Origin of the sequence: Siphonobacter curvatus, assembly GCF_002943425.1 — a bacterium.
GTDB classification, from domain to species: domain Bacteria; phylum Bacteroidota; class Bacteroidia; order Cytophagales; family Spirosomataceae; genus Siphonobacter; species Siphonobacter curvatus.
Genome location: NZ_PTRA01000001.1, coordinates 1,384,116 through 1,845,488 on the forward strand (window position 1 = coordinate 1,384,116; position 461,373 = coordinate 1,845,488).

At 47.6% G+C, this 461,373-nt stretch carries 412 protein-coding genes, 6 tRNA genes and 2 riboswitches (2 of these 420 running past the window's edge); of the genes, 214 read left to right on the top strand and 204 right to left on the bottom strand.

Going from position 1 to position 461,373, the window contains the following annotated elements; translation table 11 throughout:
• Both C5O19_RS05495 and C5O19_RS05500 read left to right on the top strand, forming a co-directional pair.
• Positions 1-624, top strand: the 3' portion of a protein-coding gene (locus C5O19_RS05495) for a RagB/SusD family nutrient uptake outer membrane protein (protein WP_104710354.1). It extends 1,137 nt beyond the left edge of the window; the window shows 624 of its 1,761 coding nt (coding positions 1,138-1,761); the start codon falls outside the window, past its left edge; its stop codon occupies positions 622-624.
• Between the two features lie 509 nt (positions 625-1,133).
• The gene (locus C5O19_RS05500) at positions 1,134-2,072 is read left to right on the top strand and encodes a polysaccharide deacetylase family protein (RefSeq protein WP_104710356.1); all 939 of its coding nucleotides are present in this window, start codon (positions 1,134-1,136) and stop codon (positions 2,070-2,072) included.
• 5 nt (positions 2,073-2,077) lie between these two features.
• Here the strand turns inward: C5O19_RS05500 and C5O19_RS05505 are convergent, their stop codons facing one another.
• The 10 genes from C5O19_RS05505 to sufC form a co-directional block, all read right to left on the bottom strand.
• Positions 2,078-3,148, bottom strand: coding sequence for a DUF2891 domain-containing protein (locus C5O19_RS05505; protein ID WP_104713908.1), 1,071 nt, complete (start codon positions 3,146-3,148; stop codon positions 2,078-2,080).
• Between the two features lie 197 nt (positions 3,149-3,345).
• Positions 3,346-3,642, bottom strand: coding sequence for a hypothetical protein (locus tag C5O19_RS05510; RefSeq protein WP_104710358.1), 297 nt, complete (start codon positions 3,640-3,642; stop codon positions 3,346-3,348).
• Between the two features lie 284 nt (positions 3,643-3,926).
• Positions 3,927-4,823: an oxygen-dependent coproporphyrinogen oxidase gene (hemF, locus tag C5O19_RS05515; protein ID WP_104710359.1), complete on the bottom strand. Its 897-nt coding sequence runs from the start codon at positions 4,821-4,823 to the stop codon at positions 3,927-3,929.
• A gap of 4 nt (positions 4,824-4,827) precedes the next feature.
• A complete protein-coding gene (locus C5O19_RS05520; RefSeq protein ID WP_104710361.1) occupies positions 4,828-7,446 on the bottom strand; it encodes a penicillin-binding protein 1A in 2,619 nt (872 codons plus the stop codon).
• A gap of 128 nt (positions 7,447-7,574) precedes the next feature.
• Positions 7,575-8,009: a BrxA/BrxB family bacilliredoxin gene (locus C5O19_RS05525; protein WP_102201566.1), complete on the bottom strand. Its 435-nt coding sequence runs from the start codon at positions 8,007-8,009 to the stop codon at positions 7,575-7,577.
• Between the two features lie 147 nt (positions 8,010-8,156).
• Positions 8,157-8,468, bottom strand: a complete 312-nt coding sequence (locus C5O19_RS05530; RefSeq protein WP_104710363.1) for an SUF system Fe-S cluster assembly protein — start codon at positions 8,466-8,468, stop codon at positions 8,157-8,159.
• Positions 8,469-8,563: 95 nt separating this feature from the next.
• Positions 8,564-8,989 carry a SufE family protein gene (locus C5O19_RS05535; RefSeq protein WP_104710366.1) on the bottom strand — a complete coding sequence of 142 codons (426 nt, stop codon included), beginning with the start codon at positions 8,987-8,989 and terminating at the stop codon, positions 8,564-8,566.
• 92 nt (positions 8,990-9,081) lie between these two features.
• Positions 9,082-10,320 carry a SufS family cysteine desulfurase gene (locus C5O19_RS05540; protein WP_394341780.1) on the bottom strand — a complete coding sequence of 413 codons (1,239 nt, stop codon included), beginning with the start codon at positions 10,318-10,320 and terminating at the stop codon, positions 9,082-9,084.
• Positions 10,321-10,503: 183 nt separating this feature from the next.
• The gene (sufD, locus tag C5O19_RS05545) at positions 10,504-11,820 is read right to left on the bottom strand and encodes a Fe-S cluster assembly protein SufD (RefSeq protein WP_102201563.1); all 1,317 of its coding nucleotides are present in this window, start codon (positions 11,818-11,820) and stop codon (positions 10,504-10,506) included.
• A gap of 82 nt (positions 11,821-11,902) precedes the next feature.
• A complete protein-coding gene (sufC, locus tag C5O19_RS05550; RefSeq protein ID WP_094808757.1) occupies positions 11,903-12,661 on the bottom strand; it encodes a Fe-S cluster assembly ATPase SufC in 759 nt (252 codons plus the stop codon).
• Positions 12,662-13,007: 346 nt separating this feature from the next.
• Here sufC and C5O19_RS05555 point away from each other — a divergent pair, with 346 nt between their 5' ends.
• Positions 13,008-14,438, top strand: a complete 1,431-nt coding sequence (locus C5O19_RS05555; protein ID WP_104710370.1) for an arginine deiminase family protein — start codon at positions 13,008-13,010, stop codon at positions 14,436-14,438.
• A 51-nt stretch (positions 14,439-14,489) separates the two neighbouring features.
• A complete protein-coding gene (gene ctlX / locus C5O19_RS05560; protein ID WP_104710372.1) occupies positions 14,490-15,422 on the top strand; it encodes a citrulline utilization hydrolase CtlX in 933 nt (310 codons plus the stop codon).
• 427 nt (positions 15,423-15,849) lie between these two features.
• Here ctlX and C5O19_RS05565 read toward each other — a convergent pair whose 3' ends face one another.
• The 15 genes from C5O19_RS05565 to C5O19_RS05640 all read right to left on the bottom strand — a co-directional run bounded on the left by C5O19_RS05565 (position 15,850) and on the right by C5O19_RS05640 (position 31,826).
• Positions 15,850-18,411, bottom strand: a complete 2,562-nt coding sequence (locus C5O19_RS05565) for a TonB-dependent receptor domain-containing protein (protein WP_104710374.1) — start codon at positions 18,409-18,411, stop codon at positions 15,850-15,852.
• Between the two features lie 279 nt (positions 18,412-18,690).
• Positions 18,691-19,281: an O-methyltransferase gene (locus C5O19_RS05570; RefSeq protein WP_104710376.1), complete on the bottom strand. Its 591-nt coding sequence runs from the start codon at positions 19,279-19,281 to the stop codon at positions 18,691-18,693.
• 90 nt (positions 19,282-19,371) lie between these two features.
• A complete protein-coding gene (gene acs, locus C5O19_RS05575; protein ID WP_104710378.1) occupies positions 19,372-21,276 on the bottom strand; it encodes an acetate--CoA ligase in 1,905 nt (634 codons plus the stop codon).
• A 171-nt stretch (positions 21,277-21,447) separates the two neighbouring features.
• Positions 21,448-21,810 (bottom strand): response regulator transcription factor, encoded by a 363-nt coding sequence (locus tag C5O19_RS05580; RefSeq protein ID WP_102201832.1) that lies wholly within the window; start codon positions 21,808-21,810, stop codon positions 21,448-21,450.
• A gap of 77 nt (positions 21,811-21,887) precedes the next feature.
• Positions 21,888-24,602: a sensor histidine kinase gene (locus C5O19_RS05585; RefSeq protein ID WP_104710379.1), complete on the bottom strand. Its 2,715-nt coding sequence runs from the start codon at positions 24,600-24,602 to the stop codon at positions 21,888-21,890.
• A complete protein-coding gene (locus C5O19_RS05590) occupies positions 24,595-24,795 on the bottom strand; it encodes a hypothetical protein (protein WP_104710381.1) in 201 nt (66 codons plus the stop codon). The genes C5O19_RS05585 and C5O19_RS05590 overlap by 8 nt, the downstream gene beginning before the upstream one ends.
• A 144-nt stretch (positions 24,796-24,939) precedes the next feature.
• Positions 24,940-25,164, bottom strand: coding sequence for a DUF6814 family protein (locus tag C5O19_RS05595; protein ID WP_104710383.1), 225 nt, complete (start codon positions 25,162-25,164; stop codon positions 24,940-24,942).
• A 20-nt stretch (positions 25,165-25,184) separates the two neighbouring features.
• Complete coding sequence (locus C5O19_RS05600) at positions 25,185-26,672, bottom strand: MFS transporter (protein ID WP_104710384.1); 1,488 nt, start codon at positions 26,670-26,672, stop codon at positions 25,185-25,187.
• Between the two features lie 216 nt (positions 26,673-26,888).
• Positions 26,889-27,317 carry an IS1/IS1595 family N-terminal zinc-binding domain-containing protein gene (locus tag C5O19_RS05605; protein ID WP_108724057.1) on the bottom strand — a complete coding sequence of 143 codons (429 nt, stop codon included), beginning with the start codon at positions 27,315-27,317 and terminating at the stop codon, positions 26,889-26,891.
• A 229-nt stretch (positions 27,318-27,546) separates the two neighbouring features.
• Entirely contained in the window at positions 27,547-28,599 is a 1,053-nt protein-coding gene (gene arsB / locus C5O19_RS05610) for an ACR3 family arsenite efflux transporter (RefSeq protein ID WP_104710387.1), read from the bottom strand.
• 26 nt (positions 28,600-28,625) lie between these two features.
• On the bottom strand, positions 28,626-29,036 hold the full coding sequence (locus C5O19_RS05615; RefSeq protein WP_104710389.1) for an arsenate reductase ArsC: 411 nt from the start codon (positions 29,034-29,036) through the stop codon (positions 28,626-28,628).
• Between the two features lie 12 nt (positions 29,037-29,048).
• Complete coding sequence (locus C5O19_RS05620) at positions 29,049-29,615, bottom strand: DUF6428 family protein (protein ID WP_165795941.1); 567 nt, start codon at positions 29,613-29,615, stop codon at positions 29,049-29,051.
• Positions 29,616-29,661: 46 nt separating this feature from the next.
• Positions 29,662-29,991 carry an ArsR/SmtB family transcription factor gene (locus tag C5O19_RS05625; protein WP_104710393.1) on the bottom strand — a complete coding sequence of 110 codons (330 nt, stop codon included), beginning with the start codon at positions 29,989-29,991 and terminating at the stop codon, positions 29,662-29,664.
• Positions 29,992-30,719: 728 nt separating this feature from the next.
• Entirely contained in the window at positions 30,720-31,184 is a 465-nt protein-coding gene (locus C5O19_RS05635; RefSeq protein ID WP_104710397.1) for a hypothetical protein, read from the bottom strand.
• Between the two features lie 279 nt (positions 31,185-31,463).
• Positions 31,464-31,826 carry a hypothetical protein gene (locus C5O19_RS05640; RefSeq protein ID WP_133163307.1) on the bottom strand — a complete coding sequence of 121 codons (363 nt, stop codon included), beginning with the start codon at positions 31,824-31,826 and terminating at the stop codon, positions 31,464-31,466.
• 314 nt (positions 31,827-32,140) lie between these two features.
• Between C5O19_RS05640 and C5O19_RS05645 the strand changes: the two genes are divergently transcribed.
• The 6 genes from C5O19_RS05645 (at position 32,141) to C5O19_RS05675 (ending at position 37,334) form a co-directional block, all read left to right on the top strand.
• Positions 32,141-32,395, top strand: a complete 255-nt coding sequence (locus tag C5O19_RS05645; RefSeq protein ID WP_104710402.1) for a hypothetical protein — start codon at positions 32,141-32,143, stop codon at positions 32,393-32,395.
• Between the two features lie 396 nt (positions 32,396-32,791).
• Complete coding sequence (locus tag C5O19_RS05655; protein ID WP_104710407.1) at positions 32,792-33,025, top strand: hypothetical protein; 234 nt, start codon at positions 32,792-32,794, stop codon at positions 33,023-33,025.
• A gap of 23 nt (positions 33,026-33,048) precedes the next feature.
• Positions 33,049-35,796, top strand: a complete 2,748-nt coding sequence (locus tag C5O19_RS05660) for a BT4734/BF3469 family protein (protein ID WP_104710409.1) — start codon at positions 33,049-33,051, stop codon at positions 35,794-35,796.
• A 192-nt stretch (positions 35,797-35,988) separates the two neighbouring features.
• Positions 35,989-36,303: a hypothetical protein gene (locus C5O19_RS05665; protein ID WP_165795942.1), complete on the top strand. Its 315-nt coding sequence runs from the start codon at positions 35,989-35,991 to the stop codon at positions 36,301-36,303.
• Positions 36,304-36,339: 36 nt separating this feature from the next.
• Positions 36,340-36,723 (top strand): DUF3127 domain-containing protein, encoded by a 384-nt coding sequence (locus C5O19_RS05670; protein ID WP_104710412.1) that lies wholly within the window; start codon positions 36,340-36,342, stop codon positions 36,721-36,723.
• Positions 36,724-36,998: 275 nt separating this feature from the next.
• The gene (locus C5O19_RS05675) at positions 36,999-37,334 is read left to right on the top strand and encodes a hypothetical protein (protein ID WP_104710414.1); all 336 of its coding nucleotides are present in this window, start codon (positions 36,999-37,001) and stop codon (positions 37,332-37,334) included.
• A gap of 436 nt (positions 37,335-37,770) precedes the next feature.
• Here the strand turns inward: C5O19_RS05675 and C5O19_RS05685 are convergent, their stop codons facing one another.
• Positions 37,771-39,588 carry a hypothetical protein gene (locus tag C5O19_RS05685; RefSeq protein WP_104710418.1) on the bottom strand — a complete coding sequence of 606 codons (1,818 nt, stop codon included), beginning with the start codon at positions 39,586-39,588 and terminating at the stop codon, positions 37,771-37,773.
• Positions 39,589-39,882: 294 nt separating this feature from the next.
• On the opposite strand from C5O19_RS05685, the gene C5O19_RS05690 reads away from it, so the two are divergent.
• From C5O19_RS05690 to C5O19_RS05865, 36 genes are all read left to right on the top strand, one after another.
• The gene (locus C5O19_RS05690) at positions 39,883-40,110 is read left to right on the top strand and encodes a hypothetical protein (protein ID WP_104710420.1); all 228 of its coding nucleotides are present in this window, start codon (positions 39,883-39,885) and stop codon (positions 40,108-40,110) included.
• A 119-nt stretch (positions 40,111-40,229) separates the two neighbouring features.
• Complete coding sequence (locus tag C5O19_RS05695; RefSeq protein ID WP_104710422.1) at positions 40,230-40,451, top strand: hypothetical protein; 222 nt, start codon at positions 40,230-40,232, stop codon at positions 40,449-40,451.
• A gap of 71 nt (positions 40,452-40,522) precedes the next feature.
• A complete protein-coding gene (locus tag C5O19_RS26350; RefSeq protein WP_262509716.1) occupies positions 40,523-40,648 on the top strand; it encodes a hypothetical protein in 126 nt (41 codons plus the stop codon).
• Positions 40,649-40,726: 78 nt separating this feature from the next.
• Complete coding sequence (locus C5O19_RS05705; protein ID WP_104710425.1) at positions 40,727-41,143, top strand: hypothetical protein; 417 nt, start codon at positions 40,727-40,729, stop codon at positions 41,141-41,143.
• Positions 41,115-41,414, top strand: a complete 300-nt coding sequence (locus C5O19_RS05710; RefSeq protein ID WP_104710427.1) for a hypothetical protein — start codon at positions 41,115-41,117, stop codon at positions 41,412-41,414. The genes C5O19_RS05705 and C5O19_RS05710 overlap by 29 nt, the downstream gene beginning before the upstream one ends.
• Positions 41,415-41,464: 50 nt before the next feature.
• A complete protein-coding gene (locus C5O19_RS05715; RefSeq protein ID WP_104710429.1) occupies positions 41,465-41,758 on the top strand; it encodes a hypothetical protein in 294 nt (97 codons plus the stop codon).
• On the top strand, positions 41,758-43,041 hold the full coding sequence (locus C5O19_RS05720; protein ID WP_104710431.1) for a hypothetical protein: 1,284 nt from the start codon (positions 41,758-41,760) through the stop codon (positions 43,039-43,041). The genes C5O19_RS05715 and C5O19_RS05720 overlap by 1 nt, the downstream gene beginning before the upstream one ends.
• On the top strand, positions 43,041-44,006 hold the full coding sequence (locus C5O19_RS05725) for a DUF6712 family protein (protein ID WP_104710433.1): 966 nt from the start codon (positions 43,041-43,043) through the stop codon (positions 44,004-44,006). The genes C5O19_RS05720 and C5O19_RS05725 overlap by 1 nt, the downstream gene beginning before the upstream one ends.
• Positions 44,007-44,012: 6 nt before the next feature.
• Positions 44,013-44,711: a hypothetical protein gene (locus tag C5O19_RS05730; RefSeq protein ID WP_104710435.1), complete on the top strand. Its 699-nt coding sequence runs from the start codon at positions 44,013-44,015 to the stop codon at positions 44,709-44,711.
• Positions 44,630-45,271 (top strand): hypothetical protein, encoded by a 642-nt coding sequence (locus C5O19_RS25850; protein WP_133163309.1) that lies wholly within the window; start codon positions 44,630-44,632, stop codon positions 45,269-45,271. The genes C5O19_RS05730 and C5O19_RS25850 overlap by 82 nt, the downstream gene beginning before the upstream one ends.
• Entirely contained in the window at positions 45,271-45,546 is a 276-nt protein-coding gene (locus tag C5O19_RS05740; RefSeq protein WP_104710438.1) for a hypothetical protein, read from the top strand. The genes C5O19_RS25850 and C5O19_RS05740 overlap by 1 nt, the downstream gene beginning before the upstream one ends.
• Before the next feature lie 2 nt (positions 45,547-45,548).
• Positions 45,549-46,421, top strand: coding sequence for a hypothetical protein (locus tag C5O19_RS05745; RefSeq protein WP_104710440.1), 873 nt, complete (start codon positions 45,549-45,551; stop codon positions 46,419-46,421).
• Positions 46,418-46,876 (top strand): hypothetical protein, encoded by a 459-nt coding sequence (locus tag C5O19_RS05750; protein ID WP_104710442.1) that lies wholly within the window; start codon positions 46,418-46,420, stop codon positions 46,874-46,876. The genes C5O19_RS05745 and C5O19_RS05750 overlap by 4 nt, the downstream gene beginning before the upstream one ends.
• The gene (locus C5O19_RS05755) at positions 46,876-47,064 is read left to right on the top strand and encodes a hypothetical protein (protein WP_104710445.1); all 189 of its coding nucleotides are present in this window, start codon (positions 46,876-46,878) and stop codon (positions 47,062-47,064) included. Before C5O19_RS05750 ends, C5O19_RS05755 begins: the two co-directional genes overlap by 1 nt.
• Positions 47,065-47,157: 93 nt before the next feature.
• On the top strand, positions 47,158-49,176 hold the full coding sequence (locus tag C5O19_RS05760; RefSeq protein ID WP_104710447.1) for a DUF5977 domain-containing protein: 2,019 nt from the start codon (positions 47,158-47,160) through the stop codon (positions 49,174-49,176).
• 1 nt (position 49,177) lies between these two features.
• Positions 49,178-50,593: a hypothetical protein gene (locus C5O19_RS25940; RefSeq protein WP_165795943.1), complete on the top strand. Its 1,416-nt coding sequence runs from the start codon at positions 49,178-49,180 to the stop codon at positions 50,591-50,593.
• 53 nt (positions 50,594-50,646) lie between these two features.
• Positions 50,647-52,296: an SEC-C metal-binding domain-containing protein gene (locus C5O19_RS05765; RefSeq protein ID WP_165795944.1), complete on the top strand. Its 1,650-nt coding sequence runs from the start codon at positions 50,647-50,649 to the stop codon at positions 52,294-52,296.
• A gap of 113 nt (positions 52,297-52,409) precedes the next feature.
• Positions 52,410-53,072, top strand: a complete 663-nt coding sequence (locus C5O19_RS05770; RefSeq protein WP_104710451.1) for a hypothetical protein — start codon at positions 52,410-52,412, stop codon at positions 53,070-53,072.
• Entirely contained in the window at positions 53,069-57,520 is a 4,452-nt protein-coding gene (locus tag C5O19_RS05775; protein ID WP_104710453.1) for a tape measure protein, read from the top strand. Before C5O19_RS05770 ends, C5O19_RS05775 begins: the two co-directional genes overlap by 4 nt.
• Positions 57,521-57,662: 142 nt before the next feature.
• On the top strand, positions 57,663-58,193 hold the full coding sequence (locus C5O19_RS05780; RefSeq protein WP_104710455.1) for a hypothetical protein: 531 nt from the start codon (positions 57,663-57,665) through the stop codon (positions 58,191-58,193).
• Positions 58,194-58,364: 171 nt separating this feature from the next.
• The gene (locus C5O19_RS05785; protein ID WP_104710457.1) at positions 58,365-58,898 is read left to right on the top strand and encodes a hypothetical protein; all 534 of its coding nucleotides are present in this window, start codon (positions 58,365-58,367) and stop codon (positions 58,896-58,898) included.
• 2 nt (positions 58,899-58,900) lie between these two features.
• Complete coding sequence (locus C5O19_RS05790) at positions 58,901-60,088, top strand: hypothetical protein (RefSeq protein ID WP_104710459.1); 1,188 nt, start codon at positions 58,901-58,903, stop codon at positions 60,086-60,088.
• Positions 60,089-60,097: 9 nt separating this feature from the next.
• Positions 60,098-60,448 (top strand): hypothetical protein, encoded by a 351-nt coding sequence (locus tag C5O19_RS05795; RefSeq protein ID WP_104710461.1) that lies wholly within the window; start codon positions 60,098-60,100, stop codon positions 60,446-60,448.
• Positions 60,445-60,828: a DUF1353 domain-containing protein gene (locus C5O19_RS05800; protein WP_104710463.1), complete on the top strand. Its 384-nt coding sequence runs from the start codon at positions 60,445-60,447 to the stop codon at positions 60,826-60,828. The genes C5O19_RS05795 and C5O19_RS05800 overlap by 4 nt, the downstream gene beginning before the upstream one ends.
• Positions 60,829-60,936: 108 nt before the next feature.
• Positions 60,937-61,782, top strand: a complete 846-nt coding sequence (locus C5O19_RS05805; protein WP_104710465.1) for a S49 family peptidase — start codon at positions 60,937-60,939, stop codon at positions 61,780-61,782.
• 24 nt (positions 61,783-61,806) lie between these two features.
• Positions 61,807-62,238 carry a hypothetical protein gene (locus C5O19_RS05810; RefSeq protein WP_104710467.1) on the top strand — a complete coding sequence of 144 codons (432 nt, stop codon included), beginning with the start codon at positions 61,807-61,809 and terminating at the stop codon, positions 62,236-62,238.
• An 84-nt stretch (positions 62,239-62,322) separates the two neighbouring features.
• A complete protein-coding gene (locus tag C5O19_RS05815) occupies positions 62,323-63,318 on the top strand; it encodes a hypothetical protein (RefSeq protein WP_104710469.1) in 996 nt (331 codons plus the stop codon).
• A gap of 90 nt (positions 63,319-63,408) precedes the next feature.
• Positions 63,409-64,116, top strand: a complete 708-nt coding sequence (locus C5O19_RS05820; protein WP_104710471.1) for a hypothetical protein — start codon at positions 63,409-63,411, stop codon at positions 64,114-64,116.
• 63 nt (positions 64,117-64,179) lie between these two features.
• Positions 64,180-64,371 carry a hypothetical protein gene (locus C5O19_RS05825; protein WP_104710473.1) on the top strand — a complete coding sequence of 64 codons (192 nt, stop codon included), beginning with the start codon at positions 64,180-64,182 and terminating at the stop codon, positions 64,369-64,371.
• A gap of 14 nt (positions 64,372-64,385) precedes the next feature.
• Positions 64,386-65,045, top strand: coding sequence for a hypothetical protein (locus C5O19_RS05830; RefSeq protein ID WP_104710475.1), 660 nt, complete (start codon positions 64,386-64,388; stop codon positions 65,043-65,045).
• Between the two features lie 32 nt (positions 65,046-65,077).
• Positions 65,078-65,494 (top strand): hypothetical protein, encoded by a 417-nt coding sequence (locus C5O19_RS05835; RefSeq protein WP_104710477.1) that lies wholly within the window; start codon positions 65,078-65,080, stop codon positions 65,492-65,494.
• The gene (locus C5O19_RS05840; RefSeq protein ID WP_104710479.1) at positions 65,481-66,053 is read left to right on the top strand and encodes a hypothetical protein; all 573 of its coding nucleotides are present in this window, start codon (positions 65,481-65,483) and stop codon (positions 66,051-66,053) included. The genes C5O19_RS05835 and C5O19_RS05840 overlap by 14 nt, the downstream gene beginning before the upstream one ends.
• Positions 66,054-66,056: 3 nt before the next feature.
• A complete protein-coding gene (locus C5O19_RS05845; RefSeq protein ID WP_104710481.1) occupies positions 66,057-67,535 on the top strand; it encodes a hypothetical protein in 1,479 nt (492 codons plus the stop codon).
• A gap of 355 nt (positions 67,536-67,890) precedes the next feature.
• The gene (locus C5O19_RS05855; protein WP_104710484.1) at positions 67,891-68,331 is read left to right on the top strand and encodes a hypothetical protein; all 441 of its coding nucleotides are present in this window, start codon (positions 67,891-67,893) and stop codon (positions 68,329-68,331) included.
• Positions 68,332-68,337: 6 nt separating this feature from the next.
• Entirely contained in the window at positions 68,338-68,796 is a 459-nt protein-coding gene (locus C5O19_RS05860; RefSeq protein WP_104710486.1) for a hypothetical protein, read from the top strand.
• Positions 68,797-68,800: 4 nt separating this feature from the next.
• Positions 68,801-69,883: a putative phage abortive infection protein gene (locus C5O19_RS05865; RefSeq protein ID WP_104710488.1), complete on the top strand. Its 1,083-nt coding sequence runs from the start codon at positions 68,801-68,803 to the stop codon at positions 69,881-69,883.
• Positions 69,884-70,166: 283 nt separating this feature from the next.
• Here C5O19_RS05865 and C5O19_RS05870 read toward each other — a convergent pair whose 3' ends face one another.
• The 3 genes from C5O19_RS05870 to C5O19_RS05880 all read right to left on the bottom strand — a co-directional run bounded on the left by C5O19_RS05870 (position 70,167) and on the right by C5O19_RS05880 (position 73,294).
• Positions 70,167-71,294: a phage integrase SAM-like domain-containing protein gene (locus C5O19_RS05870; RefSeq protein WP_165795945.1), complete on the bottom strand. Its 1,128-nt coding sequence runs from the start codon at positions 71,292-71,294 to the stop codon at positions 70,167-70,169.
• Between the two features lie 300 nt (positions 71,295-71,594).
• Positions 71,595-71,679: transfer RNA gene (locus C5O19_RS05875), tRNA-Ser, on the bottom strand.
• Positions 71,680-71,917: 238 nt separating this feature from the next.
• A complete protein-coding gene (locus C5O19_RS05880) occupies positions 71,918-73,294 on the bottom strand; it encodes a cystathionine beta-synthase (RefSeq protein ID WP_104710492.1) in 1,377 nt (458 codons plus the stop codon).
• Positions 73,295-73,469: 175 nt separating this feature from the next.
• Between C5O19_RS05880 and C5O19_RS05885 the strand changes: the two genes are divergently transcribed.
• Entirely contained in the window at positions 73,470-73,796 is a 327-nt protein-coding gene (locus C5O19_RS05885) for a HesB/IscA family protein (protein WP_094808408.1), read from the top strand.
• Positions 73,797-73,951: 155 nt separating this feature from the next.
• Here C5O19_RS05885 and C5O19_RS05890 read toward each other — a convergent pair whose 3' ends face one another.
• From C5O19_RS05890 to C5O19_RS05910, 5 genes are all read right to left on the bottom strand, one after another.
• Positions 73,952-74,275, bottom strand: a complete 324-nt coding sequence (locus C5O19_RS05890) for an MGMT family protein (RefSeq protein WP_104710493.1) — start codon at positions 74,273-74,275, stop codon at positions 73,952-73,954.
• Positions 74,276-74,284: 9 nt separating this feature from the next.
• Entirely contained in the window at positions 74,285-74,869 is a 585-nt protein-coding gene (locus C5O19_RS05895; RefSeq protein ID WP_104710495.1) for a DUF3109 family protein, read from the bottom strand.
• A gap of 108 nt (positions 74,870-74,977) precedes the next feature.
• Positions 74,978-77,311: a LysM peptidoglycan-binding domain-containing protein gene (locus C5O19_RS05900; protein ID WP_104710497.1), complete on the bottom strand. Its 2,334-nt coding sequence runs from the start codon at positions 77,309-77,311 to the stop codon at positions 74,978-74,980.
• A gap of 77 nt (positions 77,312-77,388) precedes the next feature.
• Positions 77,389-78,030, bottom strand: coding sequence for an O-methyltransferase (locus C5O19_RS05905; RefSeq protein ID WP_104710499.1), 642 nt, complete (start codon positions 78,028-78,030; stop codon positions 77,389-77,391).
• 91 nt (positions 78,031-78,121) lie between these two features.
• The gene (locus C5O19_RS05910) at positions 78,122-79,357 is read right to left on the bottom strand and encodes a M16 family metallopeptidase (protein ID WP_104710501.1); all 1,236 of its coding nucleotides are present in this window, start codon (positions 79,355-79,357) and stop codon (positions 78,122-78,124) included.
• 365 nt (positions 79,358-79,722) lie between these two features.
• Between C5O19_RS05910 and C5O19_RS05915 the strand changes: the two genes are divergently transcribed.
• Entirely contained in the window at positions 79,723-80,691 is a 969-nt protein-coding gene (locus C5O19_RS05915; protein ID WP_104710503.1) for a glycosyltransferase family 9 protein, read from the top strand.
• Between the two features lie 2 nt (positions 80,692-80,693).
• Here the strand turns inward: C5O19_RS05915 and C5O19_RS05920 are convergent, their stop codons facing one another.
• The 8 genes from C5O19_RS05920 to C5O19_RS05955 form a co-directional block, all read right to left on the bottom strand.
• Positions 80,694-81,845: a hypothetical protein gene (locus C5O19_RS05920; protein ID WP_165795946.1), complete on the bottom strand. Its 1,152-nt coding sequence runs from the start codon at positions 81,843-81,845 to the stop codon at positions 80,694-80,696.
• 755 nt (positions 81,846-82,600) lie between these two features.
• Positions 82,601-83,371 (bottom strand): TIGR03915 family putative DNA repair protein, encoded by a 771-nt coding sequence (locus C5O19_RS05925; protein ID WP_104710507.1) that lies wholly within the window; start codon positions 83,369-83,371, stop codon positions 82,601-82,603.
• Positions 83,372-84,625, bottom strand: a complete 1,254-nt coding sequence (locus C5O19_RS05930) for a putative DNA modification/repair radical SAM protein (RefSeq protein ID WP_104710509.1) — start codon at positions 84,623-84,625, stop codon at positions 83,372-83,374. It lies immediately after the preceding gene.
• Positions 84,626-84,918: 293 nt separating this feature from the next.
• Positions 84,919-86,328, bottom strand: a complete 1,410-nt coding sequence (locus tag C5O19_RS05935) for a tetratricopeptide repeat protein (RefSeq protein ID WP_317046478.1) — start codon at positions 86,326-86,328, stop codon at positions 84,919-84,921.
• Positions 86,329-86,692: 364 nt separating this feature from the next.
• Entirely contained in the window at positions 86,693-89,698 is a 3,006-nt protein-coding gene (locus tag C5O19_RS05940; RefSeq protein WP_104710511.1) for a glycosyltransferase family 117 protein, read from the bottom strand.
• 355 nt (positions 89,699-90,053) lie between these two features.
• Positions 90,054-91,385 carry an ABC transporter permease gene (locus tag C5O19_RS05945; RefSeq protein ID WP_104710513.1) on the bottom strand — a complete coding sequence of 444 codons (1,332 nt, stop codon included), beginning with the start codon at positions 91,383-91,385 and terminating at the stop codon, positions 90,054-90,056.
• Positions 91,386-91,399: 14 nt separating this feature from the next.
• On the bottom strand, positions 91,400-92,329 hold the full coding sequence (locus tag C5O19_RS05950) for an ABC transporter ATP-binding protein (protein WP_104710515.1): 930 nt from the start codon (positions 92,327-92,329) through the stop codon (positions 91,400-91,402).
• Between the two features lie 205 nt (positions 92,330-92,534).
• A complete protein-coding gene (locus C5O19_RS05955; protein WP_104710516.1) occupies positions 92,535-92,978 on the bottom strand; it encodes a hypothetical protein in 444 nt (147 codons plus the stop codon).
• Between the two features lie 228 nt (positions 92,979-93,206).
• On the opposite strand from C5O19_RS05955, the gene C5O19_RS05960 reads away from it, so the two are divergent.
• Entirely contained in the window at positions 93,207-94,481 is a 1,275-nt protein-coding gene (locus tag C5O19_RS05960) for a dicarboxylate/amino acid:cation symporter (RefSeq protein ID WP_104710518.1), read from the top strand.
• A gap of 66 nt (positions 94,482-94,547) precedes the next feature.
• On the opposite strand, the gene C5O19_RS05965 is transcribed toward C5O19_RS05960, so the two are convergent.
• Positions 94,548-94,883 (bottom strand): phosphoribosylpyrophosphate synthetase, encoded by a 336-nt coding sequence (locus tag C5O19_RS05965; protein ID WP_102200698.1) that lies wholly within the window; start codon positions 94,881-94,883, stop codon positions 94,548-94,550.
• 158 nt (positions 94,884-95,041) lie between these two features.
• Here C5O19_RS05965 and C5O19_RS05970 point away from each other — a divergent pair, with 158 nt between their 5' ends.
• The 3 genes from C5O19_RS05970 to C5O19_RS05980 all read left to right on the top strand — a co-directional run bounded on the left by C5O19_RS05970 (position 95,042) and on the right by C5O19_RS05980 (position 97,319).
• Positions 95,042-95,272 (top strand): 4a-hydroxytetrahydrobiopterin dehydratase, encoded by a 231-nt coding sequence (locus C5O19_RS05970; RefSeq protein WP_094808424.1) that lies wholly within the window; start codon positions 95,042-95,044, stop codon positions 95,270-95,272.
• A 155-nt stretch (positions 95,273-95,427) separates the two neighbouring features.
• The gene (gene rsmI, locus C5O19_RS05975) at positions 95,428-96,105 is read left to right on the top strand and encodes a 16S rRNA (cytidine(1402)-2'-O)-methyltransferase (RefSeq protein ID WP_104713913.1); all 678 of its coding nucleotides are present in this window, start codon (positions 95,428-95,430) and stop codon (positions 96,103-96,105) included.
• A 41-nt stretch (positions 96,106-96,146) separates the two neighbouring features.
• Positions 96,147-97,319, top strand: a complete 1,173-nt coding sequence (locus C5O19_RS05980) for a lipoprotein N-acyltransferase Lnb domain-containing protein (RefSeq protein WP_165795947.1) — start codon at positions 96,147-96,149, stop codon at positions 97,317-97,319.
• Between the two features lie 77 nt (positions 97,320-97,396).
• Here the strand turns inward: C5O19_RS05980 and C5O19_RS05985 are convergent, their stop codons facing one another.
• Positions 97,397-98,755, bottom strand: a complete 1,359-nt coding sequence (locus C5O19_RS05985; RefSeq protein WP_104710522.1) for a methyltransferase RsmF C-terminal domain-like protein — start codon at positions 98,753-98,755, stop codon at positions 97,397-97,399.
• A 176-nt stretch (positions 98,756-98,931) separates the two neighbouring features.
• Here C5O19_RS05985 and C5O19_RS05990 point away from each other — a divergent pair, with 176 nt between their 5' ends.
• From C5O19_RS05990 to C5O19_RS06000, 3 genes are all read left to right on the top strand, one after another.
• Entirely contained in the window at positions 98,932-99,711 is a 780-nt protein-coding gene (locus tag C5O19_RS05990; RefSeq protein WP_094808427.1) for an alpha/beta fold hydrolase, read from the top strand.
• 93 nt (positions 99,712-99,804) lie between these two features.
• The gene (locus tag C5O19_RS05995; protein WP_104710524.1) at positions 99,805-100,470 is read left to right on the top strand and encodes a CBS domain-containing protein; all 666 of its coding nucleotides are present in this window, start codon (positions 99,805-99,807) and stop codon (positions 100,468-100,470) included.
• A gap of 122 nt (positions 100,471-100,592) precedes the next feature.
• The gene (locus C5O19_RS06000; protein ID WP_104710526.1) at positions 100,593-101,096 is read left to right on the top strand and encodes a low affinity iron permease family protein; all 504 of its coding nucleotides are present in this window, start codon (positions 100,593-100,595) and stop codon (positions 101,094-101,096) included.
• A gap of 79 nt (positions 101,097-101,175) precedes the next feature.
• Here the strand turns inward: C5O19_RS06000 and C5O19_RS06005 are convergent, their stop codons facing one another.
• Both C5O19_RS06005 and proB read right to left on the bottom strand, forming a co-directional pair.
• Complete coding sequence (locus tag C5O19_RS06005) at positions 101,176-102,426, bottom strand: glutamate-5-semialdehyde dehydrogenase (RefSeq protein WP_394341781.1); 1,251 nt, start codon at positions 102,424-102,426, stop codon at positions 101,176-101,178.
• A gap of 65 nt (positions 102,427-102,491) precedes the next feature.
• Positions 102,492-103,523, bottom strand: coding sequence for a glutamate 5-kinase (gene proB, locus C5O19_RS06010; protein ID WP_104710530.1), 1,032 nt, complete (start codon positions 103,521-103,523; stop codon positions 102,492-102,494).
• A 343-nt stretch (positions 103,524-103,866) separates the two neighbouring features.
• Between proB and C5O19_RS06015 the strand changes: the two genes are divergently transcribed.
• The 4 genes from C5O19_RS06015 to C5O19_RS06030 all read left to right on the top strand — a co-directional run bounded on the left by C5O19_RS06015 (position 103,867) and on the right by C5O19_RS06030 (position 108,666).
• Positions 103,867-105,072 carry a pyridoxal phosphate-dependent aminotransferase gene (locus C5O19_RS06015; RefSeq protein WP_104710532.1) on the top strand — a complete coding sequence of 402 codons (1,206 nt, stop codon included), beginning with the start codon at positions 103,867-103,869 and terminating at the stop codon, positions 105,070-105,072.
• 121 nt (positions 105,073-105,193) lie between these two features.
• On the top strand, positions 105,194-106,747 hold the full coding sequence (locus C5O19_RS06020; RefSeq protein ID WP_104710534.1) for a flavin monoamine oxidase family protein: 1,554 nt from the start codon (positions 105,194-105,196) through the stop codon (positions 106,745-106,747).
• A 142-nt stretch (positions 106,748-106,889) separates the two neighbouring features.
• Positions 106,890-107,846, top strand: a complete 957-nt coding sequence (locus C5O19_RS06025) for a Hint domain-containing protein (RefSeq protein WP_104710536.1) — start codon at positions 106,890-106,892, stop codon at positions 107,844-107,846.
• Positions 107,847-107,961: 115 nt separating this feature from the next.
• The gene (locus C5O19_RS06030; protein WP_243406334.1) at positions 107,962-108,666 is read left to right on the top strand and encodes a head GIN domain-containing protein; all 705 of its coding nucleotides are present in this window, start codon (positions 107,962-107,964) and stop codon (positions 108,664-108,666) included.
• Positions 108,667-108,750: 84 nt separating this feature from the next.
• On the opposite strand, the gene aat is transcribed toward C5O19_RS06030, so the two are convergent.
• Positions 108,751-109,386: a leucyl/phenylalanyl-tRNA--protein transferase gene (gene aat / locus C5O19_RS06035; protein ID WP_104710537.1), complete on the bottom strand. Its 636-nt coding sequence runs from the start codon at positions 109,384-109,386 to the stop codon at positions 108,751-108,753.
• A gap of 372 nt (positions 109,387-109,758) precedes the next feature.
• Between aat and C5O19_RS06040 the strand changes: the two genes are divergently transcribed.
• The 8 genes from C5O19_RS06040 to C5O19_RS06075 all read left to right on the top strand — a co-directional run bounded on the left by C5O19_RS06040 (position 109,759) and on the right by C5O19_RS06075 (position 118,259).
• The gene (locus tag C5O19_RS06040) at positions 109,759-110,427 is read left to right on the top strand and encodes a GNAT family N-acetyltransferase (RefSeq protein WP_094808435.1); all 669 of its coding nucleotides are present in this window, start codon (positions 109,759-109,761) and stop codon (positions 110,425-110,427) included.
• A 179-nt stretch (positions 110,428-110,606) separates the two neighbouring features.
• Entirely contained in the window at positions 110,607-111,809 is a 1,203-nt protein-coding gene (argG, locus tag C5O19_RS06045; RefSeq protein ID WP_104710539.1) for an argininosuccinate synthase, read from the top strand.
• Between the two features lie 97 nt (positions 111,810-111,906).
• Positions 111,907-112,863, top strand: coding sequence for an N-acetyl-gamma-glutamyl-phosphate reductase (gene argC / locus C5O19_RS06050; RefSeq protein WP_104710541.1), 957 nt, complete (start codon positions 111,907-111,909; stop codon positions 112,861-112,863).
• A 145-nt stretch (positions 112,864-113,008) separates the two neighbouring features.
• Complete coding sequence (locus C5O19_RS06055) at positions 113,009-114,139, top strand: aspartate aminotransferase family protein (RefSeq protein WP_102200687.1); 1,131 nt, start codon at positions 113,009-113,011, stop codon at positions 114,137-114,139.
• 175 nt (positions 114,140-114,314) lie between these two features.
• On the top strand, positions 114,315-115,259 hold the full coding sequence (locus tag C5O19_RS06060; RefSeq protein WP_102200686.1) for an N-acetylornithine carbamoyltransferase: 945 nt from the start codon (positions 114,315-114,317) through the stop codon (positions 115,257-115,259).
• Positions 115,260-115,320: 61 nt separating this feature from the next.
• The gene (gene argB, locus C5O19_RS06065) at positions 115,321-116,109 is read left to right on the top strand and encodes an acetylglutamate kinase (protein ID WP_104713917.1); all 789 of its coding nucleotides are present in this window, start codon (positions 115,321-115,323) and stop codon (positions 116,107-116,109) included.
• A gap of 55 nt (positions 116,110-116,164) precedes the next feature.
• Positions 116,165-117,124: an ADP-ribosylglycohydrolase family protein gene (locus C5O19_RS06070; RefSeq protein WP_104710543.1), complete on the top strand. Its 960-nt coding sequence runs from the start codon at positions 116,165-116,167 to the stop codon at positions 117,122-117,124.
• A 37-nt stretch (positions 117,125-117,161) separates the two neighbouring features.
• Entirely contained in the window at positions 117,162-118,259 is a 1,098-nt protein-coding gene (locus tag C5O19_RS06075) for a M20 family metallo-hydrolase (RefSeq protein ID WP_104710545.1), read from the top strand.
• A 286-nt stretch (positions 118,260-118,545) separates the two neighbouring features.
• On the opposite strand, the gene C5O19_RS06080 is transcribed toward C5O19_RS06075, so the two are convergent.
• Complete coding sequence (locus C5O19_RS06080) at positions 118,546-119,799, bottom strand: MFS transporter (protein ID WP_104710547.1); 1,254 nt, start codon at positions 119,797-119,799, stop codon at positions 118,546-118,548.
• 122 nt (positions 119,800-119,921) lie between these two features.
• Positions 119,922-121,022 (bottom strand): chorismate mutase, encoded by a 1,101-nt coding sequence (locus tag C5O19_RS06085; protein WP_104710550.1) that lies wholly within the window; start codon positions 121,020-121,022, stop codon positions 119,922-119,924.
• Between the two features lie 328 nt (positions 121,023-121,350).
• On the opposite strand from C5O19_RS06085, the gene C5O19_RS06090 reads away from it, so the two are divergent.
• Positions 121,351-122,610 (top strand): proline dehydrogenase family protein, encoded by a 1,260-nt coding sequence (locus tag C5O19_RS06090; protein WP_243406335.1) that lies wholly within the window; start codon positions 121,351-121,353, stop codon positions 122,608-122,610.
• A gap of 148 nt (positions 122,611-122,758) precedes the next feature.
• Positions 122,759-123,400: a lipoprotein signal peptidase gene (locus C5O19_RS06095; RefSeq protein ID WP_165795948.1), complete on the top strand. Its 642-nt coding sequence runs from the start codon at positions 122,759-122,761 to the stop codon at positions 123,398-123,400.
• Between the two features lie 269 nt (positions 123,401-123,669).
• Here C5O19_RS06095 and C5O19_RS06100 read toward each other — a convergent pair whose 3' ends face one another.
• The 9 genes from C5O19_RS06100 to C5O19_RS06140 all read right to left on the bottom strand — a co-directional run bounded on the left by C5O19_RS06100 (position 123,670) and on the right by C5O19_RS06140 (position 132,955).
• Positions 123,670-124,290, bottom strand: a complete 621-nt coding sequence (locus tag C5O19_RS06100; protein WP_104710552.1) for an OmpH family outer membrane protein — start codon at positions 124,288-124,290, stop codon at positions 123,670-123,672.
• A gap of 5 nt (positions 124,291-124,295) precedes the next feature.
• Complete coding sequence (locus tag C5O19_RS06105) at positions 124,296-124,871, bottom strand: OmpH family outer membrane protein (protein WP_104710554.1); 576 nt, start codon at positions 124,869-124,871, stop codon at positions 124,296-124,298.
• A gap of 60 nt (positions 124,872-124,931) precedes the next feature.
• A complete protein-coding gene (bamA, locus tag C5O19_RS06110) occupies positions 124,932-127,565 on the bottom strand; it encodes an outer membrane protein assembly factor BamA (protein ID WP_104710555.1) in 2,634 nt (877 codons plus the stop codon).
• A gap of 99 nt (positions 127,566-127,664) precedes the next feature.
• Entirely contained in the window at positions 127,665-128,405 is a 741-nt protein-coding gene (locus tag C5O19_RS06115; RefSeq protein ID WP_104710557.1) for an isoprenyl transferase, read from the bottom strand.
• Between the two features lie 100 nt (positions 128,406-128,505).
• Entirely contained in the window at positions 128,506-129,177 is a 672-nt protein-coding gene (gene porG / locus C5O19_RS06120; RefSeq protein WP_104710559.1) for a type IX secretion system protein PorG, read from the bottom strand.
• 66 nt (positions 129,178-129,243) lie between these two features.
• Positions 129,244-130,227 (bottom strand): hypothetical protein, encoded by a 984-nt coding sequence (locus C5O19_RS06125; RefSeq protein ID WP_243406336.1) that lies wholly within the window; start codon positions 130,225-130,227, stop codon positions 129,244-129,246.
• A 109-nt stretch (positions 130,228-130,336) separates the two neighbouring features.
• Positions 130,337-131,212 (bottom strand): NAD kinase, encoded by an 876-nt coding sequence (locus C5O19_RS06130; protein ID WP_094813971.1) that lies wholly within the window; start codon positions 131,210-131,212, stop codon positions 130,337-130,339.
• 62 nt (positions 131,213-131,274) lie between these two features.
• Complete coding sequence (locus C5O19_RS06135) at positions 131,275-132,087, bottom strand: hypothetical protein (RefSeq protein ID WP_104710560.1); 813 nt, start codon at positions 132,085-132,087, stop codon at positions 131,275-131,277.
• A 256-nt stretch (positions 132,088-132,343) separates the two neighbouring features.
• Entirely contained in the window at positions 132,344-132,955 is a 612-nt protein-coding gene (locus C5O19_RS06140) for a thioredoxin family protein (RefSeq protein ID WP_104710562.1), read from the bottom strand.
• A gap of 86 nt (positions 132,956-133,041) precedes the next feature.
• On the opposite strand from C5O19_RS06140, the gene C5O19_RS06145 reads away from it, so the two are divergent.
• From C5O19_RS06145 to C5O19_RS06155, 3 genes are read left to right on the top strand one after another with little or no spacing between them, the layout of a single operon-like run.
• Positions 133,042-133,443, top strand: a complete 402-nt coding sequence (locus C5O19_RS06145; RefSeq protein ID WP_104710564.1) for a GNAT family N-acetyltransferase — start codon at positions 133,042-133,044, stop codon at positions 133,441-133,443.
• A gap of 54 nt (positions 133,444-133,497) precedes the next feature.
• Positions 133,498-134,367, top strand: coding sequence for a ChaN family lipoprotein (locus C5O19_RS06150; RefSeq protein ID WP_104710565.1), 870 nt, complete (start codon positions 133,498-133,500; stop codon positions 134,365-134,367).
• A 24-nt stretch (positions 134,368-134,391) separates the two neighbouring features.
• Positions 134,392-134,967, top strand: a complete 576-nt coding sequence (locus tag C5O19_RS06155; protein WP_104710567.1) for a hypothetical protein — start codon at positions 134,392-134,394, stop codon at positions 134,965-134,967.
• 77 nt (positions 134,968-135,044) lie between these two features.
• Here the strand turns inward: C5O19_RS06155 and C5O19_RS06160 are convergent, their stop codons facing one another.
• Both C5O19_RS06160 and C5O19_RS06165 read right to left on the bottom strand, forming a co-directional pair.
• Complete coding sequence (locus tag C5O19_RS06160; RefSeq protein WP_104710569.1) at positions 135,045-135,689, bottom strand: response regulator; 645 nt, start codon at positions 135,687-135,689, stop codon at positions 135,045-135,047.
• 73 nt (positions 135,690-135,762) lie between these two features.
• Positions 135,763-138,795 carry a sensor histidine kinase gene (locus C5O19_RS06165; RefSeq protein ID WP_104710571.1) on the bottom strand — a complete coding sequence of 1,011 codons (3,033 nt, stop codon included), beginning with the start codon at positions 138,793-138,795 and terminating at the stop codon, positions 135,763-135,765.
• Positions 138,796-139,128: 333 nt separating this feature from the next.
• Here C5O19_RS06165 and C5O19_RS06170 point away from each other — a divergent pair, with 333 nt between their 5' ends.
• Positions 139,129-141,318, top strand: coding sequence for a S9 family peptidase (locus C5O19_RS06170; protein WP_104710573.1), 2,190 nt, complete (start codon positions 139,129-139,131; stop codon positions 141,316-141,318).
• 134 nt (positions 141,319-141,452) lie between these two features.
• A complete protein-coding gene (locus C5O19_RS06175; protein WP_104710576.1) occupies positions 141,453-142,346 on the top strand; it encodes a phosphodiester glycosidase family protein in 894 nt (297 codons plus the stop codon).
• A 579-nt stretch (positions 142,347-142,925) separates the two neighbouring features.
• Here the strand turns inward: C5O19_RS06175 and C5O19_RS06180 are convergent.
• The 6 genes from C5O19_RS06180 to C5O19_RS06205 form a co-directional block, all read right to left on the bottom strand.
• Positions 142,926-143,753 (bottom strand): tyrosine-protein phosphatase, encoded by an 828-nt coding sequence (locus C5O19_RS06180; protein WP_104710578.1) that lies wholly within the window; start codon positions 143,751-143,753, stop codon positions 142,926-142,928.
• Between the two features lie 39 nt (positions 143,754-143,792).
• Positions 143,793-146,675, bottom strand: a complete 2,883-nt coding sequence (locus C5O19_RS06185) for a TonB-dependent receptor (protein WP_104710580.1) — start codon at positions 146,673-146,675, stop codon at positions 143,793-143,795.
• A 148-nt stretch (positions 146,676-146,823) separates the two neighbouring features.
• On the bottom strand, positions 146,824-147,897 hold the full coding sequence (locus C5O19_RS06190; RefSeq protein WP_104710582.1) for a helix-turn-helix domain-containing protein: 1,074 nt from the start codon (positions 147,895-147,897) through the stop codon (positions 146,824-146,826).
• A gap of 156 nt (positions 147,898-148,053) precedes the next feature.
• Complete coding sequence (locus C5O19_RS06195; RefSeq protein ID WP_094813159.1) at positions 148,054-149,760, bottom strand: FAD-dependent oxidoreductase; 1,707 nt, start codon at positions 149,758-149,760, stop codon at positions 148,054-148,056.
• 5 nt (positions 149,761-149,765) lie between these two features.
• Positions 149,766-150,266, bottom strand: a complete 501-nt coding sequence (locus tag C5O19_RS06200) for a gluconate 2-dehydrogenase subunit 3 family protein (RefSeq protein ID WP_104710584.1) — start codon at positions 150,264-150,266, stop codon at positions 149,766-149,768.
• A gap of 148 nt (positions 150,267-150,414) precedes the next feature.
• A complete protein-coding gene (locus C5O19_RS06205; protein WP_104710587.1) occupies positions 150,415-151,287 on the bottom strand; it encodes an AraC family transcriptional regulator in 873 nt (290 codons plus the stop codon).
• A 257-nt stretch (positions 151,288-151,544) separates the two neighbouring features.
• Here C5O19_RS06205 and C5O19_RS06210 point away from each other — a divergent pair, with 257 nt between their 5' ends.
• The 5 genes from C5O19_RS06210 (at position 151,545) to C5O19_RS06230 (ending at position 160,730) form a co-directional block, all read left to right on the top strand.
• Positions 151,545-154,619, top strand: coding sequence for a SusC/RagA family TonB-linked outer membrane protein (locus C5O19_RS06210; RefSeq protein ID WP_104710589.1), 3,075 nt, complete (start codon positions 151,545-151,547; stop codon positions 154,617-154,619).
• A gap of 92 nt (positions 154,620-154,711) precedes the next feature.
• Entirely contained in the window at positions 154,712-156,310 is a 1,599-nt protein-coding gene (locus C5O19_RS06215; RefSeq protein WP_104710591.1) for a RagB/SusD family nutrient uptake outer membrane protein, read from the top strand.
• Between the two features lie 196 nt (positions 156,311-156,506).
• Positions 156,507-157,610, top strand: a complete 1,104-nt coding sequence (locus C5O19_RS06220; RefSeq protein ID WP_104710593.1) for a glycoside hydrolase family 26 protein — start codon at positions 156,507-156,509, stop codon at positions 157,608-157,610.
• 74 nt (positions 157,611-157,684) lie between these two features.
• The gene (locus C5O19_RS06225; protein WP_104710595.1) at positions 157,685-159,571 is read left to right on the top strand and encodes a sodium:solute symporter family protein; all 1,887 of its coding nucleotides are present in this window, start codon (positions 157,685-157,687) and stop codon (positions 159,569-159,571) included.
• The gene (locus C5O19_RS06230) at positions 159,558-160,730 is read left to right on the top strand and encodes a glycoside hydrolase family 130 protein (protein WP_104710596.1); all 1,173 of its coding nucleotides are present in this window, start codon (positions 159,558-159,560) and stop codon (positions 160,728-160,730) included. Before C5O19_RS06225 ends, C5O19_RS06230 begins: the two co-directional genes overlap by 14 nt.
• A 57-nt stretch (positions 160,731-160,787) precedes the next feature.
• Here C5O19_RS06230 and C5O19_RS06235 read toward each other — a convergent pair whose 3' ends face one another.
• From C5O19_RS06235 to C5O19_RS06260, 6 genes are all read right to left on the bottom strand, one after another.
• Entirely contained in the window at positions 160,788-161,717 is a 930-nt protein-coding gene (locus tag C5O19_RS06235; protein WP_104710598.1) for a DUF6607 family protein, read from the bottom strand.
• Positions 161,714-162,151: a hypothetical protein gene (locus C5O19_RS06240; RefSeq protein WP_133163312.1), complete on the bottom strand. Its 438-nt coding sequence runs from the start codon at positions 162,149-162,151 to the stop codon at positions 161,714-161,716. Before C5O19_RS06240 ends, C5O19_RS06235 begins: the two co-directional genes overlap by 4 nt.
• A 9-nt stretch (positions 162,152-162,160) precedes the next feature.
• Positions 162,161-162,496, bottom strand: a complete 336-nt coding sequence (locus tag C5O19_RS06245) for a DUF6686 family protein (protein ID WP_094813181.1) — start codon at positions 162,494-162,496, stop codon at positions 162,161-162,163.
• Between the two features lie 35 nt (positions 162,497-162,531).
• Positions 162,532-162,759, bottom strand: coding sequence for a heavy-metal-associated domain-containing protein (locus C5O19_RS06250; protein ID WP_104710602.1), 228 nt, complete (start codon positions 162,757-162,759; stop codon positions 162,532-162,534).
• Between the two features lie 314 nt (positions 162,760-163,073).
• Entirely contained in the window at positions 163,074-163,355 is a 282-nt protein-coding gene (locus C5O19_RS06255; protein ID WP_104710604.1) for an SDR family oxidoreductase, read from the bottom strand.
• A gap of 56 nt (positions 163,356-163,411) precedes the next feature.
• Positions 163,412-163,744 carry a hypothetical protein gene (locus C5O19_RS06260; protein ID WP_104710606.1) on the bottom strand — a complete coding sequence of 111 codons (333 nt, stop codon included), beginning with the start codon at positions 163,742-163,744 and terminating at the stop codon, positions 163,412-163,414.
• Between the two features lie 131 nt (positions 163,745-163,875).
• On the opposite strand from C5O19_RS06260, the gene C5O19_RS06265 reads away from it, so the two are divergent.
• Complete coding sequence (locus C5O19_RS06265) at positions 163,876-164,217, top strand: hypothetical protein (protein WP_104710608.1); 342 nt, start codon at positions 163,876-163,878, stop codon at positions 164,215-164,217.
• A gap of 68 nt (positions 164,218-164,285) precedes the next feature.
• On the opposite strand, the gene C5O19_RS06270 is transcribed toward C5O19_RS06265, so the two are convergent.
• Positions 164,286-165,479 (bottom strand): O-succinylhomoserine sulfhydrylase, encoded by a 1,194-nt coding sequence (locus C5O19_RS06270; protein ID WP_104710611.1) that lies wholly within the window; start codon positions 165,477-165,479, stop codon positions 164,286-164,288.
• A 163-nt stretch (positions 165,480-165,642) separates the two neighbouring features.
• On the opposite strand from C5O19_RS06270, the gene C5O19_RS06275 reads away from it, so the two are divergent.
• Entirely contained in the window at positions 165,643-166,107 is a 465-nt protein-coding gene (locus C5O19_RS06275; RefSeq protein WP_104710614.1) for an Lrp/AsnC family transcriptional regulator, read from the top strand.
• A gap of 86 nt (positions 166,108-166,193) precedes the next feature.
• Positions 166,194-166,973, top strand: coding sequence for a DUF2490 domain-containing protein (locus tag C5O19_RS06280; protein ID WP_104710616.1), 780 nt, complete (start codon positions 166,194-166,196; stop codon positions 166,971-166,973).
• 83 nt (positions 166,974-167,056) lie between these two features.
• On the opposite strand, the gene C5O19_RS06285 is transcribed toward C5O19_RS06280, so the two are convergent.
• Entirely contained in the window at positions 167,057-167,938 is an 882-nt protein-coding gene (locus C5O19_RS06285) for a DUF1684 domain-containing protein (protein WP_104710618.1), read from the bottom strand.
• Between the two features lie 259 nt (positions 167,939-168,197).
• Between C5O19_RS06285 and C5O19_RS06290 the strand changes: the two genes are divergently transcribed.
• Positions 168,198-169,883: a hypothetical protein gene (locus C5O19_RS06290; protein ID WP_133163313.1), complete on the top strand. Its 1,686-nt coding sequence runs from the start codon at positions 168,198-168,200 to the stop codon at positions 169,881-169,883.
• 42 nt (positions 169,884-169,925) lie between these two features.
• Here the strand turns inward: C5O19_RS06290 and C5O19_RS06295 are convergent, their stop codons facing one another.
• The gene (locus C5O19_RS06295; RefSeq protein ID WP_104710622.1) at positions 169,926-171,179 is read right to left on the bottom strand and encodes an asparagine synthetase B; all 1,254 of its coding nucleotides are present in this window, start codon (positions 171,177-171,179) and stop codon (positions 169,926-169,928) included.
• Between the two features lie 441 nt (positions 171,180-171,620).
• Between C5O19_RS06295 and C5O19_RS06300 the strand changes: the two genes are divergently transcribed.
• Both C5O19_RS06300 and leuS read left to right on the top strand, forming a co-directional pair.
• Positions 171,621-174,053 carry a helix-turn-helix domain-containing protein gene (locus C5O19_RS06300; protein ID WP_104710624.1) on the top strand — a complete coding sequence of 811 codons (2,433 nt, stop codon included), beginning with the start codon at positions 171,621-171,623 and terminating at the stop codon, positions 174,051-174,053.
• A gap of 126 nt (positions 174,054-174,179) precedes the next feature.
• Positions 174,180-176,963, top strand: coding sequence for a leucine--tRNA ligase (gene leuS, locus C5O19_RS06305; protein WP_104710626.1), 2,784 nt, complete (start codon positions 174,180-174,182; stop codon positions 176,961-176,963).
• Between the two features lie 722 nt (positions 176,964-177,685).
• Here the strand turns inward: leuS and C5O19_RS06310 are convergent.
• The 3 genes from C5O19_RS06310 to C5O19_RS06320 all read right to left on the bottom strand — a co-directional run bounded on the left by C5O19_RS06310 (position 177,686) and on the right by C5O19_RS06320 (position 181,951).
• Positions 177,686-178,975, bottom strand: a complete 1,290-nt coding sequence (locus tag C5O19_RS06310) for an adenylosuccinate synthase (protein ID WP_104710628.1) — start codon at positions 178,973-178,975, stop codon at positions 177,686-177,688.
• Between the two features lie 90 nt (positions 178,976-179,065).
• The gene (locus tag C5O19_RS06315; protein ID WP_094813933.1) at positions 179,066-179,566 is read right to left on the bottom strand and encodes a Fur family transcriptional regulator; all 501 of its coding nucleotides are present in this window, start codon (positions 179,564-179,566) and stop codon (positions 179,066-179,068) included.
• Between the two features lie 132 nt (positions 179,567-179,698).
• A complete protein-coding gene (locus C5O19_RS06320) occupies positions 179,699-181,951 on the bottom strand; it encodes a RelA/SpoT family protein (RefSeq protein WP_094813931.1) in 2,253 nt (750 codons plus the stop codon).
• Positions 181,952-182,284: 333 nt separating this feature from the next.
• On the opposite strand from C5O19_RS06320, the gene C5O19_RS06325 reads away from it, so the two are divergent.
• Positions 182,285-182,366 (top strand) — tRNA-Leu (locus C5O19_RS06325).
• Positions 182,367-182,538: 172 nt separating this feature from the next.
• Positions 182,539-183,867, top strand: a complete 1,329-nt coding sequence (tig, locus tag C5O19_RS06330; RefSeq protein ID WP_094813929.1) for a trigger factor — start codon at positions 182,539-182,541, stop codon at positions 183,865-183,867.
• Between the two features lie 217 nt (positions 183,868-184,084).
• On the opposite strand, the gene C5O19_RS06335 is transcribed toward tig, so the two are convergent.
• A complete protein-coding gene (locus C5O19_RS06335) occupies positions 184,085-184,441 on the bottom strand; it encodes a helix-turn-helix domain-containing protein (RefSeq protein WP_104710630.1) in 357 nt (118 codons plus the stop codon).
• 233 nt (positions 184,442-184,674) lie between these two features.
• Here C5O19_RS06335 and C5O19_RS06340 point away from each other — a divergent pair, with 233 nt between their 5' ends.
• The 5 genes from C5O19_RS06340 to C5O19_RS06360 all read left to right on the top strand — a co-directional run bounded on the left by C5O19_RS06340 (position 184,675) and on the right by C5O19_RS06360 (position 189,652).
• Complete coding sequence (locus C5O19_RS06340) at positions 184,675-185,370, top strand: ClpP family protease (protein WP_104713923.1); 696 nt, start codon at positions 184,675-184,677, stop codon at positions 185,368-185,370.
• 230 nt (positions 185,371-185,600) lie between these two features.
• On the top strand, positions 185,601-186,671 hold the full coding sequence (locus tag C5O19_RS06345; protein WP_104710632.1) for an acyltransferase family protein: 1,071 nt from the start codon (positions 185,601-185,603) through the stop codon (positions 186,669-186,671).
• A gap of 46 nt (positions 186,672-186,717) precedes the next feature.
• A complete protein-coding gene (clpX, locus tag C5O19_RS06350) occupies positions 186,718-187,971 on the top strand; it encodes an ATP-dependent Clp protease ATP-binding subunit ClpX (RefSeq protein ID WP_104710634.1) in 1,254 nt (417 codons plus the stop codon).
• 168 nt (positions 187,972-188,139) lie between these two features.
• Positions 188,140-188,784 (top strand): hypothetical protein, encoded by a 645-nt coding sequence (locus C5O19_RS06355; protein ID WP_104710636.1) that lies wholly within the window; start codon positions 188,140-188,142, stop codon positions 188,782-188,784.
• A 127-nt stretch (positions 188,785-188,911) separates the two neighbouring features.
• Positions 188,912-189,652 (top strand): alpha/beta fold hydrolase, encoded by a 741-nt coding sequence (locus C5O19_RS06360; protein WP_104710638.1) that lies wholly within the window; start codon positions 188,912-188,914, stop codon positions 189,650-189,652.
• 40 nt (positions 189,653-189,692) lie between these two features.
• On the opposite strand, the gene C5O19_RS06365 is transcribed toward C5O19_RS06360, so the two are convergent.
• From C5O19_RS06365 to C5O19_RS06375, 3 genes are all read right to left on the bottom strand, one after another.
• Positions 189,693-190,658, bottom strand: coding sequence for an esterase-like activity of phytase family protein (locus C5O19_RS06365; RefSeq protein ID WP_104710640.1), 966 nt, complete (start codon positions 190,656-190,658; stop codon positions 189,693-189,695).
• An 87-nt stretch (positions 190,659-190,745) separates the two neighbouring features.
• Positions 190,746-191,810, bottom strand: coding sequence for a branched-chain amino acid aminotransferase (locus tag C5O19_RS06370; RefSeq protein ID WP_104710641.1), 1,065 nt, complete (start codon positions 191,808-191,810; stop codon positions 190,746-190,748).
• Positions 191,811-191,871: 61 nt separating this feature from the next.
• Entirely contained in the window at positions 191,872-192,423 is a 552-nt protein-coding gene (locus C5O19_RS06375; RefSeq protein ID WP_104710643.1) for a cob(I)yrinic acid a,c-diamide adenosyltransferase, read from the bottom strand.
• Positions 192,424-192,752: 329 nt separating this feature from the next.
• Here C5O19_RS06375 and C5O19_RS06380 point away from each other — a divergent pair, with 329 nt between their 5' ends.
• The 4 genes from C5O19_RS06380 to tyrS are packed head-to-tail and all read left to right on the top strand — an operon-like array spanning position 192,753 to position 196,780.
• Positions 192,753-193,211 (top strand): hypothetical protein, encoded by a 459-nt coding sequence (locus C5O19_RS06380; protein WP_104710644.1) that lies wholly within the window; start codon positions 192,753-192,755, stop codon positions 193,209-193,211.
• A 3-nt stretch (positions 193,212-193,214) separates the two neighbouring features.
• Complete coding sequence (locus tag C5O19_RS06385) at positions 193,215-194,423, top strand: S-adenosylmethionine:tRNA ribosyltransferase-isomerase (RefSeq protein ID WP_317046479.1); 1,209 nt, start codon at positions 193,215-193,217, stop codon at positions 194,421-194,423.
• A gap of 26 nt (positions 194,424-194,449) precedes the next feature.
• Positions 194,450-195,430: a hypothetical protein gene (locus C5O19_RS06390; protein WP_104710648.1), complete on the top strand. Its 981-nt coding sequence runs from the start codon at positions 194,450-194,452 to the stop codon at positions 195,428-195,430.
• 60 nt (positions 195,431-195,490) lie between these two features.
• Positions 195,491-196,780 (top strand): tyrosine--tRNA ligase, encoded by a 1,290-nt coding sequence (tyrS, locus tag C5O19_RS06395; RefSeq protein ID WP_104713926.1) that lies wholly within the window; start codon positions 195,491-195,493, stop codon positions 196,778-196,780.
• A 328-nt stretch (positions 196,781-197,108) separates the two neighbouring features.
• Here the strand turns inward: tyrS and dapF are convergent, their stop codons facing one another.
• From dapF to C5O19_RS06425, 6 genes are all read right to left on the bottom strand, one after another.
• Entirely contained in the window at positions 197,109-197,888 is a 780-nt protein-coding gene (gene dapF, locus C5O19_RS06400) for a diaminopimelate epimerase (protein WP_104710650.1), read from the bottom strand.
• 75 nt (positions 197,889-197,963) lie between these two features.
• The gene (locus tag C5O19_RS06405; RefSeq protein ID WP_104710652.1) at positions 197,964-198,854 is read right to left on the bottom strand and encodes a fumarylacetoacetate hydrolase family protein; all 891 of its coding nucleotides are present in this window, start codon (positions 198,852-198,854) and stop codon (positions 197,964-197,966) included.
• Between the two features lie 102 nt (positions 198,855-198,956).
• A complete protein-coding gene (locus C5O19_RS06410) occupies positions 198,957-200,294 on the bottom strand; it encodes an alpha-L-fucosidase (RefSeq protein WP_104710654.1) in 1,338 nt (445 codons plus the stop codon).
• A gap of 56 nt (positions 200,295-200,350) precedes the next feature.
• Entirely contained in the window at positions 200,351-201,007 is a 657-nt protein-coding gene (locus C5O19_RS06415; protein ID WP_104710656.1) for an SGNH/GDSL hydrolase family protein, read from the bottom strand.
• 30 nt (positions 201,008-201,037) lie between these two features.
• The gene (locus C5O19_RS06420) at positions 201,038-201,808 is read right to left on the bottom strand and encodes an SDR family NAD(P)-dependent oxidoreductase (RefSeq protein WP_104710658.1); all 771 of its coding nucleotides are present in this window, start codon (positions 201,806-201,808) and stop codon (positions 201,038-201,040) included.
• Between the two features lie 286 nt (positions 201,809-202,094).
• On the bottom strand, positions 202,095-202,652 hold the full coding sequence (locus C5O19_RS06425) for an FUSC family protein (protein ID WP_133163314.1): 558 nt from the start codon (positions 202,650-202,652) through the stop codon (positions 202,095-202,097).
• A 221-nt stretch (positions 202,653-202,873) separates the two neighbouring features.
• Between C5O19_RS06425 and C5O19_RS06430 the strand changes: the two genes are divergently transcribed.
• Entirely contained in the window at positions 202,874-203,497 is a 624-nt protein-coding gene (locus tag C5O19_RS06430) for a 3'-5' exonuclease (RefSeq protein ID WP_094814680.1), read from the top strand.
• Positions 203,498-203,568: 71 nt separating this feature from the next.
• Here the strand turns inward: C5O19_RS06430 and C5O19_RS06435 are convergent, their stop codons facing one another.
• Positions 203,569-204,756, bottom strand: a complete 1,188-nt coding sequence (locus C5O19_RS06435; protein ID WP_104710663.1) for a phosphoglycerate kinase — start codon at positions 204,754-204,756, stop codon at positions 203,569-203,571.
• 262 nt (positions 204,757-205,018) lie between these two features.
• Positions 205,019-205,233: riboswitch (cobalamin riboswitch) on the top strand.
• 231 nt (positions 205,234-205,464) lie between these two features.
• On the opposite strand from C5O19_RS06435, the gene metE reads away from it, so the two are divergent.
• The 4 genes from metE to C5O19_RS06455 all read left to right on the top strand — a co-directional run bounded on the left by metE (position 205,465) and on the right by C5O19_RS06455 (position 210,437).
• Entirely contained in the window at positions 205,465-207,774 is a 2,310-nt protein-coding gene (metE, locus tag C5O19_RS06440; protein WP_104710665.1) for a 5-methyltetrahydropteroyltriglutamate--homocysteine S-methyltransferase, read from the top strand.
• A 119-nt stretch (positions 207,775-207,893) separates the two neighbouring features.
• Positions 207,894-208,280 (top strand): acyl-CoA thioesterase, encoded by a 387-nt coding sequence (locus tag C5O19_RS06445; RefSeq protein ID WP_104710667.1) that lies wholly within the window; start codon positions 207,894-207,896, stop codon positions 208,278-208,280.
• Between the two features lie 161 nt (positions 208,281-208,441).
• Entirely contained in the window at positions 208,442-208,651 is a 210-nt protein-coding gene (locus C5O19_RS06450; RefSeq protein WP_104710669.1) for a cysteine-rich CWC family protein, read from the top strand.
• Positions 208,652-208,751: 100 nt separating this feature from the next.
• Positions 208,752-210,437, top strand: a complete 1,686-nt coding sequence (locus C5O19_RS06455; protein WP_104710671.1) for a VRR-NUC domain-containing protein — start codon at positions 208,752-208,754, stop codon at positions 210,435-210,437.
• Between the two features lie 245 nt (positions 210,438-210,682).
• On the opposite strand, the gene C5O19_RS06460 is transcribed toward C5O19_RS06455, so the two are convergent.
• Positions 210,683-211,768 (bottom strand): hypothetical protein, encoded by a 1,086-nt coding sequence (locus C5O19_RS06460; protein WP_104710673.1) that lies wholly within the window; start codon positions 211,766-211,768, stop codon positions 210,683-210,685.
• A 194-nt stretch (positions 211,769-211,962) separates the two neighbouring features.
• Between C5O19_RS06460 and hpf the strand changes: the two genes are divergently transcribed.
• The 3 genes from hpf to C5O19_RS06475 all read left to right on the top strand — a co-directional run bounded on the left by hpf (position 211,963) and on the right by C5O19_RS06475 (position 216,463).
• Entirely contained in the window at positions 211,963-212,322 is a 360-nt protein-coding gene (gene hpf / locus C5O19_RS06465) for a ribosome hibernation-promoting factor, HPF/YfiA family (protein ID WP_104710675.1), read from the top strand.
• A 126-nt stretch (positions 212,323-212,448) separates the two neighbouring features.
• Positions 212,449-213,831, top strand: coding sequence for an FAD-binding protein (locus C5O19_RS06470; protein ID WP_104710676.1), 1,383 nt, complete (start codon positions 212,449-212,451; stop codon positions 213,829-213,831).
• A 247-nt stretch (positions 213,832-214,078) separates the two neighbouring features.
• Positions 214,079-216,463, top strand: a complete 2,385-nt coding sequence (locus tag C5O19_RS06475; RefSeq protein ID WP_104713928.1) for a glycoside hydrolase family 3 N-terminal domain-containing protein — start codon at positions 214,079-214,081, stop codon at positions 216,461-216,463.
• A 68-nt stretch (positions 216,464-216,531) separates the two neighbouring features.
• Here the strand turns inward: C5O19_RS06475 and C5O19_RS06480 are convergent, their stop codons facing one another.
• The 5 genes from C5O19_RS06480 to lipA all read right to left on the bottom strand — a co-directional run bounded on the left by C5O19_RS06480 (position 216,532) and on the right by lipA (position 223,466).
• Positions 216,532-218,727: a DUF2339 domain-containing protein gene (locus tag C5O19_RS06480; RefSeq protein ID WP_104710678.1), complete on the bottom strand. Its 2,196-nt coding sequence runs from the start codon at positions 218,725-218,727 to the stop codon at positions 216,532-216,534.
• A 72-nt stretch (positions 218,728-218,799) separates the two neighbouring features.
• Entirely contained in the window at positions 218,800-219,564 is a 765-nt protein-coding gene (locus C5O19_RS06485; RefSeq protein WP_104710680.1) for a hypothetical protein, read from the bottom strand.
• 163 nt (positions 219,565-219,727) lie between these two features.
• Positions 219,728-220,984 (bottom strand): methionine adenosyltransferase, encoded by a 1,257-nt coding sequence (gene metK / locus C5O19_RS06490; protein ID WP_104713931.1) that lies wholly within the window; start codon positions 220,982-220,984, stop codon positions 219,728-219,730.
• 235 nt (positions 220,985-221,219) lie between these two features.
• Complete coding sequence (locus C5O19_RS06495; RefSeq protein ID WP_243406337.1) at positions 221,220-222,422, bottom strand: lycopene cyclase family protein; 1,203 nt, start codon at positions 222,420-222,422, stop codon at positions 221,220-221,222.
• Between the two features lie 141 nt (positions 222,423-222,563).
• Positions 222,564-223,466, bottom strand: coding sequence for a lipoyl synthase (lipA, locus tag C5O19_RS06500; RefSeq protein ID WP_102200632.1), 903 nt, complete (start codon positions 223,464-223,466; stop codon positions 222,564-222,566).
• Between the two features lie 248 nt (positions 223,467-223,714).
• Between lipA and C5O19_RS06505 the strand changes: the two genes are divergently transcribed.
• Entirely contained in the window at positions 223,715-224,128 is a 414-nt protein-coding gene (locus tag C5O19_RS06505) for an OsmC family protein (protein WP_104710682.1), read from the top strand.
• A gap of 512 nt (positions 224,129-224,640) precedes the next feature.
• Here C5O19_RS06505 and C5O19_RS06510 read toward each other — a convergent pair.
• Entirely contained in the window at positions 224,641-225,729 is a 1,089-nt protein-coding gene (locus tag C5O19_RS06510) for an alkaline phosphatase (protein WP_104710684.1), read from the bottom strand.
• Positions 225,730-226,423: 694 nt separating this feature from the next.
• On the opposite strand from C5O19_RS06510, the gene C5O19_RS06515 reads away from it, so the two are divergent.
• Positions 226,424-227,368, top strand: coding sequence for a 3-oxoacyl-ACP synthase III family protein (locus C5O19_RS06515; RefSeq protein ID WP_102200630.1), 945 nt, complete (start codon positions 226,424-226,426; stop codon positions 227,366-227,368).
• A 99-nt stretch (positions 227,369-227,467) separates the two neighbouring features.
• On the opposite strand, the gene C5O19_RS06520 is transcribed toward C5O19_RS06515, so the two are convergent.
• Positions 227,468-227,974, bottom strand: a complete 507-nt coding sequence (locus C5O19_RS06520) for a hypothetical protein (protein ID WP_104710686.1) — start codon at positions 227,972-227,974, stop codon at positions 227,468-227,470.
• A gap of 437 nt (positions 227,975-228,411) precedes the next feature.
• Here C5O19_RS06520 and secA point away from each other — a divergent pair, with 437 nt between their 5' ends.
• The 7 genes from secA (at position 228,412) to C5O19_RS06560 (ending at position 238,353) form a co-directional block, all read left to right on the top strand.
• Positions 228,412-231,780: a preprotein translocase subunit SecA gene (gene secA / locus C5O19_RS06525; protein WP_104710688.1), complete on the top strand. Its 3,369-nt coding sequence runs from the start codon at positions 228,412-228,414 to the stop codon at positions 231,778-231,780.
• A 611-nt stretch (positions 231,781-232,391) separates the two neighbouring features.
• Entirely contained in the window at positions 232,392-232,889 is a 498-nt protein-coding gene (locus tag C5O19_RS06535; RefSeq protein ID WP_104710692.1) for a DinB family protein, read from the top strand.
• Positions 232,890-232,980: 91 nt separating this feature from the next.
• Positions 232,981-234,210: a hypothetical protein gene (locus tag C5O19_RS06540; RefSeq protein ID WP_133163315.1), complete on the top strand. Its 1,230-nt coding sequence runs from the start codon at positions 232,981-232,983 to the stop codon at positions 234,208-234,210.
• 45 nt (positions 234,211-234,255) lie between these two features.
• Complete coding sequence (locus tag C5O19_RS06545) at positions 234,256-234,420, top strand: DUF2256 domain-containing protein (protein WP_094813828.1); 165 nt, start codon at positions 234,256-234,258, stop codon at positions 234,418-234,420.
• Positions 234,417-235,115 (top strand): lipocalin family protein, encoded by a 699-nt coding sequence (locus C5O19_RS06550; RefSeq protein ID WP_104710696.1) that lies wholly within the window; start codon positions 234,417-234,419, stop codon positions 235,113-235,115. Before C5O19_RS06545 ends, C5O19_RS06550 begins: the two co-directional genes overlap by 4 nt.
• Positions 235,116-235,239: 124 nt before the next feature.
• Entirely contained in the window at positions 235,240-237,438 is a 2,199-nt protein-coding gene (locus C5O19_RS06555; RefSeq protein ID WP_104710698.1) for an alpha-galactosidase, read from the top strand.
• Positions 237,439-237,720: 282 nt separating this feature from the next.
• On the top strand, positions 237,721-238,353 hold the full coding sequence (locus C5O19_RS06560; protein WP_104710700.1) for a nitroreductase family protein: 633 nt from the start codon (positions 237,721-237,723) through the stop codon (positions 238,351-238,353).
• Positions 238,354-238,512: 159 nt separating this feature from the next.
• Here C5O19_RS06560 and dnaJ read toward each other — a convergent pair whose 3' ends face one another.
• Positions 238,513-239,664 (bottom strand): molecular chaperone DnaJ, encoded by a 1,152-nt coding sequence (gene dnaJ / locus C5O19_RS06565; protein ID WP_094813836.1) that lies wholly within the window; start codon positions 239,662-239,664, stop codon positions 238,513-238,515.
• A gap of 80 nt (positions 239,665-239,744) precedes the next feature.
• Positions 239,745-240,293 (bottom strand): nucleotide exchange factor GrpE, encoded by a 549-nt coding sequence (locus C5O19_RS06570; RefSeq protein WP_102200623.1) that lies wholly within the window; start codon positions 240,291-240,293, stop codon positions 239,745-239,747.
• A gap of 261 nt (positions 240,294-240,554) precedes the next feature.
• On the opposite strand from C5O19_RS06570, the gene queG reads away from it, so the two are divergent.
• From queG to C5O19_RS06585, 3 genes are all read left to right on the top strand, one after another.
• Positions 240,555-241,496: a tRNA epoxyqueuosine(34) reductase QueG gene (queG, locus tag C5O19_RS06575; protein WP_104710702.1), complete on the top strand. Its 942-nt coding sequence runs from the start codon at positions 240,555-240,557 to the stop codon at positions 241,494-241,496.
• 102 nt (positions 241,497-241,598) lie between these two features.
• Positions 241,599-242,249: a porin family protein gene (locus C5O19_RS06580; RefSeq protein WP_104710704.1), complete on the top strand. Its 651-nt coding sequence runs from the start codon at positions 241,599-241,601 to the stop codon at positions 242,247-242,249.
• Positions 242,250-242,368: 119 nt separating this feature from the next.
• Positions 242,369-243,370: a GRP family sugar transporter gene (locus C5O19_RS06585; RefSeq protein WP_104710705.1), complete on the top strand. Its 1,002-nt coding sequence runs from the start codon at positions 242,369-242,371 to the stop codon at positions 243,368-243,370.
• Here the strand turns inward: C5O19_RS06585 and C5O19_RS06590 are convergent.
• The 4 genes from C5O19_RS06590 to C5O19_RS06605 all read right to left on the bottom strand — a co-directional run bounded on the left by C5O19_RS06590 (position 243,365) and on the right by C5O19_RS06605 (position 246,876).
• Positions 243,365-244,423 carry a glycoside hydrolase family 76 protein gene (locus C5O19_RS06590; protein ID WP_104710707.1) on the bottom strand — a complete coding sequence of 353 codons (1,059 nt, stop codon included), beginning with the start codon at positions 244,421-244,423 and terminating at the stop codon, positions 243,365-243,367. The genes C5O19_RS06585 and C5O19_RS06590 overlap by 6 nt on opposite strands.
• 77 nt (positions 244,424-244,500) lie before the next feature.
• Positions 244,501-244,836: a winged helix-turn-helix domain-containing protein gene (locus tag C5O19_RS06595; protein WP_104710708.1), complete on the bottom strand. Its 336-nt coding sequence runs from the start codon at positions 244,834-244,836 to the stop codon at positions 244,501-244,503.
• 135 nt (positions 244,837-244,971) lie between these two features.
• A complete protein-coding gene (locus C5O19_RS06600; RefSeq protein WP_104710710.1) occupies positions 244,972-246,210 on the bottom strand; it encodes an MFS transporter in 1,239 nt (412 codons plus the stop codon).
• A gap of 72 nt (positions 246,211-246,282) precedes the next feature.
• Positions 246,283-246,876 (bottom strand): TetR/AcrR family transcriptional regulator, encoded by a 594-nt coding sequence (locus C5O19_RS06605; protein ID WP_104710712.1) that lies wholly within the window; start codon positions 246,874-246,876, stop codon positions 246,283-246,285.
• A gap of 314 nt (positions 246,877-247,190) precedes the next feature.
• Here C5O19_RS06605 and C5O19_RS06610 point away from each other — a divergent pair, with 314 nt between their 5' ends.
• Together C5O19_RS06610 and C5O19_RS06615 are read left to right on the top strand one after the other, a co-directional pair.
• A complete protein-coding gene (locus C5O19_RS06610) occupies positions 247,191-247,748 on the top strand; it encodes a type 1 glutamine amidotransferase domain-containing protein (protein ID WP_104710714.1) in 558 nt (185 codons plus the stop codon).
• Positions 247,749-247,906: 158 nt separating this feature from the next.
• Complete coding sequence (locus C5O19_RS06615) at positions 247,907-248,179, top strand: hypothetical protein (protein WP_104710717.1); 273 nt, start codon at positions 247,907-247,909, stop codon at positions 248,177-248,179.
• A 68-nt stretch (positions 248,180-248,247) separates the two neighbouring features.
• Here C5O19_RS06615 and mog read toward each other — a convergent pair whose 3' ends face one another.
• Both mog and metG read right to left on the bottom strand, forming a co-directional pair.
• Positions 248,248-248,781, bottom strand: coding sequence for a molybdopterin adenylyltransferase (gene mog / locus C5O19_RS06620; RefSeq protein WP_104710719.1), 534 nt, complete (start codon positions 248,779-248,781; stop codon positions 248,248-248,250).
• Positions 248,782-248,793: 12 nt separating this feature from the next.
• The gene (gene metG, locus C5O19_RS06625; RefSeq protein ID WP_104710722.1) at positions 248,794-250,836 is read right to left on the bottom strand and encodes a methionine--tRNA ligase; all 2,043 of its coding nucleotides are present in this window, start codon (positions 250,834-250,836) and stop codon (positions 248,794-248,796) included.
• A 202-nt stretch (positions 250,837-251,038) separates the two neighbouring features.
• Between metG and C5O19_RS06630 the strand changes: the two genes are divergently transcribed.
• The 3 genes from C5O19_RS06630 (at position 251,039) to C5O19_RS06640 (ending at position 253,891) form a co-directional block, all read left to right on the top strand.
• On the top strand, positions 251,039-252,052 hold the full coding sequence (locus C5O19_RS06630; protein ID WP_104713935.1) for an NAD-dependent epimerase/dehydratase family protein: 1,014 nt from the start codon (positions 251,039-251,041) through the stop codon (positions 252,050-252,052).
• 70 nt (positions 252,053-252,122) lie between these two features.
• Positions 252,123-252,623: a nuclear transport factor 2 family protein gene (locus C5O19_RS06635; RefSeq protein WP_104710724.1), complete on the top strand. Its 501-nt coding sequence runs from the start codon at positions 252,123-252,125 to the stop codon at positions 252,621-252,623.
• A gap of 26 nt (positions 252,624-252,649) precedes the next feature.
• Positions 252,650-253,891, top strand: coding sequence for a DUF937 domain-containing protein (locus C5O19_RS06640; protein ID WP_104710726.1), 1,242 nt, complete (start codon positions 252,650-252,652; stop codon positions 253,889-253,891).
• A 53-nt stretch (positions 253,892-253,944) separates the two neighbouring features.
• Here C5O19_RS06640 and C5O19_RS06645 read toward each other — a convergent pair whose 3' ends face one another.
• From C5O19_RS06645 to C5O19_RS06655, 3 genes are all read right to left on the bottom strand, one after another.
• The gene (locus C5O19_RS06645) at positions 253,945-255,216 is read right to left on the bottom strand and encodes a sensor histidine kinase (RefSeq protein ID WP_104710728.1); all 1,272 of its coding nucleotides are present in this window, start codon (positions 255,214-255,216) and stop codon (positions 253,945-253,947) included.
• Positions 255,213-255,890, bottom strand: coding sequence for a response regulator transcription factor (locus C5O19_RS06650; protein ID WP_104713937.1), 678 nt, complete (start codon positions 255,888-255,890; stop codon positions 255,213-255,215). Before C5O19_RS06650 ends, C5O19_RS06645 begins: the two co-directional genes overlap by 4 nt.
• 292 nt (positions 255,891-256,182) lie before the next feature.
• A complete protein-coding gene (locus C5O19_RS06655; protein ID WP_104710730.1) occupies positions 256,183-257,433 on the bottom strand; it encodes a sugar MFS transporter in 1,251 nt (416 codons plus the stop codon).
• 237 nt (positions 257,434-257,670) lie between these two features.
• Here C5O19_RS06655 and C5O19_RS06660 point away from each other — a divergent pair, with 237 nt between their 5' ends.
• The 6 genes from C5O19_RS06660 to C5O19_RS06685 all read left to right on the top strand — a co-directional run bounded on the left by C5O19_RS06660 (position 257,671) and on the right by C5O19_RS06685 (position 263,413).
• Positions 257,671-258,114, top strand: coding sequence for an HYC_CC_PP family protein (locus C5O19_RS06660; RefSeq protein ID WP_133163316.1), 444 nt, complete (start codon positions 257,671-257,673; stop codon positions 258,112-258,114).
• A gap of 76 nt (positions 258,115-258,190) precedes the next feature.
• On the top strand, positions 258,191-260,401 hold the full coding sequence (locus tag C5O19_RS06665) for a TonB-dependent receptor (RefSeq protein ID WP_104710732.1): 2,211 nt from the start codon (positions 258,191-258,193) through the stop codon (positions 260,399-260,401).
• A 152-nt stretch (positions 260,402-260,553) separates the two neighbouring features.
• Complete coding sequence (locus C5O19_RS06670; protein ID WP_104710734.1) at positions 260,554-261,099, top strand: helix-turn-helix domain-containing protein; 546 nt, start codon at positions 260,554-260,556, stop codon at positions 261,097-261,099.
• 104 nt (positions 261,100-261,203) lie between these two features.
• A complete protein-coding gene (locus C5O19_RS06675; RefSeq protein ID WP_104710736.1) occupies positions 261,204-262,538 on the top strand; it encodes a hypothetical protein in 1,335 nt (444 codons plus the stop codon).
• Positions 262,539-262,602: 64 nt separating this feature from the next.
• Positions 262,603-262,938, top strand: a complete 336-nt coding sequence (locus C5O19_RS06680; RefSeq protein WP_104710738.1) for a four-helix bundle copper-binding protein — start codon at positions 262,603-262,605, stop codon at positions 262,936-262,938.
• A 127-nt stretch (positions 262,939-263,065) separates the two neighbouring features.
• Positions 263,066-263,413 carry a heavy-metal-associated domain-containing protein gene (locus C5O19_RS06685; RefSeq protein WP_104710740.1) on the top strand — a complete coding sequence of 116 codons (348 nt, stop codon included), beginning with the start codon at positions 263,066-263,068 and terminating at the stop codon, positions 263,411-263,413.
• 266 nt (positions 263,414-263,679) lie between these two features.
• Here the strand turns inward: C5O19_RS06685 and C5O19_RS06690 are convergent, their stop codons facing one another.
• Positions 263,680-264,849, bottom strand: a complete 1,170-nt coding sequence (locus tag C5O19_RS06690) for a glutathionylspermidine synthase family protein (protein ID WP_104710742.1) — start codon at positions 264,847-264,849, stop codon at positions 263,680-263,682.
• A gap of 47 nt (positions 264,850-264,896) precedes the next feature.
• Positions 264,897-265,523, bottom strand: coding sequence for a hypothetical protein (locus C5O19_RS06695; RefSeq protein ID WP_094808161.1), 627 nt, complete (start codon positions 265,521-265,523; stop codon positions 264,897-264,899).
• A gap of 202 nt (positions 265,524-265,725) precedes the next feature.
• Here C5O19_RS06695 and C5O19_RS06700 point away from each other — a divergent pair, with 202 nt between their 5' ends.
• Entirely contained in the window at positions 265,726-266,796 is a 1,071-nt protein-coding gene (locus C5O19_RS06700; RefSeq protein WP_133163317.1) for a hypothetical protein, read from the top strand.
• 87 nt (positions 266,797-266,883) lie between these two features.
• On the opposite strand, the gene C5O19_RS06705 is transcribed toward C5O19_RS06700, so the two are convergent.
• The 6 genes from C5O19_RS06705 to C5O19_RS06730 form a co-directional block, all read right to left on the bottom strand.
• On the bottom strand, positions 266,884-267,804 hold the full coding sequence (locus C5O19_RS06705) for a sugar phosphate isomerase/epimerase family protein (RefSeq protein WP_104710746.1): 921 nt from the start codon (positions 267,802-267,804) through the stop codon (positions 266,884-266,886).
• An 89-nt stretch (positions 267,805-267,893) separates the two neighbouring features.
• Complete coding sequence (deoC, locus tag C5O19_RS06710; protein WP_104710747.1) at positions 267,894-268,577, bottom strand: deoxyribose-phosphate aldolase; 684 nt, start codon at positions 268,575-268,577, stop codon at positions 267,894-267,896.
• Between the two features lie 257 nt (positions 268,578-268,834).
• On the bottom strand, positions 268,835-269,848 hold the full coding sequence (locus tag C5O19_RS06715) for a YpdA family putative bacillithiol disulfide reductase (RefSeq protein WP_104710749.1): 1,014 nt from the start codon (positions 269,846-269,848) through the stop codon (positions 268,835-268,837).
• 56 nt (positions 269,849-269,904) lie between these two features.
• Complete coding sequence (locus C5O19_RS06720) at positions 269,905-270,531, bottom strand: HD domain-containing protein (RefSeq protein ID WP_104710751.1); 627 nt, start codon at positions 270,529-270,531, stop codon at positions 269,905-269,907.
• 99 nt (positions 270,532-270,630) lie between these two features.
• Positions 270,631-271,155 carry a hypothetical protein gene (locus C5O19_RS06725; RefSeq protein WP_104710753.1) on the bottom strand — a complete coding sequence of 175 codons (525 nt, stop codon included), beginning with the start codon at positions 271,153-271,155 and terminating at the stop codon, positions 270,631-270,633.
• Between the two features lie 189 nt (positions 271,156-271,344).
• Positions 271,345-273,480, bottom strand: coding sequence for a M3 family metallopeptidase (locus C5O19_RS06730; protein WP_104710755.1), 2,136 nt, complete (start codon positions 273,478-273,480; stop codon positions 271,345-271,347).
• 490 nt (positions 273,481-273,970) lie between these two features.
• Here C5O19_RS06730 and C5O19_RS06740 point away from each other — a divergent pair, with 490 nt between their 5' ends.
• On the top strand, positions 273,971-274,483 hold the full coding sequence (locus C5O19_RS06740; protein WP_104710760.1) for a YfbM family protein: 513 nt from the start codon (positions 273,971-273,973) through the stop codon (positions 274,481-274,483).
• A 53-nt stretch (positions 274,484-274,536) separates the two neighbouring features.
• Here the strand turns inward: C5O19_RS06740 and C5O19_RS06745 are convergent, their stop codons facing one another.
• Positions 274,537-276,066, bottom strand: a complete 1,530-nt coding sequence (locus C5O19_RS06745) for a DUF4394 domain-containing protein (RefSeq protein ID WP_104710762.1) — start codon at positions 276,064-276,066, stop codon at positions 274,537-274,539.
• A gap of 409 nt (positions 276,067-276,475) precedes the next feature.
• On the opposite strand from C5O19_RS06745, the gene C5O19_RS06750 reads away from it, so the two are divergent.
• Entirely contained in the window at positions 276,476-277,444 is a 969-nt protein-coding gene (locus tag C5O19_RS06750; protein WP_317046480.1) for a hypothetical protein, read from the top strand.
• Here the strand turns inward: C5O19_RS06750 and C5O19_RS06755 are convergent.
• On the bottom strand, positions 277,437-278,666 hold the full coding sequence (locus C5O19_RS06755; protein ID WP_104710765.1) for a glycosyltransferase family 39 protein: 1,230 nt from the start codon (positions 278,664-278,666) through the stop codon (positions 277,437-277,439). The genes C5O19_RS06750 and C5O19_RS06755 overlap by 8 nt on opposite strands.
• Positions 278,667-278,675: 9 nt before the next feature.
• On the bottom strand, positions 278,676-279,521 hold the full coding sequence (gene pyrF / locus C5O19_RS06760) for an orotidine-5'-phosphate decarboxylase (RefSeq protein WP_104710768.1): 846 nt from the start codon (positions 279,519-279,521) through the stop codon (positions 278,676-278,678).
• 182 nt (positions 279,522-279,703) lie between these two features.
• Here pyrF and rfbC point away from each other — a divergent pair, with 182 nt between their 5' ends.
• The 3 genes from rfbC to C5O19_RS06775 are packed head-to-tail and all read left to right on the top strand — an operon-like array spanning position 279,704 to position 281,413.
• Positions 279,704-280,273 carry a dTDP-4-dehydrorhamnose 3,5-epimerase gene (gene rfbC / locus C5O19_RS06765; protein ID WP_104710770.1) on the top strand — a complete coding sequence of 190 codons (570 nt, stop codon included), beginning with the start codon at positions 279,704-279,706 and terminating at the stop codon, positions 280,271-280,273.
• A gap of 52 nt (positions 280,274-280,325) precedes the next feature.
• Positions 280,326-280,850 carry a hypothetical protein gene (locus tag C5O19_RS06770; RefSeq protein ID WP_104710772.1) on the top strand — a complete coding sequence of 175 codons (525 nt, stop codon included), beginning with the start codon at positions 280,326-280,328 and terminating at the stop codon, positions 280,848-280,850.
• Complete coding sequence (locus C5O19_RS06775) at positions 280,847-281,413, top strand: thiamine phosphate synthase (RefSeq protein WP_104710774.1); 567 nt, start codon at positions 280,847-280,849, stop codon at positions 281,411-281,413. Before C5O19_RS06770 ends, C5O19_RS06775 begins: the two co-directional genes overlap by 4 nt.
• On the opposite strand, the gene moeB is transcribed toward C5O19_RS06775, so the two are convergent.
• The 7 genes from moeB to thiS all read right to left on the bottom strand — a co-directional run bounded on the left by moeB (position 281,384) and on the right by thiS (position 287,854).
• Positions 281,384-282,451 (bottom strand): molybdopterin-synthase adenylyltransferase MoeB, encoded by a 1,068-nt coding sequence (gene moeB / locus C5O19_RS06780; RefSeq protein ID WP_104710776.1) that lies wholly within the window; start codon positions 282,449-282,451, stop codon positions 281,384-281,386. The two genes, C5O19_RS06775 and moeB, sit on opposite strands and share 30 nt — an antisense overlap.
• A complete protein-coding gene (gene thiH / locus C5O19_RS06785; RefSeq protein WP_104710778.1) occupies positions 282,448-283,563 on the bottom strand; it encodes a 2-iminoacetate synthase ThiH in 1,116 nt (371 codons plus the stop codon). Before thiH ends, moeB begins: the two co-directional genes overlap by 4 nt.
• A 70-nt stretch (positions 283,564-283,633) precedes the next feature.
• Entirely contained in the window at positions 283,634-284,410 is a 777-nt protein-coding gene (locus C5O19_RS06790) for a thiazole synthase (RefSeq protein WP_104710780.1), read from the bottom strand.
• The gene (locus C5O19_RS06795; RefSeq protein ID WP_104710781.1) at positions 284,382-285,014 is read right to left on the bottom strand and encodes a thiamine phosphate synthase; all 633 of its coding nucleotides are present in this window, start codon (positions 285,012-285,014) and stop codon (positions 284,382-284,384) included. The genes C5O19_RS06790 and C5O19_RS06795 overlap by 29 nt, the downstream gene beginning before the upstream one ends.
• The gene (locus C5O19_RS06800; protein WP_104710783.1) at positions 285,011-285,775 is read right to left on the bottom strand and encodes a hydroxymethylpyrimidine/phosphomethylpyrimidine kinase; all 765 of its coding nucleotides are present in this window, start codon (positions 285,773-285,775) and stop codon (positions 285,011-285,013) included. The genes C5O19_RS06795 and C5O19_RS06800 overlap by 4 nt, the downstream gene beginning before the upstream one ends.
• Positions 285,772-287,637, bottom strand: coding sequence for a phosphomethylpyrimidine synthase ThiC (gene thiC, locus C5O19_RS06805; protein WP_104710785.1), 1,866 nt, complete (start codon positions 287,635-287,637; stop codon positions 285,772-285,774). Before thiC ends, C5O19_RS06800 begins: the two co-directional genes overlap by 4 nt.
• A gap of 1 nt (position 287,638) precedes the next feature.
• Positions 287,639-287,854, bottom strand: coding sequence for a sulfur carrier protein ThiS (gene thiS / locus C5O19_RS06810; protein WP_243406338.1), 216 nt, complete (start codon positions 287,852-287,854; stop codon positions 287,639-287,641).
• Positions 287,855-287,942: 88 nt separating this feature from the next.
• Positions 287,943-288,037: riboswitch (TPP riboswitch) on the bottom strand.
• Between the two features lie 202 nt (positions 288,038-288,239).
• Between thiS and C5O19_RS25945 the strand changes: the two genes are divergently transcribed.
• Positions 288,240-288,398 (top strand): hypothetical protein, encoded by a 159-nt coding sequence (locus C5O19_RS25945; protein ID WP_165795949.1) that lies wholly within the window; start codon positions 288,240-288,242, stop codon positions 288,396-288,398.
• Between the two features lie 91 nt (positions 288,399-288,489).
• Here C5O19_RS25945 and rplI read toward each other — a convergent pair whose 3' ends face one another.
• From rplI to C5O19_RS06830, 4 genes are all read right to left on the bottom strand, one after another.
• The gene (gene rplI, locus C5O19_RS06815) at positions 288,490-288,933 is read right to left on the bottom strand and encodes a 50S ribosomal protein L9 (protein WP_094810765.1); all 444 of its coding nucleotides are present in this window, start codon (positions 288,931-288,933) and stop codon (positions 288,490-288,492) included.
• Positions 288,934-289,020: 87 nt separating this feature from the next.
• A complete protein-coding gene (gene rpsR / locus C5O19_RS06820) occupies positions 289,021-289,272 on the bottom strand; it encodes a 30S ribosomal protein S18 (protein ID WP_094810763.1) in 252 nt (83 codons plus the stop codon).
• Positions 289,273-289,355: 83 nt separating this feature from the next.
• The gene (gene rpsF / locus C5O19_RS06825; RefSeq protein WP_094810761.1) at positions 289,356-289,718 is read right to left on the bottom strand and encodes a 30S ribosomal protein S6; all 363 of its coding nucleotides are present in this window, start codon (positions 289,716-289,718) and stop codon (positions 289,356-289,358) included.
• Between the two features lie 171 nt (positions 289,719-289,889).
• A complete protein-coding gene (locus C5O19_RS06830; RefSeq protein WP_094810759.1) occupies positions 289,890-290,864 on the bottom strand; it encodes a hypothetical protein in 975 nt (324 codons plus the stop codon).
• A gap of 148 nt (positions 290,865-291,012) precedes the next feature.
• Between C5O19_RS06830 and C5O19_RS06835 the strand changes: the two genes are divergently transcribed.
• The 4 genes from C5O19_RS06835 to C5O19_RS06850 all read left to right on the top strand — a co-directional run bounded on the left by C5O19_RS06835 (position 291,013) and on the right by C5O19_RS06850 (position 294,322).
• A complete protein-coding gene (locus C5O19_RS06835) occupies positions 291,013-291,690 on the top strand; it encodes a YggS family pyridoxal phosphate-dependent enzyme (protein WP_104710787.1) in 678 nt (225 codons plus the stop codon).
• Between the two features lie 56 nt (positions 291,691-291,746).
• Positions 291,747-292,739 (top strand): GSCFA domain-containing protein, encoded by a 993-nt coding sequence (locus C5O19_RS06840; RefSeq protein WP_104710789.1) that lies wholly within the window; start codon positions 291,747-291,749, stop codon positions 292,737-292,739.
• A 125-nt stretch (positions 292,740-292,864) separates the two neighbouring features.
• Entirely contained in the window at positions 292,865-293,974 is a 1,110-nt protein-coding gene (locus C5O19_RS06845) for an Mrp/NBP35 family ATP-binding protein (RefSeq protein ID WP_104710791.1), read from the top strand.
• Positions 293,975-294,070: 96 nt separating this feature from the next.
• Positions 294,071-294,322, top strand: coding sequence for a NifU family protein (locus tag C5O19_RS06850; RefSeq protein WP_104710793.1), 252 nt, complete (start codon positions 294,071-294,073; stop codon positions 294,320-294,322).
• A gap of 4 nt (positions 294,323-294,326) precedes the next feature.
• On the opposite strand, the gene C5O19_RS06855 is transcribed toward C5O19_RS06850, so the two are convergent.
• The 5 genes from C5O19_RS06855 to atpA form a co-directional block, all read right to left on the bottom strand.
• Positions 294,327-295,178 carry a transglutaminase family protein gene (locus tag C5O19_RS06855; protein ID WP_104710795.1) on the bottom strand — a complete coding sequence of 284 codons (852 nt, stop codon included), beginning with the start codon at positions 295,176-295,178 and terminating at the stop codon, positions 294,327-294,329.
• Positions 295,179-295,421: 243 nt separating this feature from the next.
• The gene (locus C5O19_RS06865; protein WP_104710799.1) at positions 295,422-296,168 is read right to left on the bottom strand and encodes a peptidase; all 747 of its coding nucleotides are present in this window, start codon (positions 296,166-296,168) and stop codon (positions 295,422-295,424) included.
• Positions 296,169-296,312: 144 nt separating this feature from the next.
• Complete coding sequence (locus C5O19_RS06870) at positions 296,313-297,275, bottom strand: alpha-E domain-containing protein (protein ID WP_104710801.1); 963 nt, start codon at positions 297,273-297,275, stop codon at positions 296,313-296,315.
• A gap of 214 nt (positions 297,276-297,489) precedes the next feature.
• A complete protein-coding gene (gene atpG, locus C5O19_RS06875) occupies positions 297,490-298,371 on the bottom strand; it encodes an ATP synthase F1 subunit gamma (RefSeq protein ID WP_104710803.1) in 882 nt (293 codons plus the stop codon).
• A gap of 79 nt (positions 298,372-298,450) precedes the next feature.
• Positions 298,451-300,040, bottom strand: coding sequence for a F0F1 ATP synthase subunit alpha (gene atpA / locus C5O19_RS06880; protein ID WP_104710805.1), 1,590 nt, complete (start codon positions 300,038-300,040; stop codon positions 298,451-298,453).
• 449 nt (positions 300,041-300,489) lie between these two features.
• On the opposite strand from atpA, the gene C5O19_RS06885 reads away from it, so the two are divergent.
• From C5O19_RS06885 to C5O19_RS06910, 5 genes are all read left to right on the top strand, one after another.
• A complete protein-coding gene (locus tag C5O19_RS06885; RefSeq protein ID WP_165795950.1) occupies positions 300,490-303,468 on the top strand; it encodes a DUF5689 domain-containing protein in 2,979 nt (992 codons plus the stop codon).
• A 365-nt stretch (positions 303,469-303,833) separates the two neighbouring features.
• Positions 303,834-305,237: a sialate O-acetylesterase gene (locus tag C5O19_RS06895; protein WP_165795951.1), complete on the top strand. Its 1,404-nt coding sequence runs from the start codon at positions 303,834-303,836 to the stop codon at positions 305,235-305,237.
• A 237-nt stretch (positions 305,238-305,474) separates the two neighbouring features.
• Positions 305,475-306,236 (top strand): FKBP-type peptidyl-prolyl cis-trans isomerase, encoded by a 762-nt coding sequence (locus C5O19_RS06900; protein WP_104710812.1) that lies wholly within the window; start codon positions 305,475-305,477, stop codon positions 306,234-306,236.
• 157 nt (positions 306,237-306,393) lie between these two features.
• A complete protein-coding gene (locus C5O19_RS06905; RefSeq protein WP_165795952.1) occupies positions 306,394-308,538 on the top strand; it encodes a carboxy terminal-processing peptidase in 2,145 nt (714 codons plus the stop codon).
• Positions 308,539-308,669: 131 nt separating this feature from the next.
• Complete coding sequence (locus C5O19_RS06910; protein ID WP_104710816.1) at positions 308,670-309,422, top strand: NIPSNAP family protein; 753 nt, start codon at positions 308,670-308,672, stop codon at positions 309,420-309,422.
• A 55-nt stretch (positions 309,423-309,477) separates the two neighbouring features.
• Here C5O19_RS06910 and C5O19_RS06915 read toward each other — a convergent pair whose 3' ends face one another.
• The 3 genes from C5O19_RS06915 to C5O19_RS06925 all read right to left on the bottom strand — a co-directional run bounded on the left by C5O19_RS06915 (position 309,478) and on the right by C5O19_RS06925 (position 312,721).
• Positions 309,478-310,464 carry a polysaccharide deacetylase family protein gene (locus C5O19_RS06915; protein ID WP_104710817.1) on the bottom strand — a complete coding sequence of 329 codons (987 nt, stop codon included), beginning with the start codon at positions 310,462-310,464 and terminating at the stop codon, positions 309,478-309,480.
• A 111-nt stretch (positions 310,465-310,575) separates the two neighbouring features.
• On the bottom strand, positions 310,576-311,883 hold the full coding sequence (gene murA / locus C5O19_RS06920; protein WP_104710819.1) for a UDP-N-acetylglucosamine 1-carboxyvinyltransferase: 1,308 nt from the start codon (positions 311,881-311,883) through the stop codon (positions 310,576-310,578).
• An 82-nt stretch (positions 311,884-311,965) separates the two neighbouring features.
• Positions 311,966-312,721, bottom strand: a complete 756-nt coding sequence (locus C5O19_RS06925) for a DUF4290 domain-containing protein (RefSeq protein ID WP_317046494.1) — start codon at positions 312,719-312,721, stop codon at positions 311,966-311,968.
• A gap of 525 nt (positions 312,722-313,246) precedes the next feature.
• Here C5O19_RS06925 and C5O19_RS06930 point away from each other — a divergent pair.
• Together C5O19_RS06930 and C5O19_RS06935 are read left to right on the top strand one after the other, a co-directional pair.
• Positions 313,247-314,095 carry an SPFH domain-containing protein gene (locus C5O19_RS06930; protein ID WP_104710822.1) on the top strand — a complete coding sequence of 283 codons (849 nt, stop codon included), beginning with the start codon at positions 313,247-313,249 and terminating at the stop codon, positions 314,093-314,095.
• A gap of 49 nt (positions 314,096-314,144) precedes the next feature.
• The gene (locus C5O19_RS06935) at positions 314,145-314,330 is read left to right on the top strand and encodes a hypothetical protein (protein ID WP_104710825.1); all 186 of its coding nucleotides are present in this window, start codon (positions 314,145-314,147) and stop codon (positions 314,328-314,330) included.
• A gap of 163 nt (positions 314,331-314,493) precedes the next feature.
• On the opposite strand, the gene C5O19_RS06940 is transcribed toward C5O19_RS06935, so the two are convergent.
• Positions 314,494-316,128: a M1 family metallopeptidase gene (locus tag C5O19_RS06940; RefSeq protein ID WP_104710827.1), complete on the bottom strand. Its 1,635-nt coding sequence runs from the start codon at positions 316,126-316,128 to the stop codon at positions 314,494-314,496.
• A 213-nt stretch (positions 316,129-316,341) separates the two neighbouring features.
• A complete protein-coding gene (locus C5O19_RS06945; RefSeq protein ID WP_104710829.1) occupies positions 316,342-316,968 on the bottom strand; it encodes a 3-keto-disaccharide hydrolase in 627 nt (208 codons plus the stop codon).
• A gap of 169 nt (positions 316,969-317,137) precedes the next feature.
• Between C5O19_RS06945 and C5O19_RS06950 the strand changes: the two genes are divergently transcribed.
• Positions 317,138-317,572: a hypothetical protein gene (locus tag C5O19_RS06950; RefSeq protein WP_104710831.1), complete on the top strand. Its 435-nt coding sequence runs from the start codon at positions 317,138-317,140 to the stop codon at positions 317,570-317,572.
• Between the two features lie 64 nt (positions 317,573-317,636).
• Here the strand turns inward: C5O19_RS06950 and C5O19_RS06955 are convergent, their stop codons facing one another.
• Entirely contained in the window at positions 317,637-318,167 is a 531-nt protein-coding gene (locus C5O19_RS06955) for a GNAT family N-acetyltransferase (protein WP_104710832.1), read from the bottom strand.
• Between the two features lie 222 nt (positions 318,168-318,389).
• Between C5O19_RS06955 and C5O19_RS06960 the strand changes: the two genes are divergently transcribed.
• Positions 318,390-318,785: a DoxX family membrane protein gene (locus C5O19_RS06960; RefSeq protein WP_104710834.1), complete on the top strand. Its 396-nt coding sequence runs from the start codon at positions 318,390-318,392 to the stop codon at positions 318,783-318,785.
• Between the two features lie 47 nt (positions 318,786-318,832).
• Positions 318,833-320,002 carry an MFS transporter gene (locus C5O19_RS06965; protein ID WP_104710836.1) on the top strand — a complete coding sequence of 390 codons (1,170 nt, stop codon included), beginning with the start codon at positions 318,833-318,835 and terminating at the stop codon, positions 320,000-320,002.
• Positions 320,003-320,096: 94 nt separating this feature from the next.
• Here the strand turns inward: C5O19_RS06965 and C5O19_RS06970 are convergent, their stop codons facing one another.
• From C5O19_RS06970 to C5O19_RS06980, 3 genes are all read right to left on the bottom strand, one after another.
• Positions 320,097-320,561, bottom strand: coding sequence for a methylglyoxal synthase (locus C5O19_RS06970; RefSeq protein WP_104710838.1), 465 nt, complete (start codon positions 320,559-320,561; stop codon positions 320,097-320,099).
• A gap of 1 nt (position 320,562) precedes the next feature.
• A complete protein-coding gene (locus C5O19_RS06975; protein WP_317046481.1) occupies positions 320,563-321,081 on the bottom strand; it encodes an AAA family ATPase in 519 nt (172 codons plus the stop codon).
• A 93-nt stretch (positions 321,082-321,174) separates the two neighbouring features.
• Positions 321,175-322,209, bottom strand: a complete 1,035-nt coding sequence (locus tag C5O19_RS06980) for a DUF6807 domain-containing protein (RefSeq protein WP_104710843.1) — start codon at positions 322,207-322,209, stop codon at positions 321,175-321,177.
• Between the two features lie 1,063 nt (positions 322,210-323,272).
• On the opposite strand from C5O19_RS06980, the gene C5O19_RS06985 reads away from it, so the two are divergent.
• Positions 323,273-324,046: a response regulator gene (locus C5O19_RS06985; protein WP_104710845.1), complete on the top strand. Its 774-nt coding sequence runs from the start codon at positions 323,273-323,275 to the stop codon at positions 324,044-324,046.
• A 195-nt stretch (positions 324,047-324,241) separates the two neighbouring features.
• On the top strand, positions 324,242-325,897 hold the full coding sequence (locus C5O19_RS06990) for a tetratricopeptide repeat-containing sensor histidine kinase (RefSeq protein WP_165795953.1): 1,656 nt from the start codon (positions 324,242-324,244) through the stop codon (positions 325,895-325,897).
• A 48-nt stretch (positions 325,898-325,945) separates the two neighbouring features.
• Here the strand turns inward: C5O19_RS06990 and C5O19_RS06995 are convergent, their stop codons facing one another.
• Positions 325,946-327,409: an MFS transporter gene (locus C5O19_RS06995; protein ID WP_104710849.1), complete on the bottom strand. Its 1,464-nt coding sequence runs from the start codon at positions 327,407-327,409 to the stop codon at positions 325,946-325,948.
• A gap of 115 nt (positions 327,410-327,524) precedes the next feature.
• Here C5O19_RS06995 and C5O19_RS07000 point away from each other — a divergent pair, with 115 nt between their 5' ends.
• Positions 327,525-328,727, top strand: coding sequence for a class I SAM-dependent methyltransferase (locus C5O19_RS07000; RefSeq protein ID WP_243406339.1), 1,203 nt, complete (start codon positions 327,525-327,527; stop codon positions 328,725-328,727).
• 130 nt (positions 328,728-328,857) lie between these two features.
• A complete protein-coding gene (locus tag C5O19_RS07005; RefSeq protein ID WP_133163318.1) occupies positions 328,858-329,529 on the top strand; it encodes a hypothetical protein in 672 nt (223 codons plus the stop codon).
• Positions 329,530-329,577: 48 nt separating this feature from the next.
• Here C5O19_RS07005 and alr read toward each other — a convergent pair whose 3' ends face one another.
• On the bottom strand, positions 329,578-331,920 hold the full coding sequence (gene alr / locus C5O19_RS07010) for an alanine racemase (RefSeq protein ID WP_104710853.1): 2,343 nt from the start codon (positions 331,918-331,920) through the stop codon (positions 329,578-329,580).
• A gap of 96 nt (positions 331,921-332,016) precedes the next feature.
• A complete protein-coding gene (gene corA, locus C5O19_RS07015) occupies positions 332,017-333,096 on the bottom strand; it encodes a magnesium/cobalt transporter CorA (protein WP_104710855.1) in 1,080 nt (359 codons plus the stop codon).
• Between the two features lie 191 nt (positions 333,097-333,287).
• On the opposite strand from corA, the gene msrB reads away from it, so the two are divergent.
• Complete coding sequence (msrB, locus tag C5O19_RS07020; protein WP_094810699.1) at positions 333,288-333,839, top strand: peptide-methionine (R)-S-oxide reductase MsrB; 552 nt, start codon at positions 333,288-333,290, stop codon at positions 333,837-333,839.
• A 127-nt stretch (positions 333,840-333,966) separates the two neighbouring features.
• Here the strand turns inward: msrB and C5O19_RS07025 are convergent, their stop codons facing one another.
• Positions 333,967-334,683 carry a YebC/PmpR family DNA-binding transcriptional regulator gene (locus C5O19_RS07025; RefSeq protein ID WP_104710857.1) on the bottom strand — a complete coding sequence of 239 codons (717 nt, stop codon included), beginning with the start codon at positions 334,681-334,683 and terminating at the stop codon, positions 333,967-333,969.
• 159 nt (positions 334,684-334,842) lie between these two features.
• Between C5O19_RS07025 and C5O19_RS07030 the strand changes: the two genes are divergently transcribed.
• Positions 334,843-335,193, top strand: coding sequence for a hypothetical protein (locus tag C5O19_RS07030; protein WP_104710859.1), 351 nt, complete (start codon positions 334,843-334,845; stop codon positions 335,191-335,193).
• Between the two features lie 131 nt (positions 335,194-335,324).
• Here C5O19_RS07030 and C5O19_RS07035 read toward each other — a convergent pair whose 3' ends face one another.
• A complete protein-coding gene (locus tag C5O19_RS07035) occupies positions 335,325-335,720 on the bottom strand; it encodes an Hsp20/alpha crystallin family protein (protein WP_094810693.1) in 396 nt (131 codons plus the stop codon).
• Positions 335,721-335,997: 277 nt separating this feature from the next.
• On the bottom strand, positions 335,998-336,720 hold the full coding sequence (locus C5O19_RS07040; protein ID WP_165795954.1) for a carboxypeptidase-like regulatory domain-containing protein: 723 nt from the start codon (positions 336,718-336,720) through the stop codon (positions 335,998-336,000).
• Between the two features lie 42 nt (positions 336,721-336,762).
• Between C5O19_RS07040 and C5O19_RS25950 the strand changes: the two genes are divergently transcribed.
• A complete protein-coding gene (locus tag C5O19_RS25950; protein ID WP_165795955.1) occupies positions 336,763-336,906 on the top strand; it encodes a hypothetical protein in 144 nt (47 codons plus the stop codon).
• Between the two features lie 67 nt (positions 336,907-336,973).
• On the opposite strand, the gene C5O19_RS07045 is transcribed toward C5O19_RS25950, so the two are convergent.
• Entirely contained in the window at positions 336,974-337,570 is a 597-nt protein-coding gene (locus C5O19_RS07045) for an outer membrane beta-barrel protein (protein ID WP_104710863.1), read from the bottom strand.
• Between the two features lie 142 nt (positions 337,571-337,712).
• Between C5O19_RS07045 and C5O19_RS07050 the strand changes: the two genes are divergently transcribed.
• The 4 genes from C5O19_RS07050 (at position 337,713) to C5O19_RS07065 (ending at position 340,728) form a co-directional block, all read left to right on the top strand.
• Positions 337,713-339,047, top strand: coding sequence for an FAD-binding domain-containing protein (locus tag C5O19_RS07050; RefSeq protein ID WP_104710865.1), 1,335 nt, complete (start codon positions 337,713-337,715; stop codon positions 339,045-339,047).
• 156 nt (positions 339,048-339,203) lie between these two features.
• On the top strand, positions 339,204-339,749 hold the full coding sequence (locus C5O19_RS07055) for a hypothetical protein (RefSeq protein WP_104710867.1): 546 nt from the start codon (positions 339,204-339,206) through the stop codon (positions 339,747-339,749).
• 27 nt (positions 339,750-339,776) lie between these two features.
• Positions 339,777-340,106 carry a hypothetical protein gene (locus C5O19_RS07060; RefSeq protein ID WP_104710869.1) on the top strand — a complete coding sequence of 110 codons (330 nt, stop codon included), beginning with the start codon at positions 339,777-339,779 and terminating at the stop codon, positions 340,104-340,106.
• Positions 340,107-340,284: 178 nt separating this feature from the next.
• The gene (locus C5O19_RS07065) at positions 340,285-340,728 is read left to right on the top strand and encodes a response regulator (protein WP_104710871.1); all 444 of its coding nucleotides are present in this window, start codon (positions 340,285-340,287) and stop codon (positions 340,726-340,728) included.
• 54 nt (positions 340,729-340,782) lie between these two features.
• Here the strand turns inward: C5O19_RS07065 and C5O19_RS07070 are convergent, their stop codons facing one another.
• Positions 340,783-341,634, bottom strand: coding sequence for an SDR family oxidoreductase (locus C5O19_RS07070; RefSeq protein WP_104710873.1), 852 nt, complete (start codon positions 341,632-341,634; stop codon positions 340,783-340,785).
• Between the two features lie 293 nt (positions 341,635-341,927).
• Between C5O19_RS07070 and C5O19_RS07075 the strand changes: the two genes are divergently transcribed.
• The 9 genes from C5O19_RS07075 (at position 341,928) to C5O19_RS07115 (ending at position 355,172) form a co-directional block, all read left to right on the top strand.
• On the top strand, positions 341,928-344,189 hold the full coding sequence (locus C5O19_RS07075) for a glycosyltransferase family 4 protein (protein WP_104713941.1): 2,262 nt from the start codon (positions 341,928-341,930) through the stop codon (positions 344,187-344,189).
• A gap of 106 nt (positions 344,190-344,295) precedes the next feature.
• On the top strand, positions 344,296-345,783 hold the full coding sequence (locus tag C5O19_RS07080; protein WP_104710875.1) for a glycoside hydrolase family 130 protein: 1,488 nt from the start codon (positions 344,296-344,298) through the stop codon (positions 345,781-345,783).
• 116 nt (positions 345,784-345,899) lie between these two features.
• On the top strand, positions 345,900-346,337 hold the full coding sequence (locus tag C5O19_RS07085) for a hypothetical protein (protein ID WP_165795956.1): 438 nt from the start codon (positions 345,900-345,902) through the stop codon (positions 346,335-346,337).
• A gap of 149 nt (positions 346,338-346,486) precedes the next feature.
• Positions 346,487-346,966, top strand: a complete 480-nt coding sequence (locus C5O19_RS07090; protein ID WP_158242709.1) for a MarR family winged helix-turn-helix transcriptional regulator — start codon at positions 346,487-346,489, stop codon at positions 346,964-346,966.
• Positions 346,967-347,004: 38 nt separating this feature from the next.
• Positions 347,005-348,345 (top strand): TolC family protein, encoded by a 1,341-nt coding sequence (locus C5O19_RS07095; RefSeq protein WP_104710878.1) that lies wholly within the window; start codon positions 347,005-347,007, stop codon positions 348,343-348,345.
• A gap of 18 nt (positions 348,346-348,363) precedes the next feature.
• Complete coding sequence (locus C5O19_RS07100) at positions 348,364-349,419, top strand: efflux RND transporter periplasmic adaptor subunit (protein WP_104710880.1); 1,056 nt, start codon at positions 348,364-348,366, stop codon at positions 349,417-349,419.
• Between the two features lie 92 nt (positions 349,420-349,511).
• Positions 349,512-352,664: an efflux RND transporter permease subunit gene (locus C5O19_RS07105; RefSeq protein WP_104710882.1), complete on the top strand. Its 3,153-nt coding sequence runs from the start codon at positions 349,512-349,514 to the stop codon at positions 352,662-352,664.
• Between the two features lie 174 nt (positions 352,665-352,838).
• Positions 352,839-353,366: a YciE/YciF ferroxidase family protein gene (locus tag C5O19_RS07110; RefSeq protein WP_104710884.1), complete on the top strand. Its 528-nt coding sequence runs from the start codon at positions 352,839-352,841 to the stop codon at positions 353,364-353,366.
• Between the two features lie 447 nt (positions 353,367-353,813).
• Positions 353,814-355,172 (top strand): Gfo/Idh/MocA family protein, encoded by a 1,359-nt coding sequence (locus tag C5O19_RS07115; RefSeq protein WP_104710886.1) that lies wholly within the window; start codon positions 353,814-353,816, stop codon positions 355,170-355,172.
• A gap of 281 nt (positions 355,173-355,453) precedes the next feature.
• Here C5O19_RS07115 and C5O19_RS07120 read toward each other — a convergent pair whose 3' ends face one another.
• The 4 genes from C5O19_RS07120 to C5O19_RS07135 form a co-directional block, all read right to left on the bottom strand.
• Complete coding sequence (locus C5O19_RS07120) at positions 355,454-356,011, bottom strand: hypothetical protein (RefSeq protein ID WP_233207774.1); 558 nt, start codon at positions 356,009-356,011, stop codon at positions 355,454-355,456.
• 542 nt (positions 356,012-356,553) lie between these two features.
• On the bottom strand, positions 356,554-356,886 hold the full coding sequence (locus C5O19_RS26495) for an Arm DNA-binding domain-containing protein (protein ID WP_104710888.1): 333 nt from the start codon (positions 356,884-356,886) through the stop codon (positions 356,554-356,556).
• 216 nt (positions 356,887-357,102) lie between these two features.
• A tRNA-Thr gene (locus tag C5O19_RS07130) sits at positions 357,103-357,175 on the bottom strand.
• Between the two features lie 67 nt (positions 357,176-357,242).
• On the bottom strand, positions 357,243-358,433 hold the full coding sequence (locus tag C5O19_RS07135) for a PQQ-dependent sugar dehydrogenase (protein WP_104710891.1): 1,191 nt from the start codon (positions 358,431-358,433) through the stop codon (positions 357,243-357,245).
• A gap of 156 nt (positions 358,434-358,589) precedes the next feature.
• Between C5O19_RS07135 and C5O19_RS25955 the strand changes: the two genes are divergently transcribed.
• Positions 358,590-358,757, top strand: a complete 168-nt coding sequence (locus C5O19_RS25955) for a hypothetical protein (RefSeq protein ID WP_165795957.1) — start codon at positions 358,590-358,592, stop codon at positions 358,755-358,757.
• A 39-nt stretch (positions 358,758-358,796) separates the two neighbouring features.
• On the opposite strand, the gene C5O19_RS07140 is transcribed toward C5O19_RS25955, so the two are convergent.
• Complete coding sequence (locus C5O19_RS07140) at positions 358,797-359,636, bottom strand: PAS domain-containing protein (RefSeq protein ID WP_104710892.1); 840 nt, start codon at positions 359,634-359,636, stop codon at positions 358,797-358,799.
• A 547-nt stretch (positions 359,637-360,183) separates the two neighbouring features.
• On the opposite strand from C5O19_RS07140, the gene C5O19_RS07145 reads away from it, so the two are divergent.
• Positions 360,184-360,516, top strand: a complete 333-nt coding sequence (locus C5O19_RS07145; protein WP_104710894.1) for a hypothetical protein — start codon at positions 360,184-360,186, stop codon at positions 360,514-360,516.
• A 469-nt stretch (positions 360,517-360,985) separates the two neighbouring features.
• A complete protein-coding gene (locus C5O19_RS07150) occupies positions 360,986-363,880 on the top strand; it encodes an HD domain-containing protein (protein WP_104710896.1) in 2,895 nt (964 codons plus the stop codon).
• A gap of 62 nt (positions 363,881-363,942) precedes the next feature.
• Here the strand turns inward: C5O19_RS07150 and C5O19_RS07155 are convergent, their stop codons facing one another.
• The 11 genes from C5O19_RS07155 to hflX form a co-directional block, all read right to left on the bottom strand.
• Complete coding sequence (locus C5O19_RS07155) at positions 363,943-364,182, bottom strand: hypothetical protein (RefSeq protein ID WP_104710897.1); 240 nt, start codon at positions 364,180-364,182, stop codon at positions 363,943-363,945.
• A gap of 11 nt (positions 364,183-364,193) precedes the next feature.
• Entirely contained in the window at positions 364,194-365,258 is a 1,065-nt protein-coding gene (locus tag C5O19_RS07160) for an ATP-grasp domain-containing protein (RefSeq protein ID WP_104710900.1), read from the bottom strand.
• Between the two features lie 760 nt (positions 365,259-366,018).
• Positions 366,019-366,897 carry a toprim domain-containing protein gene (locus C5O19_RS07165; RefSeq protein WP_104710902.1) on the bottom strand — a complete coding sequence of 293 codons (879 nt, stop codon included), beginning with the start codon at positions 366,895-366,897 and terminating at the stop codon, positions 366,019-366,021.
• A gap of 261 nt (positions 366,898-367,158) precedes the next feature.
• The gene (locus tag C5O19_RS07170) at positions 367,159-368,289 is read right to left on the bottom strand and encodes an AAA family ATPase (protein ID WP_104710904.1); all 1,131 of its coding nucleotides are present in this window, start codon (positions 368,287-368,289) and stop codon (positions 367,159-367,161) included.
• 72 nt (positions 368,290-368,361) lie between these two features.
• Positions 368,362-368,586: a hypothetical protein gene (locus C5O19_RS07175; RefSeq protein ID WP_104710906.1), complete on the bottom strand. Its 225-nt coding sequence runs from the start codon at positions 368,584-368,586 to the stop codon at positions 368,362-368,364.
• Positions 368,583-369,887 carry a site-specific integrase gene (locus C5O19_RS07180; protein ID WP_104710909.1) on the bottom strand — a complete coding sequence of 435 codons (1,305 nt, stop codon included), beginning with the start codon at positions 369,885-369,887 and terminating at the stop codon, positions 368,583-368,585. Before C5O19_RS07180 ends, C5O19_RS07175 begins: the two co-directional genes overlap by 4 nt.
• Before the next feature lie 149 nt (positions 369,888-370,036).
• A complete protein-coding gene (locus tag C5O19_RS07185) occupies positions 370,037-370,342 on the bottom strand; it encodes a MerR family transcriptional regulator (RefSeq protein ID WP_104710911.1) in 306 nt (101 codons plus the stop codon).
• Positions 370,343-370,403: 61 nt separating this feature from the next.
• Positions 370,404-371,132: a hypothetical protein gene (locus tag C5O19_RS07190; RefSeq protein ID WP_104710913.1), complete on the bottom strand. Its 729-nt coding sequence runs from the start codon at positions 371,130-371,132 to the stop codon at positions 370,404-370,406.
• Between the two features lie 4 nt (positions 371,133-371,136).
• Positions 371,137-372,312 (bottom strand): site-specific integrase, encoded by a 1,176-nt coding sequence (locus C5O19_RS07195; RefSeq protein WP_104710915.1) that lies wholly within the window; start codon positions 372,310-372,312, stop codon positions 371,137-371,139.
• Positions 372,313-372,489: 177 nt separating this feature from the next.
• Positions 372,490-372,561 (bottom strand) — tRNA-Arg (locus C5O19_RS07200).
• Positions 372,562-372,624: 63 nt separating this feature from the next.
• The gene (hflX, locus tag C5O19_RS07205) at positions 372,625-373,827 is read right to left on the bottom strand and encodes a GTPase HflX (RefSeq protein ID WP_104710917.1); all 1,203 of its coding nucleotides are present in this window, start codon (positions 373,825-373,827) and stop codon (positions 372,625-372,627) included.
• A gap of 401 nt (positions 373,828-374,228) precedes the next feature.
• On the opposite strand from hflX, the gene metF reads away from it, so the two are divergent.
• Entirely contained in the window at positions 374,229-375,182 is a 954-nt protein-coding gene (gene metF / locus C5O19_RS07210; protein WP_104710919.1) for a methylenetetrahydrofolate reductase [NAD(P)H], read from the top strand.
• A gap of 114 nt (positions 375,183-375,296) precedes the next feature.
• Here the strand turns inward: metF and C5O19_RS07215 are convergent, their stop codons facing one another.
• Positions 375,297-375,824, bottom strand: coding sequence for a DUF7935 family protein (locus C5O19_RS07215; RefSeq protein ID WP_104710921.1), 528 nt, complete (start codon positions 375,822-375,824; stop codon positions 375,297-375,299).
• Between the two features lie 146 nt (positions 375,825-375,970).
• Here C5O19_RS07215 and C5O19_RS07220 point away from each other — a divergent pair, with 146 nt between their 5' ends.
• Positions 375,971-376,267: a HesB/IscA family protein gene (locus C5O19_RS07220; protein ID WP_104710923.1), complete on the top strand. Its 297-nt coding sequence runs from the start codon at positions 375,971-375,973 to the stop codon at positions 376,265-376,267.
• Between the two features lie 179 nt (positions 376,268-376,446).
• Here the strand turns inward: C5O19_RS07220 and C5O19_RS07225 are convergent, their stop codons facing one another.
• Complete coding sequence (locus C5O19_RS07225) at positions 376,447-377,025, bottom strand: NUMOD4 domain-containing protein (RefSeq protein ID WP_104710925.1); 579 nt, start codon at positions 377,023-377,025, stop codon at positions 376,447-376,449.
• Positions 377,026-377,035: 10 nt separating this feature from the next.
• The gene (locus C5O19_RS25960; protein ID WP_165795958.1) at positions 377,036-377,206 is read right to left on the bottom strand and encodes a hypothetical protein; all 171 of its coding nucleotides are present in this window, start codon (positions 377,204-377,206) and stop codon (positions 377,036-377,038) included.
• 27 nt (positions 377,207-377,233) lie between these two features.
• Here C5O19_RS25960 and C5O19_RS07230 point away from each other — a divergent pair, with 27 nt between their 5' ends.
• On the top strand, positions 377,234-377,590 hold the full coding sequence (locus tag C5O19_RS07230; protein WP_104710927.1) for a CoA-binding protein: 357 nt from the start codon (positions 377,234-377,236) through the stop codon (positions 377,588-377,590).
• Positions 377,591-377,762: 172 nt separating this feature from the next.
• Here the strand turns inward: C5O19_RS07230 and C5O19_RS07235 are convergent, their stop codons facing one another.
• The 5 genes from C5O19_RS07235 to C5O19_RS07255 form a co-directional block, all read right to left on the bottom strand.
• Positions 377,763-378,764, bottom strand: a complete 1,002-nt coding sequence (locus C5O19_RS07235) for a 3-oxoacyl-ACP synthase III family protein (RefSeq protein WP_104710929.1) — start codon at positions 378,762-378,764, stop codon at positions 377,763-377,765.
• 148 nt (positions 378,765-378,912) lie between these two features.
• Positions 378,913-379,611 carry a CDP-diacylglycerol--serine O-phosphatidyltransferase gene (pssA, locus tag C5O19_RS07240; RefSeq protein WP_104710931.1) on the bottom strand — a complete coding sequence of 233 codons (699 nt, stop codon included), beginning with the start codon at positions 379,609-379,611 and terminating at the stop codon, positions 378,913-378,915.
• A gap of 18 nt (positions 379,612-379,629) precedes the next feature.
• Positions 379,630-380,286: an MBL fold metallo-hydrolase gene (locus C5O19_RS07245; RefSeq protein ID WP_104713943.1), complete on the bottom strand. Its 657-nt coding sequence runs from the start codon at positions 380,284-380,286 to the stop codon at positions 379,630-379,632.
• Positions 380,287-380,436: 150 nt separating this feature from the next.
• Complete coding sequence (locus tag C5O19_RS07250) at positions 380,437-381,156, bottom strand: SAM-dependent methyltransferase (protein ID WP_104710932.1); 720 nt, start codon at positions 381,154-381,156, stop codon at positions 380,437-380,439.
• A 21-nt stretch (positions 381,157-381,177) separates the two neighbouring features.
• Positions 381,178-381,948: an alpha/beta fold hydrolase gene (locus tag C5O19_RS07255; RefSeq protein WP_104710934.1), complete on the bottom strand. Its 771-nt coding sequence runs from the start codon at positions 381,946-381,948 to the stop codon at positions 381,178-381,180.
• A 186-nt stretch (positions 381,949-382,134) separates the two neighbouring features.
• Here C5O19_RS07255 and C5O19_RS07260 point away from each other — a divergent pair, with 186 nt between their 5' ends.
• Positions 382,135-383,109 (top strand): polyprenyl synthetase family protein, encoded by a 975-nt coding sequence (locus C5O19_RS07260; protein WP_094810994.1) that lies wholly within the window; start codon positions 382,135-382,137, stop codon positions 383,107-383,109.
• Between the two features lie 49 nt (positions 383,110-383,158).
• Here the strand turns inward: C5O19_RS07260 and C5O19_RS07265 are convergent, their stop codons facing one another.
• Positions 383,159-383,737 (bottom strand): DUF4082 domain-containing protein, encoded by a 579-nt coding sequence (locus tag C5O19_RS07265; protein ID WP_104710936.1) that lies wholly within the window; start codon positions 383,735-383,737, stop codon positions 383,159-383,161.
• A 189-nt stretch (positions 383,738-383,926) separates the two neighbouring features.
• Here C5O19_RS07265 and C5O19_RS07270 point away from each other — a divergent pair, with 189 nt between their 5' ends.
• Positions 383,927-384,349 carry an OsmC family protein gene (locus C5O19_RS07270; RefSeq protein ID WP_394341782.1) on the top strand — a complete coding sequence of 141 codons (423 nt, stop codon included), beginning with the start codon at positions 383,927-383,929 and terminating at the stop codon, positions 384,347-384,349.
• A gap of 116 nt (positions 384,350-384,465) precedes the next feature.
• The gene (locus C5O19_RS07275; RefSeq protein WP_104710937.1) at positions 384,466-385,020 is read left to right on the top strand and encodes a hypothetical protein; all 555 of its coding nucleotides are present in this window, start codon (positions 384,466-384,468) and stop codon (positions 385,018-385,020) included.
• On the opposite strand, the gene C5O19_RS07280 is transcribed toward C5O19_RS07275, so the two are convergent.
• From C5O19_RS07280 to dusB, 12 genes are all read right to left on the bottom strand, one after another.
• Positions 385,017-385,931, bottom strand: coding sequence for a Ppx/GppA phosphatase family protein (locus tag C5O19_RS07280; RefSeq protein WP_104710939.1), 915 nt, complete (start codon positions 385,929-385,931; stop codon positions 385,017-385,019). The genes C5O19_RS07275 and C5O19_RS07280 overlap by 4 nt on opposite strands.
• A 24-nt stretch (positions 385,932-385,955) precedes the next feature.
• Positions 385,956-387,584, bottom strand: coding sequence for an ArnT family glycosyltransferase (locus tag C5O19_RS07285; RefSeq protein WP_104710941.1), 1,629 nt, complete (start codon positions 387,582-387,584; stop codon positions 385,956-385,958).
• A gap of 61 nt (positions 387,585-387,645) precedes the next feature.
• A complete protein-coding gene (locus C5O19_RS07290) occupies positions 387,646-388,518 on the bottom strand; it encodes a lysylphosphatidylglycerol synthase transmembrane domain-containing protein (protein ID WP_165795959.1) in 873 nt (290 codons plus the stop codon).
• Complete coding sequence (locus tag C5O19_RS07295; protein WP_104710944.1) at positions 388,511-389,476, bottom strand: glycosyltransferase family 2 protein; 966 nt, start codon at positions 389,474-389,476, stop codon at positions 388,511-388,513. Before C5O19_RS07295 ends, C5O19_RS07290 begins: the two co-directional genes overlap by 8 nt.
• A gap of 4 nt (positions 389,477-389,480) precedes the next feature.
• Positions 389,481-390,458 (bottom strand): GDP-mannose 4,6-dehydratase, encoded by a 978-nt coding sequence (locus C5O19_RS07300; RefSeq protein ID WP_243406340.1) that lies wholly within the window; start codon positions 390,456-390,458, stop codon positions 389,481-389,483.
• 180 nt (positions 390,459-390,638) lie between these two features.
• A complete protein-coding gene (locus C5O19_RS07305) occupies positions 390,639-392,153 on the bottom strand; it encodes an ArnT family glycosyltransferase (protein WP_165795960.1) in 1,515 nt (504 codons plus the stop codon).
• Positions 392,154-392,279: 126 nt separating this feature from the next.
• Positions 392,280-392,561, bottom strand: coding sequence for a hypothetical protein (locus C5O19_RS07310; RefSeq protein WP_104710948.1), 282 nt, complete (start codon positions 392,559-392,561; stop codon positions 392,280-392,282).
• A gap of 170 nt (positions 392,562-392,731) precedes the next feature.
• Positions 392,732-393,322 (bottom strand): TetR/AcrR family transcriptional regulator, encoded by a 591-nt coding sequence (locus C5O19_RS07315; protein WP_104710950.1) that lies wholly within the window; start codon positions 393,320-393,322, stop codon positions 392,732-392,734.
• Between the two features lie 254 nt (positions 393,323-393,576).
• The gene (gene frr, locus C5O19_RS07320) at positions 393,577-394,137 is read right to left on the bottom strand and encodes a ribosome recycling factor (RefSeq protein WP_104710951.1); all 561 of its coding nucleotides are present in this window, start codon (positions 394,135-394,137) and stop codon (positions 393,577-393,579) included.
• Between the two features lie 132 nt (positions 394,138-394,269).
• A complete protein-coding gene (gene pyrH, locus C5O19_RS07325; protein WP_094811016.1) occupies positions 394,270-394,989 on the bottom strand; it encodes a UMP kinase in 720 nt (239 codons plus the stop codon).
• Between the two features lie 482 nt (positions 394,990-395,471).
• On the bottom strand, positions 395,472-396,347 hold the full coding sequence (locus tag C5O19_RS07330; protein ID WP_165795961.1) for a DMT family transporter: 876 nt from the start codon (positions 396,345-396,347) through the stop codon (positions 395,472-395,474).
• A 218-nt stretch (positions 396,348-396,565) separates the two neighbouring features.
• A complete protein-coding gene (gene dusB / locus C5O19_RS07335) occupies positions 396,566-397,558 on the bottom strand; it encodes a tRNA dihydrouridine synthase DusB (protein WP_104710954.1) in 993 nt (330 codons plus the stop codon).
• Between the two features lie 190 nt (positions 397,559-397,748).
• On the opposite strand from dusB, the gene C5O19_RS07340 reads away from it, so the two are divergent.
• The 8 genes from C5O19_RS07340 (at position 397,749) to C5O19_RS07375 (ending at position 404,385) form a co-directional block, all read left to right on the top strand.
• Entirely contained in the window at positions 397,749-398,666 is a 918-nt protein-coding gene (locus C5O19_RS07340; protein WP_104710956.1) for a CPBP family intramembrane glutamic endopeptidase, read from the top strand.
• A 175-nt stretch (positions 398,667-398,841) separates the two neighbouring features.
• Positions 398,842-399,063 carry a hypothetical protein gene (locus C5O19_RS07345; RefSeq protein WP_094815308.1) on the top strand — a complete coding sequence of 74 codons (222 nt, stop codon included), beginning with the start codon at positions 398,842-398,844 and terminating at the stop codon, positions 399,061-399,063.
• A complete protein-coding gene (locus tag C5O19_RS07350; RefSeq protein WP_094815310.1) occupies positions 399,032-399,877 on the top strand; it encodes a phosphatidate cytidylyltransferase in 846 nt (281 codons plus the stop codon). The genes C5O19_RS07345 and C5O19_RS07350 overlap by 32 nt, the downstream gene beginning before the upstream one ends.
• Positions 399,878-400,032: 155 nt before the next feature.
• Complete coding sequence (locus C5O19_RS07355; protein ID WP_133163320.1) at positions 400,033-400,632, top strand: hypothetical protein; 600 nt, start codon at positions 400,033-400,035, stop codon at positions 400,630-400,632.
• Between the two features lie 16 nt (positions 400,633-400,648).
• Positions 400,649-401,317 (top strand): DUF3291 domain-containing protein, encoded by a 669-nt coding sequence (locus tag C5O19_RS07360; protein WP_104710959.1) that lies wholly within the window; start codon positions 400,649-400,651, stop codon positions 401,315-401,317.
• Between the two features lie 145 nt (positions 401,318-401,462).
• Positions 401,463-402,527, top strand: coding sequence for a sensor histidine kinase (locus tag C5O19_RS07365; RefSeq protein ID WP_104710961.1), 1,065 nt, complete (start codon positions 401,463-401,465; stop codon positions 402,525-402,527).
• 78 nt (positions 402,528-402,605) lie between these two features.
• Positions 402,606-403,355 (top strand): LytR/AlgR family response regulator transcription factor, encoded by a 750-nt coding sequence (locus C5O19_RS07370; protein WP_102200484.1) that lies wholly within the window; start codon positions 402,606-402,608, stop codon positions 403,353-403,355.
• A gap of 88 nt (positions 403,356-403,443) precedes the next feature.
• A complete protein-coding gene (locus C5O19_RS07375) occupies positions 403,444-404,385 on the top strand; it encodes an aldose 1-epimerase (protein WP_104710962.1) in 942 nt (313 codons plus the stop codon).
• 191 nt (positions 404,386-404,576) lie between these two features.
• Here C5O19_RS07375 and C5O19_RS07380 read toward each other — a convergent pair whose 3' ends face one another.
• The 3 genes from C5O19_RS07380 to C5O19_RS07390 form a co-directional block, all read right to left on the bottom strand.
• A complete protein-coding gene (locus C5O19_RS07380) occupies positions 404,577-406,361 on the bottom strand; it encodes a T9SS type A sorting domain-containing protein (RefSeq protein ID WP_108724058.1) in 1,785 nt (594 codons plus the stop codon).
• A gap of 158 nt (positions 406,362-406,519) precedes the next feature.
• Positions 406,520-409,861, bottom strand: coding sequence for a TonB-dependent receptor (locus C5O19_RS07385; RefSeq protein WP_243406341.1), 3,342 nt, complete (start codon positions 409,859-409,861; stop codon positions 406,520-406,522).
• A gap of 133 nt (positions 409,862-409,994) precedes the next feature.
• On the bottom strand, positions 409,995-413,234 hold the full coding sequence (locus C5O19_RS07390; protein WP_165795962.1) for a TonB-dependent receptor: 3,240 nt from the start codon (positions 413,232-413,234) through the stop codon (positions 409,995-409,997).
• Positions 413,235-413,927: 693 nt separating this feature from the next.
• On the opposite strand from C5O19_RS07390, the gene C5O19_RS07395 reads away from it, so the two are divergent.
• Entirely contained in the window at positions 413,928-415,076 is a 1,149-nt protein-coding gene (locus C5O19_RS07395) for a cysteine desulfurase family protein (protein WP_104710969.1), read from the top strand.
• A 17-nt stretch (positions 415,077-415,093) separates the two neighbouring features.
• On the opposite strand, the gene C5O19_RS07400 is transcribed toward C5O19_RS07395, so the two are convergent.
• A complete protein-coding gene (locus C5O19_RS07400; protein WP_243406342.1) occupies positions 415,094-416,410 on the bottom strand; it encodes an MFS transporter in 1,317 nt (438 codons plus the stop codon).
• Positions 416,411-416,941: 531 nt separating this feature from the next.
• Here C5O19_RS07400 and C5O19_RS07405 point away from each other — a divergent pair.
• The 3 genes from C5O19_RS07405 to C5O19_RS07415 all read left to right on the top strand — a co-directional run bounded on the left by C5O19_RS07405 (position 416,942) and on the right by C5O19_RS07415 (position 422,745).
• Positions 416,942-418,303, top strand: coding sequence for a TolC family protein (locus C5O19_RS07405; protein ID WP_243406343.1), 1,362 nt, complete (start codon positions 416,942-416,944; stop codon positions 418,301-418,303).
• A 93-nt stretch (positions 418,304-418,396) separates the two neighbouring features.
• Positions 418,397-421,615 (top strand): efflux RND transporter permease subunit, encoded by a 3,219-nt coding sequence (locus C5O19_RS07410; protein ID WP_104710973.1) that lies wholly within the window; start codon positions 418,397-418,399, stop codon positions 421,613-421,615.
• Positions 421,612-422,745, top strand: coding sequence for an efflux RND transporter periplasmic adaptor subunit (locus tag C5O19_RS07415; RefSeq protein ID WP_104710976.1), 1,134 nt, complete (start codon positions 421,612-421,614; stop codon positions 422,743-422,745). Before C5O19_RS07410 ends, C5O19_RS07415 begins: the two co-directional genes overlap by 4 nt.
• A 193-nt stretch (positions 422,746-422,938) precedes the next feature.
• Here the strand turns inward: C5O19_RS07415 and C5O19_RS07420 are convergent, their stop codons facing one another.
• Entirely contained in the window at positions 422,939-424,531 is a 1,593-nt protein-coding gene (locus C5O19_RS07420) for a hypothetical protein (RefSeq protein WP_104710978.1), read from the bottom strand.
• A gap of 519 nt (positions 424,532-425,050) precedes the next feature.
• Between C5O19_RS07420 and C5O19_RS07425 the strand changes: the two genes are divergently transcribed.
• The 3 genes from C5O19_RS07425 to C5O19_RS07435 all read left to right on the top strand — a co-directional run bounded on the left by C5O19_RS07425 (position 425,051) and on the right by C5O19_RS07435 (position 428,314).
• Complete coding sequence (locus tag C5O19_RS07425; protein WP_104710980.1) at positions 425,051-426,604, top strand: FG-GAP repeat domain-containing protein; 1,554 nt, start codon at positions 425,051-425,053, stop codon at positions 426,602-426,604.
• A 63-nt stretch (positions 426,605-426,667) separates the two neighbouring features.
• A complete protein-coding gene (locus C5O19_RS07430; protein ID WP_104710981.1) occupies positions 426,668-427,366 on the top strand; it encodes an Ig-like domain-containing protein in 699 nt (232 codons plus the stop codon).
• Positions 427,367-427,516: 150 nt separating this feature from the next.
• Positions 427,517-428,314 carry an Ig-like domain-containing protein gene (locus tag C5O19_RS07435; RefSeq protein WP_104710983.1) on the top strand — a complete coding sequence of 266 codons (798 nt, stop codon included), beginning with the start codon at positions 427,517-427,519 and terminating at the stop codon, positions 428,312-428,314.
• Positions 428,315-428,417: 103 nt separating this feature from the next.
• Here C5O19_RS07435 and C5O19_RS07440 read toward each other — a convergent pair whose 3' ends face one another.
• The 6 genes from C5O19_RS07440 to C5O19_RS07465 form a co-directional block, all read right to left on the bottom strand.
• Positions 428,418-430,505, bottom strand: a complete 2,088-nt coding sequence (locus C5O19_RS07440) for a glycoside hydrolase domain-containing protein (RefSeq protein WP_207766387.1) — start codon at positions 430,503-430,505, stop codon at positions 428,418-428,420.
• Positions 430,506-430,724: 219 nt separating this feature from the next.
• Positions 430,725-430,798, bottom strand: a tRNA-Arg gene (locus tag C5O19_RS07445).
• A 59-nt stretch (positions 430,799-430,857) separates the two neighbouring features.
• Positions 430,858-430,931 (bottom strand) — tRNA-Arg (locus C5O19_RS07450).
• Positions 430,932-431,035: 104 nt separating this feature from the next.
• On the bottom strand, positions 431,036-432,178 hold the full coding sequence (locus C5O19_RS07455; RefSeq protein ID WP_104710984.1) for a C40 family peptidase: 1,143 nt from the start codon (positions 432,176-432,178) through the stop codon (positions 431,036-431,038).
• A gap of 51 nt (positions 432,179-432,229) precedes the next feature.
• The gene (locus C5O19_RS07460; protein WP_104710986.1) at positions 432,230-433,321 is read right to left on the bottom strand and encodes an aminotransferase class I/II-fold pyridoxal phosphate-dependent enzyme; all 1,092 of its coding nucleotides are present in this window, start codon (positions 433,319-433,321) and stop codon (positions 432,230-432,232) included.
• Between the two features lie 44 nt (positions 433,322-433,365).
• Entirely contained in the window at positions 433,366-434,385 is a 1,020-nt protein-coding gene (locus tag C5O19_RS07465; protein ID WP_104710988.1) for a dipeptide epimerase, read from the bottom strand.
• A gap of 278 nt (positions 434,386-434,663) precedes the next feature.
• On the opposite strand from C5O19_RS07465, the gene C5O19_RS07470 reads away from it, so the two are divergent.
• Positions 434,664-435,635, top strand: coding sequence for an endonuclease/exonuclease/phosphatase family protein (locus tag C5O19_RS07470; protein ID WP_104710990.1), 972 nt, complete (start codon positions 434,664-434,666; stop codon positions 435,633-435,635).
• Between the two features lie 74 nt (positions 435,636-435,709).
• Here the strand turns inward: C5O19_RS07470 and C5O19_RS07475 are convergent, their stop codons facing one another.
• The 3 genes from C5O19_RS07475 to C5O19_RS07485 form a co-directional block, all read right to left on the bottom strand.
• On the bottom strand, positions 435,710-436,414 hold the full coding sequence (locus tag C5O19_RS07475; protein WP_133163321.1) for a hypothetical protein: 705 nt from the start codon (positions 436,412-436,414) through the stop codon (positions 435,710-435,712).
• A 237-nt stretch (positions 436,415-436,651) separates the two neighbouring features.
• A complete protein-coding gene (locus C5O19_RS07480; protein ID WP_243406344.1) occupies positions 436,652-437,839 on the bottom strand; it encodes an AGE family epimerase/isomerase in 1,188 nt (395 codons plus the stop codon).
• A 215-nt stretch (positions 437,840-438,054) separates the two neighbouring features.
• Entirely contained in the window at positions 438,055-439,245 is a 1,191-nt protein-coding gene (locus C5O19_RS07485) for a molybdopterin molybdotransferase MoeA (RefSeq protein ID WP_104710994.1), read from the bottom strand.
• A gap of 199 nt (positions 439,246-439,444) precedes the next feature.
• On the opposite strand from C5O19_RS07485, the gene C5O19_RS07490 reads away from it, so the two are divergent.
• The 21 genes from C5O19_RS07490 (at position 439,445) to C5O19_RS07590 (ending at position 461,092) form a co-directional block, all read left to right on the top strand.
• Positions 439,445-441,658 carry a S9 family peptidase gene (locus tag C5O19_RS07490; protein WP_104710996.1) on the top strand — a complete coding sequence of 738 codons (2,214 nt, stop codon included), beginning with the start codon at positions 439,445-439,447 and terminating at the stop codon, positions 441,656-441,658.
• Positions 441,659-441,742: 84 nt separating this feature from the next.
• Positions 441,743-442,213 (top strand): cyclic pyranopterin monophosphate synthase MoaC, encoded by a 471-nt coding sequence (gene moaC / locus C5O19_RS07495; RefSeq protein ID WP_102200465.1) that lies wholly within the window; start codon positions 441,743-441,745, stop codon positions 442,211-442,213.
• A 9-nt stretch (positions 442,214-442,222) separates the two neighbouring features.
• Positions 442,223-442,828 (top strand): NTP transferase domain-containing protein, encoded by a 606-nt coding sequence (locus C5O19_RS07500; protein ID WP_104710998.1) that lies wholly within the window; start codon positions 442,223-442,225, stop codon positions 442,826-442,828.
• A 24-nt stretch (positions 442,829-442,852) separates the two neighbouring features.
• The gene (locus C5O19_RS07505; RefSeq protein WP_104711000.1) at positions 442,853-444,001 is read left to right on the top strand and encodes a mechanosensitive ion channel family protein; all 1,149 of its coding nucleotides are present in this window, start codon (positions 442,853-442,855) and stop codon (positions 443,999-444,001) included.
• A 225-nt stretch (positions 444,002-444,226) separates the two neighbouring features.
• On the top strand, positions 444,227-446,092 hold the full coding sequence (gene rho, locus C5O19_RS07510; RefSeq protein ID WP_104711002.1) for a transcription termination factor Rho: 1,866 nt from the start codon (positions 444,227-444,229) through the stop codon (positions 446,090-446,092).
• Between the two features lie 294 nt (positions 446,093-446,386).
• Positions 446,387-447,397, top strand: coding sequence for an OmpA family protein (locus C5O19_RS07515; RefSeq protein ID WP_104711004.1), 1,011 nt, complete (start codon positions 446,387-446,389; stop codon positions 447,395-447,397).
• Between the two features lie 48 nt (positions 447,398-447,445).
• The gene (locus C5O19_RS07520) at positions 447,446-447,985 is read left to right on the top strand and encodes a helix-hairpin-helix domain-containing protein (RefSeq protein WP_104711006.1); all 540 of its coding nucleotides are present in this window, start codon (positions 447,446-447,448) and stop codon (positions 447,983-447,985) included.
• A 27-nt stretch (positions 447,986-448,012) separates the two neighbouring features.
• Positions 448,013-448,588 carry a hypothetical protein gene (locus tag C5O19_RS07525; protein ID WP_104711008.1) on the top strand — a complete coding sequence of 192 codons (576 nt, stop codon included), beginning with the start codon at positions 448,013-448,015 and terminating at the stop codon, positions 448,586-448,588.
• A gap of 102 nt (positions 448,589-448,690) precedes the next feature.
• Positions 448,691-449,758, top strand: a complete 1,068-nt coding sequence (locus C5O19_RS07530) for a M42 family metallopeptidase (protein WP_104711011.1) — start codon at positions 448,691-448,693, stop codon at positions 449,756-449,758.
• A 196-nt stretch (positions 449,759-449,954) separates the two neighbouring features.
• On the top strand, positions 449,955-450,539 hold the full coding sequence (locus tag C5O19_RS07535) for a DUF502 domain-containing protein (protein ID WP_104711013.1): 585 nt from the start codon (positions 449,955-449,957) through the stop codon (positions 450,537-450,539).
• Between the two features lie 129 nt (positions 450,540-450,668).
• Positions 450,669-451,232, top strand: coding sequence for a hypothetical protein (locus tag C5O19_RS07540; RefSeq protein WP_133163322.1), 564 nt, complete (start codon positions 450,669-450,671; stop codon positions 451,230-451,232).
• Positions 451,233-451,389: 157 nt separating this feature from the next.
• The gene (locus C5O19_RS07545) at positions 451,390-452,625 is read left to right on the top strand and encodes a 3-phosphoshikimate 1-carboxyvinyltransferase (protein WP_104711016.1); all 1,236 of its coding nucleotides are present in this window, start codon (positions 451,390-451,392) and stop codon (positions 452,623-452,625) included.
• Positions 452,626-452,981: 356 nt separating this feature from the next.
• Complete coding sequence (locus C5O19_RS07550) at positions 452,982-453,563, top strand: Crp/Fnr family transcriptional regulator (RefSeq protein WP_094815374.1); 582 nt, start codon at positions 452,982-452,984, stop codon at positions 453,561-453,563.
• Between the two features lie 55 nt (positions 453,564-453,618).
• The gene (locus C5O19_RS07555; RefSeq protein ID WP_243406345.1) at positions 453,619-454,899 is read left to right on the top strand and encodes an NCS2 family permease; all 1,281 of its coding nucleotides are present in this window, start codon (positions 453,619-453,621) and stop codon (positions 454,897-454,899) included.
• 12 nt (positions 454,900-454,911) lie between these two features.
• Positions 454,912-455,763, top strand: coding sequence for a 5'-methylthioadenosine/adenosylhomocysteine nucleosidase (locus C5O19_RS07560; RefSeq protein ID WP_104711020.1), 852 nt, complete (start codon positions 454,912-454,914; stop codon positions 455,761-455,763).
• Positions 455,764-455,848: 85 nt separating this feature from the next.
• On the top strand, positions 455,849-456,946 hold the full coding sequence (locus C5O19_RS07565) for an Ldh family oxidoreductase (RefSeq protein WP_104711022.1): 1,098 nt from the start codon (positions 455,849-455,851) through the stop codon (positions 456,944-456,946).
• A 13-nt stretch (positions 456,947-456,959) separates the two neighbouring features.
• Positions 456,960-458,000 (top strand): endolytic transglycosylase MltG, encoded by a 1,041-nt coding sequence (gene mltG / locus C5O19_RS07570; protein WP_104711024.1) that lies wholly within the window; start codon positions 456,960-456,962, stop codon positions 457,998-458,000.
• Positions 458,001-458,065: 65 nt separating this feature from the next.
• The gene (locus C5O19_RS07575) at positions 458,066-458,482 is read left to right on the top strand and encodes an acyl-CoA thioesterase (protein ID WP_104711027.1); all 417 of its coding nucleotides are present in this window, start codon (positions 458,066-458,068) and stop codon (positions 458,480-458,482) included.
• A 60-nt stretch (positions 458,483-458,542) separates the two neighbouring features.
• Positions 458,543-459,472 (top strand): YihY/virulence factor BrkB family protein, encoded by a 930-nt coding sequence (locus tag C5O19_RS07580; protein ID WP_104711029.1) that lies wholly within the window; start codon positions 458,543-458,545, stop codon positions 459,470-459,472.
• A gap of 23 nt (positions 459,473-459,495) precedes the next feature.
• On the top strand, positions 459,496-460,446 hold the full coding sequence (locus C5O19_RS07585; protein ID WP_165795963.1) for a glycosyltransferase: 951 nt from the start codon (positions 459,496-459,498) through the stop codon (positions 460,444-460,446).
• Positions 460,447-460,474: 28 nt separating this feature from the next.
• The gene (locus C5O19_RS07590) at positions 460,475-461,092 is read left to right on the top strand and encodes an L-threonylcarbamoyladenylate synthase (protein ID WP_104711033.1); all 618 of its coding nucleotides are present in this window, start codon (positions 460,475-460,477) and stop codon (positions 461,090-461,092) included.
• A 54-nt stretch (positions 461,093-461,146) separates the two neighbouring features.
• Here C5O19_RS07590 and C5O19_RS07595 read toward each other — a convergent pair whose 3' ends face one another.
• Positions 461,147-461,373, bottom strand: partial view of a lysophospholipid acyltransferase family protein gene (locus C5O19_RS07595; protein WP_104711035.1) — the end only. 649 nt of this gene lie beyond the right edge of the window; the window shows 227 of its 876 coding nt (coding positions 650-876); its start codon lies off the right edge, out of view; it ends in the stop codon at positions 461,147-461,149.

Genomic DNA, 461,373 nt, shown 5'->3' on the forward strand with positions numbered 1-461,373 from the left:
GAGCAACGGGCCAGTAACACGGGTTTTTACACGCGGAAGGCCATTAACCCCAGCCTCGCGATTGGTGAAGTTCAATTCGCGGGTACGGACTGGATGGAAATTCGCTTTGCCGAAGTACTGTTGAATCTGGCGGAAAGTGCCGTAGGCGTAGACCGATTCGATGATGCCTATACGCAACTGAAAGCCATTCGGAAACGGGCTGGTATTGAAGCGGGTACTAACGGTCTGTACGGTTTGAAAGAAAACATGACCCGGGCTGAACTCTTTGAGGCCATTCTGCACGAACGGCAGATTGAGTTTGCCTTCGAAGGAAAACGTTTCTGGGATCTGCGACGCTGGAAACTAATCGAAAAAACGCTGAACGGCAAACGTCGTACCGGAGTAATTATCAACCTGAAAACGACGGGCGTTCCCGCTGATTTCGCGACTACTCGTAATGACGTCAACCTGGACGAGGCGTATCGAAAATACTTTACGATCTCTTTCAAGGATATGGATACGCGGTATACGATCAACTGGAAGCCGGAATATTACTTCTTTGCCATTCCACAATCGGCAATCGATAATAACCCGAGACTCATTCAGAATAATACCTGGGGTGGTTCTTTCGATCCAGTTCAGTAGTGCGAGATTTAGTCAACCTACAACAACCCGGAGGCTTCAAGCCTTCGGGTTGTTGTAGGTTGGGGGCTTTTATTAGAGAAATTCCCAGGTTACGCTGCATGGCCTAGGGGGACGGGTGCAAGCACCCCGCATTGCATACGGGGCTATGGATGTTGAACCCCTTCGCGGTTGGGTACTCATTTGAAAAAGGAGGGAAGCAATAGACGTTTCGCAGCTTTCGGATTTATAATTCCGTGAATTAAAAATTCACAACAGCTGGGTTCCTGATTGCAAATCAGGAATAGCAAAGAAATACGAGTTAGTAGAGAGGAAGACTGTTAGCTAATCCGGAAGGGTTTAAGTTGATTAGCCCTGGGTACACCCAGGGACATCGTTACTCCGCTGTGTACACGCTTCATGATTGCTCCATGGCATATACAACCAGCCATTTTTTTGCATAAAATAGCATCACGCTGAAAACGATGCATCCGCTTTTGATAAATTCACCCACCACTTGATTCCTCAAGGTTATGAAAACACGTTTTCTGTATATCCTACTCCTATCTTCGCTGATCGCCTCTACCGCACACAGTCAACTGACCGACTACCAGGTCTGGAACGGACAAAGCAATGGTCAGCTCGTGTTACGCCGCTGGCAACAGGATGGGAAAAACTATTACTGGATGGTTAATCCGAAAACGCTGGAGACGACCATCGTACCGGATGTGGTCGTACAGCCGCTGGAACCACAGGCGGTTTCCCGTACCATCGCGGGCACTGCTTACGGTCGGGCGTTAAAGCAGGAGCAGCTACGAGCGGGGCCTTTGCAGGACGCTGGAATCGAACGTACGAATGTCAACGAAAAAGGCTTTAGCCTAACGATGGATTTATGTCCTTCCCATAAACCGTTAACCCGTTCCGTATTCGAAGACCTCATCGCCGCTTTCGAACCCGAAGAGAAACCCATACCGCTTACTATCACCATCACCGGACTCTGGATTCAAAGCCACAAAGATGACCTGGAATGGCTGAAAATTCTCGAAAAACGCGGTGACTTACGCATTACCTGGGTGAACCATTCCTTTCACCACTACTTCAATCCGAAGCTGCCCCTAACCCGCAATTTCCTGTTAAAAAACGGTACAAATATTCAGGATGAAGTGTTACAGAATGAACAGGCCATGATTACTAATGGATTACTGCCTTCCATCTTCTTTCGCTTCCCTGGACTAATTTCTGACCGATCCATTTTTGATGAAATCCTCAAGTTGGGTTTGTTACCGCTCGGAAGCGACGCCTGGCTGGCGAAGGGACAAATACCCCAGAACGGGAGTATCGTTCTCATTCATCCGAACGGCAACGAACCCATCGGTATCGCCGATTTTGTGAAATTAGTGAAAAGCAAAGCTTCCTCCATTCGTAAGAAAGACTGGTTGCTGTATGATTTGCCCGCCAGTCTGTCGAAATGAATCGTTTATTTCATACTCAACGCGTAAACGGCAAAGGAAGCCAGCCAGTGTTCGCCACCGTAATTACCAGCAGCCACGTGCGGTAGGGTTTTGCTCAGGTGTTCGCTGGCACTTTCGAGCAGTAACTGACGACGTTTATCCTGTTTCGGTAAGGCAGAAGCAATGCCCTTCATGCACCAGGCTCGGCTCAGGCAAAGACCATCGAGGTGAACGATGGAGTAATCCGTACGGTCGCTTACGAAAGGTAGCTTGGTCACCGTGTTCAGACTTTCCTTGCTTAAGTAGCGATCGAACCAGTTCAGAAACTCCTTGGCAGGCAAAACCCGACGCATCAGATCGCAGACTTCCAGCGAAGGCGACAGAAAATCCGTACCGTCGGGTTCCTGATAACCCGGTGCGTTGGTATTGCCGCCGTAATAATCTTTGCTTCGCTGAATAATCAGTTTTTCAAACTCCGTATCCTTGACAGTTCGGGCGTAATCCAGGGCAAATACCAGACCAAAAGCCGTATTGGGGTGCACGCCCGTGCGATTGGGATAGGTTTGTTTGGGTAGAAAGTTTTTCCAGAGCGTCAGGATTTTGGCCGTGAGGGGCTGAAGATTCCGATGCCAGACTTTGGCCTGTGGGTCGTTCCAGGTTTGCAGCTCTTCGTCTAGTTTCAGCAACCAGGCCCAGCCGTAGGTACGCTCAAAGCCTTTCGCCAATTTGTAAGTATCGAAATACGCCGCTTCCGCCTGTAGGCGTGAGGCCTGAAAACTTGAATCCAGTACAGCCCGAATAGCCGACTGCTCGGGCAATGTTGGAAACGTTTTCAGCAATCGTACGAGCATCCAGTGTCCGTGTACGGAGGAATGCCAATCCAGACAACCGTAGAAGGAAGGGTGTAATTGCTGAGGCGTTAGTTGGAGATCCGACTCAAATTCGTACGTATGATTGGGCTTGTTAGGGAGTACCTGCGTGATACAATGCAGGGGTAGGCTCGCTAAATGGGAAGCCTGAGCTTCGGTTAAAGAAGGGGTCTGAGCCAGCACCTGACCACTCATCGCCAGACCGGCCAAGAAGATACCGTATTTCATTGCGTTCATTGAGGAAAAGAAACGGGCCCCAAAAGCGGTTGCCCGGATTCGTTACAAGTTATCACCGTAACGAATCCGGGCAATGCGGCAATGAATAAAATCAGATCGTTGAAGGTAAAAATGGTTGTCGGTTGAACGTTTTGCGACTGGATACGCCACTCATCCTTTCCTCACACACGGGGGACGAGCGTAAAAAACTAACGAGAAGCTTTTGCGGGCTGGGCGGTTGGTGGCGTTTGTTGAGCTGCCTGAGCGTTACGATTGGGTTTATAAATAGCACCCGTGGCAAAATCAACAATGAGCCCCGGCCAGAATAAAATAATATCGGCAATCAGGGCACCGGTACGAACGGCTCGCTGGGGTTCACCCGCTCCCGGTTTACGTCGTTGATGATCGGTAATGCGTCCGCCAAAAACGGTGGCACAACTACTCAGCGAAGCGGTAAGCGTAAGGGTACACAGTCCCAGTACAAGGTACTTTTTGAGGGCTTTCATAATAAACAAAACAATTTCAGGTTGAAGGAAACAGGGGGATAGTCGTCGGTTCGAATTCCCTACAGTAGCGGCTTTTTAGGGAGATTTCTGCCGGCGACTTTACAAAAGTGGCTCTATACCGTCGGCCATTCCAGAACAAGCCGAACCAGGTGCCAGCAATACGGACTGAAGTGTATAAAACGGAGAATGAACCGTAGAGACTACGGAAGCTGAAAAAGCAGAAACCCCGGATTTATTTCCTGAAGCAGGAATAAATCCGGGGTTTGCATAAAAGCGAAATAGGACTATACCCAGTCTACGCCTTTGCGTAACCAGGCCAGTGTCTGAGCTTCGGCACTGCCCGGCTCGGGGTGATGATCGTATTCCCAGCGGGCTAGGGGAGGTAAACTCATGAGAATGGATTCCGTACGACCGTTGGTTTCCAAACCAAATTTGGTACCTCGGTCATGGACCAGATTAAACTCGACGTACCGACCCCGACGCAGGAGTTGCCAGTCGCGTTGAGCCTCCGTATAAGGCTCGTCCCGATGTTTCAACATCAGGCTGGTATAAATCGGAGCGAAGGATTCGCCGATGGCCTTGGTAAATTCAAACAGCTGTTCTTTGCTTAGCGTTTCGGAGGGTTTTAAATAGTCGTAGAAAATTCCTCCAATACCCCGCGTTTCGTCGCGGTGCGGCGAAAAGAAATACTCGTCCGCCCAATTCTTAAATTTGGGATAGTACTCCGGCGAAAAACGGTCACAGGCTGCTTTCAATTGCTGGTGAAACCAGCGGGCATCCGCTTCGTTAACGTAATGGGGGGTTAAGTCGATGCCCCCGCCAAACCAACAGGTTCCCGTTGAAAGCTCAAAGTACCGAACGTTCATGTGAATGATGGGTACATTCGGATTCACCGGATGTTGTACAATCGAAACGCCCGTGGCAAAGAATTCCGTGCCTTCTTCCACGCCCAGAGAAGCCCGCATTTTCGGATGAATTTCACCCGATACGGCGGAAAACCCTACGCCTCCCTTTTCGAGAACTGCTCCATCGGCAATGACCCGCGAGCGACCTCCGCCGCCGCCGGGACGTTCCCAGTGATCTTCCCGGAATTGGGCCTTTCCATCGGCTTTTTCCAACTCCTGGCAGATGTGATCCTGCAATCCCTTGAAGTACTCGGAAATCTGATATTTATCAATCATGCGTTTAATTAAAATTCAGGGTACTGTCGGGTCTGGGCTCCACGATGGGGGGAGCAAAGAGATCTTCCAGCGAATCATTTTCAAAGTAATTCGTGGTATCACTTTGAATCGGAGCGTACCAAGTCTGGCAGGATTTATATTCCTTCGTAACAATCAGGTTCAACTCCTGTTCAGTTGGGAATGGTTTAAGGATATACGCCCCGCTATTCAGAATACGCAGCATGAAATCTTTGTAGATTGGCAAGGCCGTTTGAGCCCCTTCCCCGCGTCGACCTTTAAAGTGAATACTTCGGTCATCCCCGCCGACCCAGACGCCCGTCACCAGATCGGTGGTTACGCCCATGAACCAGCCGTCGGAATAGTTGGACGTGGTACCCGTCTTACCCCCGAAAGAATCGTACAGCGTCTGTCGCGATACGCCTTTAGGGTTGAATTGCCAAAGCAGTCGCGAGGAAGTACCACCACCCGTGATACCACCCTGCAACATGTTACGCAAGAGAAAAGCTGATTCCGGACGAATTACCTGCGTACGGTTTTTCACAGCGGTATCTTTGAAGTCGGCCAGTACTTCGCCATCGCGATCTTCAATGCGGATGACGAGTTGCGGCTCAATCCGGAACCCGCCGTTGAGGAACGTAGCGTAGGCCTGTACCATTTCGTACAAAGACACGTCCTCCGAACCCAGACCTACCGAAGGAACGGGCTGAATCCGGCTCTTGATCCCCAGCTTATGGGCGTACATGGCTACCGTATCGGGCGTAACCAGATCCGTTACTTGGGCGGCCACCGAATTGATGGAACGGGCCATGGCTTCGCGTAACGTCATGTCACGATAGGTGAAATAGCCTTCCGCGTTTTGGGGCGACCATTTTTTGACTTCACCCTTTTCTTCGTACACTTTCGTAAATGGCTGATCTTTCACCTGATAACAGGGACTCAAATTCCGGGGGCCATCAATCGCCGAACAGTACATAATCGGCTTAAAGGTCGAACCGGGCTGACGCTTGGCCTGCCGTACGTGATCGTACTTGAAATAGTTGTAGTCCAGACCACCCACCCAGGCCTTGATATAGCCCGTTTGGGGATCCATGGCGAACATGCCCGCCTGTAGCATCCGTTTGTAGTACGACAGAGAATCCAGGGAGGAAAATTCCTGTTCAGTACGGGTAATCTGCGGTTCGTCATCGGTCCGGGCTTTGTCATTCCAGGCAAAGACGCGTACCGGATGTTTTCTGTTTTTCAGATAATACCAGACGGAATCGGGTTGATTAGGGTAGCGTTTGGCCAGGGCCTTATAGGCTTCCGTGCGTTTCGCTGCAGAGTCCAGGAAGTTAGGGATTTCCTGACCATTCTCGTAAATCCAGGGATTACGTGAGCCCCAGTGACCTTTAAATTCCCGCTGGGTTTTCCGCATGTTGCTAACCAGAGCCTTGATAGCATCCGACTGCATGCGGGAGTCGATCGTCGTGTAGATTTTCAGACCATCGGTGTACAAATCCACGCGTTCGTCGTTGGCTTCGGCCCACTTGGCCACGGCTTCGGCAATGTATTTCTTGAAGTAGCCTTCATAACCCACGGCTTCTTCTTCCTGCAAGGCTTTTTCGCGGTCGGTACGCACACCCAGATCGAGGCCTGCAATGGAATCCGACTGAGCGGCGGTCAGGTAGCCGTACTTGGCCATCTGAGCGAGTACCACGTTCCGGCGTTCCTTGGATCGTTCCGGATTCAGAAACGGGTTATAGGTAGTTGTTGCTTTCTGAAGACCGACCAGTACCGCACCTTCCTGTACACTCAGGTCCTGGGGTTGTTTGCCAAAGTAAACGCGGGCCGCCGTTCGAACTCCGTAGGTGTTAGAGCCGAAATCGACCGTATTGAAATACATCAGCAGAATGTCCTGTTTGGAGTACTGCCGTTCGAGTTTCATAGCCGTAAGCCATTCTTTCGATTTAATGACAAACAAACCAAAAACGGGTATGGAGCCGAGTAAGCCTTTCCGGGCAATGCCCTGCTTCTTACGGATTTTAAACAGGTTTTTCGCGACTTGTTGAGTAATGGTCGAACCACCACCGCGTTGATTACCAGTAACGACCCCATACGCCACGCGACCCATGGCCGTCCAGTCAATACCGCCATGCTCGTAGAAACGGGCATCTTCGGTAGCGATCAGGGCATCAATGAGGTGCTTGGGGAGTTCATCAAAGTTCCGTACGGGGGTACGGTTTTCCGTAAAGAAACGTCCGATGGGTTTTCCATCCGCCGTATAAATTTCGGAGGCTACGGCCAGGTCAGGGTTGGCGAGCTCTTCGGTACTGGGCGTTTCGCCGGTGAGGTACAGGAAATTTGTTTCCAGTACAAACCAGTATACCAGCAGCAAAACGATAAGATTGATACCAAAACTGGCAATGCGACCTGGCCAGGGATGCCTGCGGCGGAAGGCCCGGTACGGAGCCCGGACCCGGTGTAGCCAGAAGTCGGATACGTTGGTTTCGAAGCGTACATAGGGTTGTCCGATGATTCGTACCAGCAGCATACGAATCAGGCTCCAGAGCTTACTAAAGATCCAGACGAAGGGAAACGTAATGATTTTCCAGAGCGTACTGAAAAAGACGCGTATTTTTTTCATGCGTGCGTAATAGACCTGCCAATGGGCGGATGGGGCGAAGTTAAACACTTCCCAGCAAAAAATAAGCCCTTCCGATATTAACTCAGAAGGGCTTATTTTTATTTTATCCGCCAGAGGCGTTGATTTTCTTAGGCTTCAGCAGGGCTGCAAAATTCTTCGAAAACCATTTCCAGGTGCTGAGCAATCACTTCAGCCGGACGACCTTCAATGTGGTGACGTTCGACAAAGTGTACCAGTTCACCGTCTTTGAACAGAGCAATGGCGGGTGAGCTGGGGGGGTAAGGTAACGTGTACTCCCGAACTTTCGCTGTAGCTTCCATATCCACACCTGCAAAAACCGTCGCCAAACGATCGGGTTTGAACTGAGAGTTATTCACGGCGTATTTCACACCGGGACGAGCGGTACGGGCCGAGCAACCACATACGGAGTTAATGAATACCAGCGTAGTACCTTCTTCGGCTTCCGCCATCGTTTGGTCTACTTCTTGAGCCGTGTGTAATTCTTTGAATCCACCTTCCGCGATATCCATTCGCATCGGCAGTACTAATTCAGCAGGGTACATTGACATTGCTTGATGATTTATTAAGTGATTAGACTTTTATTGGTTGATTGATACTGGTTTATAGTTGCTGGTTGTTTGTTAATGGTTGCTACTAGTTGCCTGATTTACTAGCAACAAACAACCTAAAACTAACAACTATAAACTATGCTACATGAATCCTAACTCCAATTTGGCGACGTCCGACATCATGTCCTGACTGTACGGAGGATCGAACGTTAATTCAACGGATACGTCGGATACGCCTTCGATTTCGCGTACTTTCTGTTCAACCTCTCCCGGAATTTCACCCGCGGAAGGACAAGCCGGAGAAGTGAGCGTCATGAGTACATAAACGTTATTAACCGGAAAGATTTTAATGTCATAAATCAGACCCAGCTCGTAAACATCCACGGGAATTTCAGGGTCATATACGGTCTTCAGGGCAGCTACTACCTTGTCCCGTAATTCGGATTCAGTCATTTTTAGTTTTCAGTTTATGGTTTTCAGTTTTCAGTAGCTTGCGTTTCAGTTTTCTCGTATAAACTGAAAACTGCCAACCGAAAACTGAAGACTAATCAGTTCTTCTGTAAGGCACTAAACGCCAGACCGTAGGTTTTCATTTGCTTGACCATGGAGGCCAGACCGTTGGAGCGAGTTTGGGCCAGGTGTTGCTGTAAACCTACTTTTTCCATGAAGTACAGATCGGAATTGACGATTTCATCGGGTGTATGACCCGAGTATACCCGCACTAGCATGGAAATCAGACCTTTGACGATAATTGCGTCGGAGTCAGCCGTAAAGATAACTCGGTCGCCCTGCAGTTCTGCGTGGAGCCATACCCGGCTCTGACAGCCTTTGATGATATGATCCTCGGTTTTATACTGCTCGTCCAGAGGCGTCAGTTTTTTGCCGAGGTCAATGATGTATTCGTATTTCCCTTCCCAATCGTCGAACAATTCAAACTCTTCGATGATCTCGTCCTGGGTTTCGTTAATCGTCATATCTGGTAGTTGTTGGTTGATAGTGGTTGGTAGTTTTAAGTTGATCGAATCAGTGGAAACCATCAACGAACAACCAATAACCATCAACTAAGTTACGCCATGAGCTTTTTCACTCGCTGCAAACCGGCGACTAATTTATCGATTTCTTCCATCGTGTTGTACATCGCAAACGAGGCACGGGTCGTTCCGAGAATGCAGAAACGGTCCATGACAGGTTGCGTACAGTGGTGACCCGTCCGCACGGCAATGCCCTGCTGATCGAGAATGATCCCAATGTCCTGATGGTGCACGCCTTCCAGTACGAAAGACAGTACCGAAATTTTTTCCTTCGCCTGACCAATCAGCCGAATGCCGTCCATCTGACCAATTTGCTCGGTCGCGTATTGCAGCAACTGATGTTCGTAAGCCGCGATGTTCGGTTTGCCAATCTTGGTGATGTAGTCAATCGCCGCTTTCAGGGCTACTACATCGGCGATATTGGGAGTACCAGCTTCGAATTTGTAGGGCAGGTCGTTGTACGTCGTTTTCTCGAACGTTACTTCCTTTATCATTTCTCCACCGCCCATGTAGGGGGGCATGGCTTCGAGTAAAGCCCGTTTTCCGTACAGCACACCCAGTCCGGTCGGACCGTAGATTTTATGAGCTGAAAGAGCGTAGAAATCCGCGTCCAGGTCCTGAACATCGATGTCAAGGTGGCTACTGGCCTGGGCTCCGTCAATCAGAACCACGGCACCGGCCGCGTGAGCTTTGGCAATGATTTCTTTGACGGGATTGACCGTTCCCAGGGAGTTGGAAGCGTGGTTGACGGCTACAATCTTCGTGCGTTCGGAGAGCATACCCTCGAACGTGTAGAGATCGAGTTCACCATTTTCCAGTACGGGAATAGCCCGGATGGTCAAGCCTTTTTCGCCCGCCAGCATTTGCCAGGGAACGATGTTGGAGTGGTGCTCCAGTCCGGAAATGATAATTTCGTCGCCTTCTTTGAGAAAGTGCCGTCCGTAGGTCTGAGCCACAAGGTTAATACTCATGGTCGTACCTGACGTGAAGATGATTTCTTCCGCCGAAGGAGCGTTCAGAAAATCCCGAACGGCCCGACGTGAGGCCTCAAAATCAGCCGTCGCTTTTTCCGCCAGCGTGTGAATACCCCGGTGAATATTGGCATTGTAGCCCCGGTAGTAATTCATCAACGCTTCAATCACTGGAATCGGCTTTTGCGTAGTCGCGGCGTTATCGAAATAGACCAGCTTACGGCCATTGATTTCCTGATCCAGAATCGGGAAGTCAGCTCGTATGCGTTCGATGTCAAAAGGAATCGTGGAGGTTGTGGTCATCATGGTGGGAATCGTTTCTCCGTCAATCTTAGATATAATCAAGATTTTAGGAAAAGAGTTTCGGTTGGGCGTGGAAACTACGCATTCACTTTCGGAAAAAAGCGAATCTAAAAAAACGACCGAAACGAAGGGTGAATAACACAAGCCATCGTTTCGGTCCGTTTGTTACCGTATGCCAATAGATTACACTTCGCCTACTTTCTTGGCGAGGGCGTTTTCCAGGTACTCGCGAATGGCCGGAATTTTGATTCGTTCGACCACGTCTTCGGCAAAGGCCAGCATCAGCAGAGCCCGTCCTTTTTCTTTGGGAACTCCGCGGGATTGCAGGTAAAAAAGAGCCTCTTCGTCCATCTGACCCGTCGTCGTACCGTGCGAACACTTCACGTCGTCGGCGTAGATTTCCAGCTGGGGCTTGGTATTCATCGTAGCTTCGGGAGAAGCCAGTACGTTCTTACAGCTCTGGTAGGCATTGGTTTTCTGAGCATCCTCGCGTACGAAGATTTTGCCGTTGAAAACACCCGTAGCCTGATCAAAGATGATGCCTTTGTACAATTCGTTCGAGTACGAATTGGGCATGGCGTGATCAACCAGCGTATGGTTATCGATGTGCTGTCTGCCGTTGGGCAGATACAGGCCATTCAAGTGAGCTTCTACGTGTTCACCGTTCAGGACCAGATTCAGGTTGTTCCGTACCCAGCCGCCGTTGAGCGTTACCGTTGTATCGTGCGTCTGGCTGGCCCGGCTGTGTTGTACCTGCGTAGTGCCGATGTGATAGGCTTTCTGCGTTTCGTCCTGAACCTTGTAGTGATCGAAATGAGCTTCTTCACCCACAAATGCTTCAGTCACCGTATTGGTAAAGGAAGAAAACTCACCCAGCGTACGGAATGATTCTGCCACTTTCACTTCCGCCCGATCTCCAACGATAATCAGGTTGCGGAGCTGAATGGCTACATTCTCGGTACGGGCGTCGGAAATGAAACGGAGAATAATCGGCGTTTCAACCACTTTGCCTTTGGGTACGTAAATGAATGCTCCATTTTGAGCAAACGCCGTATTCAGAGCCGTGAAGGCATCTTTGGAATCGTCGGCATACTGGGCAAAATGTTTTTCTACCAGTTCGGGATACTTTTTGTATCCTTCGGTAAAGGGCAGAATCTCCACTTCTTCCGACGGCGAAACAATCGTCGAAAGCTGGGGCTGATACTGTCCGTTTATAAAGTAAAGAATATTTCCTGCCAGGTTCGGTATTTGGAGGGAAACCAGATCTTCGTCCGTAATAGAGGCCACCGGCGTAATATTAAATGCCTGATTGACCAGATTTTTAACGTTCGAATATTTCCACTCTTCGTGCTTGATCGTTGGGAATCCCAGCTGCTCAAAACGCGTCAGGGCCTGCCGCCGCCGCTGGTGTAGCGAGCTGCGACTTTCGCCGTTCATACGCGTTTCATTCAACTGAAACTCGGCAATCAACTGGGCTTTAAAATCAATCGGAGTAGTCATTAAAGTTGGTGGATCGTCATTCGTAACGAATTCGAATGAATAACACGTTTAGAAATAAACTCGACGAAAGCGTACGCTTGGGTTAGACCAGAGCATCCACTTCTGCCTTGATCCAGTCGTAGCCTTTTTCTTCCAGTTCCAGAGCCAGTTCTTTCGTGCCGGATTTCACGATACGGCCTTTGTAAAGCACGTGTACGAAGTCAGGAACGATATAATCGAGTAAGCGTTGGTAGTGCGTAACGACAATGAACGAACGCTCGCCATCGCGTAGGGTGTTTACGCCTTCAGCGACAATACGCAGGGCATCGATGTCCAGACCGGAGTCCGTCTCATCCAGAATACCCAGTTTGGGTTCGAGCATCGCCATCTGGAATACTTCATTCCGTTTTTTCTCACCGCCGGAAAAGCCCTCGTTGAGTGAACGGCTCAGCAGAGACTGATCGATATTGACCAGTTTCATCTTTTCCTTCATGCGTTTGAGGAAGCTGACGGCATCCAGGGGTTCCTCGCCCCGGTATTTACGGATTTCATTAAGAGCCGTTTTCAGAAAGTTCGTCGTCGAAACGCCGGGAATTTCTACCGGATACTGAAATGCGAGAAAAATGCCTTCTGCGGCCCGTTCCTCGGGAGCCAGTTCCAGCAGATCTTTGCCATCAAATTGGACCGTGCCTCCGGTTACGTCGTAGTCTTCGCGTCCAGCCAGTACAGAGGCCAGCGTACTCTTGCCCGAGCCGTTGGGTCCCATAATGGCGTGAACTTCACCGGGTTTCACTTCGAGATTGATGCCTTTCAGAATCTGCTTCTCTCCAATGGATGCCTGAAGGTTCTCTATTTTAAGCATAGCTGCTATGTCAAGGTAAATGTTTCAAAGTGCAAAGGTACAGGTTCTTCCGCAAAAGAATGCTGTATGTGAAGGGATAACTTGCTTTTCAACGGATTGGTTCTCTTTGGGAAAGGGAAGAAAAAGGGATTTGAATTTTTTTTCTGGGTTTAAACGAAATAGGGCCTGTTTTGGCACGAAAGGCCAAATTTCTTGTTTTTGAAGTGTCCGGGAAGCCTCTATCTTGCGGCCCGAGTAATCAAGTTTTGCGGGGAGAATGGTCGATGAATAGGCAAACGAAGCCCGCGTTTACGGACGCAATGGATCGATAGTAACTCCCGAGTGAAACCCCAAACTAGTAAACCGTATGCAACCCATTTTTGTCGCCAGTGAAGTAGGCACGCTTCAGCGGCTACTCATTCACAGTCCCGATTCCGGGTTAGGGAAGGTGGTGCCTTCCAAAGCTCAGGATTGGCTTTTCGAGGATATCGTCCATCTGGATACCATGCGGAAAGATGAGTACGATTATTACGTAAAAATTCTGCTATACTTTCTGGATCCGGAAAAAGTAAAGGGAAAGATTGCCCAGATTGACGCCGATCCGAAACGTTCATTCTATAAACCCGATCACCCGGAGTATTTCAATTCCGACAAAGTCATTGAGTTCCAGAAACTACTGGCCGATATTCTGGAACAGGAAGCCATCAAGACCAAGCTCATTGCGGCGATTTGTGCCGTGGAGCACGAGTGGTACAGCACCCAGGCCGAATTAAATGAGTTATCGCCCGTAGACCTGGCGAAAACGCTGATTTCGGGGACTACACCCAGCGGAGAAATGCTCTTTTCTCCCGTACCCAATCTTATTTTTACGCGGGATATTGGCATCACCATCAATGACCATTTGCTGTTGAACAAACCGGCCAAACAGGCCCGTACCCGAGAAGCTCTGCTGGCTCAGTACATTTTCTATACGCACCCGATTTTTGAACCCCTACGCGGAAAAATCATCGAGTTGCCCGACAATGAGTTGTACTTTCTCCTGCCCGACAACGAGAAAAATTACAACAAGACCACGCTCGAAGGCGGGGATGTGATGATGGTGGCTCCCAATCACCTCGTCATTGGAGTATCGGAGCGAACGACCGTTTTTGCGGCTCAGCAGTCGATTAAGATTTTGTTCGAAAAAAATGTAGTTGATAAAATTACGGTCGTCCGGATTCCATTCAAGCGGGATTACATGCACTTGGACACGGTCTGTACGCAGGTCAAGAAAAATGTTTGGGTGGTACTGGGTTCGCTACTGAAACAGGGTCGGCACGCGGAGGATCAGATTGATCCGACCATGAGCGGACTCATTCCGCCCAAAGCGGACGAAGATGTAAAGATTGTTCAGTTCTATAAAGATGGTACTTCGCCCAAAGAACTCGCCAGCCTGGAAGAACTGCTCACGCAGATTAGCGTAGAAGATCTGGGCTGTCGCGAAGAAGAGGTTACCTTTATTTTTTCGGGCAATAACGAGTTCCCTTACGGAGCCCGCGAGCAGTGGACCGACTCTTGTAACCTATTAGCATTAAAAGAAGGCGTAGTGATTGGTTACGACCGGAACGATAAAACACTGGAAGCGTTTCGGCAGAAGGGCTTTCGGATTATTCGGGCCGCGGATCTGATCCATGAATTTGAAGAAGGCCTCAGCTCGCCCGAAACCCTGACGGACACGTTTATTTTGTTACCCAGTGCCGAATTATCCCGGGCTCGCGGCGGCTCGCACTGCATGTCGATGCCCATTTTAAGAACGTAGTAATCCTAGTACCTGAAACGAGCCTTTCTGTATTACAGGCAAACGCAAACCATGAGAACACAGTCCACCTCTAATTTATTAATGATCCGGCCCGTACGCTTCGGGTTCAACGAACAGACGGCGTCGTCTAACGCCTTTCAGAGCCTAAGCATAGCCGATCAGACGAAGGCCATTGCTCAAGCCAAAGCCCTCGAAGAATTCGACGAAATGGTACGGTTGCTGCGGGCCAAAGGAATGAACGTACTGGTAATTGATGATACAGAGGAGCCGCATACACCCGACTCTATTTTTCCGAACAACTGGGTCAGTTTTCACTTCAACGGAACAGTGATTACGTATCCCATGCAGGCGGAAAACCGTCGACTCGAACGCCGGGAGGATATTCTTCGTAAAATCGAAGAGCAGTTTTACATCAATCGTCGCGTGGACCTGACGGCGTTTGAAAACGAAGGGAAGTTTCTGGAAGGAACGGGTTCGATGGTGCTGGACCGCAAGTACAAAATTGCGTACGCCTGCCTCTCGCCCCGGACGCACGAAGAAGTACTCGATGCCTTTGCTCTACAAATGAACTACGAGGTTGTTAAGTTCAATGCGGAAGATGAAATGGGACGACCCATTTATCATACCAACGTCCTCATGTGCATTGGGGATTTGTTCGCCGTCGTTTGTCTAGACGCAATTCCGGATCCGGACGAGAAGTTTATGGTCCGGAGTTCGCTCGAAACCTCGGGTCGGCAGGTGGTTGAAATCTCTCTGGAACAGATGAAACACTTTGCGGGGAATATGCTGCAGGTACGCACGACTAAAGGCGAGCAGGTGCTGATGATGTCTACGAAGGCCTACGAAAGTCTGACCGCCCGGCAAATTGATTCGCTGGATGATTACTGCCAGATTTTACATACCGACTTAAGCATCATTGAAGGCAACGGGGGTGGCTCGGCCCGCTGCATGATTGCCGAAATTCACCTGCCGATGAAGTATTGATTCAGAATAGTTTCGAGTGTTTATGTATCTTCCCGAAAGCTTCCGATTTTCGGGAAGTTTTGTTTAGGTTCCCCGCACGGCATACGGGGCTAATGATATGGAACCCCTTCAGGGTTGACGGTATACCACGCTCGGCCCCAATTTTTAACCGTCATGGAATAATCGGGGCGAACATGGTTTCGTGTCTGTGACGTGGTCGATTGCTTCCAGTAAAAAAGGCAGGTTTGTTTCTAGCATTCGCTATGGAGTAGCACCTGTAGCTTCGGGTAAATGAGCCTCCTGGGCGTTTTAATACCTGGACCTATGCATTGTCCAATTCACTAAGCTTAGCATCAGGACAATGAAGCTAATACTTTGATTAAGGGCATAAAAAAACTCCGCTATCTCTTTTCGATAGCGGAGTTAATCACTCGTAAGTCTTTATTCTTTACCGAGGTCGGCTGGTAGTACCGCTGCCTGTTGCGGGGGTACCGCCCTGCATGCCTTCACCACCCGATTTAACGTCGTCATTATTGACGGATTTACCTTTTTTCCGGGGGGCATCCATGGTCATTTTACCAATCTTGTAGCTAAAGGTCAAACGAACGCCCCGCATGAAAATGTGCATGTCCGACAGCTGCGTGAATTGAGCAGAACGACGATCGGTACGAATGTTGATGCTCTTGGTCAGGAAGTTTTCACCGGCGATACCAATGCTTCCTTTCTTATTTTTGAAATCTTTCTTAACTCCCGCGGAGTAGAAAGCAAAGCCACCCGTACGACCCTGTAATTGCACCTGCGAACCTTGCAGGAAGCCAAAAGCCTGAGCACCCCAGCCATTCTTGAACTGAATCTGCGTATTCAATCCACCACCTACGTTAAAACCGGAGTTGCTGACGGGTTCGGAAACGCTACCTGAAACCCGGGCTACGCCCCGTAAGTTGGAGTAGAGGATATTCGAAAACAGCATGACGTTCCATTTGGAGGTAATGGCCAGATTACCGAAAATGTTCGTACCCACGGCCCGCTCACTGCCAATGTTCTGATAGGTAGTCAATACGCCACCCGCGAGTGTATCGTTAGCCGATACGACCTGGGTAATGGTTTGATCGGTGAAACGGCCAAAGAAGCTAGCATTCACAAATAACTTCTTAATGTTTTTGCTAACGCCTAATTCCACGTTGTCCGTCAATTCAGGTCGTAAAGAAGCGTTACCGATGGATATATTCTGCGGGTTTGCTGCATTGATGTTCGGATTCAATTGCTGAATGCCGGGTCGCTGAATCCGGCGGTTGTAGCCCAGTTTCAAGGTCGTACCTTTAAAGCTTTTCGAAACGTTCAAACTAGGTACCAGGTTTCCGTAATTAGGGATGTTAATGTCGCCGCCTTCCCGGGTACTAGCCTCAATCGTTGTGTATTCGTAACGCGTACCGGCCTTGATGGTATACCGATTTTTCGTCGTCAGCGTGTACGAAGCATAGCCACCCGCCACACTCTGGTTGTAATCCAGTGCTCCCGAAGGTTGCCGGGTACTTTGTGTCAACGGTTCTGAGCCATTCCCGTACAGATACTGGTAATCGCTATTTACGGTACGCATGATTCCCTTGGCTCCGAATTCCAGCATCTGGTTTTTCTTGAGGGGCGTCTGGTAATCCGTTTGCAGCGTAATTTCCTGATTCAGGTTATGGTTGATGTTTTTCTCCCGGTTCAGCATTGCCTCCGTAGCATTCCGTTCGATCGCGTCAAAATTATTGGTCAGGTCATTGCGGCTGTACTGGGTAGAAATGCTCCATTCCTGCTGGGGTTTGTAGGTGTGCAGGTAATCGACGTTCACATCCACCGTACCCGACAGGTTTTTCGTATCTACATCCCGTCGTACCGTACCTGTCAATACGTCATTAATAAACGACTGCGTATTCAGATTCAGGTCATTGAGCATGTTCCGGGCTCCGTAGCGTACGCCAGCCGTAAGAGATTGATTCTTGGCAATGTCGTAATCAAAACCCAGGTTGTAATTTCCGAACAAGCCGCTGTTAACTCCATCCGTCGTTTGGTACGTCCGCGTTGAACCGGTACCCGTATAGTTCGTCTGATCGTTAAAACCCTGTAGTTTCAGGTTATAGTTAGCCCGGCCAAAGCCGCCCAGGTTAAACCCGATTTTACCCTTGCGGTAGTTTCCGTTCAGCGATAAGTTAGAACCCCGGTTACCTACACCAGCGTCTACGTTCAGGTTGAGACCTTGCAGCGTATTCTTCTTGGTGATAATGTTGATGATTCCGCCCGATCCTTCCGCATCGTATTTAGCCGAGGGCGAGGTGATTACTTCCACGGTTTTGATCATATCCGCGGGAATTTGCTTGAGAGCATCCGCTACGCTACTGGCTACGATGGTACTGGGCTTATTGTTAATTAAAACCCGTACGTTCCGACTGCCGCGAAGGGAAAGGTTTCCTTCCAGGTCGACCGTCAGCATGGGTACTTTCCGCAGGACGTCGGCGGCATCACCACCTTTCGCCATAATATCTTTTTCGGCGTTATACACCAGTCGGTCTACCTTTTCTTCGATGAGTTCCTTTTGACCCGTAACGGTTACTTCCTCCAGCGTTTTGGTTTTGGAAGCCAGTTTAATAACCCCCAGATCAAGATCCTGACCTTTCGCGACGATCACGCCATCAACGGTCTTGTTTTCGTATCCGATGAAAGAAAACAGCAATTTATACTCGCCAGCGGCTACGCGGTTTAGGGTAAATTTTCCCTTGTCGTCGGCTACTGTACCATCGACGGGTTTGTTAGTTACTTTATTGACCAAGGCTACGCTGGCGAATTCTACGGCTTTAGTAAGGGCTGAATCCACGACAAAACCCGTAATCTTGGAATTGCCTTTGGGCGTATTGTCGTCAGCCGTACCGGGGATAGCTTTTCGCTGAGGAGTAACGCCCCCCATCGGAAACTGAGCCCAGGCCGTTTGAAGGCCAAGAAGACAGGTGAGAAGAAGTAAAAGCTTTTTCATGAGATGTGATTTCAAATGTGCTAAGGGGGATTTTCCCGTGCTCGTACCGTGGAAAATCAATACTATGGGAGATCTGTAAGGGCTTACAACCGAACCAATGCCTCAAAAGTACAGATGTATACGCGTCAGGTGCCCAGGTTTTGGGAACAGAGGTATGTAGAATAGATGTGTGGCAGAATAGACCCTGTAAGCAAAAATGCGGGTATAGAAACAAGAGAGGGCAATGGTCTTTCCCAATAAGAAAGACCATTGCCCTGTTTAAAGAAAGATACGCCGGATTTACGTACGTCGACAGATAAACTCGCCGTTGCCAATCGGAACGGTCAGACAGTCCCACTGTTCATCCGCTAAGGCTCGATCCATCATGGGTTTGATACCTTCGTATTGATCAATGGCATTATCTGCGACAAGCAGTCCGCCCTTGACTACGCGAGGAGCTACAAGCTGGAAACAGGGATCGTATAGACTCTTTTCCGCATCCAGAAAGCAAAAAGCAATGCCGGACAGGGAAGCACTCAGACTGAGAAAATCACCGGGAATGAGTTCGATAAAATCCTCCATACCCGCCAGACGGAACGTTTCGCGGGCCATCTCGCACTTTTCCGGGTCGAGTTCAAAGGTTTTCACCCGCTGGCCTCGTTCGCGGGCGGCCAGGGCTAGCCAGAGGGTTGAGTATCCGGCACTGGTGCCGATTTCGATCAGTTCTCCCGACGGGGCATTGGCCGCCAGCAGGGCCAGAAATTGCCCGGTTTCTTTGCTAATCTGGCGTAAGCGGCGGGAACGCGGTGTTCCATCCGTCCGGTCCATGCGGTCCTGATTTTCCAGCAGGGCCATGCGTTCCAGGGCTTGTGAAGAGAAGTTTCGGAACATAGTAAGTATACTCGCTAAATCGGTCGTAAAGGTCTTAAACGAAAACTTCCCGAAAGTTTTAAAGCTTTCGGGAAGTTGAAAATGGCTTTATTACAAGGCTCCACTTTTGATTTCTTCGACCACATTGGGGTCAAGCAGGGTGGAGGTGTCTCCGAGGTTACCAGTATCGCCTTCGGCAATTTTACGAAGAATCCGTCGCATGATTTTTCCCGAACGCGTTTTAGGTAATCCGCTGACAAACTGAATTTTATCCGGTTTAGCAATGGGTCCAATCACCCGAGATACCGTCGCCAGAATATCCCGGCGGGTCAAATCGACGTCATCGAGCGGTTCTTCCGTAATGATATACGCGTAAATACCCTGACCTTTCACGTCATGCGGATAGCCCACCACGGCACTTTCCACTACGCCCAAGTGCATGTTGATGGCATTTTCGACTTCCGCCGTACCAATGCGGTGACCCGATACGTTCAGTACGTCATCGACCCGACCCGTGATGCGGTAATAGCCGTCCTCGTCCCGTAGACAACCGTCACCCGTGAAGTACAGGTTCGGGTAGGTACTGAAATACGTTTGCTTGCAGCGTTCGTGATCGCCGTAAGTCGTCCGCAGAATACCCGGCCAGGGGAACTTGATACAGAGGTTACCCGATACGCCGTTGCCTTCAATTTCCTTGCCGTTTTCGTCTACCAGCATGGGTTGTACCCCCGGCAGTGGTAGCGTAGCAAACGTAGGTTTTTCGGGCGTGATTCCGGCAATGGGTGAAATCATCAGACCACCCGTTTCGGTTTGCCACCAGGTATCGGCGATGGGGCATTTCCCCTTCCCAATGTGATCGTGGAACCAGTGCCAGGCTTCTTCGTTGATGGGTTCACCCACGGAGCCAAGCTTGGTTAGCGACGAAAGATCTTTGTTTTCAACGTACTGCAAACCAAAGCTCATCAGCGAACGAATGGCCGTAGGAGCGGTATACAGAATGTTAACGGAATGCTTGTCGACAATATCCCAAAGGCGACCCGCGTCGGGGAAGGTGGGAACGCCCTCGAACATTAGCGTAGTGGCTCCGCAGCAAAGCGGTCCGTATACGATATAACTGTGGCCAGTAATCCAGCCAATATCGGCGGTGCAGAAGTGAATTTCACCGGGCTGGTACTGGAAAACGTTGGCAAACGTGTACGCCGCGTATACCATATACCCACCCGTCGTATGTACCACGCCCTTTGGTTTGCCCGTCGATCCGGAGGTGTAGAGAATAAAGAGCATATCCTCAGCATCCATCTCTTCAGCGGGGCATTCGTTGGTCACGTACTTCTCTTCCTGTTCCCACCAGCGGTCGCGGCCCTTGAGCATGTACACAGGGGTGCGGGTACGGGTCATAACGAGTACCGTTTCCACCGAAGGACAAGTAACCAGAGCGTCATCCACGGTAGCTTTCATCGGAATTTCTTTCGAACCCCGGTATGCTCCGTCGGAGGTTACCACGACTTTACACTGAGCATCGTTGATCCGATCGGCAATGGACTGCGAAGAAAAACCACCGAATACGACTGAGTGAACGGCTCCAATACGGGCACAGGCCAGTACGGCAATCGCCAGCTCGGGTACCATAGGTAAGTAAATACACACGCGATCACCTTTTTTCACGCCCTGTTTTTTCAAAACGTTGGCAAAACGGCATACGCGTTGGTGTAACTGACGATACGTGATTTTTACGGAATCTTCGTGGGGATCGTTGGGTTCCCAAATAATGGCTACCTGATCGCCCCGCTCGGCCAGGTGACGGTCAAGAGCGTTTTCGGTAATGTTCAGTTTACCACCCGCAAACCACTTGATGTCCGGGTCTGAGAAATTCCACTGAAGCGTTTTAATCCAGGGCTTCCGCCAGTAAAAGTTAGACGCAATTTCGGCCCAGAAGCCTTCCGGGTCGTTTACTGACTTACTATATAGTTCTTTGTACTCGTCAAAACTCCGCAACTGGAAGGGGATAGCACTCATGGCTCGTAATCATTTTAGAGGGACTAAAAATAATACCTGAACTGTGCGGCTAAAGTACAAGCAATCGCGGAAGGGATCAAACAAAAGCAGTTTTTCTCGCTAATATACTATAGATAAAAAGGTATTTTGCTGATATTCGATTGGGGAAAAGGAAGATGAAAGGCTATAGATTTAGGCCGTAAGTTCCTGAACTTTGGCCATTAAGTTACGAGTCGAGAAGGGTTTGGTCAAGTATAGATCAGCTCCGTAAGAGAGGCCTTTTTCAATGTCACTCTCTTTGCTTTTGGCACTGAGGAAGACAATTTTCGTCTGCCGAAGCAGATCTGAGCCTTTCACCTGCCGACAGACTTCATAGCCGTCCACGCTGGGCATCATTATATCGAGTAGTACCAGTTGCGGCTGCTCCTGGTGAATAATATCGAGGGCTTCGGCTCCATCGCGGGCAATATATACCTGATAGCCTTCCTTTTTCATCAGGAATTCCAGGGACATGACAATGCCGGGTTCATCGTCGACAATTAAGATTTTCATCATACCACTGAGCGTTAATTCATCACGACGCAGGTCTGCGTTCATCCGGATGATTGATATACCACAACAGGAAAATTTGATTAATGTTCCGCCCGTACCTCCTTTAACAACGGAATTTGCACCGTAAAACGGGCTCCGGAACCGGGCTGACTTTCCACCGAAATGCTTCCGTGGTGCAATTCTATGATTTTTTTGGTAATCGCTAGCCCTAGTCCGCTGCCTTTGGGTTTGCGGATGGTTTGGTTTTCGGCCTGGTAAAACTTGTCGAAAATGAGTTGTTGGTAGTCGCTCGCAATACCGGGCCCATTGTCCGCTACCGTCAATACGTACTGATCGCCGGAGCGGCGGAGCAGAACCTGAATCAATCCTTTGCCGCGTTCCGTATATTTAATCGCGTTCGAGAGCAGGTTAATCAGTACCTGCATCAGTTTGTCGCGGTCGGCTTGCAGGGGCGGTAGGGGTTCTGTCAAAGATACTTCGAGTTGGACGTCTTTTTCCAGGGCTAATTGATGGACGGCTTCTACGGCTTCCTGAATTACTTCCGCCAGTTGGACCGTTTCCGTACGCAAAAAATGTTTCCCCGACTCATATTTCTCCAGATCCAGTACCTGACTGATGAGCCGCGTCAGACGGTCAGATTCCCGAATGATGGTCGAAAGAAACTGATCCCGCTGCTCCATGTCCAGCTCCGGATTGTCCTGCAAGATTTCACTCAGAGCTTTGATGGAGGTAATGGGCGTACGCAGTTCGTGGGTTACCGTCGTCAGAAAGTCGTCCTTGAGCCGATCCGTTCGGATCATCTGTTCGTTGGCTTGGCGAAGCTGGGTAGTCGCCCGTTCGAGTTCGGCCTGGTGTTGGCGTAACTGTCGGTTAGTGAGAATCAATTCCTGCGATTCCTTCAGGATTTCCACGACTTCATCTACGGAAATTTTTTCTTCCAATGTCACCGAGGCCACCATCAAGCGGGCCGAAGCTGAGCCAATGACCCCGGCCAGTAGGTTTTCGGCGTAGTTCACCAGCTGGGGGGAAGCCCGTTGCCAGTTCAGGTTGATCTCGTTTTCATTGGCAAAGCGTTCGAGCAATTGCGTTGTTCGTTCCTTCCCAAAAAACTGACTCAACAAACTTTGTAAATCCGGGATGTAGGCTGTACCCCGCCAGATTGTGGAACTTTCGATGACTTCCGAGTACTTGAAAATATCCACGAACAGGATGGCCTGATTGTGTTCCATGGACGTCTGTGGCAGGCGAATCGAGAGCAGTACGTACGAAAGTACGTTGATCGATAAGCTCCAGAACAAAGCATGGGAAATACGGTCAAAGCCTTCCAGTCCAAACAAAGCGGAAGGTTTCAGTAATTCAATGCCCCAGGGTCCCACCGTATTCAGACTCAACGGAAAGAAACCAGCCTCGGCTAACATAGGAATCACCAGGGTATAAAACCATACGGAGAAACCCAGAATCAGTCCGACGGTCGCTCCGTAACGGTTGCCCTGTTTCCAGAAAATACCCCCCAGTACCGCCGGAGCCAGCTGAGCCACCGCCGTAAACGATACCTGCCCGATGGATACCAGTGGGTATCGCCCGGCGAGTTTGGAGTAATACAGATACGCCGCGACGAGCAAAAGCAGGATACTAATCCGCCGGGCACCGATTAGAAAACGACCCAGGTTTGGCCCGATCTTGCGGCGAAGCGTTGGTTGCGTCAGGACGTAAGGCATCAGGACGCTGTTACTGAGCATGGTACTCAGAGCAATGGTTTCTACGATCACCATGCCCGTAGCCGCCGAAAAGCCGCCCAGGTAGGTAATCAGAGCCAGCCATTCTTTGTCGAAATACAGCGGAATGGCTAATACGTAATTGTCGGCATTGACCGTCTGGTTTTGAAAGAGTAAGGCTCCACCAAACGCAATGGGCAGCACAAAGAGGTTGATGACCATCATATACAGCGGAAAGGTCCAGATAGCCCGGTTGAGGTGACGTTCATCCGTATTCTCCACAACCGACACCTGAAACTGCCGGGGCAGTAAGAGAATATTCAGCGTAGATAGCAGGACGTGCCAAAACCAGGTGCCGTAGCCGCCATTAGGATCGATAGTAAAGAGTTTGCGTAAGGCTGGTTTGTGCGAAGCCTGCGTGAAAATGTCACCAAACCCATTGAAAACGCCGAACGTAACGTAAATGCCTACGAACAGGAAAGCCACCATTTTCACCAGTGATTCGGCGGCAATGGCCGTAACCATACCTTCGTGCTGTTCGGTTGCCTCAATTTTTCGCGTCCCAAACAGCATCACGAAAATACCCAGACCGATGGCGAGGTACAGCGTCAGATCGCTGGTAAGTTCTTCGGTACGGGGGAGTTCGGCCAGTACGGCAAAGCTGGTAGAAATGGCTTTTAGCTGGAGCGAAATGTAGGGAACGATGCCAATCAGGCAGAAAAAAGCCACCAATGCCCCGAGATTGGCTGATTTCCCGTACCGCGAAGCCACAAAATCCGAAAGTGTTGCGATGCGTTGTACCTTACAAATCCGGATGATTTTCCGCAGAATAATCCACCAGAGCGGAGCCGTCAGCGTCGGGCCCAGATACGTCGATAAAAACTCAACCCCGTTGGTAAAGGCTCTTCCCACGGACCCGTAATAGGCCCAGGCCGAGCAGTAGACACCCAGTGAAAGCGAATACACCCAGGGGTTGGACACCCAGCGGCGTGTACGGTGGCTACGTTCGGCCCAGTACGCAATGCCAAAAAGTAGTCCCAGGTACATCACCGAGACCGTTACTACCCAGCCACTATTCATGATTTTGTCGGGTCCAGTACCAATACATCAGGCCTACCAGTCCCAGCCAGCAGGTAAACAGATACCAGTATAGCAGCGGTATGCCCATCCAGAGAATGGGTTTATTAAATAAGGAAAGCAGCGGGAAATTAAGAATGAGAGCAAACAGGATACTGACGATGACCAGATATTGCCCCCGAAGCCTTTCGTTCATGGGGTTCCGTTCTTTTGCTCAAAAATAGTACGAGAACTTCAGAGACGGTGTAAAAGTGGAATTTTTGAATCAAGACGTTTCTTACAAAAAAGCGGCGGACGAATATCGCCCGCCGCTAGTATTCGAAGTTTGATTGAAAACTATTCAATTCGTCTGCTCGTCGTACTCGCCCTTGAGGGAGTAATAGCCAAAGAGGACCAGGCCAGCGACAATGATAGGGGTAAGTACCAGCAGCACGACCCATCCAAAAATTCGGTCATCGAGCTGCGGACTGGCAATCTTATGCAGGCTGTCTACAATACGGTCGTAGCCAATGTATAGCCCCAGAGCAATCCAGCAGAAACCGAGTATTTTTTTCAAACTATTCATAGAATGACGGTTTTAGAGAATTATTCGTGGATACGATTTCTTGAAGATAGATAAATAAATCCAATAATAAAACAAATGGCGGCAACTAGTATGGGATACCAGAGTCCCGCCAGATAGGGCTGCGATTCCTGATTGGCAGTGGCTTTTTCAACTAACGCCACGGCTAGAAAAGGAGTCAGGCCCCCAAAGATGCCATTCCCGATGTGGTACGGTAAGGACATTGACGTATAGCGAATACGGGTAGGGAACATTTCCACCAGAAAAGCAGCAATGGGGCCGTACACCATCGTCACGTACAATACTTGAATCCAGATCAGGAGTACCATCGTCCAGTACCCCGTGTTTCCCAAACTCAGTACGTATTTGACCTCCGTTCCTTGCGAATTGTTTACGGAAATTTTTTGTACCTGAGAACCATCCGTATAAGAAGTCACCTGCGTAGTAGACTGATTTTGAATTGAGGTTTGGGTAGAAACTTCGGTTTTCGTGGATACATCCGTTAAGGCATACATTTGCTGGTACAGCGGACGGTAGGTGAGAACGGCCAGTGCCATACCGCCGAGAATGATGACCTTTCGCCCCCAGCGATCCGAGAGCCAGCCGAAGAGGACAAAGCCGCCCGTGGCCAGAGCCAGAGCAATCGCCACAATTTCGCTGGATTGCTCAAAGTCCACGTGACCGACTTTCTGAATAAACGACAAGGCGTAAAACTGTCCCGTATACCAAACCACGCCCTGACCTGCCGTAGCCCCGAGTAAAGCCAGCAGCACCATTTTCAGGTTTTCACGTTTGCCAAAGGATTCCGCCAGGGGATTTTTGGAGACTTTTCCTTCCGTTTTAAGTTTAGAAAAAACGGGTGACTCGTTCATTTTCAGTCGAATAAAGACTGATGTCCCCACAAGGACAATCGAAACGAGAAAAGGAATTCGCCAACCCCAACTTTCAAAATCCTCGACGCCCAATATTTTTCGGGTAGCCACAATGACCGCCAGCGATAAGAAAAGGCCCAGCGTGGCCGTCGTCTGAATCCAGCTGGTGAAGTAACCCCGTCGTTCTGGCGGAGCGTATTCAGCCACGTAGGTAGCCGCACCGCCGTACTCTCCGCCCAGAGCCAGACCCTGAATCAGTCGTAAGAGTAGTACCAGCAGGGGTGAAAGCATCCCCCAGCTTTCGTAACCCGGAATCAAGCCGATCAGAAACGTAGAACCACCCATGAGCAGCAGGGTTACCATGAAGGTATATTTCCGGCCTACGATGTCGCCCAGACGTCCGAAAACCAAGGCCCCGAATGGACGCACGATAAAGCCCGCCGCGAAAACTGCTAAAGCCGAGAGCAAAGCCGCCGTAGGGTTGTCTTTAGGAAAAAATTGGGTCGAGATAATAGCCGACAGGCTACCGAAAATATAGAAATCGTACCACTCGATCAACGTACCAACCGAGGAGGCCGCAATGACGCTTCGCAACGTACGCGGACTGGTGACCGAAGCGGGAGCAAGGGTCTCAGGCATAAGCAATAAAATAGGTTTAGAGGAGAGGCACTGAAAATAAAAGACTTTGACCCGGGTTGGAATCATACATCCCTTTTTACATTGATTACATAAATGGGATTATGCCGAGTTTATTTTGTATAGTTCGGGTAAATCAGCGGAAATTACTAGCAGGAAAGTGGAAAAAAATAGTTTTTGCTAAAGCAGCATAGGTAAGAGAAGGGAGTAAGAAGAGAATTAATCTTTAAAGCGTTCCCAGCGAATGACCATGAATTTATCGCCGAGTTCGGTGACAATAACGCCGGAACTCCGCAGGTTCTCCCGATTGGCAAAATATTCAGCTATTTCCTTGTGATTCAGAATTTTATAGGTAGGGCGGTACTCTGAATTCTTGGGAATTTTGATCTGATATTTCTTCACCCAGTTCATAACCGATACGTGACTCACCCCCAGCAATCGTTCGATTTCGCGGTAGCTTACACCTTCGATATACAACTGTAACGCCTTGATTACATAGTATGTACTGATGCCCTTTCCCAGTTTATCGACCGTAAAGTGGTACTGACAGGCCTTGCAATGGTACCGTTGCCGATCTTTGATTATACCCGATTTGGTAACATTCGACGAATCACAGCGAGGACAATTGGGAGCAGTCATAAGTAGCATATATTCAGTTTAGCAAACATATAGCTAATTAGCAAAGAAAGAAACCGGGCGGAGCTTTTTTTTGGCAGAAGCGGAAAGAAAAGCGGTGGGTACTCCTGAGTCACCTACGCGTACTGGAGCGATGAAAGGTAGGAGTAATAATGTACCAAGAGAATCGCGTCATTTCTAGATTCTTGGGGTAAAAAGAAGGGTTGTGTGTGGTAGTTTCACTTATATCTATCTTTAAAATTCAATCAAATGTAGCTTGCTGCTTACGAGCAAACTCTACCATCAAAATTAACACGGGTACCTCGATCAAAGGACCAATTACTGCAGCGAAGGCGGCTCCTGAATTGATGCCGAAAACGGCAATGGCTACGGCAATGCCTAATTCAAAGTTATTACCTGCTGCCGTAAATGCTAGCGAGGTCGATTTTGAATACCCAGCTCCGGCTCTTTTAGATAGGTAGAAGGCTGAAAAAAACATGATGGCAAAGTAGACCGTAAGCGGCATAGCAATGCGTACCACGTCCAAAGGAATGCTTACAATCAACTGCCCTTTCAGGCTAAACATCACCACAATCGTAAACAATAACGCAATCAAAGTAAGCGGGCTAATGGCAGGTAGGAACTTCGTTTCATACCAGTCCTGACTAAACACCCGGCTTAATACTTCTCTGGAGAGAATACCCAAAAGGAAAGGAATACCTAGGTAGACAAAGACGCTCTGAGCTACTTCACCAATGGTTATATCTACTTCAAAGCCTTGTAGCCCGAATAAAGAGGGCAGCAAGGTTACGAATACATACGCATAGACTGAATAAAAGAGTACTTGAAAAATACTGTTAAAAGCTACCAACCCAGCGGCATACACGCGATCTCCCCCGGCCAGATCGTTCCAAACGATGACCATTGCAATACAACGGGCAATGCCGATCATGATTAAGCCTGTCATGTATTCGGGTTTATCAGCTAGAAACGCGACTGCCAACCCAAACATTAATACCGGTCCAATAATCCAGTTTTGTACCAGCGATAAAAGCAAAACCCGGGTGTTTTCAAAAACCAGTGGTAGTTCCCGATAGCGAACTTTTGCCAGTGGCGGGTACATCATCAGGATCAAACCAATAGCTAAAGGGATATTCGTTGACCCGGAATTAAACTGATTAACGAACGCAGGGGCATCCGGGAAAAAGTAGCCTAGTAATACCCCTATGAACATCGCCAGAAAAATCCAGAGCGTCAAATAACGGTCAAGAAAAGAAAGCCGCTTTTCGGGCTGTGGTTGTTCTACGTTTATCATTCTATCTTTACTAAAGCTTGGGTACCTTAGGCCAAGTTCTTTTCAACGAAGGCCTGACTATACGCTTTAATTTCATCACGTACCCGGCGAAAAGAAGTTACCAGGTCTTCGCCTTCCGTGTGGCCCGGATCAGAAAAGCTTTGATGAATCATTTGCCCGGCGGACGGAAAATAAGGGCATTGTTCCCGGGCATTATCGCAAACCGTGATGACATAGTCAAAAGCCATTCCGGTATATTCGTCGGCATGATTAGACGTGTGATGCGAAATATCAATTCCATCTTCAGCCATTACCTGAATAGCAACCGGGTTCACTCCTTTCGGATCTACTCCGGCACTGTATACCTGAGCCCGGTTTCCGGCAAAGTGCTGTAGATAGCCTTCGGCCAGTTGGCTGCGTGCTGAATTGCCCGTACATAATACTAAAATCTTTTTCATAGGAAAGAATGGTTAACAACAGCCAGAACCGGGTTTACAGGTAGTTCCTTCGGCTACGATTTTTAACGCTGGTTTTTCGGTAGCGGGGGTACTGCACGCCGAATCCGATGCCGTTACGCCACAAGCTTCATTGCGATTCAGGGCTTTGCATTGGGTATAGTCAGGCACAAGGTGAACGATAAAATCATCCGAGGTAGCAGAAAACGCACTAGGATACATTTGGCGAGTATCGAACTTGGAATTTCCAAACTCAATTTTAACCACGGCTAAAGGATTCAGAGGTAAGGACTTCTCAACGAGCTTTACAATCTTGAGGGCTTTACTTACCGTCATGGAACGCTTTGCCTCCTTGACGGGTGGTTCCCAGAGCTGCACAATGACTTCCGTCCAGCTGTTCATCTGTCCCCCACAATCAACCGATACAATAGGAGCTTGCTTAATTTCCGTAATGTGAAACGAAGCATCCACGTGTTGCCCCTGTTGATATTCAAAAGCCAGGTATAAGGCTGGGTTGGCTTCCAGTGTGCTTTTAAACACCTGCCAAGTCATGGGACTGGTTTGATTTACCATAGTGTTCATTGGTTTATTGTATTATTACGATCAGAACGTTCAAAAAAAAGCTGCACTAGTTGCAGCAGGAAATCTCCGTAATGGTTTCTAATAAACTGCCAAAGACTTGTTTAGCCTCCTGCCAGACCGCTGGGTTAATGCAATAGCAGACGCGGGGCGGGTTGATTTCTCCCTGAATAATGCCGATGCGTTTGAGTTCCTTAAGATGCTGGGATACGGTAGCTTGAGCCAAGTTCAATTCATCGACTAAATCCCCACAAACACACGTTTTTTTAGCCGCCAGCATTTGCAGGATGGCTACACGTGCGGGATGTGAAAAGGCTTTGGCCAGATCAGCAATCCGGTTTTGTTCAGCAGTGAAACGCTCTGTTTTTGTAACTCCCATAAGGCAAAGTTAAATAAAAGATTGATCATCGCAATATTGCGATGATCAATCTTTTATTTAGGTGTATGTAGTATTACTACAAAAAAGAAACGTTGGTTTTACTGTCAACCTTCCTACTGCACCCAGAAAAGTATAGTTCTGTTTTGAGTAGGCGTGCTTGATGTGCTGCCCATTAAAGGACTGACTCTTTCGGTAGAAATCGTTGCAAATGGCCGTTAGCTTGGTTCTGATAAGTAGCAGCTTTTCGTTTTTAAGTTGGCTTAGTGGATCTTCTTTACTGACCGTGTGACCGTTCCAATGGGTAGACAGGATTTTAATACCTGTTGTCCCGATCTCCAGGGTGTGGTTATCCATAGATATTTGACAGTATAAGGTTGAATAACCGGGAGTTTTTGAAGTGTGGCGGAAAAAGGATATTTCCATGCGTGTGTACTTCATGCTTGTGAACGCCCGGTGAGGCCATTCACAATGTAATGATGAATGATAAGAAGGAGAGATCAAGTAGGCCGTTTCAGGGTGCCAATGGAAACCGGGAGGGGGTGCCAATGAGCCTTTCAGGGTGCCAGTAAAAGTTCCGGTAAAGGTGTTTTGAGCTGAAGTTCAGAGAGGTAATGGCATAAAAAAACCAGCTCTTAGGGGCTGGTTTGGTCAATTTCAAGTACTTAATTAAGCGTTGCAGAGGGTGAGGGTCTCTGCTTCTTTGATTGAAATGACTGATGGTGACCAAGTTAGCCCAATAGACTAACAGGGGTGCCTGTAGAATTGCCAGTGAGAAGGCCCAAAAAAAAAGGAAACCCTTCTGGCAATCGGTCAATTACAGTACCCTTAGGCTTTCCCAAATCACCGTTATTCAGCAAACGCTTTTGAAGTTCTACAGTATATCGCAAATCGTTAATCATTTCGCTTTGTAACTTGATCTTGTCGCGTAGCTCTTTCTCTACATCAGCTCCACCATCGGCGGCAACCTTAGTCATTGCCTGAAACATTTCACCTGTCCCACGCATAAGCCATATTGGGTTTACTTCTGGGTAGGCTTCAAATATTTCTTCTAATAACTCGAAACCAGGCTTACTGCCGCGGTCTACAATGTTTGCAATTGAAGTGTTAGTTCTGCCAAGGCTTTTGGCAAATGAATTGTTATTCATCTTCAATGCCTTAATTAACTGAGCAAACCTTTCGTTAATCGTTGACATAAGTAATTTTGGTTGAATGTATAATAAGTTATAGTAAAATATTACTTATTATACATTTGGTGTCATTATGTATGTTGTTGATTATCAAGTATTTTTAATTCGATTATTTGGTATTGATAAAAATATATTAATCAATACTTGCATTAATATATAGTTTACTAATACATTTGAACCGAAATCTAAACGAAATATAAGTGAAAAGAGACCGAAAAGTCAAGTTCTGAGTAAATGAGCGGTCAAATGTGTAGGGAAGTGGTAGTATAGGTGTATAAGATTATACTAAAAGTGTTTTCCCTTCACAACAAGGCTAGGCATCCAATGCGGCGTTTTATAAACCTGAATTTTGGTAGCTATAGGTAATCGGTTAGTGTATCCTTCAATAGCGGAAAAAAACTCTGTAGTAGGGCCTATTGCAATTTCCTGTGAATGCCGTAGCTCATTAAAGGCATCAATACAATCAACACTAACATTTGCCAAAATTTGAATATTACTTTCTTCTCCCTTTTTGGTAAGTAAATACCATGTCTGATTGCCTGTAGCTAAATCCTTGAATTCTGGTTCATCAAGAAATTTAGGCAGAAGAATAGAATTTCTTTCTGAAAGTAACTCTTTGATTTTCAACTTAATTAGTTCTTTGCTCATGGAAAAGGTGGATTTATTATAAAATTTACAAACATGTGGGCTAACCAAACTCAGGCTCATTTCATCGTCTCAATCCAGACGGTTTCTACGATGCAGGAGTCAAGTGAACGACAACTTCTTCTGACTACTAAGCAGTTTACATGTGTAAAGGCTAGACTATGAAAAATAGTGGTTTTGTTGTCCTATGCAGATTCTGCTAGAAATAGAAACTTGCAGCCTACAATATATCTCAATCCGAAATCTAGCCGAAAAGAAACCGAAAGGCAAATTCAACCAAAAATCTATTACGTATACAATAATACGTTAATTCTGTTATGATTGAAATTAGTACCATGACTCGTATGGAGCAACTTCGCAAATTATGGTTTGATGGGACCATCAAACCCGCTGGAAAATCCGAGATTATTCGGCTTTTCAACAAGGAATTTCACTATAAGCCCGGTAGCAATGACTCATGGGGCTTGCGTATCAACGGAACTGTTGAGCCTACACCAGCTCAAGAGGATTTTATGGACGAGTACATTACCAAGTACTACGAACGCTACAAGCAAAAAGCTGCAAAAGCTTAGCCAATGGAACAGTACGATGTACTTATCATTCTGGCGTTGTGGCTTTTGTCTATGCGAAGCGACTCTAAAGCCCCTTTAAAATGAGCCCGGCTTTCTACCTAACCAGTTTAATTGTTTTGCTGGTTGTCCTGCCTTACGTCTACCGGAAAAATCGTGAGGACATTTACCGAAAGAATTAAGTTTTACCCCTCCAAACATCAAGAAAATGCCTTTTCCCCTCTTTGTCGCCCTTCCCGGCGAACAGGTAACTATTTGCCTTAATAATCAAAATTTTAGCGGAATTGTAAAACACGCTTCATCCGCTGACACCACCGGCAACGGACACAAAACCCGCTACATCGTAGCAGTCGGTAGCTGGAGTGTTGAATTGAACGAAACCCAAATCACAGTTAAAATATGACCTTTTCAGCCATTAAAACGCTGGTACAGTCTGGCTGGGTTGGAATCATTAGTTTTTCAGACCTGGAGGCTGGGAAAACTACACTCAATGAGAGAATAGCTCACTACCAGCAGCAGCCTAAGCCCTTGATGGATTACCAGGCTAAAGAGCTGGATCTGTTTATACGAATCCTTAGCGACGTACAACTGGAACTCGACGCCCGTAACCCGTTTCTTCAATCCTGGCACTAAGCCCGCCATTACCGCAATTATCTATGAATTTCTCTTTTTACCAGGGCGGGATTACTAACCGATTTCCAACGAGTAATATTACTCTAGCCGATCTAGCCGCCCTAATCACTAGCGACCGTTACAAAGTAGTCGTATTAAGACTCCAGGCTGAGCAAATCGAAAAAAATCAGAAGGAGATTAAGAAAACTATCGACTACGTTACGCCAGGCGGTACTTTCCACCCGTACCGGCAGGCTGACCACTGCCAAGAGCGGAGCGGGCTAATGGTTATCGACCTGGACGACGTCGAGAACTTGTACGAGACTAAAATCCAGCTCGAACAAGACCCTTACGCCCGGATGATCTTCGTATCTCCCAGCGGCACCGGCTTAAAGGTTCTGGTGGCCATAGAAACCGCAAATGAGCATAAGGATTATTTCAATGACCTGAGTTTTTATTTCCAACGTGAGTATAACCTGAAGCCTGATAGTTCCGGCTCGGATATTTCAAGGGCTTGTTACCTTTCGCATGATCCCGATCTGTACTACAACGAGGGGTCCCAGGTATGGAAATACAGAGGGCTGAAACCCCCAAAGGAAAAAACTAAAAATTTAGTTTCCACGGAAAATAAAAAACGTTCCACGACTAAAGCCAACCTCAAACAAATCCGGGCTCTAGTAGAGGTTATCGAGGCCAACGGGTTAGACATTACGACCGACTACGGCAAGGAATGGTTACTCATTGCCTTCAGTATGTCTACCCTGGGTGAAGAGGGCCGGGAACTCTTTCACCGGGTTAGTAAACAGAATCCGAGCTACGACGAAAAGGAGACAGACGCCAAATTCGACAACGCCCTGGAGAAATCCCGTTTTACAAATCCAGCTAAGTTTTTCAGCATTTGCCAGGACTATGGCCTGGACATTACCCTGGGCAAAGGAAAGAAAGCCAAAGCAGATGGCGAAAACGCGACAGAAGCCGCTACAGAGGACGAAAAGCAGGACGACCAGCCAGCAGGAGAGAAGCCCCAACTCGTTGTCAAGGAACGGCCCCGCCGCATATCGACGGCCCTTTCTTCCGTATTCTACGACCAGGACGAAATGACCATTCTCGTACGATCTGGGAAAACCCTGGTAACGTGTTGCGATGGCTATTTCTTCTTTCTACGTTACGTTACGGAAGACGAGCAGGAAAACGTATCTTGGATTATTGAATTTCAGCAGTTGCACACCGACCAAAATTTCACGCTGGAACTGACCAACAAGGAATTTTTATCTCCGGATTCGTTTGATGAAGCCATAGCCAGTCGTGGTCTGGCCCTGAATGCGGGCAAAGCTGAGCTGAAGCTGATACGTACCTATAATTTCCAGAAATGGGGCGTTAAGAAGGCTGTCAAGGTGATTCGTTTCGGCTACCATGAGCAAAGCAATACCTACTTTTTCTCTAACAAGGCGTTCAATGGTCAAATCATTGAACCAGACGAAAATAACATCATTCACACGAATGGGAAACACGTCGTATTGCCCAGTTTGAACGATGATCTGGACGACCGTTTTATTCTCACGCCGCCGCCTATATCATTTAACCAATGGTACGAGCTGTACGTAAAAGCCTACCTCTGGGACAACGCTTTTTTACCCGTCTGTTTCTACCTGACGTCCCTCTTTCGGGACATTGCCCTGGCTCATAAAAAGATAGCTCCGCTTTTATATGTCTACGGTGTGGCCGGTACGGGTAAAAGTTCGGTTCTGCGGTCGCTAACCAACCTTTTCGGACGCGAACAACCCGAAATCAACCTGAAGGCCGACAACACCGACGCGGTGGTTCCTAAAATGCTTTCCATCGTCTCCAACGGTCTGGTACAGTTCGACGAAATGACGGACGACAGTAAGTTTCAGGGAATGTTCCAGGCTTCGTATGACAACATTGGCCGGATGCGTACACCGGATAATGCCAGGGGAAAACTCGACTTTGAAAGTATTGATGTTAAGTCAATGATTATGCTCACGGCCAACCATATGCCGAAGTACCAACCCTTCCTTGAGCGGTGTCTTTTTATGATTAATAACAATAAAAAGAAGACCGAAGACCAGCGTAAAAACTGGGAGATACTCCAGGACTTAGGCAAAGGCGGTTTAGCTGGGATTTCGGTTGAATTATTGCACCATCGGGAGCTAATTAAGGCCGAGTACTCAAAGGCATATAACACGCTGTTACGCAAGTTTAAAAGCCTTTTCCCAGGTGGTGAAATCTATGAGCGAAACTTCAACAACGTAACGCAATTACTAACGGTTGCTTATATACTTAAGGTAAACGGGAAAATTGATTTAGGCATGGAAGAATGCGACGAACCGGACGTATTAGATGCCTTTGCTCAGATTGCCTACCAACAAATCATATTCCAACATCGGATTTTGAGCGAGAAATCGGCCCTCTCTGAATTTGTTGAAATGATTCAGTGGCTCTACGACAATAACAAAATCTACGAGGGTGTGCATTTCCGGTTTGATGGGCCAAATGTAATGTTCCGTTTTTCTTCGATTTATACAAGTTTCAAGCAACAGTATTATTTCCAATATCAACAACCGGCACCAACAAAGGACGCTATCGAGGAAGAAATCATACAGTTTGAAACGCCTGCACCAAGAGAGGAAATTTTCAAAGGTATCCGTTTTCGTGACCCCGACAACCCGGAAGAGCAAAAGCTGAAAGACAAGGTAAATCATTCATGTGTAATGACTTACACCAGACTACAGGAGCGGTACGGCCTAGACTTAATGGCAAAACGAACGTAGAAAAAAGTAAAATTCCCACTGAAAAAAACTGCAAAATCCTGACCACACACCACACTATACTATAACTATCTAATAATCAATATAATATATAAATATATGTGTGGTTTTCGTGTGGTTTTGTGTGGTAAATGTGGTTTTTGTGGTTTTGGTGAACCACACGAAAACCACACGGTAAAACACTTAAATGTCTGATTGCTAGTAGTTTTTGTTCGTGTGGTCGTGTGGTCAGAAGACAACAGCATTTTTTTAGAAAACACTAAAATGGACAATCCAGGAAAAACACAAACTCAAATCGAGCAGTACAGCCTCTGGGAAGACCCGAAAGGAAACACTTGGCTTGCTCTCTACCGATGGCGTACGGGCGGTTTTGGACCGTATACGCACTTGGAAATGGTCTGGTTAGAATCTCGTACCAATCACGTTTTTAAATACGCCGAAGTCGAGAATGCTATTGAAAAAGGCCAATTCCAGGCAGTTGAAAAAGTAAATGTTTCAAATCCTTCATAATCTCAATTTTTTATTTCCATTCAATTCTTTAAAAACATGATTTCAAACAACAACTCAGTAGTAGGTCAATTCTTAGGAGCCGGTAAAATTATAACGTCAGATAAGGGCTATAAAAGTCGCGTTTTTTGGATCAACTTGTCAGACGATCCAAGCCGCCCGAATCCTTGCGAATTTGAGCTAAGAAACGATAACGTTAGCCTAGTTAATGAACTCAAGAAAGACGAAACGTTGGAGGCTTCCTTTCGTTTGAATGGCTTCAAATGGGAGAAGGACGGACGCAGTGGAGTAATGACCCGTTTACAGGTCTATCGTATCACTAAAATCGACCGTACTCGTGTGCAGGCGGAAGCTGGCCAAGAGCCAGAGACGGGCTTCACGCTGAAGACTGAAGAAAACCAAACGGAAGACCTTCCCTTTTAATTAACCTATGCCCCGCTCGGTTGGGTGGGGCTGCCTTCAGCAAATGCAGACATTCCTTTTTATCCTACTGGCTCTGGCCGTTTCGGTTGCATCCGGCTACCTGATTAAGCGGATTTTTCAAACAGCAGAGTTAATAAACGAGGGCAAGCTATGAACCTAATTACCCGTATGGTAGGCATAACCTTGGGCCTGTCGATTTGGCTCCCTGCCGCCCTGTTATGCTCGTTTTTCGTTGTACTCGATTTCCTTTTTTCACTTGATAAATACATATCTCAATGGTTTCCGAACTGATTCAAGCCAACGCAAAAGAAAAAGCCCTGGTGGCTTATCTCAATTACATGGTAGCTATGCAGTTGATAGCTGATAGTGGGTTTAAAACGAGAGTTCAGGAGGAAGCCCAAAACCGACTCAATAAGGTTTTGACAGGCTTAGACCCGGAAGCTCGCAAGCCGTTGTATTTGGCTCGTGACATAATGCAAAAATTGGGGCTAAAACTGGTAAGATGTCAGAACATTGACGCTCTGGAGCAATCCCTGAGCTATGCTGAAAGTCTACTCGAAGGGGAGGTTATGATTGCCAAGGCAGACGACACCCTAACGAAAAACGTCTAATGCCCTTCGAGCCTGAAAAGTACCACAGGAAATGGACGCTCATTACGCGACTGGTACGAAAACGGGCGGGTAATTGCTGCGAGATCTGCGGTGTAAAAAATGATCGATTTGTAGTACGTGGAAAGGGCAGGCAGAAAGGAACCTACCGAGACGCTACCGGCTGCGAAATACTCCAGTACCAGCTCCTACGCCTGGAGGGGTTGGGTTACTGGAAGGCGGTTAAAAAAGTGGGAATGGTTCGGGTAGTACTAACCGTTTCCCACTTGGACCGAAATCGGCAAAATAACAGGTTTCACAACCTAAAGGCCATGTGCCAGTATTGCCATTTAAACTACGACCGGGCAGTAAACAACTGGTTGAAAAATTACGGTAAAAACGAATCCACTCTTTCAATCTTTTAATAAAAAAGATTGAAAGAGTATAAGTAAATATCTATTTATTGTTTTACGAATTTCCGGAAAGCTGTAATTGCTTGAAATAGAAAAAAAGAAAGAAGACCTTTGTGGAAGAATTCTATAATATTAACTAGAATCCCATTTTCGAAATTGTTTTTAAATATATCTAATTTATAAAGTGGATTTAACATTGTGATGTAATTTTTAAAATTATTGCCAAAGTTTCTTTCTATTGAGTTTTTGTCTAATTTACTGAATATATAGCTTATATTGAAGTTGTAATAGCCTGTAATAATGATTAAAAACCAAAAAATTAATGTTAAACATAGTATATATATGCATGGTTTTATCCAGCTTTGTCCATAGTTGTTAAGGGAATTTGAGAACATTATTATTTTATCTTCTAAATTTGATTCTGAGCATTCTAATTCATTCTTAAAATTTTCCATTTCAAGTTCTAGGAATTTTAAGGATTGTATTCTGTCTAATTGTTTTTCGGAGGCGTACTTCAATTGTCTGTATACTTCTCTTTTATTTTTAAACTCTTCATCTATGGTATTGTAATCAGTAATTAATTGTTCTTTTTTAAACCAAGTAACATTTATTGCAATGATTTCATTTATTATACTGTTTACTATTTTTACATGTTTTAGTAGAGCGAAGTTTAAGCTGAAAAATTGCGTTTGGCCTAATGAAGAATTGATTATTCTAACCTCACTATCAAGTAAGGGTTGGCAGGCAATAATTTGGAATTTATTGAAATTGAAAAAGCTATTTAATTCTAGTGTACTGAATTGTATGTTCCTTAATAGAAAATAACATGATAAGTTATCCCCATTTATAGAGACACTATTACAGCGTAAATATGATAAGTTTAGCTGACCTTTGAGGTTAGGGGATGATTGAATTTCAATTTTATTTATTTTAAATAATATATCAGAAAAAGTCATCCCATGTATATATATGCTTTCTTCTATATTGCATTTGCTTATATTTAACTCTTTCAGTTCAATGTAATCGTATTTTTTAAATCCTTGCCAAGTAGAGAGTTTTTCCCAATTTTTGATCAATAGAAATAAGTTTTTAGATATAGTAAAGTTAGCGAAGGTGCTATGATTGATCGTGAAAGAAGCTGATAGGAAATTTTCTTCTCTATTTAGATTAAGTAAAGATATTTTTCCATCTTCCATTATTTTGCTTCTAACTATTGAAAGGCGATCGGTTATTACACATTGTTCTGTAAATAAATTTTTCTTTATGGAGCTTGATAGTATATGTAACTTTGTTATTAATGAAGATGAAATATTTACATTGTCTTCAAAATCTGTTTCTGAAAATTTTATTTCACTATTAACGTTTCCTATTAGAATGCGTTTTTGTATTTTGCTTTTTGTGATGTCTAAGCCAAATCTAGGAATAAATGCGTCTGTGATTTCTATAAAATCGACATTGCAATTTTCAATATTGATTCCTCTAAATAATAAAAAGCTTTTTCTAATACGTAATTTGGGATCTCCTTCTATGACTCCCTTCATTTTTATGGAATTTATATTTTTGCAATCTAAGAAAGAGATTGAGTACGGTTTTGAGTCTAAAATATGAGTTGGGTCATTAAAGTTGCAGTCAATTGTAATGAATTGCTCTTCGAATACACATTCTTTAAATATAAGAATTGTATTGAAATTGCACCTTGATAATTTAAAATCCCTTTTAAAAATACAGTTGTTGAATGTTATCTTTGGATATGAGAATTTTTTTTCTAAGAGTTCTAAGGTTTCATAGAAAGTATCTTCGGAAAATTCGAGAGGACTTAAATTACTGCCAATAGCAAGTATTTTATTAAAATCTTCGTTGCTCATAACCAATAGTTTGTATTTTTGTTTGTAACAATATATAAATAGTTAAGTGTTTCCCTTTTTATCCAGAATACGCACCTAACCGATACGCCACGCATTTGGATGAGAAGACAGGAAAGAAAGTGAACTCTACGCTAGACGTGGTCAGGTATTTGAAAGAAAAGCACGCCACCGGCCAGCTCTTTGAAACTGAGAAAAATGTAGACCGGCGTTGTAATTTTACAGTATTTGCTAGTAATTTACGGCCTCTGATTAAATTATTTGATGTAATCCATTTTTAACTCTCACATTTCGCTTATGAAATTTTTATTGTTTGATGCAGTGGATGGCACAGCGGATAAAAATCCACTGCATATAGAATTAGGTTCCATTGCTAGTTATCAGTACCTAAATGGTTCCCAGTCAACAATTACACTAAAAGGAGGGAATAGTTTTAAGGTAAAAGCCAGCCATACGGAAATAACGGGCAAAATAATGGTAGCTCTGCGAACTAGTGTGCCAGAAACTGAGCTTAGACATTTTTAGCAAGCAGCAATACCTATAAAATCGAACGCCCGGCTCTTTAACAGCCGGGCGTTTTTTCGTCCTATCAGCGGCCAGGCAAAGAGCTGAGTTTTGCAACGAATCAAAACACAACTTTTTCCATGGCAAAATCTGAAAGTAGTTCACAAGCTCAAGGCGTCGGCTTCTTTGGTCTTCTCTTTCTTGTATTTCTAGTGCTGAAACTTTTAAAAGTTATCACCTGGAGCTGGTGGTGGGTGACGGCTCCGCTTTGGGGTGGCTTCGCCTTCGCAATCGTGGCCTTAATTATTTTCTTAATTGGTTACTTCATCAAAATTCTCATCGAAAGTAAACGTTCGAAGTAATGAAACTAATGAGAAGGCTACTAGGAATTCCAGGATCTGGCTACTATCCAAACATCGAACGTAGAAACCGCGTGAATGCTCTGAAAATTGCTCTGTTAACGGAAGTTATCAAAGCTAACAGCAACAACCCGCACCACTGGGACGAATGCCAAAATGCCAACGAGAAAATACTGGAGCTAATCGCTGAAATCCAGTAAACCCCCAACGCCTGGTCACTGAATGCCAGGCGTTTTTTCGTCCTATCCAGTGTAGTGTAGGGGCTCCACTTTTGAGCCATGTTTCAGCTCCTAATCAAATCAGCACTCAACTACCTGCCCACCATCTGGCAATTCATCAAAAGCAATAAAAGCCGCTTTCTCATTGAGGTGGCCGTAACCATCTTTTCAGCAGCTCTGGGCTACGGAATCAAGTACTTTTCAAACGATGCTACCCTGAAAGCCTGCCAGGACGAACGAACGGTACTACTCAGGGAAACTGCCGCCAAGTCCGCCGCCCTGGAGGCCGTTAAATACGCGGGCGTTATTGCCACTTTACAAACTCAGTTAACCCAAGCCAATGATACGATTTTACTCCAGAAGCAAAAGGCAGCTAGTGACAGCATTAGCCGTATGTCTGAGCTTGAATCTATGCGGGCAATCATTAACTACCTCCGACAGTACCCAAGTGGTCCAGGATTTCGTACGCCACGCTAACGCCATTCTGGACTCGCTGAACCGTTTCGAGTTCACCAAAGCCCGGTATGCAAACCTCCTAAACCAGTACGCCCAGGGACAACAGCAGCAGCTCAGCCTACTGGTACGTATTGAAGAGCTGCAAAGACAGAACGAGCAGCTCAATACCGCTCTGACCAAAACACAGATACAGCTCGACGAAGAACGCCGAAAAAAACGAGCGAAAGCCTGGGAAAACTGGTTCTGGAGAGCCTTGGCCGGTGGGCTTATCTACAACCAAACCCGCCGCTAAAGCCGTCCTTTCTGCCAGCTGGTAGCCCCGCCAATTTTGGCAAAAAAAGAATGGCACAAAAAGTAATAAAGCGAAGGGCCGTCTTTGCTGAAATCCACCAGGACACTGTCGGGGACCAGGTGCATACCTTTTCCGTCAAGTATCGAAAAAAAGAGGGCGAAGAAGGCTACAAAGCCAAGGTTTCCAAAAGCCTCCAGCGATTACCTGGACAATCCGGATTTCGGCAAAACGTGAGTTTAAACCACGTGCTTTTGCTACACGATCACGAAAAAAATCACCCGTTTGAAATCCTTATTGACCTGATGGTAGAATACAATGGGATGATTATAGACCACACAATTTAATGTATCAATTTTCAGAAAACCTGTACATGGTGGAAGCCAGGGGCGGCGGTGCAATGGTGGAGCTAACCGGGCGGCGGGATGCCTCCTTCGGCGTTGGCTCCATTTTTCAGGCCACTAACGACTCTCTTCCACACGTCCGCTGGGGCGTGGCTGATAACCAGCCGAACACCATTAGCCGGGTGATTCAGAAAAACAATCAGGTACGCGGCCAGCTCGACTCCCTGCGAGACATGATTTACGGCTCAGGGCTGGGGTTCTTTAAAAAGCAGATTACCGAAAACGGCAAACTCGACATGGTTCCGTTTACCGACAACCGGCTGGAGGATTGGATGGAAGAAACCAACCTTCAGGGCTTTTGTATCGCCTCGATTAATCAGTTTGTACAGAACGCAAACCGTTTTACCCGGATGATCTGGAACCCGATCCGGGAATATTACGAACTGGAGGTTTCTGACTGTTTTGTGACCCGTATCGGCAAGCCTGATAAATACGGTGTTTTCGAGTATCATACAAACCCCTATTTCGGGGAAGGTATGTTTATCAATCACAAGGAAACCCAAAAAATTCAGGCGTTCGATGCCCGCCAGTCCGTGCAGGCGGCGACCGTAACCATGCACCACTCGAAAGCCGACATTCCCGGCAATCCGTTCTACGCGTATCCGTCCTGGTGGTGTGCCCTGGACTGGATTGAGCTGGCGAACCTTATTCCCTTGTTTCACAAAAGCGGCCTTAAAAATGGGTACAACATCAAGTACCTCATTCGGATGCCCAAGGACTATTTTGATAAGGACGGCGACCGCGACCTGGACCAAAAAAAGGTACGGCAGCGGTGGGACGCCTTCGGCGTTAATCTGAGTAAATGGATGAGCGGGACAGATAACGTAAACAAGTCAATGCTCATCAAGTATATGCGTGGCCAGGACGGTAAAATGCTCGATAACATCGACGTAATACCGCTCAAAAACGAAATGAGCGACGACGCCTACAGCAAAGTGTGGGAAATGTCAAACGTCAGTATCGCCAATAGTATGGGCATTCTGCCGACGCTGGCAGGGGTCAACCCTGGCAAGGGCAACGACTCCGGAAGCCAAATCCGGGTGATGGCCGACTACCAGCAGCATTACCGCACGCCGGTACCCCGCCAGCTGATGCTGGAGCCGATTCGCCACAGCCTCCGGGCGATGGGCTACCGGGACGTAGTACCGGCTTTCAAGGACGTACTCATTACCAACCTGGACGAAAACCCGAACGGGAAAAAGGCCACTGTAAACCCCGCCGCCTAATGCTTCTTTCTGATAGCGTCATAAAGGCCCGTCTAGGGGCCGTACAAACCAAGCTAGGGTGGGAAACCATGAAGCCCTACGCGGAATCCGCTGAGCGAAAATTCAAGGGTGTGGTGGGCCTGGCCGTCTGCCGGTACCTGGAAACAATCACTACCCAGAGCGATGCCTACGAGCTGCGGGCTTTGGCTGAGAGTGCCCTGACCTGGTCGGCCTACGTGTTGGCCCTGCCACACCTGAAAGTACGGGTGGGCGATCTGGGTTTGATGAAAACGAGCCCTCCCAATACGGTGGCTATTACCAAATGGGAGTACATCGACACGTTGGAAGCCGCCGAGAAGCAGGCCGACGAAAACCTGGAGGATTTTTTCGAGTTGCTGGATGCCCTCAAGCCAGCCGCCTGGACCGAATCCACCGCGTACGCTCAGCGGCGTAAACACTTCATCCGCTCATACGACGAACTAGCCGCGTACGTCAGTTTGGGAGGTGGACGAAACGGGCGGTTCTTTTCCATGCTGGTGCCCTATATCGCACGAGCGGAAGAACTCTACATACGCCCGCTTATTACCCCTTCGGATTTTGCCGCTCTGCTGTTGAAATGGCAAAATCCGGACACTGTCTGGGACCCTCAAGAAGAGCAGGCACTGGAGGCCATAAAAAAGGTCGTTGCCCCAATGGCCTACTATGAAGCCTTCCCGTTTTTGCCGCTTCAGGTTGACCAGGCTAGTTTTTCCAGTCCGCGTACGAAAGATGGCATTTTCGACGAACGCGACCCCGAACGTGGCGACTTGGACACGCTTCGGAGGCAGTTCTTCCAGGATGGCCAGCTCTACACGGCTCAACTAAAAACCATTCTGGACACCGTGGCCAGCCCCAACCTTTTCCCAGGCTATTACCAAGCCCACGTAAAGGAAATCCCGGACACGGAGCCCAGCGATTACACCCATACGTCACACGTAATTTTGTAAACTCCCATGCAGGAAATTCTAACCGAAGAACAAGAACTACAGGCCCAGCTCGATGCGATCAATGTCCGAAAGGGACAAATCGCCGCTGAAAAAGCCGCCGCCGCTGACGCTGAGCGAAACCGGCAAATCGCTATTCACCAGGAACTACTCCAGGATGCCAAGAACCTACGAGCAGAAGCTGGCCAGGCTACGGACCAACAGACCAAGCTCATGCTGTTAACCCAGGCCGCTGACGTGACCGCCGAAGCCAACCGGCTGGCTGTCGAGCTGGGTCTGGTCAAAGCTGAAGAACTGGAAGAAAAACCCGGTTTTACAGTTCCTGAGAAAGCAAGGCCATTTCTCTGGTTTGGTGGAATTGTCGGTATTCTGGGCTACTTGTACGCCCGATTCTTTGGCCTAAAGGACGTTATCGAGGCGATTAACGCCAAAGTTGAACCGTTCTCTCAGGTCCGGCCCTATGGCCTGGATTCCATCCAAAAGCTCGTTTTTGAAAAGTACTCTCTGGGAATGGACACTGTCGCGGTGTTCGTGTTGCTGGGCGTCTTTGTGCCCGTAGTCCTGGGTTATGTCCTGCCGTTTGGCAAAGGGAACAATTTTCAAACCGAGTTTAAAACGCTAACACCGTGGCAGAGAGTACTAACAAGTGTGTTGTTGCTTTTGGGTTTATTCTTGCTTGTGGGGCTTTCGCATTTAGTCAAAGCGTAAAACAGCCCAAGCCACCCAGAAACGACGACCTGGAGGAACGCTGGCGGCAAGTCTGGTTTGATTCTGCCAAAGCCGAAACCTGGGTACGTGAGAAAACCAACCGGAACGACCACCCCCGAATCAAGGAGTACAACCGCTTTGCTAAGGTGCCTTTAAATAGCCCGTATTGTGCCAGCGGCTTGTACTTCACAGCGAAAAAGGCAGGGCTCGACTTCGACCTGAAAAACCCCGCTGCCGTCCGGAGCTGGTTCTCGGATAAATCCAAGGTTATCTACGACCACCGACAACCCGGACGCTTCCAGGCAACGCCCCGGCGTATGGACGTCGTCTGGCTTTTCCAGAGCCATATCGAGGCCATAGCCGACCAGACCATTCCCCGCGACATTGAGGACGACGACATGATTAACACCGTCGCTTTCAATTCCAGAGGAAACAATGTGAAAGAAGGGGTATACCATCCGATGCGTCGCAAATGGCGGGACGTAAAACTGGTCGCCAACCACGTGACACCCTTCGTAAAAAAGAAAGAAAAAACCGAGGTAAAAACCTCACTCAAATAATGTCAAATTCTAGCGAACAAGACCAAATTTCCCTACTGGAGCGGGTACAGGCTCCAACCCCGAAAGTATTCCGGATAATCCGGAACGCGGGCGTAATTCTGGCCGTGATTTCTACCAGTCTACTATCCATCCAGGCCCAGGGCGTGAACGTACCAGAAATCGTTCTTTTTATGGCCGATAAAGCCTACGCCCTGGCGGGTGCCATCGCTGCCCTGGTGGCTCAGTTTACGGTCGATTACAAGGCCAAAGCAGAACGGGAAATTTTTAACAAATAGCCATGATTGACTTTACCCTAAACGGTGAAGCCAAGCAACTGCCCGAAAACTGGCAAGAGGTACGCCCCGACCTCTTGCCAGACTTGCTCCGGCTGTTGTTTGTCGAGCCAGAGAATACCTTTACCCAGCACCATATTCTACGCTTGACGCTGGGCTATTCCAAGAAGGAGTGGACGAAATTTTGCAGGATCTATTTTGGGGCAAAAGTCAGCGAAGAACGCAAGGATACCAACTCCGAAATGCTGGCTTTTCTCTTTGGTCGGTTGTCCTGGATGTGGACCGAATCGCTTACCGTGCAGCCGGTCGAATTTGTGGAAATCGAGCAGGTAAAGCACTTTTTGCCTGAGCCGTTTTTGAAGACAACCACCTACGGCGAATTAACCGACGCTTACATTCACCTGCGGGCCTTTACCGATCAACTGGAGCCAGGCGAAACCAGGCTACACCTGTTACTGGCCACCATTTGCCGACCCGAACAGCCAGGGGAGAATTACCAGCTAAACCCAGAGTGGAATGGCGATAAACGGGAGCCCTACAACGAACACGTGGCAGGCGTCCGGGCAAAAGCCTGGCAGGCCGTCCCGCTCTCCGTGAAAATTCCCATTTTGGTGTATTTCGTTGGTTCGTTGAAAGAGCTAATGGTCAGTTATGAAATTTACGAGACTGAAACCATCGACAACGTGGCCAGCGAGGAAGAATACCCCGGCCAGGGCTTCATCAAAAATCAGCACTTGCTCGCAGAAAAAGGCGTTTTTGGTACCATGAAGGAAACCCGCCAAGCAGGAGCTCACGAGGTTCTTTTGTTCCTGGAAGAATTTAAAAAAGACGAAGAGTACAAGGAGAAAAAACGCAAGGAGGCCGAAAATAAAAAATGACACCTACGAAACGATTCTGGCAATACTTAAAACCCATTTTAGAGGCTCAGCATGGCGTCAAATACGTTAAACTGTCGGATGGCAACCGGATGGACCGTTTAACGGCTGACAGCGTCAGTACGGACGTTTACCCCTGCGTTTTTGCCATTCGGCCCAAGTATCAGGGCACAGATGCCAACAGCGGTACGCTTTGGGCTCGATTCTCGACGATTTTATACATTTTCGAGAAAGCGGATTTGAACGACTACGACGACCAGGACGCTGCCTACGACCTATCGGAATTTATCGCTACTCAGATAGCACAGCAACTTTTTCACGACTCGAAAGATTACCGCTGTCTATTCGATTTAAACCAGTACCAGGCCGAACCCGTCGAGTACCAAATGTTAGACGCTGCCTGGGGGTATGAAGTGAAACTAACCATTTCGCTGCCCGCTAACGATCTTTTTTGCTAATGAGAAAAGCCCTGTATTACCGCGACCTTTTTGTTTTCTACCTGGCTTGTCTGTTAGCCTTACCCTTTACGTTTCTCTTTTATCTGGGCACCGATCTGGTAAAGCTAAAATGGCCTATGGGCTGCGTTCTGAAAACACAAATGGTGTATCAGAGCGTACGGTTTAAATTCAGGCCCAAGAGAGCCTAAAAGTTCCGGCCACGTGGTCGGAACTTTCGTTTTTTACCCGTCCTTTCCTGGCCCGGCTGAGCCGATCAATTTCACGAAAAAAACGCGTGACGCATGATTGATTTGCAAGCCCAAGGGATGGTTTTTTTACCCCTGAAATTTAGCCGTAACGAACTTACCTACACCATCGACGCGGCAGACCCAAGCCTGGCCAACCGGACCGGCTTAAAGTACTTTCTTGAAATTCTGGTACCGGCGTTTCCCCTGAGTCCGGATTTTGTTTTGTTGCACCGAAGCGAGGGCAGGGAGCGGCCCGTGGGTACAAACGGAAGCGTAAGCCTTTACGAAGGAGCGGACTTTTCGTATAACGACCGAAACGGGAAGCTGGACGGCCAGCTGAGCCTTTTAAAACCCGAATACGGTCAACGCTCGATGCGGCTTTCTGTTACGCAGACAATGCCTTTTAAATTACGTGAAATCGTAACGGGTGGCGTCGATTCCGATAAGACCAGCCCAACGCAGTGGGTTATAAAAGCGGGCATTTCTCTGGAACACTGGCCTGGCTACCAAAACGATTTCTGGAACAAGTACCAGGCACAGGCCCGCAAGTTTTTGACCTGGCAACCCAATGGCCGAACCGTAAGCCCAACCGAAGAAATTTATCTGAGCTTTGTTCTTAACTGTTTTCCGGTACCGGCCACGCTGAAGCTACGCGTTTCGTTCCACCTTTCCGACGGCAGCAGCACCCGGCCCCAAACCGTCAGCGAGCTGTCGGGCCTGACTCAGTATGGTGTGGTACTTTGCCCAGTTGGTCCCAAGATTCTGAACGTACCCGACGATTGCGAGCGGTACGACGTCTGGCTTTCCAACGAAAACGACGAATGTCTTTCGGAAATCCGGACTTATTATCTGGAGCAGCTCTACCAGCCATTTGAGCGGTTCATTCTCTTTTCCAATTCGCTGGGTGGCTGGGACACCTTACGGCTGACCGGCGAAACCACCGAGAAGCTCCGGGTTAGCCAGGTTACAGCCGAGCGGGCCCGGAAGTCTTCCGACCCCCTGGACTTCCCCGAAATGCTGGTAGTATCGACGGAAGGAGAGCGGGAACTGTCCTTTTCGACCGGCTATTTTCAAAAAGATTCTGCCGCCTGGCTGCGTTACCTAGATGAGCTGATACTGACCGAAGAAATTTACCTGGTCAGCGATCAGGGCTACGAGCCTTTACGGCGAACGACCAGCGAAGTAGTGGACCACCAGGACAACGTCTTTCTCCAGTCGCGTACGTTCTCGTTTGTCAAGCAATCGAAGGTTCAAAACTTCAGCCAGTTGCCTGCCAATGTACCCGACATTCGCCCGACTGTCTGGGTAGGTCAAAACTACACCCACGTACTCGATGCTCAGGGCAAACGTTCCGGCAAGATGGCCGCGACCCGACTCCGAAAAACCTACGCCGACGACGGTACGGACGTGAAGCCGCTAACCCTCAAACCTAACACACCCGGCGACCCAGACTACCAAAAGCCTATTTTTTCCCCGGTCGTCGTTGTGGGCTCGACGCCGTACCCATCTCTGGCGATTTCCAGAAAAACGAGCTACAACCGGACTACGTGCGGCAATGGCTACTACGGAGGCCCGGCCCTGGTGGCCATCGAGGCGGGCAAATACGGTGGCGAATCGCCAGGAGATGGGGACGCTCTAGCAGAAGCTGAATTTTTGAGCAAGAATACCCAGGCATATACCGACGAATGGGGTGTTTGCGATAACAGCCCACAAAACTACGCCTGGGACGTGCCCGCAGGCCATTGGCACTACCGGACCAATTACACGGCTGAAACCCTGGTTTCAGAGACAGCTCTAAACCCAGAAAAGGGGAACGCCTGGTATTTACCTCAAGGCTCCGGGTATCGGTACCAGAACTGGCAGAATGATTTGAATTTCCCGGCTCCAGCCGCCGCTAACGCCTGGCGTTTTGGTTTCTATCATTCCGTACCCATTACCGTGAAAACGTACATAAACGGCCAACTGGTGGACACCCGGACGCAAAACCCAAACCAGGAAAGCTACTCACAATTCACTTACCCCGGAACGCTCCAGAGCGGCGACCGGCTTTACTTGGAACGCTCAGACGCTTAAAATGAACTACGAAATACGCATCAATGGAGAGGCGGTGGATCTTCCGCCGTCTACTCCGGTAAAACTGGATTTTCAGAGCCCGTATTTGCTTTACGATACCATTCCGGGCAGCAACGACCAAATGCCCACGCTGCCGCCAACGGACCGAAACCAGCGGATTTTTGGCTACTTCCACGAGCCCCAAGCCGGGCCGCGTGTGGCTGAGTATGCCTGTCAGCAATTCTACGGCGGCGAACTCTTAAAGGAGGGGTATTTTATTTTGACAGAAGCCGACCGGATAAATGGGTACAAGGGCATTTTTAGCGATAAGCTGGGGGAGTTCTTTGGCGACTTTCAAAAAGTTTTGCTTTCAGAGCTGGAGCTGGGAACCCTGCCGCTGGAGCAACCGGCGACTGGCGAAGTATTCGCGGACGGCCAGCTGGCCTACGTCCTGCCCACCATAGTGAATCCGGATTTCTACGGCGGCAATAATCCGCCCGGATTTGAGGGGCGGATAAACGAGTTCCGAAACGGTGGCTACATTGGTACGACGCCAAAGGTGCCCATGTTTATGGTGAGCTTTGTACTAAAACGCCTTGCTCAGCTGACCGGCACCACCATTGAAGGCGAATTTTTCCAGCATCCGAGCTGGAGCCGCCTGGTAATTTATAACACCAGGGCGACCGATGCCGCAACCGGCGTTCTGGTATCGGGCCATTTGCCAGAGCTGACAGTGGAACAGTTCCTGTTAGAGCTGCGAAAATTGCCTAACCTATCCTTTGACTTTAATTCTACGGAAAAACGTCTGAGAATCGGTTTTTGGGAGGAAAAACTGGCCATGCCCGTTCTGGCGGACTGGAGTAAAAAGGCCGTGGAAGGAGAAGCTAAGACCGCCGAACGAAACGCCCGCCTTCAGCTGAGCTATGAGCTGGATTCTGGCGACGCTCTCCAGAAGGATAAGCCCGCCGAGGTGGCCGACTACTTCAGCCCGTTACTGCCAGACGACGGTCGCAATGGGTTGGCAAAACTAATCTGCAAATTTTCCACCTTGCTGGTCGATCAGGAAACCGGCCTGGCTTCGGCCCGTCAGAAAGGCAATACGTCGCAGTATGGCCAGGGAGCTGAGAAATTCAGCCCGCGTTTGCTGTTTTGGCATGGTCAGGTAAATGGTTATCCCAAGGCATTGCCGACCCACGGCAACTATTCACTGTATTGGACTGGCCCCAACGGTCTGGCCACTCAATGCTGGTCACGTACGGAAGCCCTGCGGAAAAATTGGTTTTACCTGAAGAAAGATTTGATCTTAAACGAGGCCGATCTGGCTCAGCTGGATTTCGCCCGAAAAATTCACATCGACGGGATGAATTATATTATTGCAGTACTTTCAGTTACTTTACCAATAGAAGATGTTGCTTCGGTATTATTACTTTCGGTTTAGTTTTAAAAATCAAATTTTTAAAACTAAACTATAACTTTAAATATTTAAATACTATGAAACAGGATGAAATAATTAATGAAATTGAAGAAATGACATCAAATTATAATTTTATTAATTTGATAGTAATGATTATTTTTAGGGATTTTGTTGGTACTATTGAAAGTTTATCAAACTATGATAGAAATAAAAATTTAAATTATAACGAGCTTTCCTATTTGATAGGATTATGGATTAAGAATGCAAAAAATAATAAAAAAATAGATATTAATTTAAATAAACAAATACCTATTGTCTATGATTTAATGTATAGATTGCATAGGACATTTCTTCCGGATTTGTCGGCATTATTTGAAGATTCTAATAATCATAAAGATACTAGTGATTTAATGCTACAAAAAGATCCATTAAGAGAGGCATTTTTTTATGGACCATGTGGTGCTTATGATTATCAATATTCTACGAATTCTTTTAATAAATATAAATATGATATTGAATGGATTAAAAAAGAGAAAGGATTTAATTTAGACTCCTTAAATAGTTTTTTTCTTAATATAAAAAACACTATCAATGTGAAAATAAATATATTGAAAAAAGACAGAAAAAAAAGATATTCAATCAATGAAATGTTAGGTTGTTTAATCATGACACATGAAGAGCTAGTAGGGGCGAATGTGGACTTTGATTTAATAGCTCAATGTTTTACATGTGAACTAGAGGGGGGGTATAATAAATCATTAAGATTGGTTGGGGATTTTAATGAATTTAGTGTTAAGCCAATAATAAAGCTTGGAAAAAAATTCTTTATTCCAATGCCATTTTTTCTAGCTGAATCTATTTATGATTCTCCATTTTATTGGATGGTAACCGATAAAAAGTATTTTTCAACTTGCACCACCAATAGAGGTAAAATAGCTGAGGAAATAGTATATGACTTACTTATTGATAAATTTAATCATAGTGACGTTTTTAAAAGTATTAAAATTAAAAAAGATAAAAGCCAGACGGATGTTTCCGATATAGACGTTATGGCTATAAATAACGAAGATTTATTGCTGTTTCAAATAAAGTCTAAAAGAATTACTTCGTTGGCTAGGCAAGGCGATGTTGAAAAATTAAAAGAAGATTTTAAGAAAGCTGTTGAAGATGCTTTTGTGCAAGGAATAGAGTGTTCTAAGGCTATTTATAATTATGAAAATTATAATTTTTTGAATAGTGATGGTGTGGATATAAGAGAAAAGCTTAAGAGCGTAAAAAACATATATGTGATATGTGCTTTACTAGAAGTATTTCCAGCAATACCACATTTATCTCAATTTTTGCTATATGAAAAATATGCTGAATCTGGTGTTTGTATAAATGTTTTTGATTTGGAGATTATTTGTAAATTATTAAAAACTCCTAAGAAGATTATAGACTATTTCTCTAAGAGAATTAATAACTGTAGGCATTATTATGCTGACAGTGAAATGAGTTTCTTAGGATTTTATATAAATCATGATTTGAAGAAACGTACTGAATATGATGTTTGTGTAATAGATAATGCATATGCTGGTAATATTGATAAAATTTATTACTCTGAAAATCAAAACGAAAAAATATATAATACGATTCCAAAAATAATTGAATCAAGAAAACAAATAGGTAGAAATGATCCTTGCCCATGTGGGAGTGGTCAAAAATTTAAAAAATGTCATGGGAAATAAGATATTGTAGCTCAGTAATTTATGGTTTAAACAGGCTTTAGCTATAACTATAATATCGTCCTTTCCATCTCGAAAGAGGCTTCCAAACTTGCCATTGAATCAAACCTAATGCAATGGCAATACAGGAAACCTCTTTTGAGGATAACCCAATTCTGGCTAAAATCTTAGAGGATTTTACCAAGCAAGCCGAAAGGCGTTTTATCTCTGCCGTCCGGGCCGAAGGGCTGGAGCTGACCGGCGAACTGTTGGCCAGTATCCACGCCGCCGCTGTCGAGCGTGGCCAGGGCTTTATCCGTAGTAGCGTCATGTTCTCCGAATTGCTCCGGATTAAGGACATGAAGCAACTCCGGTACACGACCGTACCGCCGCTCCGGGCGATGGTCGATTTTGTCGAAAAAATCGGAATTGGCCGCTTTGCCTACGTACCGGGCTATCCCACCGGCGTAACGCCCCGATCTGAACACGCTGCCGTCCTGCGGGTGGCTCGTGGGCTTCAGTTTCATTTCAAATCTTACCCGAATATCAAACGCGGGTATCGAGGGATTTACAACGACGAACTCAAATACAACGTACTGCCGCTTTTTTACGAGACGATGGAACAGGCCGCTTGTGCCTGGGCTGCGGAAGAGTTTCGCCAGAATTTCGGAAAAGAGGTCTTTTTCGCTCCAACTGATAAACGCAACTGGGCCAGAATGATGGCTTCCCAGACGGCCTATTCGGAGGGTAAAATTGACACGTCCAACCTCAAATACAATTTCCCCAAAAACCGGAAATGATACAGGACGAAATAAAAATTCAGTTTACTGGCGAGGCCAGCGGACTGAACAAAACCCTGTCTGGAGTAGGGAAGGACGTTAAGCAAGTAACCAACGCCTGGGCTGAAGCCGAGAAAGCCGCCAAGGATGCCGAAAAAGCCGTGGTGCAACTGGAGAAGACCGGCCAGAAAGGTACTGACGCCTGGAAAGCGGCCAAAGCAGCTGCAAAAGATGCCCGTACGGAGGCTGAGAATGCCCGGAAGTCTACCGAGCTTCAGAACATGACCTACGGCCAGCTCACCAACCAGGTAAGCAAGCTAAAAAAGGAGCTGTCAGCCCTGACGCCGGGCACTGATGCTTTCGTAAAAAAAGCCAAGGAACTGGGAGCTGCCGAGAAGCAACTGGCCAGCGTAGGCAAGGAAGTAACCAACCTAAAGAAAGGCGGCGAAGACCTGGGCAGTCCGTCGCTCTGGAGTAAAATTACGGGTGGTATCGGTGGCGTAAAAACGGCCTTTATGGGCTTTTTTGCTCTCCAGGTTGTACAGTTTTTCTGGGACATTGGAAAGGCCATTTTCGAGACGACGGGCAAATTCGAGAAGTACGAGACGACCCTTACCAGTATGCTGGGAAGCCAGCAAAAGGCGAAGTTAGCGATGCAAGCCCTTAAGGACATTGCCGCCAAAACGCCGTTCTCGCTGGATGAAATCACCGACTCGTACATAAAAATGACCGCTCGCGGGCTTCGTCCCAGCGAACAGCAACTACTACGAATGGGGGACGCTGCCGCCAAGATGGGCAAGCCCTTTGATTCGCTGATGGAGGCCGTACTGGACGTTTCCAATACCGAACGCTGGAACGAAATCGGTATTAAGGTTCAGAAGGTTGGCGACAAAATCAAAACGAACATTGGCGGCAGTACCCGGTATTTCGACGCAACCGAACAGGGAGCTATGGAAATGGCGGTGGCTTTTGGTAGTACGACCGACGCAATGGGCCTGATGGAAAAGCAGTCTGCTACGCTTTCGGGCCGTATGAGTTCAATCGGGGACACGTTCGACCAGTTGTATGGGTTGATTGGTGAGAAGCTAAAGCCCGTTTTTACGGCGTTACTAAACGTGTTTTCTGCCTACGTTGAGTTCCTCATGGAAGCCGTAGCCAATAGCGAGCCTTTGGTGGTAGTCTTTGACGATTTATGGGGCGTAGTCAAGCAGTTTTTTGGCGTTCTCATGGATTTGGTTTACGATTTATTTCCAGGGCTCCAGGGGCAAAGTATCTCAGCCACCAAATACGTGCAGATTCTTGCTCAGGTATTCTCTGGCGTAGTTATCGCCCTGAAAGTACTGGTGGGAGCTATTCAGCTGGTTGTCGATAGTTTGGCCGTCATGGGCGAAACGTTCGGAGCGGTCGGCAAAATCATTGGTATGGCCCTAACGGGTGATTTTGACAACATTTCCAAGGTTTGGGACGGCGTAAAAACGAAGGTAGAAACCACAAAAAAACACCTGGTTTCCAATTTTGAGAGCATAGGGGCCACTTTCAAATCGGCGATGGTTGAACGCCCTAAAGCGGATTTCGAGAAAGGGATGCTCGATACGACCAAAGCCAACGAAAAAGGCCATAAGGAAATAACGGACACCCAGAAAAAGGAGCTGGAGAAACGTCAGAAAGAAGCCGACAAGGTACGCAAAGCAGAGCTGAAGGCTCAGGACGAAAGTTACAAGCAGCAGCAGGAGGCCCACATTGCTACGCTGGCCACGGAAATTGAGCGAGAACGGGCCAAAGTAGACCTAAAGTACGAACTCTTGAAACGGCAGGCCGAACGCGAAAAACACGCGGGTTCTGAGCTAACCACGGCCCTGAAAGAAATCGAAATTCAGCGGAAAGCCGAACTCCAGGAGGTGGAAACTAAACACCTTCAGAAAATCAAGGATGCCAACGATAAAGCCCTTAAGCAAATAGCCGAGCTGGAGGCTGAAACCCAGATTAATGCCATCAAAGATGAATTGCTCAGGGAGGAAGCAAAGATTGAAGCCAAGAAGCAAAAACGCTTAGCTGAAGTAAACGACACGCTGGCCGACGAAGAGTACAAAGCGAAGCTCCGGAAATCAATTGAGGACGAAGCAACGTCTGAAATTGAGGCGAAACGGGCCGAACACCGGGAGAAGGAAACGAAGAAAGCCGCCGAAGCTGCCCAGAAACGCCTGGAGATTGAAAAGAACATCATCGAGCAGCAACGCCAGTCCGAAAATGCCCTTTTCGACTGGAAAGAAGTACAAGCCCAGGGCAATGCTACCAAGCTGGCCCAGATTCATAAAGAGAGGGTGGATAGGGAGCTGGTCTGGACCAAAGAAAAACTCATTGCTGAGCGTGACGCTGAACTACACAAGGCAGAGCTGGAGGTAACGGATAAGGAGCAGCTGAAAATATTACAGAAAGCTATTTCTGACCGCTACCGCAACGAGGAAGACCTAGCAGAAGCCAATTCGGCGGAGAAAAAGAAAGCCATTGATCGGGACTTGCAGGAAACCAGAGCCAAGCAATGGGCGGCGGGTTCTGACGCTCTACAGGCATTAATGAGAGGCGACGTAGCCGCGTTTGCCGACGCCACCAGTCAAATTTTCCAGGGAGAGCAGCAAGCCTGGCAAAAACGACTTTCTGCCCACATGGCAGGATACGAGGCCATAGCCGGAATGGCAAAGCAGGCCGTCGCGTTTTTGAACCAACTGAGCCAGGACCGGCTCCAGCGGGAAATCGACAACTTGAACAAAGAAACCGCCGCCAAAATCGACGCTGCCGAAACCCAGAAAAACGCAGTTATCGAGGGCATTCGTGCGGAAGAACAGGCCGAACTCGACCGACTCCGTAGGGAGTATCTAGCCACCCAAATGTCAGCTGCCGACGTCGAAGCCGTGGAAATGGCCCTGGCTACGGCTAAACAGGAAGTAAACGCCCAATATCAAACCTGGATGGACTCCGCACGAGCAGCGGGTAATAAAGCAGAATTGGAGCGGCTGGACACCGAGCGGCGGGAAGAGCTGAAGAAGGTGGAAGACACGGTACTGGCCAACCAAATGGGAGCCGTTCAGCTACGCAATAATGAGCAAAGCCTGACCGAGCAAAAGCAGACCATAAACGCCCAGTATAAAGCTTGGATGGATGAAGCCAGAGCGGCGGGTAATGCAGCAGAGCTGGCCAGGTTACAGAACGAACTAGCCGCTGAACAGTCCAAGCTCTCCAGCAGTGTACTGGCCAACCAAATGACGGCTGACCAACTGAATGCTATGGAGGCCCAACTGGCTGACGCTAAACAGGCCACGAATGCCCGGTATAAAGCCTGGATGGATGCGGCCAGAGCGGCAGGTAATGCAGCAGAGCTGGCCAGGCTGGAGAATGAACTGGCGGCTGAACTTCAGAAGGTAGACGAAACCATTCGTGGCAATCAGCTGGGTACAGCTACCCTCCAGAAAATGGAGCAGGATCTGGCTACGAAAAAAACGTCGATCAATACGAAGTATAACGCTGAAATTACCAAAAAGACGAAGGAGACGACCAACGACATTGCCAAGATTCAGAACGACGCCGCCGTAAAAGAGCGGGAACTGAAGCGGGAGCAGTGGAAGCAGCAGAAGAAGGCGGATACGGCTACGGCCATTATTCAGGGCTCTATCGCCGCTCTAAAGGCTTTGGCGTCTGGTTTCTTCCCGGTGAACCTGGTCTTTGCTGGTATCATTGCCGGTATGACGGCCATACAGGTGGCAAAAATCAATAATCAGCCAGAGCCCACTTTTGCCAAGGGTGGATTTGTGGCCAGAGGCGGCAAACACGGAAGCCGGTACGGGGAGGGAGGCATTGCCCTGGTTGATCGGTCCAGCGGTCGGGAAGTGGGTGAAATGGAAGGGGATGAAGCGATTATATCAGCGGACCAAACAGAGGCCAATTGGCCGTTAATCCAGCAGATGTTTAAAAACGCCCGGAATCCTTCCATGCGTAGAAAACCCATTTCTGGAGAGAACCGCCCGATGGCTTTCCGGGATGGTGGCCAGCTCTTTGAGAGTCCGTATTTCAAGAAGGAAATGTACCTCTTTGGGTCGAAGAAAAAGAAAGCCGAAAGAGATGCCCAGAAAGCTCAGGAGCAAGCCGAAGAACAGGCCCGACTCGCTCAGGAGCAGGCCGAAGTTGAAGCCGCTCAGTACGGCGGCGGTGGAGTGGAAGGTGGCCCCGACGCCGAAGCGGCATACGCTGAAGCCCAGCAGCAAGGACAACAGCAGCTCGAATTACTTCAGGGTATTATTGATGTGAACGCAGAGAATGGAGCCAAACTAGATGCTTTGGCCGCTACAGTTGGTAGCGTACGCGATGCGGTAAACGGAAATATAGGGGCTACCTATAGTGTAAGGGATGCGGTATATGGAGCCGTAGGGGACGCTCGGAATGGCATAATAGCCGCCCTATCCAGCTTTGGCGGGTAGCCGTTGCTTTGTACCAGTAAGTTTTTTCGGTATACTTTTTATGAAAGTGTAAAATAGTGGAAAAATTTACTGGTATTGAGTAAAAATGTAGAATAATTTACTGTAAATTGTTACAATTTTGAGTAAATAAAACCTGCCCCCTATGTTAAAAACACTTACCCTGGAAGTCCCCAAACACTTGAAGAAATTTTTTGAAAATGGAGAGTATGGCCCCGCCGACCAAAAAGGACGTTTACAGATTGAGAAATGGAGTGAAATCGGGCGTTTGTTGCACCTGGTTTCCCGTACGATTCCATTCACTCAGAAGGTAAGAGAAACGAGCGGCAGCACCATCACTCTGGCCTATCACCTACGGGAAAAAGCGTACGAGATTCCCTATGACAAAATTCCCGATCTGGTACGGCAGCTAGATGAAATTTTCCGGCGTACACTCATTTGTGAAGTTCGCCGCGTTCATGAGCTGGCCGGTGGCGATTATTCGCCGTTCATTCGAGACTTTCTAACGCGGTATGACATTGACACCGCCGAAGACTGCGACTGGGAAGTGATTCGTAAAATTTACCGGGATTACCTCCAGCGGATTGAAAAAGTTAACGACCGACGCAGAAAAATGCTCGAAATGCGTCCGCCGATGAAAAAAAGTTCTGCACAAAAAGTCCGGCAAATCGCATAGGTCGTCCGGGTTACGCACAAAAAGTCCGGGCTATGCACAAAAAGTCCGGGCTGGCTCAAATAGAAAAACCGCACTAGGGACGTCCTATGGCGGTTTTTCTATTTTTTATCAATTTGAAAACGTATAAAAAGTACGTCCTTTTGAGCCGGATTTTGTGCGGGTAGTTTTGCCATGATGGCAACACAAAACACCCCCGCTTTTCTCTCGCAACCCTGCGGCCAGGCCGTGGGCCGAAAGCTCGCCCGGCTTTTGATTTTACCGGCTGACCAAATCGACTTGATTGTTTCGGGCGTACCTATTCTCAGACCGGGTGCCAAGCCTACGGAAATCGAAGTGGCTGGAACGTCGGCCACTGTTTCGGAGACTGAGGCACTAGCAGAGCCCGGAGCCGGTTACGCCTGGGCGATTAATTTTTCTCTTTCCAAAGCCCGTCCCGAAATCCGCCGTTTCATTCTCCAGCATGGGCGGCGTCCCTGGGTGGCTTTCATCCAAACCATTGCGGGCGATTCGCTAATGATGGGAAGCCCTGAGTTCCCGCTCTTGCTTCAGGCGGCTACGTCGATAGGAGGGGGAGCCAATCAAAACGGTTTCCAGCTCACCGGCAGGGGACCAGAGCCAGCGGGTTTTCTGCCGGGCCTATCCGACGATCAACTGAGCGGTGGTGTGTTTGACGCCAATACCTTTTCTGAAGTATTTGAAATCTAATTATGTGGACCCTAGCAGACCTTAAAAACAAGACGAATCAGCTGATTCGTTTAGCCACCAGGCAAAAGAAAATTTCTAACACGGATCTGGCCGACGTACTGGATGCCAACGCGGAGTTTGTCGATGAGCGGCACAATTCAATGAAAGCAACGTTTGATGCTTTTACGACAACGTACCCGGAGCGGTTTAGTAAATTAAGCGTTACGCTTTACGTTAGCCAGGCGGGCGGCTCAGACACCAATACCGGGCTTAATAATGCGTTGCCATTAAAGAGTCTAAGACGGGCGGCTGAGCTGGTTGATTACCGATTCCAACGGGTTCATATTTATATCCAAGGGAATTACGACGTAACGGAGAATATCGTTTTTCACGTAAACGAACTGGTTCTATACCTAGAGTCTAACCGAACGCTAACCTTTAAAAAACGCATTATTGGCCAAGGCGAAACAGTAAACTCGCTTCGAGTCGATGGTACGTATTTAAAAATTGAAGCCCCAAACGACGCAACGGCCCAAGTTGTAACCGAAGAGAACGCGGGCTATCTCCGAGAGGACCCCTATTGGATTAAAGCCACCCTCGGAGCTATTAAAATAGGCAACGGAGAACTTACCTATTTTTCTTATTTGCCTAGCCTGGTAAACCTTTACAATGTACAGGTTCAGCTCGGAGCAAACACGGCCCTCGTTTCGGGTAGCAATGGAACCGCCGACGCCAATTTTTTTGCCTACCATGTCGGGTTTGAACACAACGTTAAGAACTGGACCATTGCCAGTTCGGCTATGGTTTCGCCGTTTTGCCGCCAGGGTTATTTCCGTAAAGAAATTCTCTTTAATAACTCCAGTTCTTGGTTTAGCGTCGGCACTCAGGCCAGTTTGCAGCTACATAACGGAATGTACGCCATTCGGGCCGTTCTCGACTCGTGGAAGGGTGGGGGCGTTGTTTACAACGGAATGTATTCTGGTGTTCTGACTTGGCACGGGGAGCCCACCAACGATAGTACCAGCGAAGCCAGAGAAATAACCCTTCATGGGATGGGGCATAATCTAGCAGGAAAAAGTCTGAAACTACGCACCGTAACAGTTGCCAATTCTTTAGCTCCAGCCGGACAAGCCCAACGAATAGAGGTACAACTAAACGAAGTACTTTCTTCGGCAATCGTTGTTGAATTTTATTATCATAAACTAACCTAATCTACCGCTATGGATTTATTAAAACGACCCCTGAGCCCTTTACAGGTTCGGGCCATATTTGATGTATTAACCCAAGAGGAAAAGTTTGCTCTGGGTTTACGTCGGGATTTTCGCGGGCGGCTTACTATCGACCTGACGCGGCTCTTTCATTCAGGAAGTATTAGCCTTGAGAAAATCTGGAAAATGCCGGTCGGGGAAGGCCAGAGCCAGACCTGGGAGCCGGTCGCAACTGAACCCGACGAAATCCACGATTTGCCTCAAGATTTCGTATTGTACTTGTTTAACGCAGCCGTACAGCACCCCTGGTTTGCCGAAAAGCTAACGGAGTATTACGGTAGCGTCCCGGAAGTAGAACTATGAAAATAGTACTAGAGTATGATACGCAGGGGATTGTGCCCGATCATTTCCGCGTATTGGAAGGTTTTACGCTGGAGGCCAGCGACGGCACTATTTTTGATATACCGGCTGGCTTGCTTACGGACGGAGCCAGCGTACCTGGCTGGGCTCAGGGTCTTATCCATCCCATAGGCCGCGATTTTGTAGCCGACGCTTTCCATGATTGCTTTTACATAAGTAACCGCGTTCACGGCTTTAGCCGGTCGCAAATAGACACCTACTGGCTTGAATTTATGAAACGATTTAACCCTAAAAAGCCCAGACGAACGTATAGCAAATTCGTAGTAGTTCGGGCTTTGGGTTGGTGGAACTGGTACGGCTACCGGCTCGGATTGTTCAAGTAGTAAGCCTAAGCCCTCCGATTATTCGGAGGGCTTTTTTCGGTCCTATCCACGGCAAAAAGCAGGGGCGATGTTCGCAAAGTCAAATGACGACTAGCACGAATACCCCCTATGTCAATTTTAAACTTTTCTGGCCCTCATTCATTACTGGCCATTCAAGAAGCCTACTTTGAGAACACGTTTCTGCCGCAATTGTCCAAAGGTGAGCATATGCCTAAAGCCTTTGAAATTCCAGACAATCAAAAGATGCGAGCAGCGACAGACTACACTATGTCTTACCTGGACTATTACCGCGTTCCGGAGCAACAGGGCGTGGTAGTATTACCCCTCAAAGGTGTAATGTCTCGAAATACTTCCTGGTATAATGCTTACGGAAATGCCTTTTTAATGTCGCTCATTCAACGAGCCGACAAAGAAGCAAGCATAAAAGGGGTAGTTATCGACGCGTTTACACCGGGCGGAACGGTTGACTCCACCAAGGCACTTGCCAACGCAATCTGGAACTTTTCCAAGCCAATCGTGGGCCAGAGTGCCTACGTAGCATCCGCAGGCGTTTGGGGGCTCTCTGGGTGTGATTTAATCCTCTTGGAACCGCAGGCCAGTACAGAAATGGGCTCGATAGGGACGCTTTGTTTCCACACCGATCTACGGCAAAAAGCCGAAAAGACGGGCGAAAAAACCACCATTTTCCGGGCGAAAGGTTCGCCCGATAAACTCAAACAAAACGCGTACGAAGAACTAACGGATGAGACTATCATTGAGATTCAGCAGCGGCTCGATGCTTCTCAAAAAGAGTTCGTAACAGACGTCCGTCGCGGTCGGGGTGGAAAGATTCAAAGCAACGAAGTTTTCACGGGTAAAATGTATTCGGGAGCGGATGCCATTCGCTTGGGGCTGGCGGATGGTTGGGGCACGCTAGGCGATGCCGTGCAACGGGTGTTGCAACTGGCCAAATAACCATTTTTTCCTATGCTTTAACCCATGAGTACAAAGACCAACAAAGGGAGTTTTCTGGCAAAAGTACTCCCTTCCCTTTTCGGTTATCTTAACGAAAAAGATGTAGACCAGGCAAAGCTGGCCGACATTGAAAAAGAAGCCCAGGCCGCGTTTACAGCTGGCAAAAGTACAGACCTGGAAGACCCGGAAGGTCTGGAAGAGCCAGATACGGAAGCCGCTGAAGACGATGAGCTGACCAAGCTCAAAGCCGAAGTGGCCAGCCTGAAGAAAACTAACGCCAGTCTGACGACAGAAAACACCAAGTTCAAAAAGGCTCACCAAAACCAAGCTGCCGCAGGTAAGGTACTGCCCAATGAAGACGCTGGAACGCGTGGCCAGGCCGAAGAGCCTCAGTTTGCTGCCAACGATCCTATGGGCATTGCCCTGAGTCACTGGAGCCAGAACAAAAAGGCTTAACCGAACAACTCAAACCAATAGCCTGGAATTGAACCAGCCAGGCTATTGTTTCCCCTCATTTTTTCCTAATACGATTGCTTCTATATGTTAATTGCTAATTCGCTGGTCAATTCGGTTGACCTTAGCAAATTGCCCGCTCAGCTGCAAGAAACGCTGAGCAATAAACCGATTGTTTTTAACCAGATTCTGGTGGATGGCTTTGAGAAAATCCGTCAGGACTTCATCGTGGACGAGTCGGACGAGAAAACGCCGCTTTTGTCGATGGAAGTCCGCGACATTCTCCAGCCTGCAAAAGACGGGTTCGACCCTACGGAGAACGCCGTGGCCTTTGGTGCCCGGATGCCGGAGTTTCACGATATTGACATTGATCTGTCGCTGAAGCGTTCCGACATTCTCAAGTACTTCCGCTCGTATCTGAAGTACATTACGGGTCTGAAAACGCAGGCTGAAGTACTGGCCAATCCCTGGCCGCTTTTCTTCCTGGAGCAAATTCTGGGTAAAGCCGGTAACGACCTGGCTTTAATTTCTGCTTACCAGGGAGAGCGGAACGACAACCAGAAGGGAGCCCGTTACGTAATGAACGGTCTGCTGTATAAACTCACCCAGGGCCGGGCTTCAGGCGGCGATATTGCCGAAAGCAATATATACGAATCGGTACTCGATGCAATCGAATTTGACGCTGGAGTGTACGACGAAACCAACGAACTGGCTCAGTTGACGGAAAGCGTACCGGAGCTGGCAGGCCGTGCCATGTTCGTGGAAATGTCACCGCGTTCGTACCGCCTCTACAAACAAAGCCGCCGTGCCAAGTCGCCCAACCTGGTGAGCCTTTCTGAGCAGCCCACCCACCTGGATGATTTCCCCAACATCGAGATTAAAGTGGAGTCTGGTCTGGGTAACAAACGCTTCCAGTGGTTGACCGTTCCAGGTAACAAGTTCTTCACCTTCAACCAGGGTTACGAGAACTTCACCGCTAAGCTGATGGAGGCCATCAAAGGGTATGAGGCTAACATCATGTTCTCCGCCGACGTCAACTACGGTACGGGTAAGTACGTATTCTCTAACGACCGCGAAGACTAAGCACTACGTTTAGGGAGTGCGAGCGGTCCGCACTCCCTTCTATACTTTCCTTTTCCCCTTTTTAATAGGTTACATATTTCTAAAAAACAGATGAATACGTTTAAAAAAGTAGCTTTGGTCGGTATCTCGCTCCTGGCTGGTTTGATTGCCTTTTTGTATACGGGTAACGTCCTGGCGTCAGCTCTGGCCGTTCCCACCACGTCGCTGGTCCTGCAATACGCAACCGGCGTAAGTCTCGACACCGGCATTTCTGGGTTTGCCTTTTGCTCTCCGCTGATCGGGATTAAACGCAGATGCCAAACTCCAAGTCTGGGCGGTTCAAAACGCGTTTACCTGGTACTTACTGAGGACATTGAGAAAGAGTTTCTCACGTACGAGGTAATTAAAACAGCGGGCGAATGGAACGCACCTATTCCCCTGCTGGCAGGTAAGAAGTTTATCGAAATTGAAGCCTGGTACGATACCACCAAATGGGATGGAGCTATGAAGCCAGGCGGCGGTTTTACCCAGGGCGTTGAGTTCGCTATTCTAGGTTATGATAAAGACATTGCGAAGCTCTTAACCCTGCTTTACGAAACGCCGGTAAACGTTATTGTCCAAGGTAATGACGATACGTTATACTACTTCGGCCAGAAGTATGTACCGTTGATGTTTGAAGCATCCGCCGCAAGTCCGGTTAAAGGTACCGAACAAAAGAAAGTCACGCTGAAGGCGACAAACGACGGCTTTACGCTGCCGGTGGTCCCTCTGGGTCCGTTGTCCACTTTCGCTGTCGAGCCCTTAGTGGCAGCCGCCTAATTTTCTTTCACTGGCCAGCCACTCTCCTAATAGCTGGAGAGTGGCTTTTTTCTTCACTTGCGTATGCTTAAAAAAGTCAAAATCATTAAAAAAGACGAAGCCGCTCAGGTAACGCTTTTTATCGGTGGTACTACCAAAGCTCTAACTGATGCCAACCTTTCCGACGACGAAGCCCGGCTAATCATGCAGCAGTACCCCGAAACATTCGGTTTGTTTTTTGAGGATAAGAAACCAACCCCTGCTACGGCTTCCTAAATTCTTTCTGCGTTATGTCGATTAAAACCCTAAAAGCGGACCTGCAACTGGCCCGCATTAAACACCGAACGAACCCCTGCGAGACAACGCTGGGGGCACTCGAAAAGGCTCAAAATGCCTATGATTTGGCCGTTTCTGGACAACCTGTTTTAGATGAAAGAAGCGAGGATCTAGGTACAGAATCTGCAACCTCTGGAAGTACTGAAAATGAGCATACTACCCCTGACGGCCGTCAAGAGCCTATTGATTCCCTCACAGGTTTTACTCCAACTGAGCTGGCAGAGTTTAAACAGGCAGTTGATGCGTTCTTGCGTGGACCTTCCAACGTCAAAAGAGTTGGAATTATCGGCAGTAGCGTTGGCCGCTCAATGTTTGCCGCTACGTGCCTTTCCAGTAGTTGCTCCGCCACTAATGCAGCCGCTGGAGACGTTGACCGTCTGCCTGTCGATACCGAAACCGCACATTCAGAGCATGAGGCTGGAGCTGGAAGCGTGGACGAAAAAACCACTACTGAAGCTCCAAATTCCGAACCTGTTACCACTCAGCTGGCTGAGCCCGAAGCGGCTCCCAGCCCCGCTGTTGCTGAGCCCGCCAAGCCTGCAAAAGTTTCTACCGGAACCAGCAAGGGAAAGGCCAATTCTGAACAAAAAAAAACGAAGGAGACAGCCAAGTAACTGAATCTAAAGAAACCGTTTACGAGCGGCTCATGGTACAGGCTGAAGCCTTACACCGTGAAGCCGCTATTTTGTCTAATACGCTGCATACATACCCCGCTGAAGCCGTCGAAGCTGTCAAGCCGGTAATTCAGGCAATCATCGACAAACGCATGGCATGGAAGCAGGTACGCCAGAAAGCCGAATACCTGAAAAAGTTCGGCGAACTGCCTCCGGAGGCGGAGCAAAAGCCAGGCGTTACGGAGCTGGTCGCTGTAGACTCCAGCCTGGCAGAGCTTCAGGTTCAGCTCCAGCGGTTAAATGTCAACATTACCAAATACGAGAAAAAGGTAAAAGACCAGCCCGAACACAAAAAAGCGGGCAATTGGGCGGCTGATCTGGACAAAATGCGGGCTTTAAAACGGGAACTCCAGCAGAAAATCGTAAACCAGAAATATGAGAAGCAATAACAAATATTTACAAAAGGTACAGGACGAACTCGACTTATACCGGCGTCACCTGCTTTTGGGTGAAGAACTCAGTTTTGCCCAAAAACAGGTTTTTGAAAAAGTGAACGTAGCCAGGGGTTGGCTAAAATCCGGGTATAGCGATACACAGGTTATCACCCTACTAAAAAACGACCAGGTTACGGACCTTCAGGAACGCCGTGCCCGTGAAATTCTTTCCATAGCGTACGATCTATACGCGGACATTCGACTTTCCCGAAACCACGATGGTGTCAAATTCCTATACGCGGAAATGTTCCGGGAAGCGGGCTGGATGGTCTACGAACAGGCAAAAAATGCTTTCGATTTAAAAGAACGAAAGGAGGGAGCCGAATTAATGAAAACGTTTCGTGCCCTGATGGCTGAAGCGGCCCAGTTCGATGGAGCCTACGACGCAAAAGCCAAGGATATGGAAGGAAAGAAAAAGCCCACTAAGGTGGTCTTAAAGCAAGTTTCCAAAAATGTGAATGGCCAAATACAAAATGATTTTACCAAAGAAGAGCATTACGAAATAGGGGAGTAAAAAATGGAAGAACTTGAAATTACCGTAAACGATAAACAGGCCGCTTTTCTGGATGCGGTAATGAACAGAATGGACGTTCACGACGTCAAGGTAGCGGGCATGGTTGGCGGTATTGGATCTGGTAAATCTATAGCTATGTCCGATCTGGCCGCGATTATGAAAGAAGAATTGCCCAGGGCGAAAGGCCAGCTAGCCTGCCCGGTGGTTAGCCAGGCGAAACGCTCCCTGACGCCAGGGCTCCGGGCTGGTTGGCGGGACCGTTGGGGGATGGTGCCCTATAATCCGGCGACCGGCGAAGGAGAGTACGTACTTTGGAAAGAACCGCCCGCAGGATTCGACCGACCCTACCAGGAACCGGACGACTGGAGTAACTGCATTTCGTTTGCTAATGGCTTTGTCATCGAGGTTTGTGGGTACAAGCTCGATGCGGACGCCCACCGTGGACGTAATGACGATTTTGTGCTGATGGACGAAGCCCTACGTTTTAAGCGGGAATGGCTCAAGATATGTCTGGGTCGTATTCGTGCGAATGTGGGCCGGTATGACTCGAATTTACACTGGCTTTTCGCTTTCTTCTCCAGCCCACCGTATGGAGCGGAAGGGGATTGGATGTTTGAATACGAGGAACTACAACGCAAGGAGCCTAGGAAATATCATTTTACCCAGGTTATCACCCGCGACAACCTGGTATTTCTGCCACCTGGCTACATTGCAGGACTCAAGGAAAAACTCACCCCTTTGGAGTTTGAAGTGGAAGTATTGGGTAAGCGTCTTTCTCGCATTCCAAACAGCTATTACCCTGGCTTCAACTGGGAAAAGCATAGCGATATTGAGGAGATAAACGGCTGGTATGATCCTACCCAGCCGCTTGAAACTTCAGTAGATTTTAACGCACACTTCACCTCAAACACGGTCTTTCAGTCCAAGGCCAGGCTATTGAAAGGACTGATGGCTCTCTTTGTCAAGGAGCCACTGGCCAACCCACAAACAGGGGAGAAACTAACGATGGCTGAGAGCCTGGCCGTGAAGATGCTGGAGCGGCTGAGCGGCCACCAGAACAAGACGCTCTACGTCACCGGCGACCGCAACGGCCAGAACAAAAGTGCAGGCTCTACCAAGTCCATGTATGAGCTATTCGCGTCCGTTTTCGAGGCGGCTGGATGGAAAGTAATTTTGGTACCGCTCAACTACAACATGGACTTACACGAGCGTTTCCTGTTGATGCACCGGATACTCACCGAGTCAGACAAGAAGGACTACTACCTACGGATGCACCCGCAGGACTTCAAGCCCGCTATGGTGTCTATGATGTTCGCACCCATCAAGGCCGACTACACCAAGAACAAGGGTAGCGAGAAGGTGGCCAGCATCGAGCAGGAGAACGCCACGCACCTGAGCGATACAGTAGACTACTACGTCATATGGAAGTACATGGGCGGCACTAGCTACAGTGAGAGCGGGTTCGACATCGATTTCTTTTAATCGATTAACCGATAAACGACCGGGCCGACCAAGCCGCGACGTGGAGCCGACCACGTGGCGGCTTGGTCGGCCCGCCAACTTTTTAAGGGGTACCCACCCCGCCGACCGACCGGCCCAGCCCGAAATCTCAATTCAGCCATTCGAGAAAATCAAAAATGGAAATTTCCAAAATGTTATAGGGCGGGCGGAAAAGAGAGAAAAATTGAGGTTTAAATGTGTTTATGTAGGGCAAATGATTGATTAATAGATTGTTATGAAAGAATGCTTATAAAAAAGAGTGCAACTTTTTTAACAATCTGATAATGAGATTTATATTTAAAAATTCCTAGTAGCCCATATTTTAAGATTTACTGATATGTCCTATAAAGACTTGTTTACTAATCCAGCACCTTGGATATTGCTAGGAGCTCTAAGCGGTGCAATATTATACTTTAGCATCTACAAGAGATTGCCCGCAAATTTTCTCACTAATCCTGCCACTTGGGTTTTTATAGGTGCATTAGTTGGAGCAATAGGTTCCATGTCAGCATCTATACAGCAAGATATAGATGCTGAAAATCAAAAAAAGTCATTAAACGATATGAGAGATGATATTATAAAAAGACAAAAAGATTTAAATGATAAGAATGAAGAGATAAAATTAAATTTAGAAAAGGTTAATGCTTCGTCAAAGGATCAATTAGAGCAACAGAAAAAAATAAATGAAAAAAGTGAGCAAATAGCGATACTGCAAAAAGATTTACGGCTTAAGAGCGAAGAAATATCTCAAAGTATTACGGGCGGAAATGGTTACTGATTTGCTATGATTTTTGGAAACAATAGTAGTGAATTAGTTGATATATTAGTATATAACAAGGGAGAATATCCATTGCATGATTTAACTGTATCTATAATCGATGATGATATCAAGACGATACCGTATGATGGAAAAAAATCTGTAGCAGAATTCGCTAAGCAGCACGATAATTATCAGGTAAATATTAGTATAGGTAATATGGCTAAAGGCAGTGGGAGGATAATTGGACAAGTATTAGCAAATAGACATCAAGAGAAAACGTATAAGCTTTTCTTTAGTGCATTAAATGGTAATTGGACTCAAAAACTTAAATTAGCTTTTGATAAAAATGGTCACGTAGCATATGCTAGTATTGTATACAAAACAGTTATAAAAGGTAGTAAGGTTGAATATATTAAGCTTGAGGAATTGCAGCAATTTGAATATCCAAAAAGTAAAAACGAATTAAATTGGAGGTTTAACTGAACACATGGCTACTAAAAAAGAATTTAAAATGATGTCACTAGGTATGACAGTTTTAATAATATTTTGTGCCTTTTTAATTCTTAGTATGCCATATTTCCTTATTAAAAAGTCTTTTATAGGGGGAATGGATTTTACAGGAACAGGTCAAATTGGTGATACTATAGGCGGGATAACAGCACCATTTATTGGGATCGCAACGTCTGTTTTGACATTTTTAGCTTTTTTCGTTCAGTATAAATTCAATATTCAGCAGAATGAGAGAATTGATAAGCAAGATGAAGAAATCAAAATTGACAAGTTTGAAAATAGATTCTATAGCCTTTTATCTATTTTAAGAGAAAATATCGCAGAGATTTCAATTAAGGATGAGTATAAATCTAGAAGAGCTTTTGTGTATATGTTTAATGAATTTAGATTTTGCTATTATGAATTATCTGTAATCAATGTAGAAAACAGATATTGTTTATCTGAAAATGAATTGACTAATATTTCTTTTCTAGTTTTTATGTTTGGCATTGGCAATACCTCTGATGATGTTATAATTAGTATCCTAGAGCCTAGATTTAAAGATTTATTAATAAATTATCTAATGAGATTAGAACAAAAACAAGAGATATGGAGCGAGTCAATGGTTAATAATTTCGCTAATATTGAAGAACAAGATAAAGTGCCAGGGAAAATAATTTTGAAATTAAATGATGAACTAGATAGGAAAATAACTTTTATGTCAAAATATAAGCCTTTTGCAGGTCATTTGTCAAGGTTAGGGCATTATTTTAGACATTTATATCATATTGTTTCTTATGTCGAAAACTCTACATTGAGTGAAGATAATAAAAAAGACTATATAAAGACTTTGAGAGCCCAATTATCTGCTCACGAACAATTATTGCTATATTATAATTCTTATACATCTTTAGGTAGTAGCTGGCGGTCTAATGATAATGGTAAAAATTTATTATTAGAATACAAATTATTAAGAAATATTCCAATTCCATTAGCTGATTTTGGGCCAAAAATTAGAGTTGAGTATGATGAGCCAAACTATTTTGAGTGGGAACAAGTAGAAGAGTTATTTAATAGATAAATTAGACTGCTTTTATTTAGTTAATAATATATATTAAAACATGACATATAAAGAGATAATGCATTCAAATAATTTATAAGATTTGAGAAACTTCAAAAAAATATATGAATATATATAATTTAAAAAAAGGTTGGTATTTATGCCAACCTTTTCCATTTTTAAGTAGTTACCATTATGAGTATTAATAGCAACCGTTCACCTTCAGCCAGAAGGCGACCAACAAATTTACTTGTCCGGTCGCCTTTTTTGGCCTTCCGGGTCTTGTTTATCAGTTAATTAACGATCATTTAACAAGTTTATACTCTTTCGGCTTCAAACGACCTAATTCCAGAGCTACGCGGCGTTCGTCGGGCTTGCCGTAAACCTCCAAACCCCGCGTACTTTTTCGTCCTAGCATGACAGCCACTGCCTCTTTCGTCAAGCCCAGTTCATTAAGTGCCCAGTCCGTAAACGTCTTACGACCTATTTTTATACTCAATTTTGAAGCTAGAGGCTCTGGAAACTTCAAATAAGCCGCCAGTACCTTTAGCCAGTCGTTCATCGTTTTATTTGACTTTATGGGTAATTTCTCCCAGCCGCCGTATTTATCTATAATCGGGCGGACTTCATCAAAAACAGGTAATTTGGCTTTAACCTTCGTTTTTACACGTGGGTGCGTAATCCATTCCTGATCGTCAATGCCCAGATGAACCCGAAACTCGGCAAGTCGGGCCATATCTTTTAAATCCTGATAGTGAAAGCCGGTTTTACAGTATACGAAAAATACGTCGGCGACTTCCTGAAGGGCTACGTTATCAGTTTGGAAAGTTCGTACGGCCTCCAGCATTTCTGGCGTAAGGTGTAGCGGGTCTTCTAAGGCTTCGTTTTTTACTCTAAAGCCTACTAGTAAGTCTTCTTCAGCCATACCAGCACCGGGAGCCCACTTGGTTACAGCCTTTAGTACCTGGCTATGCTTACGTATGTAGCTGGGCTTATGTTTTTTTGTTCGTTCCATCCAACGCCGGTACTTTTTCAGCATCGCCACGTCGAACAGTTCCAGCGGTAGATCTACTTGTTTTTCAGAAATAAGAAAGTCAATCAGCTTTTTACGCACTTTGTCATACGTTTCAGCTGTGGATACGGTAAGATTAGGGTTTTCTACTATTTCTTCTTTATGCCACCGGCTGAAGGCTTCCAAAAATGTATAGGTGCGTTTAGGGTTGCGAAACGTCTTCTTGACGTGCTCAACGTTAAACGGTTTACCGAGTCTGAAAAAATCGTTGAAAATGGCCGTTAGCTTCATTTCGAACATTAGCAACTTTTCATTTTTAAATTGGGCTAGTGGGTCGGCTTGGCTGACTCGTTTTCCATTCCAATGATCGGAAAGGATTTTAATTCCAGTCGAGCCAATTTCTAAAGTGCGGTTATCCATTGAAATTTGACAGTATAGGGTTGAATAACCGGGAGTTTTTGAAGTGTGGCGGAAAAACGAAATTTCCATTTTTGAATACTTCATAGCGTGAACGCCCGGCGAGGCCGCCCACAATGTATGAGATTTGGTAAGATGAAAAAGCGGAAAAACAGCTAAAGGGGTGCCAGTTGCGAAAAAGGGAGGTGCCAGTAGGATATCCGAAAACGCAGGGTAAAGCCTAGGACTCAGGCAAGAAAAGGCATAAAAAAAACCAGCTTTGAAGGGCTGGTTTGGTCAAAATCAAGTCTTTTTCAAGATTTGCAGAGGGTGAGGGATTCGAACCCCCGGACCTGTTACAGTCAACAGTTTTCAAGACTGCCGCGATCGACCACTCCGCCAACCCTCTGTTTGTGAGCACAAAAGTAGTAGTTTTTGGGGCCTGTGTCAAGAGGGAGCGTGAAAAAAAATACCTTTGGATTGGGCTTTTTGTGAGTTTCAACGCGTAGATGCTTCATTTTCAAAGCTTCGACTCCGGGAAAATTTTTGATAATTTTTTGCCTTTGGTAGATGGTACTCGTTGCTGAACACTAAAAAAGGAAGCGAGTGCTCTCACTTCCTTTTCAGAACGGGTTGTAAATGGTACGCTAGTTCGTCATCGCCAGGAGCAAATCGGCCTGGGTAATGATGTGGATGCCGTTGCTCTCGTCGCGAACGAGCAGGGCTTTATTATCCTTGTCGATGAGCGAGGCCAGTACATCGATGGTGTCGTGCAGACCCACGAAGCGGAAGGGCTTCTCCATAATTTCCTGCACGGGGACTTCCTTAATGTCGGGCGATTGAATTAGTAGTGAAAGAATCGTCGATTCGGAAATACTGCCCACAAAGCTGCCGGACTCGTCTACCACCGGAATCTGACTGATGCCGTCGCGATTGAGTAAGCGGATGGCTTCACTCACTCGGGCCTGCTGGGGCAAAGAAATCAGCGTGCGACTACGCGGACGAATGCGAATCAGATCCTGAGCCGTGGCAAACGAACGACTTTCCAGAAACCCGTGGTCTTTCATCCAGTTGTCGTTGTAAATTTTATTCAGGTAACGCGTGCCATGGTCCGGGAGCAGAATTACCATCACGTCGTCTTCCTTCAAATGTTCACGGGCGTATTCCAAGGCTCCGTACACGGCGGTACCGCAGCTCCAGCCCACAAACAGACCTTCCTCCCGCGATAGCCGACGGGCCATAATGGCCGCATCTTTATCTGTCACTTTTAGAATATGATCGATCAGCGAGAAATCGACATTTTGGGGTAGAATGTCTTCGCCAATGCCCTCGGTCAGGTACGGGTAAATCTCGTTCGGGTCGAACTCGCCCGTTTCCTTATACTTCTTGAATACCGAGCCGTAGGTATCCAGTCCCACCGTTACCACGTCCGGGTTTTTCTCTTTCAGAAATTTGGCCGTACCACAAATCGTACCACCTGTGCCCACACCTGCCGCAAAGTGCGTGATTTCACCGCCTGTCTGCGTCCAGATTTCCGGTCCGGTAGTGTCGTAGTGAGCCGCCGTGTTGGAGAGGTTGTCGTACTGATTGGGGTAGAAGGAGTTCGGAATTTCCTGGTTTAGGCGTTTGGCTACCGAATAATAACTCCGGGGGTCGTCCGGCTCCACGTTCGTTGGGCATACCACGACTTCCGCTCCCACGGCCCGCAGAATGTTGATTTTCTCCTGCGACTGTTTGTCGGCCATCGTAAAGATGCACTTGTAACCTTTTGCTACGGCGGCCAGAGCCAGTCCCATACCGGTATTACCCGAAGTACCTTCGATGATGGTACCGCCGGGTTTGAGAATGCCCGCTGCTTCCGCGTCTTCGATCATCCGTAGGGCAATGCGGTCTTTGACGGAGTTGCCGGGATTGAAGTACTCCACTTTTACGAGAATAGTACCGGGGATGCCCTTGGTAACCTTATTGAGACGAACCAGCGGCGTATTACCAATGGTTTCTATGACGTGATTGTAGTAATGCATAGGAACGTACAGATTTGAGGATTCGCCGGATACGAACCGGAATATCGCGGGTGAACGAATGAAATTTAGGTACTGAAGAAACCTATTCCGGTTAACCACTGTTCCGATTTCAAGAGTAAATTTGTCCGAAGAAACCAACAATCGAAGAGAATCTCTTCTTTTTATTGATAAAACTATGGTAACCGTATCTCAAGAAGCTGCTGAAAAAATTGTAGAACTGCGTCGGCAGGATGGCCTGACGGAAAACTTCAGCGTACGCGTAGCTGTAAAAGGCGGCGGCTGTTCAGGCCTGATGTATGATCTGAACTTTGCCTCAGAACCCCAGGCGGGAGATATGATTTTTGAAGATAAAGGGGTAACCGTGATGATCGACAAAAAGTCGATTCTGTATCTGGCAGGTACCGAGTTACAATACTCCGGCGGACTGAACGGCAAAGGCTTTGTCTTCCACAACCCCAATGCTTCACGTACCTGCGGCTGCGGCGAAAGCTTTGCGGTTTAAATAGAATAGTTATTGGTTGATGGTTGGAAGTTATTGGGAACTTGGATTAGCTAGGTCAATAACTTCCAACTGTAGCTAGAGTGAATAGTTGTTAGTTCTTGGAAATCTAGGTTGAGTATACTAACAACCCAAAACCATCAACTAACAACTATCCCTTAAAGTAATTCCTCCTTCGGTGACCAGAACAGGTTTTTAAAATCCTGGATCTGGTCATTTTTTATTTGGACGCCTTCGGCTTCAAGCAGTTCCTGCATGCGATTGCCGCCGAAATGATGCTTCCCGGTCAGTATGCCGTTGCGATTAACTACGCGGTGGGCGGGTACGTCGGGAATGGTATGGCAGGCATTCATGGCCCAGCCCACCAGTCGGGCACCGCCCTTCGAACCCAGGTACTCGGCAATGGCTCCGTAACTGGTCACGCGTCCCGGTGGGATGAGTTTGACTACTTCATAAATATCCTGGAAAGCATCGGAAGCCATAGCAAGTACCTAGTTGGTTTGGTTGGCTTCCAGTTTGTCCTGAATTTCCCGGCATAATTCTTCGTACCACGCTTCGCCGTAGGCCCGAATGAGGGGATCTTTCAGGAATTTGTACACGGGTACTTTCAGGGCCGCTCCGTGTTCACAGGCGGGGGAACAAATGTGCCAGCGGTCGTAATTCAACGCATCATACTGATCGTACTTCGTAACGCGAATGGGGTAGAGGTGGCAGGAAAGGGGTTTCTTCCAAGAAATCTTGCCATCCAGATAGGCCTGTTCAATCCCGCATTTCAAGATTCCTTTCTGATCGTAAATGGCATAGGCACATTCACGGCCTTCGATCACGGGTGTCGAATAATCACCTTCCCAATCTTCCACGTATAAGCCCTGCTCTTCCACGGCCTTGATGCCATCTGCCGAAAGGTAGGGCTTCACCTGTTCGTATACTTCTTCCAGTTTAGTTAGCTCGTCGGTAGCCAGGGGAGCACCTAGGTCGCCTTCCACACAACAGGCTCCTTTGCATTTAAGCAGGTCGCAGACGAAATACTGATCTGCGATGTCATCCGAAATGACGGTATTATCAATGAGTATCATGCTCGTTTTTGTGGGGGTTCGTCCACTAAAAAAGAATAGCGGGAAAAAATTCCCGCTATCAAAATTAACAGTGTCACTGGGTGGTCCGTTCCTTCGGACCGTCAAATATTATTTGTTCTTGATTTTCAGACGTTGTCCTGACTGAATGGCTCCCTCGGCCGACAAGTTGTTCCACTGGCGAAGATCGTTCGCGGATACCTTGTACTTACGGGCAATCCCAAACAGCGTTTCGCCCGGTTCTACCGTGTGATACGTCCAGGCGTTATCCGAGCGGTTCGCGGGCAGACTACCACTCTGACTGGGACGAGGTACGCCCGAGCGTACCGCAAAGCGATCACCCACATTTACCCGGGGCATTTCCGTCAGGCCATTGATGTCGCGGAGTTCTTCCGGTGTCAGGTTGTACTTGCGGGCAATGGCAAAGAACGTTTCACCCGGCTGTACGGTATGGTATGAAGTCGCTGCCGCCGCAGGGCGTGCTGCTACAGGTTCATCGGCAACGGCTGTAGTGGGCTTGCTGGCCGGACGAGTAGCTGCCATTGGCGTACCCTTCACCAAAATTCGGTCACCCGTTTTGAGTACAGGATATGTCGTCATTCCGTTCAAATCCCGCAGATCGCTGGGTTTGAGGTCATACTTCCGGGCAATACCGTAGAAAGTCTCCCCTGGTTCTACGACGTGATAGCTGCCTTTGCTTTCAGTACGCGTAACGGGCTGACGCGAAGGGGTGGTAGGAGCGGGAGCATCCGTTTCACCGGGTGTAACGGGATACGTATTCCGCGAAGGAGCCGGACGCGGCGTAGTCGCAACCTGTGGTTCCCGCGTGGCCGGACGAGGGGTCGGCGTCGTAGGGTTAGGATTCGTAGTTACGGGAGGCCGATTCGCAGGTGCCGAGGGGTTAGCGGATGGATTACCGGATACCACCTGTCCGTTTTCATCGACGAGTACCACCCGACCCGAATTCCGCTGGGGCGGTGTAGTGGTGGTCGGTATGTTAACCGCTACTTCCGGTTGTCTGGTCGTCGCTGTATCGGGTTTCCCGGCTACTTCGATGGCTGGTTGTTCTGCTTCTTTAGGTTGTTCCGGATCGGGCAGTGGTACTACCTCAATGGCTGTTTTGCAGGGACGGGTTTTCTGTAACCACAAAACGCGGCCCGGTTGAACGGCTTCAGACTCTGATTTAATCCGGTTTTTTCTCAATAAAAACGACAGACGAATACCGTACATCTGCGAAACATCCCACAGGGTCTGTCCATGCTGTAGCGTATGGTAGGCAACCGCCGCCTTCTTATTCTTTTTCTGCATGTAATACACTTTGCCCGCCTGGATCGCATCGCTCTCTTCCATATCGTTCCGGGTCAGGAAGCGATTAGGACGAATATCAGCCCGTTCGGCGATCTTTTGGTAGGTATCACCTTCCTGAGCCAGAATACCGTCTTTACCGTTAATTTCGTAGAAGATAGGACCGTTGGACTGGCGACGGCTGGTTGGCGTAATACGGCGTAGTACCGGAAATTCTGGGTCTTTCGGTTTCGTTCGGCGAACGGCAGTCGTAGTCGGACGGCTGGCGGTAGTACTTTGTTGAGCGACCGTAGCAGGGCCCGCTTGTGCCGAAGCTACTCCGGGCTGCGAAGGATTGTTCACTACGACGAGCATGACGTAGTCGCGATCCTGCGGGATTTTAGAGCCGCCTACCCAGCGGTTATACCGACGAAGTTCTACTTCATCTACCCCCAGTTGATCGGCGATTTGCGTAAAGCTTTTGCCACCGCTGGCTTTGTATTCGTAAAAAGGCGTTTGAGCTGAACGATACCCGCGTAATTCGTTTTCGTAGACCAGCTTATGGGCTAAGCAACGAAGAATGTATCGATCCGTTTTTTCGTCGACCGTAATTTCACGGGCTCCGTTCCACTCGGCGGGTACTAGCGTACGAATGCCGCCCAGTCCCAGGTAATAGGAGTACAGCGTCGAAATCCAATTGTTAAGCGTTGTGTTATTCTTTTTCAGATAACGAGCGGCGGCTCGGGTGGAAGCGTGAATATTCTTACGCTCGTCAATCTCGTCATCCACGCGTAAGCCGAAATCCGTAGCTGTTTCTTTCTTAAACTGCCAAAAACCAACCGCATTAGAAGTCGATACGGCATCGGGAGCCAAGCCACTTTCCTGTAATACCAGGTATTTGAAATCGTTGGGTACGTTTTCTTCCGAAAGGATATTCTCGATAATCGGGAAATACAGGGCTGCCCGATCCAAACGGGTATTGATGGTGGTGCGGTTGGCCAACAGAGCGTAGACATCGGTCTGTACGATATCGCGGGCTCCGGGTTCTAAGTTTACGTTTATGTTGCTGAACGTCACTCGGGAAGGCACCTGAAAGAGTTGAGCAGAAGCAGAAACGTTCACAGCTAAACTAAATGCAACGGTAATGATACCTTTAATCATAGTTGATATGGTTAAGCGATGACTTTCGATAGATGGAAGGTGCGGGAGGGCAAATACAAGCAGGTAAAAATGGAAAATTATTTTTTGCGAACTACCATTAACCCATCCCGAATTGGTAATAAAACGTTTTCAACGCGGTCGTCTTGCTGTACTTTGGCATTAAAATCTAGCAAGCATTGGGTGTCTTTGTCCACTTTAGTCCCAGCTTGAGCCACTTTACCGCTCCAGAGTACATTATCAGCGATGATCCAGCCACCGGAACGAACCCGGTCGATGGTCAAATCGTAATACGTTGCATAGCTGGGTTTGTCGGCATCAATGAATACGAGATCAAACGTTTCATCGAGGGTAGGAATTACTTCGCGGGCGTTGCCAATCCGGTAGTCAATCTGATCCTTATAGTCCGATTCATTCAGGAATTCCCGAACGAAGGGCTCTAGCTCAGCCTTGATGTCAATAGTGATTACTTTGCCATCATCGGCCAGTCCTTCGGCAAAACACAAAGCCGAATAGCCGGTGTACGTTCCAATTTCCAGTACCACACGCGGCCGGATCATCCAGGAGATCATGGAAAGCATACGGCCCTGAAAATGACCGGAAAGCATCCGGGGATGCAGAATTTTAACGTGTGTCTGGCGGTTCAACCGTTTCAGTAACGAGGGCTCCGGACTGGTGTGAGCTTCCGCGTAAGCCTCTATTTCTGGAACTATAAAATGCATAAACTAAAAATCAATCGAAAAGGTAACCTTTTCACAAGTTAACGATAGTTGCCGGAAACCTTCCCGGCTTTTTCAACTTTCCTACCCAAAATCAATTTTCCGGAAGGAAGCTTAGGTAGCTGAATTGATCGAGCGTAAACATCTCATTGGCCAGATCCCAGAGTTGTTGAGACGTGATGGCTTTGATGTGACCAAAAAGGTGCTCAAGGGATTCGATACGGTTCATATCGAGCAAACTTTTGGCCATCATCAGCATATAACTCATGTTTCCTTCCTCAGACATGGCCAATTGGCCCATTAACTGCTGTTTCGTTACGTGTAGTTGATGGCTGGTCAACTGTTTTTCACGTAAGGTTTTGAGTTCCTTATGGATGAGGGAAAACGTTTTGTTAAGCTGACGCGGCTCGGTTCCGAAATAAATACCGAAGTAACCCGTATCGGTAAACGGGGTATACTGAGCGTCGATGCCGTAGACTAAACCGTACTTTTCCCGTACGGACAGATTGAGGCGAGAATTCATGCCCGGACCGCCGAGTAGATTCGATAGTACAAAGAAGGGGAGGCGTTTTTCATCGTTCAACGCGTACGATTGCCGACCCATGGCGATTTGAGCCTGAGTCATGTTGCGACTCATTTCCTGCTTTTGTGGCCGATAGAAGGTAGGAGCCTGACGAACCCGGTTGGTTTTGCTGGCCGGAATATCTTTTAGTAAGCGTTCAGCCAGATCTACGACTTTCTTGAAAGGCAGCTTGCTTACAGACGATACTACAATCTTCTCCGTATCCAGGTTTTGAGCAATGAAGGTTTGAAAATCCTCTTTTTTGTAACGCTTGAGGCTTTCCGCATCGCCAAGAATGTTCGCTCCGAGCTGATGACCTTCGAAAATAAGTCCGTCGAAATCATCCTGAATGGCATCCTCCGGCGAGTCGTAATACATGGAAATTTCTTCCAGAATCACGTTTCGTTCACGTTCAATCTGTTTTTCCGGAAAGACGGAATGAAAAGTAATATCCGACAGCAAGTCCAGAGCCTTGTCAAAATGCTCCGTTAGAACCGAAGCATGAAAACAGATTTTTTCCTTCGTTGTGTACGCATTCAATTCCCCACCGACATTTTCCAGTCGATTGATAATTTGCAAGTTACTACGACGCTCGGTTCCCTTAAAGGCCATGTGCTCCCAGAAGTGAGCCAGTCCCTGTTGGTGTGGCAGTTCATCCCTAGAACCAATGTCGAGCATGATGCCCACGTGAGCAATCTGCGTATGCGTAAGTTGTTTGTGTACCACCCGTATGCCGTTAGGCATGGTATGTAATTGGTAGTCTTCCATCGATAATCAGTGCACGTTTCGCCGCGAAAGGAAATCCTTCCTTTCATTCCAACATCTCTTCACTGTAAGCAAACAAGCGTTCGAAAAGAAGAGTTTAGCGGAGCTTCAATACTCAAAAGTAACGGACAATGCAGCAAAATGTTAATAGAACTTTTTTAAAATCCGTTCGGACAACCGGAAATTTTTAGTGCATTCAGGTCCTGAACGGATTAAAATTTAGGTAAAATGTATTTCTTCTGCAAATATAATACGGAAATCCTAAGCAGTTGGAAATCAAAAACTAAGGATAGAGCATCAGAGGTGCAGAAACCGAAAATCCGCTATACAGGTATCGGCTTTGCCATTTTCTTCGCGACCTTTGCTTGATGAAGATTCTGGTTATTCAAACGGCTTTTATTGGGGACGCCATTCTGGCGACATCTTTACTCGAAAAGCTTCACCATCATTACCCACAGGCTGAAATTGATTTTCTGGTACGGCGGGGTAATGAAAGTTTACTGAAAAACCACCCGTATTTGCACGAAACCCTGATTTGGGATAAAAAAGAAGGCAAATACGCGAGTCTTTGGAAGTTACTGCGTCACATCCGTGCACGGCAGTATACGTACGTTATCAATGTACAGCGATTTGCTACGACGGGCTTTCTAACCGCTTTTTCTGGAGCCGAAACGACGGTGGGTTTCAACAAAAATCCATTCAGTTTTCTCTTTACCCGCAAGATCCAACACCGATTCGATGGGCCGCACGAAGTGGAACGTAATACTGATTTAGTGGCGTGGTTTACGGATGAACGCGTATTTCGTCCCCGGCTTTATCCACCGAAACTTAGCTTTCCGCCCCAAACGCCTTACGTCTGTTTAGCTCCCTCGTCGGTATGGTTTACTAAACAGTATCCCGAAGAAAAGTGGGTTGATCTGATCCAGCAATTACCGGCTTCTTTTCACGTGTACTTGTTAGGCGGACCAGGCGATAAGGATTTGACCGAACGTATTCGGCAGGCCGCCGGCCGCAGTCAGGTACAGAATTTGGCTGGTACGCTTAGTCTGCTGGAATCCGCTGCTTTAATGCAGGGAGCTGAGATGAACTACGTGAACGATTCGGGACCTATGCATTTGTGTTCGGCGGTGAACGCTCCAACAGCGGCAATCTTTTGTTCAACCGTACCAACGTTTGGATTTGGCCCTCTATCGGATCAATCGCAAGTCATCGAAGTACAGGAACTTCTGGCGTGTCGACCCTGTGGTATTCACGGGTATAAGTCCTGTCCGCAGGGCCACTTTAAATGTGCCCGTGATATTCATACAAAACAATTACTGGATGCATTGCCAGTCTGAATTTAAAGCGTAATCGTGCCTTCATTTTTGGGATTATAGAAGCCCTCTTTTCCCCTAAAATAAAACTGATGTAGCTCATACGAACCTTTGGGGAAATTCTCGCGGCGTATGTGGCTATCAAGATTGTATCCTTTGCGAGTAAGTTGCCCCGTAGTTAAAAACTTTTTGACTGAATTTCGTAAAAGAGTCGTGTACAGTAAGAATGTATCCCTTTTCGAAACCATGGCAATAGCATAGCCCTCTTTCCGGTTGAAGATGGCCGGAGCTTCCCCGTTATAGAGCCGTACATTCACAAAGCCTACCTTAGGCACCAGGTCCATTCCTACGTTTGAACAGGGAAAAAAGCCCACATCCGTCACTCGCTTATTTCGAAACGCGGTGTGCAGGTCCGTAGAAGGTAACTGTACGAGAGTATCTTGGTTTTCGGAAAAAAACGTATTGTAAAATCGCTCGTAAAAGAAGGTCGGCTGGTAGCAGATCCACTGTCCGGTTTTCGTGAAATTCAGATACCCGAGATCTAGGATATTTCGCTGATTCAGAAGGTTTGTATAGGAATTAAAATGCCAGCATCCCCAGAAAAAGGTACTATACGCCAGGCTTACGTACAGAATAGCTTTTTGATACCGTAGTTGCCGGGTCAGATAGGCCAGACAGAACAAACCATTGGCAATGGCAATAACCGAATAGGTATAGTAACGGCTCTTAAATACGACGAATAATTCCTGTGAAGAAGACCTGCCAAAGGCCACAAAAGCGAAAGTAATAACGATGAAAGCGGATACGGAAATAATCGCAATTAGGCCCCGATTTTTGTTTCGGTAGGCCTCGATAAGGGCTAAGGAAAACAAAAGTAGCAGCAGGAGACCTAAGTAGATCGAAAAGTAAGTAAGAGTAATAGGGAACTCGCCATCCGAAAAATCCAGAAATTCGTTTTTGAAATGGGATGCTCCGGCTAGCCCCGCAATGAAATTGATTATTTTAACAAACAACGCCTCGAATACATGCGATAGCTTGCTACCCGACGGTGTTTCGTTTAGAGCAATGCTATAAAGATAAGATCCAATACCAGCTACCGAACTGAGTATCCATCCCAGTGTAAATTTGATCTCCCTCCTTAGGAGCAGAGCCAAAAAACCCGCGGGCCAAACAGCCATTCCGTTGCCGGAAGAAAACGTACAAATAAAGCCACTGAACGTAGCCAGTAGGAAAAATCTTAGATTCTGCCTTGAAGGCTTACAAAGAAAATAGATGGTTAGAAAGCACAGGAACGTAACAGAAAAATGCTGTAACGCTGCCATGGTCCAGAATATTGCCTGATACGGAGCAAAGGATACGAGTACCAGCGTAATCGCAATCAACCAATACTGAGCTACCGGGATAGATTGAAGCCAGTACTTATAAAAAAAGAAAATGCTACACCAAACTAGTCCCGCTCCCAAGGCAAATAAGGGCAATGATATTTTTCCAATAAGTGCGTATAAGGAAGTAACGAACAGGTTAGAAAACAGAAGTTTATGTTCTACAAATCCATTTGTAACTATTAATTTAAGTTTTTCGCTGAAAGAATTCGTGTGTTCTAGATGTAATAAAAACCGGTAAATACTGGGCAAATCATCGCCGAATGGAATAGGAGAAATAAAATAATATTGCAAAAAAAGATAGAGGAAAAGTAAGACGCCACAAACGACGTATACCAACGTTTTCTGGGAAGAATACGACGTTTTTTCTAAATCCATAAGAATACTAAATGGTTTCTTTGGAAAGATATGCTTAGATTAAAGATTGGGTTAATGATAATAACTAGAAAAGAGGTAATGTGTTTCCCGTTGGCAAGATAAGATTTTTCTAAAAATTCGATTTACAGCGGATTAAATATACGTGCGGAAGTTAGTAAGTGGCAGTGGCCCCACTAGTCTAGTACTTGTTTCTCAGTTAGATATTTCCAAAAACGGCGGGGTAAGTTTCGGACGTGAAGTTTCAAATTGCGGCGAGCCGGGATATTAGCACTCTTGAAGTAATCTTTCCAGAGTAATTGATACATTTCTTCATGATGATCTTCTGAAATACGAGCCGGTGTATCGAAGTTATGGCTCCGCTGAAAATCCAGCGTAATAAGCTGTAGACGCTGCAGATCATAATACAAGCCATATTTGCGTACGTGATCATAAATTACCCAGGACTGATCGGCGTAACGGCCTCGGAAATGTCCAGCAATAAGAGGCAAAACATTATATTTTGGCTCGATAGGAGCGTAATACATACCGTCTTGCGTCTGTTGAAAGCGTACAAAAGCTTCCAAGTGATGTTTCTCCCGTTCGACTTTACGAGCCATCTGATGAACAAAAAGCACGTGCTCGTTGCCATAATTACTTTCGGCCTGAGATACGTCACTAAATACGTAGACTGCAAACCCAAACAGGTGCTCGTATGCCTCAAGACGTTCCGATAAGAAGGTGCAATAGACGGCTCGCCAGGCTTCTTTAGACAATCGCTTCCGAAGGCCCGTAGCGACCCGCATAGCTTTTTCTGGATCTGTGACGATGAAATACGTTTGGCTAAACGCCTGTGGGTGATAGTGTTTAGCTGAACTAACGGTAATAGAACCCGGCTTTCGATTATACCAGTCGAAGATCAGCGTCAGAAAACCTTCGAAAGTGTCGTCGAATACGTAAATCTCCATTTAGAAAAGAGTTAGCTGCTGGGGAGACTGCCGTTTATTCTGACTTGAGGAAAGAATAAAATGCCTGATCTGGGACGCTTGCCAGTCTTTAGAAGCAAAGGGCGAGTCCGCACACCGAACAAAGTACTTAGCTCGGTTGTAGGCAATGCCCAGGTTCTGTAGTTGATACGTCCGGAGCTTACCGAACTGTCGAGCCGCTACAATCTTTTTAGCCGAGCCGACACCAATGCCCGGTACCCGCAGAATAAGCTGATAATCCGCAGTGTTAATGTCGATCGGAAATAAATGCAGATTGCGAAGAGCCCAGCTTAGTTTAGGATCAATCTCCGGATCAAGATTGGGATGCGTATCATCGAGAATTTCATTCACACGAAAGCCATAAAACCGCATGAGCCAGTCGGTCTGATAAAGTCGGTTTTCGCGTATCATGGGTGGAGGCGTTCCAATACTTGGTAACAGCGAATCTTGCCGAATGGGGACGTAGCCAGAGTAATAGACCCGCTTCAAATTATAGGCTTTGTAGAACTGATCGGCCGTAGCCATAATTTCCAGGTCTGACTCGGGCGTAGCTCCAACGACCATCTGCGTACTCTGACCCGCGGGTACAAATTTGGGCGTCGAAAGAATGAGTTTTCGGTCGCTATTATACGCCTGAATGTGCTGGTTGACGAAATGAAGGGGTTTCTTAACGTCTTCGTGGCTTTTCTCGGGAGCTACCGTTTTCAAACCCGCTTCCGTGGGCATCTCCAGGTTAATACTCATCCGATCAGCGTACAGACCGGCTTCCTGAATTAGTTCTTCACTGGCTCCGGGAATCGTTTTCAGGTGAATGTACCCATTAAAACGTTCTTCTAGTCGGAGCTTCTTTACAATCCGCAGCAGGCGTTCCATGGTATAGTCAGCATTTTTAAAAATACCCGAACTCAGGAAAAGGCCTTCAATGTAGTTTCTGCGGTAAAAATTAATGGTGAGTTCTACGACTTCCTCTACCGTAAAGGCTGCCCGCTGAATGTCATTGCTTTTCCGGGAAACGCAGAAGGCACAGTCGTAAATACAGTGATTGGTCAGGAGAATTTTGAGCAGCGAAACGCAGCGGCCATCTTCCGTAAAGCTATGACAAATGCCATTGGCCTTACTGTCCCCCAATCCTTTGTTGGTATTTTTTCGATTCCCGCCGCTCGACGCACAGGATACGTCATACTTGGCAGCATCGGCTAAAATTTGCAACTTTTCGCTCGCTCGATTAAAATTCATAGCTCTGATGTTTGTGTAAATATATTGACTTTTGGTTATATAAAATAATCAAACCAGAGGAATTATCGAATAATATGTGTGTATATTTTGTCTATTTTGAGTCGATTGGAGTTAGATCAGAGCAGAAGTCAAAATACTGGCTTGGTAGTATGAGCGGAGCCATAGACGCTTGGCCTTTTGTAATTAGCCTGGTTTTCACGCTACACAGGGATCGAATAGGAGTTACTCTGTCCAGAAATTCCATAAAAAAGACCCGGTTGTTGGCCGGGTCTTTTTTAGTACAAACCAGAAGCTTATTCTTTTTTATACTGCTCAATAATCTTGAACAATGCTTTCTGGGTTTCTAGATTCGTGAAGTACTCAAACAACATAATGTGCATGTCGTAATTGAGCGTCAGGGCCGTTTCCAGGTATAAGAAGGCTTCCCGGAATTTACCGGCGTGAATCAGGTAAACTGTAAGCTGGTAGTATAATTCTGCTTCATCGGGGCATTCATCCAGAGCTTGCATGATGATGTCAGTTGCTCGTTCAAAATCGCCCTGTTCGTAATACAGAATCGACCATTTTACCCAGATCTCTACGTCTTCGGGGGCTACTTCTACGCCAGCCCGGTACGCTTCTTCAGAGGAAATGGCATTGCCGATACGCTGTTCGGTTTCAGCAACGGCCAGCCAGTAATCCGCATTTTTTTTGTTCAGGTTTAAAGCTTTTCGCAAAAAATGCAGCGCCTGAAACCACTTGTTCATTTCGTACAAACATACACCGACGCCGTACCAGCCTTCGTCCCAAAGCGGGTCGAGCTGAATGGATTCCTTGTAATGTTTGATGGCCTCTTCGTAATTCAGCTGTTTTTCCAGACTGGCCGCCAAGCAGCAGATCGTCTCCGGGGTCGGTTCTTCGCACGTAAGCGTTTTTTCGTACGCCTCCTGAGCTTCCTGATACCGCTCCAGATTCATGTACGTATTACCGAGATTGTAGTACGCCGACGCGAAATTCTTCTTCAGGTACGTGGCATACTCATAGGCTTCAGCAGCTTCATCGTAGCGTTCAAGCTTTGAATAGGCGATACCCAGGTTGTACCAGGCATTATACGAAGAAGGATCACGATCGGTAAAAGCCAAGTAATACGGCAGACTCTCTTCGAGCTTGCCCAACTGATCCAGGCAGTTTGCCAGCTCATACAGAGCATTTTCATTGCTCAGATCGCCATGTACGGCTTGCTGATAATGCTCAATGGCTTCTTCAAATTTTCCCCACTGCTGGTAAGCTAGTCCCAGGTGGTAATGCACTTCATCTTTTTCCTCGGCATAATCGAGGACTTCCTTGAGCATTTCGATGGCATGCTCATAGTCGCCGATGAGCCCATAGACTGTGCTGCGTAAGTAAAAAATATCTAAGTCGTGGGGATTGAAAAGGGCGGCACGTTCGAGCAAATCCAAGGCTTCGTCGTACCGTTGAAAATTGGCCATAATCTGGGCCTGATTCAGCATCAATTCCAACGAGTAAGGATACTGAGATAAACCGTATTCGCAGGCTTTTAAAGCATCTTCTAATTTTCCCTCTTCTAAATAATGTTCGACGATTTGTTCATACGTATCCAGATCGAAGAACGAATCCTCCCGGTTCTGCAACATTTTTTCGAATCGCTTCACAGAGTCATGGGTGGCTTCCGGGCGGTCGTCGAATTCAGGTTGTTCCATCATAAGGCAACGGGTGTAATGGCAAACGTAATCCCGGTTTGATGCGTAACAAAGCAAGCTTTGGTGTACGAATCAATACTATACTAAAGTTGGGTACGTCTATTGGTTTTCATGTTAAGGAACATTCTAAGATAACTAGAAAATTCCATTTCCCCAATCCTTGTTTGAAAATGTTGACCAGATTGTGAGTGTATTTACGGGTGAACCCCTTCATTAATTACAGGTACTTTTTCGTAAAAACTTGGTTTGAAGGCGATTAGATTGAGATTTGATAAGAAAACGAAGCCTTGATTTTGTACCGTTAGGTCAAGTCAGAACACAAAAAAGCCCGTCTAGAAGGACGGGCTTTTCGTTACGCATGAAACGTTTATTCAGCTCCGCTACCATCGTCGAGGCGATTGCCCAAACGTTGATACTGACGGTTGAAAATGGCTTCGTATTTGTTAGCCTCTGCTTCGAGTTTGGCATCGTGCAATTGCTGGACAACCAGATTCATCTGATACAGGTTTACCCGAATATCCTGACTGTCGCCATTGGATTCAATGTAGTAGTTCAGGTTTTCGTCGGATCGTTTCATGATCAGTTCCGCCATTTGCAAAGCTTTCGCTTTTTCGCCTACGGAAATCAGTGGTCCGATGAAACTTACTGAAATCTGATCGTAGGGAATGGCTTTATCCGGAATGGCTTCCAGGCAGCGATTCAGTACTGTTTTCGCCTGAGCTAGTTTGCCTTCCTGAATCAGTTGCGTAGCGAGTCGGTAGAACGCAATCCGGGCCGATACCGTCGGGGCTCCCCGGTAGGTTTCGTCGTAGTACACGTTCGGATTGTTCATTTCCCGCCAGGCCATTTTCGTCATCATGTTTTTGTACATGATATCGGAGTTAACAAAGCCATCGCGGGCACCGGGTACCTTGAAGGGCATAAGTCGGTAGGCGTATCCTTCGAGTTGCAAAAACTCCTTCAGACCCAGGTAACTCTGCGAACCCAGTGTAGAAGCGAAGTACACCGGACGTTCAAAGTTATTGTGAGCAATGATGTCGAGCTGAATCAGTTCGGGTTTCGTGATGTCGTTCTGACCGAAACTCCAATTCATCCGATCGCCGGGCAGTAAGGATTCGAACTCTTTAGAAACCAGGCCGGATTGACGAATTTTCGTCGTATCCAGTTTCAGCGAAAAGACGGAGGAAGGCAGCACGTTCATCTGTCCTAGGGTTGTTTGCACCTGAATCGCGGGATTGTTCTGCTTCACCAACTGAATGTACTCCTGAAGGTCAATACCGTCCTTCACGTTCGGGTTTTCCGAGAACGGAATCTGATCGTTAATACCCGTCCGGAAATTGTCCATTTCCAGTGAAATCGGAAGCGGTTTCGATTCGTACGTCTGCCGCTTCATCTGATCAATGTACCAGTCTGTACCCAGCAGTGAAAGGTTACATACCCGAACATCGGTCCGGAACCCTTCTACCTCCTGTACGTACCAGAGCGGGAACGTATCATTGTCCCCACCCGTGAACAGAATGGCATTGGGAGCACAGGAACTTAGCATGTTCTTGGCAAAGTCTACGGAGTGCCAGCGGTTGGAACGGTCGTGATTATCCCAGCTCTTCGCACCCATCATGACGGGTACACCCAAGGAAAGCACGCTGGCGAGTACGCCGGCGGTAACCGTGTTCTTGGAAACTCTACTTAGAAACTGCTGCAAGGCCAGTACGCCTAATCCCGCCCAGAGAGCAAAGAAATAGAACGAACCTACGTAAATGTAATCCCGTTCGCGGGGCTCGGTAGGGGGGGAGTTAAGGAATACTACCAGTGCCAGACCCGTCATCAGGAAGCTGATCGCCACGACAAGCCAATCTTTTTCGCGTTTGGTGAACTGGATAAAGAAGCCCAGCAGACCCAGAATCAGCGGCAGGAAATAGAAATTATCGTGGGCTTTATTATTCTTAATGCTTTCGGGCAGAGCCGCTTTATTACTAGGACGAGGCATCCAATCCGCCCATTCGTAGTCACTCTCCCGGCCCGCGAAATTCCACATGAAATACCGCATGTACATGAAGCCCATCTGGCGGCTAAACATATAGCCAATGTTTTGCCCAAACGTAGGTTTTACGTACCGGGATTGATCGCTAGGATCACGGGGCAGACCCAGAATCGAGGCGTACAGTTGAGCATGACCCGGCTGTTGCGACCATAAACGGGGCAATACCATTTGCTGATCTTTTTCCCAAACGTACTCGGGCTTGTAGTCATAAATTTTATACTGACCACCTTCCATTTTGTACATCGGATCGCCACGGCGAATGTCTGTAACGCGAGCCGTAAAGAGCGGTCCGTACGTCAACGAGCGACTACCGTACTGCTCGCGACGGAGGTAGCTGAGGTAGTTGATGGCATCCGAAGGATTGTTCTCATTGATGGGTGGATTGTAGTTCGCTCGTACTAGAGCCTGTGTATAGGAGAGATAGCCAATCAGTACGAAAGCCAGCGAAAGCAAGGCCGTACTCAACACGGGATTCTTCTTTTTCTGAGCAAACCAAACCCCATAAATGACGGCTCCGAAAAACACGATGACGAAGAAAATAACACCCGAGTTGTAGGGCAGCCCGAAGGAGTTAACGAAGAGTTTTTCGATCGAAAAGGCCATAGCGGGAATACCCGGAATGATACCGGCGTTAATGATTCCCAGGATGACTACGCCAATGATCAAGGCCACAATACCGCCGATAAGCGTCGGATTCTGCTTCTTTTTAAAATAGTAGATCAAAGCCAGAGCGGGCAAGGTTACCAGGTTCAGCAAGTGAATACCGATGGAAAGACCCGTCAGATAGGCAATTAAAATGATCCAGCGATTGGCTTTTGATTCATCTTCAATAAGTTCCCAGCGATACATCGCCCAGAATACCAAAGCAGTAAAGAACGATGACATGGCATATACCTCGGCCTCCACGGCGGAAAACCAGAACGTATCGCTAAAGGTATAAATCAATGAACCGACTAATCCGGCACCCAGTACACCAATAGACTCGCCAAGCGTAAGAGTATCCGCCGACTTCGCTACGATTTTGCGTCCCAGCATCGTTAACGTCCAGAACATGAACAGAATCGTAAAGGCACTCGCCAGTACGGACATCATGTTTACCCAGTAGGCGACCCGGGTTACATCGCTACCGGCCAGCAGCGAGAACATCCGGCCAATCAGCAAAAAGATGGGGGCTCCCGGTGGGTGCGGGACTTGTAATTTGAATGCACAGGCAATGAACTCACCACAATCCCAGAAACTGGCCGTCTCTTCGACGGTCATAGCGTAGGTGAATAAAGCAATGGCGAAGACACTCCAACCCAGTAGGTTATTGATCCGCTGGAAATTTTTCATGAAGTAGTTTTATGCTAAATAATCTAATTCGGGTGATGGTTGTAGGGAAAAGATCAGCCAAAAATAGCAAAAAGCCTCCGACCCAGGGGGTAGGAGGCGTTAAAATCTGTTAAGCTCCCTTGAGAAGTAAGGTTTTTACCGACATTTGCGGGTCAGTAACCAGCAGAGTGTAAAGACCTTACCCGCTAGGATTCTTTTTCAGGCTTTAGCCTTTTCGAAAAAGATATTTATTGAAAACGCACATTTCGTACCTGTATGAGGATGATCTTAGCTAACCGCTTTAACGGATGGATTGTCAAAGATTCATCTGTAACAACCTCAGATAACGAACGAAAGACCCGCCAAGCAGACCAGTTTAAGCTTTATAAAACACCCATTTCGATAGCTCCTTCAGAGTTACTTTCTTCCCGTACATCAGAATACCCACCCGGTAAATACGCGAAGCCAGCCAGGTGGTAAACACAAAGCCAACGACCAGTAAGACCATCGATAGGCCCAATTCCCACCATTCTACCCCAAACGGTACGCGGGCCATCATGTTGATGGGTGAGGTAAAGGGAATAATGGACGCCCAGAAAGCTACTTTACTGTCGGGTTCGTTCACGACAAAGTTCATGAGCATCATACTGATGATGAGCGGAATGGTAACCGGAAAAATGAGCTGCTGCCCTTCCTGCGGGCTCTCGACGGCCGAACCTACGGCCGCAAACAGCGAGCTGTAGAACAAATAGCCTCCCAAGTAATAGAACAAAAACAAACTCAAAATTTTTACCCAGGGCAGGGTCCCCATGGAATCCATGAGGCCCATCACTTTCGAGCCCGGACCGGCTTCGCTCATTTGTTTAACGGCGGCTTCTACCTGTTGCTGACTGGCCTTGCTGCTGAGTTCGGTTTTCGCTTTTGCTTCCAATTTGGATTTAAGTAGGGTAGAGGTTACGCTCGAAATCGAAACCGTCAGTACAATCCACAGTAAAAATTGCGTTAAGCCGACCAATCCCACACCCAGGATTTTTCCAAGCATGAGTTCCGAAGGGCGTACCGAAGAGACAATGACTTCCACAATCCGGTTGCTCTTTTCTTCGATGACCCCATTCATTACCTGCGATCCTGAAATGAAGACAATGAAATACAGCAGGATGGATACGACATAGCCCAAACCCATAGCTACGCCCGCATGACTGGATTTTTCTTCCCCTTCTTCCAGACTATAGGTTTCGGCGTTGACATTTACCCGGTTGTCTTCAATGACTTGGGTGTCAATACCCGCCCGCTTGAGTCGCTGGTTACGGACTTCGGTTTGAACAATGCTTTCGATATCGTTCTCCAGACTCAGACTCACGTTCTTTTCGGAGAAAATCTGTAAGCCATTTGGATGATCAATGATGTCGCGGGGAATGAATACCAGAGCCGCAACCTTGCTGCTTTTTAAATCAGTTTTGGCTTTGGTAAGGGGCGTTTTTTTGAAAGCAAACTGGTAGTCTTTTCCGTTTTTGAAGCGTTGCTGAAACAGCCCCGATTCATCAATAATTTCAACCGTTTTCTGATCGCTACCCGCAAAAAACAGGAGGGCCGGAATGGCGTAGATGGCCGTAATCAGAATAGGAGTAAGTAGCGTTGTGATCCAGAAGGACTTTTTCCGAACGCGGGTTAAGTATTCTCGCTGGAGGATTAGTAAAATCTTATTCATAGCAACAGGATCGGTTAAGGAATTAAGGCTTGGGTTGGCGTTTCACCCACGACTTGAATAAAAATATCATTGAAGGAAGGTACATGCTCACTGAATTGCTTGAGTTCTACCTGAGCAATCAACTGGGTCAGTAAGTCATTGACGTGCCCTCCCGGTAAGATACGAACCTGCGAGCGGTACACACCGGGTTCCACTTCCGCGGACGAGATCAGCTCATAATACGCCGATAGGATCAGTGAACCCGCGTATTCAATCGTATAAGTCTGATCCATGAATTGCCGCTTGATGGCTCGTTTATCGCCCTTCAGCACGACCTGCGAACGATTAATCAGAGCAATTTGATCACACAGCTCTTCCACGGATTCCATGCGGTGCGTAGAGAAGATGATGGTGGCTCCCTTCGCTTTTAGTTCCAGAATTTCGTCTTTGAGCAGGTTGGCGTTGATCGGATCGAAGCCCGAAAAAGGTTCATCGAGGATAATCAACTTTGGGTCGTGGACGATGGTAGCAATGAACTGACATTTCTGAGCCATCCCTTTCGAAAGGTCTTCCACCTTTTTATCCCACCAGTCGCGAATGTCAAACTTGATGAACCATTGCTTGAGTCGTTCTGTGGCTTCGCGTTGCGAAAGACCTTTCAGGCGGGCCAGGTAAATGAGCTGATCACCCACCTTCATTTTCTTGTACAAGCCGCGTTCCTCCGGCAGGTAACCAATGTCGGCAATGTGTTTGGGTTGCAGGGGTTCACCATGCAGCAGAATTTCGCCTTCATCGGGAGCCGTGATCTGATTGATGATACGGATGAGTGAAGTTTTACCGGCTCCATTGGGACCCAGTAAACCAAAAATGCAGCCTTGTGGAATGGAAAGCGATACATCGTTGAGAGCCGTATGGGTCGCGTAACGTTTTACCACATGACGGGCTTCGAGTAAGGGTTGACTCATTCGGATCGTAAGTTGATGGACAAGCGGAGAAATGAATGTAAGATATACAATTCCCAAGGGAACGTTGTCATGGTCAAAGGATACTTACAAAACTGCACGATTGGAGAAGGTTCGTTGCCAAAAACTACACAAACGGCTTAAAACGCAAATCAGCCCCTGATTCTACGTGAACAGGGGCTGATTTCTTACACAAAAAGAGCGTGAATTAGTAGTAACGTTCCCGAATTTGAAAGAGAATCCAGAGTTCAACACCCGCGAAAACGACGGCAAAAATAAGGCCGCCCGTACCCCAGGGCATATTTAGTAAAGCTGATAAAACACTAAAAGTGACGGCAACCAGTACAGAGAAGTACAAAAAATTCCAGCCTTTGCGGCGGTTGCTACGAAGGGGACTAAACGCCATCAGCATCAGGACTGATTCGATAATGTTACCAATCACGTCGAGGTATACCGAAGAGGTCATCCCGTAGGAACGGGCAAAGGAGTTCTGATACGTTGGAATGAGCGAAGCCAACCCCAGAATGCCGTTGATCAGGGCCAACCAAGGCATAATCTGTACAAAAATTTCTTTAACGTTAAAGGGAATGGTAGGTAAGGTTCGCAAAAAGAAACCTTCCAGCTGAGCTTCCAGTGGTAGTTTTGCAGGCATATAATGGCGACTATTGGCAGTGAAGGATGTGCTCCGGAATCACGTCTCAATTCTACGAGAAAGTAGGTAACTTTCAAATGAATTGGTCTAAAAAGGGCTTCTATTTGACGAGTTTTTTTGTACTTTTTGCGAAAAATACCCGTTTACTCTGATAAATTCTGGCTATCGGACCCGCTATCTTTACCCAGTGGGCGAAGACTCCATCGTTGTTTTACCTGAATTTTCTTTATGAAACTTTCCATTACCTGGCGAATTTTTATCGGTTTAGTGTTAGGCGTAATTGTGGGATATGTGGTGCATATGTCCTACGATTCAGGCAGCCCAGCCGATCAGGAAACCCTGGCTACCTGGAGCAAAAACCTGCAGATCATTAGCAAGGTTTTTCTGCGGATGATTAAAATGATTATTGGTCCACTAGTTTTTTCCATGCTGGTGGTAGGCATTGCTAAGCTCGGCGATTTTAAGATGGTAGGCCGGATTGGTGGAAAAACGTTGGGCTACTTTCTGTTTGCTACTATTCTTTCTCTGCTGACGGGTCTGGCCGTCGTTAATGTACTCAAGCCCGGAAAAGTCATGCAGTTGCCTTTACCGGCTACCGGCACCGATACGGGTATTGAAGCGAAGAAATTTTCCCTGGAATCGTTCATGTACCACATTTTCCCGCAGAGCATCATCGAGTCGATGGCGGGTAATGAGATTCTACAAATTGTGGTATTCTCGATCTTCTTCGGTATTGCAACCGCCGCCATTGGTGATGCGGGCAAAGTCGTTGTGAAGGGTCTGGATGCGGTCTCACACGTCATGTTCAAGATTGTTTCCTACGTCATGAACTTTGCTCCATTCGGCGTATTTGGGGCTATTGCAGCCGTAGTGGCTACCGAAGGGTTAGGCATTTTTGCCGGATACGCGTATCTGATCTTCAGTTTCTTCCTGGGGCTGGCCTTCTTCGTATTCATCGTACTCTGGATTATCTGTCTCGTAAACAAGATCCCGTACTTTAAACTATTAAGTCTGGTAAAAGATCCAGCTCTGCTGACCTTCAGTACCGCTAGTTCCGAAGCCTCCATGCCCCAGACAATTGAAGCCTTGAAGAAATACGGTTGTTCCGAAAAGATCATCAGCTTCGTATTGCCACTGGGCTATTCTTTCAATCTCGACGGTTCGATGATGTACATGACTTTCGCTACGGCTTTCATTGCCCAGGCCTACGGGAAGGATTTATCGACGGCTCAACAACTTACGATGCTGGCTACGCTAATGCTAAGTAGCAAAGGAATTGCGGGCGTTCCCCGTGCTTCGCTGGTGATCATTGCCGGAACCATGACGATGTTTGATTTGCCCATCGAGGGTTTGGCCCTACTGCTGGGAATCGATCAGATTCTGGACATGGGACGTTCTGCTACCTCGGTGATTGGGAATGCCGTAGCTACGGCAGTCGTATCTAAATGGGAGGGAGAGTTGGATTTACGGAAATTACATTCCTCCGAAGAATTGTCCGTTTAGCCCCAGGCTATGCAACAAAAAAAGGAGCCTCATGAGGCTCCTTTTTCGTTTATAGGCACGGTGTCTTTATTGACCAATGGCATCACTGCCGCCCAGAGCTCCTTTTCGCATGTCCAGTTTTTGAATCAAATCAGCGGAGAGGGGTTCTGAGTAAGGACCGTAGGCCATCACCAGCACACCTTTTTTGCCATCTTTGGATTCAATCGCGTATACCGCTGACATATCACCTGGATCAGTAATGCCTTCAAAACGATACGCTTCTACGACTTCAAAGTCTTCGGGGTGCAAAACCATCCCTAGTGATGCATAATTCAGGGCTCCATTTTCAATACTGAAGCTTTCCGTATAGCCCTTGGCTGCTAATGCGTTGATAGCCTCGGTTTCGGTGGTGTATTCATCCATGGTACTGACAGTTTAAAGGGTTAAAGATCGTCTTTTGACTCAAGTGTTGAGGGTTGGCAAATGTATTTTCTGAAACAGACTATCTAAAAAATTAGGCCACCTTGCTGGGAAAGCCCCGTCGGGAGCCTGTATGTTTGTCCTAAAATCACTTGTCAATCATGTGGGAAGAAAAAGAGAATCAGCTGCAACGAAGCTTCGAATTCAACGACTTTTCTGAAGCCTTTGCCTTTATGACCCGGGTTGCGTTCATTGCTGAAAAGCATAATCACCATCCCGACTGGTCTAATGCCTACAACCAAGTGACCATCGCCCTGACTTCGCACGACGCAGGGCATGTGGTGACGGAGAAAGACCGCCAGATGGCCAAAGAAATTGATCAATTGTTGTAAGCGTTGATAGTCATGTTCGTTGTCAAAGGAGTTGAACCGTCCTGAAAGGCAGGAGGGTTCAACTAACTACATCCTCACGGATTGGGAATACGCTCTTGAAGTGGAGAGTGAACGAGCAGACTGAAAACAGTACATTGAAAACGGAAAACTTTTCCATGAAACTTTACCTGGTTCCTACGCCGATTGGCAACTTGGATGATATTACACTGCGGTCGTTGAAAGTACTGCAAAGTGTGGACGCCATTCTGGCGGAAGATACCCGCACGACCGGGCAGTTGCTCAAACACCTGGGCATCCAAAAGCCGTTGATGGCCCACCATTCCCACAATGAACACGCGTCGGCGGGGGGCGTAGTGAAGATGATTCAATCCGGAAAAACGCTAGCTCTGGTTTCGGATGCAGGTACACCCGGCATTTCGGATCCCGGCTTTTTACTGGTGCGTGAATGCCTCAAAAATGGTCTTGACGTGGAATGCCTGCCCGGAGCAACGGCGTTTGTGCCGGCTCTGGTCAACTCCGGTTTGCCCACGGATCGGTTTACGTTCGAAGGCTTCCTGCCCCAGAAGAAAGGCCGTCAGACGCGAATTAAAAGTTTGGTGGAAGAGGAGCGGACAATGGTCTTCTATGAGTCACCGCACCGGATTGTCAAAACACTCGAGCAACTGGCCGAAGCATTCGGCCCCGAGCGACCGGCTTCGATTTCACGAGAACTAACCAAAGTATTTGAAGAAACCGTACGGGGTACTCTGACCGAACTCATCCAGCATTACACCCAGCACGCCGACCGCGTGAAAGGCGAGTTTGTACTGATTGTGGCCGGACTGGAAAAATAAGTTCTTTTTAGTACGTTTGCCCCAAATCCTGCACCATGGTTTTGCGTCGTCTGCTTCTTTTTTGTTTGCTTGGTTTCTCGTTCATGGCTAGGGCTCAGGTACTGAGTCCTCAGGCGAAGGTAAGTTTGCTAACGGTTGGTCCGGGTACCGACATCTATACCTTTTTCGGGCACACGGCCATTTGGATCTATGACCCGGTACTGGGCCTGGATCAGGTGTATAACTACGGAACCTTCGATTTCCGGGCGTCTGGGTTTTACTGGAACTTCCTGCGGGGAAATCTGCCGTACCAACTGTCGTCCGGGCCGTTGGATTATCCCGACCCGCGATACAGCCAGCTGGAGTACTGGAAATCGGAAAACCGGGGCGTCGTAGAACAGGTACTGAACTTTACCCCTGAGCAGAAACAGCGATTGTTTGAACTGATGGAGTTCAACGCTCTGCCCCAGAATAAAACCTACCAGTACCGACCGTACTACGACAACTGCTCGACGCGGCCCCGGGATAAGGTATACGAAGCCGCTCAAGGTAGCATTCGTTACGATTCGACGGATGCCTTTTTAGTCGGCCGATCGTACCGGGACTGGATGAATGATTACTTGACCGACAGCCCCTGGTCCCGCGTAGGATTAAACCTGGCTCTGGGATACCCCATCGATCGGATTACGACAATGCAACAGGCCGCCTACATTCCCAATAACTTGTTGCGACTCTTCGACCGAGCCCAGATCGTACAGCCCGATGGCAGAAAAGAAAAACTGGTGCTGCAAACCAATACGCTGTTTAAGGCGGAACCCCAATCAACTAGTTTCCTCTGGATTGCGGCTTTCTGGCTGGTAATGGCGTCGCCCTTGCTGATACTGATCTTACGTCGGAAACAAATCAAAGCCGGGGGTACGTTCGACCGCACGCTACTCTTCATTACGGGACTTTTCGGCATTATCCATACGCTGCTCTGGTTCGGTACCCAACATGGCATTACCGACTGGAATTACAGCATGTTCATTACCAATCCGTTCAATATTCCGGCTCTGTTATTACTGTCACGGAAACCCCGCTGGCTGATGTACTATTTCATCGCGGCCATGGTCTTTCTGGTGGCGGGTGTGATGCTGGAGATTCTGTTCTGGAAAGCAACTTACGGGATGATTTTCCTGACCGTTACGCTGTTCGTGCGTTACCGCCATCTGGCTTTGTACGTGAAGAAGGGCTAAGAAATGTAGTTTCTACCGCAATAAAAAATACCGTCAGCTACGAACTGACGGGTTTTTTTACTGCGGTAAAGGTCGATTTAATTCTCCCGAATATCCATCAGAATCCGCCAGTCCTTGGGCAGGTAATTATTTAGCCGATTGGGCAATACCTTCACCCAACCTAGTCCGTGGCCTTGGTATGAGACCAGATGCCAGCCTTTCTGAGAGGTTTCATACGCAAAATCTTCGCGTTTCAGAAAGCGTAAAGCATCCTCCCGCGATACCTCAAGTCGGGGAACGTCGGAGGAAAGCACGGTACTTAAGGCTAGTTCGTGATCCGGAATCAGGTCTGGTCCGGCCAGCTTGCCTAAACGTATGCCCGCCTTCCGTAGGTACAGATTCTGACTGATTGCCTCAAACTCCGGACGATGTTCGGGGTTGATCAGAAAGTAATCACCGTTTTTCTCGACCCATGCGTACAAAGACAAATCGTCCACCCAAGGCGTAAAGGCAGCCGTTTCAGTCCGGCGGTTTTTATTCTTTCCACCCGAAGTATTCCGAAAGGCGTAATCTTCCTGATCTTCCGTTTTCTGAAAGGCCGCAATAAAGAAACCTTCGCCTTCCACGCGGTCGGGCCAGAAACGATAACCGTAATTCTCCTGTTCGGTACGTACTTCCACGATACCTTCGTATGACCCTGCAAAGGGAATGGAAGTACAGGCAAACGATGAACTCAGCCAATCGAGTACCTGCTCGTTTTCTTCGCTGGAATAGGAGCAGGTGGAGTAGATCAGCACCCCTCCTTCGCGTAGCGTGGGCCATACGTCGGCCAGAATCCGTTGCTGACGCTGCGAACACAGAGCCACGTTTTCTTCCGACCACTCGGTAATGGCCGCCGCATCTTTGCGAAACAGGCCCGAACCAGAACAGGGGGCATCTACCACGACAATATCAAAGAAACCCGGCAGACGCTGGAAGTCACGGGGATCGTTATTGGTAACAAAGGAATGAATGCGACCCCATTTGGTCAGGTTATCGGCCAGTACGCCCGAACGGGGCCGGATGACTTCATTCGATACCAGCAGCGAGTCGTCGCTGAGCAAACTGGAAAGGAGTGTACTCTTGCCGCCCGGAGCCGCACACAGGTCGAGTACCCGCAGCGGTTCTTCTTCCATGATCTGCCGGAAGAAGGCTTCCAGAAACATCGAGCTGGCTTCCTGAACGTAATAGGTACCGGCGTGAAAGAGGGGATCGAGTGTAAATACGGGCCGTTCGGGCAAGTAAAAGCCTAGGTCGGTCCAAGGTACGGACGTGGCCCCGTCAGTCGGACTTATTTTTTTTACAGGATTAATGCGAATCGAGACTGGAGCGGGCTTTTCGTGAGCCTCCAGGAATTTTTTTTTATTAAAACCGCTTTCTTCTTCTAGGGAGGAAAGCAGTGAATCAGGAAGTTGCATAAGCGAAAAGGGAGAATTTTACCCTAAAATTTAACAAATCTACGATTCAATCTTTTTGTCATTCCCAGACGAATTGGCTATTTTCGATAGAATACGAAAAAAAGCAGTTTCTTCGTTTTGAATCTTTCAAAGAAAAATTGCTTTATTTTGCCTCAACGATTGTCTTAATCCGTGAAATGAACTATTCAATTAAACAAGAAGACGGCTATCAGTTTATCGACGAAGGGCAAGGCGAAATTGTCATGATGCTTCATGGCTTGTTCGGAGCCCTGTCCAACTGGGATGCGGTCATTAATACATTCAGAGATCAGTATCGGGTGATTATCCCACTGATGCCTGTTTATGAAATGCCCCCGCGGGAAGCCGGTGTGGAAGGATTAACGGCCTTTGTCGAAAAATTCGTACAGGATCGTAAGCTTACCGACCTTACGCTGGTAGGAAATTCTCTGGGTGGCCATATTGCTTTGTTGTATACCATCAAAAATCCCGAGAATGTGAAGCGGTTGGTGCTGACGGGTAGCTCTGGATTGTTTGAAAACGCAATGGGCGGTAGTTATCCCAAACGCGGTAGTTACGAGTACATTCGCGAGCGGGTTTCTTATACCTTCTACGATCCGAACGTGGCTACGCCCGAGCTGATCGAGGAATGTTTTGAGATTACGAATAGCATTCCCAAGTGTATGAGTATCGTACAGATTGCCAAGTCGGCTCAACGCAACAACGTGGGCAAAGATTTGTCGCAGATTCAGGTACCGACGCTGCTCATCTGGGGATTAAATGATACCATTACGCCTCCGACAGTAGCTCACGAATTTGATCGGCTGATTCCGAATACGGAGCTGTATTTTATCGATAAATGCTGTCATGCTCCGATGATGGAGCACCCGGAAGAATTCAACCAGATTCTGGCCGGATTTTTGAAGCGTACCAAAGAGTTGGTACTCGTAGAAAACTAATCACTGCTCTCTTCCATCTGTCGACGTATCTAAACGAGTAACTTATTGAGTAAACCGGACCATCGCATTCACTAGTCAATAACCCATGGCCTTATGCTTGCTGAAGAACTGATTGACCCCTTATTGCCGACATTACGGCCAACGGACACCGTGGGAAAAGCATTGGATTGGATGCAGGAATTCCGTATTCCCCAGCTGGCCTTAGCCGAAGGAGAAACGTACGTTGGCATTCTTTCGGAAGAGCGTTTAATGAACGCTGACGAAGAAGATTCACTGGCTGAATTAGAGCCCGAATACGCAACGGTAACCGTACAGCCCTATCAACACTTGTACGACTTGTTACGGACCGCCCAGCTGTATCAGCTCGAGGTATTACCCGTAGTGGATGAAGAACAGCAGTTTACCGGAAGCATTTCGGTGAATGAACTACTGAAGCGGTTTGCCAGTGAACTGGGTACGCAGGAAGAGGGAGCGGTGCTGGTGTTGCAAGTGGAAGATCGGGATTACTCCATGAGTGAAGTCAGTCGGCTGATTGAGTCGAATGATGTGAAAATAGTGAGTAGTTATTTCCACAGTGGGGATTATGAAACGGATCGTCCGGGTAAACTGACCCTAAAGCTGAATCGCCGCGATATCAAAGCGGTCATTGCTACCTTTGAACGGTATAATTATGTCATTGATTCGGTTTTTACGACGGAAGCACTCGATACAACGGACCGGGATCGACTGGATCTTTTGTTACGTTATCTGAACATTTAGATAAAAACGAAATTAAAAAAGAGCTTCCTTCTACTGAAGGAAGCTCTTTTTTGTTTAGGCGGCTTGTTTTTTTACGAAGTTTATTAAACGAGATAACCCGAAACTCGATAGCCCCAAACGTCATGAAAAAGCAATCTCCCTCCATCAGTCCGCTTCCGCTATCGCACGAACAATCGCTATTTGAAAAATTTTCTTCTTGGGTTACGAAAGCCACTGGTAGTGTGTGGGCTTTTCTGATTGCCCTGGGCGTTGTCCTGGTTTGGGCTATTAGCGGGCCATTTTTTCATTACTCAGAAACCTGGCAACTGGTCATTAATACCTCTACCACGATTGTTACGTTTCTGATGGTGTTCGTCATCCAGAAAGCACAAAATAAAGATTCAGTATCTATCCAATTGAAACTGAATGAACTCATTGCTGCGACGAAGGGAGCGAGTAACCGACTGGTAGGGGTAGAAAGTCTGAATCAGGATGAACTCGACGTGTTGTGTAAGCACTACGAAACGCTGGCCGATCTGACGCGAAAAGCCAGTGACTTACGCAAATCACACTCGATCGAAGAAGCGTACAAAGATACCCGCGATAAACTGCAGGAGGAAGAAGGCTCCAATCTGGAAGCTCTCTAAACGCAGTAATAAAGTATAACCTTTGTCTGAAAATGCGAACCGGCGACTCGTAACGGTGAGTCGCCGGTTGCGATGCGGATTACCAGCGAACCTGTCCTGTTCCTTCAATAATCCATTTTTCAGTAACCAGCTTTTCCAGAGCAAAGGGGCCACGAGCGTGCAGCTTCTGCGTACTGATGCCAATTTCAGCTCCCAGTCCAAATTCAGCCCCATCGGTGAAGCGGGTAGAGGCGTTGGCGTATACGGCGGCGGCATCTACTTCTTCCAGAAAACGGCGGCACACGTCCGGGTTTTCTGAAACAATGGCCTCCGAGTGACGCGACGAGTAGGTACGAATGTGCTCCAGAGCTTCGTCCAGTCCCGGTACTACTTTGATGGTAATTTTATAATCGAGCCATTCTTTACCAAAATCTTCTTCCTGAGCGTGGTACAGTTGCGGATAACCCGTTTTTTCCAGCACGTAATACGCAGCTGGGTCGGCGTAGATCTCGACATTCCATTTTTCAAAATCCTGACAAAGCATCGGTAAGAAGGCCGAAGCAATGCCCTGGTCGACGAGTAAGCCATCGAGCGAATTACAAACCGAAGGACGGGATACGCGGGCGTTTATCACAATATCACAGGCCTTTTCTAGGTCGGCTTCCTCCTGCACATAGGTATGAACGACACCCGCTCCGGTTTCGATAGTGGGTACCAGCGAATGCTGACGGACAAACTGAATGAGTTGCTCCGAACCCCGCGGAATGATGATGTCCACGTAACGGGTGGCCGTTAGCAATTCTTTCATCAGCTCGCGATCGGTGGGTAACAGTGTGATGACTTCGACCGGAACCTGGTGTTCCTCTAATACCTGATGCACCAGCCCTACCAAATACTGGTTCGTATGCCAGGCATCGCTGCCCCCGCGAAGGACTACGGCATTCCCCGAACGCAGGCAAAGGGCGGTTACATCAATCGTTACGTTGGGGCGTGATTCGTAAATAACCCCCACCACGCCCATCGGTACCGCGATTTTCTTTAGGTGCAGTCCGTTTGGTAAGGTACGTTCCAGTAAAATCTGGTTTGTCGGATCGGCTAGTTGGGCTACATCCCGTACGCTTTGAGCCAGATTTTCGATTCTTTTCTCCGTCAGTAGCAACCGATCCCATTTCGGGTCGCTTTGTGGCATGCGTTCTAGGTCCTTTTGATTCTCGGCTTGAATTACGGCCGTATGGGCAAGCAGAACCTCCGCCAGGCGATGAAGTAGAGCGGCTTTCTGAGCATCTGTCAGTCGGCGTAGAGCCGGAGCCGCCGCGTGCGTAGCCGCCAGTTGGGGAACGATGGAAAGAATTTCGGAATCCGAAGCAGACATATCGCAAAAAGGATTTAAGGCGTAGGAATCAGCAAACGGAATCCCTACAGTAAAACAATATCGTCAGCGTGAGCGACTTCAAAATTCTGGGTTTTCAGGTTTTCTGCCACGATTCGCGAAGATTCCCGGGCTTTAGCTACGGCAATTATCTGAGCCGATTCATCCCGGATTTCAATGACCTCGCCGCGATCAAACTCTCCCGTAACTTCCTGAATACCCACGGCCAGTAAACTCCGCCGATCGCGTAGAGCCTTTACGGCTCCGGCGTCAATACGTAGCTGCCCGGCGATGAGACTACCCGTGCCTAACCATTTATGGCGGGCTTTCAGGGATACCTTTTCGGGGGTGAAAACGGTACCCGTTTCTTCCTTCAAAGCGTTGAGAATGCCTTCTGGTGTATGGATTCCAAAAATGACCACCCGGATGCCCATGCGTACGGCCCGTTTGGCGAAGCTGAGTTTGGAAACCATACCGCCCAGACCAACGGCCGTTTTAGAGGTATCGGCCAAGCCCAGTATGCTTTCATCAATATGTTCGACGCGGGGAACGATGGCTCCGTCGTGATCGAGTAAACCGCCTACGGAGGTGCTGAACAGCAGCGTATCGGCTCCGAGTCCAGCGGCGAGTAAAGTCGCCAGTTCGTCGTTATCCGAAAATTTTAACTCTAGATCCGATACTACGTCGTTTTCGTTGGCGACTGGAATCACCCCGTTTTCCCAAAGGGTCTCGTAGGTTTGCTTGAGTTGCAGAAACTGCGAGCGGTTGGCAAAGTGGCTTCGTTCGCACAGACTTTGGGCGACCGGAATCCCGAATGCCCCAAAGTATTTCGTGTACAAACCCAACAGGAGGGGATTGCCAATGGCGGCTGCCGCTTTACGTTGCGAGAGTTCACCCCGATAATTCTGCAGATAGGCTTTACCGGCACCCACAGCTCCCGAAGAAACCAGTACAATCCGATACTGATCGTGAAGCTGAGCGGCCTGACGGGCAATTTCCAGAATTGTGGCCTCATTGATCTCACCGTTTACTTTGGTGAGACTGGCCGTACCAAATTTAATGACTAAGATAGGCTTCATACTGACGGCAAAGGTAGGGATTTGGTACTCAATCTGGTTACTATGTCTATTTTGTAGATTTTCTGGTTTTAAGGTTTTAAAAATGGGTTTTTAGGGATTTATTTTTTGAAAATAGCGAATAATAGGTTTGTAAAAAGGCTGTTTTGGTCGACAAAAACCATAAATTAGTAAAAATAGATAGCAGTGGCTAGTTGCATACTTCCCAAAGAATAATTAATTTTATGCTCAGAAAGGGAAAATTTTTTTCATTAAAATAGAAGCATGGTAAAATTTTCTACTACTTCTTTCTAAAGTCCCATTCAGGTCGCTCGCATACCACAAAACCATCAAACGCTTACGAAAGATGAATCGTCGTAACTGGCTCAAAAACTCCGCTGCCATGACGGTAGGAGCAACCGCATTACCCGCTCTTCTGCAAAAGGCCTATGCAGATCCGGCAGCCCGGAATGAATTGTACATGGACCTGTCCCACGAATTCCGGGCGGCCCTGCTAGCAGACTCCATGCCGCCAGCAGCGGTAAAAGCCCGTCTGAGTGCCAACGAAAACCCCTGGGGACTTTCGGCAAAAACGAAAACGGCTGTCAATAGCTCCCTAACCGAAGCCAACCGGTATGCGATGCGAGCTACGATGGATCTATACAAAGCGATTTCTGAGAAAGACGGTATTCCCATGCCCCAAAGTCCGGCCGGCGGCGGCGGTTGGGGTGGAGCTTCCAAAAGCTATATTAAACTGGGCTGTGGTTCAACGGAATTGCTGAATGCCAGCTTGATGCACTTTGCTCAGAAGGGTACGATCATGGTGGGCGATCCCTGCTACATCTCGAGTAATGACGAGCGTTACCCCATGGATAAGGTAAAGCTCACGGCGGATTATCAGTACGACCTGGATGCAATGGCGAAGAAAATCGACCCCGCTAAACACAGCTTGGTCTACATCTGTAACCCCAACAACCCGACGGGTAACATGCTGCCTGCGGATAAACTGCGGAAATTCATTGATGAGGTTTCACCGAAAGTTACCGTACTGGTGGATGAAGCCTACATCGATTACGCCACCAATCCGAAAACGGATTGTATGGTGGATAAAATCAAGGAAGGTAAAAACGTAATCGTGCTACGGACGCTCTCTAAACTGTATGCGTTTGCCGGGATGCGTTTAGGGTATGCTCTGGGTAAACCCGAACTGTTACAGGATATTTCCAAGTATACGATGAACGGCTTTGGCCTCACGCTACCTACGATCATGGGAGCTATGGCGGCTTTCTCGGATGCCGAGAATACGAAAATGGTGCTCGATAAAACGAATGAATCGAAAAAGTATACGGCTGATTTCCTGACGAAAGCTGGCTACAAGGTCATTCCTTCGTACGCCAACTTTATGCTCTTCCCGGTTAATATGAAGGGTACGGAACTGACCGGAAAACTTATGCAGGAAGGCGTAATGGTACGAAACTGGTTCTTCGACGGACAGCACTGGTGCCGGGTTTCGATCGGAACCATGGACGAAATGAAAGCCTTTACGGATTCATTCACTAAAGTTGTGTCCTGACCCTGGTAGGGACTTATCGCCCGGTACGTTTAAAAAAATCAGATTCACATGAAAGCTGATTTTTATCATTGGTTGCGTACCGGGCGAATACTATTTTCAAGTCCTAACCTTTCTTTCCCCTATGACCAGAAGAAATTTTATTGAAAAGTCGGGTAACAGTTACCTGGCGATGATGGCTTTGGGTTTTTTTCCAGAAGCCCCAGCCAAGAGCTTTGACTTAGCCCGCAATGAAAAGCCGAACGGTAAAAAAGTTATTATCCTCGGAGCCGGACTGGCTGGACTTGCTTCCGCCTATGAACTGGGAAAGCTGGGCTACGACTGCGTAGTACTGGAAGCCCGCGAACGGGTAGGGGGCCGAATCTGGACCATCCGGAAAGGAACCACTGAAACCGAGATAGGGGGTGAAAAGCAAACCTGCCAGTTCGACGAAGGGTACTACCTCAATGCCGGTGCGGCCCGCATTCCTCACCATCACCACCTCACGGTTCAATATTGCCGGGAACTGAAGATACCCGTTGAAATCTTCGGTAATCTCAACGAAGCCGGGTTCCAGTATTCGGAGAGTAACCGCGGAGCCTTGGCTAACAAACGAGTACGAGCCCGCGAAATTCACGCGGATATGCGGGGTTACCTGACGGAACTGGTGGCGAAAGCCATCGACCAACAGGCACTGGATTTAGAAATGTCAAAAGAAGATGTAGATCGCTACGTGGCCTGGCTACGGGAAGAGGGCGATCTGGACATCAACAAAAAATATAAAGGCTCCGAGCGACACGGCTACGAGTTAGCTCCGGGAGCGGGCATGCGGGGAGGAACCATTGCCAAGCCCTATGCCTTGAAAGACATCGTGGAATCGGGGCTTACGCATCCGGCTTTTGCGAATGTCGGCGAATACACATTTAATCAGCAGCCCGTGTTACTGCAACCAGTCGGCGGGATGGATATGATTCCGAAAGCCTTCGAAAAAGTGGTGGGTGATAAGGTGAAACGGTCCTGTGAAATCCAGGAAATCCGGAAGACGAACCCCGGCGTACGGATTGTGTATCTCGACAAGAAGACGGGTCAGAAACACGAGGTAAAAGGCGACTACTGTATTTGTACCTTACCCTTACCCATTCTGAAGGGGATTCCTTCGGACCTTTCCGGGGATGTACAGCGAGTGGCGGATTTTGTTCCGTACATGGAAACTTGCAAAATCGGCATGCAGTTCAAGCGGCGTTTCTGGGAAGAAGATGACCAGATCTTTGGGGGTATCACGAAAACCAACATGGATATTACGCAAATTTTCTACCCCGCCCACGGCATGCTGGGACCGAAAGGCGTACTAAAAGGCATGTATAACTTCCACGGACTAGCTAAGAAAGTAGGCGAGCTTTCCATTGCGGATCGCCAAAAACTGGCTTTCGAGCAAGGTTCCCGGATTCACCCGCAGTACAAGGATGAGTTTGAAAATGCGTTCTCGCTAGCCTGGCACAAGATTCCGTACTCCAAAGGTGGCTGGGGCATTTATTCGGATGCCGCCCGTCAACGCCTGTACGCCACGATGACTAAAAACGACGACGATATTTACTTCGCCGGAGAACACGCCAGTAACCTGCCCGCTTGGATGGCCGGGGCTTTCGAATCAGCTCGCTACGCCGTAGAACTGTTGCATAAGCGGGTATCGGCAGGGTGAGGATGTTGGTTTGTAGTGGATTGTTGTTGGTTGCTAGCTAGATATAAAGTATAGATACAGGCTATCTATTGGAAATTATTGACTGATAACGGAAACTGCAAACTGGTAACAGAAAACTGGACACTGAAAACTAAATTTCCCTATGAAGAAATTATTCCTGACTTTAGGATTAGCTGCTCTGGTAGCTACGGGTAGCTGGGCCCAGGATTCCGAGAAACGTCCCATTACGGCTGCTGAATATGAAGCTGCTAAAAAAATAGCAGTAAAAAACCTCGAAAAGGACACGTACGTGAAAGCGGGTAGTTTTATTCTTGACCGTTCGGGTGATCCTTTCGTCTTCAAGTTTTCGGACGGTACGGAGCGTCGGGTATACCTGTACAAACTTTTTGAAACGGAGAAAATGTCCGAACTGGGCATGTACGCGATTTACACGACGCCCAAAGATGGTAAGCTGAAAGCCTTTCCGTTACCCAGTCCGGATGCTCCGGGTGAGGTATGGGGCAAATACATCGACGACCTGAAGTACGGCGAAGAAGCCATGAAGGGTCTTTCTTCCTGTATCGCTTTTGCCTTGACGAAATCAGGCGTGGGTGGTGCCCCGGCGGCCGCTCAGGAAGGCGAAAAAATCGAGTATTGTTTCCCCGCGGATGCCTTGGTAACTCTGGCTAACGGTACCACAAAAGCTATTGCTTCGCTTACAGCGGGCGACCAGATTCAAAGCTTCAATGCCAACACAAAAGTACTGGAAACGGCTACGGTAGAGAAACTGGATATTCATGCTAATCAGTCTTTTGCCCTGACCCGTCTGACCTTGATGGATCCGGCGGCTAAACTGACGGCTTCTCAATCTACGCAGTGGGAATCGGTGAGTCTGGAAGCGACGGCCAATCACCCCGTACTGACCACCAGTGGCGTCAAACGCATGAGCGAAGTGAAAGTGGGCGATACGCTCTATCATCGTGATGCCCAGACTAATGTACTAAAACCCTACGATGTATTCTTGACGCAATCGGCCGTTCGTTCGGTGAATAACGTATACAACGTTAAGACTGATAAAGCTACGTACGTGGTAAACGGCACCTTAGTGATGGTCAAATAAGTAAACAACTCCCTTAACCAAAACTTGAACCAGCCCCCACTTTTACGAAGGCGGGGGCATTTTTATGCAACATTTCGCGAGCTTCCTGCATCCTTTACTAAAACGAACGATACTAATGAAGAGATTTACTTTACTCACCAGTATGGCCGCTTTGGCCTTTTCGTATCAGGTACAGGGCCAAAACTGGCAGAAAACCCGTTCCGCAAGCGGATTTAATGGCATACAGGTAAGTCACGGGATCGACCTGTACCTTACCCAAAGCTCCGCTGAAAGTCTGCGTCTGGAAGCGAAAGGCGTGGAAGAAGACGAAGTCGTCTCCGAAGTGAAAGAAGGCGTACTGGTTTTGCGAATTAATCGGGAGTCAGGTATCGGGAGCTGGGGTAAAAACCGTTCGGTAAAGGCGTATGTATCCTTCAAAACGCTCGAAAAATTGCGGGCGGGCGGTGGCTCAGACGTGTACACCCAGGGGACGCTGAACGTAGGGGATTTATCCGTAGATCTGGGCGGTGGATCGGATGCTCGTATGGATTTGAAAGCCAATCATTTTTCAATTTCAGCGGGCGGTGGTTCCGACGCTGATTTATCCGGCAGTGCTCAGGTATTTGACGTCTCCGCCAGCGGTGGGTCGGATATCAAGGCTACCGATTTTAAAGCTGATGTCGTACGCGTGAAAGCGTCAGGAGGCTCAGATGCACACGTATATGCTACCAAAGAGATTTCGGCAGAGGCGAGTGGGGGGAGTGATATTTACTACGCGGGTGGAGCGAAAACCGTATCCGTTCGAAAATCGGGCGGTAGTGATGTGACCCGGCGGGATTAATGAAAAAGTAGGCTGGAGGAAGGTTAGCTGCCTAAAGCGTTCCAATGAAAAGAGAAAACCCGCCTACCATGCGGGTTTTCTCTTTTAGGGAATATTTGTGCGAAACGAAGGAATGAAAGGCATAGGAGCATTGTCACTAAATCGGCAACGCTGATCCAACGCGATTCGGAGTCGGAACATGTACTCCGCCCGGGGTATTTCAATGGCTCCGTACCGCTTCACATTATCATTAATAAACTGCGTATCGAGCAAGTAGTACTGACGTTCACGTAAGCGTTCAATCAGGTAATGAAAGGCTACTTTCGACGCATTGGGAACATTGTAGAACATGGATTCCCCAAAAAACGCCCCACCAATTGAGACGCCGTACAAGCCACCGGCCAGTTCATGATCCACGTATGCCTCGACAGAATGGGCAAAACCTAAGCGATGGAGATCGGTATAGGCCTGAATGATTTCTTCGGAAATCCATGTGCCTTCCCCATCCGCCCGTATACGGGCACAGCCCCGCATGACGCCTTCAAAATCCGAGTTGATTCGAATGGAAAAGGTATTTTTGTTCAGAATGGGTCTTAATGACTTAGCGGGTTTGTACGTATCAATAGGAATAATGGCCCGCGGCTCCGGTGAATACCAATACAGGGTTCCATCCGCGTCCGCCATCGGGAAAATACCATTCATGTAACCGTAGATAAGATCCTCTGCTGTCAGATTCGTCATATCCGATCTATAAAAAATTTAACCCATGCACCGAACTACTTCGGCCTAACCAACGGTTATAGGGAAAATAAATAAAAAATTGATAATATTCGTGTGAAGTAATTAGTTTTTTCTAAACTTTGCATCGTTTTTAAGAAACATCTCTTCAAGGAAAATGAAATCACGGGCCATCATCGAGCCTTTTTTTGCTACCCAGCCACCGCGGCGGCCATTCTTCAGGCCGGAACGACGGAGGCCGGTACGCCTGTGATTTTTTGGCCGTCCGGCACACTATTTTCTTCCAGTATTGGTTGTATGAGTCGTTAAGCAAGGCTGTCTGACAAACAGTCAGTGTACTTTCATTCAACACGAGTTTCCTGTTTAAGTAATCAAATGAACGAATATAAAGTCCAGGTTGCCTCGAAAGAGCATCTGTACCTAGCTGAAGAAATTTGCTGGCACATGGAAGAAAGTGCCAAGCAACGCGGTACTGGTATTGCGAAGCGGTCGCCTGAGTACCTCCGCCGCAAGATGGAGGAAGGGAAAGCCATTGTTGCCATGACTCGTAAGGGTGAGTGGGTGGGTTTCTGCTACATCGAAACCTGGGATCACGGCAAATTTGTGGCTAACTCAGGATTAATCGTCCATCCAGACCACCGCAAAAGTGGTATTGCGAAAATGATCAAGGAAAAAGCCTTTGAACTTTCGCGTACTAAATACCCGAACGCCCGGATTATTGGTATTACCACGAGTCTGGCCGTGATGAAGATCAATTCAGAGTTAGGCTACAAACCGACTACCTTTAGCGAATTACCCGTGGATGAGGCCTTCTGGAAAGGCTGTTCTTCCTGCGTGAATTTTGACGTGCTCAGCCGTACAGGTCGTAAGCATTGCCTTTGCACGGGCATGATGTTCGATCCTTCTTGGGAGAAAGAAAAAGAGAAAAAGACGAAGTGGAATTTCCTGAAAAATGCGAAAATCTACGAGCGTTGGAATAAGATCAAACAACGGCTGCTGTTGAGGCATCACGAAAAAGAAGAAATAGAGGAGCCCGTTCTCTAGGATTTATTGACGGTTACTGGGTAACTGTTCTTCGTTCGTTATAATTTTGGCGGGTGGGAAGCGATTCCTTCCCGCTTTTTTTAAGTGTCTTTCGGATGGAAATTGATCTCAATTTCTGCCCTTTCCATAACCAGGAACGCGGACTCGTATCCGCAATCCACTGTCTACATTCAAAAAAAATGAGTAAACCCAAAGTTGTATTGGCGTATAGTGGTGGTCTGGACACCTCTTTCTGTGTAAAATACCTGTCGGATGATCAGGGTTATGAAGTACACTCTGTATTGGTTGATACGGGTGGCTTTACGCTGTCGGAACTCCAGACCGTAGAACGGAACGCCTATGAATTAGGGGTAGCCAGTCACGCTACGCTCGACGTAGTGAACGACTATTACGACAACTGTTTGAAGTATCTGGTGTTCGGAAACGTACTGAAAAACAATACGTATCCCCTGTCGGTGAGTGCCGAGCGGGTATTTCAGGCACTGGCCGTAGCCGAATACGCTAAGCAAATTGGAGCGAAAGCGGTTGCCCACGGTAGCACCGGAGCCGGAAACGATCAGGTTCGCTTTGATATGGTATTCCGGATTGTGGTACCGGACGTAGAAATTATCACGCCCATTCGCGACCTGCGACTGAGCCGGGAGGCAGAGATTGAGTATTTGAAAGAAAAAGGCGTACAACGCGACTGGACCAAGTCCGCGTATTCCATCAATAAAGGGTTGTGGGGAACGTCAGTAGGTGGGAAGGAAACGCTGACCTCCGACGGATTTTTACCCGAAGAAGCCTGGCCGACCCAGTTACAACGGCAGGATACGGAATCCCTGACGCTGGATTTTGTACACGGTGAACTGAAAGGCGTGAACGGAGAAACGTTTGAAAATCCGGTGGATGCCATTCGGAAATTACAAGAAGTAGCCGCTCCCTTCGCCGTAGGTCGGGATATCCACGTGGGTGATACGATCATCGGAATCAAGGGTCGGGTTGGTTTTGAAGCCGCCGCTCCCCTGATCATCATCAAAGCTCACCACGCTCTGGAAAAACACGTACTGACCGAGCAGCAGATCTATTTCAAGGAAATGCTTTCGGGTAACTACGGTACCCTGTTGCACAAAGGCCAATTCCTGGAGCCAGCCATGCGGGACCTGGAAACCTTCCTGCAAAGCACGCAGGAGCATGTAACGGGTCAGGTGAACGTCCAGTTGCAGCCATACCGTTTCTTCGTAACGGGTATCGAGTCGCCCTATGATCTGATGAGCAATGTCTTCGGCAGCTACGGTGAGATGAACAATGCCTGGAGTGGCGATGACGTACGTGGCTTCTCGAAAATTGCCTCGAATCAGACCATGATTCACCGTAAAATCACTGAATTGAACGATAAATAAGGTTGATGGTTGATTGTTACAAGTTATTGTTAGTGAGACGTTTGGTGTATAAAACGTTTAGATAAACTAACAATCAACTACTACTGAACTACTATTCATGAAGATTGGCATTATTGGAGCGGCTGGTTATACGGGAGGCGAATTGCTTCGCATTCTGATTCATCACCCCGAAGCAACCATTGCTTACGCTCATTCAAATAGTCAGGCGGGCAAACCCGTAGCGTCGACGCACACGGATTTGTTCGGCGACACGGATTTAACGTTTGCCGAACACTTTCATACGGATGTAGACGTCGTATTCCTGTGTTCGGGACACGGTGAGTCAAAGAAGTTTCTGGCGGCGAATCCCGATTTTGAAAACGTACGGATCATTGATTTGAGTACGGATTTCCGGGACGAGTCCAACGGCTTCGTTTACGGCCTGCCCGAACTGCAACGCGACGGGATCCGTCAGGCTCAGAAGGTTGCTAATCCGGGTTGCTTTGCAACCAGTATCGAATTGGCTCTGTTGCCGCTGGCTCAGGCCGGGTTGCTGAAGGACGAGGTGCACGTATCCGCCGTAACCGGCAGTACGGGAGCCGGACAGTCGCTCAGTGCGACGAGTCACTTTAGCTGGCGGAATAACAACATGAGTATCTACAAAGCCTTTACGCACCAGCACCTGACCGAAATCGGGATGGTACTGCGAAAGGGACAAGCTGATTTCACGCAGAAAATCAACTTTATTCCGTACCGGGGCAACTTCACGCGGGGTATCATGGCCAATGTGTATACAGAATTTGCGGGTACGCTGGAAGAGGCGACGAAGCTCTATACCGATTACTACGCCACGCATCCTTTCACGCACGTAAGTCCGGCGAGTATCGATGTGAAGCAGGTCGTCAATACCAATAAAGGTCTTGTGCATCTGGAAGTACACGAAGGACAATTGCTGATCACCAGTATCATCGATAACCTGACAAAAGGGGCTTCCGGTCAAGCTGTACAAAATATGAATCTGATGTTTGGACTGGATGAAAAAGCCGGTCTGAATCTGAAATCAGTCGGTTTTTAGGAAGTTTGAAAGTGTCTGAAGAGTTTCAGGTTTGAATACGTATAAAGTTTGAATAAGGGTAAGGATTAGATACAGATCAGTATCAGATTTGAAATGTCTCAAACCTCAAACTTTCTCAAACCTGAAACCATAAAAATAACAAAGCATGAATCCATTCAATGTTTACCCGCTCTACGACATCGAGCCTGTGAAAGCTCAGGGTAGTTATTTGTGGGATAAAAAAGGCGATCAGTACCTGGATTTGTATGGCGGTCACGCGGTCATTTCGGTGGGTCATTCACATCCGTATTACGTAGAAGCCCTGACGCGTCAGCTGTCACAAATTGGATTTTACTCCAATTCCGTACAGATTCCCTTACAAAAGGAATTAGGTGAGAAACTGGGGGCCCTTTCTGGTTACCCGGACTATTCGCTGTTTCTGGTGAATTCGGGGGCCGAAGCTAACGAAAACGCCCTGAAACTAGCTTCCTTTTACAACGGACGTAAGAAAGTAATTGCTTTTAAAGCGGCTTTCCATGGTCGTACGTCCGGAGCCGTAGCGGTTACGGATAACCCTTCCATTGTCGCTCCCATCAACGATAATTCACACGTTACGTTCATCCCCTTCAATGATGTGGAGGCTTTGAAAGCCAACATGAGCGAAGAAATCTGTGCGGTAATCGTGGAAGGCATTCAGGGCGTCGGCGGTATTCACGTGACATCTACGGAGTTCCTGCAGGCCGCTCGCCAGTTATGCGACCAGTTCGGTTCCGTACTCATCCTGGATTCCGTACAGTGCGGGTATGGACGGACGGGGAAGTTCTTCTCGCACCAGTTCACAGGCGTAGAACCCGATCTGATTACCACCGCTAAAGGAATGGGCAATGGCTTCCCAATTGGCAGCGTACTGATTTCACCCAAATTCCACGCCAAATTTGGTATGCTGGGTACAACCTTTGGAGGCAATCACTTGGCCTGTGCGGCGGCGGTTGCGGTGCTCGACATTATGAAAAACGAGAACCTGATCGAAAACGCCGAAAAGCAGGGAGCCTACCTGTTTGAACAACTCAAAGGTATCAGCGGGATTAAGGAGTTACGCGGTCGCGGTTTGATGATCGGTATCGAATTTGAGCAGCCCGTCGATAAAATCCGGGACACCCTGCTGTTCGAACATAAAATTTTCTGTGGCTACGCGGGCAAGCATACCCTGCGTTTGCTGCCGAGTCTGGCCATCGGTCAGGCCGAAAGCGATCAATTCTTGGAAGCACTCGATCAAGTATTGGCGGTAAACGCCTAAGGAGTTTCAGCGTTTAGGGTTTTAAGTTTAGAGTGATTGCGTGAAGGATAAAAGGAGTGAAAATTCTGTATACACAGGAAAGGTTTTACTCAAAATCGCAAGCAAGGCCACTCTAAACCCCAAACCCGAAACTCTAAACCGCAGCGGCGGCCGCTCAAAACCCTAAACTCAACCAATGAAACAATTTCTTTCCGTTCATGATGTTCCTGACCTGCCGGGATTAGTGCAGGAAGCTCTTTGGCTGAAACAGAACCCCTATGCCGACGAAAACCTGGGACGGCATAAAACGCTGGGCTTACTATTCTTTAACGCCAGCCTTCGCACCCGGCTGAGTACGCAGAAAGCAGCCGAAAATCTGGGTATGAAAGTGATGGTAATGAACGTTACCACGGATTCCTGGGGTCTGGAATTTGAAGATGGAGCGATCATGAACGGAAATAAGGCCGAACACGTCAAGGAAGCGGCCGCTGTGGTAGGGCAGTACTGCGATATCATTGGCGTACGGAGTTTTCCTTCGCTGACCGATCGGGAGAAGGATTACCAGGAGCAGGTCATCAAGCAATTTGTCAAGTACGCTGGCGTACCGATTCTGAGTCTGGAGTCAGCGACACGACACCCGTTACAATCCTTTACAGATCTGATTACGATCGAGGAGACGAAAACAGTGGCTCGTCCGAAAGTAGTACTGACCTGGGCTCCGCACGTGAAGGCACTGCCCCAGGCCGTACCCAACTCCTTTGCCGAGTGGATGAATGCTGCTGACGTAGATTTCGTCATTACGCATCCCGAAGGTTACGCTTTGGCTCCCGAGTTTTCGGGGAACGCCCGCGTGACGCACAACCAACGCGAAGCTTTCGAAGGAGCTGATTTCATTTACGCGAAAAACTGGTCTTCGTACGAAACCTACGGCCAAATCATCAACAGTGACCCGGCCTGGATGATTACGCAGGAAAAAATGGGACTGACGAATCAGGCCAAGTTCATGCACTGCTTGCCCGTTCGCCGGAATCTGGTGGTCGAAGACGCTGTACTGGATTCGGCTAATTCAATCGTTATTCAGGAAGCTGGAAACCGCGTTTGGGCTGCTCAGGCTGTACTCAAGCGAATGTTACAAGCTTAATCATAGACGGAAGGGTATGCGGGCAAAAACCTGCGTACCCTTTTTCTTTATTCGAACCTACATGCTCACGGTTATTAAAATTGGCGGCAACGTGGTCGATAACCCGACCCTCCGCCAGCAATTTTTAGCGGATTTTGCGGCCTTGCCCTTGCCTAAGATTCTGGTACACGGGGGCGGGAAGATTGCTACGCAGGTGGCAGTCAAACTGGATGTGGAAACGGTTATGGTGGAAGGTCGCCGCGTGACCGATGCCGCCATGCTGGATGTTGTCACGATGGTGTACGGGGGACTCGTTAACAAGCAACTCGTCGCTCAGCTACAGGCTCTGGATTGTAACGCTCTGGGGCTGACCGGAGCCGATGGCGGCATTATCCGATCGAAAAAACGGACAGGCTGGAATGTTGATTACGGTTTTGTAGGCGACATTGAGTCCGTGAATGAGGAGCAGATCAAGCGGTTTCTGGAAGTAGGGCTGGTTCCCGTTTTCGCTCCGCTGACCTTTGATCCGGCTCTGGCTTCCATGCTCAATACCAATGCCGATACCCAGGCTCAGGCCGTTGCGGTAGCATTAGCGAAGCATTTTGAAGTTAATTTAGTATATTGTTTCGAAAAAAAAGGCGTATTGACTAATCCTGAAGACGATACGACCGTCATACCCGAACTATATCCGAGTACTTACGCCGAGCACAAAGCCTCCGGAGCTATTTACGCCGGGATGATTCCGAAGCTGGATAATGCCTTCAAGGCCCTTCACGATGGCGTTAAACAGGTTACCATCTGCCACGCTACCGATCTTCGACAGGCCGTTAGCGAAGGCACCGCCGGTACCCGGATCCGACTTACAGAATAGAAGCCATTCCGCCCGAATGGTTTGTTTAAACCACCGCAATTGGTAATAACACCGTATGAAATCACTTTTTGACTCTCGTGTTCATGGCTTCTTGATTGGTACTGCTGTGGGAGATGCTATGGGTGTTCCGGTGGAATTTACAACGCGTAATTTTCTAAAAAACAAGCCCGTTGAAGGTATGCGAGCCTACGGCACGCACCACCAGCCCGCCGGAACCTGGTCGGATGATAGTGCTCTGACCTATCAAACCATCGAAACACTAATACAGGGGCTGGATTACCGAACCCTGGCAAACCGCTTTTTAAACTGGTATCTTTACGGGGACTGGACGGCTCATGGTTCCGTATTCGACATTGGTATTTCCACCCGTAACGCTCTAGATCGTCTGGAACAGGGCGTAGAGCCCCTGAAGGCGGGCGAAACGAGTGAACTTTGTAATGGCAACGGATCGCTTATGCGAATCCTGCCCCTAGCTTTCTACTTTCACTACCAGCAGCCGAAGTTGAGTTTGGATGAACGCTTTGCGATTGTACGCAACGTATCAAGCCTGACCCACGGCCACATTCGTTCGGTGATTGCCTGCTTCGTACTAGTTTCCTTTGCTCAGGAACTCCTGGCGGGTAAGGAAAAAGTAGAAGCCTACCGGACGATTCAGCAATCGCTGGGTTCGTTTCCCGAGCAGATTTGTTCAGCGGATGAATGTGAACTGTTTGCCCGTATTTTAAAAGAAGACCTTATACAATTATCGGAAAAGGAAATATACTCTTCTGGTTACGTACTGCATTCGCTGGAAGCCGCACTGTGGAGTTTTCTGACGACTGACACGTATTCGGATGCCGTCCTGCGGGCCGTAAATCTGGCAGATGATGCCGATACTACGGGTTCCGTTACGGGCGGTCTGGCCGGACTCTATTACGGACTGGAAGGTATTCCGGTCAACTGGGTGCAAACGCTGGCTCGCTTCGAAGACATCGAAGACTTGGCTGGGCGATTTACCCGTTTTCTTCATTCATAAAGAAGGAGGCATACGGCCCCTTTTTAAATTAGTAAGTATGGCTCAGCTTCTTGAAAGCCTCACTATTGATTCCATTGAATTACTCAAACGTCTGATCGCGACGCCCTCCTTTAGCCGGGAAGAAGATCAGACGGCGTATCTGCTGGAAGAGTTTTTCCGGGAACGGAACATGCCCTTTTCCCGAATGAATAACAACCTGTGGTCCCGGAATAAATACTACAATCCGGATTTACCGACGGTACTGCTTAATTCGCACCACGACACGGTAAAACCCAATCCGAAGTGGACCCTTGACCCGTTTAATCCTTTGGTGGAGGACGGAAAACTCTTCGGATTGGGCTCCAATGATGCCGGAGGCTGTCTGGTTTCCCTGCTGGCTACGTTCTGTTACTTCTACCACCGGACGGATTTAGCGTACAACATTGTCTTTGCAGCTTCGGCGGAAGAGGAAGTTTCGGGAGCCAACGGCATGGAACTGCTGTGGAATTCCGGAAAGCTGGGTTCGATTGACTTTGCCATTGTGGGCGAACCCACGCAAATGCACCTGGCCATTGCTGAAAAGGGTTTACTAGTACTCGATTGCATGGCTCAGGGAAAAGCCGGTCACGCAGCTCGCGAAGAAGGAGAAAATGCCCTGTACAAAGCTCTCGACGATATTGCCTGGGTACGTTCGTATGAATTCCCCAAAGAATCGCCGATGCTGGGGAAAATGAAAATGACGGCTACGGTCATTCGTACCGAAAACCAGCAACATAATGTCGTTCCAGCCAATTGCTATTTTACGCTCGATGTACGTGTAACGGATCAGTACACGCTGGAAGAAGCCTGTGACATTATCCAGGCCCACATGAAGTCGGAAGTACAGGCTCGTTCCGTACGGTTGAGGCCTTCGAGCATTCCTCTGGAACATCCCGTTGTGCAGGCGGGTATCCAGTTGGGCCGTACGACTTATGGTTCACCCACTACGTCCGATCAGGCCGTGATTGGCTGTGCTTCGTTGAAGATGGGTCCCGGCGATTCGGCTCGTTCGCACCAAGCCGATGAATTTATCTATTTGCACGAAATCGAAAAAGGAATTCAGTTGTACGTTGAAGTGCTCAAATACGTGGTGCTGGCGAAAGGGGGACTAGCCTGATCGACAAGAAATCTGCGTATTTCTTCGGAGAAAAGAATCTTTTTGCCGATTTTTGAATTCAATAGAATCATTCTAAATATTATGGAGCAAAAGGAAACCACTCCCGGCTGGAAAGGTTGGATTAAGCGTTTGGGCTGGGCCGGCTTTTTCTTCTTTCTAATTAAAGGCTTACTCTGGCTCGCCGTTGGCTACTTCGGATTCAAGATTTTTGAATAATACATTCTACCAAAAGAAAGGCTAACTCTCACTGGAGTTAGCCTTTCTTTTGTATATAGGATTGTCTCCATTAAATCAGCTTTACCTGGAGAAGCTCTTTCGTACGAGCCCAGATGAAGCCGACAATAACCAGCGTAAGGCTTCCGCCAATGAGTACGGAAGGGACTGTACCAAAGGTTTTAGCCAGTAAGCCCGATTCAAAAGCTCCGATTTCATTGGAAGTACTGACGAAGATACTGTTAACCGAAAGTACGCGTCCCCGGATTTCGTCGGGTGGAACCAGTTGGAGAATAGCCTGACGAATCACGACACTGATGCTATCAAACGCTCCTGTCAGGAAAAGCATCGTTACGGAAAGCCAGAAATGTGTTGACAGAGCGAAAACGATGGTAGCGATACCGAATCCTGCAACGGCAATGAGCATGTTTAACCAGGCTCTACGTACGGGCGAGTACACGGCAGTCGCTACGAGCGTTAGTACGGCTCCGATGGAGGGAGCAGCTCGCAGAATACCCAGGCCTTCAGCTCCTACGTGCAGAACATCCTCGGCAAAAACGGGTAGGATTGCTACGACTCCACCAAACAGGACAGCCACCAAATCCAGCGAAATGGAGTAGAGCAGGAGCTTGTTACCGAACACAAAGGAGATCCCTTCCCGAATACTCTGCCAGACACTGAGCTGTTCTTCTTCCAGCGATACTTCAGGAATGGGTTTCTTCTTGATGAATAAAAACAAAAGAAAAACCAATCCTAAGCCCGCAATGACCAGCCACATGGTACCCGCCATCCCCATCCAGGCGTAAAGAAATCCGGCAAGCCCCGGCCCCAGTATGGCTCCCGTTTGCCAAAACGAACTGTACCAGGATGCCGCATTAGCATATACCTCCCGGGGCGTTAGAAATGCTTTCAGAGAAGAAGTAGCCGGGCTGTAGAAGCCACGGGCCAGACCAATCAAAGCAACTACGCAATAAATAATGGTGAGTAGAAAAGTATCCGGGTGAGCGGCCCGCGTTTCGGGCAATGTAGCCCAATGCAGAATAAACGAGCCCACCAGAATAACTAGTAAGCTCAGTAAGATGATTCGCTTTTTGTCGTACTTATCGGCAAAGTGTCCGCCCAGCAACGCCAGTGAAATGTAGGGGATTGCTTCCGCGAGGCCTACTAAGCCTAAAGCTAAGGGATCGTGCGTAATGCGATAAATTTCGTAACCTAAGACAACCTCCTGAATCAGAATAGCGGTAGTGAAGAAGAAACTGGCTAGACCAAAAAAGGTAAATTCCCGATAACGCAGGGCGGCAAACGGATCAGTAGGGTAAGCATTCATGCGAACGAATAGAGCTGTTAGAAAGAAATTCCATGCAATGCTACGAACGTATAGTTAAAAAACGGATTAAAAGAAAAAAGAGGTCGCTATACAGCGACCTCTTTTCTACAGGTATTCTAAGCTTATGCCTGAGAAACGGAATGGATTACTTCCGTTTGCTTACGGATCGAAGCTTCGTGGATCAGGCGGTAAAGGTCTTCCACTAAGTCGGTATACAGACCCAGTTTCTTACCCATTTCAGCCCGTGAAGCGTGCACCTGCTTCCAGCGATCGATTTGGAAAATCGTCACGCCGTTGTCACGTTTGTACTCACCCATTTTCTCAACAATGGCCATACGCGTAGCCAGCACTTCCAGCAATTCGCGGTCAATGTTGTCTACTTTCGCCCGGAGTTCATCCATGTGGCTGTGGTACGCTGAATCGTTCACATCGGATTCGCGAACCTGCATGCCACGGAGCATTTCACCCAGAGCAGCTGGCGTCAGTTGTTGCGAAGCATCCGACCAGGCTTCCGCCGGGTTACGGTGTGACTCGATGATCAAACCGTCGTAGTTCAGATCCAGGAAACGCTGAGTCAATTCAGCCAGGTATTGACGTTTACCGGCCATGTGGCTTGGATCACCGATGATGGGCAAGTTCGGCAACTGGCGTTTGAGTTCCAGAGCAACCTGCCACATGGGTGAGTTGCGGTATTTCGTCTCCTGCATGTTCGAGAAACCACGGTGGATAGCCGCCAGCTTCTTCAGACCTGAGTTCTGAAGACGTTCCAGAGCTCCGATCCAGAGAGCCAGATCAGGGTTTACCGGGTTTTTCACCAATACAGGAATGTCTACGCCTTTCAGAGCGTCAGCAATGTCCTGTACGTTAAAGGGGTTCACCGTCGTACGGGCCCCAATCCATAGAATATCTACGTTATATTTTAGAGCCAGTTCAATGTGCTCGGGACTCGCCACTTCAATAGCCAGGGGCAGACCCGTTTCTTTCTTTGCAGCTGCCAGCCAAGGCAAAGCAGCCTCTCCCATACCTTCAAAGGAACCCGGACGGGTACGTGGTTTCCAAACCCCAGCCCGAATAACGTGGGCGTAGCCCTCTTTGGCGATTTGGGTTACCGTATCCCAAACCTGTTCTTCTGTTTCTGCACTACAGGGACCCGCAATCATCAAGGGCTTTCCGTTGGTGTTGATCCAATCCTGCAAGGGCACAATGTCCAGCGTCGCACTCATCTTGTAAATCGTTAATTAGTAAGCGTTTATTTGTTCAAAAAGCCGGGGAGCAGTTTATTATGATGAAGAGTAACGTTTAGGCCAAATCTTTTAGTACTTTAATTGAAATAACAAACTTAAAATCAGAATGTTAAGTATTCAAAGATAGCCCTTTTTATTAAAAAAATCGGTACTGACTTGTGAAAATGAAGAGCGTTTACCCTTACCTTTGTAGCCGCTTTTCGACAAAAAATTATGGATTGCCGATTAGCCCGCTTAAGATTTAGAAATGCCCAACCTGAACCTGCCTGCTATATTCACACTTTTACACTAACACGGTTCACTTCCTATGCCCAAAATGGACATTTTGAAAGCTCCGATTCATCAACAGACTCGCGAAATCAAACTCTCTTTTGATGACACCTCGGTAGCTTTTGCTAATCAATCCGACTGGCAACTCAAGAAAACGTATTTCATTTTTGCGGCCATGAATCGAAACTGGCTTGTAAAGATAGGTACCTTTTTTATGAAATTGTTTTTAATGCTCAAATTTCCCATTAAAGGAGCCATTAAAAGCACAATCTTTGAGCATTTCTGCGGTGGAGAGACAATTGAAGGCTGTACGAACACAATCCAGCAGTTGGATAAAGCTCACATCGGAACAATTCTTGATTATTCCGTAGAAGGAGAAGATTCAGAGGAATCTTTTGACGTAACGGTGAAGGAAATTTTGCGGACCATTGAAAAGGCTGCACAGATGCCTGCCATTCCTTTCTCGGTATTTAAAGTAACGGGGATTGCCAGTACCGAATTATTGGAAAAAGCTCAGTCCGCTCAAGGTCTGAATGATACGGAGACGGCCGCTTTTGTCCGCGTACGCGAGCGAATGGATATTCTTTGCAAAGCAGCGTATGAACATCACGTACGGATTTTTGTCGATGCCGAAGAAACCTGGATTCAGGATACCATCGATCAACTAGCCTACGAGATGATGGAACGGTATAATCGCAAAGAATGTATCGTTTGGAATACGTATCAAATGTATCGCGTAGAAAGCTATGCCAATCTAGTACAAGCTACGGAAACGGCTTTGGCAAAAGGATATGAGCTGGGTGTGAAACTAGTACGCGGAGCTTACATGGAAAAAGAACGCCAGCGGGCTCACGAAATGGAATATTCCGATCCAATTCATGCCACGAAAGAAGATACGGATCAGGCGTATAATCAAGCCGTTCTGTACTTCCTGGAGAACCGAAACGTGATTTCGATTTGTCTGGGTACGCATAATGAATATTCCTGCTTGTTACTGGCTGAGAAGATGAAAGAGGCCGGTATTCCCGTCAACGATGCTCACATCTGGTTTGCTCAGTTGTTGGGGATGAGTGATAACATTAGTTTTAACTTAGCTCACAGTGGCTACAATGTGGCCAAATATGTGCCTTATGGACCGGTAGAAGCCGTTATGCCTTATTTGTTCCGCCGGGCTGAAGAAAATACCTCGGTAGCCGGACAGGCCAGCCGGGAATTTACACTACTGAAGAAAGAAGTTCGACGCCGAAAGCGGGCCGTTCGACAGCAACTGTGTAAATCAAAAAAATCAGTTCAATAATCTTACGGAAAGCCCTCATTCGACTCGAATGGGGGCTTTTCATATAAAAGCTATCCGTTTCGTACAAACACTTCTGAATTTTGTACGTTAGATAGGAACGACTTACCCGATTAACTCATTTCTTTGTGGGTTGCTAATGATTACCTGAATGAAGAATCCTCTGAAGTTTTTTTTGCTGACACTCTTTGTTATTGTCCTGGATCAGACCGTTAAATACCTTGTATACAAAAATATGTATCTGGGGGAAGACATTCCCTTAATCGGAAAGTGGCTGAGTATCCATTATGTTTTGAATCCGGGTATGGCCTTTGGTATGCAGCTGGACCATCCCTATGGCAAGTTGATTCTTACTTTGTTTCGTCTGGTTGCCATGGCTGTAATTGCCTGGTATTTGACTCGACTCGCCCGTCGTAATGCTCCCGATGGCCTTTTGTGGTGCATTGCTGCCATTTTAGGCGGAGCGATTGGTAACGTTATCGATTCAACTTTTTACGGCGTTCTGTTAGGAAACGCTCCTTACGATGCTCCATCGCCCTGGTTCCACGGTCAAGTAATCGACATGGTGCTATTCAATCCTTGGGAAGGTTATTTACCCGAATGGATTCCGATCTGGGGCGGTTCTTATTATACGAGTCCAGTCTTCAATATTGCTGATGCTTCGATTTTTCTGGGTGTAGTGTTCATCCTGATTTTCCAATCTCAGTTCTTTAACGAAGAAGAAAAAGCACAGGATGAAAATAAGCCAGCAGTAAAGAATGATGTACTTCGGGATTCTTCCTCAGAAGTATAAATCGAACTTCCTATTCACAAAAAAGCCTCTGGTATTTCTAGACCAGAGGCTTTTTTGTAAACAATTCTTGTAAGCGGAGAGGGTAGGGCTATGAACTGTAGGAATAGAACATAAAAAGCCTCAGTAAAGCTTCTGGGGGAAACGAACAAGTCTCTATTTACAATAATCGATTTCATAGGAATTGATGATGGCGTCGTTATTTACATCTACTATTAACAAAAAAGCCCAGACTCGTAGAGGCTGGGCTTTTACTGTACTCAATAAACAAATTAGGGCTTTTTAGCCGGTGTTTTAGGAGCACCCTGTCCGGCAGGCTGTGCTGCAGCAGGCTGAGCGGCGGCTTTTTTCAGAGCTTCAGGATCAACGCCCATTTTCTTGAATACCAAATCCGTTACTTCCGTAGCAGGATCGGCGTATAGAACGATTGGGTTCAATTGCGTACTAACCGAGCTACTTAAAATGAACGTATAGTTATTCTCTTTCGCAACGGATTTGATAGCATTATCAATGTCAGCCAGCAGGGGTTGAAGCAGTTGTTGTTGCTTCTGACCTAATTCAGTCTGAGCATTCTGTTGCAAGGTTTGCAGACGTTCCTGAATACCTTGCAGTTCTTTTTGCTTGTCGGCTTTGATTACATCCGACATGGTGGGTTCTGCTTTTTGATAAGCAGTGTATTTGTCCTGCAGGTCTTTTTGCAGACTCTGCATTTGGTTTTGGTATTGCGTACTCCGAGTTTGCAGTTCAGCTTCTACAGCCTTGGATTTGGGGTGACCTGCTAACAGAACATCAATATCGGTATAGCCAATTTTGAGGGCTGACTGGGCATTCGCGTTTAATCCTACGAAGGCAAGGGCAGCGGCGGTCAGAACGGCAAAAATTTGTTTTTTCATTGGTTTTACTGCTTGGTCTTTGTGTTTTGCGTTGGTGTGTTTGTTTGATTGGGGTTAGCTTTCGGATCTATGCCCAATTCTTCGAGTACGTAGTCCGAGTAATCATCCCGGGGGTCCGTATAGATCATGGCCAGGCCTTCGGAGGATTTGTCCAGAATCATGCGAAGTTGTTTCTGCCGGGCTACTTTTTCGACGGCCCGGCTGAGCTCATCCATGATGGGTTTGAGTACGTCTTTTCGTCTTTGGTGGTACTGTCCATTATAACCAAAAACCTTATTATTTAATTCTTTGACTTCGTTTTCTTTTCGTTCGATTTCCTCCCGACGTTGCTGCTTCATAGGTTCGGTTAGCAAAGGCTCTTCCGATTTATACAGACGTTCGAGCTTATCGATTTCCGCATGTTTGTCGGCAATTTCCTTTGTTCGTACCTGTGTCCAGCGATCCATTTCGCTATTCACTTTCTGAAACTCGGGCATTTTACTAACAATGTACTCGGAGTCAATATATCCAAATCGCTGGGCCCAGGCAGGGCTTACCTGCAAAACGAACGCCAAAAATAGGAAAAATAAGCTGCTTCTCACGAGTTATGGATTTAACAATACTATAATTCAGCAATGGCGGACTAAATAAGCTTGCTACGATTAGCGAATTTGCTGGCCAATGGTAAAGTGGAACTGGCCTTTACCTGCCTGCTGAATCGAGCCTGTTGGACCAACGTTGCGGTCAAAACCGTAGCCGTAATCGATACCAATCATACCAAAGGCGGGCATGAAGATACGAGCACCGATACCAGCCGAACGTTTCAGATCAAAGGGATTGAAATACTTGTAGCTATCCCAGTTGTTACCCGCTTCCATGAACCCTAAAACGAATACGGTAGCTGAGGGGTTCAACGAGATGGGATAACGAATCTCCATTACGTATTTATTGTACACAACCCCACCATTTCCCTGATACAGACGAGTTGGGTCCGTCCGAACGCTACGATCGTCGTAACCGCGTAAACCGATGATATCCTGTGCAATGGCAAACTGACCTTGTCCGGAAAGTCCTGAACCACCCAGTACAAAGCGTTCCAGAGGAATGATACCAAGCTTAGAGTTATAGTTACCCAGGAAACCCATGTGAGCCCGCGTATGGAAGACCAGTTTTCCCGTAATAGGCACGAACCAGGATAGGTCAAACATCCACTTATGGTACTCCAGGAAACGGTATTTTTCCTGAGGTTCGTTCGGGTTCCAGTTAGAGGCTCTAAACAAAGAGTACGGCGGCGTCAGTGTAGCCGACAGCGACAGCGAAGAACCTCTCCGCGTATACTGTGGGTTATCGAGATCGTAACGGGTCAGTGTAGTGATCAGTGAAATGTTGTTTGAATTACCCGTATCAAAATCCCGAATCTGTAAGATACCGTAGTTCTTGAATTCGTAACGCATGTACGACAGGGCCATATTCAGACCGAAACGGTTGTCTGGACGGCGTAAACGTTTTCCTAAGCTAATGGAAGCCCCGGTAGTATTAAAGTACCCGCGTTCATTACCCAGCGGTCCTCCAACACCTCCGTATCCGCCGCCATACCCTCCACCATAACCGCCATAGCCATAACCGCTACCATAGCCACCATAGCCATTGTAATCGAAGATACGATATACCTGACGGTTGATATTAAAGGAAAAAGCATTGGGTTTTTTACCACCCAGCCAGGGTTCAGTAAATGATAAGGAATAGTTCTGGAACTGCTTACCGTTAGCCTGGAAACGAACGGCCAATTTCTGACCATCTCCAGCCGGCAGCGGCCGCCAGGCTTTCAGGTTCGTGATGTTACGGGCTGAGAAGTTATTAAAGACAACCCCTAACGTACCCACAAAGCCAATGTAACCACCCCAACCTCCAGAAAGCTCAATCTGATCTGAAGCTTTTTCTTCAACGGTGTACTCAATATCTACCGTGTAGTCGTTACGGGGAATCGGGTTGATACCGATTTTCTCCGCATCAAAGTAACCCAGACGGGCTAACTCCTGCTGAGTACTCACAACGGCTGTTTTCGAGAATTTCTGACCGGGTAGCGTCAGGATTTCCCGGAGTACTACGTGATCGGAAGTCTTGGTATTTCCGTTCAGAATAATTTTATTGATGGTAAATTGCTTTCCTTCAAAAATATTGAAGTTAATGTCAATAGAGTCGCCTTCGATAGCCGTCTCTTCGGGATCGGCCCGGAAGTACAGGTAACCCGCATCCATGTAGAGCGAAGAAACGTCATAACCAGGACTGCCCTGTAAACGTTTTTGAAGTTCTTCCGGATTGTATACGTCACCTTTTTTAAGGCCTAATATTTCCGTTAATAAGGAGTCAGAGTGTAGATAGTTACCCTGCCAGGAAATATTACGGAAGTAATATTTTTTACCTTCTTCCAGTTTGACATACACGTCAACCGTCTTGTTATCGTGCGAGTATACGGAGTCAACCACGATGCGGGCATCCCGATACCCTTTTTTATTGTAGAAGTCGATAACCTTGCCTTTATCCTCTTCAAACTTTTTCGGAATAAACTTGGAAGGAGTAAAAACCCGGCCAAAACGCATCTGCTTGGTACCCTTCATTTTATTCCGTACCGTAGCTTCGGGCAGTTGTTCCCGACCGTCCAGATCCAGTTCGTGAATTTTGATTTTGGGCCCTTTCGTAATGGCTACGTTTAAGGCGGCGTTATTACCACGGGCCGTATCCGACACTTGACGAACTTTTACGTCTGCGTTCAGAAAGCCTTTTTCTACGTAGTGTTTTTTGATCGTAGCCTGGGTATTTTTGATGAGGGCTTCGTTAATAATCTTTCCCTTAATCAGCTTTACCTTATCATTAAGAGCGTCTTTTTCACCCTTACGAACGCCCGTAAACGTAATTTTATACAAGCGAGAACGCTCCCGCATGAAAATGTCCAGCCAAATATTTTCACCTTCAATTTTGGTGGCCGTTACTTCCACGTCTTCCAAAATGCCCTGATCCATCAATTTCTTGATGGCTCCTGAGATTGCAATGCCGGGAATCTGGATTTTGTCCCCAACGCCCAACCCCGAAATAGAGATAAGCGAATTCGCGTCGTAGAATTTGGTCCCACTAGTCGTAATTCCTTTGATGATGTATTCTTTCGGCTGCGTGTAATCGATTTCCTGGCTAGCAGCGGGTTGCTGAGGCGTTGCCGGCTGGCCGCCTAAACCCACGCGGGCCTGGCTGAAGGAAAGAAATGGCAGGAAAATCAGGAGGAGAGGGAAAACCTTTCTCATTGGGTTAATGACAACATTTCTGTAGTGGGAGTGCCTGTCTTTCAGGGAAATATCCTTTTTTAGTCAGTGGTTCCAGCAAACAGAAATTTTAGGGAATAGTTAGGCTTTTAATTGTTCGCTGGTCTTTCCAAAACGACGTTCACGGTTCTGATAATCTTTGAGAGCTTTATCTAAATGCTCCCGGCGGAAATCGGGCCAAAAGGTATCCGTAAAATGAAGCTCGGCATAGGCTAATTGCCACAGTAAAAAATTACTGATGCGGTGATCCCCGCCGGTACGAATCATCAAATCAACATCGGGCATACCGCTCGTAGCCAAGGCTTTGCTCAGATGTTCCTCGGTTAATTGCCCAGATGCAAATTCTCCGCGTTGGGTTGCATCAACGAGTTTTTTAACCCCTTGCATAATGTCCCATTTACCACTGTAACTTAAAGCCAGTACCAGCGAAAGACCCGTATTGTGTTGAGTACGATCCATGGCTTGCTTTAAATCTCTCTGGCAGCGTGCGGGCAGACTTTGCGTATCACCAATGGTTAACAAGCGAATATTATTTTTCAGTAATTTGGGGGTTTGGTCGGCTATGGCCTGTACGAGCAGTTCCATCAAAGCGTCTACCTCTTCCTGGGGACGGTCCCAGTTTTCCGTGGAAAACGTATAGAGCGTCAGGTACTCAATGCCTAATTCAGCACAGCCTTCCACGACATCCTCTACTGCTTTAATGGCGTGACGGTGGCCGAAAATCCGGCTTAACATACCTTTTTGTTTGGCCCAGCGTCCGTTTCCGTCCATAATAACGGCGATGTGGCGGGGGAGATTGCCTGTATGAATAGTTTCCTTCATCCTCTAATACGAAAAACCGATAAGGTTCGAAACCTTACCGGTTCTGAACGATCGTGCAAAAGTAAGAATTTCGTGGCAGTTTTCGTTCGGTTTACCAGGATTAGGGACAGATCACCCGAAGGATTGTATAACTCACCGAAAGAGACGTATAATAATACATGTCTTTTCGCGTCGGATCAGACTGTAATTCTTTAGGAACCGTTGGTCCAGAGACATTATAATTATCCAGATAATCCGACCAGGTTTTACGAGTACCGAACTCAAACCCCAGGCTCCAGGGGCCTTTAATCTGCCACTTGATACCGGCTCCAAATGGAATGGCTAACCCCGACTTTTTGTATGATTCCGTAGCCGCCTGATCGGGCTTGAAATTATAAAAGGCCAGACCGCCAAATACGTAGGGAGACCAGTTACGGGGTTTTCGTCGCGTATAATCGAAATTCAGGAAATTATACTGAATATCCGCTCCGGCTTCCATGATCCGTGTGCCGAAGATAATACCTCTGGACCGCTGAAAAGGGTCGGAGCTTTCGAAGTCACTGGCAAAAATTCGTCCAGCAGTGAAAGAAACGCGACCGGAAAGAGCTTTAGAGGCATTATAACGAAAGAAGAGATTTCCTCCGGGACGGGCAAACTTGAGATGTAGGTTGGGAGAAATGTCTCCTTTGTAATGCATCATACCTAGACCAGCTCCGAATTCAATTTTCTGAGCCTGAGCCCAACCGAATGCTGACATCCACAGGAGGAAGAAAAGAATAGATCGCTGGAACATATGTGAAAAGGGTTCGTGTGGTAAAGCACGAACCCATCGATTAATATATCGCTATATACAATACTGCTAACGTAAGGGAGGACATTTAATTTTGGGAGTAATGATATAATTCAGGTGAATGGCAGTTAAAAAGTAATAGTCTTTGTTGCCACCACCACGACCTTCACCCCAATTATTGCCCGGTATATTATCGGGACTTCCTCCCTGTTCAGTGAAAATACGTTGAAGTCCAGCAGTACGATCTCCTCCTTTGCGGGCAGCTACTGGTTCCAGACTACGATTACTCATGGCTTGAGCCAGGGCATCTCCTGCAAAAACGTCAGGGTTCGCAGGGTAATAGCCTCCGACATCATCTAGATAATCCGTAAAAGAAAATCTGAAACCAGCTTCAGCAGAAATATCCCAATTTCGCTTGTATCGGAAACGAAAACCTAAACCGATGGGAATAGCTCCCGAGACAAGCGAATAAGGTTTAGCGTACCCTGGACGCCCCTGTCCTTCCGTTCCTAAAGGTTGAAGCTTCACCCACTCATTCCCGAACTCTTCTGGGGTTCGTGCTTTAGGGTTGTGTGCAAGGATCGCAAGACCTCCAAATACGTAAGGAACAATCGCAGGCCGATCAAAGGCATTCCGTCCTTCAGGGATGATATTGTAAATAGCGGTAACCGAAAGTTCTTTTAGATCATTTCTGAAGTGAGCATTACGAAGAAAGTTATTATCGAACTGAGGCCGGCCATTGAACTTATAATCATCACCGGATATACGGGCTAACGTCAACGCGGCTCTACCACTAAAGCGGGGCGTAAAATGACGCGTATAGTTGCCCGTTATGTTCCAACGCATCATACCGAAGACGGTATTGATAGGATCTTTAAGCGGAGCAAGCTCACCGAAATAAGTAGAAGTACCAATGCCAAAAGCTACACTGGAATAGGGCTCAAATTGAGGTTTACGGGCTCTAGCGTAATTTTTACTAAGTCTGAGTTGAGCGTCAGAGTAACCCAGGCCCAACAAATAGAGTGTACTGATCAATAAAAGTCTTTTTCTCATATGAAGGTCATATATGAATCATCAAAGGTATTCGTCTAACGACAGGCAGCAAAAATTGGTATGTTGTGGGATCGAATACTTTCGGTAATGATAGGGTGAGTTGGAAGGATTAATTACGGATATCTAAGCCCCAGTTTAGTTTACTACGCAGTGTTTCCAGGAAAGTGTCTCCTTTCACTTTGACTAGATGAGCACTAAAACGCTCTCTTCTGACGCAATAACGTACGGAATCATCCACTACTTTGGATCGGGAGTCTAGGGAAATTAAGCAACTTTTACTACGGCTTTCTACCGTGACCTCAATCCGACTGCCATCGTTGACTACGATGGGTCGAACATTCAAGTTGTGCGGGCTAATCGGAGCAATGATGAAATTGTTCGTACGCGGTAACACTACGGGGCCACCTACGCTGAGGCAATAACCCGTCGAGCCCGTAGGCGTGGAAATAACCAGCCCGTCGGCCCAGTACGAATTAAGAAATTCTCCATCGAGCCAGGTATGCACCACAATCATCGACGAGCGGTCTGTTTTCGTAACGACAAAATCGTTCAGGCCGAAATTAGTACCTTCAAATACGTCCCGATCATTTTCAACGTGCAAGAGTACGCGTTCGTCGATCGAAAATTTCCCATTTTCCAGCCAATCCAGCGTCTGGGTAATTTCGTCGGGATTGATAGTCGCTAAGAAACCCAGCCGGCCCGTATTGACGCCAACGATGGGTAAGGTACGTTCACCGACGTGGGTGACCGTTTCAAGCAACGTACCGTCGCCGCCGATGCTAAAGACAAAATCCGCGTCAAATAGATCCTGACGATTTTGATAGGTTGCCGTAAATGGATGATTGATGGCCGCATCCTGAATGTTCTGGCGATAGTCTTCGTGAATCTGAACCTCCGCTCCCCGGCGGGCCAGTTCACCCAATAAAGCCTGAATGGCAGGTCTGGTCTGTTCCGTCAGCGGACGGCCATTAAGAGCAATTTTCATGAAACAGATGCTTTAAGCCGTACGCTAGGGAAGGCATTCGGTACTATAACCCCAGAGCAGGACTAAAGTTTTGGGCGATGGTATTGTTCAATTTCCCGGTAGGCTCCATCAAATTCATAGCCATCCCGTACTTGTTGAACCAGTCGTTGTAGGCCCGCTTGGCCAACCAGTCCTAACCATCGCGATACTTCTTTTCCAGAAGTAACGTACGATTGGGCCGTTCGGTTAGCATCAGCCTGACCCCGGTGTGTACCAAAAAAACCATTCAAGGTCACAATATCTTGAAGATGCGGAGCCGTTTTTCCGTGATTGGTGAGAATGTCCCATTCCTGAACATAGCCGTTATAACGACGGCTTAAATCAGGATCAGAATAGCGATAGTCAACCATGAGAGCAACGCCTTCGTCGAACCACTGGGGCAGGGAAGATTTGGCTTTCATCCAGCCTAAACGAGCAAATAATTCGTCGTGGCACATTTCGTGAGCAATCACATCCACGTTTAAGCCATCCGGATTGAGTACAATCCAGGAGCCCGTAGGCGTTCCTAGACTACAGCCAGCTCCTTCGTAGAGCAAACAGAATTTTTGGTATTCTTCCCGATTAGAACAGAAAATAATGGTAGCCTCACCCCGCTGATCTCCCCAGAATCCACTGACGCGTTTGCGAGCCTGCGTAATGAAATGAAGTAGTGAGTCGCGACGTTGCGTGCTGACGTGATCGCTGGCATAAACGGAGGGAGCAACCTTTGAAAAACCACGAAAACGTACGGTTTGACAGGCCCAAATGGGTGGAAACCAGAGGTAATAGGCCGCAAGTAGAAAAATACCGAAAAGTAAAATATTGACGATCAGTCGCTTACCACTCCAACGTATCATAGTTTAACCTCGCCCTTCAATGGTCAGCCGGGCTAGCGTTTTCGTCAAAATTATAACGATACACCCGGATTCCCACCATGAAAAAATGTTTTTAATACTAAAGCCTCTAGTAGCTTTTACCGTAAGCATCTGAACAAGAAGGCTATATCTTCAAGGCTTTTCTTCCCGAGTATGTACGGAAATTTTCGTACTGCCGACTGATGCAAACAAAAAATCAACCATTGAAAGCAATTTCCAAGGGTTGATTTTAAGTAGGTTACGAAAGTTGTTTCAGTACCTGGAATAGCTCGGCTTGTGTCGTGAGCGTTTTGTCTTTGGCGTACCATGTGTGGAGTTGCGTACTGAGTTCATCAAAGCTTACGTTTGCTGCTTTGAGCGACCAGTACAAATCCTGAGCGGAAGCGGGTCGGGGTCCCCATTCCGCTACTTCTTCAAGCGTGTCAGCTTCGAGAATAACCAGTTTAGGAATGGCCCGGCCCCCCTTGGTCAAATGAGCATCGATCAAATCCAGATTGGAATCACGTAGCACGTACCGGGTCTGGATTTTCCCTTGCGAAGCTTCAGCAATGCGTTCGAGCACGGGTACAATCTGGGCCGCATCGCCGCACCAGCCTTCTGTAATGATGAGCCAGTAGTAAGATTTAGGATTAGCCTCAATGGCCGCCAAAATTTCGGGCATCAGGACCGTGGTCTTGTCCAGTCGATGCATCCGTTGTACATTGAGTTGCGTATACTTGGTCAGCATTTCTGACTGGTTCGGGCCCGTGGTTTTACCTTCAGCCAGTAGTTCGTCAATCAGATGCCGATAAGCGGAATAAGAATAGGCGGATTCAATACGCTGGGAAGAAATAAGGGGAGAAGTTTCCATAAATATGTAATGAATTTTTACCGCAACGGTTACCCCAGGGGCTTAGTTCAATCGGCTGGGGACCGAAATAAACATCCAATTGTTCCATGATTGACTACAGCACCGAAAAAAAAATTTCTGCCGAAACGTTTATTGATCTGCTGACTCGCTCGACACTGGGCGAACGCCGACCCATTGCCGATACCGAACGAATGCAAGGCATGCTGGATGCGGCCAATATTCTAGTTACTGCCTGGGATGGAGCTCAATTAGTGGGCGTATCACGAGCCCTGAGTGACTTTAGTTTCTGTACGTATTTGGCCGATTTAGCGGTGGATGAAGCGTATCAGCACCAGGGGATTGGCCGTCGATTGGTAGAACTGACGCACGAAGTAGCAGGGCCCATGACCAGCCTGATTTTATTGGCCGCTCCCAAAGCCGTGGCTTATTATCCAAAAATTGGAATGAAACGTAGTGAAGTGTGTTTTACGTTGGATCGACAGCAATAAAATTGCCCTGGAAAGCCGTACCATCCTTACGTCTAAGTCCTACTACTTTTTCTTATGCGAAGCCTGTTCCTGATTCTTGTCGGTATCCTAGCGGGAGCTTTTACTGATAAACCAGCGTATCTTATCTATAATCAGCAGTTAAAGCCTTCGAGCTACGAGGCCCTGCTTCAACAGGCGGCCAATGCCGATGTGGTCCTGTTTGGTGAATTGCATAACAATCCCATCAGTCATTGGCTACAACTCGAATTGACGAAAGACTTGTATCAACGGAAAAAGCAGCAACTCATTTTGGGAGCTGAAATGTTTGAAGCCGATAATCAGCTGGTATTGACCGAGTATGGGCAGGGAAAAATAACCACGCAACAACTCGAAGCCGAGGCCAAAGTCTGGCCAAATTTCCGGACGGACTATAAACCGCTGGTGGATTTTGCCCAAAGCGAATCCATTCCCTTCGTAGCTACCAATATTCCCCGGCGTTATGCGAGTATCGTGGCCAAAAAGGGACTGGAGGAGTTAAGCCGTCTCAGTCCCGAAGCTCAGCAAGCGATTGCTCCCTTGCCCGTTACCGTTGATTTAACTTTACCGGGTTACGCCGACATGCTGAAAATGGGAGGTATGCACAGTTCGTCGGGCTCCGTAGCCGCCGAAAATATGGCCAAGGCTCAGGCAATCAAAGATGCAACGATGGCTCACTTCATTCTGAAAAACTGGAAAAAAGGACAAACTTTTCTGCATTTCAACGGCAGTTACCACAGTCAGAACTTCGAAGGCATTTACTGGTACCTGAAAAAAGCCAACCCGGATTTACGCGTTGTAACCATTGCTACCGTAGAGGAAACCAACCTATCCGTACCGAAGGAAGCCAAGCCCGAACTGGCACATTTTATTTTAGTAGTACCCGAGACCATGACGAAAACCCATTGAAAAGCATTAAATACCACGTGAGCCATGCAGGATATAGAACCCTTTTACGGCTGGGAGAAATATTACATCGCCGCCGAAGATCCGCAGTCCCCCTTCTTTGAACGGGAGTACAATTATCAGCAGTATGAAAATACGGTATATGATTACTACATACATCCTAACTGGGATGAGATCGGTTCCGAGACCTTATACTGCAAAATCCTGTACACGGATTACGACCTGAACTTTACGATTATCGAGTTACTGGGCGAATGGAACGATACGCTTCACAACGACATCATGCATTTTAAACGTAATGTAATTGATCAGCAGTTGTCGCAGGGAATCAGTAAGTTCATTTTGATTGGTGAAAACGTGTTCAATTTTCACGGAAGTAGCGACGACGATTATTACGCCGAGTGGTTTGAAGAAGTCGGCGACGGCTGGATTACGGCCCTGAACTTCCGGGATTTTGTAGAAGATGAATTCACCAAATACCATCTGGACTATTACATCAATTACGGGGGTACGCTGGAGGAAATTCCCAACTGGCGTACGCTCAAACCCCGGCTTTTCTTTGAAGGTGTTCAGCGGCTGATCATGCGTAGATTAGGTGCCTGATCGTTTGAAAGGATGTTAACAAAAAACCTCCCGAATCCTCGGGAGGTTTTTGTTGGGCTGTACCCGGAAAATAAGACCTAGATCAGCCGTTCTTTGGTCGCTTTCTCGATGGCTTCCGCCTTTGAATGCACTTCCAGCTTCCAGTAGATATTCTTGATGTGCGTACGGATGGTTTCCTTGTCCACAAAAAGCTCGTCGGCAATGGTGGAGTAGCTTTTACCCTTGGCTAACAATTCCAGTACTTCCGTTTCCCGCGAAGTAAGGGGCGAGTTCCGGTTTTTTTGAAACGACTGAACCACCATACGGGCCACGTTGGTACTCATGGGAGCCCCACCGTTCTGAATTTCCTGAATGGCTTCCAGTAAGCGACTGGGCGGCATGTTTTTCGTGAGATAGCCCCCCGCTCCGGCACATAACGCTTTGAATACCAAATCGTCGTTTTCGTAAACGGTAATGACAATGATGTTCGTTTGAGGCCGTGCTTTTTTAATGCGGCTAATGCCTTCAATGCCGTTCATGCCCGGCAATTCAATGTCCATCAAAATAACATCGGGAGCGTCCTGAGTTAGGTGAGGTAGAGCTTCTTCGCAAGAAGCATAGGTATTGACAATGTGAAAACCTGAAGTGCCGTCAATGAGTAGGGCAAAACCTTCGCGGATGACCGAATCGTCTTCGACAATGCAGACATTTATTGTTTCAGGAGCAGACAAAACTAAATTCATGGCTTTTTAAAAAGTACGCTAAAGATACGCTTTGGCCAACGGGCGTTGCATCAATAAGAAAAAAAACAGTGATTTATTTGGACACTGTAGGCTTTTTCTGTGGTAAGCGGATGCAGACGCTGACGACCGTACCCTGGGCTGGAGTACTTTCAAGCGTAAATATTCCCTCAAACTTACGAGCCCGGCTTTCCATATTAAGGAGACCGTTACCCTTCCGACTTTTACGGGCGTCAAACCCTTGGCCATTATCAATCCAGCGAATGGTCGCCTCATCGCCCTGACGTTCAAAGGCCAGGAAAGTCTGCGTAGCCTGAGCGTGTTTGAGCGTATTGCTAATGGCTTCTTTAAAGAGAAAAATCAGGTGACGGCTCATACCCATTGGCAAAACGTAATTTCGTAACGATTCGTCCAAACCATTGATGTCAAACCGGATGCCCGTCTTGTCGAGTACGTCGTCACCAAAATCCTTGAGTCGAATGGCAATCTCGTACAGGTTATCGTGATCGGGATTAATGGCCCAGATGAAATCTTTCGTGCCCTGATACATCCGGTTGGCATTATCGCTGATTTTGGTGAGCAGCGGAAGAACTTCGGCCGAAGGCTCCGGCAGGCGGGCTTTGATGATTTCAGTAAGCATCGAAATACGGGTGATTGTATTCCCGAATTCATCGTGTAAATCCTGGGCGGCAAGCTTACGAACGCGTTCGTTTTCCACTAGTTTGACTTTTTCCAGTTCCAGCAAATGAGCCACCTGCCTCCGAACCCGAGACTGGTAAATGAGCTGGGCCGTACCACCCACGACAAGCAGACAAATGACGTAAAACCACCAACGTTGCCAGAAGGGTGGCACGACGACAATCGGGATCTGTAAGATTTGCGAATCGTTCCAGAGGCCATCGGCATTTGAAGCCTTTACTTTTAACGTATACGTTCCCGGACTCAGATTGGAAAAACTGATGTAACGACGCGTACCGCTAAAGTTCCAGTTGGTTTGAAAGCCTTCCAGCAGGTACGCATACTGATTTTTCTGCGGACTACTGTAGTCGAGGGTATTATAGACAAAGGAAAAAAAGTTTTCGTTAGCCTGAATCGTCAGTTGGTGATCATGAGCGAGCAGGCTGTCGAAGGCAAAAGGCTTTTCAAATTTTCGAAACGACGTCAGTACGACCGGGGGCGTAAAGCGACTTTCCGTAAGTTCCTGAGGATTGAAACTGACTAGTAAGCCAATACCACCGAAGAAAAACGTTCCGTCCGCACTGCGGTGAAAAGCACCGGTATTGAACTCATTCGCCATCAACCCATCCCGACTACTGTAATTCCGGAAGGTTTGCGTACGAGGATCGAAGCGGGAAAGGCCCCGGTTGGTACTCATCCAGAAACGGCCCTCCTGATCCTCCAGCATACCATATACGACGTGATTGGCTAGTCCGTCCTGTTCGGTAAAATGCTCGAAACGGGGTTGGCCATCCCTGAAAAACAAGCGGCTGAGGCCTTTACTGCTGGTAACCCAGAGTTGGCCCTTGCGGTCGCAATGCAGATCATAGATTTCATTACTCAGCAGACTTTCCGGGTCGTCGGTCTGGTTGTAATAGGGCGTAATACGTCCGTTGGTATCAATGCGATTCAGTCCCCCCATGGTTCCTACCCAAAGTGTACCGTCGGGCATTTCCTGAATAGCCTCTATGGTTGATTCGGGGCCTTTAGAGCTAAACTCAAACCGCGTAAGTTGCCCCGCTCTGTTACGCTTATACAGGGCTTTCCCCGTACCAATCCACAACTGGTGGTGCCGGTCCTCGTAGAGTTTACTTACCATCGGAAACTCCCGGTAAGCCGGATCGGAAACAAACTGACTTCCGCTCCAGCGGTAAAGACCTTTACTACTGCCCACCCAAAGCGTACCCTTATAGTCTTCCAAAATGCTATAAATACGCTCACCCAATAGCTTCTCGCTAAAATGCTGACTTTCCAAGGTGTGCTGGTTGATGCAGAATAAACCCCGATAGGTGCCGGCCCAGAGGTTATGGTGGCGGTCAGTATACAGCGAAAAGAATGACTGCAAAGAACCCGGAGGCGTAATCAAATCTTCCCAATGCCGAAAACTATTTTTGGCCTGACTAAAGACTTGTACGCCCGCATCGCGGGTGCCGAGCCAGATGACGTCTTCTTTCGGGTCCGGCCCCTGGTACAGAGAGGTCACTACGTTGCTTTGCAGCCCTTTTTTGGCATTCCCCGTCCAGTGGGAAAGAAGTGGTAGCGTAGGGTCTTGTAGGTCGTACCGATAAATACCTTCATTACGCACCGATACCCATAAGACGGATTTATGGCTTACCAGCAGTGCCAGTACGGGTTGCTGCGTGGGTAGGAAACGTTGAACGGAACCAGGTTTTTGGGTACTGATCTGATGTAGGCCTACCTCGGTACCCACCCAGAGGCGATACGTCGCGTCCTGAACAATACTGTACACGGGGGTGTGGGGGAGCGACCAGTGAATAACTCGCCGAATGCCTTTTTCAACGGGACTAATGCGGTATAAACCCTGACTCGTTCCAGCCCAGAGAAAACCTTGTGAGTCACGGTGTAGGGTGTAAATGACGCGGTCTTTGAGCAGGTAATCTGAAGAGCTTACTAAGTTCTGAAAGTCGAGTTCGGGGCTGGCCGTACTCTTCATTCGAAAGAGGCCATTGGGCGTACCTATCCAAAGCGAACCGTCACGATCTTCAACAAGAGCATTAACGGTGAGTTTATAGGAAGTACCGTATCGGGTAATGATACCGTTAATGCGGTCAAAGCGATTGAGTCCCTGACGCGTACCAACCCAGAGATGGCCCTGTCGATCTTCACAAAACGACAGAATGAATTCATTCGACAGACTATTAGCTTGAAAAGGCTGATGCTGGTAAGTAACAAACTGATGGCCGTCAAAACGATTGAGACCATTTTGGGTACCCAGCCAGATGTAGCCTTGCTGGTCCTTAAGTAGACAGTTGACACCACTTTGGGAAAGCCCCTCTTCCAGGGAATACTGGTCCAGAAATACCGAATTGGATTGGCCGAATCCGAAGCAGGCCCAAAAGCATGCGAGGCATAGAAAAAAGACTTTCATCATGGCTGAAGGGCACGTTTCGTGCAAAAACAAAGGTAAAAGACACAAATTTTGCAAGAAACCCCCCAAAATGTGGGATTTTATAGGAGGTATACATTTTTTAATTTTGGGCCGTAGAATTTTTACAAAGTTTTGGTTAAGGGAAAAAACAGTTCTGTCTTGCGGAGCTGTTTTTTAGTTTCTAAGGCTTGGGTACGCTAGCCCAACAAGTAGCCAGAATTCCGTCTTTCGAAGGATACACTCTGCTACTCATCTACACCTGCCAATCCTCGTTACATTCTGGGGTATTCTTCACTAATTTTGACAAATTCGTCTCTTCACTTTATTCCCATTTGTATGAGAGTATTACTTGTACTGCTTTATATGCCCTTTTTTGTCTGGGCTCAAAATGAAAAAATTACGGTCTCCGACCTCACACGAATCAAGTCGGCTTCTTCCATAAGCCTTTCGCCCGACGGCAAACGGGCCGTGTATGCCGTGCAAACCACGGAACCGGATGCCGAAAAGAAATGGGAGTACAACTACCGAACACACCTCTGGCTGACGGATTTTCAAAACCCATCCCGCCAATTAACCCAGGGCGAAGAAAGCGTGAGCCGGGCCATCTGGAAGGATGCAAAAACCTTGCTGTTTACGCGTCCGGTGAAAGGGAAATCGCAATTGTTTCAACTTTCCCTGGAAGGGGGAGAACCTCGCCAGCTAACCGACTGGAAGTACGGCATTGGAAACCCGATCTTGTCTCCGGATGGATCAAAAATCGTTTTTTCAGTAGGATTGAGCCTGACGGAATTGCTGAAAGACAGTTTGTTTAATCCCTCCAAAACAGTACCCGAATGGTCGTATGAAAAACCGGGCTTCAAGGACAATGCCTTTTTGAAAAGTGATTCGAAAGTAAAGCCGAATCCGGATGGCTCACTAGCTGAAATTCGGGCGTTTCTGAATCAGGATGTAGTGGATAAAAAAGCGAAAGTCATCAACCGGCTCAATTTTCAGGGGGAGGCTACGACCCAGCCCGAACTCAATTTCAGTCACATTTGCGTACTGGAGCTGAAAGAAGGAGCCACGCCGAAAGTCCTGACCACTGGCTTTAAGTCAGTTCAGGCTTCCGCGTGGAGTTTCGACGGGAAAGCCATTTACGCAACCACGGGTCAGCAAGCTAACGCTCATCCCGATCGGGAGCAAACTAGCAAAGTCATTCGCCTGACGCCGGAGAACGGCCAGATGCAGGACGTTTTTCAGGCCGAAAACCAACGGGCCTTTGCTCCGCTGCCCTCCTGGGATGGGCAACGAATCGCACTGCTGACGAGTCCTTCCGAAGGCGTCAATTTCCCTAAGCTCACAATTATTGCTACTAGCGGATCGGCTCAGCCGATAACGGTTGAATTTGATCGCTCGGTATCGAACCTGTCCTGGTCAAAAGATTCCAAATATCTGTATTTCAGTGCCCAGTCCAATGGGGGCCAACCGCTGTACCGCTGGAATGTAGCGACGCAAAAGGTAGAGCAACTCTCGGATTACGATTCGGGTATGTTGGATTTTGACGTGTCAGCGGATAAACTCGTATTCGTAAAAACGCAGGTTTCCGCTCCGAATGAGGTGTACTGGATTTCGCTGGCGAAAGCGGCTAAAAAAGGCAAAGCTTCGGATTTGACGCTGGCCGAGTTGAAAACGGCCATTCAGGGGGCTAAGCCTTTTACCTCTCTCAATGACTGGGTAGCGAAGAAAACCCTGAGTATGCCCGAAAAGCGGACGTTCCAGAACGAGAAAGGCCAGACAGTGGAGTACTGGATTATGAAACCCGCGAACGTACAGGTCGGTAAGAAATATCCGCTGTTGCTGAATATGCACGGCGGACCGACTGCGATGTGGGGACCGGGCGAGGCCAGTATGTGGCATGAATTTCAGTATTTCTGCTCGCAGGGCTATGGCGTAGTGTATGCCAACCCGCGTGGTTCGGGTGGGTATGGACTGGACTTTCAGCGGGGTAACATCAAGGACTGGGGTACCGGACCGGCTTCGGACGTACTGCGGGCCGCGACTGAAGCGGCAAAAGAAAGCTGGGCCGACACGGCTCGTCAGGTGATCACGGGCGGTAGTTATGCGGGCTATCTGACGGCCTGGATCGTTGGGCATGATCATCGCTTCAAAGCTGCGTTTTCGCAACGAGGGGTGTATGATTTGACCACTTTTCTGGGGGAAGGCAATGCATGGCGACTGGTACCTAACTATTTCCAATATCCCTGGCTGGACAAAACCGACCGCGTTCTGGAAGCCAACTCGCCCTACACCTTTGTAGATCAAATTCGGACGCCTTTGCTAATTAAACACGGCGAAAACGACTTACGTACGGGAGTCATTCAATCGGAAATGATGTATAAATCGATGAAAATCATGGGTAAAGAAGTGGAATACGTACGCATGCCCGGTGGTACCCACGAGCTGAGCCGGAGCGGAAACGTTCGGCAGCGAATTGACCGGATGTTACGGATTTATGAATTTTTTGAACGTTACGTCGGAACGAAGTAAGAAGCTAAATCCCTGACCCTAAGTGGTCGGGGATTTTTGTTTGAAAACGCTAAACCAGGCTTTACCCCGGAGCGTTCTAGCGGAGGTACGCTTTTTACGCGGTTATTGTAGAAGTTTTGTGAAAATAAATAGCTATGAAATATCTGTGTATCCTATTAATAAGTTGTGCAGGCTTTACTTCTGCTCAAAGCCGAACGAGTACTGACGACTCGTTGGCGTTGATGAAAGCCACTTGGAATTTTCTGGACGTGGCCTCTGGAGTGACCTGGAAACACGTGCATTTAAAAGACAAAGAGCTTTTTCAGTCCAATCAGAACATCAATGTATTGGACACCAAACTGAAAAATCGACGGGTCGTCTTCGGCCTGGTTTCCGCCGATACGCCCGGAGATTCGACGCGTAAGCTGGTGCCGACCAGTACGCTGACCAAAAAAGCGGGAGCCGTCGCGGCAGTAAACGGTACATTTTTCAACGTGAAACAAGCGGGATCAGAAGATCTGATCAAGATTGAGGGGAAGGTGCTGGACACGACTACGTATGCCTCCAATAAACCGTTGATCGAACATAAACAGGCGGCTCTGACCATCCGCAAACGGAAAATAAGTATTGAGCGAGCTCCCAACGAGCGGGCCTATGGCTGGGATCAAAAGCTGAATGCTCCGGATGTCATGGTAACGGGTCCTTTGCTGTTGTGGGAAGGGCAGCCGATACCGCTGAAAAAAAATGCCTTCAATGATAACCGTCACCCACGTACGGCGGCCTGCATTACGCGTGAAAAACACCTTTTGCTGGTTACCGTGGACGGGCGAAATGCCCAGGCGGCAGGGATGTCCTTGCCTGAACTGACGTATCTACTGAAACAGTTTCGCTGCGAACGTGCGGTCAATCTGGATGGCGGCGGCTCTACGACGATGGTCATTACGGGTCAGCCTTACGAAGGCGTAGTGAATATGCCTTCGGACAATAAAGTCTTTGATCATCTGGGGGAAAGGGCGGTGAGTAATGCGATTTTTATTCGGAAGAAGTAAAGTTTGGGTGGGTTTAAGCTTGTATAGCCAAACCTAATTTGACCCGCAGGCATGGCTGGGAAAGAGCCTATTTTATCTCATGGTGTTTCGTTCGTTATTCACCCAGACTGGGTTTGGGTTCTTAAATATGGCTGTTCGGTAGCCCGTAAGCCTTCCCGGCTGGACTTCTCCACCACTAACCATTTCATGAGGGCGACATCCCGCTTTAGGCCACCGCGTTGCGGCGGTCGTAGGTCGTTCCGTTGCTCAATGGCGGGAGAGGTTTTTCATCTTCTAGCATTTCATTAATTGTTAGTTAGTAATTGCTATAAGATAACCAAACATCTGCATGGGCTACAGAACCCAGGCCCCGTCTTATCGCGAAAAGCCGCCTTTTTCATCCGCAAAGCGGTAGCCTAAAGCGGGATGAAAAGAGCGGTGGGCGTGCCGGCATGGGATGCCCCGCATGCGATGCCCGGCATGGAATGCATATGGACTAAATAACCAGCCAACTCTGAAGGGCCAAAGAGTGATCTTGTACGAAAGAGTTGATTGTTGGTAGGAAATCCCTTCATGGAATACACAGTCTTCAAAACTCCTTTATTTCAAAAACTTATCCTGCAACGCCTTCCGACGCGGAGCAGTCAATCCCATTTCCTTTTCCAGAAACTGATCCATGCTGCCGTATTTTTTATTGATCGCCTGGAAGGTGTTTTCTAGATAAGCCGGGTTGGCGTCCAACATGGAGCGGGCGGCTTCGGGATTCAGGCCCTGCTGAGCCATGCCCTGAAGCATCCGTTCTCGATCCACTTTCCAGAACAGATTCGTCGCCTGATAATCCTTCAAAATCGTTTGACGGTCTACATTCAGGGCTGACAACACCAGAGCGGCTCCGATTCCCGTCCGGTCTTTCCCCGCCGTGCAGTGAAAGAGTAAGGATTCATCACCCTTCAATGTAAGTAAATGATCAAAAAGAGGTTTGTATTTGGCTTTCAGATGCTCAGTACTCCGATAGGTTTGCAGTAGTAAAGTATCCTTCTGGGTACTATTTTTCATCGCTTCGTAAAACTTCGCCATTTGTACGTGTTCGCTACCCGCGGGCAGGTGTACGTATTGCACGCCCGTCGGGAGACGGTCCGGAGCCTTTTGGACCTCCTCGGGACTCCGCAGATCGCAGTCTACCGCGAGATGAACGGATTCCAGCGTTTTCAAATCCCGATCACTGAGTTTACTAATATCCGCCGAGCGGTAGATGCGGCCCCACTGCACCTGACGGCCATCGGGCGTAGGATAACCCCCTAGGTCGCGGAAATTCGAGCTACCCTCCAGTACTACGGCCCGACGGCTGTTATAAACCAGCGTATCCTGCTGAGCAAAAACGGTTCCTGAAATCAATACGGAAGTAATGAGAATGAATGCCTTTTTCATACGTATGTTATGATGAATAAGAGTAGATGAACCTTACGATTAGAAAATGTCCCAGCGAATACCGGCCTGTCCGCGTTGCGAATACCACTCGGTACTGGTTGTCCGTTCGGGTTTGCCCATGTACATGCGAACAGGCTCGTTGGTGAGATTATTCACTTCCACGAACACCCGGAACTTCGCGTTGATGGCATACGCCGCCGAGCCGTCTAAAGTAAAGTTGTTATTCGTCCAGATGTAGAAATCAGGACCCAACTGCTGGTTGATAGTTTCGACCGAGCGACCCCGGAAGTTTCCGGCCAGACGAATCGTGAGTCCCTTGCGTTCGTAGAACAGAATGGAGTTGAACAGAAATTTCGACTGATTGGGTAGGGAAGTCGTTTCATACTGCCGTTCGTTATTGACAACTCTCGGTACCCGTAACGACGAATGAATCGCCGTACCGTTCAGCTCAACACCCAGACCACTCAGGAAACCCGGCAGAAAATCGAAGCGGCGAAGCATACCCAGTTCCAGTCCCTGCAACGTCGCATTTTCCAGGTTTTGCGGTTGCGTTACCAGAGCCTGAGCACCGTTGTAAATTTCGATGGACTGGTTACTGAAACTGTAGTCCTTGATTTTTTTGTAGAAAAGACCTCCCGTAACCAGACCAATGTTATCGAAATAGTACTCGCCCATCAGGTCAAAATTACTGGCGAAGGTGGGTTTCAGATCGATATTGCCCCGCGTAATGGTTAGGGGATTGGTCGTAGTATTGATGTTTTCGCCCGGATTCAGTTCGGTAAAATTCGGACGAATGAACGTCCGCGTGAAAGCAGCCCGAAGCACGGATTTCGACGTAGGCGTATACTTCAGGTGAATCATCGGCAAAAAGGCGTGGTAATCATTCTTCACCGTGGTGGGGGTTACCGTCTCTACGCTTTTCGACTGGTCGTTTTCAGTAATCGTTTCCCGTTTGTACGACGAACCGTTCAGTTCAACGGCGGTATGCTCGTTGCGTACCCCACCAAAAAGCTTGAGTTTCGGCGTCACATTCCATTCACCCATCACGTAAAGGGCTAGTACATCTTCCGTCCCATCGAAATGACCCGTGGCATTAGAAACCGGCGTTACGTCCCGAAACTGATTGGTTTGCTGAAACTGCGTGGAGAAAAGATCAAACAACTGGTTCTTGGTCAGACTATTGATCGCATAGGAACCATAATCAGCATTCAGGTTACGGAAGAAATTCTGGCGAACGGGAAATTCAGTCCGTTCCAGCTGACTAAGCGGCACCAGCGGAGCCGCATTCGGAACACCCAGGGCCCGGTTGGGCAGATAAACCAGCGAGGCCTGCGTCGATTCCTTATACTTGTGGCGGTACTTGCCACCAACCTTTAACGAAAACCGCGACGAAAAGTCATACTTCACATTAGCCTGAGCTACCCGGTCTTCTTCTTTCGTACCTAACTGATAAATGACCAGTTGCTGCAGCGTGAGTTGCGTGGGGTGCACCCGTTCCTTCGGGTCTTTCAGGTGGGGCAGAATCTGCATCGGGTCGTCACCTACGCCGTTGGGAGAATCAAAAGACAAATACCGTTTCCCATCCGAAGCCAGTCCCCCGAAACCTTGCGTAAGCTTCTGCCGGAAGGTGGCAATGGGCAAACCGCGTTTCTCTTTGGGCAACGTAGGAGGCGTATCGATGTAGTATTCGCTAACGTAATTTGAAGCCGACCAGTCCAGTTTCAACCGCGACGCCAACTGATGCTCGCCACCGATTTCTCCGCCGTCAATGCGTGTCTGGTAGTAAGAGTAGCGGTAATTGAGCTGGTATTCGTTGGTATTGAAGAGCAGATACGACTCGTATACCGGACGAATATCGTTGAACTTGTCGTGCAGGGCCCGACCAAAGATTCGGTGTTTCTCGTTGAAACGGTATTCCAGCCCGGCGTTAAGTCCGTACGTCTGGCGTTTACCCATGTACCGTTTCAGCAATAAGCTGTTCAAAGAATACCGTTGCTCCGGAACCGGCAGGCCCGTATTGTACGAAACGACGTATTCGTCCGTTCCCCACTGCCGATCCCAGATGGCCGCCGTCAGCATGACGCCCAGCTTGCCTTTCATAAAGCGGTCGCCGTAGGTAATGGAAGCGTTGTACGTACCGTCTTTTGAAAAGTTGTTGTAACCACCGGCGGCACTCACGCTCAGCTTGCGAAACTCCGGAGCGACCCGCGTCACAAAATTGATCGAACCGCCAATGGCATCGCCTTCCATATCGGGCGTCAGAGCTTTGGCTACCTGTACGTACTGGATGATCTCGGAAGGAACGGCGTCGAGTACCGCATTCCGGCTACCGCCCACACTGGCACTCGGCATGCGGGTACCGTTGAGTAGGGTAGAAGTCCAGCTAAAGGGTACGCCCCGTACCGTCGCCTGATCGGCCTCACCATGGTAGCGGGCCACCGCCACGCCGGGCATCCGCTGGACGGCTTCGGCGGCGTTACGGTCGGGTAGTTTCCCAATGGCATCGGCGGCCATCACGTCCATCAGGGCGAGGGAATTTCGTTTAATACTCATCGCCTTGATCTGGGAAGCCGCCATCGTACCGCGAACTACTACGTCCGACAGAGCTTTCCCTTCGGGCGTGAGTTTAATGACGGGAATAACTACTTCGCCCGTCGTAGCCTGCACCGTCAGTTCGGCCGTCTGGTAGCCAATGTACCCCGCGGCCAGCGTAACCGGCCCAGCCGGTACGTTTGTCAGTCGGAAGGCTCCACTCAGATCGGTTACCGTTCCCTGTGAGGTGCCTTTCAGGCGAATGGCTGCTCCGGGCAAAGGACCGTTTTCGTCCTCGATTCGTCCCGTTACTGAGCCCGAATGTTGACCGAACGCAAGGGTTCCGCTCAGGCAGAGGAGCAGACTAAAGAGTAATCGTTTCAATCGCATAGGGGTGTCTTTGTGTTTCGGCAGCGAAACTAGGGGCGTGGGAAAAGAAAAAAGTTCAGGCCGATCGGGCAGGTTCGCCCCGTTCGGCCTGAACTTTTCGTTCTTGTAATGGACTGTAAATTAGGTATTTGTGAATTTTAACGAATTGTTAAATTTTAGACGGTTCCGAGATGGGACTGCCCAGAAACTGCTGGTACTGCGTGGGACTGTATCCGGTCACTTTCTTGAAATAGGTATTCAGCGTGGTCTTTGACTGGAAGCCGACTTGATGGGCCAGCTCCGCGATTTTTTCACCGGGATGGTTTTTCAGTAAAACGATCATTTCCTGAACGCGGTAATCATTCACGTAGGCGTAAAAATTCTTCTCGGCTTTCTGATTCAATACCTGCGACAATTGCTGCCGGGAGATTTTCAGGGATCGGGCTAAATCATCCAGCGAAAGATCGGGATTATGGAAGGGTTTTTCCCGTCGCATGAGCTGCTCCAGAGCTTCGAAGTACGCCTGTAGTTGAGCATCCGAAAGACCCGATTTCTCATAGGTTTCACGAGCGGTTTCGGCTGGTTTGGACTGGGTATAGTTCTGCGTCAGAAAAAAACGCAGACAAATCCAGCAAATGATCCCGAACGCGAGGTAGGGGAAAAAATGAGCGTCCCAGTGCGTACCCAGCCAGGTATTGAAAAAAGAGGTACAGTAGCCCATGAAAACCGAACTCATGAAAAAGGCACTGCACTGGAGTAACAGATTCCGTTCGCGGCGGGGGAGCTGCGTATCCGGTACGAGTTTCCAGAGCAACCAGGTCGTATAGCTGGCGACGGAGCTCATAAGCAGGTAGACAAATACTTCGAAAATCTGTTGAAACAAAGCCGGATTTTTGCTGGGAATTTGTCCAGCCAGGCAGGAAACGTACAGCGTAAAAGCGAAGACAAACGGTACGAGGTGGAGGACTTTATGCGTTCGGGAAAGGGCTTTGCCTTTGAACTGTAGATACTGAAAATACAGCAGTGGTCCGTAAGAAAAGGTGGTAAAGCTGTTAAGCCGGCCAAACAGATACGGATCGTTCAGGACCGAGAGCAGAAATAGTTTGACGCCCAGGTGAATACTGATGAGAGCAATCAAGGTTTTCAGGTATAAATACTGGCGGCTGAAGATGGTCTGCTTGGGTAAGACGTACAAACCAATCAAGGCCTGAGCGAAAGCGAAGGTGGTAATGAGGGAAATCATATCGCTGGATATTTCCAGTAAAGATAGGATTCGTTACTACCGGGTTTGAGGCTGAAAGGATTAAGAAATTATTACCAAAAAAGTAGGCTGCGGGTCCAATAAAAGAGGTCTGATACGATGTGTACCAGACCTCAAAATCAGACTTCTATCCTGAAATTACAGGTTTTGCTTCTTCATTTCCTTCACGGCGTAATCAACCGCACGGGCTGTCAGGGCCATGTACGTCAGCGAAGGGTTTTGCGTCGACGTGGAAGTCATCGAAGCCCCGTCCGTAACGAACACGTTCTTGCAGGCGTGTAGCTGATTCCACTTGTTGAGCATCGATGTTTTAGGATCTTTACCCATCCGAACGCCGCCCATTTCGTGAATGTCCAGCCCGGGAGCCTGCTTGGAATCACGGGTACGGATGTTCTTGAAACCAGCCGCCGTATACATTTCGGTGAACTGCTCGTGGAAATCCTTGATCATCTTCTCGTCATTGTCATCGTAGAACATGTTGATGGCCAATTGAGGGATGCCAAACGGATCCTTCTTATTCGGATCAAGCTGAACGGTACTGTTCTCTTTCGGGATGGTTTCGCCCATCATGTGGGAGCCTACGTGCCAGCCGCCCCAGGAGGGATTCATCAGGTTTTTCTTCAGATCCGCACCGATGCCGTCCTGATTGGTATACGTACCCCGACCGGCGTTGAAGCCCGCGGCATAGCCCCTCAAGAAGTTGGTCTCCTGCTTGTGTACGTTTCGGAAACGTGGAATGTACGGGCTGTTGGGACGACGACCTTCGGTTTTCATATCCAGAAAACCATCGTATTCGGCAGAAATCGTAGCCCGGTAGTTGTGGAAGGCCACGTACTTGCCCAGCACGCCGCTGTCGTTACCCAATCCATTAGGGAAACGGTTCGACGTCGAGTTCAGCAATACGAGGTTGGTATTAAGAGCCGCTGCGTTGACAAAAATGATGCGGGCGTAGTACTCCGTCATTTTCTTGGTATTCGCATCAATCACCCGAACGCCCGTTGCTTTACCCTTTTTCTCGTCGTAAATAATCGAGTGTACGACAGAATGAGGCCGTAAGGTCATTTTACCCGTTTTGGCGGCCCAGGGAATCGTTGAGGCGTTACTGCTGAAATAACCACCGAAGGGACAACCCCGTTCGCAGATGGTACGGTGCTGACACTGGGCCCGACCCTGCTGGAAGTGAATGTCTTTCGGTTCGGTCAGGTGAGCACAACGGCCCTGAATCACGTTCCGGTCTTTGTATTTGCTGGCAATCTGCTTCTGGAAATAATCTTCCACGCAGTTCATTTCGTGAGGCTTCTGAAACTCGCCGTCGGGCAGGTTGGGCAGGCCGTCTTTATTACCGGAAATCCCGGCGAATTTCTCTACGTAACTGTACCAGGGAGCAATATCCGCGTAACGAATGGGCCAGTCAACGGCAAAGCCGTCGCGGGCGGGGCCTTCGAAATCGAAATCACTCCACCGCTGCGTCTGGCGGGCCCAGAGCAGGGATTTTCCACCCACCTGATAGCCGCGAATCCAGTCGAAGGGCTTTTCCTGCACGTACGGATGTTCGGCATCTTTTACGAAAAAGTGCGTACTGCCTTCGTAAAAGGCGTAACACTTACTCACGATCGGGTTGGCCTCTTTAATTTCCAGGGGAAGCTGGGTTCGGTGCTCAAACTCCCAGGGGCTCATCATGCCCGTGGGGTAATCGGTTACGTGTTTCACGTCCCGTCCCCGCTCCAGTACCAGCGTTCGCAGCCCGTGTTTCGTTAATTCTTTGGCGGCCCAGCCTCCGCTGATGCCCGAACCAACCACGATTGCATCGTATTGATTGGCTGCCGTTGATTCCAGTATAGTCATGATCGTTATTTGCCAGTTGAAACGGGGACGCAACCGTGGTAAAAGCCGGGTACGAGTTGGTAATGATTGATATTCGTCTGGAAGTACTCAGAAGTAGTAAAGCCGCGAATGGTCAGGCTTTTGACCAGTTTGAAAAAGTCTTTGGTTTCTTCATCGGCTCCGGCGTTCAGCTGATTGAGAAAATTCAGTCGCTGATTAGTATCCATGCCCGAGAACGTTTTGCCACCTGAACTCTTCTGGGCCAGATCGCTGACCGTGTAAAGACCGTTTTTCAGCGTTTCCTGAGCTTTCGTATCCATACAATCATTGACGATCTTCTGAATGTAAGCGGGAACACCCAGGCTTTTCGCTCCGGGAATATCCGTTTCCGGAATAATGGTTTCGGCCAGGTCGGCTAGCGTGGATTCTTCCAGAGCGGAAAGCAAGGGAGAACCCGCCACCGTCTCAGGCGTCCATTGCTGAGCCCAGGAGGGGAGGCTCAGCAGACCGCCAAACGCGGCGGCCATGTTTTTTAATGCGATTCTACGTTCCACAAATGATGAATTAAAGAGTTTTCGATCAGAACCAAAGCCTTTGAGCGATAGATAGGAAGGCTGGAATGATACCTGGTTTAGAGGATTGATTCAGGTAAAAATAAAGAGTAAGCGTGGTATTTTACACAAAGACCCGCGAACCGGAATAGTTACTGCGAAATTCCCGCGGCGTACAGCCATTTTTCTTCAGGAAAGTCCGGTTAAAGTAAGATAAATTATTAAATCCGCATTTGTAGGATACCTCGGCGATCGTCTGCGTGGTATCGATGAGCATGCGTGAGGCGTGACCCAGTCGAATTTCATTGAGACTATCAACAAACGTTTTGCCCGTACTTTTCTTGATAAACCGACTAAACGACACTTCTGGCATACTGGCTACTTTGGCGACATCGGCCAGGGTGATTTTTTTGTCGTAGTTGGCCCGCATGTACTCAAAGGCTTTTTCAATACGCCGGCTATTATAATGGAAGGGATCGTGCGTGAAGGAGGCGTTGGAAAGGGTACGCATATTCCGGGAAATCGACAAATCGTGCAGAATCGACATCAGGTCGAGTACCGAATCAAAGCCACTCTTCTGGGTAAGGGCTTCCAGCCGGGGCCGTACCGCTTCAATCGTTTCCCGCGAGAACAACACCCCTTTGGCCGCCCGCTCCAGCAAAATCCGGATAAACGTCAACTGATTCCGACGTAGGAATTTCTCGTCGAACAGATCGCGGTGAAACTGAATCGTAATTTCCCGAATCTCCTTGTTTTCGCACTGGTGCAAAAACCAGCCGTGGGGGAGATTGCTGCCCACCAGCACCAGCTCCAGCTCTTCGATTACTTCCGAATGATCCCCAATGATCCGCTTGATGCCGGGTCCACGGGCAATAAAATTCAGCTCAAATTCTTCGTGATAGTGCAGGGGGAAATCAAAATCAGACTTAACCCGGGCAAACAGCGTGAAGCAGTCATGCTGGGTAAGCGGTGTGATTTCGCGGTAGAGATTACTCATAAAGCAAAGGTAAAAGAGGTTTTAGCGATAAACAAAAGTTTTGATAACATAGTATTAGTGCAAAGTTACTTTTTGTTCGGTAATCCGTTTAAATAATCAAAGAAAAATGTGGCACTATTCGGCGATCATTGCAATTAATCGATATATAATGATAATTTATAACTGATAAAAATGAAAATATGTTCAAGTAAATGATAAAATTGTATTAGTGCAATGATAAAATTGAAACATAATTTTGTTGCGAAAAAATTGACTCTATGAATCGTTTTAAGTTTTATCTTTTCTTCTCAGGATTGATGCTTCTAGGGTGCTTCGGAACCTTATTTGCTCAAAACCGGACGATCTCCGGTACCGTGGCTGACGAGAAAGGGGAGTTACTCCCCGGCGTAAGCCTTTCCATCAAGGGAACCACCCTTGGAACCAACACCAATGTTGAAGGACGCTTTACCCTGAGCATACCCGCCAATGCTACGACGCTGGTCGTATCTTTCGTAGGGATGCAAACGCAGGAAATTCCGGTTACGAACGAGTCGACCTACACGATTGTACTTCAATCCGACAGTAAATCGCTTGATGAGGTCGTCGTTATCGGGTACGGTTCAGCCCGGAAAAGCGATTTGACGGGTTCGGTGGCTTCCATTAAATCGGAGCAACTGACGCAGATTGCCACGCCCAACGTGACACAGGCCATTCAGGGCCGCGTAGCCGGGGTAGACGTAACGGCTAACTCGGGCGAGCCCGGTGGGGCCAGCCGGATTCGGATTCGCGGAGTTGGTACCATCAACAACTCCGATCCTCTGTACGTAGTGGACGGTTTCCAGACGGGTGACATCAGCTTCCTGGCCCCCACGGATATTGCTTCCATGGAAATCCTGAAAGATGCTTCCGCTACGGCTATTTACGGTTCTCGCGGGGCCAACGGGGTGGTTTTGATTACGACTAAACGTGGTCGTTCCGGCCCAACCCGCTTTACGCTGGATGGTTACGCCGGGGTACAGAACGCCTGGAACAAACTGAATATGCTGAATGCTGCTCAGTACGGAACCCTTCGTCTGGAAGCGTACCGCAACGACGGAACGGTATTGGATCCGAATGGTGCGGAATATCGCCTGCTCAACAATGCCGCTCAAACCAATATGCAGGGTACGGATTGGCAGAAAGAAGTGATGCAGTCGGGTTCCATCCAGAATTACAGCCTGAACGTATTAGGTGGTACGGAAAAATCACGCTACAGCCTGACGGGGACGTATTTCGGTCAGGACGGGATTGTGAAAAACTCTTCGTTACGCAAGTATTTCCTGCGTTTCAACAACGATTACACCTTCAACAACTGGTTGACGGGTGGTATCTCCGGAGCGTTTTCCCGTACGAACAAGACGTTTACCAACAATGACCTGTTCGCTGGGGTACTGACTACGGCTTTGCGTGCGGAACCTATTACTCCCGCCTGGAACCCGGAAACCAATAACTGGGGTCGTACGATTGTCTCGCAGGAAAACAACCCGGCTCGGGCTGCGAATGAAATGTCCGGTAACAAAGGCTACGAAAGTCTGCTGAACGCCAACGCCTACGTAGAGGCTTCGTTCCTGAAACATTTCAAACTGCGTTCACAATTTGGCGTTAATTACAAAAACGTTCACAACAAGCAGTATCTGCCCGAGTTTTTCCTGGACATCAAAGAATTACGTCCCAACAGCCAGTTGACGGAGTATCGCAGTGAGCAGACGCAGTGGGTATCTTCTACTTACTTGACGTATGATAATGACTTTGGTAAGCACCACGTAGGCGGAATGATTGGTACGGAAGCTCAACGCAGTACCTTCGATAATATTGGCATGACGGCTTATAATGTGCCGGCCAATACGGATCTGCGGTATTTGTCCTCCAGCCGCAACCCGAACGTAATTCCGACGACTACGCCGCCTTCGGATGAATCCCTGCTGTCGTTCTTTGGACGAGCGAACTATAGCTACAACGAGAAGTACATGTTGACGGCTACGCTGCGGTATGATGGTTCTTCCCGTTTCCTGAAAGGAAACCGTTGGGGTATTTTCCCAGCTTTTGCCTTCGGCTGGAACGTAACGGATGAGCCCTTCATGGCTAACATCAAAGCCATCAGCAACCTGAAAGTACGGGCTGGATGGGGTCAGGTGGGTAACCAGAACTCAGCCAATAACTACGGGTATGTAACGACGATTTCTGGTGGTAACCGCTACGTATTCGGCGACCAGATCGTGGAAGGTTTCGCTCCAACGATGGCGAGCAACCCGAACCTGAAGTGGGAAACGACGACGAGCTCCAACATTGGGATCGACGCGGATTTCTTCAATCATAGCCTGAGCTTGACGGCTGATTACTTCATCAAGAATACCGCTGACATGATTGTTCGGGTTCCCGTACCCGTGTTTATCGGCGTAGGACCTCCGTACGTGAATGCCGGTAGCATGCGGAATAATGGGATCGAATTAGCCTTGAATTATCGCAATGAAGTAGGGGCATTCCGTTATGATGTGGGCGTGAATTTCACGAAGATCAAAAACGAAGTAACCAGCCTCGGTGGCGGTACGGGCATTGAATCTGCCAACGTCATCAGTAACTGGGGGAACATTACCCGTACGTCGGTTGGTCGCGAAATCGCTTACTTCTACGGCTTGAAAACCGATGGGATTTTCAAAACGCAGGAAGAGGCGAATGCCTACAATACGAAATACGGAATTGGTAGCGAAAACCTGGCGAAAGCGGGTGATGTACGCTTCGTAGATGCGAATAACGATGGAGTTATCAACGATAAGGATCGCGTATACCTGGGTAGTGCTACGCCGAAATTCAGTTACGGTTTCAATGCAACGCTGGGTTACAAAAACTTTGACCTTCGTTTATTCTTCCAGGGTGTACAAGGTGTAGAAGTAGTAAATGCACTGGATTACTTTACCCGTAGCTCAATGGGTACCTGGAATTCCGTTACGGATCGCCTCAATCGCTGGACGCCTGAGAATACGAACACCAACGAACCCCGCATGACGGCTAAAGATGCCAATGCCAATTATCGGTTCAGTGATCGTTTCGTACAAAGTGGTGATTACCTGCGTCTGCGGAACGTAACGCTGGGATACACCATTCCGAAAGTGGTAACGGACCGCTGGAAAATGTCAACGGTACGGGCTTACGTTTCAGTAGATAACCTCCTGACTGTAACGGGCTACAAAGGTTTGGACCCTGAAATCGGTGAGTATGGTTACAACCGGAGCTACAACCCGCTGGCCGTAGGTGTGGACGTAGGAACCTATCCCCAACCTCAAACCTGGCGTGCCGGGCTAACGCTCAATTTCTAGAAGAGTTTCGAGTTTAGGGTTTAGAGTTTTGAGTTAATATATAAGTAACTCAAAACTCTAAACTCAAAACCCATAACAGTAAACTGACGACAATGAAATTCAAATATATCATCGTGGCTTTGCTGCTGGCTACTAGCGGTACGATGCAGAGCTGCAGCGATTTTCTGGATAAAAATCCGCTAGGCCAGGATACGGACCAGAACTTTTACACGGATCCCAATAATGCCATTCTAGCCGTTAACGCGGCCTATGACGTACTGAGCTACGACGAAGGAAACGATGGCTTGGGCAACTACGTCAACCACAACTACGAGTGGATGTTCGGGGATGTACTTTCAGAAGACGCCGAAAAAGGAAGTACGCCGGGCGATATGCCTCCCTTGCAGGAACTGAAAGAATGGCGGGCTACGGGTACCAACACCATCGCTCAGGCCGTTTGGCAAAACATGTTTCAGGCGATTTATCGGACGAACCTATTGCTGCAAAACCTGGAGAATTCACCCATTGATGCAACGCTGAAAAACCGGTTAATGGGCGAGGCGTACTTCATTCGGGGCTACAGTTATTTCTACATGCTGCGTTTGTACGGCGGACTGCCCCTGTTTACGAAACCCGTGCAGCCTTCGGATTACAGCAATACCAAGCGGTCTACCCTCAGCGAAACGTACGCGTTCATTGAAGCAGATTTCAAGAAAGCCGCTGAACTGCTACCCGAGAAAAATGCCTACGAAGCGGCAGACGCCGGTCGTGCGACCAAAGGAGCTGCCAATGGATTCCTGGCCCGTGCGATCCTGTATCAAATGGGAACCGACAATCCTCGGGGTCATACCTGGAAAGAGTTGTATGATCTAACCGATGTGATTGCCAAATCGGGTCAGTACGCGTTGACGGACAACTACGCCGCGATTCAGGAAGGAGAAAGCGAAAACAATAAAGAATCGTTGTTTGAAATTCAGTTTGCCGAATCCAACGTGACCTGGGGTATCCAGCGTTCCGGAACGAACAACAACCAGATTCAGAACAACCGGAATACCTGGGGCTGGGGCTTCAATAACCCGACGCAAAGTCTGGTGAATGCTTTTGAAGCGAATGATCCCCGGAAAGCCGCTACGATCTACAAAACGGGCGACATCGTTACGGGTATCGAGCAGGTGATCAACTTCCCTTCCGAAAACTCAACGGGTTTCCTGAACCGGAAAGCGGCCATCATCAAGCCTACGCAGCCTTCGCAGTCGCCGCAAAACATTCGTAAATTGCGTTACGCAGATGTATTGCTGATGCGAGCCGAAGCCGCTGCTCACCTGGGCAACGAAAGCGAAGCTCGTACAATCCTGAATCAGATTCGTGACCGGGCTCGTAAGTCGACGCTGCCCCGAGGCTCGAAACTGAATACCATGACCTACGAACCCGCCAATACGCCCGCTTCAGCACTGCCGCCGATTGCCGCTACGGTAACGGGAACGGCTCTGCTGGATGCCATTTACCACGAGCGTCGCGTGGAGTTGGGTATGGAAGCCCTGCACTTCTGGGATCAGGTTCGTACGGGAACGTACTTTAACTCACTGCCTGCTTCGATTCGTTCTTCGGCCATGAGTCATAGCATTGCGGGTTCGGTTAACCCCATCCCTGTACTGCCCATTCCGGCAAACGAAGTACAGTCCTGGGGTCTGGAACAGAATCCGGGGTATTAATTGGGTTGTTAGTTTTTAGTTTTTAAGCAGTCAGGTACATAAGATTGATTATTTGTAAACCACTAATCAGATCCGAATACCAGCTCAAAAAACGCTAGTATTAGGCCAGCAACTAATAACCAATAACTACTAACCAAACAAAGGCTTCTATTCGAATCGGGTAGAAGCCTTTATTTTATCTTTAAACGAAAAAACGATGTTACGCACGGCTCTGGTTTGTCTGACTTTATACGCGGGGAGCCTCGGTGCTCAGACCGCCCCTATTGATAAAAAAGCCACAAAAGAAACCCGGAACCTGTATACCAATTTGCAGAAGCTGGCGAAAAAGGGAACCATGTTCGGTCATCAGGACGATCTGGGGTATGGCGTGAACTGGCGGGCCGAAACCGGTCGTTCGGATGTGAAGGAGGTCGTGGGCGAGTACCCCGCCGTATTCGGCTGGGATCTGGGTCGGATTGAATTCGATAGTACCCACGAAATCGACGGGATTCCGTTCGAAAGTCAGCGGAAGTTTGTGGAGCAGGTCTACGCTCAAGGCGGTGTCAATACGTTTAGCTGGCACCTAAACAACCCGACCGACCCCACAAAAACGAGCTGGGATAAAGTAGATTTCACCATCCGTAAACTCTTTAGTGATCCACAGGCCCGGCAACGGTACGATGCCTGGCTGGATCGGGTCGCGGCTTATTTCAATAGTCTGAAAGGCCCGAAAGGTGAAGCCATTCCCGTGATCTTCCGCCCCTTCCACGAGCATACGGGTAGCTGGTTCTGGTGGGGGAAAGACCATGCTACGGTGGACGAATACGTGCAATTGTGGCGATATACTGTCGAGTATTTACGCGATAAAAAAGACGTTCATAATGTACTGTATGCGTATTCGACCGACCGTTTTCCGACAAAAGAAGAATACCTCGAACGCTATCCCGGCGATGCGTATATCGACATCGTTGGTTTTGACATTTACCACCGTCCGCAACCCGGTCAGCCTGACCATTTTGTGGCGAATACGCGTCAAAGGGTGGAGATCCTGAAAGAGGTGGGGCAGGAAAAGAAAAAGGTCTACGCCATCACCGAAACCGGCCTTGAAAAACTGCCCCAGCCGAACTGGTGGACGCAGGTACTGGCACCGATTATCAAAAACGCGGGTTTATCTTACGTGCTGGTTTGGCGAAATGGCAATCCGGGGCACTTTTATGCTCCCTATGCCGGACAAGCTACTGCGGAAGATTTTAAGAAATTTTCGCAGCAATCGGACGTTTACCTCCAAAAGAAAACAGCGGCTGCCCAACTCTACCGCTAAGTATTCGGCTCATGCATGACTCTCCGGAACTTGCCTAACGTATACTGAGTTGGTTAGCTAGCAACGGAGCAATCATGAAATTATCCCTACTGGACTTTTGTATCATCATTATTTACCTGGTGGCGGTCATTGTGCTGGGTTTGGTCCTCAAAAAACGGGCTTCCCGCAACAAGGAAGCGTATATGTTAGGTGGAAAAACCCTGCCGTGGTATATGCTGGGGTTGTCGAACGCCTCGGATATGTTCGATATTTCCGGTACCATGTGGATGGTCTCCCTGGCCTTCGTGTACGGACTGAAAAGCCTCTGGATTCCCTGGCTCTGGCCCGTATTCAATCAGGTATTTATGATGATGTACCTGTCGGTCTGGCTACGCCGTTCGAACGTGACCACTGGAGCCGAATGGATCGGAACACGGTTTGGCAAGGGGCCGGGGGTAACGGCCTCGCATACGATCGTCGTCGTGTTTGCCCTGTTGAGTTGCCTGGGGTTTTTGGCGTATGGTTTCGTGGGTTTGGGCAAATTCATGGAAATTTTTATTCCGTTTGAAAGCATTGCTCCGTACCTGCCGTTTCGTATCACTCCGGAATACGTGGGACCTTTCTACGGCATCATTTTCACCGCCTTTGCCGTATTTTACGCCATTTTGGGAGGTATGACGAGCATCGTGATTGGCGATGTGCTCAAGTACGGAATCATGACGATTTCGGCTTTCGTGATTGCCGTCATTGCCATGCAGCAGCTTTCCGGTAGAACGCTGGAAGTGCCGCAGGGCTGGTATACGCCCTTTTTCGGTTGGAAACTTGACGATCTGAACTGGTCGGGGATTCTGGAAGAAGTGAATACCAAAATCAAGTCGGATGGTTTTTCCCTGTTCGGAATCTTCTTCATGATGATGACCTTCAAGGGTATTCTGGCGAGTCTGGCCGGACCGGCTCCGAATTACGATATGCAGAAAATTCTGTCAACCAAATCACCCCAAGAAGCTGCCAAGATGAGTGGGATTGTTTCGATCGTGCTGCTGCCCGTGCGGTATGCGATGGTGATGGGTTTGACGGTACTGGCTCTGTTGCATTTCGATCAGCTAGGCTTGCATACATCGCGGGGCATTGATTTCGAGAAAATCCTGCCCGCGTCCATTTTGCAGTTCGTACCTGCCGGACTGATGGGTCTGCTGCTGGCTGGCTTACTGGCGGCGTTTATGGGCACCTTTGCGGGTACGCTCAATGCCGCTCAGGCCTACGTAGTGAATGACATTTACCTGAAATACATCAACCCCGGAGCTAGCAATAGCCGCATTTCCCGGATGAATTACTTCTCCGGACTGGTAGTAGCCAGTATCGGTATTCTGATGGGACTGTTTGCTAAAGATGTTAACAGCATTCTGCAATGGATCGTCTCGGCTTTGTACGGCGGTTACGTCGCGGCCAATGTATTGAAATGGCATTGGTGGCGATTTAATGCCAATGGCTTTTTCTGGGGTATGCTGGCGGGAATCGTTCCGGCCCTGATTTTCCCTTACGTCTTCCGAGAAACGCTGAGTCTGTATTATTTCCCGCTGCTGTTTCTGCTCTCGCTGGCGGGGTGTATCATTGGTTCGCTGGTGACGCCGCCGACGGATCGGCAGACGCTGACCACCTTTTACCGTACCGTACGTCCCTGGGGTTTCTGGAAGCCGATTCAAGATCAGGTACAGGCCGAAGATCCCAATTTTCGGCCCAACCAAGCGTTTGGACGAGACGCCTTTAATGTCATCATCGGGATCATCGCTCAATGTGGACTAACGCTGGTGCCCATGTATTTGATTTTGAAAATGAACGTTGAGCTGACGATAACCCTCGGTGTATTGGGCCTTTGTGTAGTGATTTTGAAGAAAACCTGGTGGGATCGCTTACCGACGGAAGAACCTGCATCGCCAGCTTCCGCTCACCGTTTAACCAAAACCTTAAATGACTTTTCATGAACGGCTTGCTCAGTTGCAGGAAGCCCACGATAGATTGCTCAGACGTCCCAACGTGAAGGCAGATCTGGGGAATGGTTTGTTTGACCGCTATCAATATCCCATCGTAACGGCTGCCCATACGCCGCTTTTCTGGCGGTATGATCTGAATCCCCAAACCAATCCGTTTCTGATGGAACGTTTCGGGATCAATGCCACCTTCAATGCCGGGGCCATCAAAGTAGAAGATAAGTATCTACTGATTCTGCGAGTGGAAGGACTGGATCGGAAATCATTCTTTGCCGTGGCCGAAAGCCCCAACGGAATCGATCAATTTCAGTTTTGGGAGTATCCCATTACCATGCCCGAAACCGATGAACCGGACGTCAATGTGTACGACATGCGGGTAGTACAGCACGAAGACGGCTGGATTTATGGCCTGTTCTGTACCGAACGCAAAGATCCCGCCGCTTGTCCGGGTGATGAGTCAGCGGCCATTGCCCAGTGCGGCATCGCCCGAACCCGTGACTTGAAAACCTGGGAGCGATTACCTGATCTTCAAACCCCCTCGCCTCAGCAACGCAACGTGGTACTACATCCTGAATGGGTGGCCGGTAAGTACGCATTTTACACCCGGCCGCAGGATGGATTCATTCAGGCGGGTACGGGCGGAGGGATTGCCCTGGGCCTGGCTGATTCGATGGAAAAAGCCATCATTACTCAGGAAACGTTGCTCGATCCGAAAGACTATCATACGGTATACGAAGTCAAAAACGGGCAGGGACCGGCTCCGCTGAAAACGGCACTGGGCTGGCTTCATCTGGCTCATGGGGTACGAAATACGGCGGCCGGTTTGCGGTATGTGCTGTATACATTCCTGACGGATCTACACGATCTGACGAAGGTGATTTACAAACCAGCGGGTTACCTATTGGCTCCAGAAGGAGACGAACGGATCGGCGATGTATCGAACGTGGTTTTCTCCAACGGCTGGATTCTGGACGACGATGGTACGGTATTCATCTACTACGGCTCGTCCGACACCCGTATGCACGTGGCAACAACCACGCTCGACCGATTGCTTGACTATGTGATACATACGCCGTCGGACGGTATGCGATCGGCGGCTTCGGTGCAGCGATTGACGGCTTTAATTGATCGGAATAAAGCCTTAACCAACTAACAAAAAAGCTCGTCCGTATAACACGGACGAGCTTTTTTGTTAACGATCATAGGTTCATTACTTCATACCTACTAACTCCTTATTTTTCAAAAACTTCTGAATCGTAGCTTTGATTTCGGCCTTGTTCGCGGCTGTCGCTTTCGGAGCTTTCAGGTATGCCGCCGAAAGGTCATCCAGCGACTGGTTAAGGCTCTTACCGTCGACTTTCTTTTCCAGTTGAATGCCTTTTTTCTGGGCAATCAGGTCCCCCCAGACATTCCGAACATCCACCCAGAACGTCCGGTGTTTCGTCCACCAGTCTTTCGCTGAGTTACAAGCCGCTTCTTTGACGCGGTGGTAATCATTAATGCCTTTTTCGTAGGCAATGATTTTCTCGCCGTCGGGGGTACGTAGGACTTTGGCATTGTCCTGATCGTGCAGGTAACCGTAGTCAGTGATAACGATGCGATTGCCGCGACGCATCACGTTGTAATCGTTGCGAGTGGTGTACTCGCGGCGGGGCAGGGGAGCGTCGGTGGTATTGTCCCAGACATGGCGGCCATCGGCGTGAAACCAGGTGGCGGAGCCTTCGTAGCGGGGACTATCGTCTACTTCAAAAACCTGTTGCGTCCACTGGCCCTTGGCCTGAGGGGCGGTTAGAGCTTTGTATTTCCACTCCGCGTCCTGTTCGTACGCCAACAGATCAGTATTCTGGAATTTCCAGTCTTCCCGCCAGTGTTTAATGATGGTGCTATCGTTGATAACCAGCAGATGCATCAGTACTAATTTATTGGGCGTTTCTTCATCCACGAACACGTATTCCAACGCACCCATTTCTTTTCGGTCCTTGAATTTGTATTCGCGGTTGGGAGAGAACGTTTCAGCGTATTTAAAAGTGATGGCGTGACAGCCGCACTGACCTTTGATCGCCTGAATGTCAGCTGATTTTTGAGCAAAGGCAGTACTAAGCAGGCTGCCCAAGGTTAGGGTAAAGATAAAGCGTTTCATTCGAATACAGGTTTCGATTTTTGCTGGTTCGTAAATTGGTAATCAGGGGTTTTAAGCCACTTCCAAGATTCAATCGTCAGCAGGATACTCATCAGCAGGACGAAGGTTAACAATAAGAGTTGCGAAGGGTCTCCTTCCTTCAGTTCACCGATGACGTGGCTCAGATGAGCCAGCGTAAAGAGAATGCTAAGGAAGAAGTTTACCCTCCGCCACTCGATAGATTGAAGATAGAGCAGAGCAACCGCCCAGATGAGCGGAAATAATTCAAAGATGAATCGGATGATAACCAATGACGTGGGTTTTTGTCCATTGGCCCCTTCGCGAACGATGTTGATGCCGTAGAATAAATCGCCTACGTGAAAATTGAAGTGCAGGATCATGCACACGGTGGTTAACACCCAGAAGAGCAGAATACGGAAGCGGGAAATACTCATGGGAATCAGTTAGTCAAGTGAACTGGTATACAGAATTTTATGAGCTTCCACAATCAGATTCACTTCCTGCATCATATTAATTAGTTCTTCCAGCTCCGATTCAGCGAGCAGAATATTCAGATTCAATACCGGCGACCGCATGATAATTTCTTTGCCGTGCGAGGTGGAAAAGTAGCTCATGTTGCACCGCTCCTGGAGCATTTCCAGAAAATACTGGAAATCTTCGGCGTTGAAAATCAGTAAGATATTATTGAAAGCCAAGTTGTACGTCTGACAACCTTCGCAGTAGCCGATGTAGCCATTTTCCTGTTGCGTGAGGGTACGGAAACAATGAGATTGGTGCATGAGTACCGGAGTTAAATCGGAGTAAAAAATAAAACTTAATCGGCCAGGAAAGGCGTTTTGATGTCCCGAAGTTTACAGTTCACGCCGGTACGCTTCAAAGCTTCTATAATCCGCTCGGGAGCAATCCATTCACTAAATACCTCCAGCGACTGCGTCAGAAAGTCAATGCTAAATCGGGTGATACCCAGTTGACCCAGACTTTCTTTCACCGCTTGAATTCCCAAGGGAGAATTCAAATTCGTTTGAAAACAGATTCTTTTCATAAGCTGAATCAATGAAATGATTAATGAGGTAGTTGAGTTAATATTTATTTAGACTAATTATAATTAATGCAAAGGTGCATGATGAAATCATGCCATACAAGTGATCAGGAAAAATTGTTGAAAAGTTTTCAAATTGGGCTTGCTCCGATGTAAAATCGTCAGGGAATGATCGGGGCGGAGATGGTTTCGCGTTAGTGACGCGAGATTAAACGAAGGGCCTTCACTTATGAACAACATTCGCCCCGATCTGACCACAAGGGTTACAAATCGGGGCGAAGCTAAAAATCAAAAATGTAAAGAAAGTTTGCTGTATCCTAGGAAAGCGATGACAAGGCAATGAACAGATCTACTTTGCCAAAACGCTCAATGGCTTGTTGAGCATACGCTGAGGGACCTGATTCACTGGAACCTATGGTATAACCCAGATCATCCCCACTGCCAACGCCCAGTCGATGCATGGCTTCTTGCAAAGCTTCTTTGTCTTCGTCTACCAATAATACTTTGGCTCCTTCATTGCGGAGAATTTCGGCCAGCGTAGTGGCTGCACTTTGAGTGCCATTCGTAATGACGGCTACCTGATTTTCTAAACGTTTCATGCGGATATGGATTGGTTGTTGGTCTATTAAGAAAGCGGAATATGACGAACAGTAATCTAGTTGGACTTATCAATTTCAGTCTTAATCACCTTTTTCATTTCCCGTAAACCTACTTCAGGAACAGCCAGCCATTTCAAACTGGCTACCATTCCTTCAATGTTGGTATGATTGGTATGACGAGCCTTCCAGGCCTTCCAGGTTTTTATAAACTCGACATCACCCTCTTCAAAGTGCCCCCGTTGAACGATTTTTTTTAGTGTATTATAGCTGTCATTACCCTGGATATTACCGCCTTTTTTCCAGACGTCCGGGTGATGCTGGCGGATGTCCTCCGCGTAGTCTAACAGTTTTTTTAGTGACTCCGTCACTTTGGGCAAGGGTGTAGCCATATTCAGTAGGGTTGGTTACGGAATCCCTTAAAAAAGCTGTACCTCGTGAATTAACTCTTTTTAACACCTGAATACAAGACTGTTTTAAACGTAGCTTACGTAATTAGATCAGAGAAGAAACGCCAGAAGCCATGAAAAAACTATTGATTATAACGTTAGTCGCCCTGGGCAGTATATTGACTGGGTGTTCCTCACGCGTTTACTCCGATGGGTACGGAGGTTACGGACCTAGTTACGGCGGGTACTACGGACCCGCTTATGGCTACCGTCCCTATTATGCTCGGCCCCGGGTTTACGTAACACCTCCGCCGCGGGTATACCGCCAGCGGCATTATAACAATCGGAGAAACGATATCTATCGCCGGAATAATTCGTATCGAAGAAATGATTCATTCCGAAACCATAATTCATTCCGGGCAAAGCCTAATCCTGGAAACCGGGGTGGTGGACCCCGTTCCAGAGGACCGAGGTAATCAAAAAAGCGGCAGAGAAAACTCTCTGCCGCTTTTTGCATAAACCCAATCAAACTTTTAATTCGCTCTTAAACTGTAGCAGCTTCCTGCGAAGCCGCTACTTTGGCTAAAGCCTGCTGAAAATCTTCAATCAGATCGTCAATATTTTCCAGACCTACCGCAACCCGTACGAGACCATCGGTAATGCCTACTTCGGCCCGTTCTTCTTTACTTAATTTGGAATGCGTTGTACTCGCGGGGTGGGTCAGAATAGTACGTGTATCACCTAAGTTCGGAGAGATCGAAGCAATTTCGAGGTGCTGCGTCAACGCATTAACCGCCTTAAACCCGCCTTTTACTTCCAGTGTCAGGATCGCCCCGCCGTATTTCATCTGCTGTTTCGCCAGTTCGTACTGCGGATGACTTTCCAGGAAGGGATAATGCACCGCTTGTAAAGCCGCATTGCCTTCCAGGGTTCGAGCGAGCGTAAGAGCGTTTTCACTATGAGCCCGCATGCGGACAAACAGCGTTTCCAGACTCTTCGACAGTACCCAGGCATTGAACGGCGATAAAGCCGGACCCGTATGACGGGCGAAGAAACGAATAGGCTCGATCAGGTCTTTCCGGCCGACCAGAATACCCCCCAGCACGCGACCCTGGCCATCCATATATTTCGTAGCCGAGTGCATCACCAGATCGGCCCCGAGTTCAATCGGATTCTGAATAACGGGCGTGGCGAAACAGTTGTCAACGGCCAGTACGACCTGATGACGTTTCGCAATGGCTGATAAGGCCCGTAAATCGGTCAGCTCTAAACCAGGATTTGATGGACTTTCACAGAAATAAAATTTCGTATTTTCCTGCGTAGCCGCTTCCCATTGCGAGAGGTCGTGGCCCTCAACAAACGTAGTCGTTACGCCCCATTTCGGCATAATCTTGTTTAGAATCTGAATGGCGGAACCAAATAAAGCTTTCGAAGCAACTACGTGATCACCCGCCTGAAGGCTTCCAGCAAACGTGGCGAAAATGGCCGCCATACCGGAAGCAAAAGCGATCCCTTCTTCGCCGCCTTCCAGTAAACAAACCTTACGGATAAACTCGTCCACGTTGGGGTTGGAGTACCGGGAATACACGTTGCCCGCAATCTCATCGGCAAACATGGCCCGACCCATTTCGGCGTCGTCGAAGGTAAAACTGGACGTTAAGTATAAGGGAACCGAGTGCTCGCGGTTGTGTGAACGTTCCGCCTGAGCCCGGATTGCTAGTGTTTCTTTCGATGCCATAATCAATCAGTGCTATTAAATTTCTGTCTGCAAAGTTCGGTAATTAGTAAATATGTTATGATTTTAGGCTTATAATTAGAAAACAAATCTAGTAAATGCTGCTTTGGTAAAAGAAAGACTCTATTTATGGATGATTTTTGCCTTCTAACTAGAAAAATAATCTATGGATCAACTCGACCCCATTGACCGACGGATTCTGTCGCTCTTACAAACCAATGCCTTCATTTCCAATAAAGAGCTGGCTCAGGAAGTAGGGCTTTCGCTGACGCCCGTGCACGAACGGGTCAAACGCCTGGAACGTGAAGGCTACTTAAAAGGATATGTCGCTTTGGTTGATCGTCGCAAAATAGGACGCAGCCTGATTGCCTTCTGCCAGGTCTCATTGAAGGAACATACCCAGGCCTTTATTCAGGAATTTGAGGCAAAAATTGGTAGTCTGCCAGAAGTGATGGAGTGTTACAACATCGCCGGGCCATATGACTATTTATTGAAAGTGATCGTGAAAGATATGGACGATTACCGCCGCTTCGTAGTCGAACAACTCGCGGCCCTGGCCCACATTGGCGGTCCGCAAAGCGTATTCGTAATGGCTGAAATCAAGGTTACTACGGCCTTACCCGTTGACTAGCTATATTATGGAATTGTTAAGAATGTAATCCGCAAAATCACGATTTGATCACATCATGTACTTTTGCGGGATTTTAATTCTTTTCCGTGACTAAGCTACGCGTATCTTTCAAGTTTTGGGCCTGTCTGTTGCTGGGCACCACGGCCTATGCCCAAACCTCTTTAACGCCCGCCGCTCCTTGGGGAAGCTGGTTTATTGGTACCCTTATACTACCCGGTGGAGATAAAAAATGGGGCGGTTTTGCCGAAGTACAGGCTCGTAGTAATGGTGTCTTCCGTCAGTTTTTTTACAATGAAATGAAGGGTGGGGTTACCTACGACATCAATAAAAATTTTACGGTAGGAATGGCCGGTGGAAGGTACGCTACCTACGATTTTCAGGATCTGTCGGCGGGTCCGTTGAATACGGAAGGTCGGATGTGGGAACAGCTGATTATCAATCAGTACCTAGATCGCTTGCGTTTTGAGCACCGTTACCGCGTGGAACAACGCTGGTTTACGTTTCGGGATGGTACGCATCCGTATCGCAATCGAATTCGCTATCGATTGAACATGTTCATTCCGCTCAACAACAAGAGTATAAAGGATAAGACCTACTTCATTTCCATATTTGATGAGATTTTCCTAAACCCCAAAGGCCCTACGTTTGAGCGGAATCGTCTTTTTGCGGGAATTGGTTACCAGTTCAATAAACACTGGACTGCCCAGATCGGCTGGGTGAATCAGACCAATTATAGTCCGGCGAGTTTCGACAAGGGGATCTTTACGCCCATTGCCCATTCCGGAAAAAACAACATATTCATTTCTTGGACGTACCGTCTGAATAGTCTGGGGTCCGCCGAAAAGTTACCCTCTTCGGTCGATTAATCCATGGGCATTATACATCAAAAGCCTGATCACACGATCAGGCTTTTGATGTATATAAAGTTTTGGTTAAGCAAGAAAGACGTTTAATGATCGCCAAATCGCTTTTCCCCCGCCGGAATCCGTACGGCCAGTTTGTTTTGCTTGGGCGGCAGCGGGCAGGTGGCGTAAGGCGTAAAAGCACAGGGTGGGTTGATAGCCTGATTGAAATCCAGCACCGTCGTACCATCGGCACTCGGCTGGTCGGCGTATAAGAAGCGGCCTGCTCCGTAGGTGTCCTTTTTGTTTGTTTCGTCTCCAAATACAACAAAAAGTTTCTCTTCACCCGTAGCGTCGAGCCGGTAGGTTTTTCCTTCGAGTTCGAAAACTAGTGTACCCGCCAGCGGCTGATCGGAAGTTTGCCCCAGAATATTGGTAATGGCTACGGTTTTGGGCGTACTGGGTTTTTCCAGACGAGCCGTAACCCGGTACTTTTCGTTGACGGCGAAGCGTTCGATGCCATGGAAGTTTTTCAACTGTTCGCTTTCCAAGTCACGCAAACGAATGCCGTATTGGTCGCCGCGTTTGATCACCACCCATTTTAGCGACTCATGCTGTACGGTATTAGGCTTGGTATCAGCAGTAAAAATGATCTGCGTACCCGTAGCCTTTTGTCCATCTATTGTCACCACGGCATCGGAGGTTGGCGTAAACTGTACGACTCCGTTCTTCAGTTGAAACGTACCTAGATGGGCAGTTCCTCCGGGAAAAACCACTTTGTTGTCAGCAGCACTGCCTACCGTATTTTCTCCTTCTTTGAGCCAGAATAAACCCGCTAGATTAAGCCAGCCATCTTCGCGTTTCAACGAAGCGACGCGTTTTTGATGCCATTCTTCTAATCGGGTCTTATAAGCCGGATCGTCGGAAATCGGGCGGAATGAAGCCAGTAACAGACTCGAAGCCGCAAAAAGAATAGAACGATAAGTCATGATTATAGAACCATTGTAGTACGAAAGAACATGGCAAATATATAAATATTAATTTAATCTATATATTAAGTAGAGTAAAAATATTATTTTAATTGAAATGCACACTGAAGGTGCTTGAGATAAAAAGATTGGACTGCAGTTAATGTATCTAATGAAATGGGTCATTAGATACATTAAGGATTTGGCCATTTATAGGTATTTGCCAGGCCTAGAGCACGGAGTACCTTTGGTTAATTCAAAGCCAAAACCAATCTTCGTGATGAGAAAAAATCTACTAATCCTAGGACTTATACTTTTTAGGTTCGTATCAGCCTACGCACAAGACCCTTTTATTTTACTACGCAGTACTAATAAAGAAAACGAGGCCAATCAGAAAGCTATCAAATTGCCAGCTGATACGGTAAAAAATATAAAGCCGTATGACTCATATCAAAAAAAACAGGAACCTGTTTTTGTATTCAATCTAATAAGTCGTGATTCTTTATTGAAGCGTCTAGATGCACTTAATTCGCAGAAGCCAATAAATATTCCAGTAAAAAGTACTAATAAAGAAATTATTTTATTGGATTCGCTTAAGAAAAGAGAAAGGGAAATAGAAATTTTAGAAGGTAAATTACAAATTGAAAAAAGTTTACAAAAAATAAAATCGGATTTATATAGAGATTTGACAATTAGTTACCCAAAAGTGATAAAATTTAAGAATACATTGATTGTGTTGCCTGATAGAATAGAATTAGTAAACGCTAAGATTGAAAATGCTACAGTAGCTGTAGATACATGGTTAGCTAAATTAGACAGAGTGACTAGTTTATTTGATACTACTTATACAGTGGATATGAAGAAGATAGTCATCGAATCAGTCGCTGATAATTATGCTAAACTTCAAGCAATTAATAGAGGATTTGAAGCCCTTAAAAAGGGCCTGGACAATGTAGAAAGCTTTACTGCCAGTACGGAGTATATAGAGGCTGTAATCCTAGATTCCACAAAGTACTCTCCCCAAATAGTAGAGTTAATAGAAAAAATTGATACAAAAGATACAATGCTCAGGAACCGGCTTGCTGCTTATAACAAAACCTATGCGGAGGCTGAGAAAAAGTATATTGTTTATGACAAAAAATTAAATGATATAGTTATCAGATTCAATAAATTAAACCTGTTCAAAGATAGTCTTCAGAGGAAGGTTGATACGTTACTATATACAATGTACAATAAGAAAAAGATTATCGATGAAGAAACTCAGGTTGGTGCATTGCCTTCTTTAATTTCTCCCCTTGGAGATATGAGACAGCTTAATTTAAACATGAATTTACTTGCTTCATTTTCTAAAAGAGTAAGTACTTCGAATTATGTAGCCGTTGAAGGTAGGCTTTTTACTACGAACATTACTTCACTAGGTCAGGACAATCTGAAAAACTTTTTCTTGCCTGAAGTTAGTCCTTTTGGATTTCAGTTGAAAGGTACTTATGGAAGCCAGTATCAGTACAATCATAAATTAAGACCTACTGAAAAAAAGCATTTGAATTACGGCATCACGGGTCAGCTTAATTTTCTAACTAAGAAATTCGCATTGGCAGACACAACCAATGGGTTAAGTAATAACTTCACTAATTTCTTTATTCACGCAAAGGGTGGAGCCGAAGTAGTAATTGTTGACAGGACTTTAGGAATATACGCTAATACAAACTGGATTACTGCTATAGATAACATATCAGCGTTCGAGGCAAACTTTGTAGGAAAAGAAAAAAGCTATTGGTTCTGGGAAGTAGGGTTAAGAGGTTTGTTTGGTTCAAAGCAGGTAAGAAACGGGCTAAGCTTATCTATTGATCTTTCCTTTATTATTCCTCAACAAAAAGGTAGAGAGTTTATTAACACGGTTGATAATATTTATCCTGTATTCAGATTTGGTGTCTTAAAAAGTTTAGGATCGATTTATGAACAATAAAAAGCAGAAAGAGGATGGGACATCCCATCGTCTTTCTGCTTTTTAGGTCTTCCGTTTCTTTTTCCGAGCCGAAGGAAAGAGTACGTTATTCAAAATCAGCCGATAACCCGGTGAGTTGGGGTGTAAGTTCAAATCGGTAGGAGTCCGATGAAAACCGCGTTGACCTTCCGGGTCGTGACCGCTATAAAAGGTAAACTGACCCCGGCCTAGCTCGCCGTATAGGTAGCGGTACGTAGATTTGCTTTGACCTAAGACGAGTACGCTGGGTTTGACCGTAGCTTTATTGAACGCACTCGTCTGTCCGAAAAATTCACGGATGGTAGTTTCGTGATTCTGAACGAGCATGGCTGGGATCACGTCCCACTTAGCCGAAAAATCGAACAGGGAAAAATACGTATCATCCCCCCAGCCGTACCCCGAAGAAGCGTTGATATTGGAAAAGGACATGCCCGGGTAATCTTCGTCGGAAAGCTCCAGTTCGAAATTATCGAAGGCAATGGTCTTACTGAAATCCAGTTTTCCTTGAGCCTGCGGGTCTACGCCGTCACCGTCGAATACGGAGGGGACAATGTCGAGTCCTTCGGCGGCCAGAGCCACGTCCAGTGATTCGGTACCCGAGCACATGGCAAAGAGATAACCCCCACCGGCACAAAATTCCTTGATGTTTCGGGCAACTTCCAGCTTCAGTTGCGAGACTTTCGCAAAGTGGTACTTCTCCGCAATTTTCTTCTGAGCCAGCATATCGTCTGCACTCATACGGCGGCGATTCCGACCAAACTGGCCCGTAAAATCTTCGTGGTGGAGGTGTAGCCAGTCGTAGAGGTGTAGGTCACCCCGCAGGATTTCCTCGTCATACACGACTTCGTAGGGAATCTCGGCGTAGTTAAGCACCAGCAATACGGCATCGGTATCCTCGAAGGTCGCTTTACTTACTTTGATGGGGCTATACACGACAATACGGGCGGCTTTGTATAGCTTCACCACGTCCATATTCGCGTTCGGATTCGTAATTGACTGGAGTAGGGTAGTCACCGCCGCGTCGGAAATGACTTCGTACGAAACGCCGCGAAGTTTACATTCTAGATCCAGTTCCTTCGAATATTGCATCAGAAAACTACCACCCCGATAATTGAGCAGCCAGTCTATCTCCCGATCGGCTTTTAACTCGCGGTACGCCAGCCCGTACGCTTTGAGATGATTGGTCTGCTGGGCATCCATGGGAATCAGCAGCGAGTTGGCCCAGCTAGTGGTACATGCCAGTAGCCCTAAAAAACAGATAATCCCGAATGTCCTCATGTTCGTAGTGATTTACCATACCGAAAGCAAAGAGTAACTGGAAGAGTATCTGTAAGTTATAGAATCCTTTTAGTCTTTCCTATGCATTCGCGACGCAGGCCCGGAAAATCACGATGGCCCATATATACAGGAAGAACTTACAGAGGTTAGGTAGGGTTAGAGAAAGGAGTTGCTGAGTGAATGAATGGAGGTCGGAGTATCGCTTGCTAATGTTAAGTTGATGGTTGTTAGGAGGTCATAATTTTCTTTCTGGACAATAGACACTTGAATCCCGCCTGGCTGCGGAACGAAACGTGAAGTCTAAAGGGATGGCGGATCTGCCATTGCCTATGAACGCTTAAAAAAGCGACAAGGACCTTTACCATTCCCTCATTACTTTTGGTCTTTGAAAAGACTGAAGTTGTTTTTTATTCAGTTTTGCCGAGCTTCTTACACTGCATTATGGAATCCAATACGCCTTTACAACTGGCAGCCGAGTTCATCCATTTTACCAATAAAAACATCTTTCTGACCGGAAAAGCCGGTACCGGAAAGACTACCTTTTTACACGGATTAAAGAAAACCCTGCAAAAGCGAATGGCCATTGTCGCTCCTACGGGAGTAGCGGCCATCAATGCCGGGGGCGTTACGATTCACTCGTTTTTTCAGCTACCCTTTGGTCCGTACGTGCCCGACGGCTCCACGCAGCGGCAGTTTCGTTTCGGCAAGGAAAAAATCAACCTTATCAAAAGTCTGGATTTGCTGGTTATTGATGAAATCAGTATGGTGCGGGCCGATACGCTCGACGGGATCGATGATGTCCTGCGGCGGTATAAGAATCGGGACTTACCCTTCGGCGGCGTACAGTTGTTAATGATTGGCGATTTGCACCAGCTTTCACCGGTGATTAAAGACGAAGAATGGGCCTTACTGAAACCCTATTATAACTCGGTTTATTTTTTCAGTAGCCGGGCTTTGCAGGAAAGTAATCCCGTCCGGATTGAACTAACGCACATTTACCGGCAGTCGGATACCTTTTTCATCGATTTACTGAATCAGATTCGGGAAAATCAGTTGAGTACGGAAACCTTGCAGGCCCTCAATCAGCGGCATATTCCGGATTTTAAACCGAAGGAAGACGAAGGATATATTACGCTGACTACGCATAACGATACAGCTCTGAAGATCAATAAAGTAAAGCTAGATGAGCTAAAGGGCAAGAGCTATACGTTTGAAGCCACGATCAAGGATGAATTCCCGACGTATGCCTATCCCACCGAACCAGAACTGACGCTGAAAATCAATGCCCAGGTAATGTTCGTTAAAAACGATGCTTCACGGGACAAGCTGTTTTATAACGGGAAAATCGGTCGAATTACCCGCATCGAAGACGAAACCATTTACGTCAAGTGCAAGGAAGATTACGCCGAAATTCCGGTACAGCCCGTAGAATGGCAAAACGTGAAATACGTTCTGAATGCGGAAACGAAAGAAATTGAAGAGCAGGTAATTGGGAGTTTCACCCAGATGCCGCTAAAACTAGCCTGGGCCATTACGATTCACAAAAGTCAGGGCCTGACCTTCGAGAAAGCCATTATCGACGCCAATCTTTCCTTCGCCCACGGACAGGTGTACGTAGCCTTGAGTCGCTGTAAAAGTTTTGAAGGCATGGTGCTGCGAAACCCACTTTCCCTAAACAGCGTCAAAACGGACGGACTCGTATCAGCCTATAATCGAGCCGCCAGCCAGCAGATTCCCGACGAGAAACAATTGAGGGAAGCCAAAATTGCCTTTCAGCAAACGATTTTAGTGGAATTGTTCGACTTCTCGGAAATTCGCTCGACCCGTCAGTACCTGAGTCGATTGCTGGATACGCATCAAACGGTAATCAATCCCGCCATTCGTCAGGCCCTGCAACGGATCCGAACCGCTTCCGAAGAGGCGATTGATAGTGTTTCCGGAAAATTTCAGCAGCAATTGTCGCAGTATTTTCAGCAGGAGGGTTTGCCGGAAGAACAGGAGGCTTTGATGAGTCGCGTACAAAAAGGCTGTCAGTACTTTCTGGAGAAATTTGAGAACATTTTTGACGCCGAGACGCTGGACGTGGAAACGGACAACCAGCTGGTGAAAAAGTCAGTAGGGCAGGCTCTGGAAAACTACCAGCGACTCGTGACTATCAAGCGGGCAACGTTACAGGCTGGCATGAAAGGCTTTACAACCAGCGACTACCTGCGAGCGAAAGCCAATGCGGACATTGACTTCAAGGTGCGAACCAAAGCGGCCGCGGCCAGTAGTAAATCGAGCCCTAGAGCGAGTAAAGACATGGCTCACCCCGAGTTATACTATGCTTTGAAAACCTGGCGGGATAGTCAGGCCACGGAACGCGACGTGCCGGTATACATCATTTTGCCCCAAAAATCACTCGTTGAATTAGTGGAGGTGCTGCCTACTACGCTGGCCGAACTAGAAACGGTGAAAGGGATTGGTAAGGCAAAAGTCAAAGAATTTGGGTCGGAAATCATTGAGATCATTCAAGAGTACTGCGAAGAAAATCAGCTAGAAAAAGAAGTCATTGAGATTCCGCTGAAGAAAGAAAAGGTAGACACCAAACGCGTCAGCTTCGAGCTGTTTCAGGACGGGAAAACACTGGAAGAAATTGCCGAGGAACGTGGTCTAAATGTCGGCACTATTGAAGGACACCTGCTGCATTACGTGGGTGGGGGCGAGCTGGATGTATACGATCTCTATCCGAAAGTTCAGTTGATGCCGATTATTGAGTACTTACGGGAACATCCCCAGCAGTCGTTAGGTGAAGCAAAACTGACCTTGGGCGAAGCCGTCTCGTACAGCGAAATCAAGGCCGCTTTAAAGTACTTGGAATCACTTAATAGTTGAGTTTCGTTAGTTTGGAAGCGGAAGGTGTGAAGTCTTCCTTACCTTCTGCTCAAATTTCCGTACTTTTGCGGCTTGAAACCGGTTTCAGCCTATCAATCTGAAAACCGTAAACTGAACACTGAACCAATGGAGTACGCTTTTCGCGATATTGAGAAGAAATGGCAGGAATTTTGGGAAACAAACCAGACCTACCGCGTCGAAAACCAGTCTGAATTACCCAAGTACTATGTGCTGGATATGTTTCCGTACCCCTCCGGAGCGGGTCTGCACGTAGGACACCCGCTGGGCTACATCGCCAGCGATATTTTCAGTCGGTACAAACGTATGAAGGGATTCAACGTTTTGCACCCGATGGGTTTCGACAGTTTTGGTCTGCCTGCCGAACAGTACGCCATTCAGACGGGACAACACCCGGCCATTACGACCGAACAAAACATTACCCGATATATTGAACAATTGAAGAACATCGGTTTCAGCTTCGACTGGAGCCGGGAAATTCGCACGTCCAATGCCGATTACTACAAGTGGACGCAGTGGATTTTTATGCAATTGTTCAACCACTATTACGACAAAGACGCTGACAAAGCTCTGCCCGTTACGACGCTTACGGAAACCTTCGCCCAAAAGGGGTCGAAAGGCGTAAATGCCGTTTGCGACGAAGACGCACCCGTATTTACAGCAGAAGAATGGCAGGCGAAAAGCGAACAGGAGCAGTACGAAATTACGCTGAAGTATCGTCTGACGTATCTGGCCGATGCGGTGGTAAACTGGTGCCCGGGTTTGGGTACCGTTCTGGCCAACGATGAGGTGAAGGACGGCGTATCCGAACGTGGCGGTTTTCCGGTTGAAAAGAAACTGATGCGTCAGTGGATGATGCGGATTACGGCCTACGCCGACCGTTTACTGAATGGTCTGGATACGATCGACTGGTCGGAATCCATCAAGGAACAGCAACGCAACTGGATTGGCCGTTCGCAGGGTGCCAGCGTGAAGTTTCAGGTGGAGGGTCAGGAACAGACAATTGAAGTGTTTACGACGCGGGTGGATACCATCTATGGCGTGAGCTTCATGGTAATCGCTCCCGAACACGAACTGGTGCCTTCGCTGACGACGCCCGAGCAGAAAGAAGCCGTGGATGCGTACGTAGATGCGACCAAACGCCGCTCGGAGCTGGATCGGATGATGGAAGTGAAGAAAGTATCCGGCGTCTTTACGGGTAGCTACGTCATCAATCCATTCAACGAAGCGAAAGTCCCTATCTATCTGGCTGATTATGTACTGGCCGGTTACGGAACGGGTGCTGTCATGGGCGTACCTTCCGGCGATCAGCGGGACTGGAACTTTGCTACGCACTTCGGTTTGCCCATCGTACCGATTCTGGATGCTCAGAAAGACATCGATCAGCAGGCGGATGCCACCAAAGAAGGTCAGTACATCAATTCCGGCATCATCAACGGAATGACGTATAAGGAAGCGACTCAAACGCTGACCAACTGGCTGGAAGAACGTGGTTTGGGCAAAGGAAAAGTCAACTATCGGATGCGGGATGCCGTGTTTAGTCGCCAGCGGTACTGGGGCGAACCCGTACCGGTGTACTTCAAAAATGGCTTACCCTATCTGATCGACGAAAGCGATCTGCCGCTGGAATTACCCGCCGTTGACAAATACCTGCCGACCGAAACGGGCGAACCTCCGTTGGGTCGGGCTACCGACTGGAAGTACAAAGGCGAGTATGAGTACGAGCTGAGTACGATGCCGGGTTGGGCGGGTTCGTCGTGGTATTGGTTCCGATACATGGATCCAAAAAACGAGAACGAACTGGCCTCGAAAGAAGCCATTGACTACTGGCAGAACATTGATCTGTACGTAGGAGGATCGGAACACGCGACGGGTCACCTGCTATACTCACGTTTCTGGAATAAATTCCTGAAAGACATCGGCATTGCTCCCGAAGAAGAGTTTGCCAAAAAACTGGTCAACCAGGGGATGATTCAGGGGCGTTCGAACTTTATATACCGGGTGAAAGAATCACAGCCAGTAACGTTCGTGAGCTTTGAATTGAAAGACAAATACGACGTCACCCCGCTACACGTGGACGTGAACATCGTAGAACAGGACGTACTGGACGTAGAAAAATTCAGGGCTTCGCGTACGGACGTTCCCGAAGATGCCCTGTTTATCATGGACGGCGATAAGTTTGTTTGCGGCTGGGAAGTGGAGAAAATGTCCAAGTCCAAATTCAACGTCGTGAACCCTGATGATGTGGTAGAAAGATACGGAGCCGATACCTTACGCTTGTACGAAATGTTCCTTGGGCCACTGACGGATTCAAAACCCTGGAATACTAATGGAATCAGCGGAACGTTCAACTTCCTGCGGAAACTCTGGCGGTTGTTCTATGAAGATCAGACGGGTAAATACCTGGTCACGGATCAGCAACCCACGCCCGAAGAACTGAAAGCTCTGCATAAGGCAATCAAGAAAGTAGGGGAGGACATTGAAGTACTGTCCTTCAACACGTCCGTACCGGCGTTTATGGTACTGGCTAACGAGTTGACTACGCTGAAATGTAATAAGAAGACCATTCTGAGTGATTTTGTTCGGATTCTGGCTCCCTTTGCTCCGCACATTTGCGAAGAATTATGGGTAGCCTTAGGGAACGAACCCGGCACCGTAACGAAGCAGCCATTCCCCGTATTCAACCCGGCGTATCTGGTCGAAAACTCCTTCGATTATCCGATCCAGATCAACGGAAAAGTACGGGCCACGCTAACCTTTGCCGCTGACGCTCAGCCGAAAGACATTGAAGCAGAAGTACTAGCCAATGAAACAGTATTGAAGTGGCTGGAAGGCAAAACCCCTAAGAAAGTGGTGGTGGTACCGAAGCGGATTGTCAACGTGGTAATTTAGTACGGTATCCTGTACCGTCCTGAAATCCGGGAAATTTTAGTTTAGCATATAAGAGTAAGTGTAAAGCCGGGTCGTCTCTTTACTAGCAAGAGGCCGACCCGGCTTTAGTGTTTAGTTGAAATGTTTAATGGTTAGGCAGAAAGGCCCCGGTGTTACCGGGGTTTTTTGTTGGGGGAGTTTAGGGTTTCGAGCGGTGGCCGCTGGGGTTTTCCATTTTCTGTTTTCCGTTTTCCGTTTTCCGTTTTCCGTTTTCCGTTTTCCGTTTTCCGTTTTCCGTTTTCCGTTTTCCGTTTTCCGTTTTCCGTTTTGATAGGATAAAACCCGGTAAAGGTAGCGGGACGCGTTGTCCGTAGTATTTACTACGGACTTTTAAGTTGGTAGGCTGTGCCTACCAGGTTGGCCGATTCCCCGCATTTCATACGGGGCTAATGACATTGAACTCCTTCGGGGTTGGAGGAGTGAATAAGTTACTCCGTTGCCCTGATTTGTAAGCGATATGGAATTGATTAGGGCATCAATGGGTTCGCGCCTGTGACGCGAAGTCCGTTTGTCATTCGATAGATAGTCTGGAAGGGTTCAGTAGCGTCAATATCATTTGCAGCCTTGCGGATAGGGCATAAAAAAACAGGGTCACTGCGTTTTTGATACGGAGTGACCCTGTTTTAAAAGGAAGACGGTTAACTACTGAAAACGATCAACGAGTAACCGTCAACTAAAAACAACTATACGCTCAATTGAGCTTCCCGGTGAATGATTGCTTCCCGATCAGGACCCGTAGAGATGAAGCTAATGGGTAGTTCCAGACTTTCTTCCAGGAAACTGATGTACTCGGCCAGTTCGGCAGGTAATTCATCGTAGCAGTGGAAATTGGTCAGGTCCGTTTGCCAACCTTTGAACGTTTTGTATACCGGTGTAATCTCGATATCGTTCATGTCGTGCGGGATCTGTTCCGTTACCGTACCGTCGGGCAGTTGGTAGTGCGTACAAACCTTGATTTCTTCCATGATGTTCAGCACGTCCACTTTCATCATGATGAGTTGTGTGACACCGTTCACCATCATGGCATACTTCAGCGAAGGCAAATCCAGCCAGCCCGTCCGACGCGAACGTCCCGTAGTGGCACCAAACTCGCGACCTTCCTGACGAATGCGTTCGCCCGTTTCGTCGTGCAGTTCAGTCGGGAAAGGACCGCTACCCACACGGGTGCAGTAGGCTTTGAAAATACCGTATACTTCACCGACGTTCTTCGGAGCTACGCCCAGACCAGTACAAACCCCGGCGGTCATCGTCGTCGAGCTAGTTACAAACGGATAGGAACCGAAATCAATATCCAACAAAGAACCCTGAGCTCCTTCGGCCAAAATGGTTTTACCCTCGTTGATCGCCTGGTTGATGACGTACTCGGTATCGGCCAGTTCAAACTGCTTCAAAAACTCGATGGAATCGAAGAATTGTTGTTCCAGTTCCGTCAGGTCGTACGAGAAATTATAGAAGCCCAAGATCATCTTGTGCGTATCGACTAGCTGCTTGTATTTAGCCGAAAAGTTTGGAGAAAGTACATCTCCTACGCGTAAACCCTGCCGCGACACTTTGTCGGTGTACGTAGGGCCAATACCACGAAGCGTCGAGCCAATTTTAGAATCTCCTTTGGCTTGTTCGTAAGCGGCGTCGAGCAGGCGGTGCGAGGGTAAAATCAGGGAAGCTTTTTTCGAAATCAGCAGATTCTTGGTCAGATCCATGCCGAATTTCTCGCTGAGGCCTTCAATTTCCTTTTTGAAGACGATCGGATCCAGCACGAGGCCGTTACCGATAATGTTCAGCACTTCCGAACGGAATACACCCGAAGGAATCTGATGGAGTACGTGTTTTTTCCCTTCAAATTCTAGCGTGTGCCCCGCGTTTGGGCCGCCCTGAAAACGGGCAACCACCTGATACTGTGGAGCTAATACGTCCACAATTTTTCCCTTGCCTTCGTCGCCCCATTGAAGGCCCAGCAATACGTCAACTTTCATTGGTAGTAATTAAAATGTAAAAGAAACTCAGATAGAATACAGAACCCCTCCCTGCGGTATGGGAGGGGGCCGTTACTGAGTCATTAGTCTTTATTCATTTGTCAGGGCAAAGGGTTGGCCCGTGAGCATAGAATTTCGATTTTCGCAATTAGGCTTGGTGCACGATCCGTAGAAAATCAGGCTGTGGTGCATGATGTTCGACTGCATCATATCGCCTACCATATTCTGGATGTTCTGTACCCGGGGATCGCAGAATTCCGTTACGTGGTGGCAATCCGTACAGATTAGGTGATCGTGTTGCCGGCGGCCGTAGGATTTTTCGTACTGAGCCTGGTTTTTACCAAACTGGTGTTTGGTGACCAGGTTACATTCCACCAGTACATCGAGGGTGTTGTAGACCGTAGCCCGTGAAACCTGGTACTTTTTATTTTTCATGGAAACGTAGAGTTCTTCTACGTCGAAATGGTCGTCGCGAGAGTAAATCTCCTCCAGAATCGCAAAACGTTCGGGCGTTTTACGAAGACCTTTATTTTCCAGGAACGCGGTGAAGATCTGCCTCACCGTCGTAAAACTCGATTCGTTAAGAGGCATTGTTTTCGGAATAAGTTGCAAAGAAAAGGCATTTACAGGAGTTTAGCTCAGTGAAAGATAAACTCCTGCAGAATTTAGATTCATTACAGCCCGTTCAATGGTAGTTTGGATGAATCAATGAGTAAATCGATATTATACTTCGGAATATTCAAACCGGAGTACTTCAAAAACACCTTTTACTTTTTTAAGCTTGGAAATCAGCGTGTTCAGGTGTTCAGTGTCGTGGACGTATAACTTAATTTTTCCGTCAAAGATTCCCCCTTCGTTGGTATCCACGATAATCGACCGCATATTGACCTTATGCTCTTTCGAAATCACTTTTGTCACATCGTTAACCAAGCCCACGCGGTCGGTACCCTTGATGCGAATACCCGCCAAAAAAGCGACTAACTGACTCGACCACTTGGCTTTAATTACCCGGTTACCGTGCGTGGACAGTAACTCACGGGCATTCTTACAAGTAGTTTTATGAATTTTGATTCCTTCATTAACCGTCACAAAACCAAACACTTCATCACCGGGAATGGGATTACAGCAGGCCGAGAGCGTATAGTCAAACTTGTCCATATCCTCGCCGATCAGTAACATGTCGGAGTCTGGGCGATCGCCGTGAACCCGTTTTAATTCCTTAACGATCGACTTGCTGTCTTCAATGTTTCCGGCCAGCGTATTCTTCGCTTCCTGAGCCCGTTTGTGAGCATCGCGGGCGGCTTTCCAGCGTTTAATCTCCTCTACGCCCAGATAGCCTTTTCCAAACCGGTAGTACAAGTCATTTGGGTCGCGGGCATTGAAATAGGCCCGTAACTGATTGGTAATGTCAAAGGAAAGTTCAATGCCCAGGTTTTTCAGCTTCTTGGCCACCAGCTCACGTCCTTCGGTGACGTGTTGCCGGTTGATTTCCTTCAGGGCTTCCTTAATGTTCGCCCGAGCCTTGGTCGTAATGACGAATTTGAGCCAGTCCTCGCGGGGGGATTGCTTGGTGGAAGTCAGAATTTCTACCTGATCGCCGTTTTTGAGTACATGGCTGATTTCAACCAGCTTGCCATTTACTTTCGCTCCCAGACAGTGCGAACCAATGTGGGAGTGAATGGAGTAGGCGAAATCCAGTGCTGTCGAGCCCGCCTGTAATACTTTCAGATCACCTTTAGGCGTGAACACAAACACTTCGTCCTGGAACAAATGCCCCCGGAAATCATTGATAAATTCAATGGCCGAGCTGTCATTGTGTTCCAGTACTTCCCGAACCTGATTCAGCCAGGCATCAATTCCTTCGTTAACGTTGGTATTATTGCCTTTGTACTTCCAGTGGGCGGCGTATCCTTTTTCAGCAATTTCGTCCATCCGTCGCGACCGTACCTGTACTTCCACCCATTGACCGGAACTACTCATCACTGTCGTATGCAGGGATTCATACCCGTTAGCTCGGGGATTGGAAATCCAGTCGCGTAGACGCTCGGGATTAGGCCGGTAATGGTCCGTAACGATGGAATAGGCCCGCCAGCACAGGGCTTTCTCTTGCTCAGGGGTTGAGTCGATGATGACCCGAATGGCGAAGAGATCGTAGATTTCCTCGAAACTTTTACCCTGGTTTTTAATTTTATTCCAGATCGAGTGGATGGACTTGGGGCGGCCTTTCACCGTAAAGTGCATGCCTTCCGACTTCAAATCCCGCTCGATGGGTCGAACGAATTCCCGGATAAACTGCTGGCGACGCGTTTTAGTCGATTTAAGTTTTGCCGCAATTTCCTTGTAAATCTTGGGTTCGGCATACTTGAGGTATAAATCTTCCAGCTCCGTTTTGATCGTATACAAGCCCAGCCGGTGGGCGAGGGGAGCGTAGAGATACGTCGTTTCGGACGCAATTTTTAACTGCTTGTCCCGACTCATCGAACTAAGCGTCCGCATGTTATGCAGGCGGTCGGCCAGTTTGATCAGAATTACCCGTACGTCTTCAGAAAGCGTGAGTAAGAGCTTACGGAAATTTTCGGCCTGAGCGGAAGCTCCCTGCTCGAAAATACCCGCAATTTTGGTAAGGCCGTCAATAATCTTGGCGACCTTCGGACCAAAAAGATTCTCAATATCATCCAGCGTATAACTGGTATCTTCCACCACATCGTGCATCAAGGCACAGATAATAGCAGTAGTACCCAGCCCGATTTCCTCCACACAAATCTGAGCGACGGCAATCGGATGGTAGATGTACGGCTCACCCGTTTTACGCCGCATGTCCTTGTGGGCGTCGGCGGCTAGAGTAAAAGCCTTCTTGATCAGTTTGGCATCATTATCCTTCAAGAAGGGCTTGGCCGTCCGCAATAATTTGCGGTAGCGTTTCAGTATTTCCTGGCGTTCCGCCTCTAAATCAATCGTAAGTTCCACTGTACTCATTGTACCCTGAATTCAAATGGGATTGAAGATGGGTATGTATTTAGCGAAGAGAAGCCTCTTCAAATGAGGGAAAAGGAAACAATGCCCGTTTATGAAACATTGTAAAATTAAATATACTAAGAAGGAGGGAGTTTTACCAAATATTGCGGATAAATAATATCGAATTTCAGCGGCTTTTTCCCGGAATTGGTCGGGTAGATTTTTCGATTTCTCTACACTTGAAAAATAATCTTGTCGCAGGGGTTGACTATCGCTTAGGAATGACATACCTTTGCGTTCCGATTTGAAGGATTTGGTCGCCTAACGGAATCAAATCATCAAAGCGGACGATTTACGGACGTGGCGGAACTGGTAGACGTGCTAGACTTAGGATCTAGTGCCGTGAGGCGTGGGGGTTCGAGTCCCCCCGTCCGTACGTAAAAACAACCGATGCTGAGTGCAGCAGGTGATTTAGCCCTCAGAGTCCCTGATTCTGAGGGTTTTTTCAATTTAAAAGTCCATTCATTCATTTCCGTATTCGTTCACTATCTGGACTTGTCACTGAAGCGTAACGCAGCTCAGATACGGAATACGATTCAAGACTCATTATGAACATCACGCTCGACAAAAGCAGTACTACTGAAGCTTCTTTAAAGATTGCGTTGACGCCGGAAGACTATCAGGCTGGTGTAGACAAGAAGATCAAAGAATATAGCAAACAGGCTAACCTGAAAGGATTTCGTCCGGGTAAAGTACCGGCTTCCGTAATTCAGCGTCTGTACGGAAAAAGCATTCTGGTGGATGAAGTTAACGAAACGCTTTCAAAAGCCGTTAACGACTATCTGCGGGAATCAAAACTGCTGGTCGTAGGTGATCCGATGCCGGATCGCGAAAAAGCAAACGCAATCGATTGGGACAGCCAGAAAGAATTCGAATTCGTTTACAATCTGGGTCTGGCTTCTGATTTCGACGTTGACTTCACGAAACTTCCTGCGATTACTTCCTACGAAATTCAGGCAGGGGATAAAGAATACAACGATACGCTGGTTGATCTGAAAAAACGCATGGGCGAGCACGCTCACGTGGAAGAAGTAACCGCGGCCGGTGATCTGGTGTACGGCACGTTCACGCAGGGCGAATACAGCGAAAAATCAGCCATCCCTACCGACAAACTGACGGAAGAAGCTTTCGCTGGTTTTGTAGGTAAGAAAAAAGGCGACGTCCTGACGTTCGACATTCAGAAATTATTCGCTGACGAAAAAGGTCTGAAACTGGCTACGGGCCGTGAAGATCTTTCGGGCGAATTCGAATTTACGATCGAAGACATTACGCGTAACCAGGATTCAGAACTGAATCAGGAGTTCTTCGACAAAGTACTGGGACCCGGTAAAGTTTCTTCCGAAGAAGAATTCAAAGCTCAATTACTGGAAATCGTTCAGGAAAACTACAAGCGTGAGTCTGAATTCTTGCTGCGTGACGAAGTTCAGAAAACGTTGCTGGACAATGTTCAGATTGAACTGCCAAACGAGTTCCTGAAGCAGTGGTTGATCGAAACCAATCAGGGTGAGATCACGGCTGAAGAAGTAGAAAAGGACTTCGATAAATTTGCTCGTGACCTTCGCTGGACGCTGATCCGTAATAAAGTAGCGGAAGCGGCTGACATCAAAGTAGAAACGGAAGATGTAAATACCTACGCTGAAGCGATGGTACGTCAGCAGTTCGGTATCTACGGTGATGATAACGGAATGGGCGATGTGATCAAGAAAGTAGCTCAGAACTACCTGCAGGAGAACAAAGGTCAGAATTACATGAACGTTTTCAACCGCGTATACGGTGGCAAAACAATGGACTTCATCCTGACCCAAATCCAGCCGAACGTAGAGAAAATCGACGTAGATACATTCAAAGCGAAAGCAGGCGTTACGGACGCTGAATAGTCTTTAGCAGTTTGACCGTTGTTTCAGGTTTGAAAAAATGGTTTAACGTTTAAAAGGTTTGAAATTTGAAGCGATCGAACTTCGAATTTCAAACCTTTTTTCATTCGGAATAACCCGCCCATAAGAATGCAGAAGTCGTAAGACCCTGCCTCAAGCAACCGCTTAAACTTCAAATCTTAAACGCTTCAAACTTCCAACCTCAAACCACTCTAAGCTCTCACTTAAACCCAATCCGTTCCCGGTGCGTAGCCGCTCCGATTCGGTAGAGTTCAGTTAGGAGGCGTTCGTCAAATTTTTCCCGCCAATACTGATTTTCCTGTTTTAGTTTTTCGTTTTCCAGCTTCAGTTTGTCATTTTCAGCCTGTAATTTTTCGGTGGAAGAACCCCCGAAGAAGGCCTCCAGGGGCGTGCCAAAAACGCGAAGAATCTGCTCTAATCGGCTTAAGCTCAACTCCGTTTTACCGCGTTCGACGTCTCCGTAAGCAGTCGTGGAAATCTGTAGTTCTTCAGCCATCACTTCCTGCGAATAGCCTTTTTCCAACCGTAGTTGTCGTATTTTTTCGTGAACTTTCATGGTCTTCTCAAGTTATTCCGATGAATTCCCGGAAATTTCAACGTCATTTCTGGAACAGAGCTATCAACTTTGTACCCGTTCGGATTGACAGAACCGAGTCGGACAGAATGGCAGAAATGCTAATGCTGGAGCAGGTGGATTTGTTTTTTTAACGTACACTCCTCAGATTCGTGCGTTTCTGTTCCGGCAAAGAAAAAGAAACAGAACATAAAATCAATACAAACGCTAATTACATGTTGAACGCTGAAGAATTTCGTAAATACGCCGTCCATCATCGCGGCCTGAACGGTTTATCGGTTGATCGTTACCTGCAACAAGTCGGAGGAACGGCTGGTCATTACGTCGAAAACATGACGCGGGCGGTGATCGAAGAACGTCCGATGCCTTTCCGGGAAGTGGACGTATTTTCCCGTTTGATGGCTGACCGGATTATTTTCTTCGGTACGCCCGTTGACGATAGCATTGCCAATATTGTTGTTGCCCAGATGTTGTTCCTGGAATCAGCTGATTCGAAGCGTGACATCATGATGTACATTAACTCACCCGGGGGGTCGGTATACGCCGGTCTGGGTATTTATGATACCATGCAGTACATCCGTCCGGATGTAGCCACGATCTGTACGAGCCTGGCGGCTTCTATGGGGGCAGTACTATTGGCCGGTGGTGCGGCCGGAAAACGTTCGGCTCTGCCACACGCCCGGGTGATGATTCACCAGCCCAGCGGTGGTGCTCAGGGTCAATCGGTTGACATTGAAATCACGGCCCGCGAAATCGTGAAGCTCCGTGACGAATTGTACGGAATCCTGGCTCAGCATACGGGGCAAACGTCTGAACAAATCGAAAAAGATTCGGATCGTGACCACTGGTTCCGGGCTGAAGAAGCGAAAGCCTACGGCCTGATCGACGAGGTTCTGTACCGCGATAAATAATCCATTGGGTAGATTACTTTACCCGAATCCCCCGGACTTCGCTGAAGGACGGGGGATTTTTTACGTACCTTTGTATCTATAACAGGTCATGTACAGCGTTAGCTTAGGTACGCGTATTTTGTGATCCTTTCCTGGTTATTCGGAGGAACGTTCAGAAGAAATTTTTCTGACTCTAGCTGCGAAAATCCTACTGTCTGCGTACCTATAGAAAAAGACGATTTATCCATTCAATGAGTGTTTTGCCCATAACTACTGCACGATCCACCCAGTCTGCCATTCGATATAATTCCATTCAAGGCTTGCGGGCGGTAGCGGCAATCCTCGTTACCCTGTATCACATTACTGAAAACATTAGCCGTACCTATCATCAAACGTTCCTTTTTGACTGGTTTACGCTAGGCTATGCGGGTGTTGACTTATTTTTTGTAATCAGCGGATTCATCATTGCTCATACCAGTGTAGCGTACATTGACCAGCCTCAGCAATTGAAGCCTTACCTGGAAAAGCGATTTTATCGGGTATATCCCGTCTACTGGCTGCTTACGGCACCGCTGATGCTGGTTGTATGGAGCTTTCAGCACCTGAGTCATTCACTCATTACCATTCCCTATCCCTTTACATGGTCGGAGGTACTGAAGACGCTTGTACTGTTCCCGCAACACTACGCTCTCAATGCCGTTACCTGGACACTTTCACACGAAATTTATTTTTATCTCCTTTTTGCTCTATTACTGATTTCCCGGCGTATGGCCTGGGTGCTGGGTCTGGTCGGGATAGCTACTCTGGTCAACGGAATATATATTTACTGGTACGATGGAGATTCGGGAACTGGACTTCTTCGATTTTTCTTATTAAGTCCAATCAATCTGGAGTTTGCCTTTGGGGTTTTCGTTTATTATCTGCATCGGCATTTTCGCATAAACCAAAGTGGCTTGTTAATTTTGGTAGGCGTATTGGCGGGCTTGTACCTGGCACCCCGGACGGGTGGTGATTTTACCCGGGCAGTAACGCTGGGTTTGCCTGCTATGCTTATTGTATGGGGAGCCGTTGAAGCGGATCGGGCCCATTTGTACCGGGTTCCGTCGTTGCTGATTCACCTGGGCGATGCCTCGTACATGATTTATCTGCTGCATTTTCCGTTAATTATCTTTGCCAATAAATTACTGACCCTCAATGGTTGGGGTTCGGTATGGATGTTGGGAATGGCGGATGTAGTACTCATGGTACTGATTTTCTGGCTGAGCTGGTATCTGCATCAGCAAATCGAACAACCGCTGATCCGGTGGTCGAAGAAAAAATAAAGCGTATCAACGATTTTGAAATAATTACTTTAGGAAGGACATGCGAATGGATGCTAGTTCATGCTCGTTTTGCGGGCGGAAAAAGAAGGATGTAGATTTATTATTATCGGGCATGGATGCCCTGATCTGTAACTTTTGTATTGAACAGGGCTGGGAGCTGGTGCAGGAAGAACTAGGCATGAAGCAACCCGCCGCCAAGAAGAAAGAAACCAACCAACCTTTTCAACTATTAAAAGTACCTAAACCTCAGGAAATTAAGCGGTTCATGGACCAGTATGTGATTGGTCAGGATGACGCTAAGAAAGTACTGAGTGTGGCTGTATACAATCATTACAAGCGTTTACAACAACAAAAAAGCAATGACGATATTTACATCGAAAAATCGAATGTAATTATGGTTGGCGAAACCGGTACGGGTAAAACCTATCTGGCTCGTACCATTGCCAAAATTCTTCAGGTTCCTTTCGCCGTAGCCGATGCCACCGTAATTACGGAAGCCGGATACGTGGGAGAGGACGTCGAAAGTATCCTGAGTCGTTTGCTACAGGCGGCGGATTACGACGTCGAGGCCGCTGAACGGGGTATCGTCTACATTGATGAGATTGATAAGATTGCCCGCAAGTCGGATAATCCCAGTATTACCCGTGATGTCTCGGGTGAAGGCGTACAGCAGGCCTTGCTGAAACTGCTAGAAGGCTCGATTGTAAACGTACCGCCCCAGGGTGGACGTAAACACCCGGAGCAGAAGCTTGTACCGATCAATACGGAGAATATTCTCTTCATTTGCGGTGGAGCATTCGATGGCGTACAACGGCACATTTCCAAACGCCTCAATACGCGGCCCATTGGCTTCTCGAAGGACGACCACATGTCTCGCATTCTGGAATCGCAGCAACTGCTTCGGATGGTGAATCAGCAGGACTTGAAATCGTACGGATTGATTCCTGAATTGCTGGGTCGTCTGCCGGTAGTAACCTCACTCGATCCCTTGGATAAACTGACGCTTCGGAAGATTCTGACGGAGCCCAAGAATGCCCTGACCAAGCAGTACGAAAAACTGTTCAATATGGAAGGAATCCGGCTTCAGTTCGAAGATGACGTATTGGAGTATATCGTTGAGCAAGCCAATGAATACAAACTGGGTGCCCGGGGACTGCGTTCAATCTGCGAAGCCATCATGACCGACGCCATGTTTGATCTGCCTTCCGAAGAAGGTGTTCAGGAGTTTACCATTTCGTTGAGCTATGCCCGTGAGAAGTTTGAGCGTTCGGCTTTCTTTATGATGAAAAAGGTGGCATAACAGCACTAACGATCATCAGTAGTTTAGGTTACAGTGCTCGATTTTCCCCAATTAGGGTATTATTGTCAACATTACTTGATTTCATATTAAAAAGGATGCCTCACTTTCATAGGGGGCATCCTTTTTTGATGTTGCGGTCTCAGTAAAAAATCCAAATCAACTTTCCCTATGCGTAAAATCGTACTCCTATCGGCCGTCGGGTCGATGTTATGGCTTACTTCGTGTAATCGAAACTCAACCGCTGTTTTCCAAAAATCGACTACACCGGCGTACGAGCATCAAGTATCAACGAAAGCTGCTTCTCTGCCCGCCGCCCAAGCTCAAACTCCTGTCGTTTCGGAGCCCATTGTAACGGAACAAGCCGTTGCCCAGGCTACTGACCAGCCGGCTGCTTCGGAAAAACCAGTGAACCTGCCCAAAGTAACGCCTGAAATGCTGGCAAGTGCTTCAGAGCGTCTGGTTGCCCAAACCAAAGGCACCAAGTATGAAAAGCAGGCCTTGATGGTGCAGAAGAAGTTGGCAAAAATTCAGAAGAATGCTGCTAATGGTCAGTTGCAAGCGGCTAACAAAGCAACCGCAACGGAAAAATTCATGACCAAAATGGTTACGAAGAAAGTCCAGAAGCAGTTGGCAAAAGCAAAGGATACCAAGAAAACGAACGCGTTGGATCGCAATGTTAAAATTGGTCTGATCCTCTTGCTGGTTGGTTTGATTTTCTTGATCATCCCAGTATATGCCCTGCAGATTGTTGGTTTGGTGATGATGATTATCGGTGCCGTTGTTCTGCTGATTGGTTTGCTGGATAACGTTTAATCATACCTCAGTAACACACTTAATCCCGGAAGAAAGTCTTCAGCTTTTTTCCGGGATTATTTTTTTGTGGCATCTACTTTTACTCAACAGGCCACAAAACGTTGATGTACCTTAAACCGCTTAAACGATGATTGTACCACTGATTTTATTGCACGGATACGGCGAAGATCTCAAAGTTTGGGATTCGATCAAGGCGGCCTTCTGGCCCAATAAAAACGTCATTACCCCCACTTACGCTTCGCGTTCAGATCTGACTAGTATTGATGAATACGCCGAAGCAGTATACCAGGAACTGACTGCTCAGGGCGTGGAAAGAGGAGTAATCATTGGACATTCGATGGGAGGATATATTGCCCTGGCTTTGGCTGAAAAACACCCCGAATTCATCGCGGGTCTGGGGCTGTTCCATTCCACTGCGTACGCGGATACGGAAGAGAAAAAAGAAAACCGTCGGAAAAACATCGCCGCTATTGACGAAAAGGGACCGGAAGCCTTTCTAAAAACGTTTGTCAAGAACATGTATTCGGACGAATACGCCGAGAGCCATCCGGGGCAATTGCAAGAACACGTGACGCATGTTTCCCAGATACCCCCGGCCGCTTTGAAAGCCGGTATGCAGGCCATGATGAATCGTCCCGACCGGCGGCAGGTTCTCCAACAGGCGAATTATCCGGTACTATTCATTATAGGAATGAAGGACAAGGCCGTAAAGCCGGAAGAAGCCCTGGAACAAACCCATCTGGCGAAAAATACGAGTCAATTGATCCTGGAGAAAGCCGGACACATGGGGATGGTAGAAGAACCAGATGAATGCCTAGAAGCTATTCAGGCTTTTTGGCAGCGAATTGAGCGGGAAGATGCTCTATAAACGAAAGCGGAAGATGGACCGTCCATCTTCCGCTTTTTAGTTAATCGGGTATTAACTTTAGAAAAATCAGCTGTGATTGTTGCCAGTGCTCAGGGGCTTTTTTCTGGTCGAACTTATTGAAGTTATTATCCGAAACTAACACTAGCGTTCGAAATCCATTGATGATAGGCCCCCAGCTCATGCCTTCAATGTTATCGAGATGAACACCTCCCCAGTTGACGGAGACGGGATTCTTTTCCAAAATATTGGTCGTATTCTCCTGCCCCGGCTGTAATTTGGGAATGTAAGCCGTAAAAAGGTTGATCGCGTAGTTACTCTGATCGCGTTCGCCCGTCCAGCAACGTTCCAGAAATAGCAACTGACGGTCACGGGCCAGTAGTATCTCGGATACGCCGTTATCAGGAAATCCACAGGATACGGTGTCGATCGGATACAGAGCTCTGACTAAGGTATCTCCACTAATTAAGCTGAAACCCGTCACTTGACAATACCGATCGCGGCAGGTTTGGGGCCACTCACTCACGCTCCACAGAACCTGACTCGAGTCTACCGCCAGGGCTTCAAAGCCTTTGTTATCTCGGAAACCTTGGTAGGTACCTAATTGCGTAAGGGTACTGTCTTGCATCAGCCTGAGAAATTGCCCGTGCGTACTACCCGTACCTAATTCAGTCGAAAGGAAAAAGGAAGAATCCGTACGGCTGGCTCGAATGGATTCGGCACTGTAGACACTGTCGAGTTTCCAGCGTTTGTACGTTTGAGCATTGAATAGCGAGTCAAACTCAAACAGGTAACTCTGACGTGTCGAGTCAGCCCCGTCGGTGACTAGGTACCATTTCCCGCGTTTAGGTACGTATTCAATGCCGGATAAACCCCCAAAATACGGGTCATTTTTCAGCGAGGTCGAATCACTGAGGTTATAGGCTTTGAGTAATTCCAGCCGGAAGTGCTGAGCATCGGCCTGACCGTTCAGGAAAAAAACTAGCGTTAGAAAAAATAGAATTTTCATGGTTGAAGATAAGTAGTTAATCGGATCATTAAAAAAGAAAGCCCACCACACGGTGAGCTTTCTTTTCGTAAAAATACAAGATTGGTATTAAAGGTGATATACCCAGTTGTGCGGATCAGCTACGCGACCGTACTTGATATCATCCAGATAGATTTTAACCCGATTGGCAAAATTATCCGATTTGATTTCGGGTAAATCGTAGTCTTTACCTTCGTAGCCAATGACTGAAATCGGCGATACGACCGCTGCCGTACCTGCACCGAACGCTTCCGTCAGACGACCACTTTCCAAAGCTTCGATGAGTTCGGCAATGGATACTTTACGCTCTTCAACGGGCATCCCCCAGTCTTTGGCAATCTGTACAATGGATTTCCGCGTAATGCCGTCCAGAATACTGTCGCTCACAGCAGGCGTAACCAGCGTACCATCAATCACGAACATGAAGTTCATGGTGCCAGCTTCTTCTACGTATTTATGTTCGGTTGAATCCGTCCAGATCAACTGATCGTACCCCGCTTCCTGAGCCAATTTGGCAGGGTAGAGTGAACCCGCGTAGTTTCCGGCACACTTAGCAGCACCAGTACCTCCTGTCGCAGCCCGTACAAATTCCGTTTCTACTTTCACTTTTACGGGTTTCGAGTAGTAAGCTCCTACCGGACAGTTGAAAATGATAAAACGGTACGTTTTAGAAGGAGATACGCCGATGTACTCGTCCGTAGCGAACATGAAGGGCCGGATATACAGCGAATAATTATCCCGCTGCGGTACCCATTGCGAGTCCAGACGCAGTAATTCGGTCAGGCCGCTCATGAAAATGTCTTCCGGAATTTCGGCCATGCAGAGGCGGTGAGCCGACTTGTTCAGACGGGCCGCATTCTCCTGCGGACGGAAGATGAGCACTTCACCTTCGGCGGACTTATAGGCTTTCATCCCTTCGAAAATTGCCTGTCCGTAATGCAGAGGCATCAGAGCAGGTTTGAACAGCATGTCGCCGTAGGGAATAATCCGTAAATCCGTCCACTCTTTTCCGTCAAAGTCAGCTACGAACATGTGATCGGCGAAGGTGTGCCCAAAGGTCAACTGATCGAGGTTTAATTCTGCAATCCGGCTTTGAGCAGTTTTTTGAATGTCTATGGGCAGTGTGTCAATCATGGTGCCAGAGGGTTACAACGTAGTATGACTAAAAAAGTTAAGACGTATGCTAGTGCGGAAGTTAAGTTCGCGGGACCCAGGTTACTTCTTCCACTTGTAATTCCTGAGCCATGTGGCGGGAAAGTACAAAAAAATAGTCCGACAGCCGATTTAAATATTGAATGATAATCGGCTCAACGGGTGAAATTTCACTCAGGGCGACGACCAGACGTTCGGCCCGTCGACAAACCGTACGAGCCAGATGAGCAAACGATACGGAAGGATGACCGCCGGGCAATACAAACTGACGCAATAAAGGCAACTGGGCATCCATTTCGTCCATTTGCTCTTCCAGTACGGTAACATCCGAATCCCATAAATCGGGGAGGGAGCGGCTGGTATGCCGTTCTGGGTCATCAGCTAGGTGGGAACCAATGGTGAAAAGCCGGTCCTGAATTTCCTTCAGAATCGCTCGTCGGGAAGCATTGACCGCCTGATCCCGAACCATGCCCACGTAACTGTTCAGTTCGTCCACAGTACCATAGGCCTCAATGCGGGCATCTGCCTTGGAAAGACGACGTCCACTAATAAGGGCGGTGGTGCCTTGATCTCCCGTTCTGGTGTAAATCTTCATGCCTGTCCGGTACCCGGAATGTCTTTTTGCAAAGCTACAGGTTTTCAGGAAAGCCAAGACTTCGGATTGTAAAAATTAATTGTCTTGACAACTATTATTAAATTTCCAACATTTTCTGATCTACAAGTACTTTGGTCAAGGCCAAGGTGCTTTTGAAAGGTTTTTCGAAGGGAAAGCCTGTCTCAACGGCGAGTTCGTCGTAACTTTGCGGCCCGAAACCAGCATTGACCTAACGAGCAGTCGATAAGCTGGGGACGACCATTCATCAAATGACTATTCCATTTCTGACTTCTCAAGTTGCGAGATACGTATCCATTCTAGGATTTATAGTGGCTTTATTTTTAGGGTACCAGCAACTTCCACCGGAGGTACCCGTTGCGTTAACGCCTTCGAGTGAAACGGCTGCCACCTATTCAAAAGATGCCGTTTTTTATGTAACGGCTGGGGTTATGTTACTCTCTAATGTGTTGTTTTTGTGGATGGGACGCCTGTTTCCACAACTGCCCGATGGATTCATTAAGTTACCGGGAGCCATCAAGTGGATGTTCTACCGCAAACAGCTCAACTCCATCATCAGAGAATGGATGAACTTTGGTACGGCCGTAGTAAACGTCCTGCTTGGGTCTTCTATTTATATTTTGGCGTTGATTAATCCGGCGGAAGCTCTTACAGAAACGCCTACGCTAATGCAGTTTGACTGGGTACTGGGAGCCGCTACATTTTTACTGGTCCTATGGGCGGTATACATTCCGTTGCGACTGTTGCTGACGAGTCCCGTTAAAGACTAAGCAATGATGCAGCATCTTCCCATTGCCGATTTTACGTACGAACTCCCGGACGAACAGATTGCCCGCTTTCCCCTGCCCGTACGGGACGAATCCCGCCTGTTGGTGTATCGAAAGGGAACCATTGAGCACCGGAAATTCCGTAGTTTGACTGAAGAATTAACCAGTGATACATTGCTGGTCTTCAACAATACACGCGTCATTCCGGCTCGATTACATTTTCAGCGACAGACGGGTGCTCTAATCGAGTTATTTTTGCTCCATCCCGTAGAACCAAGCCCGGTTATTCCCGTGGTTATGGAAGAGACGCAGGCCTGCGTGTGGGAATGCATGATTGGCAACCGGAAGCGTTGGAAAGCGGGTGAACGCTTACAGAAAGAAGTAGAAATTAACGGACAGTCTGTGCTACTGACGGCCGAACTGACCAATGCAGAACAGTCGCTGGTACGCCTGAGCTGGTCACAGCCCGTACGGTTTGTGGACGTGGTTCAGGCAATTGGGAAAATTCCGTTACCGCCGTATTTGAAACGGGAAGCTGAGACTTCCGATGAACAGACGTATCAGACTGTGTACTCGGAAAAAGAAGGAGCCGTAGCTGCTCCGACTGCGGGTTTACACTTCACTGACCGGGTTTTTGCGGGACTGGAGGCGAAAGGCATCCGACGGGAGTTTCTTACACTGCACGTGGGAGCCGGTACTTTTCAACCCGTAAAAACAGAGAATGCCCTCGAACATAAAATGCACGGGGAGCAATTGGTGATCACACGGAGTAATTTGGAGCACCTGCAGGCAGCGAACCGAATCATCCCGGTAGGTACTACCTCCATGCGATCGCTGGAATCTATGTATTGGCTGGGCGTGCAACTGATTCATAAGGAATACACTTCGCTAGAACAAGGTTTCCGAATCCCGCAATTCGTTCATCAGCAGTACACCGAACTCCCTACGTTACACGAGTCCCTAGCGGCCATTGTACAACAAATGGAAGTAGAAGAGCGGCAGGAGATTGTAGGAGAAACGGAGATTATGATTTTTCCGGGGTATACATTTCGGGTGTGTCAGGGACTGGTTACCAACTTTCATCAGCCCGGTTCCACTTTATTGTTACTGATTGCTGCCTTGGTAGGAGGCAACTGGAAACGAATCTACGATGAAGCCCTGACTCAACAGTACCGGTTTTTGAGCTATGGCGATTCCTCTTTATTACTACCTTAATCCAGTTTTCGCAAAATACCAGCGTGATGCAAAAAGTAGATATTGCCATCAGTTACTACGGAAAGCCTTACCAGACGATGGTAACGCTGTTTAGTTTACTGGAGCATAGTGGCAAGTTTATAGATAAATTATATCTCGGCGTCGAACGAAAACAGCCGTACGATGACGCTTGGGGCGGGGTGTTTAAAATCAAGGAAGTTTTTGAAAAGAGAGGAATTGAGGTCGTTTTTTTAAAGCACTACGCACCTTATCTGAACCATGTAAAGCCAGAAGAGCTATCGGCAGAGGTACTGGAAAGTATTCGTTACCAATATGCCTTACAGCATACGGATAAAAAGTATCTGTTGATTTTACACAACGATATGCTTTTTAGCAAGGACCTATTACAGCCGATGTTGGAAACCATGGAGCGGAGTACGCGTCCACTAGCCGGGGTAGGGCAAATCGGCCAGTGCTGGAATTGTCCAGCCTTTTTTGAAAAACTTTGTAACCCAGAGAAGTACGAACAGTATCGCCCCACACAGGAAGAATTACTGGCGTTAATGGATCGTCATCCTACCGTACGTCATACGCATAATCGTCAACTGGTTGAACAAGGCCATGTACACCCTTTACCGGAATGTCGGCTTAATGAGTATGTGTGTTTACTGAATATAGACCTGTATCGTAAATTTACCTACCCACAAGGACCCGTACCGCCCTTTGGAGCCGTCTGGGATGGTTCGGATACGGCGGCGGCCTGGTTCCGAGATATGTTCAATCAAGGGCTGCGTTTCGAAAATATCTATTTTGACGCTTACGCGGAACATGCCCCTTTTCACGCCACCAAAAGTGGGCATTTGGCGGATGACAATCGGACGATTTACGAAAATATCGAAGCTCAGGCTCGCGAGTATATGATCCGTCATTACCAAAAAGATGAGTACTCGTTTCAATCTAAACTACAAGCAAAGCAACTGATTTACCGAAAGAAACTAGGTAAATGGGTGGCAAAAGCTTTGAAATAAAATGTACTAAGTAACAAGGAGCGTTTACCTTGTTCAAATGGATGACCATACGTTATGAAAATCGATTTTATTGAAGAACTCCGCTGGCGGGGTATGTTGCAGGATATGATGCCGGGTACGGAAGAGCAGCTCCAGAAGGAAATGACGTCGGCGTACATTGGCTTTGATCCGACGGCTTCTTCGCTGCACATTGGCAACCTGGCTACGATCATGTTGCTGGTGCATTTGCAACGGGCGGGCCATAAACCGTTTGCGTTGGTTGGTGGAGCTACGGGGATGATCGGTGATCCTTCTTTCAAAGCGGCGGAGCGTAGTTTCTTATCGGAAGAAACCCTGCGGTTCAATCAGGACGGTATTCGGAAACAACTGGAGAAATTCCTGGATTTTAACTCCGGTGAAAACTCTGCTGAGATCGTCAATAACTATGACTGGTTCAAAGACTTTTCGTTCCTTGGATTCTTGCGGGAAGCGGGTAAGTTTTTGAGCGTGAACTACATGATGTCGAAAGACTCGGTAAAGAAACGCTTGGAAACAGGTATTTCCTTTACGGAGTTTTCGTACCAATTGTTACAGGGTTACGACTTTTACCATTTGTATAAAACCCAGGGGGTAAAACTTCAGATGGGTGGTTCCGATCAGTGGGGAAATATCACAACGGGAACGGAAATCATTCGCCGTAAAGAAGGAGGAAATGAAGAAGAAACCGAACGCCGGGCCTTCGCCCTGACCACGCCACTGGTCACCAAGGCCGACGGTACCAAATTCGGTAAGTCAGAAAGCGGAAACGTGTGGCTGGACGCGGAAAAAACCAGTCCCTTCCAATTCTACCAGTTCTGGCTCAATGCCGCTGATGCGGATTGCCCACGCCTGATTCGGGTGTTTACCTTACTCTCCAAAGAGGAAATCGAAGAACTCGAACGTCAGCATGCCGAGGCTCCGCACTTGCGTATTCTGCAAAAAGCGATTGCTCAGGACGTAACCACGCGGGTACACTCAGTTGAAGCCTACGAAACGGCCGTACGGGCTAGTGAAGTACTCTACGGCAAAGGAACGCTGGAAACGCTACAGTCGCTTGACGAGTCAACGTTTGTACAGATATTCGACGGTGTGCCTACCACTGAAATTTCACTGGCTGAATACGAATCAGCTCCCAACGTAACGGATTTGCTGGCAACGGCTCAGGTATATCCATCCAAAGGGGAAATCCGCCGGGCAATCCAGGGAAATGCGGTATCAGTGAACAAAACCAAAGTAAGTGATCCCAGCCAGCCTGCTGATTTCCAGTTGTTACAGGGTAAATATTTACTGGTAGCGAAAGGAAAGAAGAATCATCTGGTGAAGGTGGTATAGGGGAGAGCGGTCGCCGCAGGAGTTGAGAGTTGAAATATTAAAACCGGTAAAGATAGGGGCGGGTTGTTTGTAGCATTCGTTACGGACAACCCGCTCCGCATTTTATACGAAGCTAATCCTGTTAAACTCCTTCGGGATGGAGTTTGCTAACCCCAATGGGGTTCAATATGATTAGCCATAGGTACTACATATGGAACGCCACCCGCCACCCATAAAAACAAACATCCCGAAAGTTTACAACCTTCGGGATGCTACTACAAAATCGATAATTGATTGAAAATAAGAAAGTTAATTGGTTTAAAAGAAATATAATTCGTAAAACTATCAACTAAACCTCCACCGTACCTTCAAAAACCCGTTCAGCGGGGCCAATGAGGTAAATATTTTCAAAAGCATCCGCACTAGTTTGTTCGAAGCTTACTTCCAGATTACCACCCAATACTTTAATCTTAATGGGACTTTCCATACCCAGCTTCACATGAGCCGTTAGTGCACAGGCCGTTACACCCGTTCCGCAGGAATACGTTTCGTCCTCCACGCCCCGCTCATAGGTACGAACAAACAGCTGTTGATCGCCCTGTTGCTCCACAAAGTTGACATTCGTACCGCCCCGTTTTACCCACTCATCCGAGTACCGGATGGCGTAGCCTTCCTGATACACCTTAAAGTCCTGTAAATTCTCCTTGAAAGCCACCACGTGGGGTGAGCCCGTATTCATATAGGCATAGTCCGGATGTTCTTCCAGCCCTTTGACATTACTCATTTTTAGCGAAATCTGCTCACTGGTTACTAACGCTTCGTGTTCACCATCCACGGCAATAAACCGTGTCTGATCGCCGATGACACCCAGGTCGTGAGCAAAACGTACTGTAGCCCGTCCGCCGTTGCCGCACATGGAACCTTCACCGCCGTCGGCATTGAAGTATTTCATCCGGAAATCGTAGGCTTCGTCGTTTTGTAACAGAATCAGGCCGTCCGCTCCAATGCCAAACCGTCGGTGACATAAGTGAGCAATTCGCTCTTTATCCATGGGAAAGGTACCCGCCCGATCATCAATCATGATGAAATCGTTGCCCGTACCCTGGTATTTGTAAAATGAAATATTCATCGTGAATCGACTAAAAAGAAGGACGTGTTCACCGAGAACACGTCCTGATCAAAATTGATTCTTTAAGATCGTCAATTAGTACGCATCCTCCCAGGATACCGCCACCTGACGCTGTTCGCCCAAGCCTTCGATACCGAGTTCTACGATATCGCCGGGTTTCAGGTAGACGGGAGGGTTAAAGCCCAGTCCCACACCCGGAGGCGTACCGGTAGAAATCACGTCACCCGGAAGCAGCGTCATAAACTGACTCAGGTAACTAATGATTTGCGGTACTTTGAAAATCATCTGAGCCGTTGTCGAGTTCTGGTACGTCTGACCGTTCACTTTCAGCCACATGGGCAGGCTATCCACGTCATCGAGTTCATCCGGGGTTACCAGATAGGGGCCCAGCGGACCGAAGGTGTCGCAACCTTTACCTTTGTCCCATTGACCCCCGCGTTCGAGCTGAAACTCCCGCTCCGAGTAGTCGTTCATCACGGCGTATCCGGCGATGTAATCCTCAGCTTCTTCTTCCGTTACGTAGCTACATTCCGCACCAATAACGACGGCCAGTTCCACTTCCCAATCCGTTTTAACGGAATTACGGGGAATGATTACATCGTCATTCGGGCCACAAAGAGCCGTCGTAGCCTTGAAGAATACGATGGGTTCCTGAGGAATCGGAGCGTTGGTTTCCTTCGCGTGATCGGCGTAATTCAAACCAATGCAAATGATTTTCGACGGACGAGCCACGCAGGAAGCATACTCGATCGGACCTTCCAGAGCTTGCAATTCCGAAGTTCCGTATTGTTCGAGGTAGTCTTCCAGTACGGACAGGCCTTCTTCTTCAAAGAAGATTTCGTCCAGATCATATGCTCCGGTTTCTTCGCCCAGGGCTTCGAAAAAGGCTTCTAAGCTGTACGCTTTTCCGTCCAGAAGAATGCCGGGTACAACATCCTCATCGGTGATGTAGCGAAAAAGTTTCATTCGTTATTTCAAGTTTAGATACTGCAAAAGAATAGTTTAGTCTTTCAGTATGGCCCCTCAAAGGTATACTTTCTTCTTGGGCCATTGAGCAGAGACCTTTATTTACTTTGTCTGTACTTCGATGATGGTATCCCAATCGTTCATAGCTACGCCGTCCAGATACACAAATAAACCTTCCGCTTGCTGCTTGAATTTCAACGGTTTTTTACCGTCAAACGCTGTGATACTGCTAACCTTGGGCGTAAAATTGGGAACGAACAAATAATTCGTCGTGGGCTTTTTCAGGACGTGCAGAAAGTGACGAGTATCGCCCTTTTTCGTACTCACGCCCCATTCCTGTGGTGGAATGATCCCACCCCGGGTGCCATAAATCGTTTCACCATGGGTTTTGAGCCAGTTGCCTACGGCTTCGAGTCGGTCAACAAATTCGGGTTGAATTTCTCCGTTGGGCATGGGGCCTACATTCAGTAAGAGGTTTGCATTCCGGCCCGCGGCTCCCACCAGATACCGCACGATCTGTTCCGGAGATTTGTACCGCTGGTCCCGCAGGTCGAATCCCCAGGAGCCATTCAGCGTTTCGCAGGTTTCGAGCGGCAATTGACTAACCGAACTTGTATTATAGCCAAAGGTATTCTGGCCGGGCAGATCCCGCTCGAACATCTGAAAATCTTCGCCTTCAAAAGGCGTTACGTGGTGATTATTACCGATCAAAGCGGCGGGTTGCAGACGGTGAATGAGATCGTAGGTGCGACGTAAATGCCAGTTCACGTGCGTTTTGCGGGCCTGTTTTTCGTGCTCATCCAAGGCCTGATCCCACCAGCCATCAAACCAGATCCCGGCAATTTTTCCGTACTTACCGCTCAGCAATTCCGTTAGCTGAGCGTCCATGTACTGGAGGTATTTTTCGAAATCGCCCGATTCAGGCCGTCCCGTTTGCCGTCCGGTTTTTCCCTGGGGAAAATAATCGGGATGGTGCCAGTCCAAATGCGAATGGTACAAAAAGAGCTTGATGCCTTCCTTCTCACATTCGTCGGCCAGTTGCTTAAGGACGTCTTTCTTATAAGGCGTTGCATCCACAATGTTGTACGGCGAAACGTTCGAATGCCACATCGCAAAGCCGTCGTGGTGTTTGCTGGTGAGCGTGATGTACTTCATCCCCGCATTTTTAGCAATCTGTACCCAGCGTTTGGCATCATACGCCGTTGGATTAAAGAACTTAGGCAGTTTCTCGTAGGCTGACACGGGAATGTTCTGAGTATTCATGACCCATTCGCCATCGCCCAGAATGCTGTAGACGCCCCAGTGAATGAACAAGCCATAACGGGCATCCTGAAACCACTGCCGGGCCGCCAGGTTTTCGGGACTGGGCTGGTACGCTTGCCCAGACGAAATTCGCAGTAGAGCGAGGTAGATGAAGCTGGTAAGCAGAAGTCTTTTCATAGGTTTAAAAACGAAACATCCCGGAAATGTCTGGTTTCCGGGATGAGATAAGGATCTTACAGTTGTTCGATTACTTTCGCCATTTGTTCGGCTACAAACTGATTGCCCGTATCGTTGAGGTGCACCCGATCCGTCGTCAGAATGCCTTTTTCTTCGTTTTTTGGATTGTTTTTCAGGTTGTATTCCATGAATGCTTTTCGCAAATCCACAACGGGAAGGTTGTTTTTCGCCGCCAGATTCCGGATGATTTGGCTATAACGGTTCAGGTCACCGTCCTGCTGGTTGGTATTATCTGGGCGTTCGCCAATGGAGGCGGGGGTCGTCAGGGCTACTTTGATGTTCTGGGCCTTGAGTTTATTGATGATCGCCTGATAAAACTTCTCAAACTTGTCGGGATCCGTACCCGTACCCGAGCTAGCTTTATGCCAGACGTCGTTCACGCCCACCCAGATGACTACAGCATCGGGTTTCTGAGCCAGTACGTCCTCATCCATCCGCAGGTATAAATCGTACACTTTGTTACCACCAATACCTTTACCGACCAGTTCATATTTGCTTTTATCGAGCATACCGGCCAGTTTGGTGATGTATCCGGTAGGGCTTACGCCTGCCTGAGTAATGGAGTCACCGAAGAAGATGATTTTCTTGGGTTTATCAGCCCGGAAGGCAAACAAAAGCGTACTCAGGCTTAATAGCGTCAGTAATTTTTTCATGAGCGAATAGAGGAGTTAATAAAAGATAGACTAGTTATTCAAGGTAGTAAAACCGCCGTCAATCGGGTAATCGACACCCGTAATGAACGAGGCGGCATCCGAGCAAAGGTACAAAGCCAACTGAGCAATTTCTTCGGGTTTCGCCATCCGACCGATAGGCTGCGTAGCTGAGAGTTTCTGGAACATTTCTTCTTCTTGGCCCGGATAATTTTTCGAGATGAAGCCATCCACGAAGGGTGTATGCACGCGGGCGGGGGAGATGCTGTTGCAACGAATATTATCCTTCAGGTAATCTTTCGCTACGGATAAGGTCATGGCGTGAATAGCTCCCTTGCTCATACTGTAGGCAAAACGGTCCGGAATACCTACCAGAGCCGCAATGGACGCCAGGTTCAGAATAACTCCACCGCCTTTAGACTTCATTTTTGGCACGGCGGCAAAGAGGCTGTTATACGCTCCCTTAACATTAACATTGTAGATACGGTCAAGGTCCGCTTCGGTCGTTTTTTCCAGATTACCGACGTGGGCAATACCTGCATTGTTGACCAGAATGTCCAGTGAGCCAATAGCCTCGAAAACGGCCAGTACTTCGGCCTGATTCGTTACATTTACGGCGTGTACGGTCACCTGACCGCCCGCTGACTCAATTTCCTGAGCCGTCGCCTGAGCCCCTTCCGCACTCAGATCCAGAATATGTACATGAGCACCCTGACTGGCAAATTCGACACTAATGGCCCGGCCAATACCACTGCCACCGCCGGTAATGGCTGCCGTTTTTCCGGCAAGACTAAATACACTCATCCTTGTTGTTGGTTTTTGTAAGAAAAGACCAGATCAAGGGCGGTAATACCCTATTTAGATCGGCATTTTTACTGCGACCACAAGTTTCGTGTAATTCCTGGAAAAAAGAATGAATGGAAGAAAATAGAATAGAGGGGCCGGACGGAGTTTGCCCACTACCAAGGTCTTGTTGGGATCGTTTGACGTTTCAAAAGTTTGACGCACCGAAACATTTCAGCGTCTCAGCAAAACTACGTAGGGGTGGCCCCCTGTTGTCACCAGGGGTTTCAACCCCTGGAACCGAAACCTAGAAATTAAACTTCCGCTTTACCACGGAGAAAAACCAGCCGACCAGAAAGGCGACGATACAACCCAAGGTTACTTCTGAGGTACGGAGGAGGGCAATTTCAAGGGCATCCTGCCAGGAAGCTTGCTGAAAAATCGCTGGCGTCATGACAGCAATTACGGTAGAGGGAGCCAGTTTCCAGCTAGAAGGATACCGTTTGATGAGTGTACCCATGAAGATGGCTACCGCAATGGCTAGAAAGAGGGAGAAGATATTAACACCCGTCAGGACGATAAAAACAATACCAATTAAACAGCCGCTAATAGTATTAATAATCCTGGAAATCGTATTGCGACGTAGATCACCAAAATCAGGCTCGGAGACGATGGCTACCGAAATAAGTGCCCATTCTTTTTTCTCGATGTGAAGCAAATCGAGTAACATCCAGGCAATGGCTGCTCCGAACAAAATCCGGAACGCATACAAAAAAGTGGTTTTTTTGAGCTCGATTTCTTCTAAAATTGTTTTTTCAAGCTCAATGATTCGTTTCTTGGGGTTAATAAGTGTTTTATAGATCATGGTACTTTTCGGGCTGTGACCAAACGGTCGTACTTTAATGGCTTCTATAAAATTAACGCACAAACTGCCTGAAGAGTTTTGAATATTTTTGTACTATTCTAATAATCTACGCAATCATTTGAACAAAATTTCCAGAATGACTGCTTTCTGGATTCCTGAATCGAAAACCGGTGAATAATAGGGCTGTTGCCTTATCTTTGAATTCTACTCAACTTGAACCGATGCCTTATCTTGTTTTAGACCTGGAAATGACCGGAGGTGAACCCGGCTGGAATGAAATCATACAAATTGGAGCCGTTTTGTGCGATGATGACTGGAATGAACTGGGAACGTATCTGTCGAATGTCTATCCGGAAAACGAAGAAGCTTTCTCGGAATATTCAGCTAAAATTCACGGTCTGAGTCTGAGCGATCTGGACGACGCTCCCATGATTTACGACGTCATCCCACAATTTGAAGAGTGGATACTGGAAAAGCTCGGTCGACTGCGGGGCCGTACCCAGACGCTGGATAATTCCCAATACCTGCGGGATGTTATCATTAGCGGACAATCCGTCATCAACGATATTAATTTCCTGCGGTACGCCTACCGGGAAGAGAAAATCAAGTGGCCGTATTCCAACAAACTGCTGGATCTGCATACGCTCGGCTATTTCACCTTTGAAGTACTGAAAGCCAATGGCAAGCCCGTACCTAAGTCACTGAGTCTGAAAGCCATTGCGGGTTATTTTGGACTGGAACGGGAAGACGCCGAATTTCACAATGCCCTCGAAGACGCTCAGCTGACTACGAAATCGTTCAAAGAAGTATTTGCTCTTGCCAAAAAGTTTAAACTGGCGGAGTAAGGAAAGAATAAACGATAAAGAGCCGATCCTACAGGATCGGCTCTTTATCGTTTGGGTATTTCGTCAGGAAATTAATCCAGAGCCGCTACCCCGGGAAGCGTTTTGCCTTCCATGTATTCGAGCAGAGCTCCACCGCCCGTCGATACGTAGCTTACGCGGTCACCGTAACCGGCATTGTTTACCGCAGAGGCGGAATCACCACCACCGATGAGTGAGAAGGCTCCGTTTTCTTCAGTTGCCGTCACTACGTACTCCGCAATGGCGTTGGTGCCTACAGCAAAATTCGGGAATTCGAATACACCCATCGGACCATTCCAGAGAATCGTTTTCGAATTCAGGATGGCTTCTTTGAATACTACGATCGACTGGTGTCCAATGTCCAGCCCTTCCCAGCCCTCGGGAATCTGACCCGAAGGAACCGTCGTTTTGGTGGCGTCGTTGGAAAACTTATCGGCAATCACCGTATCTAGCGGCATCAGTAGATTGACTCCTTTTTCTTTCGCTTTTTCGATCAGCTCCAGAGCCAGCTCCATTTTGTCGTCTTCGTGGATGGAGTTTCCGATTTGTCCACCCAAGGCTTTCGTGAAGGTGTAGGTCATACCGCCACCCAGAATCAGCGTATCCACTTTATCCAGCAGGCGTTCGATCACCAGAATTTTATCGGAGATTTTCGCTCCACCCATGATCGCCGTGTACGGACGCTCTACATTATCCAGAATCCGTTGAGCGTTGTCAAGTTCGGCTTGCATGACGTAACCGCTTACTTTATCAGTAAAGAACTGACCGATTACCGCCGTTGAAGCGTGTGCCCGGTGAGCTGTACCAAAAGCATCGTTTACCCAAACATCACCCAGGCGAGACAGTTTCTCGGCGAAAGCCACGTCTCCTTTTTCTTCTTCTTTGTAGAAACGGAGGTTTTCCAGCAGCAGGATTTCACCGGGCTGCAAGTTAGCGGCCTGATCTACAGCCTGCTGACCAATGGCGTCATCGGCAAATTTTACCGGACGGTTGAAAATCAGCGACAGGGCATTAACCAGGTGTTTGAGCGAATATTTTTCGGTAGGACCGTCTTTCGGACGACCCAGGTGCGACATCAGGATTACCGAACCACCGTCGTTCAGAATTTTCTGAATCGTGGGGATGGTAGCTTTGATGCGGGTATCGTCAGTAATTTCATAGCGGTCATTCAAAGGGACATTGAAATCTACGCGGACAAGTGCCTTTTTTCCGGCGAAATTGTACTGGTTCAGCGTCTTCATCAGATAGAATCAGAAGTTTAAATGAGTAATGGTAAGACCACGCGGTAACAAAGTTCTGAAGCGTTAGTCAAGAACGGAACAAATTTAGAAATTCGGCCAAACTTCCCTAAACCTGACGAGTTTTTAAGCGAAACCTCTTAAAATTTTGCTAAAAAGATATACGCTGCAGCAATGAGTAGGTGGAGTAACGTCTTTTCTAAAAAAGATTCTGCTTCCATATTTAAAAAAACTATGCTCTATATTTGCGGCGTTCTTTGTAATGCCCGTCAATCGGATGGTTGGTTTCGTGGGGAGGTCTTCGCTCGCCAAGGAATGAAAAAGGAATCGTGTGTAAATCACGAGCAGACGTGCTACTGTAAGTACCCGTTTCGCCGCAGCGAAACACGTGCTGCCCAAATTTCCCATTGTTCCGTGAGGAATGAGAAGGGGGGCCAGCATGGTACAAGCCAGGAGACTTGCCAACCTTCTCAATGGTCATGCCTTCACGACTAAGGCCTGATGCACGCATTGATTTTACAAATGTTGTAGGCGTTTCTTCGCCCGGTTCTGATGCTCAGAGCGGGGTCGAAAACGTGTATTCTTCTTCTGACGTTCAGCGAGGAACGTGAGCCGGAGATCGTATGCCTACGCATTCGTAACAATTCACCTTTTTTGGCGGGTTGGGTGTTTCAGAGGCGTTTTTTTAAACCCTTTTTTAACACAAACAACATGGTTACGCACAACCTGGGCTACCCCCGTGTGGGCAGCAAACGCGAACTAAAATGGGCCAGCGAACAATTCTGGGCCGGAAAAATCTCCAAAGATGAACTCCTCTGGGCCGGACGGCAGGTCCGTCGGCAAAACTGGCAAACGCAACAGGAAGCCGGTATCCAGTGGATTCCTTCCAACGACTTTTCGTATTACGATCAGGTATTGGATACGGCCCTGATGGTAGGGGCGGTACCCGAGCGTTACCAGTCGCTGATTGACGGTAAGAGTAATCGCGAACTGGAAATCTACTTCGCCATGGCCCGGGGTATTCAGCAGAATGGGCTGGACATCAGAGCCATGGAAATGACGAAATGGTTTGATACCAATTACCACTTCATCGTACCGGAGTTTCTGAAAAATCAGCAGTTTAAGCGGTATTCCGATAAAGTCATTCACGACTTTGAAGATGCCAAGCAAATGGGTATTCTGACGAAGCCCGTCTTGCTTGGCCCCGTATCGTTTCTGTTACTGGGCAAAGAAAAAGAAGCGGGTTTCCATCGCATTGATCTGCTCGAACGCTTGTTGCCCGTGTACGCCGACGTACTACGCGAACTGGCTACCCGAGGTACGACCTGGGTACAGATCGACGAACCCTGCCTGACGCTGGACTTATCCGAGAATGAGCAAATCGCTTTTCAGCAGGCCTACGAGTACCTAGCCCGGGCGGTACCTCAGCTATCCTTGCTGGTTGCCACGTATTTTGAAAGCATACAGCCCAACCTGGCCCTGACCCTGCAATTGCCCGTAGCGGCTTTGCACGTGGATTTGGTACGCGGCAACGAACAACTGGAAGTCATCCTGGCCGATACCAGTTTTGTCACTTCGCAACGAATCCTTTCGCTGGGCGTCGTGGACGGACGAAACGTCTGGAAAAATGACTTCACGCAATCGTTGACGTTCATTCAGCGAGCGGTGGACGTACTGGGCAAAGACCGTGTCTGGATTGCTCCGTCCTGCTCGCTACTGCACGTACCGTATGACCTGGATCTAGAGAAAAACGAAGCCGTCCTGACGCCGGAAATCAAAAACTGGATGGCCTTTGCCAAGCAGAAACTCGGTGAAGTAGTGACGCTGGGACGTCTGTCCAAGGGAGAGGCTCAGGGCTTATTGCTGGAAAATCAGGTGGCTTTGGAAAGTCGCCGGACGAGTCTGCTGATTCACAAAACTGCCGTTAAAACGCGGGTACAGGCCGTGCAAACGGATGATTTTGAGCGGGATAGTGCGTTTGCCGTTCGTCAACAAATTCAAGGAGAAAGCCTGCCATTACCGCTCTTCCCCACGACCACCATTGGTTCCTTTCCCCAAACCGACGAAGTGCGGCAATGGCGGGCGAAGTACAAGAAAGGCGAAGTAACGAAGGCTGATTATGAAACGTTTGTAGAAGCGGAAATCGAAAGGTCCATTCGCTGGCAGGAGGAAGTAGGGTTGGACGTACTGGTACACGGCGAGTTCGAGCGTAACGACATGGTAGAATACTTCGGCGAGCAACTGACGGGCTACGTCTTCACTCAAAATGGCTGGGTACAGAGTTACGGCAGTCGTTGCGTGAAGCCACCGATTATTTACGGTGACGTAGAACGTCCCGAAGCCATGACGGTACGTTGGACGACCTTCGCTCAATCGAAAACCGAGAAATACATGAAAGGGATGTTGACGGGTCCGGTCACGATCCTGCAATGGTCCTTTGTCCGGGATGATCAGCCACGTAAGGATACGGCCTTCCAGATTGCCTTAGCGATTCGGGATGAGGTACAGGAACTGGAACAAGCAGGCATCCGGATCATTCAGATTGACGAACCCGCCATTCGCGAAGGATTGCCTCTGCGGCGGGCGGACTGGGCGGCGTACCTGACCTGGGCCGTGGACGCGTTCCGGCTGAGTGCTTCGGGGGTAGCGGACCAGACGCAGATTCACACGCACATGTGTTACTCGGAATTCAACGATATCATGGAGGCCATCGCCCGGATGGATGCCGACGTGATTACCATCGAAACCTCCCGTTCGCAGATGGAATTGCTGGAAGCATTCTCGGACTTTCAGTACCCCAATGAGATCGGACCCGGCGTGTACGATATTCACTCGCCGCGTGTACCGAGCGTGGAAGAAATGGCACATTTGCTGGAAAAAGCACTTCGTACGATTCCGGCTCGTAACTTGTGGGTCAATCCCGACTGCGGCCTGAAAACCCGCCGTTGGGCCGAAACCGATCAGGCCTTACGAAACATGGTAGCCGCCGCCAGGCAGCTCCAGCAGACGATAAGCGTTTAGAGGTTTTGTGGTTTAGAGTTTAGTGTTTTGAGTTGCGTAGACCGTAGCGTATAACGGATAACCCCATGATTCGATTCAGAACCCTAACCTCTAAACCCTAAACTCAAAACCCATTTCTCATGTCTTTAGAAGAAAAAATCAAAGCGGCAGAAACCCGCGTATTTAAAGCTGTTTTTCCGAATACGACCAACCATTATGATACGCTGTACGGGGGTATGGCGATGCAGTGGATGGATGAAATTGCCTTCATCACGGCGACGCGACTGGCCCGAAAACCGATGGTGACGGTATCGAGCGACCGCATTGATTTCCGTCAGGCTATTCAGGCGGGAATGCTGGTGGAGCTGATTGGCAATGTCGTACACGTCGGAAACACGAGTATGCGGGTAAGCGTGGAGATTTTTGTCGAAAGCATGTACGCCGAAGGCCGCGAACTCGCCATCCACGGCACGTTTACGTTCGTAGCGATTGACGCGGATAAGAAGCCGGTGAAAATTCTGGATTAGTTTACAGTTTTCGGTTTACAGTTTTCAGTGGAGTGAATAATAAGGGGTATGCAACTACACGCAGAATTTTACTGTTCTGGAAGCGAGCTTTCACTAGAGCGTTATTAAAGTTCGCAAACGCTTCAAACTGAAAACGGTAAACCGAAAACTACCAACTTCTTATGTCTAAACACGCCATCGAAGGTTGCCCGCGTTGTGGACGGTTGTTCACCTGCAAACTCAACGCCAGTCTGAAATGTGATTGCATGAACGTAGCCCTGACGCCAAATGAAATGCAATACATTCGTGACATTTCGGTGATGGAGTATGACGGAAGCTGCCTGTGCATGCACTGTCTGGAGGAATTGCGGCAGGAAACGCAGGGGGAGTGATCGTTTCAATAATGTTAGATCCAATCAATCCACAGGCTGAAAATCAAACTTTTTCCTCATAAAAAGCATTATCCTAGTTCTAAGCCACGAAGCTCTTGCTATGTCCGAACGCCTGGAACTGCCTCCTAAATATTACCTTGAGTACTTTCGCTATTTAATTGAATTCGTTCGCCGTTTTTACCTGGAATTGCTTACCGATGACGAACGGGAGTTTCTGCACGACTTTGATCATCTCAGCGAAGATGCTCAGTGTCTGTTTATTCGGTTTACCAACCGAAGGGTAGCTTTCTTCCGCGTTCGTAAGCTTAATTATCCGGAAATTGAATACTGGGGCGAAGCCCTGCTCGAGCTGGAAAGCAAGGGGTTTGTGGCTCCGCTGTCAGCGTACCATCAAAATCGGGCGGGGGAGGTACTCGACATTTTCAACAAAACGGAAGTCCTCAGTTTTGCTAAACAACTGACGCTGGATACCAAAGGCAAAGCCAGTTTAAAGAAGGAAGAACTTAGCGACTGGCTACTGGAATCCGCTCCTTTCGATGACTTAAGCGTACTGATCGGAGCGAGCGAGCCCGTCGTTAAGGTCAATTACGAAGCCCAGACTATGCTTTTCAAGTTCCTCTTTTTCGGTAATCGACACGCCGATATGAGTGAGTTTGTGGTACGGGATCTGGGACATCTTCGTTTCGAACGTTTTGATGAGGACCGGTTTGTACCGCACTTCACCACTCGGCAGGAAGTTGAAGACCGCCTGAAAGTATCGCTGGCGGCGGAAGATTTTCAGTTGATGAAAGCTGCCGAAACCGATCCGCTGGCCATTAATAACTGGTTTCTTGACTGGTATGAAAACCATACACCGCTGGCAGAAATTGCCCAGCCCTCCCTCGATCGACTAATTCTGAAGCTGGCCGGGTATATGGAGCGGCAGAAAAAGTTGGAAGAAGCACTGGTGCTCTTTCGGCTGACAAACGTACCGCCTTCCCGCGAACGGCAGGTCCGATTACTTCTAAAGCTGAAGGATACAGAAGCCGCTACGGCTCTGGTCGAAGAAATAATGGTCAATCCGTATAATGCCGAAGAACAGTTTTTTGCCATCGATTTTCAGAATCAGCAGGCGGCCCAGGGTCAGAAGAAAAGAGCCCGAAAGTCGACAACGGAATGGCTACTCAAATCCGAGAGTGTAACCATTGACCTGACCTGGCGGTATCGGGTGGAAGAGGGGGTAGCCGAACACTTCCGCCAACAGGGCAAACACGCTGTCCATACGGAAAATTTTCTGTTTGATGGACTTTTCGGACTGCTGTTCTGGGACATCATTTTCGATGCGGGCAGTTCCGCCATTCACCATCCGTTGCAACGGTCACCTTCAGATATTTACAAGCCTACGTTTTTTGAAAAGCGTCGTCCAGCTTTAGTAGAACGGCTAGAATTGCTCGAAAATACCGCCGATACGCTGACGTTCCTGGAAGGTATGTTCGAGGAGAAGTACGGAATCGTCAATCCCTTGGTCGTCTGGTTTCCTGAATTATTGAACCTGATTCGGGCAGCTATTGAGAAGATTCCTGCTCATTTGTTACAGCGATTACTAATCGAAATGGCAACGAATGTACGCGAACATACCCGAGGCTTCCCCGATTTATTTGTATGGGACGAAAACGGCTACGATTTTATCGAGGTAAAATCCCCCACCGATCACCTTTCTCCGCAACAGCTGTACTGGTTACGCTTTTTCGAAACCATTGGTCTGCGTTCGAAGGTATTACGGGTGGTATGGGGAAGTGTGGCGTAAGCGTTGTAGGGTTTCAATCGTGTACCTGACATTACATACGGGGCTACTGACACTGAACCCCTTCGCGGTTGGTAGGCTCTAACCGCGAAGGGGTTTCATGTAATTAGCCATGGGTACCACCCATGGAACACGCCCAGGGTACGAGCTGATATATAATCAACTGAAAAGAAGAAAGTTAATTGGTTGAAAAGAAATATAATTCGTAAAACTATCAACTATCAACTATCAACTATCAACGAGTTACCTTACCGCCGCAATTCCCGAATCTCCCGCGTCACCTTTTCAGCCCAGCGGGCCTGTTCGGGTTGATTGATACTGTGCCGGGTTTCGGCGTCGTACTGCTCCTGATAGCGATTCATTTCCCGGAATGATTCCAGAAAAATGTATTGAATGCGACTATCGTAATCTTCCAGCGGCAATTCCTCCGCCAGTAACGCTTTCTTGAAACGTTCCGTAATTAAATGGGTAATGTCGAAGTGCAATTGTTCGTGGGCCAGGGCGTAGGCATTGCTAGCTGGTTCCGAAGTCCAGGAAGAATTTTGTAGCATAAAGGCCTTGACCGTCATGTCAATGTACACGGTCCCTTTGTCTACGTGCGTCATCGCCTCGTAGCCGAAGCTGGTATAAATCATAGCTCCCGTACGCGGATTCACCCGCCTGATAGGGCCGCGAAAATCATTCCAGGTCAGCTTACGGGCCGGATCATAGAAAACGGTATCGGCTAAACGCCCCTTGGGTACGTATTCCTTGAAACGAATCTGTACCCGGCGGGCTAACTTCTCGGTTTTTTGTTCATTGGTTTTTACCCAGTTTCCAAACTCCCGAAAGCAGCGTTCGAGCGTTTGACGAAGCTGAATTTCATAATTACCCTCCATACCGGGCGAACGACTGTAATCCGCTCCAGCCTGGCACTCGGTCAGCGTAATGTAGCGATCCTCAACTTCCCGCTCAAAGACCAACTGTACCCGAAAGGTCCCTCGTATGAGCCGACTGGAAGGTTTTTCGTCAAACCATAATTGCTTGACTCGCACGCGTACGGGATAATCCCGCTCATTCCGGGGCGGCTGTCGGAGCAACTGACGTAACGTAGCCGGAACGCTCGCCGCAAATTGTAAGCGGGTCGTCTGACCCGAGGAAAGAACTACGGTACCCAGGCCTGATTGATTGGGGCGTTCGTCAACAATGTCCTGTAACGTATACAGATTGGGTAATTGAGGAATCGATTCGGGCCGAAGTCCGAGTGTTCGTTGAGCCCATACGGTTGGCGTAACTAAGAAGCCGATCCAAATGAGTAGGTATCTGCTAAAAAAGCGTCTATGTATCAAGTTCATGGGTTTCTATGCTCTTTTTTAACGCAAAAAGGAATAGAAAAGTGCGGGGAAATTTCTTCACTTTATCCTTGACTTTATGGTCAGACCTGACTAGGTTCACCCTTGCTAACGGACTTTCTATCCAAAATTTAGGAATAGATAGAATGGTTTTTTTACGGTAGCGACTATGGTCAAACCTAAAAACGAGTGTGCGTATGAAACTGCAAGTGCAAACAGTCCATTTCGATGCAGATAGCAAACTGCTCGACTTCGTGCAAGCCAAATTCAACAAACTCGATCAGTTTTATGATCGGATTACGAGTGCGGATGTATACCTGATGCTGGATAAAGGCGAGTCGAGCAAGGTTCAAAATAAAATTGTGGAAATTAAGGTCTATGTACCCGGTGACTCGATTTTCGTGCGAGAAACCGGTACTACCTTCGAAGAAGCGACGGATCGCGTACTAGACATTGCGAAGACGCAGGTCAAGAAATATAAAGAAAAAGTAAAAGCTAAAAATGCTCCAAAAGCCGCTGAGCTGATTACCGAAGAGGAAGACAGCGACTTATTGTAAACCTTCTCGCTAACTATTGAAAAGAGGTCGTTCTAAACAAGAACGACCTCTTTTACTTGGGGTAGTATTGATTTTTCTAAAGTCATTTCCTTACTTGAAGACTGATGTAACTAAACCCTCTACCCCATGAAAAAACGTACCTTCTTAAAACTCTCTTCCGTTGTCCTAACGGGTAGCCTTTTACCTCCCATGAGCAGTTGTAAAGAAAGCAAAAACACCCGTAACGCCGCCAAGGAGTTGCTGAGTACCAAAGAGTTTAATTGGGCTCGTAATTTCGAGTATAGCACTCAGGATTTTCAATATCCAAAATCAACTGAGCAACTTAAGGAGCTAGTAAAGGAAATGAAACACTTGAGAGCCTTAGGAACGCGGCATTCGTTCAACCGTATTGCGGATAGTACAGAACATATCGTTTCACTCAGAGAGCTGGATAAGGTAATTTCGCTCGATAAAGAAGCCCGTACAGTGACCGTAGAGGCGGGAATACGGTACGGCGAACTGGCGGAATACCTCCACAAGGAAGGCTACGCTCTGCATAACTTGGCTTCCTTGCCGCATATTTCCGTGGCCGGAGCCTGTGCGACGGCTACCCACGGATCGGGTGTAAAAAATGGGAATCTTTCCACGGAAGTAGTTGCTCTGGAACTGCTAACTGCCGCGGGAGAAACCGTGCAATTATCGGCTGAAAAAGATAAAGAAACGTTTTACGGAGCCGTAGTAGGGCTGGGAGCATTGGGCGTGGTTACCAAACTGACCCTACAGATACAACCCACGTTTTTGGTTCGACAGGATGTATACCGGAATATGCCACTTGCTCAGTTGAAAGAGCATTTTGAAGAGGTTATGTCCGCTGGGTATAGTGTGAGTTTGTTCACCAATTGGGCCAACCAGAATATCAATCAGATTTGGATTAAGCGGCGGGTCGAAAAGGGAATGATGATGAAAATCCCGGATACGCTTTTTGGATCTACCCTGGCTACGAAAAACCTGCATCCCATCGAAGCGATTTCCGCCGAGCACTGTACCGAGCAGCAGGGCGTACCGGGTCCCTGGCACGAGCGACTGCCGCACTTCAAAATGAACTTTACGCCCAGCAGCGGCGAAGAGCTGCAGTCGGAGTTTTTTGTTCCCCGGGAAAAAGGAATCCAGGCTATTCAGGCAATGTTCCAGCTAGCAGATCTCATTACGCCACACCTGCTGATTTCAGAAGTACGCACTATCGCTGCCGATTCGTTCTGGATGAGTCCCTGTTATGAGCAGGATAGCGTTGCCCTGCACTTTACTTGGAAACAGGACTGGCCCGCCGTCAGTAAAGTGCTACCCATTATTGAAGAAAAACTGGCTCCCTTCCAGGCTCGGCCGCACTGGGCCAAGCTGTTTACGATGTCACCCATGCGGTTACAGTCGCTTTACAAGAAACTGCCTGATTTCAAGAACCTGATCAAGCAGTACGATCCGCAGGGGAAGTTTCAGAATGAATTTTTGGAGAAAAATTTATACGGTGTTTAAAGGGAAAGTCGGGTCACGTTAACCAGGTCTGTACATCCTTTGATGCATTAGCTTTTCCCGAAAGTACTAGAGCTTTCGGGAAAATTTATAGAGGCCATAATCCGATTGAAAAACCATAAACTAGTAGTTGATCCTTCCAAAGCGAGAATAACCTTTCAGATACTGTATATATTAAAAAATTTTACAAATTAACTTCGGACCAAGGCCAGATTCACCAAATTATGCGTAACATTCGGGAATGAAACGCATGGTACGTACCCCTCTTTTACTCGCCGGTGCCTGTTTCGCACTGGTTTCGCTGACGGCTAGCATTGATCCCAAGCCCCTTTATAAAAATTCCGCTCTGCCTACGCATCGCCGGGTGCAGGACTTACTCCAACGCATGACGCCCGAAGAAAAAGTCGGGCAACTAGCCACGCCACTGGGCTGGTTCATGTACGAAAAGAAAGGCAATGAAGTACAGGTGAGCGAGCAGTTCATAAAAGCCGTTGCTGAACAGCATATTGGTTTGCTCTGGGCCACCTTACGGGCCGATCCCTGGACGCAGAAAACCCTAACGACGGGTCTCAACCCCCAGCAGGCCGCCGAGGCGACCAATGCCTTACAGAAGTACGTCATCGAACATACGCGACTGGGCATTCCGCTTTTACTCTCGGAAGAATGTCCCCACGGTCATATGGCGATTGGAACGACGGTATTTCCGACGGCTCTCGGGCAGGGTAGTACCTGGAATCCGGCCTTGATCCAACAAATGGCTTCGGCGATTGCTAAAGAAGCCCGTTTGCAGGGGGCTCACGTGGGATACGGTCCGGTGCTGGATCTGGCCCGCGAACCCCGCTGGTCCCGCGTGGAGGAAACCTACGGTGAAGATCCAGTACTGAATGGACAGATGGGTCGGGCGATGGTCAAAGGTTTTCAGGGAACCAATCTGAAAAGCGGAGCTAACATCATCTCCACGCTGAAACACTTTGCGGCCTACGGTGTACCCGAGGGTGGACATAACGGTGGTAGCGTTGCTCCGGGCGTTCGGGAATTACATCAGGTCTATCTGCCGCCCTTCCGCGACGCGGTACAGGCCGGTGCCCTCTCGATCATGACGGCCTATAACTCCATTGACGGCATTCCCTGTACGGCGAATCCGGTTTTACTTAAGACTATCCTGCGGCAGCAGTGGGGTTTTAAAGGGTTTTCCGTATCGGATCTGAATAGTATTCAGGGACTGGTAGCCAATCACCACATTGCGGCGAATCGGGTGGAAGCGGCGGCTTTGGCAATCAACGCGGGTCTGGATGCTGATTTAAGTGGTACGGGCTTCGATAAATCGCTGTTGCAGGCTCTGAAGGAAGGAAAAGTAAGTAAGGCCGTACTGGATACTGCGGTGAGCCACGTGCTGCGGCTGAAATTCGAGATGGGATTATTCGAAAATCCCTACGTTCAGCCGGAGAAAACATCGGGTGTGCGTAGTGCCGAACATATTCATTTGGCCCGTCAGGTGGCTCAGCAGGCAATCGTTTTGCTGAAAAATGAGAATCAGCTCTTACCGCTAAAAAAGTCTTTAAAGCGTATGGCCGTCATTGGGCCGAATGCCGACAACGTTTACAATCAGCTCGGCGATTATACGGCTCCGCAAGCCGACGGAGCTGTAGTAACGGTACTCAAAGGTCTTCAGAACAAACTCGGTTCCGGCACACAGATTCGATACGCCAAAGGATGTAGCATTCGCGATACTTCTTCGGCCCAGATTGCCGAAGCTGTCGAAGCGGCTCGTCAGTCGGAAGTGGCCGTTGTCGTCATCGGCGGATCGAGTGCCCGTGATTTCAAAACGGAATACCAGAATACGGGAGCCGCTCACGTAAAGGCTTCGGAAGTATCGATCAGCGATATGGAAAGTGGTGAGGGTTACGACCGGGCCAGTCTGGACTTGATGGGCCGTCAGTTACAATTGCTGGAAGCCGTATTAAAAACGGGCAAACCCGTCGTAGTGGTACTGATCAAGGGTCGTCCGCTGAATCTGAATTACGTATCGGCTCACGTGCCCGCCGTACTCGACGCCTGGTATCCCGGTCAGGAAGGGGGCAACGCCATTGCCGACGTACTCTTCGGCGATTACAATCCAGCGGGACGCCTGCCGATTTCCGTGCCTAAATCGGTTGGACAATTACCCGTGTATTACAACTACAAAACGCCCGTCAAACACGACTACGTGGAAAGCGACGCCAAACCCCTGTATCCTTTTGGGTATGGTCTTAGCTATTCTTCATTTGAATACAGCAGCTTGACGATTGCAGTAGCCCCCGCTTCGAGAGACGTAACGGTGAAGGTTTCGTTTCGGGTGAAAAACACCAGCAATCGCGATGGCGACGAGGTCGCTCAGTTATACGTAACGGATCAGGTGGCGTCAGTCGTAGGACCAATCAAGCAGCTGAAAAAATTCGAGCGAATTCATCTGAAAGCGGGTGAAGAAAAAACGCTGACATTCGAGCTGCACGCCAAAGACCTGATGTTACTCAATCAGCAGATGCAATGGGTCGCCGAAAAAGGAAAATTCACGGCTCAGGTAGGAGCGTCTTCGGAGGACATTCGGTTGAAAGAAGAATTTCAGTTAACGCAGGATATTGCCGTAAAACCGTAATACTACTAACGAAAACAAAAGATCCCGAAAGTCGTACGACTTTCGGGATCTTTTGTTTTCGGACTAGCTTACTGAACGGGCTGATCGTCTTCCAATAATTTATCCTTGTACTTCTGATAAAGGAAAGACGTAACCAGCAACAAGACCCCAACGCTCAGGAAAATGATGATTTTCCCGCCCGTAGGCACGCGACTCAGGTCAAAAATGAGCAGTTTCCCGAGTACGATTCCAAAGAGAGCGATGCCGGATAATCGGTATCGTTTTACTTTTTGAGTGAAACCCAGTACAATCAGTACCAGCGAATAGACGCCCCAAAGAACGCTAAATCCGGCCTGAGTGGCCTGCAGGCGTTGTTCCTCAGCGTGCAGGGGATCAAGCAGAATCAGATGCGTCATCAATTCCTGACTCAGAATCCATAAAGGAATGACATGGATGACGTACAGAAAACCGTTGCGGATCTTTTTCCAGCCGGGCGTATACTCGGGAATCATTCGGTACAGACCCCAGGTCCACACGGCCAGTGATACGTACAGCAGAAAACGCAGAAACAGCGGTGTAGCGGGGACTTTGAGGTACTGATTGACCAGGTCCAAAATGGGATGCTCAGCAACGATGTACAGAAATAGTAATCCCGAAAGTCCCAGACTAAACGCTTTCCAAATCCCCAGGGAACGTCGGGACAAACCCCAGTGAACCAGCCCCAGATACAGAGCCGAGTAACTCATAAATACCACTTTCTCAATAAGCGGAGCGTAGCGGTTTACCTGGATATTGAAATACCGTTCCCATTCAACCCAGCCAATAAAGTAGGCTGTTCCCAGCAGCAGAATCAGCAAGCTATTGGGGAAAAGACCCGTCCGGTCGTTGCGATACGATTGAAAAAGCATGAAGACCAGGGCTGCCAGGTACAGAAAATTAGTCAGGAAAGTCCGGTTGAAATAGGGCAGATAGTTGGGTGACTGGATTACAGGATCGTACCAGTAAACGAAGACGGAACCCGCCGCCAGATAAATCAGGGCGATTCCAAACACCCGCAATAACCGCGAAGACCGATTGACGCCCAGGTAATACAAAGCTGCTGCCCCCGCTGCCCAAAGGATCGTAATCCAGTCGCCTTCCAATTGAATCGGTACGGCAACGATCAGAAACACCAGCATTAAGGCCAGCGAGGTGCGGGAGAGTACGGCAAAATTTCGCTGATGCATATACCACGCAATTCCTCCGTGTACTAGGCTGTTGGCTAACGTAAACGCCGTGATGGTCAGGGTAGGATAGTGGTGCTCATTAAGGATAAAGTATGTCGGGAAAAAGTAAAAAAAGGAATTCAGAATCATTAGCAGAATAGTACGGTTGTTCACGTACTCCTTCTGGAACAAGGGGTAAATCAGTTGATTGGCGTAGAGTTGTAAAAAGAAAACAGCTCCGAATACCAGACTGATCCAGACGTAACCGGGCCGGTCGAATCCGTTGATGATAAAGGCGATGAAGATGAGCCAGGTAAAACTGAACGCTGCCGTGTTCATCAACAGCCAGTTGCGTTGGTAGGCCAGAGCCAGTACGCCGGTGTTCAGAATCGTCATGTACACAAACAGGCCCCAGGCAGCTCCGTTTCCGCCAACGAGGAAGGGCACCGCATACGCTCCCACGAGTCCGAAAAGTCCAATCCACTGAACTTCGTACTGCGTGGCCTGCCAGACGGTAAAGAGCGTGATCGCCACCATTAGCCCAAAAGCGACGGGCGGCGGCAGAAAATGGTAAAAGTAAAACGCCGCATAGGTAGTTAGATACGCTGTAGCAACGCCGCCACTCAGGAGTACGGCACTGTAGGTCAGATACTTGGGCTTCAGCCACAGGGCCAGTCCCGTTAAACCCGCTCCCAGTCCCCAACCCAGCAGCAAACGGCCCCAGGGACCAATCAGATCATTGTCGAAGGCGTATTTTACGAAAATAGCCATGCCGATTACCAGAGCCGCAATGCCTATTTTACTCAGGAGGTTACCTCCGATATACTCTTCCGTGGGCGTTTGCGAACGCGTAACGGGGCGGGGAGCCGCTACCGGTGGTGGTGGTACGGAGATCGGACGCGGAGGTATGGCAACGGGAGGTACGGGGGGTGTTGAGGGTATAGAGGCTGTTTCTTCGCCGCGTCGAAGCAGGAGCAGTTCCCGCTCGATCTGACGGAGGTGTTGCTGATAGATCGTTAGCTGGCCGGAAAGTCGTTGTACTTCGGCTTCCAGAGCGTCGATTCTGTTTTTTTCATTCATTATTGAAGGGTACGTAAGGTGGGTTGAATATACGTACGGTAAGCGTCATCCATAGGTTTAAAAACTACGAACTTATTGGATGACAAAATTCATCCGATCCAGACCCGTATTTTTGGTAATGCGATCATACGCATAAATCTGTACTTCATACATGCCCTTTTCCTTAATGGGCAGGCTGCCCTCAAAAATATTATCCATCCCGGCAAAATTCAAAGGCACTTCACCCCGAGCTACGCCATCTTTTTTCACAAAGGCTTTTACTTCAATCTGCTCGGAATTCCAGACCCCGCCTTTCGTAATGACGCAACCGCACATCATCACCAGATTGATTTTCAGTTTAATCTGACTATCCTTCAATGCATTGAGACTCAAAACCTGATGCGTTTGTGGTTCAAGAATATCGAGCATAAAACCGGGGATTTCTAGGATGATTCCTTCACCGTCAATGGCTTTCCCGGGAATGAGCCAGAGTTGCGTACTGGCTTTAACCGCAGCACTTTTCCGGTTGATGGGTGCCGTGGCTTCAATGGTTACAAACGTGGGGGCATCGAGTTTGAGGTTTGCTTCAAAGCGGGCGGTCTGGTCATCCGTCAGGCGGTCGTACCGCTGATGAGGCGTTTTTAGCATCAGGTCGGTATTGCCCGAAGTACCCGTTGTCAAGCCCTGGGCCAGAATTTCACCCGTCAGATCATGGCGAATAACGACGTAGGCTCCGCCAATGCCCGTACCAATAAATTTAGCGTCTTTGGCCCGGGCTCGGACCACTACTTTGGTCGATTGAGCAAATCCGTAACAGGCCACCAAGCAGAGCAGAAAGGTACTAAGCAAGTGTTTCATACAGGTTTTAACTGAGGAAGAGAAAAGTTTGGAAAAGAAGAGTAACTGAAACAACAAGTATACTGTATTCAGTAAGATTGTAGACTATTACTGCCGATTTCTTCCCAACAAAAAAGACCTGAACCGTTTCCAGCTCAGGTCTTTTTCTGTTTTCAGTCTCAAATTACAGACCGAATTCAGCTTTTACTTTCTCTACGTAGTCGAGTTTTTCCCAGGTGAAGAGCTCAACTTCGAGTTCTTTCGTAGCTCCATCGGGTGATTTGAACGTCTTCGTCACTACTTTCGATTCCCGTCCCATGTGGCCGTAGGCCGCCGTTTCGGAATAGATCGGGTTACGTAGTTTCAGACGTTGCTCGATGAAGTACGGACGCATATCGAAAATCTTCTCTACTTTCAAAGCGATGTCACCGTCGGACAGTCCCACTTTCGAGGTTCCGTAGGTGTTTACGTAGATACCGCAGGGCTCAGCTACACCAATGGCATAGGATACCTGAACGAGTACTTCATCCGCTACACCCGCTGCGACCAGGTTTTTGGCAATGTGACGCGTCGCGTAAGCTGCTGAACGGTCTACTTTCGAGGGATCTTTACCCGAGAACGCTCCACCGCCGTGGGCACCTTTACCACCGTAGGTATCGACGATGATCTTACGGCCCGTCAGACCTGTATCCCCGTGGGGACCACCGATGACGAATTTGCCCGTCGGGTTGATGTGATACGTAATTTCGCCCTCAAATAAACCACGTAATTCAGGTTTCAGGCTGGCCTTTACGCGGGGGATAACAATGGCTACAACATCCTCGCGAATTTTGGCAAGCATGGTTTCATCGTCCGCGAAATCGTCGTGCTGAGTAGAAACGACAATCGTATCGATCCGTTGGGGAACGTTATCATCGCTGTACTCAATCGTCACCTGCGATTTGGCATCGGGACGAAGGTACGGCATCAGCGAAAGTTCGTTGTTCCGGATGTCGCTCATCGTTTTGAGAATCTTGTGAGCTAAGTCCAGAGCTAAGGGCATATAGTTGTCCGTTTCGCGGGTCGCGTAACCAAACATCATACCCTGATCACCGGCACCCTGTTCTTCGGGGCTGGAGCGATCCACGCCCTGATTGATATCCGCAGACTGTTCGTGAATGGCCGAAAGAACACCGCAGGAATGAGCTTCGAACATGTATTCCGACTTCGTGTACCCAATCTTGCGAATCACGTCACGAGCAATGCTCTGTACGTCGAGGTACGTCGAAGACTTCACTTCACCCGCCAGAATAACCTGGCCCGTCGTTACCAGCGTTTCACAAGCTACTTTGGATTGGGGGTCGAAGGCTAAAAAATGATCAATGAGGGCATCTGAAATTTGGTCTGCCACTTTATCGGGGTGTCCTTCAGATACAGACTCAGAAGTGAACAAATAAGGCATGTTCTGTAAATTAGAATGATTTTGGGAGTTACGAATCCATGTAAACTTTTCGTAGTCCTCGGCCAAAGGAAGGAATTGAACGTTTTTGACTGTTGCTGAAATAGCTGATTACTAGCAACAAAGTCCGTATCGTCAAACCACCGTAGCGTTCTAGACTCGGTTGGTGCCCTAACTGGAGCCTCTGGATACTTTTGCAAAATTGTACATTCAGCGGAAATTCACCAAATATGAAGGCTTACCGTTTGAACATTTCCGAGATATTTCTCTTAAAAACGTCAAAAGCAGCCACGGTAAAGGGAATGACGGGTACTGAATACAGAACGCCCAGGTCTTCCCGAAGCGAAGTTTCCTCATCCAGAAAGCGAAAAATCAGGTGAGCGGGGTTCTTCCGGAACAAATCCGTAAAAACCGTTGCCGCAGAATACCGATTTTTCAGGAATACATTTAGAAGTACCTGATCATAAAAGCGATACTGAGCCGAGATGGGTTGGTTGGTAACCGGAGATTGCAAGAAGTTCTTTTCCAATTGACGCACCAACGCCTGCAGTCGCTTTTGCGTACGCGTAAACGTGTAACCCGTACTGGCCCGGGTGTATCCTCCGGCGGTCCCAATCCGTATAACGTGCGGCGAAGGCTGTTCGGACATCGGCTCGTCACTCATGGGAATAATGCCCGTTTCCTCTTCGGTAATCTCGTAGGTTTCCAGACTAAAAAAATCCTTCAGATAGGCTCGCAACGCTTCGTCGTATTCGGCTGATGTCAATAGAGTTGGCGTGAAGAGCGTGAACTCAACGAGAGCTTCCGTCGCGGAAAAAGGCATGACATATACAAACCGACATTCGTTTTTCTGTTCAATCCGGAAGTCCATCATGATCGGCATTTCGGGATCGAATACCGGTTTTTCGGTACGAATGACCCAGCCTTTGAAATGCTGTAGTAGTTCCTGCCAGCGAGGGGCCGGGAGCGAAGCAGGCTCTGCTGTCAGCGTTCGAATGGCCTGCATGGGAACGGTACTGTCGAAGCACCACTGAGCCCGATACTCGCCTTTCGAAGTTTGAACCAAAGCCGAACCCGCGGAAGTTTCCACCGAATGTAGATCCGCGAACAAATACTGAATGTTGGGATTACGGGAAAGGTCAGCCCGGATCGAAGCGTAAAAATCCTTACCGCGAAGGAGCTTGTACTGGTGCTGGCCGAGATCTAATTGTCGGGAAAAACCCTCCGTTCCGTGAAACCAAAGCTTATTCCAGTGCCGATACAGAATGGATTCAAACGCTCCTTCACCCGCTTGCCAGAAGGCCCAGGTGCGGTCGTTACGGGTTTTGGGTTCCCGGTCAATAATCAGAATCTGCTTATGACGTAAGGTGCTGTGATTGAGGTAATAGGCCAGACTTAGTCCTGCCATCCCTCCGCCCGTAATGATGATGTCGTACTTCAAGGCAAATCAGGGGAAATTGTAAGGATACAACCCAAAATCAAGGGGACTTGTTTTACGAGCACTAGATGCCTGAAATGCAAACAGCCTCGCTTATTACAAGCAAGGCTGCCAAAGGTACTACTTGAGTGGTTCATCAAGCACCTATACGTGCACGTGACGTTCGGCGTGGTAGCTGGAACGAACCAGCGGTCCTGCTTCTACGTACTTAATACCGCGTTTTTCGCCTTCTTCCTTGTACATCGCGAAGGTATCGGGGTGAATCCATTCGATGACTTCGTGGTGCATTTTGGTCGGTTGCAGGTACTGACCCAGCGTCAGAATATCCAGGCCGTTTTCGACCAGATCATCCATCGCTTTGAAAACTTCTTCCTGCGTTTCGCCCAGGCCCAGCATAATGCCAGTCTTGGTACGCTTACCAAACGCTTTCGTACGCTGAATCTGCTCCAGACTGCGGCTGTATTTAGCCTGCGGACGGACGGGACGGTATAACCGCTCCACGGTTTCCATATTGTGTGAAACCACTTCCTGACCGGCTGAAATCATGCGTTCCAGAGCGGGCCAGTTTCCTTTCGTATCCGGAATCAGGGTTTCAATCGTCGTACTCGGACTCAATTCTTTCGTCAGACGAACCGTATCATACCAGATTTCTGCTCCCCGGTCTTTCAGTTCGTCACGGTTGACGGACGTAATCACGGCGTGTTTCACACCCATGATTTTAATGGCCTCAGCCACGCGTCGGGGTTCGTCGGCGTCATATTCGTTCGGACGGCCCGTCGCTACGGCACAGAAGGTACAGGAACGCGTGCAGACATTGCCTAAAATCATGAACGTGGCCGTACCCGCTCCCCAGCATTCGCCCATGTTGGGACAATTGCCTGACTGACAAATGGTGTGAAGTTTGTATTCATCCACCACCTGCCGCACATTGCGGTATTCCGGACCCGTCGGGAGTTTTACTCGCAACCATTCGGGTTTACGGGTAGAAGAACCCGGTCTGTTTAAACCAGCCGGTTCAGTTTTCGTAATAACGGGTAGCTCGATCATCCCAATATCAATTGCTGATTTGACAAACAATGGGTTTATCAACGTAAATACAAAGGTAATGAGCTAACCGGGAATGCGTAGAAAAAGTTGCCTTGAATACGGATTTTAGGGCAAACACGGTTGATGGATGAGAGCGGGGGCTTTTCGGAAAAGAAATACTTTTTTACGGATGTTTTGTTCGTAAATCTTTGAGTACCTGTAGCGGATTTAGTTCTTAGGTTTACTTTTGAAGTTTTAATTCAGTATCTATGGCAACTGCAAAAATTACGTACTTAGGACAGCTTCGCACGCAGGGCGTCCACCTCAAGTCAGGCTCTGAAATCTTAACGGACGCTCCCGTAGACAATCATGGGAAAGGAGAAGCGTTTTCGCCCACGGATCTGGTAGCATCCGCTCTGGGATCGTGTATGCTTACGATCATGGGTATTGTGGCCCAACGCGATGGAATTGACATTACGGGTACAGAAGTAGAAGTAACGAAAAGTATGGCGGAAAGTCCCCGACGGATTGGTCAACTGGAAGTAAAACTGAAAATTAAAACTAATCAACCCCTCACGGAAACCCGCCGGAAGAAACTGGAAAACGCGGCTCTTACCTGCCCAGTAGCTGAAAGTCTACACCCAGATTTGAAGCAGGCAGTGAGTTTTGAGTTTTCGGTTTAGAGTTTCCAGTTTCCAGTTTCCAGTTTTTTAGGTAAAACCTAGTAAAGATAGCGAGACGGGTTGTCGGTAGCATTGGCTACGGAGGCAAAAATTGGTAGGCTGTGCCTACCGGGCTGGACGATTCCCCGCATGTCATACGGGGCTAATGACATTGAGCCCCTTCGGGGTTGGCGGGTCTGGATGGAAGCGGGTCTTTCGGTTTTGTCATCTAAATGCAGCCTGGAAGGCTGGTTGTTGTAGATGACCTGAGACGGTTCGAAGTCAGAGGGAGAGGGGCTGTGAACGAAACGGAGTAATTTCTGAGTTGAATCAACAAAAGAGGCTGTCTGACGTAGACAGCCTCTCAACATTCCTGATTTACTTGAGCTAGCGACTTATTGAGTTGTCAGTTTCAAGTTTACAGTAAGCCGTGTTGGGTTAGAAGGTATTTTCTAAAACGATTCCACAAGGTCTGACCATGCGTAGGAAAAACTACGTTTCTATCTATTGAGAACGAACAACGTAACTTAAAACTATTTACGGCTCAGGATGGTTTCGCCCCACCAGGCCTGTTGAATTCTTTTGTTTACCTCTACGTTAGGAAAAATACCCCGAAATAACTCAGAACCAGGGCCGTACGCAAACACGGGCACGGGGTTAGCGGAGTGATTCATCCAGATAAATTTTCCTTCGACAACGCCATTTCTCCAGTCACCACCCGTCAGGCTCAAGCCACCCGTTTCATGATCGGCAGTTACGATGACAAGTGTTTCGCCGTTCTTTTCCGCAAAGTCGAGAGCAGCTCCTACCGCTTTATCGAAATCCAGCATTTCAGTCACCATATATTCCAGGTCGTTGGCGTGACCAGCCCAGTCAATCTGCGAGCCCTCAGCCATGAGGAAGAAACCGTTTTTGTTTTCCGACAGAATGCTTAATGCTTTTTCTACTTCCTGACGAAGCATAGGACCCCGACCTTCTTTAACCTTGATTGGATTCATGCCGGCATTGAAAGCAACCAGCTTTTTACCCGTGGCTACCGTAAAATCCTGGGAAGTATCGGCTACCGTATAGCCTTTCTTTTTAAAATCTTCGAGTAGGTTTTTGCCGTCTTTCCGTTGGAAGAAATACCGCATTCCGCCACCAATCACTACATCGAGGTCCGCATTGACCATTTGCTCAGCAATGGCTTCGTGTTGTGAGCGGGAGGACTGGTGAGCATAAAAATCTGCTGGGGTAGCGTCTGTAATGTCGCAGGTAGTAACGATACCGGTAGAAAGTTTCCGCTTTTTAGCCAGTTCGGCCAAGGTCACCTGGGGACGATTGGCAGAGTCTACCGCGACGGCTCCGTTTTTCGTTTTTACACCCGTAGACAGAGCCGTACCACCCGCTCCTGAATCGGTAATAAAATCTTTGACGGGGTGCGTGGTAGAAAGACCGAGGTATGGAAAACGGTTCAGGTGAAGCGGACCTTTGTTGGCAATCTGAGCGGCGTATACCTGATTGACGCCCATCCCGTCACCAATCAACAAGATTACGTTTTTAGGACGTTTGGGCGTTTGCTGAGCCTGTACTGACAGCCCGCCCGCCAGGAGACCGACACACAAAAGAAGGTAACGATGCATAATACTTAAGGGAAAAAAAGAAGTGAATACACTACAAAATTCGACCTAATTGCCAGCTAAAAGGCCGTTAAACGGATGAATAAATTGTTAAGTCTTGCCTGATAAAAATGATCTTTCAATAAAATAGCTACGAGTACCGGGCAAGAACACGCATAACCTAATCAAGCAAGTAAGAGTTAATAGATAGACAGATACGGACGTTTACAAGCGTTGAAGAAGGTTCACAAAAGGCCAATTACTGGATTTTAACAATCTTCCGTACTAAAGTAAAAAATAAGTAGCTGATTTATAGTAAATTATAGTCGGCCCTGATGGTTTTGACTTTAATGTGAACAGAAGAGTGTAGTAAAAATGGGTACGAAAATCTGATGTTAGCACCGATTTCTCGAAACGTCTTAGTGCGTAGCAGACCGCATCAAATATGCCTTCTGATCCAGAATTTAGTATGCTACCATACCATATTATTTTTTGGAATAGGCATGAACTTTTGAGACTTAAAAGCACTTGTCTAACGCCGCATTTTAATCGTCCGAAACAAAGAAGATTAAGGATTTGCAAATTTATCTGGTACTTATCCAATGTCTTATTGAATTATTCTATTAGAAATTTGGTAAGTTCGAGAAGATAACTATTCTTTGCATAGTGCAAAAAAGCACGGCAAAGTACAAAATACGAGCTGTACCGCTTGACCCTTATGTATATCAACGCGATAAGTAGCTATTTGCCGGAGCAAGTTGTTACGAATGAACACTTCGCCCGACTGAATGGATTGTCTGACCAGTGGATTGTGGAGAGGACGGGCATCCGAGAACGTCGGAAAGCTGCCCCCCATGAAAACACGAACACTATGGCTGTGGAGGCCGTTCGTCAGGGGTTAGCCCTGTTACCATACCCTGTTCAGGAGATTGACCTCATTGTAGGAGCTACCTACACCCCTTACGATACGATTGTATCGTTAGCTCATGCGGTTCAGCATGATCTTCAAATTCCGGATATTCCGGTACTGTCCGTATCAACGGCCTGTTCTTCGTTATTGAATGCCCTGGAAGTCGTTCAGGGGTATTTCTGCATGAAGAAAGCGACCAAAGCTCTGGTTGTCGTGTCGGATAACAACACTGCTTACAGCAACGAATCGGATAAAATAGCCGGACACTTGTGGGGCGACGGAGCAGCGGCTCTGTTCCTGTCCAACGAACGGGTATCGGATTCGGATCTGAAAATTGTTGATATTCTAACCGGCGGGGCAGCCACGGTAGGCAAAGCCCTGGAAGGGGTTGTCCTGAAGCCTAACGACGAAGGGTTTGTAATGCCCAACGGCCGCGATGTATTTATTCACGCGGTGCAGTACATGCCCCGAGCCAGTCGTCAGATTCTGGGTCGTAATGGACTTACGCTGGAGGAAGTAGATTGGGTGCTGCCGCATCAGGCCAATTTCCGGATCAGCAAAAAAGTAATGGAAGAACTGGGCTTACCGATGGAAAAACTTTTATCTAACATTCAGTACTTAGGGAACACCGGTTGTGCCGGTTGTGCTATTGGCCTGGATGAAAATAAGTACCGCTTCCAGAAAGGCGATCACATCGTCGTCACTACGTTCGGTGGGGGATACTCGTATGGTGCGATGCTGGTAGAAGCGTAAGCGAATTCCATTTAATAACAAGCCTTTACGAAAAAGGCCGATGAATACATTCATCGGCCTTTTATGGTTTAATCAGGATTCTGACTAAATCGCTCGCGATTACTCAAACTTCATCGTCACTACCTGATCGCGACTATTATCGTAAGCATCAATAGATACGTTTAAGCTACCCGGAGCCTTCGTTAAATGATTGAAAGGATCTACTTTGTCCCAGAACTCCGTCTTTTCCCGACCGAAGTCAATGGTTTTCGTATGGCCTTCCTGCCCAATAACTAGGTAATAATGTTGCGATCGTGGCGACAGATCAGCGTACTTCTTGAATACTTTTTCCTGTTTCCAGGTCATTTCCTGAATGGTCTGCGGATCGTCGATCAGATTGCGTTTCTTTCCTTTAAAAGCCGCTAGCGTATCATAAATGCCGTAACCTACAATGGCCACAATGATCAGAGGCAACAGTTTAACGTATATATCCGTATCACTACGCTTCTCTCTGGTCCTTTTGCCACTGCCGCTCGTACTACCCCCGCCAAAACCTGGAATTTTCAGCTTGGCCCGTTCGCGGTGCACGGGGCGATAGTAGGGGTTTTCCTGTGGTGTATTGCTCATAGTGAAAAGATTCAGTGCTGATTTTAGAACGTAGATTCGCTCGAATCCGTTTCAATCCAAGAGGATAATTTCCCAAGTATAAAAGGGAGAACCACTAGGGAAAGATTTTGCCAATTCGGGCGTTATACCTACAAAAGTAATGGTTTCCCCTGCAAAACAACCGTTTCTACTTCCCAGGCAATAGCCTCGAAAAACACTGAACTGCTGTCAATTTGTCCGATTCATTAAACCTTTTGTCCACTTTCGAAGCTAAACCATTATTTAGGAATTGTTTTTTTGCTCTTGGGTGGAAAGAATCGAGTAAATTTGTGTTCTACCTATTGTTTAACGACCCCAGGTTGGGGGTTTCATTTTAAGTCCACTGAACCGACTTGATTATGAAATCAGCACGTGTACGGGCTGACTAACCACGAATAACGGTGCTTTAGCACATAGCTATGCTTAAACTCATCACCAAAATTTTCGGTACAAAATCCGATCGGGATTTAAAAGAACTCTATCCTTACGTCGGAAAAGTCAATACCGAATTTGCCAAATTAAAAGATCTTTCGGATGACGAACTTCGTCAGCAAACCGCTGATTTGAAGGCAGTCATCAAAGAAAGACTTGCTCCCATTGATCAACAATCCGAAGCGATTCGTCAGCGTATTGATGCGAATCCGGATATGGACATTAATGAAAAAGATTCGCTCTTCAAGCAGATTGATGCCCTCGAAGTACAGTCGGATCAGAAGCTGGAGGACGTATTACTTGAAATCCTGCCCCGGGCTTTCGCGATTGTGAAAGAAACGGGTCGTCGCTATACCGAAAATGGTCAGTTGGTAGTTACGGCTAACCTACATGACCGTTTTGTAGCTTCCAGAAAGTCGAACGTCATTATCGACGGCGATAAAGCAATCTGGAAAAATACCTGGAATGTCATGGGTCAGCCCATCACCTGGAACATGGTGCACTACGATGTACAGCTGATTGGTGGGGTGGTACTGCATCAGGGTAAAATTTCCGAGATGGCTACCGGGGAAGGTAAAACGCTGGTATCAACGTTACCCGCTTTCCTGAATGCCCTGGGCGGAAAAGGCGTACACATTGTAACGGTCAACGATTACCTGGCCAAACGTGACTCCGAGTGGAATGCTCCGCTGTTCGAGTTTCACGGCATGAACGTAGACTGTATCGACCGTCACGAACCTAACACGCATTCGCGTCGTCAGGCGTATCAGGCTGATATTACCTACGGTACCAATAACGAATTTGGTTTCGACTACCTCCGCGATAACATGGCTCGCACACCGGAAGAATTGGTGCAGCGGAAACACCATTACGCCATGGTCGATGAGGTCGATTCTGTATTGATTGACGACGCCCGTACCCCCTTGATCATCAGTGGGCCGATGGTGAAAGACAATGACGTACAGGAATTTGAAATGTTAAATCCCCGGATTGAGCGTCTGGTGGATGAGCAGCAAAAACTCGTACAGGGCTTTCTGACGGAAGCTCGCCGGTTGATCGCTGCGGGGAATACTAAAGAGGGTGGATTGGCTCTGTTCCGGGCACACCGGGGATTGCCGAAATACAAACCGCTGATCAAATACCTCAGTGAGCAGGGCAATCAGGCCATCATGCGGGCTACTGAAAATGACTACTTGCAGGAACAAGGCAAACGGATGCCCGAAGCCGATGCTCCGTTGTACTTCGTCATTGAAGAGAAAAATAACTCCGTAGAACTGACGGAGAAGGGTATCGACGTGATGACCACGAAGAATGAAGATCCTAATTTCTTCATTCTGCCGGATTTGTCGGTAGTCCTGAATCAGGTTGAAAAATCAGATCTTTCTGAAGCAGATAAAATCCACAAGAAAGACGAGATTATCCGCGATTACTCCATCAAGACACAACGGATTCACACGGTTAATCAATTGTTGAAGGCTCATACGCTTTTTGAAATTGACGTGGAATACGTGATCATGGATGGAAAGATCAAGATCGTCGATGAGCAGACGGGCCGGATTATGGAAGGTCGTCGGTACTCGGACGGTTTGCACCAAGCCATTGAAGCCAAGGAACGCGTTAAAGTGGAAGACGCGACGCAAACCTACGCGACGGTTACCTTGCAAAACTACTTCCGGATGTACCATAAACTTTCGGGTATGACGGGTACGGCCGAAACGGAAGCGGGTGAGTTCTGGCAGATTTACAAACTCGATGTAGTAGCCATCCCAACCAACCTGAAAATTGTTCGGAAGGACGAAGAGGATAAGGTATATAAAACCGTTCGGGAGAAATACAATGCCGTTGTTCAGGAAATCGATGAGCTGGTGAAAGCCGGTCGTCCGGTACTGGTGGGTACAACGTCAGTTGAAAACTCGGAAATCCTGAGCCGTTTACTGCGGATGCGGGGTATTCAGCACCAGGTACTGAACGCCAAACAACACCAACGCGAAGCCGAAATCGTGGCATCAGCGGGTCATTCGCGTAACGTAACCATCGCGACCAACATGGCCGGTCGGGGTACAGATATTAAGCTGACGCCTGAATCGAAAGCATCTGGTGGTTTAGCGATTATCGGTACGGAACGTCACGAATCGCGACGGGTTGACCGTCAGTTACGCGGTCGGGCGGGACGTCAGGGTGACCCAGGATCGTCTCAGTTCTTCGTATCGCTGGAAGATAACCTGATGCGTCTGTTCGGTTCCGAACGGATTGCCAAGGTGATGGACCGCATGGGTATGGAAGAAGGAGAGGTAATCCAGCACTCAATGATTACGTCTTCGATTGAGCGAGCTCAGAAGAAAGTAGAGGAAAATAACTTCGGTATCCGGAAGCGTCTGTTGGAATACGACGACGTGATGAACTACCAGCGGGAAGCCATTTACAAACGCCGGAAAAATGCGTTGTTTGGTGACCGTCTGGCTCTGGATATTGCCAATATTACCTACGACGTTTGCGAAGAACTGGTCAACAATAATCCAAGCTTCGAAGAACTTGAATTGCGGGTGATTGAGACCCTTGCTATTCAGTTGCCCTTCACTCGGGATGAATTCCTGCGGATGAAGCCTGAGCAGCGTACGCACCAGCTACACACTGCTGCCGAGACTCACTATCAGGCGAAAGGTGCGGATATCGCTCAACGGATGCGTACGTTCTTCCAGGATCTGTTCGAAGCTAATCAGGGTAATGTTAATGAGCAATCGGTCATTGGATTGCCCTTTACCGATGGGGAGCACGTGATGGGCTTCCAGGTGAATTTCCTGAAAGCATTGAACTCTGAAGGCCGGGAAGTAACCCGTGAAATTGAAAAGAATATTGCTCTGACGGTGATCGACCAGGAATGGAAAGAACACCTCCGCGATATGGATGACTTGAAGCAATCGGTACAAAATGCCGTATTCGAGCAAAAAGATCCTTTGCTGATTTACAAGTTCGAATCGGTTGACCTGTTCAAGCAGTTCATCAATAAAGTCAACTTTGACATTGTTCAGTTGCTCATGCGTTACGATGTGCCTGAGCTGTTTGTTGATCAGCCGCAGGTGCCTCAGCCGCCGCGTCGGCCTGAACCACAGCCCCAGCTACAGACGAGTAAAGACGATGTATCGGGACTGACGGGTGGAAGTGGACCGAGCGTAGAAGAGCTTGAAGAAATGGCTCCTGCCATAGAACGGCCTCGTCAGCAACCCATTCGTGTTCAAAAGATTGAACCTAACCAACGGGTATCGGTTCAGTACATGGACGGTCGCGTAGAGCGGGACGTGAAGTTCAAGAAAGTAGAAGAAGATGTGAAACGTGGCGTATGTGTACTTATTGATTAGTATCGTTTGCTAGCGTTAATAAAAAAGGTCAGTCTCTGGTAGAGGCTGGCCTTTTTCCGTTTCCAGTTTCTTAGGTAAAATCCAATAAAGATAGCGGGACGGGTTATCGGTAGCATTGGCTACGGACGCAAAAATTGGTAGGCTGTGCCTACCGGGCTGGACGATTTCCCGCATGTCATACGGGGCTAATGATAGTGAACCCCTTCGGGGTTGGCGGGTCGGAAAGCAAGCCTGAATGAACTCGGGGAGGTGTGGCCGTTTAACCCCGGAGGGGGGGATTTGATTAGCCATGGGTGCAACTCATGGTTAGCATCGCATTGAATTCCACCTATGGTATAAGGGGTTATTTAGAGTGAACCTCTTAAGGGTTGGGTATGATTGGAAAAGGGCGACTGATGTAGGTTTGGAAATTCGCACCAATTAGATGGTCTGCAGCATCTTTTTAAGGTTGGGTTAGACTTAGAACTAGCATTTTCCTACAACCGATCTGATTAACAGATCATACCTGATTTTACTTCCCCATACAAACTAAAATTTCCCAATTCCTGCTGACATAGGGCTGTCATCGGGCCCTTCTACTTTTACATCCGAACCACAAACCAGCTGAGACGATGGAACTGATTCCGATGTTTTTAAAAGAAATGGAGCAGGAAGCTCAAACCACCCGTAAGATGTTATCCCGTGTACCCGATGATAAATTGGATTGGGCTCCGCACGAACGAAGTATGCCAATGCGAACTCTGGCAACGCATATTGCCGAACTACCTACCTGGGTAACGATGACATTAACGACGGATGAGCTGGACTTTGCTTCCAACCCTTATCAAAAGCAGGAGATCCATACGAATGCAGACCTAATGGCGTTTTTCGAAAAAAGTCTGGAGGATGGGAAGACACAGTTAGTATCCGAAAACGAAGGTATTCTCAACGAACCCTGGACGTTACGAGACGGTGAAACCATCTACAGTATCCGGCCCAGACACGAAGTCATCCGTATGGCTTACAACCAGATCACCCACCATCGGGCTCAGTTAGGCGTATACTTACGTTTGCTGAACATACCAATTCCGGGTAGTTACGGGCCCAGTGCGGATGAGATGAATTTCTAACGAAGAAAACCAGCCTTTGGGTTGGTTTTCTTCGTTTCAGGGGAAATCTTTGGTGAGTATCAGCATTCTTGCGTACCTAACCTCTTACCTGATGAACCACCTGCCTGTCAGCCAGCCGATCCGTTGGCATTACCTCCGTCGTACCGCTCTTTGGTTCGTTGCCCTTTATACCATTCTGTATACGCTCCCACTTACCGATATGGAGGCGATTATTGAGTTGACGGAATGGGTAGGCCCACAGGTGTTACATCTGGATAATGCCAAAAAAATATGGAATACGGGCAGTGGCGATACCTCTTTTTCCTATGCGTACCTGTTTGTACTCAGTTCGTTTTGCTTAGGCATGGCGGTTCTACTGGCGGCAGTAGTTGGACCTCGCCGAAACTATACGTTGTTTTACGTACTCACGCAAACCTTTGTTCGCTATTACCTGGCTTACTTTATGCTTTTTTACGGGTTTGCCAAAGTGTTTGAAGGTCAGTTTATTTCGCCACCACTCATTTCGCTGGAGCAAACCTATGGTAATTCTTCACCCATGGGCATCGTCTGGGTAATGATGGGATTGTCCAAAGTGTATGCCGTTTTTGGAGGATTAGGCGAGGTAGTCGGAGGATTACTACTCTTTTTCCGGCGAACCAAGACCCTGGGAGCCCTCCTGATTGTGGCCGTGATGACCAATGTTGTCATGCTGAATTTCGCCTACGATATTCCGGTGAAGTTATTTTCGAGTTATCTACTCTTGTTGACCTTTTTTGTATTAACACCGGATATTCCCGCCTTGGTGCGACTATTTCTGTTACAACAACCAGCTCAGTTGAATCAGTCGTCACTGGCTTTATCCGGGAAGGGGCAACGTCTCACGCATACGATCGGTAAAACGCTGGTGATCCTGTTTCTAATCATGAAAACCAGTGGCAGCTTCAAGCCCTTTCCGGATGCTGATATTGCTCTGCGGGGTACCTACAAAGCTGAAACCTTTGTCCTGGGAACGGATACGCTGCCGCCCCTTACTACTGATAGCATCCGCTGGCAGAAGCTACTGATTGAGAATAGTTACGGAATTTTATTACGCATGAATAACAAACAGGAATACTATAACACTAAAATCGATGAGCAGAAGAAAACCATTCGCTTTACGAATCAGTATGATTCAACCCAACGATATACGCTGAACTACGTTTGGGCAAAAGATACGTTTCAACTCAGAGGTGAATGGGAAGGAAAGCCCTTGCAGGCCAGCTTCCGGCGTAGAAAAGTAGAGGACTATACGTTGACAGGTCGCGGTTTTCATTGGATCAGCGAATATCCCTATAACCGGTAGTGGTACAGTTTATTTAGATTTTCTGCGATTCCATAGTTCAATTATATGTCACATCGCAAGCCTCATCTACCCACAAAAATCTGTCCGGTTTGTCAGTTACCGTTTAGCTGGCGGAAGAAATGGGAACGCAATTGGGAAGAGGTAGTGTATTGCAGTGACAAATGCCGAATGAATAAATCAACCATTAAACCCAAGTCTGAAAACATATGAAACCTTTCATCTATGTTTTATTACTAATCAGTTTTATAGCTTGCAAAAATAAAGACGCCGACTCGCTGGTAGGGAAGTGGATGACGAGTGGCCAGAATCCCGAGGCCTGGGGCTTTGTATTGGATAAAGAGGGAATCGCTACAGCTTTGCCCGTTAAGGGCGTTCAGTACAAAACCTGGGAACAGGTAGGCAGTAATCTGGTCCTGCACGGTACAAAATCAGAAGAACCGTATACGAACAGCTTTAAGATTCTTTCCCTGAAAGACAACACCCTGGTGGTAGAAGACGAGAACGGTCGGGAACTTACCTTTACCAAAACGTCAGCGATGAACGTCAGTGATCAGGATGAGGAAGCCTGTTATTCCTACACCATGAATCAGGATACTGTTTTTCTGCACCTGACAGCAACGCGTCCACGGGTGACGGGCGATCTAACGTACCAACTTCACGAAAAGGACGCGAATCGTGGTAGTATTCAGGGAAAAATGAAGGGGGATACGCTTTTGGCCGAATATACCTTTAATTCCGAGGGTCGCTCTTCTGTACGCGAAGTGGTTTTCATCAAAAAAGGGGATACGTTGGTAGAAGGATTTGGCCCAGTCCATGATAAAGAAGGTAAGGTAGTTTTTCAAAATCATAAGGACATTACCTTTACGAATGGCCTTACGCTGAAAAAAGTCAATTGCGTGAAATAAGCTTTTAGTGGGATTTTATCATTTTCCAATTCAATTCGAGACAGTCCAGCAGGGCTGTCTTTTTTTCTATCCGCTCATTCGTTTCTTCTGTTAATTTTATGCGTTCATTAGTCAACGCTCATCCATGTCTAACCGCTTTACTACGCAGTGTACGCTTTTCGTGTCCCTGCTGACCACCTCTATTCTATACGGACAAGTTATTCCCATCGAAACGCAGCAAAATGCACTGGTACTCCAAACGGATGCCAGTAAGCGAGTAGGAATTAGCTATTTCGGTCCTCGCCTGCAGCAAACGGCTGAATACGGCTCCATCATCAAGGAAAGTCGCCAGCAGGACGAAAATGCAGGTATTTATAACTCAGCCTATACGCCGAGTGGCTCCTGGAGTTTGTGCGAGCCCGCTATTCGCATTACGCACGCCGATGGCAATACCTCGCTTGAATTACAGTACCAAAGCCACCAAACGCAAAAGCAGGACGATAATGTAAGCCTGACAACGGTAGTACTGAAAGATCCGGCGTACGCGGTTGAGGTTACGCTGTATTACAAAACCTACGCGAAGGAAAATGTAGTGGAGCAATGGAGTACGATTCGCAACCAGGAAAAGGGTACCATTATCCTGCATAAATACGCTTCGGCAAATCTGTACTTCGTTGGGAAGCAGTTTCACCTGACGCATTACCACGGGGGCTGGGCTCACGAAATGAATCCCGAAGAAACGCAGTTAAAAGCCGGTATCCTTTCGCTGGATTCCAAACTGGGTACGCGGGCGAACCTGTTTCAGCCGCCTACGTTTATGCTTTCTTTCGATAAACCCGCTTCGGAAGAAGAAGGCAAAGTACTGCTTGGAACGCTGGGCTGGTCTGGGAATTTCAAGATTGACTTTGAAACGGATACGTACAACAACCTTCGTCTGATTGCGGGCATCAATCCCCACGCGTCGGAGTATCCGCTAACGGCGGGGCAGGAGTTTAAAACGCCTTCGTTTATCTACACGTATTCAGATCACGGAAAGGGTGAGGCCAGCCGCAATCTGCACCGCTGGGCTCGCAAGTACCGGATTCTCGACGGAGAAGGTTCTCGTCTGACGCTCCTTAACAACTGGGAGGCTACCTATTTCGATTTTAACGAGCAGAAACTAACGGGCTTGTTTGCGGATGGGAAGAAACTCGGCGTTGATTTATTTCTGCTCGACGATGGCTGGTTCGCCAACAAGTATCCCCGGAATGGTGACAATGCGGGTTTAGGTGATTGGAAAGAAAACGTCAAGAAATTGCCGCATGGAATCGGTTACCTGGTTAAAGAAGCTCAGAAAGCGGGAGTTAAATTTGGAATTTGGGTAGAGCCGGAAATGGTGAATCCCAAGAGTGAGTTGTACGAGAAACACCCGGAATGGGTGATCAAACAGCCCGCTCGTCCGGAACATTATTTCCGTAATCAGTTGGTCCTGGACTTGTCGAATCCGAAAGTACAAGACTTTGTCTTTGGTGTCTTGGATGATCTGTTTACGAAGAATCCGGATCTGGCGTTCATTAAGTGGGACTGCAATGCGGTAATCTATAACGCTCATTCAGAGTACCTCAAAAGTACTAAACAAGCGGAATCGAAACTATACGTAGATTACGTACTGGGACTTTACAAAGTGCTCGAACGCGTGCGGGCCAAGTACCCGAAAGTGCCAATGATGCTCTGCTCGGGGGGCGGTGGACGCGTGGATTACGAAGCCCTGAAATACTTCACTGAATTCTGGCCAAGTGATAATACCGATCCGCTGGAACGCATCTTCATGCAGTGGGAATACTCGTATTTCTATCCGACGATCGCTCACTGTGACCACGTCACCGACTGGGGTAAACAACCCCTCAAGTATCGGACCGATGTGGCCATGATGGGTAAAATGGGATATGATATTGTGGTCAGCAAGCTCGACGAAAAAGATCTGCAATTCAGCCAGCAATCCGTAGCAACGTACCGCTCCATCAGCGACGTAGTCTGGCACGGCGACCTGTACCGGATGGTGAACCCTCGCGAAAATGACTTTGCTTCGCTCATGTTCGTGAATGGAGACAAGAGTCGTTCGGTGTGGTTCAACTACATGGTAAGCAGTAGATTTGGAGCGGGTTCTGGTCGGGCAGTACCCTTAAAAGGACTTGATCCGAAGAAAAAGTACGCCTTGAAAGAGATCAACTTATACCCCGGCACGCAATCAAAAATTACGAAAGAAGCCGTTTATACGGGCGATTTCCTAATGACCGCAGGCTTTAATCCTGCTGTTAATCTGAATCGTACCAGCGTTATTATTGAGCTGACGGAAGTGAAATAGCCCTTAAAATGACGAGCAAAACAGGCTATCTCTGAGGAGGTAGCCTGTTTTTTTTGTAAAGGGATGCTCCCCGCATGTCATACGGGGGCATTACATTGAACCCCTACGGGGTTTGGCTCCTGTGTTAAAAAATAAATGGAACAGGTTATAAATATTTTTCCGATCTCGTAAACTATTTCACAACTATTTTTATTTACATGTATATACATATATGTTTGTACGCCTATTCATAAGGCTGTAGAAACTATACCTGAATCGAATTGTCTTTAACAAAATATTTTTATGAGTCTCCTCAGTGATTTAGAGTGGCGTTACGCTACTAAAAAAATGAACGGCGTTCCCGTTCCTCAGGAAAAGGTTGATATTATTCTTGAAGCAGCCCGTTTGGCTCCGACGTCTTCGGGTTTGCAGCCCTTTGAAATCCTGGTCATCACGAACCAGGCTTTGAAAGAACAAATCCTGCCGATTGCCAACAACCAAAGTCAGATTGTGGATGCTTCACACGTACTGGTTTTTGCGGCCTGGGATGACCTGGATGCTCAACGTATCAACGATATGTTTCTGCACACGACTCGTGAACGCGGCTTACCCGACGATCGCATGGACAGCTACAAAAACATGTTATTAAGCGTATACGGAGCTAAAACTGCTGAGGAGAACTTCCAGGCAGCTGCTCGTCAGGCGTATATCGCTTTTGGTATTGCCATCGCAGCCGCCGCTGAGCAACGCGTAGATGCGACACCGATGGAAGGCTTCAACGCCGCTGCGTTGGATGAATTACTGAATCTGAAAGAAAAAGGCCTACGTAGTGTAACCTTATTACCCCTGGGCTACCGCGACGAATCAGGCGATTGGTTGGCTCCGATGAAAAAGGTACGGAAGCCGAAAGATCAGTTTATTACGGAACTGAATTAGTTTATGGTTGATAGTTGTTGGTTAATAGTGAGGAAAGCTTATCACTTTTAGAAAGTCTAAAGCTAAAAGTATATGGCTTTCCAAGACTATCCAACTCATCGAAAACCAACAACGAATAAAAAAGCGAGGCGTTTCCAGATTCTGGAAACGCCTCGCTTTTTAACTGAAGAAGTCCTTCATTTTTTCGAAGAACGATTTATCATTTTTCGTTGGACGCGGCTGGAAGTTCGGTGAAGTCCGTAGTCGTTCCAATATGCCTCGTTCTTCTGCGGAGAGTACGCGGGGCGTCCAGACGTTTACGTAAATCAACTGGTCACCCCGGCCGTAGCTGTTCAATTGGGGAATACCCTTGCCTTTCATCCGTAAGATCTTACCGCTTTGCGTACCGGGTTCCAGAGTAATTTTGGCCCGGCCTTCAATCGTCGGGACTTCTAGGGAGGTCCCCAGTGCCGCGTCTACAAAGTTAACGTACAGCTCATGCACGACGTTATTACCGTCGCGTTTCAGGTCGGCATTCTCTTCTTCCTCTACTACAATGAGCAGATCGCCGGGAATACCACCCCGGGGCGGCACGTTACCCTTGCCGCCCATCGACAGTTGCATGCCTTCCGCTACGCCCGCCGGAATCTTGATCGAGATTACCTCTTCGGCCAGCGTACGGCCTTCGCCCATACATACGTCGCACTTGGAATCTACGATTTTCCCTTCGCCGTTACAGGTCGAACAGGTGCTGGCCGTCACCATCTGGCCCAGCATGGTCTGCTGTACTCGGCGAACCTGACCTTGACCGTTACAGGTCGGACAGGTGCGTAAGGACGTACCGTTTTTTGAGCCATTACCACCGCAGGCATTACAGCTGACGTGGCGTTTTACTTTGATTTTCTTTTCAACGCCGTTGGCTACTTCCTGTAAATCAAGTTTGAGCTTGATGCGTAAATCCGAGCCTTTCCGAACGCGTTGTTGCTGACGGCCACCGCCCCCAAAGCCACCGCCGAAGAAGCTGCCAAAAGGACTGCCTTCACCAAAAATATCGCCGAATTGAGAGAAAATATCCTCGGCATTTTGCGGACCTGAGTACCCTCCGCCCATACCCGCGTGACCGAACTGGTCGTAACGGGCTTTTTTGTTGGGATCAGAAAGTACTTCGTAGGCTTCTGCCGCCTCTTTGAATTTATCTTCCGCTTCCGGGTTGTCGGGATTTTTATCGGGGTGATACTTAATCGCCAGTTTCCGGTATGCTTTCTTAATCTCCTCTTCCGTCGAAGACTTGGAGACGCCTAATATTTCGTAATAGTCACGCTTTTGTGCCATCTTTTTTCAATCAAGAAATGAGCGAATGAGGAAAAGAATGAAGTGGGGAAGAATTAATCATTCGCTCATTCGAACTATGATTATACCCCGACCACAACCTTCGCAAAGCGAATCACTTTGTCGCCCAAGTAATATCCTTTTTCTACCTCATCAATTACTTTTCCTTTCAGGTCTTCCGAAGGAGCGGGGAACTGGGTGATGCTTTCGTGCAGATCGGGATCGAAGGCCTGACCTTTCGATTCCATCGGCTTCAATCCTTTGCCGGCTACGGCTTTGGTCAGTTTATTGAAGATCAGCTCAATGCCTTGGGTATCCACTTTGCCATCTTCACCGTAGGTGGCCTGGGCCCGCTCAATATCGTCCAGTACGGGTAAAATGGCTTTGATTACGTTCTCAGAAGCCGTCTTTACCAGTTCGTCTTTTTCCCGCAGCGTACGCTTACGGAAATTGTCGAATTCAGCGACCAGGCGAATGTATTTATCTTTTAGCTCTGCATTCTCAGACTGTAGTTTCTGCTCTGCAGACGGCTGATCCGTCGTTTCAGCTGCTGATCCATTGGTCTCAGCAACGTTGTCAGCCTGGGGAGTTTGTTCGTTCTCTTCGGGTTGCGTAAATTCCGGATTCGTCATGTCTTATGTACTTTTTTACCAGTAAAGTTTCGCAAAATTAGCTTGCCAATGCGGTTTTCGCTGACAGAATGACATTTTACTTTAGAAAGTCAGAAAAGTAAACCGACAAAACCAAAGATTCACATCGTAATACATTCTGTAGATCAGTAGGCTAGGAGCGGTAAACTGAAAAGACACATCGCTGGAATGAATTGAGCCCATCAGCGGTTTACAGGCAAGAACGTACTTTTGCAGTAGCAAGTAAAGGCTTCATCACTTTCTATGACCGTTTCCGACATCATCCAGCAAGAAAACGCGTTGCGTATCAAAGAAATCGCCCGGGATTTGGGCTTCGATTTTTGCGGGATCTCGCGGGCAGATTTTCTGGAAGAGGAAGCCCCCCGCCTGGAAAAATGGCTACGGCTGGGCCGTCACGGGAAAATGCAGTACATGGAAAATCACTTCGACAAACGGCTGGATCCCCGCCTGCTGGTGGAGGGAGCTAAATCAGTCGTATCGCTGCTGTACAATTATTATCCCGAAGAAACCTTACCCGAAGGTGATGAAGATCTGAAGATCGCCAAGTACGCGTACGGCGTCGATTACCACTTTGTCATCAAAGATAAACTCAAGGATTTTTTAAGCCGGATTCAGGAAGAAATCGGGGCAGTAGATGGGCGTTGCTTTGTCGATTCGGCTCCCGTGATGGAAAAAGCCTGGGCCAAACAGGCGGGTTTAGGCTGGATCGGTAAAAACAGTAACCTGATTACCCGCAAGAGCGGTAGTTTCTTTTTTATCGCCGAACTCATCATTGATCTCGACCTGCAACCCGACGGCCCCATGGCAGATTACTGCGGCACCTGCACCCGCTGCATCGATGCCTGTCCCACGGATGCTATCTCCGAACCCTATGGCGTAGACGGTAGCCGTTGCATCAGTTACCTGACCATCGAATTAAAAGAATCCATTCCTGAATCATTTAAAGGACACACGAAAAACTGGGTGTTTGGCTGTGACATTTGTCAGGACGTTTGTCCCTGGAATCGTTTTTCCCAACCCCACCGGGAATCCGCTTTTCACTTACCCGACGAACTCAAAACTTTCCAAGCCCGTGATTGGCAGGAACTTACCGAAGAGACCTTTCGCCGCGTCTTTAAAAAATCGCCACTGAAGCGTGCTAAGTACGAAGGACTTCAGCGAAATGTACTATTTGTAACAGAGTAAAAAATATTCAACTGTAGAAAACTTTCTGCACATTTTCCTACGTAGGTATGCAGGAACGCTATTTTTCACTTACGGTTCACAATTTTTACTCTCACTTCAATCATGAAAAAGTACATTTTTGCTGCTTTCCTGGCAATCGCCATGGTCCGGGGAGCTCAGGCACAGGATAATTTATCTTGGGGCCTTATGGGTGGTGTTTCAATCGCTAAGTTTGGCGGCGGTGGAGCAGGTAACGCCAATTTTAAAACCGGTGGTACGGGCGGTCTATTCATCAACTACAGCATCAACGAACGCTTTGGGGTAGGTGGACAAGCTTTGTATACCCAACTGGGTAGTAAGTTTGGTGGTCTGCCTACGGAAGTACGATTGAATTATCTGCAAATTCCGATCCTGGCTACTTTCTACCTGAACGATCGGGGAGCAGCCTTTCGTCCTAAAATTTTCGCGGGTCCTTATGTCGGATTTCTCCTGGGAGCCCGTAATGAAAATGGGGACAACATCAACGCAAACAAGGATCGTTACACGGCGGCTGATGCCGGTCTGCACTTAGGAGCGGGCTTTAATTACCGTTTGAGCGACCGCGTATGGCTTAATTTCGATGCCCGTTACGGCTTAGGTCTGGTGAATGTAGCCAAGCCCGTATACGGCAGCGGAGACATTAACAACCGGAACATTGGTATCAACCTGGGCGTTAGTTTCCCATTAGGAAAATACCAGCCCAGCACGGGTCGGTTTACGTCCTCCCGTCGATAAGTTTGACGAACGTATAGGTAAAAGAGACGCTCTGCACAAGAGCGTCTCTTTTCGTTTGTAAAGGGGGCTGGTCCACTTTTATTAAAGCTCCAGCATAGGTATCTAAACCTCTGCAAACTATGTTTATTGTCGATCAGCCTACACTGGCCGTATTTTTCTGTTTGATTACGATGCTTTGTTGGGGGTCCTGGAGTAACGGGCAAAAGATTGTCACACAGTCGGCTCCCTTACAGGTATTCTATCGGGATTATGTATACGGAATTGTACTCCTATCGCTGATTCTGGCTTTTACTTTAGGGAGTATCGGCGAGGAAGGCCGCCCCTTTCTGGAAGACATTCAGCAGGCAACGCTTCAAAATCTGGCCCTGGCTTTGGCGGGCGGTATTCTGTTTAATATTGGCAATACGCTGTTAACCGTCGGAATCAATCTCTCCGGAATCGCCATTGCCATGCCCGTCGGTACGGGGCTTTCGATGGCTCTTGGTATTATCGTTAATTACATTGCCAAACCTGATGGGGATTTGACCTTATTGGCCATCGGCGGCGGACTGGTACTGGTTTCCATCGGCATGTGTGCCCTGGCGTATGTGGCCCGGGAAGAAGATAGCGAGGAAAAATCCGATAGTAAAGGTATTTGGGTAGCTCTGGCGGGCGGATTGGTTTCGGGCTTTTTCTTTCTGGTGATTACCAGTTCGATTATTGAAGAACTATCCTTTCCGCAGAAAGATAAACTGACGCCGTATACAGGTCTCGTACTCTTTGCGTTTGGCATATTGCTAAGTAATCCGTTGCTGGAACGCATCCTCGAACGACTCAAGCTGACGGGCGATGATAACGAGACGCCTTACAAAGAAGTACCTCGTCGGGAGCATCTGCTGGGGTTGGCGAGTGGTTTGCTGTGGTGCGTGGGTATGATTACCCTTTTACTAGGTTCGCAGGAAGCAGGCGATGCCATTTCGTACGGGCTTAGTCAGGGGGCAACCGTAGTTTCCGTACTGTGGGGTTTATTCGCCTGGAAAGAATTTAAAGATGCTCCTGCCAAAGCGAATCGATACCTCTGGCTGATGGGAGCATCTTATGTCGTAGGGCTAGCCCTCATTATTATGGCTCGCAGCTCATAGTTTAAGGGTTTGTAAGCGGGCGTACATTTCCAGCATGGCCGCCTGGTCAATTAACGTTTTCCAGGGCTTTTTGCCGATTAGTTCCTTTGCGTCTTTTTCTTCTTTCCAAATTCGTTCCGCATCCTGTTTGAAGAGTTTCAGGTACTGAGGGTCAGCATCAACCTGATACAACTCAATATACCCCCGTAGCAAGACTACATTAAACCAGTAGTGATCCGGAAATTTCTGTTTCCGGAAAAAATGCTGGCGAGCGGCTTTGGCTACCCGTTGAGCTTCCTGCAGGTATTTCTTCTCTTTGGTAAGTTCATACAGCAACACACTTGACTGGAGCATGGTCCCCGTATTGTAGGTGTATATCGCGGAATCGATCTTCATACTGGGCAATTTTACTGCGTCGTAGTATACACCCGAAGGAGCCTGTAAATGCGTATTCGTCCAGCGGTACAGATCCAGAGCTGTATCGAGGTACTTCCGATCTTTTTTGATTTTATAGAGTTGCAGGGCAATTAGGACGCCCGGCCCGTTTGAGCAGGTATTTTTGGTCGTCTTATCGTCTTCTTTCCAGTAGATACCGCCGCCACCGGCCTGATCGTAGCCCGTCATCATAAAGCGATAAATCAACTCGGCCGTATCGAGATAGGATTTCTGTTTGGTTCGCTGATACGCATCCAGACAGGCTATGGCAATCCATTGATTATCATCGAAAAACCGCGTATCGATCTTCTCCTTGGTCACGTAAGCCTGGTACCCCGGTGCTGGCGGATTTTCGTTGTAATACTGCTGGATGGTTTTCAGGACTGGACCGAGGTAGGACTGTTTCGGCTCCAGTACTTCCATTTCATTGGCGGCCTGAACCAAAGCACACAAGGGCCAGAGGTACGAATGCGGCTTTTCATTATGAGCCGCGTCGTTGGTCTCCTTATATAAGGCCGAAGCGGGGTCGTAGAAGACGGTTTGAATGTTTTCCTGAATGCGGTGCAGGCGTTCAGTCTGGGCCTGAAGAGTACCGGCTAGCGACAACAGGCCGGCCAGCGTGAAGACTATTTTTTTCATACTTAGGTTTAAAGGGTTTCCTTCTGTATGAGATAGTAATGACAGGGACCGGATAACTCTGCTTTGGTGAAGAAAACTTAGAGACTTGCCAGTTTCTCACTTTCCAGGTTCAGAAATTCCTGGAAACGTTCATGAATGTTTTGATAAATCCCTACCCAGCGTTTCCCTTCTTCGGTTAATACGGCCCCGCCACCGCGTTCGCCGCCCGCTTGGGTACTCACCAGCGGACTAGGGGCCTGCTTGTTGACTGACTGAATCAGATCCCAGGCTCGTTTGTACGACATCCCCAGGGCTTTGGCCGAGGCCGAAATGGAGCCCGTCCGTTCGATTTGTTCCAGTAAACGCAACTTGCCAATGCCGATAAAACGGTCTTCGCCTTCAATCCAGATGCGGCCATTTAGTTTGAATGCCATTGTGAGTAAATAAATTAACGGTGGTAATGCTGGGACGAAAGTACAGCTGGAGGAAGATACTATGTCTTAAAAATGAAACTTCCCAATCGTTTGTAAGCGATCGGGAAGTTTTTAAAACTCTAATTCGGGCCGATTTTACACGGGTACTGCCGGTGTGGCCAATTTTCGCTGGACCATCTGATTGACGAAGTACATCATCACAATGGCCAGAATGGAACCGGCAATGACTACGTAACTCAGTCGGTCGTAATGCTCGATGTAACCCGAGGGCGTTTCCGAGACAATGAATCCGGCGGCAGCGGCGGCCAGCCCACCAGCCATTTGCTGCACCGAAGCATTAATGCTCATAAACGCTCCGCGGTCCTGCGGCTTGGGAATAGCCGTCATCAAAGCTGAGGAAGAAATGATACGGGACGTGATGCCCATGAAAAGAAAGACGTTGATAACAATGACAATCCAGATCGGGGTAGGGCCTAGGTTTCCATAAATCCCCGTCATGATCATTGACAGGATCGATCCGATTACAAACAAACGGTACTTGCCAATGACATCGCTGTATTTCCCAATAAGCGGCCCGGCAATCATTGAGCTGATCCCCGTTACGATGTAGACCATCGGAAGTTTATCAAACGGAATTTTCAGGTTATGGACACTGAACGCACTGCCAAAGGGCATTAGCATGTAGCCGCCCATCGCCAGTAAGGTCGTCGTAGCGAAAGCCAGCAGGTAGTTGGACTGCGAAAGCGTTTGACCCAAGTGCTTGAAGGCGTTATGCTCCGTATTAAGTCCCAGGTGTTTGTCGATGGGCTTTAGATACACCAAAATCAGAATGCCGATGATGATACAGAAAAGTACAATCATCGTAAAGGGCGAATGCCAGCCAAATTCATTAGCTAAATACAATCCAATGGGGATGCCCAGTACCTGACTGGTAGCAAAGGCCATTTGCACAAAACCCATCACGCGACCCCGTACTTCAAGGGCAAACAAATCGGTAATGATAGCCGAGCAAATCGAACCAATAACGCCGCCGAACAAACCCGTAAAAATGCGGGCAAAGAGCAGAAAGTGAAAATCCGTCGCGATGCTGCACAAAAAGGTACCGAGCGTAAAACCCGTATAGAAAAACAGGAGCAGCTTTTTGCGGTCAAAATTGTCAGCGAAGCCCGCCGCCAGCAGTCCTGAAGCTCCGGCACTGAAGGCGTACGCCGACACAACCCAGCCAAACTGTACAGGGGTGATGTGTAAGGTTGGCATCAGGATGGCTCCGAGCGGCGAAAGAACCATGAAATCCAGAATAATGGTAAACTGTAAAATGGCCAGTACGGCGATGACGAAGCCTTCGTAGCGGGTAAAACGTGCGGAAGATGCCATGAATTGAGTTAGGAAGAGAAAAAGGATAATGGTTTACAAGAGTAGTTCTACGCGAACGACACCCGCATAACCCTAAGGTTTAAGTGCTTTTAAAACTAATTCCAGAGCCTGTAGAAGAACCGACTCCGTGAGCTGAAACGCCGGGTGGTTAGGGAAGCTCCGGCCCTGAACATGAAATTTCACCAGTTGATACAAGGGCGAAAAAGCTACTGACCAGTAGACTTCGAACGGGAGACTAACCAGTTCATTGCGGGCAATATTGTTTCGTACAAACTGACCTAGCTTTTGGTGAAACTCCGGTCCCAGTAATTCGCTAGCCCGCTGATGGTACGGTGAATGACGAATTTGTTCCATGAACAGCGAGGCCATCGGGTTTTCCAGACAAAAGCGAGCCCGATTCAGCCATTGAATCCGCAATCCTTCCGCAAAGGACATGTCAGGATTGAAATGCTCCAGCGTAGCGATCATCATACGACGGTTTTCTTCCACGCTCAGCTGGACAATCAGATCATCCCGATCATGATAGTAAATGTACAGCGTGGCTGGAGAGACATTGGCGGCCTTAGCCAGGCGTTGCATACTCAAGCCATCCAGACCGCTTTCCACAATCATGGTAATGGCCTTTTCGCGAATGGCCTGTTCTTTAGTTTCGTCTTTGTACCTCATTTTGTTAGCAAATAAATGAACGTTTGTTTATTTATACAATAGCAGACGAATCCTTTTCTTGACACTAGGGTCGAATGAGGTAAGCATGCCGCACTAGTGGGTGGAATTTCTATACTTGGCAAGAACTTAGCAATCGTCTATTCGCAAACGGTTGGGGCATTGTAAAAACAACATGTTTTAAATGGTGCCCTGTTTATCAGTGGTTTACGTAAATTGATTTTTCATTGATTGGTAAACGTTTGTAGCGTTTTGGCTCGCTTGAGGTATGGCTTTTTCAACAGAAAAGGTACAACCCAACGTAAAGAACTAAAAACATGGAACAGAAACTGCAAGGTAAGAAAGTAGCAATCCTGGTAACGGATGGCTTCGAGCAAGTAGAGTTAACGGAACCCCAACAAGCATTGATTGATGCCGGGGCTGAAACCAAAATAATCTCTCCGAAAGACAAAGAAGTAAAAGGATGGGATCACACGGATTGGGGCGATACGTTCAACGTAGATGTACCGCTGTCACAAGCTAATCCCGAGGATTACGACGCCCTATTATTACCCGGTGGTGTGATGAATCCTGACTCACTGCGGATGGAAACAGACGCAGTCGCATTTGTCGAACACTTCTTTGAAAGTGGTAAGCCCGTGGCCGCTATTTGTCACGCTCCGATCATGCTGATTGAAGCAGACGTAGTAGAAGGCCGTAAACTGACCTCCTATCCCTCACTGAAAACGGATTTAATCAATGCCGGTGCTGAATGGGTAGATGAAGAAGTGGTTACCGACAACGGTTTGGTAACCAGCCGTAAACCCGATGACATTCCTGCCTTCAACGCAAAAATGATTGAAGAAATCGCGGAAGGTCAACACGCACCAGCGTAAATAGGCGGTAGGAGATCATATCGCTAACAATTAAAACATTTACGCTTAGTGTATTTTACATAAAACGTAGATGGAATAGTATTTTTGATATACATCATAGTAACTAAGAGGTGTGAAACGATTCCAATTCGTTCGGATCTCATTAACCTAGAAAGACTATGGAAAATCAGCAAAATCAATCTGGTCAGCAACAAGGTTCTGACGAGAATCAAACGAATCGTAACCAAAATCAGGGCAATCAGCAAGCTCAGCAGGCGGGTCAAAATCAGTCACAGCAGGGAGCTGAGCCTAACCGCGGTAGTGGTAATCAGAGCGGCCGTGGTGCAGGTAATGGTGGAATTGGCACGGGTGAGTACGAAGGTACTGACCAAAATAATGAAACGCCGCAACGCGATTCCTATACACAGGAAGAACGTACAAGTCGGTTATAGTGCTTAGACGATAGATGAAAAAAGACCTCCTGTTCGTAAACAGGAGGTCTTTTTTGTAATAATTTGTATTAAGCCGATTTCGGACGAAAGGCTTTAATCACCGCTTCATTCGTTTGTAGAAACGGACCGTCGATCAAATCAATGCAATACGGAATAGCGGGAAACACCGCATCTAGACATTGCCGAATAGCCGAGGGCTTGCCGGGCAAATTAACGATCAGACACGCCCCACGAATACCCGCCGTTTGTCGGGAAAGGATGGCCGTCGGTACGTATTCCAGACTCACTTTCCGCATCAGTTCCCCAAAACCGGGCATCATTTTCTGACAGACGGCTTCGGTAGCTTCCGGCGTTACGTCGCGGGGAGCGGGACCCGTACCCCCCGAGGTAACCACCAGACAGCAGCCCTCCTGATCGGCCAATTCAATAAGCGTCTGGGAAATGAGCTCCTGTTCATCGGGAATGACCCGATACACGGGTTCCCAGTCATTAACCAGATACTCCGTCAGCGTCGAGAGAATAGCTTTCCCCGGAATGTCTTCGTAAATACCCGCACTGGCCCGGTCCGAAACATTGATGATTCCTATTTTAATCGGCTTCATACAGTCAGTACGTTAGGAGATGGTACCACCATTCCAGACGGGCTCGCCCGGACGGATAAACTGTAACTTACCATCCCGGTCTTCCGCCATCAGAATCATTCCCTGGGATTCGATGCCCATCATCTTACGCGGAGCCAGGTTTACCAGCAGCGACACCTGCTGACCAACGATAGCCTCGGGTGAAAAGTGTTCGGCAATACCACTCACCACTGTTCGCGTATCCAATCCCGTATCCAGCGTTAGTTTCAATAACTTTTTGGATTTGGGGACGGCTTCGGCGGCCGTAATCGTAGCTACGCGGATATCGAGTTTAGCGAAGTCGTCATAGGTAACCGATTCTTTCGCGGGAGCGGGCGTTTTGGAGGCCAGTTCGTTCATTTTCTTCGTATTCAGTAATTTCTGAACCTGAGCTTCAATCACAGAGTCTTCGATTTTTTCGAACAGAAGACCCGTGTTTTCAATCACGTGACCCTCAGGTAGCAGATTCAGGTGACCTGCTTTGGACCAATCCGCCTCGGCGAAATGTAGTGTATTCCGCAGTTTTTCCGCCGTGAAAGGCAGGAAGGGTTCCGCCAGAATCGCCAGGGTAGCCGTTAACTGTAGGCCCAGGTTTAAAATCGTAGCGGCCCGATCTGGATTTTCCTTCAGTACTTTCCAGGGCTCAGTTGCTGCTAAATACTGATTACCCAATCGGGCTACTTCCATGAACAAACTCAAACCTTCGCGGAGGCGGAAGTTTTCCAGCGAATCAGCGATGCGGGCGGGGTACTGAGCCAGATCGTCCAGCATTTTCTGATCCACTTCGGTCAGCTCGCCCCGAGCGGGTACGGCCGGTCCGAAGTTTTTTTCCGTTAGTACCAAGGCACGATTCACGAAGTTACCCAGGATTCCAACCAGCTCGGAGTTGTTTCGTGTCTGGTAATCTTTCCAGGTAAACTCTGAATCTTTCGTTTCGGGAGCATTGGCAATCAGTACATACCGAAGTACATCCTGCTTGCCGGGCATGTCTTCCAGGTACTCGTGCAGCCAGACGGCCCAGTTCCGGGAGGTCGAGATTTTATCACCTTCCAGGTTCATGAACTCATTGGCCGGTACATTATCCGCACCAGGAATAAACCGTCCATCGGCCATCAGCATCGCTGGGAAAATCAGGCAATGGAAGACAATGTTATCTTTTCCGATGAAGTGAACCAGTCGCGTATCGTCGGCTTTCCACCATTTTTCCCAATCATCGCGCTTCAGTTCTTTCGTAAAGGTGATGTAACCAATGGGAGCATCAAACCAAACGTACATCACTTTGCCCTCCGCATCGGGTAAGGGTACCTTGATGCCCCAGTCCAGATCCCGCGTCATCGCTCGGGGCTTCAGACCTTCGTTGAGCCAGGAGCGTACCTGTCCAGCCACGTTGGTTTTCCATTCGGGGTGACTGGCCACGTAGGCTTCCAACTCGGGCTGCATGGCGTCGAGGGGAAGGTTCCAGTTCTTGGTCGCTTTCAGAATCGGCGTTTCACCAGACAGCATCGAGCGGGGATTAATCAGTTCCCGAGGACTCAGCGTACTGCCACAACGTTCGCACTGGTCACCGTAGGCGTTTTCGTTGCCGCATACGGGGCAGGTTCCCACGATATAGCGATCGGCCAGAAACTGACCCGCTTTTTCGTCGTAATACTGCTCGGTAACTTCCTCCACAAATTTGCCTTGGTTGTACAATTGTAGGAAAATATCCTGCGACATTTCGTGGTGTACCGGCTTGGAGGTACGGGAATAAATGTCAAAGTTGATCCCGAAATCCGCGAACGATTTACTGATCTGGGTGTAATACTTATCAACAACTTCCTGGGGCGTGATGCCTTCTTTCTGGGCCCGAATCGTGATGGGGACACCGTGTTCGTCGGTACCCGAAATAAAGGCTACCTCCTTGCCTTTGGCTCGCAGGTAGCGTACATATACGTCAGCTGGTACGTAGCATCCCGCCAGGTGCCCGATGTGAATGGGACCATTGGCGTAGATGAGAGCCGCGGTGACGGTGGTTCGATTAAATTTCTTCTCAGACATGAAAAAAGGGTCATTAGAGCCGCAAAAGTAAACATTTTTAAAGGACTCCGTTCAGCGAATAGATACGAGCCACGAAGTTCAGCAATTCCCAAAAATGCGTACTTTTGAAGCATCAGTACGGAAGGGTGGTCAAATACCGAACCGATTTCTGCTGACCGGGCTCCGGCTCTTCTTGATAGTAGTATCGTTTCTGCTTAATCGAATGATTCTTCTCACCGGGGCTAATGGCCTGATTGGTAGTTTTATAGCTAAAAAATTTCTTGCGGAAGGGATTTCCGTACGGGCCATTCGCCGGGCTGGTAGTGACCTGTCGTTGGTACAAGACGTAGAATCGGAAATTGAGTGGGTGGAAGGCGACGTGCTGGACGTATCTTCGCTCGAAATCGCTCTTCAGGATTGTACGCAGGTCGTACACGCCGCGGCAATGGTATCCTTTTCGCCGAAAGAAAAAGCAAAATTATATCAGGTTAACGTGGAAGGTACGGCTAACGTCGTCAATGCCTGTCTGCACGCCGGAATTCAGAAACTGGCCTACATCAGTTCCGTAGCGGCTCTGGGCCGACCCGCCCAGCAGAGTACGAATCCGGATCGGCCCACGGTCGTAAACGAAAACCAGAAGTGGGAAGATTCGCCGCTGAACTCCCATTACGCCATTTCGAAATACCAGGCTGAACTGGAAGTATGGCGGGGCATTTCCGAAGGCTTACCGGCCGTCATTGTCAACCCCAGCGTGGTCATCGGCGAGGGCGACTGGCACCGGAGTAGTACCGCCCTGTTTAAATACGTATACGATGAAAAGCCTTTCTACACGAATGGTACGCTGAATTACGTCGATGTGCTGGATGTAGCCGAAGCGATCTACCAGTTGCTGCAAAGTGACATCCAGGATGAGCGATTCATCGTGAGCGGCGGGAAAACATCCTACAAACATTTTTTTGAATTAATTGCTCAGTACATGGGCAAGAATGCCCCCCGTTACGGCGTTACACCCATGCTAGCCGAGGTGGCGTGGCGGTGGGAAGCCTTCAAAGCCGTATTCACCCAGAAACAACCGTTAGTGACGAAAGAAACGGCCCGTACTTCACAATTACACTTTTTCTACCCCAGTACTAAACTGGAACAAAGCCTGAATTTTCAATTTCATTCGCTGGAAGCGAGTGTTCAGCGGATTGCTGAGCAACTGCTGAAAGTAGAACAGGAACCAAAAACTGTTTAACGAAAGCTTTTTACTACGCTAAAAAAAATATTGTTTTGCCATTATTCCAGGCTAACAGATACAACCACTCATGAAGACGCTCTTACCCATTCTTACGCTTGTTGTGGCAAGCTTTACGGCTCAGGCTCAAAGCGAAGATGCTGCGATTAAGGAAACGCTCCAAAACTATATTGATGGTGGAGCAACCGGCGACACAGCCAGTCTGAACCGGGCATTCTACCCCACGGCAAACCTGCGTAGTCTGGCCAATGGCCGCGTAACGAGCACACCTGTGAAGGAATTTATTGGTCGTACGCCCAAAGGTGGAGCCAACTGGACGGGTCGGATTGTATCCTACAGTTATTTGGGTACGGCGGGTTCGGCCGTACTGGAAATGCAACTGGAGTCTTTTAAATTTGTTGACTTTTTGTCGCTGATGAAAATCGGAAACGACTGGAAAATCGTAAGTAGAGTTTTCACACGGGCTGAAAAAGATCAACCCATTACTTCAGTGGGAGGAGGAAAAACTGCCGTTGCTCAGAAAAAAACTGTAGCGAAGCCCAAGCCGAAATCGGACGATGGCTGGGAATGAGAAACCGAACCTCCTAATTACTACCGATGAATATTTTTTCGTACCTGAAAGACTATCTCTCCGCCGATCTGGTGGAGGCTATGGCTTCCCATATTAATGAAGATGCCGGAAAAACCCGGCAGGCAGCGGAGGTAACGGCTTTGTCCGTAGTAGCTGCTTTTTTGAAAAGGTCATCGACCGAGAGTGGGGCAAAGGCCATGTACAAAGCCATTGAGCGAGAAAACCTCTATGGCAATCACTTAGGACCCCTGTCTGCTCAATTCCGGGATCGGGATCAGGCTAGCCAGATTATTCAGAAAGGAAGTAATCTGTTTAGTCACTTATTGCCCGACAAACGGAGTGTTCTCATTGCGATGATTGCCAGCCATGCTCGCATTCGGAGTTCTTCGGCTACCAGCGTGCTGGGAGCAATGTCGTACCTGACGTTGGATATTCTGGGTAAGCAGGTGAAAGATCAGAATCTGGACCCGGTTGGGCTAGCTATGGTCTTGCGTAACCAAAAAGATTACCTCATCAAAGAGGCCGATCCCGAATTGCTGGATAAAGTCGTAACGACACTTTCCATTGAAGATATGGAACGGATTGGTTACGTAACGCCCACGGAGGAAGCTGAAGCCGAGGTAGTATCGCGAACCCGAACCCGCCCTCAGACGGAAAATCCTTACGCGGATCTAACGGAAAATCCTACCTTTCCCTGGAAGGCAATTCTAGGAGGGGTGGCTTTGCTGGTAGTACTCGGCGGTGGCTATTACGCTTGGCAACAGTACGGAAGTACGGTGCAGTCGGCGGCTCTGCAGGATACAACGGTTACCGAAGAAGTAGCCTTACCCACGGATTCAACGGCTCGCTATCCGGATTCAACACAAGTAGCAACAACACCTGCTACGGCGACGACGCCCGCTGGTGAATCATTGGCCGATAAGCTGACCCAACATCTGAATAATCCGCTGAGCAAAGCGGGCAAAACGTTCGTTTTTGAAGGGATCACCTTTGATCCGCTAACGAACGAGCCTACGCCCCAATCCATTCCGGCCCTTGATGGGCTAGCTGCCGTGCTCAAGAAGAATCCAAACTTGCAACTCAAGTTTACCGGAGTAACGCGGCAGGCGGCAAACAAGAAAAACGTATTCAAGCAAGCCAATAGTATTAAAGCTTACCTGACTCGGGCGGGGGTTGACATCATCCGACTGGATGTGGCTAGCTTTGTGACCCAAGATGCGGGGAGATCGGGTGAAGATTTTATAGTTGTGAAAGTAGTACAACAATAGGTTATACTCGACTGAATAAAAGAGGTCCCGGTGATTCACCACCGGGACCTCTTTTATTCATCTACCTTCTTTTTGGTAATGCAAAATTCGTGAATACCTCCGATTTCGGCGTAGCGGATCTGAAGGCCATAATTATCGCATATTTCTTTCACAATTGATAAACCCAAACCTACGGATTCGGAAGAACCTCCTTGCTTTTTAAAGCGGGAGAATAAATCGTTCGGATCATTCTGTAAAGGATGCCCCGTATTGCTAAGGCACAAGGCAGAATCGGTAGAGCGTAGGCGGATTTCGCCTTGGGGCACGTTATGACGTAAGGCATTACTGACCAGATTGGTAACCAAATTTTCGGCCAGTACGGGTGGCAGGTTAGCCCAAAACGGAGCTTCCACGGCTGTATGTAACCGGATGCCTTTGTGTTGAAGCAATTCTTCCATGTCCCATAATCGCTCCAACAACTGATCGCTAAGATTGATAGGTTGTTCGTTGGCAAACTGCCGATTTTCAATCTTGGCCAGTAATAGCAAGCCCTGATACAGTCGTGACATCCGCAGCGATGCTTCGTAGATGGTTTGAATCCAGCGAGTCTGCTTTTCCGTCAGATGCTCGGACTGAATCAGCTCTTCTACTTTAGCCGTAATCAGGGCCAGCGGGGTTTGTAATTCGTGAGAAGCGTTTTCGGTGAATTCCTTCAGGTTCAGATAATCGTGCAGTATCTGATCGGACATTTTCTGTAACACTTCATTCAATTCCTTGAATTCAATGATGTCGGGCTGATCAAGTTGCAAATGCTGACCACGGACCAAGTCGAACTGCTTAATGCGAGATAATGTCTCGTAAAAAGGCTGCCAGATACGTCCTGAGAGGCGATCCTGAAACCAGTACGTACCCGCAAGTAATAGAGCAAGTACCGTGGCCATCGTGAACGTAATCGCCTCCATAAGCCGGTACGACTGAATCATGGATTTGCGAATAGCTACCCGATGCTCAACGCCTTTAATGGACTCGTAAAACGTCAGTTGCCGAAAGGGAACCAGCTTTTGCGTATACCGATCTTCGATCAGTGTATCCTTAAATGATTCCTGAAAACCTGCGGGTACGCGGCCTAACTCTACTTCAATCTTGTTCTCGACGAAGTATGAGTTGGCCGTCCACCCGTAATGCTGGATATAGAGTTGAAAATCCCGCTTTTCTACCAGTAATCGGTTTTCTACTTCATCGTAAATGAGCCATTTGATAATTCCGTAGAACGCCAGAGCCGTAGCCAGATACAAGATCACCGAAAAAAGCAGATAGATCCGGTTGGTTTTTTCGAGCAATCTCATGCCGTTCCAAATTTGTAGCCAATGCCGTAAATGGATCGAATATAATCGCCACTTCCTTTTTCGACGAGCTTGCGACGCAGGTTTTTAATGTGCGAGTACACCATATCCAGCGAATCGGCGGAGTCGATGTGGTCGCCCCAGAGGTGCTCGGCAATGGATGCTTTCGTGAGAGCTACGTCGATATTCGCCAGAAAGTAGAGTAACAGATCATATTCTTTGCGGGAAAGCACCGTTTCCTGCTGATTCACGAACACTTTACGAGCCTGAACCTGCACGAGTATTTCACGATACTGAATTTCGTTGTGGCCGCCAAAATTTCGCCGCCGAATCAGGGATTTTACGCGGGCATTGAGTTCGGAAAGATGAAAGGGTTTGGTCAAATAGTCATCTGAGCCTACTTCCAGTCCTTTAATTCGATCTTCCAGAGCATTACGGGCCGAAATGATAATGATCCCCGTCGAGGCCGTTCGCTTTTTGAGCGTTTCGATGAGTTGCAGGCCATCGCCGCCGGGTAGCGTTAGGTCTACAATGACGCAGTCGTATTCATACAAATACATTTTTTCATCGGCTTCGGCGTAGGTAACGGCCATTTCACAGCGGTATCCTTCCCGCGATAAATAAGCCGAAATACTTTCGGCCAGGCCCTGTTCATCTTCCACCACCAACATTTTCATAGCTTTTTCGTAAGGATTGACGGAGCGAAAATAGAAGGTCAATTTTGGAAATATCTGGGAAGAGCCGTTAATAAAAGGTTGAATAGTATAGGTTTGGCGGGGGAGAGTCGTTAGGAAAACAGCCATGGGTTGCCCGTCAGCGGTAGGCCTTGGATTACCCCGCATAAATTGGGTATACTGGTGCAGGTTTCCAAAACTGTACCCACCATGGAGCAGTTTCTAACTGCCTTATGCTAAACGAAAAGGTCCTCCGGTTTAAACCGGAGGACCTTTTCGTTTAGCATAAGCAAAATTAAGCCGTTGGTTTAGCGAATTTCGCACCGAAAATAAAGATCACCGCGTAACAGATGATGGGCAGATAATACGCAGAAGCTACGTCCGTGTTAGCAATCGTTCCCATGATGTAGGGAAAGAAAGCTCCACCAACCACACCCATCGAAATGAATGAAGACCCCTGTTGCGTATGGCGACCCAGATCTTTCAATCCAAGACTGAAGATCGTAGGGAACATGATACTAAAGAAGAAGTTCAGCATCAGCAAAGCGATAAACGACGGCCAGCCAAAGCTTTGAGCCACGATCAGACACATCAGAATATTACCTAGTGCAAAGGCAGCCAGCAGTTTATTCGGAGCAATGTATTTCATCAGGAAGGTTCCTACAAAACGACCTACGGTCATCATCACCATACTAAAGGCGAAGTAGTAACCAGCCGTTTCGTCAGAGAAGCCCATTTTCTCGTGGCCGTAGTTGATGAAGTACGCCCAGGTACCGCCTTGAGCTGCGGCGTTGAAAAACTGAGCAATGGCCGCCCACACAAAATGACGGTGTTGAAAAAGCTTTTTCTCACTTTTAAAAGCTTCGGGATGGGCTGCGTACGCCTCGGGCGATACAGCGTGAGCATCCTGAAATACCGGAACTTTCACAAACGAAAACAGCACGGCAATCCCGGCAATCACAAAACCAATAATCAGATACAGAGATTTAACCGATTCAAGATCGTGGCTTTCACTGCCTTCCCGTAACAGCAGATACGTACCAACGAGGGGTCCAATGATGGTACCGAGACCGTTGAAAGACTGGGCGAAGTTGATTCGCTGGTCACTCGTACGTTCGTCGCCCAGACCCGCTACGAAAGGGTGAGCAACGGTTTCAAGCGTCGCCAGTCCGCAGGCCAGAATGAACAGAGCAATTCGGAAGAATCCGAAGGATTCCGAACTCGCTGCCGGAATGAACAAAAAGGCCCCGCATGCGTACAGAATCAAACCCAGCAGTACGCCGTTTTTGTAACCGAATTTTTTCATGAAAAATCCGGCAGGCAAACTCATAATGGCATACGCTCCGAAAATGGAAAACTGAACCAGTCCGGAGTCGGCCTTGGATACGTGCAGAACGTTCTGAAAGTGTTTATTGAGTACATCGCCCATGGAGATTGCAAAGCCCCAGAGCATAAATAAAGAAGTAACAAAAACGAGTGTGACGAGGTATTTCTTCTCGGTAAACTTTGCTTTTTGTTCCGATGCGGCTAGTGTAGAATGAGCCATGAAGAGCGGTTTTAGAATGCTTTGACTGACAAAAATAGACCTCCTGACTTATAAACTAGCCTTTGTCCCTTAATTATTCGTATTTTTAGATTAGTACAGGATTATCCAAAGAATAAAAGAGCTAGAGAGAAAAGCTTAGCGAGGATTTACATAATTCTGGAGATTGTTTACAAAACGATTGAAAAATCAGCGAGATACGGAAATACAATTTACCTTTGTACCTAAATCATCTACGGCATGAAACCGTCGTTACTTTTCCGCTTGTTTAACGTCTTTATGGTGCTGATCGTCCTGATCAGTTCTACTGGTTTCGGCTTGGTGGAGCACACGTGCCATATCCGGAACAAGAAGAAAGTATCGCTGGTGTCGATGGATAAGAAGAGCTGCCCTGCCTGTACAAAGAATGGCAGTTCAACGCCAACGCATCAGACCTTCAAAAAGCAAAAATGCTGTGAGGAAGAAGTACGGTACGAACACGTTCCGTATACCTCGTCGCTAACCAAGCTGGCGGCCAAATTCGTGAAAATGGTCGTAGAGTTTACGGCTCATTTTGCGTTTACCTTCTTTCAGTTACTGACCGAAGCCATTCAGTCGCTACTCTACGGTACGGCTTCGGCTCGGGCGGCGGTCCCGCTAGCGGGGCGTACCCTGCTTTCCTTTGTCCAATCTTTCCTAATTTGAGTACGGCTGGTTGATCGTAACCTTCGGAGCCTGGCTTCGAAGACGAATCCTTTTTGTTCAACAAAGCCATCATTTTATGTTTTTTCAGCGAATACGATTCACTGGAGTATTGCTCCTGTGGAGTGTTTCGGCTGCTTTTGCTCAAACGTTAACGGGGAAAGTAGCTGAAGCCGACGGCAAAAACGAGCCGCTGGTTGGAGCAAACGTCTACTGGCTCGGTACGTCCATTCATACGCAAACCGATCCGGAGGGAGCCTTTTCCATTCCCAAAACTGTCGATCAACGCCGACTGGTAGTCTCGCTGGTGGGTTACCAAAGCGATACTTTAATGATTGATTCGCTGACTTCGGTAACGATTTATCTGAAATCGACGAATCAGTTGCAGGAAGTTACTGTCACGAGTTCGGCCACCAGTATCGACCGCCTTAATCCCATTCAAACGGAAATTATTACCAGCAAGGCCCTGGCGAAAGCCGCCTGTTGTAACCTCTCGGAAAGCTTTGAAACCAATGCTTCCGTATCAGTCAATTACGGAGACGCTGTAACCGGAGCCAAGCAGATTCAGTTGCTCGGACTGGCCGGAAATTACGTCCAGATCAACACCGAAAATATTCCCAACATCCGGGGCCTGAATACTACGTTCGGTTTGAATTATACGCCAGGCACCTGGATCAGCTCCATCGATGTATCCAAGGGCGTGGGTAGCGTCGTGAACGGTTATGAAGCCATGACCGGAGCCATTAATATCGAGCTGGCCAAACCCGACGGTCCCGATAAACTTTTTTTGAACGGCTACGTCAACAGCTTTGGTCGGGGTGAGCTGAATCTGAATCTGGCTCGCAAACTCAACGAAAAATGGTCGGTGGGTTTACTGAGTCATGGAAGCACGCTGCAAAACCGCATTGACAAAAACGGCGACGGCTTTCTGGATGTGCCTCTGTACTCGCAGGCCAATGTGATCAATCGCTGGAAGTATCAGTCCGACCGCTGGATGACGCAATTTGGCGTGAAGGCTTTGTACGAAGACCGGACGGGTGGACAAACTCAGGCGGGCAAAGACCGCCCCGGCGTGTACGAATTTGGTAACCTGACCCGCCGCGTGGAAGTATTCAGCAAGACCGCTCAATTATTTCCCTCCAAACCCTACAAAGGGGTAGCCTTGATTTTGAATGGCGTCTACCACGATGCGTCGGCCCGGTTTGGATTGCGAAATTATTCGGGTATCCAGCAGACTTTGTACGGAAACCTGATTTATCAGAATATCATCGGCGATACGCGGCATACGTATAAGGCCGGAGCGAGTTTCATGCTGGATGATTACAACGAGCGTTTCCAGGATTCAACGTTCACGCGGAAAGAACTCGTGCCGGGCCTGTACGGCGAGTATACCTACACCATTCCCGAGAAACTAACGCTGGTAGCGGGTGGTCGGGTGGACTTTCACAATCTGTACGGAACCCGGTTTACGCCGCGAGTACACCTATTGTACCACCTGCCCGCTGAATTCGATCTGCGACTGAGTGTCGGAAAAGGCTGGCGAGTGGCGAATGCCGTAGCCGAAAACTACGGGATGCTCGTCAACTCTCGCACGTGGTCGGTACTGGATCGGCGGCTGAACCCGGAAGAAAGCTGGAACTACGGAGTGGGTCTGACGAAAGCCTTGCAATGGTTTGGCCGCAAGGGAAATTTCACGCTGGATTTTTATCGAACGGACTTCCAGAACCAGCTCATCATCGATATGGAAACGGCGGACCGGATTTCGGTGTACAACCTGCGGGGAGCGAGTTTCGCTAATAGTTTTCAAGTAGAATGGAACATCGAGCCGCTGCCGCGTACGGAGGTTAAATTGGCGTATCGCTGGTTCGACGTTCAGCAAAGCGTACAAACGCCCGGCGGCGAAACGGTACTCTTACCCAAGATGTTCGTCAACCGGGATCGGGTGTTGTTCAACGTGGGTTGGGCGAGTGACAAATACGAAAAATGGAAAGTAGACTTTACCTGGCAGTGGAACGGTCGGCGACGGATTCCAAATACCGATCATAGTCACGATGGTACACTGACCTCCGTATACGCTCCGGCTTTTTCCAATTTCAATGCTCAGGTAACCAAGAATTTCCGAACCTGGGCCTTGTACGTAGGCGGTGAAAACCTGGCTAATTTCACTCAGAAAAATCCAATCATCGGAGCAAACGATCCGTTCGGAAAAAACTTCGACGCCTCCATGGTCTGGGGCCCTGTCATCGGAAGAATGATCTACGTGGGATTTCGGTATAAAATTGGGGAGTAGAGTAGACTAGTTTTCAACGGTCCGCCGCTGCGGTTGACGGTTTCCAGTTTTCAATGAATTGAGACCCAGTCAAAACGGAAGTTAAGTTTTAAGTACGATTGTGACAGCTATTTTAACTGAAAACCGTCAACAGTAAACCGACAACTGAAACAATGAAATTATACATCAAAAACATGGTTTGCGATCGCTGCAAGCTGGTGGTTCGGCAAACTTTGGAAGACCTGGGCATGACGCCAGAACGCGTCGAACTGGGTGAAGTGGAAGTAAACGGTGACGTGCCGGACTGGTCCCGCCTGCAACAGCGACTGGAGCAACTGGGCTTTGAACTCCTGGAAGATAAACGCAAGCAACTCGTCACCCAGATCAAACGGCTGGTGCTGGCGTATATCAACCAGCCCGCCCGGCAGAACCTGTCGGACTATCTGGCCGAGCAGCTTAACCGTGAGTACAGTGCGTTAAGCAAGCTGTTTTCGGAAAGTGAACAGCAAACCATCGAGCAGTACGTGATTCGACTGAAAATCGAGAAGGCAAAGGAATTACTCAGCTATCGGGAACGCAACCTCAGTGAAATTGCCGATGAATTAGGATACAGCAGCGTTGCTCATTTGTCGAATCAGTTCAAAAAAGTGACGGGAGTAACGCCCAGTCAATTTCGACTCACCGAGGCCGTAAACCGGCAGTCACTCGATCAGATCTGACGAAATCGTATAAAAGCCATCCAGAATCCTGTAAAAAGGGTGATACGGTGCGTAAGTACTTTTGTTGAATCCGGAAAACGAACCCAGTTTTTCCCTACAAAGCCATGAAAAGTTACCTCATTATTGGATTGCTGACCGTATCAAGCTCCGTATGGGCTCAGCACGAGCCGCATCACATGCACGCCGACAGTACAAAAAAGCCGATGGTTCACCACGATTCCACGGCTCATGGACGTATGCACGAGCATACCATGACGCATTTGTACTCGCTGAGCCTGCCCATGAACCGGAATGGTTCGGGTACGGGCTGGCAACCCGATGCGACACCTTTGTACGCCTGGATGGCCCATCGGTCGAAGTGGATGTACATGGTTCACGGAAGCGTTTTTCTGCGGTACACGGCTCAGAATTTTACGAATTCCGGTAAGCGGGGGCAGGATAACCGAATCTCGGCACCGAACTGGGTGATGGGGATGGCTCAGCGACAAGTGGGCAAAAACGGACTCTTTGCGGCTACATTGATGGTTTCGCTCGATCCTTTGACGGAAGGCGGGAATGGGTATCCGCTCTTATTTCAAACGGGCGAAAGTTGGAATAATCGCCCCTTGATTGATCGGCAACACCCGCACGATCTGATTTCTGGATTGACCGTAGGCTATACCCAACGATTGAGTAAACAGGTGGATGTCTCGGCCTACGTCGGCTATCCGGGCGAACCAGCGTTGGGGCCCGTTGCCTTCATGCACCGTTTCTCGGCCTGGAATAATCCGGACGCTACCCTGAGTCACCACTGGCAGGATGCGACGCATATTACGTACGGAGTAGCAACGCTGGGCGTACGGGTAGGGCAGGTGAAACTGGAAGGGTCGAGCTTTACGGGACGCGAACCCGGCGAAAATCGGTACAATTTCGATCGTCCCCGCTTTGATTCGTATAGCTACCGGGTTTCCTGGAATCCTTCCATGCACTGGTCTCTACAGGCTTCGAGAGCTTACATTCATTCCCCCGAATCACTTCATCCCAGCGAAAACGTTAATCGAACGACTGCGTCCGTACAACACCTGAAAACCCTGGGCAAAACGAGCTGGTTGGGTACCACGGCTTCCTGGGGCTACAATGACGCGGGTGATCATCATCAGGAACACTCAATATTATTGGAATCCAATTGGCAACACGCCACCTGGGCCTTGTACGGTCGCTACGAATGGGTACAGAAATCGGCTGAAGAATTAGTGATACCGGGTAATGCTCTGTATAATGTTCATGCCCTGAGTTTGGGGTACAATCATCAGGTGGCTCAGGTTGGCAAATTATGGCTGGTCGCTGGGGTGCAGGGTACAGTTTTCTTGAAAGATCAGGCGTTAAATAACCTCTACGGAAGTACGCCCGTATCGGGTCAGGTGTATGTGCGACTCACGCCAACCCGCCTGAAGATGTAAAAAGGATCAAACTTCCTTCAACGCTTACATTTCAAACATTATACCAACCAAACCTTGATTGCTTATGAACATGGATGCTTGTATCGAGGCCTGTCTGGCCTGCGTGAAAACCTGCGAAGCCTGCGTTACGAATTGTGTAACGAAGATGGATCACGACATGGACCGTACCCAGTGTATTCAGTTATGCCGGGACTGTGCCGAAGTTTGTACGACCTGTGCCCGGTTATGTGCCCGGGATTCTCAGTTTGCCATGGATATGTGTAAACTCTGTGCAGAAGTATGTAAAGCTTGTGCGGCCGAATGCGAAAAGCACGCCCAGCACGGCGACGAAGTCTGTGCCCGCTGTGCCGAAGCCTGCCGCCACTGTGCGGAGGTATGCGAAAGCATGGTTGCCGCTTAATAGTGTATCCCGACTGGCTTCAAACCAGTCGGGATGCCGTCATTTTTACGAATGAAAGTAGCAAAAGGAAAAATGACGGAATGATTTGAAAACCCTCTTTGTTTATCATTTAATCAATATTATGCGTATGTTAAAATCACTCGTATTCAGCTGCTGCCTCTTATTGAGCGGACTGGTTTGGGCAAAGGACGAACCCAAAACCGTAAAAATCAAAACCTCGGCCATTTGTGGCATGTGCAAAGCCCGGATCGAAAAGAATCTGGCTTTTTCGAAAGGAGTTAAAGAATCCAATCTGGACCTAAAAGATAAGGTCGTAACGATAACGTACGACCCCAAGAAGACGAACGAAGAGCAGATTAAGGAAACCATCATGAAAACGGGTTACGACGCCGACAGCGTACCCGCCGACGCGAAAGGCTACGAAAAACTGCCCGCCTGCTGCAAGAAAGACAGCAAAATGAGTCACCACGAGTAGTTTAGTTTACCGTTTTCGGTTTACTAATTTCAGTGGATTGGCGTTAAGAAGGAAACCCCAGCGTTATTGAGGAATTTTGTTCCGAATGACGCCGGGGTTTCGTGTTTGTAGTCTTGAAGGAAATAATTTTGCGGCATGTCGCGTCGGAGACGCTTAACCATTGCTGCACCGATCAGTCCATGACGGTTTTAAATCGGTGCAAGCGTACCTTTGTGAAACGTAGTACCTTCGTACCGTTGGGACAAAAACGGAAAACAGCAAACGAATTACTCCACCAGATGCCCCGAGAACTGAGCGGAGTTATCCAGAATTTTCCCGCCCCGACGAAAACCTAACCCGCAGCCTTCTCCCGCGAAGAAAACCCCCGCCTGATAGCGATTACCCTGTGGATCCACCGGAAATTCCACGTATTCCTGATAGATGGAATCCTGTTCTCCGTATTCACCCTCGGCCTGGTCGGTAGCTTTCCCCTGCGGATCGAGCATTTCTACATTGGCCCCTTCCCGGCCAAAGAGTACTTTCCGAACCGAAGCCTTGCCCGCTAAGGGTTGGGCCTGCGTTTGCAGCAGGAGCGGATGATTGGGATTCAATTCCCAGAGAACTTTCAAAATAGCCTTGGACTGGAATAGCAGGGTATATGCGGGGTTAATAATTACCGTTTTCCGGTTTTTAACCACCTGCGTCAGAATATCCGCCAGATCCGGTTCTTCCCAGGCAATGTATTCCCAAGGAACAAGTTTGAACCAGAAATCAAAGCGTTCAAACGTGCCATTTTGCGAATTTTGGCGAAAAAGGCCTTCACTTGGCGAAAATTCCACTTCATCCACGTAGGCATACTCTACATCAAAACCGGCCTCTTTGGCCGCTTCGCCAATCACCTGTACGTTGGCGTCGTCTTCGGGTGTATCCCGCATGGCCGATACCAGCAGGGTAGGCGTCAGATCAGAGTTGAGATTCCGTAGAATTTCAAAGTTCTCTACCAGCGATTCGTACAAGGTATTAAACTGAGCGGCTTCGTCGAGCCCGTTGGCCTTCAGGTGGGCCCACTGCACAATGCCCGTTTCGGGGATGCAGGTAGCTGTATCGGCATTGAACTCAATCAGTTTAATGGGCTTGCCGTCAATGCCTCCAGCCAGATCGAAGCGACCGTACAGGTGCAAATGGCGGTCGTCGTTCCAGGAGAGTTTGATCAGTTCAATCAGGTTTTCGGGAATGCCCAGTTCCGCAAAACGTTCCTGATCAATCACGGCTTGTCCAGCTTCTACAAATAGTTCGTACAAATCATTGGCCGCGTCATAATACGCCTGAGCCTCAGTCTGGTTAATACTTACCAACTCATGAGTCAAGTAAGGAAGTGTATCGGAACCCAGCATCCAGTCCCAGCCAATTTGACGAAGCTGGGCTTCTGGAGCCGTAGGTAAGGTTTTAATTTTCATTCGATTGAGGGGATATTCTTCAACAAGTATTCAATAGATACGTACGCTTAGCCACCATAACTACGGCTGCGGCTACCGCCAAAGAATCCGCTACGTCCACCCGATGGACGTGACGTACGGACCGTTTGGGTTCGGCGGGAGCTTTGTACTTCCTGACGTACGTTGTTTGAACGGCTGAAGACCGCTGGGTTAGTATAAAAACGGGAACGCTGCTGATCGCCGTACTGCGTCTGATATTGCTGATACCGTCGGTTGTTGAGCGAATTGGCCAGGAAATAGCCCATACCCCCCCAAAGCAGAGCACTACCCAAACCACTATGTCCGGCGTGATACTGCTGATTGTTAATGACTTCCTTGTCAATGAGTGCTTTGGCAGCCTGAGCCGTCAGCGTATCGCGGTGGCCGTCGTAGTACCGCACAATGGCTTGAGCACTGTCGGCAGCTACGGATACTTCGTCCGTGATCTTGAATTCGCCCGGACTGGTTTCGGTGATGTACGTACGTACGCCTTTGCCGAAGGTAGTCTCCTCGCGGGTTTCGTACTGCCGTTCCTCTGAATTATTTCCGCAGCTTTGTAAAGTGATCGCTCCAGTGAGTAGAGCGAGCGTGAGGGTACCGCCAATTGTGATGTCTTTCGCTTTACGAACAAAGGTTCCTTTTTTGGTGGGTGTCATAGATGTAATGTTAAGTACGAGTTTAACGCTAGTGTAGCAGGTTAAGATGTTCCGGAATGTTCTACAAAAATGGTACGAGCCCCGGATGGAACGAAACCGGATGGGATCAGCGGTAAATTCTCGGATCACTCATCCGGAGATTTTGGGATGAATTTCAGCAGAGCCGGGTACATGTGAGCGGGAACCCGTTTCTTTGTACCGTATGATGTCTTTGCTTGATGCTCTAGTAAAACACCTTTCGTCGCTTCAATCCCGGGGTGATGCGTATTACCCCGCCGGACTTTTTCCCAGTCAGCGACTCAAAACAGAACTCGGATACCGCCGGGAAGATTCCAATATCTTCTTTACGGCCATTACGGTTTTTGCACTTCAGGAAATCCGTGCCCGGCTTTCGCCCGAAAGTCAGCAGTGCGTTGATACAATAACGACCCAGGCCGCCGCTACGTACCCGCTCTACCAGAACAAAGATGGGCTGGCGACGTATAACTTTTACCAAACCCAACCGTCCCGTCATTTTCCAAACGGTATACTCATGCACCGAACGCGGCACTTCAAACTGCCCGACGACGTGGACGATACGGTCATGATTTACCTGATTACGCCCCGAACGCCGGAAGAAAATCAATGGCTGAAGGCCAAGTTAAGGGCTCACGCGAATACCATTAAGGGTTGGGCCGAAACGGGACCGCAGACCTTTCGGAAGAAAAAAATCTACTCGACCTGGTTTGGTGAAAACATGCCGATTGACTTCGATACTAGCACGCTTTCGAACGTAATGCTCTGGGTCTTTCGCCAACAATTACCACTCGATGGATTTGATGAGGATGTACTGGAATTTATTGACTACAGCATCCGTTCAGGTGAGTACCTGAAAAATCCGCTGGAACTGTCGGCGTACTATGCCACTACGCCGCTGATTATGTATCACGTAGGCCGACTGCTGGCAGAGGTGCCCGTACTGCCAGATTGCCGGGAACGCCTGATTCAGGATATGAAAGCGTATCAATGCCGTACGTTCATGGATCAGATCATGCTGGCGACGACGTTGCTGCGATTGGGCGAAACGGTACCGGAACTCATTCCCGCGGATTGGTCGCTGAAAACGTTGATCGAGAAAAGCCGGAATCATTATTTTTCCATCGCCCCGCTACTGAATTATTATCCTCAAACCCGCTGGCTAGCCTCCTGGAAATTGAGCCATATTAACTGGGAATGTCCGGCACATTCGCTGGCGTTGGTGGCGGAATATCTGGCGTTGCAATCGGGCGTTTAGCCACGAAGGCTCACTAAGAAATTAAGGTAATAAATAGCTTTCCGAATATGGTAAGCTTTCTTGTTGGTGAACCTTCGTGGCCATCCACTAACCAAGAAACTGTCGTACGTAATTCCGGGAAGTTAGAATAGCCGTTTGTACATCTTTTAAACTGCCTTCGTACGCTTTATCTTCTACCTCAATCACCACCGGACCACGGTACCGAACATCGGTCAGGGCCGCGAAAAAGCCCCGCCAGTTTACGTCACCCAGTCCAGGTAATTTCGGCGAATGGTAATCGGATGGATTCGCCATAATACCCACCCGATTGAGCTTCTCACGGTATACTTTTACATCTTTGAGGTGAATGTGGTGCAACCGGTCTTTGTAGTCGTAAATGGGACGGATCTCGTCCATCATCTGCCAGATCAAATGGCTTGGGTCGTAGTTCAGTCCCAGAATAGGGGACGGAATAATCTCAAACATCCGATCCCAGATGGCTGGTGTCGTCGCCAGGTTTTTGCCGCCGGGCCACTCGTCGTCGGTATACCACATCGGACAGTTTTCGATACCAATCTTTACATTGTGTTCTTCGGCCACTTTCACAATCGCGGGCCAATGTTCGGCGAAGAGCTTGAGGTTCTCCGTGATCGTCAGCTTCGGATTACGCCCAATGAACGTGTTTACCATCGGAATTCGCAACTGAGCCGCCGCCCGAATGATTTTCTTGATATGTTCCCGGTAAAACTCCGCTTTTTCCGGATCGGGATCGAGCGGGTTGGGATAGTAGCCCAACCCGGAGATCGAAACGCCGTATTCTTTGGTACGGTTGCGGATCGTAGCAATGGTTTGGGCGTCCAGATCATCTACATCAATGTGGGTCACGCCCGCGTATCGGCGGGCTTCTGAATTTTCCTTTGGCCAGCACATGATTTCCACACATTTGAATTCGTGCTGGGAAGCAAATTTCAATACATTTTCGAGGTTATAATCCGGCAAAATGGCCGATACAAAGCCGAGGTCAAGCATTCGTTGGTTATTGGTTTATCGTTGTAAGTTGATGGGCTGAGTGAATAGTAGAAAGAGCCGTCGTGATTTACACTCACTCCTTCTACTATTCACTCATTCAAAATTGAACTCGTTGAGCTGGTACCGATGCGTCGCACGCCCATGGCCTGCAAGTGGCGTACTTGTTCCAGCGTGCGGATACCTCCCGAAGCTTTAACGGCGACGTTCGGACCGATGTGATCAAGCATGAGTTGTAAGTCTGCCAGCGTGGCTCCCTGCGATTGAAACGAACCATCGGGTTGTTTGACATATCCGAAACCCGTGGAAGTTTTGACAAAGGCCACGCCAATTTCCGTACAGATTTCGCAGAGTTTGATTTTATAGGCATCGGCAGGAAGAAAATCGTTTTCAAAAATGACCTTTAAAAGGGCTTCCTGTTGCTGACAAGCTTTCTGAACGGCCTGAATTTCCTGCCGAATGTAGGTCCAGTCTTCACTCAGTACTTTTCCGATATTCACCACCATATCAATTTCCGTAGCACCGTCCCGACAAGCCTGGATGGTTTCGGCTACTTTTACCGCCATGGTATTACTGCCGTGCGGAAAGCCAATTACCGTACAGACGCCTACATGGCTACCCGCTAACCATTGGGCTGCCCTGGAAACGGCATAAGGTTTAATACAAACTGTGGCTACATCGTATTGAATCGCCAGCCGACAACCGGCTTCCAATTCGGCATCCGTCAGGGTAGGGTGGAGTAGGGCATGATCAATCAGCTTGGAAAGGACGGACATGGATCGTTGGTAGTTGATGGTTAATCGTTGTTGGTTGGTGGTTGTTAAGGCAAGAACCTCAGTGCTGACTCAATTCGCACACCTAAGGTTACCAGGCCCCTAGGAAAAAAGTCCCTAGGACTGACACCAGCCTCGGATTTCAATCCGGGGCTAAGAGGAGCAATGATATGAATGAATAATAGAATGAGTACAGAAAAATACGGATGCAATGTATAATCAATGACGCCACCCCTCTATTCTATCATTCACTCCTTAGTTCATGCATTTACGGCCAGCCGCTCCGCACTGATTTTCTCAATAATCTTCTCCGCATGGATACGGGAATTTTCGATGAACCAGACGTGCGTGTCCATGCCACCGCACACAACGCCCGCCAGATAAACGCCGGGTTTATTACTTTCTTGGTTCTCAGGATCGTAGGAAGGATACCGCTTTTCGTCGTCGGAAAGTACGATGCCAGAGCCCGTCAGAAAATCGAAATTAGGCTGGTAACCCGTTGCCGCTACCACAAAATCATTAGGAATGGTAACCAGACCATCGGGCGTTTGAATATCCACTTCCGTTTCCCGAATCTCCGTCAGGTTGGAATGGAAATAGGCTTTAATGGACCCCTCAGCAATCCGGTTTTCAATGTCAGGTTTCACCCAGTATTTCACCCGGCGTCCAATTTCACCCGCCCGAATCACCATGGTCACATTCGCTCCTTTGCGATACGTTTCCAGAGCGGCATCCACGGACGAATTATTGGCTCCAACGACCAGCACGTTCATGCCCGCGTAGAAGTGCGGTTCTTGATAATAGTGCGTTACTTTCGGTAAATCTTCGCCCGGAATGTACATGAGGTTGGGCGTATCGTAAAAGCCAATGGCAATCACCACGTTAGCCGTCAGGTAAGAAGCCTTGCTGGTTCGCACCAGATACTGACGATGTTCAATCGCTTCGATGCTTTGCGTATGATCCTCAATCGCTTCTACTTTCTCAAAAAGCCGGATATTGAGTCGGTACGACATCGCCACGCGGCGGTAATACTCCAGGGCCTCCGAACGCGTCGGTTTGGCATTGTTGGATACAAAAGGAACGCCACCCACTTCCAGACGGTCGCTGGTGGAAAAAAACGTCATGTTGGCGGGGTAATTATAAATGGAATTGACCAGACAGCCTTTTTCCAGAATCACATATCGAAGACCCTTTTTCTGGGCTTCCAGTCCGCAAGCCAGCCCAATCGGACCGCCGCCAATGATGACTACGTCGTATAATTGATGATCTGCCATGTTCAAAAATCAGAAGAAAGGTTCCTGTAAAAGCAACAAACCCATCCGCGAAAGGTTCAGTTGGCCGGTTCATCCAGGGCCTTGATTTCCCATTCAATGTTGCTGCGGGCCTGCTGTTCGTACTGGTGCTGAAAGGCTTCCGTTTTAAAAATGGAAGGCATGGCTAAAAAGACGCCCAGAATGCGTTTCCGACCTTCGCGGTACATCAGCTCCGGTACTTCGTGAAACTCTTGTCGAATCTGTTGTGCATACAGGCGATAACGATCGGGATCACTACCCAGAATAGACAAATCAAAATCCAGCAGATAGTCCAGATCCTGATCTTCGGTATGATTGGCGTGCGTTTTCGTGGAAAGAATGTACTCGTATACTTTGCGAATGGATTCCGTGGGAAGGTCCGTTTTGGAAAGCCATTCCTGAGCCCGTTCTGCACTTTGCAATTCGTTATTAGTATACAGCGGCTGATAGATCACGTCATGGAAGTAGATTGTGAGCAATACCGCCTCGGGATCGTGCAGCTGAGACTGATGGGACCGGAATAAGTCCATCATCTCATGGATGTGTTCCCAGTTATGATAGGGACGAGTTTGAGTATCTCCGTAATGTTTGTCCAGAAAAGCTCCCAGCTTTTCAGCGTACGACGCATCCGATACGGATTGTATAAGCGATTGCAGTTCCTCCATGTACCAAACCTATGAAAAAGTAGGTGAGAACAAAATGATCGGAGGTATAAAAAGAAAACGGCTCGCGGGTGGGCGAGCCGTTTAAGATAATTGATGTCTTTATTTGCTGATAAGCGTCAGCATAACGTCGACCGTTTTATTTGACTTGGTTATATCAATTTTTTCACGGCCTAGTAGAAGTGCATAAGCTAGTTCAAATCCGTTCTGTTCAGCGATGGAGAGCGTTTCAGGATTTTTAGTAGGATCTAAATTTTTAGCTAAATCAATTGTTAAAGTTTTGTCCTTTAATTCGTTAACAACAAGATCAAACGTTCCTTCGTCGTCTTTGATTTTGATCGTTTTGTTTTCGAGAACCCAGGTGCTGGTATCATCATCATTATCTGCACTGATGATTACTTCTCCATTATCCTTAAATAAAAAGGAAATATCTGTTAACGTTTGTTCCGTGCCATACGAATAGGTTTTGCCGTCATATTTAATGGCTGTTCCAGTTGTTACCCACGTCTTGTTAATTAAACTAGCTCGGTCAAGTTGATTCGCTGGCTTTTCTTCATCTTTCGAACAACTAACAAAAGCAAACGTTGAAATACATAAAATCGCAATAGCAAAACGTAAAAAAGACATGTTAGTAGGAGTTTATAGTAATTACACTCGCAATATGTACTTTACTTTGAAGCATTTGCAAGTTTATTTTAAATTCATAAAAACGTTAATAACAAATTGAATTTTTAAAGAATTAAAACCTATAGAGTTACGCAAAAAAAAGTCGGTTTTCTGTAAAAGAAAACCGACTTTTAAATAAAGTAATTAAGCTTACTGAACAATCAAACCTGAGCGACGTAACATTGCATCCGGTTGCGGTTCGCGGCCCCGGAATTTTTTGTATAGTTCCATGGGTTTTTCCGTACCACCTTTCGACAGAATGTTGTCACGGAATGAATTAGCTACCTGCTTATTGAAGATGCCTTTTTGCTTGAACAAATCAAACGCATCGGCGTCAAGTACTTCACTCCACATGTACGAGTAATAACCCGCCGAGTAACCACCCGCGAAAATGTGAGCAAAAGCCGGGCTCATCGCCGTACCTTCCACAATCGGATACACTTCCGTTTGGGCCGCTACTTTGGCTTCCACCTGAGCTACGCTTTCACCCGTGGGAGCCTGTCCGTGCCAGGCCATATCCGTCAGACCCAAGTTAATCTGACGAGCCGTACCTACGCCCGCCATGAAGTTAGACGAAGCTTTCAGTTTTTCGATGTATTCCTGCGGAATGACTTCGCCCGTCTGATAATGTTTGGCAAACAGCTTGAGTACTTCGGGTTCCAGACAGAAGTTTTCCATGAATTGACTGGGCAACTCCACGAAATCCCAGGATACGCTCGTACCGCTCAAGGCGTCGTATTTCACGTGTGAACTCATGGCGTGCAGGGCGTGACCGAACTCGTGAAAGAGGGTTTCCACTTCGCGGAAAGTCAGCAGCGAAGGCATCGTTTCGGTCGGACGAGTGAAGTTACAAACGTTCAGTACGTGCGGACGAATGTCTTTACCGTTCTCGAAATGCTGGGAACGCGTACCGGAATTCCAGGCACCGGCCCGTTTGCCGGGGCGTGGGAAGTAATCACCGTACCAGATCGCCAGCAATTTACCTTTGTCGTCCAGAATTTCGTAGGTCTTTACCTCTTCATTCCAGGTTGGAATGTCCTTGCGTTCCTTAAATGTCAAGCCGTACAGTTTGTTGGTCAACTTAAAGAGACCATCCAATACGTTTTCGAGTTTGAAGTACGGCTTCAGTAACTCATCGTTGATGGCGTATTTTTCCTTCTTGAGTTTTTCGGCGTAATAGCCCGCATCCCAGCGTTGCATCACAGGTTCGGTGTAGCCCTGTGATTTGGCAAAGTCCGTCAGTTCCTTAATTTCACGCTCAGCGGCAGGTTTGGCATAGCTCAACAGGTTTTTCTCGAATTCGAGTACTTTCGTTGGATTTTCGGCCATGCGTTCTTCGAGTACGTAGTCCGCCCAGGTTTTGTACCCGAGTAACTTGGCTTTTTCGTACCGCAGCTTCACGATTTTCTGGATGATTTCCTGATTATCGTTTTTATCGCCTTTAAATCCGCGTTTGTTGTACGCTAGCCAGAGTTCTTTCCGCAATTCCCGGTTATCGGCGTACTGCATGAATGGACCGTAACTTGGAGCCTGGAGCGTAAATACCCAGCCTTCTTTGTTCATTTTCTTGGCCGTAGCTTTAGCGGCTTCCTTGACAAAATCAGGGAGTCCCGACAGTTGTTTTTCGTCGGTTACCACTAAGCTGTACTCATTCGTTTCGGCCAGGTTGTGCTCGTTGAATTCAATCGACAGTTGCGACAAATCCTTGTTGATGGCCCGGAGTTTGTTCTTGTCGGCTTCCGACAGGTTGGCTCCGTTGCGGGCAAAACCTTTGTAGGTTTTCTCCAGCAACATCTGATCTTCTTTGTTGAGTTTCAGCTTGTCGCGTTCATCCCAAACGGCCTTTACACGAGCAAACAGCTTCTCGTTCAGGGAAATATCGTTGCCATACTCGGTCAACAAAGGTGACGCTTCACGAACTACTTTCTGTAATTCAGGCGAAGTTTCGGCACTGTTCAGGTGAAACAGAACGGGGGTAACCCGACTGAGTTGCTGACCCGCATTTTCCAGAGCAACAATCGTGTTCTGGAACGTAGGCTTGGAGGCGTTATGAACAATGATATCGATTTCTTTCCGACCCTGAGCCATCCCTTCTTTGAGGGCGGGGAGGAAATGTTCTACTTTGATTTTATCGTAGGGAGGCGTTTCAAAAGGCGTATTAAATGCCTGTAACAGAGGGTTTTCTTCCATAGGTACGGACTTAACAATAACATTTGGACCTTGAGCCTGCACAAACAGGGGCCCAGCCGTTAGTGTTAACATTAGCGGCAACTGTTTAAGTTTCATAGTTTAGTTGATAGCTCAGTAAAACAACCAACGAAATTGCTAAGGAATGCGGGATTTCCCAAACCATTCATGGAAAATCAGGGGGCCGGTTTAAGGTTCATTTGATAAAAATCAGTCTATATACGTTATCCCGTATTGCTAAAAATTGACTTCCGTGATCGGGCTTTCGTGCGAAGGAAGCCACTACTTTTGTGGGAGTGAATAACCTATCCTGTATCCCTTGATATCTGATGTAATGATTTCTCGAAAACCTTGGCCAGCCTTATGGGCTTCCTTGGATTCGTCCTTTAATCAGGCTACTCAGGTTGTACCCAAAGGTGCTCTTCTTCTGGTATCCGATGATCGGATGGTTTACCTGGATAGTCGGATGACTGGGCCTTTGTCTGACGCTTACGTGAAAGCCCTGTATATTTTGATAAGTGAACGCCCCCAGGTGATGGGACTTCCGTTATAATACGCACCAATTAATTATCTTTTTAAAAACACCTGTATGAGTTTAGGACTTTGGTTTCTCCGCGTCAGTGAGCATCGATTGAGACAGTATCAGATTAATGAAAAATTGGGCGAAGAAAACTTGCTGAAAAGTGATCTGGATGAGCCTAACGAACACTTACCCGAAGAATCCCGAACGGATGTTGACAAGGCTTGGGAAGGGATTATTTATCTATTGACGGGTAAACCCTTAAGCGAAGCGTTCTCGAACCCGCTAACCGTGCATATCTGTGGGAAACATAGTCTGGATGTCCCTTTAGAGTATGCCATGGTTTCACCCCGGTTTTTAACCGCGGCGGATGTAAAGGAATCGCTGGGAATACTAAACTTGCTGACGGATGATGTCTTAAGAAATCGTTTCAATGCGGAAGAAATGAATGCCTTAGATATTTATCCGGGGTATTGGGAAGAAATTGAAGCCGACTATGTTCTAAATCAGTTTCAACATTTAAAAGAATTTTATGCGAAAGCTGCCGAGCAAAACCAGGCCGTTATTATGTATTTGTCTTAACAAAAAAAGGTACGGATAAGCATCCGTACCTTTTTACTTTCTTGACGTAAAACTTAAAAACCAAGTCCTAACGCAAAGCCGCTTACGCTGCGGTTAAAGGGAATCGCTGGCGTTAGCTGACCCGAAGTCAGGTTTACCTTATACAGAGACGTGCTGCCACCGGAACGAAGCAGAGCCCAGGCATTGCCCGTCGTACCGCCAATGTCGAAACCGTTGGCACCCGTTGCATCTACGCCCGTGGCCCCTACGGCTACTTGCGTACCATTATTCGGAGGTACCTGCTGCGTCAATTGATCGGTATTGGTATCAATGTTGAAAAGCGTCGTAGCCGTGGTACCAGCGTAGTTGTTGGTATACGCCGAAGCGGTCACCGTAGGCGTGCCGGGATTGAGCGTACCATCAACGGTAGCAACCAGATCTGCTGGATTTACCCGCAGGTTCTGACCTGTATTGCTGATGATGCGAATGCGATCCGCTACCGGATTAAAGTCAAAGCCGAAATCCGTACCATCCAGCTTCACACTGAGTTCACCCGTACCGGCCGCTAGTGCAGCGGCTCCCGATGAAGTGTTAAGGATATACACCCGGCTAGTACTGCCCAGAGCGTACAATTGGCCCGTAGCCGGGCGGAAGTCAATACCCAGAATTTTTTCATTGGCCTGAATGCCTGTGATGGGTTTGGCTACTACAGATGCCGCATCCCCCGGATTAAAAATCAGTAATTCGTTACTTGCCGCATCTACTGCGTAAGCTACCGCTTGCGGAGGAAGGGCAATACCTAACAATTCCTGGCTCAGGTCGCCCAGTTTTTTCAGGCTGCCGTTTCCTACATCCACCTGCGTAATTTCCCATTTGCCTTCCACTTTGACAGAAGCCAGCGTAAAGGAATTATCCGGAGCGATGTCAAAACCACCCACGGCTTCTACGTCCAGTCCCAGGGGGCCTACCGGAACGAGCGTACCATTGTTGGGGGGATCTTGTTTATATAATTGATTCGTAACGGGATCAATGTCGTACAGAACGGTACTGGTTGCCCCAGCTTTGCTATTGGTATACGCCGCTGCCGTAATGGCAGCCCCGCTAATGCCGTTAATGACTCCGTCTACTGCTGCAGTAGCTCCCGTCTCGGGATGCAGTCGCAGGTTTTGACCTTTGTTCGTAACCAGACGAATCCGATCAACGGTAGGGTTAAAATCAAAAGCTACTTCGGTACCATCCAGGGCCGGTGCAAAAGGCTGCGAACCTACCTGGGTAGCGGTACCGGCGGCGGTTCCTTCGGTCAGGTTGATGGTATAGAGCTTGCTGGCGTCGGTCACTGCGTACAATTGACCCGTAGCCGGACGAAAATCGATGGCTAACACTCGCTCATTCTGCGGAACGCCGATTTTCAGGGTTCGCGTAGGAGCATTGGGTGATTGGACATTGAGTTCCAGCAACTGATTGCCGGCAGTGAGACCAAAAAATTTCTGGTTGGGCAGTGGGTCCGGTGGGGTGCGGTGGTCTGTACAAGATTGCAGGGCGACCAGAGAAGCCAGGGTAAGGATGGCTCCGACCTTACGGATGCCTTTGTACGCATGTAGCATGTTTACAGGGATTTTAGAAGCGTTAGTGATAGAAGCGGGGCGGTATAGGTTTATGGCACTAACATTTGTTAAGCCCTCGCTAACCTAACTGTAAAATTTTAATATGGTTTTAACGTGGTTTTAATTTTTTATCGTGAATACTATTTGTGAAGGATAATTATTATAGATAATTTATTGATTTTCAGAATATTAAATGTAGTTAATAAAAATTGATTTTTATCAATATTTTTTGTCGAGCTGATAACCTAAGCTAATCTTTAATGGCTAGGATTGACGTTAATCGTGCGTATTTGCAGGAGTTTTGAAGTCGCAAGAAGCTGTATCTTTGTTAAAAAAGTAGATGAGCGAGGACGTAACTATTCATAAGAAGAAGCCCCTTTTTCCAATCAGTGCGGAACTACATAGATATTTGCATACCTATCAGCGGGAAGCCCGCCTTCCCATTGGCTACAATGATCTGATGAACTTTCGGGAAACGATTCCGGTGATTGACAAACACGGAAAAGATACCCTTTGGGAATCGCCTATCTATCCGCCCTACGACATCGACCGGATTCATAATGGTTTGAAGAAAATATACGCCATGCTGAATACCTCGGGGAACATCGATATCGTCGAGCATAAGTACATCGACCGGATTGACTACTGTACCTTTGGCAACACGCATCCTTTCCGAATCCGAATCGTGAATCGGCTCAATGACGTCTATGATTACTTCTACGTCAAAAAAGCCGACGCTTCCCGGATTTATGGGTTGGAACTGGAACATACGCTTTCTCCCAACCACGTCAACTACCTCGTCGATCATACTACGCTCATTGAAGAGCACATTGCGGGTATTCCGGGTGATATTTTTCACCACAAATACATGCAGAATGCGGAGTACAACCGGATTCGTATTGCTAAAGAGTTTGTGAAGTTCAACGAACGCTGCCTGATTATGCTACTCGGTGACATGCGTTCGTACAACTTTGTCTGGCAGATAACCCCCGATTTTGATGACTTTCAATTTCGGATTCGCTGTATTGATTTCGATCAGCAGTTTTACGAGGGAAATCGCCGGGTGTACATGCCTCAGTTTTTCAAGGAAAACCTGCCGTACGTGAAACTGGCGATGGAGCACCTGACCGATAAAACCGTCTGGCAGTACCAGCAGGAGGAACGGTCGATGCTTGTACACCGCATTCGCAGTGAACGGCACCGACTGGCTCATCTGCGAGACGTAGCGAATCGAAACCCCCTTTCATCGCCCGATAACATTGTAACGTTGAAAAAAGGACTGGCGGATTATTATAAAAATAGACTGTATCTGAAGTGTAACAGCATGGTTGATATTGTGGAGTTGAATATCAAGAATGTAATTCGCCAGATTATTTAGCCGAACTTTTTGCAGGGAAAAAAGCCGCCACATACAGAAAGACGAAAGGCATGGCAGGGATCATATAGCGTAGGAGTGGAATCAAGAGTAACGTCGTTCCCCAGAAATAAAGAATTAACAACGCAGGCAGTACTGAAATTAAAGTCAGACTCTTTGTGCGATAGTAACGAATGAAACCTGCTAGAGCTAGCAATAAATAACTGAGCTGAATCCATTTAGTAAAGGATTCGTATGGATTATTCCAAAGGCCATACCAGCAACGCGTAGCTTTCAAGCCGATAAGTTGCAGGAGTACACCGCCATTTGAATGAAGAAGCTCATGCATCATAGCCTGGGTAGTAGGCTTAGCATGAGCGATCCGGTCCATTAAGACATACACTGAGGCGGGAACCGAGACACGTTGGCCATGATACATCTCGTGACCAAATAGCAAACCTTGCTGGATAACTAAAACAGATTTACCTTGAACGGGAATCCATTCATCATTGTGTAAATAAACGTATAATTCCCAAGGAAAGACAACGAGTAAAAAGCTCAAAACCCAAACTAATAAAGCATACTTTAGTTGGCCACTACTCTGGACATCCTTAGTGGATAAAAAAGTACGTTTAAAAACTAAAACTATGGCCCAGGCAATGGCTAGGTAAAGGGTAATAGGACGAATTAAACAGGAGATTCCCAGACAAAGACCACTGCCGATTAAATACGATAAGGTAGGGCGAGTCAGAAATTTACCTAACAGAAAAATCGAAGCTAGAAAAAACAGTAAAAAAGGGACTTCACTGTTAGGCTGAATGATTAAAATCAATTGAAAAGGATACGTACACCAGAGGAGAGGTACTAATTCCGCTCGTTGATCCTGAAAATAAATTCTAGCAATACTTCTGATCAAAAGTAAAGATCCAGCCCCAACCCATAGATTCATTCCAATAACAACCAGGGGCCTGGAAACATGGATAAGGTCGGCGAAGAGATGTAATGGAACTAAATACAGGGAGTAGCCCGGCGGAAAAAAAGTAAAAGCTTTTCCTTGATCTATATAACCATTCCCAGCTAAAATCACATCCGTTATTCGGGTATACGTAGCATAGTCCGGGGGTAGGGGACGTTTCCCGGAAAAAATCAATACTACGATCAACTCAAACAATAAACTTCCAACCAGCCAAATCCATTTTTTACGGGTTTCGCTGACTGGAAGTTTATGAAGAAAGGTGTGTATCAAAGTTTTAGCTTACAGATAAGTTTCCAGATAACCAGCCATTTCCTGTTGTACCTTACGAGCTTCATCAGCGGCCCGTTCGGCAAAATCAGCACCCGAAGAGGCGTAAATAATTGCCCGAGAAGAGTTGACCAGTAGTCCGCACTGCCGATTCATACCATACCGCGATACTTCTTCCAAACTACCACCCTGGGCTCCCACACCGGGAACGAGCAGAAAATGCTCGGGTGCCAGCTCACGAATGCGTTGGAGTTGGTCGGCCCGAGTAGCTCCGACTACGTACATGAGCTGATCATGGCTGCCCCAGTTTTGCGAGGTCATCAATACCTGCTCAAATAAGGCTCGGGCGTGGGGGACTTCCGCGTTTTTAACGACTTCGAGACGTTGAAAATCAGAGCTTCCGACGTTGGAAGTTAAGGCTAGTAGAATAACCCATTTCCCTGGAAAGGCCAGAAAAGGTTTCACGGAATCTTCGCCCATGTACGGAGCAACGGTTACCGAATCAAAATCCAGTCCGGAAGCCGACTTGTCAAAAAAAGCCCGAGCGTACAAACCTGATGTATTTCCAATATCGCCTCGTTTAGCATCCGCAATGGTGAAGCATTCCTTAGGAATAATTTCCAGCGTTTTTTGCAGACTTTCCCAGCCTTTCGGCCCCAGTGCTTCGTAAAAAGCCAGATTAGGCTTATAGGCTACGGCGTATGCCTGCGTTGCTTCGATGATAGCCCGATTAAACGCAAAAATGGGGTCGGGTTCATTACGAAGAGAAGGGGGTATTTTCTGGATGTCCGTATCCAGACCCACGCAGAGGTAGGAAGACTTGGCTTTGATTTGAGCAAAAAGTTCAGAACGAGTCACGGGAAAAAAAGAAAAGGATTGATACAGCGGTCCTTGCTGAGGGTCAGGAATTCAATCTAAGCACATTCTCACCGTTCCATAAACTTTCGTTAATAAAAACGTAGCTGGCTTTAGGATTTTCCTATTTTTGTCCGACAAAATTGTCTTGCTATTTTCAAACTCGCAACCCTTTTACACATTGCATGGAATTTCGTCCTGGTCACCTAACCGGATTAGTTGAACTTTTCCCCCGGATTTTTGAAGATGAACGCGGCTTCTTTTGGGAGTCGTATAATGAGCCAGTTTTCACCCAGGCGGGCCTTCCAACGGCCAGTCAGTTCGTTCAGGATAACCACTCTTGGTCTAAAAAAGGCGTCTTGCGTGGTTTACACTGTCAACACGAACCTTTTGCTCAGGGAAAGCTGGTACGGTGTACGCAGGGAAAAGTACTCGATGTTGTGGTCGATATTCGCCCCGATTCTCCGACGTTTGGCCAGCATGAAAAATTTCTGCTGACGGCAGAACGTGGAAACATGCTTTGGGTACCACCGGGGTTTGCTCACGGATTCATTGCTCTAGAAGAAGCAACGTTCATGTACAAGTGTACCAACTTGTATAATAAACCCGCCGAATCAGGTCTGTTATGGAATGACCCGGAGTTGGGTATCGACTGGGAATTCGAAACGTATGGTATCGAAACTCCCATCGTATCCGAAAAAGATCAGATCCTGCCTACCTGGAAAGACTTCCAGTCTCAGGTGGCCGTTAAATAATACGTTTGATTAACAGAAAAGCCCGGTATACGCCGGGCTTTTTCGTTGGGTTATGAATAATAAATCATGTACGCGGGGACTGGCCATTGCAGAGGTGCTGAAATCATTTCGGTCGCCCAACTTATGGGGATTCGTAATCGCTCGTCTGGACGTAACAGCTTCTTTGCAAACGGAACAGGACCAATACTGGCGAAATGCCCGAATGGTCGTATTACGCCATCCGCTGGGAGCCGATCAACTATCCGTACTGCTAGTGAAACCACCCGTTGACCCAATCCCCGGTTTGGTAGTACAGGAGGGAGGCGATAACTTTTGTACCGGAGCTCAGGTCGATGCCTACCTGCAACATACGGGAGACGATAACCCGATTCATCGCGGTCCGGCGGCTTTGGTACCCGGCTTGCTGTTACTGTCAGAGCTGGAAAAACAGTTTCTCTGCGAGCCCCTACGATTTTTTTCCGTACAGTTTAAATCGGCTTTACGCGTGAATGAGCCGTTTGTGGTGGATAGGCAGGAACTCGGGCGTATCCAGGTAAAAAAAACTGACGGCACGCTGATTTTACGCGTACAACTATGAAATCATTTTTATTGGTGGGTATTACCGAAGATACCCCTCTGCCGTCTTCACTCGTCGAAACATTGCTCGAAACGGGTCTGGATTACTTGTACTGGCGAAAAACCAACCTCATGGCGGACCCGCCACCGCATCCATCCGCTGAACGCATTTTAGTGGCTTCGGCTACCCCGATTCCGGGAGCCCATCGCTGGCACGTGAAAGAGCGGCAACAGGCGGCGTTAAAGTCGTGTGCCCCTTTTTCGACCAGTATTCATGATCTGGCTCAGTGGCCGAAGTGGGCGGGTCGGGCAACGCTGGTGTTTTTTAGTCCCGTGTTTCCCAGCATCAGTAAGCCCGGTTACGGCCCTTCACTGCCGTTGGAGCAGCTACAACAGCAAATCGCGGCGATTCGCTCGGCGGCTACTGAACCGTTGCCCCAGTTGATTGCTCTGGGTGGCGTACACGCCGGAACTATTGCACGGGTACAGCAGGCCGGTTTCGACGGGGCTGCGATCATGGGAGCACTCTGGAAAAGTTCGGATCCGGTAGCCGCTTTACGGGAATTGAAAAGTCAGGTTCGCTGAGTCCCGAACGGCCTGAATGCCACCGCGTAAGGAGTACACCCGCGTAAATCCTTTATCCTGCAAAAACTGAACGGCTTTCTTGCTGCGAACGCCCGACTGGCAGTGGACAACGATGGTACGATCCCGAGGTAGACTTTCGTAGCTGTCAGACAATTCCGAGAGCGGAATAAGCTGACCACCGAGATGATCCAGTTCATACTCCTGAGGCTCCCGAACGTCGAGCAGAAGCAACGATTCATCCGCGTTCATTCGTGCGAGCCATTTCTCAACGGAAAGCTCCGGTATGATTTCCACGGGGGCGGACAACGCGGTAATACGCCGGTTTTCCGGATTCAACGCAAACGAAAAACTGGAAAATGAAAAGTTCAGGACGTTGAACGTCAGGATTATTCCGCTTAAAGGCTCACCAATTTCCGTAATCAGTTTGATGACTTCCGTCGCCATTAGGCAACCCGTTAAGCCCGGTAAAACGCCCAGGACGCCCACAATGCTACAGGCTTCCAGTTCACTAGGCTCCGGGTACAGGCAACGGTAGGTGGGACCGCCCTGGTAATTGAAGACGCTGACCTGCCCCTCAAATTTGTAAATCGAGCCAAAAATCAGCGGTTTGTTTAGTAGCACGCAGGCATCATTGACCAAGTACCGCGTAGCGAAATTATCGGAACCATCCACGACGAAATCGTAAGAAGCCAGAATCATTTCGGCGTTTTCAGGCATCAGGAAACAGGCATGAACAGTGTAGTCGAGATGTGGATTCTGCTGGTATAAAACCTCGGCCGCCACTTCGGCCTTATTACGACCCATGTGAGCGGTTGAAAACAGAATTTGTCGCTGAAGATTACTCAGTTCGACCGTATCCCCGTCGATGATGCCCAGCGTACCCACGCCCGCCGCTGTGAGGTATTGCAGTACGGGGCAACCCAATCCACCCGCCCCGACGACGGCCACACGGGCGTTTTTCAAGCGTTCCTGTCCAGCCAGACCCACTTCTGGCAGACGAATGTGGCGGCTGTATCGTTTGAGTTCGTCTTCGTTCATACAAAAGAAGGGTCCCAGTCTTTCCAGACGGGTACGTACCCCTGATTACGGATTACCGATGAAATTTGAGCGGGCGTACGTTCGTCCGAAATCTCGAACTGCTCCAGCGATTCCGGTTCGACGGCGTAGCCACCCGGATTGGTTTTTGATCCGGCACTCATACTCGTAATGCCAAGCTGGATGAGGTGATCGCGGAAGCGGGGCGTTTCCCGCGTAGAAAGTGAAAGCTCTACGTCTTCATTGAACAGCCGATACGCACAGATCAGCTGTACTAACTCACGGTCGCTCATGCAGGACTTGAAGCGGTGTACCTCATCCGTAAGCTGAATGGGGCGTAAGCGGGGAAACGAAATGCTGTACTTGCTTTGCCAATAGGTTTTCTGGAGATACTGCAGGTGCAGAGCCGTAAAAAAGCTATCCGCCCGCCAGTCTTCGAGGCCCAGCAGGGCTCCTAAACCCATTTTATGAATATTAGCTTTGCCCAGTCGGTCGGGCGTATCGAGTCGGTAGCGGAAGTTTGATTTCTTGCCCTTGGGATGGTGCGTTTTGTACGTTTCTTCGTGGTACGTTTCCTGATAAACCAGTACCGTATGCAGGCCTTCGGTAATGAGTGTTTTGTATTCCGGAAGATCCAAAGGCTGCACTTCCATCGAAATATGAGCGAACAAGGGACGAATCAGCCGAATAGCGTGCTGGATATACTCAACGCCTACGGTCTGATTGGCTTCGCCCGTGACCAGCAACACGTGGTCGTACCCAAGCTTTTTAATGGCCTGAGCTTCGATCAATATCTCCTCATCCGTCAGTGTTTTGCGGCGGATTTTATTATCCAGACTAAAGGCACAATACGTGCAGATGTTCTGACATTCGTTGGACAAATACAGCGGGGCATACATCTGGATCGTCTTGCCAAATCGTCGCTGTGTGAGCTGACGACTTTGCTGGGCCATTGGTTCCAGATACGGCAGAGCTGCGGGAGAAATCAACGCCTTGAAATCATCCAGACTGCGTTTGGACGTTTCCAGAGCCTGTTCGACCCGTTGTGGCGTGGTCTCCTGAATGTCACCAACGACCGTATCCCATGCATAGCGGTCAAACCAATCTTTAAACATACCAGAATCTGATTTACGGTCGGGCCCACAATAGGCCAACAACCGTAGTGAATGCTACGAATGAGAATTCTTACGAAAGCTCGTCCAGAAAAGCCGTCAGCGGACTGCTGGCCTGAGCCCAGGTAATGGGCTGGGCCAATTGGGCTTCGTAGGCCATGCGTCCGGCTTCAACGGCTCGTTTAAACGCCTGGGCCATGCGTACTGGGTCGGATGAGACGGCAATGGCGGTATTTACCAGTACGGCGTCGGCCCCGAGTTCCATCGCAGCAGCGGCGTGGGAGGGAGCTCCCAAACCAGCGTCTACGACCACGGGAACGGTACTTTGTTCGATGATGATTTCCAGGAAATCCAGCGTTCGCAGACCCTTGTTGGTACCAATGGGAGCCCCCAAAGGCATGACGGCGGCTACGCCTACTTCTTCCAGACGCTTACACAAAACGGGATCGGCATGGATATAAGGCAGCACAACAAAGCCCAATTTTACGAGTTCTTCCGCCGCCTTAAGTGTTTCAATAGGATCGGGAAGGAGGTATCGCGGATCGGGGTGAATTTCAAGTTTCAGCCAGTGGGTTTCCAGAGCTTCCCGGGCCATTTGGGCGGCAAATACGGCTTCTCGGGCCGTTCGAACACCCGAGGTATTCGGCAACAGATGGGCCGTCGGCAGGTGGGAAAGTAAATCATCCTCCTGCGTATGCGTAGCGTCCACTCGCTTGAGAGCTACCGTAATCAGCTCCGTACCCGAAGCGTGCAGAGCTTCCTGCATGAGGGAAGAAGACCCAAACTTGCCCGTTCCCGTGAAGAGGCGGGACGTGAAGGTTTTATCGGCGATGGTCAGCGATGGATTCATACAAAAGAGTTAAAAACAAACGGGTTTGTTCGGCGGGATCAGCCGCGGCAGAAACGGCTGAGGAAACGGCAATGCCGTGAACGCCCACCTGCCGCAGGAGTGGGACATCGGTTCGCGTAATTCCCCCAATGGCAATAACCGGAATGGAAATTCCTTGCTGTTGCAAAGCTTCCATGATGCCTTTGTATCCAGCGAGTCCCAGAATAGGGCTGAGCTTTTCTTTCGTGGTGGTAAAGCGATAGGGACCCAGACCGATGTAATCCGCTCCACTTTGGTAGTGCTGGACAATATCCTCGAGTGTATTGGCCGTTCCGCCAATAATTACCTCCGAACCTACTAACTTACGGGCCTGGGCAAGGGGCATATCTTCTTTGCCCAGGTGTACGCCGTCAGCCCCGATTTCTCCGGCCAGATGCGGATTGTCATTGATAATGAGGCGGGCACCGGAAGCCTGGCAAACGGCCAACGTTTCCTGAGCAATGGCTTTCCAGTCTTCGTACGGTTTGTTTTTCAGGCGAAGCTGAATCCAGTCGGCCCCCGCCGAGCAGGCCACTGCGGCCTGCTCGGGTTGGGTAACGATGTAGTGAAACGAACTAATGGTCATAGCGTATGAAAACCCAGCAGATACGGCGTGCTGGCCAGATAGCGGTTCATGTACTGACGGGTGGATCTGCCCGTTTCTGAAATCGATTGCCCTTTGGCTAGTCCAGCGGCTAGAGCCGAAGACAGTACGCAGCCGCTGCCGTGTTTCTCACCCTGCGGTAGGTGAGGAGCCGGATACGCGGCCAGTACTTCGCCTTCCCAAAGGAGATAATCCGTGACAGTTTCCTCCACGGGTTCAACGTGCCCTCCTTTCAGGTAAACCAAGCAGTACTGACTAAGCACCTTCGCCGCCTCCAGGGGCGAATCGATGCCGGTTAATTGCTGAGCTTCCCAGGCGTTGGGCGTCAGGATTCTCAGGCGTCGTAGTACCGTTTCAAGTGCTACGTATGGGCTTTCTGCGTGAAACGTGAATCCGGCCGAGGCTTTCAGAATGGGGTCCCAGATAATTTGTATACCCGGATTTTGCTGCAGGAGCCAACCCGTCAGTTGATCCAGTACGGCAAACGATTCGATCAGACCAACCTTCACAATTTCAATGGGATACCGTTCGAATAAGGGCTGACACTGGTCCAGAATCGTCGGCAACGGTACCCATTCCAAAGCCCGGAAATCCGCGTCGTGCTGCATGGTCAGGGCGGTACAGACGGACAGTCCGTACACCTGATTCAACTCAAAAACCTTTACATCAGCGAGGATTCCGGCTCCGGCACTGGGATCAAGTCCGGCAATGCTGAGGACGTACGGACGTTCGGTCTGAATCATAAATAGATTTCTCCACCCTGTTCGACAAATTCCTTCGCTTTGTGCTTCATTGCTTCGTCGAAGACTTGCTCGTGCTGTAACTGATTCTCTTCGGCGTACGCCCGTACTTCCTGCGTGATTTTCATCGAGCAGAAATGAGGGCCGCACATGGAGCAGAAGTGAGCGAGTTTGGCTCCTTCGGCGGGTAAGGTTTCGTCGTGGAATTCACGGGCCGTATCCGGGTCGAGCGAGAGATTAAACTGGTCAGCCCAGCGGAACTCAAATCGGGCTTTACTCAGGGCATTATCGCGATACTGAGCTCCCGGATGGCCTTTCGCTAGGTCGGCGGCGTGAGCGGCAATCTTATAGGTAATTACGCCGTCTTTTACGTCTTTCTTGTTGGGCAAGCCCAGGTGTTCTTTTGGTGTTACGTAACACAGCATGGCTGTACCGAACCAGCCAATCATGGCGGCTCCGATACCGGACGTAATGTGGTCATAGCCCGGAGCAATGTCCGTCGTGAGCGGGCCCAGGGTGTAGAAGGGAGCTTCCTGGCAGTGTTCCAGCTGCTTGTCCATGTTCTCCTTGATGAGGTGCATGGGTACGTGGCCGGGACCTTCGATCATAACCTGCACGTCGTGTTTCCAGGCAATTTTCGTGAGTTCACCCAGGGTTTCGAGTTCGGCAAACTGGGCGGCATCGTTGGCATCGGCAATGGAGCCGGGACGCAGGCCATCACCGAGGGAGAAGCACACGTCGTACGCCTTCATGATTTCGCAGATTTCCTCAAAATGCGTATACAGGAAGTTTTCTTTATGATGAGCTAAACACCACTTTGCGAGGATACTACCGCCCCGTGAAACGATACCCGTGACACGCCGGGCCGTCAGCGGAATGTACCGTAACAAAACACCGGCGTGGATGGTAAAATAGTCCACGCCTTGTTCGGCCTGTTCGATGAGCGTATCCCGGAAAATCTCCCAGGTCAGGTCTTCCGCCTTGCCGTTTACCTTTTCCAGAGCCTGATAAATGGGTACAGTCCCCACGGGTACGGGACAGTTGCGGATGATCCATTCGCGGGTTTCGTGAATGTTCTTACCCGTCGATAAATCCATTAGGGTGTCGCCACCCCAGCGGCAGCTCCATACGGCTTTTTCGACTTCTTCTTCAATGCTGGAAGTCACCACGGAGTTACCAATGTTGGTATTGATTTTCACCAGAAAATTGCGGCCAATGATCATGGGTTCGCTTTCTGGGTGGTTGATATTGGAAGGAATGACGGCCCGTCCAGCGGCTACTTCCTGACGAACGAACTCCGGTGTAATGAGCTTTTTAGGCGTGTTGGCTCCGAAACTCTGACCCGGATGCTGGTGACTCAGCGATGCAGACTGTTCCTCAATTCGCTGATTTTCCCGAATAGCAATGTATTCCATTTCGGGGGTGATGATGCCTTTGCGGGCGTAGTGTAGCTGGCTAACGTTTTGGCCTGCTCTAGCCCGTAACGGCAAGCGAATGTGGTCAAACCGGAGTGAATCCAGACTACGGTTGGCCATGCGTTCACGGCAGTATTCGGAAGAGAAATCAGACAGTTGTTCAACATCGCCGCGTTCCTGAATCCAGTTTTCGCGTAAGCGGGGCAATCCTTTTTTCAGGTCAATCGACACCTCAGGGTCGGTGTACGGGCCGCTGGTATCGTAGACGGTGACGGGAGCATTGGGTTGACGGACTTCCTTGTCTCCGATATAGCTGATGGTATACGAAAGGGTAATCTCCCGCATGGCTACGCGAATGTCGTGCAGGATTCCGGGGACGTAAATCTTCCGGGAGCCAGTAAGGGGTTCCCGCGTGATGGTCTGAGGCGTTGGCAGTTTTTCGTTTTTCATGTTAACCTCCCTGAGTGGCTTGAAGAATGGTGATTTTCTCGTTTTCGGATACGATGAATTGGTCCCAGGTAAGACGGGGAACAATGGCGTTGTTGACGGCAACGGCGATGCCTTTTTTCTCGGCAAGCTCCAGTTGCGTCAGCAGCGAACGTAAAGACACGGCGTCTTTCGTCTGAACGGCTTGGTTGTTGACAAATACGGTCATGGGACGTTTCATGTCGCATGAAAGCACAAGCCAGTAGGGGGAGACGTAACGAGTGAAGAAGTACGAAAACAGCCGTAGTGACGGACGTTTTCCCGGAAAGAAATGATTCCTTACTTTTCCCTACGCAGGTCCTAACCTGGTCAGGTTCAAAGGGTATGTCTCAGCCCGAAACAACGGGCACCCCTAAAGTTTGGCTTTTCAGCAAGGCAAAGGTAAAAAGACTTGGGCGTTTACCTAGGAAAATCAGTTTTAAGTTTTCGGTTTGCCGTTTTCAGCGACCGCCGCTGCGGTTTCCGGTGAAGTAAATCCGATAAAGTTATCGGGACGCGTTGTCCGTAGCATTTGCTACGGACGCAAAAATTGGTAGGCTAAGCCTACCGGGCTGGCTGATTCACGTATGAAATACGGAGCTAATCACATTGAAACTCTCCGGGGTTGGCAAGTCTGGATTGAAGTGGCTCTTTCGGATTTGGGTCTGGAAAGGATTTGTAATCCCATGCCTTACAAATGCACAGAAGGCGGATTCCGGGTTACAAATCTGCAACAGCGAATGTAGCGAAGTAGGAGGGTGCCAGAGGCAAACCGGTAAAAAACAAAAAGCCCTGATCAGATTATCCTGATCAGGGCTTTTTAGGAGGGATCGAAGCTTATTCGCCTACGATTACGAATTTCACTTTGTGCTTCACTTCTTTGTGGAGGTCAAGCGTAGCGGTGTATTCGCCGAGTGATTTTACTTCAGAATCCAGCGTGATTTTCTTACGATCTACGTCAAATCCTTTCGTTTTCAGCGTGTCAGAGATTTGCGTGTTCGTTACACGACCGAAGATGCGTCCGCTCTCACCTACTTTAGCAGGGATTTCCAGCGTCAGATCGCCGATTGCTGCGGCTAAATCTTCAGCATCTTTCTTCAGCTTTTCAGCTTTGTGAGCGGCTTGCTTGATGTTTTCAGCCAGTACTTTTTTGTTGGTTTCGCTGGCCATTACCGCGAAGCCTTGGGGAATCAGGTAGTTACGTCCGTAGCCAGGTTTAACCGTTACCAGATCGTTTTTATAACCCAATCCCGCGATATCGGTTTTGAGAATAACTTCCATTTCTTTCGTAAATGAGTTTAAATAAGTTTTCTGTTTACAGTTTTGAGTTGTTCGTTAAAATCAGGAACGACAACCAAAAACGGAAACCTACTTCAGTGAATCGCCAACGTAAGGTAACAAGGCAATGTGACGAGCACGTTTCACAGCCTGAGCCACTTTGCGTTGATTTTTGAGCGAAGTACCCGTCAGACGGCGGGGAAGGATCTTACCTTGCTCGTTCAATAACTTGAGAAGGAAGTTAGGATCTTTGTAATCGATGTATTTGATGCCGGCTTTCTTGAAGCGGTCATATTTTTTGCGGTTCTGGTTTTTATCCAGAGGTTCGTTCTGCAATGACATAGTCGTGGAATAGTTTGGTTGTTGGTTATCAGTTGTTAGTTGTTCAATCAAACAACCAGCAACGAATAACTACTAACGTTTAATTATTCAGCGGGAGCTTCTTGTTTCTTGCCCACCAGACCTTTACGCTTGCGTTCGTTGTACGCAATGGCATGCTTGTCCAGAGCAATCGTCAGAAAACGCATTACCCGCTCATCACGACGGTATTCCGTTTCAAGCGTAGCGATTACGTCCGGGTTCGCTGTGAATTCTACCAGGTGATAGAAGCCCGTTCCTTTTCCCTGAATCGGGTAGGCCAGTTTTTTCAGACCCCAAGATTCTTCGTGGATCAGTTCAGAACCGTTATCGGTCAGAATTTTTTTGAATTTGTCGACAGCATCCTTCGTCTGGACGTCAGACAAAACGGGAGTGAGGATGAATACTGTCTCGTACTGTTTTTGTGACATGTGTTAGTACGGAAAATGTGATAAAAAGGATAATACTCGAAAAATGAGCCGCAAAAGTACGTAAATTCTGTGATCTGCAAAAACATTCCCTGGAAAAAAGCAGCACTGGACAAAAAAAGGCGTCCTGACCTCTACGGTCAGGACGCCTTTGAGCAGTAAAATGCGGGTTACCTAAAATAAACCAGAACGGACCTCGAAGATTCCATCGCCAATTTTCACACCCTCGGCGTACAGCTCAATTGTATGCTTTCCTTTCTTAAAGGGAATGTTACGTTTATAGATCACGTCTACCTGTTGGTTATTTCCCTGGTAAGTAATATCCTTTTTAACAGTATAGATCATTTCCTTACTCTGGTACATAAACGTTCCCGAACCGGTGGCCATATCGGAGATAACTGCTCCGGTAGGATCAAGGACGCGAACGAAAATTTCCTTGCCATTACGTTCAGTCAGGGTATTATCGCCCAGCCCGAAAGCAATTCGAATTTGATCAATTTTGTCGGCTTTGATTTTTTCCCGCTCTTTACCTTTCGAATTAATGGCATATACCATGACATTCTGAGCTTTCAGAGCCGCCGCTACGCTGATCCGATCGTTTAATTCTTTGTTGTTGACTTTAAGAGCATTAACGGAATCATCGTACGCCTGTCTGGCCGAATTTAGCTCCGTTTTTAGTCCCTCATTGCTAGTGGCTAGCTCCTGATTTTGAGTCGTTAACGAGCCGTTTTCTTCTTTCAAACGAACAATATCCCGGTCTTTCTGCTTCAGTAAATCTTTATACTGTTCTAGTTTGGCTTCAAACTTTTTGACTTCATCGGCCGTTGCGTTTACCAGTCGCTGCTTGTCAATTTCCAACTGCGTTTTTAACTGCATCAATTCGTCGATATTGCCGCCAAGCATACGTATTTCGGCAATTTTGGCGTCGAGCTGGGTTGCAATGGAATCGAGTTTAGTATTCGCCTTTAAAATCTCTCGTTTCTGAACTACTGATCGAGAAGATAATGTTTCACGTTCATTACGTTCTTTAAAGTACAAAAAGCCTAATACTGCGACCAGTCCGGCCATCACGACGAGAGCTGCAATGAAGTAACCTTTCTTGTCAGAATCTTTTTTCGGTGTTGATCGGGTGTAATCGTATGGTTCCATATAGAGTAATAATGATGGAGGTACGGGCAGACAAAACTACGCCTAAGCGTGGAGAAGTCAACCACTTACCGGAGAATTAGGCGGACAATCACTCGTAAAAGTAGTACATAGCCTAGATAAGCACTACTTTTGTATAAACGTTTTAAGAATGAACATCGTTGAAAATCTGAATAAAATTACCAAAAACATGGCTGGCTACCCGGCCCGTTTGATTGCCGTTACTAAGACTCACCCCGTAGAAGTACTTCAGGAAACGTATGATGCCGGATGCAAAACCTTCGGCGAAAATAAAGTACAGGACATGGTAGCGAAGTGGGAAGTGTTACCGAAAGACATTGAGTGGCACATGATTGGTCATTTGCAAACCAACAAGGTAAAACCCATTGCTCCGTTTGTATCGTTGATCCATTCCGTAGACAGTTTTAAACTACTGCTTGAAATCAATAAGCAGGCAGCCAAGGCGAAGCGGGTGATTGATTGTCTGCTCCAAATTCACATTGCTCAGGAAGAGACCAAATTTGGTTTCAGCCAGCAGGAAGCCGAAGCAGCCCTCCACTCCGAAGCCCTGGCCGGATTAAAAAATATTCGCATCGTGGGTTTAATGGGTATGGCTTCTAATACCGATGATCTAATTCAGGTTCGACTGGAATTTCGGGGATTGAAGCAATTTTTCGAACGCATGAAAGCTACCGTTCCCGTATCTGAGCGTTGTGAACTCAAAGAATTGTCGATGGGCATGAGCAGCGATTACGAGACGGCTTTGCAGGAAGGTAGTACTCTTGTTCGCGTAGGCAGTGCTATTTTTGGAGCTCGCGAATACGCCTAAGATCCAGGGATTCGGCGTTTAAACCGGACGCCGAATCCCTGAAAATTTAAACCGGCATGCACTTTCGCACCGAATTTTCCATTCCTCCTTCTTCCTGGAAACTAGGTTTACAATCCCGGGTCGTTTCGATGGGTTCCTGCTTTGCTGAAGTACTCGGAAAGCGGTTACAAGCTCATAAAATCGAAGGGATGTACCAACCCTTCGGCACCTTATTTAGTCCGCTTGCTCTGTACCGAATTTTGCAGTATGCTCTGGCCAAGGAGCCTGTGGATGATCGTTTATTTCTGGAACGAGACGGCCGCTGGCTGCATTACGATACGCATTCATCCATAACCGCTGCGAGTCAGCAGGAATTGGGAGTACGGATGCAACGGGAGCTGGATCAACTGGCCGAAGCACTCCGTCGGGCTAATTTACTAGTGCTGACCTTGGGTTCAGCCTGGGCGTATCGATTGCTGGAACCGCCCAGGTATGTAGCGAATTGCCATAAGCAACCTGCCCGCATCTTTGATCGCGATTTATTGAGTGTCAAGACCATTTGCAAAGAGTTTGGCACCGTGTATGCCTTACTAAAGGCGGTAAATCCTGGTTTACGTGTACTTCTAACCGTCAGTCCGGTACGTCATGCCAAGGATGGGATGATGGATAATTCAGTGAGTAAGTCCATTCTCCGGGCGGCCTGTCATTACCTGGTAAGCGATTACGCCGATGTCATGTATTTCCCGGCGTACGAATTACTGTTGGATGATTTACGGGACTACCGATTTTATGCGAGTGATCTAGTTCACCCCAGTGAAATGGCCGAAGTGTATATCTTTGAAAAATTTCAGCAGACGTACTTCGATGCCTCACTCCAACAGTTTACAAAAGACTGGGAGAAGATTACCAAAGCCCTGAATCATCGGCCTTTTCAGGAAAATTCAGCCGTTCATCTTCAGTTTCTTACTAAGCTGCTGACGGATCTTGAACGGATGCCCGTAAATGTAAGTCCGGAACGGGCGGAAGTAAGCGAACGAATACAACGCATTACGCAGGCTCTGGGCCACTGAACCAATCGATTACAAAGAGATTGCGATAAGCTAGGCCGATAAGAAACTTACTAGTTACCTTTGTGGTTAGCAAGGAACGGTCGGTAACGCGGAATTAGCCCGTTCACTCCCGTTTGATTATCACTATGGGCGAATTACGAATTAACAAAGAAGATATTATACGGGCCTTAAGTACCGTAGAAGAACCGGACTTGAAGAAAGACCTGGTTACGTTGAACATGATTAAAGACGTGGAACTGGGCGTCGGTGAGGTCCGGTTTACGGTTGTGTTAACGACGCCAGCCTGTCCCCTGAAAGAACTCATTCGTCAACGTTGTGAGGATGCCATCCATACCTTGGTGGACCCGGAATTACGCATCGTGGTGAACATGACGGCGGATGTAACGACTACGGCTTTTGGTAACAAAACCATTTTAGCATCGGTTAAAAACGTCATCGCCATTGCTTCGGGTAAAGGCGGTGTGGGTAAATCAACGGTTACAGCGAATCTGGCCATTGCCCTGAAAAATGCAGGTGCTCAGGTCGGGATTCTGGATGCGGACATCTACGGACCTTCCATTCCGGTCATGTTCGGTGCGGAAGATCTGCAACCGACTGTAACGGTAATAGATGGAAAGAATATGATTAATCCCATTTTGCAGTACGGGATTAAGATGATTTCCATGGGCTTTTTAGTACCGGCGGACAGCCCGATGGTATGGCGTGGCCCAATGGCGAGTCAGGCACTTAAACAGTTGATGGGGGATGTGAACTGGGGTGAACTGGATTACTTGCTAATTGACTTACCTCCCGGAACGGGCGACGTACATCTAACGCTGGTACAATCGGCTCCGGTTACAGGGGCGGTAATCGTAACCACGCCGCAGAAGGTAGCCCTGGCCGATGCCAAAAAAGGATTGCAAATGTTTATGCAACCGCAAATTAATGTACCGGTATTGGGAATCGTCGAGAATATGGCCTATTTTACGCCCGCCGAGCTACCCGAAAATCGGTACTATCTGTTTGGTAAAGGAGGTGGCAAATGGCTGGCAGAACATTACGAATTGCCTTTCCTGGGAGAAATTCCATTAGTACAGGGCATTCGCGAAGCCGGAGATGAAGGACGCCCCGCCGCTACCTACACCGATTCACTGACGGCTTTGGCCTTCCAGAAAACTGCCGAAGCACTGGCTCAGCAGGTTGCCATCCGGAATGCCACGCTTGAAAAAACCAAACGGGTTGAAATGACCGTTTAAGAGCAAAAGAGCAGGAGTATTTATACAATTATTCGAACATACTGTTCCTGTCGGGATTTATTCATACAGGCAGATTAAAAGCATTAGTATACACGAATGGAAACGAATCTCGCACATCCCTTAATGGGAAAAGTCGAACAGGCTTTGAATAGCATTCGTCCCTACCTTGAAGCGGATGGAGGCAATGTTCGTATCATTGAAATTACGGACGATAACGTAGTACGGTTAGAATTGATGGGAGCCTGTGGTTCCTGCACGATGTCAGCCATGACCTTCCGTGGAGGCATCGAAGACGCCATCCGTCGGCAGGTTCCTGAAGTAAGTAGCATTGTAGCGATTAACTTATAATCGCTTAGTATAAGATTGCTGAAGGAATGACTTCGACTGAAGTCTCCAACGCAGATTCGGCAGGTCCGGTATACGTTCCGTGTACCGGACTTATCATTTCCGGGAAGGCCGAAACGGCCAGTACCAAATGAGAGTCGGCGGCCAGACAATTCTGGGTAGGATCGAAGCCTCGCCAACCCGCTCCGGGTAAGTACACTTCCGCCCAGGCGTGCAAGTACTGCGTTTCATCGGCGTTGCCGAAATAGTAACCACTCACAAAGCGAGCTGCTAGGCCCAAACACTGGCAGCAAATTACGTACAAGGTAGCGTAGTCCCGGCAGGAGCCCCGTCGGTTTTGTAAGGTGTAATCCGGCGTTTGCGGGAAGCCTTCTTCCCGAATTTCGTACGAAAATTCTTCGTGAATGCACTCATTCAGCCGAATGAGAAACTGCAACGTATCCCAGCGGGATTCGGTAGCAATGAGCCTCGTAAATTGTTCAACGGCCGGCGTAACGCCTCCCTTTTCTAAGTACAAGGTCAATAGTCGACGTTCTTCTTCCCCGTACTTGATGGGCAGTTTTTGATGTTCAAACGGATAGAGAATGAAATCAAAAGGATTGGATAGGGTAGACTCAATTTCACTTTCAGCCAGAATTTGCAACTGCGTAGTTGGCGTACTGAAAAACAAGAGATGTTGCGTGTTTCCTTCGCTGTCAGTAATGCCAATCATTTTATCCGGCTCTGGACTAACCTGTAATTTAAAGCCTTTTATCTGCTGATAAGAAGTAGACCGAGCCTGGAGATACAGGCGATGCGGACTCAGTGTAACAGCATTCGAGTAGTTATAGGTAAGCTGATGACGGACGCGATATTGCATTGATTTCAAATGGTTTTAAGGCAGAGCCAATGGAGAAAAAACCAATCTTACGCGGGGGAGAGCGACGAACAAAAATGGGGTATTTGGCCCATGTTGTTTATGCAATGTATGGAAAAAGGGTAAAATTTCCAAAATTTATACCGTATCATGAAGGGAGAAAATCTAAACAGGTACACGTTTTCAAGGCTTTACTCGCAACCCCAATAAGCAAGAAAGCCCGCTACCAGTAGCGGGCTTTCTTGCTTATTGATCATTCAGTATTTGTTGTTCGTGGGGCTCAAAAACGGGCTTCATCCAGTCGCTAGGAAGTCGTTGTACCGACGAAACCAGCAGGGCTCCCCACTGGTGAGCAATCTGCTCGACGTCTTCTTTTTCAAAGCGATGTTCCGTAATATGAAAACTATCGCGTTCGTACACGGCAATGTCAATCGGAAAGTCAACGTCGTTGGCACTTACTCGGGTAGAGTCAAAGGAAAGAAAGCCAATTTTCAGGGCATCCTTCAGGGGTGTATCGTAGCGTAAACCCCGACGCAGAATGGGGGTACCGTAACCCGTATTCCCAATAATGAAAAAAGGCGTACTCGGACCCACCTCAATCCAGTTTCCTTCCGGATACAGCATGTACAGCTTGTGTTCGTCGTCATCTTGTAACTGTCCGCCCACAATTGCGTACAGGTTGAAGGAAAGGCCAGCTTCGGCCAGAGCATTTTTATCCTCCTGAGCAACCCGCCGTACCTGCTCACCAAAGGCATTTACGGCCTTGTATAGTTTGTTAAAGTTAGCATCGCGTTCGGCAATCACTTCCCGGAAATAGGTAATGGCTTTGTCCCGTACCGACCGTAACCCGGAAGTCATGATAAACAGGGAATGATGCTCTACTTGATGAATGGAAATTTTCTTGTTCGTCGTCACTTCCGAACCCGAAGTAAGGCGGGTGTCTGCCAGAGCGATTAAGCCGGTCTTTGTTTTGATGCCAAGGCAATACGTCATGTGTAATAGAATTGGATTGCGGAAGGATGAATCGAATAGCTTCCCCTACAAATGTAAAAAAATAGCTATATGCTAGTGACTGGCAGCGACGATCCTTTCCTAATTATTTAAAAGATGCGGGATTGCTCAAGGTCATTATTACCTTTAAACGACGGGTTTCAGATCGAAATACGTCTCAAAAATGGCCGCTCCTGCGGCATTGTTTTTGGACTGAAAATTGTCCAGAAATTCGTGTAAGCCCGTACTGAAAATGTCTTCAATCGTCATGAACTCAATTTCACTGCGAAGTTTACTCAGCACGCGTTCGGCCTTGTTGGTGTAACTATTACCGATAAAACCGCCGGAAATTTCGTACAGCGAGAGTTCAGCTCGCTTCAAAGAATGCATGACCGAACGGGGGAAATTCTTTTCCAGAATCAGAAACTCAACGATATGGGCGGGAGACATATTCCGGAACCGCTGGCGATACATATTGTAAGCCGATACGGATTTCAGTACCGATGACCACAGCAGTAGATCCAGGGGCGAACCAACGGCACCGACGTCGGGTAGGAGGGTGAAATACTTTACGTCCAGGAAACGCGTGGTTTTATCCGCTCGTTCCAGCATCCGGCCCAATCGAGCGAAGTGCCAGCCTTCATTCCGGCTAATGGTGGATTCAATGATACCGTAGAAAGTCTGACAGCCGAGTTTAATTTCTTCGTAAAAATCCTGGAAATGCCGCATCTCCCAGTGCTTGGATTGGGTGGCCGCTTCTTTTACTTTCCAGTACAAGGCATTGAGTTGTTCCCACATTTCCCGCGAGATAGTTTCCCGAATGGTACGGGCATTTTCGCGGGCGTACTGCAAGGTACTGAGGATAGAGTTGGGGTTACGGGAGTCAAAAGTCATGAAGAAGATAATATTCTCTCGACTTGGTTCCTGAAAGTGCTCGTAGAAGAGTTTATTATCGGCCGTCGCAATGATCAGAGGTTCCCATTGTTCTTCCACATCCGGTGGCAAATCCAGCATCAAATTAAAGTTCACATCCACAAACCGCGAATAATTTTCGGCTCGCTCTACATAACGATTCATCCAGTAGATTGAATTTGCAACGCGACTCAGCATACTTAATACAGCTTAAATGGGAATATTATTTGCTAAAAATAAAAAATGATGCTTCAATATGGAGTAAAGTATTTAATACACAAAATTTCGTTTGGAATAACTTCGTAGTTTATCAAAACGAAATTTTGATTTATGGACAAGTTAGATGGATACCCCAATAAAAAACCCCCATTCCCGAGAGAATGAGGGTGCAAAGGGGGAAAATCAATGGGTATTAATTGCCAGCCAGGGCTTCCGCACCCGCTACAATTTCAAGGATCTCCGTCGTAATCGCCGCCTGACGTGAACGGTTATACTCAATCCGCAGGTTCTTCAGTAGTTCACCCGCGTTGTCGGTTGCTTTGTCCATCGCCGTCATACGGGCACCGTGTTCAGAAGCATTAGACTCCAGTACGGCCCGGTATAACTGAATTTTCAACGATTTAGGAATCAGTTCCTTAATGATTTCTTCTTCCGAAGGTTCAAAAATATAGTCGCCGGGTGTTGCCGTATCCTGGGTCGTGCTTTCAACGATGGGCAGGAACTGCTCCACGCGAACAATTTGCGTAGCTACGTTTTTGAATTCGTTGTAAACAATCTCTACGATGTCGTACTGATTGTTTAGAAAAGCGTTCATGATTTCGTCGGCCGCCTGACGAACGACACCGAAGCTCAAGCGAGTAAAGGTATCTTCATACAGAGCGTTGACTTTATAGCCACGGCGGGTAAAAAATTCGCCGCCTTTTTTGCCGATGGAAAGAATATGAACGTTGCCGGCCCGTTTCTGAGCGGCGTACTTTTCATTGATAACAGCCGTTGCAGCTTTGCTTACGTTGGCATTGAATGCCCCACAAAGACCACGATCGGAGGTAATCACCACCATAAGAACTTTCTCAATGGGGCGTTCCTGTTTAAAAGGATTTTCCTGGGCCGCTTCTGCTCCTGCCGATACGGTCTGAAGCATTTCGCCCAGTTTCTGAGCGTAAGGCCGCATTTGAAGGATGTTATCCTGAGCTCTCCGCAATTTAGCCGCCGCCACCATTTTCATGGCTTTGGTGATTTGCTGGGTAGAGTTCACGGAGGCAATCCGGTTACGAACTTCTTTTAAGTTAGCCATGGTGTTGGATGATGAGACGTTCGATCATGAGCGAAAAAGGCCCGCTGCTTAAGGCAGCAGCGGGCTACCGAACATCAGATCAGGCGACAGCCAGGTTGTACTTGATGGCTACTTCTTTCGCTACTTTCTCAAGCGTAGAGGTAATCGTATCGTCGTACTTCCCTGCTTTCAGTTGTTTTAATACGTCCGCGTGCTGAGCACGGAGTAGGTTGATAAAGTCAGCTTCGAACTGGCGAACCTGATTTACCGGAACCGTATCGATCAAGCCCTTGGTAGAAACGTGGATCATGGCCACCTGCTCTTCTACGCGTTGGGGAGCTCCTTGTTTTTGAATCAGAATTTCCAGGTTACGACGACCCCGTTCGATGGTCAGTTTCGTAGCAGCGTCCAGATCCGAACCGAATTTGGCAAACGCTTCCAGCTCGCGGAACTGAGCCTGATCGAGTTTCAGCGTACCAGCTACTTTCTTCATCGACTTGATCTGGGCGTTACCACCTACGCGGCTTACCGAGATACCTACGTTAATAGCAGGACGGATACCAGCGTTGAACAAGTTGGATTCGAGGAAGATCTGACCGTCCGTAATCGAAATTACGTTCGTTGGGATATACGCCGAAACGTCACCAGCCTGGGTTTCGATGATGGGGAGAGCCGTTAATGAACCACCACCTTTCACGATCGGCTTGAGGCTATCGGGAAGGTCGTTCATTGTAGCCGCAATCTCATCATTGGCGATAACCTTGGCCGCACGCTCCAATAACCGGCTGTGCAGGTAGAATACGTCACCAGGATACGCTTCGCGTCCGGGCGGACGACGGAGCAGCAGAGACACCGTACGGTACGCTACGGCTTGTTTCGACAAGTCATCGTAAACCACCAGAGCGGGGCGTCCCGTGTCACGGAAGTATTCGCCGATCGCTGCTCCCGTAAACGGAGCGTAGAATTGCATTGGAGCAGAATCTGAAGCCGCTGCTGCAACGATCACGGTGTAGTCCATAGCTCCGGCTTTACGCAGGGCTTGTTCTACTTGCTTAATCGTAGAAGCTTTCTGACCGCAGGCTACGTAGATACAATACACAGGCTGGCCAGCGTCGTAAAATTCTTTCTGGTTGATGATGGTATCGATCGCTACAGTGGTTTTACCCGTCTGACGGTCACCAATAATCAACTCCCGCTGGCCACGGCCTACGGGAATCATGGCGTCGATTGCTTTGATACCGGATTGCAGAGGCTCGGTTACGGGCTGACGATAGATTACCCCCGGAGCTTTACGCTCGATGGGCATATCGTACAGAGTTCCACTAATCGGGCCATTGCCATCGATGGGCTCGCCCAGGGTATTGACTACCCGGCCAAGCATGCCTTCACCTACGCGGATGGAGGCAATTTGACGCGTCCGTTTTACGGTGTCACCTTCCTTAATATCGGAAAATTCACCTAATAATACGGCCCCGACATTATCTTCTTCGAGGTTTAGGGCCAGGGCTTTTACGCCATTTTCAAAGGCGAGCAGCTCACCGGCTTGAACGTTGGATAGTCCATAAATACGGGCCACACCGTCACCGATCTGGAGAACCGTACCCACTTCTTCGAGCTCGGCGGCTGACTTTGCTCCGGAAAGTTGCTCCCGTAGTATTGCCGATACCTCATCGGGTCTAACTGATGCCATACAGCAGTCTTGGAAAGTTATATTGAATTCAGAGTAATACTAATGCGTAAAAATTCAGAGTGGGAAAGCGAACATACTCTGAAAATTTTCCCGCAAAATTAGCGACGAAATTTGATTTTCCGTAGGTAATCGAAACTTTTTGTGGTGATTATTTTATACTTTTCTTAGAAAACGAAAGATTTGAACTCCGGCTAAGTCGGTTCTATTTTTTCTAAAAAAAATATAATTTAATGGCGTATAGTCCTCAGCGTATAAGCTTTAGGACTGTTGTGTTGCTGTTTATATAATGTTTAGGGAACGCCGGAGAATTGAAAATTTTATCTTTTTAAAAGAATAAATTGATGTTATTGAATAATCCAACGCATTTAATAGTTTCTTAACTCATCTAGGTGGAGTGTAGGTCTTGAATAATGGTAGTTTTGTTAGCTTACTCATTAATCATATCATTCATGAACAAACTTCTACGCTTCTCTTTAGCAGTATGGCTCTTTTGTTGTTTCGGGCAAACCTACGCCCAAACGGCAATTTTGTCCTACGACTTTAGCACTACGCTTCCCGCACCAGGTACCTGGACGCCCGTGAATCTGGGTACGCCTGGCACCAATGGCTGTTCCGGGGCTGGCTACTCTGCCCAAGGTTGGGCAGTAGGGGACTACATTGAAATAGCCGCGAGTACGGCAGGTTACACGGGTCCGTTCACCATTAGCTTCAGAACCCGCACTTCGGCGTCGGGAACGGGAGACTCCTTAGCCGTACAAGTCAGCTCCGGTACGAATTTTGTGGAATTGGGGGCTTATAAACTCACCGAATCCTGTACCCTCATCTCGTTCACAACGCCCGCTACTGAAACGGCGTTTGATAATAATGCGAACTTCAAAATTCGTATCATCAAAAAAAGCGGTACCTCCACTACGGGCAACCACCGCATTGATGATTTCTTATTTACGGGAAATAGTACGGCTCCTACTTTCCAAACTTCGGTAAGCTCGATTGGTTCGCTTACGTACCAGGAAGGAAGTACCACCTCTCTTTCGAAATCGTTTGATTTAGATGGACGGAACCTGAGTCCGGCGGCGGGTAATATTTCCCTGATAGCTCCGGAAAACTTCGAGATTTCTCTAGATAGTACGACCTTTAGCAGTACCCTTTCGATTCCTTACACGGGCAGTGCCTTGGTTAGTAGACCGATTTACGTTCGTCTCAAATTAGGACTTCCTGTAGGGGTTTACCCTGCGTCGGGGACCAGTGATCTGACCCTTTTGGGGGGTACGGCTTCGGCGGCAGTAGCGTTGAGTGGCTACGTATCCCAGATTCCGACGGGTAACGAGCCCTGCCTGGCTCCTTCAGCACCTATTTCTTCGGTACGAGCCGGAACCGTAGGCAATGCTTTTACGGTAAGCGGACGTATCTCCGGCATTTATTCCGGAACGAACATCTACATTCAGGACGCTACGGGCGGTATTCTGATTTACGATCAGGCGGGTATTCAGCCCGAGGAACTTCAGATCGGTGACGAGGTACAAGTAACGGGTACGCTAACGTTGTACAACACGGAAAAAGAATTAACAACGCTGACTTGTTTTCAAAAGACAACGGCGGCTAATAGCCCCGTAACACCACTAGTAATTGCCAGCGGTGACCTTTGCAATCATCAGGGAGAGTTAGTAACCATCAACGAAGAGGTAACCATCACCAGTCCGGCCGGTACGACTTTCGCCGGAGCCAATACGAACTACACGCTCAGCAACGGTCTGATCATGCGGGTGCTTTCTGCCACTAATCTGTCGGGAGCTACCCGGCCTACGGGTGCATTTAAACCCACGGGAGTAGTAACGATTTTTAACAATGGTTGCCAGATTTTGCCCCGTTTTACGGATGATGTACCCGGTTCGGAGCCCTTGCAGGGCGGCAGTTGTGGTACCGCTTCGGCACCCACTGATGAAGCGAAGCTGGAAGTGACTAACTGGAACGTGGAGTGGTTAGGCAATACCGGCTACGGACCGACCAATGAAGCCTTACAGTTGGCGAATGTGAAGACGGTACTGAATGGCATTGGTTCGGACGTGTTTATGTTACAGGAAGTTTGTAGCTACAACGCCAGTAACCCGGCCGATCCCGCAACGTCCTTTGGCTCTATCATTCAGGGACTGAACCAGACGTACCCTTCGCGTCAGTACGCGGGGGAATGTTCGTCGCGTTACTCGTACTCGGAGATAGCCAATCCCGACCCGGCAGGCCAGCGGGTGTGTATCATCTACCGTACCGATCAAATTACGAAGATTTCTTCCCGCCCGATGCTGACGCAGGCTCCGGTAAGCGGATATCCCACGGGCAATGATTCCCAATTCTGGGCCTCCGGTCGATTGCCTTTCCTGTTAACGGCTGATGTAAAACTGAACGGAGCGACGGAAGCTACGCGGATGCATTTCATTAGTCTACACGCTAAATCAGGCTCCGATGTACCTTCGTACAACCGTCGGGTGTACGATTACAAGGTATTGTACGATACGCTGCAAAGCCAGTTCGCCAACGAACGGATTATCATGGCGGGCGATTTCAATGACGATGTCGATCAGTCCATCACCGGTACCAGCCAAATCAGTAGTGTGAAGGCGTTTTTGTACGCCAATCCGAACACCACGAACATCAGCGATACGCGTCCGAACGCCAACTGGAGCAGCGTTACTCAGATCTTCAGTAATTCGGGTTGTTCAAGTACGGCAAGCTATCCTGATTTCATCGATCACGTTTTTGTATCGAATGAGATTATACTGCCGGTAAGCAGTGGCCGTGCGATGGCTACCTCGGTGTCAGTTGCAGGGGTGTATTCATTACGTCCGAGCATTAGCGGATACCGGAACAACACATCGGATCACTACCCGACGTTTACTCAGCTTTCTATTGTGGAAGAAGCACCTACGCCCGTTACTTGGCTGGATTTCAAAGGGAAAATGACAGAACTGGCTCAGGTAGAACTGACTTGGTCGACGGCTAGCGAGAAAAACAATGCGTATTTTGAAATCCAGCGTAGTACCAATGCTCAGGATTTTGAATCGATTGGTACGGTAAAAGGTCAAGGGAATGTGACGCAACAAACGAATTATTCGTTTACGGACCTTACGCCCGCTGAAGGCCTGAACTACTACCGACTGAAGCAAATGGATGCCGATGGAAAATACAGCTTTTCCCGATCCATTGCCATTGAAATGTTCGGTATAATCAAGGTAGGACCCAACCCAACCACAGGTTTGTTGAAGGTAGATGGCAAACAGGTACAAAGCATTCAGGTGCGTAGCTTGATGGGCCAGTTACTGAAAAAGAGCGTGGTTAGCGAAGTGGAGTTAGGCGATTTACCTACAGGAACGTACCTGCTGGAAATTCAAACCAAAGGTCAATCGACGCTCCGTAAAATGATTATTAAGCAATAAGAGTAACTACTCATTCTTTGTTGAGGCTATAAGTAACCCATTACTGAAGAGTTGGTTGATCAATGAATACATAGTAGGCTGAACATCAGATTTGTAGTTGTAACGAGCTGGATCAAAGCTATTTCTGCTTTGATCCAGCTTATTTTTTAAAAAATTTAAGAAGGGATTAGGTTTTATACTAAAAATCCTCGTATCCTTGTGTATTAACTCCATCTTTATGTTTGAATATATATACTAGTAAATTAACCTTTTTACTGCGATTATCGGGAGCATAAAAGGTACGGTTTCCGCCAAAATTTTACCTTATCATACTTGCAATGAAGAACTTTTCCCCGTTCCTCAAAAGATTTCTGTTGATCGCCACAATGGGAATCACTCCTCTGGCACAAGCCCAAATCAGCGTAACGTATCCGGTTCCACGTACGGTTACTCAACGCGACAATGCCAATCAGGCCACCCTGTACATCACAGGTAAAATCAGCCAATCAGTTGATCAGGTCCAAGCCCGCTTACTCACTCGCTCCGGTGAGGGAGGTACTAAAATTGACTGGCAGGTTATTCAAAATAATCCACAAAATGGCGTACTCAATGGCGTACTGAAAGCCTCCGGAGGCCGCTATGACCTAGAAGTCCGTGGGATGAAGGACGGGGCACAAGTAGGTTCCATTACGAAAGTCGAGAAAGTAGGCATTGGGGAAGTCTTTCTGGTCGTAGGTCACTCCAATGCTCAGGGCGGGGACGGTTACAGTCATACCATTGCTTACGAAGAGTCTAACCAAGCGTATCGTGATCAGGTAAATACGATTGATTTTCGGGAAACGTCTTCTAATTGGAATGCGTACTGGTATCAAACGGCAAGTGCTGATCTCTTACCTCCTTTGGCTCCTTCGCAACTCTGCGAGCAGTGTGGAATGGCTCCGGGAGCTCCCCGCTGGTTCTGGGGTCGATTGGGCGAAATGCTTGTACAACGCCTGAATGTTCCCGTACTTTTCTACAATGCAGCCATTGGTGGAACCAATATCGAGCTGACCTATAAAGCGGCCTACGATATTCCCTTCGAACACGGTTTCATTAATTATAATCTTCGTCATCCGTACATCAATATCCGCAATACGCTGAAAAAGTACGTTCCTCAATCCGGAATTCGAGCTATTCTATCCGGGCACGGAGTTAATGACCGGGGCAGCGTAGGCAAAACCTTCGAAGAGCAGTATATCAAACTCATCCAGAAGACCCGGGATGAACTAGGCGAAAGTCGGCTAGCTTGGCTGGTTGCTCAGGATTGCTGGCTGGGTGGCAAATGTTACGGCAAATACAATCCGGGGGATGCCGATAATTCTTCCGAACACATTACGCGGGCTCAGCTCAACTTAGTGGCGACGGTAAGTGATGTATACGCTGGAGCTGATCTGAATACCATTGAAAGCGATGGTCGGATGGATAACCTGCACTTCAATCAGAATGGACAAAAAAGAGCCGCTGAAGGATGGGTTGGTGCCATTACTGAACCGCGGAATAATAAATCATTCCTGACGGCGTCAAAACCGGTCTTGGCGAAGGCTCCCTTTCAGGTAGTAACGCCCGATCCCGTAAATGTTACATCACTTAAAAGTGGGGCCTGGTCTGACCCTTCGACCTGGAATTGCAATTGCGTACCGGCGTATACTTCCGAAGTCACTATTCAAAAGGATCACCGGGTTTCGGTTAGCGGCGTGTTTTATGCGAAAACCATCAAGAATCAGGGTGAACTGGTACACTTGGTAAACTAGAGAATTAATGAGCCTGAAAAGCCGTGCTGGTCATACCAGCACGGCTTTTTTATGGAAGCTACTGAAGGGCTTGAAAGGGGTGTGAGCGTATTTTTTGTCCGTTCATCTCATAATTTCTGCCGTTGATTTACGTTTAAGAAAATAATAGAAAGTAATTTATATCTTCGTTCATTCTAATCATTTTAAATCCTCAATCCTTTTCAGGAATTCGGATGTTTTCCCCGAAAGTATTCTTTCATGAAAAAAAGTAGTATTGCTATTCTGCTGGTGTCATGTTCCATGACGGCCTTTGCCCAAGCTAAAAAGCCCGCCCCTAAACCTGCCGTGAAAAAGCCCGTCTCCGCGGCTACTACTGCCGCAGGGCTGAAAACGCCGATGGATTCGGTAAGTTATGCCATCGGTATGGATATGGCCCGCAGTTTGAAAAACCCGATGCTGAAAGGTCTTAATATGGACTTAGTTGCGAAAGCCATCCGGGATTCCAAAGACGAGAAATACATTCTTACCCAGGATCAGTACCAGGCTACGTTGTCAAACTTCAGCCAGCAGATGCAGTCCAAGCAAGCCGAGGCACAGGCACAAACGCAGGCTGAAAACGCTAAGAAATACGAACCAAATCGCTTGGCTGGTGAAAAATTCCTAGCAGAGAACAAAACGAAAGATAGTGTTGTTACTACAGCTAGTGGACTGGAATACAAAATATTGAAATTAGGTACGGGTCCCAAACCGGCCCTGACCGATAAAGTAAAAACCCATTACCACGGAACCCTCATTGACGGAACCGTATTTGATAGCTCCGTTGATCGGGGTGAGCCCATCAGCTTCCCGCTTAATGGCGTTATTCAGGGATGGCAGGAAGGGTTACAGTTAATGCCGGTTGGTTCAAAATTCCGATTGTTTGTTCCGTATCAGCTTGCGTACGGGGAACGAAACGCCGGTCAGATTCAGCCGTATTCAGCTTTAATTTTTGATGTTGAATTATTAGAAATTGAAAAGTAAAAATCGTTGGGCCCGAGCCGACTTTCTGTTCTGAAGAAAAAAAGAGGAGCCAAGGCAAAAGTACCGGTGTAGGCATTATTTTTTTCAAGAATACGTACTTGAAAAATCCAAGAATATCCCACATCTCCGACGATTAACGCCTCAAGATAACATGTCTATGAAAAGCTATTTGCTCGCCTTTGTGCCGCTGGTGTTACTGGGGTTTCAGCCTGAACGTCCTTCAGTAGCTCAGAAGCTTAGTACTGATCAGCCCGTCGTTTTAGCTCCCACTGCTTCTCAGAAAGAAGTCGAAAAGATTGTAACCACCATTCTTTCGTCTTACCATTATCGTCGGGTACCGCTGGATGATTCGCTTTCGAATAAAGTTTGGGATAACTATCTGAAAGAAGTTGATAATGGTAAAGCATATCTGCTGGCTTCGGACGTAGCCTCGTTTGAAAAGTATCGCTACCAGATGGACGATTACCTGCAAAGTGGTAATCTGACGCCTGCGTATGATCTCTTTAATCTCTTCCTGAAGCGTTTTCACGAACGGATGCAGTTCGTAACTAAACTGACGGATAAACCTTTCGATTTTACCAAGGACGAATCGTACGAAACCAATCGCGATAAAGTATCCTGGGCCAAAACGCCAGCTGAACTGGATGAACTTTGGCAGAAAATCGTGAAGAGCCAGGCTCTGGATTACAAGCTTCAAGGTAAGAAGGATACGGCCATTTATCGTCTGTTGAAAGAACGGTATACTAACTTGGACAAACAGACCAGCAAGGTAAAAGGCGACTACGTTTTCCAGACGTTCATGAATTCCTTCGCGGAAGTGATTGATCCGCACACGAGCTACATGGCTCCGCCGGATGCTTCGCGTTTCAAGGATGAAATGGCTCAGTCTTTCGAAGGGATTGGTGCTACACTGACCCCCGAAAACGATTACACGAAAGTACGGGAACTGGTACCGGGCGGACCCGCCATGAAAAGTGGCCTGATTCACGAAAACGATCGTATTGTCGGCGTAGGGCAGGGGGCTGCTGGCCAGATGGTTGATGTAGTCGGTTGGAGTCTGGATGATGTAGTGAAACTGATTCGTGGTCCGAAAGGAACGACGGTTCGACTGAATATTCTGAAATCGGACGCTTTGCCGGGTAGTATGCCCCGCGAGATTAAAATCGTGCGGGATAAGGTAAAGCTGGAAGAAGGCGTGGCGAAAGCTGAGGTAGTACCGATGACGTTCGAGAAGAAAGAATACCGCATTGGAATCATTACGCTGCCGGGCTTCTATCAGAACTTCGAAGAAATGCGGAAGGGCGACAAGGACTATAACTCAACCAGTCGCGACGTACAGCGTTTCCTTGAGCAGTTTAAGCAAGCCAAAGTAGACGGTGTGGTGCTGGACTTGCGTTATAACGGCGGTGGTTCACTCGATGAAGCTATCAAACTGACGGGTCTGTTCATCAAAGACGGTCCAGTAGTACAGGTAAAAGACGCCATGGGCCGGATCGATGCGGACGATGATCCAGATCCGCAACAGGTATACGCCGGGCCGCTGGCCGTACTGGTAAACCGTTTCAGTGCTTCGGCTTCTGAGATTTTCGCCGGAGCTATTCAGGATTATAAACGTGGTATCATCATTGGTGGTACGACCTACGGAAAAGGTACTGTACAGCAATTACTGGATCTGAACCAGTTTCTCCCGAAGGAAACGGACAAAGTAGGTTTACTGAAAATGACCCGGGCTAAATTCTACCGGATTACGGGTAGCAGTACCCAGCATAAAGGGGTAACGCCTGATATTGAATTACCTTCGCGTTTCAGTGCTGAAGAGTTTGGCGAAAGCTCACAACCTACGGCTCTGCCCTGGGATCAGATTAAGCCAAGCGTATTCACGGAGTACACAAACCTTACCACGAATGTGCTGGATAAACTTCGCGATCGGTACAATGAACGTTTCAAAGCTGATCCTGACTTGTTACGACTTTCGGCTGAGGTCGGAGATTTTCTAAAAAACAAGGATAAATCAATGATTTCCCTGAACGAAGCGACGCGTCGGAAGGAATTGGAAGAAGCTAAAAAACGGAAAGAGGAACTGGCGAAGCTAGGAACGGATAAGCAAAATCCTTACGAGGTAGTACTGCTCAACGACAAGATTGCTCAGTTGGGAGCTTCGGGTGGAGGAATGCCCGGTCAGGATGTGGCCTCAGCGGATACTCGTCAGAAGATGAAAGAAAATTTCATCAGCAAATTCAAAGAAGATGCCGAGTTGAAAGAGACTACGCGGATTCTAGCAGACTGGATTTCGTTGAAATAAACTTCGTATAGTTAGTACAGAAAGAGAGCAGAACGTTAAAATTCTGCTCTCTTTTTTTATGATCGTACGCATCTAATTACGGATTTCAACAGACCTTTGTCTGCTTTCTTTCTTATTTAACCTCTAACGTCATGCGTTCTGCTGTACTTCTGCTTTGTTGCGTAGGTTTATTTGCCGCTTTCATTCAACCCAAAACTCCAGCTCCTGTGGATACCCGTCTGTACGAAATGCGGGTCTATTACTCACCCGAAGGTAAACAGCCCGACCTGATGGCCCGTTTCCGTAATCATACCATGCGGATTTTCGAAAAACACGGCATGACGAACGTGGGTTATTTCGTACCCCAGCACAAGCCGGATAGCTGTTTGATTTATTTCCTGTCGTACCCGAATCGGGCAGCCCGGGATTCGAGCTGGAAAGCGTTTGGGAGTGATCCGGAATGGAAGAAGGTCTCTTCCGAGTCTGAGAAAAATGGCCGTATCGTTTCAAAAGTGATCAGTAAGTTTTTCCATACGACTGATTTTTCCCCCCAGCTTCAGATTGATCAGAAGGGCAATCGGGTGTTCCAATTACGAACCTACAAAACGACGCCCTATAACTTGCCTTTGTTGCTGGCTCGCTTCCGGAATCATACGACTAAACTATTTGAAAAGCACGGGATGACGAACTTGGTGTACTGGACCGAAGACAATACCGACAACATCCTCATGTACCTGCTTACCCAAAAGAGTAAAGAGGCCGGAGAAGCGGCTTTTAAAGCTTTTCGGGAGGATCCCGAGTGGGTATCGGTACGAACAGCCTCGGAGAAGCTAGCCAACGGCTCACTGACCGAGTCTGTAACATCGGTATACCTCGTCCCAACGGACTTTTCACCTTTGAAATAAACGGCTTAGATCTCCGAAAAAAAGAGCGGCTTCCATTTGAGGAAGCCGCTCTTTTTTATTCCTTGATTTGTAAACGACGTTCTTTAATCTCTCGCCAAGTTGTCAATATAATCTGGTTGTCCTCAATGTAGCGTCGGAATTCCGGGTTTAGCATTGCCAGTAAGTCACCTTTCCGCGTAGGCCCCGAATCCGAGATCCGATTGAATACAACCGTGGGATCGGTACAGTGCATGATAATCATGGTGAGGCCAGGTCGGCAGGACTTCAGCAGCTCCACGTATTTCTGCGTTTTGAAAGCTCTCAGATTTTGATCAGAAGGTTGCTGACCAGCGGGTAAATTCCAGCCATACGTATCGCTGAACAAATCGTCAAGGACGGGTAATTTAGCCGCCCACAGTTTTTGTCCAATGGCTTTAGTCAGGTTAGCATCCAGACTCCGATTAGCATTGATGAGCGTGTTGTGGCCGCCAGGAAACATGACCGGAATTTTTTCCTCAATTCCCACTTTGATGTAACGTTCTACAAACTTGGGCTGAAACAGCGTACCCATGTGTGAGTCAAGGTGCGAAGGCTCCAGACCAAAAGCCCGGAACTGGGCAATCTGGGCTCGTATTTCGGCTTCTACCTCGTCGGCCATTGCGTGGCGATCTACTTCTTCCACACTCGGATAAAAACATCCCTGGGTGTCGTACAGGCCCGGAGCCTTTTCTTTACCTACCAGCGGTTGCCAGCGATAACCCGCCCATTCGGACGTAAGCGTCAGGTGTACGCCTACGTCCCAGGTAGGGTTTTGACGGGCCAGATTCATGAAATGCGGTACCCAGCTACAAGGCATCATTACACTCGTGGAATTGGCTACACCTGTGGTAAGGGCCTTACGAGTACCTTCGTTCGAGTCGTAACTCATTCCGGCGTCATCCACGTGTAAAATGATGACTTTTCGGTCTTTGGGAAATCCGAGTTTTTCAGCGTAAGTCTGGGCGTGAGTACCTTGATGAAGGCCAATAAGACCTATTGCAAGCAAAAGTGAACGATACAGCATAGCAGGAGAGAGGTGAAAAGAGAAGCCTGAATTGATCCGTTAAGTTAAGCATCCTTTAAAAACAAAAAAGCCGGTAACCCTTAGGCACCGGCTTTTATTACCATTCGTTGATTACAGACGTATAATTTCTGCACCGATGGCATTCAGTCGCGTATCAATGTGCTGATAGCCACGATCAATCTGCTCAATGTTATCGATAATGGAAACGCCGTTGGCTGACATCGCCGCAATGAGCAGTGATACACCCGCCCGAATATCTGGTGAAGTCATACGGATACCGCGTAACTGAATATGCCGATTCATACCCACGACCGTAGCCCGGTGGGGGTCGCAGAGAATGATTTGAGCCCCCATTTCAATGAGTTTGTCCACAAAGAACAGGCGGCTCTCGAACATTTTCTGGTGAATGAGTACCGTTCCTTTTGCTTGGATGGCCGTTACGAGCACAATACTCAGCAAGTCGGGCGTGAAGCCGGGCCAGGGGGCATCGGCTACCGTTAGCATGGAACCATCGATGAAGGTTTCAATCTCGTAATGATCCTGAGCGGGTACGAAAATATCGTCACCGCGAATTTCCAGTTTGATACCCAGCTTCTGAAATACGGCCGGAATAACTCCCAGATCAGGTACGGAGCAATTCTTGATAGTCAGCTCCGACTGCGTCATGGCAGCCATCCCAATAAAGGAGCCGATTTCAATCATGTCTGGTAACATCGTGTGTTCCGTACCATTCAGTTCGGATACACCTTCGATGGTTAACAGGTTAGAACCGATGCCGGAGATGTTCGCACCCATGCGTACCAGCATTTTGCATAACTGCTGTAAATACGGCTCACAGGCGGCATTGTAAATCGTGGTGGTGCCTTCTGCCAGTACGGCAGCCATCAGAACGTTGGCCGTACCCGTAACAGACGCTTCGTCCAGCAGCATGTACGTACCCTTGAGGTTGGAGGCATCCACTTTATAGAAACCGCCGTCTTCGGGGTCAAAGTCGAATTTCGCACCCAGGCGTTCGAAACCCAGGAAGTGCGTATCCAGGCGACGGCGGCCGATCTTATCACCACCGGGCCGGGGAATTCTTCCTTTTTTGAAACGAGCCAGCAGCGGTCCGAGCATCATCACGGAACCCCGCAGCGAGGCTGCTTTGGTTTTGTAAGATTCCGTTTCGAGGTACGACAGATTAACATCGTCGGCCTGAAAGCGTACGGACGTTTCACTCAGGTGCGTAAGCTTCACACCCATATCACCCAGGAGGTCAATCAGGGCGATGACATCACGAATGGCGGGGATATTGTGAATCGTGACGGGTTCTTTCGTGAGGAGTACCGCACAGATAATCTGAAGTGCTTCGTTTTTTGCACCCTGCGGGATGATCTCGCCCTGCAGTTTTTTTCCTCCTGTTACTTTAAATGAAGCCATTAGCTGATGAACCGTTTATGGGGTGAACAGTCTCAGGCAAAAGGCTACGTACAGCCCTCGCTGAGGAACGGTATCCTATAAACTATTTTTTGCGGTTATTACGATTGAAGTGACTGTTGTTGTTATTGCGATTGTTGCTCGGCGGTCCGTTGCGGCGTTGGAACGACGAAGAGCGTTCATTCCGCTCATTTCGATCTGGCCGTTCGCTTCGCTCGTTGCGATGCGGACGGTTGTGCGGCGTATGCGAGTAGGAGTGGTGATGACCGCCACCGCTGTTACCGCCGCCCGTATTACTTGAGTACCGGTCGCGGGGAGCAATGTCTAAGTAGCCTTCTTTTTTGATACGCTCAATTTCGGCGTTCAGGCCGCCTTTAGAGATGATACGCAGGTGTTCCCATACCGTTGAATCGTCGGCATTGTCCTTGTTCCAGGCCGTATAGAAACTCTTCATCATTTTGGCGATGTAACTGGCGAAAGCCCAACGCTCGTACTCATTTGTCAGCGAAATGGCTTTTTCAACCATCACTTCCAGGTTACGGCCGTAATGACGGAATTGTAAGTTATGCGTATTGTAAGGAACTCGATTCGGTTTCTTGCCAATCGCCTCGGGCGATGGCGGTGGGAATGGACTGTCTACGTCCAAGCGGAAACCCGACATGATGTACAAGTCGTCCCAAAGTTTATTGGTGTAATCCTGCCCTTCTTTCATGTTCGGGTGGATTTGTCGCATCAGCTCAATAAGAACGTAAGCTTGTTTGGTGCGTTTCTCCCGTTCCTGAATCGTTACGAGATAGTCCACCAGTTTTTGGATATTACTTCCGTATTCTTTCAATCGAATGTGTTTTTTTCAGTGGACGAGATAAATGGGTTGTAGAATTTGGTAATGCCCTGACCAAGCGTCTGGCGTAACCGAGCGAAGAGTCAACCCAAGGTACTCGTGAAGTTTTGCAAATGTAAAAAGAAGGATACAAGTTCCAAGGCTATTTCGGCTCTGAAACGGTAAAATAATTCTGCTTCGAAAGCAGGGAAACCCCAATGCCTAGTATCCCAAAATCAATGTAGCGTTTTTGAGTAACTAACGTACAGTTTACTAATGAAAAGACTTTATAGCCTGATAACACTTTACGCAGTTAATTCATTTCAAACGTATTTAAAAAACTATACGAGCTGAACGACCTTACGCAGGGTACCAAACGTCAGTAGTAATACACTACTCAAAAATAAATAGTATTTCATTACCGTTCATGGACTATTTCAATGGATTCTTACCAGGCATTCGCCATTAATCCTTTTAGAAACTACAGACTTTTAATTTTGCAAAATAGATGCTAGTGTTGTAATATCATTTTAATATCAATTTACTATGGAAGAAAAAATTATACGACCGTTGTCCGGGGCGATCATGGCTCTGGTAGTACTGCTCCTGGTAGGGGCATTTCTGGTATTCATGCGAACGAATGAGGTCCTGGGGATTGGGGCTTTGATTCTGGCGGTTCTCCTGTCGCCGGGGTTCTTCATCGTGAATCCTAATGAGGCGAAGCTGCTGGTTTTGTTTGGGAATTACGTAGGTACAGTCAAGGAATCAGGCTTTAAATGGTCGAATCCACTGTACACAAAAATTAAGATTTCGCTACGGGCTCGTAGTTTGGAAGGCGATAAAATCAAAGTAAACGACCATCTGGGTAATCCGATTGTAATCGGAGCAGTAGTCGTTTGGCAGGTGGCAAACGCAGTACAGGCTAAGTTCGAAGTCGAGAATTACGAACAGTACGTAAAATTGCAAAGCGATACAGCCCTGCGTCATTTGGCGGGTAGTTACGCGTACGACCATTTCGACGAAGACCAACAGGATATTACGCTGCGTTCAGGAGGTGATTTAATCAACGAAAAACTGGAAGCTGAACTCCGTGAACGGCTGGCCCGGGCGGGCGTACGGGTACTGGAAGCCCGCATTACGCACCTGGCTTATGCCGAAGAGATTGCCCACGCCATGTTACAGCGGCAGCAGGCAACGGCGATGGTTGCTGCCCGTACGAAAATTGTGGAAGGTGCCGTAGGAATGGTAGATTTGGCCCTGAAACGCCTGACCGAAGATCAGATCGTGATGCTCGATGAAGAGAAAAAAGCCGCCATGGTCAGCAATTTGCTGGTGGTGTTGTGCTCGGACAAGTCGGCAAATCCAGTGATCAATGCGGGTACCTTGTATCATTAATGCGAGAAGCATTGGAGGCAAGTAGGGTAGGTTTTCCCAGAATGATAACATGGCAAAAGAAAAAGAAGCGAAGAAAGCATTTGTACTCCGAATGGCTCCGAATGAACTGGAGGCTCTACAACGCTGGGCCGACGATGAATTTCGCAGTCTGAACGGACAAATTGAATACTTACTGCATGAGGCTCTGAAAGCTAAAAATCGCCTTCCTAAAGAAAAAGGGGAGAAGAAAGACTAAGGGGTACCAGCGTTGAATAGCCATCAAAAAGAAGGTTCAACGCTTGATTTCATGCTTTATAACTGCATAAAAAGACCCGAAAGGTAAATCCTTTTCGGGTCTTTTTGCTGAGTGAATGTATACCTTTAGCACGATGTACTCAAGGTTCATCGTGCTTTAGCTACTAATTTTCCGGCAGTACTTTGCTTTTTACGTAGAAATTAGGATCTAGGGAAAGAGAGGTGGCGTTCTTTACTTTTAGCTGTTGCCAGTTCGTAGTGGGCTTCAGTAAGGTGTCCGTTTCGCCGAGTTTCACCTTTACGGGCATGTCAAAACCGGCTACGCAATCTTCCCATCGGTACTCTAATTGGCGGTCTTTCATGCGGTACACCAGCGTGGGAACCCGAATGTCGCGGAGGTACTGATCAAACACTTTGGTTAAATTCAAACCCAATGATTGACCCACAAACGCTTCCACCTGGGCACCCGTTACGGTTTTGTGGTAAAATGTTTTATTCAGGCCCAGCAACATCTGATGCCAGCGTTCATCGTTGTTGACGATCTGACGAATCGTGTGTAGCAGGCTTCCTCCCTTGTAGTACATGTCGCCCGAACCGGAATGGTTTACGTTATACGTACCTACGACCGGCTTATCATTTCGGATGAGTTTTCGGCAGCCAATGATGTAGGCGGCGGCGGCTTCTTTTCCGTGATAATATTCAATAAAGAGTGATTCAGAGTAGTTGGTAAAACTTTCATGAATCCACATATCGGCTACGTCGTAATTGGTGATGCTATTGGCAAACCACTCGTGTCCCGACTCGTGAACGATGATGAAGTCCCACTTGGAACCCCAGCCCGTACCCGACAAATCGCGACCTAGGTAACCATTCTTAAAACCATTTCCGTACGTGACCGAACTCTGGTGTTCCATACCCAGGTACGGTACTTCTACGAGTTTATACCCGTCTTCGTAAAAAGGATAAGGACCAAACCAGTATTCAAAGGCTTTCAGCATGAGTGGAACCTGCTGAAATTGCTTTTTAGCGGCCTCTAAATGTTCGGGTAACACGTAAAAGTTCAGAGCCAGAGGACCTTTCAAACCCTGGTACGTATCGGACCAATGGCTGTAATTAGCCACATTCAAATTAACACCGTAGTTGTTAATGGGATTAACGACGGCCCATTCGAAGGTGCGGGTATGATCAGGGTTATCGACTACTCGTCTTAACCGACCATTCGAAACATCCATCAAAGGCTGAGGAACCGTGATGTTAATGTTCATACTATCCGGTTCATCGTAGGGGTGATCTTTGTTGGGCCACCACGAACTGGCTCCCAATCCCTGACAAGCCGTCGCAATGTACGGCTGACCGGCTTTGTCTTTCGAAAAAACGAAACCACCATCCCAGGGTGCATTACGGGCTACCCGGGGCTTCCCTTCGTAATAGACCGTAATGGATTCCGTACGATTGGCCACCTGCGGCTTGGTTAATTCAATAAAGTAAGCATCACCATCCTGACGGCAGGAGAGGGGTTTTCCGTCTTGTTCGACCCGAGTAATGGTCATCGCCCGCTGAAGGTCAATTTGCAGTATCTGAGCGGGTTTCAGTACCCGATAAAAAACTTGATTACTGCCCTTGATGGAGCTATCGGCAGGATTGAAACGAACGTCTAATCGGTAAAAATTAAGGTCCCACCAGGAACGTTCAGGGGTGACGGTACCACGAAGGGTATCATTGCGGGTAAACTGATAGGTTTGGGCATGGGCTGGATACATAAACCCCAGAAGCAACAAGGTAAATAAGGTAATTCGCATAAAAATTTACAAAGCGTATAGCGTATTGGGTAAGGGAATAAGAAGCAATTTACTCGAAAGATAAGGCCGTAACAAGCAAAATAGATAGAGAGTAATGCATAATTAGTATAACGTAGCGTCGGTAAGCCTATAACGTTAAAGTATAAAAATGAGATACATAAATTTCTAGCAATTAAAAATTTATGTATCTCAGTAACTGGACTTAAACAGCTATCAGTCGGGTAAACGACGTACTTGAATATCTTTAAAATATACTACACTCTTCGGATCATGGCCCTGTAAGGCAAACGTCCCCGAACTAATCACCCGGCCTTTCATGTCGGCGGGGCGATCGGCATTATCGGGCTCGGTATAATCAACGACAGTTTTATCATTAATCTTGATGGTCACGTGTTTGCCCTGTACGGTAATTTGTTCCGTGTACCACTCCCCATCTTTGACGTACACTTCCTTCACATCCTGTACATTGTACAAACTACCCGTGCGTTTCCAATCGGTGTGTGAATTGTTGACCTGCACTTCGTATCCTTTAGCTGGCCAGCCCGATTCCTGATACTCCGTATGAAAGTAGATACCGGAATTGGAACCCGGCATCGTTTTTACTTTGGCTTTGAATTCAAAATTTTTAAAGGGTTGTTCAGGACCTTCGTAGAAAAGGTGAGCTACCGGACCAGCTACTTTGATGGTACCGTCTTCCACGTGAAAGGTTTCAGCGTTTTTGCCGACTTTCCAGCCATTAAGGGTCTTGCCATCAAATAATGAAATCCATTTGGGTTTGGGAGGCGTAAAGGCCGTACTTAGGCCGACGAGTACCGCCAGGCCTAGCAGTTGTTTCTTCATACGGTTACGAAAGAAAAATAGAGGTTTAAGAACTTAGAACTGTAAAGCTACTCGATTGTTGAAACAAACGGATGCTTTACCTACGTAAAACCAATGCCGATTGTCTGAATAGCTAGCAAATACTGGCATACATTATTTACACTATTGGTACAAAACGATTAAACAACCTATGGATTCTTTAGCAGCAACAACCAGTGGGTTTGTGGGAGCTTGTACCCTCACACTCCTGCACGAAACCGCTCGTAAAACCGTTCCCAATGCTCCGCGTATTGATATACTAGGCAAACGGGCTTTGTCTAAAATTTTGCCTTCGGGGATTTCACCTTCCGAGGAAACGCTTCACAAAGCATCCTTGGCGGGCGACATTGCTTCCAATGCTACCTATTACGGACTCGTCAGTCTGGATTCGCCCAAAAATGGCGTTCGGAACGGAGCCATTTTAGGTTTAGCCGCTGGGTTAGGAGCCGTCTTCTTGCCTGGTCCGCTGGGATTGGGCGAAAAACCCAGCAACCGTACGACGGCCACGCAACTGATGACCATGGGCTGGTATCTGGCCGGTGGACTCGCTGCAGGCCTGACCTACCGCTTGTTAGGGAAGAAGTAAGATAAGGAAATTCGTGCTTCTAAAGAGTTGCCAGCCTTCGCTGGCAATTTTTGTTTTCGGCCTACTAAGCTTCATACCATTGCTCGTAAACTTTATTTTTAATAAGCAAGGTATACGCCAGAAAATCAGCCCCATTGAGTAGCTGAGGGGCTGACATGATCTGTAGGGGGAAGGTTTCCCCGCCTCGCTGATAAGGAGGCTGAAAATACGTGTGCGTATTGAGGTGCAGGCCCAGCCGCTGGTAAAAACGGATTCGGGCCTGATTTGGAGCGTCCGTACCCGGTTGTACTTCCAGTAGGAAAGGTTTTTCTAGGGACGCCAGTAAGGCCTGCATTAGCGTAGTACCCAAACCCTGACCTCGCAGGCTAGGATCGACCGCTAGGTATTCGAGAAAATCAAATTCCCCGAATTTCCACAATACGGCTACTGCCTGTACCGATTCTCCCCAAACGAGCAAGTGCATTTGCTCTTCTTGAACGACTTGTTTCAGGGACGCCAGCGAGCGACGTTCGCCCGGATGGAAGGCCGTTTCCAATAACTTCCAGATTTGTAAGAATTGAGGATGATGGCTATCCTGTACGCGAGAAAATGACATGACAGAAAAAGTGAATGAGCCGGAAGTGTCTGAAAAAACGAATGAATGTGTTCGTACACCCGGCTTATTTTAATTTCAACGGAAGTCAATTGGATTGACGAACCAAATAATTAGAATATTTATAGAATTGGAAACGTTTTTTGTACTTTTTTAATTTAACTGGAATCATTTACTGAACTTTGTATCGTAATTATCAATCTATACTACTGACTGTTTCTATCTATGAATCAGACCCTTGCTTTTGTACTGGCTCGTCTGGCCCTGGCCATGAGTATGCTAGGCCATGGATTGGTACGAATACCTAAATTAAACGGTTTCAGTGCCTGGATGCTGGGGAAATTTAAAGATTCCATGTTACCCGAAGTACTGGTGCTGCCCTTTAGTTACGCATTACCAGTGGCTGAGTTGCTGGTAGGAGTGTTGCTGTTGATCGGCTGGATGACACGTCAGGCTTTAGTGGCAGGTGCGGTAGTGATGATTTTATTGATTTTTGGCTCGTCGATGATTGAAGACTGGGGGGCCATTCCCAGCCAGCTCATTCACGCGGCGTATTGCTGTATTTTGTTGGTTTTTGTGGATACGCATAATGCCTATGCGGTCGACAAACGACTACGCTAATAGTCCCTCATTGTATACGTTGGCTCGTATTCCCTTTTGAAAATTTTATGAAAAAAAGTTTGTTTTCACTCACCGTAGGCGGCTTTGGGATTGGAATGACCGAGTTCGTCATGATGGGAATTTTACCGGATATTTCCCGTACGCTTAACATTTCCATTCCCGTAGCTGGACACCTGATTTCGGCGTATGCCCTGGGTGTCGTATTGGGAGCTCCTTTGCTGGTAGGTATTGCGGGCAACTATCCACCCAAAAAGATCCTACTGGGCTTGATGGCTATGTTTACCTTCTGTAATGCCTTGTCAGCCTTTGCTCCGAACTACGAAATCATGATGCTGACCCGTTTGCTTTCGGGTTTGCCGCACGGAGCCTTTTTTGGCGTAGGTGCTGTAGTCGCAAGTCGGCTGGCTACACCCGGTAAAGAAGCTCAAGCTATCTCCATGATGTTTGCTGGCCTGACCATTGCCAACATCATTGGCGTGCCGCTGGGTACGTACATTGGCCATACCATGAGCTGGCGGATTACCTTCCTGATTATTGCGGTTGTTGGATTGATTACGGTCCTGAGTATTCAACAGTTACTACCGGCTATGCCACCCGTCAGTGAGTCCAGTATCCTGAAAGATCTGAAACTGTTTACCCGGGTTGAACCCTGGCTGATTCTGGGTATTACGGCAATTGGTACGGGCGGACTGTTTGCCTGGTTTAGCTATATCGCTCCCTTACTGACGGAAGTAGGCGGTTTCAGAAGCGATCAGATTACCTGGATTTTAGTACTGGCGGGCGTTGGAATGGCCGTAGGAAATCTCATCTCCGGGATGGCTGCCGATTCCATTTCACCAATTAAGGCCACGGCTTTATTCTTATCCTTGATGGTGGTTTGTTTAATCGTGGTATCCTTCGTAGCTCCATTCAAAATTCCATTATTAGTCATGACCTTCATTACGGGAGCTATTTCGTTTACGCTCGGAGCACCCATTCAAATTCTAATGATTCGGGCCTCCAACGGTTCCGAAATGCTGGCTTCTTCGGTTAGTCAGGCAGGCTTTAATATTGGTAATGCTCTGGGTGCCTATCTGGGTGGACTACCCATCGCTGCGGGTCTGGGTTATACTTCGCCCCAGTGGGTAGGAGCGATGCTGGCCTTTACGGGATTCCTGATGGCAGTGATGATGTACTTCCGTCAGAAAAGTGTAGCGAAAACTGAAGTATTGGCTTAATTCATGCTAGTACTACAAAAAAGCCTCATCCGTCCGGATGGGGCTTTTTTGTAGTTGTTTATTCAGAATGACTAAGGCATTCCAAAATCAGTAGTTAGGTCAAGTTTTCCCGAACCTGCCGTTTCAAATACGTACTGTAGTCGGTCAACTGCGATTCGTACTCCTGATGCATGAAGGGAGAAGTTAGCAGAAAATCGGCGGTAGCCCGGTTACAGGCCATGGGAATGTTCCATACGACGGCCAATCGTAAAAGAGCTTTCACATCCGGGTCGTGCGGCTGCGATTCCATGGGATCCCAGAAGAAAATGATTGCATCAATTTTTTCCTCAGCAATCATGGCTCCAATCTGCTGATCACCTCCCAGCGGACCCGAAAGCAGTTTGACAATCGGGACCTTCAAGGTCTCTTCCAAAAGCCGGCCCGTAGTACCCGTTGCAAAAAGCTGGTGTTGACTTAAAAAATCACGGTTTTTAATCGCCCAGTCTAAGATTTCAGCCTTTTTATGGTCGTGAGCCACCAGGGCAATGCGTTTATGGGGGGTAAGGTGTCGGTTTGGCATTTCAAATCACTAGGTTAGTGCTGGCAGCAGGCCAGGTAAAAGTTTTAAAATCAAAAGTAGTTTTTAATTCCTGCAAGAAGGCATACTGATGAGCAATGGCATTGGCTCCCACGGAGTCGGGTCGCAGGTGATCTCGTTCTTGACAAACTTCCAGGGGTGGATCAAACAGTTTGTATTGCATTTCAAAGGACGGAACGTTACGCAACAACTGCGTTTTGTACGCGTCGAAATAAGCCTTTTTTAGGTGCGTATTGTCCATAATGACGTGCCAGCCATCGCGTAGGGCATCGAGCAGTAATCGCGTATGCATTCGTTCGACCAGCCGCTCAATCCGGTCCTGATCTTCTTTGGGCCAGTGCCAGTAGGCTCCCAGTGATACGGGGATCAAACTACGGCGAAGTTCATCCCGACTGATCCGTAACCAGTTCGGTTCATTCTGACAAAATTCTTTGGCCCAGGTCGATTTCCCGCTTCCGCTGATGCCCACTAAAATAAGGACTTGTTTCATGGATCGGGTCACTAAAAATTTCGTGAAAGCAAAAATCTAAAAAAAGCAAAAACCGTAAAGCAGAAGCCTTACGGTTTTTTCAGTAGGGGGAGGGCTTGCAAGAGTTTATTTTGCAAAGGCATCCGCCAGCTTATTTAGGTCGGTGTCCGTCGGTTTGCCCGAAGTAATCACCACACGATAGCGAAATACGACAGATTGTCCTTTTTTAAGCTGATAATTCAGCTCTTTCTTTCCTTCCGTAAATACCTTTTCACCGAGTGGGTTTAGAGCAAACAGGCCGTAATCGCGGGCGTGCCAGTACGTTGGATAATTTACGTTTTTTGGGTGATCGATTAGGACAATGGAAACGTCTTCTTTACCAATCTTGCCCGTCAGGTTCATCCAGCGACCCCGGGTACTCCAGACTTTGGCTCCTTCTACGCCCTCGCTCGAACGATAATTGCCGGTTACTCCGATATTATCAAGTTTGGGAACAGCGGTTACGACACCGTTGGCATCTGTATACTTCTCGGCTTTTGTGGAGGGAAGTTCCAACTGCCGGGCTACCCGGATGGCAAACATACCATCTTTAACATCTTTGAAGTGGGCATCTTCCACGGCTTTTAGTACCGTAATGCGGTCGATGATGCGTTGTTTGTCAGAAGCCGTAAAGAAGTACGTGGTGGTTTCCTGCAGTACCTTTTTGCCTTTGCCGTTATCTTCTACCCAATCGGCGGTTACGGTCAACTCGGCCCGTTTGCCATCTTTTTTAGATTTAATGCCCGTATGTCGGATGGTACCATATTTGGCATTAGGATTGGGCGGCGTGTTGGAATTGTTCCAGTAATCATAGCCGTTGACGTCCTCGTAGTTGAACCAGAGGCCGACGTGGTGGGGGTGATCAACCCGTTCGCCGGGACGTGGATCAAGCGGCCAGCCTCGGGTAATGAGATTGCCCTGGGGCGAGTATATAGGATACAATACCGCTTTTTTTAGTACCGCTTCGCCGGGGTAGAAATAACTGGTAAAAGGTTTGCCGTCCACGACTACATCTATTTTGTTAGCCTTTTCCTTGGACTTTAATTCAATCAATTTCTGGCCTGAAGCATACGTACCCGTAAGCAGCAGGGCGGTGGTGATAAGTCTAGAGACGTGATTCATACCATCGGTTTTGTAAGTACTGGTCTAAAAAAGACCATTTCTTGATATAAAACCCCTCAACGAACCTGTATTTTTTTGTTCTGAAGTAGTTAACTGAGGGAGTATACGCGGATACAACTGCAGTCAGAAGCTTTTAATGGCGAAGAAAAAATAGGAATGATTTAAGAAGAGTTGAAAAATTGTTACTCATTTCTTCGGTGAATAGTAACTTTTGAAGCATAATTGATAGGAAATTACCCGTGAAAACAAAAAATTAATTTGGATTAATTTAATAATAGCGTCTTTTTGAAAAGGTAGTTTTTCATTCACTATCCAAAATAAGCTCTTAACTGCCACCACTGGGATGTTTACCTACATTTTACTAATTCACAATTACTAAGCCTGTATACTTGTATCACTTTCTAACCGAATTCCGCCAAAGGTATTTCGACAAAGCATTCTAAATGATACAGAGCTCAGTTGAGTATGTTTTGAAAAGATCCTTAATTCCGGTTTGAATTAACCCATGCATGATACTCTAAGTGAAAGGGGGAGGTTTCTTATAAGAGGGCAAACGAGTAAGAAGCTGAGCCCTTTCAACTAGAGTATTGCATAGTAAGTAAGATTATGCCTTCAACCCAAGCTAATCGTTACGTACAGACTTCCGGCAAAAATGCCTAAGTAACAGTATCTCCCCTTATTGCTTGATTTACAGTTTAATTGCTTGCCTATGACTGCTACCCGTTGTCCGTACTGCAAGGCCACTGACATAGAACGCCGCCGTCGTCCTGCACTGGTTCGCACTGTATTTTTTTTCATCCCCTTCAAATGGTTCCTTTGTTTAAGGTGCCGACGCTTTTTTACCCGCCTATAAATGATTATTTTTTGTAACATTATGAGCATGTAACGGGGCCCATTCGGTCCCGTTTATTAGTTTTACACCTCTAGGAAAAGTATGGATAACTAAGAAAAATATAATTTATTCGAATAGATTAGTAGTTCGTTACGTATTAATAAATGAATATAGTAGTAAATACTTGTTTTTATTTCGATTTTATTATTTGTTTAGCAAACATTAGCTAGTATGTCTGAAAACCAAATCCGCGTATTGATTATTGAAGATGAAGCAGTATTGGCGATGGATTTGTGTGATACGCTGGAAGCCGAAGGATATGAAGTAATTGGGATGGCCAATAACGGTCGGCGAGCTCTAGAAATCTATCAGAAAAATCAGATTGATTTAATACTCTGTGATATTAATATTAAAGGAGAATGGGACGGTATCGAAACCATCAATCATCTTTTGACCTTTCGCCTAGCTCCCGTCATTTATATTACTGCTTTAGCCGATAAAGAAACGCGTGATCGGGCCAAACTTACCTATCCGGCCGCATACCTTTTCAAGCCGGTTAATACGGCAAATCTAAATATTGCTATTGAATTGGCGATTCAAAACTTTCCCATTCGGGAAGGAAATAATCCGTACAAAGACGCCGCTAAAACAACGGACAAGGACACATTATCCCGCGAAGTTATTTTAAAGATAGAACAGTCTATTTTTATCAAGCACAACTACCAGTTTGTGCGAATTGATGCGGCAGATATCTTGTACCTAGAAGCCGATAATACGCATACTACCATAGTAACCAATGAGCGAAAATACTCCATCCGACTAACGTTAAGTATGACCCTACACCGATTGGCGATTGACAAGCTTATACGCGTGCACCGATCTTATGCTCTGAATATTCGTAAGATCAAGAGTTTTAATGAGCGGGAAGTGACAGTGGAGACATTCGCTATTCCGCTGGGAAGACAATATAAAGATGAATTTATGCGAATTTTTCAGATTCAGTAATCAAAATTATTCTACCTCTATCTCCCGCCAAAAATGTCTTTTTTGAGAGTAATACTTATTCTTTGTCTTGGAGGTATATCGCTTGTCGGATGGGCCCAATCATCGGTTGTCCAACCTTACCAAGAATATTTAAAAACAATCGAACATTTGTCGGCCAAAGCTCAGTTTGATTCACTATCTGAGTATGAAAGTCAAATGCGGAACCATACGCAATTTGCTGATGCAAAAATGGCTATCGAAGCCTTAGTCAGTATCGCCGAAAAAACGAAGGATTCTGTTCTCTTGTCAAGGGCTTATTTTTCCTTCGGTATGCTTGAGATGGATAAAAGTAATCCAGCTAATGCCATTTTATATTACCAGAAAGCACTAGACATTTCCAATCGTATCAAACATGTAAAAAAGCAAACGATCATGCTGGATTACATTGGATTTGCTTATGTTTCATTAAAGGAATACGTAACGGCTGAAAATTATTTTAATAAAGGATTAAAACTGGCTGAACAGATTAAAGATAAAGAAATGATTGGCCAGTTTAATATGGAATTGGCCACAGTAGAGGATATGCGAAAAAACTTTTCTAAAGCCCTTCAGTATAACCAGAAAGCTTTAGAATATTGTGAAGATGAAATCAAAAAAAGTACGATTCTACTCAATAGAGCCATTATCTACAAAAATGCGGGTCAGTACGAAGAGTCCGAAAAAACGTATCAGGAATGTCTACGGCTCGCGGATAAATTAAAAATGGATTACCTAAGAGGATACGTTTACCTGAATTATCCCAATACACTAATTAAACTAAACCGAATCGACGAAGCTGAAAGGTACGCTCAGAAAGCTTTAGTCTGGTCGAAAGATAAACCGGAAAAATATCGTTTTTACGTCGAAATATACGATATATTAACGCGTATTGCTGAGCAACGGAATGAGTACAAGCAAGCATTGAATTTTCATAAGGAATGGGTAATCGCCCGGGATAGTGTAACTAATTTCGATAAAAGACAAGAACTGGTAGACGCCGAAACCCGCTTTCGTACCGAAGAAAAAGAACTAGAGATTAAGAGATTAGATGAAGAAAATGAATTAAAGTCCCGGCAGTTCTGGTGGTTATTGGGAGGAATGAGTATTTTGATTTTGTTGCTGATCGTAGCAGTCGTACAGTATCGAATCATTCGCAAGGGTAATCAGCAATTAGAGAAGACAAACCGTGCTTTATCGGAGCGAAATACGATCGTTAGTGAACAATCGGAACAACTCAAAAACCTGATGAAGGAACTGCACCATCGGGTAAAGAATAATCTTGCTATTGTTTCCAGTTTGTTGCGGTTGCAATCAACCCGGCTGGAGGATGAAGGGGCCGTACGAGCCGTTCGGGAAGGGCAGCAGCGGGTAGAGGCGATGTCGTTGATTCACCAGCGTTTGTACGAAAGTGATAACGTAACGAAGGTCAATATGAAAGAGTACATTCATGACCTGGTCCAGGGCCTATTTTACGCGTACGGATTTAAGGAAGAAAATTTTGATCTGGAAGTTGATATCGTATCTGTGGAGCTGGATGTAGAAGTAGCGGTACCTCTGGGTTTAATTATGAATGAAATTATTACCAATGCCTTTAAACATGCCTTTGATCAGATTTCAAAACCTAGTTTGAGTATCATTCTCAACGAAACCGATCAATTGCATTTAGAGATTAAAGATAATGGTCCGGGTATCGATATGAATGCTTGGAAAAAACCTACCGGATCGTTTGGTAAGCGGTTGATTTTGTTATTAAGCGAACAGATTGGAGCAATTCTGAATGTACGCAACGAAAACGGTACTCGGTTTGATTTAATTATGCCTGTACAAGAGTAAAAGAAACGTCCCTGCTGATGGTATGATCCAAGCAGGGACGTTTTATTTTTAATCCTCCAGCCGTTTTCCAGCGGTCTCTTTAATGTAAATCATTCCGACAATAAAGGTCATAGCGGTCAGGAAAATAGGGTAATAAACACCGGCAAATTTTGAGCCAGTTAAACTACCCAACCAGGTCGCAACAAAAGGAGAACAGCCACCAAAAATACCGTTTGCAACGTTATACGGAATGGAAAGCGACGTGTATCGGATTTTAGTTGGAAATAACTCTACCAGAAATGCGGCAATCGGTCCGTAAGCCATGGTGGCGAATAGTACCTGAATGAAAACCAACAAGCCTAACAACCAGAGGGTTTGCGTGGGCAGACGGACTTCCGTTCGTTCATCTACTTGTTGATTAGGTAGTTTTACAGTAGTCTGAGTAATCACTTTGCCATCTTCAAAGGTGGTTACTTTCGAAGTATCCTTAATTACGGTCTGAAGAATCGTCCCTCCATTTACCAGTCGATCCATACCTTGGTAGAGGGGATACAAAAACAGACTAGCCCCCAACAGTCCGGCCATCATCACTTTCTTTCGGCCAATTTTATCGGATAGGGCACCAAAGATGACGAAAAAGGGCGTAGCACAGGTAACGGCAATGGCCATGACGGTTTGAGCCGATCCGTACTCAACATTCAGAATTTTAGTAATAAAGATCTGAGCGTAAAACTGACTCGTATGCCAGATGGCTCCCTGCCCAATGATGGCTCCGAACATCGCAATCAGCATCAGTTTGACGTTATCGCGGCTCTTGAAACTATCGCGGAGGGGTGTTTTGGATAGATTTCCTTCCTTTTTGAGTTTAGCAAACGCGGGCGACTCATCCATGTTTCGCCGGATGAAGTAGGAGAGTACTACCAAAGCTCCCGATAAAGCAAAAGGCAATCGCCAGCCCCAGTCATTGAAGGCTGATTTACCGAGGGTATACTGACAACCCAAAATCACCAGAATGGATACGAAGAAGCCAATGGAAGCCGTCGTTTGAATGAAACTGGTATATCGTCCCCGTTGGTTATCGGGCGAGTGTTCGGCGACATAGGTCGCCGCTCCACCGTATTCACCGCCTAAGGCCAATCCCTGTAAAACGCGTAAAACCAGTAATAAAACCGGAGCCATCAAGCCAATGGAAGCATATTGGGGAATAAAAGCAATGGCGAACGTACTGCCGCCCATGAGCACCAGCGTCACTAGAAACGTGTACTTGCGGCCAATCATATCACCTAATCGACCAAATACGACCGCTCCAAAGGGGCGGGCCACAAAACCAGCTCCGTGTGTTGCCAGGGTACTCAAGAAAGCGGCGGTAGGGTTATCCGGTGGGAAAAATTTAGTGGAAATAATGGCGGCTAGACTGCCAAAAATGTAGAAATCGTACCATTCGATGACTGTACCGGCCGAAGAGGCAAAAATCACTTCCCACAATCGACGCTTCGTAACGTTTGGGCCGTTTGGTAAACTTTTGGTTTGCATGAATAGAGGTTTAAGAAATACTAGAGGCTGCGTTTTTCCCAAAATAATGTTATTTCGTTGAATATTGGATGTAAAAGCCCCGATTGGTCGCTGATTTACGTCTGCTTTTTATCTTATGTCACTGATTACCACTCTTACCCGACCCGAAGTTCAGGCGTTTATTCAGCAACACCAGCATGACGACTGGCAGAAATTACTGCTCGGGGCTTCCCGGTACCCAGATCTGCCCATTCGGGAAATAGCCCAGCAGATTCAATGCGGCCAGAAAGCCCGGACAAAATTGCCCCATTGGGCCGCTCAACCGGGCGTTCTTTTTCCGAGTATACTTTCATTGGAGCAATCTTCTTCCGAACGAACCGCTTACTGGAAGGCAAATCTCATGCAGGGCGATCGGTACGCCGATTTAACGGGGGGGATGGGTGTCGATTTCTGGGCGGCTAGTGCCCAATTCAAGCGGGCTACGTACTGCGAACAACAAACGGAATTGGCCGAATTGACGGAATACAATTTTACTCAGTTAGGTAGGAATGAGGGCATTACGTGGGTAAAAGGAAACGGAATGAACTGGCTCGAACAAAGTACCGAAACTTTCGACTGGCTTTATCTGGATCCGGCTCGGCGGGACCGCAGTAGCCAGAAGGTAGTCCAGTTAGCCGATTGTGAACCGAATGTACTGGAACATAAAGATTTATTGTTAGGAAAAGCAGCGGATGTCCTGGTGAAAGTTTCACCCATGCTGGACATTGATCTGGCAGTGAAACAACTGGATTGCGTAGCTCACGTCTACGTGGTAGCCGTGGATGATGAAGTGAAAGAATTGCTACTGCACTTGCGAAACGCACCGCAGGAACCTGAAATTACAGCGGTAAACCTGCTACGAAATGGGCAGGAGCAGCGTTTCTCCTTCCGACGGTCGGAAGAGCAGTCCCATACCGCTCCTTTTTCTCAACCCCTGACGTACCTCTACGAACCCAATGCGGCCCTGTTGAAAGCCGGAGCGTTTAAACGAATAGCCCAGGGAGGCTTGTATAAGTTGGCTCCGAGTAGTCACCTGTATACTTCGGAGGCACTCGTACCCGATTTTCCCGGTCGAACGTTTCGAATAACAGCGGTAACGAAGGCCGATAAAAAAGAGATTCGGCGATGGGTGCCCGAAGGAAAAGCGAACCTGACGGTACGTAACTTTCCCATGAGTGTCGCGGATCTTCGTAAAAAGCTTAATCTAAGTGAGGGGGGGAACCAGTACTTATTTGCTACCAGTGATCAGCGGCAAAATAAGCTTATCCTGATCACCGAAAAAGTACACGCCACACACTAAGTATTTTTATTTAATTTTTTCGTACCGATTGTTTTTTAGCATACATTCGATGGGACGATAACCCAGCTAACGCAGGCTCTGTCCTTTGTTCTATTCCATCTTAGTTTTATAAAAAATGATTCGTAAGACCATGAAAATGTTACCTGTATTGGGCTTGTTACTACTGGGATCAGTAGTCTCCGCTCAGGTTTCGGTGAAACCCGTTGAACAGGAAATTGCCAAAGTAAAGCGGACGGGTTATGTGACGACATCGTCGGTTGCTGAGAAAATTATTGAAGAAGCCTGGAAGAAGAAACTCAGTCAATACGGACGGGTACTGAGTGATCGGGGAGGAGTATATAAAGTGGAATACGCCAAAGTGCCCTTCTACGATAAAAATGTACTGATTGTTAGTCAGCTGGATACCCGGCGGGGCAGTACGTCTATCTTCATGTCCGTTGATTTGGGGAATTATGAATACGCTTCGAGTACCAACAATTACGGACGCGAGGTAGAAGATATTCTGCGGGATTTCCACAAAGACATTGATTACCAGTCGCAGGTAGCCGAGGCGGATAAGGGGCTCAAAGAAGCCAACGACAAACAGCGGGAGGTGGTACGGAAATCGGAGCGTAATATTCGCAACCTGAAGGATAATCGTTCCGAAAAGATCAAGTTGCTGAAACGGCTTGAAGACAATGAAAAGGAGTTGATTCAACTCAAGGCCGACAGTGTACAATTATATAGTGATGTACAACAGGTAAACCAGCAGGTAGAAGACCAAAAGAAGAACGCTGATACGGTGAAGAACCGAAAACCTTAATGAAGTTCAAGCGAAGGCCCTCGGCAATGCTGCCGAGGGCCTTCGCTTTTAATTACCTTCCCGATAAAAAACCCGGCTTACTCGTTCTCCTACGTTTGTTAGAATTTCGTAGGGAATGGTACCACTCCAGGAAGCCAGATCGCGAATGGAGGGATAATCCCCAAAAATGATCACTTCGTCCCCTTCCGAGCAGTCCACATCTGTCACATCTACCATACTCATGTCCATGCAGATATTTCCAACGATGGGGCATAACTGGCCATGGATCAGTACCTTCCCGGTACCTCGACTGAATTTACGGTCGAAGCCGTCGGCGTAACCAATAGCAATGGTGGCAATCCGGGAATCCCGGGAGAGTACGCCCCGGCGACCATAGCCGACCGTTTCGGTTTTGGGGACTTCCTTGATCTGTGAAATCACCGTTTTAAGCGTACCAACCGTTTTCAGGTTTTCCTGATCCTCCGGTAAGACCGCCGTACCGTATAACCCTTTACCGAGCCGAATCATGTCGAAGCGGGCTTCGGGAAAACGGGCCAGTCCCGGCGAATTCGCCAGGTGTCGAATGGGCTGGTAGGGGAGAACGGCCGTAATGCGGTCGGCCATAAACGTATACCGGGCAATTTGCTGATGCGTGAAAGCATCGTGCTCGGCTTCGTCGGCGGCCGCCAGGTGGCTAAAAATAGAAGCAATACGAATTTCCGGATGCTGACTGATTTGATCGGTTAGCCAGTCCAGGTGTTTTTCTTCAAAACCCAGTCGGTGCATCCCCGTATCCACTTTGATGTGAACGGAAGTGGAAAGCTGACGGTCGCCGAGAAAATCAACAAATTCCTGCCAATGGCGGGGACTGTAAATTTCCGGTTCCAGCTGGTAATCGAGTACCTGCTGAAAATTCTCCGGCGAGGTATTCAAAATCAGAATGGGCAGCTGAATACCGGCTTTACGCAAACGAACGCCTTCGTCCGGATACGCTACGGCAAGGTAATCGACGCGGTGGAATTGTAAGAGATTCGCTACTTCCTCGATACCGCTTCCGTAGGCAAAGGCCTTCACCATGACCATGATTTTGGTCTGACGGCCAATTTTTTCCCGGAAATAATTTAGGTTATGGGATAAAGCATCCAGGTTTACTTCCAGAATGGTTCCGTGCGTTCGCAGCGAAAGTTTCCGAATGATATCTTCAAAGTGGAAGGTACGGGCCCCTTTGACCAGCACGACACTGTCACTAAAATCAGAGGTACGGTATTTTGCCAGAAAGGCTTCGGTACTTTCAAAAAACTTCGCGGGTAAGGCAAAGGCCATCTGGTTGCGTTGCAGGGCTTCGCCGATGCCGATCAACTGATTCACGCCTTTGTCTTTCAGGAGTTGGGCAATCTGCGTATACAACTCGCTCTCGTTTACCCCGCTTTGCAGCAGATCGGAAAGTATGACCACTTTGTGCGGACGTTCGTGCTGATTCGACAGAAAATCCAAGGCCATTTTCAGACCAGCCAGATCATTATTGTAACTGTCATCAATCAGGTAACAGTCATTGATGCCTTCTTTCAACTCCAGTCGCATCGATACGGGACGCAGGGCGTAAATGCGTCGCTGAATTTCATCCTCTGAAATTCTAAAATGCCGTAAGAGGGCAATGCAGTGGTTGAGGTTTTCCCACCAGGCCTGACTGATGTTACTCTGCGTGGTGAAAGGATGCCAGGCTTCGGTTTTCGACCAGCCGAGAATCTGGCAATCCGCGGGCAGAAAGTCGGGCAATTCCGCCGTGATTTCCGTAAAGTCGAGGCAGTACACGAAAGTTTTGACGTGACGGAATAGCTCCAGCTTTTCCCGGATTTTCTGTCGGCGATCCTGAAACGCTTCGTCGTGGGCTGTACCGATATTAGTAAAAATGCCAATAGTTGGCTGGATTACTGTTTCCAGACGAGCCATTTCGCCGGGCTGTGAAATACCCGCTTCAAAAATGCCTAACGTATGATGGGCATCGAGCGACCACACGGACAGGGGTACGCCCAACTGGGAATTATAACTCTTGGGACTTCGGCAAATGACAAAGTCCGGACTGAGCAGCTGAGCCAGCCATTCTTTCACGATGGTTTTTCCGTTGGAACCCGTAATGCCAATAACGGGAATAGAAAAAGCCCGACGATGCTCGGCGGCTATTTCCTGTAAAGCATGAATGGCATTGGGCACCACATGAAACTGAGCCTTCGGAAAAGCCTGCGTCTGAAATGGGGCCTCTTCAATAACGAATTCCCGAACGCCTTTTCGGTATAACTCAGGAATAAAGGTATGTCCATCGTGGTGCGGTCCGCGGATGGCGAAAAATACGGAATCAGCGGGACTGCTAATCTGACGGCTGTCGGTAAGTAAATAGCGAGCAGAAATGGTCATGTACTGCGAATAAAAACGATACGATAATGAAAGTCCGGCGTTACTACGGGTTCGTAATGTATAAACAAAGCAACGAAGGAACCAACAAAAACGTTACTACAGCCAGTGTTTTCGCCGGAACCAGAGTAGCATGATCACGACCATCACCGCCATCAGACCCATCGCGAAAGGATAGCCATACCGCCAGTGTAATTCCGGCATATACTCAAAATTCATCCCATAGATACCCGCTACGAAGGTCAATGGCATGAAGATGACCGAGATGATGGTCAGTACTTTCATTACATTGTTCAGCCGATTACTGATGGTCGAATTGTAGAGGTCCATCAGACTGGTCATCTGGTCGCGGTAGAGTTCTACGGTTTCGTTCACCTGATTGATGTGATCGTACAAATCCCGCAGATAAATTTCCGTATTGGCTGAAATCAGCGACTGCCCGTTCAGGGGAGCTTCCCGCGAAAGGCTCAGGGTAATTTCCCGAAGTGGCGTAACCACTTTCCGCATCACGCCCAGTTCGCGTTTAACGGTATAAATCTCTTCAAGGTGCTTCTGCTCGGCATTTTTAAACAGGGCTTCTTCGAGCCGATCCAGGTTTTCTTCTACGCAATCCAGCACCCGGAAATACTGATCTACCACTACATCCGCCAGGGCATACAGCAGATAGTCCGCCCCATTTTGCCGCGTTTTGCCGGCACCGGCTTCAATACGTTTTCGGATCACTTCAAAAATATCCCGGCTCCGTTCTTCCTGAAACGAAAGTACCCAGCTAGGCCCTAGTACCAGAGCTACGTGTTCGGGTTCTACCTCACGGGTATGGGGATTATATTCCAGCCACTTCAGTACGATGAACAGGGTGTTTTCTCCGAAAAACTCAAACTTGGGCTTTTGTAGCGTATTCAGAATATCCTCCTGCATAAGCGGGTGAAGCTGATACAGGCGGCCGATTTCAGCAATGACTTCGGGTTTATGAATACCGTCGATATTCAACCAGGTGATCCCCGTTGTCGAAGGGCTTGCTTCGGAATAGTTCTGTATAATTTTCTTTTGATGCCCTTCCAGCGTAAAATCAATCCGGGTAATCTTGATTTGATTATCGAGGGGTAGCCCTATGTATTGAAGCGTACCGGGCGAAGTTCCCAGATTTTTACGCTCGATTTTATGCTTACGTGAAGACATGAAGATACGAAGTGAGTGGACCGTTTCCTTAAAACGGGGCCAATGGTACGGAACTATAAACGTAAAACTTCGGGCTAGGTTTAGTACGGGGAGGGATATTTTAGAGCATCAAAAAACTTACGCAGTCCCGAACGTTGACCCAACGTTTAGGGTTTAAGTACTAAAGGCATAACATTTTTCTAAAACCGGCTATGAAAGCAACGCTGCTGAGTTTGTTTATGGTCTGTACCATGGTTGTTATGGGCAGTTGCCAATCTCAATCACAGGATAAGAAGCCCAAGAAAATGGACGTAAAAACGAAGAATCCCTATTACTCTCGCACCGATACTACAAAACTGAATGTATCCGATGCCGAATGGAAAAAAGTACTCGAACCCGAAGTATATGCCGTAGCTCGGGAAGCGGCCACCGAATGGGCCTTCCGGGGTAAGTACTGGAACTTTACGGGCCGCGGTACGTACTACTGTGCGGCGTGCGGCAATGCCCTGTTCAAGTCAGATGCGAAATTTGCCAGCAGTTGCGGATGGCCCAGCTTCTTCGAAACGATGCGGCCGCACAGCGTCGAGTACAAGGAAGATCGTTCGCACGGCATGAACCGTATCGAAGTTTTATGCGGACGTTGCGGAGGTCATTTGGGTCACCTGTTTGATGACGGTCCGGCTCCTACGCACAAACGCTATTGCATGAACTCCGTCGTGATGGATTTTGAGCCGGACGATAAGAGCCAGCAGGCGGTGAAGTAGGTGCATCGGTAGGAGAGAAGGTTTGAAAAGTTTAGGGTGAATACTCTTCTAGAAGACAGCATTACAAAACAGAAAGGGCGGTAAACTCTAGTTTACCGCCCTTTCTGTTTGTATCGATCAGTACCGATTAACGCATGTTATGATACACGTTCTGAACGTCGTCGTCTTCCTCGATGCGTTCGATCAGTTTATCCATGTCAGCGGCTTCTTCTTCGGAGAGTTCTTTCGTATCGTTGGGGATACGCTCGAAATCGGCTCCCTGAATTTCGTAACCGTTCTCTTCCAAGAAATGTTGTAAGCCACCAAAAGCGGTGAATTCGCCGTAAATGATGACCTGATCCGTTTCTGGATCCAAAAATACTTCTTCCGCACCGAAATCAATCAGTTCGAGTTCCAGCTCTTCAATGTCCAGACCTGGCTTATTGGCAATCTTGAATACGGATTTGCGATCAAAGATGAAATCCAGCATACCAGAAGTACCCAGACTACCACCCAGCTTGTTAAAGTAGCTACGGATGTTGGCTACCGTCCGGTTGGTGTTGTCGGTCGTGCATTCAATCAAAACGGCGATACCGTGAGGGCCGTAGCCTTCGTATACTACCTCTTTGTAGTCTTCCTGATCTTTCGCCGTAGCTCGTTTAATGGCCCGATCTACGTTGTCTTTGGGCATGTTCGCCGCTTTCGCGTTTTGAATCATGGCCCGCAGGCGTGAATTGGAGTTGGGATCAGAACCACCACTTTTTACCGCCAGCGTAATGTCTTTACCGATTCGGGTAAAGGTTTTGGCCATTTGGCCCCATCGTTTGAACTTACGGGCTTTTCGGAATTCAAAAGCTCTTCCCATACTAAGTAGTTAATCGTTATTGAGTTGTCCGTTACAAATTATTCCAGCGAACCTATTTTCTGCAAAAATACAAGAAGTAGCCTCACTTCCGAATGCGTAGGGGCGGGAAGCTGGAATAGTCTTTTCGTTTTCTTAGGGAAACGAACTATTGATATTGTCATGAATACGAACCAGGAAGAAAATCCCCGCAAAGAGCCCCAGCATGATCTGGAGTGGCAGGAAGATAATCAGCACAAGCATCATTACCAAGCTCTGGAAAAACGTGACCCGGAAAAAGGATACAGCACCGACCCTGGTCAGGGTGATCCGGGCGTGAGCTATCCTCTTCGCGATGAGGACATGGACCGACAGGTACAAGACCCCGTAGCCGAAGCCGAGAACCTCAAGGAAAGCTACGAAATGGCCCACGATGAGGGCGGCGAGCAGCAGGAGGTTAAAAATGAAGAACCCGTCCCTATTGCCGATACCGTAATGACCGATCGAAAGGAATCGGCTGATCGGAAGGAATAAAAAAAGAGGCTTCTAATTAATAGAAGCCTCTTTTTTTATGAGTCTGAACGCCCCTTTGGGCGTCGGCAGATATTCTTAAGGTTAACGTTATTTTAAGCAATCTCAGGCCAAAAGAAAGACCAAACAATCACTTATTCCCAATCGAGATCAATGTGACGCTGTAACCCTTCGTTTTCGCTGAAAGGAAGGAATACTCGCCAACGTCCGTTGCGGTAACGAGCCGAAATATGTTCGACGTCTACGTCACTCGGAATCAACAGATCGCCCACCGTATAAGGTAAGAAGCTTTCTACTTCTTCCTCTTCGTTTACTTTCAATACAGGGTGTAAGGTATACAGCCATAAGTGGCCGTTTTCAATATCAACCTGTAAGTCATCAGGATCAACGCCTGGCATTTTTACAAATACTTCATAGCCCGCCTCGCCGCGGTTCACCCAGACTAATGATTCAGTCCGACCACCGTTCAACGTATTTGCAAAGTCTATGTTAGCGAGAATTTCTTTCGGTACTGAGATTTGCGGTTTCATGGCTTTTATGGGTTTTTCCCTTAGTTAGAAAAACACCTTTCCAGAAGAAAAGCTAAGCCAAACTGGCAGAATTATGTAGACCTATTTCTACGATTTCTGCTATTTTGACAGGGGAAATGGGGCCTGGAGCGTCATAAACCTATATTATAGCGGATTAGTACAAGCGTTGTATAGACGGTTAATTTAAAAAAAGGACAATAAATTGGCCAACAGGTGCCCAAAAAAAGGGAGGCTAGTCATTGAGACCAGCCTCCCTAACATATAGCTTCTTACGTCCTTAGTTGTTTCGACGTTGTTGCCGGATGTATGAATCCCGGTTCGTATTCAGCGTAGGAGCATCTTTGTAAATTTCCTTCCAAGAGTTGTCTTTTAAAGCTCCATCCTTCACCGATTTAATCCAGCTTGCCCAGGCCAGCGGGTTAAAGAAAGGTATGGTATTGGCGAAACCCTTATTGGCATTATAGTTGGTAATCTGGTTTTGTGAAGCTTGGAAACCGGAGTTTACGCCGCCCGGTTGTGAAGCGGCCATTCTTCGCAAATAATCAGGGTCCATGTTCCGAGCCAGTGCTTCGCGTTCCTGCTGATCGGGTAAATTCATAGTCAGGAATTCTTTCTTGAACTCTTCGAAGTTGCGGAAAGGATAAACTTTCACCTCCCGCAGCGTAATGGCATCTTCCCGTAACTGAACCTTAGCTGAGTACGAAGGCTCATTATAGTTTTTCGGAATGACCAGGTATTGTTTGCGATAACCCGTATAACTGAAGATGATACTGTCACCCGGGAAAACAGGAATGTTAAAATAACCGTTGTTGGAAGTAACCGTACCCCGGCCCGTATTGGCAATATTAATCGTAGCGGAAGGCAACACTTCGGATTGCTTTCCACCCACAACTACGCCGGAGAACTGAATCGCTTTAACTTGCCCCTGAGCCATTCCGTGTTCAGTGGATAAGCCCACAAGCAGAAGAGCCGAAAGTGCTATGATTAATCGTTTTGTCATGCAGAATAAAGAATTGCCCTTGGCAAATGTTACTGTAAACAAATGTATTGCTTTTCGACGAGTATTCATGGTTACTATCAGATTTTAGAGGACGAAACCCCGTATTTCTTCTCCCAAAATCTACAACTGTACCAAACGCGTGCCATTGATTGGAACGCGGGCGGAGCCTACAAGGCTCAGATGTAAAAAGACGCTCGCAGGTTGCATCCTACGGGCGTCTCTTTTATTCTTTATTATTTATTCTGAATAACGACTACTCTTTGTAAAAATTATAAATCAGTGAAATCTGAACGGCCTGATTGTAGAAATTTACTCCGGGTTCGGTTGTAATCACATTATTAAAACCACGGCTGTAGCGTAAGTTCAGGCTAATCTTGTCAGCGGCATCCATGAAGTCATACCGAAGGCCAGCCGTAAACCCGTAATCACTGCGGTTATTAGGTCCACGGGGCGTGCTTTCCGGTCCATTCAGGGCGTAGGCGTATTCCGGACCTGCCTCTAGCGTCAATCCTTCCGTCACAACGTAGCCGAATACGGCAGCTCCAGTGGCGTAGTAAAAGGAATTACGGGTAACAACGTTGTTGGCTTTCAGAGCACCACCGCGTTGTGTCAACACCACTTCCGGTTGAATCACAAATTTATTGAAACGCTGCCGGTAAAAACCACCGAAGTGCAGGCCTGAATTAAAACGGGAAACGACATCGCCTTTCGGACTACGAATGGTATAGCCTGAGGTGAGCCCGGCTTTTAAACCATAGTGGGGCTTTAGGTGGAGCACCTGAGCGGAAGCTTCTGTACCAAGCAACGTAATGAAAATCAGGGACAAAAGGGGGAGAATTCGTCGAAGCATCGGCCGATATATGTTCTAAATTTATTCACAAAACAAAGCTAAAACGGTCAGACGGTCAAATTCTATATGAATGAGCCTTTCTTTCGAAGGCTCAAGTTGGTATACTTCTTTCGTTTTCAGTCCATAGAATGGCAGTATCCGTATGAATATTTTATGGTTTCAACGAGATCTACGATGCTCAGATCATCTTCCCTTACAGGCAGCTCTGGCAGCAGGGCAGCCCATAGTGCTTGTGTTCTGTTACGAACCTCTGTTACTAAAAGATCCGCATTTTGATAAACGTCACGGAAGGTTTATCCGGGAATCATTGCAGGATTTGACGGCGGCCTTTCAACGCCAGCATCATACCCTGCACATTATTCGGAATGACTTCCTGGCCGTACTGCAACGGCTGCACTACCGGTATGGGGTAGAAACAATTTTCTCGTACCAAGAAACCGGCCTGCCGGTGCTGCAGCAACGCAACCAGGCCATTCAGGCTTATTGCCAAAGTGAAGGGGTGGAGTGGGTACGTTTCCCGAAGGTTTCGGGAGCGAATCTCAATCAGTCCGACGGCAAACGCCGCTGGCAACAGGCGATGCGAAAACCCATGTCGACGCTTGACCTATCGCAACTGAAAACAGTATCACTCGGAGCTGGCTTTACGGAACATTTGTCCGCGGTGGATGACTTACATCCTTTTCACATTCGTGATTTTCATTTCCAACGCGGCGGCTTTACGCAGGCTCGGGAATGGTTAATAAGTTTTGTTAAAATTCGAGCGGTGCAGTACGTCCAGGCGGAAGACAATCCGTACCTGAGTCGGTACAATGCCAGTCGACTGTCGGCTTATCTGGCTTGGGGAAATCTTTCGGTTCGGGAAGTGTATCAGGCGGCTTCCGAAGCGATGGGGGAAGGGTTTCACGTAGATGCCCTGAAGCTATTTCAACAAAAGCTATGGTTGCATGATCGGCTGCAAGCTCGTTTATATGAGCCTACGTTACCTGCACCGCAAGAGCAGGAGAATGCTCATTTTGACGCCTGGAAAAAAGGATGTACGGGCTTGCCGCTAGTGGATGCGGCCATGCGTTGCCTGCTCGAAACGGGTTATCTTATTCCGCGATTACGGGAATTGCTACTGTCAGTACTACGACAACGCTTGCCCGAATGCGAAGCTATAGGCTGGCAGTGGCTGGCCCGGCAGTCCCTCGATTTTGATCCGATGCTGCTAGACGCTTATCAGAAAGTCAGTGGGAAGAAGAAATTTCTGAATCCTGTGAAGGAATCTCGCAGCCTGCCAGATGCTGTACATTTTCTCCGAATCTGGTTGCCGGAATTAACTCATGTACCCCCGCGTTTTCTGCACGAACCCTGGCGAATGCGGTTAACCGACCAGCGGAAATACGGCGTAGATTTGGGTAGATCGTACCCAATGCCGCCTAAAAGCTGGATTCCCCGGGCTGTGCGTAAACGACGTGCCGTATCTGTCAAATCCTAGTAATCTTTCATACGAATGGCTGACTATGAAAACATTAGCGTTTGTTCATAAGTCCAAGAATTCATCACTTAAAAAGCAAAAGCCTCTTTAGATCGCGATTGGTACAAATTTTTCAAGGTCTGAGAAAAAACAAGGCATATGGGAGAACGAACACCAATGATACTGGAAGAATCGGCTCAGCGATTTGGCTTCAGTTTGCCAGTCGTACAACATATCTGGGATGGATTAGTACGCTCGCACGGTAAACAAGTACAATTTAATTCGCCCGAATTAGGCGGTCAGGGCCAGTGGCAGAACGGAATGCTTATGATTGGCGATTGGAATAACCACGCCATGAAGGCCCGCCTAGCGGAATTGATTGAGCATCTAGCACCGCTGGCTGCCGAGTCACCAGCCTACGCGGAAGTTCCCGCTGCTCAGGCCTACGCCCGCCAGGAACAACCCCTGGGAGCAACGGACGAAACCGAGACGACCGAACCCGAAAAGACGCTCACGGGTGGCTGGCAGGGCACTCAAAATGGAATTTCCTACGTATTTTATCCGGAGCAATCCTTATTAGCACTGAATTCGGGCGAACGTTATAGCACCGCTCCCTATTTTGTGCTGGGCATGGGACAGAGTCAGCAGCAGGGCCGTAATACGCTAGTACTGCTGACCGACCAGGGCGAAATTGCCGTGGACCAGCTCACGCGTATTGAATAAATTTTAACTTTCTAAACACCCATAGCTATGATTTACCCTGACGAGGTTATCGACGAAAACGTTCGAGCGTCCTTGACACCTGATCCAGACGAAGATGAACTGGACGAAAATGTCGATGATTTAGACAATGAGGAATATGAGGAAGAAGATCTGACCGTTTACGATGATGAGGATGAAGACCTTACTGACGAGGAGGAGCCCGTTATCGAAGAAGATTTTTCAACCGATTCGGATATTGTCATCGGAGACGACGAACTCGACGAAATTGAGCAATTGGATACGCGTGAAAATGGCATCATGAAACCGTATCCTACGCATGAAATGTACGGAGACAATACGCTTACGAATACTAATTAGTAAATAACGCGTAGGCATAGATCCGAGTATAGTAACGCAAAATCCGGTCTGGTGGCCGGATTTTCTTTTTTTACCGTTTCCTAAACAGTTTTATCCTGAGTAGAGTTAGAATCCCAGCAGTACTACTTTTGTGTACACCTACTAGAACACGGCTAGCGAATTCAACTATTCTTTCTTCATGAAAAAACCTCTGGACTTCGTTTTACTGATGGCAGAAGACGATTCCGACGACCAGGATTTATTTAAGGATGCCCTAGCCCATTATTATGATCCGGTTAAACTACGATTTGTGGCGGATGGGGAAGAATGTTGTGATTATCTCAAGCGAAAAGGCCATTATGCAAACCCCGAATCTAGCCCTCGCCCGGACCTGATTCTATTGGATCTAAATATGCCTCGCAAGAATGGTAAGGAGGTTTTATCCGAAATAAAAGCGGATGATTCTTTAAAGTCCATTCCGGTCATCGTATTTACTACCTCACGTTCGCCTTCCGATATCCAGGAAGCCTACCAACTGGGATCAAATTCGTACATGGTTAAGCCTAATTCCTTCCGCGAAACATTGGATCTTATTCAACAGCTAGCCGGTTTCTGGTTTACTGCTGCCGAATTACCCGATTAATAAAAAAGGCAGAGCAACCTGAATCGCCCTACCTTTTTTTTATTGACGTATGGTTTAAGCGTTAATGACGGTACCACCGTTTGGATGTAAGGTTTGACCCGTTATGTAACTAGCATCTTCGGACGCTAGAAAGACGTAACAAGGACCTACTTCGCAGGGTTGACCGGCCCGCTTCAACGGTACGTCTTTCCCAAAAGCTTCCACTTTTTCGGCTGGGAACGTAGCTGGAATCAAGGGGGTCCAGATTGGACCCGGAGCAACGGCGTTGACCCGGATTCCTTTTTCGGCGAGTTGTTCGGATAGCGAACGCGTAAACGCCGTGATCGCTCCTTTCGTTGATGCATAATCAATCAGGGAAGGGCTACCCCGAAAAGCGGTTACGGAAGTCGTATTGAGAATGCTATCTCCTTCTTTTAAATGCGGAAGAGCCGCCCAGGTAAAGTGGAAAAAAGCAAAAATATTCGTACGGAATGTGTTTTCGAGTTCCGCCTGGGTGAGGTCCTCAAAGGATTCGTGCGGGTGCTGTTCCGCTGCGTTGTTAACTAGAATATTAAGCTGACCCAGGTGCTGAACGGTCTTTTCAACGGCTGCTTTACAAAATTCAGGGTGTTGAACGTTACCCTGAATAAGCAGGCACTGTACGCCTTCGGCTTCAACGAGCTTGCGAGTGTCGTACGCATCCTCGTTTTCTTCCAGGTATACGATGGCTACGTCAGCCCCCTCACGGGCAAAATGAACGGCTACCGACCGGCCAATCCCGCTGTCACCGCCCGTAATCAAAGCCACTTTACCCCGTAACTTATCTGCACCTTTATAAGAGTCTCGAATGAAGATGGGCTGAGGGTACATATCGGCTTCAATACCGGGCTGATGCGACTGCGTTTGTGCTGGTGTTGATGTTTGCATAGTTGTATTTTATTTTGGTTGGTAGCAGGATTGGCAAAAAAACAATACCTCAGTTTGTACTTAACAAAGGTGAAGTGAGGAATGCGGATCGGGGAAATCTTGCCACAATACTCATACTAGGAATCAGAAGTACCCGCCAAACGCCTTAAATCTGTTTTGGTACTAGGTTTTAGTTATCAGAGTAGGACTAGCGAGTCCAGTTGAACGAGGCCGAGGAAAAGCTTCGGAACTTAATCCGAAAAAAAGATTCACCTGTATAAATGATCAGTCGTATGAACACCAATGAGCTTTTTATGAAATTAATCGATACTCTACCTGTACGTCGTATTGCTTTCTTGGGTGATTATCTACCGCGTCAATGTGGCATCGCAACGTTTACGTACGATTTGCGTACCCATTTTCAGGAGCGATACGCGGATCTGGATACGTTCGTAGTAGCGGTTGAAGATCGTCCGGGAGAATACGATTACCCTTCAGAAGTTCGCTATACCTTTGATCAGAACAGTCGTTCAGCGTATGTACAAACGGCTCGTTACTTGAATGAGTCGGGAGTTGAAGTGGTTTGCATGCAACACGAGTACGGTATCTACGGTGGCAATTCGGGTGAGTATGTGATTGATCTGCTCGATCGCCTGAAGATGCCCGTGATTACAACCTTCCATACCATTCTGGAAAAACCTTCACCAGATCAGGATCGAATTTTACGTGCGATCGCTGATCGTTCTGCCTTCGTAGTGGTGATGTCGGAGCGTGGACGCCAATTCCTGGAAAATATCTATGAAATCGAGCCCGAAAAAATTGTAGTCATCCCGCACGGCATTCCGGATGTTGCCTTTACCAATCCAGATGAAGCCAAGGGAGCTTTTGGCTTAGATGGCAAAAAAGTAGTACTCACCTTCGGATTGATTTCTCCCAATAAGGGTATCGAAACCGCTATTTCAGCATTGCCTGAGGTAGTGAAGAAACATCCGGATTTGCGATATGTTGTACTAGGAGCTACGCACCCTAACCTGATTCGTGAACACGGCGAAGCGTATCGTACTAGCTTAGTTCGTTTGGCTGAAGAATTAGGCGTAGCCGAACACGTACAATTCCATAATCGATTCGTCGAAAAAGAAGATTTGCTTCAGTACCTGCAAATGGCCGATGTCTACCTGACTCCGTATTTAAATGCGGCTCAGATTACTTCCGGTACGCTGGCCTATTCCGTAGGAAGCGGAAAAGCCGTAGTATCGACACCGTACTGGCATGCGGAGGAATTACTAGCTGATGGGCGGGGTGTACTAGTACCCTTTGGATCATCAGAGGCCATCGCAGAAGCGTTGATTCATTTGTTTGACGAGCCAGACTACCGTAATAAACTTCGCAATGAAGCCTATCAGTATAGTCGGCAGATGGTATGGCATGAAACCGTTGGTTCATACCACAGACTTTTTGGCTATAGTGTGACAAATCGACTCAATCTGAATGCAGATGCCTTACCAACACTGAAGTTGGATCACTTATACCGATTGACTGATTCTACAGGAATCATTCAGCACGCTCGTTATACCTTACCGCACCGCGAAGAAGGGTATTGTACGGACGATAACGCCCGGGCTTTGCTACTGGCTTCGTGGCTGGATACGGACGGCGAAATCGTAGATGCCCGCATTCCTTGGATGATTGACGTGTTTGCTTCTTTCCTGAATCATGCTTTCGATCCGCAGGTAGGTCGCTTCCGTAACTTTATGTCTTACGGACGGGAATGGTTGGAAAGCTTCGGATCGGATGACAGTCATGGTCGGGCCATCTGGGCACTGGGCGGACTGATTGCCCGTACGCGTCGACCCGACCTGCGGGCCTGGGCTCAGGATTTATTCAACCGTTCGATTGACAAAGTACTGGAGATGACCTCGCCTCGTAGCTGGGCCTTCACTATGCTAGGTCTTTCGGAGTTTTTACACCGCTATCCGGGTGATCGTCACAAGCAGGAGCTACACCGCGAATTAGGTGATCGTTTGTGTGCCTTGTTACGCCAAACGGCTCGTCCGTACTGGTATTGGTTCGAACCTATTTTAACGTACGATAACGCCCGTTTATCCCAAGCTCTGCTTTGTTCAGACGTACCCGAGCATCAACTGGTAGGTTTACATACACTGGAATGGCTTCGGGACGTACAGACGGCTCCCGAGGGACACTTCCGGGCCATTGGTTCTGAAGGATTTTATCCCATGGGTAGTGAGCCTGCCGTGTATGATCAGCAACCCTTGGAGGCCGCCGCTTCCATTGGAGCTTATCTGGCAGCGTATGCCTACTCGGGCCTAGACATCTGGCGGGAGGCTGCCGATACCGCTTTTGACTGGTACTTGGGTAAAAACGATACGGGACTTGCGTTGTATGACGAGTCTTCAGGAGGCTGTTACGATGGTTTACAACCGCATTCAGTGAACTACAATCAGGGAGCTGAATCCTGTCTGGCTTATCTGATGGCCCGTGCCGAAATTCGAGCGGCTCAGGTTCAACAGCAGGCAAGCCAGAAAAAAAGCGAAAAAAATTCAGTGAGAGCTAAATAGCAGTCGCTACTCCACCGTTAGTTCTTGAACTTTTCTTGTTCTCAATTTTGGCTTTTCTCAGAAAAAGGTCAGGGTTGAGAACATTCACTTTAATTGTCTTGATGACATGAGCGAATCTTTGTTAAACGTAGAACGTTATCCCCTGATCATAAAACCCGATACGCACCGGGTACTATTCCGCCCTTTCCATTTAGGAAATGAACGTATGGTTTTGATCGTCAATCGTTTACTAACGCTAACTGAAGAAGAAGTAGAACACGAGCTGTCTCAGGTCTTTCAGGAATTCCGCCACCGACACCAGGCCGTTGAAGCTTATCTGGATCGTCGGGCCAAAGAAATTCTTTCCCATTTCAATTTGCCGCAGGAATTAAGTCCGTTGCATCAATTACTCATTGGAGCTTATTTCACGCACGAGTACGCCCTGGAAGCCGCCGCCCTGTTTAATCCTTCAATTGTCTGGCACCCCGATCAAAACAACCTACCCGAAGGCTGCCGTCGATTCATCATTAGTTTACGAGCCACGGGCGAAGGTCATATCTCGTCCATTGTTTTCCGTTCCGGATTTGTCGACCAGAACTGCGGTATTTGGCTGGATGGCCACTCGCGGTACGTGACGCCGCCTAATTCCTACACGGAAGCCCATCTGACGCTGGATGTATTCAAAAAGAAAATTCATGAACTAGGGCTGGATGATGGCTTTGCCAGTAGCATTGCCAGTCGCCTGCCTGAGGAAGTCTCTTATTCGGATGTGTACCCGGTTGTAAAAGAAGATCCCAATTATCCTACTCACCGCGTAGCGGGGGATGGGATACTGGCGTTAATGAAAGCCAACTATGAAGTGCATTACAGCGATGACCGAGCCCTTAGCGAGCGAATTCTGTTCCCTTATTCTCCGAACGAAATGAACGGGATGGAGGACGCCCGCTTTGTGGAGTTTACGGAAGACGACGGCAGCAAAGTATATTACGCAACCTACACCGCCTACAATGGACGGGTCATTTTCCCGCAGTTACTCGAAACCCGGGATTTTATGGACTTCCGGGTGAAAACCATGGCCGGTGATGTAGTTAAGAATAAAGGGATGGCCTTGTTCCCTCGCAAGATCAATGGCAAGTACGTGATGCTGGGTCGTCAGGACGGAGAGAACATCTATCTGATGGAAACGGACAATCTGTACTTCTGGGAAACGAGTCAGCTGCTGCTGGCTCCTAAGTATCCCTGGGAGTTCGTACAATTAGGGAACTGCGGTTCACCTATTGAAACGCCCGAGGGCTGGCTGGTACTGAGTCACGGCGTGGGGGCCATGCGGAAATACTGTATCGGCGTCTTTTTATTGGATCTGGACAATCCCCAGAAAGTACTGGCCCGATTGCCGTATCCGATTCTGACGCCCGAAGGCGAAGAACGGGAAGGGTACGTACCTAACGTGGTATATACCTGTGGAGCTGTTGTCCATGCCGACCGTTTACTGATTCCCTACGCCATGTCTGACTACTCAACGGGCTTTGCTACCATTGCCATGGAAGACTTGATGGAAGCCTTGCGAAAAGAAATCGCATTGGGGAAAAATGCGGAAGTGGCTGAGTTTCAGTAGAAATAAGTGGGGCATAGTTTCCCAATTTTTAGCGAAAACTTCTTGGTTTTCCGAACGGCACACTTTTCCTACAATACTTGACTAGAAGAATCCGTCATTCCAAAATCTCGTAACCTATGGGTAGTGTTGCACCTAACGAACTTCAAGTAATGCTTCAGCAATTGGGACAACTGCTACGGGTCGCCCGCAGCTGCCAACCCAACTTTGCTCACCTGAGCCTGGGAGCCAAAATGCCACGTCTGCGTAATCGCCTGATACGAATCAACCAGGAAAATGGTTCGCTGGCTGATGAGTTGAACATGTATACGCGGCAGTATGGTCGTCGGGAGGAAGAGACAAATCAAGCGGAATTGTATCCAACCTCTAATCAGATGGATTGGAACGAGGAACTGGAAGTTTGTGAACGTGGTACCGTTTCCCTGATGGATGCGTTTGAATCCGTTATGCAACATCGCTGCCTGATGGCCTTTCCTGAATTGTACAAGAATCTCCATCAGCATCGCGAACAAGCCTCCGATAATTTAAACTGGTTACGTACCATGCGTACGGCTTAATCAGTCTCTTCAATAGATCAATACGAAACCTGCTCATGAACACCATGAGCAGGTTTTTTTGTGCCTAAAAAAGGGATGACCGGTGGAAACATTTTATCAACGGTATTGGTTGATATGTAAACGAATATTAATTTTGCAGCATGAATTCCATGAAAGACGAATATGAATTGACGGACAAGGCTCTACTGGAACGAATCAAAAAGCTGTTTGTCGTCAACATACTGGGCCTCTCTCATCTGATTGTCCGTGACACCAATCGAGGCTTACTCAAGTTAGGTTACGCTTTACAGATTGAACAAATTCGGATTTTAATTACGCTGTATGTATTGAAAAATCCTCCTTCGCAACAGGACATTGCGAACATGTTGCAGAAGAATAAGGCTGGTATTCAGCGTTCTATACAGACTTTGCAGCGAGATGGCTATCTCAGAAGTACAACTGATGATCAGGACAAGCGAAAAAATGTAGTAGTGTTAACACCCGCGGGCAAGCTGGTCGCTGAAAAAGCAATCGAGTCGCTGGAGCAGATGAACACCCAGATTGAGAAACATTTCGACGAAGCCGAGATTGCCCTGCTCCTGAAGATCCGTAGTAAAATCGATGAGCTGGCTCAGCAGAATGAAAAGTAATCTTCCTATTTGAATTTATTGACATATCAACAGTATCCATGAAAACGAACTCTTTTTTGATTGCAATGCTGGTGGCGGTTCTGCCTTCACTCAGCAAAGCTCAAAATGCTCAGCCCGGATGGACCTTAAAACAATGTATTGAATACGGTCTCAAAAATTATGGTGGCATACGGCTGGCCCAGTATCAGGTTGAAACGGCCAATCAGCAGGCCCGCGAAGCCATCTCGCAGTATTTGCCGCAGGTAACCGGCTCCGGTACGTTTACGGACAACATCAAGCTACAGCGAAGTGTGATTCCAGCCAATACCTTCGGTAACCCGGAACCCCTGACGATCGCTTTTGGTCAAAAGTACCAGACGAACGTGGCGGCTCAGGCTACGCAGACGATCTATGATAAGACGCTGTTGCTAGGCATCAAAGCTAACGAACCGAATAAGAAGCTGGCTGAACTTAATAACCGCCAGACCCAGGAGGAAATCGTGTATAACGTGGCCAAGAACTATTACCAGGTATTCGTTTCACAGCAACAGATTGCTCTTCTGAAAGATAACATGGCCCGTACGCAGCAGGTATTAGCGATTCTGAAACTACAACGGGACAATGGCGTCATTCAACCCGTGGATTATACGAATACGGAAGTAAGCTACAACAATGCCCGTTCGCAATTAGTACTGGCCGAAAACTCGCTGGAACTGGCCTTGAATCAGTTGAAGTTTCAGATGGGCGTATCGCAGGATCAGCCCCTGATGTTGAGTGATTCGAACATTGTCAAGCAATTGCCCAAAGTACAGAAGCAGGATTTCGATTACCACAATCTGGTCAGTTTCCAGCAGGGTGAGCGGAATCTGGATTTGCAACGCATCAATATGGAACGGACGAAAGCGGGGTATTTACCCACACTGTCGGCTAACGCCAGCTACGGTACGCTTTCTTTCTCGAATGAATTCAAAGGAGCGTTTCAGAATTTCCTCGGTTTTGGTACCGTAGGGCTGCGGTTGAGTCTTCCTATTTTTGACGGCTTCCGTCGGGATGCCCAGTATCAGCAAAATAAACTGACGGTACTGACCCAGGAAGAACAACAACGCCTGAATACGGAATCCTTCAAATTGCAGTACAACAACGCGGAATCGCAACTGGTACGAGCTAAAACGAATACGGAAAACGATGATCGGACGGTGAAACTGGCCCAGGAAGTATACGACATCACGACCCTTCAATACAAACAGGGTACGAAAAGTCTGACGGACCTGCTGAACGCTGACAAGTCGTACCGCGAAGCTCAGTCCAACTACATTAATTCACTCATTAATTATTACCAGGCTCAGCTGGATCTGGAACAATCGCAGGGTACTCTCCTGAATTTCTATAATCAACTTTAGACGTCTTTCCCTAGAACCATGAAACGTACTACAATAATTGTCATTCTAGCGTTGGTTGCCATTCTTGGTTTAATCGGCTTCCAGCTAGCGTCGAACAAGAAGAAGCTCGATGAAAAGAATCAAGTGCCCACCACGACCAATGTCCAGATTCCGGTAACGGTAGCGACGGTGCAGGAAGGCGACGTATCACAGCAACTCGTCAAAACGGGTAACCTGATTCCCTTCCGGGAGGCGGATATTATGGCCACTGCCGCGGGCAAAGTACTGAAAGTCAATTTTGAACTGGGTACAGCCGTCCGTCAGGGAGCGACGCTGGTACAGGTGGATAATGAGCTGAAAGCGTTATCGCTGGAAGCTACCCAACTGAACATCGACAAATTGAAAAAAGATGTGAACCGGTATAACACCCTGTACGCCGGTAATGCCGCTACGGAACTTCAGGTAAACGACACGCAGTACAACTACGACAACGCCGTTAACCAGGCTCAGCAGATTAAAAAACAGATTTCGGATGCAACCGTTAAAGCTCCCATCAGCGGTCGGATTGTGAAGAAAAATGTGGAAGCGGGTGAATATGTTAATGTAGGTACGGTACTCGGTACGGTGCTGGACATCAACCGTCTGAAAGTACAGGTGCTCGTGAACGAAAAAGACGTGTATACGCTGAAAGAGGGTCACGCCGTGAAAGTGAGCACGGATGTATTTCCTGATCGCGTATTCAACGGTACGATCTCGTACATCGCTCCGCAGGGGGATGAGCAGCACAACTATCCCGTAGAGATCACGATTCAGAACGGTAATGTTCTCAAAGCGGGTACGTTCGTTAACGTGGATTTCTCGCAGAAATCGAATCAACGAGCCTTACAGATTCCGCGTACGGCCCTGGTGGAAAGTGTGAAAAATCCTTACGTATACGTTGTAGAGGGACAGGTTGTTAAACAACGTAAAATTCAGGTAGGTCGCGAACTGGGTGATTTCGTTGAAGTGCTGTCCGGTCTTAACGCGGGCGAAAGAGTAGTCACTACGGGTCAGATCAACCTGAGCGAAGGTACCGCCGTACAAGTCAATAAATAGTTTACAGTTTAGCGTTTTTAGTTTTCAATGGCTAACCATGGGGAGGGCAGAAAACTGAAAACCGTAAACTGAAAACCGTAAACTAAAAAGAAATGTCGATAACCGAAGTAGCCATAAAACGACCTCTGCTGGTGACTACCATCTTTACGGTACTCATCCTCTTTGGGGTCATCAGTTACCAGCAGTTGTCCTACAATCTGCTGCCTAAATTCGAGGCAAACGTCATCAGCGTTGCTACCGTCTATCGGGGGGCTGCCGCCGATGAAGTGGAAACCAACGTGACCAAGCGGATCGAAGACGCCCTTTCATCACTCGAAGGACTCGATCGGATCAAATCTACTTCTCAGGAAGGGGTTTCTTCGGTCGTCCTTCAATTGAAAAACGGAGCCGATGTAAACCTGGCTCAACAGGATGCTCAGCGGAAAATCAACCAGATTCTCTCGCTGTTGCCCGAAGATGTAGATGATCCAGTCATCAATAAATTCTCCACGGACGAATTGCCCGTCCTGCGGATGGGGGTTACGGCCAAGTTGTCGCCCACGCAATTGTTCGATCTGCTGGATGAGAAACTCAAGCCCCAGCTCTCCAACGTAGCCGGGGTAGGGCAGATCAACCTGATTGGTGGTGCCGAACGGGAAATTCAGGTGAACGTAGACCCTGTGAAATTACAGGCGTACGGCATCTCCATCGGTCAGGTCTCGCAGGCCGTTTACAATGCCAACGCCAGTTATCCGGCGGGTCAGATTGAAACGCAGCAGTCGCAGTATTCCATTCACTTCGACGCCACGGTACAATCGGTGGAAAAAATGCGTAACCTGATCATTGCTCGTCGACTCGCCAGCGGTAATACGCCCGGCGGTGGTGATGTATTGTTACGGGATGTTGCCGAAGTCGTGGACGGAACGGCCAAAGAAACGGCCATCAACCACATCAACGGTATTCCTTCCATCGGGGTGCAAGTACTGAAACAGAGTGATGCCAATGCCGTAGAAGTCAGTGAACTCGTACGCGAGCGAATCGGGGTACTGGAAAAACAGTACGCTTCCATCGGCCTGAAATTCAATATCGCGGCGGATCAGTCGGTGTATACGCTGGCTTCGGCTGAGGCCGTAGTGGACGATTTATTCCTGGCCGTGGCGATTGTATCGGTCGTGATGTTGCTGTTCTTACACAGCTTCCGGTCGTCCTTATTCGTACTGGTGGCTCTGCCTTCGTCCATTGTGCCGACGTTTATGCTGATGTATCTGTCAGGATTCTCGCTAAACCTGATGACGCTGATGGCACTCTCGCTGGTGGTAGGTATCCTCGTCGATGACTCCATTGTAATTCTGGAGAACATCACCCGACACATGGAAATGGGTAAAGACCGACGACAGGCCGCTATCGACGGACGGAGCGAAATCGGGTTTACCGCCCTGGCCATTACCCTGGTGGACGTCGTGGTATTCGTACCGCTGGCCTTGACGGGTGGTTTGATCGGTAACATTCTTCGGGAGTTCTCGCTGGTCGTTGTATTCTCAACGCTGATGAGTTTGATGGTATCCTTTACCATTACGCCGCTGCTGGTATCGCGTTTCGGCAAGCTGGAGCATCTAAAGGAAAATACGCTCTGGGGTAAAATCAACCTCGGTTTCGAACGCTTCATTGACCGGATCATTGCCTACTACGGTGGTGTATTGCAAAAAGCCCTGGGTCACAAACGTTGGGTGTTCATTATCGTCATTCTGTTGTTCGTCGGATCAATTGCACTGGTGCCGGCGGGCTTTATTGGGGCGGCCTTCATGCCTCAATCCGATCAGGGGGAAATTGCCGTGCAGTTGGAATTAGCTCCGACCGCCTCCATTTACCAGACGAATGAAGCTGTACAGAAAGCCGAACAGATTCTGTTAAAACACCCCGGCGTAACGAACGTTTTCTCGAACGTAGGGTATACGAGTAATGCTTTATCCTCAACGTCGAATAGTAACCTGGCGGACATTAACGTCAAGCTGGTCGATAAGAAAGAGCGGACGTACTCGACGGATGAGTTTGGGGTTGAAATCAAGAAAGAAATCGGTAAGGTTCCGGGGGTGAAGGTAACCGTAAGCCCCGTAGGTATTGTTGGTTCTTCCGAAGCTCCCATTCAGATTGCCGTGAAGGGTACGGACATGCCCTCCATCCGGAAAGCGGCCGCTCAGGTACTGGATATTGTAAAATCTACGCCCGGTACGCAGGATGTGAAGTACTCCGTGAAAGACCCGAAACCTGAAGTATCGATCCGTCTGAATCGGGAGCGAATGGCTCAACTAGGTATCAATGCTTCGGATGTAGGGATGGCCCTGCAAACGGCTTTCCGGGGTGATGACCGAGCCAAGTTCAAACAGAACGGAAACGAGTACGACATTCTGGTCAATCTCGATCGATTCAACCGCAGTAGTGCCGATGACGTAGGAAACCTGCTGTTCGTCAACAACCAGGGACGTACCTTCCAGTTGTCGCAATTCGCTCAGGTAGACGAACGGATCGGGGAAAGCGTACTAGAACGGAACGACCGTCTGTCTTCGATTACCATCAACTCGCAGGTCGTCGGACGTCCGGTGGGTACAGTAGGGGCCGACATTCAGGCGAAAATGGCCAATGTCAAATTGGGTGAAGGAATCTCGATTCAGTATCTCGGTCAGCTGCAACAGCAATCAGACGCCTTCGGTAGTTTGGGGCTGGCTCTGATCATGGCTATCCTGCTGGTATACTTCATTATGGTGGCCCTGTACGAAAGCGTCGTATACCCCTTCGTTGTATTGTTCTCGATTCCCGTTGCCCTGATTGGTGCCTTGCTGGCTCTGGCTCTAACGATGGAAAGCTTGACAGTATTCTCGATTGTGGGTATGATCATGCTCTTGGGTCTGGTCGCGAAAAACGCCATCCTGATCGTAGACTTTACCAATCACCTGAAAGCCGAAGGAAAAGAAGTAGTAGCGGCACTGGTGGAAGCGGGTAAGGAACGTCTTCGTCCAATTTTGATGACCACCCTGGCCATGATCTTCGGTATGTTGCCGATTGCATTAGCGAGTGGGGCAGGGGCCGAAACCAAAAATGGCATGGCCTGGGTCATCATTGGTGGTTTGACAAGTTCGCTGGTGCTGACGCTCTTCGTTGTACCTTCCGTATACCTGGTGGTAGACCGAATTATCGCTCGTTTCCAGAAAAAAGAACCCCGTCCGCAGAAGCCCGAAGAGCTTACCGTCTCACGGGCCATGAATGAGTAATGATCTGATTAACAATAGATAACGGCTTTCTGGACCTGTTCCGGGAAGCCGTTTTTTTTGCTCCACACTTCTGGGGAAGGAGCTACTCGAAGATGAGGCTGGCTTACCCCTCGGTGGATTGGTATATCGTTTTCGTATATACCTACCGTATAATCAACCCAAACGTATTTTATTATGGCAAGTCTTGCTAGTCTTTTTCAAATGGACAAGGCCGAGGGCCTTTCAGAACTGTTCGTAGCTCAATTGAAAGATATTTATTGGGCCGAAAATAAATTAACGACGGCTCTTACCGAGATGGAAACCGCAGCGACGACGGATGAACTCAAAGGAGGTCTGCGTACGCACTTGGCCGAAACGGAAGGACAGATTAAGCGTCTGAATCAGGTATTCTCTTCGCTGGGTCTGGAAGCGGAGGGCGTAAAATGCCAGGCGATGGCTGGACTGGTGGACGAAGGCGAAGACATCGTTGCTGAAACGCAGAGTGGTAGTCTGACCCGTGATGCCGGTATCATTGCCGCCTGTCAGAAGGTAGAGCACTACGAAATTGCCAGCTACGGAACGCTGGTAGCCTGGGCGAAAATTCTGGGTTATGAAGAAGCCGCTCGTCTGCTCCATGCCAACCTGCAGGAAGAAGAAGCAACCGATCAGAAGTTAACGATGCTGGCGGAATCGTTCGTGAATACGACCGCTACGGCTGAGTAATAGAAATTGAGATTGAAAGGTGGATGTCCTTTTTCAAAAGGCCCGCTTTTCTTAAACGAGAGGTCCGACACCTCTCGTTTTTTTTGTGCCTGATTGTTCGACAATAGCTATACGTGCCGCCGAATTTTTAGGAGCGATTAGTCTGGAAACCAGATGAACAGGCCCTGATTCTAGAATCTTATCATGGAGTTATACCCCAAAATTTAATATCTAATTAGTGATAAGAAAGTCCAGCCCAAAACGCATGATCAGCTATAAATAGATCCCTTCTAATCCTTCCATTAAACCTCAAACACCACCCAAACCTTAAACCATTCCAAGCTCAAACTTTAACCTACAGTAACCTCAAATACTCACCCGTTCAAACATCAAATCCCCCTTCCCAATAGGCACATTTTTTTCTCAGCATAAAGCTTACTATCCAACCTCACGTATAGCACGTATACCATGAAAAGTTTAGATTCCATGTTGTCTGACCTCTTGTCTGACAAGAAAACGGTGTCCCGCCAATTGTTCTTACGCCGGGCGGGTCAGGGACTCGCCTTGTCGGGAATAGCGGGGGGATTAGCCGCCTGTCAGATTAGCTTAGGTCAGGGAAAAACCGATGGGGTGAAGCCCACTTCGCCGCCCGCAAAAAATACAGACCCTTCCAAGCCCGAACAGCCCATTGAACTGGAAGCCTGGAAGGCAGAAACCGAGCAGGCCGCTGGCCCCACGCCCAGTCCGCAACCCGAAGAACAACGCGTAGGATACGCCATTGTTGGTTTGGGGCACTTGTCGCTCGATGAAATCCTGCCTGCTCTGGCTCAGTGCAAAAAGTCGAAAGTGACGGCTCTGGTTAGTGGTAACCGGGAAAAGGCCCTGAAAGTGGCAAAACAGTACGGCGTTCCGGAAAAGAACATTTACAATTACCAGACCTATGATCAGCTCAAAGATAACCCGGAGGTACAGGCCATTTACATTGTACTGCCCAACGGGCTGCACGCCGAGTACACCATTCGCGGAGCCAAAGCGGGTAAACACATTCTGTGCGAAAAGCCCATGGCCAATACGCCCGAGGAATGCCGTCAGATGATTGAAGCCTGCAAACAGGCCAACCGCAAACTGATGATTGCCTACCGGATTCAGTACGAGCCTTACCACGCCATGATTCGCGATTCGATCCGTCAGAAGAAATTTGGTAAGGTGAAATTCATTGAAGCAACGAATGCTCAGTACACGGCCAATCCTTCGCACTGGCGTCATGTGAAAGCCCTGGCTGGCGGTGGCTCGTTGCCCGACATTGGGTTGTACTGTCTGAATACCATTCGATACGCCTTAGGCGAAGAGCCCACTGAGGTAATGGGGTACCAGTACTCCACGCCCGGCGATCCGCTATTTAAGGAAGTAGAAGAGAACGTAACCTGGCAGATGCGTTTCCCCAGCGGCGTACTGGCGAACTGTGCAACGGCTTACGCCGCTCACGAAAACCGTACGTACAAAGTACTGGCTGAGAAGGGCTGGATGAGTATGCAGCCCGCCTTCGCTTATAAAGGTCTGTCGATGAAGCAATCGCACGCCGAAGGCCCCGTGGAGTACAACGAAGAGCCGAAGGTCGCGGAGAAAAACCAGTTTGCTCTGGAAATGGACCATTTCTCCGACTGTATCCAGCAGGATAAAAAACCCTTTACGCCGGGCGAAGAAGGGCTTCAGGATCACATCATCATGGAAGCCATCTACCAGTCAGCCCAGGAAGGCAAACCTGTCAAACTACAGAAATACGACAAACTCGACACCTTCCGGGGGACGGAACCGAAGCGAGGATAGGGTTTAAGGTTTAAGAGAAGTTTGATTGGGTTTGAAGTTTGAAGATGTTTGATAAAGGTTTAAAGGTTAAACGCGTTTAAAGGAATCGAGCTAGGGTTGTGGATTTGTTTTAGTAATACCTTCATTCATAAGACTGAAACTTGGATCAAACCTCATCCTTTCGTTAGACCTTAAACTGTACTTAAACTCCATCAAACCTCCTTATACCATACATCAAATAAAACGCCGTTGCAGCCTACTGCAACGGCGTTCTTGTTCATGGGTTGGATAAACTAAGACTCTTAATACGTGGTAGGTACTGCTTTACCGTGGATTTCGTGTCCGTTGTGAGATTCCAGTTCGTCTGCAATTACTTCGCGTTCTTCCTGGGTTCTCGGCGTTACGCCAATGACGATGCCGCCTTCTTTGATGCTGCTTTCGTAGTATTCAGCCCGTTCTTTCGGAATACCCGATCCGACCAAGGCACCGATGATACCACCCGTCAAACCACCCGCTCCGGCTCCAGTCAGGGCGGCCAACAGGGGACCAGCTACGACCAGACCCAGACCCGGCAAAGCTACTACGGTACCGATCGCTGCGATGGCACCTAGAATAGCTCCGGCGGTGCCACCGATGGCGGAACCGATACCCGCTTTTTCCATGGCCTTATTGCCAAGCTCAGATTCATGATCACTCGTACGGAAACTTTCCTGCGTCGCGTTCGACATCAGTACCGATATATCATTCGACGAATAACCCCGGTTGATCAGGGCGTTATACGCGTTTTCCGCATCTTTTGTATTATTGAATACGCCCGTTACCGCTCCGGTTCCAGTCGTCATCGTGTTTACATTTTCCATGGCTTTAAGTAGCGTTGAGGATTAAACTACATGACTACTTTTATTAAACAGACGTACCAGAATAGAGGATAAATGGTAGATTTTAGAATTAAGTAGTTGATAATGAATAGTTTGTATTCTATTGGCTTAATGAGAAGTAGAACGAAAGTCGGGAAATACCCACTCCCCAGATCGGTTAATTATGGCCCCAATGGGGTGTGAGGGAGTAGAAAAGGTAGTCTAATTTCAGGTTGAATAAGTATCTCTTCCTCGAACGCCTATTTAACAGCCTGACGCAAGGTTTTGAGTAATTTGTTTACGTTGGGGTAGGAATACCTCTGTTTCTCCAGCCAATTGCGGTATCGGAATGCAGCTTGAATAGTAAAATTATTTCAACACCATCCTTGTCTTTATCAGCTAAGTACTCTAGAAACTTCGTCTTCGCTTCCCGATACTTCTTAAATGTCGAATATTCAATTTGACCGTTTTCATAAAGTTCTTCCCGTTGGTTAACCCAACGATGAAAAACCTCTTTGATGGTTGGGGATTTTGGTTTGGGGGCTCTACCTCCGATTCAAAAAAGGCTCGGTACGTTTCAAGAATTGTTTGTGCCTTAACCGCCTTTTTGTCTTTCTAAGTTCCTGATAAGCAATGTCAACACGGCTAAGCAATTCCTCCAGATCCTGGTTGATTGAAAGATATTGTGGGTGGGAGGGAAGTACCCGTTTTGACTCATTATCCCAATCGCTGGTTGAGATTTTGATTCCGGTTGAGCCCAGCTCAGCCCGTTCGCCTTGATACTTAATTCGAGCATAAATGGTACACTTGGTTTTTGAGGTGTTGCTAAAATGCCTCCATAGGCTCACAGTCATCATAGAGATTCGTCTGCGTTTCATGGTCTTGCGAAACCCTTCCTGAACTTACCAATTCGCAAGAAAACGTGCCGGGGGGCAGTATTTAGCTAAGTAGTTTATGCCACCCGGGGGTGTAACCCGATTGAGTAAAAAGGGGAGAAAAAACCTAAGTATTTGAGGGTAAGGCACAAAAAAAACCTGTTCGGGTCGCGAACAGGTACCTAAAAGAATGATAATTGAGCTTATTTGAACTCTCTGAGCCCCCTACAAGACTTGAACTTGCGACCTACGCATTACGAATGCGTCGCTCTACCAACTGAGCTAAGGAGGCGTTTGGTGGCACAAAGATAGGGTTTAAAAAAGTCCCTTGTCAAGCCCTGTGCCAATATTTTCTTGATTTAGGGTTGAAATTTGTATAGAAAGCCCCGGTTATTCTCCGTATTTACCCCCAGTATGTAGAGTTCACCTTGCTCATCCTCACCGAAACTATACACCTGCCAGTTCGCCGGACGACTACGTGGCTGTACCACGCCCCGAGGCCAGGTTTTGCCCTTCGATTCCGTCAGATACCAGATCGGACCCGACCAGTCGGCGAAGATGTATTTGCCCTGCAGAGCCGAAATGGCCTTGCCCCGGTACACAAAACCGCCCGTGATGCTGATGCCTTCGCTGTGCGGATATTCCGTAATCGGATCGATGTAATTTTTGGGATCGGGGTCTTTCTCGTTGAAAGGATGATAGGCTTCACGCACCCGCCAGCCGTAGTTGCCGCCTTTCGTAATGATGTCTACTTCCTCGTACTGATTTTGTCCGACGTCACCGGCGAAAAGCTTTCCATTGCTCTTGTCGAAGCTAATCCGCCAGGGATTCCGCAAGCCATAGGCGTAAATCTCGGGTCGTGCTCCCGCCTGAGTCTTGAACGGATTGTCCGCAGGAATGGCGTAGGGAGCTGTATTGACATCAATCCGTAGAATCTTGCCCAGCAGCGTATTCATGTTTTGGCCGTTGCCGTGCTCGCCGTGGCGGTCATTCGCTCCGCCGCCGTCACCCACGGCAATGTATAGGTATCCATCCGGACCGAATTTTAAATCGCCGCCATTGTGGTTCGATTCCGGCTCGTTGAATTCCAGGACCAGCTTCCCACTTTGCGGATCGGCTGCGTTTTTGTTACCCGATACCGTAAACTCCTGAATCACACTTTTGTGATTGCCGCCGCCCTGCGATCGGGCACTGTAGTACACGTAAAACTTACCATTCTTGGCGTACTGCGGGTGAAAGGCCAGACCCAGCAGGCCGCGTTCATCGTAGCCATTATTTTTGATGACCACCTTAGTAAGATCCAGAAAAGGCTGGGCGACGAGTTTATTTTGATCGATGATGCGTATACGTCCGACTTGTTCAGTTACGAACAAACGACCCGATCCGTCACCGGGTACAGCAAAAGCCGTGGGCAAATCCAACTGATCGGAAAGGAGTTGCAGTTGTACGGCAATGGGCTTTTCAGCCTGCGTTTGCTCGGGTGACTGACAGGCTACGTACCCGCAGCTCAAGGTCAGGCTGAGTCCTAGTACAAGAAAAGATCGAAGCATAGGGTAGGAATCATTAAGTATACGTCCTTATCTAAAATAAAAATACCAGCCCGGAAACGGCGATTCATTTTCCGGAACAATCCCATCTGAGCGTTCTGCCTCACTGGCCGAATTTTTTATTCCTCAAAGTTTAATCACCATCTAACACTCAAAACTATGGCAGAGACTCCGAACCCGTCGCAAACCAATCAAGATCAAACGCATGACCTCCAGCAAAGGGCTCACGAACAACTCACTGCTCAGGAGCTGGAAGAAATCAGAAAACAGGGTCAGCCCCTAACCGAAGCTCTCCTGCAGGAAATTTTGGAGCGGCGTAATAAATAAGCAGCGTAAGAATCGTCAGTTAGGGTCTAACCGGTATGCTCAGCCGGGTTGTTGCGTTGCGATCTGTCGGCGGATTTCGATCAGGGCTGTGATGTCGATGGCAGTACAGACAATGCTAACCACCCGGCCTTTCTGGTTAAATAAGGGCGTGTACGAATAGCTAAACCAGAATTCCTGCAAGCGATCACCGACCTTAATGTATACATTACCTTCGGAAGTGTGATAGGCGTTTCCCGTGTGGAAAACATCCTGAAGAATCGCCATGAAGGGCTGATCTGTAAATTCGGGTACGGCGTCAAGTAAGGGTTGGCCTATGATCGAAGCCTCTTTGCCCAGGATCTGAAGCATGGATTTGTTGATGGTCTCAATGGTCAGCTCCCGGCCCGCTAAGACCGCCGTAGGAGCAGGAGAGTTTTCTACGATCGTACTCCAATGACGTCGGTTGGATTCTAGTTCCTGCCAGGCCAGTACTAGCGAAGTAATGTCCTGAATGATGCCCGAAAAACGGTAGGCATTGCCGTGCTCATCAAAGAACGCCTGTCCTTTGGCATGTACCCAGCGTAACTTATAATCTTCGCCGCCGATGGTTCTGAATTCAATATCGTAATCGCCCAGCGACTTCGGATTTAATGCCCAGGTAATAGCTTGATCGACGCGACTCTGATCGTCGGGGTGAGTATACTCCAACACGATCTCATAGGGAACTTCTACTTCCCGGACAAAACCGTATAACTCCCGGCATCGCTCATCCCACCAGACTTGTTTTCGTTCCAGGTCCATATCCCAGGTACCCACCTGAGCGGCTTGTAGGGCGAAGGAAAGACGTTCTAAATCGGAAAAGCGACTTTTACGTGATGGAAAAGATGGGTCACTACTCATATTGAATTGTTGCTTCTAGCACACGGAAGATAACAGGTAGCGAGCGACGCAAAGAAAAGGGGCGAAAATCTTTTTTGTCTATGGAGTTATAGTACTAAAATAGTAGGTTCCGGGATGCCTAATCTTGGGGGGATCGTTAACCAAAGAGGGATGGGAAGTCTGGAAACAAGGTCCAGGACCGCCCGCCCGTTCTGATGGATACGTAGCGTAGCAGTACTAGCGTCGGTCCGCGAGTACCTCTCACTAAAGCTGGATAAACGGGTTTTCTCAGGCCGGAAGTCAAACCCTACGAATCTAGTTTTGACTCACGCTTAATGCCATCTGGGTTAGGTAGGAATGACCGCAATTCAATTAAAGCCAGACGGTATATTTGAAAGGAGAAATGCCTTTCGACTTAACGCTTACAACGACCAAGAAAAGAACTAGGTAGCCGCTACGAAGGGGTAGTGATACCGAAGCAAAAAAGGGTTGGCAAGGGAAAAGGAGTATGGGAAATTCCTTATTTATACGTATATCGTACATCGATTCTTAAAAAATGTCCACGCATATGGCAATTCCAATTTATATTGAAGAGGTAATTACCGAAGTAAAAGTATGGCTGGTGACGCCAGACAGTATAACTCCCCAGGGTAAATTAATCGATGCGTATTACACCCGCAATCCGCCTCAGTTTGTGGAAGGAGAAACCATCACCCTGTTTGAAAACGGCAAAAAACTAAGCGGCCTGTATAACCTGGTAAAAGTGTATAAAGTCTCCAAAGCATTATCGGTATACAATGAAGAGGTAGGAGACCGAGCCCACGAAGAAAATAGAAGAGTGATGCTGGATATCGTGCTTAAACAGATACCTCGGCAAGGGAGTAGGGTGGAGGATAATTGATGGGTGGGGAAGCTTAAACTTGCTGCGGTTTTGGGTGTTTAGCGAAGCGTCACCAACACAATGCTCTTATCATCTACCATTCATCTAATGCAGCATAAGCTTGTAAAGCTAGGAGGATAAGAGAACCTTTCTTCGATTGAAAATATAAGAGACTTTAGTGCTAAACACCAACAACAGTAAGCAATGAGAGCTTTTGAAAATCGTGACCTATTTCGTGATCATATAAAATAACTTACTGAAAATCAGTAGGTTATTTTTATATAGTGGCTCCGGCGGGAATATATGTGGCGTTGATTTACAGATACTTAAGTATTTACTTGAAATGCGGTATCATTGATAGTATCAAAAATGAATAGTAATTATATTTGATAGCAACTAGGAATGTGCCACTATGCTGTACAGTACCTGATAGGTATATTATAAAAATACCTATATAAAATTTTTACAAGCATTATCAATTAATAAATACATGGATTTACTCATACCAAAAGAATTAGAGCAAAAACTAAAAACTTCAGAGGATATAAATCTGATTGTTAGAACTGTCATTAGGGATTATAATTCAATCCTTCATGACCGGAAGATGTATTTTTTTGAAGAATATACTCCTCATGATATTGAAAAACATCTAAATGATATTTTGAAAACCTCATTAGGCCTTATGACAAAGAATACCTTAAGTATATTGTCTGGTGAGGATATAGGGATTTATGTGCTAGCTGTTCTACTACATGATATTGGCATGCATATTGAGTATGACACTTTTATAGCACTTGTAGACGGGAGGTATGATGTTTCATTAAAAGAAAGTGATTGTTTTAATACTAGGGGTAAAACTTGGCTCACTTTGTGGAATGAATATATATTAGAAGCTAAAATACTTGATGCAAAGGCACGGAATAGTTTATATGGTAATTCTGATGTATTTCCTGAACGAAATATTGATATAAAAAATAAAGATTCAATTGATGGTTATCATAAAAAATTAATTGGTGAATTTATAAGAAGACATCATCCTCGATTTGCACATGAAGTTGCATTGCAAGGATTTATAGGTAAAAATGGTGAAACAATTGATTTTGCTAGAGACTTAGACTATAATAAAAGACAAATAGTTGGTTTAATAGCTAGGAGCCATGGAATTAATATCCGAGATACATTTTCCTATTTAAGAAAGAATTGGAGTAAAGTTTGGAAAAATCCTCATAATATTAATATAGTATTTCTAATGGTATTGATTAGAATTTCAGATTACCTGCAAATAGATGCAAGTAGACTAGATTCTAAGGTGATAAAACTAAGGACTATAAATAGCCCCTTGTCGGTTTTAGAACATCAAAAGCATTCCGGGATAATTGATATACAGGAAGATACTGACGATTCAGAAAGAATTATTATTGTTGCTAAACCTGAAAATGTATATGTTTATAATGGATTAAAAAAACTTTTTGAGAGTATACAAATGGAGTTGGATGTATCATGGGCTGTATTGGGAGAGGTTTACGGGTCGAAAGTTTTGACTAAACAACCTAAAATTACATTAAGAAGACTATATTCTAATTTGGATGAACAAGAACTTCTAGATGAACTTAATTATGTTGCTAAAGAAATAAGGATTACACAGCATGAGAACTTAGCGAAGTTGTTTATTGCACCACTATATGGCGATAAACCTACTTTTGGAGTGAGAGAGCTAATTCAAAACTCAGTTGATGCTGTAAATGAAAGACTTAAAATAGGAAGTTCAATTTTTGATACAAATATTTATGTAAATATTGAGAAAGATGATAAAAATAAGTATTTTTTTACTATAAAAGATTATGGTAAAGGAATGACTATTGAGGAAATTAGTAATTACTTCTTGAAAGTAGGAGCATCGTTCATTAACGACATTCGATGGAAAACTCGTTTTATAGATGAGATCGGTAATGTTTTGATAAATAGAGTGGGTAGGTTTGGGGTTGGAGTATTAGCCTCCTTTTTAATTGGTAATAAAATTGAAGTTACGACTAGGTCGATACAAGATGAGAAAGGTTATAAGTTTACAGTCATATTAGATCAAAATGATATTGAAATTGAAAGAAATATAGATACTTGTATTGGTACAACTATCACTATAGAAATTAATAGTGACTCTCTCTCTGGCTTCAAAGATTCTTCGTCTAAACGTTGGTATAGGTGGTATAATTTGCCTTTTCCTGAAATAAAATACAATGCTCCTGATGAGTTTTTTGACCCTAATTCAATGAGTCAAGGCGATTTTATAATTTTACCCTCAGAAAATGCAGAGCAAGATGGGTATTGGGTGAATGGATCATATGATAATATAACTTATTCTTGGGCCTATTTCCCAGAAAGCTCCGCAGAGAGAAATTTTAAAAGAGGTAGATTTGAGAATATATTAAGTAAGACAGCTTATGTTAACGGATTTTTTATTTCTACTTTGCCTTATAATTCCATTGGAGATATTTATCATAGTTTACCTGCTCTTAGTCTTTTTGATAGGTATAATAAACTACAAATTAATTTAAATAGGAATAGTATATTTATTCCTCCTATGATTATATTTAATATTTTTCAACAATCAATTGATGATTTTATAGCATGTTTATTATGTATGCCTTTTGATGCCAGTGAAGGGGTTACAACGCGTTTAAACTATCCAGGTTTTTCTACTAAATATGCGTCAGAAAGTATTGAGGCGGGGAAAGCTAATAAGTATATTTTAAAGATTTTATATTCTAAGAATGGTTACACTACTTTAGCTTCGTTAATGAATACCGATAAATATGATAACTACAAAGTATTTGATGTTATATTTAATAGTAATGATGTTAGATATGATTGGCGAAGATATGATAACAATACTGTTTCGACACCTTATTACTATAAAATTAGACTTAATAATGTATTAGATGATAATCCGCAAATGGGCTTTATGAATGATACGGATTTTTATTGTATAACTAGAGAATTAGATTCAGTTATAAACGATGATGATAGTTTGGTGAAATTTTCTTTAATTCCAAGTATTAATACGGTAAGAAGCATAATGGATATGGAAATAATAGATAAATATGATTTTATAAATTTGATTAAAAATGTTAGTAAAAATATTACTGTAACTAAGAATAAAGAAAATCTTTTTTTGTATAAAGGTATTAATGATTTGAGAATTTTGAAAGAGGATATTTTAAATATATATACCAATCCACTAGGGATTAAAACGATTAGTGATAGAATTTATCAATTGTTGGGGAATGATCCTGTTATTCCATTTTCATTAAAAGAAAGGGTCGAGAAGTTTCCGTTGGCTTTTTATGCACTTAAAGATTATATTTTTAAATATCTTCAAGATAAATAAATTTTAATCATAATTAATAGGGTGTAAACAATCTTACTATTTACACCCTATTAATTATTCGTTTACTTCGTTAGCCAGTCTTTACGATACATAAATCGTTCAGACCATACATCACTAACTAAATCATTATAGGTTTTACCTTCATCTTCTGGCCTTTTCAAAGCCAGCCTTTCGGTTGCACCCTGTTCACAAATTCTTTGAAACCGAAACATTTCATCATCAGAATCAAAGGCATTGGCTGACCGCATTCCATTCCCAGTGTAAAGCTTGTTTACTTTTATAGGACAATCGTAAAAGCTCATAGAGAAATAATTTAACTTTTGTTAGTAGGAAGACTTACTCCAAATTTTGACAGGATAGGCTCAAAAAAGCCCCATCCATAAGTGTCCATGAATTCTTCTTCTCCTTCCATTTTACCTGTTACTTCAACAGTAGCGGATTGAGCCGGAACAGATTCGGCATTAGCTGTGTCTTTTTTCTTGGTCAAACCTTTTTGTTTACCAATGTGAGAAACTAAGCTTTCAAAGAAGTTAACGCCAGTAATTTGAATAATTTTTTCACCTGGATTGCCATTCACTTCGATTACATAACTTGTACCGTTGGCATCTTTCATAATATCAACGCCAGCAAACTCTAATCGACACGCTTTAGCTGCTTGGATACAGATTTGCTTGTCACTTTCGGAAAGTTCAACTTTCCGGCCGCTACCGCCTTGACTAATATTAGCTCGGAAATCTTTCTTACCAGATCTTTCCATCGCTACGACAACTTCGTCTCCTACAACTATAGCCCGGATGTCAGTAGCATTTGCTTCGATATACCCTTGTAATAGTAGGTCGATTTCTTCTTTATAGAAGGATTCTAGTGAAGTATTAGTTTGTACTGCATCATTTAAGATCATTACGCCAGTTCCCTGACTTCCAGATAATAATTTGGCAATTGCTGGCAATCCCCCAATTTTATTTATGAGAAAATCAGCATGAATAGGATTTTTTGCAAATACCGTACGAGGAACACGTAGACCCTTAGCACTTAATCGCTGAGTAGTCTTCATTTTGTTTTGTGCCGTTAGTAAGCCATCGGCTGTCTGAGCACAATACAGGTTAAGATTTTCTGTTAGGTGCTGAAGAATTGCCGCTCCGAACTCTAAACCCCGGCCAATGCGGCTAATGACCGCATCAAAGTCTTTCATCTTTAGTCGCTTAGGTTCGGTTAGGTCCGGAGATGCACTGTAGATTCGATCATAACCACTTTCTGACTCTGATACGTACAAATACAGTTCGTGAGGACGATAATGCTCCCAGGTATGCCCAGCTGCTTCAAGGGCTTTAATTAAACTAGGGGATGGATTGCCTGAGGCAAGAAGTAAGATATTCATTTTTCAATGTGGGTTGTGTATAACACTGCAAATATGCATTAAGAAATCATAGGAAAATGCGACAAAGCCAGCAATACAACATTTTTGTCAAATAAATGTGAAATTTTATAAATTTATTTTTACGTATATAGTCAAGGGGTTAGTAAAGGACATCATATTTCGAGGTCACCCAGCGGCAATTGCTTTATCAAATCAGTGCGAGCCTGCAGTCAAACGACACATAGAATAGCATAATAAAAATAAAAAATCGTAAGTGTCTGGATAATAGATATTTACGATTTAGAACTTTGAAAAAGTGTCCAATTTTCAATAATTGCCAGTCATTTTGCTGGCAATTCGTGCTTACGACACGGAAAAGCAGTGATGTAATTGACTAATAATTGAGAATTGCCAGCGAATTGCTACTATTAAGTCTTATTGCAGATAAGCCTTAATCTAGACTTCTAGAGTCAATTACAGATCGCTTCATATATAGTTGGCAAGGTCGCTATAGTACCCATGAGGAGATAAGATCATATTTCATAGAGGCTTCGACGGCAATTGTTTTGCCAAAACAGGTCACGCTGTGCACTTTTCTGTCTTTTGCATTACTGAATAAAAAAATAAATTTATTTAAATGACTGATTTACAGGTATTTGATAAAAAATTCATTGAATAAAAGTTAAAAAGCACTCTCATAAACGGAAATAAGAGACTCATATGAGCCTCTTTTCGTAGGAATCGCCTGACAATTATTAAAAATTAAGGATTCATTGATAAATCATCGATGTGAAATCAGGTACTCATTGAAGTCTTTGGAGCCTCGATACAAATCAGATCGATCCGTGACATGAAAGCCAGATCTGGCTAATTGATCGACGGCCTTGAAGCCAGCTGCGTCCCGATCTAAAAAGGCATGGACCTGCTGTATGCCGGATTGCTTCATTAGGTCTATAGCTTTTGACAATTGAGCCGTGGAGTTGAGTATACAGGTTGTAAACTTTGGTTCTAGAGTAGAGAAAAAAGTAAGGGCTGAGAGAAAGTCAAAGAAGCCTTCGAATAAATAGATCTGTTCATTTCGCTTACCTGGTAGGGTTGTGATGCCAGCCGGCCGGGTTTGTCCTTTAAAGCCGGCTCCGTTACGTAAGGCATAACCTCCCAGATCATTCTTAAATCCGGCTGCAAAATATTTTCTGCCGGCTGACACGTAATGTACTTCCTGCAGAAATTGTCCGGCAATTGCCAGAGGTATACCACGGGATTCTACGTACTGGACTAATGAAGCATGTGACAATTGCTTAACGGCAATTATTTCAAATTTGCTTTCATAATCATTCGCATAAGATTGGCCGCTAAAAGAAAAGGAAATGCCGGCATGCATGGGTTGCAGTTGATTAAGCCTTTCAACGGCCTGAGAGAATGTAAGGTTTTCAAGCATCTGACAAAGCCTGATAACATCTCCTTTGTGCTCATCACAACCGAAGTCATTGAAAACGTTTTTCCCAGGGTGAACAAAAAACGAAGGGCTGCTCTCTGCTCTTAGAGGGCTTGAATAAAGCAATTGTCCTGCACTTTTTTTTACAGGCAAGTAACCCATCGTTTGCAGATAGTTATAGATGGGATAGGAGCGTGCATTTTCTAGCAAATGAGAGGCTGTCATTTTATAAATTTTATAAGCGGTCAAACCAAAGAATATTTGGAAGAACAGGGACAGGGACAGACAGGTAGGCCTATACTGTCCTTGTCTGTCCCTGTCCCAAACAGGCCAAATAATATTTGGAAAATGAGCTTATAGTGATAGTTTTTGCCAAATATTTTGAATTTACTTTTCTTTTAGCGGCCAAAATCATGGTTAAATGCAATTGAAAATCAGGGACGGACAGGGACAGGGACAGCTATATATATAATTGTCCCTTTGTCCCTATATATGTGTGCGGACTGTCTCATGTATTTGTCCAAAAAGTTGTCCAGTTTTAACTTGAGGTACGAGGGTAGGGATTTCATAGCTCTCAGCTAGATGATATAAGCCATCAGGGTCTACAATAGCGTATCCTAGATCTAGCATTTTATCGTGGTAACGGCGTGCTGTTTTAATGTGAACTAATTCACTTGTCTTCCTGGGAGCGTGCATCTGAATCAACTCTAAAAGCACCTTCTTTAAGCAGGGCTTTTGAAGGCATGCAGTAGCCAAAGTTTTAAGATCATCTTCCTTGCGAGCTGTACGGTCTTCTAGCACTTTCATATAAGCTACTTCGTTCTCATCGCACTGAGCAAAGCGATTAGCTGATTTGTCCCAGCGAAAATAGATCCTGTCAAAATCAGCACTGCCTCTGATATACTTCGGCTCAATCCAGTGTACTTTCTTCTCGCGGTCTTTGCCAATTGATATGACCCCGCCAGACTTGCGTTCAGCTTCTGCTCCAATATGCCCACGTAGATTGCCAGTAGCCCCTCTGTTTTCGTGAATCATGCCTACAATGCAAGTATTATTTCTACTGGTCATTGCCATCAAGTCACCAATTAATTGATTTGCTTCTGCTTCTTCATTTACTCCTTTAACCAAATCTGTTATACCATCAATAATCCATAGATGTGCATCAGGATATTTGTCAAATAGAGCAAATACAATTTGCTTTCTTTGGTCATAATTGTATTGCCTTAGATTGAATACAAGAAAGTTCGAAGGTTGGTCTTTAATGCCAATTAAACCTTTTACTGTTTCTAGTTGACGTTTCGTAAATGCAGGAGGTTGTTCCGTATCAATATAAATTACATACGCACCATTTGAATAAGTGGAACGGATTTGCAAAGAATCTGTATTAGCAGGTAAACTATTGGACAATGCAGTGGCTAACATTAATGCAGATATGCTTGATTTTCCAGCTTTAGGAGGCCCTGAAATAAAAGAAACGTCGCCTTTGTAGGCAAACGTAGCATTGCCAATGTTGATGACGGGTTCTATCGGTGGAATATAAGTTCTATCTGTTATCTGGCTAGCTTCGATGAAAGTTTTTACATCAAAAGCTTTATTGGAATTAATATTTTTATTCATATTTTTGTCAGGGTATTAAAACACAAGCAAAACAGGTAAAGCCCGGCAATCTAAAAATTGCCGGGCTTCTTTTTAATTATTCGGGAAGGCTAAATCTTTAAGTAGTTGAATCATATTGATGTGCTTAAAAATTTCGCTTTGCTGTAAATGAACCGTTCTCCATAACCATTCATTCTCTGAATTCTGCCATTCAATTGAGCTAACAAGTTTGATGTTTTTTCTTCTTAGTCGATTGTTTTCTCTTTTAAAAAGATCTATTTGCTTTTGCAGGTATATTAATCGCTCTTCTGAGTTCATACGGCTTCTTGGTTTGAGGAGTTTTGATCATTACGGTATACTTCAAACTTACCCTTGAAAGCATTATTTACGTCATTGATTATAATATCCTTTCTGATGCTCAAGTAATGCTTTTCCATCATTTGCAAAGAGAATCCCATCACTTGACAAGTAGTAGCTTGAGGTACCCCATTTATGATGAATAAGGTAGTACAAGTTTTACGGGCCAAATGTGTGTGCAGTCGCTCTCTGATACCTAGAATATCTTGAATGTCTTTCAAGTATTGATTCATCTTAGCATTAGAGGGTACAGGTAACAACAAGCCGTGTTTTCGGCAATTGTCTTTCTCGTAATTAGCAAGGATAGCTAGAGCAGGTTCGAGTAAGGGTATAAACTGAACAACATTCGTTTTTTTTCGGGGTTTCTCTATATAGTACTCACCTTTTTCAGTTTGGAATATCTGAGAAGTTTTTAGCTCCCGGACATCTGTATACGCAAGGCCGGTGAAGCACTGAAATATAAAGATGTCTCTAACTTTCTGAAGGGCTGTAGAAACGAATGTAGCATCAATGCAGGATTGAATTTGTTTCTCGTTAAGTGCCTGGATAGCCTTATACTCCTTCTTCAATCTTACCTGGGCAAGCGGGTTACGATCTATCCATTCATAAGCAACAGCAAAGTTTATGGAAGATCTTAAAAACTGAAAGACTTTGATTGAGTAATTCTGAGAATACCTCCGTTTATTCTTCAGATAAATCATTAACTCTGAGGCAAGTGCAGGCTTTATTTGCTCATAACTCATATAATGGCCGTAATTAGCATAATCAAAAAACTCTGTAATTCGCTCCTTATACGTTTTGTAAGCTTTCAGCGTAGCTTTACCAATTTCAGTACCTACCCTTTGGTTAGTTTGATCAATCATTTTGTCAATGCCCTGTAAAACAGTAGGCAGTGTTACATCATGACCTCTCAATCCTGCCAATATTTGGAGTATTACTCGAGGTTCTAAGCTTCGCTGAGTCACAAACCTCTCAGTAAAAATTACTTCTACCTCTGATTTTAATTGATTAAGAAATAAGGTATGTGGCTGGTTACCTTCTATAGTGGCTGTTTGGGGATTCCAATTGGTTCTGTCATCTACGAATATGCCTGTACTTAGTTCGCCTCGGTTTTTGCCAATCGTCACTCTCATATAAACAGTGCCGCAATGTGCTCCTTTCTTAGAGGCATTAATAAAAAAGCCTATTTTACAGGATTTGATTTTTTCTCTGTTTCTGAGAATTCGACGCTCTGACTTAGCTAAATTTGTTCTGTTAATCATTGGTTTGATTTTGATTTAACAAGGCCCTGGTACTACTGGTGATAGTGCTAGGGCTTTTTTTGACAAATAGTAATCACGAACACCATTGATATATGGTGCTTAGGGTTATAAAAGCAAAAAGCCATTAGCGTTAGGCTAGATGGCTGCTTTTATTGAGCGTTAAATGTATTTGGGAATAATTTGGAGAGCTCTTCAGCAGGTACTAGTACTTTACCAGTACCGCTGGGTTTAACAGTGTTGAACACACCATCTCTTTTCATCTGCTCAAACTTAGAGCGGGAGATAGAGAGCTTTTTACAGACTTCAGTAGCTGTGTAATAGTCTCGAGCAGGAATAGGAGCCTCTTGACGAATGAGAACTTTAAGCTCTTCGAACTTCTGATTCATAGTGTGAAGTAAATACTGGGCTTCACTACTGATAATCAGTCCTTTAGGTAGATTTTTAGGCGTTGCCATATAGAGTTTGTTAGTTTCTACACAACAAACATAAGGAAAATAGTAATAAAAAAAAACATTTCTAAAATGGACCTCTGTTGGCTACTTTTCCAAGATCCTCTAAAATAGCAATGGCAGTTGAACTATTTTTATAAAAATCTAAGAAAGCTTTTTGAAACTCACCCGTAAGGAAATCGTAGTAAGAGTATTCATATGGCCTATCTATCATAAAAAAATTTTTGTCATTGTGAAGAACTAAAGGACGATAAAACATTTCAAAATGCCATAATTTAGATTTTATACTCTCTTTAAACTTTGCTACTTCAGGCTCAAATTCAGAATAATATTCAGCCATGCTCAAAGCGTTAATATTTATACACTTATTAATAAATTCATATTCATCAAGTGAAACATTAGCTTCTACTAATATTTGTGATCTCAATAAACTTTCAATGTAAACACTCAATGGCCTCCCGAATGAAGAGTTATAATAAGCCATAATGCCAGCTAAAAGTCTTCCATTATACTTTTCTGGTACAATATTTTCAAAAAAATAAGTTATTTTTTTAGTTTCCCATTCTATTTTGTCAAGATTATAATCTTTTAGATTATCTAATCTCATATTCTCCTGATAGTAAATCGCAGTTTCGCTCTTTATACGTGTAGTTTCACCATTATATGTTATTTGTACATAAAGAGGAAAAATACTATTATTATTTTCATTCAATCTTCCTTTTAATTTAGTATTGACATAGTGTTTAATTCCTAAAGTGGTATCTTGATTTTCTATTTTTACTTTAGTTTTTTTCATGAAACTAATCCCAGTTTTTTATGTTTTTTAAAATTTTGTTTCGCTCGGAATTGGTAAGATGTAGATACAAGTTCGTTGTGTCAATTTTTGAATGTTGAAGAATATTCTTTGTGGGTAAAACTCCAATCTTGTTTACTAAGATTGTCCCAGCTGTATGTCTAGCTGTGTGAAAAATTAAATGTTTTTTTATGCCAGCCCTTTGAGCAAGTATCTTTAATACCTTATTTACATAAGGGTTAGATAATCTAAATAGACGTTGACTGTCATTTTTGGGCCAGTATTTAATTGCAATCTTTTCGGCTTTACCCTCAAATAGTAATCGAAGTGGCAAATCAAAGATCTTGTTTGTTTTTTGTGCCTTTAAATGAAGAATTAAACCTTCAGTACTTTCAATAAAATTATTTGAGGTTAAAGTAGAAACGTCACTGAATCGAGTTCCACCTGCATATACAGAGAATAAAAACATATCTCTAACTCGCTCAAATCTTTTTTCTTCAGTTGTGAAGCTTAAAGCTTCTAAAGCTTGCAATTCTTCGATAATTAGATAAGATCGATTTGAAACACCTTTAGGCATTTCAAAATCCTCAAAGGGATTGATTTGTAAATGCTTATATTTAATTGCAAGCCTTATATATGTCCGTAGTTGTTTAAGTCTCTTATTAACTGTATGGGTTTTATATTTTTTTCGACTTAAAAAAAGGCTAAAGCTGTCAATAAAAGCAAATGTTAAATCCTCAAAAAAGATTATTTCTTTAAACTCCTTTAATAGCTCTAAACAAAAATGCTGGTTACGATATGTAGAATATTTAATCTTATTGCTTCTAGCTTTTAACTGATCGCTATAAAACTGAGTAAAGGAAAGAATATTGTCTTGTTCAATTAAATTTTGATCTTTCTTTTTTACTAATAGATCAAAGTCTTCTAAAATAAAAATTCGGCTAAGAAAGGATCGCTTTCTTTCAAAATCAATTAGATCATTGATTTTGTTACGTATCTGGTTCTGTAAATACGGGTCTTTTGCTTCGTTCTTTTTAGCATTCCACTCATTAGCTGATAGGTAAATACCTGTGCTGAAATATCGGCGATTGCCTTCTAAATAAGCTTCTATCTGAACCAACGCTTTGCCTTTCCTTTGAACTTCTTTTTTTCGATCAAATCGAACATTATACTTTACTATCATGGGTACGAACGTTTAATGACGTATCAAACCTATATAATAAAGTTCGTTGGCTCTTGGTATCATTGCGGGTAGCAAAAAGTCTGCTATGAAATACTAAATTCTGCTACGAAAAAGTGCCTTATTTTGATCCAACTCCCCAAAAATGTGCCTTCAATGTACGTTTATGAAGGTTTTACGTGGCTCCGGCGGGAATCGAACCCGCATCTAGCGTTTAGGAAACGCCTATTCTATCCGTTGAACTACGGTGCCAAAAGGATATTGATTCCTGCAAAAATCTAAGGAATCTTCGCAAAAACCAATACCCTTGTCTTTTTAGTAAGAATTTGATTCTTCCAGCCAGTTCGGGAAAATCTGGAAGTGCTTGGCTTTCACCAAATCCAGCAGAGCCTGACGCAGTTCGTCAATGTTCTCTTTCTTTTCCGCCGAGATAAAGATGGCTTTCGGCTTTTCCGTATCCAGATACGTATTCTTCAGGAAATCGATCGGGGAGAAGTTACCCTCCTGAGCTTCGAATTCCATTTCCGGACTGGGCTGATACAGGTCAATCTTGTTGAAGACCAAAATCATCGGTTTATCACCGGCTCCAATTTCGGCAAGAATCTGGTTTACCACCTGAATCTGCTCTTCGTGCCCCGGATGCGATACGTCCACGACGTGCAGCAGTACATCCGCTTCCCGTACCTCATCCAGCGTCGATTTAAAGGACTCGATGAGCATAGTGGGCAATTTACGGATGAACCCTACCGTGTCCGTCAGCAGAAAGGGAATGTTTTCGATGGTCACTTTCCGTACCGTCGAATCTACCGTGGCGAAGAGTTTGTTTTCAGCAAACACCTCAGCCTTGGCCAGTCGCCGCATCAGCGTCGATTTGCCGACGTTCGTGTAGCCTACCAGGGCTACGCGTACCATCTGCTCGCGGTTCTTGCGTTGGGTGACGGCCTGACGGTCGATACGGGCCAGTTTGTCCTTCAGAAAGGCAATCCGGTCGTTAGCAATCCGCTTATCCGTTTCCAGCTCTTTCTCCCCGGGTCCACGCATCCCCACACCCCCGCGTTGCCGCGATAAGTGGGTCCACATCCGGGTTAGTCGGGGGAGTACGTACTGTTGCTGAGCCAGCTCTACCTGCGTACGGGCCTGAACGGACTGGGCACGCATGGCAAAAATGTTCAGAATCAGTAAACTCCGGTCGATGATCTTGACTTCCTTATTCCGTTGCTGGAAAGCCGTTTCCATGTTACGGATCTGGCGGCCCGTCAGATCATCATCACAAATAATCAGATCAATACCCTGGTCAATGACGTAAGCCATCACGTCCTCAAAGCGGCCTTTACCTAAAAACAAATTCAGGTCGGGGCGTTCGAGGCGTTGGACAAACGTTTTAACCGTTTTTACGCCTGCCGTTTCAGCCAGGAATTCCAGCTCAGCCAGATATTCACGGGTCTGTTCTTCGGTTTGTTTAGGCGTAACCAGGGCGATCAATACCGCCGTTTCTATGTCTTTTTCAGTGCTAAACAAAACTATACTTGGGTCTTAGTGTAGAAAGTGGGGACTAGCGTAGGGAGAATAAAAAGGTGTACCTTCTTACTCCGCACTCACTGCGTAAGTGAGGCTAAGCCAGCTTTCTACGGAATGATAAAAAGAAAGAAATAGGACCAGGGAAGAGGGCGTCCCTAGACGACAAAAAGATGATACGTTGCAGCTAAAATCACGATGGAACAGAATGATAAATAAGGTTGTTCAGTAGCGTAACACAAGAAATCGATTACTCAGTTCATACTCAGGCAAAATTAATGAAAATAAGCTAATGAACCAGTGATTGGTGTATGATGCCGGTTCTTGGTCCTGAGAAATGCGAACGGATGCCTGTTAAAGCCTAATCTTTTTACGTACTTTGCCCGACTGATCATTGCTTTTACATGAAAGTTACCGAATACATCCAGCAAGCGAACGGAAAAGCTCTTTTTTCCCTTGAAATCATTCCCCCTCTTAAAGGCCAGAGTGTTACTGAATTGTTTGATACGATTGAACCCCTGATGGAATTTAAGCCACCCTTTGTGGACGTTACCTATCACCGGGAAGAACTCATCGAAAAACGCCATCCCAGCGGACTCATTCAGAAAGTACCCGTCCGGCGGCGGCCCGGCACGGTGGGCGTATGTGCCAAGCTCATGGAGCGGTTTAAGGTAGACGCCGTGCCTCACGTCATCTGCGGTGGCTTTACGAAAGACGAGACCGAAGATTTCCTCTACGATCTGCATTACCTGGGTATCAACAACGTACTCGTCCTACGCGGCGACCCAGAGAAGTCAGCGGGCGTATTCAAGCCGAAAGAAGGCGGCCACGCCTACGCGACGGAACTGGTGGAGCAGGTAGTGGACATGAACCACGGACGCCTGCTGCACGAAGAAACGGAGGCTCAGCCGACAAACTTCTGCATCGGTGTGGCGGGGTATCCGGAAAAGCACTTCGAAGCTCCGAATCATAGTAATGACCTGCGGTACCTGAAGAAAAAGGTGGAATTGGGAGCGGAGTATATCGTAACACAGATGTTTTTCGATAACCAGAAATACTTCGATTTCGTGAAGCGTTGCCGGGAAGAGGGTATTACGGTACCCATCATTCCGGGCCTGAAACCTATTTCAACCAAGAAGCAACTGACGGTACTGCCCCGCATTTTCCACCTGGATTTCCCGGAAGAACTGGTACACGCCGTAGAAGCCTGTAAGTCGGACAAGGAAGTACGCGAAGTAGGGATTGAGTTCGGTATTCAGCAGTGCAAGGAATTGCTGGACTTCGGCGTGCCCGTCCTGCACTTTTATACCATGGGTAAATCGGACTCCGTACAGCGAATCGCCCGGGCGGTGTTTTAGACGACCAAATACGACGATACGTGTACTGGTCGGTTGAGGAGCATTCGGATAAAAATAAAGCAGCGTATCTGGCCTGTAAAGGACATAGATACGCTGCTTTTGGTAAGGAGTAGACTAGGACCAGATGCTTTGTGCTTCCGTTTTGATCAGAGCCAGGGTTTCCTGCCAGACTTCGGTCGGACGACCATTGGAGAGTTCACTGATCTTACGAGCCAAATCAAGGGCCGGGGCATCCGGGGCTATTTCGGAAGCGGCCCGGTTGACGAGTGCAGTAAGTTCCTGCGTCGTCAGTCGAATGCGTTCCCAACTTTCCGGGCGGATGTACAGTTGCTGAGCGGCATTATGCTGGAACTCCTGGCGTATTTCGGCGACCAGTAGCTGTTGCAGATCCAGGGAGCTAAAGGCCTGACCCGCATTTCGAATGAGTAAGTTGCTGGGGCTAATCCGTTCCAGAAATAGGCAAAGTCGCTCGTACGCTTGCAGCCGCAACGGCAGTACCACTTTCAGCGACTCCAGTTTAGCATCCTGTTGTTGTTCAATCAGCTGTTTGTTCAGGAAAGCTTTTATTGATAAATAAAACGCGTATAAAACCAGGGCAGCGGGTAAGACTACTTTAATCAGATCACTAAAAAGCGTTTGCATAGAAAAAGAACGTAGTGAATTAAAGTACAAATTTTAGGGTTACGAGGATACTTTACCGAGCTTTCGGAACATAAAGAGCCGAAAGAGCACGTATATTAACGTTCAAAAGTAGATAATTGAGCGGCGAATCACCGCATTTTTAGCCAATGATCACGCAGGAAATTGTTCCCATTTCATTTACACAGTCGGCACAGGAGCAGATACGGGCCATTATTGAAGATAAAAAACTACCTGAATTTTATGGGCTTCGGGTAGGCCTGAAGGGGGCTGCCTGCGGAGCTTCGTTTCTGCTGGGGTTTGATACGAGAACGGATCACGACGATCAGTTTACAGTAGCCAATATTCCCGTGTACGTCGATCGGCGGCATCTCATGTACGTAATCGGACTAACGATTGATTTTGACGCCCAGGGAGAGGGATTCGTCTTTCAACCCAAAGCCTAGTGTGAGGAGTTTTTGAGCGGGTTCTTGCAAGGAAGGATGAGGAAGTGAGTAGGCGTTACGATTCCCATCAAATATCGTATTTCAGTATTAGTAAAGCAGGTAAGCTGCCGATTTAAGTATAAACACCTAAAGCCCGGTCAGTAATTTGGCCGGGCTTTAAACTAGAAAAAAGTACAAGGCTATTTGACTCCTTCTACTTCGTCTTCCACTTTTACGTGGCCCCAGTTCTCACCCGAACGAATCCGGTTGAGTTGGGTGTGCGTGATGCCGAACTGTTTAGCAATCATTTTCAGACGATTTTTGTCGCTTTTCAGCATCTTCTTGATCATGATTACTTTACTCTCAGTCAGCTTGTAATTTTTAGTTCGTTTGGGGCGAGGTTTCTCCTGGGGATTGGTGCGGTGGTGTTCGGTCATTTCGTCCCGTGTCACCCATTTCAAATTTTCCCAGTGATTATTTAATTTGTCGTGATCCTGGTGGATGATAAATTTGTGATCAGCAGAAGGACGATTCACAAAAAAATCAGCAACCAACCGATGCAGGTAACGGTTTATCACCTTACCGCCTCGTATACGGATATTCAGGGAGCGGTACCCCTGAATGATAGACCCCTTGATAATATCACCTTCAGGGTCATTCTGAAAGCTACGAAGCCTTCCATAATTCGATACTTCGTAACGGGGGGGATTCTCAATACCTTCAAAAGGAATTTCAATCCACTTTTCATTCCAAAAACTACTAGATTTCTTCTCGCTCATGGTTAATTAATTAACTTCCGGCAAGTACGGTTGACGGGTTAACTCGACTTAAGGCTTGATATTGGTTTTGGGCGGGCGGCGATGAAAGAAGATCGTAAGACAGAGTAGATGGTAAACTTTTTTTATTCATCTCTGCAAAACCAAAGCCGAATATAGAAAAAATATCGGATTTTTCTTTCATACCAAATGTTAATAAAATTAAAATTTAATGAAAACTTTAATTGTAGGAGCATCGACTCATCCCGGAAGGTATGCGTATCTGGCAGCCAACCGATTACTGAGCTACGGACACGAGATTGTCTTACTGGGTAAAGAGAACGGTGAGGTAGCTGGATACCCTATTCTGCACGGGAAACCCGAGCTGGAAGGAATCGACACCATCACGTTGTACATTAATCCTACCCGGCAGCCTGAACTGTACGAATACATGCTCAGCCTTAAGCCTAAGCGAATTATTTTCAACCCAGGTACAGAAAATCCCGAATTCGAAGCGATGGCGGAGGAGCGGGGCGTACAGGCACTAGAAGCCTGTACGCTCGTAATGTTGGGTACGGGTCAGTATTGATCATTGGAAAGTTTGATAGAAAAGTTTCGGGGTAAAAATTTAAAATAAATATATAAAAAAAGATGGTACGGTAAAATTTAGGGGGTGACTTTTTTAAAACTTTGCTTAATTTATAAAAAGAAGGTAGGCATATTAAAGCTTTAAACTACTCTACCTACCCGAAGGTTTATACTCACCAGCGAATCAGGGCGGCACCCCACGTAAAGCCACTACCAAAGGCGGCTAAACAGATCAGCTGCCCTGATTGAACGCGTCCGGATTCCCAGGCTTCGGTTAGGGCAATGGGGATGGATGCTGCGGTCGTATTGCCGTATTTTTGGATGTTGTTGTAGACGCGATCTTCGGCCAAACCCAGATGCTGACGAACGTACTCGGAGATACGTAAGTTGGCCTGATGGGGCACCAGCAAATCGATGTTATCGGGTTGTAAATGATTGGCTTTCAGACTTTCGAGGATTACTTCAGGAAAGCGTACCACCGCATGCTTGAATACCGTGTTGCCCTGCATATACACTTCCATTTCGGACGGATTTTCCATCGCCGAATCGTACCATCGACCTTCTCTACTGCTCCCCGGACCTTTGACCATTAACTCTTCGGCAAAGGTACCATCGGCGTGGAGATGCGTAGAAAGAATTCGGTGTTCGGCATCTTCTGTGGCCTGGACGACAGCAGCACCGGCACCATCACCAAAAATGACGGCTACACTCCGGCCTTCGGTAGTGGGATTCAGGAAAGAAGACTGAATTTCAGACCCTACAATCAGAATGGTTCGGTACATGCCCGAGCGAATGTACTGATCGGCTACGGACAGGGCGTACACAAAACCCGAACACTGGTCCCGGATGTCGAGTACCCCTACGCCCGTCATTCCTAACTCGCGTTGCATGGCAAAACCCGGTCCCGGAAAATAGTAATCGGGAGTAATCGTTGCGTAAATAATAAAGTCTACGTCCGTTGCAACCACGGCGGCACGCTCCAAAGCCTGACGGGCGGCCTGGGCAGCCATACTGGCATTGGTATCTTTGCCAGGGGTAAAGTAGCGGCGTTGACGAATACCCGTACGTTCCACAATCCAGGCATCGGAGGTTTCAAAACGTTGCTCCAGATCCTGGTTGGTAACAATGTTTTCGGGCACGTAAAAGCCTAATCCGGTAATCTGAGCGTAAGGCATACAAAAAGAGTAAAGCCGTAAATTAGGATTTTATTGAAGAGAAATATAATTAATTTTCAGTACAGAGCTTAAGTCAAAGAAAGGCAAAAGCCCAAACATTGCGTTTGAACTCTACCGCCATGTTCCTTCAGAAAAGAATCGTTCCGTCTTACGTAACGGGATGCAATCGGTTGTTAATCAGCGACAAAAGAATATACAAAGCAATGATGGGAGGCATGGCGGCGAAATTCAACAGAATCACCAGTACCGCCGAAATGCCGATAAATAGATACTTGATTTCATTGCCCTTCCAACCAAACCCTTTGAACTTCAGAGCAAACAAGGGCACCTCCATTACCAGCAGAAAAGACATCAGAAAACTGAAGGCAATGAGATAATTGGCGTTCAGGATATACGGAGCCCAGTCATCGTGTTGCCGGAGAATGACCGGAATCGAAGCAATGAGAAAGGCATTGGCGGGCGTCGGCAAGCCAATGAAACCCGAGGTCTGCCGTTCATCGATGTTGAATTTTGCCAATCGTAGTGCCGAGAACACGGCAATCACAAAAGCAAAGTAACATTTCCAGATACTGGGTAGATCGGGAACACTTTCTAGAATCAGGTGATAGATAATGATCGAAGGCAGTACGCCGAACGTGACCATGTCGGCCAGTGAATCGAGTTCCTTGCCAATAGCCGAACTGGCCTTCACCAGGCGGGCTACAAAGCCATCGAAGAAATCGAATATACCGGCAATGACGATCAGGTACGAGGAAAGTAGCAGATCGTTGTTGAAAGCCGCAACAATGCCTACACAGCCGCAAAGCAGGTTACAGCAGGTCATGGCATTGGGAAGGTGCTTGAGCATACGAGAAAAATTAGCGGGTTAGGCGTACTGTCCGTTCTGACCTACGTAGGGGTTTTCGAGGCGTTCGCGTCCGATTGTAGTGGCGGGGCCGTGACCGGGAAATACCTCCATTTCATCGTCCAGCGTAAACAGTTTATTTTTAATGCTGGAAATCAGGTCGTCGAAATTGCAACCCGGAAAATCCCAGCGGCCAATACTACCGTGAAAGAGTACATCACCGCTGATGCACAAATTCGATTCGCGGTTGATGAACGCTACGTGTCCCGGAGCGTGTCCCGGTACGTGGAGGACTTCCAGCGTCGTATCTCCAAAGGTTACGGGTACGCCTTCTTCCAGCCAGGCATCGGGTTCGGCTTCTTCGTAATCAAAGATGCGGTAGGAGGGAGCCCGCACCGCTACGGATTTTAAAACGGGTACATCGAGCGGATGCAGATAATACGGAACGCCGTAGGTTCGCTTCACAAACGCATTACCGAGCACGTGATCCACGTGGGCGTGCGTGTTGAGCAACTTAACGACTTTTAAGCCTTCGTCGGAAATAAATTCAGTTAACTCTTCCCGTTCCTGACGGTCCGAGCAGCCGGGATCAATAATGACGGCTTCCTTCGTATCATCCCAAAGAACGTACGTATTTTCCTGAAAGCCATTGAAGGTAAATACTTGTAAGTATAGCATAGTGCGAAAATTCATTTGAATGGATGATGCGTCTGGGGAGGTTTGATTTTGGTTTGAAAGGGTTGACGTCAATAACCGGGGGAAAACCCTTGGAACACAAACCCCATCAAACCTTAAACTATTTCAAACCTAAAACTCTAACCCATCACCCTAATTCCCCAAAGCAAACATGGTGGGTTTTTTGTGTAAATCAGGCTTGTGCTCCCGCCAGTATTGAATGGTTTGAGTTTGAATAAACTCGTCTTCCGCCGTTAGGTTCGAACCGATGCACAGAAGCGTTTGCGGCTGGCAACTGCGTAAAAGCTCGTCGAGCAAAGCTCCATTCCGGTATGGCGTTTCCATAAAAAGCTGGGTTTGTCCGCTACGGACATCTTTCTCCAGCTCACGCACCCGTTTGGCCCGTTCGCCTTTGTCAATGGGCAGGTACCCATGAAATGCGAATGACTGTCCGTTAAAGCCCGAACCCATCAGTGTAAGCAGAATCGACGAAGGTCCAACCAGCGGGGCCACCCGCAAGCCCAATTCATGGGCTAGACGTACCGCCACCGCTCCGGGATCGGCAATGCCCGGACAACCCGCTTCGGATAATACACCGATGTCTTTGCCCTGCCATTGCCGAAGTTGTTGGCGGGTTTCCTGCATGGGCGTATCCTTGTGTAGCTCGAGGAAGGTAAGTTCTTCGATTTTTCTCCCCGTTTTTAATTCCGAGATAAATCGCCGGGCGGTACGCAGGTTTTCCGCAAAGAAAACGTCCGTACGAAGAATGACTTCACGGATTTGCGGACTCAATACGGCATCAGCCGTACCCGGAGCCAGCACGGTGGGAATCAGAAATAAGGTGGCCCGAGAGCCAGATTCTTGGGTATTCATTTCGTTAACATTCCGGTGAAGCTACTCCTTCACAAAGTTCATGACCGCCTCGATAAACGCCTGGGGCTGGTCGGCCTGTACCCAGTGACTGGCTCCGGCGATGGTTTCCACGCGAGCGTTCGGAAAAATCCGGTAGATCTCCTTTTCATCTTCTTCAGTGATGTACGAAGAAAGTTCACCACGTAAGAACAGCACGGGTTTCGAAACGGAATGAATGCCGCTCAGTTCACTACCCACGGTTTCAATTTCCCGCGTGATGACGGGCAGATTCAGTCGCCAGGTAAAGCCCCCCTCATCGGCACGAGCCAAGTTTTTAAGGACAAAAGCTCGGGTACCGGGGTGATCTTCGTACTGGGTAAAAAAGGTTTCGGCGTCCTGACGGTTTTTGATAGTCGCCAGTGGCATCAGGTTCATGCCCTTCAGAATGCCGGTATGGTGGACGGGATAAAACCGCGGAGCAATATCGACGACAACCATCTTCTGCCAAGCCTCCGGATAGTTGAGGGCAAACTGCATGACCGTTTTTCCGCCCATGGAATGGCCAATCAGCAGGGGATCGGTGAGTTGCTGATCCTGAATAAATTCGTGCAAATCTTCCGCCATTTCCTCGTACCCAAAGTCATCACTCCAGGGAGAACGGCCGTGATTGCGTTGATCGAGCATGAATACCCGAAAACCTTTTTCAGCAATCTGCTTGCCTACGGTCAGCCAGTTGTCGGCCGAGCCAAATACGCCGTGTAAAATCACGATGGCCGGGCCGCTTTCGCCCGCTTGCCGAAAAAATAATTTCATAAGCAACAATGGTCTTTTCCGGAATTTAACGTCATCATTCCGGGTTAGCTATACAACTTTTGCGGACAAAGTTATCCACCCGACGTCAATCCTTCGTAAACTTGCCGAGGATTACCGTATTCAGGGCTAAAAAATACTGACCTATAAAGTACCCAGGCGGTTGTCTCTGAATACCGATCACCACACATGAGTCTTTCCATACAACAAATACAGGCTCCCATCAATGCTGAAATGAAGGCATTTGAGGGAAAATTTCGAGAGTTCATGAAAAGCGACGTTATGTTGCTCGATCAGATCATGAACTACATTGTTCGGCGAAAAGGGAAACAAATTCGGCCCATGTTTGTCTTTCTGGCGGCGGGTACCTGCGGGACGATCAATGAATCGACCTACCGGGGAGCTTCGCTGATTGAACTCATTCATACCGCAACGCTGGTACACGACGACGTGGTGGATGATTCGAATTACCGCCGGGGATTCTTTTCGGTCAATGCCCTCTGGAAGAATAAAATTGCCGTGCTCGTGGGTGATTACCTGTTGTCGCGGAGTCTGTTTTTGGCCGTGGACAACGAAGACTTCGATTTTCTCAAACTCATCAACCGTTCGGTGAAGGAGATGTCGGAAGGGGAGTTGATGCAGATCGAAAAAGCTCGCCGGCTGGATATTACCGAAGAAGTGTACTTCGAAATTATCCGTCAGAAAACGGCGACCCTGATTGCGGCCTGCTGTGCGGTGGGAGCCCGGTCGGTTCAGCAAACCAAGGAAATGGTGGAGCGAATGCGGCTATTTGGCGAAAAAGTGGGGATTGCCTTTCAAATCAAAGACGACCTTTTTGATTACGGCGACGCTGAAATCGGTAAACCCGTTGGGATCGATATTAAGGAAAAGAAAATGACGCTGCCGCTGATCTACGCCCTGAATCGGGCCGACTGGCTGACGAAACGGCGGATTATCAATACCATCAAAAACGATTCGGAGAACCCGAAAAAAGTAGGAGAAGTCATTGATTTCGTCAAAAGCTCCGGCGGCATCGAGTACGCCACGCAGGTCATGCAACGCTACGTCAACGAAGCCCTGACCATCCTGAGCGAGTTTCCGGCGAACATCTACCGGGAATCACTCCAGAATCTGGTTCAGTTTACCATCGAACGGACTAAATAAAAAAAGGCTTATCCGATCACGGGTAAGCCTTTTTCATAACATGATGGGGTTAATTCGGGACGAAGGTGATTTCGGGAATACCGATGACAGAATTCTTTTTCATGGTTGTGGGGAATACTGAAGCCGTAGAGCCACTGGGAACGACTCGTTCGCCTTCGTTATGAAAGAGAATACTTCCCTGGACAAAAGGCATAAAATCAGTCGTGCCTTTTTTATAAACGTAGTACTTCTTGGCTACGCCCATCGAAAGGTTGTTGATACTCACGACGTATTTCTTTGTAGCATCCGTAATTTCCAGCGGATCGATGGGAATTAGAACTAGCTTTTCGGGGGAATCGACTTCTACCGCTTTCTGGCGTAAAATACTTTGGTTAGCTGCATCCCAGAGCGTAACGGTATACGTACCTACTTCGGGCATTTTTGCTCCTACCTGCGTGACTTTTCCGGGAACCGAAGCACTGAAGTAAATGCCAACTTCCCAGCGGCCATTGTTGTATTGATCCGAGGTGACGTCTGTGCCTTTCAGAAACGTAGAGATCGGGTTTTCTTGAGGCTTGGTGTCTTCGCCTTTATCCTTACAGCTGAGCAACAGTGCGAAGGCGACTAAAAAAAGAGATCGGGTTTTCATTGATGATTGGAGCTTTAAGAAGGTTGATGGAACAAAGCTCCAAAGGACAGCCTCGCGACGAAATACCACATTTCAGGGAGGTCCTTACCCAGGGTAGGTAAAATCATTGTTAAAAATTTACTGAGCTCACGATAGTACTATTCTTTTGACAGTATCTTTCGACGACAATTACCCATAAATCTATCTACAATCATGATCAAACGTAATGCTACAGCTGTTTGGAAAGGCAGCGGAAAAGAAGGTTCAGGAGCGTTGACGACCGCTAGCACAGTGCTCGACAGCACTCAGTACTCATTCAATACGCGTTTTGCGGATGGTAAGGGTACGAACCCTGAAGAACTCATTGCGGCAGCTCACGCGGGCTGTTTCGCAATGAAATTGAGCTTTGACCTGAATGAAGCGGGTTTTACGGCCGATGAAATCAACGCGAAAGCCACTGTGGTACTCGATCCTTCCAAAGGCGAAGTCACAGAAAGTAATATCGTTCTGACGGCAAAAATTCCCAATATCACTGAAGAACAATTCCAGCAAATCGCGGCTGGAGCGAAAGCGAACTGCCCCATTTCGAAATTACTGAAGGCTTCTATTTCACTGGAGGCTACCCTGGCTTAGTTCCTGCAGCAATGCACGGAAACGGGATAACTCATGCAAGGAGTTATCCCCTTTTATTTTCAGCCTCGGGTGCTGTATCTTCGAATAGATTTTGTGCGTTCGAATATTATTTAGGTATGCCCATTAGTAAAGAATTAAAAACGGCCATTCTGGGCCTCACGCGGGAGGAAAAAGACAAACTACTACTGCGGCTCATCAATAAACACAAAGACTTACAGGAACAGCTTATTTTTCAATTGTTGGAAGATGGCCAAACGTTGCCGGAACGACGCGACGATCTGCGTAACAAGATGGATCGTTTCTACAAACTCGATCCGGACTCGTCGGGCTGGTTAATGACGGATATGCGGCGATTACACGCCGAAATTGCCTATCACGTGAAGATTACCAAGGATAAGTACGGGGAAGTAGAATTGGTACTCTATCTGCTGAATGAATGCTTTGAGAAGCAGTTGCCATATGTACAGAAGTACACGTCCAAAACCGATAGTCTGGCCGAATACATTGCCAAGCGGACGGAAGCCATACTGAAGAAACTGACGAAGCTGCACCCCGATATTCAGTTCGAATTTCTGGAGGATGTCAATCACCTGCTTGAACGGGTGTATGCTTACGCTCCGGCACCCTATGCCAAGCAGTTAGGGTTACCGAAGCGTATGGATATTCGTTAAAGAATAGGATCGGTGTCTTTTTTGCGTTTCCGATGCTGGTAGCGATCGTATACGTACTGAATAATGCCGTCTTTCAATCCCAGATCCGGTACCAGGATTTCCGTCGCTCCGGACCAACGCATGGCTGAGAGATAGATTTCAGAAGCCGGTACAATCACGTCCGCCCGGTCGGGGTTGAGCTGAAGTTTATTAATGCGATCTTCCAGTGAGTAGGAGCTTACGTATTTTTGAATCCGCTCCAATTCTTCAATGCCCATGCTGGATTCGGTAACGCGGGTCTTAGCCAGATTGAATAGCTTATTGATATTTCCACCCGTACCAATTGCCCGGATACCGGCCTGTTTCGGCCCGATGTGGTCCTGAATCCAGCGTTGCATTTTCTCCCAGTCGGATTTCTGCTCTTTCCCTTCCAGTAAGCGTACGGAGCCGATTTTAAACGAACGGCTCGCGACTTTCTGCCGGTTCACGTACAGGTTCAGCTCGCTCGATCCGCCGCCCACATCTACGTGCAGGTAATTGGTATCCGTATCTAGGGACTGAACCACAACGTTGTTGATCAGTTCGGCTTCTTTCGCTCCTTCGATGATGTGAATTTTCATATCGAGCTGACCTTCGATCCGCGTGACAATATCACTGGCATTAGAAGCCTCCCGCATGGCCGAAGTTGCACAAATCAGGTAATCTTTACACTCATGCAGTTCAATCAGAAGCTTGAATGAATGAAGCATTTTATAAAGCCGTACTTCGCCTTCGGCACTGATCGAACCCGTCGTAAATACGTCCATTCCCAAGCGTAGGGGGAAGCGTACATATTCTACTTTTTTGAAGGTCAGAACGCCCTCATTGTCCAGTACTTTGGAGATTTGCAGACGGGCGGCGTTAGAGCCAATGTCGATCGCTGCTAGTTTCATAAGGAGCTAGTTTTCAGGGATTGGTTAATAGCGTTCAATTAAATAGCGTCGTTCGCAGGCTTGTAATCGGGTGGCTGGGTTCAAAAATTCACCGTTCAGCGTCGATAAATGAAAATGCGGATTGGAGCGAATCTGGGCCATTTTCACACCCGCCTGCCGTAGCTCGGCCAGGCCCGTCGAATCCGTTAATATCCAACGGGTCTCGGGTATTTTACCTTCGGGTAGCGGTGGATGTAACTTTTGGGTATAAAAGTCAAACGTGTAACTGTAAATCCGGTAGAAACTGAATGAATCCCGAACGGCCGGATCAGCGGTTCGGGCAAATTCGTATCCCGAATCATAGCGGAATAGGTACGGATAGGCGTTGGCACTTAGCGACATAAAGGTAATCGAAATCCCCGCCAGCGAAACCGCGACTAAACGAACAAAAACCGGCGATTGACGAATGCTCAGATACAAAAGAAATCCTGCTACGGCTAAAGCAACCAGTTGGTTGAGGAGTCCAGGAATGGGCGTAATCACCGTATTCAAGTAAATCGTAATCCCCATCATGAGCGTAACCACTACCGCCTGCACGATCATGAGCGAACGGATGGTTTTCTCGGAACTTGACAACAATTGCCCACTGAGCTGAATCGCCAGATACGGGTACAGCAGATTCAGGTAATGCGGCAATTTGTACTGAGCCATCGAGAGAATCAGCATCATCGAGACGATAATTCCCAACGTGAGTACTTCTTTCTGAGCTTTGAAATTTCGTATTGCCCGAAAGAGCGACCAGTAGATCAGAAAGGCCCAGGGCAGACACGACCACAGGAGGGTATGGAAAAAGAAGAAGTAGTCGTTGGAACCCGAACTTCCCCAGGCTTCACCCTGAAAACGTTCGACGCTTTGTCCCAGCAGAATGAACTTAATACCCGAAAGGCCCGTCATCCCGCGAATGACTTTCTCGGGATGTAAATCAAATTGCAGATAGTAGCAATACAGGATTGGACTGATAAAAACCAGAAACGAAAAACCGATGAAGACCCAGCTCCACTGAAAAATAGCCTTCCAGTTGCGTTCGTACAATAGCTGAAATCCTAACGCCATCAACGGCATGGCCAGGCCAATTCCCCCTTTGGTCGCAAAACCCAGAGCCAGTCCCAGAGCCGAACCCAGGGCGTATTTGCGTTTGCCTTCGCGGACGAAAGCCAGTAACATCCAGACGGAAAACACCATACAGGCCGTCAGCAGAGCATCCATCCGTACGTCCTGATTGGATAGGAACTGAGCGTAGCAGGAGGCGTAAATCAAAGCAGCCAGTCGGCCTACCGCTTCCGAATACAGGAGTTTACCCAACCGAAAAGCCGAGTAAAAACCCACGATGGAAGCCAGCATGGAGGGAAGTTTATACGCAAAGGTGTTTATTCCAAACGTTTTGAAGGAAAGAGCACTCAACCAGAAAAGCAGGTGCGGTTTATCCAGGTAATCCCGGCCCCGGTCAATGAGGCTAACCCAGTCATTGGTTTCAACCATGTGCAGGGCAATCAGGGCGTGGTGAGCCGGGTCGGTATCGAATAGGGGAACGAATAAACCAATGATATATACGGCGGCCAGAGCCAGCCACATGACCCAGTAGATCGGACTAAATAAAAAACGTTCAGCGTGCATGCATTCAAAGAGGTAGAACTGTCCCGAAGGTAGGGATGCCAAAAATAAGGCAGGAATTCAATTAATCACGCGTTTCGGGCCGCTCGGGCAACGTGATAAAGGCACCCAAGGAAGAACTCAGGGCATTAATAAAGAAAAACAGCAGACTGGCCAGTACCGCCTGATCGGACTGAATGGGCAGGTACTCCGCCGCCGTCAGAAAGACAAATTCCCGAACGCCAATGCCACCCACAGTCAGGGGAAGTACAGAAGCGATGGAAGAAACCAGAAAAACCAGTCCGTATTCCAGCGAATGATCCGTTACACCGATGGATCGCAGTAACAGCAGAATGACGATTACCTGCGTGGACTGAACACCCAGTGAAAGTGAAAAAGCAGCGGGAAACATGGCTACAAATTTCCGAAAGAACAAACGGTATACGCCCCAGCCGCCCGCTCCCACGAGCAGAGCCAGCCCCGACAGCCAGCCGTACGGTAATCCAAACTGGCTCGTCAGCCAGGTGCTCGAACCACCCAGCAGGGCAATCAGAAAGGTAATGGCCAGCATGCCGCTGCCCCGGTCCAGCAATAATACCGAAAGAATCAGTCGATAATCGGTCTGGTGACGGGTACGCAACAGCCAGGCTTTGTAGCCATCGCCACCAATGCCCCCCGGTAAAAACAGATTGAAAAACATCGAGCGATAGTACAATCGCAGCAAAAAGGAGAAAGGCTCTGCTAGGGGAACCGCTTTCAGGTGTTGCTGAAAGCGACTCGTACTCAACAACTGTGAAACGTTATACAGCACCAGAGCGACTAAAATCCAGCCCCACTGGGCTCGACGGAGTAGGGGCCAGATTCGCTCCCAGTCCATTTGATACGCTAGCCATCCTAAAGCCAAGCTCGTAAGCAGTAGCTTCAGGATGGTTTTAACGGCGGGTGATAACTTACTCAAGGGTAGAAACGGGGGAAGAAGCCGAGTACAATTCACGAACGAGATAGGTAGACTTGGTACCCGATTCGTAGTACGTTCGCATCATGATTTCGGCCATGAAACCGAAGGTAATGATTTGTAAGCCAGCCAGTAGGGTAACGACGGCTACCGTCAGCAAGGGACGTGTACCGATATCTTCGCCAGTCAGTTTTACGCCCAGCAGATACAGACTGATCAACGCTCCAAACAAAAACGTCAGAATACCGATGGGGCCGAACAAGTGCATCGGTCGGCGGAAATACTTCTGGAAAAAGACCATCAGTAACAAATCGGACATGACTTTAAAGGTACGTCCCAAGCCATATTTCGATTTGCCAAATTGCCGGGCGTGGTGGCGTACCGGCATTTCTGTCATCTTGGCACCCTGCATAGCGGCCAGTACCGGAATGAAGCGGTGTAGTTCACCGTACAGTCCCAGGTGCTGGGCAATTTGCCGGCGGAAAATCTTCAGTGTACAGCCGTAATCATGAAGGTATACACCCGTCATTTTACGAATCATGGCATTGGCAATCTTGCTGGGAACCTTCCGTAACAACATGCCGTCCTGCCGTTTGGCCCGTACGCCAGCGACGACGTCCCAGCCTTCCCGCTGCAGTTTTTCGAGCATGATGGGAATATCGGCGGGATCGTTCTGTAAGTCACCGTCCAGGGTTACAATGTAGGGAGCTTTGGCCTCGGCAATACCCGCCGACATGGCCGTTGTCTGACCGTAGTTGCGGTTCAGTACTACCAGTCGTACGCGGTCGTCGGCATACTGTTTAATCCGGGGAATGGTGGCGTCAGTAGAGCCGTCGTCCACCAAAATCAATTCATAATCCAAACCCTGCATGGCTTCGCGTACGCGTTGCAGCAAGGGTTGTATATTGTCTTCTTCGTTTAAAAGCGTAATAACCAGGGAAAGAAGCGGTGCCGTTTGCATGCAATCAATGAGTTAAGTGGGGAAGGGACGTCTTCCAGCGAACAAATTCTTTCAGCCCTTCTTCCATCGTCACTGTGGGTTGATAACCCAGCAACTCCTGCGATTTACTGAGGTCTGCGTAGGTTTGCGAAACATCGCCGGGCTGCTCTTCCCGGTATTCGTAAATGGCTTCACGGCCCAGTGCTACTTCGAGTGAAGCGACCAGCTTGCGTAAGGTAAGAGGTTTCCCCGAAGCAAGGTTAAATGTTTCAAAGCCGGGCTTTTCATACGCCAGAGCTTGCTCAATACCCGTTACGATGTCGCTAACATGTGTATAGTCGCGACGCGTACTGCCGTCGCCGTACAACGTAATGGGTTTAGCGTCTAGAATGAGTTCGGCAAATTTATGAATGGCTAAATCAGGCCGTTGCCGGGAGCCGTATACAGTGAAAAAGCGAAGAGCCAGAAACTGGATGCCGTGCAAATGAGCGTAGGTGCGACCCAGCATTTCCCCCGAGATTTTCGAGGAAGCGTACGGACTGATCGGTAACAGATTCGTATCGGATTCTTTCCAGGGAACGTTCGGATTCTGACCGTACACGCTGGAAGAGGAAGCGAAAATAAACTTCTGAATGGATAAATGCCGGGCTACTTCCAACAGCGAAAGCGTACCCATCACGTTCGATTCGTAGTACGGACGTGTAGACTCAATACTCTTGCGGACGCCCGCTTTGGCAGCCAGGTGAATGATGGCCTCAAACGATTGTCCTTTCAACGCGTCAAGCAGGTAGTCCTGCTGACTGATATCGGCTTCAACAAACTGAAAATTCGGGTTTTCAAGCAGACCTTTCAGATTCTCGCGTTTCTGGGATACGGGGTAAAAATCATCGAAGTTGTCAATACAGGTAACGGCCACGCCGGGTTGCGAAAGCAACCGCTCGGCGAGATGACTACCGATAAAACCTGCCCCTCCGGTGATAAGGTACTGTTTTATAGTTTTCATGGATTTCATGATCACTCTTTCTAGGCAATGTGTAGCAACGGGTTCACCGCTTGGAATCAGAAAGGGAGCGAAGTTACGATTCTTTGGCGGGCTATAAACGTTTTAGAGCCACTAAATTGGACAAAACCTTTAAAAGAGCCTTGTTTTTAGGCGAAAAAATGGGAACAATACGGGAAACGTTTACAAAGAACGGGGTAACGGGGGCGGCGTTTTTCGGAACAAAATGGTCGTAGGGGTTTCAAAAAGATCCCGCTTTCGAGCTAATTCCTGTAGTTCAGAAAACGTTGACAACTCTGGCAGAAACTCCGTCCGAGAAATCACGATTACCGAAGGCTCAGTACTGAGGACTTCCTGTAAAGCTTCCGGAGTATTTACGACGTCTACCGATCGATTCAGATAAAAAACATACGCCGGATTGAACTGCTTATAAGCGATAACTTTTTCTTCCGGATTGATCGAACTAATGGTCTGATTGACTGGATTCTCTCGATCGATGATGGGATAAGCCAGTTGGAAAAACAAAACGGCTGTTACCACAAATGATCCCGCCAATGCCAGCATCGTACGGCTAAATTCGCCGTGTCGGAATCGATACCAGGCCGCCGCCGCTCCGAGGGGGAAGGTCAGAAAGATAATCGCCCAGCCCGCCAGATGTGACACCACCGGATCAAGCCGTAAACCCAGGTAAAAGGCTACGGGTAGTAAGGCAGCGAGTACACCATAGGTAATGAGCGAAGGCCGCAGTTTTTTCCAGGCCATTTCCTGATCAAGTACCGAATCCAGAAAAGCCGCAATCAGTACCGCCACGAAGGGATAACTCGGAACAGTATAGTTAAAAAGCTTCGTCCCCGAAAAACTGAAAAATCCAATCACGACGATGGCGATACTAAGTCCAAAAGCCAGGCTTGGTACTTCCTTACGTTGTTTCCAGGCCCGTACGAAGGCTTGCGGAATAAAGATTGAAAAAGGTAATAGTCCAATCAATACGTATAAGGGGGTAATGAGGAAAAATCCGCCGTGCCCTTCCATGGGGGCTTTAAAGCGTTCGAGGTTGTGCTTTAGAAAAAATCCTTCGGTCCAAGCACCCGAGGTGGCTTCGTGTACATACAGATACCAGGGTAAGGCCAGTACCAGCGTCCAGGCTAGACCGGGTACTAACCATAAGCGGAACACTTTTCTGAAAGCTCCTTGAAAGAGCAGAAACAAGCCAATCGCCGCGAAGATGAGTACCAGAGCCACGGGACCTTTAGCCAGTATCCCCATGCCCAGTGACGTATAAAAAATCGCCAGATTGAGTATTTTTTTTCGTTGCTGATACCAGCCGTAGAACGATACCCAGGCCAGGGTCAGGAAAAAAATCAGGTACGGGTCGGGTACTGCCATGCGAAACTGCACCCCAACATGCAGGGAAGCCAACAATACTAATGCTGAAATCCAAGCGACCCGGGCATTGAAATGACGCCAAGCAAAAGCGAAAATCAGGAGAATGGTACCCATGCCGCAGAGGATGGAACCCAGTCGTGCCGAAAATTCACTGACGCCAAACAAAGCGTAGCTTCCCATCATCACCCAGTAGTGCAGGGGCGGTTTATCGGTGCGAAGTTGTCCGTTGAAGGTGGGTACGACCCAATCCTGTCGTTCGTACATCTCGCGAGCACACTCGGCGTTTTTTGCCTCATCGAGGGAATACAACATAAGTTGTGAGGTTCCCAGCGAGAAAAACAGAAAAATGAACAGCCCGAGTAGTAACAAAGATTCAGACCGTGTTAACGATTTCATAGCTGTAAAAGCAAGGCAGCCAAGCTGCCAAACCCAAACACGTTATCGCAAAGGAACCGAAACAGCGGTGGCCTGAAGGGGCAGGGGAGCACTACGGAACGCATTGATCAGATCACCTACGGTGTCGATGCTACGCAGCGAAGGTTCGGCGATTTCCTGACCCGTCAGGTGTTCGAGTTCATTGGTCAGTTCACATAACTCCTGATACGTCAGACCGTAGTCTTTTTTGAAGGAATGGTTCAGGCGAACGGAAGAGTATACATAGAAGCTCTTATTCAGCAGCTTCTTCAACGAAGAAATAAGATGATTTACGGATGTTTTCATGGTCTTTTAAGGAAGTACTCGACGAAATGGCTAACGCCATTTTAAAAAAAACGGGGAGCCTTTGGGGCTACAACCCGCTACTGCCCTAGGCAGCAAACGGGCAAAACAGTGGGGATTTTAGGGGGACAACAAGTATCAATAAGGGCTAAGTTAGGTTAATGATTTAAGGTTTACTGTAAGCCTTTTACCAGGATTGATAACAGTAGATCAATCTTGGCGTCCAGATCGGTACCGGAAAAAAATAAGTCAAATTCCAATCCGCGGAAGGCCGAAATGACGACGTAAGCCAGGAAAGGAAGGTTTGACCGGATCGATTCACTAAATTCCTGGTGGTCTACTCCAAATTGCAGTATCTCCACAAACAGTTCGATTTCTCGCTGGCTAAACTGAATGCGACAGGATTCCATCAAATCGCGGCTGCACGGTAATTCCGTCGAAAGAATCCGGTATAAATTCAGTTTATTATGTAAGGCTTTTACTTTAGTTTTAATGACTACCTCGATTTTAGTACGGGCCGATTGCTGTTGCTGGCAGGCCGCCACCATCGAATCAAAAACTTCGTTGATTTCTTTGTTGATGACCGAGACGAAAATATCCTCTTTGCTGGAAAAGTAGTAGTAAAGTGTGCTTTTCCCCTTACCCATCGCTTTAGCGATATCTTCCATGGTAGTCTTGGTTAGCCCGTACTGCTGAAAGATTTTCTGTGCCGCCTGGATAATGGCCTCTTTGATCTGTTCGTCTTTTACCAGTGTTCCTGTCATTTCGACTAAAATCGTTTTTCGGTCCAAAGGTAATGGCAAGCTTCACATAATTGTTCTCGGTCAGTGAAATATTAAATTATTTTTAACGAGAGATTATTTTAGATATAAGCTTATGCACTCGGGGCCGTATCGGCTCGACCACTGATCTTATTTCTAAGAGCTTGAATGAACCCAAGAGGTTGGAAGGGTTAACGAATAAACAAAAAGTCCTGCCGGTTTGGGCAGGACTTTTGATAAGTGCGTAGAATCGAAGTTTAAACGGACATGATGTCAATTTCCTTCGCGGTAAAGACCTGATCAATTTTTACAATGTACTGATCCGTCAGTTTTTGAACACGTTCTTCACCTTGTTTTACTTCGTCTTCGGAGACGCCTTCTTTCGTCAGTTTTTTGATGCTGTTATTGGCATCCTGACGGGCGTTGCGAATATTAATTTTAGCCGTTTCAATTTCTGCTTTCACGCGTTTCACCAAGTCACGGCGGCGTTCTTCTGTCAGGGGAGGAATGCTAATGCGAAGCAGTTCACCATCGTTAGCGGGCGAAAAGCCAAGGTTTGCATTGCGGATAGCCCGATCAATATCGTTAACCATTTTCTTTTCGAAAGGCTTTACGGTGATCGTACGGGCATCGGGCGTCGTGACAGAGGCTACATTTTGCAGCGGACTCGGTACACCATAGTATTCAACCATAACGCCTTCAAGCATGGCAGGCGATGCTTTGCCAGCCCGAATTTTACTTAATTCAATGGTTAGGTGCTTGATGGCCCCTTCCATGGTTTCTTTCGCAGCTTCGAGATAAAACTCTATTTCGTCCATTGCGGAGATAATAAGTGTGAAGTTTAATACCGTTTGATGGTTTGAAAGGGTTTGAGCGTTAAAACGGTGCTGTGACCGGCCAGTGCGTCAAATTGGTTCAAACCTTATCGAACCTGAAACTAAACTGATTCATTAGGAAATAAGTGTACCTACTTCATGACCCATCACCAGATTCAGCAGGTTTCCGGGCTTGTTCATGTCAAATACAACGATCGGTAATTTGTTTTCCCGGCAAAGGGCAAAGGCCGCCAGATCCATTACTTTGAGATCTTTGGCAATGACTTCATCGAAGGAAACACTGGTGTACCGAGTTGCCGTTGGATCTTTTTCGGGATCTGCCGTATAGACGCCATCCACGCGAGTACCTTTCAGAACCACATCGGCTTTGGTCTCAATGGCCCGCAAGCTGGCCGCTGAGTCGGTCGTGAAGTAAGGGTTACCTGTACCCGCACCAAAAATAACGATCCGGCCTTTCTCCAGGTGACGCATCGCCCGGCGGCGAATCAGGGGCTCGCAGATTTGCTCCATCTTTACTGCCGACATCAGTCGCGTAAAAAGGCCTTCTTTTTCCAGGGCTGCCTGAACAGCCATCCCGTTGATTACGGTGGCTAACATGCCCATGTAGTCGCCCTGTACTCGATCCAGACCCGTTGCTTCGAGTTCTTTCCCCCGGAAAATGTTTCCGCCGCCTACTACAATTGCTACTTGAACACCGAGATCTGCAACGCGTTTTACTTCTTTGGCATACTGTTCGAGAATGGAAGAATCGATGATTTTATCCGATTTCTTTTCTCCGCTAAGAGCCTCTCCACTTAGTTTCAGTAAAATTCGCTTGTACTTCGGCGTTTCCATATAGGCAGTTTTTGGGTCGCTAAGTTAAGGGGGCGGGCAGGAGAATGGCAACTGCCCAAGGACTTTTCTTTGAGGAAACCCGAAAGGCGGCCTGGATTTTATAGTGGTTATCAGGCCTTTCTGAGTAGAAATTTGTCGAAGCTAAGGGTAAGAAACTGACTTTATTTTAGCCTGAGCACAGTGTATTGTAGAAGGAAATATTCGGAAGAAGAACCTTGTAGCTACGATGCTGTCTAAAAAAATTCCCCGCATTTCATACGGGGCTATGTACATGGAACCCCTATGAGGTTGGAAGCTACCAACTCCGTAGGGGTTCGGTATAATTAAGCAGGGGTACCACCCATGGGAAATGCTCAGGATATAGGCTGAAATTGATAATCGATTGAAAAAGAAAAAGTTAATTGGTTGAAAAGAAATATAATTTGTAAAACTATCAACTATCAACTATCAACTATCAACTATCAACTATCAACTATCAACTATCAACTATCAACTTCTTTCGGCTTAGTCGTAGCATTAACCAGATACACGCCAATCAAAATAATCCCCATGCCAATAAAATGCTGAAACTGTACCTGCTCGTGATCGAGTACGCCCCAGGCCACAGCAATGATGGGAATCAGGTAGGTAACGGAACTGACAAATACCGGTCCAGTCATCTGTAACAACTGGTTATAGAAAATCATGGCAATCCCCGAACCTACCAGACCCAGCGTCACCGCAGCGGCAAACGACCAACCCGCTCCTTCCATACTAAAACGGGCTACAAAATCGGTTTGTAGCAGAAAGGCCATGGCAATCGGAGCAATGGTGACGAAGGTGAGTCCCGTCAGAATAAAGGGTTTCACACCCGAGAGATGCGTTTTTAGTAAATGGGGATTGATGCCGTACAGAATCGTGGCCAATATGACCAGCAGGGAGTACGAGTTAAACGAAAGGCTTCCCTGGGTACCACTGAGCGTAATGAGGATACAGCCTATTAGCCCTAAAGCTAGGCCAATCAATTGCCGTTTATTGATTTTCTGCCTGAAAAAGAGTACGCCAATGATCAGTACAAACAGTGGCGTAAAGGCATTCAGGATGCCAACCAGCGAGCTGTTCATATGCATGACTGCGTAGGAAAACAGGTAGGCCGGTAAAAAGCTGCCGACCATCCCGCAAATAAATCCCCAGAACCACTGACGAAGTGTGGGCAGGTTATTAATCTGCGAGAGCAGAATGGGTACAAAAAAAGCTCCGGCCGCCAGCAGACGAAACGAAGCAATCTGTACGCCGGAAAATGTATGCAGAGCCTGTTTCATCAAGATGAAGGAACTGCCCCAGGTAAGAGCAAGTCCCATCAGGATGATCCAGGCCATAGCTGGAGTAGGTTTCTGATTCATATAATGGGGAAGAAAGGGATGGTTGTCAGTGGCTGGTTCTTAGTGATTGGCTTCTTACGAATCCGATCCTAACCAACCTGGCACAAACGCCAACCAGAAAAGCAACGGTTAATAGTTATTCGTTGATAGTTAGTAGTAAAGCCAACCCTAACAACCATCAACGAATAACTATCAAAAAAACTAGTAACTACCCATTAATAACTAGCCTCCAGACTATATGTGGCACTAATTTCCTGGAGAATTTCTTCGACTTCCGCAAACGTATCGGCCTGTACCAGTCGGTTCCGGAAGGATTTGGCTCCATCCATGCCTTTGAAATAACTGGCGTAGTGCCGCCGCATTTCCAGAACACCCAGCTTTTCACCTTTCCAGCGAATGGAAAACTCCAAATGCTGCCGGCATACCGCAACACGGTCCGCAATGGTTGGGTGCGTTAGGTACGTACCGGTCTTCAGGAAATGTTTGATTTCATTAAAAATCCAGGGATAACCGATGCTGGCCCGACCAATCATAATACCGTCAACGCCGTAACGATTCCGGTACTCCAAAGCCTTTTCGGGCGTAGTGATATCGCCGTTTCCAAAAATTGGAATTCGGATGCGGGAATTTTCTTTGATTCTGCCAATCAGTGTCCAATCCGCTTCTCCCTTGTACATTTGCACGCGGGTACGTCCGTGGACCGTCAGGGCCTGAATGCCGATGTCCTGCAAGCGTTCGGCGACATCTTCGATATTCTTGGTGGAGTCGTCCCAGCCCAGGCGAGTTTTTACCGTCACGGGTAAGTGCGTGGCTTTAACTACGGCTTCGGTCATGGCGACCATTTTAGGAATGTCCTGTAGCAGGGCAGCACCGGCACCCCGGCAAGCCACCTGTTTCACCGGACAGCCATAATTGATGTCGATCAGATCGGGCGAAACGGCCGTAGCAATTTTCGCACACTCCGCCATTGTTTCGATGTCCGAACCGAAGAGCTGAATACCGATGGGGCGTTCGTACTCGAAAATGTCAAGTTTCTGCCGACTTTTGGCGGCGTCACGAATCAGGCCTTCACTGGATACGAATTCCGTATACATCAAGTCCGCTCCACCGGCCTTACAAACCGCCCGAAATGGAGGATCACTGACGTCTTCCATGGGAGCCAGCAACAACGGGAAATCACCTAGTTCAATATCTTTAATCTTAACCATTCGACTGTGACGAAGTAAACGTTGGGGAATATCTATTTGAGAGCAGTGGTACGATTGTGTCTGGACCAGGGATGATGATCAGCCTCACCGCCGAGCCTGCGTTATCTTTACAACCAAGAACTCTGAAAAACCTGTTTAGTAAACGATTGAATTCAGTACGAATCACTGAAGCATACAAAATTACATCGAAATGATCGAAACGCCTGATCTTCCCACCCGACGATTTTCTCCCTTTGCGAGTTTGCTAATCCTTTTCGGCCTGATGGTCGTTTTAGGCAGTATCGCCCAGATAGCGATTGTTTATCCCCTGGTCAAATTCCTGACGGGGGCAGACTTTGCTGCCGGGGCAGCCGATTTTATCGCTCATCCGCAGGATTATCCCCACAGCTGGCTGGCCACGATGCTGATGCAGGCCATCACATCCGTTTTCAGTTTTATCCTTACGGCGTATCTGTTTTGGTACCTGACTGAAAAACGCAACATCGTTTTCGTAGAAAAAGGTTCGACCGATCCGCTGATCTGGGCCATGATCGTGGTACTCGTCATCGGATACATTCCCTTGAACAGTCTGATTTTTGAATGGAACCAGCTTTTACCCTTGCCGCAATGGATGGTAGATAGCGAAAAACAACTGGAAACCCTGACAAAATTCCTGACGCAGTTTCCCAGTTTCGGCCATTTTATGCTCGGTCTACTGGTCATTGGCCTGATTCCGGCTCTGGGTGAAGAATTACTGTTTCGAGCCACGTTGCAGCGATTATTCGAACGCTGGTGGGGAAGTCCACACGTAGCAGTGTGGTTGTCGGCGGCTATTTTCAGTGCCTATCACGTGCAATTTATGGGCTTTTTCCCCCGCATGATTCTGGGAGCTTTATTTGGTTACCTGTACGTCTGGACGCGAAACCTCTGGGTACCCATTTTCGCTCACTTTGTCAATAATGGTTTTGTCGTCGTGATGATTTACCTGCGGCATCGGCAGATCACCGAGCTGGACGTGGAAAGCAACGAAGCTATGCCCTTACCGTACGCTTTGGTGTCGGCCGCACTGACGATCGGCGTACTGCGGCTGATCTATCAACGCAGTCAGGGGGTGATACCTCAGTCGTAATTTATTCAAACAAATTGCGTTCAAAACCGGGAAGCCCTGAAAGCTGTAGTATTTTTGCCAGAATAGAAACACAACGGTCGCCTTCATTATTAGGAGCGTTGGCTGGTTTCTACGTAACTCTAACCAAAACAACTTTCAAAAATCAGCGTTAACAACCGTTATAAACCAACGAATCGTGGAAGGCTGGGTTAAGATATACGAGTCCTATATGCCCTGGCGAGTGGAACTCGTCAAAGGTTGGCTATTGGATGAATACCAAATTGAGGGAGTCGTACTGAGCAAACAGGATCGCTCGTATTTGTTTGGGCACTGCGAATTGCACGTTCCGGTTAAAGACGCGGCTTTTGCCGAATTTATCATTCAACATGAGGAAAAGAATACAGACCAGGCTGAGTAGTTATTCAAATTTAGGACAACGGGTCATTGCGGCAGTCATTGGAGCGGCCTTGATGATTTTTTGTCTGTACTGGAGCGAGTGGACCTACCTGGTTTTGTTTGCAACCATTGGCGGTTTGAGTCAGCTGGAATTTTACCGGCTCGTCGGCCTCGATGACATTACGCCGCTCAAGTACTACGGAACCGGCGTGGGGGTCTTCATGAATATCCTGACGTTTCTGATCGAAAAGCATTACCTGGATTTTGAGCTGTACTTTCTACTTTCTCCGCTCTTTACGCTCATCTTCTTTATCAAGCTGTATAAGAAAAACGAGGCAAAGCCCTTTACCAATATTGCGTATACCTTTCTGGGTATCATCTACGTAGCCCTGCCTTTTGCTTTGATTACTGTAATCGCTCTGCTAGGGGGGGTGTACAGTTACGAGCGGGTACTGGGGTGTCTGTTTCTGCTTTGGGCCAGTGATTCAGGAGCTTATTTCGCCGGGACCAAATTTGGCCGTACCAAGCTTTTTGAACGCGTATCACCCAAAAAATCCTGGGAGGGTAGTCTGGGGGGAGCGATTACGGCCATGCTGGTCGCGTTCATCCTTTCACAAACCTATACCGACCTTAACCCCTGGCAGTGGTACTGGATTGCTGGCGTAATCGTGGTGGCGGGTACTTACGGCGATCTGGTCGAATCCCTGTTTAAGCGAAGCATTCAGATTAAAGATTCGGGTTCGGTCATTCCCGGCCACGGGGGCTTTCTGGATCGGTTCGACGGTTTATTACTGTCCGCTCCGTTTATTGTAACGTTTTTGAAAGTGTTTGAATAAGTAGAATACGGGCAAACTAACGTGTTCTTTTAAGTCCATTATTGACTAAATCCAAACGGAGTAACTGATGCAGATGTCCAAACCTGTATCAGTTACTCCGTTTTAAATCGAACACGCCAAGCCCGAAGGCTTGCATAGAATTAGCCCCGTAGGCAATGCGGAGTATAAGATATGGGCAACAGGACCGTATAAGTTTGCACCAGCAGATCAATAACGCTATGCACTGGCCGGAAACCTTACTTCAACCTTATAGTTCAGCACATCTACAACAACTGGTAGAATATATCGGGCAGAACCCAGCCCGTTTTGCCGAGCTCTTTACGCACTTTCACAGCTCCGAATACCGCATTGCTCAGCGGGCCAGCCGCGTAGTCGATGCAGTGGTTGAACGACATCCGGCCTTACTGATTCCTCATTTGGAAACCTTCTTTCGGGTGCTATCCCGTACTGACGTACATCCGGCGGTTCGCCGAAATTCGGTTCGGATGTTACAGTTTATTGCCATTCCCGAAGCGTACCACGGGATCGTTGTAGCGTGTTGTTTTGAATGCTTGAATAACCCTACAGAACCCGCTGCCATTAAAGCTTTTTCACTAACGGTATTACACCGAATGGTGCAGCAATATTCAGAATTGACAACCGAACTACAGACAATTATTGAGGACCGTTTGCCGTACGAAAGTCCCGCTTTCCGTTCCCGAGCCGTAAAAATTCTCCGTCAGCTCAAAACACCTGGGCCTGCTTCGAGTTCTTGAAGAAAGCACCCTTGCCATGTACATTACTCTTTGCGTCATGACTTATCCGCCGAAGCATCGCTGGTGGGCCATTCAGCAGATGGGACTCATGCCCCGCAAACTACGGCAATTACCCGAACTCACATTCTTCAAATGGATGGGCACCGGGCAGGGGAAAGTCTTTAGTCTCAAACCCGACTTTTCGCGGTACGCCTTTCTGGCCGTCTGGCAATCGGAAAGCCAGGCCAAGGACTTTTTTACTACTGCTGCCTCCTGGCAGGAGGTACAGCAACGGGCATCCACCGTTCGCACATTTGCTCTGGAAACCATTCGTAGTCACGGAGCCTGGAATGGTTCGAACCCTTTTCAGACCGATAGTCCCGCCGAGGAGGGTACCGGACCGATTGCGGTAATCACCCGGGCCACGCTTAAATTACGGGCCTTGCCCGCCTTCTGGCGAAACTCATACCGGGCCGCCGCCCGACTGGAGCAGGCTTCCGGCCTGATCTATTCCATTGGCATGGGCGAAGTGCCGTACTTCCAGCAGGCGACTTTCAGCGTATGGGAAAGCCTGGACGCCATGAAGGCCTTCGCGTACCGTACCGCTGATCACAAAGAAGCCATGCGGCAAAAAGAACAGCAGCAGTGGTACGGCGAGGAATTATTCGCTCGTTTCGTCCCCGTACCGTTCGAACCCGGATTTTAAAACTTCGGCCCTTGAATTATCGGTTTTATCTACGTATTTCCCCGCTAGTCCTAAAAAACAAAAGGGAGTACGGAGGTTCGGGCTATATTCGGAAACGGCATGGCCCTGAACAGATCTTCGAGCAAACGACCGCCAGCTAGTTCTTATGAACGATAAAGAAAAAACATACTGGATATTTCAATTGATCGGATGGCCTTTGTGGCTCTCCAACGATCTGCTTACGTATTCGCTGGAATTCAAGGATACCGAAAATTGGGTGCTCGTACTCAACTACGTCATCAATATTATTCTTAGTATTTTTCTGACGCATCAGTACCGTCGTTACGTCAAAAAACACCACCGCGACGTACTGGATGCTCCCAAAGCCTTACCGCAGGTGCTGTGTACGGCCTTTCTGTTTGCCTGTATCATGACGGCTCTGAACATCCCATTCGATGTATTTACGACCGACTTGGAATCGCCCAGTGGGCATTTTCTGAGCTTTCTCTTTTTCTGGGGAAAACCCATGCTGATCTGGCTGATTCTGTATCATGTCTTTAAATACCTGGAAAGTACGCGGGAAATTGCCGTAGAAAAGGTCAAATTGGAGTCGCTGGCCAAGGAAACCGAAGCCAAGGTACTGCGGGCTCAGCTCAATCCGCACTTCATGTTCAATGCCCTCAACAGCATTCGGGCGTTGATTCTGGAAGACCCCGACCGGGCTCAGAAAGGAATTACGCAATTGTCGAATATCCTGCGGAGCAGTTTGCTGGCCGACCGTCGTCAGACCGTTACACTGGGCGAAGAAATGCGTACCGTGGACGATTATCTAGCTCTGGAAAAGATTCGGTACGAAGAACGACTCGAAGTACGCCGGAATGTTTACCCCGAAACCATCAATTGTCTGGTCCCACCCATGATGCTGCAGACGCTGGTTGAAAATGCCATCAAACATGGGGTTTCTAAACCCATCAAGGGCGGCTTTGTGAGTATCGAAACGCGGTTACAACAAAATAGACTGGACATTCGAATTTCGAATACGGGCATTCTACAGGATACCGAATCGGGTGGATTTGGTTTGAAAAATACGGAACGCCGCCTGAAACTTCTGTTCGGCGAAGAAGCAGAATTCAAGATCTATCAGTCGGCTAAAGATGTGGTTTGTGCGGAGATCGTGATTCCCATGGAAAATCCCAAGCCGAAAGAAGCACCCGTCGTGGTGAACGTCTAATAGTAAACTCCTTACAACATATAACTACCCAGCGGCTGCTCGCCGCTACTAGCTCCCTGTACTCAACCGAAATCGAATATGAAAGCACTCATTGTCGACGATGAACGATTGGCTCGTAATGAACTCAAACGCTTACTGGAAAATTTCCCCAAAGTTCATATTGCGGGCGAAGCCGCCAATGCCGATGAGGCCATTCAGCTGATTGATGAACTCAAGCCGGACCTGCTGTTTCTGGATATCCAGATGCCGGGTAAGAATGGCTTTGAATTGCTGCAAAGTCTGGAAGGCGATGTCCCCGAAGTGATCTTTACGACCGCTTACGACGAATACGCCATCAAGGCTTTTGAACAGAATGCTCTGGATTACCTGATGAAACCCGTGGAGCTGTCGCGTCTGACGGAAGCCATTCAACGGGCGGAAGAAGAAATCCACCATCACGAAATGGATGAAAAAGGCCGGGTGGATGGTACGATCAAAGCCCTGTCGGAAAACGATCAGATTTTCATTAAGGATGGTGAAAAGTGCTGGTTTGTGAAACTGGGCAAGGTGCGTTTGTTTGAAAGTATGGGCAACTACGTTCGCCTGCACTTCGACGACCAAAAGCCGCTGGTATTGAAATCCCTGAATGCTCTGGAGGACCGTCTGGACAGCAAGATTTACTTCCGAGCTAACCGCAAACACATCATCAATCTCAATTACATCGATAAGATCGAACCCTGGTTCTCGGGCGGACTGCTGGCTACTTTACGAAGCCCCGGCGACAAGCCCGAAAAGATCGAAATTTCCCGCCGTCAGGCCATTCGATTCAAAGAATTACTAAGTTTATAAGCCAGAAGCCAGTTTCGACTGGCTTTTGAATTTTCTCACCTATTGTCATGGCTGGTAAGAGCCAGTCTATTTTTGCCTGAACAGGGTTATGAATATCCTTACTTCCACGTACGGTTCCTATCAGTCGTACATTTTGAAAAACCCGATTACCGGTGATGAAGTACACATTTTGCCCGAGCTCGGTGGAATCATTCGTCAGTTGACGCTTACCAAGGAAGGCGAATCGTTTACGGTCATTGATACGCCCGCCGATGCAGAAGCCTTTGGGGCAAATCCTAAATATGCGAGTGCCTTTCTGTTTCCCTGGCCCAGTCGAATCAAAGACGGACACTATACCTACCGGGGCGAATCCTATCAGTTACCGATTAACGAACCGGAAAAGCAGGCCGCCATTCACGGGATCGTGCATCACGAAAATTTTGAAGTCGTCGAAGAATGGACCTCCGTTTCGGCAGCGGGGATTCGTCTGCGGTACGAACACGATGGGAGTTACGAGGGTTACCCCTTTCCGTTCCGGTTTGAAATCCGCTACGAGCTGCTGAGTACCGGAAAACTGGATATTATGCCGCAGGCCGTTAATACGGGTGGTGAAACCATGCCCGTCGCTCTGGGCTGGCATCCGTACTTTCAGCTACCTGGCGGGACAGTGGATGACTGGACGATCTATTTCCCGGCGGCCCAGCAAATCCACCTGGATGATGAATTCATGATGCCCGCTGGTAGCGAACCCTTTGATGCCACGGAAGGCTATAAATTGAAAAACCGCTCGCTGGATGCCATCTACCAGCTCAACGAAGCCGGTTACCTGACGCAGTTGGTATCCGCCAAACAAGGCGTGACCCTAAACCTGGAATACACGAGAGGGGAGGGGAAAGTGAACTATCAGGTCGTGTATACCTTCCCGGATCGGGAACGGGTAGCGATGGAACCGCTGACCGCCAATGTAAATGCTTTCAACAACGGCGAAGGTCTGTACGAACTCCAGCCCGAAGAAACGTACCAGATGAATTATCAGGTGTATTTGAGCTAGTGAATGGTGTTTAAGGAGAGGTCAAGGTTGAAAATGTTTGAGGTTTAATCAGGTATAAGGTTTGACAAGTTTCGATAGTTAAAACTCAAACACATCTTACAGTTGAAACTAACTTAAACTTCAAACCCAATTCAAACAAGCACATAAAAAAGACCCCGACTGATTTAGTCGGGGTCTTTTTTATGTGCTTGTTAATTTGTTTTAATCACTTTGTTAAAATGTTTAATCCCCTTATTATCTATGTATTCGATGAGGTATACTCCATTGGTTACCAAATTGCCAGAATTGGTTTTCCCATTCCATTCAACTATTCCTGAGGAAAGCTCTTGAGGTGTGAATTTCTTTACTAAGGTTCCTTTTAAATCATAGATTGAGCCTTTTTCATTGCCATAGTTGGCTTTTGGGAATTTGAAGGTCAATTTGTCTGAAAATGGATTAGGAAAGGCTTGTACGTTAGTTTTGTTTTCACTAGCTATGAAACCTCTTCTACCACTGTAAGATCCAAAATAGTAAACCTTGTATAGAACAATGGTATTATCGTAATTCTTCGTTGGAGAATTAATCTGGAATTCAAATTTAATTCCAAGTCCCATAGGCGTAGTATTACTATATGTTCCATAACAATTGTCTTCACCTACACTGCCAAACTCTATATTAGCTATATCTGCTATGTTAAAGAAACCTGTTCCTCCTACTGGATAATTTAAGGTTCGTGCCTGTACAGAAACTAAAGACATATTTAAATTATTATTAACAATATAAGAAATTGGTGCTCCTTTGTAGACAGTAGAATAATCAGTTACATAGGTTTGCTTATCAGCACAGTAGTACGTCTGTGAATTATCGAAGGCTACCATGTCTACATTACTAGTCAAATTAAATACACCCCAAGGTATGCTTTGTAAAGGTTTGTAGTAATCAGGACTACTAGGAATAGAACTTGACAAGGCAAAATCATATTCTACTACTTGAGTAGGGGTAGTCAACGTTCCTGTCAAAGATGCCGTTCCTTGAAAACTCATCGGTTCTCTACCCGCAGCAGCATTCTTGCCTGATACAAAATAATCAATTATTCCTACTACGTCTGTGAATGTTGAGAATATACTGAAGATTGAAGCAAAAAAGCCGGTAGTAGGTTTACCAAGATCTTTTAATGCCGTAGATCTATCTTTATAAACCTTGTACCCTTTACTTACAGCAGTCTTTACATCTCCTAATGGATCACTACCACCGGCACTACTTTTAGTGATTTCATCTAGTGTCAAAGAACCACTGACTTGTATAGCTGATTCATTAACAGCTTCTACACTTAAGTGTAGTATTGTATTCGAGCTAAGATCTGGTACGTATCCAGCAGTGATAAAGTCAGCATAAATCCACCCCTGACCTTGGTTCGCTTTGGTTATAACTACTTGTTTATTACTACCATCGTAATTATTTAAAGTTTGTAGACCTCCTCGTTTTTCAGTAAAAGAAAATAATGCTGACTTGGGAGAGCTACTTCTGAATGAAAGATATACCTTGAAAAAGGTATTTAATAATCCAGCAGAGTTGTAGATCATTACTCTGAAAACGCCTTTGTATTTATTATAAAGAATGAAGAACGGATAAGGAGGAGCACTAACAGAAGTTCCAAAATCTTTATAAGCAAGCATCCAACCGTCTTGCTGCCACATATCCTTCGCATCATTGTTTACAGCATCTGCAAGTTGGTGACCAGAAGAATAAAAAGGTAGTTGTATGCCATTTAATTGAATTGGGGTTGAACCATTTAAAGAATAATACATTGTATGGCCGGAACAACACTGTGTCCAATCCCAGTTTGGATTTATGTTAGGGCTTTCTAAAGGATCAAATGGATTTATATTCCTTGAAATTATTGTGGAAGGTTTAATTTTGATCTGAGCTATGCAGAGTGCAGGAGAAAATGCAAGCATTATCAGAACGATTTGCTTAAAAAGTGGATACTGTCTCATGGTTATAGAATTTAGAGTGGATAATTACTAAAGTAATAAGAACTGTATTTTGTATATCTAAGATATATTATTTTTAATGTAAACAATTAATAAAGGATTATAAAAAATAAAGGCTTCCAACTTAGAAAGTTGGAAGCCTTTATTTTTTACTTCAAATATTAGTTAAAGATGTAACGAACGCCAAACTGAGCATTCCATACATCGTTCGTGCTTAAGCTGCTAATGAAGCTATCCTCTAAGAGAACGGTTTGATTGTTTTTCGTTTGCGTAGCCATTCGGAATACGGGTTGACCGTTGGCATCAACCGAAGCAAATGAAAGCGGGCGGTTGTTTACTTGCGTATAACCTACACCCCATTTGTTGTTAAGCAGGTTACCAAAGTTGGTAACGTCTACCCGGAACTGAAGGGTGTTGCGGTTTTTGCCAGCTTTCAGATAGAATTCCTGTACAAAACTCAAATCCATGGTGTACACCCACGGACGAATACCCGCGTTACGTTGAATGTATTGACCCCGGTGCTTGCTCAAATAAGGATCTTGATTGATGTAACGCTCAAAAGCAGCTACCTGCTGATCCGCTGAGAACGAGTAAGCCGTAGCTCCGCTTCCGCCACTAACCGTAGCAAATTTTAACTCATTAGCGGAGTTAGGTACGTACAGGATGTCATTATTGGAAAGACCATCCCCATTCATATCACCACCGTATACGTATGAATACCGACCTTGGTTCCGAGCTTCGTAGAATAAGGAGATCTGGCTAGAACCACCAAATTGACCACCGTAGTTGATTTTATAGGAAGCTGACCCAATTACGCGGTGACGTTGCTCTTGATCTGAATACGTCAGGTCTACATAGTTACTACCACGTGAAGAAATCAGGTTAGTATAAGACGTAACGGCTGTCGAACCAGGGCTACCCAGATCTTTTGCTTCACCATAGGTGTACGCAGCCATGGCGTAGAATCCTTTCGTAAAGGGTTTCTCCAGTTTCGCAGTCAAGGTGTAGGCGTAACCCTTGTTCGTATTTTTCAATACCAGGTTGTTCACTACGTCATCGTTAATACGGATGGCATTCGTTAAAGCACTACCCGTCAAGCCAGAACCGGGGAAACGCGGACGATTGTCAGGACCCGTAAAGGTTCCGGTAGCAGATTCGCGGTTAGCATCGATGTAGTAGGTGGCATTTACGTTTTTGTTATACACCCCTTCTAAAGTCAAAATCATACCCAAAGGCAGTTTTTGATCGACGGCTAAGTTCGTTTTCCAAACCTGCGGGAATTTGTACTTGGGATCGGTTACGTTGATGTCGTACGTAACCCGGCCCGTTTGAGAAGTCGGCTTGTACACGCTAGGATCCGTGGTGAAGGGATACGCTGTAGTCCCTCTTGCTTCTACTAAACCAGACAATACACCGTTGTTACCGATTTGGTTAGAAATCCACACGTAAGGAGGGCGACCGGTGAAAATACCCGATCCTCCACGAATCTGGGTTGTACGATCATTCTTTACGTCCCAGTTAAAGCCAACGCGGGGTGACCATAAAGGACGAGCATCAGGCAATTTCGCCGTGTTGTATTGTACGGCAGCCCCGTTTTCATCTCTGAATGTGTAGCCAGCGACAACGGAGTTTTCAAAGCCAGTCTTTCCGAAGAAAGGAATATCAGCCCGTAAACCAGCCGTCAGCTTGAAATTCGGACGAACCTGGAAATCATCCTGAATGTAAATACCCGGATAGAACACTTTTAGCTGCTGAAGGGGTAAGCTATTGCCTTGCAGCGAGTAACGGTATTGGAATAAATTAACTGCTACGGGAGAAACGGTGCTTCCTGGAACAATCACCTGACCTGGCGTATAGGCATTCATTGCCGTTTTGAAATCGTCCAGGGAGTTGAAAACGTAAGAACCTAAAGCAGCCGAATAAAAAGAGTTATCTGAAGTAAAACGTTCTACGCTAATGCCCGCCGTCAGGGTATGTTTACCAGCAAAATAGGTAAAGTTATCAATGAACTGGAAGGTATTGTACCGAAGCAGGTTATAAGGCGTAAAGGGATCAGTACCGACTGAAATATACGTATTGCTATTGTTTAGAATATCAATCGTCGGGAACGCGGGAGCCAGGTACGAACGGTCTTCGTTATTATTGGTATAACCGATGATCAGGTTATTAGCCGCTTTACCATTCATCAACGTCGAGTTCAGCTCTCCAATCATTGATAAATAGTCTTCGTTGATGATATATCCAGAATTTTTATAGGACATCGCCGTTTGAAGCGTGCGACGGTTACCTAATCCAATCGAGTTACTGTTGGAGATATTCTGCTCACTGTTCGACTTCAGGTAAGAAACTCGGAAGTTGAATTTGTGATTATTATTAATGTTCCAATCAAAGCGAGCCAGATACTTATCTCCTTTGGTGTTCAGGTTATAGTTCTCGTAAGGACCCGTGTTGATGCCAAATTTGTCATTCATAATCTGTGACACGGCATCCAGGTCGGAAGCTTCTACCCGGGTAACGTTAGCACCGGAAAGGCCAGCTCGTTTTGCCAAAAAGGAAGTACCCGGATCTACCCGCTTTTCCAATTCAGCATTCACAAAGAAAAATAATTTGTCTTTGATGATAGGACCCCCTAAACGGAAGCCGTATACTGACTTATTGAACTGATTGATGGCGATTTTTTCACCGCGAGCCTCCCGACCTAAGTAAGCTGGACCTTCATTTCTCCACAAATAGAATGCAGAACCTGAAACTTGGTTAGTACCTGAGCGAGTAACCGCGTTAACTCCAGCACCGGTAAAGCCGGTTTGACGAACGTCGAAGGGAGCTACGTTCACCTGAACTTCTTCGATGGCGTCCAGAGAGATCGGAGCTACGCTTGTACGGGCTCCGGGTTGATCACCCAAACCAAAGCCGTTATTAAAGACAGCACCATCAATCGTGATGTTGTTCAAGCGGCTATCCTGACCACCGAACGAACGACCATTACCCTGAGGAGTCAAACGCGTAAAATCGTTGATGGTACGTCCAATGGTTGGTAAAGCCGCGAGTACATCTTTGCTAACGGTCGTAGCAGCACCGGTACGCTCAGAGCTGAAAATGTCACTCCGGGCACCAGAAACCACTACCTCAGAAAGCTGTTGACTTTCATCGGAAAGCGTAATATCCAGATTAGCGGCTGTACCCAGGTTGGCATACAAACCTTCTTCTGATTTTTCTTTGTAACCCACAAAGGTTACCGTCACCCGGTAAGGACCACCCACCCGAACGGCAGGAAGGGTATAGCGACCTGCATTGTTCGTGACCGTTCCATAGCGACTTCCGGAAGGAATGTGGATAGCTACAATGGAGGCACCGGGTAAGCCTTCTCCTTTGGCGTCGGACACCTGCCCCGTGATCGAAGAGGTTGTCACCTGGGCTTGTACTTGATTGAGACCACAAAGAGCGGCTAAGACTAGCCCCAGACACGCGAGCGTTCTCCTGGATTTTGCTAAAAGTGTTTTCACAATAGTTTGATTTGGGAATTTAAGGAAGTTGACTAGGTATAGATTTGATCAAGATGGTTGGCTGTTTATTAAAAAACCTGACAGAATAACTACTTAAACTGCCAGGTTTTTGGTACTGCGGACTAAGAAAAAATTAGAATGAATAACGGGCTCCGATCTGAGCGTTCCAGCGTGAGGCGAAATCGCTTACGATGTACGGACGGTACGTTCCATTGATGTTATTCATGTTATTAATGTTGAACTGGACAGCAGGCTTGGCAGCTGTTGGCGTGAAAGCCGTACCGTTCTGCGTTTGAGCACCAGAATTTACGACCGTAAACAAGTTAACCGATTGGTTAGACAACGAATACGCACGTCCCCAGTCCTTATTCAACAAGTTGCCTACGTTTAGTACATCGAAGAAAACTTGCAGACGGTTCTGGCCGAAGATGAAGTCCTGAGCCAAACGCAGATCGAAGTGGTTTTCGAAAGGCAGACGGTCACCGTTACGCACGGAGTTCTTACCCATTGTTTCTTTCAAATAACTATTGGCCTGAGCGAATGCTTGGAAGTCAGTCCACTGCTGTGCAGCCGTTGCTCCACCCCGAATATCAGCAAAATTAGCTTCGGAAAGGTTAGAGGGAATGTACGCAATCGTGTTCGATGCCGCACCTGAGATGTCATCACCCGTGATCGTCCGGTTGTATAGATAAGACATGCGTTGACCAGACTGACCCGTGTAAATCAAGGTAATGGTTGTCGCGAAGTTTTTAGCGTAACGGAATTCCTTGCTCAGGTTACCGACGATCCGCGAACCCATATCAAAGTTAGAATTCGCCAGATCCAGACGGTTCAAACCGTTGGTGGCATAAGCGAAACGCCAGTTTGAATAGGCTACCGAACTAGTCAAATCAGTCAGTGACTTGGTGCGTCCGTAGGTGTAGGCAATCATACCCGACCAGCCGCGATCAGCAGGTTTCTGAAGTTGTGCCGTAAGGCTGTAGCTGTACCCTTTATTCGTGTTTTTCAGCAGCAGTACGTCACCGAAAGAAGTTGTATTACGCTTCGTCCATAGGGGCCGAGTCGTCGTGCCTAATGTTACGGTTCCTTCGCCATTTTCGCTCAAGTTCAAGTTCTGGTAATTGGCGTTGTTGAGCGTCTTGGTGTAAATCGCTTCCAACGTTCCAACTAATCCCCAGATTCCCAACTTACGGTCCACGGCTAGGTTTGCCCGAAATACCTGAGGAAATTTGAAATTACGGTCAATCACGTTGATAACCGGAGATGCCGTCGTTACCGACGTTGGAATGTAAGCTCCGGCGTGTACGTCACTGGGGTTAAAGTTGTATTTGATTCCAGCTAAAGCTTCCCGTCCAGCAGCATTCGCATTAGAAACGCTGTAGTTGATATTCGTTACGCCCGTATTCGACAACTGGTTGGAAATCCATACGAAGGGAATACGACCTGTGAACAAGCCAGCTCCACCTCTAACCTGCGTAGAAGCATCCCCATTGATATCCCAATTAAAGCCTACCCGGGGTGAAAACAGAAGTTTGCCCTTAGGCATCTGGCTCGTGCTATAGCCGGGGAAAGCCGTAGCAAAAGCAGTATTTTCGGCAGGATCACTGAAGAATACGGGTAAATCCAAGCGTAAACCGTAGGTAAGTTTCAACCGATCTGTGGTATTCCAGACATCTTGAGCATAGACACTAAGCTGAGCTGCCCGGAGGTTCGCCGCTGCTTTATCCGCAGGATTAGAACTGGTTGAATACCCTACGTTGTACTGCGTAAGCCCTTTATTGGCAAAGAAATTAGAAATGCTTGAGGGATCAGTTGTACCACCTACACCAAATGTATAGTTTCCGTAGTACCCTTGCAGGAAGATATTCTTACTGCTAAAAAACTCGTCATTCGTACCAAAAGTAATTGTGTGCTTGCCTTTGTAGAGCGTAAAGTTGTCGGTAAGCGTAATGACATCCTGATCCAAACTGTTGGCCTGAGAAGAGTTTTCAGACCCTAAGTTATAGGTGATGGTAGCTTTTTGGCCTAAATCGTAACTATTGATTGTCAAGCCGGGGAAGAATCCCGTAGCCCGGCTGTCACGAACCGTATTATAAGTCAGGCGTAAAACGTTCGAAGCTTTTGACGAAAAGTTACTGTTCAACTCTAATACAGTTGAGTTGCTTTTGCTTACAAAGCGGTAACCGGTATTCGAGAACGGTACTGAAAAAGCCGTCCGACTCAGGGCATCATTGCTACCATTTACGTAATTATGACGCAGCGTCAGGGTATGCTTTTGGTTGATGTTCCAGTCCAGACGACCAAACAGCGAAGTAGACTTGTTTTCGTTGTTCAGAGCACCGTATGTTCCAGGATCATAACCGTAGTTAGTAATCATGTACTGACGCAGTACCTCGAGCGTATCCGCATTTGCCCTTGAACCTGACCCAGCTACAGTTGGATCAAAAGCCAAAGGAGTGGACTTTACAAAGCGCTCGCCGTTCAGGTAAAAGAACAGCTTGTTTTTAATAATTGGACCGCTCAAGCTGGCACCAAATGTCTTATTGCTGAACTCAGGGTAGGGGTTACGGGTCGTGTTTTCGTTGTAAGAAACACTTTTACCTACGAATTTATCATTCTGGAATTGCCCGTAAACGGAGCCATGGAAAGTGTTGGAACCACTTTTCGTAACGGCGTTGATACCGCCGCCTGTAAAACCACCATACGTGATGTCGTAAGGGGAGAGTACCACCTGCATTTCCTGAATGGTCTCAATGGAGATGGGGTTTAGGTTAGCCTGACCACCGTTTGTTCCCGTACCCGCCAGACCGAAAGCATCACTAGCATTGGCACCGTCAATGGTGAACTGATTATACCGATTGTTCTGACCGGCAAAAGAAGTACCTGAACCGGCTGTATTTGCTTGAGGGGTTAAACGCGTAAAGTCCTGCACGCTCCGGCTAATGGTGGGCAAGCTTTGCATCTGACGTAACGAAATGTACGTAGAAGCACCGTTTCTGACAGAACTAATAACGCTGCCTTTATCGGCTGTTACCGTTACTTCCTGTAAATTGGCTGAGCCGCCTTCTAGTGTAATATTAGCCGAAAGTGGGGTGCCTAAGGCAACGGCTAAATCCGTGAGTTTTTTGGGTGAGTAACCTACAAAGGTAACCTCTAATGAATAGGGACCGCCCACCCGTAAGTTTGGAAGTGTGTATTGCCCGTTTTCACGAGTGACAGTGCCGTACACTGTGCCAGTAGGTTCATGCGTAGCCTTAACCGTGGCACCAGGTAATGCCTCTCCATTATTATCAGTGATACGACCAACAATGGAAGAAGTGGTAACCTGAGCATAGGTGGTTTTGCCCGCTACTAGTAGCAACAGCGTCACCATAACTCCTAAAGCTCGGGTTAGTGGTAAAAATTTCCTCATCATAAGAAATTTGTGAATGAATTAAATTGAACTTTTTACAGGGTATGCTATGTAAAATTCAATACAAAGAAACACATGTTTTTGTCTTTTTTCAAGTCTTGCTTTTTTGATTTGGATTTAAATTATTACAATAATGTATTGATTTATAGGAAATGCTCAGTTTTGTATTTAAATAAATCAATTTTCATAATGTTAAATAATCATTAAGTTTTTGTTTATGGTAAGATTGTACTATTTCCATACGACTCTTTTGAAAAGAACAACTCGTCTTATTTTTACAGAATCTAAATTATCTTGCTATTTCCGATGAATTAGCCACTTCTACTCAAATTAGAACCGCTAAATATTTGCGTATTAGGTGTATCGCCAATTAAAATTAGCCTACAGGCTCTAAATGGGTCTTATAGTATACGTTGAAATTAAACTAAGCCAAAGAATTGACAATTACGTAAGGGATTATACGAAGCGATCTGTATAGGAAACTTAGGAACTTCGTTAGCTATACGATGGCCAGAATCAACAGCCGATTAAAGCAGTCCTGCCCGCGTAAGACCGCCCTTTTATGAACCGTAAATGCGGGATTGCTGTTATCTTTGCCAATTAATCAGCAAACTTCTTTCTTCTCAGGTTATACGCTTATTAGCATCCCCAATTATGAAAAGAATATATCTGGATAATGCGGCGACTACTCCTCTAGACCCGCTGGTACTGGAAGAGATGCTTCCCCTGATGCGGGAGCAATTTGGTAATCCTTCGTCCATTCATGGTCATGGCCGCGTGGTACGTTCAGCGATTGAAAAGGCCCGGAAAAAAGTGGCCGAGCTGCTGAACACTTCGCCTTCAGAAATCTTTTTCACCTCGGGAGGAACGGAAGCCGACAATACCATTATCCAGAATACGGTTCTTGCCAAAGGAATCAAACATATCATCACGTCTAAAATTGAGCATCACGCGGTGCTGCATACGGCGGAGGAGCTCCAGAAACGAGGACTTGCTAACGTCTCTTTCGTGGAACTGGACGCCAAAGGTTACGTAGACTACGGGCATCTGGAGGAGTTGCTAAAAACGGACCCCACCAGCCTGATTTCACTCATGCATGGTAACAACGAAGTGGGAAACCTGCTGGATCTGGATCGGGTAGGAGAACTGGCGACGGCGTACGGAGCCCTGTTCCATTCGGATACGGTACAAACGATGGGCCATTACGTACACGACCTGCAACGTCTGAAGACAAACTTCATCGTGGGGGCGGCCCATAAATTCCACGGCCCCAAGGGCGTTGGATTCATGTACCTGCAAAGCGGCACCCGGATTCCTCCTTTCATTCACGGGGGAGCCCAGGAGCGTAACATGCGGGGTGGAACGGAAAACGTCTACGGCATTGCCGGACTGGCGAAAGCCCTGGAGCTGGCGTATGCCGAAATGAGCGAACACCAGCAACATGTGCAGGGTTTGAAATCGTACATGATCGAACGGCTGAAAGAGGCCATCCCTGACGTACGTTTCAACGGTGATCCGGAAAACTCGGCACAGAGCCTGTATACGGTGCTGAACGTAAGTTTCCCGCCCACTGCCGATAGCGAAATGCTGTTGTTCAACTTGGATATCGAAGGTATTTCTGCTTCGGGTGGTTCCGCCTGTAGCAGTGGTTCAGACGTAGGCTCACACGTGCTGACGGCTCTTAAAGCCGACCCTTCACGTCCTTCGGCCCGCTTTTCGTTCTCGAAATACAATACTCGGGAGGAAATTGATACGGTGGTAGAAAAACTCACGGTCATCGTCGGAGTGGAGCGGGTAAGCTAATCTAACTCAGGTTGTCACTATACTTCATTGCCAGTCTTCGGACTGGCAATTTTTGTTTGCCATCGAGTCCAGGGATAAGGCAACCACACCAGTAAGGCCGCCACGAGAATGACGACTCCACAGACAGCCCCCAAAACCGGAGCGGATACACTCATCTGGGCCTGACCCGAGACATAAGCCCCGGTGATGTCGGTTAGGTTAACCATCGCCATATACGCGGTAAACTGCGACCCTTCCACGGACTTCCGGCAAAGTGCCATGAGTACGGGCATACTGGCTACGCTGAAACTCGGGTCCATCATGGAAAGGGCCACCAAGCCCGTTCGCCCTACAGGCAGTTCGTGCCAGTAGATATGCAGTAAATTGAACGTAACTAAAAATAGCCCAGCTCCAAGCATGACCCGGCCCATCAGTCGCTGGGCTCCCATGCGATCGGCAATAATCCCACCCAAGAGTACAACAGCAATCACGACCAGCGTACCCAAAGTGCCCTGTAGAACAGATACGTCCGTGTCCGACCAGCCCAGTCGCTGAATCAGGTGTACGGAATAAGCCCGGCTGAATACCGCCTGACAGCCATAATACAGAAGGATAGGAATAAACAGCCGCAGGCTCCGTTTTTCGGTTAAACCCTGAAAGAGTTCGCGGAATAATCCTCTGGCTGAAGGAAGACTAGCCTGTACGAAAGGGATTTGTTTCATGGACAACAACGCCTGCTCGGGTCGTTCTTTGATAAAAAAGGTCAGTACGGTTAGCGATAAAAGTACCAGCGACTGCGTCCATACGGCCGCATGAAATCCATAGGCGTGCAGTACTACTGCCAATCCGGCAGAGCCGAGCGAAATGCCGCCGAGGAAACCGCCCCGCATGACGGCAGTAAGGCGACCGCGTTCGTTTTCCGGAATGACAGAAATAGCCAATGCATCTACGCTGGCGTCCTGCACCGAAGCAAAAACACTATGTACGAAAAAGGCCAGTTGCAGCGAGGATAGCTCCCGAATTGGATCGTCGACAACCAATAAACCCAGTGAGGCTAGTAGAGCGAGAGTCTGAGCGAGCAATACCCAGGGCCGCCGCCGGCCCATAGTGGATTGCTGATACTTGTCAATGAGAGGTCCCCAGATGAATTGAAAAGACCAGGGCAGGCCAACCGTTGCGGCAAAAACTCCCACTGCAGCCGGTGAGATCTGATGAGCAGTGAGATAATTAGCCAGGGTGTATAAACCGAAACCCGCCGGAATGCCCTGCATGACGTATAAGTAGAAAAAGGCAAAATAGCGTAACCAGCGACGTTCACTCAGAGCTAACGGATACGCGGATGATTCCAGCGGCATGTAAAAGAGCATTATTACCCTTTCATAACTTTCTGAAAATGAATTTGTTTAAGGGGATTTTTCGGGCAATGGGAAGTGCGTTTTTCGTATGTTAGGTAACTGCACGGTGAGTTACCCCGCATTTCATACGGGGCTATTGACATTGAGTCCCTCTGGAATTGGGGTATTCGATGGAAGTAAGGAGCTACTGGTGCAAGTTTCCAAACGTGTACCTACCATCTGGCAGTTTCTTACTGCCTTGTTACGCAAGATAAAAGCAGGTAAGAACCTGCCTGGATATTGTACCGGTTAGGAAACCTGCACTAGTGAGCAGCCATCCGTATGCCGTTGGAAAGAATTGCCTTATTTTATTAAAGTATAAGGTGATAAATAGATTCATAAAATTTGGTGAATCACGGGATTTCTTTTCCCAAATGTTTCCAGAATTGACTTCTTGTTTTGCAGGCATCGATCGCATCGTTAAACGGTCGGTATATGCGTATGAACTCTCTTCCCTTGAATTTTTTGTGTAGGAAAAGCCCGCGAAGGTTCTTGCTCGGGGCCTGTCTGCTGGGAGCCCTGCCCAGTATGGGTCAGGTGCAAACCTTACGGGAGGTACTCGACCGAAGCGTTACGCAGTATCCACTACTGAAAGCCAAACAATCGGAAATTCAGAGTGCCCAGCAGCGGGAGTCGGCGGCCCTGACCGAGCGACTACCCATCGTAACGCTTCAGCACCAGTATAACTACGCCACTAACAACAGCATCACGGGGTCGGTCTTCAATAACGAAGGAACCGCCGTGGCCATTTCTGGTGGGGTACGTCCCGAAAACAATTATGAAGGCGTATTTGGCAGTTTCACCACGGCCGTTGCGGAGTGGCGGGTCATTAATTTCGGTCGCGTAAAAGCGAACATCAAAGCCGCGAACGCCGAGGTTCATCGTTCTGAAGAAGACTACGCGAACGAACGCTTTCAGCATCAGGTACGGGTGACCGATGCCTATCTGACGCTTTTGATTCAACAGAAACTGGTAACCATCCAACAACAGAACCTGGATCGGGCCATGACCTTCAAACGGATCGTCGACTCCGGCGTTCGCTCCGGTATGCGTCCCGGTGTGGATAGCTCGCTGGCGACGGCAGAGGCGTCACGGGCCCGCATTCTGTTACTGGAAAGTCAGCAACAGGAACAGGTACAGCGACTCCGGCTTTCGGAACTGACGGGATTGGTACAGGATAACTTGCAGGTAGATAGCCTGTCTTTTTATACCCAGCTACCCCTGTCGCCCGCCGCGAGTGACAGTTTGTTCCGTAACCATCCGGCTTTACGATTTTCCCGCAGCCAGATCGACTGGGCTGCCGCCCGCAGCACGGCCACCAGCCGCTCGCTGTGGCCCACGATCTCGCTGGTGGGGGCAGGCTGGGCGAGGGGTTCAGGGGTACAAAACGATGGAGATGTCTACCGAACGGACCTGTCCAACGGCATCCGGTATCAGGTAGGTAATTACCTCTTTGGGGTGGCGGCCCGCTGGAACCTGACGAATGCCTTACGCCTCAAACGCGAATACCGGGGAGAGGTCGCCCAGACCGAACGCTTCCAACACCTGTATCAGGAACAGGATAATCGCCTGCAACGGATTCAGCGGGAATCTGAGACCCAGTTTCGCGTCGCCCTTGAACAGGCCCGACAGGCTCCCGTGCAGTTACGGGCCGCTCGACAGGCGTACAATCAGGCTCAGGCTCGCTACAAAAACGGCCTCGCCGATTTGCCCACGGTACTACAAACCTTCCTAACCCTCAACCGGGCCGAGGTAGATACCTACGTTTCCACCAGTAATGCCTGGAGATCCCTCTTACGCATCGCCGCCGCCGAAGGTGATCTGGCGGTGTTTCTGAATCAAGTGCCTAAATGAGTTTTGGGTTTGGTGTTAAGGGTTTTGAGTTGAGATAACGCTAAACCCCAAACATAAAAACACTAAACCCCAAACGCTAAACTCACAACGCTCATGCATCAACTCATTCGATCCGCTTTGCGGAAGCCCATTTCGGTGGTGGTGGCCGTGGTAGGGTTACTGTTCTTTTCGGTACTGTCCCTGCGAACGATTCCCGTCGATATCTTTCCGAATCTTGATCTGCCCACCATTTATGTCGTGCAACCCTACGGCGGTATGGCTCCTGACCAGATGGATGGCTTCATTGCCACCCGGTATCAGGACCACTTCCTGTACGTATCCGGTATTAAGGATGTTGACGTGAAAACCATTCAGGGTTTGTCCCTGATCAAATTGCAGTTTTATCCGGGTACGGACATGGCTCAGGCGGCGGCGGAGGTCGCCAACAACGTCTCTCGGGCGAAGGCCTACATGCCCGAAGGGACGGTGCCGCCGCAGGTCGTTCGCTTCGATGCCAGCTCCGTACCCGTCGGGCAGCTCGTGTTTGAAAGTGCTACCCGCTCCCTCAACGAAATTCAGGATTATGCCTCCTCGCGGGTACGACCCATGTTCTCACGAATTGAGGGCGTATCGAGTCCTCCGCCCTTTGGCGGGAACCAGCGGACCATCGTCGTACGCGTCGATCCCAAACGCATCCAGAGTTATCAGCTGACGCCGGAAGAGGTCATTAAAGCCATCGTCAGCAATAACCAGCCCTCGCCCGCCGGGAATATTCGGGTGGGAGATAAGGCGGTAATGACGCCCGTCAACTCATTAGTACAGAAACCCGAAGATTTTCTGAACATCCCGATTCGCACGGGTTCGGGTCCAACCGTTTTTGTGCGGGACATCGGTACGGTGGAAGACGGTGCCGACGTGACGGTCAGTTATGCCCTCGTGAACGGTCGCCGGGCGGTGTACATCCCCGTCGTAAAAAAATCAGATGCTTCGACACTACAGGTAGTAACGAACCTGAAAAATGCGTTGCCCGAAATCCAGAAATCCGTACCCGAAGACGTCAAGATTTCCTACGAATTTGACCAGTCCGTTTACGTAACCAATGCCCTGAAAAGTCTGGTGACGGAAGGGGTACTCGGAGCCTTGCTGACGGGTTTGATGGTACTGCTCTTCCTGCGGGACTGGCGAAGTGTGATTATCGTAGTGCTGACCATTCCGATTTCGGTACTGATTGCGGTGATGATGCTCCATCTGTTCGGGCAGTCCATCAATACGATGACCCTTTCGGGACTGGCTCTGGCCGTAGGGATTCTGGTCGATCAGGCGACGGTATCCATTGAAAATATTCACCAGCACCTGGAAATGGGAAAACCCAAGGCCCAGGCTATCTGGGAGGCTTGTAAGGAAATTGTATTTCCCGAGTTTCTGATTCTGTTGGCCATTCTGGCGGTATTCGCTCCGGCCTTTGTGATGACGGGAGTACCGAAGTCCATGTTTTTGCCGCTTTCGCTTTCGGTGGGTTTTGCAATGATCGCGTCGTTTTTGCTCTCGCAGACCCTTGTACCGGTGCTTTCTAACTGGTTGCTCAAATCCCATCCTTCGCACGAAGCCCCCACGCTGGCTCTGGACGAACGGGAACGATTGGGCATCCTGGAGGAAGATACGCACGAACCCAAAACGGGTTTCGAACGCTTCAAACACCGGTATACGCAGTTTTTACAAAAGCTCATTGCTCGCCGCAAGCTGGTCGTAACCGCCTATTTACTGGGTAGTATCGGGCTGATTGTGTTGTGCTTTCAATGGCTTGGGACGGACATTCTGCCGCACGCCAATAGTCACCAGTTTCAAATGCGGATTCGCGTACCGGACGGCACGCGGGTCGAACGGACGGAAACCGCAACGCTGAAAATCCTGGATATTATTAAGGAGGCCGTGGGCCCCGAAAACGTGGAAATTTCCTCGGCCTACGTTGGTACGGTGCCTTCGAGTTATGGTACTTCCAACATTTTCGTCTTCAATAGCGGTCCGCACGAAGCCGTGATGCAGGTATCCTTGAAGGAGGAGTACCACGTAAAAATGGACAACCTCAAGGAAGAACTCCGCCGCCGGATTGGCCAGGCCCTGCCGAGTACCCGCATTTCCTTCGAACCCATTGAGCTGACCGACAAGATGATGAGCCAGGGATCGGCGACGCCCATTGAAGTAAGCGTGGCGGCGAAAGATCTGAAGGAAGCCGGACGATTTGCCCAGCGGATCAAGGCCAATATGGAAAAGATCGATTTCCTACGGGATGTGCAAATTGCCCAGCCGCTGGACTATCCCGTCCTGCGGGTGACGATGGATCGGGAGCGAGCCGGACAACTGGGCGTAACCTCCACGCAGGTGGCCCGATCAATGGTGGCGGCTACATCTTCCAGCCGGTTTACGGATAAAAACCTCTGGCTAGATGATGCGAAAGGATTGGCCTACCAGGTACAGGTACAGATTCCCGAGTACCTGATGACTTCCTCAAACGAGATTGGAAACATTCCGCTCAAGTCCGGGGAAATGCACCCCGTACTATCAGACGTAGCCCGCTTTACGGAAGAAACCGCTCCGGGCGAGTACGACCGGGCCGGACCGAACCGGCTGGTGACCATCAATGCCAACTTGCAGAAAATCGATTTGGGAACGGCCCAGAAAGCCGTACAACAGGCCATCAAAGACGCGGGTGACCCACCCCGGGGGGTGATTGTTGAGCTGAAAGGACAGACCCAACTGCTGACGGATACGCTCAGTGGTTTGCAAACGGGTTTGATCGTAGCTATCGTCATTATTTTCCTGCTGCTGAGTGCGAATTACCAGTCGCTGAAATTATCACTGGTGATACTGTCGGCCGTACCCGCCGTAGTTGCCGGAGCCTTGCTGATGCTGCTGGCCTGCGGGGCTACGCTGAATCTGCAATCGTACATGGGCCTCATTATGTCGGTAGGGGTATCGGTAGCGAATGCCATTCTGATGGTTACCAATGCCGAAAACTTGCGGCTTTCCATTCGAAACGCCAACCGGGCCGTAGTACTAGCGGCGGGTAGCCGGATTCGTCCCATTCTGATGACCAGTATTGCAATGGTGGCGGGGATGTTACCCATGGCCTCGGGTCTGGGTGAAGGGGGTGATCAGATTTCACCGCTGGGACAGGCCGTTATCGGAGGTCTGGTGGCTTCAACCCTGGCCGCCCTGCTGATTCTGCCCTGTGTGTTCACGCAGGTACAGGCGAAAGCCTCCTTCCAGTCGGTATCCCTGGATCCCGAAGATCCCGAAAGCAAATCTTTTCAACTTCAAGAAGAAACGGTATGAAACCCTCATTTAATTGGCTCCTGATTCCGGCTCTGGCTAGTCTGTACGCTTGCAGTTCCGCCGGAAGTGAAACAAAAAAAGCGGAGGCAAAACCCGCCGCTCCGGCCCGGCTCGAATCCACGCAGGTACGAGAAATGCAACCCAGTAAAGAAGTAACCCTACCCGGCGAATTACTGCCCTGGAACCGGGTAAATCTATACGCCAAAGTAAAAGGCTTCGTCCGTCAGGTCAGCGTAGACCGTGGTACCTGGGTTCGCAAAGGGCAGGTACTCGTGCAACTCGAAGCCCCGGAAGTACTGGCGGAGGTCAATCAGGCCCAGGCTCAAGTACAGGCTCAGCAGGCCAATCTTATCCAGCAACAATCCAAATACCGGGCCAGTAAGCTCACCTATCGCCGATTGCTGGAAACCAACCGGATGGAAGGAGCAGTTTCTTTGCAGGAAATCGATCAGGCTCAATCCCGAATGGAGGCCGACAGTGCGTTGGTACTATCCGCTCAGGAAAGCGTGCAGGCATCAAAAGCCAATCTGCGGAGTAAGCAGGATTTAAAACAGTACCTGACGCTGACAGCTCCCTTCGACGGGGTGATTATCGAACGGAATATCAGTCCTGGAGCCCTGGTCGGAGCGGGAGAAGCCGGAAAGCCTCTCTTGGTACTGGAAGACAGCCGCACGCTCAGGCTCACGGTAGCCATTCCCGAAGCCTATGCCAATCAGCTGGGTAAAAAGAGTACGGTCGATTTTACGGTGAACGCCATTCCCGAACGCGTATTTAAAGGAAGTCTGGCCCGTAGTGCCGAAAGTCTGCAGGCCGCCCAGCGTTCGATGATGGCTGAATTTGATATTCCAAATACGAAAGGCGAACTGAAAGCAGGCATGTACGCTCAGGTACGACTGCCCGTCGAACGCTCGCAGCCTACGCTATTTGTACCTCGAACGGCGGTTGTGACTTCTTCGGAAAAAGTATTCGTGATTCGAATGAATGGCGACAAAGCCCAATGGGTAACCGTTGATACCGGAAACACACTCGATAGTTTAGTGGAAGTATTCGGAAACGTAAAAGCCGGAGACGTACTGGTACGAAAAGCTTCCGAAGAAATTCGGGACGGGCAGACGGTGCGGGTGAATTAGTAGGGGACAGTTGTTTGTTAATAGTGGTTCGTTTCCCACTGAAAACGGTTTTGGATTAGTGACCGTTAACCGAAGGATATAAACGAAAACACCCCCGAAGCGATCAGCTTCGGGGGTGTTTTCGTATTCAAATCTGAACTAACTCAAACGTTAAACAACTTAAACTTAATTACACATGGAACCGCTCAAACCACTACTTACAGAATGTATCCGATTCGATGTCTATTTTGTATAGGGTCTGCTGTAGCGTCGTATCCTTTTGCGTAAAAGGCCAGCCAATGGCTGGATTGGGCGTAGCACGGAATCGGTACCGCTTACCGATTTCAAGTCGATTGGAAGCCACGGTCCGAACGGTACGGTATATGGTGATCAGATCTACCCAATCGTCTGTACCGACAATCTGGTACTGAACTCGCAACTCCGCGGGTAATTTGGCTTCATCCACCTGACGTCCCTGTGGACAGATGACATCCAGTTGTACGGATACTTTAGAAGGAGGTCGTTCGAAGCTAATTGGGGCATTGATTGTCCGCGTATCACATAAATCTACCGCTTCGGAAACGTAAACAGGCGTCGTCTGATCTCCACCGTAGTAATTATTAGCCCGGAATACTTGTAATTTCACCTTCCGCTGGATCATACCCGAAAACGTTCGCTGAGCTCCGTTGTTCAAATTCACGTAAGTCTCATAAACGGTTTGATTGGTAGTTGCATCGACCAGTTTAGCATAATACAGAATATCTACGCCCGATAAATTGGTTTGGAATCGGAAGGTTGGTCCCACTTCACAAATATCCTGCGTCTCGGCCAACGCATAGTGTGTCAGTTGGGAGAGCTGCGTTTTAACGAATAACTGATTGTTCTGAGCATTCCGTTGCAGGCGTAGGGGAGCCTGCTGTACCCAGGCATTGCGGGTAACATCAAACATCCAAAAGGGAATAGAATCGCCTTCTTTAGGTAGCTGCCCGTTCAATAATCGCTTATTGGGCTGAATCGCCACGCTTACTTCCGTCGGTGCGGACGTGCGTCGCAGTAATTGCCCCTCGCGGGTGAATCCTTCCAGTTGAAAGAATACGAGGCCTTCAAATATAAATGCTGGAAGTTTTTGACCGTTTTGACCAATCCCGTTGAATGATCGGATGGAATTATTGGGCAGATACGTCGAAGCTACTTGGGGCGTATAGTAATAGAGGGTAGTTTTGGTTTCACCCCGGGCGGATTGACCGTCGATCGTACTCAAAGCAGTATTCTGGGGCAAAACCCACTGAGCGTTGGCTCCGTTAATAGCAGCAGTCTGGATCGTGTGAGCAGCTGTAGTGTGATCTTGCTGGGAGGCGGCAACACCCGTTGGGGGCTGACTGGAATTAATCAACGGGACTGTAGTTGTGACATTATTAGGGGTGCTCAGCTGCCACTGCGAAAGTCTGCTCAAATACCCCGTTGCCTCTGCCCATACCGTTACATTAACCGGATCCTGGCTGGAGGGTAAGTCTTGAGGGTCAACCGCTAAACCCAGAAAACCTTCCGAACTAGGTTTAATAAGTTCTCCACCCGTCAGATTTTTAATACGTCTGGCATCTTCGCCAACCACGGCTACTTGTAAATTGGGTGGTGTTTTAATTCGGGACCCGGCATTCGCATCCGTGTATTGGATATGAAGCGTAGCCTGGGTGAGTGGATCTTTGAATTGAAATTCAATTCCTTCGAAAGGATTTTCGCAGCCGAAACTAATGCCCATCAGGGAAAGGCAAAGTAGCGTACTGAAACGATAGAAGACCTTTTTCATAACGTCTGGCGGAACGTGATTCAAATGGATGTAAATGGAAATCAGCCCCTAAAAAAGCATTCTACAGCTTTAAAACCTACGAATCGGGTAAGTAGAGCCACAAAATGGCAAAAAAAAAACCCTCGAACATCCGCCAATGCTCGAGGGCACAAGTGTCTCAAGTATTCGTCAATACTTATTTGATCTTGTTTGTAAAATATTTTACAAAAAGACCGGACCAATTATAAAATGTTAAGTATAAGGGACGAGTGGGGATTATGAATGAGAATAGTATTCTACAAATACCCCAATATAGGTAAATATATTCACATATTCTATGCAAGAATCATGATAAAATTCTGTTATAATAGACTTTAGTAGATATTTTTTCGTAATCCATCTTGTTGAGTGCAAAACTTGTACCGTTTTCGCTGGTCTAGTCTATTTGCTGATTGGTGGCATAAATGTGGATACTGGTCCCGGTCTTGTCATTCAACGTTGAGGCTTGCGTAGTTTAGCAATGTACTGTTGATACATTTCATGCAATTACTGAAAAGCCTGTTACTGGTAGGAGTGGTAGTGGTATTGTTTTCTCAGGCTACTTTTTCACCAAAAAATCAATCATTGCTTTCCGATTCTTTACTAACGGGCGAACAACTAGCTCATCGGTATTGTCAGGGGTGCCATTTATTTCCTGACCCCTCCTTGCTCGATAAACAAACTTGGGAGAAAGGCGTATTGCCCTATATGGGTCGGAGACTTGGGATTCGGTCTTCAGCCATTGATCCGTACCGGGGTCTATTCGCTGAGGAGAAGCAAAAGGTTATGGCTGCTGGATTGTATCCCCGTAAGCCACTATTATCAAAAGCCGATTGGCAGAAGATTGTGAGCTACTACCGAACCCAGGCTCCTGAAAAACTCGCACCGCCAAGGACCGTTACCAATCCGTACCCATCGCTACCTAACTTCAGCGTACGGGCAATTTCTTTTCAAGACGATCATACACCCCAAACTACTTTGCTCACCTACGATACGCTTTCTCATCAGCTCTTTGTAGGAGACCGTCAGAAGAAATTATGGGTACTCGACTCGGAATTTAAGTTACAGCATGAACATCACCTGGATAGTCCGCCATCGGCCCTGCGTGTACAAGCCAATGGTGAGTTACAGGTCCTGACCATGGGCAGTTTAATGCCCTCGGACTTGAATCTGGGCAATCTACTATGCATCGATTCGGGCGGTGCCATTCGCTTGCAGTTGCATTCCTTACCACGCCCCGTACACTTCACCGAATGCGATCTTAATCAGGATGGCAAAAAAGACGTTATCGTATGTGGTTTCGGTCATCAGCTGGGACAGTTGGCCTGGTATGAAAGCTATCAGGAATCCAATCCAGTCGTACACATCCTGAAAGCCCTGCCCGGAGCCCGTAAAGCAGTTGTCGAGGATTTCAACCGGGACGGACGACCCGATATAGTAGTGCTAATGGAGCAGGCTCAAGAAGGCGTTTATTTATTTACCAACGAAGGCCAGGGCGAGTTTCGAGAACAAGCTTTGCTTCAGTTTCCTCCCGTGTATGGGTTAAGCTCCATGGAAGTCCTTGATTTTAACGGGGACGGTTATCTGGATCTGCTAGTAAGCAACGGTGATAATTGGGACTATACGAATATTCTAAAAAATTACCACGGTATCCGACTGTATCTCAACGACGGAGAAAATCACTTTAAAGAGGCCTGGTTTTATCCGCTGTACGGGGCCAATCAGGTCGTAGCGGCTGATTTTGATCAGGATGGCGATTTGGATCTGGCGGCGATTTCTTTCTTTCCCGACATGATACAACACCCCGAACAGGGATTTATGTATTTTAATAATCTGGGTAACCTGAATTTCGAGGCTCATACTGTACCAGAGGCGGCAAAAGGCAAGTGGCTGACGATGGAAGTAGCTGATTACGATCAGGATGGCGATTTGGATCTGATTCTCGGTTCGTACCTGTATTCACTCATGGATTTGGGAACATTGACCTTACAGGGCCAAAAGAAATTTCCTCAATTGCTCATACTAAACAATGGCCTGCGACAACCAGCTCCTTAATGATCCGCTTGGGATGTAAAAAGGAATTGCCAACTTTGAGAAATTTATTGATCTATTCGCCGAATGAAAAACTTCTTCCTTGGAATCACTTGTCTGTATGTATTAAGTTCATGCGGCAAGGATCAGGACAATACCCCGCCAATCACCCTTGATCAAGACCAGCTTGAGCTACATTACGATCAAACGCATCAGTTTAAATTGAAGCAGGGGACTGGCGAGTTGAAAGCCAGTCAATACCGCTGGACCTCAAGCAACGAGTACGTAGGAACCGTATACGATGGCGATTTTAAAGCCGAGCAGATCGGCGAAACGACCATTACGGCAAGCTCGAAGGATGGAAAAAAGCAATGGACCAGCAAGGTGACCGTGGTTCCGTACAGCACGCTTTATCGCGAACCCATAACGGATTTTAACCTGACCCCAGAACAGGTTAAGAGTAAAGAGACCCGCGAATTACGCGAGCAATCCGCCACTGTAACGACTTTTAAGGGCGAAAACAGTAAAACCTGGGCGATCCGGTACAACTTCACGGCGGGCAAACTGAGTTCAGCCAGCGTATTATTGATGGATTCGCAGGACATCGCCAACGAAGGTAGCCGCTTCCTCGACGAGCGGTATAAGTACGTAGGAGAGGTGAATGGAGCCAGTGTGTTTACCGACGAAAAAACAGTGACTATCCGCTATCAGTACACCAATGATTATGGCCTGATAGTGCAGTACAATCCCTACGTTAAGGGTGGTCGTTTACCCGGCGTTCTATAAAAAAAGAGCGTACCTCGTTTAAAAAGAGAAGGCTTTACACAGGCCTTCTTTTTTTATGGGTAATAAACAAGGTCGTAGGCAAAAACTTATTATTTGGAATCTCGCTACCTATTTCCGTACTTACCTCATATCCAGCAAAAATCTGCTTTCATGAAACACCTTTTCTTAATCGTAAGCCTACTTTGGGTTTTTACGTCCTGCTCTAAAAAAGACGAGGCTCCGGCTGTTGTAATCAACCAGCCGCAGTTGCAAGTACATTTCGACGAAGAACATCAGTTCGCCCTCACGCAAGGAAACAATACCCTCGATGCCAGTCAGTATAAGTGGACCTCTAGTAACGAAACCGTAGGTACGGTGGATGCCGCGGGTAAATTTTCCGGCAACCGCATCGGCGAAACCACCATCACTGGAACGTCAGCCGATGGTAAAAACCGGGTAGAAAGCAAAGTAACGGTGATTCCCTACGTAGCTTCTTTTGTGAAAGAACCCGTACTGGATTTTGGCAACAGCAAGGCTACCGTCAAAAGTAAGGAGACCCGAACACTGGTGAATGAAAATGACAACTCGCTTGAATATCAGGCAGAAAATACAAAATTAAGAGGTGTCGGCTATATTTTTCAGAATGCTGCTTTGATTGGCTCTGTGCTGTTTCTTACGCAAACGAATGAAGTAGCCCAAGAGGCGGCTCGTTACTATGCAGAACGCTATTACACAGAAATGGGTGATAATGAAATTCTGGTTGAGATCTCCGATAAAGTTATTATGGGACTGGTTATCGATGAAGAATGGGGGCTTTGTTGCATTTACCTACCTGCAAATACTTCAGGTGGTGGAAGGGTTGCGGCAAAAGACCTGAAGCAGGCCTTCAAAGGTCAGTACAAGCCTGGTAAGACAAATAGTATCCAGTTAAAGCAGGCTTTTGCAGCTGTCCGTTCCCGGAAACAATAGCAACAGACTTTTTAAGGTAATAAGAAAGACCACTTCGAATCTTGAAGTGGTCTTTTTAGTTGATAGATGGAAGTCCTGAACGTAGGATAGATACGCAGTGAAACTAACGCTCACTACCCGAAATCCAGATATTCTCCGTTCCGTACGTCGTCGGTTTGTCGCTGGCTTCGATCACCAGTTTACCCCCTCCGGTCAGTTCCTCGTGCGTAAGCCAGAGTCGTTTTAAATCTTTGCCGTTCAGGGTTACCCGCTGAATGTATCGCCGTTGATTGGAAAAATTAGGTACGCTGATTTCCAGGTTTTTCGAGGGAAGCCGAATGGTGATTTTCCTGAATAAAGGAACGTTCAGGTAATAGATGGGTTCGCCCACCAGCGGCTGCTGAATGCCCAGAGCCGTCAGTACAAACCAGCCTGACATGGCTCCGGCGTCGTCATCCATCGTGCGTACCAAGGCTTTGGGTTCGTTCTTGTAAATGCGGTCGATGTGGGCTCCAATCCCGCGACTATTATCATTAAAGTAATACTGCACGACCGTATCGACGGCCAGTTGCTGCACGAGCTGCTGGTACTTCCAGGGTTTGTCACTGGCGTAATACAGTGCCGGCGACTGCAAATCGGGTTCGTTGGCCCGGTTGAAATAATGATTATCAAAAAAGTCGTCGAGTTGCTCCGTAAAGGCTTTCCGGCCACCCGCCAGTTGCACCAGACCCGTAACATCAAAGGGGACCGACCAGCGATACTGCCGGATGGTACCCTGGTACATACTGCGAGCCGACATGCGGTCCACGTCGGACTTACTCAGGTCTTTGAATTCCTTCTCCCACAAGGGGCGATACGCCTGGGATTTACGCAGGAAATGCTCGGACAGGGGTTGCTCGTGCAGGCCCTCGAAGAGTTTTCCCATCATCCACAGATCGTAGGACGCTTCCAGAAATTTATCCGGCTTGCTAAAATCAAAACGGGCCGTATCCGCCAGCAAAGCCTGCCGGATAGCGGGTACGTCCAGCGTATACCCTTTGCGGACAGCATCCAGCAGGACCACCGCCGCGTGCTCGGTACGCACGGAGTTGGCGGGTTCGGTAGGCCCCGCAAAATCGTACTTGCCGTAGCGGTAGAGGTTGGCAATGGAATGAGTAATGTCCTGATACAAGCGAGGATACAGCAGAGCTAACAGGGGCAGCTGCGTTTTGTAGTTATCCCAGATGGCCCAGCCGTGGTACCGGGGGCTGGTGGCTTCGTGAATGTTCCCATCCGTCCCCCGAAAACGGCCATCGGTTTCCGAAATCCGGAAGGGCGACTGCATGGTTCGGTATAGTAACGAGTAGAAAAGCGAGGTGCGATCTTTGGGGCCTTCCACCTGAACAATACCCAGCAGGTCGTTCCAGGCGGCAGTGGATTTTTGGAAAAGGGACGTGTACGTCTGCGTAGCTCCCTGCTGGAGGCGTTGTTCGGCAGAGGCCTGATCGACTGCCGAAAAGGCAATCCGTACCGGAACCTGACGCGTCGCGGGCGACAAATGGGCGATCAGGATGTGGTTGGATTCCTCCGTCCAGGTAGCAGTAGTACCAAGGTCCAGGGCGTAATAGATCGTATACGTGCCCGCGTGACAGGTCGTTTTCGCCTGAATCCATCCCGACACCCGGGATCCGTTCAGGGTATGCTGTTCGCCAACGAAGGCCCGGTTGAAGGTATGTCCCAGATCGAGCCGAAAGCCTTTAGCTCCCTCGGGGAAGGTGTATTCGGACAGGCCTTCGTTCTGTAGAACGGTCGCTTTCATACGTATGCCGTTCGTAAACGAGATCGCATACTGACCGGGTTGGGCGGTATCGGAAACCTTACGAAGCGGCTTGCCATCGTCCTGCGTCCCCAGAAAGGGTTTCAGTAACAGCAGTCCACCGCTGCCCTGACAGCCTACGCCTTCAAAGCGATTGTGCGTAAAACCGAGTACATCCTTCGCCAGATATTCGTAGCCCGTGTGCGTACCCGGCACCGTAAGCGGCAGAATACTCAACTGGCTAAAGGGCGAAGTCGCCGCCGGGGATAGCTGCCCATGATCGCCGGAAGAGCCCAGAAACACATTCACCTGATTACGCTGGGCAAAAGCCATCACTTGCCACACGGAGCACCAAACCAACAGGAAACACTTCAGGCTGAGCCTGTAATACTTCATTCGAAAAGGAAAAAGAGACATACGTACGCGAAAAAATGCTGATCAATGGTATAAGATCCTGGTCAAGCAGAAGCGTATTGATTAGGTAAGTGAAGAAGGACCGAATCGGCCCGTTTTCCGTTTAAAGGAATTTGAAGGTGTAAAAAACGGGGTTGAGGGGCAGTTTACAAAACTTTTGGTGTGACGAAAGTATGAAGATTGAAAACAAAAAAGCCTGCTTCAGCTGAAGCAGGCTTTAAGTGGTCGCGTAGGGATTCGAACCCCAAACCTTCTGATCCGTAGTCAGATGCTCTATCCAATTGAGCTACGCAACCGATACTCGATTACTGTTTTGGAATGTCGGACGGGTGGTGTAACCATTTTCCAACGGTAGTGGTCGCGTAGGGATTCGAACCCCAAACCTTCTGATCCGTAGTCAGATGCTCTATCCAATTGAGCTACGCAACCGTCTTTTGATCGTTTGATACTGGGTATCTTTCCGATCGGGAATGCAAAAGTAGTGACTTCAAGAGGCTTTGTCAAGCTTTCCCTGCAGCCTTTTTTTAAATAATTTACTTTTTGCTGAGTTTCAGGGCGTTGGTGTAATGGTCAATAATGCGTTTGCTCCGCAGGTACCGACCTACATTGAACGCATCATAATTCGCCGCCGTCGGGTCCACGCTACTGACCATGACGTAATTGGAAGCGTGAATGAACTGGTTTTCGCCCAGCCACATCGCCACGTGTACCACCTTCTCAGTACCGTCCTCGTTGTGTTTTCCAAAGAACAACAAATCACCGGGCCGTAACTTCGACCAGTCTTTTTCCGCATCGACCAGCATTCCGGAGTATACCTGCTGGGACGCGTCCCGGGGGAGTTGGACGCCGTTCAGAAAATACACCGTTTTCGTAAAGCCACTGCAATCGACTCCTTTAAACGAAGTACCGCCCCAGAGGTAAGGTAGTCCCATGAGTTTTTTGGACGTACTCACCAGCGAAGTTTCCGAAATCCGTACCGAAGCCAGCCAGTCGGCGTAAAAACGGGCGTCCGTCTTTTTGATATACGCTTTCCGGCCATCGGGGTACGCTACTTCATAAAAGGAACCTTTCTCGCCTTGGTACGCCAGCAAATCGCCGGCGACAATATCCGATACCGTCTGGCTGTCCGTATTCGGTTCACTGTACGTAAAACCGTAGGGCGTCAGGTACAAGAGCTTGCGGGTCTTCTCCCAGGCTTCGGCCTCGGCTTTCGTAACCAGCTGGATGGAGCCATGATCAACCCAAGAAATGTACTGATCGGGCGTCTGTACGCGGTACCAGCCATTTTCCTGTTCGTAGACGTTCAGTGGCGTACCCAGCAGGGCCTGCGTCGCCAGTTCGGCCGCGTGTTTGGGAGCGGAACGAATGTTACACACCGAAACGCGAACGATGGCCTGCGTTTTCTCACCCAGTTCGGCGGAGGGCAGTACCTGCATGTCGTCCTGGACCGAAGTGCCCGCGGCTTTCAGTTCAGCGAGCAGGGCCTGATGGGCTTCCAGACTGCTGGTCTTACCCCTTACGTGCCCGTCTTCGGTCGCTTCTACCTGAAAAATGACGGTTCGTTTATCGGGGGCATACTGCTGCTGGACTTTGGCAATAATCTCGTTCATCGGGGTATGCTGAGCCATCGCGGACCATGCGGTCAGGCAAAGACCCAGGGTTAGGATTTTCTTCATCAGTTCAAGAAAGATAAGAAGGACGGCATCGTCTACGCACGGTTAACGATGTTAAGCTTCCGTCTGTTCACTCGCTACACTGGCCCTGACTTCGTACGCTCGACAGGCCCCCGCGATACGGCTAATATCCGAAGGCTCGTGCAGGGGCGTAATGACCAGCCGCGTAATGGCGGGATCATTAGGGCCGGGGTAGGGGAAACAGGCCGTTAGAATTCCCGCTTCGCGTAGATACTCGTGCAGGCCAGGCTGTGCCGTGGTGAAGGCCGGATACGCCGGCAGCCAGTGAAAGAGTCGTATCGACGCTCCCAGTTCCTCAACAAACTGATCCACCCGCTGGCTGAGCAATTGATGGGCTTCATCGTACAGTCCCAGCGATTGCGTGAACGCCCAGAGGTTGGCCGGATTTGCCGGACTGGCTCCACTAAACATCGGAAAGTGACGGATTGCCCCCATCACCTCTACTGGTCCGGCCAGTACGCCCGCTGGCACGCTCAGGGCTTTATTCAGAGAGGCGACGTATAACAGTCGTACGTTCGCGGGTGCGGACAATTGCGAATAAATCCCCCGGCCCTGAGAAAACACCCCTAGACCGTGCGAATCGTCGACCACGACCGTGATCCGGGCTTCGGTGGGTAAGTGATTCATCCAGTCGAAGGGAACCAGTCGGGTATGCGGGGAACCCACGGAATCGGTCACGATCACTACCTCCGGTGCCTGCGACTGCCGAATGCGTTCGGGCAGCTCAGCGAACCAGGTTTCGTACGATTCCGTAGCGGGAAGGAAATCATCCGCCCAAAGAGCCGGATGGACATTGGGTGCGTATAAAACCAGAACGCCCGGTTGCGAAAAGGTTAACCATTTCAGGATTACCTGTCCCGCCATCATACCCGACGAAACGGTCAGGGCCGCCGGAGCACCCATCCATTGAGCGAGTACGCGTTCGGCCTCCTCATAAATCGCCAGGCGAAGCGTATTGTTCCGGGAACTACCCCAGTTGATACCCACCCGACGGATGCCCTCCAGTACCCGCTCAATAAAGACCGGGTTTCGGCTCATGCCCAGGTACGAAGTGCCGCTGCACCAGAGGAATTCCCGCTGGTCGAGTACGACGGTTCGCCCCGGAAGTTCGTCCGTATAAAACATAAACGTTACATTTAAATCCTACGAATGCTTGCTCTGAAACCGTGTTAGCGATTCAATAAGCGGGCTCCCGTACCATTTTCTTCAGCGTAAATCACCTTGCCGTATTCAATCGATACACCCGTAGACAAATCGTCGTCAACGAGCAGAATACCGTCCATATCCACGTAATCGAGCAAAGGCAACAACTGGGCAATGGCCGAGCAGCCAATGTTCGATTCGGTCATGCAACCCACCATCACCTTCAGGCCCAGTTGGCGGGCGTGGGCAATCATGCGGCGGGCGGGCGTCAGGCCCCCACACTTCATCAGTTTAATATTGATACCGTGAAAAAATCCGTAACAACGGGCCACGTCGGCTTCCACGATACAGCTTTCGTCGGCAATCAGCGGGAGGGCTGATTCTTCAAATACCCGTTTCATACCTTCCCAGTTGGTGGCTTTCATGGGCTGTTCGATGAATTCAACACCCAGTTCTTTCAACGCCCGCGAATTTTGAAGAGTTTCTTCCACATCCCAGGCCGTATTGGCATCCACCCGAAATACCGCGTCCGTGTGCTTCCGTAGTTCCTGAATGATTGCAATATCTTCCTTGGTCCCCAGCTTGACTTTGTAGAGCGGAAAGGGCATTTCCTTCATCTTCTCCACCATCTTTTCCAGGGTATCCATACCGATGGTGTAGTCAGTGATGGGATTATCGGAGGGGTCCAGCCCCCAGACCTCGTACAGTTTTTTGCCCGCTTTCTTCGCGTACAAATCGTTATAGGCCACATCCAGTGCACATAGGGCAAAGGGATGATCATTACGCAAATGCGGCTCGATGAAGTCGAAAAATTCTTCGGGTGTACCTCCGGCGTAGTTTTCGATGAGCGTACGTACGGCTTCCAGTTGGGCCATCATGCCTTCGATGTAAACGCCGTAATAGGTGGTTTCAGTAGCTTCGCCGTAGCCGGAATAGTCACCGTCCTGAAGTTCAACAATGAGCGTAGGCTGCTCGTTTCGGGATTCGTGCGTAATCGTAAAGGTGTGGCGTAGCCGCAAGGTGTGAGCGTGAAGAAGCAGTTTCAATGGAATAGAAGGATAAAAGACGAATAGAAATAAGCAGTAATAAGACCCTAAACGTTAGCTTCGGTTTAAAGCCTTGATTGCATGAACTAGGGAACAAAATTGTGCAATTTTATTGAAAGGGCAGGTATTATTTGGTATTTACTTGATTTGTACGATGCTTTCTTTGGAAGGTACAAAAGGCATTGAAGTTGAACTTCTGAGAATCAGAATGATTCCCGTATTTTTGTAAAAAGTAAACATGTCATTCCTTCCCTCCGCCATAATTAATCAATGAACTCGTGAAAACCATCGAAAGTCCGATTCCCGTTCAAAACCGAAAAGCTGAAAAACAATTTCATTTCTGGCAGTCTGTTGTCGCCTTTTGCACGTACGCTTTGTTGCTGGTATGCCTACTAGGGCGTCTGGGAAGCCACTTCTTTTTCTTCGAATTGTTCAGCCATTTTTCCGCCCAGTGTCTAGCCATTGCCGGATTCCTGTTCATCTACTGGATTCTTTTTCGGAACCGACTATACGCGGTGGCCTTATTCAGTGTCCTGCTGAATGCCTGGCTGGTACTGCCCTGGGTGACGAGTAAGACCCCGGCGGCGGAGCCGGCCGATTTGCGAATCATGCATACTAATGTGCTCTTTACGAATCTGGAGTACGACGCTATTCTGGAAAGCATTCGCCGCGAAAACGCCGACATTGTACTCATTGCCGAGGCTACGCCACCCTTATTCCAAAAATTTCGCCAGGAACTGCACCGCGAGTATCCGTACGGGTATCTGGTGTATTCCAAAACGCATTGTTACGTAGCCATTGGCAGCCGAACCCCCCTGCGGGTCAACCACGCCGCGGTGACTGCCAATCGAATGCTACACGTGCATACTACGGTAAAGGGCCGTGAAATTGCCCTGATTTCAGTACACCCGAAGACGCCGCTCAATCCCACCTGGTTTGAAAGCCGGAACGAACGACTGCAATACGCGTTCGATCAAGCAGCGAAGGAATCGGTTCCGACCATTCTGGCGGGTGATTTTAATGTCAGTGTGTTCTCGCCCGTGTACCGTTCGCTGGTGGCATCTTCGGGGATGCAGGCTTCCCGCAAGGGGTTTGGCATCAGCCCAACGTACCGCAATGGCTATGGCCCCCTGATGATTCCCATCGACCACGTGCTGACCAACAAAGGCTTCCGAACGGTAGGTTTCCGTACCTTGGATATGAAAGAGTCCGATCACAAAGCCATTGTAGCCGATCTGAAATTTCAGTAAGCCCGGTAAAAGGAAAAGCCCCATGAAGGGGCTTTTTTCGTAATAGAGCAGATAGGAAGCGTTGAAAACCAATATTATTGAGCCGGTGTAAAGCGAACCTGAATGATACTGTAGTATAGCGTCGTCAGGCCTTCGTAGCCCGAATCCGTACCGACGACGAGAAATAACTCACCTTTGGCGTTGGATGTAGCCTGAAATGATTTTGTGTTACTCCGCTGAATAAGCTTGTAAACGGGATCGGTTGACTTAGTAGCAATATCTCCCAGAATAATCATGTCTTTTCCTTCGTTGGCCTGATTCCCTTTATCCAGGTTGAAGACATACTGGGTTCCTTCGAGCTTCGTAACGGGTTCAGTACCCGTTGCTCCGGCTTTCAGATAGACCGAATGGGCGGGAGAACCACCCACGCCTACACTGCCTTCGGCAGCATTGGAAGCCAGTTCAACGAAGAACTCCACGTTGTACTTTGTGTTGGGAGCAAAGTTGGAAACGCGTTGGTAAATGTACATGAACATATCGTCGCTACGGTTGTACGCCGAAAGCATAAAACCCGATTTGGTAGTGTCCAGGGGAGCCGGTAATTTCCGGGAACCCGACCGCATTTGAATGGAACTGGTGTCAGTTTGCGTGGAGTATTCGGCAAAACCCGCCTTCCATTCCTGGCCGACGCCCTTCGTAAAATCCGTCGACATTAATAAAAAAGGAGTTGAACTCTCTTTGCTGCAACTCATGATTCCGGCGGCCAAGAACCACACGCATAGCCATTTCGTCAGTTTCATGGAATAGTCGTTAGTTAAAATAAATACGTAATCTCGCACTGATGCAGTGGCAGACGGTAAGGTCTGAAAAAGCTTTCTACGTTTGATGACCCGGTTTTAAAAGGCCGGGTTGGAAAAGGACTGAAAATATCGGGAGCAGAAAAGAAGGGCAAGTTTATTATTAAAAGGTAAATGGCTGTAAGTCAGAGTTATTTAACAACGAATGGAGTTTTTGATTTTTTTTAAAAACTTCATTTGTTACTTGGGCTGGATCCGATGCATAATTTCGTAACACGCCCGACTGTTGTGATAGGGGCACTTCCAGGCGTTGATTTTATCGGCTTTCAACGAAGGATGATGAGCGGCATCGGTTTTCTCGTACCATTCGCCGTTTTTCGTATCGAGTAAGTACGTTTTGATGAACTCCCAGCTTTTGCGGGCTTTTTCGAGAAAATGTTGCTTGCCCGACAACTGATAAGCGTTGTAATAACCCACCAGTTGCTCGCTCAGTACCCACCAGCTCCGGTCTTCGTTTCTATGCCCGGTTTCAGGATTGTATTCGTAGGTGAGGGCTCCGTCGGGGTTGAGACCTTCCAGCGTTACCGTCGCCATTTTTAAACTCAACTCTTTCGTCTTGGCCAGTAAGGCTTTGTCGTTCAGTACTTCAGCGGTTTCGTAGAGTAGCCAGGAAGCTTCAATATCATGCCCGTAGGATACTTCCGAAGAGCGTACCTGCCAGTCTTCCGTAAAGAACAATCGCATGTGGTACGTTGTAGGGTCGATGATGTGCTGCATGAAATCATGTTCTAGCATCGAACGGACGTGTTTTTGTACACTCGCATCGGGCCAGATCCGATACAGATTCGTGAAGGGCTCGATCAGATGCAAATGCGTATTCATGGACTTGCGGAGTTCGCCTTTACTTAAAATGTACTCGTCCGTATTGGACCAATCCTGATGGAACGCCTCAATGAATCCACCGTTTTTAGGATCGTACGCCCGCTCAACCAGCGTACGAAATAATTGCTGAGCGGCTGTTAAGGCCTCGACCTGTTTCGTAGCCCGGTAGTACTCACTCAGACCGTACAAGGCGAAACCCTGTCCGTACAGCTGCTTGGTAGTGACACGCGGCGTACCGTCGGCTTGGACCGACCAGTAAACCCCGCCGTGTTTCGCGTCCATAAAGTATTGCTGAATATACGCGAAGGCCCGATCGGCCAAAGTACGATAAGCTGGATTTTTGGTAACCCGGTACGCATTCGAAAAAGACCAGAGAATCCGGGCGTTGAGTACAATGCTTTTATCCGCCGCCGGATCGGGTCGATTCTGAGCATCCACCCGCCCGTAAAAGCCGCCCCGGGGATCGACGTCGTGCGTTTCCCAATACTGAAAGATTCGCCGAAACTCTTGTTGAACTTCCTGAAGCATAGCGGGTAGCGTGAACATAGGTTTAGCGATTTTGAAACAGTACTTTCTTTCTCGGGTCAAGCAGAGGAATAGCAGAACGGTTCAGGTATCGGCGGGAATAGTTTATCTTTCCCAGATCTGACGTATAGTGTTAATTGTTCAGGAAAATAGGCCTGCCAACGTGTTCCTGCTTCAATGAAATCGGGACGTAGTAGCGGAGCGGAATACGAATCGAATCAATTCAAGCGGAGGTTTTACCGAAACGCCAGATACGGGAATACTTCATTCGCCTGAAACTCCGAGCGATCGGCGGGTAGTTCCAGAAACCCCGTACAATCCAGCAAATTCGCGAAATCGCCGGAACCGGAGCCTTTGAGCGGTTGGGCCATGAGTCGGCCATCTTCAGCAAAACTAGCGGCTACGGGTACGAAGTACGTGAGATTAGGTTTAAATACGAGATTTTCCGCCAGTACGGCTTTGGCAGGAACTGCTGATTCGTGGACGAGATAGGGGCGAACGTACCGTAAAAAGCAAACAAACGTCGATACGGGATTCCCGGGCAGGGCAAAGACTACATGCTGCGTACCCCGCGTGCCAAACCACAGCGGTTTTCCCGGTCGCTGGGCTACCTGATGAAAATGCTTTTGTACGCCCAGTTTTTCCAGCGTAGCGGGGATGAAATCTTTTTTACCCGCCGACACACCCCCCGTTAGAATCAGGATCTCAAAACGATTCATAATATCCTGAATGTTCGTCTCCAGGGATTCTGGAAGGTCGGGTAGGTGAAACAATTGGCTCGAAAACCCGATTTGTTGCAAAGCCGCCGCCAGCTGGTAACCGCTTGACCGGCGAATCTGGTGGGGCAGGGGCGTCTGGTTGACTTCCACTAATTCATCTCCCGTCGAAATCAGAGCCACTTTGGGGCGTTTTTCAACCAGTACCTGCGTTTTTCCCACGGAAGCCAGGATTCCGATTTCGGATGATCCCAGGCGTGTACCCGTCGGAATGAGCACTTCACCCGTTATACGGTCACTGCCTTGGATGTGAATATTCTGTCCGGGCGTAACCAGATTTTGCAGGGCCGCGAAGCGTTTATCTCCGTAATTAGAAAAAACAAGATCTTCGTAACGAACCACCGTATTGGTTCCTTCGGGCAATACCGCCCCGGTCATCACTTCGATAGCCGAAGCCCGGGAGATGAGGTGTTTGGCCGCCTCGCCCGCGTATTGCGTGGCTTCAATCCGGAATAAACCCTCCTGAATGGGAGCTTCCAGATATAAAGCAATACCATCCATAGTTACCCGGTCAAAAGGCGGGAAATCACGGTCGGCCGTAATGGCTTCTGCCAGCACGCGTCCGCCGGCTTCGTGGAGCCAGACCGATTCAGTACCCCAGTGAATCGTCTGGGAAAAAACAGTAGTAAAAGCTTCGTGTACGGAAAGCATAAGAGCAGCAGCGAACAAATGAAACTCAAAGATGGGAGAGGATGTCTATTCAATCAATGCTTCGGTCGGCGAATGCTTTGTAAATATTAATTTTCTTGGTTCTCTTTGTGGAATTGTGATCGTCGGAAAACCGCTCTGACCCCAGCTGATAAGGATAACGTTGAGAACCGGTTCCAGTCACACATGCAAAACCAAGTTTATGAGAAAACAGTCCTTCCTAATCCCCCTGATCATTTTACTGGTTTCGGTGGTATCGCTGGCTCAGCCCAGTACCGAGCCGTATGGCCCCCAGGCCCTGACCATCCTGGATGCCCGCAAGTTTCACTGGTCGCCCGATGGAAATGCGTACTGGCAGTTTCAAAGTGGCGAGCTCGTACAGGTTGACGTAAAAACGGGTACGAAAACGACGCTTATTAAAAAAGAGCAGCTCATTCCGCAGGGTGCTACGCAGCCCATTCGCGTACTGGCGTTTGATTACCTGCCTACCCTCAAAAAAGCCGTTCTCTATACCAATGCCAAACGCGTGTGGCGGTACCCGACCCGGGGTGATTATTACGTGCTGGATCTGGCCAGTAATTCCCTGAAAAAACTCGGAGCATCACGGCCTGAAAGCTCGCTGATGTTTGCCAAGCTTTCGCCCAATGGTACGCAGGCGGCCTACGTTTCCGGTCATAACCTGTACGTAGAAGACCTGAGTACGGGAACGGCCAAAGCCCTCACTACGGATGGTACGGATCGTTTGATTAATGGTACCTTCGATTGGGTGTACGAAGAAGAACTCGACTGCCGCGATGGCTTTCGCTGGTCGCCCGATGGCAAGTACATCGCGTTCTGGACGGTGGATGCCCGCAAGATCCGGAACTTCCTGATGATCAACAATACAGATTCAACGTACTCCTTTAACGTCCCCGTTGAATACCCGAAAGCAGGCGAGAAACCGTCTCCAACGTTTGTGAAAACGGTAGAAGTAGCTACGGGAAAAATTACACCAATTCAGATTCCCGGTGAGCCGGATAACAACCTGCTGCCCCGTATGGAATGGATTCCGGGAAGTCAGGAACTGCTCATTCAGCAATTGAACCGTCGTCAACAGGTTAGTACGCTCTACGTAGCCAATGGAACCACGGGAACGGCGAAGGCCATCAACACCGAAAAGGACGACGCCTGGGTAGACGTTCGTAGTAACTGGGCCGAAAGCGAAGTGACCAACTGGTACTGGCTGGCGGGTAACAAAGAATTCCTGTACCTGAGCGAAAAAGGTGGCTGGCGTCAATTGTACCGCGTTACAAAAGAGGGCAAGGAAACGCTCGTTTCAGCAGAACCATACGACATTATTAAAATCTATACGGTGGATGAGAAAAACGGTTGGGTATACTTTTCTGCTTCCCCCACCAACGCCACGCAGCAGTATCTGTACCGCCTGAAGCTCAATGGTAAAGGAAAAGCTGAACGCCTGACCCCGGCCACGTATGCGGGCACGAATGACTACGAAATTTCTCCCAACGGTTTGTGGGCTCAGCACGATTTCTCCTCGGCTAATACGCAGCCGACGCAGAGCTTCATCAGTCTGCCTTCGCACAAAGCCGCGGATGGCAAAAGTCTGCCGGAATTAAAACCCGGCCGGATGAAAGTCGAATTCTTCCAGGTAAAAACCTCCGAAGGAACCGTAATGGACGGCTGGATGGTGAAACCGACCAATTTTGATTCGACCAAACGGTATCCAGTGGTGTTTTATGTCTACGGCGAACCCGCTTCGGCCACGGTAACCGATCAGTTTGGCGTGGGTTACAACCGTCTGTTTCAGGGTAGTATGGCCGACAAAGGATACATCTACATTTCACTGGATAACCGGGGTACGCCCGCTCCGAAGGGTCGGGAGTGGCGGAAAGCCATTTACCGGAACAATGGCATTATCAACGCCAAAGATCAGGCCCTGGCTACGCAGGAAGTCATCAAATGGCCCTTTGTCGATAAAGACCGGATTGCCATCTGGGGATGGAGTGGGGGTGGGATGTCTACCCTGAACGCCTTGATGCAGTACCCGGACGTATATCAGACCGGTATCGCCATTGCGGCCATTTCGAACCTGCATTTGTACGATAACATTTACGAGGAACGCTACATGGGTATTCCGGCAGAAGCCGAGGCCGACTATCTGAAAGGTTCACCGATCAGTCACGTGAAAAATCTGAAGGGTAATCTGCTGTATATTCACGGTACGGGCGATGACAACGTTCATTACCAGAATGCGGAAGTATTGATCAACGAACTGATCAAAGCGGGTAAATTGTTCAGTCTGATGATTTATCCGAACCGGACGCACAGTATTTCCGAAGGTCAGGGAACGTCTCAACACTTGTCTAAAACCTATACGGACTTTTTGCTGAAAAACTGCCCTCCGGGTGCCCGATAATCCGTAAAAAAAGTACATTTGAACGCGTATCAGGGGAACAACTCCCGGATACGCGTTTTTTATTGACTTTTGAAAACACACCTTATGAGCTTCACTCATCTTGACGAACAGGCCAATCCAACCATGGTAGACGTGGGCGATAAAGCCGTAACGCGGCGTACGGCTACGGCCCGTAGTGTGGTGCGTCTGCCCGAGGCCGTACTGGCGGCCTTGCAGGATGGCGACATTCGTACCAAGAAAGGTCCCGTTTTCCATACGGCCATTATTGCCGGAACGATGGGGGCCAAGAAAACGTCAGAGCTGATTCCGTTCTGTCATCCACTGGGGCTCGATTCCTGTAAATTTCAGATCGAAGTCATTGAAGATCGGGTGCAGATTGACTGTACCTGTGCCCTGGAAGCGAAAACGGGCGTAGAAATGGAAGCACTCACCGGAGCCACCATTGCTGCTCTGACGGTGTATGACATGTGTAAGGCTCTGTCCCATGAGATCGTCATTGAGGAAACCCGTTTGCTGAAAAAAACCGGCGGCAAATCCGATTTTCAGGGAAAATAATACGCACCTATGGCTTTACTTCCCGATACCGAGGTGACGCCACCGCTCTGGGGACTGGTACTGGGCGGCGGACAAAGTACTCGTATGGGTACGGATAAAGCCTGGCTTCCGTACGGGAACCAGCCGCAATGGAAACGAGCTTATGAACTTCTGCAACGGTACTGCGAATGCGTATACGTATCCGTAAATCCGGAGCAGCAACGGCCAGCCGTTGAAAATTGTCAGATCGATTCGTACCAGCAAGGGCCCATGGGCGGATTACTTACGGCATTCGGAACCAATTCCTCCGTGGCCTGGTTGGTCTTAGCAGTGGATATGCCACTCGTTCAGCACGTTACACTGGAATCGTTAGTGCAAAATCGTAACTCCGCAAGTCTGGCAACCGCTTTTGCCGGGGCTGATGCGTTACCGGAACCCCTGGTAACGATTTACGAACCCAGGAGTTTTTCGCTGATTCGCTTATTATTTGAAAAAAATCATTTAAGCTTGCGGAAATTTTTAACAACTTCCGACGTTACACTTCTGTGTCCCCCGCAGCCCTCAGAGTTAATTAGCGTTGATACCCCCGAAGCCTACCGGTATTGGAAAGAGCAACTGGCGTCTTCGTCGTGCTAAGGCTTACAATCCCGTTCAGTTCGAATGGAACCGTTTCAGGAATTTTTAAATAAAGTACTTCCAGGTAATCACTGGTTCAATTTTTTTGGTTTTATTGGTACTCTGCTAGTCGGTACCTTACTGCGTCGCCCCATTGGACGTTTACTCAGCCAGGTACTTTTTGCCGTCGTTCGCAAAGTCTCCCGGGAAAACGAAGTAAGTGTACAGGAGTTTGTCGCACTATTACGCCGTCCGCTGGAATACGTTTTTTTACTGGTCATGGTGTATTTTGCTTTCGACCTGATCCGTATTCCCATCCACTGGGGTTTAGCTCACAAAACCGAGTTTGGCATTCGACTCATCCTTTACCGGATTTATAAAAGTTTGCTTATCCTGGCTCTGACGTGGGCTGTGATTCGTTTCGTTAAGTTTCTGGCTGTCGTATTCAAACGAAGGGCCGAACGGACCGAAACCAGAGTAGACGATCAGTTAGTACCTTTTCTGAAGGACATTCTGATTGTACTGGTGGTGGTAATTTCCGGATTAATCATCACAGGCAAGATTTTTAATATTGATGTTGCGACGCTGATTGCAGGGTTGGGTATTGGAGGTATCGCGGTCGCTCTGGCTGCCCGCGAAACGCTCGAAAACCTGATCGCTTCCTTTACCATCTTTGCCGATGGATCCTTTGTCGTTGGCGATTCCATTCAGATTAGCCAGACGATGGGCGACGTCGAAAAAATCGGGTTTCGCAGTACACGTATACGCACGGTAGACGGAAGTATGATGACTGTTCCCAATCGTTTGATTGTCTCTCAAATGTTGGAAAACCAGAGTCAGCGGGAGTTCAGACGAGCGAAATACACCATTCGTCTGGATTTAAAAACGTCTGCGGTGGCTTTAAAGCAAGTGATTGATCAGATTCAGGACGCTATTGATGCCCATGAATTTACCAAAAACAAGCCCGGAAGCGTTCGTTTCGATACCTTCGGCGATCAATCATTTGACGTGTTGATCATTTATCATGTAGAAACCAGTGATTTCCGGACCTTTAATCGCGTGAAGGAAGAGCTGAATTTTAAAATTATGCAGATTGTCGAAGCAAATGATGTTCGCTTTGCCAGCCCAATCAGCACTGTAAATCTTAAAAATGATTTTCAAACCCAGTCCGTCAGTGATAATTCGCTGTCCTAAAAAAGTTTACATAGAGATATTGACAAATTGCTGAAGAACATTTTACCTTTGCAATTCATTCACCCCAGCGACGCATCCCAGAAGCCGGAACCATCCTCTTCCCCGACAGTAGTAGCTTTTACCCTCCTGTGAATGAATTCGAAAGAACCCAACGCATTTATCAATTTCGCCTGACTATCCTGTTTCATTCTATTCCGGCACGGCCGTGATTGATACGTATTTTTCATGTATACATCAGAAGAGCTGAGTTTGCGGCTGCTGTCCGAATTGAGAGCAATCGCAAGGGAGTTGAGTATATCCAATCCAACCCAACTGTCCAAATCCGAACTCATTACCAAAATTTTAGAGCGGCAAACTTCCCAAGAGAAGCCCGCTAGTCCTACCCCTATGCCAGCAGCATCCGATAAACCACGGGCTCGTCGTACACGAAAAACGGCCCAAGAGCCCGCTGCACCTTCCGCTCCCGAAGCGGAATCTATAAGTTCAGAAGTACCAGAGGAAGTTCAAGAAAGCCCCGCTGCATTGATTCCTGCATCTCAACCCGAGCCTGCTCCGGTTGAAGTACTACCTACTACGACGGCCCAAACGGAATCCGAAAATCGCCACAAACGCACCCGTATTCGTCGGGGTGGTGTTTCCGAGGAGCTACCTGATACTATACCCACATCGGTTATGCCGGTGACAGAAGAGCAGGAGCAGGCATTTGAGCCCGTAGATGAAATGGAAATCCCCGCTGAATTGGCAAATGATTTCTCATTGGATGAAGCGTATCAGTCCACGATGGAAGTGATGCCTTCGGAAAGCGAATCGGCACCGGCAGCCAATCCGGTAAGCCCTGAATCAAACCGTCCCACTACTCGTGAGCCCCGTGAAGGTCGTACCGACGAAAGTGGTCAGCCTTTGCAGCCCAACCCGCGTTCGCAGCAATTGCAGCAGCAGGTGAAGCGAAACTATAACCAGCATATCCGGGAGTTTGATGGCCTGATTGAAAACGAAGGCGTACTCGAAATCATGTCCGATGGTGGATACGGCTTCCTGCGGTCGGCGGATTACAACTACCTGGCTTCCCCCGATGATATTTACGTGTCTCCTTCCCAAATCAAGCTGTTCGGCTTGAAAACGGGGGATACCGTACGCGGAGCCATTCGCCCGCCGAAAGAAGGAGAAAAATACTTTGCTTTGTTACGGGTTGAATCCGTAAATGGAAAAACAACGGAAGAAATTCGGGATCGGATTCCATTCGAATACCTGACGCCGCTGTTCCCGACGGAAAAACTGAACCTGTTTACTTCGGGCCGCGAAAATTCTACCCGTATTCTCGATTTGTTCGCTCCGATTGGAAAAGGACAACGGGGGATGATCGTTGCTCAGCCTAAAACGGGTAAAACGGTATTATTGAAAGAAATTGCCAACGCCATTGCCCGTAACCACCCGGAAGTGTTCCTAATAATTCTGCTGATTGACGAACGTCCCGAGGAGGTAACTGATATGCAGCGTAGTGTGAAAGCGGAAGTGATTTCTTCCACCTTCGACGAACAGGCGGACCGTCACGTGAAAGTATCCAGCATGGTCCTGGAAAAAGCCAAGCGGATGGTAGAATGCGGTCACGATGTCGTGATTCTGCTAGATTCCATTACGCGTCTGGCCCGTGCGTATAACACCGTGGTACCCTCTTCCGGTAAGATTCTCTCGGGTGGGGTAGATGCCAACGCCTTACACAAACCCAAACGCTTCTTCGGAGCAGCCCGTAACGTGGAAAACGGTGGTTCGCTGACGATCATCGCTACGGCCCTGATCGAAACCGGAAGCCGGATGGACGAAGTAATCTTTGAAGAATTCAAAGGTACGGGTAACATGGAACTCCAGCTGGATCGGAAACTGTCCAACCGCCGGATGTTCCCTGCCATTGACGTGCCGGCTTCGGGTACACGTCGCGAAGATCTGCTCATGGATCCCGAAACGCTTAAGCGTGTTTGGATTTTGCGGAAGTATATGTCCGACATGAACTCGGTGGAATCGATGGAGTTCCTGCTCGAAAAAATGAGAGGTACCCGTTCGAACGAAGAGTTCCTGTTGTCAATGAATCGCTAAGATTTGACCTTACGATAAGTGTATAAAAAAAGCCTCGCCTACGGGTGAGGCTTTTTTTATAACTTTTTCCGTTAAATACGGTTGCTTTTTAAGTGATCCTGCCAAACACTTGTGTAAAGTGGGGCAAGATTGGAATCGAAAGTAAATTTGCATTTATCATTCAATTCTTGTTGCTTTCGATTAGGCTTCTGTCTTTTTTCGCTGCTCCGAATCGTGAATGACTCCCACATCCTGAAGCTTAGTCTAAGAAAACAAGTTTATGTTTATCGGTACATTTATTAGCTAACCTTCTGTATGTCAATCGCCAAAACCCTGACATGGCTGGTACTCATCGGCTGGATAGCCGGAGGGACTTACTGGCACGTCTGTCAGATTAAACAATTGTGTGATGGAAACCCCAAACCTCTTACGAAAACGGAATCTTCGGAAGCCTTTATCAGTCCTGCCCTGGATATTCAGGATGGCTCTCATTTTCACGTTACTTCCGAGAACAACCTGAGTTTTGGCCGGTCAAACGGACGAGTCGTGACCGGAGCCGTCGAGCCCCAACTACAGGCTCTGGCCGGTTATCTGAAACAAAACCCCAAGAAGATTCTAACCGTTACCGGATTTTATTCCTCCATTGAGGAAAATAATACGTCTTTCCCGACCCTGGGACAGGCCCGGGCCGATGCCATCCGTCAGTATTTTGTGAAGGCTGGCGTCCCGCAGCCACAGGTGCGAATCGATGCCAAACAGTTGGATCTGGCCTTTAGTCCGGCCGATTCCATTTACGGAGCTGGGTTTGCCTTTGCAGGTGCCACTGAACTCCCGAATACGGTTGCTGAAACCAGCTTAGCCGAGCCCGCAGTATCTGAACCCGCTACACCTGAATCACCTGAACCTGCCCCCGTCTTACGAGCACCAAAAGGACAAACCGAAGAAGAACTAGCGGCTGCCGCTACGTATGAAGGGATTTTCAAACCCATGGATTTATATTTCCCGCTTAGTAGTAACCAATTTATTCGGACAAAAGACAACGATAAATTTTTTGAGGAAGCGAAGAAATACCTGAAACAGCATCCAGATAAACGCCTGACACTGATTGGTCATACCGACAGCGAAGGGCCCGACGATCATAACCTGCGTTTATCGAAAAGTAGGGCGGAAGCGGTAAAGAAACAATTCATCCGGAAAGGCATAAAAAGCGAACAGCTGGTAACCGATGGAAAAGGCGAAACGCAACCCATTGCCGATAACGCCCTGCCTGCGGGCAGAAAAGCCAACCGTCGGGTTACGATCGTTGTTCAGGAACAAAAAATGTAAGCACTAGCCATTTTGGCAGGTTGACTTATCCTTCAAATCACTGCAATTATGTATGAACATTTTAATCCCTTACAACTGGAAAGTGCGTGGCTTCAACACCTACTTTTTCTGCTGGGGGCGGGTATCCTGGGGTACCTGATTGGATTTCTGAAAAGTAAGAATACACTCCATCATCTCGAAGCGGAAATTCGCCAGATTGAGTTTGACCTGGATCAGTGTCATAAAGGTCTGTACGTACCCAAGCCGCCGGTTCGAACCGCCGGTCCGCTGCCCGAACCCATTGTGGCTCCACCCGCGGAAGAAGCCATACAGCCGCTCGCTGCCGTACCGCACGAAGAAGATGACCTCAAAAAAATTGAAGGAATTGGCCCGAAAATTGAAAAGCTTCTGCACGAAGCCGGCATCAAAACATTTGCTCAGCTAGCCGTAGCCGAACCCTCGCACGTCATGTCTATTCTGCGGGCGGCGGGTTCCCGGTTTCAGATTCAGGATCCCAATACCTGGCCCCGTCAGGCTCGCCTGGCTCAGGAAGGCAAGTGGGATGAACTTCGGGCCTGGCAACAGGAATTGCAAAAAGGAAAAGAATAAACAGAGCTTCATCCTTCGACATCAACTATGCTACTTGTACAATCGTTAAGTCAGAATATTCCCATTGCCGTGCTCGAAGCGGTCACGTTTATGAGTTTGGCGGCCGGTTTAGGCTGGTTACTGGGCCGCCGGGCTTTACACGGTAAGATCGACGCGATGCAAATGCAAATTGCTACCAAACGGGTAGAATTGGAGCATTGTCGCGAGTCAAAGACGAATCCGCCCAAGCCGAAACCACCCGTTCCCGTTGTTGTGGAAGAACTGCCGTTGATGGAAATTCCGATGGACATAACGCCGGCGGAAGGGATTCCGGGAATCACAACCGGAACGGCCGCTCCGATCTTATACGAAGAACCGGATGATCTGAAAGTGATAGAAGGGATCGGTCCCAAAATCGAGCAGCTGTTAAATAATGAAGGTATTTCCAGCTTCACCCAGCTAGCCGCTACTTCGCCCGAGCGGATTAAAGAAATCCTGAATGCCGCCGGTTCCCGGTTTCAGATGCATGATCCTACGACCTGGCCTGATCAGGCCAAATTAGCTACGCAGGGACGTTGGGTGGAACTGAAAGAATGGCAGGACGAACTGCGAAAAGGAAGGTAAACGGTCCGAATTTTTAGTACCATTCAGCGAACGAATCATGCGTAATTTTGCTGGTTTTTTCGTTCTTAGTACCTACACATCATTATCATTTTCCATCCTATTATGACTGAAAGTAGCAAAACCTTTCTCTATCAATACCTGAATAACCCTTCTCCAACGGGATTTGAAGCCGCAGGACAACGGATTTGGCTGGATTATCTTAAACCTTACATTGACGACTATATCGTCGATACTTACGGCACCGTAGTAGGCATTATTAATCCCGGGCAGCCGTATAAGGTGGTGATCGAAGCACACTCGGATGAAATTTCCTGGTTTGTTAATTACATTTCCGATGATGGGTACATCTACGTCCGTCGGAATGGTGGTTCGGATGCCGTGATTGCTCCGTCCAAGCGTGTCAATATTCACACCAAAAAAGGAATCGTCAAAGGCATTTTCGGCTGGCCTGCCATTCACGTACGCGATCTGGCAAAGGACACCGCTCCCAAGGTAACGGACCTGACGATCGATTGCGGGGCTACCAAAAAAGAATTGGAGGAAAAAGGCGTTCACGTGGGTTGTGTAGTAACCTTCGAAGACGAGTTGACGGAACTCAACGATCGGTACTACGTAGGTCGGGCGTTGGATAACCGGATCGGCGGCTTCATGATTGCCGAAGTAGCTCGCATGCTGAAGGAAAATAACGTTTCCCTACCGTTTACGCTCTATGTAGTCAATGCCGTACAGGAAGAAATCGGTCTTCGCGGGGCTGAGATGATTGCCCGTCGCCTGAAAGCGGACGTGGCCATCTGTACCGATGTTACTCACGATACTACGTCACCCCGGTACGACAAGAAAGAACAGGGAGACTTGAAATGCGGAGGTGGTCCCGTGTTGTGCTACGGTCCGGCCGTACAGAATAACCTGCTGGACTTCCTAATCGGAGTAGCCGAAGAAAAGCAAATTGCGTTTCAGCGGCAGGCCGTAAGTCGCTCAACGGGAACCGATACGGATTCGTTTGCCTACGCCGCTGAAGGAACGGCTTCCGCCCTGATCTCTCTGCCGCTCAAGTACATGCACACGACGGTAGAAACCGTACACAAACAGGATGTAGAAGAAGTCATTCGGCTGATGTACGAGACCTTACTGAAACTGGAAGCAGGCCAGGATTTTCGATATCTAACCTAAACGCTACGTTCATTAGTAAGAACCTAGGCCAATTTAGGTAATACAACGAATAGAAATATAAAAAGAGCCGTATGCCCCTAAGCGTACGGCTCTTTTTATATTTCTATAGTCAGTAAGATTTTAAATGACAGAACGATGAACTTTGACGAAGGAATCCGAATTGTAGAATAGATTCCCCCTTCCATCTATTTCTTCCATGAAAAAAAGAATAATCAATCGCTTTGTCAGTTACTTCATTCGCGGGTTGTTGTTGATTGCTCCGTTGTTCTTCACGGGCTACATTTTATACCAGGCATTTTTATACCTTGACGGACTAATTCCCGTAGGAATCGGTACGGGTGAAAATCAGGTTCGCCTCTGGGGAGTAGGGATGGTTATTGTGTTAGCTATTGTCTTTCTGGTGGGTTTTCTGGGGTCAACGTTTGTCATTATTCCCGTATTTAATCTCTTTGAAGAGTTTATTAATCGCCTTCCACTGGTACGAATTATTTATTCTTCCCTGAAAGATTTAACCTCCGCTTTCGTCGGCGATAAGAAAAAATTTAATCAGCCCGTGCTCGTCAAAATGGATACGAATACGGAATTATACCGGCTGGGATTCTTAACCCAATCTGATCTTTCGGAGTGGGATTTACCCGGATCTGTAGCGGTTTATTTCCCCCAATCGTACGCATTTTCGGGACATTTATTTATCCTACCGAAGGAACACGTAAAGCCCGTAAAAGCCAACGCAACGGAAGTGATGAAGTTTATTGTTTCTGGTGGCGTCTCCATTCATTAATCCTAAACAGACTTTAGGTGTCTGTGGAGTAAGCAAGGGATTACATACCTTTGTTTGAAACCCTAGGGTAAGAAATACGTTTTGTTAATACGATACGTTTGCTCTGTACCTCCATCCGTACTTGAAACCATGAAATGGCTACTCTTTTTACTTGCAATACTCTGGGCACCCGCTTTGTACGCCCAGCAACCTCCTTCACCAACGGGCCGGGCCATGACATCCCGGCAAACGATCAGATACATTGCTGTGGATTATCCAGGGGGGCGAAAGCGATTTTTCGCGGGTGATGAATTTGTTTTTAAAGCCAAAGGCCAGAGCGGAAAAATCCGTGATAACATCTTCGCGGTAACCGATTCAACGCTCGTATTTGCGGATTTTAGTGAAATCACGAATCAGCAAGAATATACCGAATACCGTTTGTCAGACATTCGGAAAGTGTACTTTATGAAAGGAAGTTCGCTGGCTACGCAAGCTGGGTATTTACTGCCCGCGGCCGGAGCGTTGTATTTTATCATGGATTTCTTTGGTCCGGTTTGGAACAGAGAATTGAAGGGATCATCGCTGGAGTTGACTTCCTCGACGGCTATTGTCAGTGGTGGTTTGATTGGCCTAGGTGCTTTATGCTACAAGTCCACGCACAAAGCCATGAAAATTGGTCACCGGAATCGTTTGAAAGTACTGCAAACGTTTTAAAAGAAGCAGTAAATAGGAGAGGGGCTACTTCCGGAAATTACCGGTAAGTAGCCCCTTCTTTAGTATCCAGGGGAATCAGTTTGTCAGAAAACCGGGCAAAACCCGCGAAAATGAATAATTTTGGCCTTGCAATCACCGATCTATTTTCTGTACTGTTTTGAAAAAGCTTTTCCTGCATAAGATCACTCAGCCTTTTCAGGCCCAAATTCAGTTACCGGCGTCCAAGTCAGAGTCCAACCGTGCTCTAATCCTCAACGCTCTGGCGGGGGGAACGGGATCGCTCAGCAACCTGTCAGAAGCTCGCGATACCCAGACCATGCAGCGACTGCTGCAACGCGATGAACCCGTAGCCGATGTACTCGACGCGGGTACAACCATGCGTTTTCTGACGGCCTACTATGCAGCGGCTAACCGCCAGAAAGTAATGACCGGAACGGCCCGGATGCAGGAACGGCCCATTGGCATTTTAGTAGAGGCGTTACGGGAATTGGGAGCCCGCATCACGTATCAGAACAAGGAGGGTTATCCACCGCTTCAGCTCGAAGGTTTTTCGTACGCGGGTACGAAAGATCTGACCATGCGAGGTGACGTCAGTAGCCAGTTTATTTCGGCCATTCTGATGATTGCTCCCACCTTACCAGAAGGTCTGACACTACATCTGACGGGTCAACTTGGGTCGATTCCGTACATTGAAATGACCATCCAGCAGATGCGGCAGTTTGGAGCAGACGTTACGGCAGATTGGGAAAACCGCCAGATTCGGGTGGCCGCTCAGCCGTACCAGTCGAGCGATTACGCCGTTGAGTCCGATTGGTCCGCCGCCAGTTACTGGTACAGTCTCGTTGCTCTGGGACCCGAAGGATCGGAAGTCGAACTGTTGGGTTTAAAAGAAAATTCGTTACAGGGAGATTCTGCCATCATTGCTATTATGCAACAGTTGGGGGTTAAAAGTACGTATACCGGACGGGGTTTTCACCTGACCCAAATTCCTGCCGAAAAGTCTTTTAGCTGGGATTTTACCCATTGCCCTGATCTGGCTCAAACCATTGCCGTCATTGCCGCTGTAAAGGGAATTCCGGCCGAGTTTACGGGTATAGAAAGTCTGAAAGTAAAAGAAACGGATCGTGTACTGGCCATTCAACAGGAGTTGCAAAAGTTTGATGCAAACCTGGTCGAAGAAGAAGCAAATACGAAGTACCGTATTGTAACCAATGAACAAACTAGTTGGGATCGGGCAGGTACCTCAATTCATACCTATGAAGATCACCGAATGGCTATGGCTTTTGCTCCATTAGCGATGTGTACAAATCTAGAAATTGACGATGCTTCCGTAGTCGTAAAATCTTATCCTCACTTCTGGGAGGATTTGGGGAAAATAATTACCATTTCCTAATCACTAGTACTCAATTAGTACATAGGAAAGTAAGGACTTTTAGCAAATGAGGTGATCTGCTGAAAGTCCTTACTTTTTCGTTTAGGGTAGTTTGATTGTTTAATTACACTTTTATCAAAAGAGGGTAGTTAACGTTTTTCTAGGCTACCCCCTAAATATTAGCTAGTGGAACTTATAAATTAACTTATTTTAAGGAATAGGAGGTATTCTTAAGTTAATTCGTTAATATTCAAGTATGAAATGTTTAAAGAATAAGTAAAAAGTCATCTTTCCTAAGCAATTTAAGTGTGCAAAATCTAAGAAAATTTCTTACTTTAGCCCCTGATTAAACCGCCGTTACATATTTCCTGAAAATTATGCTCTCTGAAACGATCACCCAGCCCTTATTGTCCTACATCCGGCGATATGTCGAGCTGTCTAATGAGGATGTGCAGTCTATCAACGGTGCGTATGAAACACGCACGTTTAAGAAAGGAGACTATTTTATTCACCAAGGAGATCACATTGATGAAGTTGCTTTTATCATCGAAGGTGTGATGCGGGTTTTTCGTACGGACAAGGGTAAGGAAGTTACCTTGTTTTTGAAAGACGAGAATTCTTTTGTAACCAGTGTAACGGGATATTCAGCCCATCGCCTGAGTCCCTACACCGTACAAGCCTTGGAGGATTCTACCTTGCTGGTCATGAACAGTGAGCGTCGTAAGGCTCTTTTTGAAGAATCCCTGGCGTATCAACGTTTCTCCATGATGATGCTGGAGCGTACCATCCAGGATATGGAAGGACGTATTGATTCACAGATTGCTGACAATGCGGCCCGCCGTTACCTACGCCTGTTACAGGACCATCCCTCGCTGATTCAACGTGTTCCGCAGTACCATTTAGCTTCGTATCTGGGCGTTACCCCGGAGTCCCTGAGTCGTCTGCGTAAATATCTTTAATTAGAAAAGATTCGTATTTTGATCTTTTTTGATGGAAATTGGGGACATGAAATCTATGGATCATGTCCCCATTTCTATTCGTACTGAATTACTAGCCGGCGTCACCAGTTTTCTAGCCACTGCGTATATCGTGGTAGTTAATCCCTCCGTTTTATCCCTCGCCGGAATGCCCTTCTCGGGCGTATTAACCGCTACCGTTCTCGTTTGCTTCTTCTGTAGCCTGATGATGGGATTGTATGCTAAAAGCCCTTATGTGGTGGCTCCAGGCATGGGTCTCAACGCGTTTTTTACGTTTACGGTCGTGCAGGGCATGAAGGTCCCCGTACCCACGGCTTTGGGTGCCGTATTCTGGTCGGGCGTTTTCTTTCTGATCATTTCGCTGTTTAACGTACGCGTCCTGCTTATTAAAACCATCCCTAAATCGCTGCGATACGGTATTGCCGCTGGCATTGGGTTATTCATTACGCTCATTGGTTTTAGTAACGCCAAATTCGTTGTCGCTAACCCGGCAACCATGATTAGCATTGGTCCACTCACGCCCGCGGTTTGTACCTTTCTGGTAGGCCTGCTTCTGACGGCGGTTCTTATGCAGAAGAAAGTACACGGAGCCCTGCTTTGGGGAATTGTACTGACTACATTACTAGCCTTATTGCCCGGTCGGCTGGATGATGGTCCACGATTGGTCAACTGGCAGGGGGTAGTAGCCGCCCCGGATTTCAGTTTGCTTTTTCAGCTCGATCTGAAAGGTTCCCTGAGCTGGTCGCTGGCACCCGTCATCTTTGCTTTTGTGTTTACCGATCTGTTCGACAGCCTGAGCACGTTTGTAGGCCTGGCGGAAGCCACGGGCCGACTGGATGCCGACGGAGAGCCGCTGATGCTGAAAGAATCTTTACTCACTGATGCGGTATCGACTACGCTGGCGGGACTGGTCGGTACGAGTCCCGGTACGGCTTATGTCGAGTCAGCGGTTGGTATTGAAGCCGGAGGACGTACCGGATTAACCGCCATTACGGCAGCGTTCTGTTTTCTGCCCTGTTTGTTTTTATCGCCCTTGTTGAGCATGGTGCCTTCCGTGGCCACGGCCCCATCGCTGGTGCTGGTGGGGGTGCTTATGATGAAAACGGTTACCCGAATTCCTTGGGACGAGTGGGAGGAAGCGGTACCCGCTTTTCTGGCCATGGTACTCATTCCCTTTAGCTATAGCATTACGCAAGGAATCATTTGGGGCTTTTTAAGTTATGCGGTGCTAAAAGCAGCCAGTGGTAAGTTTCGTGAATTACCTTTGGCTTTTTGGTGCATCATTGCTTTGTGCGTGGCCGCCTTGATCGTAGAATAAGCTCCTTACTTCATGAAAATTTGTACACTCGTACTCGTAGGTTTGCTCGGAATCTGTTTTAATCTTTCTGCTCAGCTTACCTATTCCACTACGCCGGACGCTCAAACCAAATTCCCCCGAAAAAGTAATAATCTGACGGCGATTATGGGTGCTTTCGCTGATGAAGTAGAAGTGCTTAAAAAAGAAATAAAAGGTCGTCGTGAACAACACATCGAAGGATTGACGTTCTACACGGGTAGTTTGGAAGGTCGGAAAATTGTATTGGTGCAGGGTGGAATCGGAAAGGTAAACGCTGCGTTAACCACGACGTTACTGTTGGAACATTTTCGGCCCCGCGAAGTGATTTTCACGGGAATCGCCGGGGGCCTAAATCCAAAATATCAGCCCGGAGATATTGTAATGGCTACCAAAGTGGCTTACCATGATTACGGCCGTGTCTTGAAAGAGGGAATGACGGTTCGACCCACGCGTAATCCGTATAATTTTCAGGAAAACCCGCTGTATTTCCCGGCTGACTCATCGTTGTTACTCGTAGCAGGGGTCGTGATTCCGAAAGTAAAGCTGGAAAAAGTGGGTAATTATCAACCGACCATTTACAGCGGTACCGTCGTAACGGGTGACGTTTTTATGGCTTCTGATTCCGCCAGTCTACACATCCGTCGGACCATGCAGGCCGATGCCATTGAGATGGAAGGGGCGGCCGTCAGTCAGATTTGCTGGCAGCAACGCGTACCCTTTCTGATCATTCGCAGTCTTTCAGATAATGCCAACCATTCGGCTTCAGTAGACATGCATACCTACGGACCGATTGCGGCCCGAAACTCAGCGGCTTTGGTAAAAGCCTTGCTCGAACGCCTGAAGTGATCCCTCAATCTTTTTCCATTCTGACCTTCAACTGATATTTTTGTACCGAAAAACTAAGTCACGCTGGTCGTGATTGTACGTGTGAATGATTGATCATCGATTACTTAATACCTTCGTTCGGGACATTTTTCTAGCCATGGGTTGCCCCGAATCCGAAGCTACGCTGGCGGCTAATGTGCTGGTTTCTGCCGATCTACGCGGCATTGATTCCCACGGCGTGGCCCGATTGTCCGGTTATGTCCGGCTGATGGATCACGGTCGTCTGAATCCGAAACCCCAGATGCGGATCGTCCATGAAACGCCCTCTACTGCCGTTCTGGATGGTGATGCTGGTTTAGGACTCGTCGTGGCTCCACGAGCCATGGAGATTGCGATGGAAAAGGCCGACAAAGTAGGTACGGGCTGGGTGGCGGTACGAAATTCCAACCATTTCGGTATTGCCGGTTATCATGCCTCCATGGCCCTGGAACGGGATATGATCGGCTGGTCCATGACCCACGCCGGACCGCTGGTGACACCGACCTTTTCGAAAGAGCGACTCCTCGGAACGAATCCCATCTGCGTAGCCATGCCCGCTAAGGAAGAACCACCCTTTTTGCTGGATATGGCCACTACAACGGCCGCTTACGGCAAGCTGGAAATTCTCCAGCGGAAAAATCTGGATACGCCCACCGGTTGGGTACAGGATGCCGAAGGGCAGCCTACTACTGATGCGAATGCCGTACGGAAGGGCGGAGCCCTGCTACCGCTGGGGGGTGATCGTGAACACGGCAGTCATAAAGGCTACGGACTGGGAGCGATGGTCGATTTATTTTCGGGCGTACTTTCTGGAGCCAACTACGGACCTTGGGTACCTCCCTTTGCTACGGCTGGTTTCATGGCTGCCGAAGAAGGTGTAGGCATTGGGACGGGTCATTTTCTGGGGGCCATGCGGGTGGATGCGTTCCGACCAGCGGATGAATTTAAAAGCCATTTAGACCAATGGATTCGTAGATTCCGCTCGGCGGAAGGACTGAACGGGGAAAGTGTACGCATCCCGGGCGATCCGGAGCGGGAAATGGAAGCCATTCGTCGGACGGAAGGAATTCCGGTATTAGCTCCTGTAATCGCTGATTTAAAAAGCCTGGGCGAACGTTTCGGCGTATGCTTTCCCGGCGAAATGAATAATTCTCCTAGCGTGTAACCTATTTCGACCCATGGTTCGTAATAAATTCTTCAAATACTTTATCATCATCGTATCCATTCTGGCTCCGATTGTCTCGTTTTATCTCTGGCAGATTTTTTACACGGCCAATTTGAACACGGAGAAAGACCGGGATTTCTATTTATTAATTCCCAGTAAATCAGCTCGTTTTGAAACCGTTATTGATTCGTTGAAAGCCAATAAAATGGTAAACAACGAAATGTATTTTCGCTTTCTGTCGAAGGTTCTCAAGTACCCTGACCACGTGAAACCGGGTCGTTATAGAATCAAACCGAATACGGGCAATTACGAAGTGATTAAAGCCTTACGTTCGGGCAATCAGGCGGCTGTAAAACTGACCTTTAACAACGTCCGTCTCAAACAAGATCTGGTTGAGAAAATTGGCAATAAGTTTGAATTTGACTCAACGGAATTCAAGCGGATGCTGAATGATCCAGCCGTTTGTCAGTTCTATGGCTTTACGCCCGAAACCATTCTCTGTATGTTTCTGCCCAATACGTACGAGGTATACTGGAATACAACACCGCAGAAGCTGATGGGTCGGATGAAGTCGGAGTACGACAAATTCTGGACGAATGATCGGAAAGCTAAAGCAAAAGCCGTGGGTTTATCTCCCGTAGAAGTAATCACATTGGCTAGCATCGTAGAGGCAGAAACCAAGAAGAAGGACGAAAAACCACGGGTGGCGGGCGTGTATCTGAATCGTCTGGCGATATCGGAGCCGCTACGGGCCGATCCGACCGTTATTTACGCCATTGGAGATTTTGGCATCAAGCGACTGCTTCACCATCAACTCCTGTACAAGTCTCCGTACAATACCTACATCAATACGGGATTGCCGCCGGGGCCGATCAACCTGCCTGAGCCTTCGTCGATCGATGCCGTACTGAACCGGGAAAAGCACGATTACCTGTATTTCTGTGCGAGTCCCAAACTGAATGGCTACCACATTTTTGCGGTTACCTACGAAGAACACCTACGCAACGCCAAATTGTACCAAGAAGCGTTGAACCAGTTAGGAATTAAAAAATAAACCAAGTATCCTACGGGCGGATGATTCTTCGATGAATGATCCGCCCGTATTTAATTATACAGTGAATGGCTTTTCAGCATGAGCATACGTACCGGGTTTGTTATGCCGATACGGATCAGATGGGATATATGTACTACGGCAATTACGCCCGGCTTTATGAAATTGGCCGCGTGGAAGCGTTGCGTAGTTTAGGTTTTGCCTATAAGGTTCTGGAAGAGTCGGGTGTGATGATGCCCGTTTATGAAATGAAAACGCGGTATTTAAAACCGGCCCGTTACGACGAATTACTCACCATCCAAACGCGTATTCAGCAGTTACCCGCCGCCCGAATCGTCTTCCATTTTGAGTTGTTTAATGAATCGAACGTTCTTTTAAATACGGGAGAGGTGACACTGGTGTTCATCAACCGTGAAACCAACCGACCGATCATGGCCCCTACTGCCTTGTTGGGTAAACTACAGCCGTACTTTCTCAAAGAATAAGGTAACCAGAAGCCTGTTCACTTTTTTCAACCCACCCCACGTGTGTATTAAGCAACAGCAATGGCGAAACTTTCCCGTAAACATAAGCCCCTTCAACGCGTACAGACCTTTTTAAGAAATGTACGCATTCGGCGAAGAAGCTTTTCTTTGTATCACTTGCTTCGGGTACTCTTTGCCAATGTTCTGCAGTTTGACATTGACCAGCGGGCTACGGCAGTGGCCTATAGTTTTACCCTGGCTCTTTTTCCGGCGATTATTTTTCTGTTTACGCTGATTCCCTACGTACCCATTGAAGGCCTTGATGATCAGATTATGACTTTTCTCGCCGATGCCATGCCGCGGGGAATTTATAAAGAAGTATTACCTACCATTGAAGATATTGTGAGTCGAAAACGGAGCGGCGTACTGTCCTTTGGTTTTGTGTTTGCGATGTTTTCGGCAACCAATGGAATGATTGCTCTGATGCGAGCCTTTAACATCGCTCAGCGGACGCACGATGAACGGGGATTTATCAAAACCCGGCTTATATCCATCTTACTGACCGTGCTGCTGGCGGTCGTACTATTGGTTGCCGTTGGGGTACTCGTTGTCGGACGAATTGTGGTGGATATTTTGGTTGAACGTCGTCTGATTAATGTTGATTCCACGTATTCGTTCGTAGAGGGCATTAGTTACCTGACCGTTTTTGTAGTCTTGTTTATGGCCGTTTCCATTATTTACTACATTGCTCCGGCTTTACATAAACGCTGGCGATTCTTCAATGCGGGTTCGGTCACGGCTTCGCTGTTAATCATTCTGATTACGCAGGGCTTTTCGTACTATCTCTCGAACTTTGCCAGCTACAACCGGCTATACGGAGCGGTGGGTACGCTAGTGGCTTTGATGATCTGGCTGTATCTAGTAGCTCTGGTACTGATTCTGGGTTTTGAGATTAACCAGAGTTTGGATGACGCTTCCAAGCAAGCAGAAAAAGAATATAAGCAGGAATAGAAAGAATAACTGTTACCATGGGGATGAAGCAGGAGCCCTTAGTTTCGATCATTTGTCTGAGTTACAACCACGAACGTTTCGTAGCTGAATGCCTGCAATCGGTGTTTATCCAGACCTACCCAGCCCTAGAGTTGATCGTCGTCGATGATTTCAGTAAAGACCGAAGCGTATCCATCATCGAAAGCCTGTTACGGCACCAGGACAAGTTTATCCAAAACTGTAATAACCAGGGCGTGTGTCAAAGTTTCAATCGGGGACTAGCTCAGGCGAAAGGTAAATACATTGTGGATCTGGCGGCGGATGATCTACTTTTCCCCGATACGATTGCCAAGCAAGTGGCTTATTTTGAAACGCTTTCGGAGGAATACGGGGCCATTTTCGGCGATGCCGTACTGATTAGTGAAACGGGAAAGAAACTAGGGACTTGGTATAAACGTGATGCTCAAGGAAAGCGGTTACAGCCCGTTCCTTCCGGAGACGTGTTTGCGGCTGTATTGGCTGGCACGCCCATTTTGACAGTGACGGCCATGACACGTCGGTCGGTGTATGAGGCTCTGGACGGTTACGACGAAAGTCTTCTGTATGAAGATTTTGATTTTCTCGTACGAGCTTCCCGCCGCTGGAAATACGGCTTTAAAGATGAATGCTGGGTAAAGTACCGGCAGGTGAAAGGTTCGCATTCGAAGCAGCAGCAACTTCGGCGTACGCAGCAGATGGAATCCACCTGGAAGGTATGCGAAAAAGCCGCTGTTCTGGTCCAAACGCCAGAGGAAATTTCGGCTCTGCTCATTCGGTTGCGAAATGGTCTTCGGCAATGTTTTTTCCTGGAACACTATGCACTGGGAGCTCAGTACGCGGCCTTATACCGACGATTCAAACCGTTGCCTTCGTCCTTGCAAGCGATTGCCTGGGCCTGTCAATTAAAAATTCCGTTTTATCAGGTATACCGAACCTATCAGAAATTACGACGATAAGTCGGTAGCTTTTTTATCCCGAATCCATATGCCTGCTGAATTTCTGTCTATTCATCCCATAAATCCCGAGCCTCGTAAAATTGCCCGGGTATTGGAAGTACTTCGCCAGGGTGGTATTGTTATCTACCCAACTGATACCGTTTATGGTATGGGTGGCGATATTCACAATGCCCGTACCATCGAGCGGATTGCTCAGGTCAAAGGGATTAAGCTCGAAAAGAGCGACTTCTCCATCATTTGTAATGACTTGAGTCATATTTCCGATTACGCCAAGGTTTCGGATGTGGCCTTCAAAACAATGAAGAAAGTGTTGCCAGGTCCGTATACGTTTGTACTAACGGCCAATACGCAACTACCGCGAACGCTGAATCCTCGGAAAAAAACGATTGGTATCCGGATTCCCGATCACGCCATTACCCGGGAAATTGTCAGTCAGCTGGGGCATCCTATTGTGACCACGTCCATCAAATCCGACGATGATTTCATGGAGTACCCGACGGACCCTGAAGAGATTTTCCACCAGTTTCAGCACAAGGTTGATCTGGTAATTGATGGCGGACCAGGTGGGCTGATCCCTTCCACGATCCTGGATGCTACCGATACCGATTTCGAAGTGATTCGTCAGGGGTTAGGGGAGTGGGAATAAAAGATTCCAAATAAAAAGGGGACTGAATTGAATTCAGTCCCCTTTTTATTTGGGCTAAGCCAGTACCATTTCGTCTTCGGTCGGATGCGTTTCGCGTTTGTGTTTCCAACGTTTGTGCGACCAGAGCCAGAGTTCGGGTTGTTCTCGTAACATAGTTTCCAGCCAGCGAACGTAATGTTCTGTCAACAGACCGGGCTCAATGTCTTTGTAGGAGGGCTCGGCAATCAGTTCCAGGTGAAAGCTGTAATGACCCCGTTTAATTTTTCTGATTTTTCCAAACA

Bases quoted from the DNA above. Each gene is read 5' to 3' on its own strand.
- C5O19_RS05500 (WP_104710356.1), top strand. From the start codon at position 1,134: ATGAAAACACGTTTTCTGTATATCCTACTCCTATCTTCGCTGATCGCC.
- C5O19_RS05505 (WP_104713908.1), bottom strand. From the start codon at position 3,148: ATGAAATACGGTATCTTCTTGGCCGGTCTGGCGATGAGTGGTCAGGTG.
- C5O19_RS05510 (WP_104710358.1), bottom strand. From the start codon at position 3,642: ATGAAAGCCCTCAAAAAGTACCTTGTACTGGGACTGTGTACCCTTACG.
- hemF (WP_104710359.1), bottom strand. From the start codon at position 4,823: ATGATTGATAAATATCAGATTTCCGAGTACTTCAAGGGATTGCAGGAT.
- C5O19_RS05520 (WP_104710361.1), bottom strand. From the start codon at position 7,446: ATGAAAAAAATACGCGTCTTTTTCAGTACGCTCTGGAAAATCATTACG.
- C5O19_RS05525 (WP_102201566.1), bottom strand. From the start codon at position 8,009: ATGTACCCTGCTGAATTAGTACTGCCGATGCGAATGGATATCGCGGAA.
- C5O19_RS05530 (WP_104710363.1), bottom strand. From the start codon at position 8,468: ATGACTGAATCCGAATTACGGGACAAGGTAGTAGCTGCCCTGAAGACC.
- C5O19_RS05535 (WP_104710366.1), bottom strand. From the start codon at position 8,989: ATGACGATTAACGAAACCCAGGACGAGATCATCGAAGAGTTTGAATTG.
- C5O19_RS05540 (WP_394341780.1), bottom strand. From the start codon at position 10,320: ATGACCACAACCTCCACGATTCCTTTTGACATCGAACGCATACGAGCT.
- sufD (WP_102201563.1), bottom strand. From the start codon at position 11,820: ATGACTACTCCGATTGATTTTAAAGCCCAGTTGATTGCCGAGTTTCAG.
- sufC (WP_094808757.1), bottom strand. From the start codon at position 12,661: ATGCTTAAAATAGAGAACCTTCAGGCATCCATTGGAGAGAAGCAGATT.
- C5O19_RS05555 (WP_104710370.1), top strand. From the start codon at position 13,008: ATGCAACCCATTTTTGTCGCCAGTGAAGTAGGCACGCTTCAGCGGCTA.
- ctlX (WP_104710372.1), top strand. From the start codon at position 14,490: ATGAGAACACAGTCCACCTCTAATTTATTAATGATCCGGCCCGTACGC.
- C5O19_RS05565 (WP_104710374.1), bottom strand. From the start codon at position 18,411: ATGAAAAAGCTTTTACTTCTTCTCACCTGTCTTCTTGGCCTTCAAACG.
- C5O19_RS05570 (WP_104710376.1), bottom strand. From the start codon at position 19,281: ATGTTCCGAAACTTCTCTTCACAAGCCCTGGAACGCATGGCCCTGCTG.
- acs (WP_104710378.1), bottom strand. From the start codon at position 21,276: ATGAGTGCTATCCCCTTCCAGTTGCGGAGTTTTGACGAGTACAAAGAA.
- C5O19_RS05580 (WP_102201832.1), bottom strand. From the start codon at position 21,810: ATGATGAAAATCTTAATTGTCGACGATGAACCCGGCATTGTCATGTCC.
- C5O19_RS05585 (WP_104710379.1), bottom strand. From the start codon at position 24,602: ATGAATAGTGGCTGGGTAGTAACGGTCTCGGTGATGTACCTGGGACTA.
- C5O19_RS05590 (WP_104710381.1), bottom strand. From the start codon at position 24,795: ATGAACGAAAGGCTTCGGGGGCAATATCTGGTCATCGTCAGTATCCTG.
- C5O19_RS05595 (WP_104710383.1), bottom strand. From the start codon at position 25,164: ATGAATAGTTTGAAAAAAATACTCGGTTTCTGCTGGATTGCTCTGGGG.
- C5O19_RS05600 (WP_104710384.1), bottom strand. From the start codon at position 26,672: ATGCCTGAGACCCTTGCTCCCGCTTCGGTCACCAGTCCGCGTACGTTG.
- C5O19_RS05605 (WP_108724057.1), bottom strand. From the start codon at position 27,317: ATGCTACTTATGACTGCTCCCAATTGTCCTCGCTGTGATTCGTCGAAT.
- arsB (WP_104710387.1), bottom strand. From the start codon at position 28,599: ATGATAAACGTAGAACAACCACAGCCCGAAAAGCGGCTTTCTTTTCTT.
- C5O19_RS05615 (WP_104710389.1), bottom strand. From the start codon at position 29,036: ATGAAAAAGATTTTAGTATTATGTACGGGCAATTCAGCACGCAGCCAA.
- C5O19_RS05620 (WP_165795941.1), bottom strand. From the start codon at position 29,615: ATGAACACTATGGTAAATCAAACCAGTCCCATGACTTGGCAGGTGTTT.
- C5O19_RS05625 (WP_104710393.1), bottom strand. From the start codon at position 29,991: ATGGGAGTTACAAAAACAGAGCGTTTCACTGCTGAACAAAACCGGATT.
- C5O19_RS05635 (WP_104710397.1), bottom strand. From the start codon at position 31,184: ATGTCAACGATTAACGAAAGGTTTGCTCAGTTAATTAAGGCATTGAAG.
- C5O19_RS05640 (WP_133163307.1), bottom strand. From the start codon at position 31,826: ATGAGCAAAGAACTAATTAAGTTGAAAATCAAAGAGTTACTTTCAGAA.
- C5O19_RS05645 (WP_104710402.1), top strand. From the start codon at position 32,141: ATGATTGAAATTAGTACCATGACTCGTATGGAGCAACTTCGCAAATTA.
- C5O19_RS05655 (WP_104710407.1), top strand. From the start codon at position 32,792: ATGACCTTTTCAGCCATTAAAACGCTGGTACAGTCTGGCTGGGTTGGA.
- C5O19_RS05660 (WP_104710409.1), top strand. From the start codon at position 33,049: ATGAATTTCTCTTTTTACCAGGGCGGGATTACTAACCGATTTCCAACG.
- C5O19_RS05670 (WP_104710412.1), top strand. From the start codon at position 36,340: ATGATTTCAAACAACAACTCAGTAGTAGGTCAATTCTTAGGAGCCGGT.
- C5O19_RS05675 (WP_104710414.1), top strand. From the start codon at position 36,999: ATGGTTTCCGAACTGATTCAAGCCAACGCAAAAGAAAAAGCCCTGGTG.
- C5O19_RS05685 (WP_104710418.1), bottom strand. From the start codon at position 39,588: ATGAGCAACGAAGATTTTAATAAAATACTTGCTATTGGCAGTAATTTA.
- C5O19_RS05690 (WP_104710420.1), top strand. From the start codon at position 39,883: ATGAAATTTTTATTGTTTGATGCAGTGGATGGCACAGCGGATAAAAAT.
- C5O19_RS05695 (WP_104710422.1), top strand. From the start codon at position 40,230: ATGGCAAAATCTGAAAGTAGTTCACAAGCTCAAGGCGTCGGCTTCTTT.
- C5O19_RS05705 (WP_104710425.1), top strand. From the start codon at position 40,727: ATGTTTCAGCTCCTAATCAAATCAGCACTCAACTACCTGCCCACCATC.
- C5O19_RS05715 (WP_104710429.1), top strand. From the start codon at position 41,465: ATGGCACAAAAAGTAATAAAGCGAAGGGCCGTCTTTGCTGAAATCCAC.
- C5O19_RS05720 (WP_104710431.1), top strand. From the start codon at position 41,758: ATGTATCAATTTTCAGAAAACCTGTACATGGTGGAAGCCAGGGGCGGC.
- C5O19_RS05725 (WP_104710433.1), top strand. From the start codon at position 43,041: ATGCTTCTTTCTGATAGCGTCATAAAGGCCCGTCTAGGGGCCGTACAA.
- C5O19_RS05730 (WP_104710435.1), top strand. From the start codon at position 44,013: ATGCAGGAAATTCTAACCGAAGAACAAGAACTACAGGCCCAGCTCGAT.
- C5O19_RS05740 (WP_104710438.1), top strand. From the start codon at position 45,271: ATGTCAAATTCTAGCGAACAAGACCAAATTTCCCTACTGGAGCGGGTA.
- C5O19_RS05745 (WP_104710440.1), top strand. From the start codon at position 45,549: ATGATTGACTTTACCCTAAACGGTGAAGCCAAGCAACTGCCCGAAAAC.
- C5O19_RS05750 (WP_104710442.1), top strand. From the start codon at position 46,418: ATGACACCTACGAAACGATTCTGGCAATACTTAAAACCCATTTTAGAG.
- C5O19_RS05755 (WP_104710445.1), top strand. From the start codon at position 46,876: ATGAGAAAAGCCCTGTATTACCGCGACCTTTTTGTTTTCTACCTGGCT.
- C5O19_RS05760 (WP_104710447.1), top strand. From the start codon at position 47,158: ATGATTGATTTGCAAGCCCAAGGGATGGTTTTTTTACCCCTGAAATTT.
- C5O19_RS25940 (WP_165795943.1), top strand. From the start codon at position 49,178: ATGAACTACGAAATACGCATCAATGGAGAGGCGGTGGATCTTCCGCCG.
- C5O19_RS05765 (WP_165795944.1), top strand. From the start codon at position 50,647: ATGAAACAGGATGAAATAATTAATGAAATTGAAGAAATGACATCAAAT.
- C5O19_RS05770 (WP_104710451.1), top strand. From the start codon at position 52,410: ATGGCAATACAGGAAACCTCTTTTGAGGATAACCCAATTCTGGCTAAA.
- C5O19_RS05775 (WP_104710453.1), top strand. From the start codon at position 53,069: ATGATACAGGACGAAATAAAAATTCAGTTTACTGGCGAGGCCAGCGGA.
- C5O19_RS05780 (WP_104710455.1), top strand. From the start codon at position 57,663: ATGTTAAAAACACTTACCCTGGAAGTCCCCAAACACTTGAAGAAATTT.
- C5O19_RS05785 (WP_104710457.1), top strand. From the start codon at position 58,365: ATGATGGCAACACAAAACACCCCCGCTTTTCTCTCGCAACCCTGCGGC.
- C5O19_RS05790 (WP_104710459.1), top strand. From the start codon at position 58,901: ATGTGGACCCTAGCAGACCTTAAAAACAAGACGAATCAGCTGATTCGT.
- C5O19_RS05795 (WP_104710461.1), top strand. From the start codon at position 60,098: ATGGATTTATTAAAACGACCCCTGAGCCCTTTACAGGTTCGGGCCATA.
- C5O19_RS05800 (WP_104710463.1), top strand. From the start codon at position 60,445: ATGAAAATAGTACTAGAGTATGATACGCAGGGGATTGTGCCCGATCAT.
- C5O19_RS05805 (WP_104710465.1), top strand. From the start codon at position 60,937: ATGTCAATTTTAAACTTTTCTGGCCCTCATTCATTACTGGCCATTCAA.
- C5O19_RS05810 (WP_104710467.1), top strand. From the start codon at position 61,807: ATGAGTACAAAGACCAACAAAGGGAGTTTTCTGGCAAAAGTACTCCCT.
- C5O19_RS05815 (WP_104710469.1), top strand. From the start codon at position 62,323: ATGTTAATTGCTAATTCGCTGGTCAATTCGGTTGACCTTAGCAAATTG.
- C5O19_RS05820 (WP_104710471.1), top strand. From the start codon at position 63,409: ATGAATACGTTTAAAAAAGTAGCTTTGGTCGGTATCTCGCTCCTGGCT.
- C5O19_RS05825 (WP_104710473.1), top strand. From the start codon at position 64,180: ATGCTTAAAAAAGTCAAAATCATTAAAAAAGACGAAGCCGCTCAGGTA.
- C5O19_RS05830 (WP_104710475.1), top strand. From the start codon at position 64,386: ATGTCGATTAAAACCCTAAAAGCGGACCTGCAACTGGCCCGCATTAAA.
- C5O19_RS05835 (WP_104710477.1), top strand. From the start codon at position 65,078: ATGGTACAGGCTGAAGCCTTACACCGTGAAGCCGCTATTTTGTCTAAT.
- C5O19_RS05840 (WP_104710479.1), top strand. From the start codon at position 65,481: ATGAGAAGCAATAACAAATATTTACAAAAGGTACAGGACGAACTCGAC.
- C5O19_RS05845 (WP_104710481.1), top strand. From the start codon at position 66,057: ATGGAAGAACTTGAAATTACCGTAAACGATAAACAGGCCGCTTTTCTG.
- C5O19_RS05855 (WP_104710484.1), top strand. From the start codon at position 67,891: ATGTCCTATAAAGACTTGTTTACTAATCCAGCACCTTGGATATTGCTA.
- C5O19_RS05860 (WP_104710486.1), top strand. From the start codon at position 68,338: ATGATTTTTGGAAACAATAGTAGTGAATTAGTTGATATATTAGTATAT.
- C5O19_RS05865 (WP_104710488.1), top strand. From the start codon at position 68,801: ATGGCTACTAAAAAAGAATTTAAAATGATGTCACTAGGTATGACAGTT.
- C5O19_RS05870 (WP_165795945.1), bottom strand. From the start codon at position 71,294: ATGGATAACCGCACTTTAGAAATTGGCTCGACTGGAATTAAAATCCTT.
- C5O19_RS05880 (WP_104710492.1), bottom strand. From the start codon at position 73,294: ATGCATTACTACAATCACGTCATAGAAACCATTGGTAATACGCCGCTG.
- C5O19_RS05885 (WP_094808408.1), top strand. From the start codon at position 73,470: ATGGTAACCGTATCTCAAGAAGCTGCTGAAAAAATTGTAGAACTGCGT.
- C5O19_RS05890 (WP_104710493.1), bottom strand. From the start codon at position 74,275: ATGGCTTCCGATGCTTTCCAGGATATTTATGAAGTAGTCAAACTCATC.
- C5O19_RS05895 (WP_104710495.1), bottom strand. From the start codon at position 74,869: ATGATACTCATTGATAATACCGTCATTTCGGATGACATCGCAGATCAG.
- C5O19_RS05900 (WP_104710497.1), bottom strand. From the start codon at position 77,311: ATGATTAAAGGTATCATTACCGTTGCATTTAGTTTAGCTGTGAACGTT.
- C5O19_RS05905 (WP_104710499.1), bottom strand. From the start codon at position 78,030: ATGCATTTTATAGTTCCAGAAATAGAGGCTTACGCGGAAGCTCACACC.
- C5O19_RS05910 (WP_104710501.1), bottom strand. From the start codon at position 79,357: ATGGAAGACTACCAATTACATACCATGCCTAACGGCATACGGGTGGTA.
- C5O19_RS05915 (WP_104710503.1), top strand. From the start codon at position 79,723: ATGAAGATTCTGGTTATTCAAACGGCTTTTATTGGGGACGCCATTCTG.
- C5O19_RS05920 (WP_165795946.1), bottom strand. From the start codon at position 81,845: ATGGCTGTTTGGCCCGCGGGTTTTTTGGCTCTGCTCCTAAGGAGGGAG.
- C5O19_RS05925 (WP_104710507.1), bottom strand. From the start codon at position 83,371: ATGGAGATTTACGTATTCGACGACACTTTCGAAGGTTTTCTGACGCTG.
- C5O19_RS05930 (WP_104710509.1), bottom strand. From the start codon at position 84,625: ATGAATTTTAATCGAGCGAGCGAAAAGTTGCAAATTTTAGCCGATGCT.
- C5O19_RS05935 (WP_317046478.1), bottom strand. From the start codon at position 86,328: ATGATGGAACAACCTGAATTCGACGACCGCCCGGAAGCCACCCATGAC.
- C5O19_RS05940 (WP_104710511.1), bottom strand. From the start codon at position 89,698: ATGAAAAATTTCCAGCGGATCAATAACCTACTGGGTTGGAGTGTCTTC.
- C5O19_RS05945 (WP_104710513.1), bottom strand. From the start codon at position 91,385: ATGAATAAGATTTTACTAATCCTCCAGCGAGAATACTTAACCCGCGTT.
- C5O19_RS05950 (WP_104710515.1), bottom strand. From the start codon at position 92,329: ATGAGTCAACCCTTACTCGAAGCCCGTCATGTGGTAAAACGTTACGCG.
- C5O19_RS05955 (WP_104710516.1), bottom strand. From the start codon at position 92,978: ATGCCTGCAAAACTACCACTGGAAGCTCAGCTGGAAGGTTTCTTTTTG.
- C5O19_RS05960 (WP_104710518.1), top strand. From the start codon at position 93,207: ATGAAACTTTCCATTACCTGGCGAATTTTTATCGGTTTAGTGTTAGGC.
- C5O19_RS05965 (WP_102200698.1), bottom strand. From the start codon at position 94,883: ATGGATGAATACACCACCGAAACCGAGGCTATCAACGCATTAGCAGCC.
- C5O19_RS05970 (WP_094808424.1), top strand. From the start codon at position 95,042: ATGTGGGAAGAAAAAGAGAATCAGCTGCAACGAAGCTTCGAATTCAAC.
- rsmI (WP_104713913.1), top strand. From the start codon at position 95,428: ATGAAACTTTACCTGGTTCCTACGCCGATTGGCAACTTGGATGATATT.
- C5O19_RS05985 (WP_104710522.1), bottom strand. From the start codon at position 98,755: ATGCAACTTCCTGATTCACTGCTTTCCTCCCTAGAAGAAGAAAGCGGT.
- C5O19_RS05990 (WP_094808427.1), top strand. From the start codon at position 98,932: ATGAACTATTCAATTAAACAAGAAGACGGCTATCAGTTTATCGACGAA.
- C5O19_RS05995 (WP_104710524.1), top strand. From the start codon at position 99,805: ATGCTTGCTGAAGAACTGATTGACCCCTTATTGCCGACATTACGGCCA.
- C5O19_RS06000 (WP_104710526.1), top strand. From the start codon at position 100,593: ATGAAAAAGCAATCTCCCTCCATCAGTCCGCTTCCGCTATCGCACGAA.
- proB (WP_104710530.1), bottom strand. From the start codon at position 103,523: ATGAAGCCTATCTTAGTCATTAAATTTGGTACGGCCAGTCTCACCAAA.
- C5O19_RS06015 (WP_104710532.1), top strand. From the start codon at position 103,867: ATGAATCGTCGTAACTGGCTCAAAAACTCCGCTGCCATGACGGTAGGA.
- C5O19_RS06020 (WP_104710534.1), top strand. From the start codon at position 105,194: ATGACCAGAAGAAATTTTATTGAAAAGTCGGGTAACAGTTACCTGGCG.
- C5O19_RS06025 (WP_104710536.1), top strand. From the start codon at position 106,890: ATGAAGAAATTATTCCTGACTTTAGGATTAGCTGCTCTGGTAGCTACG.
- C5O19_RS06030 (WP_243406334.1), top strand. From the start codon at position 107,962: ATGAAGAGATTTACTTTACTCACCAGTATGGCCGCTTTGGCCTTTTCG.
- aat (WP_104710537.1), bottom strand. From the start codon at position 109,386: ATGACGAATCTGACAGCAGAGGATCTTATCTACGGTTACATGAATGGT.
- C5O19_RS06040 (WP_094808435.1), top strand. From the start codon at position 109,759: ATGAACGAATATAAAGTCCAGGTTGCCTCGAAAGAGCATCTGTACCTA.
- argG (WP_104710539.1), top strand. From the start codon at position 110,607: ATGAGTAAACCCAAAGTTGTATTGGCGTATAGTGGTGGTCTGGACACC.
- argC (WP_104710541.1), top strand. From the start codon at position 111,907: ATGAAGATTGGCATTATTGGAGCGGCTGGTTATACGGGAGGCGAATTG.
- C5O19_RS06055 (WP_102200687.1), top strand. From the start codon at position 113,009: ATGAATCCATTCAATGTTTACCCGCTCTACGACATCGAGCCTGTGAAA.
- C5O19_RS06060 (WP_102200686.1), top strand. From the start codon at position 114,315: ATGAAACAATTTCTTTCCGTTCATGATGTTCCTGACCTGCCGGGATTA.
- argB (WP_104713917.1), top strand. From the start codon at position 115,321: ATGCTCACGGTTATTAAAATTGGCGGCAACGTGGTCGATAACCCGACC.
- C5O19_RS06070 (WP_104710543.1), top strand. From the start codon at position 116,165: ATGAAATCACTTTTTGACTCTCGTGTTCATGGCTTCTTGATTGGTACT.
- C5O19_RS06075 (WP_104710545.1), top strand. From the start codon at position 117,162: ATGGCTCAGCTTCTTGAAAGCCTCACTATTGATTCCATTGAATTACTC.
- C5O19_RS06080 (WP_104710547.1), bottom strand. From the start codon at position 119,799: ATGAATGCTTACCCTACTGATCCGTTTGCCGCCCTGCGTTATCGGGAA.
- C5O19_RS06085 (WP_104710550.1), bottom strand. From the start codon at position 121,022: ATGAGTGCGACGCTGGACATTGTGCCCTTGCAGGATTGGATCAACACC.
- C5O19_RS06090 (WP_243406335.1), top strand. From the start codon at position 121,351: ATGCCCAAAATGGACATTTTGAAAGCTCCGATTCATCAACAGACTCGC.
- C5O19_RS06095 (WP_165795948.1), top strand. From the start codon at position 122,759: ATGAAGAATCCTCTGAAGTTTTTTTTGCTGACACTCTTTGTTATTGTC.
- C5O19_RS06100 (WP_104710552.1), bottom strand. From the start codon at position 124,290: ATGAAAAAACAAATTTTTGCCGTTCTGACCGCCGCTGCCCTTGCCTTC.
- bamA (WP_104710555.1), bottom strand. From the start codon at position 127,565: ATGAGAAAGGTTTTCCCTCTCCTCCTGATTTTCCTGCCATTTCTTTCC.
- C5O19_RS06115 (WP_104710557.1), bottom strand. From the start codon at position 128,405: ATGAAGGAAACTATTCATACAGGCAATCTCCCCCGCCACATCGCCGTT.
- porG (WP_104710559.1), bottom strand. From the start codon at position 129,177: ATGTTCCAGCGATCTATTCTTTTCTTCCTCCTGTGGATGTCAGCATTC.
- C5O19_RS06125 (WP_243406336.1), bottom strand. From the start codon at position 130,227: ATGAGAAAAAGACTTTTATTGATCAGTACACTCTATTTGTTGGGCCTG.
- C5O19_RS06130 (WP_094813971.1), bottom strand. From the start codon at position 131,212: ATGAAAATTGCTCTTAATGGCCGTCCGCTGACGGAACAGACCAGACCT.
- C5O19_RS06135 (WP_104710560.1), bottom strand. From the start codon at position 132,087: ATGATACGTTGGAGTGGTAAGCGACTGATCGTCAATATTTTACTTTTC.
- C5O19_RS06140 (WP_104710562.1), bottom strand. From the start codon at position 132,955: ATGGAAACTTCTCCCCTTATTTCTTCCCAGCGTATTGAATCCGCCTAT.
- C5O19_RS06145 (WP_104710564.1), top strand. From the start codon at position 133,042: ATGATTGACTACAGCACCGAAAAAAAAATTTCTGCCGAAACGTTTATT.
- C5O19_RS06150 (WP_104710565.1), top strand. From the start codon at position 133,498: ATGCGAAGCCTGTTCCTGATTCTTGTCGGTATCCTAGCGGGAGCTTTT.
- C5O19_RS06155 (WP_104710567.1), top strand. From the start codon at position 134,392: ATGCAGGATATAGAACCCTTTTACGGCTGGGAGAAATATTACATCGCC.
- C5O19_RS06160 (WP_104710569.1), bottom strand. From the start codon at position 135,689: ATGAATTTAGTTTTGTCTGCTCCTGAAACAATAAATGTCTGCATTGTC.
- C5O19_RS06165 (WP_104710571.1), bottom strand. From the start codon at position 138,795: ATGATGAAAGTCTTTTTTCTATGCCTCGCATGCTTTTGGGCCTGCTTC.
- C5O19_RS06170 (WP_104710573.1), top strand. From the start codon at position 139,129: ATGAGAGTATTACTTGTACTGCTTTATATGCCCTTTTTTGTCTGGGCT.
- C5O19_RS06175 (WP_104710576.1), top strand. From the start codon at position 141,453: ATGAAATATCTGTGTATCCTATTAATAAGTTGTGCAGGCTTTACTTCT.
- C5O19_RS06180 (WP_104710578.1), bottom strand. From the start codon at position 143,753: ATGAAAAAGGCATTCATTCTCATTACTTCCGTATTGATTTCAGGAACC.
- C5O19_RS06185 (WP_104710580.1), bottom strand. From the start codon at position 146,675: ATGCGATTGAAACGATTACTCTTTAGTCTGCTCCTCTGCCTGAGCGGA.
- C5O19_RS06190 (WP_104710582.1), bottom strand. From the start codon at position 147,897: ATGATTTCCCTCATTACCACCTTCGCTTTCGCTCAGGCCTTGATTGGT.
- C5O19_RS06195 (WP_094813159.1), bottom strand. From the start codon at position 149,760: ATGACTATACTGGAATCAACGGCAGCCAATCAATACGATGCAATCGTG.
- C5O19_RS06200 (WP_104710584.1), bottom strand. From the start codon at position 150,266: ATGGCCGCCGCGTTTGGCGGTCTGCTGAGCCTCCCCTCCTGGGCTCAG.
- C5O19_RS06205 (WP_104710587.1), bottom strand. From the start codon at position 151,287: ATGAGTAATCTCTACCGCGAAATCACACCGCTTACCCAGCATGACTGC.
- C5O19_RS06210 (WP_104710589.1), top strand. From the start codon at position 151,545: ATGAATCGTTTTAAGTTTTATCTTTTCTTCTCAGGATTGATGCTTCTA.
- C5O19_RS06215 (WP_104710591.1), top strand. From the start codon at position 154,712: ATGAAATTCAAATATATCATCGTGGCTTTGCTGCTGGCTACTAGCGGT.
- C5O19_RS06220 (WP_104710593.1), top strand. From the start codon at position 156,507: ATGTTACGCACGGCTCTGGTTTGTCTGACTTTATACGCGGGGAGCCTC.
- C5O19_RS06225 (WP_104710595.1), top strand. From the start codon at position 157,685: ATGAAATTATCCCTACTGGACTTTTGTATCATCATTATTTACCTGGTG.
- C5O19_RS06230 (WP_104710596.1), top strand. From the start codon at position 159,558: ATGACTTTTCATGAACGGCTTGCTCAGTTGCAGGAAGCCCACGATAGA.
- C5O19_RS06235 (WP_104710598.1), bottom strand. From the start codon at position 161,717: ATGAAACGCTTTATCTTTACCCTAACCTTGGGCAGCCTGCTTAGTACT.
- C5O19_RS06240 (WP_133163312.1), bottom strand. From the start codon at position 162,151: ATGAGTATTTCCCGCTTCCGTATTCTGCTCTTCTGGGTGTTAACCACC.
- C5O19_RS06245 (WP_094813181.1), bottom strand. From the start codon at position 162,496: ATGCACCAATCTCATTGTTTCCGTACCCTCACGCAACAGGAAAATGGC.
- C5O19_RS06250 (WP_104710602.1), bottom strand. From the start codon at position 162,759: ATGAAAAGAATCTGTTTTCAAACGAATTTGAATTCTCCCTTGGGAATT.
- C5O19_RS06255 (WP_104710604.1), bottom strand. From the start codon at position 163,355: ATGAAACGTTTAGAAAATCAGGTAGCCGTCATTACGAATGGCACTCAA.
- C5O19_RS06260 (WP_104710606.1), bottom strand. From the start codon at position 163,744: ATGGCTACACCCTTGCCCAAAGTGACGGAGTCACTAAAAAAACTGTTA.
- C5O19_RS06265 (WP_104710608.1), top strand. From the start codon at position 163,876: ATGAAAAAACTATTGATTATAACGTTAGTCGCCCTGGGCAGTATATTG.
- C5O19_RS06270 (WP_104710611.1), bottom strand. From the start codon at position 165,479: ATGGCATCGAAAGAAACACTAGCAATCCGGGCTCAGGCGGAACGTTCA.
- C5O19_RS06275 (WP_104710614.1), top strand. From the start codon at position 165,643: ATGGATCAACTCGACCCCATTGACCGACGGATTCTGTCGCTCTTACAA.
- C5O19_RS06285 (WP_104710618.1), bottom strand. From the start codon at position 167,938: ATGACTTATCGTTCTATTCTTTTTGCGGCTTCGAGTCTGTTACTGGCT.
- C5O19_RS06290 (WP_133163313.1), top strand. From the start codon at position 168,198: ATGAGAAAAAATCTACTAATCCTAGGACTTATACTTTTTAGGTTCGTA.
- C5O19_RS06295 (WP_104710622.1), bottom strand. From the start codon at position 171,179: ATGAGGACATTCGGGATTATCTGTTTTTTAGGGCTACTGGCATGTACC.
- C5O19_RS06300 (WP_104710624.1), top strand. From the start codon at position 171,621: ATGGAATCCAATACGCCTTTACAACTGGCAGCCGAGTTCATCCATTTT.
- leuS (WP_104710626.1), top strand. From the start codon at position 174,180: ATGGAGTACGCTTTTCGCGATATTGAGAAGAAATGGCAGGAATTTTGG.
- C5O19_RS06310 (WP_104710628.1), bottom strand. From the start codon at position 178,975: ATGAAAGTTGACGTATTGCTGGGCCTTCAATGGGGCGACGAAGGCAAG.
- C5O19_RS06315 (WP_094813933.1), bottom strand. From the start codon at position 179,566: ATGCCTCTTAACGAATCGAGTTTTACGACGGTGAGGCAGATCTTCACC.
- C5O19_RS06320 (WP_094813931.1), bottom strand. From the start codon at position 181,951: ATGAGTACAGTGGAACTTACGATTGATTTAGAGGCGGAACGCCAGGAA.
- tig (WP_094813929.1), top strand. From the start codon at position 182,539: ATGAACATCACGCTCGACAAAAGCAGTACTACTGAAGCTTCTTTAAAG.
- C5O19_RS06335 (WP_104710630.1), bottom strand. From the start codon at position 184,441: ATGAAAGTTCACGAAAAAATACGACAACTACGGTTGGAAAAAGGCTAT.
- C5O19_RS06340 (WP_104713923.1), top strand. From the start codon at position 184,675: ATGTTGAACGCTGAAGAATTTCGTAAATACGCCGTCCATCATCGCGGC.
- C5O19_RS06345 (WP_104710632.1), top strand. From the start codon at position 185,601: ATGAGTGTTTTGCCCATAACTACTGCACGATCCACCCAGTCTGCCATT.
- clpX (WP_104710634.1), top strand. From the start codon at position 186,718: ATGGATGCTAGTTCATGCTCGTTTTGCGGGCGGAAAAAGAAGGATGTA.
- C5O19_RS06355 (WP_104710636.1), top strand. From the start codon at position 188,140: ATGCGTAAAATCGTACTCCTATCGGCCGTCGGGTCGATGTTATGGCTT.
- C5O19_RS06360 (WP_104710638.1), top strand. From the start codon at position 188,912: ATGATTGTACCACTGATTTTATTGCACGGATACGGCGAAGATCTCAAA.
- C5O19_RS06365 (WP_104710640.1), bottom strand. From the start codon at position 190,658: ATGAAAATTCTATTTTTTCTAACGCTAGTTTTTTTCCTGAACGGTCAG.
- C5O19_RS06370 (WP_104710641.1), bottom strand. From the start codon at position 191,810: ATGATTGACACACTGCCCATAGACATTCAAAAAACTGCTCAAAGCCGG.
- C5O19_RS06375 (WP_104710643.1), bottom strand. From the start codon at position 192,423: ATGAAGATTTACACCAGAACGGGAGATCAAGGCACCACCGCCCTTATT.
- C5O19_RS06385 (WP_317046479.1), top strand. From the start codon at position 193,215: ATGATGCAGCATCTTCCCATTGCCGATTTTACGTACGAACTCCCGGAC.
- C5O19_RS06390 (WP_104710648.1), top strand. From the start codon at position 194,450: ATGCAAAAAGTAGATATTGCCATCAGTTACTACGGAAAGCCTTACCAG.
- dapF (WP_104710650.1), bottom strand. From the start codon at position 197,888: ATGAATATTTCATTTTACAAATACCAGGGTACGGGCAACGATTTCATC.
- C5O19_RS06405 (WP_104710652.1), bottom strand. From the start codon at position 198,854: ATGAAACTTTTTCGCTACATCACCGATGAGGATGTTGTACCCGGCATT.
- C5O19_RS06410 (WP_104710654.1), bottom strand. From the start codon at position 200,294: ATGAAAAGACTTCTGCTTACCAGCTTCATCTACCTCGCTCTACTGCGA.
- C5O19_RS06415 (WP_104710656.1), bottom strand. From the start codon at position 201,007: ATGAAAAAATTACTGACGCTATTAAGCCTGAGTACGCTTTTGTTTGCC.
- C5O19_RS06420 (WP_104710658.1), bottom strand. From the start codon at position 201,808: ATGAGTGTATTTAGTCTTGCCGGAAAAACGGCAGCCATTACCGGCGGT.
- C5O19_RS06425 (WP_133163314.1), bottom strand. From the start codon at position 202,652: ATGATCTATAAAACACTTATTAACCCCAAGAAACGAATCATTGAGCTT.
- C5O19_RS06430 (WP_094814680.1), top strand. From the start codon at position 202,874: ATGCCTTATCTTGTTTTAGACCTGGAAATGACCGGAGGTGAACCCGGC.
- C5O19_RS06435 (WP_104710663.1), bottom strand. From the start codon at position 204,756: ATGAAGACGCTGAACCAGTACAATTTCGCCGGAAAAAAGGCACTTGTC.
- metE (WP_104710665.1), top strand. From the start codon at position 205,465: ATGGTTACGCACAACCTGGGCTACCCCCGTGTGGGCAGCAAACGCGAA.
- C5O19_RS06445 (WP_104710667.1), top strand. From the start codon at position 207,894: ATGTCTTTAGAAGAAAAAATCAAAGCGGCAGAAACCCGCGTATTTAAA.
- C5O19_RS06450 (WP_104710669.1), top strand. From the start codon at position 208,442: ATGTCTAAACACGCCATCGAAGGTTGCCCGCGTTGTGGACGGTTGTTC.
- C5O19_RS06455 (WP_104710671.1), top strand. From the start codon at position 208,752: ATGTCCGAACGCCTGGAACTGCCTCCTAAATATTACCTTGAGTACTTT.
- C5O19_RS06460 (WP_104710673.1), bottom strand. From the start codon at position 211,768: ATGAACTTGATACATAGACGCTTTTTTAGCAGATACCTACTCATTTGG.
- hpf (WP_104710675.1), top strand. From the start codon at position 211,963: ATGAAACTGCAAGTGCAAACAGTCCATTTCGATGCAGATAGCAAACTG.
- C5O19_RS06470 (WP_104710676.1), top strand. From the start codon at position 212,449: ATGAAAAAACGTACCTTCTTAAAACTCTCTTCCGTTGTCCTAACGGGT.
- C5O19_RS06475 (WP_104713928.1), top strand. From the start codon at position 214,079: ATGGTACGTACCCCTCTTTTACTCGCCGGTGCCTGTTTCGCACTGGTT.
- C5O19_RS06480 (WP_104710678.1), bottom strand. From the start codon at position 218,727: ATGAATGAAAAAAACAGAATCGACGCTCTGGAAGCCGAAGTACAACGA.
- C5O19_RS06485 (WP_104710680.1), bottom strand. From the start codon at position 219,564: ATGAAACACTTGCTTAGTACCTTTCTGCTCTGCTTGGTGGCCTGTTAC.
- metK (WP_104713931.1), bottom strand. From the start codon at position 220,984: ATGCCTTATTTGTTCACTTCTGAGTCTGTATCTGAAGGACACCCCGAT.
- lipA (WP_102200632.1), bottom strand. From the start codon at position 223,466: ATGATCGAGCTACCCGTTATTACGAAAACTGAACCGGCTGGTTTAAAC.
- C5O19_RS06505 (WP_104710682.1), top strand. From the start codon at position 223,715: ATGGCAACTGCAAAAATTACGTACTTAGGACAGCTTCGCACGCAGGGC.
- C5O19_RS06510 (WP_104710684.1), bottom strand. From the start codon at position 225,729: ATGCATCGTTACCTTCTTTTGTGTGTCGGTCTCCTGGCGGGCGGGCTG.
- C5O19_RS06515 (WP_102200630.1), top strand. From the start codon at position 226,424: ATGTATATCAACGCGATAAGTAGCTATTTGCCGGAGCAAGTTGTTACG.
- C5O19_RS06520 (WP_104710686.1), bottom strand. From the start codon at position 227,974: ATGAGCAATACACCACAGGAAAACCCCTACTATCGCCCCGTGCACCGC.
- secA (WP_104710688.1), top strand. From the start codon at position 228,412: ATGCTTAAACTCATCACCAAAATTTTCGGTACAAAATCCGATCGGGAT.
- C5O19_RS06535 (WP_104710692.1), top strand. From the start codon at position 232,392: ATGGAACTGATTCCGATGTTTTTAAAAGAAATGGAGCAGGAAGCTCAA.
- C5O19_RS06540 (WP_133163315.1), top strand. From the start codon at position 232,981: ATGAACCACCTGCCTGTCAGCCAGCCGATCCGTTGGCATTACCTCCGT.
- C5O19_RS06545 (WP_094813828.1), top strand. From the start codon at position 234,256: ATGTCACATCGCAAGCCTCATCTACCCACAAAAATCTGTCCGGTTTGT.
- C5O19_RS06550 (WP_104710696.1), top strand. From the start codon at position 234,417: ATGAAACCTTTCATCTATGTTTTATTACTAATCAGTTTTATAGCTTGC.
- C5O19_RS06555 (WP_104710698.1), top strand. From the start codon at position 235,240: ATGTCTAACCGCTTTACTACGCAGTGTACGCTTTTCGTGTCCCTGCTG.
- C5O19_RS06560 (WP_104710700.1), top strand. From the start codon at position 237,721: ATGAGTCTCCTCAGTGATTTAGAGTGGCGTTACGCTACTAAAAAAATG.
- dnaJ (WP_094813836.1), bottom strand. From the start codon at position 239,664: ATGGCACAAAAGCGTGACTATTACGAAATATTAGGCGTCTCCAAGTCT.
- C5O19_RS06570 (WP_102200623.1), bottom strand. From the start codon at position 240,293: ATGACGAATCCGGAATTTACGCAACCCGAAGAGAACGAACAAACTCCC.
- queG (WP_104710702.1), top strand. From the start codon at position 240,555: ATGACCGTTTCCGACATCATCCAGCAAGAAAACGCGTTGCGTATCAAA.
- C5O19_RS06580 (WP_104710704.1), top strand. From the start codon at position 241,599: ATGAAAAAGTACATTTTTGCTGCTTTCCTGGCAATCGCCATGGTCCGG.
- C5O19_RS06585 (WP_104710705.1), top strand. From the start codon at position 242,369: ATGTTTATTGTCGATCAGCCTACACTGGCCGTATTTTTCTGTTTGATT.
- C5O19_RS06590 (WP_104710707.1), bottom strand. From the start codon at position 244,423: ATGAAAAAAATAGTCTTCACGCTGGCCGGCCTGTTGTCGCTAGCCGGT.
- C5O19_RS06595 (WP_104710708.1), bottom strand. From the start codon at position 244,836: ATGGCATTCAAACTAAATGGCCGCATCTGGATTGAAGGCGAAGACCGT.
- C5O19_RS06600 (WP_104710710.1), bottom strand. From the start codon at position 246,210: ATGGCATCTTCCGCACGTTTTACCCGCTACGAAGGCTTCGTCATCGCC.
- C5O19_RS06605 (WP_104710712.1), bottom strand. From the start codon at position 246,876: ATGAGGTACAAAGACGAAACTAAAGAACAGGCCATTCGCGAAAAGGCC.
- C5O19_RS06610 (WP_104710714.1), top strand. From the start codon at position 247,191: ATGGAACAGAAACTGCAAGGTAAGAAAGTAGCAATCCTGGTAACGGAT.
- C5O19_RS06615 (WP_104710717.1), top strand. From the start codon at position 247,907: ATGGAAAATCAGCAAAATCAATCTGGTCAGCAACAAGGTTCTGACGAG.
- mog (WP_104710719.1), bottom strand. From the start codon at position 248,781: ATGAAGCCGATTAAAATAGGAATCATCAATGTTTCGGACCGGGCCAGT.
- metG (WP_104710722.1), bottom strand. From the start codon at position 250,836: ATGTCTGAGAAGAAATTTAATCGAACCACCGTCACCGCGGCTCTCATC.
- C5O19_RS06630 (WP_104713935.1), top strand. From the start codon at position 251,039: ATGATTCTTCTCACCGGGGCTAATGGCCTGATTGGTAGTTTTATAGCT.
- C5O19_RS06635 (WP_104710724.1), top strand. From the start codon at position 252,123: ATGAAGACGCTCTTACCCATTCTTACGCTTGTTGTGGCAAGCTTTACG.
- C5O19_RS06640 (WP_104710726.1), top strand. From the start codon at position 252,650: ATGAATATTTTTTCGTACCTGAAAGACTATCTCTCCGCCGATCTGGTG.
- C5O19_RS06645 (WP_104710728.1), bottom strand. From the start codon at position 255,216: ATGAGATTGCTCGAAAAAACCAACCGGATCTATCTGCTTTTTTCGGTG.
- C5O19_RS06650 (WP_104713937.1), bottom strand. From the start codon at position 255,890: ATGAAAATGTTGGTGGTGGAAGATGAACAGGGCCTGGCCGAAAGTATT.
- C5O19_RS06655 (WP_104710730.1), bottom strand. From the start codon at position 257,433: ATGGCTCATTCTACACTAGCCGCATCGGAACAAAAAGCAAAGTTTACC.
- C5O19_RS06660 (WP_133163316.1), top strand. From the start codon at position 257,671: ATGAAACCGTCGTTACTTTTCCGCTTGTTTAACGTCTTTATGGTGCTG.
- C5O19_RS06665 (WP_104710732.1), top strand. From the start codon at position 258,191: ATGTTTTTTCAGCGAATACGATTCACTGGAGTATTGCTCCTGTGGAGT.
- C5O19_RS06670 (WP_104710734.1), top strand. From the start codon at position 260,554: ATGAAATTATACATCAAAAACATGGTTTGCGATCGCTGCAAGCTGGTG.
- C5O19_RS06675 (WP_104710736.1), top strand. From the start codon at position 261,204: ATGAAAAGTTACCTCATTATTGGATTGCTGACCGTATCAAGCTCCGTA.
- C5O19_RS06680 (WP_104710738.1), top strand. From the start codon at position 262,603: ATGAACATGGATGCTTGTATCGAGGCCTGTCTGGCCTGCGTGAAAACC.
- C5O19_RS06685 (WP_104710740.1), top strand. From the start codon at position 263,066: ATGTTAAAATCACTCGTATTCAGCTGCTGCCTCTTATTGAGCGGACTG.
- C5O19_RS06690 (WP_104710742.1), bottom strand. From the start codon at position 264,849: ATGAAAATTAAAACCTTACCTACGGCTCCAGAAGCCCAGCTTCGTCAA.
- C5O19_RS06695 (WP_094808161.1), bottom strand. From the start codon at position 265,523: ATGACACCCACCAAAAAAGGAACCTTTGTTCGTAAAGCGAAAGACATC.
- C5O19_RS06700 (WP_133163317.1), top strand. From the start codon at position 265,726: ATGATGTCTTTGCTTGATGCTCTAGTAAAACACCTTTCGTCGCTTCAA.
- C5O19_RS06705 (WP_104710746.1), bottom strand. From the start codon at position 267,804: ATGCTTGACCTCGGCTTTGTATCGGCCATTTTGCCGGATTATAACCTC.
- deoC (WP_104710747.1), bottom strand. From the start codon at position 268,577: ATGTCCGTCCTTTCCAAGCTGATTGATCATGCCCTACTCCACCCTACC.
- C5O19_RS06715 (WP_104710749.1), bottom strand. From the start codon at position 269,848: ATGGCAGATCATCAATTATACGACGTAGTCATCATTGGCGGCGGTCCG.
- C5O19_RS06720 (WP_104710751.1), bottom strand. From the start codon at position 270,531: ATGGAGGAACTGCAATCGCTTATACAATCCGTATCGGATGCGTCGTAC.
- C5O19_RS06725 (WP_104710753.1), bottom strand. From the start codon at position 271,155: ATGTCTTTTTTACGTTTTGCTATTGCGATTTTATGTATTTCAACGTTT.
- C5O19_RS06730 (WP_104710755.1), bottom strand. From the start codon at position 273,480: ATGAAACTTAAACAGTTGCCGCTAATGTTAACACTAACGGCTGGGCCC.
- C5O19_RS06740 (WP_104710760.1), top strand. From the start codon at position 273,971: ATGAGTTTAGGACTTTGGTTTCTCCGCGTCAGTGAGCATCGATTGAGA.
- C5O19_RS06745 (WP_104710762.1), bottom strand. From the start codon at position 276,066: ATGCTACATGCGTACAAAGGCATCCGTAAGGTCGGAGCCATCCTTACC.
- rfbC (WP_104710770.1), top strand. From the start codon at position 279,704: ATGGAATTTCGTCCTGGTCACCTAACCGGATTAGTTGAACTTTTCCCC.
- C5O19_RS06770 (WP_104710772.1), top strand. From the start codon at position 280,326: ATGAATAATAAATCATGTACGCGGGGACTGGCCATTGCAGAGGTGCTG.
- C5O19_RS06775 (WP_104710774.1), top strand. From the start codon at position 280,847: ATGAAATCATTTTTATTGGTGGGTATTACCGAAGATACCCCTCTGCCG.
- moeB (WP_104710776.1), bottom strand. From the start codon at position 282,451: ATGAACGAAGACGAACTCAAACGATACAGCCGCCACATTCGTCTGCCA.
- thiH (WP_104710778.1), bottom strand. From the start codon at position 283,563: ATGTTTAAAGATTGGTTTGACCGCTATGCATGGGATACGGTCGTTGGT.
- C5O19_RS06790 (WP_104710780.1), bottom strand. From the start codon at position 284,410: ATGAATCCATCGCTGACCATCGCCGATAAAACCTTCACGTCCCGCCTC.
- C5O19_RS06795 (WP_104710781.1), bottom strand. From the start codon at position 285,014: ATGACCATTAGTTCGTTTCACTACATCGTTACCCAACCCGAGCAGGCC.
- C5O19_RS06800 (WP_104710783.1), bottom strand. From the start codon at position 285,775: ATGATTCAGACCGAACGTCCGTACGTCCTCAGCATTGCCGGACTTGAT.
- thiC (WP_104710785.1), bottom strand. From the start codon at position 287,637: ATGAAAAACGAAAAACTGCCAACGCCTCAGACCATCACGCGGGAACCC.
- thiS (WP_243406338.1), bottom strand. From the start codon at position 287,854: ATGAAACGTCCCATGACCGTATTTGTCAACAACCAAGCCGTTCAGACG.
- C5O19_RS25945 (WP_165795949.1), top strand. From the start codon at position 288,240: ATGAAATACGGAGCTAATCACATTGAAACTCTCCGGGGTTGGCAAGTC.
- rplI (WP_094810765.1), bottom strand. From the start codon at position 288,933: ATGGAAGTTATTCTCAAAACCGATATCGCGGGATTGGGTTATAAAAAC.
- rpsR (WP_094810763.1), bottom strand. From the start codon at position 289,272: ATGTCATTGCAGAACGAACCTCTGGATAAAAACCAGAACCGCAAAAAA.
- rpsF (WP_094810761.1), bottom strand. From the start codon at position 289,718: ATGTCACAAAAACAGTACGAGACAGTATTCATCCTCACTCCCGTTTTG.
- C5O19_RS06830 (WP_094810759.1), bottom strand. From the start codon at position 290,864: ATGGAACCATACGATTACACCCGATCAACACCGAAAAAAGATTCTGAC.
- C5O19_RS06835 (WP_104710787.1), top strand. From the start codon at position 291,013: ATGAACATCGTTGAAAATCTGAATAAAATTACCAAAAACATGGCTGGC.
- C5O19_RS06840 (WP_104710789.1), top strand. From the start codon at position 291,747: ATGCACTTTCGCACCGAATTTTCCATTCCTCCTTCTTCCTGGAAACTA.
- C5O19_RS06845 (WP_104710791.1), top strand. From the start codon at position 292,865: ATGGGCGAATTACGAATTAACAAAGAAGATATTATACGGGCCTTAAGT.
- C5O19_RS06850 (WP_104710793.1), top strand. From the start codon at position 294,071: ATGGAAACGAATCTCGCACATCCCTTAATGGGAAAAGTCGAACAGGCT.
- C5O19_RS06855 (WP_104710795.1), bottom strand. From the start codon at position 295,178: ATGCAATATCGCGTCCGTCATCAGCTTACCTATAACTACTCGAATGCT.
- C5O19_RS06865 (WP_104710799.1), bottom strand. From the start codon at position 296,168: ATGACGTATTGCCTTGGCATCAAAACAAAGACCGGCTTAATCGCTCTG.
- C5O19_RS06870 (WP_104710801.1), bottom strand. From the start codon at position 297,275: ATGCTGAGTCGCGTTGCAAATTCAATCTACTGGATGAATCGTTATGTA.
- atpG (WP_104710803.1), bottom strand. From the start codon at position 298,371: ATGGCTAACTTAAAAGAAGTTCGTAACCGGATTGCCTCCGTGAACTCT.
- atpA (WP_104710805.1), bottom strand. From the start codon at position 300,040: ATGGCATCAGTTAGACCCGATGAGGTATCGGCAATACTACGGGAGCAA.
- C5O19_RS06885 (WP_165795950.1), top strand. From the start codon at position 300,490: ATGAACAAACTTCTACGCTTCTCTTTAGCAGTATGGCTCTTTTGTTGT.
- C5O19_RS06895 (WP_165795951.1), top strand. From the start codon at position 303,834: ATGGGAATCACTCCTCTGGCACAAGCCCAAATCAGCGTAACGTATCCG.
- C5O19_RS06900 (WP_104710812.1), top strand. From the start codon at position 305,475: ATGAAAAAAAGTAGTATTGCTATTCTGCTGGTGTCATGTTCCATGACG.
- C5O19_RS06905 (WP_165795952.1), top strand. From the start codon at position 306,394: ATGAAAAGCTATTTGCTCGCCTTTGTGCCGCTGGTGTTACTGGGGTTT.
- C5O19_RS06910 (WP_104710816.1), top strand. From the start codon at position 308,670: ATGCGTTCTGCTGTACTTCTGCTTTGTTGCGTAGGTTTATTTGCCGCT.
- C5O19_RS06915 (WP_104710817.1), bottom strand. From the start codon at position 310,464: ATGCTGTATCGTTCACTTTTGCTTGCAATAGGTCTTATTGGCCTTCAT.
- murA (WP_104710819.1), bottom strand. From the start codon at position 311,883: ATGGCTTCATTTAAAGTAACAGGAGGAAAAAAACTGCAGGGCGAGATC.
- C5O19_RS06930 (WP_104710822.1), top strand. From the start codon at position 313,247: ATGGAAGAAAAAATTATACGACCGTTGTCCGGGGCGATCATGGCTCTG.
- C5O19_RS06935 (WP_104710825.1), top strand. From the start codon at position 314,145: ATGGCAAAAGAAAAAGAAGCGAAGAAAGCATTTGTACTCCGAATGGCT.
- C5O19_RS06940 (WP_104710827.1), bottom strand. From the start codon at position 316,128: ATGCGAATTACCTTATTTACCTTGTTGCTTCTGGGGTTTATGTATCCA.
- C5O19_RS06945 (WP_104710829.1), bottom strand. From the start codon at position 316,968: ATGAAGAAACAACTGCTAGGCCTGGCGGTACTCGTCGGCCTAAGTACG.
- C5O19_RS06950 (WP_104710831.1), top strand. From the start codon at position 317,138: ATGGATTCTTTAGCAGCAACAACCAGTGGGTTTGTGGGAGCTTGTACC.
- C5O19_RS06955 (WP_104710832.1), bottom strand. From the start codon at position 318,167: ATGTCATTTTCTCGCGTACAGGATAGCCATCATCCTCAATTCTTACAA.
- C5O19_RS06960 (WP_104710834.1), top strand. From the start codon at position 318,390: ATGAATCAGACCCTTGCTTTTGTACTGGCTCGTCTGGCCCTGGCCATG.
- C5O19_RS06965 (WP_104710836.1), top strand. From the start codon at position 318,833: ATGAAAAAAAGTTTGTTTTCACTCACCGTAGGCGGCTTTGGGATTGGA.
- C5O19_RS06970 (WP_104710838.1), bottom strand. From the start codon at position 320,561: ATGCCAAACCGACACCTTACCCCCCATAAACGCATTGCCCTGGTGGCT.
- C5O19_RS06980 (WP_104710843.1), bottom strand. From the start codon at position 322,209: ATGAATCACGTCTCTAGACTTATCACCACCGCCCTGCTGCTTACGGGT.
- C5O19_RS06985 (WP_104710845.1), top strand. From the start codon at position 323,273: ATGTCTGAAAACCAAATCCGCGTATTGATTATTGAAGATGAAGCAGTA.
- C5O19_RS06990 (WP_165795953.1), top strand. From the start codon at position 324,242: ATGCGGAACCATACGCAATTTGCTGATGCAAAAATGGCTATCGAAGCC.
- C5O19_RS06995 (WP_104710849.1), bottom strand. From the start codon at position 327,409: ATGCAAACCAAAAGTTTACCAAACGGCCCAAACGTTACGAAGCGTCGA.
- C5O19_RS07000 (WP_243406339.1), top strand. From the start codon at position 327,525: ATGTCACTGATTACCACTCTTACCCGACCCGAAGTTCAGGCGTTTATT.
- C5O19_RS07005 (WP_133163318.1), top strand. From the start codon at position 328,858: ATGAAAATGTTACCTGTATTGGGCTTGTTACTACTGGGATCAGTAGTC.
- alr (WP_104710853.1), bottom strand. From the start codon at position 331,920: ATGACCATTTCTGCTCGCTATTTACTTACCGACAGCCGTCAGATTAGC.
- corA (WP_104710855.1), bottom strand. From the start codon at position 333,096: ATGTCTTCACGTAAGCATAAAATCGAGCGTAAAAATCTGGGAACTTCG.
- msrB (WP_094810699.1), top strand. From the start codon at position 333,288: ATGAAAGCAACGCTGCTGAGTTTGTTTATGGTCTGTACCATGGTTGTT.
- C5O19_RS07025 (WP_104710857.1), bottom strand. From the start codon at position 334,683: ATGGGAAGAGCTTTTGAATTCCGAAAAGCCCGTAAGTTCAAACGATGG.
- C5O19_RS07030 (WP_104710859.1), top strand. From the start codon at position 334,843: ATGAATACGAACCAGGAAGAAAATCCCCGCAAAGAGCCCCAGCATGAT.
- C5O19_RS07035 (WP_094810693.1), bottom strand. From the start codon at position 335,720: ATGAAACCGCAAATCTCAGTACCGAAAGAAATTCTCGCTAACATAGAC.
- C5O19_RS07040 (WP_165795954.1), bottom strand. From the start codon at position 336,720: ATGACAAAACGATTAATCATAGCACTTTCGGCTCTTCTGCTTGTGGGC.
- C5O19_RS25950 (WP_165795955.1), top strand. From the start codon at position 336,763: ATGTATTGCTTTTCGACGAGTATTCATGGTTACTATCAGATTTTAGAG.
- C5O19_RS07045 (WP_104710863.1), bottom strand. From the start codon at position 337,570: ATGCTTCGACGAATTCTCCCCCTTTTGTCCCTGATTTTCATTACGTTG.
- C5O19_RS07050 (WP_104710865.1), top strand. From the start codon at position 337,713: ATGAATATTTTATGGTTTCAACGAGATCTACGATGCTCAGATCATCTT.
- C5O19_RS07055 (WP_104710867.1), top strand. From the start codon at position 339,204: ATGATACTGGAAGAATCGGCTCAGCGATTTGGCTTCAGTTTGCCAGTC.
- C5O19_RS07060 (WP_104710869.1), top strand. From the start codon at position 339,777: ATGATTTACCCTGACGAGGTTATCGACGAAAACGTTCGAGCGTCCTTG.
- C5O19_RS07065 (WP_104710871.1), top strand. From the start codon at position 340,285: ATGAAAAAACCTCTGGACTTCGTTTTACTGATGGCAGAAGACGATTCC.
- C5O19_RS07070 (WP_104710873.1), bottom strand. From the start codon at position 341,634: ATGCAAACATCAACACCAGCACAAACGCAGTCGCATCAGCCCGGTATT.
- C5O19_RS07075 (WP_104713941.1), top strand. From the start codon at position 341,928: ATGAAATTAATCGATACTCTACCTGTACGTCGTATTGCTTTCTTGGGT.
- C5O19_RS07080 (WP_104710875.1), top strand. From the start codon at position 344,296: ATGAGCGAATCTTTGTTAAACGTAGAACGTTATCCCCTGATCATAAAA.
- C5O19_RS07085 (WP_165795956.1), top strand. From the start codon at position 345,900: ATGGGTAGTGTTGCACCTAACGAACTTCAAGTAATGCTTCAGCAATTG.
- C5O19_RS07090 (WP_158242709.1), top strand. From the start codon at position 346,487: ATGAAAGACGAATATGAATTGACGGACAAGGCTCTACTGGAACGAATC.
- C5O19_RS07095 (WP_104710878.1), top strand. From the start codon at position 347,005: ATGAAAACGAACTCTTTTTTGATTGCAATGCTGGTGGCGGTTCTGCCT.
- C5O19_RS07100 (WP_104710880.1), top strand. From the start codon at position 348,364: ATGAAACGTACTACAATAATTGTCATTCTAGCGTTGGTTGCCATTCTT.
- C5O19_RS07105 (WP_104710882.1), top strand. From the start codon at position 349,512: ATGTCGATAACCGAAGTAGCCATAAAACGACCTCTGCTGGTGACTACC.
- C5O19_RS07110 (WP_104710884.1), top strand. From the start codon at position 352,839: ATGGCAAGTCTTGCTAGTCTTTTTCAAATGGACAAGGCCGAGGGCCTT.
- C5O19_RS07115 (WP_104710886.1), top strand. From the start codon at position 353,814: ATGAAAAGTTTAGATTCCATGTTGTCTGACCTCTTGTCTGACAAGAAA.
- C5O19_RS07120 (WP_233207774.1), bottom strand. From the start codon at position 356,011: ATGGAAAATGTAAACACGATGACGACTGGAACCGGAGCGGTAACGGGC.
- C5O19_RS26495 (WP_104710888.1), bottom strand. From the start codon at position 356,886: ATGAAACGCAGACGAATCTCTATGATGACTGTGAGCCTATGGAGGCAT.
- C5O19_RS07135 (WP_104710891.1), bottom strand. From the start codon at position 358,433: ATGCTTCGATCTTTTCTTGTACTAGGACTCAGCCTGACCTTGAGCTGC.
- C5O19_RS25955 (WP_165795957.1), top strand. From the start codon at position 358,590: ATGGCAGAGACTCCGAACCCGTCGCAAACCAATCAAGATCAAACGCAT.
- C5O19_RS07140 (WP_104710892.1), bottom strand. From the start codon at position 359,636: ATGAGTAGTGACCCATCTTTTCCATCACGTAAAAGTCGCTTTTCCGAT.
- C5O19_RS07145 (WP_104710894.1), top strand. From the start codon at position 360,184: ATGGCAATTCCAATTTATATTGAAGAGGTAATTACCGAAGTAAAAGTA.
- C5O19_RS07150 (WP_104710896.1), top strand. From the start codon at position 360,986: ATGGATTTACTCATACCAAAAGAATTAGAGCAAAAACTAAAAACTTCA.
- C5O19_RS07155 (WP_104710897.1), bottom strand. From the start codon at position 364,182: ATGAGCTTTTACGATTGTCCTATAAAAGTAAACAAGCTTTACACTGGG.
- C5O19_RS07160 (WP_104710900.1), bottom strand. From the start codon at position 365,258: ATGAATATCTTACTTCTTGCCTCAGGCAATCCATCCCCTAGTTTAATT.
- C5O19_RS07165 (WP_104710902.1), bottom strand. From the start codon at position 366,897: ATGACAGCCTCTCATTTGCTAGAAAATGCACGCTCCTATCCCATCTAT.
- C5O19_RS07170 (WP_104710904.1), bottom strand. From the start codon at position 368,289: ATGAATAAAAATATTAATTCCAATAAAGCTTTTGATGTAAAAACTTTC.
- C5O19_RS07175 (WP_104710906.1), bottom strand. From the start codon at position 368,586: ATGAACTCAGAAGAGCGATTAATATACCTGCAAAAGCAAATAGATCTT.
- C5O19_RS07180 (WP_104710909.1), bottom strand. From the start codon at position 369,887: ATGATTAACAGAACAAATTTAGCTAAGTCAGAGCGTCGAATTCTCAGA.
- C5O19_RS07185 (WP_104710911.1), bottom strand. From the start codon at position 370,342: ATGGCAACGCCTAAAAATCTACCTAAAGGACTGATTATCAGTAGTGAA.
- C5O19_RS07190 (WP_104710913.1), bottom strand. From the start codon at position 371,132: ATGAAAAAAACTAAAGTAAAAATAGAAAATCAAGATACCACTTTAGGA.
- C5O19_RS07195 (WP_104710915.1), bottom strand. From the start codon at position 372,312: ATGATAGTAAAGTATAATGTTCGATTTGATCGAAAAAAAGAAGTTCAA.
- metF (WP_104710919.1), top strand. From the start codon at position 374,229: ATGAAAGTTACCGAATACATCCAGCAAGCGAACGGAAAAGCTCTTTTT.
- C5O19_RS07215 (WP_104710921.1), bottom strand. From the start codon at position 375,824: ATGCAAACGCTTTTTAGTGATCTGATTAAAGTAGTCTTACCCGCTGCC.
- C5O19_RS07220 (WP_104710923.1), top strand. From the start codon at position 375,971: ATGATCACGCAGGAAATTGTTCCCATTTCATTTACACAGTCGGCACAG.
- C5O19_RS07225 (WP_104710925.1), bottom strand. From the start codon at position 377,025: ATGAGCGAGAAGAAATCTAGTAGTTTTTGGAATGAAAAGTGGATTGAA.
- C5O19_RS25960 (WP_165795958.1), bottom strand. From the start codon at position 377,206: ATGAAAGAAAAATCCGATATTTTTTCTATATTCGGCTTTGGTTTTGCA.
- C5O19_RS07230 (WP_104710927.1), top strand. From the start codon at position 377,234: ATGAAAACTTTAATTGTAGGAGCATCGACTCATCCCGGAAGGTATGCG.
- C5O19_RS07235 (WP_104710929.1), bottom strand. From the start codon at position 378,764: ATGCCTTACGCTCAGATTACCGGATTAGGCTTTTACGTGCCCGAAAAC.
- pssA (WP_104710931.1), bottom strand. From the start codon at position 379,611: ATGCTCAAGCACCTTCCCAATGCCATGACCTGCTGTAACCTGCTTTGC.
- C5O19_RS07245 (WP_104713943.1), bottom strand. From the start codon at position 380,286: ATGCTATACTTACAAGTATTTACCTTCAATGGCTTTCAGGAAAATACG.
- C5O19_RS07250 (WP_104710932.1), bottom strand. From the start codon at position 381,156: ATGAATACCCAAGAATCTGGCTCTCGGGCCACCTTATTTCTGATTCCC.
- C5O19_RS07255 (WP_104710934.1), bottom strand. From the start codon at position 381,948: ATGAAATTATTTTTTCGGCAAGCGGGCGAAAGCGGCCCGGCCATCGTG.
- C5O19_RS07260 (WP_094810994.1), top strand. From the start codon at position 382,135: ATGAGTCTTTCCATACAACAAATACAGGCTCCCATCAATGCTGAAATG.
- C5O19_RS07265 (WP_104710936.1), bottom strand. From the start codon at position 383,737: ATGAAAACCCGATCTCTTTTTTTAGTCGCCTTCGCACTGTTGCTCAGC.
- C5O19_RS07275 (WP_104710937.1), top strand. From the start codon at position 384,466: ATGCCCATTAGTAAAGAATTAAAAACGGCCATTCTGGGCCTCACGCGG.
- C5O19_RS07280 (WP_104710939.1), bottom strand. From the start codon at position 385,931: ATGAAACTAGCAGCGATCGACATTGGCTCTAACGCCGCCCGTCTGCAA.
- C5O19_RS07285 (WP_104710941.1), bottom strand. From the start codon at position 387,584: ATGCACGCTGAACGTTTTTTATTTAGTCCGATCTACTGGGTCATGTGG.
- C5O19_RS07295 (WP_104710944.1), bottom strand. From the start codon at position 389,476: ATGCAAACGGCACCGCTTCTTTCCCTGGTTATTACGCTTTTAAACGAA.
- C5O19_RS07300 (WP_243406340.1), bottom strand. From the start codon at position 390,458: ATGAAAACTATAAAACAGTACCTTATCACCGGAGGGGCAGGTTTTATC.
- C5O19_RS07305 (WP_165795960.1), bottom strand. From the start codon at position 392,153: ATGTTGTATTCCCTCGATGAGGCAAAAAACGCCGAGTGTGCTCGCGAG.
- C5O19_RS07310 (WP_104710948.1), bottom strand. From the start codon at position 392,561: ATGAAAACATCCGTAAATCATCTTATTTCTTCGTTGAAGAAGCTGCTG.
- C5O19_RS07315 (WP_104710950.1), bottom strand. From the start codon at position 393,322: ATGACAGGAACACTGGTAAAAGACGAACAGATCAAAGAGGCCATTATC.
- frr (WP_104710951.1), bottom strand. From the start codon at position 394,137: ATGGACGAAATAGAGTTTTATCTCGAAGCTGCGAAAGAAACCATGGAA.
- pyrH (WP_094811016.1), bottom strand. From the start codon at position 394,989: ATGGAAACGCCGAAGTACAAGCGAATTTTACTGAAACTAAGTGGAGAG.
- C5O19_RS07330 (WP_165795961.1), bottom strand. From the start codon at position 396,347: ATGGCCTGGATCATCCTGATGGGACTTGCTCTTACCTGGGGCAGTTCC.
- dusB (WP_104710954.1), bottom strand. From the start codon at position 397,558: ATGGTTAAGATTAAAGATATTGAACTAGGTGATTTCCCGTTGTTGCTG.
- C5O19_RS07340 (WP_104710956.1), top strand. From the start codon at position 397,749: ATGATCGAAACGCCTGATCTTCCCACCCGACGATTTTCTCCCTTTGCG.
- C5O19_RS07350 (WP_094815310.1), top strand. From the start codon at position 399,032: ATGAGGAAAAGAATACAGACCAGGCTGAGTAGTTATTCAAATTTAGGA.
- C5O19_RS07355 (WP_133163320.1), top strand. From the start codon at position 400,033: ATGCGGAGTATAAGATATGGGCAACAGGACCGTATAAGTTTGCACCAG.
- C5O19_RS07360 (WP_104710959.1), top strand. From the start codon at position 400,649: ATGTACATTACTCTTTGCGTCATGACTTATCCGCCGAAGCATCGCTGG.
- C5O19_RS07365 (WP_104710961.1), top strand. From the start codon at position 401,463: ATGAACGATAAAGAAAAAACATACTGGATATTTCAATTGATCGGATGG.
- C5O19_RS07370 (WP_102200484.1), top strand. From the start codon at position 402,606: ATGAAAGCACTCATTGTCGACGATGAACGATTGGCTCGTAATGAACTC.
- C5O19_RS07375 (WP_104710962.1), top strand. From the start codon at position 403,444: ATGAATATCCTTACTTCCACGTACGGTTCCTATCAGTCGTACATTTTG.
- C5O19_RS07380 (WP_108724058.1), bottom strand. From the start codon at position 406,361: ATGAGACAGTATCCACTTTTTAAGCAAATCGTTCTGATAATGCTTGCA.
- C5O19_RS07390 (WP_165795962.1), bottom strand. From the start codon at position 413,234: ATGGTGACGCTGTTGCTACTAGTAGCGGGCAAAACCACCTATGCTCAG.
- C5O19_RS07395 (WP_104710969.1), top strand. From the start codon at position 413,928: ATGAAAAGAATATATCTGGATAATGCGGCGACTACTCCTCTAGACCCG.
- C5O19_RS07400 (WP_243406342.1), bottom strand. From the start codon at position 416,410: ATGCCGCTGGAATCATCCGCGTATCCGTTAGCTCTGAGTGAACGTCGC.
- C5O19_RS07410 (WP_104710973.1), top strand. From the start codon at position 418,397: ATGCATCAACTCATTCGATCCGCTTTGCGGAAGCCCATTTCGGTGGTG.
- C5O19_RS07415 (WP_104710976.1), top strand. From the start codon at position 421,612: ATGAAACCCTCATTTAATTGGCTCCTGATTCCGGCTCTGGCTAGTCTG.
- C5O19_RS07420 (WP_104710978.1), bottom strand. From the start codon at position 424,531: ATGAAAAAGGTCTTCTATCGTTTCAGTACGCTACTTTGCCTTTCCCTG.
- C5O19_RS07425 (WP_104710980.1), top strand. From the start codon at position 425,051: ATGCAATTACTGAAAAGCCTGTTACTGGTAGGAGTGGTAGTGGTATTG.
- C5O19_RS07430 (WP_104710981.1), top strand. From the start codon at position 426,668: ATGAAAAACTTCTTCCTTGGAATCACTTGTCTGTATGTATTAAGTTCA.
- C5O19_RS07435 (WP_104710983.1), top strand. From the start codon at position 427,517: ATGAAACACCTTTTCTTAATCGTAAGCCTACTTTGGGTTTTTACGTCC.
- C5O19_RS07440 (WP_207766387.1), bottom strand. From the start codon at position 430,505: ATGTCTCTTTTTCCTTTTCGAATGAAGTATTACAGGCTCAGCCTGAAG.
- C5O19_RS07455 (WP_104710984.1), bottom strand. From the start codon at position 432,178: ATGAAGAAAATCCTAACCCTGGGTCTTTGCCTGACCGCATGGTCCGCG.
- C5O19_RS07460 (WP_104710986.1), bottom strand. From the start codon at position 433,321: ATGTTTTATACGGACGAACTTCCGGGGCGAACCGTCGTACTCGACCAG.
- C5O19_RS07475 (WP_133163321.1), bottom strand. From the start codon at position 436,414: ATGAAACTGACGAAATGGCTATGCGTGTGGTTCTTGGCCGCCGGAATC.
- C5O19_RS07480 (WP_243406344.1), bottom strand. From the start codon at position 437,839: ATGTTCACGCTACCCGCTATGCTTCAGGAAGTTCAACAAGAGTTTCGG.
- C5O19_RS07485 (WP_104710994.1), bottom strand. From the start codon at position 439,245: ATGCTTTCCGTACACGAAGCTTTTACTACTGTTTTTTCCCAGACGATT.
- C5O19_RS07490 (WP_104710996.1), top strand. From the start codon at position 439,445: ATGAGAAAACAGTCCTTCCTAATCCCCCTGATCATTTTACTGGTTTCG.
- moaC (WP_102200465.1), top strand. From the start codon at position 441,743: ATGAGCTTCACTCATCTTGACGAACAGGCCAATCCAACCATGGTAGAC.
- C5O19_RS07500 (WP_104710998.1), top strand. From the start codon at position 442,223: ATGGCTTTACTTCCCGATACCGAGGTGACGCCACCGCTCTGGGGACTG.
- C5O19_RS07505 (WP_104711000.1), top strand. From the start codon at position 442,853: ATGGAACCGTTTCAGGAATTTTTAAATAAAGTACTTCCAGGTAATCAC.
- rho (WP_104711002.1), top strand. From the start codon at position 444,227: ATGTATACATCAGAAGAGCTGAGTTTGCGGCTGCTGTCCGAATTGAGA.
- C5O19_RS07515 (WP_104711004.1), top strand. From the start codon at position 446,387: ATGTCAATCGCCAAAACCCTGACATGGCTGGTACTCATCGGCTGGATA.
- C5O19_RS07520 (WP_104711006.1), top strand. From the start codon at position 447,446: ATGTATGAACATTTTAATCCCTTACAACTGGAAAGTGCGTGGCTTCAA.
- C5O19_RS07525 (WP_104711008.1), top strand. From the start codon at position 448,013: ATGCTACTTGTACAATCGTTAAGTCAGAATATTCCCATTGCCGTGCTC.
- C5O19_RS07530 (WP_104711011.1), top strand. From the start codon at position 448,691: ATGACTGAAAGTAGCAAAACCTTTCTCTATCAATACCTGAATAACCCT.
- C5O19_RS07535 (WP_104711013.1), top strand. From the start codon at position 449,955: ATGAAAAAAAGAATAATCAATCGCTTTGTCAGTTACTTCATTCGCGGG.
- C5O19_RS07540 (WP_133163322.1), top strand. From the start codon at position 450,669: ATGAAATGGCTACTCTTTTTACTTGCAATACTCTGGGCACCCGCTTTG.
- C5O19_RS07550 (WP_094815374.1), top strand. From the start codon at position 452,982: ATGCTCTCTGAAACGATCACCCAGCCCTTATTGTCCTACATCCGGCGA.
- C5O19_RS07555 (WP_243406345.1), top strand. From the start codon at position 453,619: ATGGATCATGTCCCCATTTCTATTCGTACTGAATTACTAGCCGGCGTC.
- C5O19_RS07560 (WP_104711020.1), top strand. From the start codon at position 454,912: ATGAAAATTTGTACACTCGTACTCGTAGGTTTGCTCGGAATCTGTTTT.
- C5O19_RS07565 (WP_104711022.1), top strand. From the start codon at position 455,849: ATGATTGATCATCGATTACTTAATACCTTCGTTCGGGACATTTTTCTA.
- mltG (WP_104711024.1), top strand. From the start codon at position 456,960: ATGGTTCGTAATAAATTCTTCAAATACTTTATCATCATCGTATCCATT.
- C5O19_RS07575 (WP_104711027.1), top strand. From the start codon at position 458,066: ATGGCTTTTCAGCATGAGCATACGTACCGGGTTTGTTATGCCGATACG.
- C5O19_RS07580 (WP_104711029.1), top strand. From the start codon at position 458,543: ATGGCGAAACTTTCCCGTAAACATAAGCCCCTTCAACGCGTACAGACC.
- C5O19_RS07585 (WP_165795963.1), top strand. From the start codon at position 459,496: ATGAAGCAGGAGCCCTTAGTTTCGATCATTTGTCTGAGTTACAACCAC.
- C5O19_RS07590 (WP_104711033.1), top strand. From the start codon at position 460,475: ATGCCTGCTGAATTTCTGTCTATTCATCCCATAAATCCCGAGCCTCGT.